The 461,373-nt window shown below is 44.3% G+C and carries 427 protein-coding genes, 11 tRNA genes, 3 rRNA genes, 17 pseudogenes and 5 riboswitches (2 of these 463 cut by a window edge); of the genes and pseudogenes, 326 read left to right on the forward strand and 132 right to left on the reverse strand.

Going from position 1 to position 461,373, the window contains the following annotated elements; all coding sequences use genetic code 11:
- The 3 genes from srfAC to NSU16_RS02080 all read left to right on the forward strand — a co-directional run.
- Positions 1-2,010, forward strand: partial view of a surfactin non-ribosomal peptide synthetase SrfAC gene (gene srfAC / locus NSU16_RS02070; RefSeq protein ID WP_339191943.1) — the 3' portion only. 1,818 nt of this gene lie to the left of the window's left edge; only the last 2,010 of its 3,828 coding nucleotides appear in the window; its start codon lies beyond the left edge, outside the window; it ends in the stop codon at positions 2,008-2,010.
- A gap of 27 nt (positions 2,011-2,037) precedes the next feature.
- Positions 2,038-2,766, forward strand: a complete 729-nt coding sequence (gene srfAD / locus NSU16_RS02075) for a surfactin biosynthesis thioesterase SrfAD (protein WP_339191944.1) — start codon at positions 2,038-2,040, stop codon at positions 2,764-2,766.
- 104 nt (positions 2,767-2,870) lie between these two features.
- Complete coding sequence (locus NSU16_RS02080) at positions 2,871-4,115, forward strand: MFS transporter (protein ID WP_339191945.1); 1,245 nt, start codon at positions 2,871-2,873, stop codon at positions 4,113-4,115.
- A 79-nt stretch (positions 4,116-4,194) separates the two neighbouring features.
- On the opposite strand, the gene NSU16_RS02085 is transcribed toward NSU16_RS02080, so the two are convergent.
- A complete protein-coding gene (locus tag NSU16_RS02085) occupies positions 4,195-4,776 on the reverse strand; it encodes a YcxB family protein (RefSeq protein WP_339191946.1) in 582 nt (193 codons plus the stop codon).
- Between the two features lie 6 nt (positions 4,777-4,782).
- Positions 4,783-5,724, reverse strand: coding sequence for a DMT family transporter (locus NSU16_RS02090; RefSeq protein WP_339191947.1), 942 nt, complete (start codon positions 5,722-5,724; stop codon positions 4,783-4,785).
- A 123-nt stretch (positions 5,725-5,847) separates the two neighbouring features.
- Between NSU16_RS02090 and NSU16_RS02095 the strand changes: the two genes are divergently transcribed.
- The gene (locus tag NSU16_RS02095) at positions 5,848-7,182 is read left to right on the forward strand and encodes a PLP-dependent aminotransferase family protein (protein WP_326333766.1); all 1,335 of its coding nucleotides are present in this window, start codon (positions 5,848-5,850) and stop codon (positions 7,180-7,182) included.
- Here the strand turns inward: NSU16_RS02095 and NSU16_RS02100 are convergent.
- The 8 genes from NSU16_RS02100 to NSU16_RS02135 form a co-directional block, all read right to left on the reverse strand.
- Positions 7,177-7,851, reverse strand: coding sequence for a 4'-phosphopantetheinyl transferase superfamily protein (locus tag NSU16_RS02100; RefSeq protein ID WP_339191948.1), 675 nt, complete (start codon positions 7,849-7,851; stop codon positions 7,177-7,179). The two genes, NSU16_RS02095 and NSU16_RS02100, sit on opposite strands and share 6 nt — an antisense overlap.
- Positions 7,852-7,904: 53 nt before the next feature.
- Positions 7,905-8,753 carry a TIGR03943 family protein gene (locus NSU16_RS02105; RefSeq protein ID WP_339191949.1) on the reverse strand — a complete coding sequence of 283 codons (849 nt, stop codon included), beginning with the start codon at positions 8,751-8,753 and terminating at the stop codon, positions 7,905-7,907.
- A gap of 12 nt (positions 8,754-8,765) precedes the next feature.
- Entirely contained in the window at positions 8,766-9,761 is a 996-nt protein-coding gene (locus tag NSU16_RS02110) for a permease (protein WP_286059057.1), read from the reverse strand.
- 131 nt (positions 9,762-9,892) lie between these two features.
- Complete coding sequence (locus tag NSU16_RS02115; protein WP_010333001.1) at positions 9,893-10,540, reverse strand: YitT family protein; 648 nt, start codon at positions 10,538-10,540, stop codon at positions 9,893-9,895.
- Positions 10,541-10,664: 124 nt separating this feature from the next.
- On the reverse strand, positions 10,665-11,408 hold the full coding sequence (gene tcyC / locus NSU16_RS02120) for a cystine ABC transporter ATP-binding protein TcyC (protein ID WP_286059056.1): 744 nt from the start codon (positions 11,406-11,408) through the stop codon (positions 10,665-10,667).
- 13 nt (positions 11,409-11,421) lie between these two features.
- Positions 11,422-12,126, reverse strand: coding sequence for a cystine ABC transporter permease TcyB (tcyB, locus tag NSU16_RS02125; RefSeq protein WP_010333003.1), 705 nt, complete (start codon positions 12,124-12,126; stop codon positions 11,422-11,424).
- On the reverse strand, positions 12,113-12,919 hold the full coding sequence (tcyA, locus tag NSU16_RS02130; RefSeq protein WP_010333004.1) for a cystine ABC transporter substrate-binding lipoprotein TcyA: 807 nt from the start codon (positions 12,917-12,919) through the stop codon (positions 12,113-12,115). Before tcyA ends, tcyB begins: the two co-directional genes overlap by 14 nt.
- 115 nt (positions 12,920-13,034) lie before the next feature.
- Positions 13,035-13,907, reverse strand: coding sequence for a LysR family transcriptional regulator (locus NSU16_RS02135; RefSeq protein WP_229149882.1), 873 nt, complete (start codon positions 13,905-13,907; stop codon positions 13,035-13,037).
- Positions 13,908-13,995: 88 nt separating this feature from the next.
- On the opposite strand from NSU16_RS02135, the pseudogene NSU16_RS02140 reads away from it, so the two are divergent.
- The 5 genes and pseudogenes from NSU16_RS02140 (at position 13,996) to NSU16_RS02160 (ending at position 17,659) form a co-directional block, all read left to right on the forward strand.
- Positions 13,996-14,611: pseudogene (locus NSU16_RS02140) on the forward strand (non-oxidative hydroxyarylic acid decarboxylases subunit B).
- 2 nt (positions 14,612-14,613) lie between these two features.
- On the forward strand, positions 14,614-16,035 hold the full coding sequence (bsdC, locus tag NSU16_RS02145; protein WP_339192632.1) for a phenolic acid decarboxylase BsdC: 1,422 nt from the start codon (positions 14,614-14,616) through the stop codon (positions 16,033-16,035).
- A 16-nt stretch (positions 16,036-16,051) separates the two neighbouring features.
- Positions 16,052-16,279: a phenolic acid decarboxylase subunit BsdD gene (gene bsdD, locus NSU16_RS02150; protein WP_010333008.1), complete on the forward strand. Its 228-nt coding sequence runs from the start codon at positions 16,052-16,054 to the stop codon at positions 16,277-16,279.
- Positions 16,276-16,740, forward strand: a complete 465-nt coding sequence (locus NSU16_RS02155; protein ID WP_339192633.1) for a pyridoxamine 5'-phosphate oxidase family protein — start codon at positions 16,276-16,278, stop codon at positions 16,738-16,740. The genes bsdD and NSU16_RS02155 overlap by 4 nt, the downstream gene beginning before the upstream one ends.
- 73 nt (positions 16,741-16,813) lie before the next feature.
- Positions 16,814-17,659, forward strand: coding sequence for an alpha/beta hydrolase (locus NSU16_RS02160; RefSeq protein WP_339191950.1), 846 nt, complete (start codon positions 16,814-16,816; stop codon positions 17,657-17,659).
- Between the two features lie 35 nt (positions 17,660-17,694).
- On the opposite strand, the gene NSU16_RS02165 is transcribed toward NSU16_RS02160, so the two are convergent.
- Entirely contained in the window at positions 17,695-19,173 is a 1,479-nt protein-coding gene (locus NSU16_RS02165; RefSeq protein ID WP_326194989.1) for a peptide MFS transporter, read from the reverse strand.
- Positions 19,174-19,453: 280 nt separating this feature from the next.
- Here NSU16_RS02165 and NSU16_RS02170 point away from each other — a divergent pair, with 280 nt between their 5' ends.
- Complete coding sequence (locus tag NSU16_RS02170; RefSeq protein ID WP_339191951.1) at positions 19,454-21,208, forward strand: right-handed parallel beta-helix repeat-containing protein; 1,755 nt, start codon at positions 19,454-19,456, stop codon at positions 21,206-21,208.
- Between the two features lie 16 nt (positions 21,209-21,224).
- On the opposite strand, the gene NSU16_RS02175 is transcribed toward NSU16_RS02170, so the two are convergent.
- Complete coding sequence (locus NSU16_RS02175; protein ID WP_010333013.1) at positions 21,225-21,446, reverse strand: hypothetical protein; 222 nt, start codon at positions 21,444-21,446, stop codon at positions 21,225-21,227.
- Between the two features lie 128 nt (positions 21,447-21,574).
- On the opposite strand from NSU16_RS02175, the gene gerKA reads away from it, so the two are divergent.
- The 3 genes from gerKA to NSU16_RS02190 are packed head-to-tail and all read left to right on the forward strand — an operon-like array spanning position 21,575 to position 25,564.
- Positions 21,575-23,203 carry a spore germination protein GerKA gene (gene gerKA / locus NSU16_RS02180; protein WP_010333014.1) on the forward strand — a complete coding sequence of 543 codons (1,629 nt, stop codon included), beginning with the start codon at positions 21,575-21,577 and terminating at the stop codon, positions 23,201-23,203.
- Positions 23,193-24,413, forward strand: coding sequence for a Ger(x)C family spore germination protein (locus tag NSU16_RS02185; protein WP_286059732.1), 1,221 nt, complete (start codon positions 23,193-23,195; stop codon positions 24,411-24,413). The genes gerKA and NSU16_RS02185 overlap by 11 nt, the downstream gene beginning before the upstream one ends.
- A 26-nt stretch (positions 24,414-24,439) precedes the next feature.
- Positions 24,440-25,564, forward strand: a complete 1,125-nt coding sequence (locus tag NSU16_RS02190) for a spore germination protein (protein WP_168746926.1) — start codon at positions 24,440-24,442, stop codon at positions 25,562-25,564.
- Between the two features lie 100 nt (positions 25,565-25,664).
- On the opposite strand, the gene NSU16_RS02195 is transcribed toward NSU16_RS02190, so the two are convergent.
- Together NSU16_RS02195 and NSU16_RS02200 are read right to left on the reverse strand one after the other, a co-directional pair.
- Positions 25,665-26,345, reverse strand: a complete 681-nt coding sequence (locus tag NSU16_RS02195) for an ABC transporter ATP-binding protein (protein ID WP_339191952.1) — start codon at positions 26,343-26,345, stop codon at positions 25,665-25,667.
- A 15-nt stretch (positions 26,346-26,360) separates the two neighbouring features.
- The gene (locus tag NSU16_RS02200) at positions 26,361-27,815 is read right to left on the reverse strand and encodes an ABC transporter permease (RefSeq protein WP_339191953.1); all 1,455 of its coding nucleotides are present in this window, start codon (positions 27,813-27,815) and stop codon (positions 26,361-26,363) included.
- Between the two features lie 211 nt (positions 27,816-28,026).
- Between NSU16_RS02200 and yclJ the strand changes: the two genes are divergently transcribed.
- The 4 genes from yclJ (at position 28,027) to NSU16_RS02220 (ending at position 31,544) form a co-directional block, all read left to right on the forward strand.
- A complete protein-coding gene (gene yclJ, locus NSU16_RS02205; protein WP_010333020.1) occupies positions 28,027-28,710 on the forward strand; it encodes a two-component system response regulator YclJ in 684 nt (227 codons plus the stop codon).
- Complete coding sequence (locus NSU16_RS02210; protein ID WP_268449656.1) at positions 28,697-30,112, forward strand: HAMP domain-containing sensor histidine kinase; 1,416 nt, start codon at positions 28,697-28,699, stop codon at positions 30,110-30,112. The genes yclJ and NSU16_RS02210 overlap by 14 nt, the downstream gene beginning before the upstream one ends.
- Before the next feature lie 177 nt (positions 30,113-30,289).
- Positions 30,290-31,438, forward strand: a complete 1,149-nt coding sequence (rapC, locus tag NSU16_RS02215) for a response regulator aspartate phosphatase RapC (protein ID WP_168746930.1) — start codon at positions 30,290-30,292, stop codon at positions 31,436-31,438.
- Positions 31,422-31,544: a PhrC/PhrF family phosphatase-inhibitory pheromone gene (locus tag NSU16_RS02220; protein ID WP_010333023.1), complete on the forward strand. Its 123-nt coding sequence runs from the start codon at positions 31,422-31,424 to the stop codon at positions 31,542-31,544. The genes rapC and NSU16_RS02220 overlap by 17 nt, the downstream gene beginning before the upstream one ends.
- 104 nt (positions 31,545-31,648) lie before the next feature.
- On the opposite strand, the gene NSU16_RS02225 is transcribed toward NSU16_RS02220, so the two are convergent.
- The 3 genes and pseudogenes from NSU16_RS02225 to NSU16_RS02235 all read right to left on the reverse strand — a co-directional run bounded on the left by NSU16_RS02225 (position 31,649) and on the right by NSU16_RS02235 (position 33,466).
- Complete coding sequence (locus NSU16_RS02225) at positions 31,649-31,741, reverse strand: YjcZ family sporulation protein (protein ID WP_026014660.1); 93 nt, start codon at positions 31,739-31,741, stop codon at positions 31,649-31,651.
- A 157-nt stretch (positions 31,742-31,898) separates the two neighbouring features.
- Positions 31,899-31,982, reverse strand: a pseudogene (locus NSU16_RS02230) (sporulation protein YjcZ); the annotation flags it as partial.
- Positions 31,983-32,101: 119 nt separating this feature from the next.
- Positions 32,102-33,466 (reverse strand): aspartate kinase, encoded by a 1,365-nt coding sequence (locus tag NSU16_RS02235; RefSeq protein ID WP_168746931.1) that lies wholly within the window; start codon positions 33,464-33,466, stop codon positions 32,102-32,104.
- 385 nt (positions 33,467-33,851) lie between these two features.
- On the opposite strand from NSU16_RS02235, the gene yclN reads away from it, so the two are divergent.
- From yclN to NSU16_RS02255, 4 genes are read left to right on the forward strand one after another with little or no spacing between them, the layout of a single operon-like run.
- Positions 33,852-34,802, forward strand: a complete 951-nt coding sequence (gene yclN, locus NSU16_RS02240) for a petrobactin ABC transporter permease YclN (protein ID WP_010333025.1) — start codon at positions 33,852-33,854, stop codon at positions 34,800-34,802.
- Positions 34,795-35,742 carry a petrobactin ABC transporter permease YclO gene (gene yclO, locus NSU16_RS02245; protein ID WP_010333026.1) on the forward strand — a complete coding sequence of 316 codons (948 nt, stop codon included), beginning with the start codon at positions 34,795-34,797 and terminating at the stop codon, positions 35,740-35,742. Before yclN ends, yclO begins: the two co-directional genes overlap by 8 nt.
- The gene (yclP, locus tag NSU16_RS02250) at positions 35,736-36,494 is read left to right on the forward strand and encodes a petrobactin ABC transporter ATP-binding protein YclP (RefSeq protein WP_268444292.1); all 759 of its coding nucleotides are present in this window, start codon (positions 35,736-35,738) and stop codon (positions 36,492-36,494) included. The genes yclO and yclP overlap by 7 nt, the downstream gene beginning before the upstream one ends.
- A gap of 21 nt (positions 36,495-36,515) precedes the next feature.
- Entirely contained in the window at positions 36,516-37,469 is a 954-nt protein-coding gene (locus NSU16_RS02255; protein WP_339191954.1) for a siderophore ABC transporter substrate-binding protein, read from the forward strand.
- A 49-nt stretch (positions 37,470-37,518) separates the two neighbouring features.
- Here NSU16_RS02255 and NSU16_RS02260 read toward each other — a convergent pair whose 3' ends face one another.
- From NSU16_RS02260 to NSU16_RS02275, 4 genes are all read right to left on the reverse strand, one after another.
- Complete coding sequence (locus NSU16_RS02260) at positions 37,519-38,937, reverse strand: MDR family MFS transporter (RefSeq protein WP_010333029.1); 1,419 nt, start codon at positions 38,935-38,937, stop codon at positions 37,519-37,521.
- 18 nt (positions 38,938-38,955) lie between these two features.
- Positions 38,956-39,834, reverse strand: a complete 879-nt coding sequence (locus NSU16_RS02265) for a helix-turn-helix domain-containing protein (RefSeq protein ID WP_339191955.1) — start codon at positions 39,832-39,834, stop codon at positions 38,956-38,958.
- Between the two features lie 163 nt (positions 39,835-39,997).
- Positions 39,998-40,747, reverse strand: a complete 750-nt coding sequence (locus NSU16_RS02270) for an NADPH-dependent oxidoreductase (RefSeq protein WP_010333031.1) — start codon at positions 40,745-40,747, stop codon at positions 39,998-40,000.
- A 16-nt stretch (positions 40,748-40,763) separates the two neighbouring features.
- On the reverse strand, positions 40,764-41,051 hold the full coding sequence (locus tag NSU16_RS02275; RefSeq protein WP_003225015.1) for a putative quinol monooxygenase: 288 nt from the start codon (positions 41,049-41,051) through the stop codon (positions 40,764-40,766).
- A gap of 139 nt (positions 41,052-41,190) precedes the next feature.
- Here NSU16_RS02275 and NSU16_RS02280 point away from each other — a divergent pair, with 139 nt between their 5' ends.
- Positions 41,191-41,505 (forward strand): metalloregulator ArsR/SmtB family transcription factor, encoded by a 315-nt coding sequence (locus NSU16_RS02280; protein ID WP_010333032.1) that lies wholly within the window; start codon positions 41,191-41,193, stop codon positions 41,503-41,505.
- 3 nt (positions 41,506-41,508) lie between these two features.
- On the opposite strand, the pseudogene NSU16_RS02285 reads toward NSU16_RS02280, so the two are convergent.
- Positions 41,509-42,946: pseudogene (locus NSU16_RS02285) on the reverse strand (PLP-dependent aminotransferase family protein); the annotation flags it as partial.
- Positions 42,947-43,051: 105 nt separating this feature from the next.
- Here NSU16_RS02285 and gabT point away from each other — a divergent pair.
- The 4 genes from gabT (at position 43,052) to gdh (ending at position 47,616) form a co-directional block, all read left to right on the forward strand.
- Complete coding sequence (gabT, locus tag NSU16_RS02290; protein ID WP_339191956.1) at positions 43,052-44,365, forward strand: 4-aminobutyrate--2-oxoglutarate transaminase; 1,314 nt, start codon at positions 43,052-43,054, stop codon at positions 44,363-44,365.
- A gap of 69 nt (positions 44,366-44,434) precedes the next feature.
- Positions 44,435-45,823 (forward strand): succinate-semialdehyde dehydrogenase, encoded by a 1,389-nt coding sequence (gabD, locus tag NSU16_RS02295; RefSeq protein ID WP_339191957.1) that lies wholly within the window; start codon positions 44,435-44,437, stop codon positions 45,821-45,823.
- A 125-nt stretch (positions 45,824-45,948) separates the two neighbouring features.
- Positions 45,949-46,812: a glucose uptake protein GlcU gene (gene glcU / locus NSU16_RS02300; protein ID WP_010333036.1), complete on the forward strand. Its 864-nt coding sequence runs from the start codon at positions 45,949-45,951 to the stop codon at positions 46,810-46,812.
- An 18-nt stretch (positions 46,813-46,830) separates the two neighbouring features.
- Complete coding sequence (gene gdh / locus NSU16_RS02305) at positions 46,831-47,616, forward strand: glucose 1-dehydrogenase (protein ID WP_010333037.1); 786 nt, start codon at positions 46,831-46,833, stop codon at positions 47,614-47,616.
- A 42-nt stretch (positions 47,617-47,658) separates the two neighbouring features.
- On the opposite strand, the gene NSU16_RS02310 is transcribed toward gdh, so the two are convergent.
- Genes NSU16_RS02310 through ycnK form a run of 3 tightly spaced genes read right to left on the reverse strand, consistent with a single transcriptional unit; the run spans position 47,659 to position 50,524 of the window.
- Entirely contained in the window at positions 47,659-48,279 is a 621-nt protein-coding gene (locus NSU16_RS02310; RefSeq protein WP_339191958.1) for a DUF1775 domain-containing protein, read from the reverse strand.
- Between the two features lie 12 nt (positions 48,280-48,291).
- Positions 48,292-49,917 (reverse strand): copper resistance CopC/CopD family protein, encoded by a 1,626-nt coding sequence (locus NSU16_RS02315; protein ID WP_326333777.1) that lies wholly within the window; start codon positions 49,915-49,917, stop codon positions 48,292-48,294.
- 34 nt (positions 49,918-49,951) lie between these two features.
- The gene (ycnK, locus tag NSU16_RS02320; RefSeq protein ID WP_326217678.1) at positions 49,952-50,524 is read right to left on the reverse strand and encodes a copper uptake transcriptional regulator YcnK; all 573 of its coding nucleotides are present in this window, start codon (positions 50,522-50,524) and stop codon (positions 49,952-49,954) included.
- A 161-nt stretch (positions 50,525-50,685) separates the two neighbouring features.
- Between ycnK and NSU16_RS02325 the strand changes: the two genes are divergently transcribed.
- The 7 genes from NSU16_RS02325 to NSU16_RS02355 all read left to right on the forward strand — a co-directional run bounded on the left by NSU16_RS02325 (position 50,686) and on the right by NSU16_RS02355 (position 56,506).
- Entirely contained in the window at positions 50,686-51,039 is a 354-nt protein-coding gene (locus NSU16_RS02325; RefSeq protein ID WP_010333041.1) for a hypothetical protein, read from the forward strand.
- Positions 51,040-51,207: 168 nt separating this feature from the next.
- Entirely contained in the window at positions 51,208-52,641 is a 1,434-nt protein-coding gene (locus NSU16_RS02330; protein ID WP_339191959.1) for a PTS mannitol transporter subunit IICB, read from the forward strand.
- Between the two features lie 24 nt (positions 52,642-52,665).
- The gene (locus NSU16_RS02335; protein ID WP_168746943.1) at positions 52,666-53,097 is read left to right on the forward strand and encodes a PTS sugar transporter subunit IIA; all 432 of its coding nucleotides are present in this window, start codon (positions 52,666-52,668) and stop codon (positions 53,095-53,097) included.
- 1 nt (position 53,098) lies between these two features.
- Entirely contained in the window at positions 53,099-54,220 is a 1,122-nt protein-coding gene (locus tag NSU16_RS02340; RefSeq protein WP_010333044.1) for a mannitol-1-phosphate 5-dehydrogenase, read from the forward strand.
- A gap of 87 nt (positions 54,221-54,307) precedes the next feature.
- Positions 54,308-55,372 carry a tartrate dehydrogenase gene (locus NSU16_RS02345; RefSeq protein ID WP_081720862.1) on the forward strand — a complete coding sequence of 355 codons (1,065 nt, stop codon included), beginning with the start codon at positions 54,308-54,310 and terminating at the stop codon, positions 55,370-55,372.
- Between the two features lie 123 nt (positions 55,373-55,495).
- Entirely contained in the window at positions 55,496-56,056 is a 561-nt protein-coding gene (gene lepB / locus NSU16_RS02350) for a signal peptidase I (protein WP_268444301.1), read from the forward strand.
- Positions 56,057-56,125: 69 nt separating this feature from the next.
- Positions 56,126-56,506, forward strand: coding sequence for a 3-hydroxyacyl-ACP dehydratase FabZ family protein (locus NSU16_RS02355; protein ID WP_339192634.1), 381 nt, complete (start codon positions 56,126-56,128; stop codon positions 56,504-56,506).
- Between the two features lie 37 nt (positions 56,507-56,543).
- Here NSU16_RS02355 and NSU16_RS02360 read toward each other — a convergent pair whose 3' ends face one another.
- Entirely contained in the window at positions 56,544-56,708 is a 165-nt protein-coding gene (locus tag NSU16_RS02360) for a hypothetical protein (protein ID WP_010333048.1), read from the reverse strand.
- 130 nt (positions 56,709-56,838) lie between these two features.
- On the opposite strand from NSU16_RS02360, the gene NSU16_RS02365 reads away from it, so the two are divergent.
- From NSU16_RS02365 to NSU16_RS02405, 9 genes are all read left to right on the forward strand, one after another.
- Positions 56,839-57,588: a Cof-type HAD-IIB family hydrolase gene (locus NSU16_RS02365; RefSeq protein ID WP_229149925.1), complete on the forward strand. Its 750-nt coding sequence runs from the start codon at positions 56,839-56,841 to the stop codon at positions 57,586-57,588.
- A gap of 206 nt (positions 57,589-57,794) precedes the next feature.
- Positions 57,795-58,562 carry a 5-oxoprolinase subunit PxpA gene (locus NSU16_RS02370; RefSeq protein ID WP_339191960.1) on the forward strand — a complete coding sequence of 256 codons (768 nt, stop codon included), beginning with the start codon at positions 57,795-57,797 and terminating at the stop codon, positions 58,560-58,562.
- Between the two features lie 18 nt (positions 58,563-58,580).
- Positions 58,581-59,795, forward strand: a complete 1,215-nt coding sequence (locus NSU16_RS02375) for an NRAMP family divalent metal transporter (protein ID WP_010333051.1) — start codon at positions 58,581-58,583, stop codon at positions 59,793-59,795.
- A 5-nt stretch (positions 59,796-59,800) separates the two neighbouring features.
- Positions 59,801-60,592 carry a putative hydro-lyase gene (locus NSU16_RS02380; protein WP_268471677.1) on the forward strand — a complete coding sequence of 264 codons (792 nt, stop codon included), beginning with the start codon at positions 59,801-59,803 and terminating at the stop codon, positions 60,590-60,592.
- 44 nt (positions 60,593-60,636) lie between these two features.
- Positions 60,637-61,359 carry a 5-oxoprolinase subunit PxpB gene (gene pxpB, locus NSU16_RS02385; RefSeq protein WP_339191961.1) on the forward strand — a complete coding sequence of 241 codons (723 nt, stop codon included), beginning with the start codon at positions 60,637-60,639 and terminating at the stop codon, positions 61,357-61,359.
- A gap of 2 nt (positions 61,360-61,361) precedes the next feature.
- On the forward strand, positions 61,362-62,369 hold the full coding sequence (locus tag NSU16_RS02390) for a biotin-dependent carboxyltransferase family protein (protein ID WP_339192635.1): 1,008 nt from the start codon (positions 61,362-61,364) through the stop codon (positions 62,367-62,369).
- A gap of 16 nt (positions 62,370-62,385) precedes the next feature.
- Positions 62,386-63,138: an IclR family transcriptional regulator gene (locus tag NSU16_RS02395; protein WP_010333055.1), complete on the forward strand. Its 753-nt coding sequence runs from the start codon at positions 62,386-62,388 to the stop codon at positions 63,136-63,138.
- A 63-nt stretch (positions 63,139-63,201) separates the two neighbouring features.
- Positions 63,202-63,828, forward strand: a complete 627-nt coding sequence (locus NSU16_RS02400) for a GDSL-type esterase/lipase family protein (RefSeq protein WP_229149945.1) — start codon at positions 63,202-63,204, stop codon at positions 63,826-63,828.
- Between the two features lie 188 nt (positions 63,829-64,016).
- The gene (locus tag NSU16_RS02405; RefSeq protein ID WP_010333057.1) at positions 64,017-64,262 is read left to right on the forward strand and encodes a YczI family protein; all 246 of its coding nucleotides are present in this window, start codon (positions 64,017-64,019) and stop codon (positions 64,260-64,262) included.
- Between the two features lie 2 nt (positions 64,263-64,264).
- Here NSU16_RS02405 and NSU16_RS02410 read toward each other — a convergent pair whose 3' ends face one another.
- Positions 64,265-64,555: an antibiotic biosynthesis monooxygenase gene (locus NSU16_RS02410; protein ID WP_010333058.1), complete on the reverse strand. Its 291-nt coding sequence runs from the start codon at positions 64,553-64,555 to the stop codon at positions 64,265-64,267.
- A gap of 151 nt (positions 64,556-64,706) precedes the next feature.
- Between NSU16_RS02410 and NSU16_RS02415 the strand changes: the two genes are divergently transcribed.
- The 4 genes from NSU16_RS02415 to NSU16_RS02430 all read left to right on the forward strand — a co-directional run bounded on the left by NSU16_RS02415 (position 64,707) and on the right by NSU16_RS02430 (position 71,708).
- Positions 64,707-66,713 (forward strand): penicillin-binding transpeptidase domain-containing protein, encoded by a 2,007-nt coding sequence (locus NSU16_RS02415; protein ID WP_339191962.1) that lies wholly within the window; start codon positions 64,707-64,709, stop codon positions 66,711-66,713.
- Between the two features lie 97 nt (positions 66,714-66,810).
- Positions 66,811-67,713 carry an aldo/keto reductase family oxidoreductase gene (locus NSU16_RS02420; RefSeq protein ID WP_339191963.1) on the forward strand — a complete coding sequence of 301 codons (903 nt, stop codon included), beginning with the start codon at positions 66,811-66,813 and terminating at the stop codon, positions 67,711-67,713.
- Between the two features lie 188 nt (positions 67,714-67,901).
- Positions 67,902-69,986, forward strand: coding sequence for a transcription antiterminator (locus NSU16_RS02425; RefSeq protein ID WP_339191965.1), 2,085 nt, complete (start codon positions 67,902-67,904; stop codon positions 69,984-69,986).
- Positions 69,987-70,196: 210 nt separating this feature from the next.
- Positions 70,197-71,708 (forward strand): class I adenylate-forming enzyme family protein, encoded by a 1,512-nt coding sequence (locus tag NSU16_RS02430; RefSeq protein ID WP_339191966.1) that lies wholly within the window; start codon positions 70,197-70,199, stop codon positions 71,706-71,708.
- A 17-nt stretch (positions 71,709-71,725) separates the two neighbouring features.
- On the opposite strand, the gene NSU16_RS02435 is transcribed toward NSU16_RS02430, so the two are convergent.
- The gene (locus NSU16_RS02435; RefSeq protein WP_010333063.1) at positions 71,726-72,322 is read right to left on the reverse strand and encodes a class I SAM-dependent methyltransferase; all 597 of its coding nucleotides are present in this window, start codon (positions 72,320-72,322) and stop codon (positions 71,726-71,728) included.
- Between the two features lie 151 nt (positions 72,323-72,473).
- Between NSU16_RS02435 and NSU16_RS02440 the strand changes: the two genes are divergently transcribed.
- The 5 genes from NSU16_RS02440 to amj all read left to right on the forward strand — a co-directional run bounded on the left by NSU16_RS02440 (position 72,474) and on the right by amj (position 76,313).
- A complete protein-coding gene (locus NSU16_RS02440) occupies positions 72,474-73,334 on the forward strand; it encodes an SDR family oxidoreductase (protein ID WP_168746957.1) in 861 nt (286 codons plus the stop codon).
- 14 nt (positions 73,335-73,348) lie between these two features.
- Positions 73,349-73,852: a D-lyxose ketol-isomerase gene (gene lyxE, locus NSU16_RS02445; protein WP_010333065.1), complete on the forward strand. Its 504-nt coding sequence runs from the start codon at positions 73,349-73,351 to the stop codon at positions 73,850-73,852.
- A gap of 89 nt (positions 73,853-73,941) precedes the next feature.
- Entirely contained in the window at positions 73,942-74,493 is a 552-nt protein-coding gene (locus NSU16_RS02450) for a GNAT family protein (protein WP_326196170.1), read from the forward strand.
- 77 nt (positions 74,494-74,570) lie between these two features.
- Complete coding sequence (locus NSU16_RS02455) at positions 74,571-74,993, forward strand: pyridoxamine 5'-phosphate oxidase family protein (protein ID WP_339191969.1); 423 nt, start codon at positions 74,571-74,573, stop codon at positions 74,991-74,993.
- A gap of 510 nt (positions 74,994-75,503) precedes the next feature.
- Positions 75,504-76,313: a lipid II flippase Amj gene (gene amj / locus NSU16_RS02460; RefSeq protein WP_010333068.1), complete on the forward strand. Its 810-nt coding sequence runs from the start codon at positions 75,504-75,506 to the stop codon at positions 76,311-76,313.
- Positions 76,314-76,351: 38 nt separating this feature from the next.
- On the opposite strand, the gene NSU16_RS02465 is transcribed toward amj, so the two are convergent.
- The 4 genes from NSU16_RS02465 to NSU16_RS02480 form a co-directional block, all read right to left on the reverse strand.
- The gene (locus NSU16_RS02465) at positions 76,352-76,789 is read right to left on the reverse strand and encodes a carboxymuconolactone decarboxylase family protein (protein WP_339192636.1); all 438 of its coding nucleotides are present in this window, start codon (positions 76,787-76,789) and stop codon (positions 76,352-76,354) included.
- A gap of 126 nt (positions 76,790-76,915) precedes the next feature.
- The gene (locus NSU16_RS02470) at positions 76,916-77,206 is read right to left on the reverse strand and encodes a DUF3817 domain-containing protein (protein ID WP_010333070.1); all 291 of its coding nucleotides are present in this window, start codon (positions 77,204-77,206) and stop codon (positions 76,916-76,918) included.
- Between the two features lie 102 nt (positions 77,207-77,308).
- Positions 77,309-77,773 carry a DUF6773 family protein gene (locus NSU16_RS02475; RefSeq protein WP_326226524.1) on the reverse strand — a complete coding sequence of 155 codons (465 nt, stop codon included), beginning with the start codon at positions 77,771-77,773 and terminating at the stop codon, positions 77,309-77,311.
- The gene (locus NSU16_RS02480) at positions 77,770-77,970 is read right to left on the reverse strand and encodes a helix-turn-helix transcriptional regulator (protein ID WP_101864010.1); all 201 of its coding nucleotides are present in this window, start codon (positions 77,968-77,970) and stop codon (positions 77,770-77,772) included. Before NSU16_RS02480 ends, NSU16_RS02475 begins: the two co-directional genes overlap by 4 nt.
- A gap of 150 nt (positions 77,971-78,120) precedes the next feature.
- Between NSU16_RS02480 and lrpC the strand changes: the two genes are divergently transcribed.
- The 10 genes from lrpC to NSU16_RS02530 all read left to right on the forward strand — a co-directional run bounded on the left by lrpC (position 78,121) and on the right by NSU16_RS02530 (position 92,607).
- The gene (gene lrpC / locus NSU16_RS02485) at positions 78,121-78,555 is read left to right on the forward strand and encodes a transcriptional regulator LrpC (RefSeq protein ID WP_010333071.1); all 435 of its coding nucleotides are present in this window, start codon (positions 78,121-78,123) and stop codon (positions 78,553-78,555) included.
- A 64-nt stretch (positions 78,556-78,619) separates the two neighbouring features.
- Positions 78,620-80,803, forward strand: coding sequence for a DNA topoisomerase III (locus NSU16_RS02490; RefSeq protein ID WP_339191971.1), 2,184 nt, complete (start codon positions 78,620-78,622; stop codon positions 80,801-80,803).
- Between the two features lie 198 nt (positions 80,804-81,001).
- Positions 81,002-82,096, forward strand: coding sequence for a lipoprotein YdaJ (locus tag NSU16_RS02495; protein WP_339191973.1), 1,095 nt, complete (start codon positions 81,002-81,004; stop codon positions 82,094-82,096).
- Positions 82,077-82,928, forward strand: a complete 852-nt coding sequence (locus NSU16_RS02500; RefSeq protein ID WP_168746963.1) for a diguanylate cyclase — start codon at positions 82,077-82,079, stop codon at positions 82,926-82,928. The genes NSU16_RS02495 and NSU16_RS02500 overlap by 20 nt, the downstream gene beginning before the upstream one ends.
- Positions 82,918-84,648, forward strand: a complete 1,731-nt coding sequence (locus NSU16_RS02505; protein WP_339191974.1) for a DUF2334 domain-containing protein — start codon at positions 82,918-82,920, stop codon at positions 84,646-84,648. Before NSU16_RS02500 ends, NSU16_RS02505 begins: the two co-directional genes overlap by 11 nt.
- Positions 84,641-85,903 (forward strand): glycosyltransferase family 2 protein, encoded by a 1,263-nt coding sequence (locus tag NSU16_RS02510; protein ID WP_010333076.1) that lies wholly within the window; start codon positions 84,641-84,643, stop codon positions 85,901-85,903. The genes NSU16_RS02505 and NSU16_RS02510 overlap by 8 nt, the downstream gene beginning before the upstream one ends.
- Positions 85,904-85,908: 5 nt before the next feature.
- Positions 85,909-88,020 carry a cellulose biosynthesis cyclic di-GMP-binding regulatory protein BcsB gene (locus tag NSU16_RS02515; protein WP_339191976.1) on the forward strand — a complete coding sequence of 704 codons (2,112 nt, stop codon included), beginning with the start codon at positions 85,909-85,911 and terminating at the stop codon, positions 88,018-88,020.
- A 134-nt stretch (positions 88,021-88,154) separates the two neighbouring features.
- Positions 88,155-88,299: riboswitch (cyclic di-AMP (ydaO/yuaA leader) on the forward strand.
- A 189-nt stretch (positions 88,300-88,488) separates the two neighbouring features.
- Positions 88,489-90,312, forward strand: coding sequence for a potassium transporter KimA (kimA, locus tag NSU16_RS02520; RefSeq protein ID WP_339191978.1), 1,824 nt, complete (start codon positions 88,489-88,491; stop codon positions 90,310-90,312).
- A 49-nt stretch (positions 90,313-90,361) separates the two neighbouring features.
- Entirely contained in the window at positions 90,362-90,820 is a 459-nt protein-coding gene (locus tag NSU16_RS02525) for an NUDIX hydrolase (RefSeq protein ID WP_339191980.1), read from the forward strand.
- Between the two features lie 62 nt (positions 90,821-90,882).
- Positions 90,883-92,607, forward strand: a complete 1,725-nt coding sequence (locus NSU16_RS02530) for a pyruvate oxidase (RefSeq protein ID WP_010333080.1) — start codon at positions 90,883-90,885, stop codon at positions 92,605-92,607.
- A 213-nt stretch (positions 92,608-92,820) separates the two neighbouring features.
- Here the strand turns inward: NSU16_RS02530 and NSU16_RS02535 are convergent, their stop codons facing one another.
- From NSU16_RS02535 to NSU16_RS02550, 4 genes are all read right to left on the reverse strand, one after another.
- Positions 92,821-93,090 (reverse strand): hypothetical protein, encoded by a 270-nt coding sequence (locus tag NSU16_RS02535; protein ID WP_010333081.1) that lies wholly within the window; start codon positions 93,088-93,090, stop codon positions 92,821-92,823.
- 107 nt (positions 93,091-93,197) lie between these two features.
- Positions 93,198-94,475 carry an Nramp family divalent metal transporter gene (locus tag NSU16_RS02540; protein WP_229149975.1) on the reverse strand — a complete coding sequence of 426 codons (1,278 nt, stop codon included), beginning with the start codon at positions 94,473-94,475 and terminating at the stop codon, positions 93,198-93,200.
- Between the two features lie 232 nt (positions 94,476-94,707).
- Positions 94,708-94,965: a GlsB/YeaQ/YmgE family stress response membrane protein gene (locus NSU16_RS02545; protein ID WP_010333083.1), complete on the reverse strand. Its 258-nt coding sequence runs from the start codon at positions 94,963-94,965 to the stop codon at positions 94,708-94,710.
- Positions 94,966-95,042: 77 nt separating this feature from the next.
- Complete coding sequence (locus NSU16_RS02550) at positions 95,043-95,495, reverse strand: DUF2188 domain-containing protein (protein WP_339191983.1); 453 nt, start codon at positions 95,493-95,495, stop codon at positions 95,043-95,045.
- Between the two features lie 117 nt (positions 95,496-95,612).
- On the opposite strand from NSU16_RS02550, the gene NSU16_RS02555 reads away from it, so the two are divergent.
- The 6 genes from NSU16_RS02555 (at position 95,613) to NSU16_RS02580 (ending at position 98,291) form a co-directional block, all read left to right on the forward strand.
- A complete protein-coding gene (locus NSU16_RS02555; RefSeq protein WP_010333085.1) occupies positions 95,613-96,431 on the forward strand; it encodes an EcsC family protein in 819 nt (272 codons plus the stop codon).
- Positions 96,424-96,546, forward strand: a complete 123-nt coding sequence (locus tag NSU16_RS02560; RefSeq protein ID WP_339191985.1) for a hypothetical protein — start codon at positions 96,424-96,426, stop codon at positions 96,544-96,546. The genes NSU16_RS02555 and NSU16_RS02560 overlap by 8 nt, the downstream gene beginning before the upstream one ends.
- 14 nt (positions 96,547-96,560) lie before the next feature.
- On the forward strand, positions 96,561-96,932 hold the full coding sequence (gene gsiB / locus NSU16_RS02565) for a glucose starvation-inducible protein GsiB (protein ID WP_339191987.1): 372 nt from the start codon (positions 96,561-96,563) through the stop codon (positions 96,930-96,932).
- Positions 96,933-97,071: 139 nt separating this feature from the next.
- Entirely contained in the window at positions 97,072-97,413 is a 342-nt protein-coding gene (locus NSU16_RS02570) for a cupin domain-containing protein (RefSeq protein WP_168746970.1), read from the forward strand.
- Positions 97,407-97,766, forward strand: coding sequence for a YdbC family protein (locus NSU16_RS02575; RefSeq protein ID WP_339191989.1), 360 nt, complete (start codon positions 97,407-97,409; stop codon positions 97,764-97,766). The genes NSU16_RS02570 and NSU16_RS02575 overlap by 7 nt, the downstream gene beginning before the upstream one ends.
- A gap of 138 nt (positions 97,767-97,904) precedes the next feature.
- Positions 97,905-98,291: a VOC family protein gene (locus tag NSU16_RS02580; RefSeq protein WP_168746972.1), complete on the forward strand. Its 387-nt coding sequence runs from the start codon at positions 97,905-97,907 to the stop codon at positions 98,289-98,291.
- 41 nt (positions 98,292-98,332) lie between these two features.
- On the opposite strand, the gene NSU16_RS02585 is transcribed toward NSU16_RS02580, so the two are convergent.
- The gene (locus NSU16_RS02585; protein WP_168746973.1) at positions 98,333-99,154 is read right to left on the reverse strand and encodes a manganese catalase family protein; all 822 of its coding nucleotides are present in this window, start codon (positions 99,152-99,154) and stop codon (positions 98,333-98,335) included.
- Positions 99,155-99,237: 83 nt separating this feature from the next.
- The gene (dctB, locus tag NSU16_RS02590) at positions 99,238-100,290 is read right to left on the reverse strand and encodes a C4-dicarboxylate TRAP transporter substrate-binding protein DctB (RefSeq protein ID WP_010333091.1); all 1,053 of its coding nucleotides are present in this window, start codon (positions 100,288-100,290) and stop codon (positions 99,238-99,240) included.
- Between the two features lie 70 nt (positions 100,291-100,360).
- Between dctB and dctS the strand changes: the two genes are divergently transcribed.
- The 9 genes from dctS (at position 100,361) to NSU16_RS02635 (ending at position 110,201) form a co-directional block, all read left to right on the forward strand.
- The gene (gene dctS / locus NSU16_RS02595) at positions 100,361-101,968 is read left to right on the forward strand and encodes a two-component system sensor histidine kinase DctS (protein ID WP_339191990.1); all 1,608 of its coding nucleotides are present in this window, start codon (positions 100,361-100,363) and stop codon (positions 101,966-101,968) included.
- Positions 101,958-102,638, forward strand: coding sequence for a response regulator (locus NSU16_RS02600; RefSeq protein WP_339191992.1), 681 nt, complete (start codon positions 101,958-101,960; stop codon positions 102,636-102,638). Before dctS ends, NSU16_RS02600 begins: the two co-directional genes overlap by 11 nt.
- A 119-nt stretch (positions 102,639-102,757) precedes the next feature.
- Positions 102,758-104,023: a C4-dicarboxylate transporter DctP gene (dctP, locus tag NSU16_RS02605; protein ID WP_339191994.1), complete on the forward strand. Its 1,266-nt coding sequence runs from the start codon at positions 102,758-102,760 to the stop codon at positions 104,021-104,023.
- A 148-nt stretch (positions 104,024-104,171) separates the two neighbouring features.
- Positions 104,172-105,224 (forward strand): AI-2E family transporter, encoded by a 1,053-nt coding sequence (locus NSU16_RS02610; RefSeq protein ID WP_010333095.1) that lies wholly within the window; start codon positions 104,172-104,174, stop codon positions 105,222-105,224.
- A gap of 48 nt (positions 105,225-105,272) precedes the next feature.
- Positions 105,273-105,404, forward strand: a riboswitch (cyclic di-AMP (ydaO/yuaA leader).
- Positions 105,405-105,477: 73 nt separating this feature from the next.
- Positions 105,478-106,716 (forward strand): dicarboxylate/amino acid:cation symporter, encoded by a 1,239-nt coding sequence (locus tag NSU16_RS02615; protein WP_010333096.1) that lies wholly within the window; start codon positions 105,478-105,480, stop codon positions 106,714-106,716.
- Positions 106,717-106,806: 90 nt separating this feature from the next.
- Positions 106,807-107,733 (forward strand): ABC transporter ATP-binding protein, encoded by a 927-nt coding sequence (locus NSU16_RS02620; RefSeq protein ID WP_339191995.1) that lies wholly within the window; start codon positions 106,807-106,809, stop codon positions 107,731-107,733.
- Positions 107,726-108,493 (forward strand): ABC transporter permease, encoded by a 768-nt coding sequence (locus NSU16_RS02625; protein WP_168746979.1) that lies wholly within the window; start codon positions 107,726-107,728, stop codon positions 108,491-108,493. Before NSU16_RS02620 ends, NSU16_RS02625 begins: the two co-directional genes overlap by 8 nt.
- 95 nt (positions 108,494-108,588) lie before the next feature.
- Positions 108,589-108,924, forward strand: coding sequence for a hypothetical protein (locus tag NSU16_RS02630; protein WP_003225151.1), 336 nt, complete (start codon positions 108,589-108,591; stop codon positions 108,922-108,924).
- Between the two features lie 128 nt (positions 108,925-109,052).
- Positions 109,053-110,201, forward strand: a complete 1,149-nt coding sequence (locus tag NSU16_RS02635) for an acyl-CoA dehydrogenase family protein (protein WP_339191996.1) — start codon at positions 109,053-109,055, stop codon at positions 110,199-110,201.
- Positions 110,202-110,225: 24 nt separating this feature from the next.
- On the opposite strand, the gene fbpB is transcribed toward NSU16_RS02635, so the two are convergent.
- Positions 110,226-110,372: a Fur-regulated basic protein FbpB gene (gene fbpB / locus NSU16_RS02640; RefSeq protein ID WP_010333101.1), complete on the reverse strand. Its 147-nt coding sequence runs from the start codon at positions 110,370-110,372 to the stop codon at positions 110,226-110,228.
- Positions 110,359-110,524 (reverse strand): annotated as a pseudogene (locus NSU16_RS02645) (Fur-regulated basic protein FbpA). The gene fbpB and the pseudogene NSU16_RS02645 overlap by 14 nt, the downstream one beginning before the upstream one ends.
- Before the next feature lie 249 nt (positions 110,525-110,773).
- On the opposite strand from NSU16_RS02645, the gene NSU16_RS02650 reads away from it, so the two are divergent.
- Positions 110,774-111,646 carry a cation diffusion facilitator family transporter gene (locus tag NSU16_RS02650; RefSeq protein ID WP_286059017.1) on the forward strand — a complete coding sequence of 291 codons (873 nt, stop codon included), beginning with the start codon at positions 110,774-110,776 and terminating at the stop codon, positions 111,644-111,646.
- A gap of 14 nt (positions 111,647-111,660) precedes the next feature.
- Here the strand turns inward: NSU16_RS02650 and NSU16_RS02655 are convergent, their stop codons facing one another.
- On the reverse strand, positions 111,661-111,981 hold the full coding sequence (locus NSU16_RS02655) for a thioredoxin family protein (RefSeq protein ID WP_010333104.1): 321 nt from the start codon (positions 111,979-111,981) through the stop codon (positions 111,661-111,663).
- A gap of 153 nt (positions 111,982-112,134) precedes the next feature.
- On the opposite strand from NSU16_RS02655, the gene NSU16_RS02660 reads away from it, so the two are divergent.
- The 5 genes from NSU16_RS02660 to NSU16_RS02680 all read left to right on the forward strand — a co-directional run bounded on the left by NSU16_RS02660 (position 112,135) and on the right by NSU16_RS02680 (position 118,707).
- Positions 112,135-113,220 carry a D-alanine--D-alanine ligase gene (locus NSU16_RS02660; protein ID WP_339191997.1) on the forward strand — a complete coding sequence of 362 codons (1,086 nt, stop codon included), beginning with the start codon at positions 112,135-112,137 and terminating at the stop codon, positions 113,218-113,220.
- Positions 113,221-113,294: 74 nt separating this feature from the next.
- Positions 113,295-114,668, forward strand: a complete 1,374-nt coding sequence (gene murF, locus NSU16_RS02665; RefSeq protein ID WP_339191999.1) for a UDP-N-acetylmuramoyl-tripeptide--D-alanyl-D-alanine ligase — start codon at positions 113,295-113,297, stop codon at positions 114,666-114,668.
- 422 nt (positions 114,669-115,090) lie between these two features.
- On the forward strand, positions 115,091-116,575 hold the full coding sequence (gene cshA / locus NSU16_RS02670) for an ATP-dependent RNA helicase CshA (RefSeq protein WP_168746984.1): 1,485 nt from the start codon (positions 115,091-115,093) through the stop codon (positions 116,573-116,575).
- A 181-nt stretch (positions 116,576-116,756) separates the two neighbouring features.
- Positions 116,757-117,236: a PH domain-containing protein gene (locus NSU16_RS02675; RefSeq protein WP_010333108.1), complete on the forward strand. Its 480-nt coding sequence runs from the start codon at positions 116,757-116,759 to the stop codon at positions 117,234-117,236.
- On the forward strand, positions 117,226-118,707 hold the full coding sequence (locus NSU16_RS02680) for a PH domain-containing protein (RefSeq protein ID WP_339192001.1): 1,482 nt from the start codon (positions 117,226-117,228) through the stop codon (positions 118,705-118,707). The genes NSU16_RS02675 and NSU16_RS02680 overlap by 11 nt, the downstream gene beginning before the upstream one ends.
- Here NSU16_RS02680 and NSU16_RS02685 read toward each other — a convergent pair.
- Positions 118,704-119,303: a rhomboid family intramembrane serine protease gene (locus NSU16_RS02685; RefSeq protein ID WP_326204179.1), complete on the reverse strand. Its 600-nt coding sequence runs from the start codon at positions 119,301-119,303 to the stop codon at positions 118,704-118,706. The genes NSU16_RS02680 and NSU16_RS02685 overlap by 4 nt on opposite strands.
- A gap of 94 nt (positions 119,304-119,397) precedes the next feature.
- Here NSU16_RS02685 and acpS point away from each other — a divergent pair, with 94 nt between their 5' ends.
- From acpS to NSU16_RS02755, 14 genes are all read left to right on the forward strand, one after another.
- Entirely contained in the window at positions 119,398-119,763 is a 366-nt protein-coding gene (gene acpS, locus NSU16_RS02690; RefSeq protein WP_339192004.1) for a holo-ACP synthase, read from the forward strand.
- A 165-nt stretch (positions 119,764-119,928) separates the two neighbouring features.
- Positions 119,929-120,945 carry an outer membrane lipoprotein carrier protein LolA gene (locus tag NSU16_RS02695; protein ID WP_339192637.1) on the forward strand — a complete coding sequence of 339 codons (1,017 nt, stop codon included), beginning with the start codon at positions 119,929-119,931 and terminating at the stop codon, positions 120,943-120,945.
- A gap of 116 nt (positions 120,946-121,061) precedes the next feature.
- Positions 121,062-122,231 carry an alanine racemase gene (gene alr / locus NSU16_RS02700; RefSeq protein WP_168746988.1) on the forward strand — a complete coding sequence of 390 codons (1,170 nt, stop codon included), beginning with the start codon at positions 121,062-121,064 and terminating at the stop codon, positions 122,229-122,231.
- A 117-nt stretch (positions 122,232-122,348) separates the two neighbouring features.
- A complete protein-coding gene (endB, locus tag NSU16_RS02705; protein WP_003225183.1) occupies positions 122,349-122,630 on the forward strand; it encodes a type II toxin-antitoxin system antitoxin EndoAI in 282 nt (93 codons plus the stop codon).
- A 4-nt stretch (positions 122,631-122,634) separates the two neighbouring features.
- On the forward strand, positions 122,635-122,985 hold the full coding sequence (ndoA, locus tag NSU16_RS02710) for a type II toxin-antitoxin system endoribonuclease NdoA (protein ID WP_003156187.1): 351 nt from the start codon (positions 122,635-122,637) through the stop codon (positions 122,983-122,985).
- Positions 122,986-123,101: 116 nt separating this feature from the next.
- Complete coding sequence (rsbRA, locus tag NSU16_RS02715; RefSeq protein ID WP_339192006.1) at positions 123,102-123,926, forward strand: RsbT co-antagonist protein RsbRA; 825 nt, start codon at positions 123,102-123,104, stop codon at positions 123,924-123,926.
- A 4-nt stretch (positions 123,927-123,930) separates the two neighbouring features.
- Entirely contained in the window at positions 123,931-124,296 is a 366-nt protein-coding gene (rsbS, locus tag NSU16_RS02720; protein ID WP_010333115.1) for an RsbT antagonist protein RsbS, read from the forward strand.
- A gap of 3 nt (positions 124,297-124,299) precedes the next feature.
- Positions 124,300-124,701, forward strand: a complete 402-nt coding sequence (rsbT, locus tag NSU16_RS02725; protein WP_010333116.1) for a serine/threonine-protein kinase RsbT — start codon at positions 124,300-124,302, stop codon at positions 124,699-124,701.
- A gap of 11 nt (positions 124,702-124,712) precedes the next feature.
- Positions 124,713-125,720, forward strand: coding sequence for a phosphoserine phosphatase RsbU (rsbU, locus tag NSU16_RS02730; RefSeq protein ID WP_010333117.1), 1,008 nt, complete (start codon positions 124,713-124,715; stop codon positions 125,718-125,720).
- A 61-nt stretch (positions 125,721-125,781) separates the two neighbouring features.
- On the forward strand, positions 125,782-126,111 hold the full coding sequence (gene rsbV, locus NSU16_RS02735) for an anti-sigma factor antagonist RsbV (RefSeq protein ID WP_268444340.1): 330 nt from the start codon (positions 125,782-125,784) through the stop codon (positions 126,109-126,111).
- The gene (gene rsbW, locus NSU16_RS02740) at positions 126,108-126,590 is read left to right on the forward strand and encodes an anti-sigma B factor RsbW (protein WP_010333119.1); all 483 of its coding nucleotides are present in this window, start codon (positions 126,108-126,110) and stop codon (positions 126,588-126,590) included. Before rsbV ends, rsbW begins: the two co-directional genes overlap by 4 nt.
- Positions 126,556-127,344: an RNA polymerase sigma factor SigB gene (sigB, locus tag NSU16_RS02745; RefSeq protein WP_010333120.1), complete on the forward strand. Its 789-nt coding sequence runs from the start codon at positions 126,556-126,558 to the stop codon at positions 127,342-127,344. The genes rsbW and sigB overlap by 35 nt, the downstream gene beginning before the upstream one ends.
- Complete coding sequence (rsbX, locus tag NSU16_RS02750; RefSeq protein ID WP_010333121.1) at positions 127,344-127,943, forward strand: phosphoserine phosphatase RsbX; 600 nt, start codon at positions 127,344-127,346, stop codon at positions 127,941-127,943. The genes sigB and rsbX overlap by 1 nt, the downstream gene beginning before the upstream one ends.
- Before the next feature lie 195 nt (positions 127,944-128,138).
- Complete coding sequence (locus NSU16_RS02755; protein WP_339192010.1) at positions 128,139-130,298, forward strand: Tex family protein; 2,160 nt, start codon at positions 128,139-128,141, stop codon at positions 130,296-130,298.
- A gap of 9 nt (positions 130,299-130,307) precedes the next feature.
- Here NSU16_RS02755 and cmpA read toward each other — a convergent pair whose 3' ends face one another.
- A complete protein-coding gene (cmpA, locus tag NSU16_RS02760) occupies positions 130,308-130,421 on the reverse strand; it encodes a cortex morphogenetic protein CmpA (protein WP_003225207.1) in 114 nt (37 codons plus the stop codon).
- Positions 130,422-130,523: 102 nt separating this feature from the next.
- On the opposite strand from cmpA, the gene NSU16_RS02765 reads away from it, so the two are divergent.
- From NSU16_RS02765 to NSU16_RS02815, 11 genes and pseudogenes are all read left to right on the forward strand, one after another.
- Positions 130,524-130,976, forward strand: a complete 453-nt coding sequence (locus NSU16_RS02765) for a SprT family protein (protein WP_010333123.1) — start codon at positions 130,524-130,526, stop codon at positions 130,974-130,976.
- A 122-nt stretch (positions 130,977-131,098) separates the two neighbouring features.
- A tRNA-Asn gene (locus NSU16_RS02770) sits at positions 131,099-131,173 on the forward strand.
- Between the two features lie 5 nt (positions 131,174-131,178).
- A tRNA-Ser gene (locus NSU16_RS02775) sits at positions 131,179-131,269 on the forward strand.
- A gap of 29 nt (positions 131,270-131,298) precedes the next feature.
- Positions 131,299-131,370, forward strand: a tRNA-Glu gene (locus NSU16_RS02780).
- A 12-nt stretch (positions 131,371-131,382) separates the two neighbouring features.
- Positions 131,383-131,457, forward strand: a tRNA-Gln gene (locus NSU16_RS02785).
- Between the two features lie 27 nt (positions 131,458-131,484).
- Positions 131,485-131,560, forward strand: a tRNA-Lys gene (locus NSU16_RS02790).
- 11 nt (positions 131,561-131,571) lie between these two features.
- Positions 131,572-131,653 (forward strand) — tRNA-Leu (locus NSU16_RS02795).
- 77 nt (positions 131,654-131,730) lie between these two features.
- Positions 131,731-131,814 (forward strand) — tRNA-Leu (locus NSU16_RS02800).
- Positions 131,815-131,974: 160 nt separating this feature from the next.
- Positions 131,975-132,207, forward strand: a pseudogene (locus NSU16_RS02805) (lysozyme family protein); the annotation flags it as partial.
- Positions 132,184-132,282, forward strand: a pseudogene (locus NSU16_RS02810) (hypothetical protein); the annotation flags it as partial. The pseudogenes NSU16_RS02805 and NSU16_RS02810, both read left to right, overlap by 24 nt.
- Positions 132,283-132,474: 192 nt before the next feature.
- Entirely contained in the window at positions 132,475-132,999 is a 525-nt protein-coding gene (locus NSU16_RS02815) for an NAD(P)H-dependent oxidoreductase (protein WP_268444353.1), read from the forward strand.
- Between the two features lie 495 nt (positions 133,000-133,494).
- On the opposite strand, the gene NSU16_RS02820 is transcribed toward NSU16_RS02815, so the two are convergent.
- Positions 133,495-133,905 (reverse strand): ester cyclase, encoded by a 411-nt coding sequence (locus tag NSU16_RS02820; protein ID WP_339192012.1) that lies wholly within the window; start codon positions 133,903-133,905, stop codon positions 133,495-133,497.
- Positions 133,906-133,951: 46 nt separating this feature from the next.
- On the reverse strand, positions 133,952-134,713 hold the full coding sequence (locus tag NSU16_RS02825; protein WP_339192014.1) for an MBL fold metallo-hydrolase: 762 nt from the start codon (positions 134,711-134,713) through the stop codon (positions 133,952-133,954).
- Between the two features lie 186 nt (positions 134,714-134,899).
- Between NSU16_RS02825 and NSU16_RS02830 the strand changes: the two genes are divergently transcribed.
- The 5 genes from NSU16_RS02830 (at position 134,900) to NSU16_RS02850 (ending at position 142,112) form a co-directional block, all read left to right on the forward strand.
- Positions 134,900-135,310 carry an Lrp/AsnC family transcriptional regulator gene (locus NSU16_RS02830; protein WP_268444362.1) on the forward strand — a complete coding sequence of 137 codons (411 nt, stop codon included), beginning with the start codon at positions 134,900-134,902 and terminating at the stop codon, positions 135,308-135,310.
- Positions 135,311-136,135: 825 nt separating this feature from the next.
- The gene (locus NSU16_RS02835) at positions 136,136-140,758 is read left to right on the forward strand and encodes an isopeptide-forming domain-containing fimbrial protein (protein ID WP_339192015.1); all 4,623 of its coding nucleotides are present in this window, start codon (positions 136,136-136,138) and stop codon (positions 140,756-140,758) included.
- 6 nt (positions 140,759-140,764) lie between these two features.
- Positions 140,765-141,337 carry a class D sortase gene (locus tag NSU16_RS02840; protein WP_339192016.1) on the forward strand — a complete coding sequence of 191 codons (573 nt, stop codon included), beginning with the start codon at positions 140,765-140,767 and terminating at the stop codon, positions 141,335-141,337.
- A 188-nt stretch (positions 141,338-141,525) separates the two neighbouring features.
- On the forward strand, positions 141,526-141,759 hold the full coding sequence (locus NSU16_RS02845; protein WP_003240464.1) for a helix-turn-helix transcriptional regulator: 234 nt from the start codon (positions 141,526-141,528) through the stop codon (positions 141,757-141,759).
- The gene (locus NSU16_RS02850) at positions 141,756-142,112 is read left to right on the forward strand and encodes a DUF2178 domain-containing protein (RefSeq protein WP_339192018.1); all 357 of its coding nucleotides are present in this window, start codon (positions 141,756-141,758) and stop codon (positions 142,110-142,112) included. Before NSU16_RS02845 ends, NSU16_RS02850 begins: the two co-directional genes overlap by 4 nt.
- Before the next feature lie 203 nt (positions 142,113-142,315).
- Here the strand turns inward: NSU16_RS02850 and NSU16_RS02855 are convergent, their stop codons facing one another.
- The gene (locus tag NSU16_RS02855; RefSeq protein ID WP_326197413.1) at positions 142,316-143,344 is read right to left on the reverse strand and encodes a fatty acid desaturase; all 1,029 of its coding nucleotides are present in this window, start codon (positions 143,342-143,344) and stop codon (positions 142,316-142,318) included.
- Positions 143,345-144,164: 820 nt separating this feature from the next.
- Between NSU16_RS02855 and cspC (NSU16_RS02860) the strand changes: the two genes are divergently transcribed.
- Positions 144,165-144,368: a cold shock protein CspC gene (gene cspC / locus NSU16_RS02860; RefSeq protein ID WP_010333136.1), complete on the forward strand. Its 204-nt coding sequence runs from the start codon at positions 144,165-144,167 to the stop codon at positions 144,366-144,368.
- A 762-nt stretch (positions 144,369-145,130) separates the two neighbouring features.
- Positions 145,131-145,334, forward strand: coding sequence for a cold shock protein CspC (gene cspC, locus NSU16_RS02865; protein WP_010333137.1), 204 nt, complete (start codon positions 145,131-145,133; stop codon positions 145,332-145,334).
- 959 nt (positions 145,335-146,293) lie between these two features.
- Here the strand turns inward: cspC (NSU16_RS02865) and NSU16_RS02870 are convergent.
- Positions 146,294-146,755 carry a CarD family transcriptional regulator gene (locus NSU16_RS02870; protein WP_268444368.1) on the reverse strand — a complete coding sequence of 154 codons (462 nt, stop codon included), beginning with the start codon at positions 146,753-146,755 and terminating at the stop codon, positions 146,294-146,296.
- Positions 146,756-147,118: 363 nt separating this feature from the next.
- Entirely contained in the window at positions 147,119-147,502 is a 384-nt protein-coding gene (locus NSU16_RS02875; protein ID WP_339192020.1) for a VOC family protein, read from the reverse strand.
- A 508-nt stretch (positions 147,503-148,010) separates the two neighbouring features.
- Here NSU16_RS02875 and NSU16_RS02880 point away from each other — a divergent pair.
- From NSU16_RS02880 to NSU16_RS02890, 3 genes are all read left to right on the forward strand, one after another.
- Complete coding sequence (locus tag NSU16_RS02880; RefSeq protein ID WP_010333140.1) at positions 148,011-148,388, forward strand: hypothetical protein; 378 nt, start codon at positions 148,011-148,013, stop codon at positions 148,386-148,388.
- A gap of 201 nt (positions 148,389-148,589) precedes the next feature.
- Entirely contained in the window at positions 148,590-149,183 is a 594-nt protein-coding gene (locus NSU16_RS02885; RefSeq protein ID WP_339192022.1) for a YdeI family protein, read from the forward strand.
- A gap of 50 nt (positions 149,184-149,233) precedes the next feature.
- Entirely contained in the window at positions 149,234-149,389 is a 156-nt protein-coding gene (locus NSU16_RS02890) for a hypothetical protein (protein ID WP_339192024.1), read from the forward strand.
- On the opposite strand, the gene NSU16_RS02895 is transcribed toward NSU16_RS02890, so the two are convergent.
- Positions 149,386-150,087 carry a hypothetical protein gene (locus NSU16_RS02895; protein ID WP_339192026.1) on the reverse strand — a complete coding sequence of 234 codons (702 nt, stop codon included), beginning with the start codon at positions 150,085-150,087 and terminating at the stop codon, positions 149,386-149,388. The two genes, NSU16_RS02890 and NSU16_RS02895, sit on opposite strands and share 4 nt — an antisense overlap.
- Before the next feature lie 232 nt (positions 150,088-150,319).
- Positions 150,320-150,964, reverse strand: coding sequence for a YitT family protein (locus tag NSU16_RS02900; protein WP_326330855.1), 645 nt, complete (start codon positions 150,962-150,964; stop codon positions 150,320-150,322).
- Between the two features lie 114 nt (positions 150,965-151,078).
- On the opposite strand from NSU16_RS02900, the gene NSU16_RS02905 reads away from it, so the two are divergent.
- The 4 genes and pseudogenes from NSU16_RS02905 to NSU16_RS02920 form a co-directional block, all read left to right on the forward strand.
- Positions 151,079-151,531 (forward strand): MarR family transcriptional regulator, encoded by a 453-nt coding sequence (locus tag NSU16_RS02905; protein WP_268504058.1) that lies wholly within the window; start codon positions 151,079-151,081, stop codon positions 151,529-151,531.
- Between the two features lie 23 nt (positions 151,532-151,554).
- On the forward strand, positions 151,555-152,073 hold the full coding sequence (locus NSU16_RS02910; RefSeq protein WP_339192638.1) for a GNAT family N-acetyltransferase: 519 nt from the start codon (positions 151,555-151,557) through the stop codon (positions 152,071-152,073).
- A gap of 23 nt (positions 152,074-152,096) precedes the next feature.
- Entirely contained in the window at positions 152,097-152,720 is a 624-nt protein-coding gene (locus NSU16_RS02915) for an FMN-binding negative transcriptional regulator (RefSeq protein ID WP_339192029.1), read from the forward strand.
- Positions 152,717-152,911, forward strand: a pseudogene (locus NSU16_RS02920) (hypothetical protein); the annotation flags it as partial. The gene NSU16_RS02915 and the pseudogene NSU16_RS02920, both read left to right, overlap by 4 nt.
- Positions 152,912-153,080: 169 nt before the next feature.
- On the opposite strand, the gene NSU16_RS02925 reads toward NSU16_RS02920, so the two are convergent.
- Positions 153,081-153,971, reverse strand: a complete 891-nt coding sequence (locus NSU16_RS02925; RefSeq protein WP_339192031.1) for a DMT family transporter — start codon at positions 153,969-153,971, stop codon at positions 153,081-153,083.
- Between the two features lie 480 nt (positions 153,972-154,451).
- Between NSU16_RS02925 and NSU16_RS02930 the strand changes: the two genes are divergently transcribed.
- Entirely contained in the window at positions 154,452-155,084 is a 633-nt protein-coding gene (locus tag NSU16_RS02930; protein WP_339192033.1) for a type 1 glutamine amidotransferase family protein, read from the forward strand.
- A gap of 382 nt (positions 155,085-155,466) precedes the next feature.
- Here NSU16_RS02930 and NSU16_RS02935 read toward each other — a convergent pair whose 3' ends face one another.
- Positions 155,467-156,333 carry a DMT family transporter gene (locus NSU16_RS02935; protein WP_339192035.1) on the reverse strand — a complete coding sequence of 289 codons (867 nt, stop codon included), beginning with the start codon at positions 156,331-156,333 and terminating at the stop codon, positions 155,467-155,469.
- Positions 156,334-156,488: 155 nt separating this feature from the next.
- On the opposite strand from NSU16_RS02935, the gene NSU16_RS02940 reads away from it, so the two are divergent.
- The 5 genes and pseudogenes from NSU16_RS02940 (at position 156,489) to NSU16_RS02960 (ending at position 161,335) form a co-directional block, all read left to right on the forward strand.
- A complete protein-coding gene (locus NSU16_RS02940) occupies positions 156,489-157,880 on the forward strand; it encodes a PLP-dependent aminotransferase family protein (RefSeq protein ID WP_326332644.1) in 1,392 nt (463 codons plus the stop codon).
- A gap of 208 nt (positions 157,881-158,088) precedes the next feature.
- On the forward strand, positions 158,089-158,397 hold the full coding sequence (locus NSU16_RS02945; RefSeq protein ID WP_268450659.1) for a metalloregulator ArsR/SmtB family transcription factor: 309 nt from the start codon (positions 158,089-158,091) through the stop codon (positions 158,395-158,397).
- A 64-nt stretch (positions 158,398-158,461) separates the two neighbouring features.
- Positions 158,462-158,874: pseudogene (locus NSU16_RS02950) on the forward strand (ArsI/CadI family heavy metal resistance metalloenzyme).
- A 510-nt stretch (positions 158,875-159,384) separates the two neighbouring features.
- Positions 159,385-160,257: a YitT family protein gene (locus NSU16_RS02955; RefSeq protein ID WP_010333153.1), complete on the forward strand. Its 873-nt coding sequence runs from the start codon at positions 159,385-159,387 to the stop codon at positions 160,255-160,257.
- Positions 160,258-160,444: 187 nt separating this feature from the next.
- Positions 160,445-161,335: a Virginiamycin B lyase gene (locus tag NSU16_RS02960; RefSeq protein ID WP_339192038.1), complete on the forward strand. Its 891-nt coding sequence runs from the start codon at positions 160,445-160,447 to the stop codon at positions 161,333-161,335.
- A 140-nt stretch (positions 161,336-161,475) separates the two neighbouring features.
- Here NSU16_RS02960 and NSU16_RS02965 read toward each other — a convergent pair whose 3' ends face one another.
- Positions 161,476-161,934 (reverse strand): GNAT family N-acetyltransferase, encoded by a 459-nt coding sequence (locus tag NSU16_RS02965; protein WP_339192040.1) that lies wholly within the window; start codon positions 161,932-161,934, stop codon positions 161,476-161,478.
- Positions 161,935-162,434: 500 nt separating this feature from the next.
- Here NSU16_RS02965 and NSU16_RS02970 point away from each other — a divergent pair, with 500 nt between their 5' ends.
- The 4 genes from NSU16_RS02970 (at position 162,435) to NSU16_RS02985 (ending at position 168,262) form a co-directional block, all read left to right on the forward strand.
- Entirely contained in the window at positions 162,435-164,387 is a 1,953-nt protein-coding gene (locus NSU16_RS02970; RefSeq protein WP_339192041.1) for a BglG family transcription antiterminator, read from the forward strand.
- 151 nt (positions 164,388-164,538) lie between these two features.
- Positions 164,539-166,479: a PTS fructose transporter subunit IIABC gene (locus NSU16_RS02975; RefSeq protein ID WP_168747041.1), complete on the forward strand. Its 1,941-nt coding sequence runs from the start codon at positions 164,539-164,541 to the stop codon at positions 166,477-166,479.
- Between the two features lie 14 nt (positions 166,480-166,493).
- Positions 166,494-167,441 carry a mannose-6-phosphate isomerase, class I gene (gene manA / locus NSU16_RS02980; RefSeq protein ID WP_339192042.1) on the forward strand — a complete coding sequence of 316 codons (948 nt, stop codon included), beginning with the start codon at positions 166,494-166,496 and terminating at the stop codon, positions 167,439-167,441.
- A gap of 395 nt (positions 167,442-167,836) precedes the next feature.
- On the forward strand, positions 167,837-168,262 hold the full coding sequence (locus NSU16_RS02985) for a MaoC family dehydratase (protein WP_339192043.1): 426 nt from the start codon (positions 167,837-167,839) through the stop codon (positions 168,260-168,262).
- A 225-nt stretch (positions 168,263-168,487) separates the two neighbouring features.
- Here the strand turns inward: NSU16_RS02985 and NSU16_RS02990 are convergent, their stop codons facing one another.
- Positions 168,488-169,387 (reverse strand): EamA family transporter, encoded by a 900-nt coding sequence (locus tag NSU16_RS02990; RefSeq protein WP_339192044.1) that lies wholly within the window; start codon positions 169,385-169,387, stop codon positions 168,488-168,490.
- 132 nt (positions 169,388-169,519) lie between these two features.
- On the opposite strand from NSU16_RS02990, the gene NSU16_RS02995 reads away from it, so the two are divergent.
- Both NSU16_RS02995 and NSU16_RS03000 read left to right on the forward strand, forming a co-directional pair.
- On the forward strand, positions 169,520-170,968 hold the full coding sequence (locus tag NSU16_RS02995) for a PLP-dependent aminotransferase family protein (protein ID WP_339192045.1): 1,449 nt from the start codon (positions 169,520-169,522) through the stop codon (positions 170,966-170,968).
- A gap of 206 nt (positions 170,969-171,174) precedes the next feature.
- The gene (locus tag NSU16_RS03000; protein ID WP_339192046.1) at positions 171,175-171,948 is read left to right on the forward strand and encodes a GNAT family N-acetyltransferase; all 774 of its coding nucleotides are present in this window, start codon (positions 171,175-171,177) and stop codon (positions 171,946-171,948) included.
- An 86-nt stretch (positions 171,949-172,034) separates the two neighbouring features.
- Here the strand turns inward: NSU16_RS03000 and NSU16_RS03005 are convergent.
- A pseudogene (locus NSU16_RS03005) lies at positions 172,035-172,151 on the reverse strand (MBL fold metallo-hydrolase); the annotation flags it as partial.
- A gap of 482 nt (positions 172,152-172,633) precedes the next feature.
- Between NSU16_RS03005 and NSU16_RS03010 the strand changes: the two are divergent.
- From NSU16_RS03010 to NSU16_RS03030, 5 genes are all read left to right on the forward strand, one after another.
- Positions 172,634-173,254, forward strand: coding sequence for a nitroreductase family protein (locus NSU16_RS03010; protein ID WP_326226579.1), 621 nt, complete (start codon positions 172,634-172,636; stop codon positions 173,252-173,254).
- A 26-nt stretch (positions 173,255-173,280) separates the two neighbouring features.
- Positions 173,281-174,225: a ring-cleaving dioxygenase gene (locus tag NSU16_RS03015; protein WP_339192047.1), complete on the forward strand. Its 945-nt coding sequence runs from the start codon at positions 173,281-173,283 to the stop codon at positions 174,223-174,225.
- Positions 174,226-174,351: 126 nt separating this feature from the next.
- Positions 174,352-174,741, forward strand: coding sequence for a DoxX family protein (locus NSU16_RS03020; RefSeq protein WP_268454944.1), 390 nt, complete (start codon positions 174,352-174,354; stop codon positions 174,739-174,741).
- 184 nt (positions 174,742-174,925) lie between these two features.
- Positions 174,926-175,264 carry a thioredoxin family protein gene (locus tag NSU16_RS03025; RefSeq protein WP_010333167.1) on the forward strand — a complete coding sequence of 113 codons (339 nt, stop codon included), beginning with the start codon at positions 174,926-174,928 and terminating at the stop codon, positions 175,262-175,264.
- Positions 175,265-175,870: 606 nt separating this feature from the next.
- Positions 175,871-176,344, forward strand: coding sequence for a GNAT family N-acetyltransferase (locus tag NSU16_RS03030; RefSeq protein ID WP_326192277.1), 474 nt, complete (start codon positions 175,871-175,873; stop codon positions 176,342-176,344).
- A 317-nt stretch (positions 176,345-176,661) separates the two neighbouring features.
- Here the strand turns inward: NSU16_RS03030 and abc-f are convergent, their stop codons facing one another.
- The 3 genes from abc-f to dinB form a co-directional block, all read right to left on the reverse strand.
- On the reverse strand, positions 176,662-178,296 hold the full coding sequence (gene abc-f / locus NSU16_RS03035) for an ABC-F type ribosomal protection protein (protein WP_339192048.1): 1,635 nt from the start codon (positions 178,294-178,296) through the stop codon (positions 176,662-176,664).
- Positions 178,297-178,635: 339 nt separating this feature from the next.
- A complete protein-coding gene (locus NSU16_RS03040; protein WP_010333171.1) occupies positions 178,636-180,012 on the reverse strand; it encodes an amino acid permease in 1,377 nt (458 codons plus the stop codon).
- Between the two features lie 188 nt (positions 180,013-180,200).
- Positions 180,201-180,710, reverse strand: coding sequence for a damage-inducible protein DinB (gene dinB / locus NSU16_RS03045; protein ID WP_339192049.1), 510 nt, complete (start codon positions 180,708-180,710; stop codon positions 180,201-180,203).
- 167 nt (positions 180,711-180,877) lie between these two features.
- On the opposite strand from dinB, the gene NSU16_RS03050 reads away from it, so the two are divergent.
- The 3 genes and pseudogenes from NSU16_RS03050 to NSU16_RS03060 all read left to right on the forward strand — a co-directional run.
- Positions 180,878-181,336, forward strand: a complete 459-nt coding sequence (locus tag NSU16_RS03050) for a MarR family transcriptional regulator (protein WP_010333173.1) — start codon at positions 180,878-180,880, stop codon at positions 181,334-181,336.
- Positions 181,333-183,990, forward strand: a complete 2,658-nt coding sequence (locus NSU16_RS03055) for an MMPL family transporter (protein WP_339192050.1) — start codon at positions 181,333-181,335, stop codon at positions 183,988-183,990. The genes NSU16_RS03050 and NSU16_RS03055 overlap by 4 nt, the downstream gene beginning before the upstream one ends.
- 60 nt (positions 183,991-184,050) lie before the next feature.
- Positions 184,051-184,424 (forward strand): annotated as a pseudogene (locus tag NSU16_RS03060) (SDR family oxidoreductase); the annotation flags it as partial.
- 40 nt (positions 184,425-184,464) lie between these two features.
- Here the strand turns inward: NSU16_RS03060 and NSU16_RS03065 are convergent.
- The 3 genes and pseudogenes from NSU16_RS03065 to NSU16_RS03075 all read right to left on the reverse strand — a co-directional run bounded on the left by NSU16_RS03065 (position 184,465) and on the right by NSU16_RS03075 (position 186,243).
- On the reverse strand, positions 184,465-185,094 hold the full coding sequence (locus NSU16_RS03065; RefSeq protein WP_229150107.1) for a nitroreductase family protein: 630 nt from the start codon (positions 185,092-185,094) through the stop codon (positions 184,465-184,467).
- A 15-nt stretch (positions 185,095-185,109) separates the two neighbouring features.
- A pseudogene (locus NSU16_RS03070) lies at positions 185,110-185,603 on the reverse strand (MarR family transcriptional regulator).
- Between the two features lie 82 nt (positions 185,604-185,685).
- The gene (locus NSU16_RS03075) at positions 185,686-186,243 is read right to left on the reverse strand and encodes a helix-turn-helix domain-containing protein (RefSeq protein WP_010333178.1); all 558 of its coding nucleotides are present in this window, start codon (positions 186,241-186,243) and stop codon (positions 185,686-185,688) included.
- Positions 186,244-186,360: 117 nt separating this feature from the next.
- On the opposite strand from NSU16_RS03075, the gene NSU16_RS03080 reads away from it, so the two are divergent.
- From NSU16_RS03080 to NSU16_RS03090, 3 genes are all read left to right on the forward strand, one after another.
- Complete coding sequence (locus NSU16_RS03080) at positions 186,361-187,086, forward strand: AzlC family ABC transporter permease (RefSeq protein ID WP_339192051.1); 726 nt, start codon at positions 186,361-186,363, stop codon at positions 187,084-187,086.
- A complete protein-coding gene (locus NSU16_RS03085; protein WP_339192052.1) occupies positions 187,083-187,406 on the forward strand; it encodes an AzlD domain-containing protein in 324 nt (107 codons plus the stop codon). Before NSU16_RS03080 ends, NSU16_RS03085 begins: the two co-directional genes overlap by 4 nt.
- Before the next feature lie 203 nt (positions 187,407-187,609).
- The gene (locus NSU16_RS03090; RefSeq protein ID WP_339192053.1) at positions 187,610-188,815 is read left to right on the forward strand and encodes an MFS transporter; all 1,206 of its coding nucleotides are present in this window, start codon (positions 187,610-187,612) and stop codon (positions 188,813-188,815) included.
- Positions 188,816-188,856: 41 nt separating this feature from the next.
- Here NSU16_RS03090 and NSU16_RS03095 read toward each other — a convergent pair whose 3' ends face one another.
- The gene (locus NSU16_RS03095; protein WP_326129284.1) at positions 188,857-189,594 is read right to left on the reverse strand and encodes a sulfite exporter TauE/SafE family protein; all 738 of its coding nucleotides are present in this window, start codon (positions 189,592-189,594) and stop codon (positions 188,857-188,859) included.
- Between the two features lie 240 nt (positions 189,595-189,834).
- Here NSU16_RS03095 and NSU16_RS03100 point away from each other — a divergent pair, with 240 nt between their 5' ends.
- The 4 genes from NSU16_RS03100 to NSU16_RS03115 all read left to right on the forward strand — a co-directional run bounded on the left by NSU16_RS03100 (position 189,835) and on the right by NSU16_RS03115 (position 195,103).
- A complete protein-coding gene (locus NSU16_RS03100) occupies positions 189,835-190,509 on the forward strand; it encodes a GntR family transcriptional regulator (RefSeq protein WP_339179887.1) in 675 nt (224 codons plus the stop codon).
- A gap of 138 nt (positions 190,510-190,647) precedes the next feature.
- Positions 190,648-191,910: a glycoside hydrolase family 18 protein gene (locus tag NSU16_RS03105; RefSeq protein ID WP_268471644.1), complete on the forward strand. Its 1,263-nt coding sequence runs from the start codon at positions 190,648-190,650 to the stop codon at positions 191,908-191,910.
- A gap of 332 nt (positions 191,911-192,242) precedes the next feature.
- Positions 192,243-193,427 carry a macrolide family glycosyltransferase gene (locus NSU16_RS03110; RefSeq protein WP_339192054.1) on the forward strand — a complete coding sequence of 395 codons (1,185 nt, stop codon included), beginning with the start codon at positions 192,243-192,245 and terminating at the stop codon, positions 193,425-193,427.
- 365 nt (positions 193,428-193,792) lie between these two features.
- Positions 193,793-195,103, forward strand: a complete 1,311-nt coding sequence (locus tag NSU16_RS03115; protein WP_339192055.1) for a collagen-like protein — start codon at positions 193,793-193,795, stop codon at positions 195,101-195,103.
- 313 nt (positions 195,104-195,416) lie between these two features.
- On the opposite strand, the gene NSU16_RS03120 is transcribed toward NSU16_RS03115, so the two are convergent.
- Positions 195,417-196,124 (reverse strand): DUF4352 domain-containing protein, encoded by a 708-nt coding sequence (locus NSU16_RS03120; RefSeq protein WP_268504026.1) that lies wholly within the window; start codon positions 196,122-196,124, stop codon positions 195,417-195,419.
- Positions 196,125-196,188: 64 nt separating this feature from the next.
- Positions 196,189-197,577, reverse strand: a complete 1,389-nt coding sequence (gene phoB, locus NSU16_RS03125) for an alkaline phosphatase PhoB (protein ID WP_339192056.1) — start codon at positions 197,575-197,577, stop codon at positions 196,189-196,191.
- A 322-nt stretch (positions 197,578-197,899) separates the two neighbouring features.
- Here phoB and NSU16_RS03130 point away from each other — a divergent pair, with 322 nt between their 5' ends.
- Both NSU16_RS03130 and NSU16_RS03135 read left to right on the forward strand, forming a co-directional pair.
- On the forward strand, positions 197,900-198,877 hold the full coding sequence (locus NSU16_RS03130) for an HD domain-containing protein (protein ID WP_339192057.1): 978 nt from the start codon (positions 197,900-197,902) through the stop codon (positions 198,875-198,877).
- A gap of 143 nt (positions 198,878-199,020) precedes the next feature.
- Positions 199,021-199,641 (forward strand): YdhK family protein, encoded by a 621-nt coding sequence (locus NSU16_RS03135; RefSeq protein WP_268472437.1) that lies wholly within the window; start codon positions 199,021-199,023, stop codon positions 199,639-199,641.
- A gap of 16 nt (positions 199,642-199,657) precedes the next feature.
- Here NSU16_RS03135 and pbuE read toward each other — a convergent pair whose 3' ends face one another.
- Complete coding sequence (pbuE, locus tag NSU16_RS03140; protein WP_168747066.1) at positions 199,658-200,824, reverse strand: purine transporter PbuE; 1,167 nt, start codon at positions 200,822-200,824, stop codon at positions 199,658-199,660.
- Positions 200,825-200,877: 53 nt separating this feature from the next.
- Positions 200,878-200,977: riboswitch (purine riboswitch) on the reverse strand.
- Between the two features lie 178 nt (positions 200,978-201,155).
- Here pbuE and NSU16_RS03145 point away from each other — a divergent pair.
- The 8 genes from NSU16_RS03145 to NSU16_RS03180 all read left to right on the forward strand — a co-directional run bounded on the left by NSU16_RS03145 (position 201,156) and on the right by NSU16_RS03180 (position 208,405).
- The gene (locus NSU16_RS03145) at positions 201,156-201,467 is read left to right on the forward strand and encodes a PTS sugar transporter subunit IIB (protein WP_326331100.1); all 312 of its coding nucleotides are present in this window, start codon (positions 201,156-201,158) and stop codon (positions 201,465-201,467) included.
- Positions 201,467-201,799: a PTS lactose/cellobiose transporter subunit IIA gene (locus tag NSU16_RS03150; protein ID WP_010333194.1), complete on the forward strand. Its 333-nt coding sequence runs from the start codon at positions 201,467-201,469 to the stop codon at positions 201,797-201,799. The genes NSU16_RS03145 and NSU16_RS03150 overlap by 1 nt, the downstream gene beginning before the upstream one ends.
- 17 nt (positions 201,800-201,816) lie before the next feature.
- The gene (celB, locus tag NSU16_RS03155) at positions 201,817-203,142 is read left to right on the forward strand and encodes a PTS cellobiose transporter subunit IIC (protein WP_010333195.1); all 1,326 of its coding nucleotides are present in this window, start codon (positions 201,817-201,819) and stop codon (positions 203,140-203,142) included.
- Between the two features lie 18 nt (positions 203,143-203,160).
- Positions 203,161-204,558, forward strand: coding sequence for a glycoside hydrolase family 1 protein (locus NSU16_RS03160; protein ID WP_339192058.1), 1,398 nt, complete (start codon positions 203,161-203,163; stop codon positions 204,556-204,558).
- Between the two features lie 150 nt (positions 204,559-204,708).
- Complete coding sequence (gmuR, locus tag NSU16_RS03165; RefSeq protein WP_010333197.1) at positions 204,709-205,422, forward strand: transcriptional regulator GmuR; 714 nt, start codon at positions 204,709-204,711, stop codon at positions 205,420-205,422.
- A 28-nt stretch (positions 205,423-205,450) separates the two neighbouring features.
- Positions 205,451-206,350, forward strand: coding sequence for an ROK family protein (locus NSU16_RS03170; protein ID WP_339192059.1), 900 nt, complete (start codon positions 205,451-205,453; stop codon positions 206,348-206,350).
- Positions 206,347-207,294: a mannose-6-phosphate isomerase, class I gene (gene manA / locus NSU16_RS03175; protein WP_339192060.1), complete on the forward strand. Its 948-nt coding sequence runs from the start codon at positions 206,347-206,349 to the stop codon at positions 207,292-207,294. The genes NSU16_RS03170 and manA (NSU16_RS03175) overlap by 4 nt, the downstream gene beginning before the upstream one ends.
- Before the next feature lie 22 nt (positions 207,295-207,316).
- Positions 207,317-208,405, forward strand: a complete 1,089-nt coding sequence (locus tag NSU16_RS03180) for a glycoside hydrolase family 26 protein (protein ID WP_326226613.1) — start codon at positions 207,317-207,319, stop codon at positions 208,403-208,405.
- 55 nt (positions 208,406-208,460) lie between these two features.
- On the opposite strand, the gene NSU16_RS03185 is transcribed toward NSU16_RS03180, so the two are convergent.
- Positions 208,461-209,315 (reverse strand): manganese catalase family protein, encoded by an 855-nt coding sequence (locus NSU16_RS03185; protein ID WP_339192062.1) that lies wholly within the window; start codon positions 209,313-209,315, stop codon positions 208,461-208,463.
- 335 nt (positions 209,316-209,650) lie between these two features.
- Here NSU16_RS03185 and NSU16_RS03190 point away from each other — a divergent pair.
- The 12 genes from NSU16_RS03190 to tsaD all read left to right on the forward strand — a co-directional run bounded on the left by NSU16_RS03190 (position 209,651) and on the right by tsaD (position 218,773).
- Positions 209,651-209,727: transfer RNA gene (locus NSU16_RS03190), tRNA-Arg, on the forward strand.
- 13 nt (positions 209,728-209,740) lie between these two features.
- Positions 209,741-209,814 (forward strand) — tRNA-Gly (locus NSU16_RS03195).
- Positions 209,815-209,917: 103 nt separating this feature from the next.
- Positions 209,918-211,467, forward strand: a 16S ribosomal RNA gene (locus NSU16_RS03200).
- A 169-nt stretch (positions 211,468-211,636) separates the two neighbouring features.
- Positions 211,637-214,564, forward strand: a 23S ribosomal RNA gene (locus NSU16_RS03205).
- A gap of 53 nt (positions 214,565-214,617) precedes the next feature.
- Positions 214,618-214,733 (forward strand): 5S ribosomal RNA (gene rrf, locus NSU16_RS03210).
- The 16S, 23S and 5S rRNA genes sit together here with 4 tRNA genes alongside, the layout of an rRNA operon.
- 13 nt (positions 214,734-214,746) lie before the next feature.
- Positions 214,747-214,823: transfer RNA gene (locus NSU16_RS03215), tRNA-Met, on the forward strand.
- Positions 214,824-214,878: 55 nt separating this feature from the next.
- Positions 214,879-214,955 (forward strand) — tRNA-Asp (locus NSU16_RS03220).
- Positions 214,956-215,136: 181 nt separating this feature from the next.
- Positions 215,137-216,114 (forward strand): thiamine-phosphate kinase, encoded by a 978-nt coding sequence (gene thiL, locus NSU16_RS03225; RefSeq protein ID WP_339192064.1) that lies wholly within the window; start codon positions 215,137-215,139, stop codon positions 216,112-216,114.
- Between the two features lie 14 nt (positions 216,115-216,128).
- Positions 216,129-216,605, forward strand: coding sequence for a tRNA (adenosine(37)-N6)-threonylcarbamoyltransferase complex ATPase subunit type 1 TsaE (gene tsaE / locus NSU16_RS03230; protein ID WP_010333203.1), 477 nt, complete (start codon positions 216,129-216,131; stop codon positions 216,603-216,605).
- Positions 216,586-217,275 (forward strand): tRNA (adenosine(37)-N6)-threonylcarbamoyltransferase complex dimerization subunit type 1 TsaB, encoded by a 690-nt coding sequence (tsaB, locus tag NSU16_RS03235; RefSeq protein WP_010333204.1) that lies wholly within the window; start codon positions 216,586-216,588, stop codon positions 217,273-217,275. The genes tsaE and tsaB overlap by 20 nt, the downstream gene beginning before the upstream one ends.
- A 9-nt stretch (positions 217,276-217,284) precedes the next feature.
- Positions 217,285-217,740 (forward strand): ribosomal protein S18-alanine N-acetyltransferase, encoded by a 456-nt coding sequence (rimI, locus tag NSU16_RS03240; RefSeq protein WP_010333205.1) that lies wholly within the window; start codon positions 217,285-217,287, stop codon positions 217,738-217,740.
- The gene (tsaD, locus tag NSU16_RS03245) at positions 217,733-218,773 is read left to right on the forward strand and encodes a tRNA (adenosine(37)-N6)-threonylcarbamoyltransferase complex transferase subunit TsaD (protein ID WP_339192065.1); all 1,041 of its coding nucleotides are present in this window, start codon (positions 217,733-217,735) and stop codon (positions 218,771-218,773) included. The genes rimI and tsaD overlap by 8 nt, the downstream gene beginning before the upstream one ends.
- Positions 218,774-218,999: 226 nt before the next feature.
- Here tsaD and NSU16_RS03250 read toward each other — a convergent pair whose 3' ends face one another.
- Positions 219,000-220,928, reverse strand: coding sequence for an ABC-F family ATP-binding cassette domain-containing protein (locus tag NSU16_RS03250; RefSeq protein WP_286058964.1), 1,929 nt, complete (start codon positions 220,926-220,928; stop codon positions 219,000-219,002).
- A gap of 126 nt (positions 220,929-221,054) precedes the next feature.
- Between NSU16_RS03250 and moaC the strand changes: the two genes are divergently transcribed.
- Genes moaC through tatC form a run of 4 tightly spaced genes read left to right on the forward strand, consistent with a single transcriptional unit; the run spans position 221,055 to position 223,171 of the window.
- A complete protein-coding gene (moaC, locus tag NSU16_RS03255; protein WP_010333208.1) occupies positions 221,055-221,567 on the forward strand; it encodes a cyclic pyranopterin monophosphate synthase MoaC in 513 nt (170 codons plus the stop codon).
- On the forward strand, positions 221,564-222,211 hold the full coding sequence (locus tag NSU16_RS03260; protein ID WP_010333209.1) for a redox-sensing transcriptional repressor Rex: 648 nt from the start codon (positions 221,564-221,566) through the stop codon (positions 222,209-222,211). Before moaC ends, NSU16_RS03260 begins: the two co-directional genes overlap by 4 nt.
- 21 nt (positions 222,212-222,232) lie before the next feature.
- On the forward strand, positions 222,233-222,406 hold the full coding sequence (tatAY, locus tag NSU16_RS03265; RefSeq protein ID WP_010333210.1) for a sec-independent protein translocase protein TatAY: 174 nt from the start codon (positions 222,233-222,235) through the stop codon (positions 222,404-222,406).
- A gap of 6 nt (positions 222,407-222,412) precedes the next feature.
- The gene (tatC, locus tag NSU16_RS03270) at positions 222,413-223,171 is read left to right on the forward strand and encodes a twin-arginine translocase subunit TatC (protein ID WP_339192066.1); all 759 of its coding nucleotides are present in this window, start codon (positions 222,413-222,415) and stop codon (positions 223,169-223,171) included.
- Positions 223,172-223,216: 45 nt separating this feature from the next.
- Here tatC and NSU16_RS03275 read toward each other — a convergent pair whose 3' ends face one another.
- Together NSU16_RS03275 and NSU16_RS03280 are read right to left on the reverse strand one after the other, a co-directional pair.
- On the reverse strand, positions 223,217-223,408 hold the full coding sequence (locus NSU16_RS03275) for a YdiK family protein (RefSeq protein ID WP_010333212.1): 192 nt from the start codon (positions 223,406-223,408) through the stop codon (positions 223,217-223,219).
- Positions 223,405-224,139: a type II CAAX endopeptidase family protein gene (locus tag NSU16_RS03280; RefSeq protein WP_268446499.1), complete on the reverse strand. Its 735-nt coding sequence runs from the start codon at positions 224,137-224,139 to the stop codon at positions 223,405-223,407. The genes NSU16_RS03275 and NSU16_RS03280 overlap by 4 nt, the downstream gene beginning before the upstream one ends.
- 237 nt (positions 224,140-224,376) lie before the next feature.
- Between NSU16_RS03280 and groES the strand changes: the two genes are divergently transcribed.
- Positions 224,377-224,661, forward strand: a complete 285-nt coding sequence (gene groES / locus NSU16_RS03285; protein ID WP_003155970.1) for a co-chaperone GroES — start codon at positions 224,377-224,379, stop codon at positions 224,659-224,661.
- Between the two features lie 46 nt (positions 224,662-224,707).
- On the forward strand, positions 224,708-226,342 hold the full coding sequence (gene groL, locus NSU16_RS03290) for a chaperonin GroEL (RefSeq protein WP_010333214.1): 1,635 nt from the start codon (positions 224,708-224,710) through the stop codon (positions 226,340-226,342).
- Between the two features lie 383 nt (positions 226,343-226,725).
- Here the strand turns inward: groL and NSU16_RS03295 are convergent, their stop codons facing one another.
- Complete coding sequence (locus NSU16_RS03295; protein ID WP_339192067.1) at positions 226,726-227,136, reverse strand: hypothetical protein; 411 nt, start codon at positions 227,134-227,136, stop codon at positions 226,726-226,728.
- A gap of 1 nt (position 227,137) precedes the next feature.
- Positions 227,138-227,710, reverse strand: coding sequence for a restriction endonuclease PLD domain-containing protein (locus NSU16_RS03300; protein WP_339192068.1), 573 nt, complete (start codon positions 227,708-227,710; stop codon positions 227,138-227,140).
- A gap of 286 nt (positions 227,711-227,996) precedes the next feature.
- Here NSU16_RS03300 and NSU16_RS03305 point away from each other — a divergent pair, with 286 nt between their 5' ends.
- The 5 genes from NSU16_RS03305 (at position 227,997) to NSU16_RS03325 (ending at position 232,361) form a co-directional block, all read left to right on the forward strand.
- Entirely contained in the window at positions 227,997-228,509 is a 513-nt protein-coding gene (locus tag NSU16_RS03305) for a DNA cytosine methyltransferase (protein ID WP_339192069.1), read from the forward strand.
- A 103-nt stretch (positions 228,510-228,612) separates the two neighbouring features.
- A complete protein-coding gene (locus NSU16_RS03310; protein ID WP_339192070.1) occupies positions 228,613-228,846 on the forward strand; it encodes a hypothetical protein in 234 nt (77 codons plus the stop codon).
- Positions 228,847-228,863: 17 nt separating this feature from the next.
- Positions 228,864-230,696 (forward strand): hypothetical protein, encoded by a 1,833-nt coding sequence (locus NSU16_RS03315; RefSeq protein ID WP_339192071.1) that lies wholly within the window; start codon positions 228,864-228,866, stop codon positions 230,694-230,696.
- Positions 230,693-231,556, forward strand: a complete 864-nt coding sequence (locus tag NSU16_RS03320) for a hypothetical protein (RefSeq protein WP_339192072.1) — start codon at positions 230,693-230,695, stop codon at positions 231,554-231,556. Before NSU16_RS03315 ends, NSU16_RS03320 begins: the two co-directional genes overlap by 4 nt.
- Before the next feature lie 28 nt (positions 231,557-231,584).
- Positions 231,585-232,361 (forward strand): DUF6339 family protein, encoded by a 777-nt coding sequence (locus NSU16_RS03325; protein ID WP_339192073.1) that lies wholly within the window; start codon positions 231,585-231,587, stop codon positions 232,359-232,361.
- 690 nt (positions 232,362-233,051) lie between these two features.
- Here NSU16_RS03325 and NSU16_RS03330 read toward each other — a convergent pair.
- From NSU16_RS03330 to NSU16_RS03345, 4 genes are all read right to left on the reverse strand, one after another.
- Entirely contained in the window at positions 233,052-233,309 is a 258-nt protein-coding gene (locus NSU16_RS03330; RefSeq protein ID WP_339192074.1) for a hypothetical protein, read from the reverse strand.
- A 157-nt stretch (positions 233,310-233,466) separates the two neighbouring features.
- Entirely contained in the window at positions 233,467-233,859 is a 393-nt protein-coding gene (locus NSU16_RS03335; RefSeq protein ID WP_326227805.1) for a hypothetical protein, read from the reverse strand.
- A 20-nt stretch (positions 233,860-233,879) separates the two neighbouring features.
- Entirely contained in the window at positions 233,880-235,499 is a 1,620-nt protein-coding gene (locus tag NSU16_RS03340; protein WP_326227803.1) for an AlwI family type II restriction endonuclease, read from the reverse strand.
- On the reverse strand, positions 235,492-236,031 hold the full coding sequence (locus NSU16_RS03345) for a hypothetical protein (RefSeq protein ID WP_326227802.1): 540 nt from the start codon (positions 236,029-236,031) through the stop codon (positions 235,492-235,494). The genes NSU16_RS03340 and NSU16_RS03345 overlap by 8 nt, the downstream gene beginning before the upstream one ends.
- 447 nt (positions 236,032-236,478) lie before the next feature.
- Between NSU16_RS03345 and NSU16_RS03350 the strand changes: the two genes are divergently transcribed.
- Positions 236,479-237,672 (forward strand): DNA cytosine methyltransferase, encoded by a 1,194-nt coding sequence (locus tag NSU16_RS03350; protein ID WP_268470851.1) that lies wholly within the window; start codon positions 236,479-236,481, stop codon positions 237,670-237,672.
- Positions 237,673-237,692: 20 nt separating this feature from the next.
- Here the strand turns inward: NSU16_RS03350 and NSU16_RS03355 are convergent, their stop codons facing one another.
- Complete coding sequence (locus NSU16_RS03355) at positions 237,693-238,115, reverse strand: very short patch repair endonuclease (RefSeq protein WP_326227800.1); 423 nt, start codon at positions 238,113-238,115, stop codon at positions 237,693-237,695.
- Positions 238,116-238,329: 214 nt separating this feature from the next.
- A complete protein-coding gene (locus tag NSU16_RS03360; protein WP_339192075.1) occupies positions 238,330-240,843 on the reverse strand; it encodes an NB-ARC domain-containing protein in 2,514 nt (837 codons plus the stop codon).
- 234 nt (positions 240,844-241,077) lie between these two features.
- On the opposite strand from NSU16_RS03360, the gene gutB reads away from it, so the two are divergent.
- From gutB to NSU16_RS03375, 3 genes are all read left to right on the forward strand, one after another.
- On the forward strand, positions 241,078-242,139 hold the full coding sequence (gutB, locus tag NSU16_RS03365) for a sorbitol dehydrogenase (protein WP_268505767.1): 1,062 nt from the start codon (positions 241,078-241,080) through the stop codon (positions 242,137-242,139).
- Positions 242,140-242,222: 83 nt separating this feature from the next.
- Positions 242,223-243,614 (forward strand): glycoside-pentoside-hexuronide (GPH):cation symporter, encoded by a 1,392-nt coding sequence (locus NSU16_RS03370; RefSeq protein ID WP_326204359.1) that lies wholly within the window; start codon positions 242,223-242,225, stop codon positions 243,612-243,614.
- Positions 243,615-243,716: 102 nt separating this feature from the next.
- Complete coding sequence (locus tag NSU16_RS03375; protein WP_339192076.1) at positions 243,717-244,679, forward strand: carbohydrate kinase; 963 nt, start codon at positions 243,717-243,719, stop codon at positions 244,677-244,679.
- A 59-nt stretch (positions 244,680-244,738) separates the two neighbouring features.
- On the opposite strand, the gene NSU16_RS03380 is transcribed toward NSU16_RS03375, so the two are convergent.
- Positions 244,739-245,734 carry a potassium channel family protein gene (locus NSU16_RS03380; protein WP_229148714.1) on the reverse strand — a complete coding sequence of 332 codons (996 nt, stop codon included), beginning with the start codon at positions 245,732-245,734 and terminating at the stop codon, positions 244,739-244,741.
- A gap of 614 nt (positions 245,735-246,348) precedes the next feature.
- Here NSU16_RS03380 and NSU16_RS03385 point away from each other — a divergent pair.
- A complete protein-coding gene (locus NSU16_RS03385) occupies positions 246,349-247,770 on the forward strand; it encodes a sugar porter family MFS transporter (RefSeq protein WP_339192077.1) in 1,422 nt (473 codons plus the stop codon).
- A 48-nt stretch (positions 247,771-247,818) separates the two neighbouring features.
- On the opposite strand, the gene bdhA is transcribed toward NSU16_RS03385, so the two are convergent.
- Positions 247,819-248,859 (reverse strand): (R,R)-butanediol dehydrogenase, encoded by a 1,041-nt coding sequence (bdhA, locus tag NSU16_RS03390; RefSeq protein ID WP_010333223.1) that lies wholly within the window; start codon positions 248,857-248,859, stop codon positions 247,819-247,821.
- A 441-nt stretch (positions 248,860-249,300) separates the two neighbouring features.
- On the opposite strand from bdhA, the gene walM reads away from it, so the two are divergent.
- A complete protein-coding gene (gene walM, locus NSU16_RS03395) occupies positions 249,301-249,672 on the forward strand; it encodes a cell wall metabolism protein WalM (RefSeq protein WP_081720753.1) in 372 nt (123 codons plus the stop codon).
- Positions 249,673-249,737: 65 nt separating this feature from the next.
- Entirely contained in the window at positions 249,738-250,784 is a 1,047-nt protein-coding gene (locus tag NSU16_RS03400) for a hypothetical protein (RefSeq protein WP_339192078.1), read from the forward strand.
- A 32-nt stretch (positions 250,785-250,816) separates the two neighbouring features.
- Here NSU16_RS03400 and NSU16_RS03405 read toward each other — a convergent pair whose 3' ends face one another.
- From NSU16_RS03405 to gabP, 6 genes are all read right to left on the reverse strand, one after another.
- Complete coding sequence (locus NSU16_RS03405; protein ID WP_010333226.1) at positions 250,817-250,975, reverse strand: hypothetical protein; 159 nt, start codon at positions 250,973-250,975, stop codon at positions 250,817-250,819.
- A gap of 186 nt (positions 250,976-251,161) precedes the next feature.
- Positions 251,162-251,371, reverse strand: a complete 210-nt coding sequence (locus NSU16_RS03410; RefSeq protein ID WP_010333227.1) for a cold-shock protein — start codon at positions 251,369-251,371, stop codon at positions 251,162-251,164.
- An 81-nt stretch (positions 251,372-251,452) separates the two neighbouring features.
- A complete protein-coding gene (locus tag NSU16_RS03415) occupies positions 251,453-252,268 on the reverse strand; it encodes an alpha/beta hydrolase (protein WP_010333228.1) in 816 nt (271 codons plus the stop codon).
- A gap of 13 nt (positions 252,269-252,281) precedes the next feature.
- Positions 252,282-253,268, reverse strand: a complete 987-nt coding sequence (locus NSU16_RS03420) for a DUF4003 domain-containing protein (RefSeq protein ID WP_326227787.1) — start codon at positions 253,266-253,268, stop codon at positions 252,282-252,284.
- A gap of 103 nt (positions 253,269-253,371) precedes the next feature.
- Positions 253,372-254,913, reverse strand: coding sequence for an outer spore coat copper-dependent laccase CotA (cotA, locus tag NSU16_RS03425; protein ID WP_339192079.1), 1,542 nt, complete (start codon positions 254,911-254,913; stop codon positions 253,372-253,374).
- Positions 254,914-254,998: 85 nt separating this feature from the next.
- A complete protein-coding gene (gene gabP, locus NSU16_RS03430) occupies positions 254,999-256,408 on the reverse strand; it encodes a GABA permease (protein ID WP_010333231.1) in 1,410 nt (469 codons plus the stop codon).
- A 413-nt stretch (positions 256,409-256,821) separates the two neighbouring features.
- On the opposite strand from gabP, the gene mneS reads away from it, so the two are divergent.
- From mneS to purD, 22 genes are all read left to right on the forward strand, one after another.
- Positions 256,822-257,694: a manganese transporter MneS gene (gene mneS / locus NSU16_RS03435; RefSeq protein WP_010333232.1), complete on the forward strand. Its 873-nt coding sequence runs from the start codon at positions 256,822-256,824 to the stop codon at positions 257,692-257,694.
- A gap of 157 nt (positions 257,695-257,851) precedes the next feature.
- Complete coding sequence (locus NSU16_RS03440) at positions 257,852-258,817, forward strand: MoxR family ATPase (RefSeq protein WP_268505779.1); 966 nt, start codon at positions 257,852-257,854, stop codon at positions 258,815-258,817.
- Positions 258,814-260,010 carry a DUF58 domain-containing protein gene (locus NSU16_RS03445; RefSeq protein WP_339192080.1) on the forward strand — a complete coding sequence of 399 codons (1,197 nt, stop codon included), beginning with the start codon at positions 258,814-258,816 and terminating at the stop codon, positions 260,008-260,010. The genes NSU16_RS03440 and NSU16_RS03445 overlap by 4 nt, the downstream gene beginning before the upstream one ends.
- A 20-nt stretch (positions 260,011-260,030) precedes the next feature.
- Entirely contained in the window at positions 260,031-262,235 is a 2,205-nt protein-coding gene (locus tag NSU16_RS03450) for a DUF4129 domain-containing transglutaminase family protein (protein ID WP_339192639.1), read from the forward strand.
- A gap of 162 nt (positions 262,236-262,397) precedes the next feature.
- Positions 262,398-263,939: a glutamine-hydrolyzing GMP synthase gene (gene guaA, locus NSU16_RS03455; protein ID WP_326227780.1), complete on the forward strand. Its 1,542-nt coding sequence runs from the start codon at positions 262,398-262,400 to the stop codon at positions 263,937-263,939.
- Between the two features lie 144 nt (positions 263,940-264,083).
- Positions 264,084-264,185, forward strand: a riboswitch (purine riboswitch).
- 135 nt (positions 264,186-264,320) lie between these two features.
- Positions 264,321-265,643 (forward strand): hypoxanthine/guanine permease PbuG, encoded by a 1,323-nt coding sequence (gene pbuG / locus NSU16_RS03460; RefSeq protein ID WP_010333237.1) that lies wholly within the window; start codon positions 264,321-264,323, stop codon positions 265,641-265,643.
- Between the two features lie 216 nt (positions 265,644-265,859).
- The gene (locus NSU16_RS03465; protein WP_268450577.1) at positions 265,860-266,657 is read left to right on the forward strand and encodes a hypothetical protein; all 798 of its coding nucleotides are present in this window, start codon (positions 265,860-265,862) and stop codon (positions 266,655-266,657) included.
- A gap of 128 nt (positions 266,658-266,785) precedes the next feature.
- Positions 266,786-266,953 (forward strand): Fur-regulated basic protein FbpA, encoded by a 168-nt coding sequence (locus NSU16_RS03470; protein ID WP_010333239.1) that lies wholly within the window; start codon positions 266,786-266,788, stop codon positions 266,951-266,953.
- Between the two features lie 213 nt (positions 266,954-267,166).
- Positions 267,167-267,721: a DUF5698 domain-containing protein gene (locus tag NSU16_RS03475; RefSeq protein WP_339192081.1), complete on the forward strand. Its 555-nt coding sequence runs from the start codon at positions 267,167-267,169 to the stop codon at positions 267,719-267,721.
- Positions 267,721-267,918, forward strand: a complete 198-nt coding sequence (locus tag NSU16_RS03480) for an NETI motif-containing protein (protein WP_010333241.1) — start codon at positions 267,721-267,723, stop codon at positions 267,916-267,918. The genes NSU16_RS03475 and NSU16_RS03480 overlap by 1 nt, the downstream gene beginning before the upstream one ends.
- 79 nt (positions 267,919-267,997) lie before the next feature.
- Positions 267,998-268,099: riboswitch (purine riboswitch) on the forward strand.
- Positions 268,100-268,239: 140 nt separating this feature from the next.
- A complete protein-coding gene (purE, locus tag NSU16_RS03485; protein ID WP_229148726.1) occupies positions 268,240-268,728 on the forward strand; it encodes a 5-(carboxyamino)imidazole ribonucleotide mutase in 489 nt (162 codons plus the stop codon).
- A complete protein-coding gene (gene purK / locus NSU16_RS03490) occupies positions 268,721-269,863 on the forward strand; it encodes a 5-(carboxyamino)imidazole ribonucleotide synthase (protein ID WP_339192082.1) in 1,143 nt (380 codons plus the stop codon). The genes purE and purK overlap by 8 nt, the downstream gene beginning before the upstream one ends.
- Entirely contained in the window at positions 269,860-271,155 is a 1,296-nt protein-coding gene (gene purB, locus NSU16_RS03495) for an adenylosuccinate lyase (RefSeq protein WP_010333244.1), read from the forward strand. The genes purK and purB overlap by 4 nt, the downstream gene beginning before the upstream one ends.
- Before the next feature lie 73 nt (positions 271,156-271,228).
- Entirely contained in the window at positions 271,229-271,954 is a 726-nt protein-coding gene (gene purC, locus NSU16_RS03500; protein WP_026014673.1) for a phosphoribosylaminoimidazolesuccinocarboxamide synthase, read from the forward strand.
- Positions 271,947-272,201, forward strand: a complete 255-nt coding sequence (gene purS, locus NSU16_RS03505; protein ID WP_010333246.1) for a phosphoribosylformylglycinamidine synthase subunit PurS — start codon at positions 271,947-271,949, stop codon at positions 272,199-272,201. The genes purC and purS overlap by 8 nt, the downstream gene beginning before the upstream one ends.
- The gene (purQ, locus tag NSU16_RS03510; RefSeq protein ID WP_339192083.1) at positions 272,198-272,881 is read left to right on the forward strand and encodes a phosphoribosylformylglycinamidine synthase subunit PurQ; all 684 of its coding nucleotides are present in this window, start codon (positions 272,198-272,200) and stop codon (positions 272,879-272,881) included. Before purS ends, purQ begins: the two co-directional genes overlap by 4 nt.
- Positions 272,865-275,093 (forward strand): phosphoribosylformylglycinamidine synthase subunit PurL, encoded by a 2,229-nt coding sequence (purL, locus tag NSU16_RS03515; RefSeq protein WP_339192085.1) that lies wholly within the window; start codon positions 272,865-272,867, stop codon positions 275,091-275,093. The genes purQ and purL overlap by 17 nt, the downstream gene beginning before the upstream one ends.
- Positions 275,069-276,499, forward strand: coding sequence for an amidophosphoribosyltransferase (gene purF, locus NSU16_RS03520; RefSeq protein WP_010333249.1), 1,431 nt, complete (start codon positions 275,069-275,071; stop codon positions 276,497-276,499). Before purL ends, purF begins: the two co-directional genes overlap by 25 nt.
- Positions 276,500-276,599: 100 nt before the next feature.
- On the forward strand, positions 276,600-277,640 hold the full coding sequence (gene purM, locus NSU16_RS03525; RefSeq protein ID WP_326204335.1) for a phosphoribosylformylglycinamidine cyclo-ligase: 1,041 nt from the start codon (positions 276,600-276,602) through the stop codon (positions 277,638-277,640).
- Positions 277,637-278,224, forward strand: coding sequence for a phosphoribosylglycinamide formyltransferase (gene purN / locus NSU16_RS03530; protein WP_010333252.1), 588 nt, complete (start codon positions 277,637-277,639; stop codon positions 278,222-278,224). The genes purM and purN overlap by 4 nt, the downstream gene beginning before the upstream one ends.
- Positions 278,221-279,759, forward strand: a complete 1,539-nt coding sequence (purH, locus tag NSU16_RS03535) for a bifunctional phosphoribosylaminoimidazolecarboxamide formyltransferase/IMP cyclohydrolase (protein ID WP_339192086.1) — start codon at positions 278,221-278,223, stop codon at positions 279,757-279,759. Before purN ends, purH begins: the two co-directional genes overlap by 4 nt.
- 15 nt (positions 279,760-279,774) lie before the next feature.
- Complete coding sequence (gene purD / locus NSU16_RS03540) at positions 279,775-281,043, forward strand: phosphoribosylamine--glycine ligase (protein WP_326204332.1); 1,269 nt, start codon at positions 279,775-279,777, stop codon at positions 281,041-281,043.
- Positions 281,044-281,081: 38 nt separating this feature from the next.
- Here purD and NSU16_RS03545 read toward each other — a convergent pair whose 3' ends face one another.
- Entirely contained in the window at positions 281,082-281,504 is a 423-nt protein-coding gene (locus tag NSU16_RS03545; RefSeq protein ID WP_168747102.1) for an Lrp/AsnC family transcriptional regulator, read from the reverse strand.
- 143 nt (positions 281,505-281,647) lie between these two features.
- Between NSU16_RS03545 and NSU16_RS03550 the strand changes: the two genes are divergently transcribed.
- Positions 281,648-282,922, forward strand: coding sequence for an amino acid permease (locus NSU16_RS03550; protein WP_168749395.1), 1,275 nt, complete (start codon positions 281,648-281,650; stop codon positions 282,920-282,922).
- 13 nt (positions 282,923-282,935) lie between these two features.
- Here the strand turns inward: NSU16_RS03550 and NSU16_RS03555 are convergent, their stop codons facing one another.
- Positions 282,936-283,169 (reverse strand): DUF2892 domain-containing protein, encoded by a 234-nt coding sequence (locus tag NSU16_RS03555; protein WP_029441181.1) that lies wholly within the window; start codon positions 283,167-283,169, stop codon positions 282,936-282,938.
- 127 nt (positions 283,170-283,296) lie between these two features.
- Between NSU16_RS03555 and NSU16_RS03560 the strand changes: the two genes are divergently transcribed.
- Genes NSU16_RS03560 through NSU16_RS03570 form a run of 3 tightly spaced genes read left to right on the forward strand, consistent with a single transcriptional unit; the run spans position 283,297 to position 286,378 of the window.
- Complete coding sequence (locus tag NSU16_RS03560) at positions 283,297-285,039, forward strand: adenine deaminase (protein ID WP_286058945.1); 1,743 nt, start codon at positions 283,297-283,299, stop codon at positions 285,037-285,039.
- A 26-nt stretch (positions 285,040-285,065) separates the two neighbouring features.
- Entirely contained in the window at positions 285,066-286,061 is a 996-nt protein-coding gene (locus NSU16_RS03565; protein ID WP_229148738.1) for a DUF3048 domain-containing protein, read from the forward strand.
- A gap of 2 nt (positions 286,062-286,063) precedes the next feature.
- Positions 286,064-286,378 (forward strand): YerC/YecD family TrpR-related protein, encoded by a 315-nt coding sequence (locus tag NSU16_RS03570; RefSeq protein WP_003219429.1) that lies wholly within the window; start codon positions 286,064-286,066, stop codon positions 286,376-286,378.
- 59 nt (positions 286,379-286,437) lie between these two features.
- On the opposite strand, the gene NSU16_RS03575 is transcribed toward NSU16_RS03570, so the two are convergent.
- Positions 286,438-287,588, reverse strand: a protein-coding gene (locus NSU16_RS03575; RefSeq protein ID WP_174754426.1) for an IS3 family transposase whose coding sequence is annotated in 2 segments (ribosomal slippage) — positions 286,438-287,315 and positions 287,315-287,588 — 1,152 coding nt in all. Because the reading frame shifts where the segments join, the coding sequence is not laid out codon by codon here.
- Between the two features lie 117 nt (positions 287,589-287,705).
- Positions 287,706-289,283, reverse strand: coding sequence for an FMN-binding glutamate synthase family protein (locus tag NSU16_RS03580; protein WP_339192088.1), 1,578 nt, complete (start codon positions 289,281-289,283; stop codon positions 287,706-287,708).
- Positions 289,284-289,520: 237 nt separating this feature from the next.
- Here NSU16_RS03580 and NSU16_RS03585 point away from each other — a divergent pair, with 237 nt between their 5' ends.
- The 7 genes from NSU16_RS03585 to NSU16_RS03615 all read left to right on the forward strand — a co-directional run bounded on the left by NSU16_RS03585 (position 289,521) and on the right by NSU16_RS03615 (position 298,931).
- On the forward strand, positions 289,521-290,207 hold the full coding sequence (locus NSU16_RS03585) for a heptaprenylglyceryl phosphate synthase (RefSeq protein ID WP_339192089.1): 687 nt from the start codon (positions 289,521-289,523) through the stop codon (positions 290,205-290,207).
- 59 nt (positions 290,208-290,266) lie between these two features.
- Positions 290,267-292,486, forward strand: coding sequence for a DNA helicase PcrA (gene pcrA / locus NSU16_RS03590; RefSeq protein ID WP_168747107.1), 2,220 nt, complete (start codon positions 290,267-290,269; stop codon positions 292,484-292,486).
- Between the two features lie 23 nt (positions 292,487-292,509).
- Entirely contained in the window at positions 292,510-294,516 is a 2,007-nt protein-coding gene (ligA, locus tag NSU16_RS03595; RefSeq protein WP_010333262.1) for an NAD-dependent DNA ligase LigA, read from the forward strand.
- Between the two features lie 15 nt (positions 294,517-294,531).
- Positions 294,532-295,722 (forward strand): CamS family sex pheromone protein, encoded by a 1,191-nt coding sequence (locus NSU16_RS03600; RefSeq protein WP_229148743.1) that lies wholly within the window; start codon positions 294,532-294,534, stop codon positions 295,720-295,722.
- 125 nt (positions 295,723-295,847) lie between these two features.
- Positions 295,848-297,041 (forward strand): MFS transporter, encoded by a 1,194-nt coding sequence (locus NSU16_RS03605; protein ID WP_339192091.1) that lies wholly within the window; start codon positions 295,848-295,850, stop codon positions 297,039-297,041.
- A gap of 301 nt (positions 297,042-297,342) precedes the next feature.
- Positions 297,343-297,717, forward strand: a complete 375-nt coding sequence (locus NSU16_RS03610) for a hypothetical protein (RefSeq protein WP_339192092.1) — start codon at positions 297,343-297,345, stop codon at positions 297,715-297,717.
- A gap of 212 nt (positions 297,718-297,929) precedes the next feature.
- Positions 297,930-298,931 (forward strand): phosphotransferase enzyme family protein, encoded by a 1,002-nt coding sequence (locus NSU16_RS03615; RefSeq protein WP_339192093.1) that lies wholly within the window; start codon positions 297,930-297,932, stop codon positions 298,929-298,931.
- 39 nt (positions 298,932-298,970) lie between these two features.
- Here the strand turns inward: NSU16_RS03615 and NSU16_RS03620 are convergent, their stop codons facing one another.
- Both NSU16_RS03620 and opuE read right to left on the reverse strand, forming a co-directional pair.
- The gene (locus NSU16_RS03620) at positions 298,971-299,669 is read right to left on the reverse strand and encodes an MgtC/SapB family protein (protein ID WP_229148773.1); all 699 of its coding nucleotides are present in this window, start codon (positions 299,667-299,669) and stop codon (positions 298,971-298,973) included.
- Between the two features lie 105 nt (positions 299,670-299,774).
- Positions 299,775-301,253: a proline transporter OpuE gene (opuE, locus tag NSU16_RS03625; RefSeq protein WP_168747111.1), complete on the reverse strand. Its 1,479-nt coding sequence runs from the start codon at positions 301,251-301,253 to the stop codon at positions 299,775-299,777.
- A gap of 412 nt (positions 301,254-301,665) precedes the next feature.
- Between opuE and gatC the strand changes: the two genes are divergently transcribed.
- Genes gatC through gatB form a run of 3 tightly spaced genes read left to right on the forward strand, consistent with a single transcriptional unit; the run spans position 301,666 to position 304,873 of the window.
- Positions 301,666-301,956 carry an Asp-tRNA(Asn)/Glu-tRNA(Gln) amidotransferase subunit GatC gene (gene gatC, locus NSU16_RS03630; RefSeq protein ID WP_003219442.1) on the forward strand — a complete coding sequence of 97 codons (291 nt, stop codon included), beginning with the start codon at positions 301,666-301,668 and terminating at the stop codon, positions 301,954-301,956.
- A 15-nt stretch (positions 301,957-301,971) separates the two neighbouring features.
- Complete coding sequence (gene gatA / locus NSU16_RS03635) at positions 301,972-303,429, forward strand: Asp-tRNA(Asn)/Glu-tRNA(Gln) amidotransferase subunit GatA (protein ID WP_168747112.1); 1,458 nt, start codon at positions 301,972-301,974, stop codon at positions 303,427-303,429.
- Between the two features lie 13 nt (positions 303,430-303,442).
- Entirely contained in the window at positions 303,443-304,873 is a 1,431-nt protein-coding gene (gatB, locus tag NSU16_RS03640) for an Asp-tRNA(Asn)/Glu-tRNA(Gln) amidotransferase subunit GatB (protein ID WP_010333268.1), read from the forward strand.
- On the opposite strand, the pseudogene NSU16_RS03645 reads toward gatB, so the two are convergent.
- Positions 304,860-305,766 (reverse strand): annotated as a pseudogene (locus tag NSU16_RS03645) (TetR/AcrR family transcriptional regulator). The gene gatB and the pseudogene NSU16_RS03645 sit on opposite strands and share 14 nt — an antisense overlap.
- Before the next feature lie 130 nt (positions 305,767-305,896).
- Between NSU16_RS03645 and srfP the strand changes: the two are divergent.
- From srfP to NSU16_RS03665, 4 genes are all read left to right on the forward strand, one after another.
- Positions 305,897-309,046 carry a surfactin resistance protein SrfP gene (gene srfP, locus NSU16_RS03650; protein ID WP_339192640.1) on the forward strand — a complete coding sequence of 1,050 codons (3,150 nt, stop codon included), beginning with the start codon at positions 305,897-305,899 and terminating at the stop codon, positions 309,044-309,046.
- Between the two features lie 152 nt (positions 309,047-309,198).
- Positions 309,199-310,110, forward strand: coding sequence for a diacylglycerol kinase (locus tag NSU16_RS03655; protein WP_010333270.1), 912 nt, complete (start codon positions 309,199-309,201; stop codon positions 310,108-310,110).
- A 57-nt stretch (positions 310,111-310,167) separates the two neighbouring features.
- Complete coding sequence (gene rlmD / locus NSU16_RS03660; protein ID WP_339192095.1) at positions 310,168-311,556, forward strand: 23S rRNA (uracil(1939)-C(5))-methyltransferase RlmD; 1,389 nt, start codon at positions 310,168-310,170, stop codon at positions 311,554-311,556.
- Between the two features lie 207 nt (positions 311,557-311,763).
- Positions 311,764-312,474, forward strand: coding sequence for an HNH endonuclease (locus NSU16_RS03665; protein ID WP_339192097.1), 711 nt, complete (start codon positions 311,764-311,766; stop codon positions 312,472-312,474).
- A 462-nt stretch (positions 312,475-312,936) separates the two neighbouring features.
- On the opposite strand, the gene NSU16_RS03670 is transcribed toward NSU16_RS03665, so the two are convergent.
- The 5 genes and pseudogenes from NSU16_RS03670 to NSU16_RS03690 all read right to left on the reverse strand — a co-directional run bounded on the left by NSU16_RS03670 (position 312,937) and on the right by NSU16_RS03690 (position 317,212).
- The gene (locus NSU16_RS03670) at positions 312,937-313,134 is read right to left on the reverse strand and encodes a hypothetical protein (RefSeq protein WP_339192098.1); all 198 of its coding nucleotides are present in this window, start codon (positions 313,132-313,134) and stop codon (positions 312,937-312,939) included.
- Positions 313,124-314,251: a Rap family tetratricopeptide repeat protein gene (locus tag NSU16_RS03675; RefSeq protein ID WP_339192099.1), complete on the reverse strand. Its 1,128-nt coding sequence runs from the start codon at positions 314,249-314,251 to the stop codon at positions 313,124-313,126. Before NSU16_RS03675 ends, NSU16_RS03670 begins: the two co-directional genes overlap by 11 nt.
- Before the next feature lie 189 nt (positions 314,252-314,440).
- Positions 314,441-314,747, reverse strand: a pseudogene (locus NSU16_RS03680) (hypothetical protein).
- A gap of 167 nt (positions 314,748-314,914) precedes the next feature.
- The gene (locus NSU16_RS03685) at positions 314,915-315,310 is read right to left on the reverse strand and encodes an immunity 22 family protein (protein WP_045383627.1); all 396 of its coding nucleotides are present in this window, start codon (positions 315,308-315,310) and stop codon (positions 314,915-314,917) included.
- Positions 315,311-315,322: 12 nt separating this feature from the next.
- Positions 315,323-317,212 (reverse strand): T7SS effector LXG polymorphic toxin, encoded by a 1,890-nt coding sequence (locus tag NSU16_RS03690; protein ID WP_339192100.1) that lies wholly within the window; start codon positions 317,210-317,212, stop codon positions 315,323-315,325.
- A 179-nt stretch (positions 317,213-317,391) separates the two neighbouring features.
- On the opposite strand from NSU16_RS03690, the gene NSU16_RS03695 reads away from it, so the two are divergent.
- From NSU16_RS03695 to NSU16_RS03730, 8 genes are all read left to right on the forward strand, one after another.
- Positions 317,392-318,414, forward strand: a complete 1,023-nt coding sequence (locus NSU16_RS03695) for a hypothetical protein (protein ID WP_339192101.1) — start codon at positions 317,392-317,394, stop codon at positions 318,412-318,414.
- A 163-nt stretch (positions 318,415-318,577) separates the two neighbouring features.
- Positions 318,578-319,720 (forward strand): Rap family tetratricopeptide repeat protein, encoded by a 1,143-nt coding sequence (locus tag NSU16_RS03700; RefSeq protein WP_326192353.1) that lies wholly within the window; start codon positions 318,578-318,580, stop codon positions 319,718-319,720.
- The gene (locus NSU16_RS03705; RefSeq protein WP_106021538.1) at positions 319,710-319,889 is read left to right on the forward strand and encodes a phosphatase RapH inhibitor; all 180 of its coding nucleotides are present in this window, start codon (positions 319,710-319,712) and stop codon (positions 319,887-319,889) included. The genes NSU16_RS03700 and NSU16_RS03705 overlap by 11 nt, the downstream gene beginning before the upstream one ends.
- Positions 319,890-320,058: 169 nt before the next feature.
- On the forward strand, positions 320,059-320,778 hold the full coding sequence (locus NSU16_RS03710) for a YebC/PmpR family DNA-binding transcriptional regulator (protein WP_010333282.1): 720 nt from the start codon (positions 320,059-320,061) through the stop codon (positions 320,776-320,778).
- A 136-nt stretch (positions 320,779-320,914) separates the two neighbouring features.
- Positions 320,915-321,283, forward strand: coding sequence for a spore coat protein (locus tag NSU16_RS03715; RefSeq protein WP_168747135.1), 369 nt, complete (start codon positions 320,915-320,917; stop codon positions 321,281-321,283).
- Between the two features lie 110 nt (positions 321,284-321,393).
- Complete coding sequence (locus tag NSU16_RS03720; protein WP_268471446.1) at positions 321,394-321,975, forward strand: TetR/AcrR family transcriptional regulator; 582 nt, start codon at positions 321,394-321,396, stop codon at positions 321,973-321,975.
- Between the two features lie 81 nt (positions 321,976-322,056).
- Positions 322,057-322,509: a nuclear transport factor 2 family protein gene (locus tag NSU16_RS03725; RefSeq protein WP_168747136.1), complete on the forward strand. Its 453-nt coding sequence runs from the start codon at positions 322,057-322,059 to the stop codon at positions 322,507-322,509.
- Positions 322,506-323,354 (forward strand): NAD-dependent epimerase/dehydratase family protein, encoded by an 849-nt coding sequence (locus tag NSU16_RS03730; protein WP_339192104.1) that lies wholly within the window; start codon positions 322,506-322,508, stop codon positions 323,352-323,354. Before NSU16_RS03725 ends, NSU16_RS03730 begins: the two co-directional genes overlap by 4 nt.
- 57 nt (positions 323,355-323,411) lie before the next feature.
- Here NSU16_RS03730 and NSU16_RS03735 read toward each other — a convergent pair whose 3' ends face one another.
- Complete coding sequence (locus NSU16_RS03735) at positions 323,412-324,395, reverse strand: amidohydrolase family protein (RefSeq protein WP_339192106.1); 984 nt, start codon at positions 324,393-324,395, stop codon at positions 323,412-323,414.
- A gap of 251 nt (positions 324,396-324,646) precedes the next feature.
- Here NSU16_RS03735 and NSU16_RS03740 point away from each other — a divergent pair, with 251 nt between their 5' ends.
- From NSU16_RS03740 to NSU16_RS03875, 28 genes are all read left to right on the forward strand, one after another.
- Entirely contained in the window at positions 324,647-325,276 is a 630-nt protein-coding gene (locus NSU16_RS03740) for a TetR-like C-terminal domain-containing protein (protein WP_339192108.1), read from the forward strand.
- Between the two features lie 73 nt (positions 325,277-325,349).
- Positions 325,350-325,598 carry a spore coat-associated protein CotJA gene (gene cotJA, locus NSU16_RS03745; RefSeq protein ID WP_010333290.1) on the forward strand — a complete coding sequence of 83 codons (249 nt, stop codon included), beginning with the start codon at positions 325,350-325,352 and terminating at the stop codon, positions 325,596-325,598.
- Complete coding sequence (cotJB, locus tag NSU16_RS03750; RefSeq protein WP_268471450.1) at positions 325,582-325,845, forward strand: spore coat protein CotJB; 264 nt, start codon at positions 325,582-325,584, stop codon at positions 325,843-325,845. The genes cotJA and cotJB overlap by 17 nt, the downstream gene beginning before the upstream one ends.
- A 14-nt stretch (positions 325,846-325,859) precedes the next feature.
- Positions 325,860-326,429: a spore coat protein CotJC gene (gene cotJC / locus NSU16_RS03755; protein WP_010333292.1), complete on the forward strand. Its 570-nt coding sequence runs from the start codon at positions 325,860-325,862 to the stop codon at positions 326,427-326,429.
- Positions 326,430-326,551: 122 nt separating this feature from the next.
- Positions 326,552-327,097: a GNAT family N-acetyltransferase gene (locus NSU16_RS03760; RefSeq protein ID WP_339180091.1), complete on the forward strand. Its 546-nt coding sequence runs from the start codon at positions 326,552-326,554 to the stop codon at positions 327,095-327,097.
- 52 nt (positions 327,098-327,149) lie between these two features.
- The gene (locus NSU16_RS03765) at positions 327,150-327,431 is read left to right on the forward strand and encodes a YesK-like family protein (RefSeq protein ID WP_339192110.1); all 282 of its coding nucleotides are present in this window, start codon (positions 327,150-327,152) and stop codon (positions 327,429-327,431) included.
- A 114-nt stretch (positions 327,432-327,545) separates the two neighbouring features.
- Positions 327,546-328,175, forward strand: coding sequence for a YesL family protein (locus NSU16_RS03770; RefSeq protein ID WP_268446556.1), 630 nt, complete (start codon positions 327,546-327,548; stop codon positions 328,173-328,175).
- The gene (locus NSU16_RS03775) at positions 328,172-329,905 is read left to right on the forward strand and encodes a sensor histidine kinase (RefSeq protein WP_326334458.1); all 1,734 of its coding nucleotides are present in this window, start codon (positions 328,172-328,174) and stop codon (positions 329,903-329,905) included. Before NSU16_RS03770 ends, NSU16_RS03775 begins: the two co-directional genes overlap by 4 nt.
- On the forward strand, positions 329,905-331,020 hold the full coding sequence (locus tag NSU16_RS03780; RefSeq protein ID WP_339192113.1) for a response regulator transcription factor: 1,116 nt from the start codon (positions 329,905-329,907) through the stop codon (positions 331,018-331,020). Before NSU16_RS03775 ends, NSU16_RS03780 begins: the two co-directional genes overlap by 1 nt.
- Positions 331,021-331,123: 103 nt before the next feature.
- Positions 331,124-332,407, forward strand: a complete 1,284-nt coding sequence (locus NSU16_RS03785; protein WP_339192115.1) for an ABC transporter substrate-binding protein — start codon at positions 331,124-331,126, stop codon at positions 332,405-332,407.
- On the forward strand, positions 332,404-333,333 hold the full coding sequence (locus NSU16_RS03790; protein ID WP_026014675.1) for a sugar ABC transporter permease: 930 nt from the start codon (positions 332,404-332,406) through the stop codon (positions 333,331-333,333). Before NSU16_RS03785 ends, NSU16_RS03790 begins: the two co-directional genes overlap by 4 nt.
- 3 nt (positions 333,334-333,336) lie before the next feature.
- Positions 333,337-334,227, forward strand: a complete 891-nt coding sequence (locus NSU16_RS03795; RefSeq protein ID WP_339192117.1) for a carbohydrate ABC transporter permease — start codon at positions 333,337-333,339, stop codon at positions 334,225-334,227.
- 15 nt (positions 334,228-334,242) lie between these two features.
- The gene (yesR, locus tag NSU16_RS03800) at positions 334,243-335,277 is read left to right on the forward strand and encodes a rhamnogalacturonyl hydrolase YesR (protein WP_168747147.1); all 1,035 of its coding nucleotides are present in this window, start codon (positions 334,243-334,245) and stop codon (positions 335,275-335,277) included.
- Positions 335,278-335,299: 22 nt separating this feature from the next.
- A complete protein-coding gene (locus NSU16_RS03805; protein WP_339192120.1) occupies positions 335,300-337,585 on the forward strand; it encodes an AraC family transcriptional regulator in 2,286 nt (761 codons plus the stop codon).
- Positions 337,586-337,598: 13 nt separating this feature from the next.
- Positions 337,599-338,297 (forward strand): rhamnogalacturonan acetylesterase, encoded by a 699-nt coding sequence (locus tag NSU16_RS03810; protein WP_339192122.1) that lies wholly within the window; start codon positions 337,599-337,601, stop codon positions 338,295-338,297.
- A complete protein-coding gene (locus NSU16_RS03815) occupies positions 338,290-338,952 on the forward strand; it encodes a YesU family protein (RefSeq protein ID WP_339192124.1) in 663 nt (220 codons plus the stop codon). Before NSU16_RS03810 ends, NSU16_RS03815 begins: the two co-directional genes overlap by 8 nt.
- Entirely contained in the window at positions 338,949-339,578 is a 630-nt protein-coding gene (locus NSU16_RS03820; RefSeq protein WP_326192367.1) for a YesL family protein, read from the forward strand. The genes NSU16_RS03815 and NSU16_RS03820 overlap by 4 nt, the downstream gene beginning before the upstream one ends.
- Positions 339,579-339,699: 121 nt before the next feature.
- On the forward strand, positions 339,700-341,562 hold the full coding sequence (locus NSU16_RS03825; RefSeq protein WP_339192126.1) for a rhamnogalacturonan lyase: 1,863 nt from the start codon (positions 339,700-339,702) through the stop codon (positions 341,560-341,562).
- 49 nt (positions 341,563-341,611) lie between these two features.
- A complete protein-coding gene (locus NSU16_RS03830; RefSeq protein WP_339192128.1) occupies positions 341,612-343,450 on the forward strand; it encodes a rhamnogalacturonan lyase in 1,839 nt (612 codons plus the stop codon).
- A 9-nt stretch (positions 343,451-343,459) separates the two neighbouring features.
- Positions 343,460-344,470: an L-glyceraldehyde 3-phosphate reductase gene (gene mgrA, locus NSU16_RS03835; protein WP_339192130.1), complete on the forward strand. Its 1,011-nt coding sequence runs from the start codon at positions 343,460-343,462 to the stop codon at positions 344,468-344,470.
- A 3-nt stretch (positions 344,471-344,473) separates the two neighbouring features.
- A complete protein-coding gene (locus NSU16_RS03840) occupies positions 344,474-345,127 on the forward strand; it encodes a rhamnogalacturonan acetylesterase (RefSeq protein ID WP_168747155.1) in 654 nt (217 codons plus the stop codon).
- Between the two features lie 5 nt (positions 345,128-345,132).
- A complete protein-coding gene (locus NSU16_RS03845; protein WP_339192132.1) occupies positions 345,133-347,127 on the forward strand; it encodes a beta-galactosidase in 1,995 nt (664 codons plus the stop codon).
- A 44-nt stretch (positions 347,128-347,171) separates the two neighbouring features.
- Positions 347,172-349,745 carry a hypothetical protein gene (locus tag NSU16_RS03850; RefSeq protein ID WP_339192134.1) on the forward strand — a complete coding sequence of 858 codons (2,574 nt, stop codon included), beginning with the start codon at positions 347,172-347,174 and terminating at the stop codon, positions 349,743-349,745.
- Positions 349,746-349,866: 121 nt separating this feature from the next.
- Entirely contained in the window at positions 349,867-351,375 is a 1,509-nt protein-coding gene (locus NSU16_RS03855; protein WP_339192136.1) for an extracellular solute-binding protein, read from the forward strand.
- A 54-nt stretch (positions 351,376-351,429) separates the two neighbouring features.
- Entirely contained in the window at positions 351,430-352,386 is a 957-nt protein-coding gene (locus tag NSU16_RS03860) for a sugar ABC transporter permease (protein WP_339192138.1), read from the forward strand.
- 13 nt (positions 352,387-352,399) lie between these two features.
- Complete coding sequence (locus NSU16_RS03865; protein ID WP_010333314.1) at positions 352,400-353,287, forward strand: carbohydrate ABC transporter permease; 888 nt, start codon at positions 352,400-352,402, stop codon at positions 353,285-353,287.
- Between the two features lie 8 nt (positions 353,288-353,295).
- On the forward strand, positions 353,296-354,639 hold the full coding sequence (gene lplD, locus NSU16_RS03870) for an alpha-galacturonidase LplD (protein WP_339192140.1): 1,344 nt from the start codon (positions 353,296-353,298) through the stop codon (positions 354,637-354,639).
- Between the two features lie 76 nt (positions 354,640-354,715).
- Positions 354,716-355,411 carry a DUF421 domain-containing protein gene (locus NSU16_RS03875; protein WP_010333316.1) on the forward strand — a complete coding sequence of 232 codons (696 nt, stop codon included), beginning with the start codon at positions 354,716-354,718 and terminating at the stop codon, positions 355,409-355,411.
- Between the two features lie 38 nt (positions 355,412-355,449).
- Here NSU16_RS03875 and hmoA read toward each other — a convergent pair whose 3' ends face one another.
- The 3 genes and pseudogenes from hmoA to NSU16_RS03890 form a co-directional block, all read right to left on the reverse strand.
- A complete protein-coding gene (gene hmoA, locus NSU16_RS03880) occupies positions 355,450-355,773 on the reverse strand; it encodes a heme-degrading oxygenase HmoA (protein WP_339192142.1) in 324 nt (107 codons plus the stop codon).
- Between the two features lie 115 nt (positions 355,774-355,888).
- Positions 355,889-356,074: pseudogene (locus tag NSU16_RS03885) on the reverse strand (VOC family protein); the annotation flags it as partial.
- Positions 356,075-356,182: 108 nt separating this feature from the next.
- Positions 356,183-356,713, reverse strand: a complete 531-nt coding sequence (locus NSU16_RS03890; protein ID WP_339192143.1) for a hypothetical protein — start codon at positions 356,711-356,713, stop codon at positions 356,183-356,185.
- A 196-nt stretch (positions 356,714-356,909) separates the two neighbouring features.
- On the opposite strand from NSU16_RS03890, the gene NSU16_RS03895 reads away from it, so the two are divergent.
- The 3 genes from NSU16_RS03895 (at position 356,910) to NSU16_RS03905 (ending at position 358,862) form a co-directional block, all read left to right on the forward strand.
- Complete coding sequence (locus NSU16_RS03895) at positions 356,910-357,779, forward strand: STAS domain-containing protein (protein ID WP_010333320.1); 870 nt, start codon at positions 356,910-356,912, stop codon at positions 357,777-357,779.
- 155 nt (positions 357,780-357,934) lie between these two features.
- Entirely contained in the window at positions 357,935-358,102 is a 168-nt protein-coding gene (locus NSU16_RS03900; protein ID WP_010333321.1) for a YezD family protein, read from the forward strand.
- A gap of 115 nt (positions 358,103-358,217) precedes the next feature.
- Entirely contained in the window at positions 358,218-358,862 is a 645-nt protein-coding gene (locus NSU16_RS03905; RefSeq protein ID WP_010333322.1) for a Bax inhibitor-1 family protein, read from the forward strand.
- Between the two features lie 178 nt (positions 358,863-359,040).
- Here NSU16_RS03905 and NSU16_RS03910 read toward each other — a convergent pair whose 3' ends face one another.
- Positions 359,041-359,544, reverse strand: coding sequence for a MarR family transcriptional regulator (locus NSU16_RS03910; RefSeq protein WP_168747163.1), 504 nt, complete (start codon positions 359,542-359,544; stop codon positions 359,041-359,043).
- A 161-nt stretch (positions 359,545-359,705) separates the two neighbouring features.
- Here NSU16_RS03910 and NSU16_RS03915 point away from each other — a divergent pair, with 161 nt between their 5' ends.
- Positions 359,706-360,815 carry an FAD-dependent oxidoreductase gene (locus tag NSU16_RS03915; protein WP_168747164.1) on the forward strand — a complete coding sequence of 370 codons (1,110 nt, stop codon included), beginning with the start codon at positions 359,706-359,708 and terminating at the stop codon, positions 360,813-360,815.
- Positions 360,816-360,847: 32 nt separating this feature from the next.
- Here NSU16_RS03915 and NSU16_RS03920 read toward each other — a convergent pair whose 3' ends face one another.
- The gene (locus NSU16_RS03920; RefSeq protein WP_339192144.1) at positions 360,848-361,918 is read right to left on the reverse strand and encodes a DUF3900 domain-containing protein; all 1,071 of its coding nucleotides are present in this window, start codon (positions 361,916-361,918) and stop codon (positions 360,848-360,850) included.
- A gap of 149 nt (positions 361,919-362,067) precedes the next feature.
- Between NSU16_RS03920 and NSU16_RS03925 the strand changes: the two genes are divergently transcribed.
- The 7 genes from NSU16_RS03925 to NSU16_RS03955 all read left to right on the forward strand — a co-directional run bounded on the left by NSU16_RS03925 (position 362,068) and on the right by NSU16_RS03955 (position 372,683).
- Positions 362,068-365,256: a bifunctional cytochrome P450/NADPH--P450 reductase gene (locus NSU16_RS03925; protein WP_339192145.1), complete on the forward strand. Its 3,189-nt coding sequence runs from the start codon at positions 362,068-362,070 to the stop codon at positions 365,254-365,256.
- A gap of 451 nt (positions 365,257-365,707) precedes the next feature.
- Positions 365,708-367,627 carry a lipoteichoic acid synthase LtaS1 gene (gene ltaS1, locus NSU16_RS03930; RefSeq protein ID WP_010333330.1) on the forward strand — a complete coding sequence of 640 codons (1,920 nt, stop codon included), beginning with the start codon at positions 365,708-365,710 and terminating at the stop codon, positions 367,625-367,627.
- 240 nt (positions 367,628-367,867) lie between these two features.
- A complete protein-coding gene (locus NSU16_RS03935; protein ID WP_010333331.1) occupies positions 367,868-368,632 on the forward strand; it encodes a glucose-1-phosphate cytidylyltransferase in 765 nt (254 codons plus the stop codon).
- Positions 368,633-368,638: 6 nt separating this feature from the next.
- Positions 368,639-369,607, forward strand: coding sequence for a GDP-mannose 4,6-dehydratase (locus NSU16_RS03940; RefSeq protein ID WP_168747168.1), 969 nt, complete (start codon positions 368,639-368,641; stop codon positions 369,605-369,607).
- Between the two features lie 22 nt (positions 369,608-369,629).
- On the forward strand, positions 369,630-370,541 hold the full coding sequence (locus tag NSU16_RS03945) for a putative nucleotide-diphospho-sugar transferase (RefSeq protein ID WP_339192146.1): 912 nt from the start codon (positions 369,630-369,632) through the stop codon (positions 370,539-370,541).
- A gap of 28 nt (positions 370,542-370,569) precedes the next feature.
- Positions 370,570-371,733 carry a glycosyltransferase family 2 protein gene (locus NSU16_RS03950; protein WP_010333334.1) on the forward strand — a complete coding sequence of 388 codons (1,164 nt, stop codon included), beginning with the start codon at positions 370,570-370,572 and terminating at the stop codon, positions 371,731-371,733.
- A gap of 14 nt (positions 371,734-371,747) precedes the next feature.
- Complete coding sequence (locus NSU16_RS03955) at positions 371,748-372,683, forward strand: putative nucleotide-diphospho-sugar transferase (protein WP_326226327.1); 936 nt, start codon at positions 371,748-371,750, stop codon at positions 372,681-372,683.
- Positions 372,684-372,712: 29 nt separating this feature from the next.
- On the opposite strand, the gene NSU16_RS03960 is transcribed toward NSU16_RS03955, so the two are convergent.
- From NSU16_RS03960 to NSU16_RS03970, 3 genes are all read right to left on the reverse strand, one after another.
- Positions 372,713-373,945, reverse strand: coding sequence for an MFS transporter (locus tag NSU16_RS03960; protein WP_339192147.1), 1,233 nt, complete (start codon positions 373,943-373,945; stop codon positions 372,713-372,715).
- A gap of 113 nt (positions 373,946-374,058) precedes the next feature.
- Complete coding sequence (locus NSU16_RS03965; protein WP_268446579.1) at positions 374,059-374,769, reverse strand: YjjG family noncanonical pyrimidine nucleotidase; 711 nt, start codon at positions 374,767-374,769, stop codon at positions 374,059-374,061.
- Between the two features lie 103 nt (positions 374,770-374,872).
- Entirely contained in the window at positions 374,873-376,258 is a 1,386-nt protein-coding gene (locus tag NSU16_RS03970; RefSeq protein ID WP_010333339.1) for an amino acid permease, read from the reverse strand.
- A 247-nt stretch (positions 376,259-376,505) separates the two neighbouring features.
- On the opposite strand from NSU16_RS03970, the gene yfmT reads away from it, so the two are divergent.
- From yfmT to NSU16_RS04000, 6 genes are all read left to right on the forward strand, one after another.
- Positions 376,506-377,963 carry a benzaldehyde dehydrogenase gene (gene yfmT, locus NSU16_RS03975; protein WP_151174825.1) on the forward strand — a complete coding sequence of 486 codons (1,458 nt, stop codon included), beginning with the start codon at positions 376,506-376,508 and terminating at the stop codon, positions 377,961-377,963.
- A 12-nt stretch (positions 377,964-377,975) separates the two neighbouring features.
- Complete coding sequence (locus NSU16_RS03980; RefSeq protein ID WP_339192148.1) at positions 377,976-378,836, forward strand: methyl-accepting chemotaxis protein; 861 nt, start codon at positions 377,976-377,978, stop codon at positions 378,834-378,836.
- A gap of 134 nt (positions 378,837-378,970) precedes the next feature.
- Positions 378,971-380,860 (forward strand): ABC-F family ATP-binding cassette domain-containing protein, encoded by a 1,890-nt coding sequence (locus NSU16_RS03985; RefSeq protein ID WP_339192149.1) that lies wholly within the window; start codon positions 378,971-378,973, stop codon positions 380,858-380,860.
- A gap of 124 nt (positions 380,861-380,984) precedes the next feature.
- The gene (locus NSU16_RS03990; RefSeq protein WP_268446581.1) at positions 380,985-381,431 is read left to right on the forward strand and encodes a YfmQ family protein; all 447 of its coding nucleotides are present in this window, start codon (positions 380,985-380,987) and stop codon (positions 381,429-381,431) included.
- 125 nt (positions 381,432-381,556) lie between these two features.
- A complete protein-coding gene (locus tag NSU16_RS03995; protein ID WP_339192150.1) occupies positions 381,557-381,979 on the forward strand; it encodes a MerR family transcriptional regulator in 423 nt (140 codons plus the stop codon).
- A gap of 65 nt (positions 381,980-382,044) precedes the next feature.
- Positions 382,045-383,235, forward strand: a complete 1,191-nt coding sequence (locus tag NSU16_RS04000; RefSeq protein ID WP_339192151.1) for an MFS transporter — start codon at positions 382,045-382,047, stop codon at positions 383,233-383,235.
- Positions 383,236-383,269: 34 nt separating this feature from the next.
- Here the strand turns inward: NSU16_RS04000 and NSU16_RS04005 are convergent, their stop codons facing one another.
- Positions 383,270-383,815 carry a GNAT family N-acetyltransferase gene (locus NSU16_RS04005; protein WP_339192152.1) on the reverse strand — a complete coding sequence of 182 codons (546 nt, stop codon included), beginning with the start codon at positions 383,813-383,815 and terminating at the stop codon, positions 383,270-383,272.
- Between the two features lie 284 nt (positions 383,816-384,099).
- Between NSU16_RS04005 and NSU16_RS04010 the strand changes: the two are divergent.
- Positions 384,100-384,253, forward strand: a pseudogene (locus tag NSU16_RS04010) (hypothetical protein).
- Between the two features lie 119 nt (positions 384,254-384,372).
- Here the strand turns inward: NSU16_RS04010 and NSU16_RS04015 are convergent.
- Complete coding sequence (locus NSU16_RS04015) at positions 384,373-385,929, reverse strand: ABC-F family ATP-binding cassette domain-containing protein (protein WP_010333348.1); 1,557 nt, start codon at positions 385,927-385,929, stop codon at positions 384,373-384,375.
- 172 nt (positions 385,930-386,101) lie between these two features.
- Here NSU16_RS04015 and NSU16_RS04020 point away from each other — a divergent pair, with 172 nt between their 5' ends.
- Both NSU16_RS04020 and NSU16_RS04025 read left to right on the forward strand, forming a co-directional pair.
- Positions 386,102-387,235, forward strand: coding sequence for a DEAD/DEAH box helicase (locus NSU16_RS04020; protein WP_326201238.1), 1,134 nt, complete (start codon positions 386,102-386,104; stop codon positions 387,233-387,235).
- A gap of 68 nt (positions 387,236-387,303) precedes the next feature.
- Positions 387,304-387,750, forward strand: coding sequence for an N-acetyltransferase family protein (locus NSU16_RS04025; RefSeq protein ID WP_339192153.1), 447 nt, complete (start codon positions 387,304-387,306; stop codon positions 387,748-387,750).
- A gap of 48 nt (positions 387,751-387,798) precedes the next feature.
- On the opposite strand, the gene NSU16_RS04030 is transcribed toward NSU16_RS04025, so the two are convergent.
- The 6 genes from NSU16_RS04030 to NSU16_RS04055 form a co-directional block, all read right to left on the reverse strand.
- Positions 387,799-388,818, reverse strand: coding sequence for an NADP-dependent oxidoreductase (locus tag NSU16_RS04030; protein WP_339192154.1), 1,020 nt, complete (start codon positions 388,816-388,818; stop codon positions 387,799-387,801).
- 106 nt (positions 388,819-388,924) lie between these two features.
- A complete protein-coding gene (yfmF, locus tag NSU16_RS04035; RefSeq protein ID WP_010333352.1) occupies positions 388,925-389,722 on the reverse strand; it encodes a Fe(3+)-citrate ABC transporter ATP-binding protein YfmF in 798 nt (265 codons plus the stop codon).
- Positions 389,723-389,734: 12 nt separating this feature from the next.
- The gene (gene yfmE / locus NSU16_RS04040; RefSeq protein ID WP_339192155.1) at positions 389,735-390,736 is read right to left on the reverse strand and encodes a Fe(3+)-citrate ABC transporter permease YfmE; all 1,002 of its coding nucleotides are present in this window, start codon (positions 390,734-390,736) and stop codon (positions 389,735-389,737) included.
- Entirely contained in the window at positions 390,733-391,734 is a 1,002-nt protein-coding gene (gene fecD / locus NSU16_RS04045; protein ID WP_024120546.1) for a Fe(3+) dicitrate ABC transporter permease FecD, read from the reverse strand. Before fecD ends, yfmE begins: the two co-directional genes overlap by 4 nt.
- Positions 391,735-391,805: 71 nt before the next feature.
- Positions 391,806-392,756, reverse strand: coding sequence for a Fe(3+) dicitrate ABC transporter substrate-binding protein (locus NSU16_RS04050; RefSeq protein ID WP_339192156.1), 951 nt, complete (start codon positions 392,754-392,756; stop codon positions 391,806-391,808).
- Between the two features lie 118 nt (positions 392,757-392,874).
- Complete coding sequence (locus NSU16_RS04055) at positions 392,875-393,243, reverse strand: DUF3212 family protein (RefSeq protein ID WP_010333356.1); 369 nt, start codon at positions 393,241-393,243, stop codon at positions 392,875-392,877.
- Between the two features lie 235 nt (positions 393,244-393,478).
- Between NSU16_RS04055 and NSU16_RS04060 the strand changes: the two genes are divergently transcribed.
- The 3 genes from NSU16_RS04060 (at position 393,479) to NSU16_RS04070 (ending at position 396,850) form a co-directional block, all read left to right on the forward strand.
- Positions 393,479-393,826 carry a general stress protein gene (locus NSU16_RS04060; RefSeq protein WP_010333357.1) on the forward strand — a complete coding sequence of 116 codons (348 nt, stop codon included), beginning with the start codon at positions 393,479-393,481 and terminating at the stop codon, positions 393,824-393,826.
- Between the two features lie 198 nt (positions 393,827-394,024).
- A complete protein-coding gene (locus tag NSU16_RS04065; RefSeq protein WP_339192158.1) occupies positions 394,025-395,287 on the forward strand; it encodes a pectate lyase in 1,263 nt (420 codons plus the stop codon).
- A gap of 126 nt (positions 395,288-395,413) precedes the next feature.
- Entirely contained in the window at positions 395,414-396,850 is a 1,437-nt protein-coding gene (locus tag NSU16_RS04070) for an anion permease (RefSeq protein ID WP_326329334.1), read from the forward strand.
- Between the two features lie 759 nt (positions 396,851-397,609).
- Here NSU16_RS04070 and NSU16_RS04075 read toward each other — a convergent pair.
- The 4 genes from NSU16_RS04075 to NSU16_RS04090 are packed head-to-tail and all read right to left on the reverse strand — an operon-like array spanning position 397,610 to position 401,451.
- Positions 397,610-398,281 carry a glycosyltransferase family protein gene (locus tag NSU16_RS04075; protein ID WP_339192159.1) on the reverse strand — a complete coding sequence of 224 codons (672 nt, stop codon included), beginning with the start codon at positions 398,279-398,281 and terminating at the stop codon, positions 397,610-397,612.
- Positions 398,278-398,985, reverse strand: a complete 708-nt coding sequence (locus tag NSU16_RS04080; RefSeq protein WP_339192160.1) for a class I SAM-dependent methyltransferase — start codon at positions 398,983-398,985, stop codon at positions 398,278-398,280. The genes NSU16_RS04075 and NSU16_RS04080 overlap by 4 nt, the downstream gene beginning before the upstream one ends.
- Complete coding sequence (locus NSU16_RS04085; protein ID WP_268505999.1) at positions 398,972-400,078, reverse strand: glycosyltransferase; 1,107 nt, start codon at positions 400,076-400,078, stop codon at positions 398,972-398,974. Before NSU16_RS04085 ends, NSU16_RS04080 begins: the two co-directional genes overlap by 14 nt.
- The gene (locus NSU16_RS04090) at positions 400,075-401,451 is read right to left on the reverse strand and encodes a glycosyltransferase (RefSeq protein WP_339192161.1); all 1,377 of its coding nucleotides are present in this window, start codon (positions 401,449-401,451) and stop codon (positions 400,075-400,077) included. The genes NSU16_RS04085 and NSU16_RS04090 overlap by 4 nt, the downstream gene beginning before the upstream one ends.
- Before the next feature lie 233 nt (positions 401,452-401,684).
- Between NSU16_RS04090 and NSU16_RS04095 the strand changes: the two are divergent.
- The 6 genes and pseudogenes from NSU16_RS04095 to nosA all read left to right on the forward strand — a co-directional run bounded on the left by NSU16_RS04095 (position 401,685) and on the right by nosA (position 408,491).
- Positions 401,685-403,317, forward strand: a pseudogene (locus NSU16_RS04095) (sensor histidine kinase).
- Entirely contained in the window at positions 403,289-403,969 is a 681-nt protein-coding gene (locus NSU16_RS04100) for a response regulator (protein ID WP_010333368.1), read from the forward strand. The pseudogene NSU16_RS04095 and the gene NSU16_RS04100 overlap by 29 nt, the downstream one beginning before the upstream one ends.
- A gap of 2 nt (positions 403,970-403,971) precedes the next feature.
- Positions 403,972-404,931: a tripartite tricarboxylate transporter substrate binding protein gene (locus NSU16_RS04105; protein ID WP_326331696.1), complete on the forward strand. Its 960-nt coding sequence runs from the start codon at positions 403,972-403,974 to the stop codon at positions 404,929-404,931.
- Between the two features lie 197 nt (positions 404,932-405,128).
- The gene (gene citM, locus NSU16_RS04110) at positions 405,129-406,430 is read left to right on the forward strand and encodes a citrate transporter CitM (protein WP_268450848.1); all 1,302 of its coding nucleotides are present in this window, start codon (positions 405,129-405,131) and stop codon (positions 406,428-406,430) included.
- 55 nt (positions 406,431-406,485) lie between these two features.
- Complete coding sequence (locus NSU16_RS04115) at positions 406,486-407,280, forward strand: MBL fold metallo-hydrolase (RefSeq protein ID WP_339192162.1); 795 nt, start codon at positions 406,486-406,488, stop codon at positions 407,278-407,280.
- A 119-nt stretch (positions 407,281-407,399) separates the two neighbouring features.
- Positions 407,400-408,491 (forward strand): nitric oxide synthase, encoded by a 1,092-nt coding sequence (nosA, locus tag NSU16_RS04120; RefSeq protein WP_326332171.1) that lies wholly within the window; start codon positions 407,400-407,402, stop codon positions 408,489-408,491.
- On the opposite strand, the gene NSU16_RS04125 is transcribed toward nosA, so the two are convergent.
- A complete protein-coding gene (locus tag NSU16_RS04125; protein ID WP_339192163.1) occupies positions 408,482-408,757 on the reverse strand; it encodes an acylphosphatase in 276 nt (91 codons plus the stop codon). The two genes, nosA and NSU16_RS04125, sit on opposite strands and share 10 nt — an antisense overlap.
- 66 nt (positions 408,758-408,823) lie before the next feature.
- On the opposite strand from NSU16_RS04125, the gene NSU16_RS04130 reads away from it, so the two are divergent.
- Positions 408,824-409,489 (forward strand): MOSC domain-containing protein, encoded by a 666-nt coding sequence (locus NSU16_RS04130; RefSeq protein ID WP_339192164.1) that lies wholly within the window; start codon positions 408,824-408,826, stop codon positions 409,487-409,489.
- A 37-nt stretch (positions 409,490-409,526) separates the two neighbouring features.
- Here NSU16_RS04130 and NSU16_RS04135 read toward each other — a convergent pair whose 3' ends face one another.
- From NSU16_RS04135 to map, 4 genes are all read right to left on the reverse strand, one after another.
- The gene (locus NSU16_RS04135) at positions 409,527-409,664 is read right to left on the reverse strand and encodes a YflJ family protein (RefSeq protein ID WP_010333376.1); all 138 of its coding nucleotides are present in this window, start codon (positions 409,662-409,664) and stop codon (positions 409,527-409,529) included.
- Between the two features lie 159 nt (positions 409,665-409,823).
- A complete protein-coding gene (locus NSU16_RS04140) occupies positions 409,824-409,979 on the reverse strand; it encodes a hypothetical protein (protein WP_010333377.1) in 156 nt (51 codons plus the stop codon).
- A 105-nt stretch (positions 409,980-410,084) separates the two neighbouring features.
- Positions 410,085-410,399: a DUF3243 family protein gene (locus NSU16_RS04145; protein WP_010333378.1), complete on the reverse strand. Its 315-nt coding sequence runs from the start codon at positions 410,397-410,399 to the stop codon at positions 410,085-410,087.
- A 72-nt stretch (positions 410,400-410,471) separates the two neighbouring features.
- A complete protein-coding gene (map, locus tag NSU16_RS04150) occupies positions 410,472-411,221 on the reverse strand; it encodes a type I methionyl aminopeptidase (protein ID WP_010333379.1) in 750 nt (249 codons plus the stop codon).
- Positions 411,222-411,391: 170 nt separating this feature from the next.
- Here map and nagE point away from each other — a divergent pair, with 170 nt between their 5' ends.
- A complete protein-coding gene (gene nagE, locus NSU16_RS04155; protein WP_339192165.1) occupies positions 411,392-412,750 on the forward strand; it encodes an N-acetylglucosamine-specific PTS transporter subunit IIBC in 1,359 nt (452 codons plus the stop codon).
- 34 nt (positions 412,751-412,784) lie between these two features.
- On the opposite strand, the gene ltaS is transcribed toward nagE, so the two are convergent.
- Positions 412,785-414,734 carry a lipoteichoic acid synthase gene (gene ltaS, locus NSU16_RS04160; protein ID WP_339192166.1) on the reverse strand — a complete coding sequence of 650 codons (1,950 nt, stop codon included), beginning with the start codon at positions 414,732-414,734 and terminating at the stop codon, positions 412,785-412,787.
- Positions 414,735-414,991: 257 nt separating this feature from the next.
- Here ltaS and NSU16_RS04165 point away from each other — a divergent pair, with 257 nt between their 5' ends.
- The 6 genes from NSU16_RS04165 (at position 414,992) to NSU16_RS04190 (ending at position 422,334) form a co-directional block, all read left to right on the forward strand.
- On the forward strand, positions 414,992-415,384 hold the full coding sequence (locus tag NSU16_RS04165) for a DUF1992 domain-containing protein (protein ID WP_029441300.1): 393 nt from the start codon (positions 414,992-414,994) through the stop codon (positions 415,382-415,384).
- 137 nt (positions 415,385-415,521) lie between these two features.
- A complete protein-coding gene (locus tag NSU16_RS04170; RefSeq protein ID WP_339192168.1) occupies positions 415,522-416,937 on the forward strand; it encodes a sodium:alanine symporter family protein in 1,416 nt (471 codons plus the stop codon).
- Between the two features lie 683 nt (positions 416,938-417,620).
- Positions 417,621-419,033: a PTS system trehalose-specific EIIBC component gene (gene treP, locus NSU16_RS04175; protein ID WP_339192169.1), complete on the forward strand. Its 1,413-nt coding sequence runs from the start codon at positions 417,621-417,623 to the stop codon at positions 419,031-419,033.
- Positions 419,034-419,106: 73 nt separating this feature from the next.
- A complete protein-coding gene (treC, locus tag NSU16_RS04180; RefSeq protein ID WP_339192170.1) occupies positions 419,107-420,795 on the forward strand; it encodes an alpha,alpha-phosphotrehalase in 1,689 nt (562 codons plus the stop codon).
- Positions 420,796-420,815: 20 nt separating this feature from the next.
- Positions 420,816-421,532 (forward strand): trehalose operon repressor, encoded by a 717-nt coding sequence (treR, locus tag NSU16_RS04185; RefSeq protein WP_339180249.1) that lies wholly within the window; start codon positions 420,816-420,818, stop codon positions 421,530-421,532.
- A 136-nt stretch (positions 421,533-421,668) separates the two neighbouring features.
- The gene (locus NSU16_RS04190) at positions 421,669-422,334 is read left to right on the forward strand and encodes an NAD(P)H-dependent oxidoreductase (RefSeq protein WP_168747203.1); all 666 of its coding nucleotides are present in this window, start codon (positions 421,669-421,671) and stop codon (positions 422,332-422,334) included.
- A gap of 33 nt (positions 422,335-422,367) precedes the next feature.
- Here NSU16_RS04190 and NSU16_RS04195 read toward each other — a convergent pair whose 3' ends face one another.
- Complete coding sequence (locus NSU16_RS04195; protein WP_339192171.1) at positions 422,368-426,750, reverse strand: multifunctional 2',3'-cyclic-nucleotide 2'-phosphodiesterase/3'-nucleotidase/5'-nucleotidase; 4,383 nt, start codon at positions 426,748-426,750, stop codon at positions 422,368-422,370.
- 242 nt (positions 426,751-426,992) lie between these two features.
- On the opposite strand from NSU16_RS04195, the gene NSU16_RS04200 reads away from it, so the two are divergent.
- Positions 426,993-427,511 carry a type 1 glutamine amidotransferase domain-containing protein gene (locus NSU16_RS04200; protein ID WP_339192172.1) on the forward strand — a complete coding sequence of 173 codons (519 nt, stop codon included), beginning with the start codon at positions 426,993-426,995 and terminating at the stop codon, positions 427,509-427,511.
- 34 nt (positions 427,512-427,545) lie between these two features.
- On the opposite strand, the gene NSU16_RS04205 is transcribed toward NSU16_RS04200, so the two are convergent.
- Positions 427,546-428,742 carry an MFS transporter gene (locus NSU16_RS04205; RefSeq protein ID WP_339192173.1) on the reverse strand — a complete coding sequence of 399 codons (1,197 nt, stop codon included), beginning with the start codon at positions 428,740-428,742 and terminating at the stop codon, positions 427,546-427,548.
- A 201-nt stretch (positions 428,743-428,943) separates the two neighbouring features.
- A complete protein-coding gene (locus NSU16_RS04210) occupies positions 428,944-429,159 on the reverse strand; it encodes a DUF1128 domain-containing protein (protein WP_010333391.1) in 216 nt (71 codons plus the stop codon).
- A 201-nt stretch (positions 429,160-429,360) separates the two neighbouring features.
- Here NSU16_RS04210 and NSU16_RS04215 point away from each other — a divergent pair, with 201 nt between their 5' ends.
- From NSU16_RS04215 to NSU16_RS04225, 3 genes are read left to right on the forward strand one after another with little or no spacing between them, the layout of a single operon-like run.
- Entirely contained in the window at positions 429,361-429,831 is a 471-nt protein-coding gene (locus tag NSU16_RS04215) for a low molecular weight protein-tyrosine-phosphatase (RefSeq protein WP_010333392.1), read from the forward strand.
- A gap of 18 nt (positions 429,832-429,849) precedes the next feature.
- Complete coding sequence (locus NSU16_RS04220; protein ID WP_010333393.1) at positions 429,850-430,173, forward strand: hypothetical protein; 324 nt, start codon at positions 429,850-429,852, stop codon at positions 430,171-430,173.
- Between the two features lie 23 nt (positions 430,174-430,196).
- Complete coding sequence (locus NSU16_RS04225) at positions 430,197-431,024, forward strand: YihY family inner membrane protein (protein WP_010333394.1); 828 nt, start codon at positions 430,197-430,199, stop codon at positions 431,022-431,024.
- A gap of 198 nt (positions 431,025-431,222) precedes the next feature.
- Here NSU16_RS04225 and NSU16_RS04230 read toward each other — a convergent pair whose 3' ends face one another.
- Positions 431,223-432,398 (reverse strand): MFS transporter, encoded by a 1,176-nt coding sequence (locus NSU16_RS04230; RefSeq protein ID WP_339192175.1) that lies wholly within the window; start codon positions 432,396-432,398, stop codon positions 431,223-431,225.
- 167 nt (positions 432,399-432,565) lie between these two features.
- On the opposite strand from NSU16_RS04230, the gene cax reads away from it, so the two are divergent.
- Together cax and NSU16_RS04240 are read left to right on the forward strand one after the other, a co-directional pair.
- Positions 432,566-433,621: a calcium/proton exchanger gene (gene cax, locus NSU16_RS04235; protein ID WP_168747208.1), complete on the forward strand. Its 1,056-nt coding sequence runs from the start codon at positions 432,566-432,568 to the stop codon at positions 433,619-433,621.
- A 70-nt stretch (positions 433,622-433,691) separates the two neighbouring features.
- Positions 433,692-434,486, forward strand: coding sequence for a YfkD famly protein (locus NSU16_RS04240; RefSeq protein WP_081720826.1), 795 nt, complete (start codon positions 433,692-433,694; stop codon positions 434,484-434,486).
- A 34-nt stretch (positions 434,487-434,520) separates the two neighbouring features.
- Here NSU16_RS04240 and mscC read toward each other — a convergent pair whose 3' ends face one another.
- Positions 434,521-435,363 (reverse strand): mechanosensitive ion channel protein MscC, encoded by an 843-nt coding sequence (gene mscC, locus NSU16_RS04245; RefSeq protein WP_083504394.1) that lies wholly within the window; start codon positions 435,361-435,363, stop codon positions 434,521-434,523.
- Entirely contained in the window at positions 435,364-436,485 is a 1,122-nt protein-coding gene (gene yfkAB / locus NSU16_RS04250) for a radical SAM/CxCxxxxC motif protein YfkAB (protein WP_168747210.1), read from the reverse strand. It lies immediately after the preceding gene.
- Positions 436,486-436,630: 145 nt separating this feature from the next.
- On the opposite strand from yfkAB, the gene NSU16_RS04255 reads away from it, so the two are divergent.
- Together NSU16_RS04255 and pdaA are read left to right on the forward strand one after the other, a co-directional pair.
- A complete protein-coding gene (locus NSU16_RS04255; RefSeq protein ID WP_010333401.1) occupies positions 436,631-436,816 on the forward strand; it encodes an SE1561 family protein in 186 nt (61 codons plus the stop codon).
- A 99-nt stretch (positions 436,817-436,915) separates the two neighbouring features.
- Positions 436,916-437,707, forward strand: coding sequence for a delta-lactam-biosynthetic de-N-acetylase (gene pdaA, locus NSU16_RS04260; RefSeq protein ID WP_059291644.1), 792 nt, complete (start codon positions 436,916-436,918; stop codon positions 437,705-437,707).
- Between the two features lie 35 nt (positions 437,708-437,742).
- Here pdaA and NSU16_RS04265 read toward each other — a convergent pair.
- Both NSU16_RS04265 and corA read right to left on the reverse strand, forming a co-directional pair.
- Positions 437,743-438,547, reverse strand: a pseudogene (locus tag NSU16_RS04265) (NAD(P)-dependent oxidoreductase).
- Between the two features lie 99 nt (positions 438,548-438,646).
- Positions 438,647-439,606: a magnesium/cobalt transporter CorA gene (corA, locus tag NSU16_RS04270; RefSeq protein WP_229148934.1), complete on the reverse strand. Its 960-nt coding sequence runs from the start codon at positions 439,604-439,606 to the stop codon at positions 438,647-438,649.
- Between the two features lie 117 nt (positions 439,607-439,723).
- On the opposite strand from corA, the gene NSU16_RS04275 reads away from it, so the two are divergent.
- From NSU16_RS04275 to NSU16_RS04355, 17 genes are all read left to right on the forward strand, one after another.
- Complete coding sequence (locus NSU16_RS04275; RefSeq protein WP_268472456.1) at positions 439,724-440,587, forward strand: DNA-3-methyladenine glycosylase; 864 nt, start codon at positions 439,724-439,726, stop codon at positions 440,585-440,587.
- 113 nt (positions 440,588-440,700) lie between these two features.
- Complete coding sequence (rlmD, locus tag NSU16_RS04280; RefSeq protein ID WP_168747214.1) at positions 440,701-442,101, forward strand: 23S rRNA (uracil(1939)-C(5))-methyltransferase RlmD; 1,401 nt, start codon at positions 440,701-440,703, stop codon at positions 442,099-442,101.
- 337 nt (positions 442,102-442,438) lie between these two features.
- Positions 442,439-443,425 carry a tRNA-dihydrouridine synthase gene (locus NSU16_RS04285; protein WP_339192176.1) on the forward strand — a complete coding sequence of 329 codons (987 nt, stop codon included), beginning with the start codon at positions 442,439-442,441 and terminating at the stop codon, positions 443,423-443,425.
- Positions 443,426-443,681: 256 nt separating this feature from the next.
- On the forward strand, positions 443,682-444,866 hold the full coding sequence (locus NSU16_RS04290; RefSeq protein WP_339192177.1) for an amidohydrolase: 1,185 nt from the start codon (positions 443,682-443,684) through the stop codon (positions 444,864-444,866).
- Between the two features lie 21 nt (positions 444,867-444,887).
- Positions 444,888-446,423 carry an AbgT family transporter gene (locus NSU16_RS04295; RefSeq protein WP_339192178.1) on the forward strand — a complete coding sequence of 512 codons (1,536 nt, stop codon included), beginning with the start codon at positions 444,888-444,890 and terminating at the stop codon, positions 446,421-446,423.
- Between the two features lie 23 nt (positions 446,424-446,446).
- Entirely contained in the window at positions 446,447-447,703 is a 1,257-nt protein-coding gene (locus NSU16_RS04300) for an amidohydrolase (protein WP_339192180.1), read from the forward strand.
- A gap of 109 nt (positions 447,704-447,812) precedes the next feature.
- Positions 447,813-448,568: a hypothetical protein gene (locus NSU16_RS04305; RefSeq protein WP_339192181.1), complete on the forward strand. Its 756-nt coding sequence runs from the start codon at positions 447,813-447,815 to the stop codon at positions 448,566-448,568.
- Positions 448,565-449,035, forward strand: coding sequence for a DUF6884 domain-containing protein (locus tag NSU16_RS04310; protein ID WP_326192431.1), 471 nt, complete (start codon positions 448,565-448,567; stop codon positions 449,033-449,035). Before NSU16_RS04305 ends, NSU16_RS04310 begins: the two co-directional genes overlap by 4 nt.
- Before the next feature lie 911 nt (positions 449,036-449,946).
- Positions 449,947-450,978: a nucleotide disphospho-sugar-binding domain-containing protein gene (locus tag NSU16_RS04315; RefSeq protein WP_339192182.1), complete on the forward strand. Its 1,032-nt coding sequence runs from the start codon at positions 449,947-449,949 to the stop codon at positions 450,976-450,978.
- 936 nt (positions 450,979-451,914) lie between these two features.
- On the forward strand, positions 451,915-453,396 hold the full coding sequence (locus NSU16_RS04320; protein WP_339192183.1) for an aminotransferase class I/II-fold pyridoxal phosphate-dependent enzyme: 1,482 nt from the start codon (positions 451,915-451,917) through the stop codon (positions 453,394-453,396).
- 23 nt (positions 453,397-453,419) lie between these two features.
- Positions 453,420-454,658 carry a class I SAM-dependent methyltransferase gene (locus tag NSU16_RS04325; protein WP_339192185.1) on the forward strand — a complete coding sequence of 413 codons (1,239 nt, stop codon included), beginning with the start codon at positions 453,420-453,422 and terminating at the stop codon, positions 454,656-454,658.
- Position 454,659: 1 nt separating this feature from the next.
- Entirely contained in the window at positions 454,660-455,349 is a 690-nt protein-coding gene (locus tag NSU16_RS04330; protein ID WP_326192435.1) for an ABC transporter ATP-binding protein, read from the forward strand.
- On the forward strand, positions 455,343-457,472 hold the full coding sequence (locus NSU16_RS04335; protein ID WP_339192186.1) for an ABC transporter permease: 2,130 nt from the start codon (positions 455,343-455,345) through the stop codon (positions 457,470-457,472). Before NSU16_RS04330 ends, NSU16_RS04335 begins: the two co-directional genes overlap by 7 nt.
- A gap of 28 nt (positions 457,473-457,500) precedes the next feature.
- A complete protein-coding gene (locus NSU16_RS04340) occupies positions 457,501-458,715 on the forward strand; it encodes a beta-ketoacyl-[acyl-carrier-protein] synthase family protein (RefSeq protein WP_339192187.1) in 1,215 nt (404 codons plus the stop codon).
- 481 nt (positions 458,716-459,196) lie between these two features.
- Positions 459,197-460,198, forward strand: a complete 1,002-nt coding sequence (gene acoA, locus NSU16_RS04345) for an acetoin:2,6-dichlorophenolindophenol oxidoreductase subunit alpha (protein WP_088116745.1) — start codon at positions 459,197-459,199, stop codon at positions 460,196-460,198.
- A gap of 1 nt (position 460,199) precedes the next feature.
- The gene (acoB, locus tag NSU16_RS04350; protein WP_010333415.1) at positions 460,200-461,228 is read left to right on the forward strand and encodes an acetoin:2,6-dichlorophenolindophenol oxidoreductase subunit beta; all 1,029 of its coding nucleotides are present in this window, start codon (positions 460,200-460,202) and stop codon (positions 461,226-461,228) included.
- A gap of 13 nt (positions 461,229-461,241) precedes the next feature.
- On the forward strand, positions 461,242-461,373 hold the 5' end (the start) of the coding sequence (locus NSU16_RS04355) for a dihydrolipoamide acetyltransferase family protein (protein ID WP_339192188.1). Its footprint extends 1,065 nt past the window's final position; 132 of the gene's 1,197 nt are visible here — the first part of the coding sequence; the start codon lies at positions 461,242-461,244; its stop codon lies off the right edge, out of view.

Genomic DNA, 461,373 nt, shown 5'->3' on the forward strand with positions numbered 1-461,373 from the left:
GATGATGCGGCGTATATCATGTATACATCAGGCACAACCGGAAAACCAAAGGGAAATATCACGACGCATGCCAATATTCAAGGATTAGTGAAGCACGTTGATTACATGACGTTTTCTGAGAAAGACACGTTCTTATCTGTATCGAATTACGCTTTTGACGCATTTACCTTTGATTTCTACGCTTCCATTCTGAATGGAGCAAGACTGATTATTGCTGATGAAAATACACTGCTTGATCCAGAGCGTCTCACGAGTCTCATCCGCCAAGAGAATGTCAGCGTCATGTTTGCGACCACAGCTTTATTTAATCTTCTCACAGATGCGGGAGAGGATTGGCTGAAGGGGCTTCGCTGTGTGTTATTCGGAGGAGAACGCGCGTCTGTGCCTCACGTCAGGAAAGCACTGAAGATCATGGGGCCGGGCAAGCTGATTAACTGCTACGGCCCGACTGAGGGCACGGTGTTTGCAACGGCTCACGTCGTGCACGAGATTCCGGGAACTATCTCCTCTCTGCCAATCGGAAAGCCGATCAGCAATGCGAGTGTTTATATTCTCAATGAATCAAATCAGCTCCAGCCGTTCGGAGCGGTCGGTGAACTATGCATCAGCGGAATGGGTGTATCAAAAGGCTATGTAAACCGTGATGAGCTGACGAAGCAGAAATTTACCGCCAACCCGTTCAAACCGGGAGAAACACTTTACCGAACCGGGGATCTCGCTTGCTGGCTGCCTGACGGAACGATTGAATACGCCGGCCGTATTGATGATCAAGTGAAAATACGGGGGCACCGGATCGAGCTGGAAGAAATCGAAAAGCAGCTGCAGGAATATCCCGGGGTAAAAGACGCGGTTGTCGTAGTGGACCGCCACGAGTCTGGCGACGCATCAATCAATGCCTACCTCGTGAACCGGACGCAGCTTTCAGCAGAAGACGTTAAGGCACATCTGAAAAAACAGCTTCCTGCTTATATGGTGCCGCAGACATTTACGTTCTTGGACGAGCTTCCTTTAACAACAAACGGAAAAGTCAATAAACGTCTGCTGCCAAAACCGGAGCCAGATCAGATATCGCAAGAATGGATTGGGCCTCGAGATGAAACGGAAGAAACAATTGCACAAATCTGGTCCGAGATTCTCGGGAGAAAGCAAGTCAGCATCCACGACGATTTCTTCGAGCATGGCGGTCATTCCTTAAAGGCGATGACAGCCGCTTCTCGCATCAAAAAAGAGCTCGGAATTGACCTTCCGGTGAAGCTTTTGTTTGAAGCGCCGACGATTGCCGGCATTTCTGCATACCTGAAAAACGGGGGCTCAGAAGGACTTCAGGACGTAACAATCATGAATCCGGAACAGGATGACATCATTTTCGCGTTTCCTCCGGTATTGGGATATGGCTTAATGTATCAGAACCTGGCCAAGCACTTGCCGTCATACAAGCTGTGCGCCTTTGACTTTATTGAAGAGGAAAACCGTCTTGACCGGTATGCCGCTCTGATCAAGGAGCTTCAGCCGGAAGGGCCTGTGACACTGTTCGGTTATTCAGCAGGGTGCAGCCTGGCGTTTGAAGCGGCTAAAAAACTTGAAGAGCAAGGACGCACCGTACAGCGGATCATCATGGTGGATTCCTATAAAAAACAAGGCGTCAGTGATCTGGACGGACGCACGGTCGAAAACGATGTCGAAGCCCTGATGAATGTAAACCGGGACAATGAAGCGCTCAATAGTGAAGCCGTCAAGCAGGGGCTCAAGAAAAAAACACATGCCTTCTACTCATACTACGTCAACCTGATCAGCTCGGGCCAAGTAAAAGCGGACATTGATTTGCTGACCTCTGATCTTGACTTTGAAATGCCCGAATGGCTTTCCTCGTGGGAAGAGGCGACAACGGGCGCTTACCGGGTGAAAAAAGGCTTCGGAACACACGCCGAAATGCTGCAGGGCGAATGTCTTGATAGGAATGCCGGGATTTTGCGCGAATTTCTAAATAAACAAACCATAACGCTTTCTTAAGGAAGCGATGAAAGGGGGAGCCGGCCAATGAGCCAACTGTTCAAATCATTTGATGCGTCGGAAAAAACGCAGCTCATCTGTTTTCCGTTTGCCGGCGGCTACTCGGCTTCATTTCGCCCTCTCCATGCTTTTTTGCAGGGGGAGTGTGAAATGCTCGCAGCTGAACCGCCGGGGCACGGCACGAATCAGACGTCAGCCGTTGAGGATCTCGAGCAGCTGACTGATTTGTACAAGCAAGAATTACATTTGAATTCAGATCGGCCGTTTGTGCTGTTCGGGCATAGCATGGGCGGCATGATCACCTTCAGGCTGGCGCAAAAACTGGAGCGTGAAGGCATTTTTCCGCAGGCCGTGATTATCTCTGCGATTCAGCCGCCGCATATTCAACGGAAAAAAGTATCGCATTTGCCTGATGATCAATTTCTCAATCATATTATGAAATTAGGCGGAATGCCCGCAGAGCTCGTTGAAAATAAGGAAGTCATGTCATTTTTCCTGCCTTCGTTCAGATCGGATTACCGTGCGCTTGAACAATTCGAACTTTACGACATGACACCGATCCAATCGCCGGTCCATGTCTTTAACGGACTGAATGACGAAAAATGCATCCGGGATGCGGAAGGCTGGAAGAAGTGGGCGAACCATATCACGTTCCATGAGTTTGACGGCGGGCATATGTTTCTGTTGTCACATACGGAGGAAGTGGCGGAACGGATATTTGCGATTTTGAATCAGCATCCGATTTCCAGTTCCTAATGAAGAAGCGAACAGCGCTGTGCTGTTCGCTTTTTTGATATAGAATGTAAATTTTTTCATGATATAATAGTCGCAATACTCAAATAAAGGCAGGTCAGGAAAAAATGTCTCGGCACATCCTTCACGCGTCTCCTAAGATGAAATGGTTTGTATTGCTGTTCACGTTTGTCTTCGCCATCGGAATGAACTCATTCAGAAATTCCTTTCAATTTTTTATGCTCCCGATGGCAGAGACCTTTCACGCCGACCGGTCGCTGATTTCGGCTTCCGTCAGCATTTTTATGATCACGACGGGTGTCGTTCAGTTTTTTGTCGGCTTTTTTCTTGACCGGTTCAGCGTCAGAAAGATTATGGGGATCGGCGCCATCTGTATCAGCGCAAGCTTTTTGGCGCTCCCGCATTCGCCGAATGTCCATATATTTTCCGTGATCTACGGTGTGCTCGGCGGAATTGGCTATTCCTGCGCGGTTGGCGTGACGACCCAGTATTTTATCAGCCGCTGGTTTGACACGCATAAAGGCTTGGCGCTCGCCATTTTGACCAATGCAAATTCAGCCGGTTTGCTGCTGCTGTCACCAGTTTGGGCTGCAGCTCCTTACTATGCAGGCTGGCAAACTACGTATACGATATTGGGCATTTTCTTAGCTGCTGTTCTGCTGCCTCTTTTGGCCTTCGGAATGAAGCACCCGCCCAATGTCCAAGGACAGTCCATGAAAAAATCTTATGACTGGCAAGGATTTTGGAAGGTGTTAAAGCAGTCCCGCCTCATTCATATCCTGTACTTCGGCGTATTTACGTGCGGATTTACGATGGGAATCATTGATGCTCATCTCGTTCCCATGCTGGGGGATGCGCATGTCTCTCATATCAACGGAATGATGGCTGCATTCGGGGCGTTTATTATCATTGGGGGATTATTGGCAGGCTGGCTGTCAGATTTGCTTGGCAGCAGAAGCGTGATGCTCTCCATTTTGTTTTTCATTCGTCTCATTAGCTTGATCTGCCTGCTTATTCCCGCGCTCGGCATTCATAACAGTGAGCTTTGGTACCTGGGCTTTACGCTGTTATTCGGGCTCAGCTACACAGGCGTGATCCCGCTGACCGCTGCGTCCATTTCTGAAAGCTTTCAAACCGGGCTTATCGGCTCGCTCCTAGGCATCAATTTCTTTATCCATCAAATCGCCGGCGCTCTCAGTGTGTATGTGGGCGGGTTGTTTTTTGATATGAATCATAATTATTTGCTGATTATGGTTGTGTGTTTGGTGCTGGTATGTTTATCAGCATTATTGGAGCTGGTGCCAATCAAAAAAAACAAGCATTTTCATAACGAAGAGAGTGTTGAAAATTAATTTCCATTAGCTGAAGAGAATGTTACTCGATGGAAAGAAGATAAAATATCTCATTAAATAAAAGAGGGAATACCCTCTTTTAAGTTTGTCGTTTTCCTTTTTTGGCACGTACTTGTTCTTTTACAAGCTGTCTGAATGAGTGGAGCTCATTTTCGAATACAAAAAAACGTTTAGGAACTAAGATGACCTGGTGACTAGAAGTTTTGATAGAGAATAAGTGTTTATATTCTGCAACTGCCCTTATTTCATCCCATTCAAACAACGTAACATCGTTTTTGGATTGAATTTGAATGCCTTGCCGGTTCATGGTATATGTCCTTTTGCGTTTTAGCCGTGTATTGTTCTTATAGCTGGTACGCAGCCGCATATAATGAAAAGCAATCAAAAGCAATGTAAAGATCAAAGATAGAATCGCTATGAAAATACCATTATATATCACTTCAAGTGTTTCGCTGTCATAAACAGTAAACGGAAATCCATAAAGTGAATACACCAATAAAGATAAAAAAAAATATAAATAAAAGAAAACAATGCTGATATTCTTTGCCGGTATAAAAAGTAACATCTCATATCTTGTAATGATATGGCTCCCTCTAGGAAGACACTGTGTTGAATCATTCTTACACTGCACCTCAAACCATTTTTCCTTCAACTCTAACATAACATCTCATTTGTTCATAGAAATGGATTTTTCGGTTTGCTTTCTTTTTCGGAGACCGGCATTGCTTCCCAGCACGCCGATGATAATACAAACCGCACCAGCAAGGTGGTACCAGGCTAGGCTTTCGTTCAGAATCACAACTCCGGCAATCATCGTCACGATGGTGGACAAATGATTAAAAGCGCTCATTTTAAACGCCTCAATCCGGGACAGCGCATAGTTGGACATAAACGAAGTCACGAGCGAAGATAACACGCCCAAATACACAATTGCGAGGATAAAGCCGGGCTCCCTGAATGGATGGAAGTAAGTGCCGACCGTTCCGGAAGCACCGTGACGCACCAAAGCGATGGCATTGAAGACGACAAATCCGATCGCTGACATGATGTAGGTAAGCTCCATCAGCCGGAAACGCTGTGTCATTTTTCTTGCGGCGGTATTGTACATAGCTGAAGACAGCGCGGACAATAAAATGAGTACAGACCCCTTTAGGCTGGCCGATTCCACGTTCACGCCCTTCATCACAAAAATAAACATGACGCCCGCAACTGATAACACGGTGAACCCTTTTTGGGCCCACGTCGATCGCTCTTTTAAAAAATAAGCGGCAAAAACCATTGTGAAAATCGGAATGGATGCCTGAATGATCCCGGCTTCAGAGGATGACGAGTACACCAGGCCGAATGCCTGAAAGCTGAAAAACAGCGCCGGATACAGCAGGGCGAGCGGCAAAATGGCCATTACATCTTTTAAACGGATGGACAGCTTCACCCATCCGAATAAGACAGGTATAGTAGCTGCTGCAAACGCAAGGGTGAACCGATGTGCAAGAATATCAAACGGTTCTGCCGATCGCAGGGCGATCTTCACGAAAAGAAAGGATAAACCGATAATCAATGCATTTAACAACGCTGCAAGATAAGCTGAGGTTTGCTGATTTTTATACATACAGGAAGTGCTCCTTTATATAAATAATAGAGCCGGCCGCTCCCTTTTATTGTATGGGGAGGATCGGAACGGTACAATGAGAAAAACAATGAACTGTACCGGTACAAAACAGGGGGAGAAAGAATGGAGAAGTATATCAGTCTCTTAATACAGATAGAGGAAATGATGCAAGGCAGTGTCTATCAAGAAGGAGACAGGCTTCCTTCCATCCGGCAGCTGTCTACCCGCTATCAAGTCAGCAAAAGCACGGTGATCCGCGCACTGCAAGAGCTGGAAAAACGCCATCTCATCTATTCTGTTCCGAAAAGCGGCTATTATCTTGTGAAAAAGACGAAGAAGCCGCATCACGGCAAGGCAGGCCCAATCGACTTTGCAACATCTGCGCCAGACCCTGATATTTTTCCGTATGTGGATTTTCAGCATTGCATCAACAAAGCGATTGATACATACAAGCGTGATTTGTTTCTATACGGAACACCGAAGGGCCTTCCGTCGCTCATCTCTGTTCTGCGAAAGCTGTTTGCTGATCAGCAGGTATTTGCGGACGAGAGGCATATGTTTATCACATCCGGCGTACAGCAGGCACTCTCCCTGCTGTGTGCAATGCCGTTTCCCAATGGGAAAAAGAAGATCGCCATTGAACAGCCAGGCTATCATTTGATGATTGAACAGCTGGAGACACTGGGCATCCCCGCAATCGGGATAAAAAGAACGGAGGAGGGGCTTGATTTAGCAGAAGTCGAGCGGCTGTTTCAAACAGAACCGATCAAATTTTTTTATACGATGCCACGCTTCCATAACCCGCTTGGGAGTTCACTGGCCGAACGGGACAAACAAGAGCTGGTGAGATTGGCAGAAGCCTATGACGTCTATCTTGTTGAAGATGACTACCTTGGTGATCTTGAGGAAAATAAAAAGGCAGACCCGCTGTACGCATACGATCTGTCCTCACATGTGATTTATTTAAAAAGCTTTTCAAAAATGATGTTTCCCGGTCTTCGCGTGGGTGCCGCCGTTTTGCCGGATGTGCTGACTGACACATTTCATACGTATAAAAAGCTGAACGATATTGACTGTTCGATGATTTCTCAAGCCGCGTTAGAAATTTACATCAAAAGCGGAATGTTCGGCAGGCACAAGGAAAAAATCAGAAATTCCTATAAGGAACGGTCCCTCAGACTTCATGAAGCCATCCAAACACACGGACAATCGAGCCGCGGCCGCTTTATATTTTCCAGCGGCCAAGCCCCATGCATGCATACCCATCTGGTGCTGCCTGAGGATCTGCCGGCATCAAGAGTGATTCAAAAGGCGAAAAAGCAGGAGGTTCTCCTTGAAGCAATTGACCGCCATTATTTATCAGACTATCCGAAAGAAAATCTATTAAAAATCAATATTTCCAATGTAAAGACGGAAGATATTGAGCGAGGCATTAAGCTTTTAATGAGCCATTTATAAAAGCGCTTCGTACGAGATCATGGTGATGTCCTCCGGGAAATCAGGGCGGGCGGCGCACACGGCCATTTTATAGCCGGGGTCTACCTCATACGATTTGATAAAGCAAGGTGTATGATGTTTCGGAAGCTCGACGGATACTCGGCCATCCTCATGCAGGCGCACGGAGAAGGAGTCAAGCGGCAGCGACAGGCCTTTGCCTTCCTGCTTGATAAAGCTTTCTTTCATAGACCATAAATGATAAAAATAATCGTTTTGCTCGTCTTTATGTTTGGATAAAAGATCGCTGTACTCGGTCTTTGAAAAGAAACGTTCGGCAATCCCGAGGCTGATTGGCTTCATTTTTTCAATATCGACGCCGATCGGATCTGAATCAAATGCGCCGATGACCCAATGGCCGGAGTGGGAAATGTTAAAGTGGGCATCGGGGAGGTCAGGGATGCAAGGCTTCCCGTATTCCTGCGCGCTGAAGCGGATATCGGCTTTATTCAGCTGGTACTGCTCGCTGATGACAGAGCGGACAAGCACATCTCCCAGCAGGGTGCGGTGAGCATCTTCTTTATGATAAAATCTCCGGCATTTCTCCCGTTTTTCAGCGGAAACGAAAGACATCAGCCGATCCGATTCTGCCTGTGAAAGCGGGCGGTCCATATAAATTCCGTAAATTTTCATTCTAGATCCTCCGTCTGCAAAAGATTGTCAAAACCATCCTATCATATTTTGATTTACTTCGGAGTAAGATCCTCGATGATCTCATATACATAAGGGCTTTTAGGTGTGCTGATTTTTTGTGTGTTTGTCACAGAAATGTTTGGGAGCCGTTCACCGTCCTGATTGATCGTTGTAAGCTTTCCCGTTAGGTAAACCCATTCGCCTTCCTTAATATCAGGTTTTTTAGAGAAACCAACCGGCAGCCCGTAAACCGTGGCATCGGCGATACAGCATGATATTCCATAACGGCCGATAATATAGCGGTTCAGCTGTTCGTCAAAATAGACAAACCCTTTGATATGAATCTCCTTTCCTTCATAAGATTCCGGATTCTCCATCAAAAGATGAACGACCGGAACATAATATTTATCCACTACAGATATCATTTCTTCTTGCTCCATTTGCCGCGCCAGTTCTTTTTCATAGCCGCTTGGAAGTGTAGAAGCCGTTCCTTCTTCACCAGCTTTTGTTTCTGATTTGATGTCATCAATGCTTTTCGAACCATTTGTGGAAAACATTCGGTTTTGGGCGATTTCATTTGTCAGAACATGGTTTGGGAAAAGGAAGCCTGATGCGATAGGTATCAGAAAAAAGCTGTACAGCCATGGGTGAGTCTGTGGATGCTGATGACTGCATGCACAGGCGGAGCAGCTGTACCGATTGTCTTGTTTTCGCCACATGATTGACAATATCCCGAGTGTAAAAGCAGTTAAGATAAAGAACTTTGTAAACCAAATCATGCGGGGAGAAATGAAATGTAAAATGTCGCCTGTCAGATAAAGTTTTAAGGTCATAAAAGCAAAGCCGATTAATAGAAGTCCACGAACCACAGCTTCAAAAGAATACATTGTAGTATGTTTCAATTCAACCACCCTTTATCCGAATATGACACCATAGAGCCATGCGATTCCAAGCACCGAAGCTGAAATGATCAGAAAAAATGCGATCACAAAGCGTTTTTTGAAACATGAAGCATATACAAACATATTTTTCAAATCAAGCATCGGGCCATACAGCAAAAAGGAGAGAAGGGAAGCGTGAGAATAAGTGCCGGCGAATGTAGAAGCGACAAAAGCATCCGCATGCGAGCAGAGTGAAAGGACAAATGCAAGTCCCATCATGACAGCCGAACCTGACAGATCACTCGTTCCCAGTTCAGCGAGAGCTCCCCGATTTAAAAAGGTTTGAAAAAGACTGGCGATAAATGCGCCGGCGATTAAATATCTGCCCATGTCGAAGAATTCCTCAATCGCATGGGTAACGATAGATCTCAAGCGGTTTCTGTGCTGCTGCGGGGTGTATTCTGTCCGCGCGTCTGATGTAGATTCTTTCAGCATTGATTGCTTTCTGAATAACCAATACATCATAAGGCCAGTGATGATACAAATGACGACGGCCAGCCCGATGCGCGCATAGACAAGCTCCAGGTTCTTGCTGAATGCATAGTAGGTGGACAATACGACAATCGGATTTAAGATAGGAGCTCCGACTAAAATGACCGTACCGACGTGCAGAGGCATGCCTTTTTGGATCAGACGGCGCACCACTGGAATCACCGCACATTCACACACTGGAGAAAGAATGCTGATCAAGAGAGCGGAGCCAATTGCGCCATATGGGTTCTTCACGATCCATTTGGTCATCCATTGATCGGATATGAACAAGTCAATCAGTGATGAAAAAAAGATGCCGAGCATGATGAAAGGAATGGACTCAAGTAAAATACTCAGAAAAATGGTATTGACGTTAAGCAGGGAATTTGGAACAGGAATAGAAAGCTTGTCGGGTTCAAGGAGGATGAAACAATAGAGTAAAAAGAAAAAGAGCAATATGCTGAAGGAGCGTCTAGCAAATTGTTGGATAACTTCCATTATGATACCTGCCGTCTCTTGTATTTCTCTTATATGAGATAGTACCAATCTATGAGACAAGCTTGCAGAACATGAGTGAAAAGCAAAAAACCGGACAAATGTAATTGGTCCGGTTTTTGTGTAACAGTAGATTAGTGCAGAGGCGGAGTCGCTTTGGCAGCGGCTGTCCGTCTCGCCATAGCATATTGTAATAATTGTGTGGACTGCGGCAATGAAAAACGCAAAATCAGCCCAGTAAGGATCGCAGTCAAAATGGTTCCGATCCCGATCGGTCCGCCCATGCCCCATGCCGCGAACAAAATCGTGATTTCAATGCCGTTTCGCACCCATTGCACATTCCAGCCGGTTTTTTCTGAAATCAGCATCATCAGCGAATCACGCGGGCCTGCCCCAAGACCTGCTGATACATAAACACCGACGCCGTAGCCAATCAGCAGCACGCCGAGAGAGAAGACAATAGCGGAAGCCATGTAACCGGAGGGTTCAGGCAGGAGAAAATTGAAAAAATCTATAAAAATACCGATGAGCAGCATGTTCAGTATCGCTCCGATTTTTGGCCAAGCTCTCGTAAACAATGACGTCAACCCAACGATGATCGCACCTATAATGATGGCCCACTGGCCGATCGTAAGCCCGAAGTGCTGAAACAGGCTGTAATGAAATGCATCCCACGGACTGATCCCTAGCGCTTTTCCTTCTATCGTAAGGGATACACCAAAAGACAGAATAAGCAGACCGGCAAAATAAAATGTCCAGCGCAGAACAAGTTCTCGCTTCACGTGAAGTCCCTTCTTTCGTAAAAATCAATCGATTGTCATTGTAGCATATCTGACAGAAGGGCGGAATAGGCGAACAAGGTTCAACAAAAAAACAGGGCCGCCGGCAGGCGCCCTGTTTTGGATTTTATAACGGATTCAAAATCCGATTCAAAAACCGCTGGGTCCGTTCTTCTTTTGGGGCGGTGAAGATTTCCTCCGGCGGCCCCTGCTCCACGATGACGCCGCCGTCAATGAAGACGACTTCGTCCGCCACTTCCTGGGCGAATTTGATTTCATGGGTAACAACGACCATGGTCCAGCCTTCATTGGCTAAATCCTTGATAACCTTTAGCACGTCACCCACAAGCTCAGGGTCAAGCGCTGAGGTCGGTTCGTCAAACAGCATCAGCTCCGGCTGAATGGCCAGTGCGCGGGCAATCCCGACGCGCTGCTGCTGGCCTCCGGAAAGCTGGAACGGATATAAATCCATTTTGTCCTTCAATCCGACTTTTTCCAGAAGCTGAATCGCTTCTTTTCTGACCTCTGCCTTGTTGCGTTTTTGCACCTGAACAGGGCCCTCCATGACGTTTTCAAGGGCTGTGCGGTGAGGGAAGAGGTGATACGCCTGAAACACCATTCCCGATTTCCGGCGGAGCTGAAGGATATCCGACTGCTTCACTTTCTTTGAAAAATCGATGGAGAAATCATCAAATGCAAGCTCCCCGCGATTTGGGATCTCCAGCGCGTTCAGACAGCGAAGCAGCGTCGTTTTCCCTGAACCGGAAGGCCCAAGTATAGCGATGACTTTTCCTTTTTCTATCTTCATATCTATCTGTTTTAAAATTTCATTTTGACCGAATGATTTGTTTAATCCTTTAACGGAAAGCATACTCGGAACCTCCTTATTTGGCCACGTAGCGGTCAAGACGCCGTTCGATGACATGCTGGACGAGCGAAAGCAAGAAGCAGATAATCCAATAAATAAAGGCCGCTTCAATATAAATGACTAAGATCTGATCGAGATTCCGCGCGCCGATTTCCTGCGCTTTTCTGAACAGCTCAGCGACGAGAATCTGAGATGCAAGCGATGTATCCTTGATCAGGCTGATAAAGGTATTGGATAATGGCGGGATTGACACACGAAACGCCTGCGGCAAAATGACGCGGAACAGCGTCTTCTGGTGTGTCATGCCAATTGTATAGCCAGCTTCCCATTGCCCCTTCGGCACGGATAAAATAGATGCCCTGATGATTTCAGATGCATAGGCGCCGACGTTTAAGGAAAAGGCAATGACTGCGCTTGGAAATGGATCTAGTGTAATGTTAAAGGCCGGGAACAGATAGAAAATGATGAACAATTGAACGAGAAGTGGCGTGCCGCGTATGGCGGATACGTATACGCTGAACACCCATCTCAAAGGTCTCATTTTCGACATTCTGGCAAGCGCCGTAATCAGCGCCAGTATCATTCCGAATATAAAGGAAAGAATCGTAAGGGGAATCGTATAGTAGATTCCCCCTGAAAGTATCGGCCAGAATGACTGCTGCACCAGATCCCACGGGATCGCCGTGCCAAGCGTCAGTGCCGGTATATTATTTAGAAACATCTTCGCCGAACCATTTTTTAGAGATTTTAGAAAGAGTCCCGTCCTCTTTCATTTCTTTTAATGCTTTGTTGACTTGGTCGACAGCCTCGCCGCTTCCTTTACGGAACGTGAAATACGTTTCCTGAGGGTCGCCTGTTTCAAACGCGATTTTTACGTTTTTGTTGCCTGATGTTTTTAAATAGTTTAATACGGCAAGCTTATCGTTGTACGTCATGTCGACGCGGCCTTGCTGGATCATTTGAAGGGCCTGCGCCATGCCTTCAACGCCTTCTACTTTCGCGCCGGCATTTGTAGCTAGTTTGTTATAGTTGCTTGTCAGTGATTGAGCTGACGTTTTTCCTTTTACGTCTTTTTCAGACTTAATATCGTTGTTGTCTTTTTTCGTCACGACAACGGCTCTTGATGTTGTGTATTTGTCTGAGAAATCATATTTGTCTTCACGATCTGTTTTTCCAACTTGGTTGGCAACGACGTCAAACCGTTTGGAATTCAGGCCGGCAAACATGCTGTCCCACTGTGTTTCCTTAAATTCGGCTTTCAGTCCAAGGCGTTTTGCGACTTCTGTGATGACTTCCACATCATAGCCAGTCAGCTTGTCATTGTCTTTGTCATGATAAGTGAACGGTTCATACGTTCCTTCTGTACCGACTGTCAGTACGCCTTTTTTCTTAATTGAAGCCCAAAGATCGCCGTTTTTTCCGTTATCTTTTGACTGATTGTCATTTCCTGCTCCGCAAGCTGCGAGAACTGCAATGCTTACGACCATGAATAAAGCTAAAAGTGCTTTTTTCATTCTATTCCCCACTTTTCTGATTAATTTTATTGAAATAAAAAAATAGCTTACAAATCTAAAGGATAACTTTTTTTTAGTATGAGTCAAGTATTTGGTTTTCATGAGGCAAAAACACTTAAAATAAATTCAAAAATTGTTGCACCGGTTTTGGCAAATAACTGTCAGTTCTCCACATGACAGCCGGTGTCATAACGAAGGGATTGTTTTTAATTTTAACTGTGTGAATATGGTTTCTCATATGAACAGGAATCATGGTGACGGGCAATATGGACGCGCCAAATCCTGATGAGACGAGACTGAGCAGTGTTGCTGAGTCGTGGCATTCACAAACAATACGCGGCTCCAGCTGAAGACGCTGAAATTCATTCATGACCTGATTATAAACACCTTTTCCGTTCACAGGCCGCAGCAGAATCAGCGGGAAAGAAGGGATATCCTCCATTTGGATGGTGTCTCCGCATGTATACCCAGCATCATCAGAAAGAACGAGCACACATGGAATGTCGTCAAGCTTTTTAAATTGTACAGTATCGCTTTTTATCATGGTTGTCGTGACAGCGGCGTCGATTTGCCGGCTTTCCAGCAGCTCTAACAGCGTTGCCGGCTCGTTTTCCCAAATATTAAAGGTGAGGTGCGGATATCTTTCTTTCATTTGCGTCACTTTCTCAAGCATTAGAGCCGCGCAATAAATCGTCGAACCCACAGCCAGCGTGCCGGCAACCTCCTCCCTGAGCTCTTGCACCTCTATGACTGCATCTTCAAACCTGTGCAGAATCTCTTTGGCTCTTTTGAGAAAAATGCTTCCTTCATATGTAAGGGTCATTTGTTTTTTCTTATTGCGGTCAAACAATACAACACCCAGCTCATCCTCAAGCTGTTTGAGCTGCCTGCTTAACGGCGGCTGCGCCATATGGAGCTTTTTGGCGGCAGAGGTGATCTTTTGTTCTTGGGCAATGGTAATGAAATATCGCAGCTGACGGATGTCCAAAGAAGCGCCTCCTTTTATATACCTTTTAGGTATTGAATATAGATTTAACGAATATTTTTCATATGGATATATCAGGAGTATGATTGAAATGAAGACAGAATTCAAGCGTAAAGGAGGGGCAAAATTTGAAACTCGTTGTCGGTATGACCGGGGCAACAGGGGCTATTTTCGGTGTCAGGCTATTAGAATGGCTGAAGGCAGCGGAAGTGGAAACCCATCTCGTTGTGTCTCCTTGGGCTAACGTTACCATCAAACATGAAACAGGTTATACGTTAAAAGAAGTTGAAAAGCTGGCCACATACACATACTCGCATAAGGATCAGGCGGCGGCCATCTCCAGCGGCTCGTTTGATACCGATGGCATGATTGTGGCGCCGTGCAGTATGAAATCGCTTGCGAGCATCCGTACCGGGATGGCGGATAATCTGCTGACTCGCGCGGCGGATGTCATGCTGAAAGAGCGAAAAAAGCTCGTTCTCTTAACAAGAGAGACACCTTTAAACCAGATTCATCTCGAAAATATGCTTGCACTCACAAAAATGGGTACGATTATTCTTCCGCCCATGCCGGCGTTTTATAATCAGCCGAGCAGCTTAGAAGAAATGGTCGACCATATTGTATTCAGAACTTTGGACCAATTCGGCATACGCCTTTCTGAGGCAAAGCGCTGGAATGGAATTGAAAAACAAAAAGGAGGAGCTTGATGATGGCTTATCAAGATTTCAGAGAATTTCTCGCTGCCCTTGAAAAAGAGGGACAATTGTTAACGGTGAATGAAGAGGTAAAGCCTGAGCCAGATCTGGGAGCAGCTGCACGGGCAGCCAGCAACCTCGGCGATAAAAGCCCCGCACTGTTATTTAACAATATTTACGGCTACAACAATGCGCAAATCGCGATGAATGTCATCGGCTCTTGGCCGAACCACGCGATGATGCTCGGACTGCCGAAAGATACACCGGTGAAAGAGCAGTTTTTTGAATTCGCGAAGCGATATGAACAGTTTCCGATGGAGGTCAAACGCGAAGAAACAGCGCCATTTCATGAAAATGAAATCACAGAAGACATCAATTTGTTCGATATCCTGCCTCTTTTCAGGATTAACCAAGGAGACGGCGGTTACTATTTAGACAAAGCATGCGTCATCTCTCGTGATCTTGAGGACCCTGACAACTTCGGAAAACAGAATGTCGGCATATACAGAATGCAGGTAAAGGGAAAAGACCGCCTCGGCATACAGCCTGTGCCGCAGCACGATATTGCGATCCATCTGCGCCAAGCGGAAGAACGCGGCATCAATCTTCCGGTCACGATTGCGCTCGGATGTGAACCGGTCATTACAACTGCGGCATCCACTCCGCTTCACTATGACCAATCCGAATACGAAATGGCGGGAGCAATCCAAGGAGAACCGTACCGCATCGTAAAATCAAAGCTGTCTGACCTTGATATTCCATGGGGAGCAGAAGTTGTGCTCGAAGGAGAAATCATTGCCGGAGAACGTGAATATGAAGGTCCATTCGGTGAATTTACTGGGCATTATTCCGGCGGACGCAGCATGCCGATTATCAAAATTAAACGTGTGTATCACAGAAACAACCCGATTTTTGAACATTTATACTTAGGCATGCCGTGGACAGAATGTGACTACATGATCGGTATTAATACTTGTGTGCCGCTGTATCAGCAGTTAAAAGAAGCGTATCCGAATGAAATTGTGGCTGTGAACGCCATGTACACTCACGGGTTAATCGCGATTGTATCAACAAAAAACCGCTACGGCGGATTTGCGAAAGCGGTCGGCATGCGAGCGCTCACAACCCCGCACGGGCTAGGCTACTGCAAAATGGTTATCGTTGTCGACGAGGATGTCGATCCATTCAACCTGCCGCAGGTCATGTGGGCGCTCTCTACAAAAATGCATCCGAAACACGATGCGGTCATTATACCGGATTTATCAGTTCTGCCGCTTGACCCGGGATCAAATCCATCAGGAATCACACACAAAATGATTCTTGACGCCACAACACCTGTTGCGCCGGAAACAAGAGGCCATTACTCACAGCCGCTTGATTCTCCATTAACAACAAAAGAATGGGAACAAAAACTAATGGACTTGATGAATAAATAGGAAAGGATGATTTGATATGCATACATGTCCTCGATGTGATTCAAAAAAAGGAGAAGTCATGAGCAAATCGCCTGTAAAAGGCGCATGGGAAGTCTATCAATGCCAAACATGTTTTTTTACATGGAGATCCTGTGAACCAGAAAGCATTACAAATCCAGAAAAATATAATCCAGCCTTTAAAATCGATCCAAAAGAAACAGAAACAGCGGTTGAAGTCCCCGCTGTTCCGGAACGAAAGGCCTGATCGGCGTGAATCAACTATCAGACCGTCTCTTTGAGCTGCTTGACGGAGAACGCCTGAAAGAGAAGCAGCATGAAGCCTTCGTTCTGCAGACGGTATCAGAGGACGGCATGCCGCATGCCGCCATGATCAGCGCAGGAGAAATCATCGCCCTGAATCGGACGGATATTCGGATCGCCCTGTGGAAAAACACAGAGACCGCGGGAAATATCCTTCGTACGGGACAAGCTCAGCTCACTGCATGGTGGAAGGGAGCTGCTCATTACGTGAAACTGCAATGTGAGCCGCTCCCGCCGCTGAACGATGCGGTCTATGACAGGGAACGCTTTGCCTGCCGTATCGCTTCAGCTAAGGAGGATGCTGCAAAGTACGCTGATGTAACTTCCGGCGTCAGGATACAGCTTCATCATGCTGACGAAGTGCTGAACAGATGGAAAGTGACGCTGGAGGAATTAAAACGATAAATGAAAAAGCCTGACGCCATGCGTCAGGCTTTTATTTTATAATGAAACATATAAAAACAAAGGGGCGTGAGGAATGGGTACAAAGGGGATCTGTCATTCAGACGGTTTTGATTTATCTTATTGTATTGAAGGAGAGGGCGCATCGATTCTCGTGGTCGGCAGTGCGGTTTACTACCCGCGTCTATTTCATGAGGATATCAAACAGAAATATCAATGGGTCTTTGCCGATCACAGAGGTTTTGCCAAGCCGGCGCGGGCGCTGCGGCCGGAAGATCAAAGCCTGGATGCGGTGTTGGACGATATTGAAGCGATAAGACGCCATCTCCAGCTTAAGGATTTTATCATCATGGGGCATTCGGGGCACGCGTTTATGGCATTAGAATACGCTAGAAAATATCCTGAGCATGTGCGGAAGGCCGTCCTTCTCAATTCAGCGCCTGATAACAGTCAAAAGAGACAGCAGGACAGTGAAGCGTTTTTTAGGGAAACAGCCAGTCCTGAGAGAAAGAAACGTTTCGAAAAAGATATTGCTAGTTTAGCAGGTGACATAGAAAAAGAGCCTGAAAGACGTTTCGTGCACATGTGCATTCGCGCTGAAGCGAAAAGCTTTTATAAAGAGAGACCGGATGCGGCAGCTTTATGGGAAGGTGTTTCCACCAATATGCCAATCATAGATGAATTATGGGGACATACCTTCGCGCAGATGAACCTCATACAGCGGTTAGCAGACGTTCGTGTTCCTGTCTATGTCGGTTTAGGAAGGTATGACTATTTGGTTGCTCCTGTATCGTTGTGGGATGCCGTTGACGGCTTATATCCGCATGTGAAAAAGGTCATCTTTGAAAAGAGCGGGCACCAGCCGATGCTGGAGGAACCGCACACCTTCGAGCAAAGCTTAATAAAATGGATAGACGAATAAAAATCCCGCAGGGCTGATCTGCGGGATTTTCTTTATTATAGGATACCTTTCATCGCACGTTTGATGATCGGTGAAATCAGCAGCAGAATGCCGCCGAGTATGATAGAAATCAAGCCGATAGTACCGAAGTAAGTTGTTTCAGGTATTTTATCAAACAACCCGGCTACTTGGGCATTGATTGCTTGGGCTGCTGCGTTCGTCAGAAACCACATACTCATTGTCTGTGCAGAGAATGCAGCTGGCGCCAGTTTTGTTGTAACGGATAAACCGACTGGAGACAGGCACAGCTCTCCCAGTACGACAAGCAGGAAACTGAGAACGAGCCAAAGCGGACTGACGAGTGCTTCTTTTCCTTGCATGGCAGGGAATACCATGATAATAAATGACAAGCCGGCTAAAATAATTCCGAGCGCAAATTTAACTGGTGTAGACGGCTGGCGTTTGCCAAGCTTCATCCAAAACCATGCGAAAATTGGTGCGAAAATGACGATAAACAATGGGTTTAATGATTGGAACCAAGATGACTGAAGTTCTAATCCGCCCACTGAAAGCCTTGTGCGTTCGTCAGCGTAAAGCGCAAGAATAGTTGCTCCCTGTTCCTGAATGGCCCAGAACATGACAGCAGCAATAAACAAAGGAACGTAAGCGGCAAGACGAGATTTTTCTGTTTTGTCGGCTTTTTTGCTAGTAAACATGATAATGAAATAAACAATAGGAATTAAAATACCGAGAATACTTACAAGGTCGATGAACCGATTGATCGTCAGCAGACCTGTTTGCAAAGCAATAATCACTGCGATCGCCACAATGATAGCCCCGATGCCAGTGCCAATCGCTGATTTTTTAGACAGCGGGTTCGGCACATTTGAACCTGCAAACCCGAGGTTTTTCTTTCTTGTCAGAGCAAATACGATAAGTCCGAGTAGCATTCCGACTGCGGCAACTCCGAAGCCAAGATGATAGTTGTACTTCTGTCCGAGTGTTCCGACAATTAACGGCGCAAGTAAACCGCCGAGGTTGATCCCCATGTAGAAGATGCTAAAACCTGAGTCGCGGCGCGCGTCTTCTTTTGTATAAAGATCTCCAACCACGCTTGAAACGTTTGGTTTTAATAAACCTGTCCCGATTATGATAAGCGCCATACTGATATAGAATGCTGTCGTGCTGCCTGGAAAGGCGAGTGCAATATGGCCGAACATAATGAATATCCCGCCGTAAAACACAGTGTTTGCAGTACCGAATAACCGGTCAGCGAGCCATCCGCCAATAATAGTGGACATGTATACGAGAGATCCGTAAATTGACATAATAGCAACCGCAGTGCCTTTGTCAAAGCCGAGCCCTCCGTTTACTGTCTCTGTATACAAATAGTAAAGAAGAAGTGCTCTCATGCCATAGTAGGAGAAACGCTCCCAAAATTCAGTAAAAAACAGAGTAAATAGTCCTCGCGGGTGACCAAAGAACCCTTTTTGCGGGACGCTTTTGATGATAGTTTCGTTATCAATCGAAGCCATGTCAGCCAAACCCTTTCTTAAAAAAGTGTATTATAAAAATCATATTCTTATATAATACTTGTGTCAATATAAATTATACTTATTTCAAGAAGTTCCAGAATGGAAAAACTATAAGGGTATAAAAATAGTGAGTTTTTCCTGTTCCTTATGTCTCATTTTGTTACATTTTCTAACGATAGTATTTCTTTATACTTTTTCAATAAAATTTTAGAGAAATGTACAAGCGGATCGGGCTGCCGCGAATATCATAGTATCAATCATGCAGGAGGAGGCTGGATCATTGGCTGAATTCATCTTGAATGCAGCAGATTTCGGTATTTCAGGGGACGGAAAAACGGATTCGACAGAACTGATTAATCAATGCCTCAAGGCGGCTGTTTCAAAGGGGTACCATACAGTCTGGTTCCCGAAAGGAACATATTTAATTGACGGGACACTTGGAGGGGATGCGAATCAGGTGTTTCGCAACGCTGGGATTATTGTTCCCGGCAATCTTCATATTGTCATGGACTCTGAGTGTATTATCAAAGTCATTCCGAACAGCTCATGGGGGTATTCTGCATTTTATGTAGGCAAGCAAGAGAATATAACCATTTCCGGTGGACAAATTATCGGCGAGCGCGATGAGCATACGTATGCGTCAGCGGGAGTAAGGTCAACACATGAATGGGGCTTCGGCATTTGTATTGAAGGGTGTTCGAATGTTGTCGTTGAGGATGTCAACATTTCTGATTTTACCGGAGATGGGATCATTGTCAGTCCACGGGGCTTAAAGACAAATGACGATTATCGAACATCAAAGCACATTACCATCCGCCGCTGTAAGGTTCGGCGATCAAGAAGAAATAACATTTCGATTACCGGATGTGACACAGTTACGGTGGAGGGCTGCGTGATTGAAGATGCCGGAACGGGAAATGGAACAGCGCCGAAATTCGGAATTGACATTGAAGGATATGGTGAAGGAAATATTGATTATGAGGAACCGATCAATGTTTCGATTCGCAATAACTATTTTAATGGAAACGTTTCAAGTTCTGTGACCAATTTTAACGGGTACGGCATTTCAATAGAAGGAAACCACTCAGACAATACGATCAGCTATGGGTACGGCACTCAAACGGTTATTAAGGGGAATATTCTCAGAAGGGCGGGAGACGGGGCTGCGGCGCCTAGAGTCGGGATTACCGGACTGGGTGTTTCACAAGGAAAAGAAAGCAGTGATGCAGTGATCGCTGGCAATCTTATTACCGGATTTTCAACCGGCATTGATGTCAGGGGAAAGAGCGTTCTTGTCACAAACAACAAAATCAGCAATTTTGAAAACACTGGGATATTGGTTTATCAGTCTTCCGACGTAAAGGTAGATGGCAACCAGATTCAAAACGGACTCTCTGGAACAAGGCGCAGTACCGGTCTTCGGGCGGTGCTGTCTGATGATACCGCATTTCTGAATAACTGTCTTATTCAAGTCATCGACGGGGTGAACATTTCAGGAGGCGATATGATTATTAAAGATAATGTGCTGAGAAAATTCAGCCGCGGCATTTGGATCACTCAAGGAAACGCGGTGATCGAAGGAAATACACTGAACCCCGATGCGTTTGAAGCGCCCCTTGAGTCGTATGCCGTTTCTGTTACAAACAATGCTGGCGCGATCATTAAAAACAATACATTTAAAAACTTTAAAAATTACCCGATTTACTGTACGACAAGTGCAAAAACCTCTATAATCGGAAACCACTTTGAAAAATCTCCTCTTCTAGTAACCATCTATATCAGTACCGGCGTTCATGATATTTTTGATAACACCATATCAGTCAATAGAACAGCTGGCAAACCAATTGTGATTTATCTCAACGGCTCCTCAGGCTCTATCATTTCAGGGAACACCATCAACAATCTCTCCCCAAGCACGGCGGTGGCTATTCAAACGGACACCTCAACGAATTCCACCATCATCGGAAATCGAATCATCAAAGGAACCATCACCAATAACAGCAGAGATAAGGTAAACGGCAATATTATCGTCTGAACAAAAGCGCCTCGCTCTAGGGGCTCTTTTTGTTCGATTTATAGATCGCGAATATATCTCTCGCCAATATCAAAACAAAAAATAAAAGCATCGCCCATTCCGCAACCGATGTCATCTTGAAGCTGGACATATTATTATAAATGGCTTTTCCCAAACTGAATCCTTGAAGCATATCCATAGAAACTGAAATCACTAACAAACAAATTAATAAAACAGCCGTCACGCCTAATATTTTCATCCTTCATCACCCTCCGCTTTTAGTGTCTATCTTTATGAGAGAGTTATACCCCGATCGCCCAGTCACATGCATAATCCTGAGGCTAACAGGAAGAATATGAGAAAACGATTAGGGAAGGTATTTTGTGTATGCCGTCATTTTTTAAGCAAAAGAAAAATACCGAGACGAAAGACAGCCAGAAACAAGAAGATAGAAATCAGCAGAAAAAAGAACAAGGGCCCGTTCTGGCTTCCTCAAGTTTGGCGAAAAATGTGGCGGACGTGAAGAAGAAAGTCGGAAGCAGCTCTGATGTCATCATACGGGAAGTGAAAGCAGGGGAACAGGATAATGTTCACCTGGCCATTATTTATGTCGCAGGTTTGGTTGATAATAATACGATTCATGAATCGTTAATCGAGCCTTTAATTCAGGATCAAGCCATCCAAAACGCCCATGCAATGAAGCAGATCCTTGAAAAAACGCTTCCGCTGGGCGGCGTAAAAGCTGAAAAGAGCTGGGACAAGCTGTTCACTGAATTGATGCTTGGAAATGCGCTGGTTTTTGCGGACGGTTCTGATGAGGCGCTTATTTGCAGCACCCAGGGGGGAGAGCACCGCTCCATTCAAGAGCCGAGCACCCAGGTGTCATTCCGTGGTCCGCGCCAAGGGTTTACAGAGTCTTTGCAAACCAATATTTCCATGATTCGGCGATATATTAAAAATCCCAATGTATGGGTCGAAAAAATGAAAATCGGTTCTGTGACCAATACGGATATCGCGCTTATGTACATTCAAGGCATTTGTGATGAAAAGGTGCTGAAGGAAGTGAAGCAGCGCCTGAAAAAAATAGACATTGACAGTATTTTGGAATCCGGATACATCGAGCAGCTGATCGAAGATGAAACGTTTACGACGTTTCCGACCATGTATCACACGGAACGCCCTGACGTCGTCGCAGGAAATCTGTTAGAAGGAAGATTTGCGATCGTTGTGGACGGAACACCGTTTGTTCTGATTGCCCCAGCCTTATTTATTCAATTTTTTCAGTCTGTTGAAGATTATTATTCACGCTTTGACATTGCGACAAGTATACGGATTTTGCGGATATTTATCTTTTTTATTTCACTTGTCGCACCGGCTGTTTATGTGGCAGCCACGACGTTTCATCAGGAAATGATTCCGACACAGCTGTTAGTCGTCATTGCTGCCCAGCGGGAAATCGTTCCGTTTCCGGCCGTTGTAGAAGCAATCACAATGGAGGTTGCGTTTGAGATTCTCAGGGAAGCTGGGGTCAGATTGCCGAGGGTTGTGGGATCGGCTGTGTCCATTGTAGGTGCGCTGGTTATCGGCCAAGCTGCTGTTCAGGCTGGTATCGTGTCTCCGGCAATGGTCATCATCGTTGCCATAACGGCCATTGCCAGCTTCGCAACGCCGGCGTTTGCCATGGCGATATCTGCCCGCCTCATTCGGTTTATTTTTATCATTGCTTCTGCCGTAATGGGTTTTTACGGGCTGGTATTAGGAATTATTATGATGTTTGTTCATTTATGCAGCCTGCGTTCCTTTGGTGTTCCTTATATGTCGCCGCTTGCGCCCTTTTCTTCACAAGGCGTGAAAGACACGCTGTTCCGTGTTCCTTGGTGGGCCGATCAAAAAAGGCCCGAATCCATCAGCAAGAAAGATAAGGTTCGCCAGGGGAAAGACCAGCGTCCTCAGCCGGATGGTTCACGCGGAATGGTGAACAAAGAGTTGAGAGAAGGAGATCATGATGATACGTAAACGTGTATTAGCTGTTATCATGCTTTTGAGCATCATTGTGCTGCCCGGCTGCTGGGATAAGCGCGAGCTGACAGATCTTGCGATTATTTCGGCAATCGGTATTGATCGGACAAATGAAGGGAACTACGTCCTGCACTTTCAGATCATTAATCCCGGAAACGTTGCCGGAGGGCTTCAGGGCGGGGGTGCGGGGGACAGACCGCCTATATCCGTCTATTCCATAGTAGGCGACAACATGACAGAAGCGCTGAGGAAAGCCTCTATGAAAGTATCCAGGCGGCTTTACTTTGCACATACCAACCTGGTCGTGGTTAGTGAAAAGCTGGCGAGAGAGGAAGGTTTGAATTTTGTGTTAGACAACCTTGACCGTGATACGGAATTCAGGACAACGGCAACGATTGTCATCGCCCATAAAACGAAAGCCGAAAACATCGTCAAAACGCTTACGCCGATTGATAAAATTCCGTCCAATAAAGTCAATAAAACACTCGACTTCACGCAAGCGCAATATGGGCGGGTGATTAAAACCAGTATCCAAGATGTCTTGAAAACACTTGCCATCACCACCGAAGCGCCGGTGATCCCCGGATACAGGATGATCGGGGACGATAAAAAAGGAGTCAGCCTGGAAAACACACAGGCGACTGACCCGCAAGCCATTCTTCAGGCGAACGGTCTGGCGGTGTTTGATAAAACAGGCCATTTAAAATATTGGATTGAGGATAAGGAAAGCGTTGGGATCGTCTGGCTTAAGAATCAAATCCAGCACACCTTTATTAATGCCGATTGGGGCAAGACAAAAGATGCGGTAAGCTTACAGGTCACGCATCAGGCAACAAAGCTTACCCCGGAGATACGAAACGGCCGTCCCCGCATTCATGTTCACGTGACGGTTGAAGGCATAATAGACGCAGTAAAATATCCATTTCATTTGTCTGATCCAAAGGTGTTAGCCGATATCGAAAAAGCACTCAACAAACAGCTGGAAAAGGAAATCAGCCATGCGGTTGAAAACATAAAGGAACATAAAATTGACTTCATCGGATTCGGAGACACGATATACAGAAAGTATCCGAAGCAGTGGGAAGAAATGAGGGATACATGGGACAAAGAATATTTGCCTGATCTGCCTGTCGATGTAAAGGCGGAGACCTATATCAGAAGAACAGGGCTGCGAAATAATCCGCTCAGAAACCAGCTTAATCGATGAATAGGTCGAGAAAGGAGAAGTGACAGATGGAAAAAGCCAAAATCAGCATTAGGCAGCTGTTTGTCATGATGATCATATTCGAGCTGGGCAGCTCCTTATTGATTACCCCGGGAACAATGGCGGGCCGGGATGCCTGGATCGCTGTGCTATTAGGCTGTGCAGTTGGTTTGTTTCTTTTTTACTTGTATCAGGGGATCTATCAATGCTATCCGGATTTCTCCCCAAAAGAATACATGGATGATATGCTCGGAAAAAAGCTGAGCTGGACCTTTTCATTTCTATATATCTTATATTTTGCATATATTGCCGCCCGGGTGCTGCGTGATTTCGGAGAAATGCTGCTGACATTTGCTTACCATGATACTCCGATTATCATCGTAAATGCTTTACTAATGGTGGTCTGCATATATGCCGTCAGAAAAGGAATTGAAGTGCTGGCGCGGGCGGGTGAGCTTCTCTTCGGGGCCATGTATCTATTGGGTGCGCTCGGTCTCGTGCTGATCATTGTATCGGGTTCCATCGATCTGAAAAATTTAAAACCAGTTTTAGCAGACGGGGTTTTCCCTGTTATTCATTCTGTTTTTACACAAACCATGTATGTGCCGTTCGGTGAAGTTGTTTTATTTGTCATGATTTTCCCCAATCTCAATGATCGCAAGAATGTCAAAAAAGTGGGGATGCTCGCTATGGTCATCAGCGGATTGATTGTGGCGCTTACCGTAGCGATTAATATCAGTGTGCTTGATGTTGATCTGACATTGCGATCGCAGTTTCCGCTTTTAAGTACGATTCAGACAATTAAAGTGGAGGAATTTCTGGATCGGCTTGATATCTTTTTTATGCTGGCACTGATTATCGGCGGCTTCTTCAAAGTCAGCCTCTACCTGTATGCGGTGGTGGTGGGTACGTCCACTCTCTTTAAGGAAAAAAATCCTTCACAGCTGGCATATCCAATGGGACTGGGCATACTCATCCTCTCCATCACAATTGCCACCAATTTTTCAGAGCATTTAAATGAAGGGCTGAAGGTAGTGCCGCTGTACATTCATTTGCCCTTTCAATTGCTGTTTCCATTATTTCTGTTTATCCTCGCTGTTTGGAAAAAGAAAAGAAGAGAGAAATCAAAGCAGGCTGATAAACAGAAACAATAAAAAGAGCGGGGGGATGCAGCCGCCGCTCTTTTACCGTTCACATCTATATAAAAGGGGGATATAGGTTGCGCCCCTGTCTGCACTGGCAGAGGCGCGTTTTTTATACGACTGCGGCGTTTTCCGTCACAGTAAAGCTTCCTCGTGAAAGTCTGATGTTTATATCAGATACCCTTGCAATTTGTTCATCATGCGTCACCATGATAATGCATTTATTTTCTTTGTGCGCCAAATCCTGAAAGAGCCGCACAATTTCTTTTGACGTATCCTCATCAAGGTTTCCGGTCGGTTCATCAGCTGCGATTAAATCGGTGTCACAGCAAAATGCTCTTGTAATGGAAACACGCTGCTGCTGTCCGCCGCTTAATGTCAGCACCTTTTGCCGGGCTTGTTTTTCGTTGATGCCGACCTTCTCCAGCATCTCCAACGCATATGCTTCTTTGTTCTTTTCCTTTGAACCTGTGATTTCCATGGCGGTTGTCACATTTTGCAGAGCGGTCATATATGGAAGCAGGTTGTACGCCTGAAAGACAATTGATACGTATTTATTTCTGAAATTCGCCAGTCCGATTTTGGAAACAGCTTTTCCGCCAAAAAGAATTTGTCCTTCTCTAGGTGCGTCAAGTCCGCCTGCCAGAGACAGAAAGGTCGTCTTTCCTGTTCCTGAAGTGCCGACGATTGTATAAAATTTACCTTTTTCAAAGCTGATATTTATATCTTGAAACAAGGGCTGGCTTTTGTCTTTATACCAATAGCCGACTTGTTGAAATTCTAATAAGCTCATTCGATTCGCCTCTTTCTATTCCTGTTTAGTCAATATTGTTTTCGGGTGGAGCCGCAGTACTGAAATAGACGGCAGCAGCGTTGCAATCACAGCGATTACCATTCCGATTCCGCCGAGAACAAGCATATCGTTCATAGAAACGGCCACATTCAGTGAATCAATGACGCCCGCGTTTGAAGAGCTTTGGCCGAACATTCCGCGGCCCATGCCGCCCCCGCCGCCGGGCATTTGGCCGCTTGCGGTTTGTGTTGAATCAGTTGATGAACTGATCTGCTGGGATAAAAGCTGATTTCCGAGCTGGTTCGCAACTAGATTTCCCGTCAATGATGCAATGCCAATCGCGATAACAGCCACGATCAGAACCTCAGCTAAGAACTGTCCGATCAGTTTCCAGCGTTTTTCACCGATCGCCATTAACACGCCCATTTCATATTTGCGCTCTCTGATTGACATCATGACAATGAGGCCTAGAATGACAGCGCCTGCCGCTGATACAAGGTACACAACGTTTTTAGAGAAAGAAGCTACATTTTCAATCGGGCCGACCATTTGCTGGTAAAGCTGATCGTTTGTATTTAATGTAAACGTATCAAAGTCAATTGACGTTTTCTTCGCTGCTTTAACGAATGCATCAATATGTTCAGCATCGTCCATATCATAAACAGCTGAATCAATCGTATTTTTATAATCGTCACCTTTCAGAGCTGCTGTTGCTGTGTAAGGTGTGTAAAGCTTATTGTAAGGATTTAAGAATGAGAAATTCTGGGCTTGGTCATCGCCTGAAGACGTTGTTTTATAAATACCGACAATCTTCAGTTTGACTGTTGTGTCTTCGTCTGTTGCTGATTCAATTGTGATGGAATCCCCAACGCTTAGATCATTTTCTTCTGCTAATGTTTCATTGATCACTGTGACTTTTTTGCCGACATCAGATTTTGTAATCGCGCGCCCATCTGTGATTTTTGCATCTCCGTCAGAGAATTCCTCTAACAGCGACGTGCTGATGACACCTTCAATCGAAAGATCTGCTTGAACCATTTGTTTCCCGCCTTCCATTGGAGCGCCTTTTGTATCGCTTGAGCTTGAGTCTGTGCTCGAATCACTAGAGCTTGAGCTTTCAATCGCATCGAAATTTCCGGCGTTGGCTGAGGCTGACGTAATGAAGTTGTAGCTCTTCACATGATCAAGCGCTGTCAGCTTATTGGCATCAGACACTTTTATCGGTGTAGATTCGAAGCTGCGTTTTTCACCGCTGTCCTGCTGCTTCTCCATTTGTTTTTGGCGGTCAACTTGAAGCGTAACGGTTCCGCCCAGCTCCTGTCTGGCAAGGTCGCTGGATTTTTGAGCTGCTGACTGGATCGTGAGGCCAGACAGAACAAATATACAAATGACTGCAAACACAAATAACTGCAAAAACGTTTTTCCTTTTTTGGCCCTCATGTTCCAAAAAGCCCGTTTGATAAAATTCATGTATGTTCCTCCGTATAGGTATTTTTATGGATAAGACCGCCTGTGAGGCAGGCCCGCTTGTTGATAAATTTATAGTAGTCCAAAGGTATGAAAAAAATATGAACAATCTATTTCTAGTTGATGAAATAAAAACTAACAATTGTGAAACCCAAAATCTTCTGTATAAAATGGTGCTATTATAAAAAAAGCATCTAAACAATCGGAGGAACCAATGAAAATTTTAATGATAGAAGATAACGTTAGTGTTTGTACGATGACAGAAATGTTCTTTTTTAAGGAAGGCTTTGAAGCTGAATTTGTTCATGACGGTTTAGAGGGGTATCAGCGTTTTGCGGAAGGAAATTGGGATTTGGTGATTCTGGATATTATGCTCCCCTCTATGGACGGTGTAACCATCTGCAGAAAAATAAGGGAGACAAGCACGGTTCCGATTATCATGCTGACTGCCAAAGACACCGAATCAGATCAGGTGATCGGCTTTGAGATGGGTGCGGACGATTATGTGACGAAGCCATTCAGCCCGCTGACATTGGTTGCCCGCATCAAAGCCGTGATCAGAAGATATCAGGCGACGGGCAAGGCGGCAGTAGAAGAAGATACGATTGAATCGGAATGCTTTAAAATTAATAAAAAGACAAGAGAAGTATTTTTAAACGGAAAGCCTGTTGAAAACCTTACACCTAAGGAATTCGACCTGCTTTATTACCTTGTGCAGAACCCGCGGCAGGTGTTTTCCAGAGAGCAGCTGCTAGAGCAGGTATGGGGCTACCAGTTTTACGGAGACGAACGGACTGTCGATGTCCATATTAAACGGCTGCGGAAAAAGCTTGCAAGTGAGGACAGGCCTTTCCTATATACGGTATGGGGAGTAGGGTATAAATTTGATGAGGATTAAATATTTATATCAGCTGCTGCTGAGCCATGTCAGCATATTAATTTTAGCATTTGTTATCATTATTTCTCTTTTTTCTCACTTCGTGAAAGAGTTTGCCTACCAAAATAAAGTAGAGGAACTGACCTCATATGCGGTGCAGATTGCAAGCGAATTTCAAACCGGCCAGGTTGATATACGCCGGCTGTACCCATATCAGGATATTTTAAGGACAAGAAAAACACAGTTTATCATCTTTAATGAAGCACAGGTGCCTTATTTTCACCCTGAAGACTTTCACCCAAGGGAAAAGCTGAAGAAAGCGGAGTGGGAGAAGCTGAAAAAAGGGCAGACGGTCATGAACAGAGCGGATGGCCGTTTTAACGATGAGGTTTCCCTTGTTGCACAGCCGATTTTTGTTAACAATGAATTTAAAGGTGCGGTACTGTTGATTTCTCCGATCAGCGGCGTTGAGCAAATGATTAATCAGGTCAATCTCTATATGTTTTACGCGATGATCAGCACGCTTGTCATTACCATTCTCGTCAGCTGGCTGCTCTCCAAATTCCATGTGAAACGAATTCAAAAGCTGAGAGAAGCAACGGATAAAGTAGCTTCCGGCGACTATGACATTCACTTGGAAAACAGCTATCGGGATGAAATCGGGGTGCTGGCGTCTGACTTTAATATCATGGCAAAGAAATTAAAGCAGTCAAGGGATGAAATCGACCGGCTTGAGAAGCGGAGAAGGCAGTTTATTGCCGATGTATCCCATGAATTAAGAACGCCGTTGACAACCATTAACGGTTTAGTTGAAGGGCTGAACAGCAATACGATTCCAGAGGAAAATAAAGAAAAATGCTTCTCGCTCATCAGTGAGGAAACGAAGCGAATGCTGCGGCTCGTTAAAGAAAATCTCGATTACGAAAAGATCAGATCTCAGCAAATCACTTTGAACAAGCTTGACGTTCCGCTGATAGAGGTATTCGAAATCATTAAAGAGCACCTTGAACAGCAGGCGGAAGAAAAGCAAAATCAGCTGGTGATTCAGGTGGAGGGCAGCGTGATCGTTCATGCCGACTATGACCGGTTAATTCAAATCCTCATGAACATTACGAAAAACAGCATCCAGTTTACGCAACACGGGCAAATTTGGCTGCGGGGAACAGAAGGATATAAAGAGACCATTATTGAAATTGAAGATACCGGAATCGGCATTTCAAAAGAGGATATCGAGCATATTTGGGAGCGGTTCTATAAAGCCGATATTTCAAGAACGAACACGGCGTACGGAGAATACGGCCTCGGCCTTTCCATCGTCAAGCAGCTTGTTGAAATGCATCAAGGTACAATAGACATTAAGAGTGAACAAGGGGAAGGCACAACTTTCATTATCCGCTTTCCTTTACCTGCAAAACAGCAATAAATCATGTAAGGCGGCGGCATATCATCAGATGCTGCCGCCTTCTTTCTCACATCGCTTCGGTATTCCTTTTTTTATTGCGTGCCCCCGAAATAAAGTTTGCGTGTTTTTCGGGTTAGGACAGTCTGTAAACATGATAAAATATGACATAAACAGTTTTTGATGGGAGAGGGTGAAGGAATGAAGAGCGGGGTAATTCCTTCTTCAGCGGTCGGTCAAAAAATTAACGAGTGGTACAAATATATCCGGACCTTCAGTGTACCGGATGCCGAGGTGCTAAAAGCTGAAATCCAGCAGGAACTGAAACACATGCAGCATGACTCCAACTTGCTGTTATATTACTCACTAATGGAATTTCGCCACCAGCTTATGCTTGATTATCTCGAGCCGCTGGAGAAATTAAATATCGAAGACCAGCCAAGCCTGTCTGAATTATCACGAAATATAGACAGCAACCAAGCTGACCTAAAAGGGCTTCTTGATTACTATGTGAATTTCTTCCGCGGAATGTATGAGTTTGATAAGCGGGAATTTATTTCTGCCATTACATATTACAAACAGGCGGAGAAAAAACTTTCTTTTGTTTCCGATCATATTGAACGGGCTGAATTTTATTTTAAAATCGCGGAAGCTTATTATTATATGAAGCAAACGTACTTTTCATTGATTCATATCAAGAATGCATATGAAATTTATGTAGAGCAGGAAACCTATAATGTTCGGATTATCCAATGCCATTTCGTGTTCGGGGTTAACCTCATGGATGAGAGAAATTTCGAACAAGCCGCACGGCATTTTAAATTGGCGCTGGAGATGGCAGAAGCGGAACAAAGAGCCCAATTGGTTGGAAGAGCATTTTATAATTTGGGGCTGTGTTATTACAATCAAGACCTTCTCGACCCTGCCATTGACCATTTTGAGAAAGCGGTTTCTACTTTTGAAAACAGCAGAATCACCAATTCTCTGCCTCAGGCATATTTTTTAATAACACTTATTTATTATAAACGCGGAAAACATGAGAAGGCTTCGGAATATCACAAGAGGGGCTATGAATATGCTAAAGAAACAGACGATGCAGATTACGCGGTAAAATTTGAGTTTTTACAATCCCTATATCAGGCACAGCCCAATACAGAAGGAATCGAACGATGTTTTCAATACTTAAAAAATAAAAATATGTATGCTGATATAGAGGATTTAGCCCTAGAAGTAGCAAAATATTACTATGAACAAAAATGGTTTGAACTGTCTGCTTCCTACTTTCTTAGAGTTGAAGAGGCAAGAAAACAAATACAAAGGAGTGAAGGTTTGTATGAAATTGAAATCTAAGTTATTTGTTATTTGTTTGGCTGCAGCAGCTGTTTTTACAGCGGTTGGCGTCTCTGCACATGCTGAAGCATCCGACTTCCATGTCACAGAAAGAGGAATGACGTAAGAACCAGGCCCCTTCTCAATAAGAGAAGGGGTTTTCTTCTAAAGAAACAGCGACGCAGGATATGAATCTTACGGCGCCGCCTGATTCATGGAGATTCCTTTTTCTTAGTAGCCTCCGTTAAAAAATGCAGCTCCCACGATAATCAAGAGGATAAATAACACAACAATCAAAGCAAAAGAGTTTCCGTAACCAGACATCTGATGCCACCTCCCTGTGAGATTACTTTATGATATGCTGCATAAACGCAGCGGACAGGGCTTTCAGATAGGGATTGAAAAATAAAGAAAACAACTAACAAAACGCCGCAGGACAATGATATTGTCTTACGGCGCTGTACTGCAGACTTAGAAGCCTAGTACCTACGATAATTAATAGAATGATTAAAGCGAAAGAACCGAAGCCGTAACCGCCACCGTTAGAGTATCCTGACCTCCCTATGATGGATGCGGAATCGGCCAGATGAATAGGGGAATAGTGGACAAGGCAAGAATGAAAAATTCATCGATCGACGCGGGCAATATAAAAGGCGGGCTCTGCCGCCCGCTTTTATGTATAGATTAAGAGACCAGCACTCCCGCGAAAAACTCCCGGTATAATGCTTGGACGGCTTTTCTTTCTTCGGCTTCTTTTACGCCGAACATCATGCTCACTTCAGAAGATCCTTGGTTAATCATTTCGATATTCACTTTTGCCTCTGATAAGGCTTTGGCTGCTCTTGCCGTTGTGCCGACATTATGGCGCATTGCTTCTCCTACAACCATAATGAGCGCCAGATTGTGCTCGACAATAACTTCATCGGCATGAAGATCCTCTTTAATCTGCTTCATTACGCTTCGTTCAACCGAAGCATCCATTTGACCCTGTCTTAAGATGATCGTCATGTCATCAATTCCCGATGGAACATGCTCATACGTCAAACCGTGTTCTTCAAGGATTTGCAGGGCTCTGCGGCCAAACCCGATTTCTCTGTTCATTAAATACTTGCTGATATAAATACTGCAAAAGCCGGTATCGCTGGCAATACCGACGACAGGCCCGTTTGTGTTATCGCGTTTGCTGACGACGCGTGTTCCGTTCGCCGACGGGTTGTTCGTATTTTTGATCTGCACGGGAATGCCCGCTCTGAAGGCCGGAATGAGCGCTTCATCGTGAAACACTGAAAAGCCTGCGTACGACAGCTCGCGCATCTCTCTGTATGTCAGCTCGTGGATTTCCTTCGGGTTGTCAACAATGGAAGGATTAACAGAATAGACAGCATCTACATCAGTAAAGTTTTCGTACAGATCGGCCTGAAGACCATTGGCCAAAATAGAGCCTGTAATATCAGAACCGCTCCGTGAAAATGTCATCACATCGCCATCCTTGCTGAAACCGAAAAAGCCGGGGAATATGATGAGGCCTTCACGCTCTCTCAGCTGATAGAGATTTTGATACGATTCAGGCAGCACCTGCGCGTTGCCGGGTTCATTTGTTACAAATAGGCCTGCATCCTTCGGGTTTACATATTCCGCTTTCACGCCTTTGTGGCGGAAATAGGCGGCGATCAGCTTAGCGTTGTTATCCTCACCGCTTGCTTTGACAGCGTCCAGATATTGTTCGGGATTGCTTTTATCTCCTTCTAAAAGCGTAAACAAATCATCGCGGATTTTTTCTATAATACACGGCTCAAGCTGAAGCTCATTTGCGATCAGAGCATAGCGTTCAATTACCGCTTCCGCCAGTTCAGGGGAGCTTCCGGATGATAAATACTGTTCAGCACATGTGATTAAGAGATCAGTCACTTTCGTATCCTCGGAATAGCGTTTGCCCGGAGCCGACACCACTACAGCTTTCCGTGCGGGATCTGAGGTTACGATTTGAAACACCTTTTCAAGCTGTGCGCCTGAAGCGAGTGAGCTGCCTCCGAATTTAACGACCTTCATGTTTACATCTCCTAATGTTTAAAATTTTCACACAAATTTAGTATTTATTATCCCTCTTTCAGTTTTGTAAATCAAGGGGAAATTTCTATGTGGAAAGAACATTTGTATTTACAGAGAGGAATTATGTCAGGTTTGATGCCGAAGTTGAAGCATAGTGAAGATAAATATGGTAAACAGACTAACGATTTGTGATGGAAAATGGTTTGAATTATGAGTAAAATTGAATAGATAACGAGGTTAATATTTTTAAAGAATATTGACTAACACTAGAAAAGTGGTAATATGTAAATGATAATGATAATCAATTACTATATGGCCATATTGTTTTGAGTCCTTGCGGAGTAGGAGATACGTTCTTTTTGCTGTAAGGATGTAAGGAGGCAGCATGAAGTTACGTTACTTATTTTTTCTACTTATCATACTAGCAGTCACTTCTGTATTTATCGGCGTAGAAGATCTGTCGCCGCTTGATCTCTTCGATCTAAGCAAAGAAGAGGCATCAACGCTCTTTGCCAGCCGTTTGCCGCGGCTGATCAGCATTTTAATCGCAGGGATGAGCATGAGCATCTGCGGCCTGATTATGCAGCAGATCACCAGAAACAAATTCGTGTCACCGACAACGGCCGGCACGATGGACTGGGCGAGGCTGGGAATCTTAATATCCTTGCTTCTGTTTACATCGGCAAGTCCATTAATGAAAATGCTGATTGCTTTTGTCTTTGCTTTAGTCGGTAATTTTCTGTTTATGAAAATTCTTGAAAGAATTAAGTTTAACGACACCATCTTTATTCCGCTTGTCGGTTTAATGCTCGGGAATATCGTCAGCTCAATCGCGACGTTTATCGCGTATAAATATGACTTGATCCAAAACGTGTCATCATGGCTTCAGGGAGATTTCTCCTTAGTTGTGAAAGGGAGATACGAGCTTCTCTATCTGAGTATTCCGCTTGTCATCATTGCCTATGTTTATGCGGATAAATTTACAGTGGCGGGTATGGGAGAAAGCTTTTCTGTCAACCTCGGCCTCAAGTATAAACGGGTTGTGAACATCGGGCTCATTATCGTATCCCTGATTACGTCACTTGTCATTTTGACTGTCGGTATGCTTCCGTTTCTCGGTTTAATCATCCCGAACATTGTATCGATTTACAGAGGAGACAACCTGAAAAACAGCCTGCCGCACACTGCGCTGCTGGGAGCGGTTTTTGTTCTGTTTTGCGATATATTGGGCAGAGTCATTATCTTCCCTTATGAAATCTCGATTGGTCTGATGGTCGGAATCATCGGCAGCGGCATTTTCCTGTTTATGCTGTTAAGGAGAAAAGCGTATGCGTAACCAGATGAAAATTGCTTTGCTTGTTGGTATAGCTGTTGTATGTATCGGTTTATTTCTGTTTTATGACCTAGGCAATTGGGATTACACTCTGCCGAGAAGAATCAAAAAAGTCGCTGCCATTATGCTGACTGGCGGAGCGATTGCGTTTTCAACAATGATCTTCCAAACGATCTCGAATAACCGCATCCTGACGCCCAGCATTTTAGGCCTTGATTCTCTCTATATGCTGATTCAGACCGTCATCATCTTTTTGTTCGGTTCAATGAATATCGTAATCATGAATAAAAACATCAACTTCATCATCTCTGTGTTGCTGATGGTGCTGTTTTCTTTTGTTCTCTATCAGATCATGTTCAAAGGTGAGGGGAAAAATATCTTCTTCCTTCTGCTCATCGGAATCGTGTTCGGCACGCTGTTCAGCAGCCTGTCTTCCTTTATGCAGATGCTGATTGACCCGAATGAGTTTCAGGTTGTGCAGGACAAAATGTTTGCCAGCTTTAACAACATCAACACGGATCTGTTATGGCTCGCCTTTATCATCTTCCTGCTGACCGGTATCTATGTCTGGCGTTTTACGAGATTTTTTGACGTGCTTTCACTCGGCCGTGAACACGCTGTCAATTTGGGCATTAACTACGACAAAGTTGTTAAACAGATGCTGATCGTGATCGCGATCCTTGTTTCTGTTTCTACAGCGCTTGTCGGCCCGATTATGTTCTTGGGGCTTCTCGTCGTCAACCTGGCGAGAGAATTTCTGAAAACATATAAGCATTCATACTTAATCGCAGGTTCTGTTTTAATCAGCATTATTGCGTTAGTCGGGGGACAATTTGTGGTTGAGAAAGTATTCACCTTCTCAACGACGCTGAGCGTTATTATTAATTTTGCCGGCGGGATTTATTTTATCTACTTGCTGTTAAAGGAGAATAAATCATGGTAGAGGTCAAAAATGTAAGCAAACAATATGGAGGGAAAGTTGTCCTTGAAGAGACGTCAGTCACGATTCAAAAAGGCAAAATCACCTCGTTTATCGGTCCTAACGGCGCCGGCAAAAGTACGCTGCTGTCTATTATGAGCCGCCTGATCAAAAAGGATTCCGGTGAGATTTTCATAGACGGAGAAGAGATCGGAACCTGCGACAGCAAAGAGCTTGCCAAAAAAATGAGTATTTTAAAGCAGGCGAATCAAATTAATATCAGACTAACCATTAAAGACCTTGTCAGTTTCGGCAGATTCCCCTATTCACAGGGAAGGCTGACAGAGGAAGACTGGGTTCATATCAACCAGGCGCTCAGTTATATGAAGCTGGAGGAGATTCAGGATAAGTACCTGGATCAGCTGAGCGGCGGACAGTGCCAAAGGGCGTTTATCGCAATGGTCATTGCCCAGGACACGGACTACATATTTCTTGATGAGCCGCTGAACAACCTGGATATGAAACATTCAGTTGAAATTATGAAGCTTCTGAAGAGGCTGGTAGAGGAGCTTGGAAAAACAATCGTGATCGTGATTCACGATATCAACTTTGCTTCTGTCTACTCTGATTATATCGTAGCTTTGAAAAACGGCCGAATCGTAAAAGAGGGGCCGCCGGAGGAGATCATTGAAACCTCTGTGCTCGAAGAAATCTACGATATGACCATCCCGATTCAGACGATAGATAACCAAAGAATAGGTGTTTATTTTTCTTAATATACAGAAGAGGTGAAGACTATGAAAAAGTTTGCAATTCTATTCATCGCATTGGTGACAGCTGTTGTCATTTCTGCATGCGGAAACCAAAGCTCAAGCAGCAAAGGATCTGACACGAAAAAAGAACAAATAACGGTAAAGCACCAGCTGGATAAAAACGGCACAAAAGTAACAAAGAACCCTAAAAAAGTCGTCGTATTTGATTTTGGCAGCTTAGATACATTAGATAAACTCGGTCTTGATGATAAAGTAGCGGGCCTTCCGAAACAAGCCCTTCCTAACTATCTGTCCAAATTCAAAGATGACAAATATGCTGATGTCGGAAGCTTAAAAGAGCCAGACTTTGAAAAAGTAGCTGACTTGGATCCTGATCTCATTATTATCTCAGGAAGACAATCCGAGTCTTACAAAGAATTCTCTGAAATCGCGCCGACCATTTACCTTGGCGTAGACACAGCGAAATACATGGAATCATTTAAATCAGATGCACAAACAATCGGTAAAATCTTTGATAAAGAAGATGAAGTAAAAGACGAACTTGCAACAATTGATAACTCCATTTCAGATCTTAAGAAAAAAGCTGAAAAGCTGAACAAAAACGGTCTTGTGATTATGGCGAACGACGGCAAAATCAGCGCCTTTGGTTCTAAATCAAGATATGGCCTGATCCATGACGTATTCGGCGTGACACCGGCTGATAAAAATATCAAAGCGTCTACTCACGGACAAAGCGTTTCATATGAGTACATTTCAAAAACAAACCCGGATTACCTGTTTGTTATTGACCGCGGTACAGCAATCGGAGAAACATCATCTACAAAACAAGTCGTTGAAAACGACTATGTGAAAAACGTAAACGCCGTGAAAAATGATCATGTCGTGTACCTTGATTCAGCTACTTGGTACTTATCAGGAGGCGGACTTGAGTCTATGACGCAAATGATTAAAGAAGTGAAAGACGGTTTAGAGAAGTAAAATGAAAAAGAGCCTCCGCTCTCAAAGCGGGGCTCTTTTTTTTATAGGATCAGCGTGCCGGCTGCTGTTCGGCAGGGCGCTGAGGTTTCTTTAATGTGAAGGATAGAAGTAAGCCGGCAAGCGCGATGCAGGCTGCCACGATAAAAGCGGCGTTCATGCCGTGCAGAGCGGCGTGTTTCACATTTGTGGTTCCGGCATGTGCCGCCTGGTTGCTCATCACGGATACAAGGAGAGCAGTCCCGATGGAGCCGCCGACTTGGCGAACCGTATTGTTCATGGCTGTTCCGTGCGGAATCAAGTGGCGCGGCAGCGCATTGATTCCGGCTGTTGTCACAGGCATCATAATCATCGCTGTCCCTAAGAGACGAACGGTATATAAAACGACAATCCAAGCCAGTGACGTATGATCAGTCAGCTGCATAAACGGCAGTGACGTCAGGAAGATGATGCAGAAACCTGCAATCGCCAAGCCTCTTCCGCCGACACGGTCAAAAATTCTTCCGATAATCGGGGACATGAAGCCCATCACAATGGCTCCCGGCAAAAGCATGAGCCCTGTATCAAAGGCTGTGACGTTTCGGACGTTTTGTGTGTACAGCGGGAGGATGGTTTCCGTACCAATTAATAAAGCAAAGACAAGTGTTCCCAGCAGGGTTGTTAAGCTGAAGATACCAAACGTAAATACGCGGAATTCCAGCATCGGTTTTTCAAGCTTCATCTGTCTTGTAATAAATAAGAGCAGCGCAATCACACCTACAAGCAGTGAAACCAGAACCGTTGAGCTGGTCCATCCGTAAGAGCCGACGCTTGAGAAGCCATACAGCAGCCCGCCAAATCCAAGGGTCGACAGGATAACTGATAAAATATCAATCTGTGTTTTTCTTAATGTCGTCACGTTTTTCATAAGAATGATAGCGAGAAGCAAATCGATCACCGCAAACGGAAGAATGATATAAAACAATGATCTCCATGAGAAAGCTTCTACTGCCCATCCTGAAAGAGTCGGTCCGATCGCAGGCGCGAAGGAGATGACCAATCCGACCATACCCATAGCCTGGCCGCGCTTTTCAATCGGAAAGATCGTTAAAAATACTGTCTGCATGAGCGGCATCATAATGCCGGCTCCGGCCGCCTGAATGATACGGGCCGCCAGCAGAACCGGAAAGTTCGGGGCAAACGTGCCAACGATTGTTCCGGCAGTGAAAATACTCATCGCCGTAATGAGAAGCGTACGGCTCGTGAATTTTTCAATTAAAAAAGCGGTAATCGGAATTAAGATACCGTTCGTTAACATAAATGAAGTCGTCAGCCATTGGGCTTGGTTTGCATCTATATGAAAATCCCTCATGATATGGGGGAGAGCGGTAATTAACAGTGTCTGGTTCAAAATGGCGACAAACGCCCCGGCTAACAAAATGCCGACAATGACAGAACGGTTAAACGGTTTTTTTTCAATACTTGTGTCCAATAAGATCCCTTCTTTTCTTTAAGTAATTAACAGTGTTTTTAACATAGAAATAGGCTGTGTTAAAACACCGGTTTGTTCCAGATAGCCAATCAGTGATTTCAGTAAAAAGGCGCGGGGCTCTTCCTTTTTTGCTTCCTCTTCCAGCATGGCTGCAGCGGATGCCAGCTCATCGATGTCATAATCCGCGGCGGGCAGGGAAGAGATGCCTTTATGTAATTCTTTCAGGCTTTCTGATAACAGGAGTGATTTATCCTTTGGCTGGTAGGAGGACGCCGATTGGATATAGAGCTCGATGGTCTCAGGCGGAAGCAGGGACTGCCGCGTTTCTCTGTTTTTGATAATCTGATTGAGGGTGCTGATGATAAACGCTGCGATCGGGTCAAGGTCAAGCGGTTTTTCCTCTATTTTGATCAGCATTAAAAATTCCCGCATCATGCCGTGAAGAATGATGACCAAATCCCATACAAAAGGGAGGATGGCTTCTCCATAGGCCTGAATCAGCGAATCCCGGTGCCAGCAGATAATCGTCGATCTGGTCTGATGGATATGCTGTTTTACACGGTCATTGTGCAGCTTGGGGTTTCCGTAGCTCAGCATATTAAAAAACTGCTGATTCCGCCTGAATCCTTCCAGCTCCATTTTGACCTTTTGAATCAAACGCTCCTCCGGTGTCAGCGCGGTATTTTCCTGCAGTCTTGATGCCGCGGCCACCATCTGCTTTTGGTTAAACGTCAGCAGCTCCAAAAGCAAATCTTCCTTGGATTGAAACAGCTTATATATAGAAGCTTTTGACATCTTACATTCTTCCGCGATTGCCTGCATGGAAACCGACGTAAAATCCTTTTCAGAAAAAAGCTTCCGCGCGGCTAACAAGATTTCTGTTTTTTTATCAAGCATCTCATGGCTTCCTTCTTTCTTGAACAATAGAAAACCCATTGGTTCACAGAAAACCAATGAGTAACATTGATAAAATTTTACCAAATAAACAAAATGAAAGTCAATGGATTTTATCCGGACAAATAAAAAGGCCTGCCGGAATTCCGACAGGCTGTGGTGAGGCTTATTTTTCAACTTTAAACCCTTGTTTTTCGAGCATTTCACGAATATGCGGATAGTACAGGCGCTCATAGTATGAGGCGATCCCTTGTGACCAGTTTCGTGTTTCTTTTCCGTTGGTCCGGTTTTTCATGTATTCGGCCATTTGTTCATCATATGACTGAATGTGTGATGTCAGCTCGTCCTGCTGCAAATACGTTTCTTTATGATAAACCGCTGCCTTTGGAAGACGGGGTTTTTTCGCTGAACGATCAGCAGGATGGCCGATGACAAGACCCGATACAGGGAACACGTATTTTGGAAGCTGAAGCAGCTCGATCAGTTCATTTGGGTTTCCCCGAACTGCGCCGATCGGAACAGTGCCAAGCCCGAGTGATTCAGCTGCTGCTGTCGCTGTGCCAAGAGCGATGCCGGCATCTACAGCGCCGACAAGAACGGATTCTAAACCGTTTGTGATTTCCATGTTGAAGTCATGCAGATCTTCAAGCGCAATTTTTGCCCGGTTGAAGTCTGCGCAGAAAAGCAAGAAAACCGGAGCTTGGTCAATCCAAGGCTGTCCGCCCGCCAGTTCGGAGATTTTCTTTTTCCGCTCTTTATCCTGAATCGCGATGACAGTCACTTGCTGCCCGTTGATAGAAGTAGGGGCTGATTGCACCGCTTGTATAATATGGTCTAGCTGCTCTTCTGACACCGGCTCATCCGTATAGCTGCGGATGGAGCGGTGATCTGTTAATGATTTGATTACTTCGTTCATGTGAGACATCCTTTCCTTACTCGCTGAGTTCTGTGCGGACAACATCAAGAGGAGCGCTCAGCAGTTCTTTGCCTTTTGCTACAAATCCTTGGAAATGCGCAGTTTCATTGTGGGATTTCATCGCCGCTTCATCTTTCCATTGTTCAAGCATCACAAATGTATTTTCTTCGCCTACTTTTTCAAAAAGGTCGTATTGGGCGTTGCCTTCCTCAGCTCTTGAATGTTGAACCAGCGATTGTGCCTCGCTCAAAAATTCTTCGCGTTTCTCGGGTTTTACTTTGATATAAGCTTGTAATACGATCATGTAAATCTCCTCCATTTGTCTTTTAAATTATTGTTCGAATTTGATCGAACTAAATGTACCATGTAATCAAAATCAGGTAAAGGAAAAACCCTCAAATAGTAAAATTGTCATTCTATTTGTTGTGTGATACATTTGTGTCATGAACATTCCAAACCATCCAGAAACAGAAACGTTGCAGCTGACTAAGGTTCTTCACGCACTGAGTGATCCGCTTCGTTTAGAGCTGGTGAAGCAATTGGCCGAAGCAAAAGAGAAAACATGCGGCACCTGTGCTGATGTACAGGTTGCAAAGTCGACCTTGTCCCACCATTTTAAAGTATTAAGAGAATCGGGCATCGCTCAAGTACGCATAGAAGGAAAGCGCCGTTATTATTCGCTTCGCACAGAAGATCTGGAAAGGGCATTCCCGGGCCTGCTTAAAGCAGTGTTGAACGTGGACCAGGAGCGCTGGTAAAAAATCCCCTGAACAGGGGATTTTTTTATGTCCCATAAACAGCGCGGCGAAGTCTTCGCACACCTTCCTGAATGTCCTCTTCCCTCAGCCGTGCAAAGCCGATGATGAGCGCGGGTTTGTCCGGCTGCGGACGGCTTTCTTTTAAGCGGAACCGGCTCATCCCGAAGATTTCAAGCTGCTGGGCGGCGGCATGCGCGAGTATCTCTTGTTCCGTGCGGCAGGTGTAAAATTCGGTGACGAAATGCAGTCCCGCATTTGCCCCTTTTACCGTGATCTCTCCTCTAAACTCTGATTCTAATGCGCTGATGAGGCGTTCTCTCTTTTCTTTATAATGCTGCTTCATTTTTTTTATATGCTTCTGATATTCTCCAGACTCAATAAATTCCTGCAAGGCGATCTGTGTAAGCGACGAGCAGGTCTGCAGGTCATAACCCCGCTTTTTGTAACCCCGTAACAGCTCCGGCGGCAGCACCATGTAGCTGATCCGCAATCCGGGGAGAAGTGATTTTGAAAAGGTGCCCATATAGATGACATTTTGAAAGCGGTCGAGGCTTTGGAGCGCCGGGATACTGTCTACGTCATATTTAAACTCGCTGTCATAATCATCCTCAATAATATAGCGGCTCGGTTGCTCCGCTGCCCAGTTCAGCAGCTGAATTCTCCGGGATACAGGCATAATCGCTCCGGCCGGGAATTGATGCGAAGGGGTAGTGATTAATACATCTGGGTTCTGTCTGATGATTTCAGAAATGGAAATCCCTTTTTCATCAAGCATAATCGTCTTCACCTGTTTTCCGGTATGTTGCAAAAGCTGGTACATTCGCCTGTAACCAGGCTCCTCCATCGCATACACCGCATCCTGAGGCAAAAGCTCCGTCAGCAGCTGCATCAGCACCTGAGTGCCCGCCCCGATGACGATTTGTTCAGGCCGGCATTTCACCCCCCGCGTCAGAGAGATGAGCCTTGTAATGGCGGCTCTTACTTCATATATGCCTTGCGGATGAGACATGTCGCCGAGCGTGCGGTATGAGCGGGCAGCCGCTTTTTGCTCACAGCGAAACCAGCTTTTCATTGGAAAATGATCTGTATCGGCACTCATATGTGAAAATGATATCCAATCGCTTTGATCGATATGAACCTCTTTCAGGTCATCCGGCAGTGAAGATGAGGGCTGTTCCTCAGAGGAAAATGTGTCCAGGTGTTCCACGAAAAAACCCTTTCTTTCTTCAGCGTACAAATACCCTTCCGCGAGCAGCTGCTGATAGGCTGAATTCACAGAGTTTACGCTGACCTTCAGCTTTTCAGCCAGCTCACGTTTGGAGGGAACCTTCGAGTGGGGCAGCAGATTACGGCTGAGGATTTCGTTTTTTAGTTTTTGATAAATCTGCTGATAGATATAATCGGCTTTTTCTGAGCGATCGAGAGTGATTGTGATGTCCATTGCGGTGTCTCCTTCTGATACCATTAAAAAGTTATAATTGGTACTTTTCATCATACCAAAAAGAAGTCAGAATGATAAGAAAACAATGACAGTGGGGGGATTCACATGAGTCAAACAACCGCATCAACTTTCACTACCGCAGAGTGGCAGCAAAAACGGGACCAATTTGTTTCTAAGGGCGTGAGCAACGGAAACCGCAGCCTGGCGGTAAAAGGAGAGGGAGCAGAGCTGTATGATTTGGACGGCCGAAGATTTATTGATTTTGCTGGCGCCATTGGAACTTTAAACGTCGGACACTCGCATCCTAAGGTGGTAGAAGCTGTGAAGCGGCAGGCGGAGGAGCTGATCCATCCGGGCTTTAACGTCATGATGTATCCGTCTTATATTGAATTAGCTGAAAAGCTTTGCGGCATTGCGCCGGGCACTCATGAGAAAAAAGCGATTTTCCTCAACTCTGGAGCGGAAGCGGTGGAAAACGCAGTGAAGATCGCCAGAAAGTATACCAAGCGCCAAGGCGTTGTCTCGTTTACACGCGGGTTCCACGGACGCACGAATATGACAATGAGCATGACAAGCAAGGTGAAGCCGTACAAATTCGGTTTTGGTCCATTTGCATCAGAGGTATACCAGGCGCCGTTTCCATATTATTATCAGAAGCCTGCCGGACTGAGTGACGATGCATATGACGATATGGTCATTCAAGCGTTCAATGACTTCTTTATCGCAGCTGTTGCTCCTGAAACGGTAGCCTGTGTTGTGATGGAGCCGGTGCAGGGAGAAGGCGGATTCATTATTCCTTCTAAACGGTTTGTGCAGCATGTTGCTTCCTTCTGTAAAGAACACGGCATCGTCTTGGTAGCCGATGAAATTCAAACCGGATTTGCCAGAACGGGTACTTATTTCGCGATCGAGCATTTTGGTGTCGTCCCAGATCTGATCACGGTTTCGAAGTCTCTTGCGGCTGGTCTGCCGTTAAGCGGTGTGATTGGACGCGCGGAAATGCTTGATGCGGCGGCGCCCGGAGAGCTCGGCGGCACGTATGCGGGAAGTCCGCTTGGGTGCGCGGCGGCATTGGCTGTTTTGGATATTATTGAAGAAGAAGGATTGAATAAACGTTCTGAGGAAATCGGCAGGATCATTGAAGAAAAAGCGCTTGAATGGAAAACCGAATACCCGTTTATCGGTGACATCCGCAGACTTGGGGCGATGGCAGCAATCGAGATCGTCAAAGACCTTGAAACACGTGAACCTGATAAAGCGAAAGCGGCAGCGATCGCAGCGTACGCGAATCAAAACGGGTTGCTGCTGCTGACAGCCGGAATCAACGGCAATATCATCCGCTTCCTGACGCCGCTGGTTATTTCAGATGATCTTCTGAATGAAGGGCTCCACATTGTGGAAGCAGGTCTGCGAGCTTAATCATTGGAAAGAATACGCACGGGTCTGCTATCATTTTAAGTAAATCCAAGATAGAAAGGAATGTTCAATATGCCAGATCAATTAACGGTCTACAACCCGGCTACAGGCGAGGCAATCAAAACGATTCCTCAGCAATCAGCCAAAGAAGTAGAAGAAGCCATTGAACGTTCACATCAAGCGTTTAAATCATGGTCTAAAACATCAGCGAACGAAAGAGCGTCTCTGTTGAAAAAGTGGTATGAGCTAATCGTTGAACATAAAGAAGAACTCGCAGATTTAATTACGAAGGAAAACGGAAAACCGTACCAGGAAGCTGTCGGCGAGGTACTGTACGGCGCTGGTTATATCGAGTGGTTCGCAGAGGAAGCGAAGCGTGTGTATGGAAGAACCGTTCCGGCTCCGACAACCGGAAAACGAATTGTCGTAACGCGCCAAGCCGTTGGCCCAGTTGCCGCGATTACGCCATGGAATTTTCCAAATGCGATGATTACACGTAAAGCGGCGCCTGCTCTTGCTGCCGGCTGTACGTTTATCATCAAGCCGGCGCCTGATACACCGCTGTCAGCCTATGAACTTGCACGCCTCGCGTACGAAGCGGGTATCCCAAAAGACGTGCTTCAGGTTGTCACCGGTGATGGCGAGAAGATCGGAAACGTATTTACAAGCAGTCCGAAAATCCGCAAAATCACCTTTACAGGATCAACACCTGTAGGGAAAATCCTGATGAAAAACAGCGCGGATACTGTGAAACACGTATCCATGGAGCTCGGCGGACATGCCCCGCTGATTGTGGATGAAGATGCAAACATTGATCTTGCTGTTGAACAGGCAATGGTGTCCAAATACCGAAACGCGGGTCAGACTTGCGTATGCGCCAACCGGCTCATTGTCCATGAATCCATCAAAGATGAATTTGCTGCGAAACTGAGCGAGCAAGTATCGAAGCTGAAGGTTGGAAACGGACTTGAGGAAGGCGTTAACGTCGGTCCGATTATCAACAAAAGGGGCTTTGAAAAAATCGTCAGCCAAATTGATGATGCGGTTGAAAAAGGAGCGAAGGTTGTTGTTGGGGGCACTTATGAACGAAACGATGATAAAGAATGCTACTTTGTCAATCCGACAGTGCTCGCTGACGTCGATACGTCCATGAATATCATGCACGAGGAAACCTTTGGCCCTGTTGCGCCAATCGTCACTTTTACAGATATTGATGAAGCCATTGAGCTCGCTAACGATACACCGTACGGACTGGCTGCTTATTTCTTCACAGAAAACTACCGTCGCGGCATTTATATTTCCGAGAACCTTGAATACGGAATTATCGGCTGGAATGACGGAGGGCCGTCCGCGGTTCAAGCTCCGTTCGGCGGAATGAAAGAAAGCGGAATCGGCCGTGAAGGCGGTTCAGAAGGTATTGAACCATATCTCGAAACAAAATATATGTCCATCGGTTTATAAACGAAATGATATGCTCCTAAAGAGGTGCCGGAAAATCCGGCACCTCTTTTTGTGTTTCAGCGAATAAACACATCAATTCCAGCCAAAATAACAGCAAATACATTTTGAAAGAAGGTTCCCCAACAATGGATTTATTACTGGCTCTTCTCCCTGCTTTGTTTTGGGGGAGCATTGTTCTCTTCAATGTTAAATTAGGCGGCGGGCCTTACAGCCAAACATTGGGAACGACGATCGGGGCGTTAATTGTTTCTATCGTTATTTATTTGTTTGTCCAACCCGTCCTGTCCATGCGCATTTTTATCGTTGGAATTATATCCGGCTTATTTTGGTCACTTGGGCAGAGCAACCAGCTCAAAAGCATTCAGTTAATGGGTGTGTCCAAAACGATGCCGATTTCTACGGGGATGCAGCTTGTTTCCACCTCACTGTTCGGTGTCATCGTTTTCCGAGAGTGGTCAACACCGATTGCGATTACACTTGGAATCCTCGCTCTTATCTTTATTATTGTCGGTATCGTTCTCACGTCATTAGAAGATAAGAAAGACAAAAAAGATGGAGAGCCGAGCAACTTAAAAAAGGGCATTTTAATCCTTCTGGTCTCGACACTGGGCTATTTGATTTATGTTGTTGTCGCCAGGTTGTTCAATGTATCTGGATGGTCCGCCCTGTTGCCGCAGGCGATCGGGATGGTTATTGGAGGGGTCATACTAACCTATAAGCACAAGCCCTTCAATAAGTATGCCATCAGAAATATTCTCCCGGGCTTAATCTGGGCAGGGGGAAATATGTTTTTGTTTATTTCTCAGCCGAAAGTCGGCGTTGCCACAAGCTTTTCTCTTTCTCAAATGGGAATTGTCATCTCGACGCTTGGCGGTATTTTCATCCTGCGTGAAAAGAAATCAAAACGCCAGCTGATTGCGATTGCGATCGGGATTGCACTGATTATTGTGGCTGCCGTATTCTTAGGAATCGCCAAAACGAATTCATAACAATTAAGGAGGATGGATATGTATCCGGATTTAAAAGGAAAAGTCGTCGCTATTACAGGAGCTGCTTCAGGACTAGGAAAGGCAATGGCCATTCGCTTCGGCAAAGAGCAGGCAAAAGTTGTAATCAACTACTACAGTAACAAGCAGGATCCAAACGAGGTAAAAGAAGAGGTCATCAAGGCGGGCGGTGAAGCCATTGTTGTCCAAGGAGACGTAACGAAAGAAGAAGATGTAAAAAACATCGTCCAAACAGCGATTAAAGAGTTTGGCACACTCGATATTATGATTAATAATGCCGGTCTTGAAAACCCTGTACCGTCTCATGAAATGCCGCTCAAGGATTGGGAAAAAGTCATCAGCACGAACTTAACAGGCGCCTTTTTAGGAAGCCGTGAAGCGATAAAATATTTTGTTGAAAATGATATCAAAGGAAGCGTCATTAATATGTCGAGCGTCCATGAAGTGATTCCTTGGCCATTATTTGTTCACTATGCGGCAAGTAAAGGCGGAATCAAGCTGATGACGGAAACATTGGCACTGGAATATGCGCCGAAAGGCATTCGTGTCAACAATATCGGGCCTGGCGCGATCAACACGCCAATCAATGCTGAAAAATTTGCTGATCCTAAGCAGAGAGCAGATGTAGAAAGCATGATTCCGATGGGATATATCGGTGAACCGGAGGAAATTGCGGCAGTGGCAGCCTGGCTTGCTTCGAAGGAAGCCAGCTACGTCACAGGCATTACGTTATTTGCGGACGGCGGTATGACACAATACCCTTCCTTCCAAGCAGGACGCGGATAAATCAAAAAAAGCGATCCAGAACTCATCTGGATCGCTTTTTCTTTAGGTGCGCTTTTTCTTTACAAGAGCTGCAACAGATAAAATAATAGCGGCTGCAGACAGCACAATTGCTGTTATATCAAGAGCCGATGAACCTGAGTCTGCAGGAGCAGAATCATCTTTCGTTTGAGTGGCGCCGTGCTCGTCTGTTACTTCTTTGGATGTAGTGATTTTTGTAATGGCATGAGGCGTTTCCGCATCTTCATCGCCTGTCCATTCAACAATGCTGCCGTCTTTGTAATATTGATAAGCATCCCAAGCGGCTTCATCCGCTTTATCAGGGTTTTTGGCAACAAAGGTAAACTGCTGGAACTGGCCTTCCTGAATGCCCCCGCCAGTGGCTTCCCACGTCACGGACACTGATTTGTCGTCGTGTTTTGCAGTAGACACCTTCCAGCCCGGAACCGGTTCGTATTGCTGGAACTCAACATTCTTAGGCATTTTTAAAACAACCTTTGTTGTCGGCTGATTTTTTTCGGAAGGAACCTTCATTGTGTAGGTCTCCCATGAGCCTGCGGCTGATTCAGCCGGTTTTACAGACACGTGCGCGCTGGCAGGCGCCGTAAAGAATAAAAGAGAGCCGATAACAGCTGGACATAGTGTAAATGCGATTTTTTTAAACAATTCAAACACTCCTTAATTTGTCTTTGTAAACATGATATTGATTTCGTTAAAGTCGCCGGTCAGTCCGTGGACTTTGATCTTCCAGTTTCCCTTTTCATTAATAGACAGGTTTTCAGTCTGGAAGATACCATCTGTTTTTTCTTTTAACTGAAACGTGCTTTTGTTTTTACTGCCGGACAGTCCCGTTTTATAAACGGTCAAGGTGATTTGCTGAATGTTTTTTGCTGGGTCTCCGTTATGATCAGTAACCCTGAGTTCAAACACGTTTTTGCCGGGCTGGTTCGGGCTGATGCTGAGAGACACACTTTGCCCGTTTTCAATCGCTTTGGTTTGATAAAACGGTTCCGGTGCAGGCTCAGGCGGACTTGGCAGACTTGTAAATACGGCGGCTGTGATCAGGACAGCGATGCCGATTGCCCATTCCGCTTTTAGCGTGCGGGTGATTTTGGACCCCTTCCGTTTTCTGGTGAGCAGAAAATGAATACCGCCCAGAATCAGCATTAAAACAAACAGTCCGCTTTTGACTAACAAGGCTTGGCCGTACGCCGTATGGAAAAGTGAATCCATTGACCGGATGATGAAAAATCCATTGAGCAAGCCCGAGAACAAAATGACACCGACTGCAGTGAGCGCCCATGGAGAGAACCGTTTTACCGTCTCCCATGCAAGCGTCTTGTCCTGCTGTCTCCACTCCTGTGACAGCAGGAAAACGATGGCCGCTATTCCGCCGACCCAGATAGAGGCGGAGGATAAATGTAGGAAATCCATCAGGATACCGACCGTTTTTTCTTCTACAACAGCGGCATGTCCGGTAAACGCTTTGGCAAGCAGAAGACCGAAAAAGAAAATGAGCGGCGCTGTCCAATATGCGAAGGACGCAAAACGCTTTTTGCGTAACACTGGGATGGCAGAAAGGACAAGCAGTACGTACAGCACGGCTTGAATCATCCAAATTGTGCCTCCCGCGGTTTCAAACAGTGTTTCTTTCATATACCCCGGCTGAAAGGCGTTGGCCCAGCCGCCCCCTGTATTCGCTTTTGTCTGTAACGGTAGCTGAAGCAGGAGCGCCAGTCCCAGCACAGTGACTGAGATGACAAGCAAACGCTTCGTCCGTTTGGCGAGTTTTTTTCCGTCCCCTTTATACCAGAAGAGATGGAAGAAAACGGTCCCGATAAACAGAGAAAAGGCTGTATACAGAATGGCACGGTCTGCAGCTGTTCCCGGATTAAGCGCTGAGCTTGATGTTTTCTGGCTGCTGAACCCTCCTTCCGCTTTGCCGATGCTGAACGGAATGACGCCGGAAACAGGGTGCCCGTCTGCTGAAACGGCATTCCATTCCGCTCTGTACACGTCATGAGGCAGATTTTTTTTCAGCTTCACGGTCATGATGTGGTTGTTGTCTTTTTTGATTTCTGTTTTGTCCGTATCCACCCGGTCACCGTCTGAATTATAGACTTTAATGTAGTGAAAGCCTTCTTCAACAGGTTCATTAAATTCAATTTCCACCTGTGCGGGAGCGCTTTTTAATTCACTGTTTTCTCCGGGTGAAGATTTGACAATATAGGCGTGAGCAAAGCTTGTTTTCGGCAGGAAAACAAGAAAAAGCAGAAGGAAGATCCACCATCTGTTTCGTTGCATTACTCAGACACCACCTTCCGCTAGTTATGTTGTGTTATTTCTTGGTGCATGTGCAGCGTTTTTTTCTGTCCCGTAGCATGTCTTCCAGCGCTTGACCGAAGGTGCGGACGGCTCCGCCAAAGCCTTTTTGAAACCGTTCAGCATGGTCAAGAGTCGCAAACGGTATGGCCTGCGGCTGGCAGCAGTGCAAATTTAATTCGGCGTTTACAACAAAATAAGCCGAAGCGGCACTGACCGTAGTTTGTAACAGAAAGTCTCTGCAAATCAAATGTGAAACCTCTTCCGTTTTATCTGCATACCGCAAAAACGCGCAATGTGCGCAGCACAGCTGTTCAATGTCTTGTGTCACCGTGATCAGCTGGACCGAATAAGCTTGATTCGCTGGCTTCAGGCAATAGCTGCACATGTGATCAGTCTGAGGCGCACGGACTGGGAGTGTGATGCCGCCGGCTGTTTTTATCACCTGGTTTGATTGGACAAGCTGATTCACATCTCTATATACCGTCATTTCTGACACACCGAACCGTTGACTGATATCAGAAATTCTTAGGGCGCCTTCTTCTTTCAGCCACTCAAGTATGTGCTGCTGTCTATTAATCGGAAGCATTCATACATCCCCTTCATTAAGATCTTCTTAAGCGTAGAGGATTTCAGAGACTGAGACAAGTATGCTGATGATAAAAAATGTGAAAATGTGTTGAACAGTAACAAAACGAAACAGAGTGGTCTCTGGTATAATGGACATATGAATGGAGAGTGAAATACTATATGAAAGAAACTGTATGCCCGAACTGCGGCAAACCTTTGACAGGCGATATGGTCAGATCGTCAAATGTCCCGTGCCAATTTCGCTGCGGACACTGCCGGGAACGGCTTTATGAATATAAAGTATCAGCACCGATTATGCTGGTATCATTAGCAGTCATCGTGCTGCTCATTTATCTGATGCTGCTCCTTCGCAATGCGGCAGGCTCATTGATTCCGGCCGTTCAGCATGTGCCGATGGCTGTTTTTGCACTTGTGTGCGCCTATCCCGTTTTTATTGTGAGTGAGCGGATGATCGCAAAGTACGTAATTCAAAACGGAAACATTATTTATAGAGGAAAGAGAAAAGGCTCCTGAAACCAGGAGTCTTTTTATTTTTAAAAAATTGTCACACCCATGTGCCAAAGTCCTCTTTACTTTCAATTGTATAGGGGCTGTAAGCGTTTTAATATAGAGTCAAAGGGAAGCATCATTCTCTGACATTATCATTCTTTTAGCGACAAACAAAACAGGGAGGGTTTATATATGCAGCAAGAACAGCAGCAAGGCGGCATGAAAGTGAAAGTTCAGCGCTTCGGCAGTTATTTAAGCGGAATGATCATGCCGAATATCGGCGCGTTTATCGCTTGGGGCATCATTACCGCGCTGTTTATTCCGGCGGGATGGTTTCCGAATGAACAGCTGAATACACTTGTCAGCCCGATGATTACGTATTTACTGCCGCTTTTGATAGCGTATACAGGCGGAAAAATGATTTACGACCACCGCGGCGGAGTCGTCGGAGCGACAGCGGCGATCGGTGTGATTGTCGGATCGGATATTCCAATGTTTTTAGGTGCAATGATAATGGGGCCGCTTGGCGGATACCTCATTAAACAGATTGATAAATTGTTCAAGGATAAAGTCAAACAAGGCTTTGAAATGCTGATCAACAACTTTACGGCAGGGATAGTCGGCGCGGCTTTGACGATTCTCGCGTTTTACGCCATCGGTCCGGTTGTCCTAACGTTAAACAAATTGCTGGCAGCTGGTGTGGAAGTCATTGTACACGCTAATTTGCTGCCTATTGCAAGCGTTTTCGTAGAGCCGGCGAAAGTGTTGTTCCTAAACAACGCCATTAACCATGGAATCTTAAGCCCAATCGGAATCGAGCAGGCAGCCCAAACGGGAAAATCGATTCTGTTCTTAGTAGAAGCAAACCCTGGACCAGGACTCGGCATTTTACTCGCGTACATGTTCTTTGGCAAAGGATCTTCAAAATCAACGGCTCCTGGAGCAGCAATCATTCACTTCTTCGGGGGGATTCACGAAATTTACTTCCCGTATATTTTGATGAAACCGGCCTTGATTCTGGCAGCGATTGCGGGCGGAGCAAGCGGACTCCTAACGTTTAAGATCTTTAATGCCGGACTTGTCGCGGCAGCGTCACCGGGAAGCATTATCGCATTGATGGCAATGACACCAAGAGGAGGCTATTTCGGCGTATTGGCGGGTGTATTGGTCGCTGCAGCTGTATCGTTCATCGTTTCAGCAGTGATCCTGAAATCCTCAAAAGCAAGTGAAGAAGACCTGGCTGCCGCAACAGAAAAAATGCAGTCCATGAAGGGGAAGAAAAGCCAAGCAGCAGCTGCTTTAGAGGCGGAACAAGCCAAAGCAGAGGAAGCGTCTGAGCTGTCTCCTGAAAGCGTGAACAAAATTATCTTTGCGTGTGATGCGGGAATGGGATCAAGTGCGATGGGGGCATCCATCTTAAGAAACAAAGTGAAAAAAGCGGAGCTTGACATCAGTGTGACCAACACGGCCATTAACAATCTGCCAAGCGACGCGGATATTGTTATCACCCACAAAGATTTAACAGACCGCGCGAAAGCAAAGCTGCCGAATGCGACGCACATCTCAGTGGATAACTTCTTAAACAGCCCGAAATACGACGAGCTGATTGAAAAGCTTAAAAAGTAATCTCATAGAAAGAGAGTGATATTCATGCAAGTACTCGCAAAAGAAAACATCAAACTCAATCAAACGGTATCATCAAAAGAAGAGGCCATCAAATTGGCAGGCCAGACGCTGATTGACAACGGCTACGTGACAGAGGATTACATTAGCAAAATGTTTGAACGTGAAGAAACGTCTTCTACCTTCATGGGGAATTTTATTGCCATTCCCCACGGCACAGAAGATGCGAAAAGCGAGGTGCTTCACTCAGGAATTTCTATCATTCAAATTCCTGGCGGAGTAGAGTATGGAGAAGGAAACATAGCTAAAGTCGTATTCGGCATTGCCGGAAAAAATAACGAGCATTTAGACATTTTGTCAAACATCGCCATCATCTGCTCAGAAGAAGAAAACATTGAACGCCTGATTTCTGCGAAAAGCGAAGAAGATTTGATCGCGATTTTCAACGAGGTGAACTAGCATGATTGCCTTACATTTCGGTGCGGGAAATATCGGGAGGGGCTTTATCGGTGCGCTGCTTCACCACTCCGGCTATGAAGTGGTGTTTGCGGATGTAAATGACACGATGGTCGGCCTCCTTAATGAAAAACGGGCATACACTGTTGAACTCGCAGAAGAAGGGCGTTCGTCAGAGGTGATCGGCCCGGTCAGCGCCATCAACAGCGGCAGCCAGCCGGAGGAGCTGTATCGGCTGATCAATGAGGCGGCGCTCATCACGACGGCAGTCGGCCCGAATGTGTTAAAGCTGATTGCTCCGTCCATCGCAGAAGGCTTAAGACGGAGAACCTGTGCTGACACACTGAACATCATTGCCTGTGAAAATATGATTGGCGGAAGCAGCTTCTTAAAAAAAGAAGTATACAGCCACTTAACAGAGGCGGAACAGGAGGCTGTCGGCAAAACTGTCGGATTCCCGAATTCCGCGGTTGACCGGATTGTGCCGATTCAGCATCATGAAGATCCGCTCAAAGTGTCGGTTGAGCCGTTCTTTGAATGGGTCATCGATGAATCAGGCTTTATCGGGGAAACACCGGCAATAAAAGGGGCGCTGTTTGTTGATGATTTAACGCCGTACATCGAACGAAAGCTGTTTACCGTAAATACCGGCCATGCTGTAACGGCCTATGTCGGCTATCAGCGCGGATTAAAAACGATAAAAGAAGCGATCGATCACCCGGAGATCCGCCGTGTTGTTCACTCGGCTCTGCTTGAAACCGGTGATTATCTCATCAAAACGTACGGTTTTAAGCAGTCAGAGCACGAGCAATATATTAAAAAAATCATCGGCCGCTTTGAAAATGAATTTATTACTGACGATGTGACCCGTGTGGCGAGATCGCCGCTCAGAAAGCTTGGAGAAAATGACAGACTTGTAGGTCCGGCGAAGAAAATCAAAGCGCCGAATGCACTGGCTGAAGGCATTGCGGCGGCGCTGCGATTCGACTTTGCCGGTGATCCGGAAGCGGTCGAGCTCCAAGCGCTGATCGCGGAAAAAGGATACAGCGGAGTGCTTCACGAGGTGTGCGGTATCCCGTCCCATGAACCGCTCCATGCCATCGTTTTAAAAAAACTGAATCAATAACTGACCCGTGACAGCACGTCACGGGCTTTTTTTGCCATCTCGTAATCTAGTATAATAGAAAACGCTTACGATAGCAGGGGAAGGAGAATGACGATGAAACGATTCGAGATTGCGGCAATACCGGGAGACGGAGCAGGAAAAGAAGTTGTGGCGGCTGCTGAGAAAGTGCTTCATACAGCTGCTGAGGTGCACGGGGGTTTGTCATTCTCATTTACGTCATTTCCATGGAGCTGTGACTATTACATGGAACACGGCGAAATGATGCCTGAGGACGGAATACATACACTCACCCAATTTGAAGCGGTTTTCTTAGGGGCGGTTGGAAATCCGAAGCTTGTTCCCGACCATATCTCATTATGGGGGCTGCTCCTGAAAATCCGGAGAGAACTCGAGCTTTCTATTAATATGAGACCTGCCAAACAAATGGCGGGCATTACGTCGCCGCTTTTGCATCCAAATGATTTTGACCTCGTGGTGATTCGCGAGAACAGTGAGGGTGAATACAGTGAAGTTGGCGGACGCATTCACAGGGGCGATGATGAAATTGCCATCCAGAATGCCGTGTTTACCAGAAAAGCGACAGAGCGAGTCATGCGCTTTGCCTTCGAATTGGCAAAAAAACGGCGCGGCCATGTGACAAGTGCAACAAAGTCTAATGGTATATATCACGCGATGCCGTTTTGGGATGAAGTCTTTCAGCAGACTGCCGCTGATTACTGCGAGATTGAAACGTCATCCCAGCATATTGATGCGCTGGCCGCTTTTTTTGTGACGCGTCCGGAAACGTTTGATGTCATTGTGGCAAGCAACCTGTTCGGTGATATTTTAACCGACATCAGCTCGAGCCTGATGGGGAGCATCGGCATTGCGCCGTCTGCGAACATCAATCCGGACGGCAAATACCCGTCTATGTTCGAACCGGTTCACGGCTCAGCTCCCGACATTGCCGGTCAGGGTCTTGCCAATCCAATCGGCCAGATTTGGACAGCGAAGCTGATGCTTGACCATTTCGGAGAGGAAGAGCTGGGGGCAAAGATCCTCGATGTGATGGAACGAGTAACGGCTGACGGCATCAAAACACGCGACATTGGAGGGCAAAGCACAACGGCTGAGGTCACGGACGAAATTTGTGCGCGGTTAAGAAACCTATAATCATGTAGGCCGGGGCGAAGTTGCCTCGGCCACTTACAACATTTCAACAGATTCCTAACCAAGAAGATCCCAAATGCTGTATAATGACATGGAATTCTTTAGGAAGGTATCAGGTGAAAGAAGTTGAACGCAAAAACGATCACATTAAAGAAGAAATCAAAAACCAAATTTATTGTACTCAGTATCGCATGTATCCTGGCTTTCATATTCATGATCAGAATGGCATTTTATATTCCCTATCTTGTTGAAGGTTCATCAATGGCTCCAACGCTAAAAGACTCAGAACGGATTTTGGTGGACAAAGCAGCCAAATATACAGGCGGGTTTCAGAGAGGCGACATCATCGTGATTCATGACGAAAAGAGCGGCCGTTCATTTATAAAACGGTTAATCGGTTTGCCGGGCGACTCTATTATCATGAAGGATGATCAGCTATACATAAACGGTAAGAAAGTCGACGAACCGTATCTAAAGGAACATAAACAAGAAATGCAAGCGTTAGGGGAAAACCTCACGAATGATTTTGAAGCTGAGGTGCCTTCCGGCAAATATTTTGTCATGGGAGATAACCGTCTCAATTCGGTGGACAGCAGAAATGGAATGGGTATGCCTTCTGATGAAGATATCATTGGTACTGAGTCTCTTGTCTTTTATCCGTTCGGTGAGATGAGACAAGCAAAATGAATACATACGCAAAAAAGAGATGATGCTTGATGAAATGAAAGAAAGGGGTGGAGAATGGTGAAACCTTATATGCTACCTCACCGTTATCCGTTTTTGTTTATTGATGGCGTGATTGAAAGTGAGCCCGGCAAACATGCAGCTGCTTATAAGCTGGTCAGTGAGAACGACTGGTTTATCACTGACACGCAAACAGAAATGCCGTTTTCACTTATGATTGAAGCACTTGCGCAAACCGCGGCTTTTACAGGGATTACAGATGAGAACAGCTTGGGCTTATTGTCATCCGTGAAAAAAGCGGAAAAGCTGGGCGCGGCCGTACCGGGTGACCGGCTTGATCTATCGTTTGAAGTCACGCGAAATCGCCGCGGGTTTGTGTTTGGACATGCCAAGGCGTCAGTGGGCGGGCGGCCTGTTGCTGAAGCTGAAATCGGCATCTATATTGAGAAATGAAAAAAACCCTTCACAACCATTTTTGTGAGGGGTTCTATTATTTCGTATCGTAATCTCGTTCGCTTTGTGAGTCATCTCTTTGCTGGCGTTTGTGTTTTTCATCATTCATGTTTTCCTTCAGCTCTTCATTCGGTATCGGATCGGTTAAGTCATTATGCTCGGGATTTTCATTTGGGCGGTTCTGCTGTTTTCTTTCTTTCATGTTTGATCACCTCACTATTTGTTTTCCTCTTATCAGTGCACCTCAAACATGTGAAATCGCTTTTTTGTTCTGCTCGGTGTAATGTATTAGAATAGAAAGAAGCACAATTAAGATAAAGAGAGGTACATATATGTCTGTTCAAAGAGAAAATGTAGATATCAAGCTGATCGCAATTGATATGGATGGAACGCTGCTGAATGACGAGCAGCTGATCTCGGATGAAAACCGTAAAGCCATTCGTGAAGCAGAGGATAAAGGCGTGTATGTGGTGATCAGCACGGGCCGTACGCTGATGACGTGCCGGGAACTGGCTGAGTCGCTGGAGCTGTCGTCTTTTTTAATCACGGCTAACGGAAGCGAAATCTGGGATTCGAATTTTAATTTAGTGGAACGCAAGCTGCTCCACACGGATCATATCAAAATGATGTGGGATTTGCGGAATAAACACAACACCAATTTCTGGGCTTCAACCGTTAACAAGGTGTGGAGAGGCGAGTTTCCGGAAAACATCACCGATCATGAATGGCTCAAATTCGGATTTGACATAGAGGATGACGACATTCGAAACGAAGTGCTGGCGGAGCTTAGAAAAAATAAAGAGCTCGAAATCACAAACTCAAGCCCGACAAACATTGAGGTCAACGCGCTCGGCATCAACAAAGCCGCAGCCCTTGCGAAGGTTTCTGAAAAACTTGGCTTTACGATGGAACATGTCATGGCGATGGGCGACAGCTTGAATGATATCGCGATGATCAAAGAAGCGGGGCTGGGCGTAGCGATGGGCAATGCTCAAGACATCGTGAAAGAAACGGCTGATTGGATCACTGATACAAATATAGAAGATGGAGTCGCTAAAGCGATACGCCATTGGGTACTATAAGAAAAAGAGTCCTGAGATAAGGACTCTTTTTCTATTTAATCAGGGAGATTTTCTTCTAGGTCGATGGTAGGTTTTCTAACAAAGTTATTTCACAAACTAATATGATTGAATATAATGAAATAAAGTTCAAAAATTCGGAATAGTCGTTCCGAATTTCGGAACAATAAAATACATAAAGCAATCATTTGCTTGGCAGGAGGGATTCTGTGTTTCAAGTTGATTTAAATTGTGATTTAGGGGAAAGCTTTGGAGCCTATACGATAGGTCTTGATCAAGATATTTTAGAGTTTGTCACATCGGCGAATGTCGCCTGCGGATTTCATGCAGGGGATCCCGGTGTCATGCGGAAAACAGTTGCCCTTGCTGCTGAAAAAGGCGTGAAAATCGGCGCGCACCCGGGACTCCCGGATTTACTCGGCTTCGGCCGCCGAAATATGGCGATTTCTCCAGAGGAAGCGTATGATCTTGTGGTTTATCAAATTGGCGCCTTGTCAGGATTTTTAAAAGCGGAAGGTCTTCACATGCAGCACGTCAAGCCGCACGGCGCTTTGTACAATATGGCTGCAGTCGATCAGAAGCTATCGGATGCCATTGCAAAAGCTGTCTACAAGGTCGATCCAGGACTGATTCTTTTCGGCCTTGCTGAGAGCGAGCTTGTAAAAGCGGGAGAACGGATCGGGCTGCAAACAGCAAGCGAAGTATTCGCCGACAGAACATACCAAGCGGACGGCACACTGACACCGCGCTCCCAGCCGGACGCACTCATTGAAAGCGATGATGCCGCCGTCACTCAGGTGATTAGAATGGTGAAAGAAGGGGCGGTCAAATCTCAGCAAGGACAAGATGTGTCCTTAAAAGCAGATACGGTTTGCATTCACGGAGACGGTGCCCATGCGCTGACGTTTGCGCAAAAAATCCGAAAAGAGCTTACATCAGCCGGAATCGAAGTGACTGCTATTTCAGCCCAGAAGTAATCAGAAGGAGGAAAATAGATGGAGCAGCAGAAAAAAACAGCAGGGAAAAAAACGGGCAGCTGGTCATTGCTCATGGGTGCCGCCTTCTTAATGGCAACATCAGCAATCGGCCCGGGATTCCTGACACAAACCGCAACATTTACAAACACACTCGCAGCAAGCTTCGGTTTTGTTATTTTAATTTCTATTATTTTGGATATCTTCGCTCAAACCAACGTATGGCGTATCATCGCGGTCTCAGGAAAAAGGGGCCAGGAGATTGCGAATATGGTGTTTCCCGGACTGGGATATTTCATCGCCATTCTCGTCGTGCTTGGCGGACTTGCCTTTAATATCGGGAATATCGGAGGGGCTGGGCTCGGACTGCAAGTCTTGTTCGGTATTACACCAGAAACAGGCGCCTTAATCAGCGCCGTCATCGCAATTCTGATTTTTGTCATCAAGGAAGCAGGAAAAGCGATGGATCGTTTTACGCAAATCGCGGGGTTTGCCATGATCATCTTAACGCTGTACGTCGCAATTTCGTCTGCGCCGCCAGTCGGACAGGCTGTGGCAAACACATTTGTCCCTGAACATATCAGTATATTCGCAATTGTCACATTAGTCGGCGGGACCGTCGGTGGATATATCACATTTGCCGGCGGACATCGTTTGCTGGATGCTGGGATTAAAGGCAAGGAATCCATCCCCCAGGTGACAAAAAGCTCAGTTATCGGCATTTTAATTACATCGATCATGCGAATCGCCCTTTTCTTAGCTGTGCTCGGTGTTGTTTCAAAAGGCCTGCACATTGACGAAAGCAATCCGGCCGCCTCTGTGTTCCAGCTGGCAGCGGGAAATGTCGGTTATAAAATTTTCGGATTGATCATGTGGTCAGCAGCCATTACGTCCGTTATCGGAGCCGCTTATACGTCTGTTTCGTTTTTTAAAACCTTTTCTCCAAAAATTGAAAAGAATTCACGCGGCATTATTATCGGATTTATTGTCGTTTCCACATTAGCCTTTGTCACCATCGGCCAGCCGGCGAAAATTCTCGTGCTTGTCGGATCTCTGAACGGTTTGATTCTGCCGATTGCGCTTGGAACGCTGCTCATTGCCGCATATAAGAAAAACATTGTCGGTGATTATAAGCATCCGCTTTGGCTGACAGGCTCAGGTGCACTGGTTGTCATCGTCATGGCGATTATGGGCATCTACACGTTATTTACACAACTTCCTCAATTGTGGAGCTGATAAGAGTGGATCATTTGAACAAGATGGCGCCAAGAGATGTGCGCGCGCTCATACGAGAGGGGAAAATAAACGGCCCGACCGCCGGAATGTCCGGCGGCTATGCTCAAGCGAACCTTGTGATTTTGAAAAAAGATCTGGCATTTGACTTTCTGCTGTTTTGCCAGCGGAATCAAAAGCCTTGTCCGGTGCTGGATGTGACGGAATCCGGGTCGCCTGTGCCGTCGCTTGTTGCGCCAGATGCGGATATCAGAACGGATTTTCCAAAATACCGTGTATACAGGCACGGTGTTTTGACGGAGGAAGCATCAGATATCACGCCATACTGGGAGGACAATTTTGTCGGTTTTCTGATCGGATGCAGTTTCTCTTTTGAACAGGCGCTGATCAATAATGGAATACCCGTCAGACATATTGACGAGGGGACGAACGTTCCGATGTACAAAACGAATATAGATTGTGTTCCGGCGGGGCCGTTTCATGGACAGATGGTTGTCAGTATGAGACCGGTTCCTGAACGGCTCGCTGTACGCGCCGCACAGGTGACCTCGCGTTTTCCGGCTGTGCACGGAGGACCGATTCATATCGGCAATCCCAAAGCGATCGGCATACAGGATCTGGGCAATCCGGATTTCGGAGATGCCGTTTCTGTTCGTGAAGGCGAGGTTCCTGTATTTTGGGCATGCGGAGTCACTCCGCAAGCTGTGGCTATGAATGTAAAACCTGAAATGGTCATCACACATGCGCCGGGGCATATGCTCATCACAGATATTCGAGACGAGTCGCTTGCGGTGCTGTAACCTCTCGTCCTCCTGATGAACGAGAAATAAACGAGGTGAGAAAGATGACTGAACGATTACAATTCGAACAGCTCGGTGATTCTGCAATGATGATCCGATTTGGAGAAGAAATAAGCGAGCAAGTAAACGGTCTTGTCCATGCCGCTGCCGCTTATATAGAAGAACAGCCGTTTCCGGGATTCATTGAATGTATCCCGGCTTTTACGAGTCTTACCGTATTTTATGATATGTATGAAGTGTACAAGCATTTGCCTCAAGGCATCAGCTCACCTTTTGAGAAGGTGAAACGCGATGTTCATGAGCGGCTTGGAGAATTAACGGCTGATTATGAAAGCAGCCGCCGCGTCGTTGAAATTCCCGTCTGCTATGGCGGTGAATTCGGGCCTGATTTAGAAGAGGTGGCTAAGATCAATCATCTGACACCCGAAGAAGTCATTGAGATTCATACAGGCGGCGAATATGTGGTGTATATGCTGGGCTTTGCACCGGGGTTTCCGTTCTTAGGCGGGATGTCCAAACGTATCGCAGCTCCAAGGAAATCGTCGCCAAGACCATCAATTCCAGCCGGTTCAGTCGGAATTGCGGGACTGCAAACAGGCGTTTATCCGATTTCGACACCGGGCGGCTGGCAGCTGATCGGCAAAACGCCGCTGGCTCTATTCCGGCCGCAGGAAAACCCGCCGACGTTATTAAGAGCAGGAGATATTGTTACATTTGCCCGCATCTCAGAGGATGACTATCGCGCCTATAAGGAGGAGTCCAATTGAGCATGAAAGTGTTAAAGCCCGGACTGCTCACAACGGTTCAGGATATAGGCAGAACGGGGTATCAAAAATACGGCGTGCTGGCAAGCGGCGCCATGGACACGGTGTCGCTTCGAATCGCCAATCTGCTGATCGGTAACAGCGAAAAAGAAGCCGGCCTTGAAATTACGCTGATGGGTCCCGGCCCGTCGCTTTATGTGTCAGAACCAACGCTGATTGCTGTAACAGGAGCGGACTTTACCCTGCGTGTGAATGAAGAAGAAGCGCCTCTTTGGAAACCTGTGCTCGTTAAGGAAAACAGCACGATCACCTTTGGCCCCTGCAAACTCGGCAGCCGTGCTTATGTAGCGATAGCCGGCGGCTTCAATGTACCTGCTGTCATGGAAAGCAAAAGCACGTATGTCAGAGCGGGAATCGGCGGATTTCGCGGAAGAGCGCTTCAGAAGGAAGATGAACTGCCGATTGGTGAAATGTCATTTCTTTCGAAAACCATCGTTTCCCGCTTGAGCCACCACCTTGGTCAGCGAGGATTTGCAGCGCCGAACTGGTCAGTCAGCCGATACAGATTTCTGCCGTTAAAAAAGAATCCGGTGATCCGAGTGCTGGAAGGAAAACAATTCTCTTTTTTCACAGAAGAATCGAAAACGCAGTTTTATGAAGAGACGTTTCGTGTCACTCCGCAGTCCGATCGGATGGGCTACAGGCTCAAAGGGGAACCGCTTGAATTGAAGGCGCCGCTTGAGATGGTGTCAGAGGCGGTTACATTTGGAACAGTTCAGGTGCCGCCTGACGGCAATCCGATTATCCTTCTTGCAGATAGGCAAACGACGGGAGGTTATCCGAGGATCGCTCACATCATTTCAGCTGATCTTCCGATTGCCTCGCAAATCATGCCGGGCGAGCACGTCCAATTTGAGCCTGTGTCCCTTCAGGAAGCGGAAGCGCTTTTCATTGAACGGGAAGAGTATCTAAAAGAACTGAAAACAAGAATGAAAATGGAATGGCTGACATAACAAAGGGGATGGAATGATGCAGAATAAAAACAAAACCGTAGTAAAATCTATGGCGCTGCTCAATTTGTTTTTGCATGAACCAAGCCTTACTTTAAGCGAACTCGTTTCCCTATCAGGAATGCCGAAGACCTCTGTTCACCGAATGGTCAGCTCACTGGAAGAAATGGGGTTCCTCAATCGAGACCCATCCGGCGTTTATACGCTGGGATTGGTGTTTTTGGAATTCGGTCAGCTTGTCGCGGACAGACTCGATATCAGAAAAATAGCCAAGCCTGTGATGGAGGAGCTTTGCCGTGAAGTAGATGAAGCCGTTCAATTGATTATGAGGGACGGAAATGAAGCAATCTACGTGGAGAAAATTGAAGGGACACAGACCGTTCGCCTGTACACTGCAATCGGCCGGCGTTCTCCTCTGTACGCAGGAGCATGTGCCCGGAGCATTTTGTCCTTTCTGCCCCGTGAAGAAATTGAAGCGTACATGAAACAGACAGAGCTCATTCCGATCAGTTCAGGGACCATTACAGATCCGTCAAAGCTTCTTGAGGCGATTGATACCGCGGTGCAAAACGGCTATACCGTCAGCTATTCAGAACTCGAAAATTATACGGCGGCCATTGGTGCGCCGATTTTCAACCATCATCACCAGGTGGCGGCAGGTATCAGTATTGCAGGGTTTGAAGCGAGATTTACAGAAGACAGGCTGCCGTACTTAACGGAAAAAGTAAAACAAGCCGCTTTGCAGATATCCAGAAAAATAGGGTATCCATAAGTAGCCGATCTTTTCTCTTCTGCGTACATTAACGTATCGACGTTCATGAGTGGAGGAAAGATCATGGTGCTTCAATATACAGCGCTCGGAGATTCTTTAACGACGGGGAGAGGCTCAGGGCTGTTTTCTGCCGGATTTGTCCAGCGCTTCAGGGACATGATGGTAGCCGATCTGAAATCAAAAACAGCCGTATCGGTTTTCGCCAAATCCGGCCTTGATACAGAGGAAATCCTCGGCCTCCTGTCATATCCCTATGTTCAAAAACAAATTCAAGCCGCTGATATGATTACGATCACAGGGTGCGGAAATGATCTCATTGAATCTGTATTATCCTATCAATCTTCTCAGGATGAAACGATTTTCAGTCGTGCGTCCGCGCATTGTCATGAGAATTTTGAAAAGATGATTGCTCAAATCGCCAAAATCAAAGGGGCAGATCCATCACCTTACGCCATCCGTGTTTTTAATTTATACAATCCGTTTCCCGGCATTGGCATTGCTGATCAATGGATTACTTCATTTAATTCGCATTTAAAAACGCTGGCCTCAGCGCCTCATGTTAAAATCGCTGACGTTTACAGTGTCTTTAAAGGGAAAGAGCAGGAATACCTGTCTTTCGACGGTGTCCATCCGAATAGCAGCGGCTATCAGGCAATGGCCGAAGTGCTTCGCGGACTAGGTTATCGATAATGATCAGTTTCATAGAAAACGCGCCTGATCACTGGCGCGTTTTTTTTATATGAATTCAAATATTAAAAGAAACTTAAATTTCCCCGTCTCATGTTCTATATACAAAAAAAGTGCGCTAGAATAATGGAGGGCAAAGGCAAATATAGGCATAACGCTCAATATTTCGTATATCAGGAAGGATGGTCCTTTTGTTTCGCATTTTTAAAATGTCTTTTGCGGTTATCATTATCATACTGGCGCTTATCGCTTTTAACTATACGGAACACACCTCTGTTATCCAATCGGTCATGCTCGTATTTCTGGGCGCGGTCATGTTTATTCAGGGACTTGAAGAACGCAAAAAAGAAAACGACAGCTCAGGAGCATTTAACATTTATACTGCCGTTTTCGTTTGGTCTGTTTCTCTCATCGGTTTTACGCTTTATATGATATAAATCTATGATACATCCAGAAAATGCTCAACCGTCGGGAACGGCGAATAAAACTGATGCAGCAAGGCTTTCCACTCTTTGTACTCGGAAGACCCGCGAAAGCCTTCAGTGTGGTCCTCAAGCGTTTCCCACTCTACGAGCAGCAGGTACTTATGTGTTTCTTCCATGCATTTTGATAAAGAATGTGTGATATAGCCCTTCATTCCGGCAATGATCGGCGCCGCCAGCCGGAACGCCTCCTCAAATTCTTGTTCAAGTCCCTCTTTAATATGAAGCATAGCTGCTTCTCTGACCATGTGATCCCTTCTTTCCCTCTTTTCAAATAGTTTACAGGAAACGAAAGGAGATTTCTGCAAAATCGATGAACCTTTTCCTTCATTTTCAAAAAAATCTTGCACGTACTAATTCATTTAAGAGAAAATAACAAGTGGAAGGCAGGGGAAAGTCATGTGTAAAAAGTGTATTCTACTATTATTTCTATGTATCGGGCTGATCGGATTAATCGGATGCTCCAAAACAGATTCACCAGAGGACCGAATGGAAGCATTCGTAAAACAGTGGAGCGATCAGCAATTCGATGACATGTATCAAAGCCTGACCAAAGATGTAAAAAAAGAAATCTCCAAAAAGGATTTCGTCAGCAGATATAAAACCATCTATGAGCAGGCAGGCGTAAAAAATCTGAAAGTCACTGCGGGAAAAGTGGATGAGGATGATAAAGACAATAAAACGATGAAGCACATCCCATACAAAGTCAGCATGGACACAAATGCGGGTAAAGTCAGCTTTAAAAATACCGCTGTGCTGAAAAAAGAAAAAACAGATGACGAGGAGTCATGGAATATAGATTGGGACCCATCGTTTATTTTCAAGCAGCTGGCTGATGACAAAACCGTTCAAATCGCCAGCATTGAACCGAAACGCGGCCAAATCTACGATAAAAACGGGAAAGGCTTAGCCGTCAACACAGATGTTCCGGAAATTGGAATTGTTCCCGGAGAGCTTGGTGATAAAAAAGAAAAAGTCATAAAAGAGCTCGCGAAAAAACTGGATGTAACTGAAGATGACATCAACCAGAAGCTGAAACAAAGCTGGGTCAAAGATGATTCATTCGTGCCGGTCAAAAAAGTAAAACCGGACGAAGAAAAACTAGTGTCTGAAGTGACGTCATTAAAAGGCGTCACAAGAACAAATGTCAGCTCACGCTATTATCCGTATGGCGAAAAAACAGCCCATCTGACAGGCTACGTTCGTGCGATTACGGCGGAAGAACTGAAGAAAAAGAAAGACGGAACGTATAGCGATACGTCAAACATCGGAATCTCAGGTCTTGAAAATGTGTATGAAGACAAGCTTAGAGGCACAACAGGATGGAAAATCTACGTTCCGCAAACCGGCGAAGTCATCGCTGAAACGAAAGCGAAAGACGGTCAGGATCTTCATCTCACAATTGATATCAAAACACAAACAAAGCTGTATGACGAACTGAAGGATGACAGCGGAGCGGCAGTCGCACTGCAGCCGCAGACAGGTGAAACACTGGCTCTTGTCAGCGCGCCTTCTTACGATCCAAACGGATTTATTTTCGGATGGAGCGATAAAGAATGGAAAAAACTAAACGGAGACAAAAACAATCCGTTTTCTGCGAAATTTAACAAAACATATGCGCCAGGATCTACAATTAAACCGATTGCTGCTGCCATCGGCCTGAAAAACGGCACGCTTAAAGCCGCAGAGAAGAAAACAATCAAAGGTAAACAGTGGCAGAAAGATTCAAGCTGGGGCGGCTATTCTGTTACACGAGTGTCTGACAGCCTAGAGCAAGTGGATTTGGAACATGCCCTGATCACCTCAGACAATATTTACTTTGCACAAAACGCGCTTGATATGGGTGCGGATACCTTTACAAAAGGCATGAAAACATTTGGGTTTGCAGAGGATATTCCATATGAATTCCCAGTCCAGCAATCGTCAATTGCAAACGGCAAGTTAGACTCAGACATTTTGCTTGCGGATACAGGCTACGGACAGGGACAAATGCAAATGTCTCCGCTTCACCTAGCGGCAGCTTACACGCCATTTGTCGATAATGGAGACCTCGTGAAACCGACGCTTATCAAGAAAGAGTCACAAACCGCTGATGTCTGGCACAAACAAGTGCTCACGAAAGAAGGAGCCGCCGATATTACAAAAGGGTTGAAAGGCGTAGTCGAAGATGAACGCGGGTCAGCGTATCAGCCTGTCGTAAAAGGAATCACTGTGGCTGGAAAAACGGGAACAGCCGAGCTGAAAAAATCAAAGGATGATAAAGACGGCACCGAAAATGGCTGGTTCGTCGGCTATGACTATAAAAACAAAGACCTGCTTGTCGCGATGATGATTCAAAATGTTCAAGATCACGGCGGCAGCCACTACGTAGTCGAAAAAGCAAAAAAGCAATTTCAATCGAAATAAAACCTTTTTAACGGGAGTGAAAGGAAAAAGGGCGTCTGAGGCCGAATGATCTAGTAAGGGGCAAAAACCCGGTTTATTAAGAAAAGAGGGATTTTGCATGCAGCGTATTCATTTGGCGGAGGATCTTCAATTTTCAAGAGTGATACACGGGCTTTGGCGTCTGAATGAATGGAACTATTCAGACGCTGAGCTGCTCAGTCTCATTGAGTGGTGTGTCGATCAAGGTATCACCACCTTTGATCATGCGGATATTTACGGGGGCTACACGTGCGAAAAACGGTTTGGAAATGCTCTTGCTCTTTCACCCGGATTAAGGGAAAACATAGAGCTGGTCACAAAATGCGGCATCGTTCTTGAATCACCTGAACGCCCAGCTCACCGATCGCACCATTATAATACAAGCAAAACTCATATTCTGGCGTCTGTTGAACAGTCGCTTTTGAATCTCAGAACGGATTACATCGATGTGCTGCTGATTCACAGACCGGACCCGCTCATGGATCCGGAAGGAGTGGCTGAGGCGTTTCATGCGCTGAAAAGCTCCGGCAAGGTCAGATATTTCGGTGTTTCGAACTTTAAAGGCCATCATTATCGAATGCTGGAATCGTATCTGCCTGAAAAGCTTGTCACCAATCAAATTGAGCTTTCCGCATATGAATTAGAAAATATTCAGGACGGCACATTGAACCTGTGTCAGGAAAAACGGATTTCTCCGATGGCCTGGTCGCCGCTTGCAGGCGGTAAAGTATTCGCCGGAAACACGGAAAAAGATCGCCGCATTCGCACGGCGTTTGAAACCGTTCAGGCTGAAATCGGTGCTGCCTCATTGGACATGGTGATGTACGCATGGCTCTTCACGCATCCGGCCGGCATCATGCCGATTGTCGGAAGCGGAAAACGCGAGCGGATTTCCGCCGCGGTAAACGCCTTGGCGTATAAGCTTGATCAGGATCAGTGGTTCCGTATTTATACAGCCGTACAAGGCCACGATATACCATAAAGAAAAAGCATCAGCATAACGGCTGATGCTTTTTCAATACTGTCACACCGCTTAGTGCCAAATTCCCATTTATAAGTGATTGAATCCTATATGAAAGCGTTTTATATTAATAAAGAAAACCTCTTTTTCCTCTTTCTATATCTCCATGCGACCTCATCCGCACATCACGAATGTCTGGAGGCCTTTTTATGTATATGACTGCAAGAGAACAAAAGCTTTTAAAGCACTTATTATTACTGAACCGATATGTAACGGTAACGGAGCTGGCTGAGGTGATGGAGGTCAGCACCAGAACCATTCACAGAGAGCTAAAATCAATCAAGCCGCTGATGGAGACTGTGGGGCTCAAGCTCGATAAACAGCCCGGCAAAGGCTTGAAGGTGCTAGGGAATCCCGAAGATAAACAAAAGCTGATCACCGAGCTGTCACATGAACAGCATGAATACAGCGCGGACGAACGAAAACTGCTGATTCTCTGTTCGCTATTGGAGTCCCAAGAACCGGTGAAGCTGTACACGCTCGCTCATGATCTGCAGGTCACCAATGCTACGGTCAGCTACGATTTAGATGAGCTGGAGAAATGGATTTCTCCATTCGGATTAACACTGATTCGAAAAAGAGGCTTTGGCATCCAGCTAATGGGGCCGGAGAACGCGAAACGAAAAATTGTCGGCAATCTGATTGTGAACCGCCTCGACATCCAAATGTTTTTGGAAGCGGTTGAATTAAACATTAAAGGAAAAGCCGATTCCTCCGAGAAGATGTTCGGGGTTGTCAGCAAAGGCGAGCTGTTAAAAATGGAGCGGATTTTATTCCAGCTGAAAGAAAAAATCGCATTTTCTCTATCTGACAGCTCCTATATAGCGCTTGTCGTTCATCTGACGTTTGCGATCGAACGCATTAAACTTGGTGAAACGATCAGCATGGAAGAGAGCGAGCTTGATGAACTCAAGAGTGCAAAAGAATACAGCTCCGCTCTGGAAATCGCGGGTGAGCTTGAACGTGCTTTCGGCGTGACAATCCCGGAAGCGGAGGTCGGCTATATAACGATCCACCTGCGAAGCGCCAACCGCAAATACAAAACAGAATACAGAGCACAGGAAATAGAGCTTGAAACAGCCCTGCAAACAAAACGGCTGATCGCTTTTATTTCAGATAAAATCAGAATGGATCTGACGAAAAACTACTCTTTATATGAGGGCTTGATTGCCCATTTGGAACCGGCCATCAGCCGTATGAAAGAAAACATCGATATTTATAATCCATTGAAGGAACAGATCAAGCGCGATTATTTTCTGCTGTATATGGCGATAGAAGAGGGTGTGGAGAAATTTTTCCCGGACATGTCCTTTTCCGATGATGAAATCGCCTTTATCGTTCTACACTTCGGTTCAGCGCTTGAAATCAAAAAAGAAGAAGCTAAAGTGAGAGCCCTTGTTGTCTGCTCAAGCGGAATTGGTTCTTCGAAAATGCTTGCTTCGAGATTGAAGAAAGAGCTGCCGGAAATTGAATCGTTTGATATGTCCTCCCTGATCGAGCTGAAGGACCGCGACACTCAAGCCTATGATATGATTGTGTCCACTGTGCCGATCCCATATCAAAACATCGACTATATTATGGTCAGCCCGCTTTTAAATGAGGAAGACGCAAACCAGGTGAAGCAATATATCAAGCGGAAAATCCCGCTCATTCTTGAGAAAAAAAGAAGCCCGAAGGAAGAGACGCGGCAAGCCGACATCCCTGACATGCTGGCAGCGGCGGAAAGCGTCGGACGATACATGGCGGTCATTCAAGACGTCTTGCGCCATTTTTCACTTACTGAAATGAAAACAAAACGGGATCACGGCGTGCTGCTGTTCGAGCTTTTTCAACAGCTGAAAAACGATGGCCTCATCCGAGATCCGAAAAAAGCGGCTGATTGCCTTGCAGAACGCGAAAAACAAGGGGGATTGGGCATACCCGGTACAAACATGGCGCTTTATCATCTCAAAAATGATCATATCGTCCTGCCTTTTTTCAAAATGTACGATCTCAGCACATCTTTTGAAGTCAATGGCATGGACGGAAATACCCTCAGGATGACGAGAATTCTCGTCATGATGGCGCCGGCCACATTATCAGCAGAAGGCTCAGAGGTTTTGAGTGCGATCAGCTCTGCCATTATTGAAAGCGGAGAAAGCATGGCGGGCTTTCAGGAGGAAGGGGAACGAGAACTGTATCAGCGTTTAAACCGCATCTTTTTCAATTGGATGAAAGAAAAAAACATCCCGTAATCATACATTTCACACGCCAAAAAAAGGCGTGTGTTTTTGTTTGGATGCAGAACAAAATAAAAAAATGCGGGACTATTTTATCATTCTGTAATGGAATAGTTCCAAAATGAAATAGTTTTACAAGTTATCTTTTTTGGGTTAAAATGGGTGAGGTAAGGAAGATAATCTAACAAATTATAGAGGATTCAAGAGATATAGGAGATGACCAATATGGAAACATTACAGCATCTGATTCTGCATGACATGCCGGATAGCGAAGAAATAGAAGCTGTAAAAAGCGGAGCTCACACGCTGACATACGCATCATATCGCAAACGAATCAATCAGCTGGCGAATGCTCTGCTTCAAAAAGGAATTCAAAAAGGCGACCGTGTGGCATTACTTTGCAAAAACGGCCACCCTGCATCAACACTTATGTTTGCCGCACTTGAAATCGGCGCCGTTGTTGTACCTGTCAGCTGGCAGCTGAAACCATACGAGATGACAGGCATTTTAAAAGCAAGTGAACCGAAAGCATTGTTTTACGGATCGGAATTTAAAGAGACAATGGATGAAGTGCTGCCTGAGCTGTCTTCTGTGTATTTGATCATGGAAACAGGTACAGCGTATGAGACATCTCCAGTGTTTGAAGCGCTTTTTGCAGGTCCTGATCATTTGCCGGAAGCAGAAATAGTTTCTCCAGATGATACAGCGCTCCTGATGTTTACGTCAGGGACAACAGGGAATCCGAAAAGATGCATGATCACCCATGGCGGTATTTACAATTACGTATCAAAATCAAATAGCTCAAGCGCACGAATGAAAAATCTGCGTTTTCTGGCGTGCCACCCGATTTATCATACGAGCGCACTTATTTGTATCATGCTTGGAACGTTTGCGGGAACCACGTTTATTTTTACAAAGGACCAAGATCCTGTTGATATGCTGAAGGTTATTGAAGAAGAAAAAATTCAAACGATCATGGCCCTTCCTGTGTTTTACACTTATTTGCTTGAGGCGTGGGAAAAACATCAAACCGATCTGTCCTCGCTCATTATTTTGATGACAGGCGGAACAAAAGTGCCTAGCAGCCTGATTCAACGTTATCTTGATATCGGCATACAGCTCGCTCACGGTTACGGAAGCACAGAAGCTTGGGGAATCAGCACATGGATTCCTGAAATGGGAATGGATAAAGCGGCCTCTGCCGGTAAACCCGTTGCTGATGTTCAAGTCAAGGTAGAAGATCCTGAGACGAGAGAAGAGCTGCCGCAAGGTGAAATCGGAGAAATCGTTGTGCATAGCCCATTCTTATTTAAAGGCTATGAGGAAAACCCTGAAGCGACAGCAAAGGTGCTGCAAAACGGCTGGTTCAGAACCGGAGATTCAGGCTACGTGGATGAGGACGGCTTTATCTTCATCACCGGACGATACAAGGATGTCATTATTTACGGAGGCGATAATGTCTATCCTGATCAGGTTGAAGAAGTTATCCAGCAGATCCCGGGCATCCTTGAAACAGCAGTTGTCGGGATACCGGACCCGCTGTACGGAGAAAAACCAAAAGCCTTTATCGTTACTAATGGCACTCAGGAAATAACGGAAGCGGATGTCATTGCATATTGTAAAGAACGCTTGTCCGCTTACAAAATTCCTGAAATCGAATTCGTAAAGGAACTTCCGAAAAATAATCTCGGCAAAGTAAAAAAAGACGTCTTGCGCAAGCAAGCTGTACATTCATAAAAGAAAAAGCCCGTCATTTATGTGACGGGCTTTTTTGCGGTTGCGCAGACTGAAAGCTCAGGTTTAATGTCTTTATATTGGATATCAATGTCTTTGAAGCCTGCCGTTTTCAGGTCAGTAAGCATCTGTTTTCCGAACGATTCAGTTTTTTCAGGACTGGCATCTGCTTCCCGGGGCTGCATCGTAATGGCTGCTTTGCCGCCGGGTTTTAAGGCTTGATAAATCTGTTTGATGCCTTCTTGCTGGTTATTCCAAATCGTGTAGTTGTTAACGGAAATGACTTTATCATAATACGCGGCGGGGAGGGGAAACGTTTCAATGCTGCCCTGTATCAGGCGAACACGGTCTGTTTTTAATCTGTGTGCCGCCAGCTTCAGCATAGCCTCTGATACATCAAGCCCATGGATATGAACGCTCTTTTCGCGTTTCAGCATCTGCTTCATGCAATAACCCGGTCCAAAACCGACTTCTAGAATGCGGTCTCCGCGTGTTAATCCAAGCTGATCTATTGTCCACTGATTCAGTGTTTTATTTTCAGCAGCCATGATGTATCCGGCAAGTATGCCGAACATCCCCTTCGGTCTGCTGAATTTTTTAGAAAGCATGTTAATCATTCAGCAACCTCCTTTTCACATCATTTTCCTCCTTGCGTTCCATGTGAAACATTTTTCTGATAAAGCAATCCGAAGGTGCTGAACCATGTTTATCCAAAGTAGGCACGAGGTACACAACAAATAGACATGAAAAAAAAGGAGGAGAATCATTATGGCAAACTATCCGAAAGAACTGCCGGCACAAACCCAAAATCGCCAGCCGGGAATTGAAAGTGAAATGAATCCAAGTCCCGTATATGAGTACGAGCATTATAAAGGTGCTGATAAATTAAAAGGAAAAGTCGCACTCATTACAGGCGGCGACAGCGGAATCGGACGTGCGGTATCCGTGGCTTACGCAAAGGAAGGTGCTGACATCGCCATTGTATATAAGGATGAGCAGGGAGATGCTGAAGATACCAAAAAACGCGTTGAACAAGAGGGCGTGAAATGTCTCTTAATCTCCGGAGATGTGGGCGACGAGGAGTTCTGTAATGAAGCGGTTGAAAAAACCGTGAATGAACTCGGCCGTCTGGATATCCTTGTGAACAATGCCGGTGAGCAGCATCCGAAGGAAAGCATCAAAGATATTTCAAGCGAACAGCTTCACCGCACATTCAAAACAAACTTTTATTCACAATTTTATTTGACTAAAAAAGCAATTGATTATATGAAACCAGGCAGCGCGATCATCAATACGACTTCTATTAACCCTTATCGCGGTAATCCGATGCTGATTGATTATACGGCTACGAAAGGTGCGATCAATGCCTTTACTAGAACAATGGCGCAGGCACTTGTCAAAGACGGCATCCGTGTAAATGCCGTAGCGCCGGGACCAATCTGGACACCGTTAATTCCATCTACATTCTCAGAAGATACAGTCGCTCAATTTGGGCAAAATACGCCGATGGGCCGTCCGGGTCAGCCTGTTGAGCATGTCGGATGCTATGTGCTGCTGGCATCAGATGAATCATCCTATATGACAGGACAAACGCTGCATGTAAACGGCGGAGACTTTGTGACGACGTAAGAGGGAGTGAGGAAATGAGCATCACGAAAGAAGAAGTAAACAGCTACTATCAAAAAGCTGGTATTGTCTTAACAGATGATGAAGTAGAACAAATTCAGCTCATGGACTACGGCTTGGGAAAAGAACGAAAAGTCGGGCTCCAGCTCTTTGTCTATGTGAATACAGACCGATATTGTTCAAAGGAACTGGTGCTGTTTCCCGGACAGACGTGCCCGGAGCATCGCCATCCGCCGGTTGACGGGCAGGAAGGCAAGCAGGAGACCTTCCGCTGCCGCTACGGAAAAGTATATCTTTATGTTGAAGGAGAAAAAACACAGCTTCCAAAGGTTCTTCCTCCACAAGAGGATAGAGAATACTATACAGTCTGGCATGAGATTGAGCTTGAACCCGGCGGGCAATATACAATTCCGCCGAACACCAAGCATTGGTTCCAGGCCGGGGAGGAAGGCGCAGTCGTAACGGAAATGTCTTCAACCAGTACAGACAAACATGATATCTTTACCGACCCTAGAATTTAAGGATGAGGCTTAAAAAGCCCATCCTTTTTTTTATTGAAAAAAACGGAAACACCGTTATAATGGGTAAAAAAGGAAAGAGGGCGAGGGAGATGTTCACCTGCGACGTAAACGAGCACATTACCATCCGGTTATTGGAGCCAAAAGATGCGGAGCGGCTGGTAGCGATCATTCATGAGAACCAGCAGCGAATCAGCCAATGGCTATTCTGGGCTGAAAATCCAAGTGATGCCGAAACGTACAGGGAAACGCTCATTCCGGATTGGCGGCGTCAGTATGCTGACCTGAACGGCATTGAAGCGGGGATTCTATATGACGGCAGCTTGTGCGGCATGATTAGCCTGCATAACCTTGACCAAGTAAATAAAAAAGCGGAAATTGGCTATTGGATTGGCGAGGAATACGAAGGCAAAGGCATTATCACTGCCGCCTGCCGAACACTCATCACATATGCCTTTCAGGATCTGGAATTGAATCGTGTTGCGATCTGTGCGGCTGTCGGAAATCACAAAAGCAGAGCGATCCCGGAGCGCCTCGGCTTTCAAGAGGAAAGAATAGCGAGGGAAGGCATATTCATTAAAGGCAAGTTTCACGACCTCGTCTATTACAGTCTGTTAAAGCGTGAATGGGATGCAAAAAATTAAAGAGCACATTTTCTTGTTTAAATCGGTCCCGAATGTGGAAAAGTAACAGCGGAGACGTTAAAAAGGAGTGATTCGAGATGAATCAGCAAGATATTAAACAAAAAGTGCTTGATGTTCTAGATCACCATAAAGTAGGTTCGCTCGCAACGGTTCAAAAGGGCAAACCGCATTCCCGCTACATGACTTTTTTCCATGACGGGCTGACGATTTATACACCGACAAGCAAAAAAACTCATAAAGCTGAAGAAATTGAGAATAACCCCAATGTGCACATTTTATTAGGTTATGATTGTGAAGGCTTTGGCGATGCGTATGTCGAAGTCACAGGAAAAGCAAAAATAAACAATTCAACAGAATTGAAAGACAAAATCTGGAGTTCTAAATTGGAACGCTGGTTTGACGGGAAGGATGACCCGAACCTGGTGATTCTTGAAATCGAACCGGAAACTATCAGATTAATGAATGCAGGAGAGAAAACACCAGTCTCACTTGATTTATAAAAAAAGTTTGTGTTTTCAGGGGCGATATGTTATCATGAATAGCTAAGCAAGAAAAATAAGCAAATAAAAAAGAAAGTAAACTTCTTTTTTCTGTTTTGAGAGAGAAGCTTTTACCGCTTCACAAGCAGCAAACCAGCTGCCCTTATTCTTTTCCTTCATAACAAATCGCCCCTAACGATGAGATGGAAAAAAGACTTTTTTGTTTTACAATTCACACCGGCGCGGCTTCGGAGCCGCAGTGACGATTGAGAGGTAGGGCTTTCGTTGTCTTGTGTTCAAGAAATTTCCATGGTGTTTACTTTCCAGAATGATTCTTCGGAACAATGCTTTAGAATCTAACCCGCCCGACTTGGCGGATGATATAATCTTTATTTGCGTATAGAAAAGAATAAGACAAACCGCTCGGCATACGCCGGCGGTTTTTTATTGTGAAAAAAACAAATCACACATGAAACTTCTGGCTGTTTCCTTCAGTCTTATCACTAGGATGAAACTGGAGGAAAGAATACTGTGCATGTTATTACAACACAAGTCGTTTTTATTTTCTGTTTTTTGTTATTGATTCACTCAATAGAGACCCTTGCCTATGCCACAAGGCTTTCAGGGGCCCGGGTAGGGTTTATCGCGTCCGCGCTTTCCTTGTTTAATGTCATGGTCATCGTGTCAAGAATGTCAAACATGGTCCAGCAGCCCTTCACGGGGCACTTAATTGATGATGCCGGAAAAAACGCGCTGGCGCTCGTAGGCGAGCAGTTCCGGTTCCTGATCTTTGGCTCGACGGTCGGGACTATTGTGGGCATTATCCTGCTTCCGTCTTTTGTCGCCCTTTTTTCACGTGCGATCATCCACTTGGCGAGCGGGGGCGGCTCCGTTATTCAGGTCTTTCGGAAAGGATTTTCTAAGAATGGATGTAAAAATGCCTGCTCCTATTTGCGTCTGCCGTCTGCTTCGTATTTGAAGGGATTTCACATGCGTTTCATTCCAAAACGGCTGTTTGTCATTAACATGCTGATCACGTCCATTTATACAATCGGCGTGCTTTCCGCACTTTACGCAGGGCTTCTTGCACCCGAGCGCAGCACGACGGCGGTTATGGCATCAGGCTTAATCAACGGGATTGCGACGATGCTGCTGGCCATTTTTGTTGATCCGAAAGTGTCTGTTCTTGCTGATGATGTGGCAAAAGGAAAACGAAGCTATGTTTATTTGAAATGGACCTCTGTGACAATGGTGACGTCAAGGGTAGCGGGCACGCTTCTTGCCCAGCTTCTGTTTATCCCTGGCGCTTATTATATCGCGTGGCTGACAAAATGGTTTTGATGGAGAAAAGCTGACCTGATGAAAGGTCAGCTTTTTATTTATTCGGCGATGTTGCCCATAGAAATGGCGATTCGGTTCCAGCTGTTAATTTGATTAATGATGAGGATTAAATCAACATATTCTTTTTCATTATAATATTTACGCACCTCTTGATATACATCATCAGATACACGTTTGTTAGAAATAAAAGTGACATGCTCTGTCAGCAATAATGCTGCTTTTTCTTCAGGGGTGTAAAAACTGCACTCTTCCCAAGCGTTTAATCCGTAAATACGCTGTTCGGTTTCTCCCATTTTTCGGGCATCTTTCGTATGAATGTTAATGCAGTAGGCGCAGCCATTTAATTGTGATGCTCTTATTTTTATTAGCTCTCTTGTAGTCCGGTTAATATTGGATGTTTTTGTGTATGCCTCCATTTTCATCATGATTTGTAATCCATCAGGGGCTGTTTGGTCGTAGGGAATCCTCTTCGTCACCATTCCATCTCCTTTCACTACTGTATAATGATGACATGGTGGTCAGGTTTAAAAAAGAAAACAGCCTGAAGCAGATTCAAGCTGTTTTCTTAATAGTGCCGGCATCACATCATGCCGCTTTATCGTTTATTTAAAGTTCCTTAATCCGCGATCGTACAAAAAGTTTCCGAATGGGACGAATGCGGCGACGAAACCGGCCGCTGACCATTTTAACGACCATTTCACAGAAAACGTCACATAGGCCAACACTAGCAAATACAAAATAAACAATCCGCCGTGAACAGAACCGACAATTGTCACCGCAAGAGAAAGGCCTGCCCAATATTTGAGCGGCATGGCGACGAAAAGCAGGATTAAGAGTGACATTCCTTCAATAAAACCCATCGTGCGAAGTCTTCCGATCGGCGTTTGCAGCATAAATCGCCCTCCTCGTGGACACGTTTTCATCTATACTATAAACAATCCGGCGGGCATATATGACAAGTTTCAGAAAATGTTCGGAAAACATTCATATTTGGCTTACTCATCATCCAGCTCTTTGTTTTTTAGAAAAGATCTTCGGAGACTTAAAAAGTTGATGATAAAATAAAAGAAGATAAACAGTATTGCGAGCATCAATGCTTCCAGCCACTCATGAAGCGTATGTGGATAGCCTGTAAACAGTATACTAATAATAAAAAACAGTACACCTGTTATAAGGCTCGCTGCCATTATTTCTTTTCTTTTTTTTCGGTAGGTCACTTCAGTCGCAATCTCAGGGTGTTCAAGACCTGATAATAAATAGCGAATGAGAATATATCCTGCAAAAACAACAAATCCAACACCGCTTACCATGTACTCCATAGGATCTCGTTGAAGAACAAAACCTCTAATAATGAGATCTATCAGCATTAAGGCAGCAAGTATAAATCCTGCTTCCCCATAAAACTGTTTCATTTTCTTTTCGACATACTCATCTTTAAAAACAAAAAATAAATGCTTCATTGGCAGTCCCCTTCCCAAAATAATTCATCCAGTGTCTTATCCAGCGCCTTCGCAATCGCGATGCATAGCTGCAGCGTTGGATTGTACTTGCCTTTTTCAATCAATCCGATTGTTTGTCTTGTCACTTGAACATATTGTGCCAATTGAGACTGGGTCCACCCCTTTTCCACCCGTGCCAGTTTTACGCGATTGGTCATGTTTGCCCCCTGTGTAATATATATATTGCATAATGTTAAATATATATTACTTTTCTGGTGTTTGAAAGTCAATGAAATCTAAACCTTTTATCTTGTCATTTACACAAATTCCCGAGATAATGTGAACAAAAATAAAAGAAGGATTTTGATATGAAACTTGACCAAATTGATCTGAATATCATTGCGGAACTGAAAAAAGACAGCCGTTTGTCCATGAGGGAGTTAGGACGGAAAATTAAGCTGTCCCCGCCATCAGTCACCGAACGGGTGAGACAGCTGGAATCGTTTGGCATCATTAAGCAATATACGCTGGAGGTAGATCAGAAAAAACTTGGCCTTCCGGTTTCCTGTATTGTCGAAGCAACCGTCAAAAACGGGGATTACGATCGATTCAAAAGCTACATTCAAACGCTGCCGAATATTGAATTTTGCTATCGGATTGCGGGAGCGGCCTGCTATATACTGAAAATCAACGCGGAAAGCCTTGAAGCAGTTGAAGCTTTCATCAATAAAACAACACCTTACGCCCAAACCGTCACTCACGTCATTTTCTCAGAAATTGATACAAAAAACGGGCGCGGTTAGAGAGTGCCTGGTCAAGTCTGTTATAATAAAAGGATGAGCGTGAAAGAAAGAGAAGTGATCAAGCATGTCAAAAACAGTTGTATTAGCTGAAAAACCTTCAGTCGGCCGCGATTTGGCCCGGGTGCTGAAGTGCCATAAAAAAGGGAACGGTTATCTCGAAGGAGATCAATATATTGTCACATGGGCTTTAGGCCATTTGGTGACACTTGCTGATCCGGAAGGCTACGGAAAAGAATTTCAATCATGGCGGCTTGAGGATCTGCCGATTATCCCTGAACCACTAAAGCTAGTGGTCATCAAAAAAACCGGAAAGCAGTTCAATGCGGTGAAAGCGCAGCTTACCCGCAAGGACGTCAATCAGATCGTCATCGCGACAGATGCCGGCCGGGAAGGTGAGCTCGTCGCACGCTGGATCATTGAAAAAGCGAACGTCCGTAAACCGATCAAACGGCTGTGGATTTCCTCAGTAACGGACAAAGCGATCAAGGAAGGTTTTCAAAAGCTGCGCAGCGGCAAAGAATATGAAAATCTGTACCACTCAGCCGTTGCCAGAGCAGAAGCGGATTGGATTGTCGGCATTAACGCGACCCGTGCGCTCACCACAAAATTCAATGCCCAGCTTTCATGCGGACGCGTGCAGACGCCGACACTAGCCATGATTGCGAAGCGCGAGGCGGACATCCAAGCCTTTAAGCCTGTTCCATATTACGGCATTCGCGCAGCGGTCGATGGAATGACGCTGACGTGGCAGGACAAAAAATCGAAGCAGACGAGAACATTTGACCAAGGCGTGACAAGCCGTTTGCTAAAAGAACTTGATGGAAAACAGGCGGTGGTCGCTGAACTGAAAAAAACAGCGAAAAAAAGCTTTGCTCCTGCGCTTTACGACTTGACGGAACTCCAGCGGGACGCCCACAAACGCTTCGGATTTTCCGCCAAAGAAACGCTCTCAGTTCTGCAGAAGCTGTATGAGCAGCACAAGCTTGTCACATATCCGCGGACAGACTCACGGTTTTTATCCAGTGACATTGTCCCAACCTTAAAAGACCGGCTGGAGGGCATGGAAGTGAAACCGTATGCCCAATATGTCACCCAAATTAAAAAGCGCGGCATCAAATCGCATAAAGGCTACGTCAATGATGCTAAAGTGTCAGACCACCATGCGATTATCCCGACTGAAGAGCCGCTTGTTCTCAGCAGTCTCAGCGATAAAGAACGCAAGCTGTATGACCTGATTGCCAAACGTTTCTTAGCTGTGCTGATGCCGGCTTTTGAATATGAAGAAACAAAGGTCATGGCAGAAATCGGCGGAGAAACTTTTACAGCGAAGGGAAAAACTGTGCAGTCACAAGGCTGGAAAGCCGTTTATGACATGGCTGACGAGGATGACGAGCAGGAGGACGACAGAGATCAGGCGCTTCCGGTTCTGCAAAAAGGCGCCTCGCTCACTGTCCGCACATTAACTGAAACAAGCGGACAAACCAAACCGCCAGCCCGTTTTAATGAAGGGACGCTGCTGTCAGCTATGGAGAACCCAAGCGCCTTTATGCAGGGAGAAGAAAAAGACCTTGTCAAAACGCTTGGCGAAACAGGCGGCCTCGGTACGGTTGCAACGCGTGCCGACATTATCGAAAAACTGTTCAACAGCTTTTTAATTGAGAAAAAAGAAAAAGACATTTTTATCACCTCAAAAGGAAAACAGCTCCTGCAGCTCGTTCCTGAGGATTTGAAATCACCTGCTTTAACGGCAGAATGGGAACAAAAGCTGTCCGCCATTGCGGCTGGAAAATTAAAATCCGCTGTCTTTATTAAAGACATGAAGGCTTACGCTAAGCAAACGGTAACAGAAATCAAAAACAGCAGCCAAACCTTCAGACATGATAACATGACGGGAACGGCATGTCCGGAGTGCGGCAAAATGATGCTGAAGGTAAACGGCAAGCGCGGCACCATGCTCGTGTGCCAGGACCGGGAATGCGGAAGCAGAAAAACGATCGCCAGAAAAACAAACGCGCGCTGCCCGAACTGCCATAAAAGAATGGAGCTTCGAGGCCAAGGAGAAGGCCAGACCTTCGCGTGTGTTTGCGGGCACCGTGAGAAGCTTTCTGTATTTGAAAAACGGAAAAACAAAGACAAAGGGCGCGCTACAAAGCGGGACGTCTCTTCCTATTTGAAAAAACAAAATAAAGATGAACCGATTAACAATGCGTTGGCGGAACAGCTGAAGAAACTCGGTTTGGATAAATAAAAAGAAACCTGTGCGATTCGCACAGGTTTTTTTATTGGACTTAGGTCCTGTTTTTTGAAAGTTCAAAAAGGGGAAAAAAAGCTAGTAATCTTCGTTTTTTTCTTTTATAGTTAATATAATTTGTAACATGGCAGTAATAATTTCGTCATATATTGGTGTGCGTCTGATTCGCTTTGGACGACAAAGGGGGATTTGCCTGTGCGGCATGTGTTGGTCGCTGCTATCTTATGTTGCTTATCTATCGGACTTTCCGCAGGGTGTGTTGAAGCTGGAAATAAAATCCTATATCAGTCGGAGGCAGATAGGAATACCCGACCGCTTCAGCCGGCGGAGTATTTCATCTATCACAATCTTATGAATGACCAGGGGCTTATCAAAACGGATTTCTCAGATCAGCCCTCCTATTTATCAGAATCGATTGGCCTGTGGATGGAGTTTTTGGTCAGCAGACAAGACGCCTCGCATTTTCAGGAGCAATATCAGCATCTGACGAATTCTTTTCTTCTGAATCATCAGCTGGTGACATGGAAGATACAAAACGGTCAAGCGAGCGGAACAAACGCGCTGATTGATGATATGAGAATCATGGTGTCTCTCGATCAGGCAGCTGCTCTTTGGGGGAGCAGCCAATATGAAAAAACGGCCCGTGATATCGGCACGGCTATAAAGACATATAACATGTACAACGGGATGTTTACAGACTTTTACGATTCAGCCTCTCAGGCCGCTTCAAAGGACGTGACGCTTTCGTATGTCATGCCCGATGCACTAGCTGTTTTGAAAAAGTATGGGATCATAGACGAAGAAACAGTACAGCGAAATGCCGATGTTCTCTATCTAGCCCCTTTAAAGAATGGTTTCCTTCCAAAAACGTACAGCGCAGAGTCAAAGCAGTACAAATATGACAGTGAAGTAAACGTCATTGACCAGCTCTACGCCGCGTGGCATTTGCCGGAAGGGAATGAAAAAGCCGCTGTGATAGCGGAGTGGGTCAAAAAGGAATTTCAGGCAAACGGAAAGCTGTACGGACGATATTCAGCAGATACGAAGGAGCCTGCCGTCCAATATGAGTCGCCGTCCGTATACGCGTTAGCTGCTTTATTTTTGGCAAAACAACATGAAGACAGCTCGGTCATCAAAGCGATTTATGATAGAATGAATGACTTTGAAATTCTTGATCCGGCGAAACCGTATTATGGGGGTTACATGAGCGGCTCCGACACGCACTCGTTCGACAATCTGCTGCCGCTGTTAGCCGAAAGGAAGCTTTTTAATGAAACGATCATTCAATGAATCACAAAAATTATTTGCTTATCTTTCAGGGCTTATCGCAGCCCTGTCTCTGTTTATTTTTTATGTGTCCGCCGAGCAGTCGGAGGGCTTTCTGATCATTTGCATCACATTTGTCGTGATCGGAGCCGGCATTTGGTTCGGTCCGATTTACGCGCTGGCGGTCACTTTAATCGTTCTCTTTGTTCTTGGCACGCTCATGATGTTTTTTCAGACTGGACAGGCTGTGATGTTTTCGGCTGAAGACGGGCTGCGCATGCTGATCGTGTGGGGAATTGCGCTTTTGCTGTTTTCCTTTATGTCAGGAAGAATCCACGATATTGCAGCAGAGCTGCGCCGTTCAGTCAAACGTCTTCAATCTGAAATCAAAAGCTTCGTGGCTGTCGACAGAGTGACGGGTTTTGATAACAAGCAAAGAATGAAACTGGAATTGTCAGAGGAAATCAAACGGGCGGAGCGCTACGGCAATTCCTTTGTCTTTTTGCTGCTTCATATGCATTATTTCAAGGAATTTAAGTCTTTGTACGGAGAGAAAGAGACCGACCGCCTCTTTCAATTCGTCAGCCTGCAAATCAGGTCAAGCGTCCGGGAAACGGATAAAAAATTCCGCCCCTCTGACGAGCGCTTCGGCATTGTGCTGACACACACGCCGGCTGAACATATGCCGGCCGTTCTGGCAAAGCTGAAAAAACAGCTGGACACGTATCAGCTGACAAACGGAAAGTATGTGTCGCTTACGTTCCATGTCTGTTATTTACCTTATCGAAGAGATATAAGGACAGCTGATCAATTTTTAGATGAACTGGAAAACGAGATGATGATGAATGAACTTTAGAAGAATAACGCTACTCTGCGTGACCGTTCTGATGCTAACAGCTATTGCTTCTTTTCCCGTGTCGGCCCAAGCAAAGGGGCAGGATGACGGTGTTCTCATCATCTACTCAACCTTGGACGGCAAAGAGTCGCCTCAAGTCAAAATGCTCGATTTATTGGCCGGCCATTTTACATCTCATGTCACGGTCAGAAAAGATTCGGATGTTACAGCATCTGATGTGAAAGGCAAAGAACATGTTATCTATTACGGGCAAACGAAAAGAAAGCTCAGCAAAAAACTGGTATCCCTCATCAGCGGCGTAAAAAAACCTGTCGTCGCGATCGGCTATAATGCCGGACAAATCAGCCAATTTTCCGGTCTTTCCTTAACCCGCAAAGAACATGTCTATCAGATTCACAGCAGCACGGAAAGAAACGATGTCTCCTTAGAGAGCGGGCTTCACGTGCTGAGCGTATCAGGCCTGAAAGGAAAGGCGCTGTATACCTTTACATCTGCTGACGGCAAAGCGCGTCCGTTTATATGGAAAACGGAAAAATCAAATGTGTATATCGGCTTACCCAATCTGTTAAATGACAATTTGATCGTGGCGAAAGAGCTTCGAGAAGCATTTGGAGAGAAGGCTGGAATCACGCTTTTATATTTGCGGCTGGAGGATATCAGCCCGATGTCTGATGAAACCTTGCTGCTTCAAGCCGGTACATATCTGTACAAGAGACATGTGCCTTTTATCCTGTCAGTCATTCCGGTGTATCTGAATCCGGAAACAGGCGATAAAGTGTATTTGTCTGATAAACCGAAGATGGTCAAGGTATTGAAAAAACTGCAAAGCATGGGCGGCAGTATCATTGTTCATGGCTATACACACGCCTATCGCCACAGTGAAACAGGAGAGGGCTTCGAGTTTTGGGATGCCAAGGCGGACCAGCCAATCACTTCGGAAAATGCCGATGACACCCCGTCCATTTTGGAAAAGGAACAGGCTTTTCCGAATGAACAGGCCTATAAGAGCTATTTGAAGCCGTTTCAGGAAAAGGAAGAAACATATACAAGGCAAAAGCTGACGCACGCCATTGAGGATTTAACCTCGGCAGGGCTTTATCCGCTGGCATTTGAAGCCCCGCACTATACGATGTCTGAGTACGGCTATCAAATAGCTTCACAGTATTTTTCAAGCATGTTTGGGCAGGTGCAGCTCAGCAATACAACATGGAAAACCTCCGGTGCATCCCCGTTTTTGACCAAACCAGCTATGCTGCATGGGATGACGCTGTATCCGGAAACAATCGGTTTTGTCGATACATCAAAACAAAACCCGCTCGGCGATATGCAGGAGAACATATCACAGGTGATTGATTTTGAAGGCGGAGTGGCCGGAGGGTTTTATCACCCGTATCTTGGGATGAAATATTTGCCGGAGCTTGTTGACCAGATGGAACGCATTCCGGACAGTGAATGGCTTGATTTGAAGAAAACGAAACAAACCGTCAAAACAGACAAAGTGGAAATTCATACAAGCGGTGACGGAACGATTCAGGTGAAAAACGGCGTAAGTGCCGTCGGCGAGTTTTTCGACCACCATCGGCAAACCCCGTTGGAAAAGGCGTTATGGATTCTCTCCGCAGTTGTGCTCTTGTTTGTCATCATGTTTGTCAGCTATACGTTTTACTTGAGGGCCACATTAAAAAAACGAATGTTTAAGGAGAGAAGAAGCCTTGGGTAATATGCTGTTCTTTATCTCGCTGAGTTTAATATGGGTCATGCTTCTCTATCACATGTTTCTCATGCAGGGCGGATTCCGCCACTACATGACCTTCGAGCGGAACATTCCGAAGTGGAGAGAAAACATGAAGGAATTGCCGAAGGTCAGTGTGCTCATCCCGGCCCATAATGAAGAAGTTGTCATTCGGCAGACGCTGAAGGCTATGGTGAATCTTTATTATCCGAAGGACCGGCTGGAGATTATTGTGGTAAACGATAATTCTTCAGACCGGACGGGTGATATCGTCAATGAATTTTCCCAGAAATACGATTTTATCAAAATGGTAATCACAAAACCGCCTAACGCCGGAAAAGGCAAATCCTCGGCGCTCAACTCCGGTTTTGCTGAATCGAACGGTGATGTCATTTGTGTATATGACGCCGACAACACGCCTGAAAAAATGGCCGTGTATTATCTTGTTCTCGGTCTGATGAATGACGAGAAGGCAGGCGCAGTGGTGGGGAAATTCCGTGTCATCAATGCAGCAAAAACGCTGCTGACGAAGTTTATCAATATTGAAACGATCTGTTTTCAGTGGATGGCGCAGGGTGGCAGATGGAAGTGGTTCAAAATCGCTACCATTCCCGGAACCAATTTCGCAATCCGCAGAAGCATTATTGAAAAGCTCGGGGGCTGGGATGATAAAGCGCTGGCTGAAGATACCGAGCTGACCATCCGGGTGTATAACCTCGGCTATCACATCCGCTTTTTCCCGGCTGCTATTACTTGGGAGCAGGAGCCGGAAACGTGGAAGGTGTGGTGGCGCCAACGGACGAGATGGGCGCGCGGCAATCAATATGTCGTCCTGAAGTTTTTGGCGCAGTTTTTCAAACTGAAACGAAAACGGATTATCTTTGACTTGTTTTACTTTTTCTTTACGTATTTCCTGTTTTTCTTTGGCGTGATCATGTCAAACACGATATTTGTGGTCAATCTGTTTTATGATTTGCATTTGTCGGTCGGGTTTTTGGCAATGATTCTTTGGATTTTGGCGTTTTTCTTATTTATGACCGAGGTCATGATTACGTTAAGCATTGAAAAAACAGAAATGAACAGGCAAAACTTCTTTATCGTATTTCTGATGTACTTTACGTACTCGCAGGCATGGATTGTGCTCGTGATCTATTCTTTATTCGTAGAAATCAAGCACCGTTTATTCAAGCAGGAGGTCAAATGGTACAAGACAGAACGATACAATCAACATAAAAGCGGGTGACCTTTTTGAAACAACTACTTATTTTTCTTACAAGCATTATGCTGCTGGCAATGACCGGACAAACGGCCTTCGCCCAAGAGATGCAGGTCGATGGCTCTCTTCTAGGCAAAAGCAGCCGTGAACAAGCCAAACAGCAGGTGCTGACAAGCGATCTCATGACACTGTACGGATCAAAAGACAGCGCGGAAATGACGTATCAAATTCCCGCAGGCGCCTCTTCCGGCAGCCAGCAATTGGTGATTGAATACGAGGCATCGGATCTATTAATTTCTCCTTCTTCATTAACGGCTGTGATTGACGATGAACCGGTCAAAACAGTAAAGCTAAACGGTGATTCAAAACGGAAAACACTGAAGCTGAACTTGACCAAAAGCCAGTCCGCCCAAGGCTATCACAGCGTATCACTGAAATTTTACGGCGTCATGAAAGAGGGCGTCTGCGTCAGACAGGATACGTCCGGCAACTGGATCAAAATTTTTCCGGACAGCCGCCTGACACTGGCGGACAGCAGCGAAGCGAAGGGAACGTCACTTGAACATTACCCATATCCATTTGCCCAATCGGGTAATACAGCGGAAGAGACTGCTATTGTCATTCCGGATAACCCGAGTTCGGCGGAAATTGAAGCGGCTGTCAAAACAGAAGGATATCTAAAAACTGCGGACAGCAGTATCAGCATTTCGTTTGTGAAGGAATCTGAAGTGAAGCAAATCGACAAGCCGACCATTTTCATCGGTGTGGACAAGCATTGGAACGGCAAGGTGAAAAAGCTGATTAAGCAAGCCGGCTTACAGGCAAAAGGAGAAACACTTCTGCTTGCGGAGCGCGTGCTGAAAGCGCAAGGCAAGCAGCAGCCGGTTCTGTTTGCTCAAGCGGCATCTGATGAAGTGCTCTCAGAAAAAATCAGCGTCATCACTGAGCAGACTTACACCGGCCAGCTAAGCGGCGAAACACTTTCTATTGGCAAGCTTCACAAGTCTGAAAAGCAGGAAAGCAATAAGCTGACCCTTGAGAAATTCGGGGCAGAAGATATGACAATTGGAGCTGACAAAACATCTTCAGCGCATTATTTTTATCCGGCTTCGGCGGTGATAGATCAAAACCAATCAGCCAAGCTGTCGCTTAAGCTAAAGAAATCGGAAACGATTCAAGCAGCCGCCGCAGAAAGCGATTCATCCTCTCAAGCAGCAGAGCTGAAGGTCCTAATCAACGGGCAGCCGCATTCGGTCCGCCTCAATGAATTAGGAAAAGAAGATAAAAACGGATACTATCATGTCACGCTGAAAGTAGACCCTAAGCTGCTGCAGAAAAACCGCTACATTGATATGCAGTTTATCACCACAGGCTTAAAGGAAAACAACCCTTGCGATACAACCGACGAAGAGAAATGGGTCTTTATTGATAAAAGCAGCGCCTTGTCTTACACCGTTAAAGGCACAGCTCCGTCAGCGAATTTCCAGGAATGGCCGCTTCCTTACGCCGGAAATCAGGAACAGGCAACACTGATTGTGCTTCCTGACAGTGTGAGCCAACCTAAGCTTAAAGAGCTTTCTCTCGTTACTGATTCCTTCGGAAGCGAAGCCCAGCAATCTTTTACAGTAAGGAAAGCATCTGAAGTCAAAGCGGATGACGCGAAAGGCCGGAACTTAATTTTCATTGGCGGCGTCAGCCAGTTCTCTCTTTTGAAAGAGAAATCTGCTGATCTGCTCGTGCCTCAAGCGAAAAACGGCTCGTTTGACGTGTCGGGCTTTGAAATGCTGAACGAGACAACGAAACAAGTGGCATTTACCCAGGCGTCTTTATGGGATGCAAATTATACGATGGCTGTTTTTGCGCCGCTGAAAGAAAATGGTGCAGCCGTCACAAAAGAAATGATCAGCTTTTTGAACAGCAATGATGACACGGCGACCGTCATCAATGAAACAAACAGCCAGCAGGTGTTTACAAACCACCAGCAGCTCAAATCAGAAACAAACAGTTCTGAAGCAGAAAAAACAACCCAAGATCAAGGCCAAAAACTGCTGTATATCGGCGTGCTGGCTCTCATTATGGTGATTGCGGCATGCTTCATTTGGGTCACCGTTAGACGAAGAAAAAGAAAGATAGATAGAGAATAAGACAGAGGCTGATATCAGCCTCTGTTTTTTAATTTGGTTCAAATTTTCCATTTGTGGAACCTGTCATTTTATTTTTTTCTCAGGGCCGATAAGCCTCTTTACAACATACGTAAACGGGAGTATGATCTCTTTTAGAAAACAAATCGCTTAATCTGAAAACAGAGCGGGGGACCCATTTTGGCGGCATTTTGCCGCTCGGGGTGAATCCTTTTTAGGTAGGGCAAACTCTCATATGCCCGAATCCGTCAGCTAACCTCGTAAGCGTTCATGAGAGGAGATGAATGAAACCTGTGTTCGATGTTAAGGCACAGGGGCATCCGTTTGCCTCTGTGTTTTTTGCTGTTCAATTTTCAGAATGTAAATCGCATACAGAGACATCATAGCAGAAAGGACTATTATAAAATGTGAGAACAGATGCGGATGTTTTATTGTTTTAATGAAAAATGAAATTAAAAGGGGAAGACATCGATGTATCATTCAATCAAACGTTTTTTGATTGGGAAACCGTTAAAATCACAAGCAGCAGGAGAACAAAAACTGACAAAATTAAAGGCACTTGCCATGCTCTCCTCAGATGCTTTATCATCTGTCGCTTACGGAACGGAACAAATTCTTATCATATTGGCGGCGGTAAGCGCTGCTGCATTTTGGTATTCCATTCCGATAGCGGTCGGCGTACTCATTTTGCTGCTCGCGCTGATTCTCTCATACAGGCAAATTATTTACGCTTATCCGCAGGGCGGCGGGGCGTATGTTGTATCAAAAGAAAACCTCGGCGAAAAGCCCGGGCTGATTGCAGGCGGTTCATTGCTCGTCGATTATATATTAACTGTAGCAGTAAGTATTTCCGCAGGAACGGACGCCATCACCTCGGCGTTCCCGGCACTGCATGATTATCATATACCCATTGCTGTTTTGCTGGTTTTAGTGATTATGATTTTAAATCTGCGGGGGCTGTCAGAATCAGCATCAATACTTGCCTACCCGGTCTATCTGTTTGTGGGGGCTCTTTTCATCCTGATTGCCGTCGGTTTATTTAAGCTTATGACAGGGCAAATAGATCAGCCTGTCCACCATACACCGATCGGCACACCGGTAGCCGGCATTACGCTGTTTTTGTTGCTAAAGGCTTTTTCATCCGGCTGCTCCGCGCTTACCGGAGTTGAAGCGATCTCCAACGCGATTCCAGCCTTCAAAAACCCGCCTGCGCGAAACGCGGCGAGAACGTTGGCTATGATGGGGATCTTGCTTGCGGTTCTGTTTGCCGGTATCACAGTACTTGCATACGGTTATGGGACGGCTCCGAAACCAAATGAAACGGTCATTTCACAAATTGCGTCGGATACCTTCGGAAGAAATGTGTTTTACTATGTCATTCAGGGTGTGACATCGTTAATTTTGGTCCTTGCGGCGAATACGGGCTTTTCAGCTTTCCCGCAGCTTGCCTTCAATTTGGCGAGAGACCAGTACATGCCGCGCATGTTTACAGTAAGAGGCGACCGCTTAGGCTTCTCAAACGGAATTATCTTTTTAGGCGTTGCCTCAATTGTGCTGATTCTGTTATTTGGAGGGCAGACGGAGCACTTAATTCCGCTATACGCGGTCGGTGTGTTTATTCCATTTACGCTTTCGCAAACAGGAATGTGCATCAAATGGATCAAACAAAAACCAAAAGGCTGGATTGGAAAAATGCTGATCAACTCCTGCGGCGCATTGATATCGTTTATGGTTCTGTCCATCCTGTTTGTCACGAAGTTTAATGTCGTATGGCCTGTTTTGATCTTTATGCCTATCGTCGTTTTTTTGTTTTTTGCGATTAAGAATCATTATACGGCTGTCGGTGAGCAGCTTCGTATCGTAAACAAACAGCCGGAAGAAATCAAAGGTACGGTCGTGATTGTGCCTGTAGCCGGTGTCACGACCGTCGTGCAAAAATCCATTCAATACGCAAAGTCACTGTCAGATCAGGTCATTGCCGTTCACGTATCGTTTGACAGAGAACAGGAAAAGAAAGTGGAAAAACGCTGGGAAGAGCTGAATAATGGAGTGCGTCTTGTCACGCTTCACTCTTCGTACAGAAGCCTGATCCATCCGTTTGATAAGTTCTTGGAAACTGTTGAAGCAAAAGCAAAGAAGAAACAGTTTTCTGTCATGGTGCTGTTCCCGCAGTTTATAACAAAAAAACGCTGGCATACCATTCTGCACAACCAGTCAGCCTTCCTGCTGAGAGTCCGGCTGTTCTGGAAGAAGGACATAATCGTTGCCACATTGCCGTATCATTTTAAAAAGTAAGCAGCTAAGACCAAGGGACATCCCTTGGTCTTTTTTAAATAAAGGGGGAATGGCGGTGTATACGGAAGGGGCATTTGTTATAGTGACAAACGCAAAGCGGCAAATTCTGCTGGTCAAACGAAAAGACGTTCCTTTATGGGATTTGCCGGGCGGACGGGTTGAATCAGGAGAAACCCCGGAGGCAGCGGCGATCCGGGAGGTAATGGAAGAAACGGGATATCTGATAGAGCTTTCCGGGAAATTGGGTGTCTATCAAAGACCTAAGTTTCAGGACGAACAGCATGTGTTTGCAGGGAACATAACAGGCGGACAAGCGATAGAAAACGGCATGGAAACGGCCGGGATGAAGTGGTTTTCGCCGGAGCGTCTGCCGCTTTTGATGGTGCCAAACCGGAAAATGCAAATCAGAGATTTTCTAAACGGCGCCGCGGGCATCAAGAGTACCGTCAAGGACAACAGCTTTTTGGCGGCCCTAGACCTGTTCAGAAGGAAATACAGCAAGCGATAGTTGCCTCCGGGTTTTAAACGGCTCCCCCTGTGGTATTGAAAAAGGAAAAAGGAGGATACGGCATGGCACACAAAACAGCAGGACAAACAATGACAGAACTGCTTGAACAATGGGGAGTCGATCATGTTTACGGCATCCCCGGAGACAGCATTAACGAATTTATTGAGGAACTGAGACACGAAAGAAATCAATTGGAATTCATCCAAACCCGCCATGAAGAGGTGGCAGCGCTGGCAGCCGCGGCTGAGGCAAAACTCACCGGCAAGATCGGTGTTTGCCTGTCAATTGCAGGGCCGGGTGCGGTGCACTTATTGAACGGATTATACGATGCAAAAGCGGACGGCGCCCCTGTGCTTGCGATTGCAGGTCAGGTTTCCTCAGGCGAAGTCGGGCGTGACTACTTTCAGGAGATTAAGCTTGAGCAAATGTTTGAAGACGTGGCAGTGTTTAACAGGGAGGTACATAGCGCGGAGTCACTGCCGGATCTGTTGAATCAGGCGATCCGCACGGCCTACAGTAAAAAAGGCGTTGCGGTATTAAGTGTGTCAGATGATTTGTTTGCGGAGAAAATCAAACGGGAACCCGTTTATACATCACCGTTGTATATTGAAGGGAATCTTGAACCGAAAAAAGAACAGCTTGTGACATGCGCGCAATACATTAACAATGCGAAAAAGCCGATCATTTTGGCGGGACAGGGAATGAAAAAGGCGAAGCGGGAGCTGCTGGAATTTGCGGATAAAGCAGCGGCGCCGATCGTCGTCACGCTCCCCGCAAAAGGCGTTGTTCCCGATAAGCACCCGCACTTTCTCGGTAACCTTGGGCAGATTGGGACAAAACCGGCCTATGAGGCAATGGAAGAATGCGATTTGTTAATCATGCTCGGCACCTCGTTCCCGTATCGTGATTACTTGCCGGAAGACACACCGGCCATCCAGCTTGATTCAGACCCGGCGAAAATCGGCAAACGATATCCGGTAACAGCGGGGCTTGTCTGTGACTCGGCTCTCGGTCTGCGCGAACTGACGGAGTATATTGAACGAAAGGAAGACCGAAGATTCCTAAATGCCTGCACTGAACATATGCAGCATTGGTGGAACGAAATCGAAAAAGATGAAACTGAGGCGACAACACCGCTTAAACCCCAGCAGGTCATCGCACGTCTTCAGGAAGCAGCAGCAGACGACGCGGTGCTGTCTGTAGATGTCGGCACTGTCACCGTCTGGATGGCGCGGCATTTCAAAATGAACGCGAACCAGGATTTCATCGTTTCCAGCTGGCTTGCGACAATGGGCTGCGGCCTGCCGGGAGCTATAGCGGCGAGCTTGTCTGAACCGGAGCGCCAGGCCATCGCAGTCTGCGGTGATGGGGGCTTTTCCATGGTCATGCAGGATCTCCCGACCGCGGTCAAATACAAGCTCCCGATTACGGTCGTTATTTTAAACAATGAAAATCTTGGCATGATTGAATATGAACAACAGGTCAAAGGCAACATTGACTATGTCACAAAACTTCAGAATGTTGACTATGCCGCATTTGCAGAGAGCTGCGGAGCAAAAGGCATCAAGGTGACCAGAGCGGAAGAGCTTGCGCCGGCCTTTCATGAGGCGCTACACTCCGATCAGCCGGTCGTTGTTGACGTAATGATCGGAAATGAACCGCCGCTGCCCGGCAAGATCACCTATGGACAGGCAAAAGGCTTCAGCAAATACATGCTGAAAAACTTCTTCGAAAACCAAAAAATCGAAATGCCGTCATTGAAGAAAAGCTTAAAACGGTTATTCTAAAAAAACAGGGGCCCGGGAAGGCCCCTGTTTTTTGGATTTTATTGAATCATAAAATTGGTGGTTTGAACCTTTAAAATGACTCGTATACTTATTGGGATCAACATTTTCGCCGTGCCCAAAACAGACACAAGGACAAATGCATCTGCTTTTTAAGCAAAAAGATCAGCGCATTTGTCCTTGTCTGTTACATCCAAAATTAATGTCTTTATAAGCTTATTTCCCTTTTTTCGAAAGTCCGAAAAAGAAAGGAAAAGCAGAACCAACCAATAAAGTGCCGAATAAAAACATGCCGCCGATAAACACGTGAAAATTAGCGCCACCGGCTGTAAAAGCGGTAATTAAGGAAATGATACTGAGCACCACCATGGCGATGCCAGGCGCGATTCTCATTTTTTTACCTGTTGATTTATAAGCGATAACAGAACATAAAATTCCGATAACAATAGGGACAATCCATAAATAAAACAGAATAAATACTGACATTATCAAAACTCCGATTTTTTCTTCTATCATAACAAATTTCTGTAAAAAATGATATCAATGAGCTTTGAAGCCAAAATAAAAAACCGGCTCTATCAGCCGGTTTTTGTCTAACGGAACGTATCGACGATCAAAAACACATTCAAAGCAACAATCAGTACAGCGATCAGCCAAGAAACAACTGTTACCCATTTGGCATTGATCAGTGAACCCATAATCCGCTTATTGCTTGTGAACATAATAAGCGGAATTAAGGCAAAGGCAATGCCGAAGGAAAGAACCACCTGGCTCAGCACAAGAGCCGATGTCGGATTGACGCCTGATGCGATGATCAAGATCGGCGGAATGATTGTGATGAACCGCCGTACATACAGCGGGATGCGGTAATTGATAAATCCCTGCATAATCACATCGCCTGAAAGTGTTCCGACAGACGAACTGGACAGGCCCGCAACCAGCAGGCCGATTCCGAATAGCATGGCTGAAACAGGGCTGACAAGATGACCGAACTGCTGAAACGCGACATCAAGATCCTCGACAAACAGCCCGTTTTTGAAGAATAATGCTGCAGCCACAATCAGCATACTCGCATTAATAGCCCCTGCAATCAGCATCGCTATTAAAATATCAATAAATTCAAATCTGAAGATTTTTTTCCGTTCGGCATCTGTTTTGCCGACAACCCGCCGCTGTGTGAGGGCAGAGTGTAAATAAATGGCGTGCGGCATAACGGTTGCGCCGAGAATCCCTGCGGCAAGAAGAACGCTGTCGGTCCCGTGAAATGTCGGAACGAAAAGCCCCTTCATCACTGAGACGGCATCCGGCTTTGCGAAAAAGGTCTGCAGCGCAAAGGCGATGACCACTACAAACAGCATGCCGGCAATACCGGCTTCAAGTGAACGATAACCGCGGCGCTGAAGCTCCAAAATCGCGAAAGAGCCGATCGCCGCAATAATAGACGCTTCGAGCATCGGGATGCCGAACAGCAAATAGAGTCCCAGCGCCGCTCCGATAAATTCCGCCAGATCAGTCGCGATAATGACGAGTTCGCCTTGAATCCATAAGCCGATAGAAACGGGCTTAGGAAATTCCTCACGAGCAACCTCAGGCAGGTTTTTGCCTGTCGCGATACCGAGTTTGGCTGAGAGTGATTGGATCAAGAGCGCCATGATATTAGAAAATAAAATCACCCATAGCAGCATATATCCATATTTAGAACCGGCTGATATATTTGTTGCGAAGTTACCGGGATCGATATAGGCAATAGCTGCAATAAACGCCGGGCCTAAAAAAGGCAGTAGTCCTCTGAATCCTCTGCTTTTCCCGTCAAGCGCATCTTGGACTGCTTTGGAACGGGGAGATTGTGCTGTGATGTCCTTATTCATCATGTACTCACCTGAATTCTAATTGTTTTTGCCATACAACAAAGAGTTTCCTTAAACCAAATTATTTTATCTACATCATATGACCATCCCGATTTCTTGTCAACCAATGATGATCAAAATCACTTCTTAAATTTTTCCCTGTTATGTAACATGATATGTAGGGCATCTGTTAAGGGTCCATACATAAAAAGACATCGTTTCTGTATGAAACGATGCCTCCTGAATAATCTAACATTTAGGCTTCCTTCCGCAATCCGCGGAATACGAGGCTCAGTAAGAATACGAAGATCGCTGCCCCGATAATTGCCGGAATAATGGCAAATCCTGCAAGGCTTGGTCCCCAAGTTCCGAGTAGGCCATGCCCGATCCATGCGCCGATCAGACCTGCAATCATCGAACCGAAGATTCCTCCAGGCATGCGATTGCCGACGATGGCACTTCCGATTAGTCCAATTAAGATAGCAATAACTAATGAAACCAAAAAGCTAAGCATGATATTCACCTCTCCTTAATGATTTATATATCAATAACCGTTCTAGACAAATCCGAAACGTACAAAAGCATATTTGCTTATGAGTCTGTTTTTATCTTTCTATGCACACTGCCGTCAGCCAAATGAACAATTACGTCAGTGCCTTTATGCTCAGCAATTTCCTTTGCCCTTTCGATTGCTTCCGTTTTTGTCTCCTTGATTTCAGATACACGTTTGGCATCCTCAGCTTTGACGGCCCAGCCATTTTTATGCTTAATGACATGTTCCGCTTTATTCATCAGCTCGGGTCTGGCGTCATCGTTTGCCTCCTCATCGCGTTCTGTTTCATCATCATGTTTAAGAAAGTCGTCAATTTCCTTTTTTGAGGCGTTTTCCACCCATTCCTTTGCTTTGCTCGTCGCAATCGGAATGGCGCGTCCGTCCTCATAGCCTTCATCAATCATGGCATTCGCGATTTCAATCGCCTTTTTCTTCACAGGCTTCTCGAGATTTTTCAGTGAAGCGGGGTAATCCTTCATAGACCAAGGCATTTCCATCACTCCTTTTGCTTTTATAAAAAGGGTACCCGCAGGTGAAAAATAAAAACGTTTTAGAGAAAAATGAAGGTATACTATATAGTAGAAAAACGGAAGGGAAGTGCGAGTTGGGTGACAACAGAACGAAAAGAAGACTTACATCAGCAATTAAAAGAAATAGAGAAATGGGAAAAGGAGCAGCAAAAAGTCTGGTTTTGGGAAAAACTCAGCCGTCTCCCGTTTCAGCTGCTGGACAAGCTGACGCCGGAATTCATTCAGAAAAAGATCGGCAAGCTTTTGGATGAGGTGGGCACCTTTGTTCAGACTGGAGGACAGTACCTGACATCGGAAAAACAGATTATCAAAACGTTTCAAAAGAAACTGCCCGAGCAAACCTTTGAATCACTGGAGGACGTACAGAAAGCGCCTCTGGCTGTTATGGATGATGTTGCTGAAGCGATGGGCAAAAACCGAATCAATGCTGCAACCGTTCAGGGAGCGACCACGGGTGTGGGCGGCGTATTTACACTGGCGGCAGACATTCCGGCTGTGCTCGGTTTATCATTAAAAACGCTGCAGGATATCGCAGTGGCCTATGGCTATAATCCAAAGGAGAAAAAAGAGCGTGTCTTCATCGTAAAATGTTTGCAGCTTACTTCAGCAGATGTTGTCGGTAAAAAATCCATTCTGAAAGAATTAAAAGACTATGATCAGGACCGTACATATAAGAATGTCGCTTCCCAAGTCCAAGGCTGGCGGGAAGTGGTTTTAGGCTACCGTGACACCTTTGGCTGGAAAAAGCTTTTTCAAATGGTGCCGGTCGCGGGAATGGTCTTTGGCGCGGCAGCCAATCGCTCGACATTAAATGACATTACCGAAACAGGCATGATGCTCTATAAAAAGCGGCGCATCCTCGAGCGGCTCAAAGAAACAGCACAGAATCATGAATAGAAGAAAAGCAGACGGGCACCGCGTTCCGTCTGCTTTTTTCAGTCAAAACACACTCAATGTGTTTTGTTTGTTTAAAAGAAATGACAGCGGGAAAACAACAACCAACACCAATTAAAGGAGGAATTCAAAATGGCACAAGATAACAAAATGAGCAGAGAAGAAGCAGGTAGAAAAGGCGGAGAAACGACTAGCAAAAACCATGATAAAGAATTCTATCAAGAGATTGGTCAAAAAGGCGGAGAAGCCACTAGCAAAAACCATGACAAAGAATTCTATCAGGAAATCGGCGAAAAAGGCGGAGAAGCCACTAGCAAGAATCATGACAAAGAGTTCTATCAAGAGATCGGTGAAAAAGGCGGAGAAGCCACTAGTGGAAATCATGACAAAGAATTCTATCAAGAAATCGGCCGTAAAGGCGGAGAAGCGACAAGCAAAAATCATGATAAGGAATTCTACCAAGAAATTGGCTCAAAAGGCGGAAACGCCCGCGACAACGACTAACTAAGTAAAGCATAAAAGGCAGACAACCTGTAGATAAAAAGCGATCCGGCGCAGCAGCTGGATCGCTTTTTATTTTGGGTATTTTCTCAATTTATGCCAGTATTGCGATACAATAAGTGAAAAAAAGGGGTTTTCGCTAATGTCCGAGATGCAAAATGTGCTCGCCATCGCTAATGAAGTCAAAGAAAAACACGCCAATTTTTCAATCTCAGAGGTCAATGACCACTGTGTGCGCCTCGCTGTATTTACAGGAGAATATGACTGGCACCATCACCCTGACTCAGATGAATTATTCATTGTTCTTGAAGGTGAGCTGCTGATCGATTTTAAGAACAAAGAAACCGCGGTACTCAAAGCGAATGACAGCCTGCTGATCCCAAAAGGAACGGTTCACCGCACGCGCTCTTACGTCAGAACGGTGAATCTCTGTGTCGAGCATATACAAGCGAAAACAGTCACGATAGAGGAATTGCCATGCTGATCAAAAGGATTGTATGTGAAGTAGACGCTGCAAATGCTAAAGCATTTTCAAACGCGCAGTCACAGTGGGGAGCACTATCACATGTAAATGGCTTCATCAAACAGACCGGCGGTTGGCGGAAAACAGCAGATGGGCTGTTCACCGCAGAGATCATCAGCGTTTGGGAGAACAGAGCTGCCTATGATCATTTTATGAAGAACGAACATGACGTTATCTATGAAGAAATCGGGCAAAAGACTACGTTATATTCAATAGAAGTGGCGCTTACTCAGGTTGATGCAGAGGGGGTCGCTTTCTTATTTGAGAACCGGGAAATTGAATACGAGCCTGGATGGACCGTGACAAAAGCTTAGTGATGAGAAATCGCCCTCAAAAAGAGGATAAGCTGAGTTTATCGCTCATAATAACAATAAAGATATTCTCCTGTTATATTAATTGATTTAGAATGAAGAAAATGGCATTCAATTGTGAAATCAGGGGGATTAATTCGGATGACTTTTCATTTTCATGAAATTGACCATATTCAGCTCGCGGCTCCTAAAGGCTGTGAAACTGCTGCAAGACAATTTTACGGCGGGATATTAGGTTTTCAGGAAATTGAAAAACCAGATGAGTTAAAAGCCCGGGGCGGAGTCTGGTTCACTTTTGGGAACAGACAATTGCATATCGGGATAGAAGAACCTTTTGTCCCGGCTAAAAAAGCACACCCTGCATTTGAGGTTTTGAATATAGAAGGCTTAAAAGAACATGTAAAATTAAATGGAATTGCAATTGTTGAGGACAATAAACTTCCGGGAGCGGACAGATTCTATATTTCAGATCCATTTGGCAATCGTCTGGAGATGCTTGAGTGGCAGACAACGCACAAAAAAGGATAGATCACGGTTAATGATGATCTATCCTTTTTATGATAGTGTCTTTATTCGCGTCCTGGAAGTGTATCATGAACAAAAGGCGGTGCTGGTTTTAACTCCGGTTTTTCTCCAAACGCTTTAGCTTCTTTCACATATTCAAAGGATTCTCCATCCGGGGCTTTCTCCTTCAGCCAGTTTTGCTCGGCACTTTCTTCACCTTCAGAGAAATTGATCAACTGATGCGAGAACTCTTGTTTTTCGAGTGCTTTCGGGAATGTCCCCGGCACAATCGGGCCTTCCTGTGCTTCTAATTCTTTAATGGCGGCGAGCCATTGGTTTTGGTGCATCGTGTCACGCGCCAGCAGGAAGCTGAGCATATCTTTGACGCCTTTGTCATCCGTCATTTCAAACAGGCGTGCGACCTGCAGACGGCCTTGTGATTCCGCATTCAGATTGGCGCGGAAGTCTGCCAGCAGGTTTCCGCTTGCTACGATATAGCCGCCGCTCCAAGGTACGCCTGTACTGCTTTCCGGCATGGCGCCAAGTCCTGATACAATGGCATGGTGAGGGTTCATGCCGCCCAGGATGGAGCCGATGACCGGATCTTCAGCGGCTTTTTCCTGCTGATCAAGCGGAGCGTCCTCAAGAAGTCTGGCGATCATCGTAGCGATCATTTCAACATGCCCGAGTTCCTCAGTTGCCGTATCCATCAGCAAATCCTTGTATTTTTCATTTCCTCTTGTATTCCAGCCTTGAAATAAGTATTGCATGGCAACAGAAATTTCTCCGAATTGCCCGCCTAAAATTTCTTGCATTTTTTTAGCGAATAATGGATCTGGACGATCTGGTTTAGCAGGATGCTGCAGCATTTTTGTGTGCTTAAACATGTACCCATCTCCTTTTCGTTTGTCTCTTTTTATATTTCCGATCGTATGAAAGATAAACGAAACGCAGCGTATCGAGATGGGAACTATGAATCTTTTCGCAGCTCCAAAAGCTCCTGAATCAGCTTCCGGCCGAAGATGGGCTCGTACTGCCGGTAAACAGGATCAAGGCGCTTCATCCATTCTTTTTTCTCTTTATCTGACAGCTCATAAATATGTATAGTAGAATTCTTTTTAATTTCTTCCAGCTGTTCCTTATTCATTTGTTCGGCATACGTTTCATTCCACTCCGTCGTCTCCTTCATCGCTTCAGTTAAAATACGCCGTGTTTCTGGTGTTTGCGCCTTCCAGAAGTGTTCATCAGTCATGACAGCGTAGCCGAGATAACCGTGGCTGCTTATTGTCAAATAGTCCTGAACATTATAAAATTTTTTAGAATAGATGTTTGAGATTGTATTTTCTTCGCCATCGACTATATTGTTTTCTAACAGCTGAAAGGTAGAATTGAAGGATTCCTGATGAGGCGTTGCGCCAAGCAGCTTGAACTGATCCTCGATCACATCGCTTTGCATAATGCGCAGATCTTGCCCTTTTAAATCACCCGGTGTTTTGACCGGCCCTTGATTTGTCGTGATTTGTTTAAAGCCGTTTGTCCAATAGGCCAGTCCTTTTAGCTGGTTTTTCTTTAGAGAATCAAACAGCTGTGTGCCGATGCTTCCGTTCAGCCCTTTTTTGACGGCATTGTAATCTGTAAATGCATACGGCAGATCCAGCACCCCCCATTCAGGAGAGAGCATGCCGAGCTTCGATGTGGAGGGGGCGATAAATTGAACATCACCGTTTTGCAAGGCTTCAATTTCTTCAATGTCCGAGTACAGGCTTCCATTCGGAAATACTTCAATTTTTATTTTCCCGCCTGATTTTTCGTTCACCAAATCAGCGAATTTATTGGCGGCCAGCCCTTTTGGCGTATTTTCAGCAACGACATGGCTGAATGTAAATATGATTTGATCCTGCAGCCCTTCCTGGTCGTCATCATAAACAATCTCTTTATTGCCGGTATGATCATGGAATCCGATAAATAAAGCGGTTGCAATTCCAGCGATCATCAGACCGAGACATGCAAGCAAACTCTTCACGAAAAGCCCTCCCCTTATGTTAAGGATAATGGGGGCAATGCCATTCGTAAAGACCTGAAAGGAGAAGCTGATGAACAAAAAGAAGCTCTCAATCCGCTGGAAAATCACAATCCTCTCCTACATACTCGTCATTTTCTCCTTTTTGATCGGCGGCATTGTGCTCATAGGCAATATTCAGCATACAGAGGAAAGGGAGCTGAAAAAACGGCTGATGAATACGGCTCGGACGGTGTCGGAGATGACCGAAGTGAAAGAGGCATTATCGCGAAAAGAACAAACAGAAGCCGTCCGTCATGCGGTTGAAGAGATCCGTATGATCAATGAAGCAGACTACATTGTCGTCATGGACATGGATCATATTCGTTATACTCATCCTGTCAGCGCAAACATCGGAAAAAAGTCAAAGGGTGCAGATGAAGAGGCGGCGTTTGCGGAGCACATTTATTTCTCAGAAGCAACAGGCGAGATCGGAACGGCTGTCCGGGCCTTTTATCCGGTAAAGGATCAGGATTTGAATCAGATCGGAGCGGTACTCGTTGGAAAAACACTGCCGGGGATGGCTGATATATTGTTTCATTTAAGAAGGGATATCGCCTTCATTGTAGTGCTGACACTCGGATTCGGCCTGGCGGGTTCGTTCCTCTTGGCCCGTCATATCAAAAAACAAATGTTTCAGCTCGAGCCCCATGAGATTGTCCGCATGTATGAAGAGCGAACCGCTACCTTTCACTCTATGAACGAAGGCGTGATCGCCATTGACAACCGGCATATCATCACAATATTTAATGAAAAAGCGAAACAGATTTTTGAGGTGCAGGGCGATCTGGTCGGAAAGGTGATTTGGGATGTGCTCAAGGATTCGCGCCTGCCTGAAATCGTGGAGCGGAACAAAGCGGTTTATAATGAAGAAATTCGTGTCAGCGGAAAGGTCATCATGAGCAGCAGGATTCCGATCGTTATGAAGAAAAAAGTCATCGGCGCCGTCGCGATTTTCCAGGACAGAACAGAAGCGGCCAAGATGGCAGAGGAATTGACGGGTGTCAAAAACTTTGTCGAAGCGCTCCGCGTCCAAAATCATGAGCATATGAACAAGCTTCATACCATCGCAGGCCTGATCCAGCTCGGCAAATCCGAAAAAGCGCTGCAGCTGGCGTTTCAGACTTCAACCGAGCAGGAAAACGTCACTGAATTTCTGCATCGCTCCATTCAAAATGACGCCGCGGCGGGGCTTTTGCTAAGTAAAATCAGAAGGGGAAAAGAACTCGGCATTGCTGTGCATATTGATGAAAACAGCAGCCTGCAGCAATTTCCCGAGCATGTCGACCAGCATGATATCGTCGTGCTTCTCGGCAACCTGATTGAAAATGCCTTCGGCTCGTTTGAAACCGTTCAGTCTGATGATAAACGAATTGCCATCAGTATAGAACAAACGGAGGATATCCTAGCGATATTAATAGAAGATAACGGATGCGGCATTGAACACACACATATGCCGTACCTTTATGAAAAAGGATTTACAGTGAATAAAACAGGCGGCACAGGCTATGGCCTCTATTTAGTCAAGCAAATAATAGACAAAGGATCGGGTGCGATAGAGGTCGATTCACACCCGGGACAGGGCACGTCTTTTTCAATCGTTTTTCCGATGAAGGGAGAGGAATCGCAGCATGGCTCGTAAGGAAATCAAGGTTCTGCTCATTGAAGACGATCCGATGGTTCAGGAAGTAAATAAGGATTTCATCACAACCGTTAAAGGCTTTGCCGTCTGTGCGCAAGCGGGAAACGGGGACGAAGGCATCAAGCTGATCAAAGAAAAGCAGCCTGAACTCGTGATTCTGGATGTATACATGCCGAAAAAAGACGGAATCAAAACCTTGCAGGAGATCAGAAGGCAAAAGCTTGAGGTAGATGTCATCGTCGTATCCGCTGCAAAAGACAAGGAAACAATTTCTCTTATGCTGCAAAATGGGGCAGTTGACTATATCTTAAAGCCGTTTAAGCTCGAACGTATGAGACAGGCGCTTGAGAAATATAAGCGGTATAAACAAAAAATAGAGGAAAACGACACGCTGTCCCAGGATCAGCTCGATGCCATCCTCAATATCCCGCGGCAGACCGTACAGGATCTGCCGAAGGGGTTGAATCATTTTACGATGAATGAGCTCATTGCTTTTTTGAAGCAGCAAACTTCGCCTCTTTCTGCTGAAGAGGTTGCCAAGGCTCTCGGTATCGCCAGAGTGACAGCGAGGCGCTATCTTGATTATCTCGAAAAGAATGGAACGATTCAGCTTGATGTTCAATACGGAGGAGTCGGACGCCCCGTCAACCGCTACATATTTAATATGTAAGTCCGAGACCAAAAAGACCAAAATGTCCGTTATGAACATAAACTTCCCCGCCCCTTATGAAAACGCTATCATTCTAGTAAGAAAGACACAAAGGCGACTAGGACAGGGGGAGGAAGAATATGAAACTGTTTAAAAATTTAACAGTTCAAGTCATAACCGCGGTCATCATCGGGGTCATTGTCGGATTGGTTTGGCCGGATGTCGGCAAAGAAATGAAACCGCTTGGGGATACCTTTATCAACGCTGTGAAAATGGTAATCGCTCCAATCATTTTCTTCACAATCGTTCTCGGGATTGCAAAAATGGGCGATATGAAGAAGGTTGGAAAAGTAGGGGGAAAAGCATTTATCTATTTCGAGGTTGTTACGACCCTTGCACTCATTATCGGTTTATTTGTCGTTAATATTTTGAAGCCGGGTGCGGGCCTCGATTACAGCAAGCTTGAAAAGGGAGATGTCTCACAATACACGCAAAATGGCGGTCAGGGGATCGACTGGGTTGAATTTGTCACACACATCGTACCGTCCAACATGGTTGATGCCTTCGCAAAAGGGGACATTTTGCAGGTCTTATTCTTTTCCATTCTTTTCGGAGTCGGTCTAGCGGCGTTAGGTGAAAAAGGGAAAAGCGTCATTGATTTCTTTGATAAAATTTCACATGTCTTTTTCAAAATTATCGGCTATGTTATGCGTGCGGCTCCAATCGGCGCATTCGGAGCGATGGCGTATACGATCGGGCACTTTGGACTCGATTCCATCAAGCCGCTTGCCAGCTTAATGCTGTCTGTGTATATCACAATGTTCCTGTTTGTGTTTGTCGTTTTAAATATCATCTGCAAGCTATACGGATTCAGCCTTTGGAACTACCTGCGCTTTATCAAAGATGAGCTTCTCATCGTGCTCGGCACAAGCTCATCAGAATCAGTTCTTCCGAGAATGATGGATAAAATGGAGCGCTACGGCTGTTCAAAATCAGTCGTCGGGCTAGTTATTCCGACCGGCTATTCGTTTAACCTAGACGGAACATCCATTTATTTATCAATGGCGACTGTCTTTCTGGCTCAAGTGTTTGGAGTGGATCTCAGCATCGGGCAGCAAATAACGATTATCCTCGTTCTGATGCTGACTTCGAAGGGAGCAGCCGGTGTGACTGGAAGCGGATTTATCGTTCTTGCATCAACCCTCTCAGCCCTTCAGGTCATCCCGCTTGAGGGCCTTGCGCTTCTGCTCGGTGTCGACCGTTTCATGAGTGAAGGAAGAGCGATTGTGAACCTGATCGGAAACGGAATCGCCACAATCATCGTTGCAAAAAGTGAAAAAGAATTCGATGAAGCAAAAAGCGTAGAGGCTGTGGAAGGCTTGAAAAAAATGAAAACAGCAGTTTAAAAAAAGAGCGGCCCATCCATGGGGCCGTTTTTTTCATTGTTTAGAAATTATTAAGGTGTGGACAGAGACCTCAGCATTTTTTTGTTATATAATTTACAAATGGATACTATATTGAATGAAGGACGTTTGTCCTAACAGGAGTGTATAAATGGCCGCTTTAGTAAAATTTTTTCAGCACCCGGGAGTAAGGCGTTTTTCCATCTTTGTCGTGTTAACTGGTGTGTTATATCTATTTAAGAGCATGATCAACTTAATATTGCTGACCTTCATCTTCACATTTCTTATGGATCGTTTGGAGCTTGTCGTCCGGCAGTTTTTGAGCCGTTTCTTCCGAGTGAGCCAGCGGATTGTCATTACATTTCTCTACATTTTGCTGGCCGTGCTGCTTACAGTCGGAGGGTTTGTGTTTTATCCGGTCGTTGCCGCACAGATTCAGCAGCTGATCAAGCAAATTAAACATATTGCGTATCATCCAAGCAGCATTCCTTTCTTTGATGAGATCACAAGTGTTTTCGGAGATATTAATATCAGTTCGTATGTCAAAGAGGGTTTCAATGTACTTTATACGTATCTGGCCGATATCAGCACATTCGGCTTGCAGATCGTGATGGCGCTCATTCTCAGCATGTTCTTCTTATTTGAGAAAAAACGGCTGTCTGAATTTATGGAGCAGTTTAAAACGAGCAAGCTTGCTGTGTTTTATAATGAGATTGCTTTTTTCGGAGGAAAATTCGCGAGAACGTTCGGCAAGGTGCTTGAGGCACAATTTATCATCGCCCTCGTGAACTGTATACTGACTTTTATTGCGCTCTGGATTATGCATTTCCCTCAGCTGTTGGGACTCTCCATCATGGTTTTCTTTCTCGGATTGATCCCGGTAGCAGGCGTTGTCATCTCCCTGATTCCGCTCAGTATTATTGCGTACAGCACAGGCGGCGGAATGTATGTGCTCTACATTGTGCTTGTCATTTTCGCCATCCATGCGATTGAGACATATTTCCTCAATCCGAAGCTGATGTCAGCGAAAACAGAGCTGCCGATCTTTTTCACATTTACAGTCCTGATTTTTTCTGAGCATTTTCTAGGCATTTGGGGCTTAATTATCGGAATTCCGATCTTTGTATTTCTTCTTGATATTCTTGATGTGACGAACAAGGAAGATGGGCCCAAAAGATTCCGAGAAAAAAGTAACAAAAAATAGTTTACAAAATTGGATCTTTTCTGTATAAATAAACTACATCATACAATAGTAAGCCACACGCTTAATCCTTTTTAAAAGGAGTGGGGGACCCAATCTTTTGGGGTTTATTTTTCATCTGAAAAACGGACATCTCTTCGTCCGAACCCGGCAGCTAACCTCATCAGCGTGAAGAGAGAATCCTGTGGTTTTATGATACAGCCAAAGCCCGCGGGAGTCTCTCGCGGGCTTTTTTTTCAAAAAAGGAGGAATGCGGATGAAACTGGCAACAAAGATTATCATTGCATTGGTTCTGGGCGCCGTCACGGGGATTATTTTGAACGTAACATCACCTGAATTATTTGAAAATTTGAATAAGTTTGTATTTGGCCCTCTTGGCACCATCTTTTTAAACCTCATCAAAATGCTTGTCGTACCGATTGTTTTTTTCTCTCTTACATTAGGAGTTGCCGGGCTTGGCGATCCTAAAAAGCTTGGCAGAATCGGTGTGAAGGCCATCTCTTATTTTCTCATCACGACAGCGGTGGCGATTACGATCGGGCTTATACTGGCGCTTGTCATTAAGCCGGGTGAGTTCGGCACTTATGATGTCTCATCCGCTAAATTTGAGGCAGAAGAAGCACCGAGTATTGCTGACACACTTCTGAACATGATTCCGGCCAATCCCGTTCAAGCGATGACTGAAGGAAATATGCTCCAAATTATCGTGTTTTCCATTTTTGTCGGACTCGGGATTACGATGCTAGGCAAAAAAGCAGATATGCTTTTGAAAGTCGTTGAGCAGGGCAATGAACTGATGATGTATCTGGTCAACCTAGTCATGAAGTTTGCGCCATACGGCACGTTTGGTCTCATTGCGACAGCTATCGGCAGCCAGGGATTAAGTGCAATAAAAGCGATGGGGCTCTACATGATTGTTGTTACGCTGTCTCTTGTCATACATGCAATCGTCACCTACGGTTCAACAGTGGCCCTTTTAGCAAAAAGAAATCCGATTACGTTCTTTAAAGATTTCTCAGAAGTTATGGTCGTTGCGTTCAGTACCTCAAGCAGCAATGCAACGCTTCCGGTATCAATGGATGTAGCCCAGAAAAAACTCAAAGTGCCTGAGCCGATCAGCAGCTTCGTTCAGCCGCTCGGCGCGACGATTAACATGGACGGTACAGCCATTATGCAAGGGGTGGCCACCATCTTTATTGCACAGGTATTCGGACATGATCTTACATTTACGCAATTGCTGATGGTGATATTGACGGCTGTATTAGCAAGTGTGGGAACCGCGGGTGTTCCGGGAGTCGGCTTGATTATGCTCGCCATGGTGCTTCAATCAGTCGGCCTGCCTGTTGAGGGCATCGGTTTGATCCTCGGAATAGACCGTTTGCTCGATATGCTTCGTACAGTGGTCAACACAACAGGAGACGCGGCCTGTGCCGTCATCATTACAGAAACAGAAAAGAACAAACAGACGGAGCAAGCACCGACTCTATCGGTTTAACCAAACATTTGGAAGCAACAAATGCTATAATACAAACAGTGCCTATTTTTAGGCACTGTTTATTTTTTGTCGAAAAAGGAGGAAGGCTTTATGGCTGAGCCGATTTTACATATTGAAGGCCTTGATAAAAAAATAGGGTCTAAACAGATTTTAAAACAGATCAGCATGGACGTCAGGCAGGGAGAGATTATCGGTCTTCTCGGTCCGAACGGTTCCGGAAAAACGACACTCATCCGCATCATCGTCGGGCTGTTAAAACAAAACAGCGGAAGCGTAGCCATCAATGGATTCAAGCATGACACTGAGTTCGAACAAGCGATGGAAGCTGTCGGTGCGATTGTGGAAAACCCCGAGTTTTACCCATACCTGTCAGGCTGGGAAAACCTCAAACACTTTGCAAATATGCATAAAAAAATAGATGATGACAGACTGGACGAAGTTGTGGAACGAGTCGGGCTGACGTCAGCAATTGATGATAAGGTGAGAACCTACTCACTCGGCATGCGCCAGCGTCTCGGCATTGCTCAGGCCATTCTTCACCGGCCGAAGCTTCTCATTTTAGATGAGCCGACAAACGGTCTTGATCCTGCCGGTATGAAGGATTTTCGCGACCATATTAAGGAGCTCGCCGAAGAGGAAGGAACGGCGGTTTTATTCGCCACTCATTTATTGCGTGAAGTTGAAGACCTGTGTGACCGTGTCATCATCATACAAAAAGGCGAGATCAAAGCAGAAGTGAGCCTGAATGGAGCCGGTCAGAAAACGGAAAAAGCCGTTATTGAAGTGCAGCCGGCGGAAAAAGCGATCGCTTGGCTGGTGGGCAATGGGTACACAGCTGAACGTAAAGACGGCTCCATCGTGGTGGATATAGCGAAAGAAAATATACCAGAGCTGAACCGCTCACTAGTCGGACAAGGACTGAACGTATTTTCAATTATGACTTATACGCAGTCACTGGAAGATGAATTTATAAAAGCGACAACCGCTCATCAAGAGGAGGGAGAAGAGCTTGTCTAAATTAATATGGAATGAACATATGAAACTCTTTAATCGAAAAGTCACATTTGTTTCGCTTATATTGATGGCCGTTTTTCAATTTTTTATGGCGCTGATCATTAAACGGATCGTCATCAGTGCCGGAACTGACGAAAACTTCATCGGCTACTTTTCCTATACACCGAGCCTGAATATCTTGCTGCAGGCGTTAACCATTGTGATTGCAGCGACGATTATTTCTAATGAATTTGATAAAAAGACAATTAAATTTCTGCTCATTCGCCCGGTCAAGCGGCAAAAGGTTTTTTGGTCGAAATTAATGACAGTTATAATGGTCAGCTTCTATCTTTATCTGACATACTACATTCTGGCTTTATTATTCGGTCTTGTCTTTTTTGGCACGTCCGTGACATCTGAATCAAAAACATTATTCATCAACACATTGGAACTAATTGGCACAAACTGGCTTGAAGCGGTGCTGATGGGATTATTCGGTTTGCTTTGTTCATCACTGTTCCGCAACAGCGCCATTTCAGTTGTCGTTTCCTTTGTCGTTTTATATGGAGCAAGTTCACTTGTGCAAATCATGAAGCTGTTTGAAAACAAATGGGGAAGCTTTTTGCTTTTTGCAAACACAGACTTCACTCAATACAAAAGCGGACAAACGGCTCTGTTTTCAGGCATGACACCATTGTTCTCTGTAGGGATACTTGTAATTCATGCTGTTTTCTTCATTGCCGTTGCCTGGTGGAGCTTCTGCAAACGGGATGTTCGAATCTAAAGGCAAGGAATGACATTTTTGTGAAAAAGCTCACGTAAATCAATATCAGACGATGTTTTGGTTTATAATAAAGGTACTGACGGAGGTGTCTCGAATTGAGAAACTTTATTACCGCTTTACCGATTGTATTGCTGCTTGGATTCTCATTTGTGTCATTTATGTTCCAGTTTGAACATCTTGTGTATTTCAGGCTCGCGTTGGGGTTGTTTTCTCTCGTGGGGCTGTACATGATATATAAAATGAAGACGGGTATCCGTTATTTTATCATTTATCTGTATGCAAGCTGGATTGTGCTTGCGGCAGTTACGGCCTTTGAAGAGCCGATCTTCTCAAGTTTTTTCTTCGGCGGATTGGTCATGACAATGGGTTACCTGACTTATATGCTCATTTATCTCGGTATGAAACAAGACCGGGATGCAAATCCGGTTTAAACACGCTGTTCCCTTGGGAACGGCGTGTTTTTCTATAGTGGACAAAATGTTAACAGTTGCGGAATCAAGGCTGGAAATCTATAATACATATTAAATTTATCGGAATTGAAAAAATGGGGGGCTGCCGGATGTCATTATTTGTACGGAACGAAAAACAGCGGCAATGGATAGAGAAAATAGGACAGCTAGCGGATGAATTTCAGCAAACAGCCGCTGAGGATGATGAACAGGGACGATTTCCTGCCGAAAAAATCCAGAAACTGCGTGATTCGGGATATACGGCGATAACCGTGCCGAAATCCCATGGAGGAGCAGGAATATCTGTTTATGATATGCTGCTTTTTCAAGAACGGCTTGCACGGGGAGATGCACCTGCAGCTCTGAGCATCGGCTGGCATTTAAGCGTGATGGGAGAGCTCGGGGAAGGAAACAGCTGGGATGAAGATGTGTTTGCGTTTATCGCAAAGGAAGTTCAAAACGGCGCCGTGATCAATAGAGCAGCGACAGAAGCGAAAACCGGGAGCCCGACCAGGGGAGGGCGCCCCGGGACTGCTGCTGTCAAAAAGGACGGCAAATGGGTGGTGAATGGAAGAAAAACGTTTACGACAATGTCGCAAGCGCTTAATTATTTTTTAGTAACGGCATGGATTGAAGAAAAACAAACAACAGGTGTGGTGTTGGTTCATAAAAATGATCCTGGTGTAACAATTGAAGAAACATGGGATATGATGGCGATGCGGGCTACTGGCAGCCATGATCTTGTATTAAACGAGGTAACGCTCGATGATAATAAACTGGTGGAACTGCTTCAAGGGCCGCGGGGAGCAAAGCCAAACGGCTGGCTGCTCCATATTCCGGCGGTTTATCTTGGTGTGGCTCAGGCTGCCAGAGACTATGCGGTGCGTTTTGCCTCCGAGTATTCACCAAATAGTTTGAAAGGGCCGATCAAAGACGTTCCGGCCGTTCAGCAAAGAACAGGCGAAATGGAGCTTGAGCTGCTGAATGCCAAGCATTTTCTTTTTCATGCGGCTGAATTGTATGACGATCCGGAGCGCCGCCCTTACTTGAAGAATGAGCTCGGTGCGGCAAAACATATCGTCACAAACGCCGCGCTTTCTGTTGTAGACAAAGCGATGAGAATTGTCGGGGCCAAAAGCCTTGAACGCACCAACCCGCTTCAGCGCTATTACCGGGATGTGCGCGCAGGTCTCCATAACCCGCCGATGGACGACATGGTTATTCAAAAGCTGGCCGCAGAAGCCTTTTTCATTAAATAAAAAAGAGCCTTTGCGGGCTCTTTTTTATGTATTGTTTTGTTCCTGGAGATTTTTCTGATGCTTGCGGTCAATTCTGTCGTAAATGACGTTCATCAGCTTTGGATTGCCCATGATCGCCTCTTTGTTTTCCTGGATCAGCTGTTGGTAGGTTTTTATTTTACGCTTTGGCATGCCCTGGCGCCTCCTGACAATGTTTGATATTCCCTTTCCAGCTCCATCAGCGACAATTCATATAAATGTCGCGTTGACTTTTTGTATATACCATTCTGTATTAACAGATGAATGAGATGTTTTTTTCTGATTTCTGCAGACTGAGGTGTCATTGTGTCACCAACCTCCAATCAATCGATATTGATAATCATTATCAATTAACACCAGTATACAATGTCCACCACAGCCTGTAAAGGTGAAAACAGTCCTATTCTTTCGTAAGTAAGCAAACCTTCAACATATCGACAAAAAGTTTCCCGGGCAATAATTTGCTGTCGAAATATCCCTTCCCGTTGAGAACCGCTGCTGCTATTTTTCATGTTTTTAACCATACTATGTAATAGAATGGAGGCTGGTATTCAATGGGGAGGACAGATAATCTTAAAAAGGGAGAAAAAGGAGCACTCCTCAATATTTTGGCATATATCATTCTTGCTGCTGTTAAGCTGACAATCGGAATATTGTATCATTCTGAAGCACTGAGAGCAGACGGATTAAACAATGGGACAGATATTGTGGCGTCAATAGCGGTACTGATCGGACTGCGAATTTCCCAAAGGCCGGCTGACAGCGACCATCCATATGGCCATTATCGGGCTGAAACAATTTCGTCCCTTATTGCGTCTTTTATTATGATGGTTGTCGGGATTGAAGTGTTAATCGGCGGAGGAAAAGCGATTGCGGGCGGCACCTCAGAAACGCCAAGCCTTATCGCGGCGTGGACGGCTTTAGGCAGTGCGGTGTTTATGTACGGCATCTATTTATATAACAAAAGGCTCGCAGCATCCATTAAAAGCTCTGCACTTATGGCGGCGGCGAAGGACAGCAGGTCAGACGCATTTGTCAGTGCCGGAGCATTTATCGGTGTTTTTTCTTCCCAGCTGCAGCTGGCTTGGATAGACCCGGTTACGGCTTTTGTGATCGGAATCATCATTTGTAAGACAGCCTGGGATATCTTCAAAGACGCTTCGCATTCATTAACGGACGGGTTTCACTTGAAGGACCTTGAACCTTATAAACAGACTGTCGGCCGGATAGAAAATGTGCATCGTCTTAAGGATGTGAAAGCGCGATACTTGGGCAGCACAGTACATATAGAGATGGTCATTACAGTTGATCCGAAGCTGACAGTAGAGGAAGGCCACGGGGTCGCAGATGAGGTGGAAAACAAAATAAAACATGAACACGATGTCACTCATGTTCATGTTCACGTAGAGCCCGACGACACAAAATAGGGCTGCTTATCGAATTAGCTTATATGTTCTGATAGAAATTCAGTCACTTCTTCAGGCGTTTTGGCATTGGCGCTGTGAAGATGGCCTGTTTTCTCTCCATTTTTGAAAATGAGCAGGCTTGGAATACCCATCACCTGATATGTTTCAGCCAGTTCAGGAAGCTCGTCCTTATTCAGCTCGTACCAATCGTTTTGATTATACGTTTCCAAAATATCGCCGATGAACATATTCATGCGTGTGCAGTCAGGGCACCAATCAGCATAAAACTTTACAATTATTTCTTTATCAGATTGAATCAGTTCATTAAATTGTTCTTTTGTTGTGATTTTTTTCATATGTCACATCTCCTTTTCAATGCCATTTTAATATAAAATAAAAAGGAATTACATACAAATGCATTCAGCTTCAGCATGCCCAAAAATAATTAGATCATTTTCTTGTGAAAGTGATAAGATAGTAAAGATGAATTGTAGTGGGGGGAGTATCCATTGAAAACAAGTCTAGGATTAGTGTACGGCGGTAAGTCAGCCGAACATAATGTTTCGCTTCAGACAGCTCTGGCTGTAACAAAAGCGCTAAATACTGAGAAGTTTGATATACATCCAATTTATATAACTGAAAAAGGCGAATGGATAAGAGGCGCACGTTTAACAGAGCCTGTTTCCAACGTAAAAATGCTTCAGCTTGAGCAGGGCGGAACCGCTTTTTCTCCATCTGCTCTCAACCAGGAGATGTTTCCGCAGGAAGTATCACAGCAAAATGAAGCAATTGATGTCGTATTCCCGCTCCTGCACGGCCCGAACGGAGAGGACGGAACGATTCAGGGAATGCTTGAACTTTTAAATATTCCTTATGTCGGCAACGGCGTGCTTGCTTCCTCAGCTGGTATGGATAAAGTAGTCATGAAGCATTTGTTTGCACAAGTCGGCCTTGCACAGGCGAAATACACAGCCTTCCTTAAAAAAGACTGGACTCGTTCTCCTGAAGAAAGCTGCGAGCAGGTAGAACAAGAATTGGGCTATCCTTGCTTCGTGAAGCCGGCCAACCTTGGATCAAGCGTCGGAATCAGCAAATGCCGAAACCGTGAAGAACTGCAAAAAGCATTTGAGCTTGCGTTCCAATATGACCGGAAAGTCGTAGTAGAAGAAGGCATCAACGGCCGCGAAATTGAAATCGGCGTTCTCGGAAATGATGATCCTAAATGCTCTGCAGTAGGAGAAATCGCACCTAAGACAGATTTCTACGATTACAAAGCGAAATACGAGGATGGAGACACCGATCTGATTATTCCTGCGTCTGTAACAGATGAGGAATACGCGAAAATCAGTGAGATGGCCATCAGAGCGTTTAAATCAATTGACGGCTCAGGACTTGTCAGAGCGGACTTTTTCCTGACAGCTGACGGCGAAGTGCTGATCAATGAAGTAAACACGATGCCTGGTTTTACACCGTTCAGCATGTTCCCGCTTCTCTGGAAAGAAGCCGGAGTGGAATACGCTGACCTCATTGAACAGCTTGTAGAGCTGGCTAAAGAACGCCACGCTGAAAAACAATTGATTAAACATACATTCTAAATGGAAACTGACACTGCCGGTAAAAGGGCAGTGTCTTTTCCCGTATACCACCAAAAGAAAGAGAGTGACCTTACTTGATTAAGCGAACCGTAAAGCAAATTGCCGAAATGGTCAAAGGCACACTAACAAACCCGCAATATGAAAATACAGTCATTCATGGAGTAGCTACAGATACAAGAAAGCTGGAAAGCAATCAGCTTTTCATCCCGCTGAAAGGGGAACATTTTAACGGCCACACTTTTGTGCCGCAAGCTTTTGAAGCTGGTGTGTCTGCCGTTCTGTGGAACCGCTCTGAACCCAATCCGCCCGAGAATCAAGCCGTGATTTTAGTGGATGATACTTTGTCAGCACTCCAGCAGCTGGCAAAAGCCTATTTACAGGAGCTCGGCACACGTGTGATCGGGGTAACAGGAAGCAACGGCAAAACGACGACCAAAGACATGATTCACGCTGTCCTGCAAACGCGGTACCGCGTCCATAAAACAGGAGGAAATTTCAACAATCATATCGGGCTGCCGCTTACAGTGTTAGCGATGCCTGAAGATACAGAAATTGCCGTATTGGAAATGGGAATGAGCGCAAAAGGAGAAATTGACCTTCTGACGCGCTTGGCAAATCCGGATGCGGCAGTGATAACAAATATCGGCGAATCCCACATGCAGGATCTTGGTTCAAGAGAAGGCATCGCGGAAGCAAAACTGGAAATTATCAACGGCCTGAAAGAAGACGGTGTGCTGATTTATATCGGAGACGAACCGCTTTTGCAAAAGGCTTACAGCTGCCAAACGAAAACATATGGTACTGGAGCGCAAAACGATTATCAGCTGCAGGATGTCAGCCAGAGTGAAGCGGGGACCCATTTTACGATCAAAGGCATAGAAAAACCGTTTTTTATCCCTATACTAGGCAAGCATAATGTAATGAACGCCATGGCGGCAATCGCCGCAGGGGTTTATTTCGGCATCACGCCTGAGGATGCGGCAAAAGGATTAAGCAGCCTGAAGGTCACCGGCATGAGACTTGAATTTATGAAAACAGACAGCGGCATTTCTATTATTAATGACGCTTATAACGCGAGCCCGACATCGATGAAGGCTGCGATCCAATTGACAGAAAGCCTTGAAGGATACGGAAAAAAAATGGTCGTGCTCGGAGACATGCTTGAACTCGGCGATCTTGAAGAAACGTTCCATAAAGAATGCGGCGCTGTGATCAGCCCGGACAAAATTGACCACGTCTTTACGTATGGCAAACTTGGGGCATTTATCGCGGAAGGTGCGATGGAACATTTTGATAAAGAGCGCGTCAGCCACTTCAGCGAGAAAAAAGAGCTTACTCAGGCCCTGAAGAATAAAGCGGCAAAGGGAGATTTGATTTTATTCAAAGCGTCAAGAGGTATGAAGCTTGAAGAAATCGTTAAAGATTTAATGGAGAGCCCGTTTTCTTAAAAAATCCTGCGGAAAAAAGCAGATTGCAATCATAAAATAAAAATGATGTGCAGACACTAATGTATGCCGGCCCGAAATAATTTATGTATGACTGGCTCAGGCTATGGTACAATAATGACAGGTTTATTTCGCGATACGAAAATATGTGTACGGACCGCCATCCGCTGACCTTAGGTTTTCCGCGGACACAAGGAGCGGGATTGGGCATGTCCGGCATATTTGGTTAGCAGGTCAGAGAGCGCATTCAAAATGCTGATCTGCTTACCGCGTTATTGAAAAACATGTAGTGTAATGGTAAGATAAAACTTAAAGTAATTCGGGCTTTGTATACGTAAGGATCCTGTCCTTTTTCCATGGAGGGCAGTTTTTAAGTGGTAAATCACGACATTACTGAAACAGCAATTAGAAGGAGTTTGAATAATTTGACTATAACGTTTCAAGATTTTCAATTAAGTTCTGATCTCATGAAGGCAATTAACCGTATGGGATTTGAAGAAGCAACGCCGATTCAGGCACAAACGATTCCGCTCGGACTTTCAAATAAAGATGTCATTGGACAAGCGCAAACAGGTACAGGTAAAACAGCTGCGTTTGGTATACCCCTTGTTGAGAAAATTAACCCCGAGTCTCCTAATATTCAAGCAATCGTAATCGCACCAACCCGTGAACTAGCCATTCAAGTATCTGAAGAATTATATAAAATCGGACAAGATAAACGTGCGAAAGTTCTTCCTATTTACGGTGGGCAGGATATTGGACGACAAATCCGGGCGTTAAAGAAAAATCCGCATGTCATTGTCGGAACACCGGGACGTCTTCTTGACCACATTAACCGCCGCACAATTCGTTTAAACAATGTAAATACAGTTGTAATGGATGAAGCGGATGAAATGCTGAATATGGGGTTCATCGACGACATTGAATCTATTCTTTCAAATGTGCCGAGCGAGCATCAGACGCTTCTGTTCTCAGCTACGATGCCAGCGCCGATCAAACGCATTGCAGAGCGTTTCATGACTGAGCCTGAACACGTAAAAGTAAAAGCAAAAGAAATGACTGTTTCTAACATTCAGCAGTTCTATTTGGAAGTGCAGGAACGTAAAAAGTTCGACACACTGACTCGTCTTCTTGACATTCAGTCTCCTGAGCTTGCGATTGTATTCGGACGTACCAAACGCCGTGTTGATGAACTGGCAGAAGCCCTGAACCTTCGCGGATATGCAGCTGAAGGAATTCACGGTGATTTAACGCAGGCGAAACGTATGGTTGCGCTTCGCAAATTTAAAGAAGGTGCAATCGAAGTACTTGTTGCAACTGATGTTGCAGCTCGCGGACTCGATATCTCAGGTGTTACACACGTGTACAACTTCGACGTGCCTCAAGATCCTGAAAGCTATGTTCACCGTATCGGAAGAACAGGCCGCGCAGGAAAAACAGGTATGGCGATGACGTTTATCACACCGCGTGAGATAAGCATGCTTCGCGCAATTGAACAGACAACGAAACGCAAAATGGACCGCATGAAAGAGCCGACACTAGATGAAGCGTTAGAAGGCCAGCAGCAGGTTACAGTTGATCGTCTTCGTACGACAATCAGCGAAAACAACTTGAACTTCTACATGACAGCGGCAGCTGAGCTGCTTGAAGATCATGATGCAGTGACAGTGGTTGCAGCAGCTATCAAAATGGCTACAAAAGAGCCGGATAGCACGCCTGTTCGCTTAACAGACGAAGCGCCGATGATCGGCAAACGCTACAAAAACCAACGCACTTCTAAACGCAGAGACGGACAAGGCGGCGGCTACCGTGGCGGTAAAGGGAAAAGCAACAACCGTTCTTCCTATGATAAAAAGCGTTCAAGCGATCGCCGTTCTTCAGGTGACAGACGCCAGAAAAAATCATACTAATTCTGTAAAGAATATAAGAGCCTAAAACATGAGTTGTTTTGGGCTTTTTTTATGTTCAAATGCATGACCATTAAGCAAACTTTCAGCTGACGGAACCGTTTATTCTATGTATGCTTAAAGATGAAACTTTTTCTGCATAAGTGCGTATAAGTAACGATGATAAAAACGGGAGGTAGGTATTTTGAGAGAGCAGCCAAAAAACCAAATCAGTCCAGACGGATTAAAGGTTTGGCGACTTCAGGAGATAATGATATCCGCTGTCTGCTTGCTTATTGTCATAGCAGTTGCAGTGTTAAGTTATTTTTTTCATTGGCCGTACTGGATCAGCGGCGTGCTCGGCGCAGTTTGGCTGCTGGGTTCGGTCGTGACGGTTTATCTGATTCCAAAGGTCCGGCACAAAGTGTGGCGTTACGAGGTTCATGAAAATGAAATAGACATTCAATCGGGTATCTTTGTTGTGACACGCGTGATTGTACCGATGGTCAGGGTCCAGCACGTAGACACCTCACAAGGGCCGTTATTAAGAAAATACAATCTGGCAACAGTGAAGATTTTTACGGCGGCAACTGTGCATTCGATTCCTGCTTTAGAGATGAAGGAAGCGGATCAGCTGAGAGACTCCATTTCGCGCCTGGCAAGGGTGACTGACGATGATGTCTGAACCGAAGCGCCTTCATCCGGCGGCAGTCATTTTGAATTTATCCCATACCATTATTCAAACGATAAAAAATATCATTCTGCCATTCTTTTTTGTGTATATCGTCAACTCTAATCACACTGTCCGTTTTTACGGAGCCATCGCGCTCGGCGTTTTGTTCATCTGGCTCGTGGCAGCAAGCATTATCAAATGGAGAAAGTTTTCCTATCGAATCGAAGATGATGAATTTAGAATCGAAGAAGGCTTGTTTGTAACGAAAAAGAGATACATATCGATTGACCGGATTCAGACAATGAATACGAGTGCGGGAGTGGTCCAGCAAATTTTCAAGCTTGTCAAACTGCAAATTGAAACGGCTGGAGGCGGCAAAGAGGCGGAAGCGGTATTATCGGCTATTTCAGTTGAAGAAGCTGAAAGAATTAAAGAAGCCGTATTTAAGAAAAAAGCAGAAAGACATTCAATCGATACTGAGGAAGGCCTGTCAGAGGCTAAAGAGGCGGTCCCGGATGCGGAGCCGCAGGTGAGCTACAGCATGAATGCAAAAGAATTACTCATGGCCGCTTCAACATCTGGAGGGATCGGCGTAATTATCTCTGCTGTATTTGCGCTCATTTCTCAGCTGGACGAGGTGCTGCCGATGGATTGGCTCTTCGGGAAATTCTCCTTTCTGCAGCACGCCAACATAGGCATATACGCCGTGCTTATCTTTATCGGTTTATTTATCACCTGGATTCTCAGCATAGCCGGCATGATGTTCAAATATGCTAACTTTCAAATCATTAAAAAAGAGCAGGAATTGGTGATCTCAAGGGGTATTATTGAAAAACACCAAGTCACCATACCGCTTCGCAAAATACAAGCCATCAAAATAAAAGAAAACATCATCCGCCAGCTTTTCGGTTTTGCGACGGTGTCAATCGTCAGCGCGGGCGGCGGAGGAGACTCGGAAAAAGCAGAGGGCGCTTCGACCATTCTGTTTCCGATGATTCACAAAAAAAAGCTTCCCGGCATGCTGCGTACTTTTACGCCGGAATACACGGTGAAAGAAAATCGCCGCCATCTGCCGCGGCGCGCATTGAAGCGGTACTTATTCCGCTCAACCATTTTCTCCATTTTTTTAATCATTCCACTCTGTATTTTCTTCCAGCCATGGGGCTATTTCTCGATTGTTCTGCTGCCGATTGAGTTGTTTTTCGGGTATCTTGCCTATAAGGATGCGGCCTGGGTAATCAGCGGAGACCGTCTCCAGCTGACATCGAGGTTTATCGGCAGAACGACTGCAATTGTGTTGAGAAAGCGAATGCAGGTATGCAAGGCGAGCCAATCTTATTTTCAAAAGAAGGGGAAGCTGTATACCCTTTCCACCTCGGTAAAATCGTCGAGCCATATGGAAGAATTAACGGTGAGAGATGTGGGAGAAGAGGATGCAGATTTCATTTTAAATTGGTACTCATATGAAAAAGCGGACGGTTAATACCGCCGCTCTTTTTTTTGTACACATAAAAAAGACAGGAGAAACCCGCCGCAAAGTCCAAACAGGTGGGCCATCATGTTAATATTGGAGTTGATAAACGACATGAGAACGGCAAAGGCAAGCAATGTGAGAATCATTTTGGAATTGTCCTGTCCGATCAGCTCTTTACGAAAAAGAACCATAAACAGATAAACGCCGAACAGCCCGAAAATCGCGCCAGAAGCCCCGACATGCAGATAATCCAGCGGTTCTGTAAAATACGTGCCGATGTTTCCGATCATTCCGGAGCCTGCATACACAAGAAGGAAACGCGCTTTTCCAAGCATTCGTTCCAGAGCCGGTGCAAATAAAAAGATGGACATTGAATTAAACAGCAGATGGGTAAACCCTGCGTGAAGGAAAATCGGCGTGACCAGCCGCCACCATTCTCCGTTAGCGACGCCAAGGTTATAGCCTGTGAGAGCGTCTCTCCACAACGCGACTGAAGGAACAGGAAGTGAAAAGAACAGCCAGAGAACGGCCTGAGCAGCCAATATAAAGGTGACAACGGGATAAAGCCTGACAAAGGTTTGAAAGTTTTCAGTCCGTATAAACATGCCGAGCCCCATTTCTTAAATTTGGTATTTCTATAGTAACACGTTTATGAGACAAACCATTCAAATAGTACGAGGGCAAAGGAGGTTGTAAAATATGATTTACGGTATAGGATTGGACATCATTGAACTTAACCGGATCGCTTCAATGGCTGATCGCCAAAAACGATTTGCCGAGCGCATTTTAACAGGCGGCGAGTTTGCTCAGTATCAGGAGCTTTCTGAGAAAAGAAAAATTGAATTTCTTGCAGGAAGATTTGCGGCAAAAGAAGCTTTTTCGAAAGCATACGGCACAGGAATAGGCAAGAACCTAAGCTTTCATGACATTGAAATCACAAAAGATTCGAATGGCAAACCTTTTATTGTTTGCGCAAAGCTGAGCCAAGCCGCCGTTCATGTATCGATCACTCATACGAAGGAATATGCGGCTGCACAGGTTGTCATTGAAAGGTTGTCAAGCTAGTCTGCATATTAGGGACACCCCTCTCATATATTTGATAATGCATTAAGGGAGACGAGTTGTTTGAGGCTTTTATGGTACGCCTCTGTTCTGTTTAAACGTTTACCGAGCGTACCGTTAAAGTCAAACAAGCGATTTCTTCCTTTTACATCAATTGAGAAAAAGGGGTTGAAAAAGGTGAGAAAAAGCTTTGTTTTGCTTTTAACGGGACTGCTGGCTGTCCTTATTCTTTCTGCCTGCGGACAAAAATCACAGGAAGATGTCGTTACCGGGCTGGACGAGAAGGCGAAAGAATATACCTCGTACAAAGCAAAAGCAAAAATGACCATTGAGACAGGGAGTGACCCGCAAGTATACAATGTGGAAATTTGGCACAAAAAACCGTCTCTGTATCGGGTCTATCTAGAAAATCCGAAAAAGGACCAAAACCAAGTCATTTTACGAAACGAAAACGGAGTATTTGTTCTCACACCGTCTTTAAATAAGAGCTTCAGATTTCAAAGCGACTGGCCGAACAACAGCAGCCAAGTCTATTTGTTTGAATCGCTAGTGAAGGATATTCAAAACGATTCGGATGCAGTCTTCACTTCAAAAGAATCAAAATACGTATTTGAAACAAAAACGAACTATCAGCATAACAAAATGCTTCCAACACAAGAAATCACATTTAACAAGAAGGACATGAGCCCGTTATCTGTCAAAGTCATGGATACCGACCGAAAAGTGATGGTGAAAGTAGAGTTCAGCAGCTTCCAATTCAATAAGCAATTTGATAAAGAGTCCTTTGACGAAAAGAAAAATATGACCCTTTCTCAAATGGATGTTGCCACTAGCGCGAAACCTTCCGACTCTTTTGCCGTTAAAACGCCGCTCGAACTGCCGCTAGGCGTAAAACTGCTTGAAGAAAAAGATATTTCAACGGAAGATGGCAAGCGCGTCATCATGACTTACGGCGGAGAAAAATCGTTTACCTTGATTCAGGAGAAAGCCCAGGTTGCGAAAGCTTCCTCCTCAGTTACGCTAAACGCGGAACCGGTTAATCTTGGCTACACAATTGGCGCCTTATCAGATGCCTCGCTAACATGGACTTGCGAAGGCGTAGATTATCTTCTGTCATCTAAAGATCTGTCACAAGAGGAGATGGTGACAGTCGCCAAAAGCATGCAGGGACAATCATCCAAATAATCTCCTAAAGGCCGAATACAATTTGGCCTTTTTTTCGTCAGGCAGAATTTCACTTTGCCCTATAATTTTAGTATGATATGTAAATGATATTGAATAAACGCTAGGAAGTGTCATAAATGAGCACAAAACCTTTTTACAGAGACACGTGGGCGGAAATTGATCTGTCTGCGATTAAAGAAAATGTCAGTAATATGAAAAAACACATTGGTGAACAGGTCCACCTGATGGCGGTTGTGAAAGCAAATGCCTATGGACATGGGGATGCAGAAGTAGCGAAGGCTGCTCTTGAGGCAGGTGCTTCATGCTTAGCCGTGGCAATCTTGGATGAAGCAATTTCTCTTCGCCAGCGGGGCCTGACAGCGCCGATATTGGTGCTCGGCGCGGTTCCTCCGGAGTATGTGAAAATCGCAGCGGAATACGACGTGACTTTAACGGGGTATTCTGTTGAATGGCTTCAAGAAGCTGCTCGCCACCTCAAGAAAGCTTCCCTTCATTTTCATCTGAAAGTCGATACGGGAATGAACAGGCTCGGCGTGAAAACAGAAGAAGAGATTCATCACGTGATGACAATCCTGGAGCGAAATCCGGGCTTGAAATGCAAAGGGGTCTTCACTCATTTTGCGACTGCTGATGAAAAACAAAGAGGCTACTTTTTGATGCAGTTTGAACGCTTTAAAGAATTGATTGCTCCTCTGCCTTTAAAGAAACTGATGGTTCACTGCGCCAACAGCGCCGCCGGACTGCGTCTGAAAAAAGGCTTTTTTAACGCGGTCAGATTTGGCATCGGCATGTACGGCCTTCGTCCGTCAGCGGAAATTACCGATGAAATCCCGTTTAAACTGCGACCCGCATTCACCCTGCATTCGACCCTGTCGCATGTCAAAAAAGTACACAAAGGGGAAAGTGTCAGCTACGGGGCGGAATACACAGCGGAAAAAGACACGTGGATCGGAACGGTGCCCGTTGGCTATGCGGACGGCTGGCTCCGCAAATTAAAGGGAACAGAGATACTCGTGAAAGGAAAACGGCTGAAAATCGCCGGCCGAATCTGCATGGACCAATTTATGGTGGAGCTGGATCATGAATATCCGCCTGGCACAAAAGTCACATTAATCGGCCGCCAGGGGGATGAATATATTTCCATGGATGAGATCGCAGGCAGGCTCGAAACCATTAACTACGAGGTAGCTTGTACAATAAGTTCGCGCGTCCCCCGTATGTTTTTGGAAAATGGGAGTATAATGGAAGTGAGAAATCCTTTATTGCAGGGGAATGCAAGCAAATAGCTCATATCACAATAGAGAATTTTTAAAACAGCTTTGCTTGATGAGTGAATAATGGTATCATTATCACTGGATGGATAAAAGAGTCGTATCCGTAAGTTTGGTGGAGGTGTATGTTTTTTGTCTGAATCCAGCGCAAGAACCGAAATGAAAATCAGCTTGCCCGAAAACCTAGTAGCTGAATTGGATGGTGTAGCGATGCGGGAGAAACGAAGCAGAAACGAACTGATATCACAAGCAGTGAGAGCCTATGTCAGCGAACGAACAACTCGTCACAACCGTGATTTGATGAGACGCGGCTATATGGAAATGGCGAAGATCAACCTGAATATTTCTTCCGAGGCTCACTTTGCGGAGTGCGAGGCTGAAACGACAGTTGAGCGCTTAGTCAGCGGAGGATAATCATTTGATTGTGAAACGCGGCGATGTTTATTTTGCTGATTTATCTCCTGTTGTTGGCTCAGAGCAAGGCGGGGTGCGCCCGGTTTTAGTGATCCAAAATGACATCGGAAATCGCTTCAGCCCAACTGCTATTGTTGCAGCCATAACAGCCCAAATACAGAAAGCGAAATTACCAACCCACGTCGAAATTGATGCAAAACGCTACGGTTTTGAAAGAGATTCCGTTATTTTGCTGGAGCAAATTCGGACGATTGACAAGCAAAGGTTAACGGATAAGATTACTCATCTGGATGATGAAATGATGGATAAGGTTGATGAAGCCTTACAGATCAGTTTGGCACTCATTGATTTTTAGTAATATTTGCCTAGTTGCTCAAATAGAGCAACTTTTTTTGTTTTCAAAAAAAATTAACGATATAATAGTGGAATAACGAAAAAAATATGTTGTTTTTTATCGGGAGGTAAGCGAATTTGATGTCGAACCAGACTGTATATCAGTTCATTGCCGAGAATCAAAATGAACTGCTCCAACTGTGGACTGACACACTAAAAGAATTAAGCGAGCAAGAATCCTATCAGCTGACTCACCAAGTGTATGAAAATATATCTAGAGAATATATCGACATCCTGCTCTCATCTGTTAAGGATGACAGTGCTGCTGAAAGCCAAATTAGCGAACTGGCGTTAAGAGCTGTTCAAATCGGACTCTCTTTAAAGTTTCTGGCTACGGTGCTAGCTGAATTCTGGAAACGCCTCTACACGAAGATGAACGATAAGAGATTGCCAGATCAAGAGAGTACGGAATTAATCTGGCAGATCGACCGCTTTTTCAGCCCGATTAATACTGAGATTTTTAACCAATACTCAATTTCATGGGAAAAAACGGTATCTCTGCAAAAAATTGCGCTGCAGGAGCTATCTGCGCCGCTCATCCCAGTGTTTGAAAATATCACCGTAATGCCGCTGGTCGGAACAATTGATACCGAACGCGCAAAAAGAATTATGGAAAACCTTCTTAACGGCGTTGTTAAACACCGGTCACAAGTCGTGTTGATAGACATTACAGGTGTTCCTGTCGTTGACACGATGGTTGCCCACCATATTATTCAGGCGTCTGAGGCTGTAAGGCTTGTCGGAGCGAAATGCCTGCTCGCCGGAATCCGGCCGGAAATTGCTCAGACAATCGTCAACCTGGGCATTGATTTATCTCAAGTTATAACTAAGAATACCCTGCAAAAAGGAATTCAAACAGCATTGGAAATGACGGATCGAAAAATCGTTTCATTGGGGGAATAACATTGTGAGACATCCGAAAATCCCGATCTTGAAACTGTATAATTGCTTATTAGTATCTATTCAATGGGAACTAGATGATCAAACCGCATTAACCTTTCAAGAAGACTTATTAAATAAAATTTATGAAACAGGTGCTAACGGAGTCGTGATTGACCTGACATCTGTAGATATAATAGATTCATTTATCGCTAAAGTGCTGGGCGACGTCATTACAATGTCTAAGTTAATGGGGGCAAAAGTTGTCTTAACCGGCATTCAGCCTGCCGTTGCAGTTACGCTGATTGAACTTGGAATTGCACTTGAGGAAATCGAAACTGCGCTCGACTTAGAGCAGGGGCTTGAGACATTGAAGCGGGAATTGGGGGAATAGCGAATGAACGACCAATCCTGTGTAAAAATCATGACAGAATGGGATATTGTGGCCGCCAGACAACTGGGACGAAACGTTGCAAAAGAGCTGGGTTTCGGCACGGTAGACCAGGCAAGGATCACAACGGCTATATCAGAATTAGCCAGAAACATTTATTTATATGCCGGCAAGGGCCAGATTGGGATTGAACAGGTCACAGATAGAGGAAAAAAGGGCCTGAAAATTATAGCGGAAGACAAAGGGCCGGGGATTCCAGATATCCGTAAAGTCATGGAAGACGGGTTTTCCACGTCAGGCGGACTCGGAGCGGGACTTCCCGGTGTGAAAAGGCTGATGGATGAATTCAGTTTAAATTCCGTAACGGGGGAAGGTACAGAGATACAAGCCATTAAATGGCTTCGGTAGGAGGTAAGAAAGTGGATTTTAGGGAGGTTATTGAGCAGCGGTATCATCAGCTGCTTAATCGATATATAGCCGAATTAACGGAAACATCTTTATATCAGGCCCAAAAATTCAGCCGAAAAACAATCGAGCATCAAATTCCTCCGGAAGAAATCATCAGCATTCACCGAAAAGTGCTGAAGGAGCTGTATCCAAGTCTCCCGGAAGATGTTTTTCATTCGCTGGATTTTTTAATTGAAGTCATGATTGGATATGGAATGGCTTATCAGGAGCATCAAACCCTTAGGGGGATACAGCAGGAAATCAAATCAGAAATTGAAATTGCAGCTAATGTACAGCAGACGCTTCTAGGAACAAAAATTCCGGAGGAAGAAGCGCTGGACATTGGCGCGATCAGTGTGCCCGCCAAACAGATGAGCGGTGATTATTATCATTTTGTTAAAGACAAAGAGTCCATTAATATTGCCATTGCTGACGTCATCGGTAAAGGGATTCCAGCAGCTTTATGTATGTCTATGATTAAATACGCAATGGATTCTTTGCCGGAAACAGGCATTCACCCATCACAGGTGCTGAAAAACTTGAATCGTGTTGTTGAACAAAACGTTGATGCCAGTATGTTTATTACGATGTTTTATGCCAATTACAATACGGACAATCATCGATTTACATACGCTTCAGCGGGACATGAACCGGGATTTTACTATTCTCAAAAAGACAATACATTTTATGATTTAGATGCCAAAGGGCTGGTCCTCGGAATTTCGCAAGACTATGACTACAGGCAATTTGACAAGCAACTTGAAAAGGGAGATATGATTGTTTTATTTTCTGACGGTGTTACAGAATGCAGGACGGAAAACGGTTTCTTAGAGCGTCACGATATACAAAAGCTCATTGAGGAACATATGTGTTGCGATGCCCAGGAAATGGTGAAAAACATTTATGACAGCCTCCTCAAATTGCAGGATTTTCAGCTTCATGATGATTTTACGTTAATTGTTTTAAGAAGAAAGGTTTAGCGTTCGCCGGCCGTGGGTATATAACTACTAGTTATTTAAAGGATAATTTGAGGTGAAACGAATGAATATAAATATTGATGTGAAACAGAATGTCGATGATATACAAGTAAACATTGCTGGAGAAATTGATGTGTATTCAGCGCCGGTTCTCAGAGAAAAGCTCGTTCCTCTGGCGGAACAAGGTGCAGACTTAAGGATTTGTCTGAAGAATGTCAGCTACATGGACAGTACCGGACTTGGCGTCTTCGTAGGCGTTTTTAAAACAGTGAAAAAACAAGGCGGTTCCCTTAAGCTTGAAAATCTGTCTGACCGGCTGATCCGTCTGTTCGAAATTACTGGTCTTAAGGACATCATTGATATTTCAGCAAAGTCAGAAGGTGGAGTGCAATGAATAACAAAGCTGATTACATCGAAATGAAAGTGCCGGCCCAGCCTGAATACGTAGGGATTATACGGCTGACTCTGTCTGGCGTTGCAAGCAGAATGGGCTATACGTACGATGAAATTGAAGATCTGAAAATCGCAGTGAGCGAAGCTTGTACAAATGCGGTTCAGCACGCTTATAAAGAAGACAAAAACGGGGAAGTGTCAATACGATTCGGCGTGTTCGAGGATCGTTTAGAGGTCATTGTGGCAGATGAAGGCGACAGCTTTGATTTTGATGAAAAGCAGCAGGATCTTGGGCCGTACACACCTTCACACACAGTCGATCAATTATCAGAAGGAGGGCTCGGTCTATATTTAATGGAAACGCTCATGGATGAAGTCAGAGTGCAAAACAACTCCGGCGTCACCGTAGCGATGACAAAGTATTTAAATGGGGAGCGAGTTGATCATGACACAACCATCAAAAACTACGAAACTAACTAAAGATGAAGTCGATCGGCTCATAAGCGATTACCAAACAAAACAAGATGAACAGGCGCAGGAAACGCTTGTGCGGGTGTATACGAATCTGGTTGATATGCTTGCGAAGAAATACTCAAAGGGCAAAAGCTTCCACGAAGATCTCCGCCAAGTCGGCATGATCGGGCTTCTCGGCGCGATAAAGCGCTATGATCCCGTGGTGGGCAAATCGTTTGAAGCTTTTGCGATCCCGACCATAATCGGGGAGATTAAACGTTTCCTCAGAGATAAGACGTGGAGCGTTCATGTTCCGAGACGAATCAAAGAACTGGGGCCGAGAATCAAAATGGCGGTCGATCAGCTGACGACAGAAACACAAAGGTCGCCGAAAGTGGAAGAGATTGCTGAATTCCTCGATGTATCAGAGGAAGAGGTTCTTGAAACCATGGAGATGGGCAAAAGCTATCAAGCCTTGTCTGTTGATCACAGTATTGAAGCAGATGCGGACGGAAGCACAGTTACCATTCTCGATATCGTCGGTTCACAGGAGGATGGGTATGAGCGGGTGAACCAGAAAATGATGCTGCAGAGCGTGCTTCATGTCCTGTCAGACCGTGAAAAACAAATTATAGACCTAACGTACATTCAAAACAAAAGTCAAAAAGAAACTGGGGACATTCTCGGTATATCTCAAATGCACGTCTCGCGTCTGCAGCGCAAAGCTGTGAAGAAGCTCAGAGAGGCCTTGATTGAAGATCCCTCCATGGAGTTAATGTAATGATCCAGGTTGAAGAAAACGAGCATATTCAAACCCTTGTATACCAACTGAATAAAGAAGGAAAATCGATTTGCGGTGACAGTTTTTTTATGAAAGCTGATGATCAAGAATTAATTTGTGCGGTAGCTGACGGACTTGGAAGCGGATCGCTTGCCAACGAATCTTCTTCAGCAATCAAAGACTTAGTGGAAAACTATGCGAACGAAGACGTACAAAGCATCATCGAACGCTGTAATCAGGCGATGAAAAACAAAAGAGGGGCTACAGCTTCTGTTTTGAAAATTAACTTTGAACAAAGGCAGTTTACGTACTGCTCCGTCGGAAATGTACAGTTTATTCTGCATTCCCCGTCTGGTGAAAGCTTTTATCCTCTCCCGATTTCAGGCTATTTATCAGGCAAGCCGCAAAAATACAAAACGCACACCGCTACCTATGAAAAGGGTTCTAAGTTCATTATACATACAGATGGACTCAACGTACCCGATATCCGCTCCCACTTAAAAAAAGGCCAATCGGTAGAAGAAATATCAAATTCGCTGAAAATGTATACGACATCTAGAAGAGACGATCTGACATATATTCTTGGACTGCTGTCCTAGGAATGTAGAAAAAAGAAGCTGGGAAAGCCGGCTTCTTTTTTTGTAGCTGGCTATTAATAAGCCACTTACGGAACTTTATGAGCGGCGGTTTACAGAAACTTTTAGAAATGAATACATCAGCTGTCTTTTTTTATGTGTTTTTTTCTGTTTTTGATACACTAGAGAAAGAACGACAAAATTGGAGGCTATGGTTACATGGAAACGTCAGCCCTTTTGAAACAGCAAATTGCGAAAGAAATAGGTTTATCACAAAAACATGTTGAAAGCGTCATCCGCCTTCTTGAGGACGGCAACACAGTTCCGTTCATCGCCAGATATCGAAAAGAGCAGACGGGTTCAATGGACGAGGTTCAGATTCAGACCATTTCTGAACGATGGCAATACATACAAAACCTGAATCAGCGAAAAGAAGAAGTGATCAGGCTAATCGCTGAGCAGGATAAACTAACAGATGAATTAAAACGCAAAATTGACCAATCCGTAAAACTTCAGGAAGTAGAAGACCTCTACCGTCCGTATAAACAAAAGCGCAAAACGAAAGCGACAGTCGCCAAAAACAAAGGTCTTGAGCCGCTTGCAGACTATATCATGACCCTTCCGCAAGATGACCGCCTTGCAGAAACAGCAGACCAATATATCAGCGAAGAAAAAGAAGTGTTCACCAGAGAAGAAGCCATTGAAGGCGCCAAGCATATTATTGCGGAACAAATCTCGGACGAACCGAATTTCAGAAAATGGATTCGCCAGGAAACCTTTAAAAAAGGAACGATCAAGTCAGCTGCCGGAAAATCAGCTGACACAGATGAAAAAAACGTGTACGAAATGTACTACGAGTATGAAGAGCCAATCGCAAAGGTCGTTCCGCACAGAGTGCTTGCCATGAATCGCGGCGAAAAAGAAGACATTTTAAAGGTGTCTATCGAACCGCCAGCAGATCACATTAAGGCTTACTTGGAAAAGCAAATCATCAAAAACCGTTCAACGTCTGTAAAAGAAATCTTGCAGGAAACGATTGAAGACAGCTACAAAAGACTGATTCAGCCTGCCATTGAACGTGAAATCAGAAAAGAGCTGTCAGAAAAAGCAGATGAACAGGCGATTCATATTTTTTCTGAGAACCTCAGAAAGCTTCTCCTTCAGCCGCCGATGAAAGGCAAGACGGTGCTCGGTGTAGATCCGGCTTTTCGAACAGGCTGTAAGCTGGCAGTGTCAGATGAAACCGGGAAAGTCTTAAAAATTGATGTGATTTACCCGCATGCACCTGTCAAAAAAACGAAGGAAGCTCATGAGAAAGTGAAAGCGATTCTAGAAAAGTATCAAGTGGAAATGGTGGCGATTGGAAACGGCACAGCCTCCAGGGAGACAGAGCAATTCATTGTGAATGTGCTGAAGGACACGCCGCGTGATATTTATTATGTGATTGTCAATGAAGCGGGGGCAAGCGTATATTCGGCTTCTGAGCTTGCCAGAGAAGAATTCCCTGAGCTTCAGGTCGAGGAACGCAGTGCAGTATCCATCGCACGGAGACTTCAAGATCCGCTTGCGGAACTCGTCAAAATTGACCCGAAATCTGTAGGTGTCGGACAGTATCAGCATGACGTCAGCCAAAAACGCTTAAATGAATCTCTGCGCTTTGTCGTTGAGACAGTCGTAAATCAGGTAGGAGTAAATGTCAACACAGCTTCCGCGGCGCTGCTTCAGTATGTAGCGGGATTATCAAAGTCCGTAGCGGGCAACATTGTCAAAAAGCGGGAAGAGCTCGGTAAATTTTCGAATCGAAAAGAACTGAAAGACATTCCAAGGCTCGGCGCGAAAACCTATGAACAATGTATCGGCTTTTTAAGAGTGCAGGAAGGGACAGAGCCTTTGGACAGAACAGGAATCCACCCGGAAAGCTATAAAGAAACAAAAACGCTTTTGAAAAAGCTCGGTGTTTCAACAGAGCAAATCGGCACGGAGGAATTGAAGGACAAAATCAACAAACTGGAGCTTTCTGAAACAGCAAAAGAACTGGGAATCGGTGAAATTACGCTGAAGGACATATGTGAACAGCTGACAAGACCTGAACGTGATCCGCGTGATGAGGTGCCTAAGCCTTTGCTGAAAACAGACGTCCTTCAGCTGGAGGATCTGAAAGAAGGAATGGAGCTGCAGGGCACCGTGCGCAATGTAGTGGACTTCGGAGCGTTTGTTGATATCGGAGTCAAACAGGACGGGCTTGTGCACATTTCAAAACTCAGCAATCAATTCGTCAAGCATCCGCTTGATGTTGTATCCGTCGGTGACATCGTGACGGTTTGGGTTGACGGTGTCGATGTGCAAAAAGGCAGAGTATCACTGTCTATGGTAAAATAAAAGCACTGCTTACGAGCAGTGTTTTTTCCTATAGAAATACCAGCATTGATTCAGCAGTTTAATTTGATAATTATCTTTTTCAAGGAACGCTTTTTGCATCTGTTTTTTCAGCCAATTTGGCATAGGCTCATTCCTCCTCAGCTTTGATATAAGAGGGGCGGTGATTACCCTATTGTATGCGAACAGTGAATTGTCCCGTTCAATGTTTTTTTAGTGAGGTGCACCATGGATAATAAAGAGCTGCAAAAGCTTACAGAGGATATTTCCAACACATTTTTCAAAAAGCCGTTTCGACATCAGGCTGTTTTCAACGACAGACTTAAAACGACCGGCGGAAGATACCTGTTAACCTCTCATAACATCGAATTGAACAGAAAATATTTGATTGAGCACGGCAGAGAGGAACTGATCGGCATTATCAAGCATGAGCTGTGCCATTATCACCTTCACCTTGAAGGAAAAGGATACAAGCACAGGGACAGAGATTTCAGAACGCTTCTCCAGCAAGTCAATGCGCCCCGCTTCTGTACGCCTCTAAAGAAAAAAACAGAAAGCAAAAAAACATATAGGTATATATGTACGGCTTGCGGCCAACAGTATATAAAGAGACGCGCCATGAATCCTGACAGATACAGATGCGGAAAATGCCGCGGGAAAATAAAAAGAATTTTTTCGTAAAAAAGGTTGACGAAACTGGCAAGCCTATGTTACATTATAAAAGTCGTCACGAGAGATAAATAAAAAACATTTCCTCTTGACTCTGAATGACAAGCCTGATATAATGAATCTTGTCTCATTATTCCACAGTAGCTCAGTGGTAGAGCTATCGGCTGTTAACCGATCGGTCGCAGGTTCGAATCCTGCCTGTGGAGCCATATTTGGAGAAGTACTCAAGTGGCTGAAGAGGCGCCCCTGCTAAGGGTGTAGGTCGCGTAAGCGGCGCGAGGGTTCAAATCCCTCCTTCTCCGCCATAAGATTGCGATATAAGTTCTCAACCATCGGCCCGTTGGTCAAGCGGTTAAGACACCGCCCTTTCACGGCGGTAACACGGGTTCGAATCCCGTACGGGTCATTCCATTTTCGTTGGGCTATAGCCAAGCGGTAAGGCAACGGACTTTGACTCCGTCATGCGTTGGTTCGAATCCAGCTAGCCCAGCCATTTTTATTTTTTGAAATTAAATAGTAAGAGCCATTAGCTCAGTTGGTAGAGCATCTGACTTTTAATCAGAGGGTCGAAGGTTCGAGTCCTTCATGGCTCACCATTTGTCTTTTTGCGGGTGTGGCGGAATTGGCAGACGCGCTAGACTTAGGATCTAGTGTCTTACGACGTGGGGGTTCGAGTCCCTTCACCCGCACTTTATTTACAAAGTGCACGCAAATTGGTTTTACTAGGTTAAGAGCCTGAAAACCAGCACAACATTTTAATAGTCACGCGGTCGTGGCGGAATGGCAGACGCGCTAGGTTGAGGGCCTAGTGGGTGAATAACCCGTGGAGGTTCAAGTCCTCTCGGCCGCATCCCAATAATATCAAGGGTTTTAGACCTTTGGTATTTTTTTGTTTATTTTTAAATGATCTGCTGGTGTCTCTACAATGAGGATGGTTTATTTGTTTATACTGAAATAATTTATTATTCACCGCATGCAATAGTGGTTATAACCATTTCACTAAAGCAGGAGGCGGCGGAGATGGCGAATATGAAACGGTTGGCATTGCACCGGGAAGTGGAAAGAATTTAGGGCTGTGTTTGAAAAATACGCCCGTCAGAAAGGTGTTTTTGACCAAGTGAATATTATTATGGCGCTCACCATGCAGGAAAGTGGTGGGCGTTCTTTAGATATTATGCAAAGTTCCGAAAGTATTGGCTTACCTTCTAACTCCATAACTGACCCAGAATACTCGATTAAAGTCACTGATTATCTTCATGAACAAGGAAATTTAATGCTCTCTAATGAATATTATCGTATGAGTATTGAAGCCAGACGAGATTATTCTGTTATATCGGATTTCTACAAAACAATGTCTTAAGTTATCATTGATTAGGGTGCCCAATTAGTGCCCTGATCTCATGAAAAATGATAAAATAAGTGTAAATAAAGTGGCTATTTTAAAATTAGAATCAATTCATTATCGTAAAAGCAATAATAACTAATCGGCGAAGAAAGGATGATCAGTCAAATGAAAACATTAGTTATCGTTATACACCCTAATTTGGAAACGTCTGTTGTCAACAAAACCTGGATGAATCGTTTAAAGCAAGAGAATGACATTACGGTTCATGACCTGTACGGTGAATACCCTAATTTTATCATTGATGTAGAAAAAGAGCAGCAGCTCCTGTTAGATCATGAGCGTATCGTTTTTCAGTTCCCAATGTATTGGTACAGCAGTCCCGCGTTACTCAAACAATGGGAAGATGATGTGTTAACACATGGCTGGGCTTTTGGAACTGGAGGAACGAAATTGCATGGAAAAGAACTACTCTTAGCTATCTCCCTAGGCGCACAGGAAACTGATTATCAAGCAGGCGGAGACTATAATATCACGATCAGCGAGCTTATCAGACCGTTTCAAGTCACTGCTAACTATATAGGAATGCGTTTTCTTCCTGCGTTTACACAATATGGGACACTTCACCTTTCAAAAGAAGATGTTAAGAACAGTGCGGAGAAATTGGTTGACTATCTTAAAGCTGAGCATTGATCCGGTATTTGCGAGGGAAGCTGAAACAAATGAAGTGTTGTGAAAATAGGGTTTGTGATAGATTTTAATCAAACTTTATTTCAAAGTCACATCGAATACTGAATGCAGGGGGGCATAGAGCGAGGGCTTAAATTTAATGACAGCAGGGCAATGAGTACATATTTCTTGATGATATGTAGAGTTCCTTGTTTTTCTAATAGGTGCCCAATTAGTGCCCAGAATTCATGAAAAATGATGAAAATAAGTATAAATAAAATAAACGGATGCTTTAATAAGCTTTTGTAACTCATGATATGTTTTTACTAGGTTGAGGGACTTTGAGGGACTCGATTTAGATGAAGATACCAAAACATATTGGTATCTTTTTTGTTGTTGGAGTTATTAAATCTCCTTTAGGAGTTCATGACTTGGCACCAATATCATGTCGGGTTTTATAAAAAAGAGACCAAGCTAATACTTAATCTACTGAGTTTCTCTTTCTAACTTTTTGTTATGTTAATTAACGCCAAGCTGACGGAGAACATCATGCACATCCACATGAGATCTATGTTCAATAATTTTACCGTCAGCAATACGTAACAACATCATAAGAGAGAATTTAACGGTTTTTCCCGTTGCAGGAACTCCAGCAAATGGAATACCTGTATGCTTGCCTTCAAATACAAAATATACTGCAACAAGGTCACCTTCAGCTACCATTGCTTTAATTGGCATTTTGAAACCTGGGAAAGCATCAAAGTTTTTCTTTTCTGATTCAATTAAACCCTCTACACCTGGATACGGTGTATCTAATTGTGGATAGAATACAAAGTCTTTATGGCAAAAGTCTTTTAAGTCATCGTATTTTTCTTGTTCAATCGTTTCAAAGTAACGACGCACTAATTCTTTATTGTTTTCAACGGACATAATGAACGCGCCCTTCCTTAGTTAAAACTTCAGTTCATGTGTTAGATTAAAATGAATTTGATTCGCCATCTTCAGGCACTAAAACATCAGAAGCGATTCCTTTTTCATTAATAAAGGATTTTAATTCTTCTTTTGATAATCCCCAATGGTTGACAGCTTCCATGTGGCTCACGATAATTTTTGCATTTTGAGCAGCTTTATATGTTTCATAGATATCTTCTTTACCCATGATGAGAGAACCGCCTTCGTAGAATTGATTATCTCCGCCATTTACGACAATAATTTCTGGTTGATGTGTATCAATTTCTTCCTGAACGGCTTCATACCATACTGTATCTCCGGCTACATATAATGTTTTCTCGCTTTGGTGTTTGAAGACAACACCGCAAACAAGACCTGCAAGTTTTAAAATTTCTCCTCTTCCGTGTTCGCCTTTTGTTTTAATCAATTGAATGCCTTCAAAGACTGTATCTTTTGTTAAAACCTCTACATTTTTGAATCCTGCATTTCGTATTTCTGTTGCATCTTCTTCATTTTGGGAGAACAACTTGATATCTTTTGGCAACAACTCTTTAGCAGCCTCATCCCAATGGTCGTAATGTAAATGAGTAACAATAACAGCATCAATATCTTTAATAATATTTTCAACAGATGTTGGCAATTCAACCAAAGGGTTGTTTTGATCTTGTCTTGGCGCATTTGGGAATGGAGGGTAAGCCCCCTTCTCAGCTAACATGGGATCTATTAAAAACTTTTTGCCTGCATATTCGACTACAAGTGTGGCATTACGAATTTGTTGAATGTTCATTGTAACACTCCTTTTCTTTGATATGAGTATAGTTTACATACATCTATCAAATAAATACATGGAACAAATCAAGTCTTTCTGTCGCTTGACTTGATTTTTGAAAGTGTATATTTTGTTTTGTATGAACTGATTATTATCACTGTACATAATGTGTTGTGTCAATTTACTTTGAAAGGACCTGAGCTCATGTTAGATCATACGGATATGCAGATATTAGAAGAGCTATCTAAAAATAGCCGTATTACAATGAAAGAATTAGGTGAAAAAGTTCACTTAACAGGGCAAGCAGCTGCTACGAGAGTTGCCAAATTAGAAGATAATGGTGTAATTGAGGGATATACAATTAAAGTGAATCAAGTAAAACTAGGGTGTTATATACATGCTTTGCTTAATATCTATACAAAAAGCACCCATCATAAACCATATCTTTCATTTATAAAAACCCAAGAGAGATACGTAATCAATAATTATAAAATTAGTGGGGATGGTTGTTACCTTCTTGAATGCCGATTTCAATCTAACGAGTTGTTAGATCAATTTCTAGTGGAATTAAACAAGCATGTAAATTATAAATTATCAATTGTTATTGGCAAATAGAAAGACCCATTTAAAAATCGTTGGTTATTCTAATGAACATGGCACCAATGACATGTCATGTAACTTCCTGGGGATGAAAAAAACTACTCCATTTTTACTCCACAATATGAATAAATCATTGTAAAACAACTAATCAAAATAAATAAACACTGATATATAAAGGTTTTGTAACAGAAAACACAGTTTTACTTTATTGAGGGCCTAGTGGGTGAATAACCCGTGGAGGTTCAAGTCCTCTCGCCGCATAAATGATACCAAGGGTTTTAGACCTTTGGTATTTTTTGTGCTTATTTTTCAATTGTCTATTGTCTACAAACCCCAGTTACCTTATGTAAGTCATCTTATTTATTATATATTTCTTCTTATTTGTTTTAATATAGGTGTCCGTAACATCAATTAGAACAATGTTTTAAACGCTCTTTAATTACTTTGTAGTAGTCTTTTATATTGCTGATGTTGAATCAAAGCTTAAACAGATTCACACAAAAAAGGGTCAGTTACCCATGCCAAATTACGACAAATACTTGATGTTTCTTGTAATAAAACCTTATTTTGTGACAAATATATGAATATTTTGTCACATTGTAAATTATGTAATTATTTTATATATTTAGAAAAAAAGAAAGGAGATCATATTAAGAACAAAATTCATAATATTATGTTTTCTTGTGTTTATAGTTCGATAAAACTGAATAATGGAGTGTGTAATCTATGGGAAAAACCTTTATATCTAAGACTAACAAGCTGCATATTAGGAAAATCTTAATAGTGGTTGCAGTCTTTTTATTAGTTACTGGTAATCTGTTAACAGCATTGCCAAATCATATGCATGCTGCAGATAATACCGACACAACTCAAACTGCAGACAGCACTTGTCCAGCTCCGGTTGCGTTGATCAACGGAAGCTTTGAGCAAGGCGCTGCAAAAGGATCTGCATACAATGATTCGGGTCTCTATTATCTTGAATCCGAGGTTCCTGGCTGGAAAACGACTGATGATTCTTCTGGCCAGAAGGCAATTGAAATATGGAATTATAAAGAGAACATTCCTTCAACCGTAAAAAATTGGCCAGCCCCCCCTAATGGGAATCGATGGGCGGAATTAAACGCTTTTGAGAATGGCATGTTGTATCAAGATGTGAAAACAACTCCAGGACAAACGATATATTGGCGTTTATCCCATATGGGGCGGAATGGTGTTGACACCATGCAGGTCCGCATCGGTGCAGTGACTGCTACCCCATACGATACGAAGGTCCAAAAACAACTGTCTGATGGGAGAACAGCATGGGGAACCCATACAGGTTCTTATACTGTTCCGGCAGGACAGACGAAAACTCGTTTCGGTTTTGAGGCAGTTAGCACAGCTGGCGGAAGTATCGGTGCCGGCAACTTTTTGGATGATATTTTCCTTGGAACTGAACCATGTGTCACGGCAAATAAGTCAGTCTCTCCACAGGGTGAGGTGCATCCCGGAGATGAATTAACATATACAGTTCAAGTCAAAAACCAAGGCGGAGATGTTGCCGCTGATGCAAGCTTTACGGATGCAATCCCAGAGGGAACGGAATATGTTCCTGGAACACTAAAATTAATTAATGGTTCGACAACAAAGAATCTCACTGATGCATCCGATGGTGATGCAGGCCATTTTGATGGTAGTAAAGTAAATATTACATTAGGAGATTTACCTAATACGAACAACTTGCCTAATGGAATGACTGTACAGTTTAAAGTGAAAGCCAAGACAGGTTATGCCGGTAAAGAAATTTCTAATAAAGCGCAAATAAACTATGACAGTTTATTAACGAATACAAGTAAACAAACCGAATCAAATGAAGTAACAACTCCGGTTGTTTTTAAAGATCCTGTACTTGAATCAAAGAAAACGTCTGCTATTAAGTCAAAAGCGGAAGGAAACCAAGATGCAGATCACCCAGAAGTAGGAGATACACTTCTTTACACAATACAAACACGGAATACTGTTGAAGACAGTGTGGTGAAAAAGCTTGCCATTTCAGATGTGGTGCCAGAAGGCTTAGAATATGTTCCGGGCACTTTACAAGTAGACGGTGCATCAGTTAGTGATGCTCTAGATGATGACAAAGGACAATATACCGACGGGAAAGTGTCAGGTCAGATTGGTGATGTGACCGATTCTGAATGGCATAACGTTACCTTCGAAGCAAAAGTTAAGCCTGGTCAAGCAGGAAAGGATATTATCAATACGGCAAGCATTTCAGGAGACAATATAGACACTCCGGATACGCCGAATAATGAAGTTAAAGTCTATCCTAGGAATCCTGACTTAGAGTCAAAAAAAACGTCAACAATTAAGGAAAAAGTGGAAGGAAACAAATATCCGGATCACCCTGAAGTAGGCGACACACTTCTTTACACAATACAAACTCGGAATACTGAAGAAGACAGTGAGGCAAAAGCCCTTACAATCTCAGATACACTACCAGAAGGACTGGAATATGTTCCAGGCACTCTGAAAGTAGACGGTACAGCAGTCAGTGACGCCAAAGACGACGATAAAGGTGATATGACAGATGGCAAAGTGTCAGGCCAAATTGGTGATGTGAAGGATACGGAATGGCATAACGTTACATTTGAAGTGAAAGTAAAAGCGGGTCAAGCTGGTGAGACGATAAAGAATACGGCTACCGTTTCTGGCAGTAACATCGATACTCCGGATAAGCCGAGCAATGATACCGAAATTTATCCAAGAAAGCCAGATGTAGAATCGAAGAAAACAGCAAGTCTTCAGGCAAAAGCAGAAGGCAATAAAGATGAGAAACATCCAGAAGTAGGAGATACACTTCTTTATACAATCGAAACGAGAAACACGATTGAAGACAGTCTTCTGAAAGATCTTGTCATTTCAGATGAACTTCCTGACGGATTAGAATACGTTTCGGGCTCACTTAAAGTAGACAATAAAGAAGCCAGCGACGCCAAAGATGATGATAAAGGCGATATGACAGACGGCAAAGTGTCAGGTCAAATTGGTGATGTGACTGACACGGAATGGCATACTGTTACATTTGAAGCGAAAGTGAAAGCCGGCCAAGCTGGCGAAACGATTCAAAATACGGCTAGCGTTACTGGCAGCAACTTAGACACTCCGGATACGCCGAAAAATGCAGTTGAAGTTTATCCTAGGAATCCTGTCTTAGAGTCAAAGAAAACAGCAAGTATTCAAGCGAAAGCAGAAGGCAATAAAGACGAAAACCAGACGCAAGTAGGAGATACTCTTCTCTATACAATCCAGACGAGAAACACAGTTGAAGATAGTCTGGTGAAAAATCTTGTTATCTCAGATGAACTTCCAGAAGGACTCGAGTATGTTTCTGGAACGCTAAAAGTAGACAATAAAGCCGTCAGCGACGCCCAAGATGACGATAAAGGCGATATGACAGACGGCAAAGTATCGGGTCAAATTGGTAATGTCACAGATACTGAATGGCATACTGTTACATTCGAGGCGAAAGTAAAAGCTGGCCAAGCTGATGAGAAAATTGTCAATACTGCCAGCGTCTCAGGTGACAATGTTGATAAACCAGACAAACCAAGCCATGAGGTCAAAGTTTCTCCAAGAAATCCAGTCTTAGAGTCAGAAAAGACAGCTAAGAATTTGGATTCAGATAAAGAGAAGTATGAAGCAGGAGATACGGTTGTTTACACGATCAAAACAAGAAATACAGTTAAGGACAGTAAAGTAACTGATCTCGTCATCGCAGATAAACTGCCGGCAGGCTTAGAATATGTTTCTGGCACACTAAAAGTAGATAATAAAGCAGTCAGTGATGCCCGAGATGACGATAAAGGCGATGTGACAGAGGGCAAAGTGTCAGGTCAGTTTGGTGATGTGTCTGACACAGAATGGCATACTGTTACATTTGAAGCGAAAATAAAAGCTGGTCAAGCAGGTAAAAATATTGTCAATACGGCTAGCGTTAGCGGTGACAATACAGACAAACCGGATACACCAAGCCAAGAGGTCAAAGTTTCTCCGAAAGATCCGATTCTGAAGTCGGAAAAGTCAGTAAAAAATCTCGATTCAGATAAAGGGAAATATGAAGCGGGAGATACAGTTGTTTACACGATCAAAACTAAAAATACAGTAGCGGACAGTAAAGTAACTGATCTCGTCATCTCAGACGAACTTCCAGATGGTCTGAAGTACATTGAAGGCAGTTTGAAAGTAAGCCATGAGGGCAAAGGAAGTTTTGAAAACGGTAAGGTATCTGCTGATTTTGGGGACGTCACAGACACGGAATGGCATACTGTGACATTCCAAGCGAAAATTGAGTCCGGATATGCGGAAAAAACGATTAAAAACGTGGCAACCGTTGACGGCGGCAATATCGACACACCGGATAAACCGGGAACAGACATCAAAGTGGATGCGAAAGATCCAAAACTAGAATCGAAGAAAACAGCCTCCATTAAGGAAAAAGCTGATGGAAATAAAGATGCGGACCATCCGGAATCGGGCGACACGCTTCTTTACACAATCCAAACCCGAAACACGATTGAAGACAGTCTTGTCAAAAATCTTGTTATCTCGGATTCTCTTCCAGAAGGATTAGAATATGTTTCGGGAACATTGAAAGTAGATGGCACAGCGGTAAGTGATGATCAAGACGATGATCATGGATATTATGCCGACGGTAAGACGTCAGGTGGGTTTGGCAATGTGACCGATACGAAGTGGCACTCTGTGACATTCGAAGCAAAAGTGAAGTCTGGTCAAGCAGGAAAAGATATCGTCAACACTGCAAACATCAGCAGTGACAATATCACAAATCCTGATAAACCAAGCCATGAAGTGAAGGTATATCCGCGAAATCCTGTTTTAGAATCTGAAAAAACAGCGAAGAATCTCGACACAGACAAAAAGAAATACGAAGCAGGCGACACTGTTGTTTACACGATTAAGACACGGAACACAGTATCCGACGGTAAAGTAGAAAATCTGGTTATTTCAGATGAACTTCCGGCAGGATTGAAATATGTCGAAGGCAGCTTGAAAGCGAGTAACGGAGGAAAAGCAACAATCAAGGACGGTAAAGTCACTGCCAACTTTGGTGACGTCACTGACACTGAGTGGCGGATTGTGACATTCCAGACGAAAATTGAGTCCGGATATTCAGGTAAAACAATTACAAACGTTGCAACTGTAGAAGGCAGCGGTATCGATAAGCCAGATAAGCCTAAAGTAGATATTACTGTCGAACAGAAGGATCCTCCTGTGTCTGATAAATCAGAGGAACCTGTAGAACCTAGCAAGCCTAATAATCCAAACAAAGATCAGGGAACAGAAACAGGAAATGAGCTTCCAAATACAGCAACAAATACGTATAATCTGATCCTTGTTGGTTTGGTATTGTTAGTAGCAGGAACTGCATTTTGGTACTTTAGAAGAAAAAGAAATGCCTGATGTTGCATGAAGAAATACCTTCCTATATGCATCATTATTGCTGGACTCGTTTTTATAGGTTACGGGATCTGGGAAGTGGTGGACATCAGTCATAAGACAGAACAAACTTTAGGTGAGGCTAAACTTGCACTAAAGAGCCCTTCTGGAAAAAGTGAAGGTTCAGATAAAGAAGGATTTAAGCCTAAGTTCGGAGAGGCGGTTGGCATTCTGGAGATTCCAAAGATCAACGCAGAGCTTCCGATTGTAGAGGGAACCGATGCGGATGATCTGGAAAAAGGAGTCGGCCACTACAAAGGCAGTTATTATCCAGATGAAAACGGACAAATTGTTCTATCAGGGCATCGGGATACCGTCTTCCGCCGAACGGGAGAACTGAAAAAAGGTGATCAATTAAAGGTGAAGCTGCCATATGGAAGTTTTCAGTATAAGATTGAGAACATGAAAATTGTCGATAAAAATGATACTTCCATTATTACGCTGCAGCATAGTGAAGAGGAGCTCATTCTAACTACGTGTTATCCATTTTCATACATTGGAAATGCTCCAAAACGATATATCATTTATGGAAAACGTATTTGAGGTAATTTGAATATCAAAGATTAGGCTGACGAATTTTCGTCAGCCTTTTTCGTCAGGTTCTTTCTGTATTCTGGTTCATGTTAAATCAAAGTAATTTAGGTAAACATAAAGGTATTTTATATTTTTGTATAAGTTTACTTTACTTTTGTATAAGGTCAGTTTATAATTTGGTTCAAGAGGTGATGGTCATGAAGAAAGATTTTGGTGATTCGATCTCAAATAAGGTTTATGAATATCGTGTACTTGCCAGGTTGTCTCAGCAAGAATTAGCAAAGAAAGTTGGGGTTTCCAAACAAACCATCTTCGTAATGGAAAAAGGAAATTATGTTCCGACTCTGCTGTTAGCTTTTCGAATTGCCGAATTTTTTAATGTGGATGTAAACGAGATTTTTACTTATGAGAAAGGAAATGATCAAAAATGAAAGTGAATTCGATCACAGATACTATCACTAACGCAATTTTTTCTCCTTTAAAGTCCTGGGCTGAACATTCTCAAGGAAATTGGAGTATTCTTATTGGTAGCGGGTTTGTATTGCTTGTAGTCGGATTGATTCTGACAATCATATTTCTTAAAAAAATGGGTAAGGCTGACGAGAGAACAAATCAAATATCATTAAAAAGTGCCCTCTTTATGTTATATGGAGTCATTTTGTGCGACTTGATTTTCCCGAAAGAATATATGTGGCAAGTTTTCTTCTTATTTAAATATTCTCTTGCGCTATTAGCTTCAGGAATCTATCTAGCCGTTCGATATAAAAAAGATTTTTTAAACTAAGAACCAAATTGGAAAAAGTATAAATTTAATTACCAAGAAATATAGTGGCTCTGTAGTTTTAATGTTTTAGGAGAGGTATTTTTTGTTGCAAGTGTATGTGGCATTAAAAAAAGTGCTGACCCCTGCACAACACTTGTTGCGTGAGTCTGCACTTTTATTCTTCAAGATACACTGCTCCTCATCATTGATTAAGGGGAGTGTATTTAATCCGTTTTTAGCCGCACTGATACTTGGCTTTTAGGAGCTTTTTTTAAATGGCTAAAACCAACAAATTTTTTGCCTTCTTCATCCCATAGGCGGAACTTTAACGACTTCAGACTTGTTGCCAGTGTGATGGTCGGAACGTTTTGCAATGGTTCAGTGTTGTTATGTACTTCTTCAAGCTTATAGTTTGGGACTCTCGGGCTTAAATGATGGACATGATGGAAACCGATATTGCCTGTTAGCCATTGCATGATTCTCGGAAGCTTATAAAAAGAGCTTCCTTCCACTGCTGCTTTTACATATTCCCAATGCTCATCTTCTTCAAAATAAGAATCCTCAAACGTATGCTGAATATAAAACATCCAAATTCCGAGAGTTCCCGATATCATAAAAATTGGCGCTTGAACCAGCAGGAAGTTTTGCCAGCCGATAGCCCAACATAAAAGTGCTGCCAAAGCGACGATCCCCAGGTTCGTTACATACGTATTCATCCGTTCTTTGCGTTTTGCCCCTTTACGATTAAAACGATTGGTAATCCCGAAGACGTAAATCGGCCCAATAATAAACATGACAAACGGATTTCTGTACAAACGGTACATGATTTTTGTCTTCGTTGAGGCTTCCTTATACTCCTCAACGGTCAGTACCCAAATATCGCCTGTACCGCGTTTGTCCAGGTTGCTGCTTGTCGCATGATGGACAGAATGGTCGTGTGCCCAATGATCAAAAGGATGCAGAGTCAGAATTCCTGTTATTGTTCCAAGGATTCGATTCGCCCTTCTGTTCTTAAAAAAGGAATAGTGGCAGCAATCATGAAAAATGATGAAGGTTCTTACCAAAAACCCGGCCGCAACGACAGAAATTGCTAGTGTAAGGAAATAAGAAATTGACAAGCTCTTATATGCCAAAAACCATAACAGGAAAAATGGTACCAATGTGTTAATGATTTGATAAATACTTTTTTGTAAATCGGACTTTTCGTAAGGGGTAACCAGTTTTCTCAAAGTCCTTAGGTTTTCTTTACTCATTTATTAAAGTTTCCCCTTCCCTAATGTTCTTAATCTCAGTATAGAAAACGTTTTATTCCCTTTGAAGTCCCAGCTGTCATACTCCATATATGATAAGTATCATGGTTTTGTTATAACTTTCCAGCCAGCTAAGGATCCTTTTCAAAAGCTGTCAAATGGAGCGATTTTTCAATCTGTCTGTAAAATAATTGGAAATACGAAACTGATTTCCAGCTTAATTAAATCTTTATTAGCAGAGACAGCCTGGAAACAAAAGTTGTATAAAGATTATACCCATCTCTTTATCGAGCCAAACTCTCTCCCTGCTCTCCTATGGGAATCGGTTTATTTAGACCGTGAACCTTGATTGAGAAACAAACATGGTAATGAAGAAAAGGAAGATGATTTGAGATCAAGTTTTAATTTTTATGAGGATCTTGGCAAAATGGGGATATACCATGGTGACGTTTGCACATCTGCAGAAATAAAGCTTTACCAGTGAACAGCCCTGGTTTTAGCACTTGAGCCGAGCTTTGTAAAGAAATCCTTAACAATCAATAATGAAGTACGATTAAGCAAAGAAAAAGGGTTGAAGACACTTGCGATTCATTTTTACGGTGTTTTCAAACCATAGTTATTGAAGGCTTCTTTTTCTGCATGTTTAACAAATAATGCCACGAATAAAACAATAATATTAATTTGCATTTATTTCCGTTTCGTGTTATTCTAAAGAAGAATTATTTTTGTTCGTGTAAAGGATGAATATTGACTTTTCGTCTTGATGATACTTTGGGCAGGGATAGTAATTAAATGTGTGGTAACACACTAGGAGGCAACAAAAATGGAACAAGGTACAGTTAAATGGTTTAATGCAGAAAAAGGTTTTGGATTTATCGAACGTGAAAATGGAGACGACGTATTCGTACACTTCTCTGCAATCCAAGGTGACGGATTCAAATCTTTAGACGAAGGTCAAAAAGTAACATTTGACGTTGAGCAAGGTGCTCGTGGAGCTCAAGCTGCTAACGTTCAAAAAGCTGCTTAATCTTAAAACGTTTATAGAAACAGGCTCTTTATATAGGGGCCTGTTTTTTTACGTTCTCTATAATACTAAAACTCAATAAAAAACCCTACTCAACGTGCGAGTAGGGAGATGTTACAAGGTAATAGCAAAAGATTTAACGCTTCAAAGGTTTGTTTATAGTATAACACACTGGATTGACAATATGCGGAATGTATATAAATTATTTATTTTTCTTTTCGAATACAAGTACATACTATTCTTTCTTTTCTTACTAACCTGTGGAGATCGGTTGATTTAGACCTTGAACATTGATTGAGATCGTAAATACGGATTGAATGTTGAGTGTCAAAATTATGGAAAGGCTATGGAAAGTGGTAATGAAGAAAAGGAAGATAATTTGTGGCCCAATATTCTTGGCAAAAAGGGCTAAACAATGAGTGACAGTTTGGAAACATCTGCAGAAACAGCTGAACTTTTTAAAAAAATTTGGGGGATTCAAACCGTAGATATTAATAAGCCCTCTTAGACCATGTTATACATTCGATGCGGGCTTATTGTCATTTTCTCTTTAGCCTACCGTATGCACAGTATCCACACCTTTAACAAATATGCCATGACTAAAATGATAATATTTAATTGCAATTATTTCCGAATCGTGCTATGATAAAGAAAGATTATTTTTGTTCGTGTAAAGGATAGTATGAATATTGACTTTTCGTCTTGATGATACTTTGGGCAGGGATAGTAATTAAATGTGTGGTAACACACTAGGAGGCAATAAAAATGGAACAAGGTACAGTTAAATGGTTTAATGCAGAAAAAGGTTTTGGATTTATCGAACGTGAAAACGGAGACGACGTATTCGTACACTTCTCTGCAATCCAAGGTGACGGATTCAAATCGTTAGACGAAGGTCAAAAAGTAACGTTTGACGTTGAGCAAGGTGCTCGTGGAGCTCAAGCTGCTAACGTTCAAAAAGCTTCTTAATCTTAAAACGTTTATAGAAACAGGCTCTTAATATAAGAGCCTGTTTTTTTGCGTTCTCTGTATAATTCAATAAAAAACCCTACTCAACGTTCGAGTAGGGAGATGGTACAAGGTAATAGAAAAAAGATGTAACACTTCAAAGGTTTCTTTACAAGTATAACATAATGGATTGACAATATGCGGAAATGTATATAAGTTATTGATTTCTTTTCAAACACACCTACATCTTATTAGGAAGTAAACGTTTACGCAAAATTTTAAAAATCATAGCCAACTCTATGTGTCGTGTACCAACCGCCAAAAGCGCCACGCTAAACGGGAGTTATCCATGATAACTCCGACACTCTCCTTTCTTTTAATCCATCACCTCAGATGAATTTTATGTATATTCTCTTATTACCAACGGTGAACAAAAAGGATCATCCCTTTTGTAAAGAATCATCCTTTTTTAAGTATTCTTGAAATGAACATAACAGGTGATCCATCTGCAAGATTTCCACCCACTTCATTTTTTTCATAAGACTCCGTCTTATTTTTATCGTTGACCATATTTTATGAAAAGAAGATAAACAATTACAATTTTCTGTCGCAGTGGATATAGGAAATTCCTAAAGATAGAGGGGAGATTGATTGATTTTTTTCTAGAAATAATCACTTAGCTATTCCTAACACAATGAAAGCCCTACCTCTCTTCCATCCTTACGGCTCCTTGTCCGTGCCAGTGTGAATCAGGATTACAAAAATCAAGTGACTATTTTATCGAGTTTTTGATAAAACTTCAAATGTTTGTAGAAGAAATTTAAACAATAAAAATGAATTAGCTGTAGGAATAACAAAAGAGGTTAATGTTCTAAAAGTACGTTGAAGAAGTAGAACGTCTGAAATGATTCTGTTTAATCATAACATTCTGAAAAATCTAGGATGTTTATTGGAATGCCATACGTTTTCTATAATTAACTTTAACAGAAACTTTTTATTTGATTTTCAGTAATTCCTTTAATTACTTCCAGTTCACTAATCAAAAATTCATATGCATTATCCAACATTTTTTTTTCGCTTGAATTAAGTGCTTTTTCTTTCTTCATACGCATTAAATCGCGTACAACTTCAGCACCTTCTTGTATTTCACCCGTTTTTATTTTGTTCGTGTTTACTTGATACCTTTGTTTCCACGGCAGTAACCTATCTGATTCTCCATGCTGAAAAATGTGTATAATACGTTTTAAAGCAAGAATATCAGTAACTGGACGTATATTTGAGCTCAATATTTTACGCGTTGGAATCATAACTGTCATATTACTGATTGACATTTTTATGACATAATACTGTTGTTTTTCCTCTAAAAATTCTTTTTCTTCAATGGCTTCAATTATTCCTGCGCCGTGCATTGGATAAACAATGTTATCGCCAATTTGAAACATATCATCCACCTCCATATATGGTAACCTTTTTAAGCTTACCATATATGGAGGTGTAATATCAAATATTTAATAATAACATGATAATATTTTTATTGTCAATAACTTTTTTTAAAAAAATAAATCGAGCAAAAACAACATCAAAACAATAGGCTACGTGTCGTATTCCCCAATAAAGGAAATGTCATTTGGTCCATGTATATCTTGAAACCTCGCCGATTTAACATAGATCAGTTTTTCATTGAAAATGTGTTATGAAATCTCCTTTAGGAATTCAAGACTTGGCATCAATGACATGTTTGCTGGTCTAATATGGGCACAAATTTAGTCAAGGAGTAGACCATGTGTTTACTCCTCGTCCTGAAGCTACTTCTGTATGATTTGAATAAGGTTGCCGCATGTATCGTCGAATACAGCTATTGTGACTTCTCCCATTTTTGTTGGCTCCATTGTGAACTTCACGCCTTTTTCCTTTAATCGTTTGTACTCTTTTTGAATATCTGTAACACCAAACATTGTTGCTGGGAAGCCCTCGGCGAATATCTTCTTTTGATACTCTTTAGCGGCAGGATGATCATTTGGTTCGAGTAAAAGCTCGGTTCCGTCCTGATCCTCTTGAGAAACAAGCGTTATCCACCTGAATTTACCCATGGGAACGTCCTCCTTTTTTACAAACCCCAGTTTTTCTGTATAAAACTCCAGTGCCTTGTCTTGGTCTTGGACGAATATACTGGTAACAATGATTTTCATACTGTTTTTGCCTCCTTTGATATGTATGCGCATGGTACTGGCTGCAAGCAAACAACCCAGACATTTGTCAGAAGTCCTGTTCCGAGTGTCATGAAACAAACGTATTCCTCCATGAATTAGGGAACGTGCACTCGAAACTTAAGAGCGTATTAAAACGAAGCTTCCTAACAAAGACTTTATTTACTTTAACTTATGTTGAAGATAAATGACAAAATTATGTTGATTTGAAATACTTTAGGGAAGGGGATTTAATTACTGATAAAAGTCATGATAAAAATACTCATCGAAATTCAACATATTAGAGGGGGTATTTTTTTCTAATGGTGAAACTCAACTTCTATGAACTTAATGGAGTTATTTACTAATCTGTAAATTTATGTATTAATAGTAAGGGGTGAAAAATATTACTTATAGCCCGTGATTTGGCTGCATAATCTTTCTCTGAATATAAAATGGAAAAAGGCAGTGCCCGTTTATAGGTACATGTATAAAAAAAGGAGCCATAACAATGTTAAAAAGATTTCTTCTGGTTTTACTTACACTGATTATGTCTATAGTTGTTATACTAGTGGCTGCTAAAGATTCCCCTGGAGATAATGTCATTTCATTTGATGAGCCTATGATCTTAATGATATCCATTGGGATTGTTGTATTCTTATTCATCCCTCCATTAGCCTTGTCCTTTTTTGGAAACATGGTTGTAAGAATAATATCAGGAGTATACCAATGTTTTATCGTTTTCACTTTTCTAGGGATGATTCCAATTGGATTTCTTATTCCCAATGGCTTTTTGACAATTCTTGTTTCTGTTTTAGGAACTTTAGTCAGCATAATTAGTGTTGTAGTAACCTTATTAATTGATAGGAATAAAGAAGTTAAATCTTAATATTGAAAAGCTTATCGCTCTTATCGAGGAAAGAGGCCTTTCATTGATCAGTGACACTAACATGATCGTGATAAAATGCTTTTGCTCCTTGGCACTCATTGTCATGCAAATCAGCAACAGCCTCCAATGCTTTTCTTAGATTTATCATTTGATTTTTCAATTCTTTATAATCTTTTGCTTGATTAAATGAGGAGGGTCCTGATGACAAATCGTAGAACGAATCCTAAGGTTGATGAATTTTTAAGTAAAGCTGAAAAGTGGAAGGAAGAATATGAGCGGTTGAGAGATATCGTTCTTGATTGTGAGCTGACTGAAGAATTTAAGTGGATGCATCCTTGCTATACGTTTAATAGGAAAAACGTCGTTTTAATACATGGATTTAAAGGATATTGTGCGCTTCTGTTCCACAAAGGCGCCTTGTTACAGGATCCTCACGGGATTCTCATCCAACAAACGGAGAATGTACAGGCGGCGCGCCAGATTCGGTTCACCAATGTTCAAGAAATAGCTGAAGTGGAACCCATCTTGAAAGCCTATATTAAGGAAGCCATTGAAGTTGAAAAAGCCGGTTTGGAAGTGAATGTTAAAAAGAATACGGAATACATCATTCCAGAAGAACTTCAACATAAATTCGATGAATTTCCTGCTTTGAAAACGGCTTTTGAAGCATTGACCCCGGGACGGCAAAGAGCATACATTCTTTATTTTTCTCAAGCCAAACAACCCAAAACTCGAGAGTCAAGGATTGAAAAATATATGGAGAAAATTCTCGATGGGAAGGGATTAAAGGATTAGTATATTCGTCAGAAAGGCATTTTGCTAAGTGAGATTTCTATGAATCTGTCATGAAAGAAGCATTGAAGGATGAAGGAATACCAAGAATTTTGAGTTCCTTGGTATTCCTTGTGTCACAAAAATATACAGAGGGGCGGTTCAAGTATGAAAGAACCGCCCCTTATTTTGTTTGGCATTTTCGTTTAAATAAACCGATAACTGATTAATGAATAGCCATTATGTCAATGAGGCGCTTGATTTTTTCACTGTCTCCTGTATCAACGTACACGGTTTTTGCATTTTTTATTATATTCTCAGTCACTTCCCGCATTACGCCTTTACTTACATCATCAGAGGAATCCCAGCGTAAAGGAACATTGTATACTTTAATCGTGCCATCGCCATTACCGCTATAAGTTACTGATCCATCCACTAATCGAGAGCCTGCTAACTGGATAACATCTTCCGGATAGCTAGCACTGGTGTCATCATTTGGATTGATTGGTTCGCCAGCCGAAATATGCCGAACATTCAATTCATCTATCTCTTGATTTGCTCCAAGCTGCAACCAAACTCTGGCATATTCAATTTTCTCAGAGGGATATTCCGTTAATTCATTGTCTTTTTGGCTTTTTTCCTCATTTCTTACTTCTTCTGAAGAGGTTTCTTGTGATTCATCTGTTGAGGATTCTTTTGAAGTATTGTCATTTGAATTCTTTGTTGCGGATTCTTTTAATCCTGTTGTTGTTTCTGATTCATCCTTGCTTATTTGGTTGCTATCGTCAGTCTCATTATTATTTTCTTCAGCGTGTAATGAAGAATCATTATTTGATTTTTCTTCCTTACCGCCCATACATCCAACGAGCAATAAGACGAGCAGCATCAGGACAGCATTACAATAAAAAATATTTCTCAGTTTCTTCATTATTTCATTCCTCTCCCTCATCAACAGCCTTACATGCTTTTCTTAGTTTATTCAGTTGATTTTTCAGTTGGTTATACCTAATATTACCATGGAATAGAAATGAAAGTTCGAAAAAATTATAGGAGAGGTAACGAATGCTAGATCAATCGAGTAAATCTCGACAGCTTTTTGAAATGATGACCACACGATATACGGGTGGCATTTCATTGAGGAATTCCCTATCTTTTATCAACTATATTGAATGCTTTTTATTTATTTCATCATTTGGTGATGTACTAGAGTGTGTGAATATGCGGTCTAATATCTGTTCTGTAAATGGCATAAAGGAATTAAGGATTATACCTCCTAAACAAACGGTTAATAAAGTCCCGACGCCAACTGGCCCATTTAAAATGATTGCAGCTATCAAGAATAAGAGGTAAATGCATGTTCTCGAAAAAAAGATATTTGTTCTGGTTAATTCTTTTATGATGAATGTCAATCGGTCAACTGGAATCGGTGCAAAATTTGTGTGCAAATAGGTTGCAGTTCCTAATCCTATAACAACTAAGCCGATTCCAAAACAAATCACTTTGCTGTACCATAGGTCAGGTGTTAACCAATTGTGCAATAAAAAAAGCCACATATCAATGCCAATCCCCGTTATAAATGCTGTTAACATCCCCAAAACTTCTGGTCTTTGTCTTTTCAAAAATGAATTACAAATTATCAATATAAACGCTATTATGATTTCCCAACTTCCCACTGTAAGCCCCACATTCTTGGACAGTCCTACCACAACTGCATCAAAGGGTGAAGTTCCAAGGTTTGATTGGATAGTGAAAGAAATACCAAGGGTTAAAATGAAAATTCCTAATACATAAACAATATATTTCACTGTACTCGACCTCTTTTTTGTTCATTTTATTGCAAATACAACAAAGTTAATTTATATTTAATATATGGCATCTTTGTTGTATTTGCAACAAAGATATGTACTAAGGAGGTCATGATGAAGGAAATTCTTCGCGAAATCGGAATGATTGCCAGGGCATTAGATTCGATAAGCAATATAGAATTTAAAGAATATAACCTCACAAAAGGGCAGTATTTGTACCTTGTCCGAATATGTGAAAACCCAGGAATCATTCAAGAAAAGTTAGCTGAAATGATTAAAGTAGACCGAACAACAGCGGCTCGTGCCATAAAAAAGCTTGAAATGAATGGTTTTATTAAAAAGATGGATGATGATCATAACAAAAAGATAAAAAAACTCTTTCCAACAGAAAAAGGGAAAGATGTGTTTCCCGTTATAAAAAGAGAAAATGATCATTCGAATAGTGTCGCATTAGCGGGATTTTCTGAAAAAGAAGCAGAAACCATTATTCACCTTCTTCAAAGAATTAGAAAGAATGTAGAAGTTGATTGGGAATATGTAAAAAAGGGGAACAAGAGAGATTATTAATTTTAAAAGGAGCATATATGAGCATGAGTATAAAACTAAAAAAGTGCAGCCATGAAGATTTAAAAATACTCCAAGAAATAAGTATTGAAACATTCAATGATACATTCAAAGACCAGAATTCTCCAGAAAATATGAAAGCTTATTTGGAACGTGCATTTCATTCTAAACAGTTGGAAAAGGAATTATCCAATACCTCTTCACAATTCTTTTTTGTTTATTTGAATCATGAAGTCGCTGGATATTTAAAGATCAATACCGATGAGGCTCAGTCTGAAGAAATGGGTGATGAATCATTAGAAATCGAGAGGATTTATATCAAGAACAAATTTCAAAAACATGGTCTTGGCAAACATCTGTTCAATAAAGCTGTGGAAATTGCGCTGGATTCTAATAAAAAGAAAATCTGGCTAGGCGTATGGGAAAAAAATGAAAATGCTATTGCTTTTTATGAAAAGATGGGGTTTGTTCAAACTGGAGCCCACTCTTTTTATATGGGTGATGAAGAACAAATAGACTTTATCATGATCAAAACACTCGTATAACTCTTTATGAAAGGCGGGTTTATATGTATATTCCAAAATACTATAAGGTGACAAATGTTGATGACATTTGGGACTTTGTTCAAAACAACTCATTTGGCACAATTGTCACAACAGCGCAAGGGAAACCAATTGCAACTCATTTGCCATTGCAGTTAATGAAAGAGGGAGATACTTACTATATCACGGGGCATATTGCTTATGGGAATCATCAATGGAGAACATTTGAAGCCTGTGAAGATGTGCTTGTTATGTTTCAGGGACCGCACGCCTATATCTCTTCCTCTTGGTATGAAAAGGAAAATGTCCCAACGTGGAACTATCAAGCCGTACATGTATACGGCACAGCCAGCATCTTGAACGAAGAAGAGTTAAAACATGACCTGACAATGTTGCTGCAAACATACGAAAAACACCGTAAGAATCCAGTTTTATGGGATAAGCTTTCTCCTCAGCTCTTAGAAAGCCAACTGAAAGGTATTGTCGGATTTAAGATGAAGGTGGGAGAAATTCAGGCTTCCTATAAATTAAGTCAGAACCGAAATGAAAAGGATTATATGAATATCATTGATCAATTACGAAATGAAGGAGATTCAAACTCAAAACAAATGGCAGAACTGATGGAAAAGCGATTAAAAGATGAAATATAAGTCCACTTTTATTAGCGAACTTTGGATTAATGAATAGTAATCAAATTTTTGATTCTACAGAGCCTTCATCTTGTGCGAAAGTTCAAGGAACACTTGATGTTTTTATTCCATTAGCGGGTGCTTCTGGCGGGGCTCTTTCGGGGGGATTGATCTTTAATACAAGTTATGCCCTGCTATCTTGGAGTGATTGACTCTAATCTATTTTTTATGCACTTCACGTATAGCATTTTCTATTAATATCTCATCAGGTTTAACAAGTGACAATAGTAATAGAAGTAATCGGCACCTAGTTTGGGACAAGTTCCAAACAAAAGAACAAAACAGCGGGTCACAAATGCTTCCCACTGTTTTGTACGGTACTTACCTGATATTTTCTTTAATCGTTTTGGAAAATGTGATTGATTTATTCTCACTAACAAATGTTGAGCCTAAAAGGAGTGCGCCACCTAGCATTTGAACAATGGTCATTTGTTCTCGTAGAATAATGGCAGAAATTAATATAGCTACAAATGGGTCTACATAGCTTAGCATAGCAATACTCTGTCCTTTTAATTTTTGCATACCCGAGAAAAATAACCAAAATCCAATCCCAGTGTTTACAATCCCTAAAATGATGATAAAAGGAACGGATGATCTAGATACTCCAAAGATACCGAATCCTTCTGTAAAAAACACATATGGCAAGAGCAGCAATGCTGTTAATCCAAGTTGGATGATTGTAATCTCCAACCTGCCCATGCGGTGTATAAATTTATTTAGTAACATCAATGCAGTGTAACATGCAGCCGCAACTAATCCAAAAAAGATCCCAAGCAAATCATCTGTTCCAGAAGCACTTATGCCATTTCCAACAATCAATACCATGCCTATGATCGCTACACCAATACACATCATTTTTTTGACAGATAATTGTTCCCTAAGGACAAATGGTGAGAGGATCATGACAAACACAGGTGCAAAGTAATACCCTAGTGTGGCATTAGTAAGTGTTGTATGATCGTACGATTGATAAAGAAAGATCCAATTTCCTCCTAATGCAATACCAGAAAGAAATAAAGTATAAGCATTCGCTTTGACTAATTTCCATGGAATGGTTTTCTTCATCATCATGAACACGACTATTAAAAATAGACATCCAATTGAACTGCTTAGTAAAGCTGTTTCACTCGAAGATAAATCAATGTATCTTACAACTAAACCCATTGTGCCGAAAATGAACATTGATAATATAAACTGAATCTTAGATTTCATTGTCTACTCCTTCGAATCTGCGAAACAGCTTATATTTCGCAGATTCTTAATCTGTTTTATATATAAGCTTATTCACTGCTGATTCAACAGCTGGAGTAAACGGCGGTGGCGGTGAAGTTGAAAATGGCTTCCAAGTGTATAGAGTTGTATTTGAGTGTGGCATGCGAATCCCCCTATGTATATGCGTATTTTTGAAAAACTGGATATGACGAAAAGATGGTTATACTAGATTATACATGAAATTTTTTCTTGAAAGATATGAATGTTTCATATTTGATTACGGCTCATAAAATAACATCTTTTAAATAATAACTCACCCCACACAAAAAGGAACCCTTGGCGCAGAACGGTTCTGCTTAAGGTCTCTTTTCCGGAGTAAGCAACTTTTTCTGCATTGATTTTTCAGATGTAAAAAAATACAACTTATTTACTTTTATCATATTATAATAGGGTATATCAATAGGATCGGAGTGTGATTGAATGCAAACGAAAAAAGTTTATCTTTATGTATGTAATACAATGTCAGACTGGGAATACGGATATTTGATTGCTGAACTAAACTCAGGAAGATATTTCAAAAAAGATGCAGTACCTTTAAAAGTAGTTACAGTAGGAGCTAATCAAGAAATGGTTACTACGATGGGAGGTCTGAGCATAAAACCAGATATTTCTATTGATGAGTGTATCCTTGAGAATAAAGATCTTTTCATTTTACCTGGAGGGAATACTTGGGGAGAAGATATTCATCAGCCTATCTTGAAAAAAGTTGGCGAAGCTTTAGAACTTGGCACTATTGTTGCTGCAATTTGCGGTGCAACGGAGGGCCTCGCGAATATGGGATACCTAGATTCTAGAAAGCATACAAGCAATGATGTAGCGTATCTTAAAATGGTCTGCCCTCATTATAAAGGAGAAACATTTTATGAGAGGGAGCCTGCAGTATCTGATGAGAATTTGATTACTGCATCAGGAGTAGCTCCTCTGGAATTTGCGATGGAAGTACTGAAAAAATTAGATGTATTTGCGCCAGATACATTATATTCATGGTATAACCTCAATAAGACTCATCAGCCTGAATACTTCTACCAATTAATGAATTCAATAGAGAGATGATCGAAATCATTCAACTGAGTTTTTCGATGATAAACTTATTTTAATAACACTAAGAATTGATGTATTGTAATAAAAAGCCTCTTAACCCGAAACTGATTGAAACATTTAGGTTCCTCCACCTCCATTGTTATGTGGCATACATGCCCATAACACCACTACTACGGAGTGTAAAAAAAATAAGCATTGATTTAGGGGACTAGTAGGTGAATAATCCATGAAGGTTCAAGTCCCTCGGCCGAAACAAAGATACCAAGGGTTGTAGACCCCTGGTATCTTTTAATGTTCTCTTAGATTTTGAGTTTTTTCCTTTTTGTTCCACTTGTTACAACATTCAGTTAAAGTAAAACGGGATAAACAAAGGTTTTCCCCGTTTTTGCATAGTCTATCTTACTGCGAATCGCCGAGCAGCTGCCACGCACAATATAACGGCGATATTCACGGCTACGAGTGCCCAGCCCACTTTCTCGTGCAGAATCACTGAGGCAAGCAGCAGTCCAAAGAAGGGCTGGAGGAGCTGCAGCTGTCCAACCGCCGCAATACCGCCTTGGGCGAGACCCCGATACCAGAACACAAAGCCGATTAGCATGCTGAATAAGGATACATACGCAAGACTAAGCAGTGCAGGAACGCCGACGCCCGACCATGAGTCCGGCGTAAAATAGAATGACAATGGCAGCATAAGAGGAAGCGACAGAACGAGAGCCCAAGAGATCACCTGCCAGTTTCCCAGCCGCCGTGAGAGACGGGCCCCTTCTGCATAACCGAGCCCGCATACGACGATAGAAGCCAGCATGTACGCGTCGCCGATCGGGGAGGATACTCCGCCTTGGATGAGGGCGAATCCTGCTACTAGTAAGCTGCCTGCAGCTGAGAAAATCCAGAAGGCTGGCCGAGGGCGTTCCCCTCCGCGAAGTACGCCGAAGATCGCCGTCGCGAGCGGAAGTAGTCCAATGAAAACAATGGCATGGGCGGATGTGACATACTGAAGCGCCAAGGCTGTCAGCAACGGGAAACCGGCCACCACGCCGAACGCTACCACCAATAGCGCAGTTATGTCACCTTTGGCAGGTCGCTGCTGCCGGAAGATGAGAAGGAGCGCCCCGGCCAATACACCAGCTATTGCAGCGCGGCATACGGTGAGGAACAACGGATCGAAGTCCGCCACAGCCAAGCGGGTCGCAGGCAGCGATCCGCTGAAAATGAGCACCCCCAGAAAACCATTCATCCAGCCATTTGTTGCTTTGTTCATTTACAATCACTCCATCATATGTTTCTTCTCACAAGATCATTTTTGCTCTGTCAAAACCTGTATTTAAGGATTACAATGACTATAAACTGTAATTGACCTTTTAAAAACAGCCAGTTTTCATAAAAAAATGCATACCAGTTAGGGGAAACGAGCAAATGGATATCACGCCTTTTTTAAATAGAAATCTGGATATTCCGCTTTATCAGCAGCTTTATCAGTATTTCAAAGAAAACATGCATCAGGGGCGTATTCAAAAAGGAATGAAACTGCCATCAAAGAGGCTTCTGGCGAGTCAGCTTTCCATCAGTCAAACGACTGTTGAGCGTGCCTATGAACAGCTTGCTGCTGAAGGCTATATTGTGAGCAAGCCAAGAAGCGGATGGTTTGCTGATTATAATGATTCTGATTTTGTCCATAGTAAAATGCTTAGCACATCACCAGCGAGTCAAAAAGCGCAGAAAAATGAACAATGTATTGATTTTCACTACGGAAATGTAGATTCTTCTCACTTCCCTTTTTCCGCTTGGCGAAAAAGTATGGTCAATAGTTTGGACCAATATGGACAAGAGCTTTATCGGCCGGGAAATGCTTTAGGGGAGCTTGAGCTGAGAACACTTATTGCAGAGTACCTGTATCAATCACGCGGAGTTCATTGTGTCCCTGAACAAGTGATCATAGGGGCCGGGAACCCTTTTCTTCTGCAAATCTTGTGCCAGGTTTTTGAACCGGATATTTTCATAGGATATGAGGATCCGGGTTATCCAAGAGCTAGGAAGATTTTTGAAGCCAATCGTATGAATATCGTTCCTATACCGGTCGACGATGAAGGAATTTGTATACAGAAGATCAAAGAACACCAGCCAACCCTTGTTTATGTCACGCCTTCTCACCAATTTACGCTGGGAACAATCATGACAATTAACAGAAGAATGCAGCTTCTCAAATGGGCGGCAGACAATCAATCATTCATCATAGAGGACGATTATGACGGGGAATTTAGATACACAGGACAGCCGGTCCCCTCCTTGCAAGGGCTTGATCAGCATAACCGTGTCATTTATATGGGCACTTTTTCTAAATCTCTTCTTCCTTCGCTGCGTATCAGCTATATGATTCTCCCTTCGCCTCTTTTGGAAAAAGGCCATGACATCACTTCTTTATATAAGCAAACAGTGTCCTGCCACAGTCAGCTGACGCTGGCTCAATTTATAAAAAATGGAGAGTGGCAAAAACACATCAACAGAATGAGAAAGCTATACCGAAAGAAAAGGGCCATTTTATTAGAGACTGTGCAAAGAGAATTAGGAAAACACGTCAGGATTCGCGGGGAAAATTCTGGACTTCGTATCTTACTAGACGTTTTCTTGCCATTCAGTGAAAAAGAGTTAATTGAGAAGGCAAAGGAATATGGAGTCAAAATTTATCCGGTTTCTCTTTCTTATCAAAAACATCCTCCTACAAAAACGGTCTCACTGGGATTTGCAGGGGTCTCGGAAGTCAACATACGAGAAGGCATAAAAAAGCTGAAAGCTGCTTGGGAGATATAAGGGAGCTTTCAGGTTTGCCATTTGATATTCCTTCAGGTTGAATAAAAGAGCGAGTGACGGAGATTAACAATGTTGGCGGAAAAATCATACGAAAACTGCTTTTGTATTTTGCCTTTAATCAAAAAAAATCGGTTCATTTTATTGAATTTTATGAAAATTTATGATTATAATTAATATATCAAAAAAAATTGATTAAAGAGGTGATATGATGAATGATACCAAATTAGAACTGCTTCAGATTTTTGAGAAAAAATTTAAAGCTCTAGCAGATCAAAAACGGTTAGAGATCATGTATGAACTTTGTCAAAGAGGAAAAACCTGTGTTTGTGATTTGACTGAGATCTTTAATATGACTCAATCAAAGCTTTCCTATCATCTTAAAATATTGCTGGACGCGAACTTAATTACTAAAGAAGTTAAGGGAACATGGAGCTATTATGATGTAAATAATCCTGAATTCAACCAATTACTGTCAGAAGAGGTTTGTTGTGTATTTAGAAAGAGCAGGGAGGGATGATGCGGTTACATTTTAACCATTAAATCAATATTTCTTGATGAATATCAATAAAGGGGGAATCATTATGATGTATGTTCATGTAGGAGTGAATGTAACCAAATTAGGGGATCAATCACATTCTATGAAAAAGTTTTTGGGGTGAAACCTGTAAACGTAAAAACAGACTATGCAAAGTTTCTGTTAGATAAACCGGGATTGAATTTTACGTTGAATGTTCGTGATCAGGTACAAGGGAACCAAGTGAATCATTTTGGATTCCAAGTCGATAGTGTAGATGAAGTGTTGAGACATAAGGAGCGGCTTGAAAAAGAAGGCTTTTTTGCACGTAAGGAAATGAATACAACATGCTGTTATGCAGTCCAAGATAAATTCTGGGTTACAGATCCCGACGGAAATGAATGGGAGTTTTTCTATACCAAGCCGAATAATGATGACCAAAAACAAAATTCTCCCTCTTGTTGTGTAACACCTGAGTAAAAGCGTTATTCATTTAGATGAAGGTCAAAATTTCCGCCGGCTAGGCAAAACCGATGAGTGGGTAAACATAAACGTTAAGCTCGCTTCGCTGAGCATAGTAAAAGGGAGCAGCACTTGTTGCTCTTTTTTACCTTTCTTTTTTTCATCATTTTTATATCCTCAGCTTCACCTAGGGGCGGTTCGACTTGATTCAAATGAAGCGACCAACAATGAAGAAGTCTATAAAACAACGATTCGCAGAAATATTAGGATATTTTCTCCCTTTTTTGTGGCTTTTTTGATCGTTTACCGTTTTTTCAGAATTTCTTTTCGACTTATACTTTGCATCCCAAGGGAAGAAGTCGGCCGGGTTATGAACATGTAGAAGCAAGTTCTGGAACTTATTAGAGGAATTCATTTATTGGTTTACTATTGGGAAATATACATATACCTTCTGAATATGGTCTTTAGTACAAATAACTCTATTATGGTATATTTAAATAAGACTAAATATTCGAAACGAGGAATGATATGAATACGAACAAAAAACAAAAGCATATTAAAATAAAAAGGATACTGCAAGTCATAATGGTTATTATTGGAGGAATTATAGCGGCATATGGACTGGAAACCGTATTGATTCCAAACAGTGTGTCTGATGGAGGGGTGACAGGCCTTAGTATCGTTGGTTCACAGCTATTTGATTTGCCATTAGGAGTCCTTATTGCAGCTTTAAATATCCCGTTTGTCTGGTTAGGATATAAGCAAATCGGGAAAGACTTTGCATTATTATCCATTATCGGAATCGTATCACTTGCCGCAGGTACAATGTTTTTTCACCACACTCCAGCTATCATAGAGGGGGATACCTTGCTAATAACCGTTGTTGGCGGGATTATCCTTGGATTGGGAATGGGGTTGGCCTTACGTAATGGCGGCGCATTGGATGGAATTGATATGCTCGCTGTGCTGCTATCTCGAAAATTGCCATTTGGAACGAGCGATCTCATTTTATTCTTAAACCTTTTTGTGTTTATTTTTGTATCCATTGTATTTGGCTTACAAGGGGCATTACTGTCAGTTATTGCTTACTACATTGCGTCTAAAGTCATACATATTGTTGAGGAAGGCTTAAGTGGTTCTAAAACCTTTCAAATTATTTCAACTCAGCCTGAATTAATGGTAGAGACAATACGTGATCAGTTAGGTCGAAGTGCTACCTATAAAGAAGCTTATGGCGGTTTTTCCCACGAGAAATTTAAAGAAATCACATGTGTCATCAACCGCCTGGAAGAAACAAAACTAAAGGAAATTATTAATGAAATTGATAAAAATGCCTTTGTTACCGTATATGACGTAGCTGAAGTGAAGGGCAGTAATTTTAGAAGACATACGAGTCATTAGAGAAAAACACAACGTCTAACCCAAAAGCGAGAAACCGCTTTTAAAATGGTAAGACTCAGAAATTTTATATTAAATTGTTTCTGTCATTCGCACAGACAACTGTACTGGAATTACATTGCCTTCTGTCTCGTATAATGAGAATAGGAGGCTTTTTTGTATCAGGTTATGCTTAAATGGAGGGATTTATTTGAATATTGAGCTGCAAGAAATAGATATGTTACAAGCGAATTCGGGTCCTTATGGGATAGCGGTCTCTCGTGATGGAAATGTATGGTTTACTCAACATAAAGCAAATAAAATCAGTTGTCTTCATCAAGATGGAACAATCAAAGAATATATTGTTCCAACTCCTGATGCACGAGTGCTGTGTTTGACTATATCATCAATAGGTGATATTTGGTTTACTGAAAACGGGAAAGATAAAATTGGAAGGCTTTCAGCAACGGGCGTATTTACAGAGTACCCATTACCCCATGCACATTCAGCGCCTTATGGAATTACTGAAGGTCTTCACGGTGATATTTGGTTTACTGAAATGAATGGAAATCGCATAGGGAGGTTGACAGCAGAAGGTATGATTCATGAATATGAACTGCCGAATAAAGAATCATATCCTTCTTTTATTACGTTGGGGCCCGATGACTCGCTTTGGTTCACTGAAAATCAAAACAATGCGATTGGCAAGATAACCGGATCAGGAGAAATAACGGAATACCCAATCCCAACACCGGGAGCAGCACCAGTAGGTCTTGCAAACGGAAATGATGGTGACCTTTGGTTTACAGAAATAATGGGGAATAAAATAGGAAGGATCACGATGTCCGGCGAAATAACGGAATATGATATTCCTACACCAAATGCCCGGCCTCATGCTATTGCTGCGGGAGTCGAATCGGATTTATGGTTCACTGAATGGGGAGCAAATAAAATAGGAAGGTTCACGAAAGAGAGAACCTTTGAAGAATATACAATCCAAACCCCTAATGGCGAACCTCACGGAATTGGCTGTGACAAAGAAGGCTGCGTATGGTTCGCATTAGAGTGTAATAAAATCGGAAAGTTACGCTTTCTGAAATAAACATTGAGGTTTAGTCTAAGAACAATGCATGATATAAATAGCATACCAAGAACATTGTATGCTTTTTCATCTCCGTGAAATAATGGTACATTTACTGAAACTGAGGTTTCATCAACGTAGATTTTCAAAAAATTAAGTGCTTATAGTTCTTTTACCATGACCTTCTCGCCGTTATAATCCAGCTCGCCATTAAATGTAAAACCGAATTTTTGATACAGGCGCAAAGCATGAATGTTGTTCTCAAAAATGCTTAAATAAATTCTGTTACATGTATATTGCTCAGCAAGGTGATGAATAAGAGCTTCAAGCATCATGCTCCCTAATCCTTGACCTTGAAAACGCTCGTCAATGAAAAATCGGTCAAGCCACACTCTGCCGTTTTTATTTTCTTCATCAAACTCAGGAAACCATCCATACATAGCAAAACCGACTAACTCTCCTTCGTAATAAAGTCCAGCAGGTTTATAATACTGACATTCTGATGCATCCTCTAGACATTGCTTCGTTGATTCTATATATGATATTTGGCTTTTGTGAACATGAAGAGACAGAATAGATTCACGATTCTCTTCAGTTACCGTCTTTATCTCAATATTCATAGTCATTCTCCTTTTATCTGTTTATCTGAAAAGGACAGAAGCTTTTCAGATCAATTGTTGCGCTTTCATCCACATCATGTAGTCTTATAAAAAACAATGAGTTCTGTAGTTAATCCCTAACTTTACAATTTGAACAAAACCTTCATTAAATCCTTTTTAAAGCCTTTAACTGATAGCTCATCTAACATCACTTCTTTTCATGGGTTTGTCGCGGCAGCTGAGGAGCTGCTCTTTTTTTTAACCCTGTATGGGAGTCTTGCGGTACACTAGGTGCTCTTTCATAAATTAGTTTTACCTGAACATTCTTTATGGTGAGCATCTTCTTTTTATTGATGAACAGGTGAATTTCCTGAGCAAAAATCCAATTTTTCCGGAAGTTTCGGTAAAAAACGAAACTTTTAGCGCGTGTATTTTACTTTATAATGTAAGCGGTTTCTCCTATAGTATACTTATACTATCGTACATCATTTGAGTGAAACACAGGAAGGATAGAAAAACAGATGAGATACATGAATACTAGACAAAAAGACATTTTGTATCTGTTGTTATCTGAACCTGATGACTATTTAGTTGTGCAAGATTTCGCCGACAGGGTAAAGTGTTCTGAAAAAACGATCAGGAATGATCTGAAAACAATCGAAGGTTATCTGCATGAACATTCCCCTGCTCAGCTCATTCGCAAACCAGGATTAGGTGTCTATTTAAATATAGAAGAACATGAAAGGGCCCGGTTAACTCAACAATTAGGTACTGAACATTTTGGCTCAAAGCACCAGTCCGATGAAGAAAGAATTCTGCAAATCGCTTATCAATTATTAATGAACCCAAAACATGTGTCAGCAAAAGAAATTGCCGCTCAGCATTTTTTGAATAAGTCTTCCATTAAAAGGGATTTACATGAAATTGAAGGGTGGCTAAAGCGATTTGATCTCAAATTGGTGTCAAAGCAGCGGCTCGGTTTAAAGATCGAGGGAAATGAAAGAAATAAAAGAAAAGCCTTAGCCAGAATCTCTGATTTGATTGATAATCCAGAGTTTACAAGTCAATTTATCAAAAGCAAGTTCTTAAGTCATGAAGTGAAATTTGTGGCGAATGAATTCAAAACATTGCAAAAGCACCATTCTATCTATTTCACAGATGAAACCTTCGAGAATCTATTATTGCATACATTGCTGATGATACGCCGAATCAAAATGAAGCAGCCCATCTCGATTTCGCCAACAGAAATGGCAGCAGTAGAAAAGAAGAAAGAATATCAGTGGGCAATGACATGTTTAAAACGGCTGGAAGCGGTTTTTGCCATCCGCTTTCCTAAAGAAGAAGCCGTGTATGTAACGCTGCATATACTCGGCGGAAAAGTTCGTTTTCGAGCTCAGGGAGAAGAGAAAAAGATTCTGGAAAATCCCTTGCTTCCCATGGTTGTGCGGCATTTAATCGATCGTGTATCAGAGCTGAAAATGCTTGATTTTCATAGTGATCAGGATTTGATCAACGGATTGAACATCCATCTCAATACAGTGCTAAACCGGCTGAATTACGATCTTTCTGTATCAAATCCAATGCTAAATGACATAAAAAAAATGTACCCTTATCTGTTTCATATGATCATTGACGTTCTGGAAGATATCAATCAAACGTTTGCTCTTTCTATTCCTGAGGAAGAAGCCGCTTATCTGACATTGCATTTTCAAGCTGCGGTCGAACGTTTGCACCACAGCAGCGAGAAGCGTAAAAAGGCAATCATCGTCTGCCACATGGGCATTGGAATGTCACAATTGCTGCGAACAAAAATTGAACGGAAATTTCATCAAATTGCTGTGAAGGCCTGTATTGCAAAAGCTGATTTAACAGATTACTCAACAAAGCATGGGGACATAGATCTTGTCATTTCCACGATAGCGTTGGAACATGTGCCAATTCCTCATATTGTTGTATCACCGCTGTTGGAGCCTTCTGATGAGAAGAAACTAAGTGCATTTATGGATCAGGTTGACGTATCGCAACGCCAAACACAAAAAACGTTTAAGATGCTGAACAATACGACTCCTTTCTTAGTTTTTTTGCAGCAAGAGTCAGTTCATCGCTATAAGCTGATTGAACAAATGGCAATGGTTTTATACGAGAAAGGCTATGTGGAAAAGGAGTATGCCATTCATGCTGTGATGAGAGAAAAAATGTCGGCGACAAACATTGGAGCTGGCATTGCGATTCCTCATGCAAACTCTAAATTGATTAAACAATCAGCGATTGCGATTGCCACATTAAAAGAGCCGCTTGATTGGGGGGCCGAAAAAGTGTCACTCGTCTTTATGCTGGCTGTCAAACACGAGGATCAAAACATGACAAAGCAATTGTTCCATGAACTGTCATATCTGAGTGAGCAGCCGGCATTCATTCATAAGCTGACGAAGGAAACAAATGTTATGAGATTTTTATCTTATTTGGATTATTAAAAGCGGGGCTTCGATGCCCTGCTTTTTTTTTTGTATATAGAAAAATGCTAGTTTTTCCGGAATTAACGGTAAAAAACAGCGCTTTTACAAGCGTGATTTTGATATACAGTTGTTACAGGCCTTATGATTCATACTTTAAAGGAGGACTCGTATGAAACTGTTAGCGATTACATCATGTCCGAATGGAATTGCCCATACATATATGGCGGCTGAAAATCTGCAAAAAGCTGCCGACAGATTAGGCGTCCAAATGAAAGTCGAGACCCAAGGCGGAATCGGGGTGGAAAATGAGCTGACCGGAGAGGAGATTCGTGAAGCAGACGCGATCATTATCGCTGCAGACCGCTCGGTAAACAAAGACCGGTTTATAGGAAAAAAGCTGTTGTCTGTCGGGGTTCAGGATGGTATCCGCAAACCGGAAGAATTAATTCAAAAAGCACTTAGCAGCGATGTGCCGGTCTACCGTTCAGCTTCAAAATCGGAAGCCGGCAATCAACAGGAGAAAAAACAAAATCCGATTTACCGTCATTTAATGAACGGTGTTTCCTTTATGGTTCCATTCATCGTCGTCGGAGGATTATTGATAGCGGTTGCATTGACGCTTGGAGGTGAGAAAACACCGAAAGGCTTAGTCATTCCGGATGAATCTTTTTGGAAAACGATTGAACAGATCGGAAGTGCCTCATTCTCATTCATGATCCCGATTTTGGCCGGATATATCGCGTACAGCATCGCTGATAAGCCTGGGCTTGTACCAGGAATGATCGGCGGATACATTGCAGCGACGGGAAGCTTTTACGGCAGTGCAAGCGGCGCCGGTTTTCTCGGCGGCATCATCGCCGGGTTTTTGGCGGGGTATGCTGCCCTTTGGATCAAAAAATTGAAGGTTCCAAAGGCGATTCAGCCGATTATGCCGATTATTATTATTCCAGTGTTCGCTTCACTAATTGTAGGTTTGGCGTTTGTGTTTTTGATCGGTGCACCTGTAGCCCAAATTTTCGAATCTTTAACGGTATGGCTGGCGGGTATGAAAGGTTCGAGCTCCATCCTGCTGGCATTGATTTTAGGCGCAATGATTTCATTTGATATGGGAGGTCCCGTAAACAAAGTGGCATTCCTGTTTGGATCGGCCATGATCGGAGAAGGAAACTATGAAATTATGGGACCGATTGCCGTCGCCATTTGTATACCGCCGATCGGCCTTGGGATTGCAACGTTTTTTGGAAAAAGAAAATTTCAGGAGTCGGAAAGAGAAATGGGAAAAGCATCATTTACCATGGGGCTTTTCGGCATCACTGAAGGAGCCATTCCATTCGCGGCACAGGATCCGCTTCGCGTCATTCCGGGGATTATGGCAGGTTCTATGACTGGTTCTGTGATCGCTATGATCGGCAATGTCGGAGACAGAGTAGCACACGGCGGGCCCATAGTTGCAGTACTAGGCGCCGTTGATCATGTATTGATGTTTTTTATTGCAGTGATTGCCGGATCTCTTACCACCGCTCTTTTAGTTAATGTACTAAAAAAAGATATTCCGGTTTCTTCACCCGCCGGGCTGAGTGAAGCTGCAGCAGCGAATGACGTTCCGCAACAGCACAATGAAGCGGAAAGCAGACAGATGGAGAAGACGGATATTCACAAGCTGACAGACATTATGAGTTTAGATCTAATTGAACCAACTTTATCAGGCGAAACCAGAGATGACATTATTGATGAAATGATTCAAAAATTGTCCCGAACAGGTATGCTGCATTCAGAGAGCGGTTTTAAACAAGCGATCATGAATCGCGAACAAGAGGGGACAACGGCGATTGGCATGAATATCGCGATTCCGCACGGGAAGTCTGATGCGGTCAAGAAGCCCAGTGTGGCATTCGGAATCAAACAATCAGGCATTGACTGGAACAGTCTTGATGGATCAGAAGCAAAGTTAATCTTTATGATCGCTGTACCGAAAGATAGCGGAGGGAACCAGCATCTGAAACTGCTGCAAATGCTATCTCGAAAACTGATGGATGACAGCTATAGGGAAAGGCTGCTCTCTGTGCAGACAAAAGAAGAAGCATACAAACTCCTGGATGAAATCATATAAAGGGGGGGATTTTCATGATGGCTGAACCGCTATTTTTCAAGCCGGTTTTCAAAGAAAAGATTTGGGGCGGCACCGCTTTAACCGCTTTCGGCTATGACATTCCGTCAGAACGGACGGCGGAATGCTGGGCTTTTGCAGCACATCAAAATGGACAAAGCATTGTTCAAAACGGGATATACAAGGGGCTTACGCTCAGCGAATTATGGGACCATCATCGGCATTTATTCGGACATCTGAAGGGGGACCGCTTCCCTCTTCTCACAAAAATACTGGATGCCAATCAAGACTTATCCGTTCAGGTGCATCCGAAAGATGAGTATGCAAAAATGCGCGAAAAAGGGGAGCTCGGAAAAACGGAATGCTGGTATATCATAGACTGCCAAGAAGATGCAGAAATCGTTTATGGCCACAACGCAAAAACAAAGGAAGAACTGATCTCGATGATAGAAGTTGGAAAATGGGACGAGCTCCTGCGCCGCGTAAAGGTAAAACCGGGGGATTTCTTCTATGTGCCAAGCGGCACCGTTCATGCGATTGGGAAAGGCATTCTCATTTTAGAAACGCAGCAGAATTCCGATACTACCTACAGATTATATGATTATGGCCGAAAAGATACAGAAGGCAATTTTCGCGAGCTCCATTTGGAAAAGAGCATAGATGTGATAGACGTACCATTTGCACCGGATCAGCAAACAGTTCAATATGAACAAACAGATGATTTGCACAGAGCCGTATTGATAGAGTGCCCTTATTTTTCAGTGGAAAAGTGGGATTTAACAGGATCAGCAAGTTTAAAACAGCAAAAATCATTCCTTCTTGTCAGTGTCATCGAAGGAGAAGGCCGGATAATCTCTGGCGACCAAACATATGACTTTAAAAAAGGAGATCATATGTTGCTGCCTTACGGGTTTGGGGAATTCAAACTCACAGGGGATGCGGAGTGTATCGTATCTCATCTGTAAAATAAAACTTTATACCAGTTTCATTTTTGATATAAAGAACGAACCAAAGTGATCTCATTTTGAGCTAAATGAATAGTTAAATATAAAAAGATACCACTGGTATCTTTTTTCATGCTTCAATCTTATATGAGCCAAAGAGAAAACGAAATGTGTTTCTGAATGATTTGTTTGTAAAAAAACAAGCTATCCTATTATAAACGCAGTTTTTTTTATTTCGTGGGCGAAATCATCTTTGAGCTGTCACGTTCGCTATTTCAGATGTGTCTTTCCCCAAACCTAACATTTGATCTGACAAGTTTTATAGGTAAGAATGGAAAGGATGATCTACATGAAATATGATAAAGTATTTTTAATGCGTTAGTTGTTGAAGGAATATTTTGATAAGAGGTGTATTTATGAAGTTTGATGAATTTGCGATTGGACAAGTATTTCATACAAAGTCTTTTAGGGTAACAAAAGAAAATGTAATGAGGTTTGCCGAAGAATTTGACCCTCAATATATGCATGTAGATGAGGAAAAAGCGAATCAAGGCAGATTTAATGGAATCATCGCTTCTGGGATACAAACGTTAGCCATTTCTTTTAAGCTGTGGATTGAAGAGGGTTACTATGGCGACGATATTATCGCTGGAACAGAGATGAATCATATTAAATTCATAAAACCCGTGTATCCAGACGATGAATTGCATTCAGTTGTTGAGGTGGTAGATAAGAAACCAAAGAAAAGTGGAACGGGAATACTTACTGTATTGATATTTACTTATAATCATAAAGAAGAGCAAGTATTTGAAGGTGAGTTATCAGTATTGATTAAGCAGTGACTAATGTAACATTAAAGGTTTTTCATCATCAACTACCTATTGATATGGATATCAATGTTAAAGGCTCATCTTAGAAAGAAACATACCAAATCATATTGGTATGTTTTTTTGTCCATGCATTTTTTTATGGAACCTGTCATTCCTGCAATGACAGGAAGCAGAGTACCGATACCTTGCATCAAGGCGGTAAAGCAAAGAGAATGGGCGGTTTGACAGAAAAGGAAATTAGAACTTTCTAATCTCCTTTACCACCTTCATTTTGCTTCCTTTTATGTAGGTGAAACACACCCCGCAGACAGTAACTATTCCGCCTAGCAGTGAAATCAATGCAGGCATTTCGCCTATCCACACCCAAGAAATCACCAGTGTCAAAGCAGGCGTTACATAGAGTGAAATCGTTGCTTCAGAAGGACCGACGATTGAAGTTACGTATGCAAGCGCAAAGTATGGGATGACCGTCGGGAATAAACCTAAGTAAACGATAGACAATGTGGAGTTCATTGAGGCGAGTATAAACTCTCCCCATAAACCTGGAAGAAAAACAAGCATTGGTATGACTGCACCCCAAATTGTGAACGTTACAAATGGAATAAATCCATACTTTTTTATATAGCGGCCTTGAAAAACGAAATAAATACTCTCTGCAAAAGCTGCCAGCAGGATGAACAAAATCCCTTTCATAGAATGCGTATGATCTCCTGTCCCAAATGAAAGAAATGACACACCCAATAAACTAATGATAGATCCAATCCATTTAGAAAAACCAAAATGTTCACCAAAAAACAGTCGAGATAACACCGCAGAAAAGATTGGTGCTGTTGTTACGAGTAAGCTTGCAATACCGGCACTAACTGTTTTTTCACCGATATTAAGCAAAAGGTGATATAGTGCAAAACCTAAAAACCCTAATAATAAGATGACAGGGACATCTTTCATGTCAGGTAAGCGCATTTTAGTCAGCGCAGCAAAAAGTAACAACGCCATAGATCCGATTAACAAACGAAATAAAGCAAGGTGTTCTGGTGTGTAGTATTCCAAACCTACACGAATTCCAGGAAAAGCTGATGCCCACAATCCAATCATAAGACTGTAAGATATAATCAGTTGAACAGTTTTCTTTTTCATGATCTTCACTCCTTCTCTACAAAAACCAACCAGTGATTTAGTGTGTTATATACTAATAGAGATTTGATAAAATGACTTCAACCAGTTACGCAATTTATGACCCAACCACTTAGTAGAAGGAGACTGCTTTTGATGAGCTTTACAGAAGAAAAAACGAATAGAAAGCTTCCTAAGTACTTACAAATTATTGACTATATAAAAGAGAAAATAGGAAATGGAGAATGGCCGATTGGAAGTAAGATTCCTAGTCAGCGAACGCTTGCAAAAGACTTTCATGTAAATCGAAGCACGGTTATCACAGCATTAGAGGAATTGATGGCAGATGGATTGATTGAAGGCAGAATGGGTAAAGGGACAGTTGTCATCAACAATACTTGGACACTGTTAGCTAAGAATTCTGCACCTAATTGGGAGAAATATGTAACTTCGGGAATCCAGCAGCCAAGCCGAAGAATTGTTCAAGAAATCAATAAATCAGAATCAAATTCTGATCTTATACAGCTCAGCAAAGGAGAACTTTCAAATGAGATTTTTCCTTTGTCTGCCATGAAAGAGATTATGGGCAAGGTATCTCAAAATATAGAGGCGTTCGGATATGAGGAACCAAAAGGATACTTACCCTTAAGAGAGGCATTGAGTGTTTATTTAAAAACAATCGGGATTCAGGCTTCTCCTTCATCCATTCTTATTGTTTCAGGAGCACTGCAAGCCTTACAGCTTATATCAATGGGGCTTTTGCAAAGAGGATCAACTGTTTTTCTTGATCAGCCATCTTATCTTTATTCATTACATGTATTTCAATCAGCCGGAATGAATCTGACCGGACTTCCTATGGATTTAGAGGGGCTTTTGCCAAACCATATTCATATGACAAAGGGAGAACGGGGGAGAGCCATATTATATACAAACCCTTGTTTTCATAATCCGACTGGTATCTTAATGTCAGAAGAGCGGCGGAAAGAAATCCTTGCAGCAAGCGAGGAAACACAGCTTCCCATTATTGAAGATGACATATATCGTGAGCTGTGGATAGATGAAAACCCGCCATATCCTATTAAAACAATAGATAAAAACGGCCATGTGCTATATGTAGGAAGTTTATCGAAAACGTTAAGCCCCGGCTTAAGGATTGGATGGATAGTCGGACCGGAACCAGTGATTGAACGTTTATCTGACATTAAAATGCAGACAGATTACGGATCCAGTTCGTTATCTCAAAGAGTTGCGGCGGAATGGTTCACATCTGGCCAATATCAGCGGCATTTAGAACGTGTGAGACATCAATTAAAGATAAGAAGGCAATTTGTTACGAGCGCTTTAGAAACCAATATGAAGAATGCAGCTGTTTGGACTATTCCAAAAGGGGGATTCTTTATTTGGTTAAAAATTTTGCCTTCGATATCTATGAAATTACTTTATAAAAAAGCCTTAACAAAAGGGATTCTTCTCAATCTTGGCAGTATCTATGCTCAGGAAAAAGGGAATTATATTCGCTTGTCATACGCTTATGCATCCCTTGAAGATCTCCAAAAGGGAATTTATGAATTAAGTTTGATCATTAAGGAACTTGCAAGTAAATAAATATGCATTCAATGTTGAGAACCTATCTATCAAGCAATGTTGGTATGTTTTTATTTTTATGCGTTCTTAGAAATGTAAGATGAATATGTAGAGGAGTAGGTATCTCCTCATCTTACTGGGCTGTTCTAAAAAACAGAAGTGTCCCTTAAAAGAGGGAATTCTTTTATGGATAGAATAAAAGAGAGAAAGTGACAGGAGGGTACAGTTTGCAGGAGGTAAAGAAAGAACAATATAGTGATGTCAAAGCATTGATCCATCATAAAGAAACATGTTGCCCGACATTTGTTTATTCAATATTAGAACAAATCATTCCAGGAGTTGTTTATGCAGATGATCAATCATTTCTGATAGGAACCAGTTCAGGAATTTATTATGTTGCAGGGGATGAAAGGAATCAAAATGTCAACGAATGTATCGTTGAATTACACAAAAAGAGAGCAGAATCCAAAAAAAGATTTACGCTGTATTCTCCCAATCGTTCATGGGACAGCGTAATAAAAACTGTACTGCGTGATGAATTGAACCAAATGATGCGATATGCGCTTTCTCAACAAATTTCTGCCAAAAAGGCTTTTCAGCTTCCAAAGGGATTTACATTAAAAAGAATAAATGAAGATATCATTTCAACCAGCACTGAATTTCATAAAGCTTATTATGAGGAGTATTGGGGTTCAGTCTCGAATTTTTTAAAAAACGGATTTGGATTCGCTGTTTTGTATGACAATCATGTTGTCAGTGAGTGCACTTCCATATTTCTAGGCGGCGATCATGCGGAAATGGATATCTATACAAGCGAAGAATATAGAGGGATGGGGTTCGCTTATATTGCTGGGAGCAAATTTATAAATGATTGTCTCGAAAAAGGCGTCACCCCTAGCTGGGATTGTGATGTCAGCAACAAGTCATCTATTCATTTAGCAAAAAAACTAGGATTTAAGATATCAACCAAATACTCCATCTTTTTTAGAAAATCAGGTTAAAAAAACCCTTCTTAGGAAGGGTCTTTTCTTGAGCACCAAGCTGACGGAGAATACCATGTTTATCCACATGAACCCTTTTCTCCATTTTAAAATGAATAGGATTCGCCATCATCCGGTACCAGTACATGAGATGACATGCCTTTTTCATGAATAAAGCTTTTTAATTCTTCTTTAGATAATGCCCAATGGTTGACAGTCTCCATATCAATGAAATCCCTTTATAAAAAGCTTTATCAAAAGGGATTCTTCTCAATCTCGGCAGTATCTATGCTCAGGAAAAAGGGAATTATGTTCGCTTATCATATGCTTATGCATCGCTTGAAGACCTTCAAAAGGGGATTTATGAATTGGTTTGATGATTAAAGAATTGGCAAGGAAGTAAGGTGAAAGAAAAAAAGTTGGAGCCGGGCTAAAAGATCACACACCAAACATATAGGTTCTTATGAAACAAGCGGTGATGGCACACCAATTAACATCTGCTTCAGTGGAAAATTCCACTATTTTTTAAAAACTGTTGACATTTGAACATCCATATTTTATTATTATCTCATATTCAAGATATTTTAATTCGAGATAAATAGCCATGACCAAGCATAAACCTGCTTGTATATAGAATCTCAATCCTTCTAATGTGATTTTTTTTAATATAATATCTCGAATTCGAGATAAAAGAGGAGTGGCGTAAATGGCTGAATTTTCACAGCTAGTCAAAGAAAGAAGATCTGCAAGCAACTTCCTATCGGATCATCCAATCACGAAAGAAGAACTTAATGAGATGTTTGAATGGGTTGCATTGGCTCCATCGGCTTTTAATTTACAGCATACAAAATATGTGACGGTTCTAGACCCGGGTGTAAAAGAAAAGCTGAAACAGGCCGCAAACGGACAATATAAAGTGTTTAGCTCATCTGCGGTTCTTTTGGTATTAGGAGATAAGCAGGCATATCAGCAAGCGGCTGACATCTATGAAGGATTAAAGGTGTTGGGGGTGCTAAATAAGCAAGAGTATGACCACATGGTTCAAGACACCGTTTCATTTTATGAAAGCAAGGGAGAACAATTTAAGAGGGATGAGGCGATAAGGAATGCTTCACTTTCTGCAATGATGTTTATGCTGAGTGCTAAGGAAAAGGGCTGGGACACCTGCCCTATGATCGGCTTTGATGCTGAAGCCGTGAAACGGATTTTGAATATAGATGATCAATTTGAGGTTGTCATGATGATTACAATTGGGAAAGAAAAAACAGAGAGCAGAAGGCCGCGCGGTTACCGGAAACCTGTGAATGAGTTTGTTGATTATATCTAAATGAACATGTGAAGGAGCGGGTAAAAATGGCTAAAAAAACGATGGGAATACATCATATTACAGCAATTGTCGGTCACCCTCAAGAGAACGCAGATTTTTACGCAGGAGTCCTGGGGCTTCGATTGGTCAAGCAAACTGTCAATTTTGATGATCCAGGTACGTATCATCTTTATTTTGGAAATGAAGGCGGAAAGCCGGGAACAATCATCACCTTCTTTCCGTGGGCAGGAGCCCGCAAAGGCATCATTGGGGACGGTCAAGTTGGCGTGACTTCTTATGTCGTGCCGAAGGGAGCTATGGCTTTTTGGGAAAAGAGACTTGAAAAGTTCAACGTTCCATACACCAAAATCGAGCGTTTTGGAGAACAATATGTAGAATTTGATGATCCGCACGGTCTGCACTTAGAAATCGTGGAAAGAGAAGAAGGAGAAGCCAATACGTGGACGTTTGGAGATATAACACCTGATGTTGCCATTAAAGGCTTTGGCGGTGCAATCCTGTTATCAGCACAGCCTGATAAAACCGCTGAGCTATTAGAAAATATCATGGGACTGGAACAAGTCGGCAAGGAAGGAGTCTTCGTTCGTTTTCGTTCTGCCGGTGATATCGGAAATGTGATTGACCTTAAATTAACGCCTATTGGCCGCGGACAAATGGGAGTCGGCACGGTGCATCACATCGCTTGGCGTGCTAGCGATGACGAAGATCAATTAGATTGGCAAAGATATATTGCTTCTCACGGATACGGTGTGACTCCTGTTCAGGATAGAAATTATTTTAATGCGGTTTACTTCAGAGAACATGGGGAAATCTTGTTTGAAATCGCAACTGATCCGCCGGGCTTTGCTCATGATGAATCACCAGAAACAATGGGTGGAAGGTTGATGCTGCCTGTGCAGTATGAACCGCATCGAACACAAATTGAACAAGGGCTGCTGCCGTTTGAAGTGAGAGAGTTAGACGGATTGTAATACCGCATGAAGAGAAATAAAGAGGCATATATTCAACAGATGACCGCTGGAAGTTACTGGCGGTAAATAACAAGACGTGCTGCCTTTCAGCACATCATGTTACATCAAAAATAAGGAGAGATAAAAATGGAAGATGCAGGACTATTGCTTATTCGTATTATGATTGGTGTGGTGTTTCTGTTTTATGGATCACAAAAATTATTCGGCTGGTTTGGCGGATACGGGATTAAAGGAACCGGACAATGGTTCGAGTCAATTGGGGTTAAACCAGGTAACGCCGCGGCCGCTTTATCAGGTCTTGGGGAATTAGTAAGCGGAATATTATTTATTTTAGGTGTATTCCTCCCGCTTGGAGCTGCTATCATAACGATCATTATGTTAGGTGCTATCGTAAAAGTTCATGGAGCGAAAGGATTTGCGAATGGCGCGGGCGGTTTTGAGTATAACGTGGTGCTGATTGCAGTCTCCATCGGGGTTGCACTCATCGGTTCAGGGGCTTACGCTTTGCATTTTTAATACGAAAGTATGTAAGAACAGTTACCGGCAAGCGGTAACTGTTCTTTTGTTTTGCCATTTTCATGCAAACTTGCAGGTGCCCTGCAAAGCAAAAAAGCGGATATCATAAATATAAATGTGTATAGTGAATGATACGTATCGATGCTTGGTCATGAAAAATAGACCAATTTGAAGGAGTAAATGGATGAAAGAGATGACAGAATTACATTCATTAGATGCTATAGAGCATTTTATTAAGCAGCATCAATTCAGTTTTATCTATATATCAAGACCCGGCTGTACAGTATGTCATGCTGTTCTGCCGCAGCTCAGAATATTATTGGATCAGTTTCCAAACATCACATTGGGGCATATCAATGCTGACGATGTAGAAGAGGTCGCCGGCCGATTTTCGGTCTTCACCGTCCCTGTGCTTCTTTTGTTTATCGATGGGACTGAGTTTCTGAGAGAAGCTCGTTTTGTTCATTTTGAACAGCTCGAAGAAAGGCTGAAAAGGGTTTATCGTTTATATGAAGATGAATAAAGCTTTACGCTTTCCAAATGAAAAGGAGCTCTCTGAAATGGGGCTGGAGCAAATGAATCAAGATGTTCTGTATCATACATGAGGATCAATCAGGGGATATAAATGATTTCCTCATTTCATCATATCTTCAGCCGTCATCTAGTAGAATATCATTGGGCTTGCATAGAAACATCACATCAAACTCCAGCAAAATCATTTCTAAACAAACCAATAAATGAAGCAAAAAAGGGTGTTACAAGGTGTAGCATCCTTTTTGATTTTTTAGAAATAGTAATATTCAAATAATGTAGGAAGGGGGCTTTATTAATGAAGAGTAAAGATATTTAAGAAAGAAGGGCATCATCGTGGGGATCGTCACAAGGGCAGAGGCGGTTCACAGCATCATGGACCAAAAACTTTTCGCCGCGGCAGGACCATTGCATTTTTAGAGATGATGCATTGTTTTCTCTTATATCCCTACAGTCTTTTATACTGGTTTGCAGGAAATCTTTTTCTCTTATCGAATGATAGAGAGTCAGAGGCTAAACGGGTTATTGAAGAGCTTTTCGTTTGTACACAGTGAGTGTCCGGCATTGGCTGGACTTTTTTTATAAGGAGGAATACAGGATGGCGTTAACTTTGGAAGATATGACTGTGGAAGAGTTTAAAGCATTTCGCGGGATGTCCGTGCAAAATTATGCGAAACAAAACATAGCGTCGGGAACTTGGACAGAAAAAGAGGCGATTGAGAAATCGGAGCAAGCATATGAGAAAATGATTCCGGATGGACGAAACAGCAGCAATCACAACTTTTGGAACATTACAAATGAACAAGGGGAAAGGATAGGCTGGCTCTGGCTATATGCTGATCCGCTCCATCCACAAAAGGAAGCGTTTATTTATTCCTTTGGATTATATGAAGCCTATCGCGGAAAAGGGCTGGCTCAATTGGCGCTTCAAACGCTGGATGAAAGAGCAAGAGAGATGGGCGTGGAAAGACTTGCGCTTCATGTGTTTGCGCACAACGAGACAGCCGTCTATCTTTATCAGAAGATGGGCTATATCATGACAAATATCAAAATGCGGAGACAGCTGTGCTAGCAGGTGAAAATGCCGGTCTGCTTAGCGGACGCGTTTAGTCCGATAAAAGACAATGACTACTTGGATAGCGTCGCGGCGTATTTTATTCCCTCCTTTGAGACACTAAGGTCATGGGAATCGATAGAGTCATGAGGAATTCCAAAATCATTGAGATGTCTGAGGTTGTTGAAGAAGAAGTGGCGTCTATCATTGATTTTTTAAGTCCCGGAAGCATGTGCTAAATGTAGCCTTTTGCAGGCAATGTCATTTAAGGCTCTATCTTTTGGCGAAAACTTGAAAAATACCAAGGGCGAACAGCCCTTGGTATCCCTTACACACTATTGATCCAGCTCTTTCATTCGTTTCGTAAGCTCATTGAATGCCTGGTCAAGCTCTTTGTACCCTTTATCATTTGGCGTCATAAAACTAAGCTTTCCCAGCACTTCTTGTCTTTCTGTCTCAAGCTTTAAACGAAGCTCTTCCCTGTCATTTCTTTCAGAAGGAACGTCCTTCAATTGCTTTTCGATGCCATTGTCTGAAATAACGAGTTTACTGTTCGTTGTTTTCTCAAGAAAATAACGATCGTGTGATACCACAATCAGTGTGCCGCTGTATTGTGACAGTGTTTCTTCCAGCTGTTCGCGTGACGGCAGGTCGAGGTGATTGGTCGGTTCATCTAATATCAGCACGTCTTTTTCCTCTAAGATATATGCCATCAGCTTGCACTTTACACGCTCACCCATACTCATATGTTGAATTGGTTCTGTCCATTGAGAAGCTGTAAAGCCCAATTGCGTCATGATATTCTGCACGTTTCCTCTCGCCTTGAACGTGTCTTGATAAAATAACTCCTCCGGTGTTTGTGCTAAAGGCAAATCAAATACTTCCTGTGTTAAATAACCGATTTTTGCAGATGGTGATATCCATACCTTTCCCTCTGCCGTTTCCTGTCCAAGAATGACTTTCAATAAGGTTGTTTTTCCGCTGCCGTTTGGGCCTGTAATGGCAACCTTTTCTCCGTGCTGAATCGTAAAGCGGGCGTTTTGAAACAGTGTCTTTTCACCAAATGACTTCGTCAGGTTTTGAACCTCCAAAAACCGTTTTCCTGTTTTATGAGCTGTATCGATTGAAAAACAAACAGTATATTCCGGATCGACAGATTCAGCCTTTGTTTTTTCGAGTTCTTTTTCAAGCCGCTTTTGTTTCGATTTGATCTGGGCATCTGTGCGCTTTGCTTTTACACGATGGTATTCTTTAAACCCTTCCTTTTTCGTCGATTGTGCGTGGGCTTTTTTCGACCATGAAGTGAGTTCTGTCATTTGTGCTTCAATCCGTTCAATCATTTTCTGCTGTTTTTCATATTCACGCTGCTGTGCCAGTCTTTTCTCTTTCCGGAACTTCATGTAACCAGAGTAATTCCCTTTGTACTCAGTCAGCGTGTGGCCTTCGATTGACCATATTTTCGTGGCAACTTCATCTAAGAAATACCGATCGTGCGAAACGAGAATGACAGTGCCGCTAACATTTTTCAGCTGTTGAATGAGAAATTGCAGGCTTATGTCATCAAGATGGTTTGTCGGTTCATCTAACAGGAACAGGTCTGCATCCTCTGATAGTCCTTTTGCCAGCCGTGCTTTCAGTTTTTCTCCGCCGCTTAACTGGCTGAAATCACGGGCTGGCACGCGCCATTTCTCCAGCAGTTTCACTTCGGCAGGTGTCTGATTCTCAAAGGAAAACGATTCAGTCTCCTGTTCAACCAGCACCGTTTTTAAGCCGTGCTGCATCCATTGGATTTGTCCCTGTGACGGAGTTAAGTCCTTGTTGATCAGGTGAAGCAGTGTCGATTTTCCAGCTCCATTTTTACCGATAATCCCAATGATATCGCCTTGCTGAACGCTTGCATGTATGTGATTAAAAATGGTAAGATCCTTCACTTCATAGCTGACGGTTGTAAGTTTTAATTGTTCTTTCATCTATATCCCTCGCTTTAAGGGAGAACAAAAAAATCCTCCCAAATGTTTTGGAAGGATTAGCCGTGCCTTTGCCATGATGAAATAAGCTATTCTTCATAAAATAGCGCGTACGTATATAGAAAATGGGCAGACTAATCCTATTTTTTATGATTTGAAATATACGATTTCAAACGTGAAAAATAAGATTAGTTAATCATTGTCCACCCATCATCCCTTCTCAATTTATTACAAACAATATAGCATATTTTTCAATTTGAGCAAAGAAAAATTGGAACTCCTCTGGATATTCAATTAAAAAAGCTCCTGCTCTCATTTCTGAGGGCAGGAGCTGTAAGAGGGTTATTGCTGCTTTAATTTTCTTACTTTATAAATCACAATCAGCAAAATAAACCAAACCGGTGTAACAAATAAAGAAACCCGAGTATCCTGTGCTAATGCCAGCACAACAAGGACAAACGCCAGGAACGCTAAAATTAAGTAATTCGTAAATGGATAAAGCGGGAGCTTAAATTTGTTTGCTTTCGCCAATTCAGGTCTTGTTTTACGGTATTTCATATGGCAGATAACGGTAATTCCCCATATGTAGATAAAGCATACGGTGGAAATACTTGTGATCAAGGTGAATACGCCTTCCGGCATGATGTAGTTCAATGTGACACCGATTAAAATCACAATAGCTGAAAAGAACAATGCATTTCTCGGTACCTTGCGCGGTGTCAGTTTTGCCATTGATTCCGGCGCATTCTTATCTTTCGCCAGTGAATAGACCATTCGGCTTGTACTAAATACAGCACTGTTGCAGGCTGAGGCAGCTGACGTTAATACAACAAAGTTGATAATGCTTGCTGCCCCGACGATGCCAACCGCGACAAACACCTGTACGAATGGGCTTTCGCTAGGGTTGATGACATCCCATGGATAGATGCTCATAATCACGAGAAGAGCACCGATATAGAAAAGCAGCACCCGGACAGGGATATTGTTGATCGCCTTAGGGATGACTTTTTCAGGGTTTTCTGTTTCACCGGCTGTCAGTCCCACCAGCTCAATGCCGACAAAGGCAAATACAACCATCTGGAACGAGAGGATAAACCCGTGCATGCCATTTGGAAACATACCTCCGTGGCTCCAGAGATTTGTGAAACTGGAGACGCCTGAGCTTGTGGAAAACCCTTTAAAGATCATGACAAGGCCAATGACGATCAGCGCCAAAATGGCAATGACTTTAATTAAAGCAAACCAAAATTCTAATTCTCCAAAAAGCTTGACGGTTGCCAAGTTCATAATCAGTAAAATAATCAGAGCGATTAAGCCGGGCACCCATTGCGGCACACCAGGGAGCCAATATTGAGTGTAGAGCCCGACGGCTGTCAGATCAGCCATTGCAATCGAAATCCAGCAGAACCAATAAGTCCAGCCGGTGATAAAGGCTGCCATATCGCCTAAATAGTCTTGTACAAAATCAACAAAAGAGTGATAGTTCAAATTTGATAGCAGCAGTTCACCCAGAGATCTCATAATCAAAAAGCAAATGATCCCTGTGATCATGTAAGCAAATAGAATCGACGGTCCGGCAAAATGAATGGATTTTCCTGAGCCGAGAAATAAGCCCGTTCCAATGGCCCCGCCGATGGCGATGAGCTGGATGTGCCTGTTTTTCAGGCCTCTTTCCAATTTTTGCTGATTTATATTGTCTTTCGTCATGTCGTCTGTCACTTTGTGTGTTCCTCCATTGAAAATTGTTTATTGAGTCAGCAATATATTTTTAATGATTATTATAACACTAAAATTTCGATCTTTTTTACTATACAGGAAATATGGAAGGAAATTTTAAGGTTTATCGATGCTTCACATGATACGAAAAAAGCGGCTCAATTGTGGGAGCCGCTTTTGTTTACGCCATTTTATGCTTTTTTCATATACAGATAAAGCCCATAATCAGTCGGAGCAGATGCGTACCCTATCTGATGCAGCATCGCTGTTATGTTGCCGCGGTGGTATGTCCCGTGATTCACAACGTGGGGAACCAGCTCAGAAACAGTCGTTTTCATGATTCCGCCTGAGGGATTTATAATTTGGAGGGGCTTATTGAGCTGTTCTTTTTGCTGCAAAAATAATGAATAGCGCTCCGATAATGTCAGAAACTGGGCTTCCATTTCCTCCATTTCTTTTGCTTCTGTCTGTTCTTTAAGTTGTTCAGCTAACGCCAAAGCATCGGTCATGCTTTGGCCGGAAAACACTTCCATCCAGCCGAGATCAGAAAGATAAACATGAGACAACACATGCGATATCGATGGAAACACGCTTTGAATGTCTTGGTGGTACACCTCTTTTGGAAGCTCTTTTAATCGGTTGAATATTTGCTGATTGGCCCAGACGTTATATTCATACGATTTTAATGAAAAATCCGACATGTTAATTTTTCCCCTTTCGCATTTATAGAATCTATTATACACGAACGAGTGTTCTTGTTGTCGTGTTCGTGAATAAAATATGTTGACAGACATAGTTTAGGGGAATAAACTAATTGACATTGATCATAAAGTTTAGAGGGGTAAACTATACTGAGGAGGGGCAGATGTTGAATGAACAAAAGCTATGTCAGGCGATAAACCTGTTTGTAGAAGTATTACTTGAAGGGACAGAGTTTGTGCATCGTGAAATCAATCAGGATGTCTTCAAGCATATCTCAAGGGAACAGGCGGACCTGTTAAAAATTTTAAAAGTTAAGGGCCCAACGTCTCCCGGCAGCCTGGCCATGTATCAAAATGTACATAAAAGCGCGATTTCGAACAGGCTGAAAAAGCTGCTCGATAAGGGATTGGTTGAATGGGATGACTGTCCGGCGAAAAGTGATAAGCGCTCTAAGCTTATTAACATCACAGCCAGCGGTGAAAGCATACTGGAAGAATTAGATTCAGCCATTTTTAATGCTCTCAAAGAGCTGATTGATGATATAGATGAGAAACACTTAAATTCTATCATAGAGATATTCACTATTCTAAAAAGCAAATTTAAAGGAGGAGATTCTGCAGAATGAGAGCAATCATCAAATTCAAGTGGGCCATTGCAGCAGTTATATTAGCACTTACCGTCGTATTGAGTTTGTTTTCTCCGAACTTAACGGAGCTGGCCAATCAAAAGGGGCAGGCCCAGCTTCCTGCTGATGCGGTTTCAGAAAGAGCAAATGCCATTTTAAAACAAGCGGGAGAAGACAATAATTCGCTCAGTATCGTCTTTACATTAGACCACGCTTTGAAGAAAGAAACAGAGGATCAGCTCGAGACAATGATTGATAAAGTCAAAAAGATCGACGGTGTAGAAGAAGTAACGTCTCCTCTAACAGCAGAAAAAGAAGTCAAAGACCAATTGATTTCAAAAGACAAGAAAACGATTCTCATTCCTGTCACGATTACAGGTTCTGATAAAAAAGCGGAAAAAATCGCGGATGACATCTATAAAATCGTTCCTAATGATTTGACTGCATATATTACGGGAGCCTCTCTCATCAATCAGGATTTCGCTCATAGCTCAGAAGAAGGGCTCAAGAAAACGGAAGTGATCACAGTCTGCCTGATCATCGGTTTACTGCTGATCGTGTTCCGATCTGTTGTGACGCCTTTTATCCCGATTGTAGTTGTCGGTTTCTCTTATCTGATCAGTCAATCTATACTGGGCATCCTTGTATACAATGTGGATTTTCCGATCTCGACGTTTACGCAAACCTTCTTAGTTGCCATCCTGTTCGGTATCGGAACAGATTACTGCATTCTGCTTCTTACCCGATTCCGTGAAGAGTTAGCAAACGGGCATGATAAAAAAGAAGCGGCGCTTATCGCTTACCGTACAGGAGGAAAAACCTTATTTATTAGTGGATTTGCGGTATTGGTCGGTTTTTCCGCCTTAGGATTTGCGAAGTTTGCGATTTTCCAATCCGCAGTAGGGGTCGCAGTCGGTGTAGGGATCTTAATGATCATTCTCTATACACTGCTGCCATTATTTATGGTAACGCTGGGTGAGAAGTTATTTTGGCCTTCTAAGAAAGTGCTGTCGCACAGTGACAACAAATTATGGGCGTTTCTCGGCAGACATTCCGTTATGCGTCCGTTTCTGTTTATTGCCATTACGGTGTTTATCACGCTTCCGTTTATTTTGACCTATGATGACCAGATTTCATTCGATTCGACTGCGGAAATCAGCAGCGATTATAAATCAGTAAAAGCTCTCGAGGCCATCAAGGATGGATTCGGTGAAGGGAAAGCGTTCCCGATCAATGTTGTCATAAAAGGAGACAAAGATCTCACAACAGCTGATACAATCCCTTATCTCGGAAATATCAGCAAAGCGATTGAGAAAGTCGAGCATGTTGACTCTGTCTTGACCATCACGCAGCCGACTGGTGAAAAAATCAAAGATTTATATATTGATAAACAGCTAGGCTCGGTTTCAGACGGGCTAGATAAGACGGTAAAAGGAATTGCCGATGTCCAAAGCGGTTTAACTGATATCGAAAACGGGTTGAATCAAATGGCGGGTCAAACCGGCTCAAACTCAAATAGCAGCTCCGGCGGTGCACTGGGCGATGCGGCAGACGGATTGGGCAAAATCAATCAGCAGCTGCAGCTCGTAAGTAAACAGATTTCCCAAACCGGCAATACTGCACAGACCGTGCAGCAGCTTACGGCAATCAGCGGACAGCTTGGACAGATTCAAACCGGACTTGAACAAGCGAACCAGCAGATCTCAGGCCAGCAGGCGCAAGCTGGAACACTGACAGAAAGCCTGAAGAAGCTTGCAGGGGGCGTGAAGAGTGCAAATGATGGCCTGACGAAAATCTCTGACGGCGTGACAGCTTCCAGTGATATGTTAGAGGACATGAGCCAAAGCTCAACCGTAAGGGATACAGGGATATTCATTCCTGATCAAGTCATGAAGGATAAAGACTTTAAGAAGTCAATCGACCAATATTCCTTTGAAGACGGCAAAGGCGTGCAATTAAGCGTCGTCTTGGATTCTAATCCTTATTCAGAACAAGCCATTACAACAATAAACCAAATCAAAAAAGCTGTAGCAAACGAAGTGGACGGCACTCCTCTCGAGGATGCACAGATCGTATACGGCGGGGTCACGAGTGTGAATGCTGACTTAAAAGAGCTTTCCACAACGGACTTCTCCAGAACAATGGTGATCATGATTATTGGCCTGTTTATTGTGTTAACGATTTTGTTCCGCTCCATGATCATGCCGATTTATATGATCGCGTCACTGCTGCTGACGTATTATACGTCGATATCCATAACGGAATTAATTTTTGTAAACGGCTTAGGTAACGCCGGCGTCAGCTGGGCAGTACCGTTCTTCAGTTTTGTCATATTGATCGCGTTAGGCGTAGATTATTCGATCTTCTTGCTGGACCGATTTAAGGAAGAGGTACACCTTGGCATTCATCAAGGTGTCATCAGGTCAATGAGCAAAATGGGCTCTGTCATCATCACCGCGGCTATTATTTTGGCCGGTACATTCGCGGCGATGATGCCATCAGGCGTCAATACGCTGATGCAGGTGGCAAGTGTCATCATTATCGGGCTGCTGCTTTACGGCCTTGTCATTCTTCCGCTCTTGATGCCGGCAATCATTGTGACATTTGGAGAAGGAAACTGGTGGCCGTTTGGCAGAAAGAAAAATATAGAATAGAAAAAAAGAGTGGTGACAATTCATTTGTTCATCACTCTTTTTTGTAGATGGAAGAGGCCGTTTTTCGTCTGTCAGCAAGCGATGAAATACATGGAGGGGAAGGGGGGAAAGCCTCAACTTTTCTGCATCTGTTGTCAGGCAAATGTCTCCTGCGTACAGCGTATATGCGGGAACAAAAGGCGCGGTTGAGCAATTCGCCCGTCAGCTAGCCAAAGAATTAGCCGGAAACAAATCACCATTAATGCGGTTGCACTAGGGCCAGAGAACACCGAGCTGTTTCATGCAGGCAAAACCGAGCAGCAGCTAGAAGGACTGAAAAAGTCGACTGCATTGGCGAACCGGAGGATATCACAAATGTGATTGACTTTTTGGTGAGCGAAAAATCCCAATGGATCACAGGCCAGACGATCCGTGTGCATGGCGGAACTATCTAAAATGAAAAAGCTCCCAAGAGTCATTCTTGGGAGCTTTGTTTTATTTCCATTCTGCAATGGTATCAATCGGCAGACGGTAGGATGCGTATCCTTCGTCCGCAGCTTTTCCGATAGAAAGAAGCATAACAGGCACATAACGCTCTTTGTCTAATCCGAAGGCTTCTGCGATGTTTTCTTTATCGTAGCCGCCGATCGGGTTTGTGTCATAGCCATGCGCGCGTGCAGTCAGCATAAGCTGCATAGAAACAAGGCCGCCGTCAATCAGGATCGTCTCACGGTTTACCTGTGCAGGAAGTTTTTCAAAATGAGCAGTCAAGGCAGCGATTTGTCTATCTTTTACCTCCTGCGGCATGTAACCGAGCTCAACGGCTTTTGAATAAATGTCTTCTAAATAGTCTGCATTGTTCATGTCTGCAAAAACAGCGATGACGGCAGATGAAGTTGTGACCTGTGTTTGGTTAAAGCTTGCTAGCGGCGCGAGCTTCTCTTTTCCTTCCGGGCTGTCGATGACGAGAAAACGCCATGGCTGCGCGTTGACAGAGGATGGTGCAGTTGTAGCTTCCTCTAGGATTTCTGTCATTTCTTCTTTGCTGATTTTCACTGTCGGATCATAATTGCGAATGGAACGGCGTCCTTTCATAATCTCCATAAAATCGTTTGTTTTAATCATGTTGATACACTCCTTTTAAGCTTCGATATTATCTATGTTGTTTCGCATGCGCCCAAGCACATCAATAAGCACGCGGCGCTCTTCAGCACTTACATTTGCGAGCATTTCTTTCATGAAACGCTCCTTTTCTTTCTTAGAAGACTCGATTCGTTTTCTTCCTTGATCTGTTAACCGCACAAGGGTAATCCGATTGTCTTCGGGCTTGCGCCGTCTTAATACCATGCCTTTGGCTTCAAGCTGTTTTAGGTGTCTTGTGACGGCCGCGCTATCGATATTGACTTTCTTTTGAAGGTCGCTTTGACTAATCTCATCCGCATGATAAAGCAATGTCAGCAATTCCAAACGAGATTGGCTGATGCCCGTGCATGCCTCGAACTTCACGCCAATCACTTTGTTCACGCCTTGCAGTTGATATAAAATCTCGGCTTCCTCAGAACAAAATGATGCCAAAACCCATCCCTTCTTTCTTGTCAAAAAAATAATTGATATATCAATGATTGACACATCAATTAATATACAACGATTGATTTCAATTTGCAAGCCTTTTGCGCATTTGAAAAACCTCCCAACATATAAGTTGGGAGGTTCTTGTTATCCTTGCGGCTCAGGATAAAACATCAGCAGAAAAAAGCTGGCCGTTTCCTGTGATGAATTGATGTAGCTGTGCGGTGTGGATCCCGTAAACTGCAAGGCGTCTCCGGAAACAAGCGTATGCTTCTGGTCCTGCAGATTGACGGTTAACTCGCCCTCTTTAATTAAAATGTATTCTTCTCCTAAATGTGTTTTTGCTTCATGTATGCACCCCGGTTTCAGATCGACAACATAAATTTCAAACTTTGTTTCAGGATTGTAGGGAAAAAAGGGGTAAACGATGTAGTTTTCTTCATTATCTGTAACAGGTTCAATATCTTTGAGATTAATTTTTCTTACTTTCGGCTTGTCTTCTTTCAGAAAAACAGAAAAAGATACTTGCAGCCCATTTGCGATCTTCCAGAGAGTGGTGACTGTCGGGGTCGATTTTTCTTTCTCAATTTGTCCGAGCATCGCTTTGCTGACGCCTGTTAACTCAGAAACTTGATCAAGAGTCAGGTTTCTGCTTTTTCTGAGTTTGGCAAGATTCTTTGCGATAATGGCTTGGATATCATCCATACATGTATCTCCTTACGTCATATTCGCTTTATTATAGCACATTAAAATCAGCTCTTACATACTGTTGTAAGCTATAACGTATATGTGTATAATATGTTAGACTAGGAGGGGAACAGAATGATATCAGAGAAGGAACTAACCCATGCCCAAACATGCGAGCCATCGTTCATACAAGGGTTTAAAGATTGTGTCCCGACGCTAATCGGCTATATCAGTATAGGTTTGGCTGCCGGTATCGTGGGGATTGCCTCGCATTTAAGTGTCCTTGAAATTACACTGTTGTCAGGTTTGGTTTTTGCAGGCGGCGCCCAGTTCATTATTTGTGCTTTGTTAGCAGCAAACAGTCCGATGTCCGCTATTATCCTGACAACGTTTATTGTGAATTTACGAAATTTTCTATTAAGTTCTGCGCTTGCTCCTCATTTTTCAAAGTATTCGCTAGTGAAAAATGTGGGGATCGGCATGATGGTGACAGATGAGTCCTTTGGTGTTGCTTCAAATAAGATTGTAAAAAAAGAACCGATTAGTGATCGATGGATGTTCGGTTTAAATCTCACTGCATATGCGTGCTGGGTGCTTTCTTGTGTGGCAGGTGCAGTCTTTGGTAAATGGATTACCGATCCGGAAATGTTCGGACTCGACTTTGCGGTGACGGCTATGTTTTTAGCATTGCTGATTTTGCAGATGGAACATGTTGTGCCTGCAAAGGTTAAACACTATGTATCTCTCATCATTTATATGGTGATTGCGATGATTATTTTCTCTTTCATTATGCCGTCTCATCTCGCTGTCATCATGTCAACGATCATCGTAGCGACAATCGGGGTGGTGACAGATAAATGAGCATAAATGCATACATCCTGACGGTGATTATCGGCTGCGCGCTGGTCACAATGATTCCCCGCGTGGTTCCATTTTTAGTTGTCCGGAATATTTCCTTGCCGGTGCCTGTGCTGAAATGGCTCTCCTATGTGCCGGTTTGTATATTGACGGCACTTGTTGTGAAGGATTGCATGATTCAATCCAATGATTCTCTTACATTGAATTGGCAGGTCACTGTTGTATTGGTTCCTACTCTATTGATTGCATTGAAAACAAAAAGTTTATCTATGACAGTTATCAGCGGTGTTATTCTTATGGCCGGCTTGCGCTTATGGGTATAAAACAGCTGTTTACATTTACATTAAAACCACGATATCAGGGGGAAGCAGACCCTGGTATTTTTTGTGTCTATGATTCAATCTTTAAGCGGCTTTCACTGGCTGAAAGTTATGGTACAATATACAAATGTTTTACAGCTTCAATCAATTGTTGGAGTGACATCTATTGAAAATAAATACTAGATTAAAGGGAAGGTTTTGATAGAATGCTGCAAAATCCAACTGGAAAAGAGCGTTTGGCATTGGCGTTTCTGCTCGGCATGCTTGCTATATTGGGCCCGCTTAATATAGATATGTATTTGCCTAGTTTTCCTGACATTGCCGATGATTTATCGGCCAGTGCCTCGCTTGTACAGTTAAGTTTAACAGCCTGTCTGATCGGGCTTACCATAGGTCAAGTGATTGTCGGGCCGGTCAGTGATGCGCAGGGAAGACGGAAACCGCTATTAATCTGTATTTTCTTATTTGCGTTATCTTCTCTGTTCTGTGCGCTCTCACCAAACATAACAACACTGGTGGCAGCCCGTTTTTTACAGGGGATTACGGCCTCTGCGGGACTTGTGCTGTCTCGGGCAATCGTGCGGGATGTGTTTACAGGGAGAGAGCTTTCTAAATTTTTCTCACTGTTAATGGTGATTACTGCAGTCGCGCCAATGATTGCGCCAATGACAGGCGGTGCTCTTTTATTGCTGCCGTTTGCAACGTGGCATACGATTTTTCACTTTTTAACGATCATCGGATTTGTACTTGTACTGATTATTGCGCTAAAGTTAAAAGAAACATTGCCGCCGGAAAAGCGGATTCCAAGCTCAATCGGAACATCTGTCAGAACGATGGGAAGCCTGCTGAAGGATCGTTCTTTTATGGGCTACGCGTTAACTGTCGGATTTATTCACGGAGGAAGCTTTGCTTATGTATCCGGTACGCCTTTTGTGTACCAGGATATTTATGGGGTGTCGCCGCAGGTGTTTAGTATTTTATTCGGCATAAACGGCCTGGCGATTATTACGGGAAGCTTTATGATCGGGCGCTTTGGCGGAATCATTCATGAAAAAAGCCTGCTCCGCATGGCGGTCATTACAGCTATGATTGCGACTGCCGTGCTATTAACGATGACGATGATTCACGGTCCTCTCGCTGCATTGGTTATCTCTATTTTTGTCTATATGATTACGATCGGCATGGTTCTGACGAGCACATTTACGCTGGCCATGGAAAAACAGGGGCACCGCGCCGGAAGTGCAAGTGCGCTGCTGGGAATGATCCCGCTGCTCCTTGGCTCCATCGTTTCGCCGCTTGTGGGCATTGATGAGACGACAGCTGTTCCGATGGGAGCGATCATGTTTGTTACAGCAGTTATCGGTTCGCTCGCCTTTTTTAGATTAACAAAGGAGAGCGTGAAGCAAAATTAATCAAAAAAACCTGACGGCATGTCAGGTTTTTTTTGATCTCATTAAAATAGCAAAAGTAGGCCGGCGATGGCCGGAGTCAAAAAGATTGCTGATTTCAAGACGGCCTTTGGCATGAGATTGGTGAATTTCGCGCCAACATACGCACCGCACATGGTTCCGATCAAGACTTTGATCAGCAATACGTAATCAACAAATCCTTCCGAGATATACCCTATGCCTCCGCCTACAGCAAGAGGGATAATGACAAGCATCGTCGTTCCGACAGAATGACGGATGGACAGGTTCAGCATAATCATTAAACCGATCTGGATAAAAGGAGCAGAGCCGATGCCGAATGTGCCGGAAAGTATGCCTGATACGATTCCTAAAATCACGGCTTTTGTATACATTGATACATTGCTTTGACTCACTTGAGGTTTTTCTTTTAAAATAAATAACCTGATTAAAATGAGAATCGCTGATAAAAATAACATTCCCGCTGTCAAATAATGAAGCAAATCGGCCGGAATAAAAGATGTCAGCTTTGCCCCGAAAAATGATCCAACGGCAGCGAAGCATCCGACCGTTAAACCGATTTTCAACTGGATGTTGCCTTCCCGGTAATGGCTGTACGCCCCCGATAAGCTGGTGAAAGCCATACCGGCGAGGGAAGTGCCTAAAGCTGTATGAATCGGAATATGAAAAACAAGGGTTAAAAGAGCGATAACAAAGCCGGCTCCCCCAGCACCAATAAAGCCTAAAATGATTCCAAGAAGAAACATAACAAGAATAATGAGCATAGCTTTTCCTCCATTGTATACTGAGCTGTAAATGTAATGATCTAGTGGGCGAACTGTTCGGTAGCACATGAGAGGATCATCTCATTGGTTGACAGTAGTCCGTCGACCGTCGTTTAGCAAAAATATCGTACCGCAAATTTTGGGATTTGACAAGACAGTTTGTTGCTTCCCTTTATTATCTGTTATATGATTTTGATGAAGAACAGACCCCTGAATCTATTCAAAAGAGGTATTATGTATATGGATGAATTTAAATTAGACAAGCCGACTCCTTATTACCTGCAATTTTATTTCCAGCTGAAAAAAATGATTTTTAACGGAACTTTTAAGCCGGGGGAACGGATCAATGAAACACAGCTGGCTAAAAGTTTCGGCGTCAGCCGCTCTCCGATACGGGAAGCTATGCGGCTGCTTGAGAAAGACGGCTTGTTACGGGCAGATGACCGGAATGGATTTTCAATCGCTTCTTTAACAGCTAAAGATGTAGATGAAATTTATAAAATCAGAATTCCTCTCGAGCTGCTTGCTGTCGAATTGGTAATAGACAAAGCGAATGACGAAGAGCTTCAAACGCTTGAAACACAGCTTGAAGAAACAGAAAACGCGATTCGTAACGGAGCGGAAGAAACTGAAATGATCAGCTTAAACCAAAAGTTTCATCAGCTGCTTGTCGATTTTAGCCATAACAGACATTTGAAAAATTTGCTTGAGCATGTAAATGATCTGATTCACTTTTGCAGAATCCTTAATTATAAAGGGGACAACCGCCCTGAAACAATCCTGCGTGAACACCGCAGCATATTTGAAGAAGTCAAAAAGAGAAACAAAGAAGCAGCCAAAGAATATATGATGGCTCATTTCAATCATGACTCAGAACATTTGAAGCGTGTGCTTGAAGAAGGAAAAGAAAATTAAATGACATGTACGGATACCAAGGAAGAGTCCTTGGTATTTTTTATTGCTCTCATCCACTTAATAAATCGCAAATCATATATAAGGAAGCCCATTAATAAGATTCTATGATGATTGACTAACGAATAATGGGGGTTAGACATGTTTATCCATATCGTCCGGCCGGGTGATTCTTTGTTTTCCATAGGCAGAAGATACGGTGCTTCTGTTGATCAAATACGGGGTGTGAATGGGTTAGAAGAAACGAATATTGTGCCGGGGCAGGCTCTGCTTATCCCTCTTTATGTATATACAGTACAGCCGGGCGACACGCTCACAGCTATTGCGGCAAAAGCGTTTGTTCCAGCAGAACGGCTAAGAGCCGCCAATCCCGCTATAAACCCAAATGCCTTGCAAGCAGGAATGAGACTAACGATCCCTAATATCTCAAACTATATTGCGGGAACGTTAAGCTTTTATGTGCTCCGTAATCCGGATCTTGATCGCGATTTAATCAATGATTACGCACCATATTCGTCTTCGATTTCCATTTTCGAATACCATATTGCGCCTAATGGCGACATTGCAAACCAATTGAATGACGCAGCCGCTATTGAAACCACATGGAGAAGACGAGTGACGCCGCTTGCAACAATAACAAATTTAACCTCAGCAGGCTTCAGCACGGAACTCGTACGCCAAGTGTTAAACAATCCAACTGCGAGAACCAATCTGGTTAACAATATTTATAACTTGGTATCCACAAGGGGATATGGCGGCGTGATGATCGATTTTGAAAAAGTGAGCGCCGCAGATCGGGATCTGTTCACAGGATTTTTGCGTCAGCTCAGAGATCGTCTGCAGCCGGGTGGCTATGTGCTGACCATAGCTGTTCCGGCAAAAACAAGTGATGATATTTCATGGCTGAGGGGCTATGATTACGGAGGGATCGGAGCGGTCGTCAATTATATGTTTATCATGGCGTATGACTGGCATCATGCGGGAAGCGAGCCGGGGCCTGTTGCGCCGATTACTGAAATAAGAAGAACAATTGAATTTGCGATTGCCCAGGTGCCGCGGAGAAAAATCATCATCGGTGTCCCGCTCTACGGCTACAATTGGATCATCCCTTACCAGCCGGGAACAGTGGCTTCAGCTATTTCAAATCAAAAATCAATTGAAACAGCGATGAGGTACCAAGCACCCATTCAGTATTCAAACGAATATCAATCGCCATTTTTTCGCTACAGAGATGAGCAGGGACGGACGCATGAAGTATGGTTTGAAGATGTCAGGAGCATGAGCCAAAAGATGCTGATCGTCCGAGAATATGGATTACAAGCCATTGGCGCCTGGCAGTTAACACTCGGATTCACACCAGCACCGTGGCTTCTGCGTAAATTTTTTACGATCAGAAAAGTGTAAGGGCACCGAACACGGTGTCTTTTTAGTGATGTTTTAAGCTGCTGGTGAATGTTTTAAAGATCTCAGTCTGCCTTGCGTTGTCTCTCGCATCGTGCAGCTCTGAGTTCCCGATAGATTGTCAGTTCACTGACGATATCCTTAATCGTAACAGATTGAAAGCCATAAAACCGCATCAGCCTAAAGTGGCAGAATAATTCGTGCATTTGTCACTTGCATGGCGTCGGTCTCCCCAATTATGATCGATAGTGATAACTAATATCAGTCTAATCAGGCACAAATTGCATATCGTCTTATGAAAGCTTACGGAATACGAGTGAGAGGAAGTTGTCAGAATGAAAAAAGTATTGATCCTAAATTTTCCTGCAGAAGGCCACGTAAATCCTACATTAGGCATTACGAAAGCCTTTGCCGATCGAGGATATGATGTCCACTATATCTCCACTGAAAGGTATAAAGAAAGATTAGAAGCGGTAGGAGCGACTGTCCACCTTCATCAGGATTTGCTGAGGACAGTTCCCGTTCGTACAGGTTCCCCTGACGGTATTCTCTCCTTCTTAAAAATTCATATAAAGACATCTCTGGCCATATTAAATATCGTGAAAGAACTGTCAAAAAGCATTCAGTTTGATTTTGTTTATTATGATAAATTCGGTGCGGGAGAGCTGGTCAGAGATTATCTCAACATCCCGGGCATCTCTTCATCTGCTTCCTTTTTATTCGATGAAGAGCATTTGAAGATATTGCCTCTGCATCCGGATTCAGAAGTGCCTTTACAATTGGATAAAGAGTGTGAAGATCTATTATTAGAGATGAAACAAAATTACGGTGTATCACCTGAAAATATGGTTCAATTCATGAATAATAAAGGTGGCCTAAATGTAGTGTACACAAGCCGATATTTTCAGCCGGAAAGCCATCGTTTCGGCAATGAGTTTCTATTTATCGGTCCAAGCTTTCCAAAGAGAGCGGAAAAAACTGATTTCCCGATTGAGAAATTGAAAGGTGAGAAAGTCATCTATATTTCAATGGGGACGGTATTAGACGAAACTGAAGAGTTTTTCAACATATGTATAGATGCTTTTTCTGATGTCAGGGGCAAGGTCGTGATAGCTACGGGAGAAAAAGCCGATCTGACAAGATTAAAGCAAGCGCCGGAAAACTTTATCATTGCTTCATATGTGCCTCAATTGGAAGTGCTGGAACAATCAGACGTTTTCATCACTCACGGAGGAATGAACAGTGTAAATGAAGGCATTCACTTTAACGTTCCTTTAGTTGTAATGCCGCACGATAAGGACCAGCCAATGGTGGCCCAGCGGCTGACTGAATTACAAGCCGGTTATACAGTATCTAAAGACCATGTAACCGCGCAGTCTTTAAAACATGCAGTGGAAGAAGTGTTGAATAACGACCGATACAAGGAAGGGATTCAAAAAATAAATCAAAGCTTTCAGGGTTGCATGAATATGGAAGAGGTAATGGAGCAGATCGATCAATTTATAGATCAGAGAAAATAAACAGCAAAAATAAGAAAAAGAGTGAGATTTATATGTTCTCACTCTTTTTTCATTTAGGGTCTTGCTGGCATTGCAGAAATAACCGGAGTCAATTTACGGATCAACGGTTTTGTCAAGAAGATTATAGATGTAAGGGTTCATTTTCTGAGGGCGATGGCAGCAGGAGAAATACTTTCGTATTCATTCACACTCAACGTCATTTTTCATATTATGAATAAGTGTATGGTAAATACAGTTATAAAAGGATGTGAATAGAAAATATGTCTCGAAAACCGTCACATAGATGCCCTTACTGTGGATCTAACTCTTCAAGCCCCAGTTGTAGAGTAGGCCCTAAAAAAAATCCTGAGCCTAAACATTCATGTATGTGCTGCTGTTGTGTAAGGGGAGCAAGAGGGCCGCAGGGACCACGTGGATTACGCGGTATACCAGGCAGTATTGGAGCCACCGGACCACCAGGACCGCCAGGACCACCAGGGCCACCGGGGCTGCCAGGGCTGCCCGGAGCTACAGGGGCCACAGGACCACCAGGACTGGCCGGGGCTACGGGAGCCACCGGACCACCAGGGCCGGCCGGAGCAACAGGAGTCACGGGAGCCACAGGAGCAACCGGGGACGCCGGACCAGCCGGAGCAACAGGAGCGACGGGAGCCACGGGAGCTACAGGGGACGTCGGTCCAGCTGGAGCCACAGGAGCCACAGGAGCGACGGGAGCCACAGGAGACGCCGGACCAGCCGGACCAGCCGGAGCAACAGGAGCGACAGGAGCCACAGGAGACGCCGGACCGGCCGGAGCTACAGGAGCGACGGGAGCCACAGGAGCAACCGGGGACGCCGGACCAGCCGGAGCAACGGGAGCCACAGGAGCAACTGGGGACGCCGGACCAGCCGGAGCAACGGGAGCCACAGGAGCAACCGGTGACGTCGGACCAGCCGGAGCGACGGGAGCAACGGGAGCCACAGGAGCAACCGGTGACGCCGGACCAGCCGGAGCCACGGGAGTCACCGGAGCCACAGGAGACGCCGGAGCCACGGGAGCCACAGGAGCGACGGGAGCCACAGGAGACGCCGGACCAGCCGGAGCGACGGGAGCCACAGGAGCAACCGGTGACGTCGGACCAGCCGGAGCGACGGGAGCAACGGGAGCCACAGGAGACGCCGGACCAACCGGAGCCACAGGAGCGACGGGAGCCACAGGAGCAACTGGGGACGCCGGACCAGCCGGAGCCACGGGAGCCACAGGAGCAACCGGCACAGGAGCAGCTGGGTTATCCGAATACGGGTATATTTATAACTTTAGTGCTCAAACAGTAGCTATAGAGGCTGATGTCATTTTTGATTCAACAGGGATAACCACCCCTGGAATTACACATGCCCCCGGGACTTCTCAAATTGCAATTACCACTCCGGGAGACTATGAGGTCACTTTTTCTGTTTCGGGAGTAGAGCCTAACCAATTTACATTATTTTTAAATGGTGCACCGATTACGAATACAGTCTACGGTTCAGGTGCAGGTACTCAGCAAAACAACGGCCAGGCTATTATAGCCATAGCAGCCGGCGATGTCCTCACTCTTCGAAATCATACGTCCGCTGCCGCAGTGACTCTGCAGACTTTGGCAGGAGGGACACAAACTAACGTAAACGCTTCAATTGTAATTAAAAAATTAGATTAACAATTAGCACTGTGTCATGGACAAACAAAAGTACTCTATTGATCTTACTAGTACTTAATCGTTCAACAGTGCTTTTTTTGACCTGATTTAAGTTGACCATACAAACGCTCCAGTTTCTTTTTACCTCAGGTGTATGCGGAAAAGAGACAAAATACGAATTTCATAGCTCACTGAACGACTTTTATCACGATAGGAAAGAAAAAGAAGTTCGATTTACTCTATCTTTTTTAGTGATAACTGGATATCAAATGGGCATACAAGGTGACAGCTTAACTTCACCAATAAAAAAACCTTCCGTGTTGGAAGGCAATCGTTAAAATTCAATTTTGATCTTTTGAGAATCACTGATTTTCTTATGGTTTTGGTCAAAAACGTCACTTGTTGTGATTTCAATCCACTTGATCTCTTTTTTCTTCTTATCAGCTGATGGTTCATCGTGAGTATGGCCGCTTGCTGCGTTTACAATAAAGCCGAGATTGCCGGATTTTTCGGCGCCGGCTTCTAATTCACCATTCAACTCTTCTAGGTAAATATCTTTGTTCCAATCAAAGGTTTCTCCTGTATTTGTTTTCATCAATGCAACCGGGGCAAAATTCACTTTCTCGGAAGATGTGTTCTTGATATCAACGAAAACTTTAACGAAATCAAACTCTTCATCGTGTGTTAATACATGAAAATAATCAATCATGCTGTAATCCGGACGTAAGTGGATCAGCTTCATTTCTTTTATTGTTAACTCTACGTTTCCAATCTTATAAGTTTGATTGACTTGTTTGATATCTTTTAAGACGGCTTCTCCTTTGTCATCAGAAAACGTTTGATTGACCTTCAGCAATGACCGGTCATCCGTTACCTGTGCATTAGGCTGATACTCATCTATACTGTCTTTTTGAGACGAAGTGCTTTGCGGTGTGGCTTTTGCTGTTTGCTCTCCGGCTGTATTTTGTTTTTCTGAATTGACGTTTGAGGAACAGCCCGCAAGTATGACGATAAAAAATAAGATCGATAGAGTCTTTTTCATCATAAGTCCTCCATTAAAAAGAGAGCCCGTTCCTTATACAAGCAACGGGCCACCTTGTATTCTCTTACTTATCTTTAATTTTAATGTTGTATTGTAAAGCATCGAAAACATTTTTGGCGATTTCGGTATTATCGATTTGGCCGGAAAACTTTTCACTGGATGGTCCGTACGCATAGACAGGAACATCCTCGCCGGTATGTCCGCCTGTTGTCCATCCTGTGTGGGAGCGTTTATTGAAAATCTCCTCAATCGCATTATCAATATCAAGGACTTCCTTCGATTTTGCCGCGTTTTCAACAGATTGAATTTCAGATGCAGTTAAAGCTAATTTCTTTTGGTCAATATACGTTTTTAAAGTTTTTTCAACATCTGCGCCGTCGGCAATTTTTTCTGCCATAAAGTCAGGTGTGCGCTTTGCTGCTTTAATTGGTTCACTGAACCAGTTGTAAATGCCGTCCGCACCGATGGAATATCCGCCGGTTGAATGGTCAGCCGTTGCGACAACCAAAGTATGCTTGTCTTTTTTGGCGAAATCAATTGCCGCCTTGTAGGCTTGTTCGAAATCTTCCATCTCACTCATGGCGCCGACAATATCATTGTCATGCCCCGCCCAGTCAATCTGGCTTCCTTCAACCATGAGGAAGAAACCGTCTTTGTCCTTGCTTAATTTTTTGAGGGCTGTGTTGGTCATGTCTTTTAATGAAGGAATATCCTTCGTGCGGTCGATCTTTTTAGGCAGGCCGCCGTCAGCGAATAGGCCGAGAACTTGGCTGTCCTTGTTTTTCAGCATGTCCTTGCGGTTATCCACATAGCTGTATCCCGCTTTTTTGAATTCCTTTACCAAATTACGGTCCTTGCGGTCAAAATTGCTTTTTCCACCGCCTAGAAGGACATCAATTTTGTGCTTGCCGTTCACCATTTCATCAAAATAGTCGTTTGCAATAGAATTCATATTTTTCCGGCTGTGATCATGCGAGCAGAAAGAAGCCGGAGTGGCGTGTGTAATTTCTGAAGTGGCGACAAGCCCGGTTGATTTTCCTTTTTCTTTTGCTGCTTCAAGAACTGTTTTGACCTCTGAACCGTCATTATCCACAGCAATTGCATTATTATATGTTTTAATCCCAGCTGACATAGCCGTTGCGGCAGAAGCGGAATCCGTTACATTTTGTTCAGGGTCTTCAGGATAAGTGGTCTGCTGTCCGACAAGGTATTGGTCAAAAGCTGTAGGCTCAACAACCTTTGTCTTTTTATTATCCTTTAAGTAACGGTGAGCGGACGTATAAGACACACCCATCCCATCACCGATCAAGACGATGACATTCTTAATTTCGTTTTGATTCCCCTTTTTCTTTTCCTGGGCGCTGGCTTCAGGTACGCTGCCGCTGACTAGGCTGCTGAACGCAATAGATGATAACACCGCAATAGGCAGCAGCTTCTTCGGGAATTTTTTCAACTGAATAACCTCCTAAAAATATGATCCTCAATGACAAACCCATTATATTTTTAAAGTGTTAAGCTAGTATTAATCGTTTTTAAAGATTGAATTTACAAGATGACAAGGAAATGAAAAGGCAGTGCCGAAAGTAAATATGATGTGCAAATCTGACCGGCTAGTGATTATGTATGTGACTAGAAGATGTCAATCAATCCCTTGATATAGAACTCAAAAAGAAATCGAGTTTGCTAGAGGTAATATTTCTTACTGAGGAGATATTAGAGGAAAACATGTGACCGGCAATGCACCCGAAGAAGAGAATAGATGTTGAGGTGACAGGATGAAAATAAACGATGTGCTATACGGCAGGCATCAAATAGACGGAGTACTGGAAGAACTCATAAAAAGCGCACCCGTGCAGAGATTAAAAGGGGTTTATCAAGGCGGCGCCAGCTTTTTAGTCAATCCAAAGTGGAATGTGACCCGGTATGAGCACTCCATTGGCGTTATGCTTCTAATCAAAAGGCTGGGGGGAACCATAGAAGAGCAGATCTCCGGTCTTCTCCATGATGTGTCGCACACAGCATTTTCTCATGTAATTGATTTTGTATTTGAAAATGAAGCGGAAGATTATCATGAAAACATTTTTCAACAAGTCATTGACCAATCCGAGATCCCGGAAATTCTAAAACAACATGGTTATGATGCTGACGATCTTTTATTAAATGATACAAGATGGACACTGCTCGAACAGCCCGCACCGGAGCTGTGTGCTGATCGCATCGACTACACGCTGCGTGACATGTATCAATATGGACAGATCACGCTGCGCGAAGCTGAAATCTTTTTGGATCATCTCGTTGTGAGAAACGGAAGGGTGTTTCCAGATGGTATCGAAACAGCTGAATGGTTTGTGCGAGTGTATTACAAGGAAGTGATTGATTTCTTTATGAACCCGGTGAATGTATATGGGTATGAATACTTAGCGCAAACGCTGAAGGCTGCGCTGAAGCACAATGTCATTGCCGCCGAAGATTTGTTGAAAACAGACCAAGAGGTAGTAGGCATCCTGCATTCATCAGAGAATGACGAAGTACTGAGACTGCTTGAAAAAATACATCCTCACATATTAGTAAAAGAGGATGACATTCATTATGATTTTCATCGAAAAACAAAAATGCGTCTCATCAACCCTACTATTTTCTTTCATAATGAATGGATCACATCCTCATCAGTATCTGAACATATCAGAAAAATGGGAGAGGCCGCTTATCGGAAAGCCAAAAAAGGAGTGTATGTCAAAGTAATCGAAAACTAACCGAAGCCGCGCAACCGCGGCTTTTATCCAGCGCGTTTTATTCTGCGGATCACGGGGAATAGGACAAACAGCAGCATATGTTATGAGAATATTAGCGCATTTACATACCTTTCGGGGGTATCGTATTATTGAAAAGATCATGTATGACAGGCAGATGTGAAGGTTCACACCAAAAAATGAAGCAAAGGAGAATGAACATGAAGATTTCGAAAAAGGCACTTGGAATTTTACTGCTGTCTCTTATTTTTGTTTTATCAGCATGCGGCAATAGCGATAGCAAAAAAGAAAGCACTCATGACAGTCATTCGGACTCCGGCTCACACGAAGAAATGGATCATTCCGGATCTGCTGAAGTTCCAGAGGGATTAACGGAATCGACACATCCTAAATATAAAATAGGCAGCCAGGTCATCATCAATGCTTCTCATATGAAAGGGATGAAGGACGCCGAAGCAACAGTTACAGGCGCATACGATACAACGGCATATGTTGTTTCTTACACACCGACAACCGGAGGGCAGCGAGTTGATCATCACAAATGGGTGATCCAAGAAGAGATAAAAGATGCAGGAGATAAACCCCTCAATCCCGGAGATCAGGTACTCTTAGAGGCCTCTCACATGAAAGGCATGAAGGGAGCAACTGCTGAAATCGACTCTGCAGAAAAAACAACGGTATACATGGTGGACTATACATCGACAACAAGCGGAGAAAAAGTAAAAAATCATAAGTGGGTAACTGAAGACGAGCTTTCAGCTAAATAATAAAAAAATCCTCCCTTTACAAGGAGGATTTTTTTACGGTATGAACAGGTCTTGTTAAAGAAAATAAAGCAAACAGAACGGCGATCACAACAATCGATCCTCCACACCAAGCTGTTGACACAACAGTCCCCGTCTGATCCAATACAACACCGCCAATGGCTGAACCAAGGGCAATCCCGATTTGTAACGCAGACGTATTAAAGCTTTGCTGAATGTCAGACGTGTCCGGTGCAATCTCAATTAAGTAGCTTTGCTGTGCGGGAGCCAGACTCCAGCTCAGCAATCCCCAAATGACCATAACAGGCAAAAAGAAAATCATAGACGACGTTGACAGTGGCAATAAGAACATAATGATGGCGAAGGAACCGGTCACCAGCAAGATGCTCTTAAAGGAACCGAGCCGGTCAGAAAGCGCTCCTCCAAAAGGACCTCCGCACACGGCAGATATTCCAAATAGGAAATAACAAATGCTGACCCAAAAAGAGCTTAGGTGGAGAGTCGTCTCTAAAAACGGGGCAAAATAAGCATATAAAGTGTAGTGCCCCGCTAATGTAAACATCGTCACAAGGTGCGAGCTGGCGATTTTAGCATTGGCGATTGTTTTCATCTGATCCCGGAATGGAATCATTTTCTCCGTCGGTATCTTCTCAAAAAAGATCGAAATAATCAGCATAGAGATAAGCGCCAGAAGTCCGATTCCAAGGAACAAAATGCGCCATCCGAAGGAATTGCTGATCAATATGCCAAGCGGCACACCTAATGCGATGGCAGAACTGAATCCCATAAAAATGATGCCAATTGCGCGGGCTCTGTATTCAGGCGCCACAATTTTCGGCGCAATCGTCAAGGAAAGCACAACAATCAGCCCTGTACTCATCGCCGCCAATACCCTTGATACCATCAGCATCGCAAAATTAGGGCTGAAGTAGGCGACAAGGTTACTCAAAAAGAAAACAAATAACGCAATTAAATATAAACGCTTCCGTTCAACCTTCGCGGTCAATGCCAAAAGCAGCGGCCCTGAAACAGCATATCCCAGCGCAAACACACTGATCAGCTGTCCGGCCGAAACAATGGAAATGTGTAAATCATTTGCGATTTGAGGAAGAATCCCACCCACAATTAACTCAACCAATCCAACTGCAATCGTAGAAGCTGCAAGCAGAAAAACTTTAAAATTCATAACAAACTCCTTTACTTCAATTTTTTAACAAATAAAAAATCCTGATTACAAAAAAAGTGATAAACAATTTTTGTAATCAGGATTTTACGGTTCCTGGTAGACACCCTCAATCCATATTATTGAGGTTATACAAGTAAAAATAGCTATTTAATTGATTTAGTTTCCGAGGATGAGTTTAACATATTGTGAGCGAATCTTCCATAGAAAAATTTGATAAATGGTTGAACGAAAAATAATATGAATATATTTATTATATAAAAGTATAGACATTTAAAATTAATTGACTATAATGAATTTTGTAAGCGTTTTAATAAAAGGGGAGGGACATCCATTGAAGAAAATTTTACTTGCGTGCAGTTCGGGAATGTCCACCAGTTTGCTGGTGACAAAAATGAAAGAATACGCGCAATCCATTGGAGAGGAAACGGAGATCTGGGCAGTCGGCCAGGATAAAGTGAAAGAAGATATGCAAAAGGCAGACGCGGTTTTAATCGCCCCGCAAATGAGCTTTCTGAAAAGCGAACTGCAAAAAGCAGCCGACCAATACAACATTCGGGTTGAGGTCATTGACATGATGGCTTACGGAATGGCAGATGGCAAAAAAGCATATGAACAGGCTTTGTCATTAATGGGGCAACAATGATGGAGCACATAAAAATTGCCGACTTAACAGACGAACAAATCAGCTTTCAGCTCATTCTCCACAGCGGCAATGCCCGCAGCTGCATCATTCAATCACTGCGCGCCTACAAGGAAGGAAACAGGGGGGAGGCAGATGCCCTTATTGCCCAGGCTGAGGATGCTCTATCTGCAGCCCATGACATTCACTTTCAAATGATACAGAAAGAATCAAGCGGCGAGGCAGCCAATTTCTCATTGCTGCTTATGCACGCGGAAGATCACCTGATGTCAACATTGACCATGAAAGAATTGGTAAAAGAGCTGCTTGGCATCTTTAAAACAAAGAATCTATAAAAATCGGGGTGGATAGGGTGTTCGAGAAAATCAGCCAATTCCTTGTTCCAATTGCAGGGAGGTTAAATAATAACCGTTATTTACAGGTGTTGCGCGATGCGTTTATGCTGGCCTTCCCGCTTACGATATTCGGGTCCATTTTTGTGGTATTAACGAACCTGCCGTTTTTAAATAAAATCATGAATGCTTCAATGCTCACATCGTTTCAGTCCAATTTTGGCATTGCGTCTACGGCGACCATGGGGATTATGTCTGTCTTCGTCGTGTTCGGTATAGGCTATTATCTCTCAAAAAGCTATCAGGTCGAAGCTGTGTTTGGCGGTGCGATCGCTTTGGTTGCCTTTTTGCTGCTGACGCCTTTTATTGTTCAGCCGGAAACAGGAGATGCCATAACCGGGGTCATTCCGGTAGACCGCCTCGGTGCCAAAGGAATGTTTCTGGGAATGATCACGGCATTTCTTTCTGGTGAAATTTACAGAAGAATCGTTCAAAAAAACCTGACGATCAAAATGCCTGCCGGGGTTCCGCCGGCTGTAGCAAAATCATTTGCCGCACTTATTCCGGCTTTTATCACATTGACTGTGTTTTTGCTGATTAACGTTGTGGTCACCCAGCTTTTCAAAACCAATATGCATGATGTCATTTATCATGCGATTCAGGCTCCGCTTGTCGGACTTGGAAGCGGTATCATACCGACGCTGATTGCTGTATTTTTCATTCAAATTCTATGGTTTTTCGGATTGCATGGGCAAATCATTATCAACTCTGTGATGGACCCGATCTGGAATACACTGCAGGTGGAAAACCTGGCAGCCTACACAGCGGGGAAAGAAGTGCCGCACATCATCTCAAAACCGTTTATGGAGATTTATACAGTGGGAATGGGCGGAACCGGGATGACGCTGGCGATTGTGTTTACGATTCTCATATTTATGAAAAGCAGGCAGATGAAGCAAGTGTCAAAGCTCGGCCTTGCTCCAGGGATTTTTAACGTAAACGAACCGATTATCTTCGGGCTGCCGATTGTGATGAATCCGATCATCCTTGTGCCTTGGGTTTTGGCGCCGATGGTTGTCACACTCGTCACCTATCTGGCCATGTCCGCCGGACTTGTTCCGCCTCCAACAGGTGTCACGGTTCCATGGACGGTTCCGCTATTTATTAATGGCATCATGGCGACAAACTCAATCATGGGCGGCGTGATGCAGCTTGTCAATCTGATGATTGTCTTTGTGATATGGTTCCCGTTCCTGAAAGCGATGGATAAATTACATTTGGCAAAAGAAAAGGAACAGGCTGTTCAGGAAACAGCACAGCAAAATGATAACAGCATCAAAATGTGACATAAGGAGAGAGAGAACTTGACTCAAACAGAACAGTATCGTTTTCCGAAAGATTTTTGGTGGGGATCATCTGCTTCAGCGACACAAACGGAGGGTGCCGCCAATCGAGACGGAAAAGGGAAGAATATTTGGGATTACTGGTTTGAAAAAGAGCCTCATCGCTTTTTTGATCATGTAGGACCTGCATCCACATCGAAATTTTATGACAACTATAAAGACGATATCAGGCTGATGAGGGAGCTTGGCCATAACTCGTTTCGTATGTCGATTTCATGGTCACGTTTAATACCGGGCGGAACAGGCGAGATCAACCCTAAAGCAGCGGACTTTTATAACAGCGTCATTGATGAGTTCATAGCTAATGGAATAGAACCCTTTGTCAATTTGTTTCATTTCGATATGCCGATGGAACTTCAAAACATCGGCGGCTGGGCAAACAGAGAAACGGTGGATGCTTATGAAAACTATGCGAGAACGTGCTTTCGTTTGTTTGGCGATCGCGTGAAAAAATGGTTCACGCATAACGAACCGATCGTGCCGGTCGAAGGCGGATATTTATATGATTTTCATTATCCGAACAAGGTAGATTTTAAAGAAGCCGTTCAAGTCGGGTTTCACACGTTGTTATCAAGCGCCCGCGCCATACAGGCTTACAGAGAGATAAGGCAGGATGGAAAAATCGGCATCATCTTAAATTTGACGCCATCCTATCCGAGAAGCAGCCACCCGGCGGATGTAAAAGCGGGAGAAATAGCAGATGCATTCTTTAACCGATCTTTTTTAGACCCTTCTGTAAAAGGCGAGTTTCCAAAAGAAATCATACACATTTTAAAAACTGAAGGCTTTATGCCTGAATACGAGAAAGAGGATCTTGAGATCATTACACAGCATACGGTTGATTTATTAGGTGTGAATTATTATCAGCCGAGACGTGTAAAAGCCAAAGAGCACCTGCCAAATCCGGATGCGCCATTTTTGCCTGACAGGTATTTCGATCCTTACGTCATGCCGGGCCGAAAAATGAATCCTCACCGAGGCTGGGAGATTTACGAAAAAGGCGTTTATGATATCCTGATCAATTTAAAAGAAAATTACGGGAATATCGAGTGCTTTATTTCTGAAAACGGCATGGGAGTTGAAGGGGAAGAGCGTTTCAGAGATGAACAGGGCATGATTCAAGATGACTACCGAATTGAATTTATCAAAGAGCACTTAAAATGGATTTACCGCGCTGTACAGGAAGGATCAAACGTAAAAGGCTATCACTTATGGACGTTTATGGACAATTGGTCATGGACAAACGCTTATAAAAACCGATACGGATTTGTATCAGTCAATCTGGAGAAAGACGGAGAAAGAACGGTCAAAAAGAGCGGAAAATGGTTCAAAGAGGTTGCTGAGAAAAATGGTTTTTAGGTTGCTATAGCAAAAAGGTCTTCCGGCGGTCAAGATTTCTAATAGAGACAACAAATAGCCATAACATTGATGAAACAGGGAAAAGAACTTATGATATCGGTAAAGAAGCTTATTTGATATCAAAATTTTTACAGCTGCCGGAGGATACCAATGAATAAATACGAAATCATTGCAAATGAAATGAGAAAACGAATCAAAAATAACGTATATCCCATCGATCAGCCGATTCCCGATGAAATATCTCTTGCAAAAGAGTTCAATTCAAGCCGCATGACGATGAAAAGAGCTCTTGATAATTTAGTTGCTGAAGGACTGTTATTCAGAAAACGCGGTCATGGAACCTTTATCATTCAATCTGCGATACAGGATGATCATGTCCATGTCGTCAGCAATGAAATCCTCGGACTGACCAATTTGTTAAAAGACAAAACCATCAAAAGCAAGGTCATTCAGTTCGAGGTGCAATTTCCCACTGAGGAAGTGGCTGCCCATTTATCAATTGATCAGAAAACGCCGGTTTATTATGTTGTACGGCTGCGGATTGTGGAAGGAGAGCCATATGTATTGGAAAAAACATATATGCCGACACACTTAATAGCCGGCATTAATGATGAGGTGCTGCACCACTCTATTTATGAACACATCACAAACAGGCTTCAGCTAAAGATTGCCGGAACACACCGGAAAATCAGAGCCTGTAAATCTGATGAGATGGATCAGCAGCATCTGGGCTGCAAGCAGGATGATCCTATTCTTGAAGTGGAGCACGTGGGCTTTTTAGATAACGGAATTCCATTTGAATATTCCTTTTCACGTCATCGGCATGACAAATTTGTCGTCACTTCGGTAAATGTAAGGCGCTGATCGCGGAGATAACAAGGAGGCCATCTGCATGCTTGGCGGTATTGAAGCAGGCGGCACAAAATTTGTGTGTGCCGTCGGAACAGAAGATGGAACGATCATTGACAGAATGGAGCTACCAACAGCGATGCCGGATGAAACGATAGAGAAAGTGATTCAATATTTTCGCCAATTCTCGCTACAGGCAATCGGCATCGGCTCCTTTGGTCCCGTTGATATAGATGTAAACAGTAAAACATATGGAACCATTACTGCCACGTCTAAACCAGGCTGGAGGCACTATCCATTCTTGAAAACAATAAAAGAAGAAATGAATATTCCTGTCGGATTCAGCACAGATGTAAACGCTGCGGCGCTCGGAGAATCTCTTTTCGGCGCAGCTAAAGACCTCGACAGCTGCTTATATATCACGATCGGAACTGGCATTGGTGCAGGCGCGGTTATAGAAGGGCGGCTTCTGCAAGGATTGTCACATCCTGAAATGGGCCATATCTATATTCGCCGCCATCCGGATGACACGTATCAAGGAAAGTGCCCCTATCATAAGGATTGCTTCGAAGGTCTGGCTTCCGGTCCCGCTATAGAAGCACGATGGGGAAACAAGGCCGCAGATTTATCACATGTAAATGAGGTCTGGGAACTTGAAGGATATTATATTGCGCAGGCTCTGGCACAATATATCCTCATCCTGGCACCCAAAAAAATGATTCTTGGCGGCGGCGTCATGAATCAGAGCCAGCTGTTCCCTTATATATATCAATATGTACCTAAAATAATGAACAGCTACTTTAATTTTTCTGAATTATCAGAAAGTATAAATGAGTATATTGTATCTCCCCGTTTAGGCAGAAATGCCGGAATCATCGGAACGTTTGTTTTAGCCGATCAGGCATTAAAAGCAGAAGAAGCATCCGGGGAGGTTCCATCATGAAGCATCCTTTATTTTTAGAGCCGATTTTTAAAGAAAGGATATGGGGCGGCACAGCGCTTCGTGATAGCTTCGGCTACAGCATCCCTTCAGAAAAAACGGGTGAATGCTGGGCTGTTTCGGCCCATGCCAATGGATCATCGACTATTCAAAATGGCCGGTTGGCAGGAAAAACACTGGATCAAGTGTGGAAAGAATGCCCGGAGTTTTTCGGCTTTCCGCAAAGAAGCGTGTTTCCGTTACTGGTGAAAGTACTTGATGCCAACATGGACCTCTCCGTACAGGTGCATCCTGATGATCATTATGCCATGGTACACGAAAACGGAGACCTTGGAAAAACAGAGTGCTGGTACATTATTGATTGCAAAGAAGACGCAGAACTGATTCTGGGACATCATGCAGGCACGAAGGAAGAATTCAAACAGCTTATAGAAAGCGGTGACTGGAACGGGCTGCTTAGGCGCATCAACATAAAGCCCGGAGATTTCTTTTATGTGCCAAGCGGCACGCTGCATGCATTGTGTGAGGGCACCCTCGTCCTTGAAATTCAGCAAAATTCCGATACCACATATCGCGTATACGATTATGAACGCTGTAATGACCATGGCCAAAAAAGGGATCTCCACATAGAAAAAGCGATGGAAGTCGTAAACATACCGCATGCGGATTCTGAACCAATACCGGCGGTGAAAGAAATGAAGGATGCCGTGATTACGTCTTATGTTCAGTCAGATTATTTCTCAGTTTACAAATGGAACGTCAGCGGCAAGCCAGTTTTTCCTTCTCATCAAACCTATTTGCTGGGCAGTGTTGTCGAAGGCTCAGGGATAATAGAAAACAACGGTGTGCAGTATGAATGCAAGAAAGGCTCACACTTTATTTTGCCTGCCCATTTTGGCGAGTTTTCAATAGAAGGAACTTGCGAGCTGATCATATCTCATCCCTAATAAGAAGAACGGAGGAATTTCTGTGTTAAAGAAACCTATCATCTGTTTGTTCATCTTATTTTTATTTGCGTCTGCCGTTTTGGCTGAGCCGATCCAAGCACATACTGTGTCACCTGTTAATCCTAAAGCACAGCAGACAACAAAAGATGTGATGAATTGGCTTGCCCACCTGCCGAATCGTTCTGAAAACAGGGTGCTTTCCGGTGCGTTTGGCGGTTACAGTCATGACACATTCTCTATGGCAGAAGCAGAAAGAATCCGGAACGCATCCGGACAATCACCTGCCATTTACGGCTGCGATTACGCGAGGGGATGGCTTGAAACCTCAAATATTGAAGATTCTATAGACGTGAGCTGCAACAGTGATTTAATATCGTACTGGAAAAGCGGAGGGATTCCGCAGATCAGTCTGCATCTAGCAAATCCTGCTTATCAGTCAGGACATTTTAAAACACCGATTACCAACGATCAGTATAAAAAACTGTTAGACTCTACAACAACAGAGGGGAAGCGGCTGAACGCCATGCTCAGCAAAATTGCTGACGGACTTCAACAGCTGGAAAACCAAGGCGTGCCCGTTCTGTTCAGGCCGCTGCATGAGATGAACGGCGAGTGGTTTTGGTGGGGGTTTACGTCATATAATCAAAAGGATGATGAAAGAATCTTCTTATATAAACAGCTCTATATCAAAATCTATCATTATATGACTGACGAAAGAGGATTGGATCATTTATTATGGGTTTACTCCCCCGACGCTAATCGAGATTTTAAAACAGATTTTTACCCGGGAGCTTCATACGTAGATATCGTTGGGTTAGATGCATACTTTCAAGATCCATATTCGATAAGCGGATACGACCAGCTGACAGCACTTAATAAACCCTTTGCTTTCACGGAAGTTGGTCCGCAAACTGCAAACGGCAGCTTTGATTACAGCTTGTTTATGAGTGCGATAAAACAGAAATACCCTAAAACCACTTATTATCTGGCCTGGAATGATGAATGGAGCCCGGCTGTGAACAAAGGTGCTTCCGCTCTCTATAATGATAGCTGGACTTTAAATAAGGGAGAAGTATGGAACGGTGATACATTAACACCTATAGTTGAATAAAAACGTTTTACATTAATAAAGGTTCTCAAGGATATCCTTGAGAACCTTTTGCTCATCAAGCGTTCATATCCCCTAAGCCGGGACTATGTTCATTCGGCATTTCCGGAAGAACCGGAACAGGGAATCCAGCCGGAGGTTCAGTTACTTGCAGCTCGCCGCCATTTCTGCTTGGAGATTTTCCATGGAAGATCTCTGCAATTCTTGTTTCATCTAATCTGAAGTTAAACTGTACATTATGGTAGCCCAATTCGACATACTTTCTGCACTCTGGGTATTTATTAATGTCGTAATTCGGAACAGGAAAAAGCTTAGCCCAGTCAACGCCCAAAGTCTCAAGCGCTTTAGCGAAAGCATTTTGGTGAGCATTGTCACGTACAATAAGAAAAGCGAGAGTTTCCCGAAACGTCTGATTAGAGCTCATTTCATAAATTCTTGTTTTTTGGAGAACACCAGTAGACTCAAGCAACAAGTTATCCAACAGGTCAGTGATTAAGTTTCCGTGATTATACACCCAGGAGGCGTTCCAAGGATTGCCGCCCGCATCAACCGGGAGTGAACTCTGTGCGCCAATAATGTAATGATGGGGGTTAGCATGTTTAACTGCTTCATCAAGGGGAGCGTGATCTATACCCTGGCTGCCGACACCAGCACCGCCTGATTCATCCAACAAAGCATTGATTGTATTTTGCACAAGCTCTACATGGGCAATTTCTTCTAAGAAGATACCGCGCAGCAAATCACGATATTGTTTCTCTTTTCCTCTGAAATTGGAGCTTTGAAAGAAATATTGCATCATTGTACGCATTTCTCCATAATGTCCGCCTAATATTTCCTGCAGTACTTTAGCTGCGGCCGGATCTGGCTTATCGGGTTTAATGATATTGATCAATTCTTCTTTGTAGTAAAACATAACATGCCTCTTTTCTATATTATTTTGTTTTTATATCATCTGTTCAATCAGATAAAATATACGGACTAACAAACAGCGGAAAAGAAAATGAGAAAATCGAAATAAAAATATAGACAAAGTGTTGACCAGTGAATAAACACATGGTATAGTATTAAATGTCGCTGATGAACAGCACAAAAAATGAAAAACAAAAAAAGTTTTTCGAAGGTGTTTACAAACACTTCAGAATGTGTATAATAGATAAAGTCGAATCAAAAAGATTTTAAAAAAAGCATTCGAAAAAATATCTTGACTTTAATATCAATTAATAGTATGATAGTTAAGTCGCTCGATAAGCGCCCGTAGCTCAATTGGATAGAGCGTTTGACTACGGATCAAAAGGTTAGGGGTTCGACTCCTCTCGGGCGCGCCAATATAATATACACGCGGGTGTAGTTTAGTGGTAAAACCTCAGCCTTCCAAGCTGATGTCGTGAGTTCGATTCTCATCACCCGCTCCATTATTTATTGAATGATCTTTGAAAACTAAACAAGACAAAACGTACCTGTTAATTCAAGTTTTAAATAAATCGCACAGCGATGTGCGTAGTCAGTCAAACTACTTTATCGGAGAGTTTGATCCTGGCTCAGGACGAACGCTGGCGGCGTGCCTAATACATGCAAGTCGAGCGGACAGATGGGAGCTTGCTCCCTGATGTTAGCGGCGGACGGGTGAGTAACACGTGGGTAACCTGCCTGTAAGACTGGGATAACTCCGGGAAACCGGGGCTAATACCGGATGCTTGTTTGAACCGCATGGTTCAAACATAAAAGGTGGCTTCGGCTACCACTTACAGATGGACCCGCGGCGCATTAGCTAGTTGGTGAGGTAACGGCTCACCAAGGCAACGATGCGTAGCCGACCTGAGAGGGTGATCGGCCACACTGGGACTGAGACACGGCCCAGACTCCTACGGGAGGCAGCAGTAGGGAATCTTCCGCAATGGACGAAAGTCTGACGGAGCAACGCCGCGTGAGTGATGAAGGTTTTCGGATCGTAAAGCTCTGTTGTTAGGGAAGAACAAGTACCGTTCGAATAGGGCGGTACCTTGACGGTACCTAACCAGAAAGCCACGGCTAACTACGTGCCAGCAGCCGCGGTAATACGTAGGTGGCAAGCGTTGTCCGGAATTATTGGGCGTAAAGGGCTCGCAGGCGGTTCCTTAAGTCTGATGTGAAAGCCCCCGGCTCAACCGGGGAGGGTCATTGGAAACTGGGGAACTTGAGTGCAGAAGAGGAGAGTGGAATTCCACGTGTAGCGGTGAAATGCGTAGAGATGTGGAGGAACACCAGTGGCGAAGGCGACTCTCTGGTCTGTAACTGACGCTGAGGAGCGAAAGCGTGGGGAGCGAACAGGATTAGATACCCTGGTAGTCCACGCCGTAAACGATGAGTGCTAAGTGTTAGGGGGTTTCCGCCCCTTAGTGCTGCAGCTAACGCATTAAGCACTCCGCCTGGGGAGTACGGTCGCAAGACTGAAACTCAAAGGAATTGACGGGGGCCCGCACAAGCGGTGGAGCATGTGGTTTAATTCGAAGCAACGCGAAGAACCTTACCAGGTCTTGACATCCTCTGACAATCCTAGAGATAGGACGTCCCCTTCGGGGGCAGAGTGACAGGTGGTGCATGGTTGTCGTCAGCTCGTGTCGTGAGATGTTGGGTTAAGTCCCGCAACGAGCGCAACCCTTGATCTTAGTTGCCAGCATTCAGTTGGGCACTCTAAGGTGACTGCCGGTGACAAACCGGAGGAAGGTGGGGATGACGTCAAATCATCATGCCCCTTATGACCTGGGCTACACACGTGCTACAATGGACAGAACAAAGGGCAGCAAAACCGCGAGGTTAAGCCAATCCCACAAATCTGTTCTCAGTTCGGATCGCAGTCTGCAACTCGACTGCGTGAAGCTGGAATCGCTAGTAATCGCGGATCAGCATGCCGCGGTGAATACGTTCCCGGGCCTTGTACACACCGCCCGTCACACCACGAGAGTTTGTAACACCCGAAGTCGGTGAGGTAACCTTTATGGAGCCAGCCGCCGAAGGTGGGACAGATGATTGGGGTGAAGTCGTAACAAGGTAGCCGTATCGGAAGGTGCGGCTGGATCACCTCCTTTCTAAGGATATTTACGGAATATAAGACCTTGGGTCTTATAAACAGAACGTTCCCTGTCTTGTTTAGTTTTGAAGGATCATTCCTTCGAAACGTGTTCTTTGAAAACTAGATAACAGTAGACATCACATTCAATTAGTAACACAAGATATCACATAGTGATTCTTTTTAACGGTTAAGTTAGAAAGGGCGCACGGTGGATGCCTTGGCACTAGGAGCCGATGAAGGACGGGACGAACACCGATATGCTTCGGGGAGCTGTAAGCAAGCTTTGATCCGGAGATTTCCGAATGGGGAAACCCACCACTCGTAATGGAGTGGTATCCATATCTGAATTCATAGGATATGAGAAGGCAGACCCGGGGAACTGAAACATCTAAGTACCCGGAGGAAGAGAAAGCAAATGCGATTCCCTGAGTAGCGGCGAGCGAAACGGGATTAGCCCAAACCAAGAGGCTTGCCTCTTGGGGTTGTAGGACACTCTATACGGAGTTACAAAGGAACGAGGTAGATGAAGAGGTCTGGAAAGGCCCGCCATAGAAGGTAACAGCCCTGTAGTCAAAACTTCGTTCTCTCCAGAGTGGATCCTGAGTACGGCGGAACACGTGAAATTCCGTCGGAATCCGGGAGGACCATCTCCCAAGGCTAAATACTCCCTAGTGACCGATAGTGAACCAGTACCGTGAGGGAAAGGTGAAAAGCACCCCGGAAGGGGAGTGAAAGAGATCCTGAAACCGTGTGCCTACAAGTAGTCAGAGCCCGTTAACGGGTGATGGCGTGCCTTTTGTAGAATGAACCGGCGAGTTACGATCCCGTGCAAGGTTAAGCAGAAGATGCGGAGCCGCAGCGAAAGCGAGTCTGAATAGGGCGCATGAGTACGTGGTCGTAGACCCGAAACCAGGTGATCTACCCATGTCCAGGGTGAAGTTCAGGTAACACTGAATGGAGGCCCGAACCCACGCACGTTGAAAAGTGCGGGGATGAGGTGTGGGTAGGGGTGAAATGCCAATCGAACCTGGAGATAGCTGGTTCTCTCCGAAATAGCTTTAGGGCTAGCCTCAAGGTAAGAGTCTTGGAGGTAGAGCACTGATTGGACTAGGGGCCCCTACCGGGTTACCGAATTCAGTCAAACTCCGAATGCCAATGACTTATCCTTGGGAGTCAGACTGCGAGTGATAAGATCCGTAGTCGAAAGGGAAACAGCCCAGACCGCCAGCTAAGGTCCCAAAGTATACGTTAAGTGGAAAAGGATGTGGAGTTGCTTAGACAACCAGGATGTTGGCTTAGAAGCAGCCACCATTTAAAGAGTGCGTAATAGCTCACTGGTCGAGTGACTCTGCGCCGAAAATGTACCGGGGCTAAACGTATCACCGAAGCTGCGGACTGTTCTTCGAACAGTGGTAGGAGAGCGTTCTAAGGGCTGTGAAGCCAGACCGGAAGGACTGGTGGAGCGCTTAGAAGTGAGAATGCCGGTATGAGTAGCGAAAGAGGGGTGAGAATCCCCTCCACCGAATGCCTAAGGTTTCCTGAGGAAGGCTCGTCCGCTCAGGGTTAGTCGGGACCTAAGCCGAGGCCGAAAGGCGTAGGCGATGGACAACAGGTTGATATTCCTGTACCACCTCCTCACCATTTGAGCAATGGGGGGACGCAGGAGGATAGGGTAAGCGCGGTATTGGATATCCGCGTCCAAGCAGTTAGGCTGGGAAATAGGCAAATCCGTTTCCCATAAGGCTGAGCTGTGATGGCGAGCGAAATTTAGTAGCGAAGTTCCTGATTCCACACTGCCAAGAAAAGCCTCTAGCGAGGTGAGAGGTGCCCGTACCGCAAACCGACACAGGTAGGCGAGGAGAGAATCCTAAGGTGATCGAGAGAACTCTCGTTAAGGAACTCGGCAAAATGACCCCGTAACTTCGGGAGAAGGGGTGCTCTGTTAGGGTGAAAGCCCGAGAGAGCCGCAGTGAATAGGCCCAGGCGACTGTTTAGCAAAAACACAGGTCTCTGCGAAGCCGTAAGGCGAAGTATAGGGGCTGACGCCTGCCCGGTGCTGGAAGGTTAAGAGGAGCGCTTAGCGTAAGCGAAGGTGCGAATTGAAGCCCCAGTAAACGGCGGCCGTAACTATAACGGTCCTAAGGTAGCGAAATTCCTTGTCGGGTAAGTTCCGACCCGCACGAAAGGCGCAACGATCTGGGCACTGTCTCAACGAGAGACTCGGTGAAATTATAGTACCTGTGAAGATGCAGGTTACCCGCGACAGGACGGAAAGACCCCGTGGAGCTTTACTGCAGCCTGATATTGAATGTTGGTACAGCTTGTACAGGATAGGTAGGAGCCTTGGAAACCGGAGCGCCAGCTTCGGTGGAGGCATCGGTGGGATACTACCCTGGCTGTATTGACCTTCTAACCCGCCGCCCTTATCGGGCGGGGAGACAGTGTCAGGTGGGCAGTTTGACTGGGGCGGTCGCCTCCTAAAAGGTAACGGAGGCGCCCAAAGGTTCCCTCAGAATGGTTGGAAATCATTCGCAGAGTGTAAAGGCACAAGGGAGCTTGACTGCGAGACCTACAAGTCGAGCAGGGACGAAAGTCGGGCTTAGTGATCCGGTGGTTCCGCATGGAAGGGCCATCGCTCAACGGATAAAAGCTACCCCGGGGATAACAGGCTTATCTCCCCCAAGAGTCCACATCGACGGGGAGGTTTGGCACCTCGATGTCGGCTCATCGCATCCTGGGGCTGTAGTCGGTCCCAAGGGTTGGGCTGTTCGCCCATTAAAGCGGTACGCGAGCTGGGTTCAGAACGTCGTGAGACAGTTCGGTCCCTATCCGTCGCGGGCGCAGGAAATTTGAGAGGAGCTGTCCTTAGTACGAGAGGACCGGGATGGACGCACCGCTGGTGTACCAGTTGTTCTGCCAAGGGCATCGCTGGGTAGCTATGTGCGGACGGGATAAGTGCTGAAAGCATCTAAGCATGAAGCCCCCCTCAAGATGAGATTTCCCATTCCGCAAGGAAGTAAGATCCCTGAAAGATGATCAGGTTGATAGGTCTGAGGTGGAAGTGTGGCGACACATGGAGCTGACAGATACTAATCGATCGAGGACTTAACCTAATTTCTAATGATGTCACACCTGTTATCTAGTTTTGAGAGAACACTCTCAATTGTTTGGTGGCGATAGCGAAGAGGTCACACCCGTTCCCATGCCGAACACGGAAGTTAAGCTCTTCAGCGCCGATGGTAGTCGGGGGTTTCCCCCTGTGAGAGTAGGACGCCGCCAAGCTTAATTATATCATCGCGGGGTGGAGCAGTTCGGTAGCTCGTCGGGCTCATAACCCGAAGGTCGCAGGTTCAAATCCTGCCCCCGCAACCAAAAAAATCTTTCCTTTCAAATAAGGAGTGCCCGAAGGGTGCAACCAAATTAAAATGGTCCGGTAGTTCAGTTGGTTAGAATGCCTGCCTGTCACGCAGGAGGTCGCGGGTTCGAGTCCCGTCCGGACCGCCATTTATTGTAAACGAAACGATCATGTTTTCGTTTTTTTTTGTGTTTTCTTTTATTGCGTCTTTTGCTTGGTATGATAGCCAAGCTTTCTTTATATCAGCAACATCTTGGATATTTCAGCATAATCCGATACACTAGATACAGTACATATAAAACATGGTCAGACCAAAAGGAGGTTTGGTTAATGGATGAGTTTGATTTAATTAATAGTATTACTCCTCGGACCATTCACCATTCTTCCGTTGATGTAGGAATTGGAGACGATGCCGCTCTTTACACAGCGAAAAACGGTATGCAGGAAATTGTATGTGTCGATACAATGGTAGAGGACGTGCATTTTAAATTGAGCTATTCTTCGCCGGAGGAGATTGGGTATAAGGCGTTAGCCATAAATATAAGTGATATTGCCGCTATGGGAGGTATCCCTAAGTTTTATTTAGTGTCTCTTGCAGTGCCTTTAAAATGGACGGAATCAGAAATCAAAGCAATGTATGAAGGAATGAATGAACTGGCGAAACTATATTGTATGGATCTGATTGGCGGTGATACAGTTTCGACTTCCGATAAACTAGTCGTCACAGTGACTGTGATTGGGGAAGTTGAAAAGGGACGTGCCTGTTTGCGCAGTTTGGCAAAGCCGAATGATATTGTCTTTGTCACTGGTGAAATCGGTTCTTCTGCCGCTGGACTTTCATTGCTGCTAAAAGAGTCTTCCCATCCGGAAACATCATTTGAAACAAATTACTTTATCAATAGGCATAAGCGGCCTCAGCCAAGAGTGAGTATTGGCAGACTATGCTCGAACGCTCAGCGTGTGGCTCTTAATGATATTAGTGACGGATTGGCAAGTGAACTGCATGAAATTGCAGAATCCAGCTCCGTTTCAATAGAAATTGACGAGAGCCTACTTCCAGTTCATCCAGACTTGCCTAAGCTGAATTCCAAATGGAAGGAATGGGCTTTGTTTGGCGGAGAGGATTTTGAACTGACTGGGACGATCTCAAAGGAAGACTGGGATGTGTTAGAGCAGGAGTGCTGCAGACTTCAACTGCCAATTAAAAAGATTGGATGTGTCCGGGAAAAGACAGAATCCAATGTCATATTAAAGACAGAAGAAGAAAAAATGACTTTAGAGAAAAAAGGATATAATCATTTTAAATAAGACGGGTGACTCGTGTGAAGCAATTAAAATGGAGAACTGAAAATCCTGAAGAAACAAAAGCGATTGCGAAGCTGACTGCATCGTTTTCAAAGCCTGGGGACGTCCTGACATTAGAGGGCGATTTAGGAGCTGGAAAAACAACCTTTACAAAAGGTTTTGCTGAAGGACTCGGAATTACACGTGTTGTAAACAGTCCGACATTTACAATCATAAAAGAATATAACGATGGTTCACTTCCTCTTTATCATATGGATGTATACAGAATGGAAGACGAGAGTGAAGACTTGGGACTTGATGAATATTTTCACGGACAAGGTGTCTGCTTAGTGGAGTGGGCACATTTAATTGAAGAGCAGCTTCCGCAGGAGCGACTGCAAATTGTCATTAAAAGAGCTGGTGATGATGAAAGAGAGATCACCTTTACAGCGGTGGGGAATCGGTATGAAATGCTTTGTGAGGAGATAAGTAGACATGACAATATTAGCGATTGATACATCGAATTATACTTTAGGCATAGCGCTGCTTCGGGACAACACTGTCATAGCAGAATACATCACATATTTAAAAAAGAATCATTCTGTAAGGGCGATGCCTGCTGTTCATTCTTTGCTGAATGATTGTGATCTAACCCCGCAGGATCTTTCTAAAATTGTTGTTGCAAAAGGTCCAGGCTCGTACACAGGGGTGAGAATCGGTGTAACAATTGCCAAAACACTTGCATGGTCTTTAAACATTCCGATTTCTGCTGTATCAAGTCTTGAAGCGCTGGCGGCAAATGGACGTCACTTTGATGGTCTGATCAGCCCTATATTTGATGCGAGACGCGGACAGGTGTATACAGGTCTTTATGAATATAAAAACGGGCTTTTAGAGCAGGCTGTTCCGGATCAAAACGTGATGCTGACAGAGTGGCTGGAGATGCTAAAAGAGAAGGATCGCCCTGTTTTGTTTTTAGGTCATGATACATCCATACACAAGGAGACGATACTGGATGTATTAGGAACAAAAGGAGTCATAGGGCCTGCGGCTCAGCATAATCCCCGCCCTTCAGAATTGGCTTACGCAGGTGCGGATAGGGAAGCTGTTGATATTCACGGGCTTGTGCCGGATTATTTACGGCTTGCAGAAGCAGAAGCGAAATGGATTGAAAGTCAAAAGTAGGGTGATAGGATGAAAACAAAAGCAGCAGTCAGAAAAATGCAGCTTAATGATGTTGATCACGTATACGATATTGAAACATCCTCCTTTACGTCTCCCTGGACGAAGGATTCGTTTTATCATGAATTGCTTGAAAATCCATATGCCCACTATCTCGTGATTGAAAAGGACGATTGTATCGCGGGTTATTGCGGAATTTGGATTGTGATGGATGATGCCCAGATCACAAATATAGCGATTAAACCAGAGTATAGAGGCCAGTCTTTAGGAGAAGCACTTTTTCGTTCAGCTCTCGAGCTTTGTAAAGAAAAAGAGGCGAGGCGGCTTTCGCTTGAAGTGAGGGTTTCCAATCACCCTGCTCAAAGCTTATATAAAAAGTTCGGGATGCAGCCCGGTGGAATAAGGAAGAACTATTATACTGATAACGGGGAAGATGCGTTAATTATGTGGGTGACGATAAATGAATGAGCAAAAAGATCTTTATATATTAGGAATCGAAACGAGCTGCGATGAAACGGCAGCAGCGATTGTAAAAAACGGAACAGAAATCGTCTCGAACGTTGTGGCCTCTCAAATTGAAAGCCATAAACGATTCGGTGGGGTTGTGCCGGAAATTGCATCAAGACATCATGTGGAGCAAATCACTTTAGTGATCAAAGAGGCTTTCCGTAAAGCAGACATGACATATCGTGATATAGATGCGATTGCAGTTACTGAAGGCCCGGGATTGGTGGGAGCACTGCTAATCGGGGTAAACGCCGCTAAAGCATTGAGCTTTGCGCATCATATTCCGTTAGTTGGAGTCCATCATATAGCGGGCCATATATACGCAAACCGTCTGGTAGAAGAGATCGTTTTTCCAGCGCTTGCATTGGTCGTTTCCGGCGGCCATACGGAATTGGTTTATATGAAAGAACACGGTTCATTTGAAGTGATCGGGGAAACACTCGATGACGCAGCAGGGGAAGCTTATGACAAAGTGGCAAGAACGATGGGGCTCCCGTATCCAGGCGGACCGCAGATTGACAAGCTTGCGGAATCAGGGAATGACACTATTCCTCTGCCTCGCGCATGGCTTGAAGAAGGTTCTTATCATTTCAGCTTCAGCGGGCTGAAATCCGCTGTGATCAATACGCTTCATAACGCGGCTCAAAAAGGACAGGTCATTGCGCCGGAAGATCTTTCTGCCAGTTTTCAGAATAGCGTCATTGATGTCTTAGTGACAAAAACGGCACGCGCTGCAAAAGAATATGGTGTCAAACAGGTTCTTTTAGCCGGCGGAGTTGCTGCAAACAGAGGGCTCAGAGCGGCGTTACAGAAGGAATTCTCCCAGCATGAGGGGACAGCGCTCATCATTCCTCCGCTATCCTTATGTACAGATAATGCTGCAATGATTGCTGCGGCCGGTACTATTGCTTTTGAAAAAGGGATTCGCGGATCATATGATATGAATGGCCAGCCTGGTCTTGAACTGACTTCTTATCAAGGTCTCACGACATAATGACGTGAGGCTTTTTTATTGTTATTAACAGATAATTCTCAATTTATCCACATATCTGTGAGTCATTATGGAGATATAGATGGATAAAGGGGTTAAGAGGCTGTTAATAAAGTGGATAAATTCAGAATATTTTGTGGATAATGTGTATAAACCGCTTTCTTCGTTTGCTTATAAGGATATTTACTGTGGATAAAAAGCACCTCTAAAAAAGAGGTGCTTGACTTTTTTAATCTTCTTCTGTGGATAGTTCTTCCCATTCTGATAATAGGTTTTCCAATTCTTGATTGAGTTTCTCGTTGTCAGCGTGGATAGCTTGTACCTTTTCGTGATCCTGATATACTTCAGGATCACAAAGTAATTCATCATTGTGGCTGATGTTTTCTTCTATGGTCTGAACTGTCGTTTCAATTTCTTCTATGCGTCTGAGTCGTTGGCGTTCTTTCTTTTTCCATTCTTTTTCTTCCTCGTATGAACGTTTAGAGTCGGATTTCTGTGCAGCCGTTGCTTTTTCAGTTTCCTCTTGCTGTTTCATTTTCTCCAATTCCAGCTGCTGTGTTTTTTTCTCTGTATAATAATCGTAATCTCCGAGGTATTCCTCAATATGGTTTGGAGAAAGCTCGTATACCCTTGTTGCGATTCTGTTAATAAAATATCTGTCATGTGAGACAAATAACAATGTACCCGGATAATCGATCAAGGCGTTCTCGAGAACTTCTTTGCTGTCTAAATCAAGATGGTTTGTCGGCTCATCAAGAATGAGAAAGTTAGCTTTTTGCAGCATCAGCTTGGCCAGGGCCACTCTTGCTTTTTCGCCCCCGCTTAGGGAATGGACGGGTTTAAGCACATCATCCCCGGAGAATAAGAAATTTCCGAGGCACGTTCTGATTTCTTTCTCTTGAAGCTCCGGATACTCGTCCCACAGCTCATCAATGACGCGTTTAGAGGAGGTCAGCTCAGCTTGTTCCTGGTCATAGTAACCGATACTGACATTTGAGCCGTACGCTATTGTTCCCTGATCTGGCTTCAGTGTGTTTATTAATGTTTTCAGCAAGGTTGATTTTCCGATTCCGTTGGGACCTACAAGAGCGGCGCTTTCTCCTCTTGTCAGCCTAAACGAAACATCTGTCAGAAGCGGTGGCTGGTTTTCATAGCTGATGGTCAGATCCTGAACCCGCAGGACCTCGTTCCCGCTCTGTTTTGTAATATCAAAATGAAAATTTGCTGATTTTTCGTCGCCGAGCGGTTTTGACATGACGTCCATCCGTTCAAGCTGTTTCCGCCGGCTTTGTGCTCTTTTTGTCGTTGAGGCTCTCGCCAGATTTCGGTCTACAAAGTCCTGCAGCTTAGCGATTTCATCCTGCTGTTTTTCATACAGCTTAAGATCCTTTTCATATTGGGCAGCTTTCTGATCGAGATAAGCGCTGTAGTTGCCGTGATACTTTTTGCTTTCTGATCTAGATACCTCGTACACCTGATTCACCACTTTATCCAAAAAGTAGCGGTCGTGAGAAACAATCAGAATGGCGCCTGAATAGCCTTGCAAATAATGTTCAAGCCAGGTCAGCGTATTAATGTCCAGATGGTTGGTCGGCTCATCTAGAATGAGAAGGTCAGGCTGTGTTAACAAAAGCTTACCCAAGGCCAGTCTTGTTTTCTGACCACCGCTCAGGCTTTGCACCTGCGTTGAATCGTCAAAATGACTGAAGCCGAGACCGTGCAGCACAGATCTGACATCTGCTTCATATTGGTAGCCGCCTTTATCTTTAAATTCCTGCTGAAGGCGGTCATAGGTTTTCATGATGCTTTCCAGTTCACCTGGGTCAGCTGCCGCCATTTTTTCTTCTATGTTGCGCATTTCTTTTTCCATTGCTTTTAAGTGATCAAAAACAGTCAGCAGCTCTTCTTTTATGGTAAGCTTAGAATCCAAGCCGGTATGCTGGGCTAAGTAGCCCATTGTGATATCTTTTGGCTTGATAACTTCACCCTTTTCATATGAAAGGTGACCTGCGATAATTTTAAGGAGTGTAGATTTCCCTGCGCCGTTTCTTCCTACAATTGCGACGCGATCACGGTTTCTGACTTCCAGCTTTATATTGTTTAAAATAGTATCAGCACCAAATGATTTGGAAAGCTGATTAATTTGTAAGATCATCATATTATTTCACCTCTGCTATAATAAGTTAAGTGTAGCTTATGAACCAGAACTCAGCAAACAATACATTGGCCGGATAAGACATAGAGAAGAAAATAGTGTATGATCTGTTTAAGGAGAGTTTTTACTATGAATGGATTTTCTCATTTTAATGAACAGGGCAGAGCCCAGATGGTGGATATCAGCGAAAAATCTTCGACTGTCCGTACTGCGGCGGCTGTATCAAGCGTACACATGAAGAGTGAAGTGTACGAGAAAATAAAAAGCCATGATATCGGCAAAGGAGATGTACTTGCTGTCGCTCAGGTGGCGGGCATTATGGCTGCGAAGCAAACATCAAATATCATTCCGATGTGCCATCCGCTATCCTTGAGCGGGGTCGATATTTCGTTTGACTGGAAAATAAAAGAAACAGAAGTTATACTTCATATAAAAGCACAGGTCAAAACGAAAGGGAGTACAGGTGTGGAAATGGAAGCGCTAACTTCTGCATCGGTGTGTGCCCTTACTGTTTACGATATGTGCAAGGCGCTTGATAAGGGGATGGTCATCGGCCCTACCTGCTTGCTGGAAAAGACAGGCGGGAAAAACGGTGACTTTAAAAGAGAACTATCCGAGTATAATTTGGAGGACCAAAAATGAATAAGGATCAATCAAAAATTCCGCAGGCGACGGCAAAACGGCTGCCGCTTTATTATCGCTTTTTAAAGAATCTGCATGCGTCAGGAAAACAGCGTGTATCATCTGCTGAACTCAGTGATGCCGTAAAGGTTGATTCTGCCACGATTCGCAGGGATTTTTCCTATTTTGGAGCTCTTGGCAAAAAAGGATACGGATATAATGTTGATTATTTGCTGTCATTTTTCCGAAAAACACTTGATCAGGATGAAATGACAGACGTTATCTTGATTGGTGTCGGGAACTTAGGAACAGCATTTCTTCACTATAATTTCACAAAAAATAATAACACGAAAATTTCTATGGCTTTTGATATAAATGAGAGTAAAATAGGAACTGAGGTAGGCGGTGTGCCCGTCTTTAACCTAGATGATCTTGAAAAACATGTAAAAGGCGAATCAGTTGCCATTCTGACAGTGCCCGCAGTTGCGGCCCAATCGATTACCGACAGATTGGTTGCGTTAGGGATTAAGGGTATTCTTAATTTTACGCCGGCCCGTTTGAATGTGCCGGAACACATTCGAATTCATCATATAGATTTAGCTGTAGAGCTTCAGTCACTTGTTTATTTCTTGAAGCATTATTCTGTTTTAGAGGAAATCGAGTAACCGGAAAGGAGGAGCCCAAATATGCCGATCGGTCCTGGAAGCCTTGCTGTTATCGCAATCGTTGCTCTGATTATCTTTGGTCCCAAAAAGCTGCCTGAGTTGGGAAAAGCGGCTGGAGACACACTTCGTGAATTCAAAAACGCTACTAAAGGATTAGCGAGTGATGATGAGGAAAAAAAGAAAGAGAATCAGTAAGTTAGGATGACACAAATGAAAGTGAATCAAATGTCGCTGCTGGAGCATATTGCGGAGCTTCGAAAACGATTGCTGGTTGTGGCGCTGGCGTTTGTCGTTTTCTTTATCGTGGGATTTTTTTTAGCGAAGCCGATTATAGTGTATCTGCAAGAAACGGATGAAGCGAAGGAGCTCACGCTCAATGCGTTTAATCTGACAGACCCGCTTTATGTGTTTATGCAGTTTGCGTTTATCATCGGGATTGTCCTGACTTCGCCGGTTATTCTTTACCAGCTTTGGGCTTTTGTGAGCCCGGGTCTCTATGAAAGGGAACGCAAAGTAACGCTCAGCTACATTCCGATCTCTATTTTGCTGTTTTTAGTGGGTTTATCTTTTTCCTATTATATTTTATTTCCTTTTGTTGTCGATTTTATGAAACGGATCTCTCAAGATTTGAATGTCACTCAGGTAATTGGAATTAATGAATATTTTCATTTTCTTCTGCAGCTGACGATTCCGTTTGGACTATTGTTTCAAATGCCGGTCATCCTTATGTTTTTGACAAGGCTTGGAATTGTGACACCGATGTTTTTAACGAAAATCAGAAAGTATGCGTACTTTACGCTGCTTGTGATTGCTGCTCTGATTACACCACCTGAGCTTTTGTCTCATATGATGGTGACTGTTCCGCTCTTGATTTTGTATGAAATCAGTATTTTAATATCGAAGGCTGCCTATCGGAAAGCGCAGAAAAGCAGTGCTGCCGATCAGGACGTTTCTTCTTAGCCATCATAAAAAATCCATTTCTCATAGAAGAGAAATGGATTTTCTTTATTTCTGGTTTTTCTTTGTTTTAAATGAAAAGGCGAACATCTTAAAAGAAATGCTGATGTTGTATGCAGCGAACACCATCAGCAGGATGGAGTAAAATGACCACATGCTGCCTGGTGAGCTTGCGGCGAGATAAGTAAAGATGCACCCTACGGCAAAGTAGATCATTCCCCACACTATCGGGTTTCTCATGAAAGTAATCCTCCAATAATCAATTGCATTTGTGTGCTTTGCTGTTCAAGGTATTTCTGAACAGGCTCAAGCTGCATAATGACGACGAATGTATTCATCATTACATGGGCGAAAATCGGCACCCAAATCCGTTTGGTTCTCGCATATAGAAATGCAAAGGTAAAGCCCATTGCTGTATACAGCAGAAGGTGCGTCAAATCGGCATGAACAATTCCGAAAATAATGGAGCTGATCAGTCCGGCAATAAAGAAATTCGTTTTTTCGTACAGCGCGCCGAAAATGATTTTTCTGAAGATGATTTCTTCTAATATTGGCCCGATGATAGAAGAAACGATAATCATAAGCGGGACTGCCTGAATCACATCCAGGATGGCTTTTGTATTTTCTGATTCTCTTCCGATGCCAAATACATAATATTCAATAGAACCGGCTATTCCTTGAGAGAAAAGGGCTATGAAAAAACCGGCTATCGCCCAAAGGATCGATAGTCCGACAGAGTCTTTCTTTTCGTTTCGCAACGTAGTTTTAGGCACAGTTCTGAGAATGAGCAATACAACAATCAGACAGGCCATAAAACTGATGACGGACCATAATCCCTGCGCGTGCAGCAGATTTTCTTTTGTGGGCTGTCCTCCCGCATAACCGAATTTAAATAACAAGGGAATCCCGATTACTGCTGAAAACTGCATGATGATATATGTCAAAATAATAAACCAATACTGTTTTCTCAAATGGTATGTACTCCTTTGTTAAGTGGGTTTCTTTTGTCTACAGCTATTGTAACATAATTGAACGGGGGTGAAAAAACCAAGGGATATCAGAGCTGAAAAGAATGATGTAAGCGTGAAAAATTTTTTATCTTATCACTTGAAATTGGAAGTCAGATTCTTTATTATAAGAGTTGTGTTAGCACTCTTTAGTGCTGAGTGCTAAAATTACATATTCATACTATTGAGGAGGTTATTACATTGTTAAAGCCATTAGGTGATCGCGTTGTCATTGAACTCGTAGAATCTGAAGAAAAAACTGCCAGCGGAATTGTGTTACCGGATTCTGCAAAAGAAAAGCCGCAAGAAGGCAAAATCGTGGCAGCTGGTTCAGGTCGCGTGTTAGAAAGCGGAGAGCGCGTTGCTTTAGAAGTAAAAGAGGGCGACCGCATTATCTTCTCAAAATACGCAGGTACTGAAGTGAAATACGAAGGTACTGAATACTTAATCTTACGTGAAAGCGACATTTTAGCTGTTATCGGCTAATTCTTAAATAAACAAATACTTAAAAATTCGAGGAGGTTTCGTACACATGGCAAAAGATATTAAGTTTAGTGAAGAAGCTCGCCGCGCAATGCTTCGCGGTGTTGATGCACTTGCTGATGCTGTAAAAGTAACTTTAGGACCAAAAGGACGCAACGTGGTTCTAGAGAAAAAATTCGGTTCTCCGTTAATCACAAATGACGGTGTAACAATCGCTAAAGAAATCGAACTTGAAGACGCGTTTGAAAACATGGGTGCTAAGCTTGTAGCTGAAGTAGCCAGCAAAACAAACGACGTTGCCGGTGACGGTACAACAACTGCGACAGTTCTTGCGCAAGCAATGATCCGCGAAGGCCTTAAAAACGTAACAGCAGGCGCTAACCCTGTAGGCGTGCGTAAAGGTATGGAACAAGCTGTAAACGTTGCGATCGAGAACCTGAAAGAAATTTCTAAGCCAATCGAAGGCAAAGAATCTATCGCTCAGGTTGCTGCGATCTCTGCTGCTGATGAGGAAGTCGGAAGCCTTATCGCTGAAGCAATGGAGCGCGTAGGCAACGACGGCGTTATCACAATCGAAGAGTCTAAAGGCTTCACAACTGAGCTTGAAGTTGTTGAAGGTATGCAATTCGACCGCGGATATGCGTCTCCTTACATGGTAACTGATTCTGATAAGATGGAAGCAGTTCTTGACAATCCTTACATCTTAATCACAGACAAAAAAATCACAAACATTCAAGAAATCCTTCCTGTGCTTGAGCAGGTTGTTCAGCAAGGCAAACCATTGCTTCTAATCGCTGAGGATGTTGAAGGTGAAGCTCTTGCAACACTTGTTGTGAACAAACTTCGCGGCACATTCAACGCAGTGGCTGTTAAAGCTCCTGGCTTTGGTGACCGTCGTAAAGCAATGCTTGAAGACATCGCTGTCCTTACTGGCGGAGAAGTCATCACAGAAGATCTTGGCCTTGACCTGAAATCTACTGAAATCGGACAATTGGGACGCGCTTCTAAAGTTGTGGTTACAAAAGAAAACACAACAATCGTTGAAGGCGCTGGCGAAACAGATAAAATTTCTGCACGCGTCACTCAAATCCGCGCACAAGTGGAAGAAACAACTTCTGAGTTCGACAGAGAAAAATTACAAGAGCGTCTTGCTAAACTTGCTGGCGGCGTAGCTGTCATCAAAGTCGGCGCTGCGACTGAAACTGAGCTGAAAGAGCGTAAACTTCGCATCGAAGACGCCCTGAACTCAACTCGCGCAGCTGTTGAAGAAGGCATCGTATCCGGCGGTGGTACAGCGCTTGTCAACGTATATAACAAAGTGGCTGCAGTTGAAGCTGAAGGCGATGCGCAAACAGGTATCAACATCGTGCTTCGCGCGCTTGAAGAGCCAATTCGTCAAATCGCGCACAATGCAGGCCTTGAAGGATCTGTCATCGTTGAGCGCCTGAAAAACGAAGAAATCGGCGTAGGCTTCAACGCTGCAACTGGCGAATGGGTAAACATGATCGAAAAAGGTATCGTTGACCCAACGAAAGTAACACGTTCTGCACTGCAAAACGCAGCTTCTGTAGCAGCAATGCTCTTAACAACTGAAGCCGTTGTCGCTGACAAACCGGAAGAAAACGCCGGCGGCGCAGGAATGCCTGACATGGGCGGCATGGGCGGTATGGGTGGCATGATGTAATCATGCTCCCTGAATTCCATTAAAAGTGGGGTTTATAGACCTTTATTTACTCTGAAAGTAACCAAAGGATAACGAAAGAGTAACATTTTCTACAACAAGGGTCTAAGTTAGAGGTTTTCCATAAGTTCTTTGAACTTTTGGGAAGCCTCTTTTTTCATCTCTTTTGTCACATGTAAATAAACATTTTTAGTTGTAGTCTTCATCCTTGTGTCCTAATTATTCCATTATTTAGGGACGACTACCCCAGCCTCAGCTTATAGGGAGGTATGTGTATGGCGTAATGAAAGGGGTGTAAGTTCAGGATTTAATTCTGCTATTTTAACAAGCGTCTCATTCGCTTCTTTATTTTTTTAATGTAGAGCGGGTAACCAGGTAGATCCTCATCAATACTCGCAAAAACAAAATCTCAAAAGGCCAGATGAGGCCATTAATAATTTTTCAATCTTATAGATTCTCACGCTTGTCCTTCCGTAATTGACAACATCCTGGGCATCGCCTCTTGCGCCAAGAGCCACGCCGATTCTTCCTCGGAAATACCTGCCCATTATGCTGTTGTTCTCATGGGTATGAATGGCTTTTCGGTTTGCCTGAGCCATTACACATATCAATTGTTGCCCGTCATCCGTCAGCATGGTAAATTCCTGTTCTAATGGAGGGAAGAAACCAGGGTCCGCCTGATGGATTTTGGTTGAAACAGGTATATACGCTTGATTAGGTTCTCTTCCGTCACGCTGTCCCCAGTTTAAGCCAGCCTTTTCATGAATAGCTGTATCATTTTTTAAAAGAAGAGGCAAATCAACAATATTTCAAGTTTTGCAGATTAATAGATTCAGTCTCCTGTGCACCTTCTTGAGTAACACCTTGAAGCGTTTGATTTCGCCTTTGCATACGAACAGTGAAAAAGTTAATATGCTGTTCGATGGAGGGGTCTGTGCAAGAAATTACATCCGTTATATTAAATACTTCTTCTACATTTGAATGATTTGCTTCAACCAGCAGTTCTCCCTGATCACGAAACCCCTTCCATGAGAAATTAGCCGAACCGACAAAGGTAACGGAATCTGGAGTTAAATCATCCATGTACCAATGATAAATTTTTGTATGTACTGGTGGCAGAGCTGTTCGGTAGCTGATGCTGATATTAGCGTTTTCATTCATGATTTGCTTGAAGCGTTTATGATCCCATAGTTTAATCCCGTCTTTTTTGCTCATCCCAATGATTAATTCAATTTCTGCATCTGGGTAGGTATCCAATATGTGATACAACAACACACTGGTTGCATAGCCAGAGAGGATTCGCAGTTTCCGAAACCCTTGGCGGTACGGTTCAGCAAAAGCATGTTCCTCTAAATTCTGATGATAGTACAAAAAATCCCCCCCTTTAGTATTAATTACAATTTAATAATAGTAAAGGAAGGTAGAACTTGCTAGCTTTATAACATGTCATAATTCGACATCTTGTGTTAAAATAAAAGGTAATATATACTAATAAATTCATAATATTGGAGTTAATAGACATGACAACGTATCGAAAAGGAGAGCTGTTCTGCGGTCCAGGCGGGCTGTCGCTCTGAGCAAAGCAGGCAGTTGTGATAGATGAAAACGGTCAAGTGGTACTTGATGAAAACGGCGAAGAATATAAAGGAGTACATGCGTGGGCAAAACCAAAGGACTGGAAGGGCAATACGGCGGTCTCTATACGTATGGAATAAAGGTGCTGAATCACTATCAGTCTCTTGCCTTTATAGGTGAGATCGTCGGAGGACTTGAGTCACCTGACGCTCCGAGCTATACTGTTACTGGAAGCGGAGGAGGCGGAACGCATATTTACCATTATGCCGAGCCACGCGCGTTGACGAATCGTGAACGAGCAAGACTACAAACCTTCCCTAACTGGTATGAATTCATCGGCGGAAAAGAAAGTGTCAGAAGGCAAATCGGCATGGCAGTTACCCAAAAGGGAGCAAAAGTGATTGTGGAAGCCATATTAAAAACCCTGGCAGGAGTTCCATACGAAACAGAAGAAGCCAAATGGGATGAAGAATATATTCAAGAGATTCTTAAAACTGGCGAAAACAAAAAGATGAAGCGTTCTGGTAAAGTGAAAAAGAAAGAAAAAGCGCCAGAAGGACAGACAGTGATTGAGCTGGAAGAAACACAGTCGTAAAGGAGCAAAACCATGTTCTGTAAAGAATGCGGCATCGGTATTTTAGATGTGATACACACGGAGGAGCCACCTGAACACTTATCAAAAGCAGAAAAACTGATTTATGACGGAAAATAAAAAGCGGGAAAAGTTTGAAGGGCTTGCTGAAAAGAGGGTTACCGAAACAATAAAGAAAATACGATTAATTGGTAACCTAGTGAATCGCAACAATTATGATTTTACCGATGAACATGTAAAGCAAATATTATCTAAGTTAGATGAAGAGTTACGTTTATTAAAGGTTAAATTTAATGATGGAGAAAAAGAAAAAGCTACGGCATTTAAGTTTCGTAAATAATTAAAGAGGTGTATGAAATGGTAGAAAACAAAATTGGATGGAAATCTGCTGAAAATACTGATAACTCACGCAGTGGATTGAATCATGCAGGTATGGAAAATTTTAAAGACAACCCTTTATATCATGTTCCGCGAGAATTGACGCAAGATGCGCTTGATGCTAAAGATCCTGAAAAAGAAGGACCGGTTCTATTAGAATTTAAAAAGTTTACAGTGAAAAAAGACGAAAATTTGTTTGAATTAGATGAATTCACTGGAATTATTGAAGCAATTCGAGACTCGTGGGGAAATGACCAGAAAACTTATAAACACTTCGATAAAATGTATAATACGATGAAAGATGAAGAGGAAATAGTTGTTTTAGCTGTTCGGGATTTTAATACAATTGGCTTAAGTGATGTTACTAGTGACGACGAAGGTAAATGGAATTCCTTAGTAAAAAGTAGCGGATATTCTGATAAAGTAGCCGGTTCTAATGGATCACGCGGGTTGGGCAAACACGCTCCCTTCTTAGCGTCTAAATATAGCATGGTTTTGTATGGAACACTTAACAAACAAGACGAAACGGGTTTTCAAGGAGTAGCAAAACTTGCCACTTATAAAAAGAATGGAATAAAATATCGCGAAAATATTTACTATGGGATAATAAATGGTTATAAACCAATTACTGATTTATCTTTTTTACCGGATGATTTTAAACGGGAAGAAGTCGGTACAGATAAGTTTATTTTTGGATTCAAATTTGATGCAAACTGGAAAGATCATTTTGTTAAAGTTATTGCTGAAAACTTCCTTTTAGCATTTTATGAAGAAAAACTAAAAGTCAATGTAGATGGCAAAGAGATTTCTAAAGATACTCTACCTGACATTATTGAAGAGATTTGTCAGGCTGAACCTTCTGGACACCATATTATTAAAGAGTTTTACACCGCATTAACTGAGGGACAGCCGTTTAGACTTGATATAAATATTAAAGATGTAGTTGAGCAACAGCCAGTGTTGCTTTATTTAGCTAAAGGCGACGAGTTTAGTAACACTATTTCAATGAATCGATCTTCGGGTATGAAGATTTTCAACAAAGATAACTTTAGAAAACCACCTGTAAGCTTTGCGGGTTTCTTAACTATCAAAGGGCCTGACTTAAATAAAATATTATCTGAGACTGAAACAGCTACACATAAAGGTTGGCATGTGAATGTAAATGAAAACTCAGAGGATGAAGAAGTAAAAAAAAATAAGGAAATCAAAAGGATTATTGGAAAAATTGACAAATGGATTTCCGGAAATGTTCATGGACTAGCTCCTAAAATTAAAAAGGAGTCAATTGACTTAATAGGCTTAGAACAAATCTTACCTAAAAAAAGTGACAAATCAAAACCCTTAACTGAGATTAGCGAAGAAGCTTTAAAAGAGAAAATTAAGTCTATTAAAATCGTACCTCTTTCATTTTCTCAACGTGAACTAATAAAAACTAAGAAAAAGAAATGCAAGAATAACCCAAATCCAACCCCAAAACCACCAAACCCATATCCAAAACCGCCTAGAGAGAAAAAAGGTGATGTTTCAAAAGTACGCTCAATTTATGATGAGATTAATGAATTTTATAAAGTAGTAATTACACCAAAAGTCTCTGGAAATGCAAAGTTACAAATTCAAGCAATGGGTGAAAATGGGAGATTTGTAGATATTTCATTAAAAGATGTAAAGCTGAGAAAAGGTAATCAACTAACGACAGTTTCATTGATAGATAATGTAATTGGTCCATTAGAGCTTGTAAAAGATGAACGTTGTGAATTACAAGTAACCTTGAATGAATTAACACCTTATTCCTTGGAGGTTCATACAGTATGAAAATAAAAAAGACAGCTTATCCTCATCCTGTATTAGCAGAATTTAATGACGATTATACAAACAGCTCTTTTAAAGCCACGCTTCTTGAAGTAACTCCACAAAATGAAGGAATTGTTGAGTTTAAAGTGAAATTTGACCTCAATAATACTCGCTTACAGGAGCTAATTAATAATCATGAAGCGATATTTGTTGCACATATAGAATGTGCAGCTAGTATGTATCGTGACGCATTCACAACCACAAATAGAGAAATAATTTTCTACATTCCTCAAAAGAAACTAACTAAACAAGTAGATGTTAGTTTTATGTTAGTTGCTAATACAACTATCATCGATTATGAAAATGAGTTGTTACATGAAGATTATAACGGGGTAGCACTAACTTTCAAAAAAGGTACGTACTTGGCAGTAGATCCAGGTGTATCTTTACCAATTGAAAAAGATCCAATTGTACCTGCAAAATCAATTTTTAACTTACGTGCTTCAGAAGAAGAGAATCCAGAACCATATGAATTATCTTTTGGTAACGGAATCATTGATATCTATTTACCACCTAATGTATATGACCAAATATCAGATATTCAGCGCTATGAGCAAGTTAATCCATTATTAATAACGATGTATTATTTACCGGCGTTAATAGATGCTTTAACTTATATATGCGAAGTTGAACAAGGGAATAGTGAAGATCCAGTGCAAGAAAGTGAATGGTATAACTCGATCTTATATCAACTAGATCAACTTCAAATTGACCCAAAAAAGATCAATGAAACTGGAGCAGCTGTAATTGCTCATAAAATTTTGAAAGATGTTGTAAATGAGGCTCTTAATTCGTTAAGTGATTTACTTGTTAGCGAATAAAATATCTTGAATCGAATGGATGATAGGAATGAAAAAATTATACTTAGAACATACCAAACTATTAGAGTTAAAAGGCAATATTCAAACAAATTTGAAACTGTATAAATCGGATGAATCTTGGTTAGGACAGGAATTAAGTGTCCCATTTTCTAATCCTGCTCAATTAAAAGTTACAGATTTAAAAAAACGTAGTGCGGATGACTTAGATAATGCTATTCGAATATACACATATTATAAAGATTTACCATATACTTTATCTTCAGATCAAAACTATTGGACTTTGTTAACACATACAGAATATTGGCAGTTTATGCGAGAACGTTGGCCTATTGAAGAAGCTCAAGGAGATCCAGTAGAATTCATAAAAACACGATATTTCTTTGGACAAAAAGGGATGTATCGTAATGGTTTATCACGACTGTGGTGGTATGTAGAGTTAACTTATGATGAGGCATTGGCTGACCCTTATAAATATACAAAACTATTGTTGGAAGATCAGGATTTAGCAGGACAAACAATAGAAAACAGGTATTTATCTCGTAACAAAGTGGCAATGAGAGCTCTATTTGAAATGCTAGATTACGTTGGTAAACAACAAGAAGCTGGGACAATTCAAATGTTAACTGGAAAACAGCGGCGTAATCTTGTTCGAGATACCGCTCAATACTTTAATTTATCAGGAGCTGTTGAAATTTGGGATATATTATCACCAAAAGAGGCAAAAGAGAAATTGACTTTGTGGGTAAATGCTTACCTTAAAGATATTGGTGTCTATATTCCGCATATAACTCAAAAAGCTTTTTAATAAAGAGCGTAAAAAATATACTCCTAAAAAATGTTAACTTATTCAATAAAGGTAACTAAAATAAAAGGCAAAATAAAATACACCATAGATGTGAAAATGGAGTAACAAACGGGTAACATAAGCCCGAAATAAGTAATAATTTAATGTTAAAGATGGTACAAAACGATTTATAAAAATCTTTGGTATAACGCGAGTTAATCAACATTTATTAGCTCGCGAAACATGTTACAATACAAAGGATTTATGGGCGGCATGGTGTAATAAAGGGATATCAACCTTTATATATGAACACCTTAACCGTATTAGAGGGATTATTGTTCTCGGCTTTGTCCTCGTTTCTTACAATTAGGCAAAGCATGACAACAAAAGAGCCAATTACAAGAGAAGGTCTTTCATCAGTTCACTGAACTGCTGGGAGGCCTTTTCTTCCTAATTGGCAGTCATATGAGCGTAAATATTCATTGTAGTATTTATATCTGAATGGCCTAACGCTGCTGGGTCTCTTAATGCCAACTCCTGCTTCATTTAATAAAGAGGTATGGGAGTTTCTGAAAGAATGAGGAGTGATATTCTTCTCGATCCCGGCCTTTTGAGCAACCGTTTAAGCCTGGTTCAATAACTTTTCTAAATTACGTATGACCATCTTTCCGCGCAAAAATAAAACCTGAATCCTGATAAACCACCCTGTTCTCAACTTAGTTTCATTCTGATAAATTTTTTACTTTCTAAGAAGTCGACAAATATTTCATCAATTCGGATGGTACGGACAGGTCCTTTTGTTTTAGGTGTTAGCAGCTGGTTTTTCTCAATATGATTGTTTGGATTGTAAAGGGTCTTTGTGATACGGATCGAACCTAGTTCATCGTTGAATTCTGTCCACTTTAAAGCAAGGAGTTCACCAATTCTTAGGCCAGTATAAGCAAGTACTGTGAAGACCAGATTATCCATTTCTAACCGCCATTAGTTTGTGTGAGCTTTAGAAAGTGAGCTAGGCCCTCTAACAAATAAATAGGTCACTTGTTCCCTGGTAAGTGCCCTCCTGTAGTCCTTATTGATTCTTAAGGGCAGCCTCAGTCGACCGGAAGTTGGAAAAAACCACGTTATATTAAATTAACTCTATCTCAATTTCGGTTTGACTAATCCACGTAATTTTAACTTGGTCGCCTACTTGCGCATTGATATGGCGGAACCATTGTCCAAGTAGCTGAAGATTTCCGTTTCCTTGAAATTGTTTAGCATAAATATCTCCTGCTGTGCTGCATCCAGAGGCTTTGAGAGATGCATTTTGCAGAAACCCATCCGCCGAATTGCATGTGTAAATAATATTGGCACCTGAACAATTGCTGTTATAGATATCTAATGACATTGCTTCCTGTCTTGGAATATGTAAATATCCTTCTCCATATATAGTTCCTCTTGTATTTGTATGCCTGTGAGAGCCCCATTCTAAATGAGCTCGCTTTAATGTTGTAGTGAAAGTATCTCCAGGTTTTGGCACGAAAAAACCTCCCTTTTTGATCATAAATTAAGTCTAATTTTTGTTAAAAATACTTGAAGGTCGCTGAATCCCTTATTTTGAATTCTGGCCAAGAACAGCTCTACTCGCTCTTTTTTTGATAGTTCATTCTCAATACAGTAATCCAGAAAGCCGATTAAGACTTCGCGTGTCATCATAAAGCCCTCGATTTCTCTTTCAACCAGCTTGCTGCTTAAAGTAGTGATCGATTTGAGTTTCTTTTGTCCAGAAAATTTGCTTGATGTAACGTATCCGTAAAAAAATAGTTGTCGATTTTCGAATTGAAGGTAATTTGGAATATACTCTGATGCCATATAGTTGGCTAGGTTTTGCGTTAGCACAAAGCCGCTTGGATAATGCTTTGTGTCAATAATGCCGCATTTGTCTTCGTGTATAAGTAGAATTTCAATCTCCGTTTTCTTTCCGTCAACTTTTGGCTGGTATACTGCTTCAAAGCCAATTGCCTCGAAAATTTTCAGCGTTTCCTTTTCAAACTCTGCTGGCGTCAGCTCACCCAAGTATTTTTCTACAAACGCTTCTGGTACGCTACCCATTTCGCGTACTTGAAAACGAAGTCCATCTACAACTTTCTGGGCATCACGCGGCCCAAATGATGGCAGAAAATAGGGAAGGAGCTCTTCTCTAGTCATCTCTGTTGAGTTGGGAATATCGTTTAAAATAGCCTCGATTTTCCCCTGAATCTTTCCCTGATTGCTAGCAGGCTTTACTACGCCAAAATTACTCGCTTTGTAGCTGTCTACATCAAGACCGCTGTTCTGAGCCATACGTTCTACTGAAATTAGGTATCGTGCATTAAAAGGGTAACGGCTGTCGTAATAGCTAAGCACGTTCTGTGCTTCCCCCACTAAAGTGGGATCGGTCTTTAATACTGACTCGCCGCGCTGATAATCAACAAGCGCTGTATATTCGCACAGAAGCATAAATGTATGCGCCACATCTGAATGAGCTTGGTAATAATCCCGTGCTGCGTTGTCATTTCGGGCACGGTGGTCATATTCTACTGCAACCTCCTGTTTCATCAAACGCTGCTCATCCTGGCCAGCATTGCGGTACGCAATAATTTGTGCAGCCACCTCATCCAGCTGTTTGTCATGCTGTGCAGTCAAAACGAAATAGGTAATTTCCTCCTTTGTAAGATGATATTGTAAATCTGGGCGTTGTACCAGTTTAATTAAAAATCTGGCAGGACGGATACGGAATCCTTCTTCAAATTTCGGACGGAATCCTGCTTCCATGAAATAGGCATTGGGGATCTGGAATGTCAAAATTTGTTTTTTCACATTTTCGTACTCTTTTATGCCATTGATAAGTGCTTTTCCCGATTTTGTTGGTTTGACTAGACCTTCGCCGTCTATGTAGCAGTAGGCAAATGTTTTTAACATGGCGCACCAGGTACGACCTCCCGAGCCATCATTGCTTATATTATTTCGCTTTAACCCTCTTGAGGCTAGCACTTTTTCATAATGTTTATGTGCATCCCTGTTTCCCAGCCATTTTATAGTAAAATTTTCTGTAGCTTCTGCCAGCGCTTTTACTGCATCTGCATGGAAATGTGGATCCCGTTCCGGCCTTGTAATAAACCATACTTTTCGTTCAGTCAACCCTCGTCATCCTCCTTGCTCTTTCTGTTCTCAGTGCATCCTGAATATCTTTTCTCTCTTTCAATGTTTCAAGAACCTCTCGCTTAGATAACTTCTCAGAGGAAACCGGATGTTTTTCATAAAAGAGAACGATCTCCACAATAAGAGGGAAATAGGTATGAACCGCGCTTTCCAAATTTTCTGCATCTTCAACGAATGATATTGCATCAATGCTTTGTTTATATTTTGCAGTTAGATCTTCTAGATTGGGCAGAGTGTTCTTATCCAACCCTCTTTCTTGATGGATTTCTAGAAATGCCTTCCAATAGCGGAGAAACATTACTGCGCTAAAGACAACACCCGTATTCTTATCACGATATATAGAATTAAGTCCTTTTCCGGATTTTTCCGAGAGGAGGCTGTTTATTTCACTATCTTTCATAGTCTTCTTTAATGGAGTGAATATCTCTTGAAAAAGGAGTTGTGAACTTAAATACATTTCAATTAGACCTTTTAAACTGCTTAGAGAAGTATCTTTTGATTCCTTAGACACTAGTTATCACCTGCTTATTACTTAGCTTATTTACTACTTTACAGAACAATCCAACGGCAAAATAATTCGTAACCGAATTATTTTGCCGCCGAATAAATTTGTTGAATAATCCGTCACTTTTTGCCATCTGCCGAGGGATGTTGAATATTATAACAAATAAATCAATCGATGCCGGCAGTAATTTTTGTACAGAACATCAAAAACGAGGACAATGTACACATTGGAAACATTATCAATAAAGATATATTTAAATTTCAGACAGCCTGAAATTAACTACTTCCTATTACAAATAAGGAATAACCACTTGTATCAAAAGACATTATTTAAAAATCAGCCATGGGGCTTCTTTTTTTTGAGGAAAACGTGTAAACTAAATAGCGTACAAGTATGCAAGAACATATTTTCGTATAAACGTTGAATATAGGTGAAATGAAGAGGGGTTTAAACATGATTTTTAAAAAAGGAGAACTGTTCAATGGTCCCGGTGGACTCAGTCTTGGCGCTAAATTGGCAGGTTTTGTGCATCCTGACACGGGTAAAGAATGGCGAATAGAGCATGTGTGGGCAAATGACTATGATCCTAATGCGTGTAGCACGTTCCGCTACAACATCTGTGGGAATATAGAAGATCAGTCTGTTCACTGTTGTCCGGTTGAACAGCTTCCGATTGGTGATAAAACAGTGCTTGAAGAAATCGACTGCTTTGCGTTCGGATTCCCGTGTAATGATTACAGCAATGTCGGTGAAAAGCAGGGATTGAACGGTACATACGGTCCTCTTTATTCGTATGGGGTCAAAGTGCTGGAAAAGTATCAGCCGAAATTTTTTGTGGCAGAGAATGTGGGGGGGCTTCAAAGCGCCAATGAAGGAAAAGCCTTTATTAAGATACTAACAGAGCTTGAAGAGTGTGGATACAAGTTGACGCCTCATCTATATAAATTTGAAGAGTATGGTGTCCCACAGGCAAGACATCGCATTATTATTGTTGGCATCAGAAATGACTGGGCAGCAAAAGGTGTTAAATTTAGAGTGCCGGCACCGACTACACTGGCATCAACAGACTATGTGACGTCTAAACAGGCAATTACAGAGCCTCCGATCCCTAAAGATGCACCGAACCATGAAATGCCGAAGCATACAAAAAAAGTGCAAGAAATGCTGAGTTACATTCCGCCCGGTGAAAATGCGTGGTATGCAGGAATTCCCGAGGAGCTTCAGCTGAATGTAAAAGGAGCGCGTTTAAGCTCAATTTACAAACGGCTTGATCCTGAACGCCCAGCTTACACTGTAACTGGCAGTGGTGGTGGAGGGACTCATATGTATCACTGGGAGGAACTCCGCGCTCTGACAAATCGAGAACGCGCTCGTCTGCAGACATTTCCGGACGACTTTGTATTCCAAGGAAGCAAAGAAGCAGTCAGAAAGCAGATTGGCATGGCTGTTCCCGTTAAAGGTGCCCAGGTCGTATTTGAAGCTATCTTAAAGTCGTTCGCAGGGATTGAATATGAATGGGTAGAGCCGGCAAGAAAGCTTCAGCTTGAAAATCTCCGTGGCCAGAGAAAAGTAACAATCGATGAAGTTGAAAATGTGATAGAACAGCAACAAAAAGAAACAGAAACCCAAATAGTACTTAAGATATAAGTATATAAGGCGGCGCCCTATTAAGGTGCCGTCTTTTTCGCTTGTTTGATAAACCTTTCAATCTCATCAACTGCTTTATTGAAATCTGCCTTAAATTCATGTTCCCAGACCCGCTTAAAATTCCAGCCATGCTCTTCGTAATAACTCCTTACTTCTTCATCGCGGTTCCTGTTCCTTTCAAGCTTTTTGTCCCAATATTCCTGGTTACTTTTCGGCCGGTTGCCGTGCACTTCGCATCCGTGCCAGAAACACGAATCAATAAAGATAACTATTTTATACCTTTTTATAGAAATGTCCGGTTTTCCGAACAGGGAATTATCATTTTTGCGGAAGCGAAGGCCTCTATGCCATAGTTCTTTAGAAACTCTGTTTTCTAGTTTTGACTGTGACCGTATAGACTGCATATTTTTCCGGCGTTGCTCCGGTGTCATATTGTCAGCCATAGTACACACCTCCCTGTATGAATATATTCCTTAAAATTCAAGGAGTGTAGAGGTCTAAAGATTTTGCCTTTACAAGCGACACTTTAACTATATGTAAAGCAGATAATTACTTTTCAAAGCGAAAATCGCAAAATAATCGATTTATATTGGTTTTTTTGTTTAAAAAGAAATTAGCGAGATCGTTCGTTGCAAGATAGACCTTACACCATGATAATTAAAATGTGTTTTCGTTATACCCTTCAATTACCATATCCAATCGTTCCACCTCACCCTGAATCCCAATCGCAGGCTCCCAAGAATCAATCAAACGAATGGCCTTCTGATTATATTCCATCGCTTTCGTTTTCTCTCCTTTACGATACAACAGCTGCGCCATCCCATAATAATAATAAATCAACTCAACCTGATTCGCGTTATGTTTATCATAAAGCATCTGCTCAAAGGCTTCTTCCGCTTTCCCAAAATGACCACACTTCACGTAAGCCACACCCAGATTAAAATAGGCTTCTATCGTTTTTTCGCCCCCATACATGGAGCTGATTTGATTTGCCGCTTCGTATAATTGAATGGATTCTTCATTATGACCTTTCACAAAGCTCAGATCTCCGCGAACCAATAGAACTCTGTGCTGAATCGCAGGGGAAATCGGTTTATCTTTGATTTCGGTTAAAATCGCTTCCGCTTTTTCATCACTTCCGCCTTTTAGTAACAGCCTTGATTGCAGTGCGAGTCCCCATACCTTTAGATCGTGAACGTCTTGCTCTTCAGTGTCTGATTGTTCCAGCGTTTTCAGGCCGGCTTCAATTTGCTGAAGAGCCCCGTCTAAATCGTTGACTTCCATCAGTGCCCAGCCCGCTGTGTCGATTCTGAAGAAGGCTTCTCGTGTGTTTTGGCCTAATTGATGGGCGGCATCAGCGGCTTTACGTCCGTATTCGATTCGCAGGGGCAGGTTGATTCTGCTTAGAAAATGGCTGATGCGAGTGATGAGTTCGATTAGAATTTCTTTTTGATCGGTTTCGCTTGACCATTTGATCACCTTTAAGATGTTTGGCCATTCTTTTTTGATTTGGTTCAAATCACGTCCCAAGAGATAGCTCCAATAGATAGAGTTTGGCTGTTCCCGTTTTAAGTGGGTTTCTGCATAATGAATATAATAGTGCGCCCAGCGGCTGCGAGCTTCTGTTTCATATTGCTGATTTTCGGACAAGTGCTGTTCTCCGTAAGCGACCACAGTTTGATGCGCTAAGTATTGTGTCCTTCCTTTGATTCGTTCGGGCTGAATCAGAGCAAAAGACCGCATTTGTTCAACTGCGTAATGAAAACGGCGAGCGTCTAATCCGGCCGCTGCCGCCAGGCTTTTTTCATCTGGCGGCTTGCTGAAAAAGCATAGCACCTGCCATAGCTTCCATGTATCTTCATTGCATCTGTGCCATGTGCGCCCAAATAGAAAATCAAACAGATCTAATAGTGAGTAGCCTGCTTTTCCGAGCTCATGAATCAGCTGCTGAGCGGGCATGTCATCGTCTGACATATAGGCGATGCTGAGTGCCATGGCTTTCGGGTTTCCGGCTGTTGCTGAAATGAACCCGCTCTTCAGTTCTGGGGATAGTTCCAGCAGCTGCGCTAGCTTTTCTCGTTTAGTTGGATCGTTGCACATTTGCAGGCAGCGGTTCACTTCTTGATGAAAATATTCCAGGGCATCTGTTTGTTCAAGTCCGCTCAGCTGGATGGTTACCATTTCACCGAAGCCTTGCCGATAGGTTTGCTTCAAGTTTTCACGTGCTGTGAGGAGAACTTTCACGCCTTGAGGCAGGCTGGTGATAAATTCGTGAATGTCTCTTTCGGCAGTGTCTATGCTGTCCACGATCAGCAGGACCGGTTTTTCTCTAGTATAATTAGCAAGTGCATTGCGGACGGCAAATCGTTTTTCGTTTATGGATTTATTGATTTGTTCCGTTCGACCGAGCTGATAGGCAATCGTATTTAAAAAATCACTAAAGCTTAATCCCTTCCAATCAGCACTGAGCCAGATGATGCTGTTGAATGCCGGCCAATCTGAGGAATCGCCGCCGATACAGGAATAGGCTGCCTCAAGAGCAGTAGTCGTTTTCCCCATGCCTGCCCATCCGGTAATCAAACAGACGGGTGATGGGGAAAGCATCCATTGCCGTATCGCCTCGATGTCAAATCTTCGTCCTATAAAGTGACCCGACCAGCGTGACGGTAAGTTGTGTGTCAAAGGGATCTGTTCTGTAAGCGCATTCGTTTTATGGTCGAGAACATCAGGAAATAAACGCTTGACTGTTTTTTCAATATCTTGATCAAGCGGTGCTCCGAATGAATTGTCCTGCCGTACTATTTTCGCTTTTTTAAGACATGAGGCCGCCCATACAGGCAGTGCAGGTTTGATTACCGGTATAGTGGTGGTCTCAAGCAGGTCGGAAAACCACTGTATATTCATATCGGTTTTTTCAAGAATGATCCAGATCATTCCGAACAGTTTTCCGTCTTCAATTCTTCCGGGAACATAGTTCACACCCATCTGTCCGATCCAGCTTTTAATCGTGTTTGGGGAAACTCCCAGCTGGTGTGAAATGTTGTCTAAATAAGACTGTCCTGTTTTTTCGTTCTTATTTCTTCTGACTTTATAATCTGGATGAAGTTTTAATGACTTTACGCCAGGTGCCAGCAATTCTGCAAATTGTTTTCGATCTTCCAGTTCAGCCATAAAACCTGCACCTCCTATTAGTACTATTTTATCAATCCTGCTTGTTTTGTATATGAAAAATCAAAAAGTACAGTGCGGCTGTCCTTTTATACAGCATGAAAAGCTGTTGAACATGTTGAAAAGCAGATAAAATGAGGGCAGTAACAGAAAATGCAAAAATGTATGCACTTACATTTCTGGATGAAGCGGCTTAAATGCCGTTAATAGTGTTCATAAAGAAAGGAATTTGCCGTAATGACTCACACAGTACCTAAAACCATGAAAGCAGCTATTATGCATAACACTAGAGAAATCAGAATAGAAACATTGCCTGTGCCGGACATCAGCCAGGATGAAGTGCTGATTAAGGTGATGGCTGTCGGGATTTGCGGATCGGATCTGCATTACTATACAAACGGCAGAATAGGCAATTATGTAGTGGAAAAGCCATTTATCCTCGGACATGAGTGCGCGGGAGAAATCGCGGCTGTCGGCTCGTCTGTTGAACAATTCAAAGTAGGTGACCGCGTCGCTGTTGAGCCGGGTGTCACGTGCGGACGCTGTGAGGCGTGCAAGGAAGGACGTTATAACCTTTGTCCGGATGTACAGTTTTTGGCTACACCGCCGGTAGACGGCGCGTTTGTACAATATATCAAAATCAGACAGGACTTTGTTTTCTCTATTCCAGATTCACTTACTTATGAGGATGCTGCCTTGATTGAACCGTTTTCTGTCGGTATCCATGCAGCGGCGAGAACGAAGCTTCAGCCCGGATCAACGATTGCGATTATGGGGATGGGCCCTGTTGGATTAATGGCTGTTGCGGCAGCTAAAGCGTTTGGGGCAAGCACAATTATCGTGACCGACTTAGAGCCGCTACGGTTAGAAGCTGCGAAAAAAATGGGAGCGACTCATATTATTAATATCCGTGAACAGGACGCGCTTGAAGAGATTAAAACGATCACGAATGATAGAGGCGTTGATGTTGCTTGGGAAACAGCGGGGAATCCAGCGGCACTGCAATCCGCACTGGCTTCTGTGCGCCGGGGCGGGAAACTGGCGATTGTTGGTTTGCCTTCTCAGAACGAGATCCCGCTTAATGTGCCGTTTATTGCGGACAATGAGATTGATATTTACGGGATCTTCCGTTATGCCAACACGTATCCGAAGGGAATCGAATTTCTCGCTTCAGGCATTGTCGACACGAAGCATCTTGTAACGGACCAATATTCGCTGGAACAGACGCAAGAGGCGATGGAGCGGGCGCTTCAATTTAAGAATGAATGTTTAAAAGTGATGGTTTATCCGAATAGCTGAGTGAACAGGGAGAATCTCGTATTCTCCCTCTTATTTACTGGATTTTTACTCAATAATGAAAACGGATTCTTGGGGTGGGAAAGATGATCGAAACAGAAAAAGCAACGGTAATGAAGGCGAAACATCAAACAAAATCCAGTGCCGGTTTGTCCTGGCTTGAACGAATCGGATACGGCTTTGGTGATATGTCGTATAATATTGTGTTTCAATTTGTAAACGCATACCTGCTGTTTTATTATACGGACATCGGCGGCATACAGCCTGCGGTCATCGCCACATTATTTCTTGTTGTGCGGGTGCTGGATGCTATTTTTGACCCGATTATGGGGGTTATCTTAGATAAAACAAACACAAGGTGGGGAAAGGCAAGGCCTTATCTGCTGTGGGTTGCATTTCCTTTCGCATTATTTACTGTCCTGTGTTTCACCACGCCTCACTTTGGAGCAACGGGAAACATCGTCTATGCGTATATTACCTATATTCTGCTCGGCATGTCCTTTAGTATGCAAACGATTCCGGTGAACAGCTTAACGGGACGGATGACGAATTCTGTAAAAGAAAGAACGGTATTAACAACGACTCGTATGATCTTGGTTTATGTCGGAATCCTTCTATCCATCTCCTGCGCAACACCGCTTGCAGCAGCTTTGGGAGGAGAGAACCAGGCATTTGGGTTTCAAATGACAGCTCTCGTCTATGCCATTGTTAGCATCGCTTTGAACCTCTTTAGTTTCTTTACTGTGCGTGAGCGGATTGCGCCTAAGAAAACAAAGAAACAGGGAATGAAAAAGACGTTATCTGTTTTGTTTCAAAACAAACCTTTGCTGATTCTAACGTCATCATTTTTAGCATTTGCAATCGGGTTTAATATTAAAATCAGTACAATGGTGTACTACTTTACGTATAACGTGAATCATAAGGAATTGGTGTTCTTTGGAACCGTTTTATTTTTTGGAGCAGCCCTCATCAGTAACTTGTTTATTCCATACTTTTCTGAGAAGTGGGGCAGGAAAAATGTGATGATCATATCGGCCGCTTTGTCACTGATTTCGTATGCAGGTCTGCATTTTACGGCGTATTCTTCGGTGACGCTCATTTTCATCTGGCTATTTGCTTCAGGGTTCTTTACAACCCCTTTAAATACGCTTGCTTGGGGAATGGTTGCCGATTGTGTTGATTATGCGGAATGGAAGACAGGGGTTCGTGCCGACGGAGTGGTGATTTCCAGTATGAGTTTTATCAATAAGTTAGGTGTTGCACTGGCCGGTTCGTTTTCTGCGATCTATTTAGGAATCGCAGGATATGTGGCGAATACTGATCAAACCGTAACTTCACTGAATGCGATTAAACATATGAATGCTTTAATACCGGGACTATTTATTTTACTCTCTATCATCATCATAGCCTTTTATCCTTTAACTGAAAAAAGATATAAACAGATCATCACCGAGCTGAGAAGAACTCCAGGTAAGTGAATATATTTAATATTTCTAATATTCGATGTAAAAGGTTGTATTTATGACTGAAAGTAATATACTGAGACTGTAATCTAGAATATGTAAAAAGAGTGTGATAACATGCGAAGTCAGTCTGTTGTTTGTATTGGGGAGTTATTGATCGATTTCTTTTGTACCGATGTGGATGTTGATTTAATGGAAGGGCGCCATTTCTTAAAAAGTGCCGGGGGCGCCCCGGCAAATGTGTCAGCCGCTATTGCCAAGCTGGGAGGGAACGCTGCTTTCGCAGGAAAAGTAGGGAAGGATCCCTTTGGGTATTTTCTGAAGCAAACGTTAGAGGGTGTTCATGTTGATACCTCTATGCTGGTGATGGATGAGAAAGCACCTACAACGCTTGCTTTTGTTTCATTAAAGAATAACGGAGAGCGTGATTTTGTTTTCAATAGAGGCGCGGATGCTCTGTTTACGATCGAAGATGTCGATCAGGATAAAATGAATCAAGCAAAAATCCTTCATTTTGGCTCAGCGACGGCATTATTATCTGATCCATTTTGTACAGCCTATTTACGCCTTATGTCCATTGCGAAGGATAACGGGCAATTTCTTTCATTTGATCCTAATTATCGAGGGGATTTATGGAAGGGAAGAGTCTCTGAGTTTGTTAGTGCTGCAAAAAGAGCCATTGCTTTAAGTGATTTTGTTAAGGTGAGTGACGAGGAGCTGGAGATCATCACCGGTGCGAAGGATCATGAAGAGGGTGTCAATATCCTCCATGGCATCGGAGCCAAGATGGTTGCTGTGACTCTTGGGAAAAACGGAACACTGCTGTCTAATGGCAAGAAACATGAAATCATTCCGAGTATTCCTGTCACTTCGATTGATTCTACAGGAGCTGGAGACGCTTTTGTCGGTGCAGCCTTATTCAAATTAGCTGGTACAGATAAGATTCAATCGGTAGAAACTGAGTTTGAGAAGCTGCGTGATATCGTATCTTTTGCCAATAAGGTGGGAGCGCTTGTCTGCACCAAAATTGGAGCGATAGATGCACTGCCCAGCATGAAAGAAATTGAATTTTCTCAATAAACATCGAGGATGTTTCTTGAAAGTCTTTGGACTTTTGGGGAGGCATCCTCTTTTTTACTTTACTTTTGGACAGGCCACTTACGCGCACCCGCTTGAACAATGCCCAAAAGCAATTGCCGCCGTTCTTTTATAGATTTAATCGCTGTTCGAAAGGTTTGTTCTGATAGGGTTGGTATGCCGCATTCCCTTAGCTTCATAAGGTTGGGCTCCGGCGGTTCTTGTTCAGCCGGATGGATATATGCTGTATGAACGGTGTCTAAGTAGTTTTTAACACTTGAGCGCGCTTCTTTTATGTGCAGCTGATTCGGAAGATACTGCTTTGGAATGCCATATGTCAAAATGGTTAACGCTTCATCCAGTACAGTGACTGCAATCACGGAAGATTCCTCACGCTGTGTGCTATGGTAAAAATGAAGAATGGGGAAGGCGTTATGCTGAGCGGTCAGCTTTCCCAGCTCTGAAGAAAATGTAGCGAGAAGCAGATCCATGTCGTGAAAATGTCTCCCGTTCCACGCAGTTTGGACAATCTCTGTTCCGTTATGCCCAAGACTCAGTACACTCTGGGCGAATGAGCGCTTTTGATTAACTGCGCTCAAGACAGAAATTAAATACGTGACAGAAAAAGTAATTGTAAGCAGACCTTCAGCTGTAGCACCGACTGTCACAAGCTTCCAAAGGGCTCCGTTCGGTGTAAGGTCGCCATTTCCTAATGTAAACATCACATATCCAGAAAAATAAGCTCGATCTGACCAGGAGGCTGGTTCTTTACTTTGAGTAACAACAAGAGAATGAGGGTCACTTGAGAAGATAAACGTCCAGCCGCTCCAAAATAAACCGATCCACACCAATAATGTCATGCATAACAGCAGGGGCCCTGCCGTACTGAGAACCTTTGCGTGATCTCCGCTGATCTTACGGAAGCCTTTCCACAGCCATGCAGATAAACATCTTGTGATCGGACCGGCTCCGCTCTCGAGCCATAATGTTGTCCATATAAAATCAATCATCCCCGCTGCCAACAATAAAATTCCTGCAATGATATAAATCTCATTCAATTTTATTGCCTCCTCCTATTCAATTAGAGCCAGCCATTTAGCCATCTTTATGTTTCTTTTCTATTTCCTTTTGCCTTGAATATGAAACAATCATTTGAATGTGTGAGCAGTGAATCATGCAGAGAAGATTTATATAGGAGAAGTTAACCAACACTTACTCATAATGAGGATGACAGAAATGTCGCATAACATACATAATGATTCCACATTTTCGGCAAGAAAAAAGTTCAATTCCCCTATGAAGTGGTCATTTTACCGACTTGAAGTGAAAAAAAATTCAGAAAATGATATTGACTGAAAGCGTTTTTATAATTATGATATTAGCAGAAGTAACAAATATATAACTACAATATTACTATAACAACACTACGAAGTGACTATAAGATGACAACTCGTTAAGTCAGACACCAAAAATATACCCACTGTTGTTTAGCGTAATGAAATCGCTTCCAAAACAATTGTCTTCAACGCATGCTGAAAAGAAGGGAAGGTTATATAGCCAGTGATAAGAGACATTTTGAACTTTTTTCTCAGCATTTGAGAAAGGTTGCAGCCCTAGAATACGTTTTTAAAATACGCAGTGATCGATTTTGAAAAAGACTGGGGGAAACGGTATGAATACAAAAGGCAGTCAAATGTCATTTTTACGCACAATTATTTTAGTTTCGACTTTCGGCGGGCTTCTCTTCGGTTATGATACCGGAGTATTAAATGGGGCTTTACCATATATGGGTGAGCCTGATCAGCTTAATCTCAATGCTATCACAGAGGGGCTCGTCACCAGTTCTCTTCTTTTTGGAGCTGCACTTGGAGCTGTGCTTGGAGGAAGGATGTCTGATTTTAACGGACGCCGCAAAAACATTCTTTTCCTTGCCATTATATTTTTTATCTCAACGATTGGATGTACACTGGCTCCAAACGTAACAATCATGATCATTTCTCGTTTTGTGCTTGGGATAGCCGTCGGGGGCGCATCAGTGACGGTGCCTGCTTATTTAGCGGAAATGTCACCTATGGAAAGCAGGGGACGGATGGTGACCCAGAATGAATTAATGATTGTATCCGGGCAGCTGTTGGCCTTTGTTTTTAATGCCATCCTCGGGACGACAATGGGGGACAGCTCCAATGTATGGAGATTTATGCTCGTGATCGCATCTCTTCCGGCCGTATTCCTGTTCTTTGGAATGATCAGAATGCCTGAGAGTCCTCGCTGGCTTGTTTCAAAAGGAAGGAATGAAGATGCTTTAGGGGTTTTGAAGAAAATCAGAGACGAAAAACGCGCTGCATCTGAGCTGGTTGAAATTGAATCCGCTTTCAAAAAAGAGGATAAGCTTGAGAAAGCTACGTTTAAAGATCTAGCAGTTCCGTGGGTGCGCCGGATTGTATTCATAGGAATCGGAATTGCGATTGTACAGCAAATTACGGGTGTAAACTCCATCATGTATTACGGCACTGAAATTTTAAGAGATTCCGGGTTCCAAACGGAAGCAGCGCTGATCGGAAATATTGCCAATGGTGTGATCTCCGTTCTGGCTACGTTCGTTGGAATTTGGCTGCTCGGAAAAGTCGGTCGCCGGCCGATGCTGATTACAGGGCTGATCGGAACGACATCGGCATTGCTGCTGATCGGAATATTTTCACTTGTGCTGGAAGGATCGCCTGCACTTCCATATGTGGTTCTGTCGTTAACGGTTTCGTTCCTGGCATTTCAGCAGGGCGCGATTTCACCAGTGACATGGCTGATGCTTTCAGAAATTTTCCCGCTGCGCCTTCGCGGTCTGGGAATGGGTGTTACGGTATTCTGCTTGTGGATGGTCAATTTCGCAGTCAGTCTGACATTCCCTATTTTGATGGCAGGCATTGGGTTATCAACAACGTTCTTCATCTTCGTTGCGCTGGGAATTTGCTCGATTCTGTTTGTGAACAAGTTTTTACCGGAAACAAAAGGTCTTTCGCTTGAGCAGCTTGAGGAAAGCTTCCGTGCTCACGATCGCAGTGAGGCTAAAGAAGAGGCCGGCGCTGAAGTGATTGGCTAAGAGGAATAAAAGAATCCGCACTTGAATGCGGATTCTTTTTTAGTATGTTTAGTTTGGTCTGACAAGGATTTTCACTTGGTTTTTCTCTTTGATCAGAGATCCGAAGCCTTCTTCGATTAGATCGTCTAACACGATTTTTTTCGTAACGAGTTTATCGGCTGAGAAATAGCCTTCTTTCATTAATGACAATACAGCTGGGAATACGTCACGGTACCCGATGATTCCTTTCACTGTGCGTTCTTTGATTACGATATCATTCGGATGAATTTCAGCGCCTTTTTCCCAGATGCTGACGATCACTGTCTCACCGGCAATTGTTGTAGATTGGATAGCCTGGCGTAAAACGACTGGAACCCCGGTTACTTCAAAGGCTACGTCAACGCCGCCTCCTGTAAGGTCTGTGATATGGGCCACTACATCGTCTGTTTTGGACGGATCCACGATAATGGCGCCGAGCTCCTCAGCTTTTTGCTGGCGCTCAGGTGAGAGCTCAACAGCGTAAATTTCAGTAGCGCCGGCAGCTTTCAGCGCTTCAATGACAAGTAGTCCGATCGGGCCGCAGCCGAATACAGCCGCTTTGTCACCAGCTTTGATTTTGCTTGAGCGGACAGCGTATAAAGCGACCGCAGAAGGTTCAACGAGTGCGCCTTGTTCATATGATAATTCCTCAGGAAGTTTGAATAACAGCTCTTCATCTACAGAGACATATTCGGAGAATCCGCCGCCGCCTCCGGCTAAGCCGAGGAACCCCATTTGTTCATCAAGGTTGTACGCACCTTGATGTCCATGTGTTGCAAAAATCGGTTCCACAACGACTCGGTCTCCGACTTTATAGTTTTCAACACCTTCCCCGACTTCAACAACTTCACCGGAGAATTCATGCCCCATTGTGACAGGTGCTGTTTCTTTTGTTAAAGGATGGGGTTTGTCAACCGGGATAAAAATCGGGCCTCCTAAATACTCGTGTAAATCACTGCCGCAGATGCCGCACCATTTGACTTTGATCTTGACTTTTCCCGGTTCCACTTTTGGCTCTTCAATATTTTCAATACGGATATCCTTTTGGTTATGCCATCTAGCTGCCTTCATGGATTACCACTCCTATATCTTTTGATATGAGTAATTCCGCACCGATCAATATGAACTGTTCACAAAATCGCCATTTTTAAAAACCAAAAAAAGATAAAACTTATATATAATATAGACTACGTTTTTTTGAAAAAAGAAACTTTGAAGAAAAAAGAGTCTCGCACACTCTTTTTTCTTTATGATGAGAGAGTAAGAATCGTTTACATAACAATGAATTTGGCTTGAACAATACGGTAATGGTTCGTTCATATTGAATGCGTCAACTACTCTATCAACAATTATAACGCTAACACTGCAATTATAATAGGATAATCTTCCATGGTTTATTTTAGCAGAGGACATTTTTTTGACTTTGTAACATTACTGTAAGGATATTGAAATAAAAAATCCCCGGTTGATCGTGTATAATTTTTCCTAGATGTTAATAAACAGGGGGACGAAATGTTGAAGAAAGTCATTTTAGCCGCTTTTATCTTAGTAGGAAGTACTTTGGGAGCTTTCAGTTTTTCGGCAGATGCCAGTGCGAAACATGTGAACGGAAATATTACTTGGTATAACGGAGTTGGGAAAAAAGGCTCTTCAGGTAAAAAACTTGGACATTGGGACTGTGCGACAAAGATCGGATTTGACGTACCTAGAAATGGGACAAAAATCAGAGCTTATGCAAAAGCGAAACCTAAAAAGGTCATTACGGTTTATAAAAATGATGTTGGCAGAATGCCTAATGCAGTGCTGGATGTAAGCCCTAAAGCGTTTAAAGCGCTGGGATACCCATTAAGCAAAGGAAAAGTATCGGGGCATTACAGCTATTAATACATAGTTTAAATCTGTAAAGCAAGAAGTCGCATTCTTGCTTTTTCTATTGGTGGAGATAAGAGATGAAAAAAGGAATTGTTTTATTGGCAATCGTCGTTGTTTTGGCGGCAGCTGCGGGTTTTATGTTTTATTCTTTTAAAGATAAAAGCAGTGAGAGTGCGGCCGATGTTTCCGTGAGCACCGAGAACAATGAGAAGCTTCTGGTTTCGATTACCGATACCGATCTTCTGACGAAGTATTATGAAAATGATAAGGTGATCCATGAGGAGAAGCTGACCAGCTATCCGGCGTTTGCCTTGGATCAAGAGCAGCAGGCGCTCTATTATACAAGCAATAACGATCAAAATGAGATGAGGCTTTTTAAGCTTGATCTTAAGTCTGATAAGAAAACTATGCTTTATAAAGGTCCGGAAAGCGCGGACAGCTTGTTTTTATCAAAGGATCGCTCAAAAATTTATTTCCGTTTAGGAAAAGCGGACGAAAGCAATTTCCGTATCGCATCCTTTGATTTGAAAACGAAGAAGTACAAAAACCTGTATCCAGCCGCTAATGACCAGGATGACAGCGTCAGCAGCTTCTTTTATAACCAAAAAACAGATTCATTTGCTTTGCTTCATTATTCTGTAGAAGAAGACTACAAAAAAACGGATGAAGCCAATGAGAAGGGAATCGATCCTGAGCCGACAAAGATTCATTTTTCGGCCGGTCATGAAAGCGGTCTTCATGAGCTTAAGAGCCTGGAGCAGTTTATCAGTGATATTGCTGTTTCTGATGACGATAAACGGATTTTGTTTACGTCATATACACAAAAAGGCACGGAGCAAACGGCTTCTATTCAAATCCTGAATGCAGACACAAAAACCTATGAAAAAATCATTTCAAATCAGAAAACATATAAGCTGTTAATTGACGCGCAGCCGCAGTTCTCCAAGGACGGAAAGAAAATTTATTTCCTTGCCGAAGCCAAAGGAGCTAAAAAGCTGAAGGACGAAACAGGGCGTGAAGCCAAGGTTCGGACAATTTATTCTTATGACCTTGACACGAAGACGTTCAAAAAAGCATGGGAAAATCCGAATGGCATCATCAATAGTTTTTCTGTCATCAACTGAAAAAATCACTCAGCAAATGCTGAGTGATTTTTTTAATGGACGAGGTGCAGGGCAAATGATCCGAGCCATTTAAAGAAACGAATAATTGGTATTGACCAATTCATAAGTTCCGCACATAAGTTTATAGCCAAGTTCAACTTTTTGTCAGAAGTTCGTTTCTCCAGGTCAGCCTGCTGTTGGTTTTTGATCACATCATCACCCCTCATATCCATATTATACCATGATCAAAAGTGAAAAAGCCCGAAACGTTTACAGTTTTGGGCTTCATTATCTTGGCCTCTCGTCAAACCGGGAGGCCTTGCTATTGGATATAAGATTTGCTTCTCTGATCGAGGATTGTTCGCTGATAGAGACTGCTTTTTGAAAAAAGGGAAGAGCTAACTTGTTTTCGTTTGGCTGTTGTTTTGGAGATTCACTAATGAACGAATGCCTTCGACCATTTTACTTCCGCACAAAGGGCACAATGGCGTGTCACTGCTGGCGAAGTTTTTTCTGGTCCAGCCGTTGCAGTCTTCTTTTGTGCATTCCCAAGTACTCACATCTTCCTTTGGCAGCGGTTCTTGATTTCGTTTATTATAGTAAGACATAAAGTCACTTCTTCCCTCATGTATTTTACTGCACATTCTTATTGTCTCATACTTTGCCCTAATCTCCTAATTCCTTTTTCTTTATGACTTTCCAATCCGCTCATCTAAAAAGGACAGGAGCGTTCTGTTGAAAGCATCCGGTTCTTCTAAAAACGGACAATGGCTGCTCTTAGAAAATGTAACGAGCTTTGAGTTTGGAATATGTTCACACAGGTGTTCTCCGGCTTCTATTGAGAAAAATTTGCGGTCTTCTCCGAAGCATAACAATGTCGGCACATGAACGTTTTGAATGGATTCGCGATAATCAGCTGCCGTTTGATTAAATAAAATCGTGCTTGAAATGGCTGCCGGCTGTTTCAACATTTCGGCAAGCATCCATTCTGTTTCTGTTGATGCAGGCGGCTCTGCGAACATATTATTGATGAAGCTTTTGTAGAATGGAAGCGGGTCAGTTTGAATAGCGTGCATCGCTGTTTTCAAGCCGTCAAAGTCAAACGGGCCGTGTCCCCAGCCGTCCCATTGGTAGTCGGAAGCCGATTGATCGACGATAACAGCGGCTCGAATGTTATCATTCCCAAATTGATTGATATAATCCCATACCACGAAAGCGCCCATTGACCAGCCGACAAGGACGGCAGGATCAAGCTCCATCGCACACATAAATTCCTTAATATCACGGGCGTATTGGGAAATGGTGTGTCCATGAAGAACTTTGTCGGATTCGCCGTGCCCTCTAAGATCGAGACGAATACATTGATAATTGGCAGATAGCGCTGAAAGTTGTTTGTGGAAAAATTGTCCGCTCATAAGCACGCCGTGTATAAATAGGATCGGTGTCCCGCTGCCGTGAGTTTCGTAGTATAGTCGGGTCTGATCTTCTAATGTGATGTATGGCATGTTTTCTCCTCCTTTAGTTTCCGTCATGCGAATGAATGGCTGATGAACTGATGATCACAGCTGTCGCGGCTGCTTGCTGTGCTTGGATGGCTGTTTCAATGGCTGTGTACAGCCCTGATTCCATCAGCAGATTTTTCTCCATATACTCGCTGAGATATAAGCTGACAGCAATTTTGAAATTCATATCCTTTTCCCATTTAAATGCTTTTTCTTGGTTCAGCTCATGCGCAATGCCCAAAACGGTTTTGATATCCGGCTCTTCCAAGAATGTGAGGAGGGAGAGATCGGGATAATGAAAATCTTTTGGCTTTTTATGAGATTCAGTAATGGATTGAAAGATATGTTTGCATTGGGATACAAGGATTTCAGGGTCTTTTTCACTTTGCAGAGCAAGAATATGGCTGACGTGTTGTAAGTATTGGCCTTTTTTAAAGCCGTTAGCGGACAGCAGCTGGTAACATGATTCTGCCTTGTTCAGCGCCTGCAACCCTTTTCCGTTTTGGGCAAGCAATACGGCAAGCGGAACATTTTGAGTTGAAGTGAGAAAATAGTGATTTTTCTTCATCTGCTGATAAACAGAGAGCCCCATGTTCATCTGTTCTCTTTGGTTTATTGTTTCGGTCTTGCCGGTGAGCAAGATCAGAGCGGAAATGTACGTGAAAATATCCCGTTTATAACCAAGCCTCACCATTTGGTTGTATACATCGATAAACGTAAGAAACGCTTGTTCCGCCTCATGCTGAAAATGAATATCCAGAATTGATGCGACAGTAAATCGGTGGTGAGAATTGAGTGTTGAAAAGCTGCCGATGTTTGATTTTATATAGCTGCTCAAATTATAAAAGCGCTGAAAATCAAAATCTCTTTTATTTACAATATATGCAGAGGAGATGAGCATTAATATCTGATTATGAGCAACTTTCCATCTTAATTTTGATTTTAATTCGTCATAAATTGAAATGTATTGAGTTGTTTTATTTTTGAGATCGTTTGTCAGCATAGTAAGCAGCTCCTTTTTTCGCTGTTTCTAAGTTATACGATTTATGGAAGAAAAAGTTTCATAGATAAAAAAACCTGCCTGCAGCAGGCAAGTTTTTTGGGCCTTATTTATGGGGGTCAATCACATCCATCGGTCTCATCATGTCATAGTCTTCATGCTCAAGAATGTGGCAATGCCATACGTACCGCCCAGTGTATGGCCCGAATGTTACGGCGATTCTCAGGACTTCACCGGCGTGGGACTGAACCGTGTCTTTCCAGCCTTTTTCACTTGGTGGCGGCGGAACGGCGGGTCCGGTGTAGAACAGTTCTCCGCGCTCTTCAAAACGGGCTGTATCAAATGGGCGCCGGTCCAATACACGGAAGGAGACCAAATGAAGATGGATGGGATGTGTTCCGCGTGTCGGATTGATGATCGACCATACTTCGGTAGAACCGACTTTCGGTGCTTCAGTGACAGGATCGTGCCAGCGTTTGTTGTTAAGAAGAAGGACAGGTCTGCCGTATTGATCTTGAGTTCCTGCCAGCTTCAATGTTCGGAGGTTTTGTATTCTTTCGTGCTGCACTGAAGGGTAAGACGCCAGGTATTTTGGCTTTCTGCTTTCGTCTTTTTGGGCTAACGGTTTTGTGACCCTGAATTGCATGATGTTTGCGTCTGTTTCCGGATTAACGTCGCCTCCGCAGCCCTCGCTGTTTGCTAAAATGATCGATTGTCCTTCATACGCGGCGAAGTCAATGAGAATATCAAAGCGCTCAGCCGGCGCGATACTGAAAGAGTTTAGCTTGACGGAGCGCGGCAAAAGTCCGCCGTCAGAACCGATCTGGATAAATTCTCCGCCATTATCAAGTGACAGGTTATATGTTCTCGTATTAGAGGCATTGATGACGCGGAAGCGGTATTTTCTCGGTTCGACCTCCATGTATGGCCATGCCTTCCCGTTGACGAGAATTGTATCTCCGCAAAAGGCTGGAACGATTGACGGATTAGGCAGTGATGGTGAAGGGTTTTCCGGTCCGCTCGGATAAAATAAAGAGCCATCTTCATTAATCGTACGGTCCGTGATTAAAAGCGGCACATCGTATTCACCTGATGGAAGCTTTAGGCGTTTTTCCTTTGGATCATGAATGATATAAGCGCCGATGAGCCCGGCATACACATTCAGCCTCGTCAGTGCCATGGCATGATCGTGATACCACAAAATAGCTCCGCGCTGCTGATTTGGATAATGATAAACCTCACGTTTAAAATAAGGTCCTGTTTGTTCAAAGTCTTTAGAAAACCACGCCTCCGGATAACCGTCACTATCATCTGGAGTGACGCCACCGTGTAAATGAACGACGGTTTTTACCTCGGGTTCGGCATGCTGGCTGTCACTGTGATGAATGGTGTGATCAATCGGTAGGAAATGCTCTGAAGGAAGGTTATTCATCCATTTCACATAAACGTTTTCATTTCTGTTGGCTTCAATGGTAGGGCCGGGAAATAAACCATTATAGCCCCACAGGCGGGTTGGAGGGAGATCGCGGTGAAGCTGATGGTAACATTCCTCCATGGTTACTTCGTAGTATGTGCTATCTTTTGACTGCTGTACCGGCTTTAGTGTATCTGGGATTGGGAGAGCATCCGCAAATTTTTCAAGTGTCATTTTCATCTGTCCTTATTTAAATTTTCCTAATTGGTACTATAGTTAATGACACTATGGACGTGAAGGTGACAAAAAAATCCTGCCGTTAAGGCAGGATATCGGGCTGCTGCTGAGTAACCTGTTTGGCTGATGCTTTTTCAGACACCTTGCGTTTTCTGAACACTAGATAAGAAAGCAACACGATGCCTGTGATAAAGCCTGTCAGCAGCAGTTCATCTCTCATCGATTCAATAAATGCCATGGATACTAAAATACCGCAGATGGCAATAATGGTCACGTAGGTTAAGAACGGGAAGAACCACATCTTGATCTTCAATGCTTCCGGGTTTGTTTTTTCGAGACTTTTTCGCATTCTCAGCTGGGAAACAGCGATGACAAGATAGACGAGCAGGGCGATTGCGCCTGATGAGTTAACTAAGAATAAAAAGACGGTGTCAGGTGAGAAGTAGTTCATTACGACCGCAATATACGAGAAAAATGTTCCGGCAACAATTGCTTGTACGGGAACTCCTTTTTTGCTCAGTTTCATAAAGCGGCGCGGCGCTTCGTTTCTTTCTGCAAGTGAATACAGCATTCTGGATGTGGTGTACAAACCTGAATTCAGGCAAGAAAGTACAGCTGTGAGGACGATAAAGTTCATAATCTGCGCGGCTGCCGGCACTCCAATATGCTCAAGAACAGCGACGAAAGGGCTTTCTAAAATATTAGCTGAGTTCCAAGGCAGAAGTGCAACGACAACGGCGATTGAACCAACGTAAAAGACAATGATGCGCCACACAACGGATCGGGTCGCTTTTGTTACGGATTGAACCGGGTTTGATGTTTCACCGGCAGCAATCGCAACAATCTCCGTTCCCATAAAGGAGAAGATTACGACAACAATTCCGAGCAATACAGAGCCTATGCCTTCAGGGAAAAATCCGCCTTGGCCCGTAATATTTGCGAAACCGACTGGATCACTGCCTGGGGCGAAGCCAAAAATAAATGCAAAACCAACGATTAAGAATGCGATGATTGTAACAACTTTAATGAGGGAGAACCAATATTCAAACTCACCAAACGATTTAACAGAGTAGATGTTTGTCAGAGTGAGTAAAATCGTCAAAATTAGGCTCGTCATCCACAGCGGAATATCGTGGAACCAGTATTGGATAATGCCGGCTCCCGCGATTGCTTCAATAGCGATGACAATAACCCAGAAAAACCAATAGAGCCAGCCGATTGCAAATCCGGCCCACGGTCCGATAGCGTCATGAGCGTATTGGGAAAATGATCCGCTTGTCGGGTTTACGGCCGACATTTCACCAAGCATCCGCATGATAAAGATGACCAGTAATCCGGCTAATGCATAGGAGACAATGGCACCGGGCCCGGTCGAGTGAATTACTGAACCGCTGCCAACAAATAGTCCGGCTCCGATGACGCCGGCGATAGAAATCATCGTCATATGTCGGGTCTTTAATTCTTTTTTTAATCCTGATTGAGACTGGTTCATATGTTACCTCCTTGAAGAATAGAGTTGTTACTGAATATTATGATAATTGAAACTGTAACATAAATATACATTTTGTCGAAAATTTATGTCAGAAAATATAACAGTTTATTTCAAATTTGTTGGGTTTTGTTTGCTGTTTTTGGAGTGCGTATGTTCGAAATAAAAGAAAAAATTTTCCGTCAATTATTCGTTTTTTCGATTTGTTATATTTTTGAAAAAGTGTTGATTGGCTAGAAGTATTGGCATGATTGGGTTTGAAACACTTTTTATAAATGAAAATTTGTTGCATTAAGTAAAAAGAGTTCTACCGTCACTATTTTTCTGTGGTGAGTGAATCATGTTTCTATAGACCCACTGCTGTTCAGCTTTGTATCATAATGATAGGAAAACGTGAGCGGAAAGGAGGTTTTTTTATGGAGAGATATGATGAATTGAAAAAGGGAGAATCCGGGGCGCTGGTCAGTATTGCCGCGTATCTTGTGCTGTCCGCGATTAAGCTGATCATCGGTTATGTATTCCACTCGGAAGCTCTTACGGCAGACGGGTTAAATAACACAACCGACATTATTGCTTCTGTTGCTGTGCTGATCGGTCTCCGCATCTCTCAAAAGCCTCCTGATGAAGATCATCCTTACGGTCACTTTCGGGCGGAAACAATTGCATCCCTTATCGCATCGTTTATTATGATGGTTGTCGGCCTGCAAGTGCTTTTCAGCGCCGGTGAATCTATTTTTTCTGTGAAAGAAGAGACACCGGACATCATTGCGGCTTGGACGGCTGCAGGCGGGGCAGTCATGATGCTGATTGTCTATCAGTACAACAAAAGGCTTGCTAAAAAGGTGAACAGCCAAGCGCTGCTTGCGGCAGCTGCTGATAATAAGTCGGACGCGTTTGTCAGTGTCGGCACGTTTATCGGTATTTTGGCCGCGCAATTCCATCTGGCATGGATTGATACAGTGACAGCGTTTGTCATTGGCCTTCTCATTTGCAAAACGGCATGGGATATTTTCAAAGAATCATCGCATTCATTGACGGATGGCTTTGACGTAAAGGACATGTCCGATTATAAACAGACGATTGAAAAAATCTCCGGTGTCAGCCGTTTAAAAGACATCAAGGCGAGATATTTGGGCAGCTCTGTTCACGTAGATGTGGTGGTTGAAGTGTCCTCAGAGTTAAATATTACAGAGAGCCATGATATCGCGAATGAAATTGAGCGGAGAATGAAGGAGGAGCATGCGATTGATTATTCGCATGTTCATATGGAGCCTTTGGAAAACAAATAACTGGTAAGGAGCTTCCTGTCATGGGAAGCTTTTTTTGTTTGAATGGCCTGTATGTATTGGTAACAATTTGCTAGAATCGTTTTTTTATACAGGTCGTTTTTTGTGGTAAAGTTAGGTTACTATATGATGAATTTTGTAGATGACTAGGAGGAAGAGAATGTCATACCAAGAAGACCTGCATCCTTTGCTGGGGAAAGCAGTTGAACATATCGATAAAGTAATGGTTGGAAAACGAGACATCGCAAAACTCAGCTTAGCAGCTATTCTTGCCAAAGGACATGTGCTGCTTGAAGATGTGCCGGGCGTAGGGAAAACGATGATGGTTCGCGCTCTGGCGAAATCAATCGGCGCAGATTTTAAACGAATTCAATTCACACCGGATTTGCTGCCCTCCGATGTAACGGGTGTTTCTATCTATAATGCGAAATCAATGGAGTTCGAATACCGGCCGGGCCCGATTATGGGGAATATCGTGCTGGCTGACGAAATCAACCGAACATCTCCTAAGACACAGTCTGCCTTGCTTGAAGCGATGGAAGAGGGAAGCGTCACGGTTGATGGCAATACAATGCCGCTTGCCGCCCCGTTTTTTGTCATGGCAACACAAAATCCAGTGGAATATGAAGGGACATATCCTTTGCCGGAAGCCCAGCTTGACCGTTTTTTATTTAAACTTCGCATGGGCTATCCGTCCTTTGAAGAGGAATTCGATGTCTTATCTCTTCAGGAAAAAAGACATCCGATTGATACACTTGAGCCTGTGATTTCAAAAGAAGAATTCATTCGCCTGCAAAGAGAAGTGCAGGATGTCCGTGCTGATGACAGCATGAAGGAATATATTGTTGAAATCGTGCAGAAGACGAGACAGCATGCTTCAGTTCACTTAGGCGTCAGTCCGCGCGGATCCATTGGACTTATGAAAGCGGCCCAGGCCTTTGCGCTGCTTCATGGCCGCGATTATGTCATTCCGGATGATATTCAATATCTAGCTCCTTATACGCTGCCGCACCGGATGCTTCTGCAGCCGGAAGCAAAATTCGAAGGGGTTCAGGCAGAAACAATCGTACGGGAGATCATGTCAAACGTGAAAGTTCCGGTTCAAAGGTCGTCGGTCCGCCGATGAAAAAGACATTTCAATGGTTGATGTACGGGTGGAAACTGCTCGCATTAACGTTATTGACGGGTGCTGTTTTCTCTTATGCAATGTTTCAGGGCGGCTTTGTCAGCTGGTTTTTGTTTTATGCATTTCTCCCTTTTGTTGTATACGCCGGGCTGCTGGCGATGTACCCTCTCCGCTCTTTTCAGGTGTCGCGGCATATCGTCAAAACGCAATTGCATGCGGGAGACAGGCTTGAAGCTTCGATTACGCTTAAAAGAAAACTGCCGTTTCCCCTGATGTATATGGTGATTGAAGATTGTCTGCCGTCAGGGTTAGAGCCATTAAACGGAGATGAAGCTTTGGCCAAACAGCTGGTGTTTCCGTGGTTCAAACGGAGCATCACGATGTCATATCAAATAGCGCCAGTACCGCGTGGAGAACATCATTTTCATGCAATCAGGGTGCGGGCCGGGGATGTTCTCGGCCTGATTGAAAAAACGGCGTTTTATGGAGCTGATGATGCGGTGTTTGTTTATCCGTCCTTTCAGTCTCTTCAGTATCAGCTGAATGAGCGTTATCAGGAAGATGGCGTAAGCGGGGCATCGCCTGTTCATCAGCACCAGTCTTCAGTCGCAGCGAGTGTAAGGAACTATCAGCCGGGAGACCGTTTTGCGGCGTTAGACTGGAAGACTTCGGCAAGAAGGAGCCAGCTGATGACGAAGGAATTTGAACCGTCAAAAAGCAAAAACCTGTTTCTTCTGATGGACCGTTTTAGCTCTGACGGATTCGAAGAGGTTGTTTCCGTGACAGCTTCAATTCTTCATTCTGTTTTAAAAAATAACGCAGGAGCAGGTCTGGCTTCAATCGGTAAGGAAAGGTCCACTTTTCCGATTCAGGAGGGTGAGCAGCATTTTAAACACATGCTGCATCATTTAGCCGTTTGCGATTGTAATGCTGCTGACCGCGTAAGCCGCTATGCACGTGAGGAGCTTGGGAAACCGTCTGTTCGCCAGGCTGATAAAGTGATTGTCACGGGACAGATCACTGAGGATTTGATGAGAATGCCAGAAGCAGGGATCGGCCCGGTTACCATTATACTCGCAAAAGAGAAAGACGCCGATCTTTCTCAGGGTGAGTATATGATGATCGAACGCTTGCTGAAACACCAAATCAGAGTTCAAATCATGAGAGGCGGGCGAGCTTCGCGTGTTGTTTAGAAAGAGAGGTGACGGTGTACATGCCGCTTGATGATCAGAAGGGAAACCGTTTGAGCTTGCTGTTATTTTATTTTCTGGCTTTTTTATTGCTGTGGGAGTGGCTCAGGCCGCTGGATCATTTTACTGACACGAAGCATACAGGCTTTTTTATTGTCTTTATCGGCTTGACGTTTCTGCTGACTTTTTTCAGGATGAGGTGGTTTGTCACCGTTCCTTTTTGTGTCTTATTTACGTTCATTTCGATACACATATTGTTTTACGAAGGGTCTATTTTTGACTTGAGCTGGATCAGCTCTTTTTTACAGGACGTCTATTTGAATATCACATTTATTCAGACAGGACAATGGAATGATATGATTCCTTCTTTTCGGACCCTGCTGTTTTTTGTGCTGCTGTGGCTGCTGGTCTACCTCCTCCATTACTGGGTGATTTACCAGAGGAGAATCTTATTTTTCTTTATGATGACAGTGGCATATATTACGATTCTTGATACATTTACGCCTTATGACGCTTCCTACGCCGTTATCCGTATCGTGCTGATTGGTTTCTTTATGATGGGCCTTCTGTATTTGGAACGCATTAAGCTGATGGAACGAATAACACTACCGAAAGCGTCTGTTCTGAAATGGTTTCTCCCCCTGTCTGTGCTGATTTTGGCCGCGGTGGGATTTGGGCTTGCCGCGCCGAAATCAGATCCGAAGTGGCCGGATCCCGTTCCTTTTCTCAAAAAAGTCACCAATCAAGACCGGGTGCCGGCAGGAGAAAGTAAAATCGGATACGGGAATCACGATGAATCGCTTGGCGGTCCGTTTCAGCAGGACGATACCCCTGTTTTTACGTGGCAGGGAAAAGAGCGCACATATTTCCGGGTGGAAACGAAGGATACGTATACGGGAAAAGGCTGGATTGAAACAGATACAGGCATGTCGTATCAGCTTAGCGGCGGCAATGTGGAAAATCTGTGGTTTGATCATAAGGTTTCCACAGAGCGAAACACTGTACGTGTAAAGGTCGATGAGCATTATGGATATAACCATGTAATGTATCCGATTGGTGCGCAAAATATTAAGCCTAAGCAGGCCGTCTCACTTGAAATGAACGGGAACACTGAACAAATAACTCCGATCAGTGAGCAGAGCGGTGATATTCGGAACATGGGCAGTTATACAGTGACGTACAATTCCCCGGTCTATAAACAGGATGAGCTGAAAAAAGTGAAAGTAAGACAAAACAGTGAGGAGTACACATTCAGCGACCGCTATATGCAACTGCCTGATACACTTCCTGAGCGGGTGAAAAACCTTGCGATAAAGCTGACTGAGGGCCAGGATAATATGTTTGATAAGGTGAAAGCTATTGAGGACTATTTAGGATCCAATGAGTTCACCTATGAAACAGAAAACGTGACCGTCCCTAAAGATGACGAAGATTATGTGGATCAATTTCTGTTTGAAACAAAGGTAGGCTATTGTGACAACTTTTCGTCCTCGATGGTGGTGCTCCTGCGTTCAGCTGGCATTCCGGCACGCTGGGTAAAGGGATATACGTCAGGTGAATATAAAGAAGCGGGGAACAAAAAAGGCAGCATCTATGAAGTGACAAATAACAACGCCCATTCTTGGGTAGAAGTGTATTTTCCAGAGCAGGGCTGGGTCACTTTTGAGCCGACAAAAGGATTCACAAATCCGGCTGAGTTTGCTTCCTCTGATAAAAAGGATTCCGGCAGCGAGAGCAGCAATCCGCCTGAGAAAGCTAAAGAGGACCAGAAAGAAGAGAGAATACAGCCGGAGAAAGAGGAAAAACAAAAGGAAAAACGTGAGCCTGCCGTTTCTAAAAAAACGCCGTCTGCGCATGCAAGTGTTAGTACAGGCTGGTATGTCGCCATTGCTGCGGTACTTTTGGCAGCGGTGTTGCTGTATGTATTCCGTTCGTTATGGCTGCCTGTTTTCACAGTGAGAAAATTGAAGCGCCGCAGTGATCAGCATGTGTTTTTTGAGGCATACGGCGCGCTTCTGAAACAGATGAAAAGAAGAGGCCTGCCCAAACGTGACAGCGAAACGCTACGGGAATATGCAAAACGAATTGACGAAACATATCATTCTGAAGACATGTTAAAGCTGACAGCAAACTATGAGCGGGCGCTGTACAGAAATGATGATGCGGCAAAGCTTTGGAATGATTCCAGAGAGTTATGGGAAAATTTAATTAAAAGAAGATGGTCTTGACCGCTTATCGACGTGTTGTTAGAATTAGTGAATATTATCGGAGTCTGGGAGCGAGTTGCCTGGCTCCGGCAAACGGCCTTGCCAAAAGAGGGCGGAGCGTGTTTCATATCTGTCCTCGTTTTTTTCTGTGTCAAAAAACTTAGAGGAGATTAGGTGACAACCATGACAAAGTTAGTGAATGAAATGATTCTTGTCCTTGATTTCGGCAGTCAGTACAATCAGCTGATTACACGCCGCATCCGTGAATTTGGTGTATACAGTGAGCTGCATCCCCATACATTGACGGCTGAAGAAATTAAAGAAATGAATCCAAAAGGAATTATTTTATCCGGCGGTCCGAACAGTGTATATGATGAAGGCTCTTTCCGCTGTGACGAGAAAATCTTCGAATTAGATGTTCCTGTATTGGGAATTTGCTACGGCATGCAGCTGATGACTCATTACCTTGGTGGTAAAGTAGAAGCTGCCAGCCAGCGTGAATACGGTAAAGCGAACATCCACATCGAAGGAACACCTGATTTGTTCAAAGATCTTCCGAATGAACAAGTGGTTTGGATGAGCCACGGTGACTTGGTTGTAGAAGTGCCTGAAGGTTTCACTGTTGATGCGACAAGCCATCACTGCCCGAACTCAGCGATGAGCAAAGCGGATAAAAAATGGTACGGTGTTCAGTTCCATCCGGAAGTGCGCCATTCTGAATACGGCAATGACCTTCTGAAAAACTTTGTATTCGGCGTTTGCGAATGCGAAGGCAAATGGTCAATGGAGAACTTTATCGAAATCGAAATGCAAAAAATCCGTGAAACGGTCGGAGACAAACAGGTTCTATGTGCGCTTAGCGGCGGCGTTGATTCTTCTGTTGTTGCTGTTTTGATTCATAAAGCGATCGGCGACCAGCTGACTTGTATCTTTGTAGACCATGGCCTGCTCCGTAAAGGCGAGGCTGAAGGTGTTATGAAAACATTCAGCGAAGGCTTTAACATGAACGTGATTAAAGTAGACGCAAAAGACAGATTCTTAAATAAACTGAAAGGCGTTTCTGATCCTGAGCAAAAACGCAAAATCATCGGTAATGAATTCATTTATGTATTCGACGATGAATCGGACAAGCTCAAAGGCATCGACTACCTTGCACAAGGAACGCTTTACACTGATATCATCGAGAGCGGTACTGCAACGGCGCAAACGATCAAATCTCACCATAATGTCGGCGGGCTTCCTGAAGACATGCAGTTTGAACTGATCGAGCCGTTAAACACGCTCTTCAAAGACGAAGTGCGCGCGCTTGGCACAGAGCTCGGCATTCCGGATGAAATCGTATGGCGCCAGCCTTTCCCAGGACCGGGCCTCGGCATCCGCGTTCTTGGCGAAGTAACAGAAGAAAAACTGGAAATCGTTCGTGAATCAGATGCGATTTTGCGTGAAGAAGTAGCAAATCACGGGTTAGAGCGTGATATCTGGCAATACTTCACTGTTCTTCCTGACATCCGCAGCGTTGGTGTTATGGGTGACGCGAGAACATATGATTACACAATCGGAATTCGCGCCGTTACTTCAATTGACGGCATGACTTCTGACTGGGCGCGTATCCCATGGGATGTGCTTGAAGTGATTTCTACACGTATCGTAAATGAAGTGAAGCACATTAACCGCGTGGTGTACGATATTACAAGTAAGCCGCCTGCGACGATTGAGTGGGAATAAGTAAAATTAGCGAAAACCATTTTCTTTGGCAATTATGCCGAGAAGATGGTTTTTTTTGTTTATTACGAACAAAATCAATTTTTAACCGACTATTGTTCGTTTTTTTATATTGTTTTTTCAAATCGAACTTGGTACAATAGACACAGAAATCAAATAAGATGAATTCGTATAATCGCGGGAATATGGCTCGCAAGTCTCTACCAAGCTACCGTAAATGGCTTGACTACGTAAACATTTCTTTCGTTTGATATAAATAAAACACGTTTATTTATTCAAACTGGAATCCGTCTGTAGTCAAGCGTCCCAAAATATATTGGGGCGTTTTTTATTTGGCGATTTCAGGGCAGGATAAATAGCAAAGAGTGAAGGGAGTCAAATAGCTTGAAAAAGTTTTTTCAGTTTGATGAGCTGGGCACCAGCTATCGCAACGAAATCATCGGCGGATTAACGACCTTTTTATCCATGGCGTATATCCTGTTCGTCAATCCGATTACGCTAGCTTTGGAAAGTGTAAAAGATTTTCCGGAAGCATTGAGAATAGATCAAGGTGCGGTCTTTACGGCGACAGCTTTGGCGTCAGCAGCAGGCTGTATTTTAATGGGCTTAATTGCGAGATATCCGATTGCCATTGCGCCCGGTATGGGGCTGAACGCGTTTTTTGCGTTTTCTGTTGTTCTCGGTATGGGGATTTCCTGGCAGGCCGCTTTGTCTGGTGTTTTCATTTCAGGACTTATCTTTGTTGCTCTTTCTTTAACAGGTTTTCGTGAAAAAATCATTAACGCTATTCCGCCTGAGCTGAAATTGGCAGTCGGAGCGGGGATTGGCCTATTTATTACATTTGTCGGCTTACAGGGCTCAGGGATCATTGCATCGAATCCTTCAACCCTTGTTACAATCGGAAACATTCACAGCGGTCCTGTGCTGTTAACGATTTTCGGTGTCATTGTAACGGTTATTTTAATGGTGCTTCGCGTGAACGCAGGCGTGTTTATCGGGATGCTGTTAACGGCGATTGCCGGTATGATTTTCGGTTTGGTTCCGGTTCCGTCTCAAATCGTCGGAAGTGTGCCAAGCCTTGAATCGACGTTTGGACAAGCTTGGATTCACTTGCCGGATATTTTCTCTGTGCAAATGCTGATCGTCATTTTAACATTCTTGTTTGTCGGATTTTTTGATACGGCTGGTACACTGGTTGCTGTAGCAACACAGGCTGGTTTAATGAAGGAAAACAAATTGCCGCGTGCAGGCCGTGCACTTTTAGCTGACTCAACTTCAATCGTTATCGGCTCCGTGCTTGGGACGTCTACAACAACGTCTTATGTGGAATCAAGCTCGGGTGTTGCTGCGGGGGCCCGTTCCGGTTTTGCGGCAATTGTAACTGGGATTCTCTTTTTGCTCGCTATGTTTTTCTCACCGCTTCTATCAGTCGTTACGTCAAATGTAACAGCTCCGGCACTGATCATAGTCGGTGCATTAATGGTAGCGCCGCTTGGCAAAATCGCTTGGGATAAGTTTGAAGTGGCGGTTCCCGCTTTCCTTACAATGATCATGATGCCGCTAACGTACAGCATTGCGACTGGAATTGCGATCGGATTTATTTTCTACCCGATTACAATGGTGTGCAAAGGGAAAGCCAAAGAGGTACATCCGATCATGTACGGGCTGTTTGTTGTATTTATTCTTTACTTTATTTTCTTGAAATAATGATTGAAAACCAGCTGCAGTTTTTGCGGCTGGTTTTTTATTTTGTTGCGAAAGGCAAAACCATTTCATATCATATACCGTCATGTAGATGTGCCGCCATTGTTTACTGAAATGGAAATGACTTGACTGTTCAGGAAGGCTTCGGTACCTTATATAAGTGTTTTATTTTCTTGCTGAATGGTATTCCGCCGTATATTTTTGATAGGAGTTGCTAACATGACGGAAGAAAGAAAAGAAACGTTGGAAGAAGAAGTTAACCAGAATGAAGGAATAGATGAAGAGCCGCTTTCGCGGATGTCGAGAAAGGCCAGCCGCCAAAGCAAGCAGAAGCAGAAACAAAAGCAGAAACAACATAAGGAACGCGTAGAATCGTCTGCGAAAGAAAAGCTAGCCTCTGTTTGGGCAGCCATTAACAGATATTGCGGATTTGCTTTTTCAATATTGAAATCTCCGGCGAAAACGGTTGTGGCAGATGGTTTCTCTCATTATAAATATGGTCTTATTTCAATGCTCATATTCAGTATCGTTTTTTCAATCGGGAACTGGTTTCAGTTAAAGGCGAGCTGGAACAGGCCGCTCGGTTTTGGAGAACGCCATCACGCGTTTTATGACGGATTTTTTGTCGTTCTTGTGTATATGCTCGTCTTTTTTGCTGTTATGGTCTTCTCCATATGGGCCGTGTCTCGGTATATGATGAAGCAAAAGGTATCATTCAAGGAAGCTGCGGCGGGTTTTGGCTCATTGCTTGTACCGGTGATCGCCGTTTCAATCATTTGGATGATATTTGCGATTGTGAATGTACCGATGCTGACTGTCCTTTTCACAGTCTTAATCCTGTTTTCGCTTTTCTTTATGATGGCGCTGTATGTACAGCGTCTGTATCAGACGGCAAGTGAGGCACCGATTGACTACATCTATTGTGTGTTTGCTGTTTTAGCTGTTGCGCTGCTGTTTGCGGCAGTGACATGGCCGTTTATTTCTGAATATTTTACGGCATCGCTTATCCCGCTTTAATGTAAAAAAACCGGCTGAAAAGGCCGGTTTTTTGATGTCACAGTTTTTACAAATATATCTAAAAAACACAGTTGAATTGTAGGATTAATCCGTGTATGATGAGGAAAATGCTGTGGAGGATGATGGACATGGCCCATTTACTTCGTCAGGCGATTTATCAAAAGAAGGAATTTTTAAAAACCAAATTAATGCTCTCAGAATTTTATCGCGGAAGAGGGGAACAGCTCGCTGATTATACGCTGAGTGAACTTGAGAAAGAATATGAGTCCCTTCGGAAAATGAAAAAAGAGATGTGACAATAAATAAAGAAATGTGAGTCTGCTGAAAAGCAGGCTTTTTTGTTTAGATTTTGAAAAGGATAGAAAGAGGGTAAACTATTGCTGAGTGATGAAGAGAGTGTGTCGAAAAATTTTGTCTGCGATTACGGCCATAGCTGATTGTAAAGGGTACATTTCTCTAGTAGAATATGAATGCTTTACGTAAGTTGAATGAGTAAGGGGGTTTTATAAATGATGCAAACCTTATTATCAAACGGATTAGCAATGGTTCTCATTATTCTGATTATCAATGTTGTTTATGTATCATTTTTTACGATAAGAATGATTTTAACACTGAAAGGCCAGCGGTATTTAGCGGCCGGAATCAGCACGATTGAAATTTTGGTTTATGTGACCGGGCTGAGCCTCGTGCTCGATAACTTAGACCAGATTCAAAACGTGATTGCGTACGCACTCGGCTATGGTCTGGGCGTGATTGTCGGCATGAAAATCGAAGAAAAACTGGCGCTTGGCTATATTATGGTCAATGTGATTACAAAAGAGCTTGACCTCGATCTTCCGAAGCAGCTTCGTGAAAAAGGCTATGGCGTAACGAATTGGGTGGCAGGCGGGCTTGAAGGCGACCGCACGGCCCTGCAGATTTTGACGCCGAGAAGATATGAGCTGCAGCTGTATGATACGATTAAAACGCTTGATTCGAAAGCTTTTATTATTGCGTATGAACCAAAAACGATCCACGGCGGCTTCTGGGTCAAAGCGGTGAAGAAGAGGAGAATTAAAGAATAATGGCAAAACCGAAGAAAAAAAAATTTGAAGTGACAGAACAGCAAACGATCGAAGCAGTGCTTCAGCAAATGAAAGAAGAAGGGTATATGCCTGTACGTCGAATGGAAGAGCCGATCTTCAAGGAAAAGATGGAAGATGGGTCAATTCAGATCGTTCCGTGCGGAAAAAAAATCGTATTTGAAGGGAAATTGATCTAAAACACGAACATTAGCAGAATGAATTTTTATATCGTTCGATAATGTCGTTGACATTATTCATGTCCGTTGTTAAGATAAACATGAAATCAAAACACGACCTCATATAATCTTGGGAATATGGCCCATAAGTTTCTACCCGGCAACCGTAAATTGCCGGACTATGCAGGAAAGTGATCGATAAAACTGACATGGATATATCGCAGAAGCGAACGACTGCCGATACATGCACCATGCCCGGTTTGTATTGCTTCCTCATAATGCAATACAAAGCCGGGTATTTTTTATTTTCTGAAAACTAAAGCATTAGAAGGTGGGAACAGAATGCAGCCGCTAGTAGGAATCATCATGGGAAGCACTTCCGATTGGGAGACAATGAAAAACGCATGCGACATACTTGAAGAACTTGAAGTGCCGTACGAAAAGAAAGTGGTTTCCGCTCACCGGACGCCTGATTTCATGTTTGAGTACGCTGAAACAGCCAGAGAAAGAGGCATCAAGGTCATTATCGCTGGTGCCGGTGGAGCGGCGCACTTGCCGGGGATGACAGCTGCTAAAACGACGCTGCCGGTTATCGGTGTTCCGGTTCAGTCTAAGGCGCTGAACGGACTCGATTCACTTCTTTCCATCGTGCAAATGCCTGGAGGCGTTCCGGTTGCCACAACAGCCATCGGAAAAGCGGGCGCTGTGAACGCAGGTCTGTTAGCGGCGCAAATTTTGTCAGCTTTTGACGAGGATCTAGCCAGAATGTTAGATGAAAGAAGAGAAAATACAAAACAAACAGTGTTAGAAAGCAGTGATCAGCTTGTCTAATCAAATCATCTATCCAGGAGCCGTCATCGGCATAATCGGCGGCGGACAGCTTGGTAAAATGATGGCTGTCTCCGCAAAACAAATGGGGTATAAAGTCGCGGTCGTTGATCCGGTGAAAGATTCGCCGTGCGGGCAGGTCGCGGATATCGAAATCACCGCTTCTTACAATGACCGCGAAGCGATTCGGAAATTGGCTGAGATCAGCGATATTATCACGTATGAGTTTGAAAACATCGATTATGATGCGCTGCATTGGCTGAAAGATCATGCGTATCTCCCGCAAGGAAGTGAGCTGCTGCTCATTACCCAAAACCGTGAAACAGAGAAAAAAGCGATTCAATCTGCGGGCTGTGAAGTTGCCCCTTACAGCATCGTCAAAACAAAGGATGAGCTGAAAGAGGCGGTTCAGTCGCTGGGGCTTCCCGCAGTGCTGAAAACATGCCGCGGCGGATATGACGGCAAAGGCCAATTTGTCATCAAGGAAGCGTCACAAATAGAAGAGGCTTCAGCTCTTTTAGAGCAAGGAACTTGCATTCTCGAAAGCTGGGTTTCTTTTAAAATGGAACTGTCGGTCATCGTTGTCAGATCGGTATACGGAGAAATTTCGACGTTCCCGGCAGCAGAAAACATTCACCACAATAATATTCTGTTCCAAAGCATCGTGCCTGCACGGGTTGAAGAAAGGATTCAGGCAAAGGCTGCTGAGCTGGCCGTTAAGCTCGCAGATGAGCTGAATCTTGTCGGACCGCTTGCTGTTGAAATGTTCCTGACAGAGGGCGATGAGCTTTTGGTTAATGAACTGGCGCCTAGACCACACAATTCAGGACATTACACGCTGGATCTTTGCGAAACAAGCCAGTTTGAACAGCATATCAGAGCGGTCTGCGGCCTTCCGCTTGGAAAAACAGAGCTGCTGAAGCCTGGCATGATGGTAAATCTTCTCGGCGATGAAGTAAAGATCCCAGAGGAAGAGCCGGAGTTTTTAAAAGAAGCAAAGCTTTATGTATACGGAAAACATGAAATCAAAAAAGGCCGCAAAATGGGGCATATTACTTTTATGAAGCAGCCTGAAGACGAATGGATTCAGGAGATCACAAATAAATGGAGAAATAGAGACGGAGGACAAGCAGAATGATCGAACGTTATTCAAGACCTGAAATGTCCGCGATTTGGACGGATGAAAACAGATTTCAAGCATGGTTAGAGGTTGAAATTCTTGCCTGTGAAGCGTGGGCGGAGCTTGGCGTTATTCCAAAAGAAGACGTAAAGCTGATGCGCGAAAACGCGTCATTTGACATCAACCGCATATTAGAAATCGAACAGGACACGCGCCATGACGTAGTTGCTTTTACGCGCGCTGTATCCGAATCACTGGGCGAAGAAAGAAAATGGGTGCATTACGGCTTAACGTCAACTGACGTCGTAGATACTGCTCTTTCTTACTTATTAAAACAGGCAAATGACATTCTGCTCAAGGACCTTGAGAGATTTGTTGACATCATAAAAGAAAAAGCGAAAGAACATAAATACACAGTCATGATGGGCCGTACACACGGCGTACACGCAGAGCCTACAACATTTGGTTTAAAACTTGCGCTTTGGCATGAAGAAATGAAACGCAACCTTGAACGCTTTAAACAAGCGAAGGAAGGCATCGAGGTTGGGAAGATTTCCGGTGCTGTCGGCACATATGCGAATATTGATCCGTTTGTTGAGCAATATGTTTGTGAGAAACTCGGCCTGAAAGCCGCACCGATTTCAACACAAACGCTTCAGCGTGACCGCCATGCTGATTATATGGCGACACTTGCTTTGATCGCGACAAGCATTGAGAAATTCGCAGTTGAAATTCGCGGACTGCAAAAGAGTGAAACACGTGAGGTCGAGGAATTTTTTGCGAAAGGGCAAAAAGGGTCATCCGCAATGCCGCATAAACGGAATCCGATCGGTTCTGAAAACATGACAGGTATAGCACGTGTCATTCGCGGCTACATGATGACAGCTTACGAAAATGTTCCGTTATGGCATGAGCGCGATATTTCTCATTCTTCAGCGGAACGGATTATTCTCCCGGATGCGACAACCGCGCTGAATTACATGCTGAACCGTTTCTCCAATATCGTGAAGAACTTAACGGTCTTCCCGGAAAACATGAAGCGCAACATGGACCGCACATTGGGACTGATCTACTCTCAGCGCGTGCTGCTGGCATTGATTGACACAGGCCTGACTCGTGAAGAAGCTTATGACACAGTGCAGCCGAAAGCAATGGAGGCATGGGAGAAGCAAGTTCCGTTCCGTGAGCTTGTGGAAGCGGAAGAGAAAATCACGTCCCGTCTTTCTCCGGAAAAAATTGCTGACTGCTTTGATTATCATTACCATCTGAAAAATGTGGATTTGATCTTTGAACGTTTAGGTTTAGCTTAGAAGAAGCTTTTAGCGGCTTCTTCTAAGCCGCTGCAGTTTGAAAATTCCCAACATTCGGGTTAGGAGGCCTTCCGTGAATATTGTGAAGAATGAACTTTTATATGAAGGAAAAGCAAAAAAGATCTACAAAACCGATGACGAAAACACGCTGTATGTGGTGTATAAAGATTCTGCCACTGCCTTTAACGGAGAAAAAAAGGCGGAAATTAGCGGCAAAGGGCGCTTAAACAATGAGATTTCAAGCCTGATTTTCAAACATCTCCATAAAAAAGGAGTTAATAACCACTTTATCGAGCGGATGTCGGAAACAGAGCAGCTCATTAAAAAGGTAACGATTGTGCCGCTTGAAGTCGTCGTCAGAAATGTTGTGGCAGGAAGCATGTCCAAACGTCTCGGCATTCCAGAAGGCACGGAGCTTGAACAGCCGATTATCGAGTTTTACTACAAGGATGACGCGCTGGGTGATCCGCTCATCACAGAAGATCATATTTGGCTTTTGAAAGCGGCGACTCCTGAGCAGGTAGAAGCCATTAAGTCCATTACAAAAACAGTAAATGAAGAGCTTCAAAGCATTTTTGACGATTGTCATGTCAGATTAATAGATTTCAAGCTTGAATTCGGTTTAGATGCAGACGGGCAAGTGCTTTTGGCGGATGAAATTTCACCTGATACATGCCGTCTGTGGGATAAAGACACGAACGAAAAGCTGGACAAAGATTTATTCAGACGCAATCTGGGAAGCTTAACCGACGCATACGAAGAGATTTTCAAAAGACTGGGAGGCATTCATCATGTATAAAGTAAAAGTTTATGTCAGCTTAAAAGAAAGTGTACTGGATCCACAAGGGAGCGCTGTCCAGCATGCCTTGCACAGTATGTCTTACAAGGAAGTCGCCGACGTGCGCATCGGGAAATACATGGAGCTAACAATTGAAAAGTCGGACCGTGATCTTGACGTGCTAGTGAAAGAAATGTGCGAAAAACTTCTTGCGAATACAGTGATTGAAGATTACAGATATGAGGTTGAGGAGGTAGTCGCACAGTGAAATTTGCGGTGATAGTGTTACCCGGCTCTAACTGTGATATCGATATGTATCACGCTGTAAAGGATGAACTCGGTCATGATGTGGAATACGTCTGGCACGAGGAAACAAGCCTTGACGGCTTCGACGGTGTGTTAATCCCGGGAGGTTTTTCTTACGGAGATTACTTGAGATGCGGCGCCATCGCCCGATTTGCGAATATTATGCCTGCTGTAAAACAGGCAGCGGCTGAAGGAAAACCTGTCCTCGGCGTCTGCAACGGATTTCAGATTTTACAGGAGCTTGGCCTTTTGCCAGGTGCAATGAGACGTAACAAAGATTTGAAGTTCATTTGCCGTCCGGTTGAATTAATCGTGCAGAACGACGAAACTTTATTCACCTCTTCCTATGAAAAAGGCCAATCGATTACAATTCCGGTTGCCCACGGTGAAGGGAATTTCTACTGCGATGACGAAACGCTTGATTCATTAAAAGAAAACAACCAAATTGCTTTCACATACGGTTCCGATATTAACGGAAGTGTCAGCGATATTGCCGGTGTTGTAAATGAAAAAGGAAATGTGTTAGGCATGATGCCTCATCCAGAGCGCGCGGTCGATGAACTGCTTGGAAGCGCCGACGGTCTTAAATTGTTTCAGTCTATCGTGAAAAATTGGAGGGAAACTCATGTCACTACTGCTTGAACCAAGTAAAGAACAAATTAAAGAAGAGAAAATATATCAGCAAATGGGTGTCAGTGATGATGAGTTTGCATTGATTGAATCCATTCTTGGAAGATTGCCGAACTACACAGAAATCGGAATTTTTTCTGTCATGTGGTCAGAGCATTGCAGCTACAAGAACTCAAAGCCGATTTTGCGTAAATTCCCGACGAGCGGCGAACGTGTGCTGCAAGGTCCGGGGGAAGGCGCCGGAATCGTTGATATCGGTGATAACCAAGCGGTTGTGTTCAAAATTGAATCGCATAACCATCCATCAGCCATCGAACCGTACCAAGGCGCTGCGACTGGCGTAGGCGGCATAATCCGTGATGTCTTTTCAATGGGTGCGCGTCCGATCGCTGTATTAAACTCTCTTCGATTTGGTGAACTGACTTCACCGCGCGTGAAGTACTTGTTTGAAGAAGTAGTAGCAGGTATCGCCGGATATGGGAACTGCATCGGAATCCCGACAGTCGGCGGCGAAGTGCAATTTGACAGCAGCTATGAAGGAAATCCGCTTGTCAACGCAATGTGCGTCGGATTGATCAATCATGAAGACATCAAAAAAGGCCAGGCAAAGGGTGTCGGCAACACGGTCATGTATGTCGGCGCAAAAACAGGGCGAGACGGAATTCACGGTGCTACGTTTGCGTCTGAAGAAATGTCTGATGCTTCTGAAGAAAAGCGCTCCGCGGTTCAAGTCGGCGATCCATTTATGGAGAAGCTTTTGCTTGAAGCGTGTCTGGAAGTCATTCAATGTGACGCCTTAGTCGGCATTCAGGACATGGGAGCTGCCGGCCTGACCAGCTCAAGCGCGGAAATGGCAAGTAAAGCGGGTTCTGGCATTGAAATGAACCTTGACTTGATCCCTCAGCGTGAAACAGGCATGACCGCTTATGAAATGATGCTTTCTGAATCACAGGAACGGATGCTGCTTGTTATTGAGCGCGGACGTGAACAGGAAATCATCGATATCTTTGACAAATATGATCTTGAAGCAGTTTCTGTCGGACGTGTAACAGATGATAAAATGCTGCGCCTGACACATAAAGGTGAGGTTGTATGCGAGCTCCCTGTTGATGCCTTGGCAGAAGAAGCGCCGGTTTACCACAAGCCTTCTCAAGAGCCGGCTTACTACCGTGAATTTTTAGAGACGGATGTCCCGGCTCCTCAAATTGACGATGCGAATGAAACACTGAAGGCGCTCCTGCAGCAGCCGACGATCGCAAGCAAAGAGTGGGTTTACGATCAATATGACTACATGGTGCGGACGAATACAGTTGTGGCACCTGGATCTGACGCGGGTGTTCTTAGAATCCGCGGAACGAAAAAGGCGCTGGCAATGACAACTGACTGTAACGCCCGTTATCTCTACCTTGATCCAGAGGTCGGCGGAAAAATTGCTGTCGCTGAAGCGGCGCGCAACATCGTTTGCTCCGGTGCAGAACCGCTTGCGGTTACAGATAACCTGAACTTCGGAAACCCGGAAAAACCGGAAATTTTTTGGCAGATTGAAAAGGCGGCTGACGGCATCAGTGAGGCGTGCAACGTTCTTAGCACACCTGTAATCGGCGGAAACGTATCGCTTTATAACGAATCAAACGGCACGGCGATCTACCCGACACCTGTAATCGGCATGGTCGGTTTAATTGAAGATACAGATCACATTACAACGCAGCATTTCAAACAAGCGGGCGACCTTGTGTACGTCATCGGCGAAACAAAACCTGAGTTTGCCGGAAGCGAGCTGCAAAAAATGACAGAAGGCCGCATTTACGGCAAAGCGCCGCAAATCGATCTTGATGTAGAACAGGCACGCCAAAAGGCACTGCTTGACGCGATTAAACAAGGCTATGTTCAATCAGCGCACGATGTATCCGAAGGCGGCATAGGCGTAGCAATTGCGGAAAGTGTCATGACGACGGAAAACCTTGGCGCTAGCGTGACTGTTGAAGGGGAAGCAGTATTATTATTCTCTGAATCTCAATCCCGCTTCGTTGTTTCTGTGAAAAAAGAACATCAAGCAGCGTTTGAAGCAGCTGTACAAGATGCGGTTCATATCGGTGAGGTAACAGCTGACGGACTTCTGAGCATTCAAAATCATGACGGACAACAATTGATTCACGCGCAGACGAAAGAGCTTGAACGCGCGTGGAAAGGAGCTATCCCATGCTTGCTGAAATCAAAGGCTTAAATGAAGAATGCGGCGTTTTTGGGATTTGGGGACATGAAGAAGCCCCGCAAATTACGTATTACGGCCTCCACAGCCTCCAGCACAGAGGACAGGAGGGCGCGGGCATTGTGGCAACTGACGGTGAACAGCTGACGGCGCATAAAGGCCAAGGGCTGATCACTGAAGTATTTCAAAACGGTGAGCTCAGCAAAGTGAAGGGGAAAGGCGCAATTGGGCACGTTCGGTATGCAACAGCCGGCGGCGGCGGATATGAAAATGTTCAGCCGCTCCTCTTCCGCTCCCAAAACAACGGCAGCCTGGCGCTTGCCCATAACGGGAACTTGGTGAATGCCACTCAGCTGAAGCAGCAGCTTGAAAATCAAGGAAGCATCTTCCAGACGTCTTCAGACACTGAGGTTTTGGCTCACCTGATCAAAAGAAGCGGCCACTTCACGCTGAAGGATCAAATTAAAAACTCGCTTTCCATGCTGAAAGGTGCCTACGCGTTCCTGATCATGACTGAAACAGAAATGATTGTCGCGCTAGACCCGAACGGGCTTAGACCGCTGTCAATCGGCATGATGGGAGACGCTTATGTTGTCGCTTCAGAAACATGTGCATTTGATGTCGTCGGCGCGACGTATCTTCGCGAGGTGGAGCCGGGTGAAATGCTGATTATCAATGATGATGGCATGAAATCAGAGCGCTTCTCCATGAATATCAACCGTTCTATTTGCAGCATGGAATACATTTATTTCTCACGGCCTGACAGCAATATTGAGGGCATTAACGTGCACAGCGCGCGTAAAAACCTTGGAAAAATGCTTGCTCAGGAATCAGCGGTTGAAGCTGATGTGGTGACAGGCGTTCCGGATTCCAGTATTTCAGCGGCTATCGGCTACGCAGAAGCAACAGGCATCCCGTACGAGCTTGGGTTAATCAAAAACCGTTATGTGGGCAGAACGTTTATTCAGCCGTCACAGGCTCTGCGTGAGCAGGGTGTCAGAATGAAGCTTTCTGCGGTGCGCGGTGTTGTAGAAGGAAAACGCGTTGTCATGGTGGATGACTCTATCGTGCGCGGAACGACAAGCCGCCGGATCGTAACGATGCTCAGAGAAGCGGGTGCGACAGAAGTGCATGTGAAAATCAGTTCGCCGCCGATCGCTCATCCGTGCTTCTATGGTATTGATACGTCTACACATGAAGAACTGATCGCGTCTTCTCACTCGGTTGAAGAAATCCGTCAGGAAATCGGAGCCGACACTCTCTCATTTTTGAGTGTCGAAGGGCTGCTGAAAGGAATCGGCAGAAAATACGAAGACGCTAATTGCGGGCAATGTCTTGCTTGCTTTACAGGGAAATATCCGACTGAAATTTATCAGGACACTGTGCTTCCTCATGTAAAAGAAGCGGTGTTAACCAAATAAAACTTGAAAATGACATAAAGGCAGCGCAGTTCGGCTGCCTTTCTCTTTCTGCCCTTGATCGGAGAGATATTTTGAAAAGCGCCTTAAAGGAGTGAATAGGATGTCTGAAGCATATAAAAACGCAGGAGTTGACATCGAAGCCGGATATGAAGCTGTAAAACGGATGAAAAAACATGTGGAGCGTACGAAAAGGCTTGGCGTTATGGGCAGCCTTGGCGGCTTTGGCGGCATGTTTGATCTGTCGGAGCTTTCTTATCAGAAACCCGTTTTAATTTCGGGAACAGACGGTGTCGGTACAAAATTAAAGCTGGCTTTTTCCATGGATAAACATGACACGATTGGTGTAGACGCTGTCGCAATGTGTGTCAATGACGTGCTTGCGCAAGGTGCGGAGCCGCTCTTTTTCCTCGACTATTTAGCGGTCGGCAAAGCAGATCCCATGAAAATTGAGCAGATCGTACAAGGCGTTGCGGATGGCTGTGAGCAGTCAGGTTCAGCCTTGGTCGGCGGAGAAACCGCTGAAATGCCTGGATTATATACAGTTGATGAATACGATATCGCAGGTTTCTCAGTTGGTGTGGCGGAAAAGGATGAAATCGTGACCGGCGAAAACATCAAGGAAGGCCACCTTTTAATCGGACTAAGCTCCAGCGGTCTTCACAGCAACGGATTTTCCCTTGTGAGAAAGGTGCTTCTGGACGATGCAGAGCTTGATCTCGACGAGACGTATGAGCCGTTTGAACGCCCGCTCGGCGAAGAACTGCTTGAGCCGACAAGAATTTACGTGAAGCCTGTGCTTGCGGCTGTGAAAAGCGGACTCATTGATGGTATGGCGCACGTAACAGGCGGCGGATTTATTGAAAATCTTCCGCGTATGCTTCCTGAAGGCTTAAGTGCGGAAATCGATCACGGCTCTTGGCCGATCCCGCCGATCTTCTCTTTCTTGCAGGAGCATGGCAAGCTGAAAGAAGAAGACATGTTTAACGTCTTTAATATGGGCATCGGATTTGTTCTGGCAGTAAAAGAAGAACATCTCACAAAAGTCATCGGAACGCTTGAAAGCCACGGCGAAAAAGCCTATTTAATCGGGCGAGTGAAACAAGGTGAAGGCGTTACATTCGGCGGTGCTGCACTTTCATGAAAAAGTTTGCGGTATTTGCATCCGGAAATGGCTCAAACTTCGAAGCCATCGTCACACGCTTGAAAGAGGAGAACTGGGATGCGTCCGTATCACTCCTCGTTTGCGACAAACCGCAGGCGAAAGTCATCGAGCGGGCGGAAAGATTCCAGATTCCATCCTTTGCTTTTGAGCCGAAGTCTTATGAAAACAAGGCCGCATTTGAACGGGCCATTATTGAACAGCTTCATCTTCATGAAGTAGAATTGATCGTTCTCGCCGGCTATATGAGACTGATCGGTGATACGCTGCTCCAGGCATACGGAGGAAAAATCATCAACATCCATCCGTCCCTTCTTCCCGCTTTTCCTGGAATAGACGCAGTCGGACAGGCATACCGGGCGGGTGTGAAGGTGGCCGGGATTACCGTTCATTACGTCGATGAAGGAATGGATACAGGTCCGATCATCGCTCAAAAGGCAATTGACATTAATCAACATGATACATTGGAAACAATCGAACAGCGGATTCACAAGCTTGAGCATAAATGGTATCCAAGTGTGATTAAACAGCTATTAGGATTAAATAACAGAGGTGAAAAGGCATGACCATTAAACGCGCACTAATCAGTGTTTCAGATAAAACAAATCTTGTTCCTTTCGTAAAAGAACTGACAGAGCTTGGCGTTGAGGTTATTTCAACCGGCGGCACAAAAAAGCTTCTTCAAGAAAACGGTGTTGAAGTTATCGGAATTTCTGAAGTGACAGGTTTTCCGGAAATTATGGACGGTCGCTTAAAAACGCTTCATCCGAATATTCACGGCGGTCTTCTTGCAGTTCGCGGCAACGAAGAGCATATGGCGCAGATCAATGAACACGGCATTGCGCCAATTGACCTGGTTGTCGTCAACCTCTATCCATTTAAAGAGACGATTTCTAAAGAGAATGTGACGTACGAAGAGGCTATTGAAAACATTGATATCGGCGGACCTGGCATGCTGCGTGCGGCATCGAAAAACCATCAGGATGTGACGGTTATCGTTGATCCAGCGGATTACAGCCCTGTTCTGAATCAAATCAAAGAAGAAGGCGATGTTTCGCTTCAGAAAAAACGCGAGCTGGCGGCAAAAGTATTCCGTCACACTGCAGCATATGACGCGCTGATCGCTGACTATCTGACACATGTTGTCGGTGAAAAAGAACCAGAACAATTCACCGTTACATTTGAGAAAAAACAATCGCTTCGCTACGGAGAAAACCCGCATCAGGAAGCAACATTCTATCAAAGCGCGCTTCCTGTCAAGGGTTCTATTGCACAAGCAGTACAGCTGCACGGCAAAGAGCTTTCTTACAATAACATTAAAGATGCGGACGCAGCTGTTCAGATTGTTCGTGAATTCACGGAGCCTGCTGCGGTTGCTGTGAAGCATATGAATCCATGCGGCGTGGGAACTGGCGAAACGATCGCAGAAGCGTTTGACAGAGCGTTCGAAGCAGATAAAACATCGATTTTCGGCGGCATTATCGCGTTGAACCGTGAAGTGGACAAGTCAACAGCCGAAGCGCTTCATAACATTTTCTTAGAAATCATCATTGCGCCTTCATTCAGCCAAGAAGCGCTTGATATCCTGACAGCGAAGAAAAATCTTCGTCTGCTGACACTTGATGTGACAGCTGCCGTTCAAAAAGAAAAACAGCTGACATCTGTACAAGGCGGATTGCTGATTCAAGATTTAGATATGCACGGCTTTAATGATGCTGAGATCAGCATTCCGACAAAAAGAGAGCCGAACGAGCAAGAGTGGGAAGATTTGAAGCTTGCTTGGAAAGTCGTGAAACATGTGAAATCCAATGCGATCGTTCTCGCGAAGGACAACATGACAGTCGGCGTGGGAGCCGGGCAAATGAACCGCGTCGGATCAGCGAGAATCGCAATCGAGCAGGCAGGAGAAAAAGCGAAAGGCAGTGCGCTCGGATCTGATGCATTTTTCCCAATGCCGGATACTGTTGAAGAAGCGGCAAAGGCGGGCGTTACGGCTATCATTCAGCCGGGTGGATCAGTTCGCGACGAGGATTCCATCAAAAAAGCGGATGAATACGGCATTGCCATGGTGTTCACTGGCATTAGACACTTCAAACATTAAGGGGATGAAAACGACGTGAATGTATTAATTATCGGTAAAGGCGGAAGAGAACATACGCTGGCGTGGAAGGTGGCGCAAAGCAGCCTTGTTGATACGGTATTTGCCGCTCCGGGAAATGACGGCATGGCAGCTTCTGCACAGCTTGTAAACATTGAGGAAAGCGACCACGCCGGGCTTGTCTCATTTGCAAAAGAAAATCAGGTCGGGCTGACCATTGTCGGGCCTGAGGTTCCTTTAATTGAAGGCCTTGTTGACGAGTTCGAAAAAGCCGGTCTTCGTGTGTTCGGTCCGTCAAAAGCCGCTGCGATCATCGAAGGAAGCAAACAGTTTGCAAAGGATTTAATGAAGAAATACGACATACCGACCGCAGAATACGACACGTTTACATCCTTTGAAGAAGCGAAGGCTTATGTGCAGGAAAAAGGCGCTCCGATTGTCATTAAAGCGGACGGACTTGCGGCTGGAAAAGGCGTAACCGTTGCGATGACGGAAGAAGAAGCCATCGCGTGTCTGCACGATTTTCTTGAAGATGAAAAATTCGGTGATGCGAGCGCATCTGTCGTGATTGAAGAATTTCTTTCTGGCGAAGAGTTTTCCCTCATGGCATTTGTCAAAGGAGAAAAGGTATATCCGATGGTCATTGCCCAGGATCATAAACGCGCGTTTGATGGAGACAAAGGGCCGAATACAGGAGGTATGGGCGCTTACTCTCCTGTTCCACAAATTTCGGAAGATACCGTAAGTCATGCTGTAGAAACGATCGTCAAGCCAGCCGCAAAAGCAATGGTTCAAGAAGGGCGTTCTTTCACAGGCGTTTTGTACGCGGGACTGATGCTCACTGCGAATGGATCGAAGGTCATTGAATTTAATGCCCGCTTCGGCGACCCGGAGACGCAGGTTGTGCTTCCGCGTATGGAATCTGATCTGGTCAAAGTGCTTCTTGATCTTTTAGATGATAAGGACGTTGACTTAAGATGGAAGGATACGGCGGCAGTGAGTGTCGTGCTTGCTTCAGAAGGCTATCCTGAAAGCTATGCAAAAGGCACGCCGATTGGCAGCCTGACAGCACATGCTGATCAAGTTGTCGTCTTCCATGCCGGAACGAAAGCAGAAGGTGAAGAGTTCGTCACAAACGGCGGACGCGTCGCCAATGTGACCGCCTTTGACGAAACGTTTGAAGCGGCACGAAACCGAGTGTACAAGGCCGTTGATGAGATCATCAAGCCTGGACTGTTTTTCAGAAAAGATATCGGGGCGCGCGCTCTGAAGGCTGCTCAAAAATAAAGAGATGAAAAACCCGCAGATTGTGCTGCGGGTTTTTGTTATACCAAAGCGTGCCGGAAAGCGGAAGAAGAAAGCACAACAAGCGTGGTCGGTTTTCCATGGGCCATTGAAGCGTCTATAAAATCTTCTAGGGTATGCACAGATTCCGTCACCACTTTTGTCACATAGCTGTACATACCTGTAATCCGGTGGTTCTCTGCCACATCGGGGTGGGCTTCGGCAAAGGCGGCGTAGTGCTTGCAGCTTTTCGGCTCCATCAGGATAAAAGCCGTAACATGTTTGTTTAGCTTTTCAAAACAGATATCAGCGCTGTACCCGGTAATGACTCCTTTTTCCTCGAGCTTTCTGACACGTTCCGCCGCACTCGGAGAGCTGAGTCCGACAAGCTTTCCTAATTCAACCATCGTTAATCTCGCATTTTGCTGTAAATGCGAAAGAATTTGAAGGTCTGTATCATCCATTCGTATGGCTCCTTTACAAATTTAGGTGAATTGATAAAAATACCTTTTATGATTAGGTGATGTTGGTGATTTAGCTTAATTGTAGCATATAAGTGTCGTCATCTTTTTTCTATAATTAAGCCATCAACATGGGAGGAGGCATCATTTTGCCGGAATTGCAGCGTTCGATTACTTGGGTTCAAGGAGCGGCATTAACGATCGGGGCCGTATTGGGCTGCGGGATTTTAATTCTTCCGTCTGTCACGGCTGACACCGCTGGTCCCGCTTCTTTATTGGTTTGGGGATTTATGTCTTTCTTATCTTTTCTGCTCGTCGGCACACTGGCGCGCCTTGTCAGAATGGCACCAAGCGCAGGAGGAATCACGGCTTATGTACAGCTAGCTTTTCGGCCAAAAGCCGGGGCCATTTTGGGCTGGATTATGCTGGGATCGGTTCCGATCGGTGTGCCAGTGATCGCTTTGACTGGCGCACATTATGTCAGCTACGTCACAAAGGCTTCGGATTGGCAGATTGCTTTCATTGCAGCAAGTATGCTGGCGATCTCTATTTTGCTTCATATCAGGGGCATTCAATTATCAGCAAACATCAGCATACTCGTCATCTGTGTCATTTTGTTGCTGCTCGTCATTTCTGTTGCTGTTTCACTGCCTCACGTAAAAGCAGCTGAATTTAAGCCTTTTCTGCCGCATGGCTGGTTTGCCGCGGGTTCTGTTTCTGTCATCATCTTTTTTTCTTTTGTAGGCTGGGAAATGATTACTCCATTAGCTGAAGAGTTTACACATCCCGAAAAGGATGTACCAATCAGTTTATTCTTAGCGGCAGCTTGTGTGGCGGTGCTGTATATTATGCTGTCGTTTGTCACTGTGGGCACCCATGCATATGGAGAAAAGGGAGAAATCGCATCTCTGACGATGCTCATATCAAAAGGAGCGGGGGATATTGGGGTATATGTAACGACTTGTTTAGCTCTTTTTATTACATTCGCCACCATTCATGCCAACATCGCAGGGTTTTCAAGAATGGTCTATGCGTTGGCGAGAGAAGGTCATATTCCGGGGTACTTCGGGAAACTCAGTCATACAAAACATACACCTGTCCGTGTATTAACAGCGCTGGCTATCGTGTTTGGTTTCGTTCTTATGGCGAACGGCATATTTCAAATTGATCTGACAACGCTGCTGAAAGGACCAAGCTCGGCATTTATTGCATCTTACATATGCACTATGGCGGCAGCGCTGAAACTGCTGAACTGGAAGGATTCAGGCTGGTGGATGGCTTTGGGGGCGCTTCTTCTTTGTACAGTAATCTACTTATTTAGCGGCTGGGCGCTCTTGTATCCGGCTGCGTTTGTGGCTGTTGGTTTTTTCTATATGAAGACAAAGGGATATTCTGAAAAAAAGCTTGATCACATTTTATGATCAAGCTTTTTTCTTACGATTCTTGATGATCCTGTCCATGGTTTTCATCAATGGTATTTTGAAACATATAGGTTACTGGACAGAAACGCAGTATGCCTGAACCTGCCTTCATGGCGCCTATAAAGATGCAGAACAGATGCATTTTGCACCAAGGTTTTTTCGTATACTTGGCACTCGCAGCTGACATAATTGTCAGTCCGCAGGCGATACGGAAGACGGCATTGATGAGACTGATGTTTGGTTTCATGAAATCCGCTCCTTTTACTTTAAAAAGTTTTTTAATCGAACCTTCAAAAATTTGTAACGTTTTTATCGTGCGTGATGGAGAAGGATGTGATACCATGAGTCTAATACATGTAAAGGAGAGTATGTGAATGTCCGAACGCACCTTTAACTGGAAAAATAAAGACATCAGGGCACAGGTTGATGTTGTAGACTCTAAGCTGCTTCCAACGCTCCTTTTACGGAATGCTCTCGTCTTAAATCCATATGTAAAACAATGGCTGAAAAAAAACATTTGGATTTATCAGGACCGTATTGTTTATGTTGGTCATGAACTTCCGGATAGAACCGAAGAAATTCATACGATTGATTGTGAAGGAAAATACATTGTGCCTGGCTATATCGAACCGCACGCACATCCTTTTCAAATATATAATCCCCAAACGCTGGCGGAATATGTGTCTCAGTACGGTACAACGACATTCGTAAATGATAACTTATTTTTGCTTTTGCAAAGCGGAAAAAAGAAAGCGCTTACTATTTTGAACGAACTCAAAAAGCTTCCGGTTCAGTATTTTTGGTGGTCCCGGTATGACCTGCAGACCGAGGTTCTGAACGAGGATCACGTTCTTCCATTTGACGTCAGAAAGCAGTGGATTGAACATCCGGATGTCATACAAGGCGGAGAAATGACCGGATGGCCGCGTCTTGTAGATGGCGATGATTTAATGCTTCATTGTATGCAGGCCACAAAAAAACAGCGGAAACGCATAGAAGGGCATTTTCCCGGCGCTTCAGATAAAACGCTTACAAAAATGAAGCTGTTCGGAGCGGATTGTGATCATGAAGCCATGACAGGTGAGGAAGTGATGAGAAGGCTGGAGCTGGGCTATTATGTATCACTTCGCAATTCGTCCATTCGCCCTGATTTAAGAAACATATTGCAGGAGCTTCATGAAAAGGGCTTCCGCTACTATGACCACTTTTTTTACACAACAGACGGCGCTACGCCTAATTTTTATAAAGGCGGCATGACAAACGAGCTCATCCGGATTGCCCTGGAAGAAGGGGTTCCGGCAATCGATGCGTACAATATGGCATCATTTAATATCGCGAAGTATTATCAAATGGATGATTATTTAGGCATTGTCGGGCCGGGAAGACTTGCATCACTGAATATCCTTGAGGACCCGTTGCAGCCGAATCCGGTAACCGTTCTGTCAAAAGGCAAGATTCTGCGTGAAGACGGCCGTGATGTGAATGCGTTTCCACATACGAACTGGAACAAAGGCGGTCTTGTCCCGCTTGAGCTTTCATATGATATGACGATGGATGATTTGCAGTTTTCCATGCCGATGGGCGTAAAAATGCGGAATGCGGTGATTATGGAGCCGTATATGATTGAGATCGACAACTCGGTCGAACAGCTTTCATTTGACCATGATGAAAGTTATTTAACGATGCTTGACAGACATGGGAAATGGCGCGTGAATACGATGATAAAAGGATTTGCCTCAAGTGTGCAGGGATTTGTGAGCTCCTTTACGACGACGGGTGATATTGTTGCGATCGGAAAAAACAAAGCGGATATGCTGCTTGCTTTCTCCCGCATGAAAGAAATCGGTGGGGGAATTGTGCTTGCGGAAAACGGAAAAATCCTTCACGAAATTCCGCTTTCACTGTGCGGATGCGCTTCTTCGGAATCGTATGACATCGTGCTGGAAAAGGAACAGAAGCTGAGAGATCTATTGACTGAAAGAGGCTATGAGTATTGTGATCCGGTTTATACGCTGCTCTTTTTACAAAGCACGCACCTCCCGTATATACGCATTACGCCAAGAGGAATCTTCGACGTGATGAAAAAAACTGTACTCTTTCCATCGATAATGCGTTAAAATATAAAAGAGCGGGGAGCCGACATATGAAAAAATGGATGACAGTTTGCGTGCTGTGTTTCGCGTTTTTCATGCTAGTATCTTGTCAGCAGAAGGACGCTGTCCCTGATCACACAAAGAAGCTGAAAGCCCCTTTGACGGGATTGGAGACTGAGCAGAAGGCAGCTGAACGCAGGCCTGTTGCTGTCGTGGTGAACAATCACCCGAAGGCGCGGCCGCAATCAGGACTGTCTAAAGCCGACATTGTCATAGAAGCGCTTGCCGAAGGCCAAATTACAAGGTTTCTGGCCATTTTTCAAAGCCAGATGCCTGAAACTGTCGGACCTGTGCGGAGTGCGCGGGAATATTTCGTCACTCTCAGCAACGGTTTTGACAGCATATTTGTCCATCACGGCTGGAGTCCCGGCGCCAAGGAGCAGCTGGAATCCGGAGCTGCCGATTATATTAACGGATTGGATTTTGACGGAAGCTTATTTTGGAGAGCTGATTTCAGCGAACCGCCCCACAATTCCTACACGTCTTATGAGTACATAAAAAAGGCGGCGGAACAAAAGGGATATGAGCTGAAGCAGGAAACAGATCCAATGCTGTTTCAAACATCAGATGCAAAACCTGTAAATGAATCTTATAATGTTCGGGTAGATTATGGAACAAAAAACGTTACAAATCTTGTCGAATACAACTATGATAAAAAAGCTGAAGCTTATACGAGAAGCTCTGATGGTGTCATGACGACAGACCGGGAGACCGGAAAGCCGGTTGCAATGCAAAATATTTTCATTGTTGAAGCCAGCCATCATACTATTGACCAAGATGGAAGGCGTGACATCGACATAGAATCAGGGGGTAAAGGTCTGTTGTTTCAGCACGGAAACGTCATTGAAGCAGACTGGAAATATGTAAACGGGAGAATTGTGCCGGTGAAAGAAGGCAAATGGCTGCCGTTTGTACCAGGAAAGACATGGATAAATATCGTGCCTGATCTCGATGCGGCTTCCATTAGTAAAGGAGAAGGTGTGTAACGATGCAAATCGATAAATTACGCGGCAAAGAGCTGGACCAGCTATTTAACTCTATCTTATCGCTGAAAGACCTGGAGGAATGTTACCGGTTCTTCGATGATCTTTGCACAATTAATGAAATTCAATCGCTGGCTCAGCGCCTTGAAGTGGCGCGCATGCTCCGCGAAGGAAACACGTATCATAAAATTGAAACAGAAACAGGCGCATCTACTGCGACAATTTCCCGTGTGAAGCGCTGCTTGAATTATGGAAATGACGCCTATGAGATGGCACTTGACCGTGTGAAGGAGACTGAAACAGAGTCTTCTTCCAAATAAAAAACCGCCCTGCCGTTTGGGACTGACCCCTGTTTTTGAGACAGGGATCAAAACACCTTTTATACAGCCAATTGCCGATAGCTTATCGGTGATTGGCTGTTTAGTTTCGTTTGAATACGAATGTTGTTATAATAATAAATGTATTCTTTGACAGTGCGTTCTACGATGGCGGTCGTGGTTCGATTAATGCTGTTAAGATAGAACGTTTCAGACTTTAGTGAGGAATGAAACGATTCGATGGAGGCATTATCAGCGGGCGTCCCTTTGCGGGACATGCTCATGGTAATGCCTTTTGTTTTAACAGCTTTCTGATACTCATAAGATGTATACACAGATCCTTGGTCACTATGTAACACGCAGTTCTGAGGCAGTGTTGGCAGTTGATCAAGTGTGTTTAAGACAAAGTCTGTGTCCTGCTTATCTCCAATCGTGAAAGCAATTACTTCTCCATTGTATACATCCAATATACTGGAAAGGTACAATTGTTTCTGTCCATAAGGCAAATACGTGATATCCGTTACTAGTTTTTCAAGAGGATGATCGGACTGAAAGTTCCGATCTAATATATTATCAACCACGGCATATGGCTGCCCATTCTTCTTGCGCTTTTTCACCTTAACCCGGCACTGCCACTGATTTTTCTGCATGATACGCTGAACCGTTTTATGGTTAATACGCATTTCCTTTTTTAATATAGCTGTAATTTTTCGATATCCATATCGATACTTGTGCTCTCGACACAACGTGCCGATTTGTTTTTCCAAATGGCACTTGGGATGATCTTTCATCAGGTTCTTCTTCCAACGATAATAAGACGCTCGTGAGATACCTAAATGAACACAGATATTCTGTACGGTCATTGTGCCGTGCAATACTTCTACAAGTTCGACTGACGTTTGGCTATCAACTTCCTTTCCAATTCGTTGTACTTTTTTAAAACTTCATTCTGTTGTCTCAGATAACGGTTCTCTGCCTGCAGTTTCTCTAATTCGGAAGAATACTCCGGACCTTTTCCGTAAGTGTATTGCTTACCAACAGGCTGTTCAAATCGATGTGTATCCCCAGCTTTATGCCATCTAACCCATGTCTGAACCTGCGTCTTATTCTTGATATTCAATTCCTGCATGATCTCTTTCATAGGCACGCCTGCCAATCTCATTTCTACAGCCTTCTGTTTGACTTCAATCGGATAACTCATTCTTGTTCCCATACAAAAAACACCTCCAAGTCTTATTTCGGATAACAACTATCCGTTTTCAAACTTGAAGGTGTTTTTTATTTATCTCATTTTATGGGGTCAGTCCCGTTTGGCTAGGGGCGGTTTTTTTTATGAAACAATTTTCTCAATCAGTTTGTTGATGTCAATTGTGCTGCCATCCTCTTTACGATAGACAACATGCTTCTGGGAAAAATGAATCGGCGAATCGATCCCGGCTGCTGCTGCCAGATTAAACAGCCCCTCACGCAGCGAAATGACGTAGTTGCAGACACGGTGCTGCTTTTCCTCAACGCTCAGCGCTTTTTGCAGCTTCGGATCTGTTGTCGCAACGCCTGCCGGGCATGTGTTGGTGTGGCATACGAGGGCGCGGATGCATCCGACTGAAAACATCATGCCGCGTGCAATGTTGACAAAGTCAGCGCCCAGAGCTAAAGCCACCGCGATTTTGTCAGGGGTCAGCAGCTTTCCGGAAGCAAAAAGTTTCATACGGTCACGCAAGCCGTATTGTCTGAGCAGTGTATCAACGATAGGGAGCGCGGTCATAATCGGGAGGCCGACTGTGTCGGCAAGCTCATAAAAGGAAGCACCGGTACCGCCTTCACTCCCGTCTATTGTTATAAAATCAGGATGTTTTCCGCTTTTCTGCATATAAGAAAAAAGCTCATGCATGTCATCAGGCTGGCCTGCAACAATTTTAATGCCGACCGGCTTTTGACCGACGTCTCGCAGCTTTTCAATAAAATCCAGCATTTCAGGTGTGCTTGAAAATTCATGAAAGCGGTTTGGGCTGTCGATTGATTTTCCGGGTTCGACATTCCGGATTTCCGCCACTTCCTCTGACACTTTAGCGCCATCCACATGTCCGCCGCGGGTTTTTGCTCCTTGTGCGAGCTTCAGCTCAAACGCTTTAATTTGGTCAAGCCGGCTTTTCTTTTTGAATTCCTCCCACGAAAATTCCCCTTTTCTATTGCGCACACCAAAAAGGCCGGGACCGATTTGGCAGATGATATCAGCACCTCCCTTTAAGTGATACTCAGACAATCCGCCTTCACCGGTATTCATCCAAGTGCCGCCCGCCTGGTGCAGCCCTTTTGACAGCGCTGTAATGGCGCGCTCCCCAAGTGAACCGTAGCTCATGGCGGATTGCCCGACTAATCCCTTCACATAGAAAGGCTTTTCGCATGTACTCCCGCCGATGACTTGAACATCATCTGGATGGAGATAATACGGATCAGCCTTAATACGTTCGGCATGTTCGCTACGTCTGAACAGATTGTCCGAATCGATTTTATAGATGTGGGTTTCGATTTTCGGAGACTGGCTCACACGCAATTCTTCTTTTTGTTTTGGGAAAAGGGCGTTTCGGATATAATAGCCCGATTGATCAAAATCTCTTACCGAGCCGAAACCCATCATTCTGCTTTTATATTTTCCGGAAATGACAGTTTGCTCATATTCTTTTCGTGAAAAAGGCTGTTCCTCATTGTCATTGCTAAATAAATACTGCCGCAGCTCCGGTCCGATTTTTTCAAAAATATAGCGAAACCTTCCAATGACAGGATAGTTGCGGAGGATCGAATGCTCCTGCTGTTTTTCGTCCTTTATGTAGATCCAGACAAACAATGCGATGGGGATAACGATAATCCCGATGATAAATGCAATAAGTGCAATGATCATGTATTCCATCTGTTAGCCTCCCTTTTTATGTAACCATTTCCACTGTTGGAGCGTTTCCAAACAATAGAAAATATTACTGTCTGTTTCTATAAAAAGAGAGCGGAACAGCCGCTTTTTTTCTGCGGAAATAGAATCAAACCACCTTTTTCAGTGAATAACGAGAATGACGGCTTTTTCCGTTTTTCCGCGCTATGTGAATTTGTTATAATGTTTAAATGGTAATAAACGAATGGAGGAACGGATGACGTGTACGATGTAACGGAGTGGAAGCATGTCTTTAAACTCGATCCAAATAAAGATTTGCCTGATGAACAGTTGGAGATTCTTTGTGAGTCAGGGACTGATGCGGTCATTATCGGAGGAAGCGATGGTGTAACGGAGGATAATGTCCTGCGGATGCTGTCTCAGGTGAGACGGTTTTTGGTGCCGTGTGTCCTTGAGGTGTCAGCGATTGAAGCGATTGTCCCCGGCTTTGACTTATATTTTATTCCGAGTGTATTAAACAGCAAAAATCCGGATTGGATTGTCGGAATGCATCAGAAGGCCATGAAGGAATATGGAGAACTGATATCGATGGAAGAAATTGTGGCGGAAGGCTATTGTATCGTAAATCCTGATTGCAAAGCCGCGGCTTTAACGGAGGCGGACACCAATCTGAATCATGACGATATCATCGCCTATGCGCGCGTGTCTGAGCTGCTGCAGCTTCCGATTTTTTATCTGGAATACAGCGGCGCTCTTGGGGACATAGAAGCCGTGAAGAAAACGAAGGCTGTATTGCAATCGTCCACCCTGTTTTACGGAGGCGGCATCAAAGATTCGGGGACGGCGAAACAGTATGCCGGGCACGCGGATGTCATTGTGGTGGGCAACGCTGTGTATGAGGATTTTGATGAAGCGCTAAAGACAGTAGCAGCTGTCAAAGGCGAGTAGCGAAATGTACGGATTTGGTTTATGATAGAACATATGTTTGTATAGGCGGGTGACGAATTTTGAATTACATTAGCAATCAACTATTAAGCGGTTTAAACCCCGTTCAGCAGGAAGCTGTCAAAACAACGGACGGGCCTCTCTTGCTGATGGCGGGAGCGGGAAGCGGAAAGACGCGTGTCCTGACGCACAGAATCGCTTACTTAATGGCGGAAAAGCATGTGGCGCCGTGGAACATCTTGGCGATCACATTTACAAATAAAGCGGCCAGAGAAATGAAAGAACGTGTGGAGAGCATTCTCGGGCCTGGCGCGGACGATATCTGGATTTCCACATTCCACAGCATGTGTGTGCGAATTTTGCGCCGAGATATCGACCGCATCGGGATCAACCGTAATTTCTCAATCCTTGATACGGCTGACCAGCTTTCAGTCATCAAAGGGATATTGAAAGAACGCAACCTTGATCCGAAAAAATTTGATCCGAGAAGTATCCTCGGCACGATCAGCAGTGCGAAAAACGAATTGACCGAACCGGAGGAATTTTCTAAGGTTGCCGGTGGCTACTATGATCAGGTCGTCAGCGATGTATACACTGATTATCAAAAGAAACTGCTGAAAAACCAGTCTCTTGATTTTGACGACTTAATTATGACGACCATTAAACTGTTTGACCGTATTCCGGAAGTGCTTGAATTTTATCAGCGCAAATTCCAATACATCCACGTCGATGAGTATCAGGATACGAACAGAGCGCAATACATGCTCGTGAAGCAGCTGGCGGAGCGTTTCCAGAACCTTTGCGTTGTCGGCGACTCCGACCAGTCCATTTACAGATGGCGCGGGGCGGACATCGCCAACATTCTTTCCTTTGAAAAGGATTATCCGAATGCCAGCGTTATTTTGCTTGAACAAAACTACCGTTCAACAAAACGGATTTTGCGCGCGGCCAACGAAGTGATCCAAAACAACACAAACCGCAAGCCGAAAAATCTATGGACGGAAAACGATGAAGGAATTAAAATTTCCTACTACCGCGGAGACAATGAATTCGGTGAAGGACAATTTGTGGCCGGGAAAATTTATGAGCTTCATAACTCCGGCAAACGGAAGCTGTCGGATATCGCCATCTTGTACCGGACAAACGCCCAGTCCCGTGTGATTGAGGAAACGCTTCTCAAAGCGGGCCTGAACTATAACATTGTCGGCGGCACAAAGTTCTATGACAGAAAAGAAATCAAAGACATTCTCGCGTACCTGCGTCTCGTATCCAATCCGGATGATGACATCAGCTTTACGCGTATTGTCAATGTGCCGAAGCGCGGAGTCGGCGCCACATCACTTGAAAAAATCGCTTCATATGCCGCGATGAACGGCTTGTCACTATTCCAAGCGATTCAGCAGGTTGATTTCATCGGCGTCAGCGCCAAGGCTGCTAACGCGCTCGACAGCTTCAGACAGATGATTGAGAACCTGACAAACATGCAGGACTATTTATCAATTACCGATCTGACCGAAGAAATTCTCGATAAAACCGAATACAGAGAGATGCTGAAAGCAGAAAAATCAATTGAAGCCCAAAGCCGTTTAGAAAACATCGACGAGTTCCTGTCCGTAACGAAAAACTTTGAACAGAAAAGCGAAGACAAGACACTCGTTGCGTTTCTGACAGATTTGGCACTGATCGCTGATATCGATCAGCTCGACCAGAAAGAAGAGGAATCCGGCGGCACGGATGCGATCACGCTGATGACGCTGCACGCCGCAAAAGGACTGGAATTCCCGGTTGTTTTCCTTATGGGGCTTGAGGAAGGCGTCTTCCCGCACAGCCGTTCACTGATGGAAGAAGCAGAGATGGAAGAAGAACGCCGTCTAGCTTATGTGGGCATTACAAGAGCGGAGCAGGAGCTTTATCTGACCAACGCAAAAATGCGCACGTTGTTTGGCAGAACAAACATGAACCCGGAATCACGCTTTATCGGTGAAATTCCAGATGATTTATTGGAAAACCTAAATGAGAAAAAAGAAACGAGAGCGCCGTCTGCGAGAAAAATGCAGCCGAGACGCGGCCCTGTTTCCCGTCCGGTATCCTACGCAAGCAAAACAGGCGGTGATACCCTCAACTGGGCTGTCGGAGATAAAGCCGGACATAAAAAATGGGGCACAGGAACCGTTGTCAGCGTAAAAGGCGAAGGAGAAGGGACCGAACTCGATATTGCCTTCCCGAGCCCGATCGGTGTGAAGCGCCTGTTAGCGGCATTTGCGCCAATTGAAAAGCAGTAATTGAACAGGAAAGGAAGAAGCAGATGGACAAAGAAACAGCGAAGCAGCGGGCAGAAGAACTGCGCCGCACCATCAACAAGTATAGTTATGAATATTACACCTTAGATGAACCGAGCGTCCCTGATGCTGAATACGACAGATTGATGCAGGAGCTGATTGCGATTGAAGAGGAGCATCCAGACCTCAGAACGCCTGATTCTCCTACACAGCGTGTCGGCGGCGCTGTGCTTGAAGCATTTCAAAAAGTCACTCACGGCACGCCAATGCTCAGTCTGGGCAACGCGTTTAATGCTGACGATCTCCGCGACTTTGACCGCCGTGTGCGCCAGGCCGTGGGTGATGATGTGGCGTATAATGTGGAGCTGAAAATAGACGGTCTTGCTGTTTCTCTCCGTTATGAAGACGGCTATTTTGTCAGAGGCGCCACAAGAGGCGACGGAACAACGGGAGAGGATATTACGGAAAATCTGAAGACGATCCGCACTATTCCGCTCAAAATGAACCGCAGCCTTTCAATTGAAGTGCGCGGCGAGGCATATATGCCGAAACGCTCATTTGAAGCGCTCAATGAAGAACGGATCAAAAACGAGGAAGAACCGTTCGCAAATCCGCGCAATGCCGCTGCGGGATCACTCAGACAGCTTGATCCTAAAATTGCGGCGAAACGAAATCTTGATATCTTCGTCTACAGTATAGCGGAGCTTGACGAAATGGGTGTGGAGACACAAAGCCAAGGGCTTGATTTTCTCGACGACATCGGCTTTAAAACGAACCAGGAACGGAAAAAATGCGGCAGCATAGAAGAAGTCATTGCGATGATCGATGAGCTTCAAGCGAAACGCGCCGATCTCCCGTATGAAATTGACGGCATCGTCATCAAAGTGGATTCTCTCGATCAGCAGGAGGAGCTCGGCTATACGGCGAAAAGCCCGCGCTGGGCCATTGCGTATAAGTTTCCTGCAGAAGAGGTCGTGACAAAGCTTCTCGATATCGAATTAAATGTCGGAAGAACGGGTGTGATTACGCCGACCGCGATTCTTGAGCCGGTAAAAGTTGCCGGGACAACGGTCTCAAGAGCATCCCTTCATAACGAAGATTTAATTAAAGAGAAGGATATCCGGATTTTGGATAAGGTAGTCGTCAAAAAAGCGGGCGATATTATACCTGAAGTCGTGAACGTTCTCGTTGAACAGCGCACGGGGGAAGAAAAGGAATTCAGCATGCCGACAGAATGCCCTGAATGCGGCAGTGAACTCGTCCGCATTGAAGGAGAAGTGGCACTTCGCTGCATCAATCCTGAATGCCCTGCACAAATCAGAGAAGGGCTGATTCATTTTGTCTCCCGCAATGCCATGAACATTGACGGGCTTGGCGAACGAGTCATCACACAGCTGTTTCAGGAGAATCTCGTCCGAAATGTGGCAGATTTGTATAAGCTGACGAAGGAACAGGTGATTCAGCTCGAACGCATGGGCGAAAAATCAACTGAAAACCTGATCAGCTCTATACAAAAATCAAAGGAAAATTCATTAGAGCGCCTGTTATTCGGCCTCGGCATCCGATTTATCGGCTCGAAGGCTGCAAAGACGCTCGCCATGCACTTTGAAAGCTTGGACAATCTGAAAAAAGCTACCATAGAGGAACTTCTCGCAATAGATGAAATCGGTGAAAAAATGGCTGACGCAGTCATCACCTATTTCCATAAAGAAGAAATGCTCGAGCTTTTGGCCGAACTTGAGGAGCTTGGCGTAAACACACTTTATAAAGGTCCGAAAAAAGTAAAAGCAGAGGATAGCGATTCCTATTTTGCAGGCAAAACCATCGTTCTGACAGGAAAGCTGGAAGAGCTGTCAAGAAACGAAGCGAAAGCGCAAATTGAAGCGCTCGGCGGAAAGATGACTGGAAGCGTCAGTAAAAACACAGACTTGGTCATCGCCGGAGAAGCGGCGGGAAGCAAGCTGACAAAAGCGCAAGAGCTGAACATTGAAGTGTGGAATGAACAACAGCTAATGGGAGAGCTAAAGAAATAAGAGGAGTGTTTTCTATTGAAAAAGACGTTGGTAATGGCGGCAACGGCGGCAGTGTTGATGCTGTCTGCCTGTTCGTCAGGTTTTGGGGGGAAGAAGGAGGAAGAGATTACGCAAAAAACGGCGAAATCGTCAGAAAAAGCGATTATCCCGAAATACAATATCTCTGACTCCTATTACAAAATGGTGCTTCCGTTTAAAGCGGGGAAAGCACGAGGCCTGACAACGGAACAGCTGAATACAAGACTTGATATTGATGAGTTTGAAACGGGACTGATGCGCCTTGCCCAAGACTCTTTCTCGACAGACGATTATCTGTTCCAAGAAGGACAATACTTAGATGAAGATACAGTATTAAGCTGGCTGGCTCGGAAAAAAACAGGCTCTGATCTGAAAAAAGCCCAAAAAGAAGATAAAAACTTTAAAAACGAAGGTCTGAACCCAGCGCTCCCTAGCTCTGGCTCAACAGAAGAGAAAAACGAAAGCAGTCCGGTTTATTTAGCTTCTATGCTGGAACATGATTACTTAGTCAGAAAAGACAAGAATTCCATCCAGCTTGGCGGCGTTATGATCGGCTTGGCGTTAAATTCAGTGTATTACTACCGCGAGAAAACAGGCGACCCTCAAAAAGAAGTGGAAATTGATAACAGCACACTCCGTAAACAGGGAGAAAAAATCGCGCAGGAGGTCATTAACCGCCTTCGCAAAAAAGACAACCTGAAGAATGTGCCGATTACGATTGCGCTTTACAAACAGGCGTCTAAAACATCCATCGTTCCCGGCAATTTTATCGCCAAAACAGAAGTCAAAGCAGGCTCCTCTGATATTTCAAACTGGGACGATGTAAATGAAAAATACGTCTTCTATCCGGCCGATACGAGCACTGCAGAGAAATATCCGGATGATTCTGAAGTCTTTAAACGATTCAAAAACTCAATTGACAACTACTTCCCGAACTACACAGGTGTTGTCGGAACGGCCCTGTATGAAAACGATGAAATGAAGAAAATGAAAATCGAAATTCCGATGCAATTCTACGGAAAGAGTGAAGTCGTCGCGTTTACCCAGTTCTTAACGGGTGAGGTCATGGACTATTACTCAAAGAGCTCACTAGATCTCGAAGTGGATATTACATCCTCAGACGGGCAGGAAGCGGTCATTCTCCGGGATGCTGGCGATAAAGAGCCGACTGTTCACATTTATGACTAAAATAAGTTAACCCCTTGCGCCGCAGCGGCGCTGGGGTTATTTTGCGTTTATATTGAATTTGGGGATCGTTGGATAGGGTATGCATTTATGTTATGATGTTCAAAAAATAGAAAAGGGTTGAAAATATGAAAAATAAATCCTTTTATTTCATATGGGCGGGGCAGTCGATTGCCAATTTAGGAGATTCTCTATATGTGCTGGTTCTGACCCTGTTTACCTATCAAGTCACAGACTCGGCTTTTTTGGCATCGCTTGTGGCCATGATGCAATTTGTCGGCCAATCATTAAGCGCAGTTTTTATACCTGTTTTTATCAATAAATACAGGCTCAAGCAGATTTTGATCTTTTTACAGCTGACGCAAACAATACTTTTATCTTTGCTGCTCCTCATATTTATTATAGATTTTAAATCTATTGTAATCTTTTTCTTGATTGTATTTTTCATGTCACTGTTAGATGGAGGAACCATCCCGGTCAGAAATTCTATGATTCCCCGTTTTGTTCCAAAACCCATGCTATTGAAAGCAAACAGTCTTGTGCTGACCTCTGATCAGATCGTGCTCTTGCTCGGTTGGCTGCTCGGCGGCCTTTTGATCAAATGGCTCGGACCCCAATTGCTATTAATGCTGACTTTTGTGCTTTATGGCACTTCAACAGTGTCTTTATTTTTTGTCAAGGATGCGGGTAAAGGAGATGGCGAACAGGAAGAAAACGAATCTTTTATTGATAAAATCGCAGCTGGCTGGAAAGCGATTTATCAGATGCCTGTTATCAGAATGCTGACTGTTCTTGAGCTTTTATCCATGTTCGGCAGAAGCATTTGGACGGGGGCTATCATTCTTGTATATGTCCATGAAGTGCTTCATAAAAACGAAACATGGTGGGGGTTTATTAATGCCAGTTATTTCGCGGGTACCATTACAGGCGGTTTAATCGTATGGAAATTTTCGAAAAGCATCAACGGAAAGCTGTTCTCAATGATTTTATGGACTTCAATTGCTATCGGCGCTTCTACATTATGTCTTGGGCTAAACAAGTATGCGTTGGCATCCTTGCTTCTTGTCTTTATTCTGGGACCCTCATTTCAGCTCAGGGGGATTGCGATCAGAACTTATGTGCAGGAGAACATAAACGAAACATTGCTTCCAAAAATCCTGTCTGCTCAGCATACAATAAGCACATTTGTATACGGAGCTTCTATCTTGATTATGAGCAGTCTAACTGATTGGCTTGGTGTGCAATATGTCTTTTTCTTGAATTTTATCATTTTTACTGTTTCAGCGCTTCTATCATTAAAACTAAAAAATGAACAAATATAGACAATATATTATAAATATTTACATAAATATGTTTGTGTAATTAAATGGTTTTTAATCAAATACTTTTGGAATTTTAGACGGTCATTTTCATTTATTTCCTTTTTCTCTCGTTAAAAAGCTCGCAGACGAAAAGCATATGAGAATCCGACTTTTGAAATAATATAACTCCTCATAATCGTATGTTTCCCGCTTGCATTCAGCTGATTCGTACGCACCGTAAGCTCTTCGGCCCGCTGCAAGTTGCTTTCCTGCGCATAGCTGATTGTAAACTTTATATTTAGACTGGAAATAAATTGATCCCTTGCAGTTTAAGGATTCAGGCAGAAATCGGGCTTTTTTTGAATTCTGGGCTGCGCATCGTTTTGAAGAAGAAGCGGATCGTATTTATCACAATTCTGTGTATGATGTAGAGGATCGAAGCGGGCATATCGAATGGGTATCCTCTCGGCAGCCTGCGCAGGATGTAACGGAAAAAACGGCTGCAGGTGATGTATTGCCGCAAGCTTTCATTGAAAACACAAATGCTCATTGGAAAGTGCTGCATGCTGAACAATCCCGCATTCTTCATATAGTGGCCTTAGATACAAACCGGCCGGAGCATTTGCGAGCTTTATTAGTGAAGGAACATATAGGAGCCGAAGCAGTAGAAAGCGGGCCGGAACCGGAAACAGAATAGCAAAAAATACTTGCAGACATTTAAGGATATTCTCCACTTGGATCATGTAGGTATTGACCCAACTATTTCTTTCATTTAGGAGGAAATTTACTTCTCGCTGTCAAAATGGAAGTAGATGTGGAAAAGAAGGGCAGGTATGTTGATGATTGGAACTTCACAAAAAAAACACACGATAAAAGAATTATTTAAATATATGAAGAGGGAGAATCAGCATGCATAAAGATATTAAAGCAATATTCGATGAAGAAAAGGTTCTGGCAGAAGCTGCCGTTATATATGGATTTACAAGAGAGCAGGTGCAATTCTTAGCAGATGCGGAAAACTATGTGTATGAGTTTGCTAAAGACAACGAATCTTATATTTTAAAGATTACACACACAATTCGCAGGTCGCCTAATTACATTATGGGGGAAATGGAGTGGCTCCATCACCTTGCTGAAGGAGGACTTTCAGTAGCCAAACCGATCCCGTCGCTAAATGGAAAAGATGTTGAGGAAGTGCCAGATGGAAATGGCGGAGCGTTTTTACTCAGAGTATATGAGAAGGCGCCGGGGCACAAAGTGGACGAATCCGACTGGAATGAAACCCTATTTTTTGAGCTTGGCAGATACACAGGGAAAATGCACAGCTTGACAAAAAGCTACAAGCTCAACAATCCTGCTTTTAAAAGACAAGAGTGGGATGAAGAAGAGCAGCTGATGCTTAGAAAATACGTGCCGGAAGACCAGACTCAGGTGTTTCAGCAGGCCGATGAGCTAATGAATGAACTGCGCCAATTACCAAAAAGCAGGGACAGCTACGGCTTGGTTCATGCAGACCTCCACCATGGCAATTTTAACTGGGACCAAGGGAAAATCACAACATTTGATTTTGATGATATCGGCTACAATTGGTTTGTCAATGATATTAGCATTCTCCTCTATAATGTGCTATGGTACCCGGTCGTTCCATATGAAAACAAAGCCGTGTTTACAGAGGAATTTATGACACACTTTATGAACGGGTACAGGGAGGAAAATGATCTGGATGCTTCGTGGCTGATAAGAATACCTGATTTTCTCCGCCTGCGTCACATGCTGATATACGGACTGCTGCATCAAATGTTTGATCTTACCTCAATAGGCGCAGAAGAAAAAGAAATGCTGGCCGGTTTCAGAAGAGATATAGAAAACCGCACGCCGATCACAGAATATGATTTTTCTAAGCTCGTCTAGAACGAAAAAAGCCAATGGGTCATAATGCCCCATTGGCTTTTATAATGTATCGCACTTCACGCCGACGACACCTTCAATGTCTTTTATATCATAGTAGACATCGGTCGTGTATCTGTTTTTATGGACACGGACCTTGACTTCCATGATCGGAAATTCTTTTTCATGAAGGTCATCGATTCGGACGGAGTGTGTCTTAATGTTTTTTCTTTTCATTTCTTTTAAAATCTCTGTCATTTTGTTTTTATCGGAAAGTGACATTCTGATGCGGATGTCTTTTTCCTGCAGACGGTCTGGACCGATTTTTCTGACCGCCCACGGCAGAAATTCAACGCTGATCAGGATGAACAGAAGGCTGGCAAAGGCTTCTTTATAAAATCCCGCTCCGGTTGCAAGTCCGAGCCCGGCCGCACCCCAAATCATAGCCGATGTGGTTAAGCCGGAAATGACATCGTTGCTCTTTCGCAAAATAACACCCGCTCCGATAAACCCGACACCGGAGATGATTTGCGCCGGCAAACGCAGCGGATCCATCATGATGCGGTAGTATTTAGGGAAATGATATGCCGCGTTAATACTGACGATCGTCAGCATGCATGAGCTGACGGCGATAACAATACAGGTTTTTAACCCGAGCGGCTTATTCTTCAGCTCGCGCTCCAGCCCGATGACCATGCCAATTAAAGTGGCAATGCCCAATTTTAATAAAATATCAGGATCAATGTACCAGCTCAACAGCAACTTCCCCCTTATCTATGGTGTTTTTAAATAAATATGATTTTCTCACAGTATTTATCGCAAAACAAGGGCACAAAAGCCACCAAGCAGCGCTTGATGGCTTTTTGATTATTTTTTGCGCTTTAACAGTTTTTCCATAACACCGAATAATCGGTAAGAGGCTTTTGCAGGCCGCTTTGTGATCATGCTGACGGTGATGCCGGCAATCATACTGAGGATAAACCCAGGGATGATTTCGTATACGCCGGTTGATTTTGCCAGGCCGGTTGTAATCCAAATCAACACGGTCGCAGCCCCGACAATCATCGCAGCAAGAGCGCCCCATTCGTTCATCCGCTTCCAATACAGGCTGAGCAGAATCGCAGGCCCGAAAGCTGAACCGAAGCCGGCCCACGCGTATCCGACTAAATCAAGAATGGAGCTGCTCGGATTCAATGATAAGAATACCGCAATAATGGCAATCACTAAGACGGACAGACGCCCGACCATTACTAATTCTTTATCGGAAGCTTTTCGTCTGAAAAACGTCCGGTATAAATCTTCTGTTACAGCACTTGCTGTTACCAAGAGCTGTGAGGAGATGGAACTCATGATGGCAGCCAAAATAGCTGACAACAAGAAACCAGTGATTAAAGGGTGGAACAAGATTTTAGAGAAGATAATGAATATCATCTCCGGATCCTTTACAGCAACACCGAATTTATGGGCATAAGCAACACCGATTAAACCGGTCAGCACGGAACCGAGCACTGAAATAACCATCCAGCTCATGCCGATTCGGCGTGCAGGCTTTAAATCTTTAATGTTTTTAATCGCCATAAATCGGACGATAATATGAGGCTGGCCGTAGTAACCCAAGCCCCAGGCTAAATAGGAAATAATGCTAATGACGCTCGCGCCTTTAAAGATATCCAACAGATTTGGGTTAACAGCGCTGATTTCATGGAAAGTCGGAGCAACGCCGCCCACATGGGTAAAAGCAACGATCGGCACAAGCACTAGTGCTGCAAACATGATCGCACCCTGCACGAAGTCAGTCAGACTGACAGCAAGGAAACCGCCAAACAGTGTGTACAATACGACAACACCGGTAGTCAGAAGCAAGCCTAATTTGTAATCCGCGCCAAAAGCAGATTCAAACAGCCGCCCGCCAGATACCATACCGGAAGAGGTATACAATGTGAAAAAGATCATAATGACCAAAGCTGATACGATTTTCAGCAGTGATGAAGAATGCTGGAACCGTTTATCAAAGAAATCAGGAATCGTAATCGCGTCATCCGCCGCTTCCGTATAAGCACGCAGCCTTGGAGCCAGCAGCAAGTAGTTTGAGTACGCCCCGATGGTAAGACCTAAAGCAAGCCATAAGGTTGACAGCCCTGTCGCGAACATCGCGCCGGGAACACCCATCAGCATCCATCCGCTCATATCCGCCGCTCCGGCAGACAAAGCAGTAACAAACGGCCCGAGACCTCTTCCTCCAAGCATGTAATCGTTAATATCAGTGGTTTTCTTAAATGCATACCAGCCGATTAACAGCATGGCAATAAAGTAAATTGCTAAAGAAATAATAATTTCAATACTCACGTTTTACCCTCTCTTCATTTCTAATAATTTTGCATCACCTCTCAAATTGATGGTGCCAGTTAAGCAGCCTGGCGCAAGTGCGACACAAAAGACATTCTTTTGCAGGTGCACTTGGTAACTTAACCTAACAAAATATTCCCACCCATTCAAGCGATGAAACATGGCCGCCCAGCGGGAAATATCGGGGCAAACCAAGAAGGGAATAGAGATTAAAACGCTTTCAAAAATAATTAAAGTAAAAATTTTCAGAAAAATATTTCGTTTCTCCTCCGGCTCTTTTTAGTATAAAATATATAGGGTATTGTCTCGAAAACACAGGCCCGCCCCAAGGCGTTTTGTTGCTTTAAAGGGCTTGTTTTTGATATGATCAGTATTATATGACTTAACGGAGAAATATGTGGAGGTGGATCATATGTCACGAATTTCAATAGAAGAAGTAAAGCACGTTGCGCATCTTGCGAGACTTGCGATTACGGAAGAAGAAGCAAAAATGTTCACTGAACAGCTTGACAGCATCATTTCATTTGCCGAGGAGCTGAACGAGGTCAACACAGACAATGTGGAGCCTACAACTCACGTGCTGAAAATGAAAAATGTCATGAGAGAAGATGAAGCGGGTAAAGGTCTTCCGGTTGAGGATGTCATGAAAAATGCGCCTGACCACAAAGACGGCTATATTCGTGTGCCATCAATTCTGGACTAAAGGAGGGACACAAGAATGTCATTATTTGATCACAAAATCACAGAATTAAAACAGCTCATACATAAAAAAGAGATTAAGATTTCTGACCTGGTCGATGAATCTTATAAACGCATTCAAGCGGTTGATGATAAGGTACAAGCCTTTTTGGCATTAGATGAAGAAAAAGCGCGCGCATACGCAAAGGAGCTCGATGAGGCGGTTGACAGCCGTTCTGAGCATGGTCTTCTCTTTGGGATGCCGATCGGCGTAAAAGATAATATCGTAACAAAAGGGCTGCGCACAACTTGCTCCAGCAAAATTCTCGAAAATTTCGATCCGATTTACGATGCTACTGTCGTTCAGCGCCTTCAAGACGCTGAAGCGGTTACAATCGGAAAACTGAACATGGACGAGTTCGCCATGGGATCATCAACAGAAAACTCAGCTTACAAGCTGACGAAAAACCCTTGGAACTTAGATACGGTTCCCGGCGGTTCAAGCGGCGGATCTGCGGCTGCGGTTGCTGCGGGAGAAGTTCCGTTCTCTCTTGGATCTGACACAGGCGGTTCCATCCGCCAGCCGGCCTCTTTCTGCGGCGTTGTCGGATTAAAGCCTACATACGGACGCGTATCCCGTTATGGATTGGTCGCATTTGCGTCTTCTTTAGACCAAATCGGGCCGATTACACGTACGGTTGAGGATAACGCATTCTTGCTGCAGACCATTTCAGGTGTTGATAAAATGGACTCTACAAGCGCAAATGTAGACGTTCCAGATTATCTTTCTTCATTAACTGGCGATATCAAAGGATTGAAAATCGCTGTTCCAAAAGAATATCTTGGCGAAGGCGTCGGCAAAGAAGCGAGAGAATCTGTTCTTGCAGCGCTCAAAGTTCTAGAAGGCCTTGGCGCTACATGGGAAGAAGTATCTCTTCCGCACAGTAAATACGCGCTTGCGACGTATTACCTGCTGTCATCTTCTGAAGCGTCTGCCAACCTCGCACGCTTTGACGGCATCCGCTACGGATACCGCACAGACAACGCGGAAAACCTGATCGACCTATACAAGCAAACGCGCGCTGAAGGCTTCGGAAATGAAGTGAAACGCCGCATCATGCTTGGAACATTCGCTTTAAGCTCAGGCTACTATGACGCGTACTATAAAAAGGCGCAAAAAGTGCGTACTTTAATTAAGAAAGACTTCGAAGACGTATTTGAGAAATATGATGTCATTGTTGGACCAACTACACCGACACCTGCATTTAAAATCGGTGAAAACACGAAAGACCCGCTCACAATGTACGCTAACGATATCCTAACAATTCCGGTCAACCTTGCCGGCGTTCCGGGAATCAGCGTGCCATGCGGATTTGCAGACGGACTTCCGCTCGGCCTGCAAATCATCGGAAAACACTTTGACGAAAGCACTGTATACCGCGTCGCTCATGCATTTGAACAAGCGACAGACCATCATAAAGCAAAACCTGAATTGTAAGGGGTGAAATGAATTGAACTTTGAAACGGTAATCGGACTTGAAGTCCACGTTGAATTAAAAACGAATTCAAAAATTTTCTCAAGCTCTCCGACGCCATTCGGCGCGGAGGCGAATACACAGACAAGCGTCATCGACCTCGGATATCCGGGTGTCCTGCCTGTACTAAACAAAGAAGCCGTGGAATTCGCAATGAAAGCGGCAATGGCGCTGAACTGTGAAATCGCGACAGATACGAAGTTTGACCGCAAAAACTATTTCTATCCGGACAACCCGAAAGCGTATCAGATTTCTCAATTTGATAAGCCGATCGGCGAAAACGGCTGGATCGAAATTGAAGTCGGCGGAAAAACGAAACGTATCGGCATCACACGTCTTCACCTTGAAGAAGATGCCGGAAAACTGACGCATACAGGCGACGGCTATTCTCTTGTTGACTTCAACCGCCAGGGAACGCCGCTTGTCGAGATCGTATCAGAGCCGGATATCCGTACGCCGGAAGAAGCATATGCGTATCTTGAAAAGCTGAAGTCCATCATCCAATATACAGGCGTGTCTGACTGTAAAATGGAAGAAGGTTCACTTCGCTGTGACGCCAATATCTCTCTTCGTCCGATCGGCCAAGAGGAATTCGGCACAAAAACGGAATTGAAAAACTTGAACTCCTTTGCGTTTGTTCAAAAAGGCCTTGAGCATGAAGAAAAACGCCAGGAGCAGGTTCTTCTGTCCGGCGGTGTGATCCAGCAGGAAACTCGCCGTTACGATGAAGCAACGAAGAAAACCATTCTTATGCGTGTCAAAGAGGGTTCTGACGATTATCGTTATTTCCCTGAGCCTGACCTTGTCGAGCTTTACATTGACGATGAATGGAAGCAGCGCGTAAAAGCAAGCATTCCTGAGCTTCCGGATGAACGCCGCAAGCGTTATATCGATGAACTTGGCTTGCCTGCATATGATGCGATGGTTCTGACACTGACAAAAGAAATGGCAGACTTCTTCGAAGAAACAGTTCAAAAAGGTGCTGAAGCAAAACAAGCATCAAACTGGCTTATGGGTGAAGTGTCAGCTTATCTGAACGCTGAGCAAAAAGAGCTTTCTGATGTGGCGCTGACACCCGAAGGCCTTGCCGGCATGATTCAATTGATTGAAAAAGGAACAATTTCTTCTAAAATCGCGAAGAAAGTGTTCAAGGAATTAATTGAAAAAGGCGGCGACGCTGAGAAGATTGTGAAAGAAAAAGGCCTTGTGCAGATTTCCGACGAAGGTGTGCTTCTGAAGCTTGTCACAGAGGCGCTTGACAACAATCCTCAGTCAATTGAAGACTTTAAAAACGGGAAAGACCGCGCGATCGGCTTCCTTGTCGGACAAATTATGAAAGCGTCCAAAGGACAAGCCAACCCGCCGATGGTTAACAAAATCCTGCTTGAAGAAATTAAAAAACGCTAATGAAAAAGCAGCTCTCCTCATTGCAGAGGGAGCTGCTTTTTTGATCAAATAGAAATAAAGATAGAAATCAAAGCGCGAAGCTTTTCAACTTCTTCGAAATCACTTCCGGTCAAATTTGACAGCAGGCCTTTGATAATCGGCTTGCGCGGCTTTTCCTGCGACAGCTCCTCCTCGATCACATCGAGCGAAACGATGATGTCCTCAGGCAAGGCGCTGTTTTCTTTCACTTTTTGAATGTCCTGAAGGATCTGACCTTTATTCGCGGGCATCAGGCTGTAAATATCTTTTGGCATGAGCGGATCCAGGCTGGAACGGCTTAGCCCCAGTACAAGATCATCCAGTCTTTCCATGATAAATTCAGATATGTTGTCTGCATCAATTTTGATTTCTTCATTAAACACCATCACATTCATATAGGAGTGCACAATGCCTCTTGCCATGATGGAGAGGTCTGAGAGGTAATTCTCAGTTCCCTTGCCATAAGTCGCAAGCAAAGCGTGCCGATACAGTTTATCTGTCTCGGCTGTGACTTTGTAAAAGTATTGCTTCACTTCTTGGTTTTCCGGGATGATATTTTCAGTAAGCAACAGAACAATAAAATCCTTATGATCGCGAAAATCCTCAAACTGAGCGCTGATTTGTTTTTTCAGCACATCCTTAGGCGGCTGTCCGGCGAGATTCTCTTCTATTTGTTTCATTTTTTTCATAGACATGCCAATGTAATATTCACAGGCAGACAATAGCAGCGCTTCTTTTGATTTGAAATGCAGATAAAAAGCGCCTTTTGAGATGCCGCATTCGCTGGCGATTTCCTGGATGGTCGTCGAAGCGTATCCTTTTTTCGCAAATAAACGAATGCTTGTTTTTATGATTCTCTCTTTTTTCTCATTCATGATGTGCTTCCCCTTAATCCTTGAAAAATTTAGAAAAATTTTCTGGTATATGAGTTGACGATGTTGCGTTATACCGTTTAGTATTATATAGAATGACCAGTCAGTCAATAAAAACACAATGGAGGATATGATGAATCACGTTATTAATTTCGTTCTGAAAAACAAATTCGCCGTATGGCTGATGACGATTATTGTAACGGCAGCCGGCTTGTACGCGGGTATGAATATGAAGCAAGAATCCATTCCTGATGTAAACATGCCCTACCTGACAATCAGCACGACATATCCGGGAGCGACGCCTAGCCAAGTCGCTGATGAAGTAACGAAACCGGTTGAACAAGCGGTGCAGAATTTGGACGGCGTGAGCGTTGTTACGTCGACGTCCTATGAAAATGCATCGTCGGTTATGATTGAATATGATTATGAGAAAGATATGGACAAAGCGAAAACAGAAGCGGCTGAAGCATTAGAAAACGTCAGCCTGCCTGATGACGCGAAAGATCCGGACATTTCACGCTACAGTTTGAACTCCTTCCCAATTCTGACGCTGAGCGTGTCCAGTGATTCAGATAATCTGCAAAAGCTGACAAAACAAGTGGAGGACAGCCTCGTTTCTAAGCTTGAAGGCATAGAAGGCGTTGCTTCAGTCCAAGTGTCAGGCCAGCAGGTGGAAGAGGTTGAATTCTCTTTCAAAGAAGACAAACTGAAAGAATACGGCCTTGATGAAGATACAGTTAAGCAAGTGATTCAGGGGTCAGATGTGACAACGCCGCTTGGATTGTACACATTCGGAAATAAAGAAAAATCTGTCGTCGTTAGCGGCGATATTGAAACCATTAAAGATTTGAAGAATATGAGAATTCCAACGGCATCTGCTTCTAGTGCAGGCAGCAGCGCCGCAGCAGCAGCACAAAGTGCACAAGCGGCTCAAAGTCCGCAGGCAGCACAGGCGCAGCAAAGCGTAAGCACAGACGTGCCGACGGTCAAGCTATCTGACATTGCAACGATTAAAGATGTCAAAAAAGCTGAATCAATTTCCCGCACAAATGGAAAAGACAGCATCGGCATCAACATCATCAAAGCAAACGATGCCAACACGGTAGAGGTTGCCGACAATGTCAAAGATGAGCTGAAGCAGTTCAAAGAAGACCATAAAGGCTTCAACTACAGCGCAACACTCGACATGGCAGAGCCGATCACACAGTCAGTTGAAACAATGTTAAGCAAAGCCATCTTCGGTGCTATTTTTGCGATTGTGATTATTCTCTTATTCTTAAGAGATATCAAATCAACATTAATTTCAATTATTTCTATTCCATTATCATTGCTGATCGCACTTTTCGTGCTGCAACAGCTTGATATCACACTGAATATCATGACGCTCGGTGCAATGACCGTTGCCATCGGACGGGTTGTTGATGACTCCATTGTTGTGATCGAAAACATTTACCGCCGCATGAGGCTGAAAGATGAACCGCTGCGCGGAAAAGCTCTGGTCCGTGAAGCAACGAAGGAAATGTTTAAACCGATCATGTCATCCACTATTGTGACGATCGCGGTATTCCTACCGCTCGCACTGGTAGGCGGACAAATTGGTGAATTGTTTATTCCTTTCGCCTTAACAATTGTATTTGCGCTTGCCGCATCCCTGTTGATTTCGATCACGCTCGTGCCAATGCTCGCACACAGCCTGTTCAAAAAATCATTAACGGGAGCGCCTGTAAAAGCGAAAGAACACAAACCTGGCAGACTCGCAAACATCTATAAAAAAGTATTGAACTGGGCGCTGAGCCACAAATGGATCACGTCTATCATCGCCGTTCTGATGCTGCTCGGAAGCTTGTTCCTTGTACCGTTAATCGGTGCCAGCTACCTTCCGTCAGAGGAAGAAAAAACGATGCAGATCACATACAGCCCTGAACCGGGTGAAACGAAAAAAGAAGCGGAAGATGAAGCTGAAAAAGCAGAAAAAATCCTGCTTGACCGCAAGCATGTCGATACGGTTCAGTATTCATTAGGCTCTGGCAGCCCGCTTGCCGGAGGAGATTCAAACAGCGCATTGTTCTATATCAAATATGACAGCGACACGCCGAACTTTGATAAAGAAAAAGACAACGTGCTGAAAGAAATCAAAAAGCAGTCTGACCGAGGAGAATGGAAGTCACAGGACTTCAGCTCTTCAGGCAATAACAATGAATTGACATACTATGTGTATGGCGATTCAGAAAATGACATTAAAGACACTGTCAAAGACATTGAGAAGGTCATGAAGGATGAAAAGGATCTGAAGAACGTAAACTCAGGCCTTTCCAGCACATATGATGAGTACACATTTGTGGCTGACCAAGAAAAGCTGAGCAAACTCGGTTTAACTGCTTCTCAAATTTCTAAGGCCCTAATGTCAGAGACAGCACAGGACCCGCTCACAACCGTGAAAAAAGACGGCAAAGAGCTTGATGTTAACATTAAAACCGAAAAAGACGAGTATAAGAGTGTTAAAGATTTAGAGAACAAAAAGATCACATCAGCGACCGGCAAAGAAGTCAAAATCGGTGATGTGGCAAAAGTAAAAGAAGGCACAACATCTGATACGGTGTCTAAACGTGACGGAAAAGTGTATGCTGATGTCACAGGTGAGGTTACATCAGACAACGTCACAGCTGTATCCGTTGATGTCCAGAAGAAAATTGATAAGCTTGACATGCCTGACAACGTAACGATCGATACAGGCGGTGTTTCCGCAGATATCGCGGATTCCTTTACGAAGCTTGGATTAGCGATGCTTGCGGCGATTGCGATCGTCTACCTCGTGCTTGTGATTACATTCGGCGGAGCATTAGCGCCATTTGCGATTCTGTTCTCACTGCCGTTTACAATCATCGGTGCCCTTGTCGGACTTTACGTATCAGGTGAGACAATCAGTCTGAACGCGATGATCGGTATGCTGATGCTGATCGGTATCGTTGTTACAAACGCCATTGTCTTAATTGACCGCGTGATTCATAAGGAAGCGGAAGGACTGTCTACGAGAGAAGCGCTCTTAGAAGCCGGCTCCACACGACTCCGTCCGATCCTGATGACAGCCATCGCGACAATCGGCGCCTTGATTCCATTAGCTCTCGGCTTCGAAGGCGGAAGCCAGGTCATTTCAAAAGGACTCGGCGTAACGGTTATCGGCGGTTTAATCAGTTCGACGCTTCTGACACTTTTAATCGTGCCAATCGTATACGAAGTATTGGCGAAGTTCCGCAAGAAAAAACCGGGAACAGAAGAAGAGTAAAAATGACAAAAAGCCTCAGCTATGCTGGGGCTTTTGTGCGTTTTCGTCTGTAAGATTATGTACATTTTGTTGCGATTTTTTTAACTCATAGTATAATTAAAGGTTGTTAGTGTAAAAATGGATCGGATACTCTTAAGTAGGATGATGAGATAATGAAACGTGCACGCATAATATACAATCCGACTTCGGGACGGGAGGTCTTTAAAAAGCATCTTGCCCAGGTCCTGCAAAAATTTGAACAAGCCGGCTATGAAACCTCCACCCATGCCACAACATGCGCGGGAGACGCAACGCACGCTGCCAAGGAAGCGGCATTGCGTGAGTTTGACCTGATCATTGCGGCAGGCGGAGACGGAACGATCAACGAGGTTGTCAACGGGCTTGCCCCATTAGACAATCGTCCGACACTCGGTGTGATTCCTGTCGGCACAACAAATGACTTCGCCAGAGCGCTCGGTATTCCGCGAGAGGATATTTTAAAAGCGGCGGATACGGTAATTAACGGCGTTGCCCGCCCGATCGACATCGGACAGGTCAACGGCCAGTATTTTATCAATATCGCCGGCGGAGGCCGCCTGACGGAGCTGACGTACGACGTCCCAAGCAAACTCAAAACGATGCTCGGCCAGCTTGCTTATTATTTAAAGGGTATGGAAATGCTGCCTTCACTTCGTCCGACAGAAGTCGAGATTGAATATGACGGCAAGCTGTTTCAAGGTGAAATCATGCTGTTTTTGGTCACGCTGACAAATTCCGTCGGCGGGTTCGAAAAACTCGCGCCGGATTCCAGCCTGAATGACGGCATGTTTGATTTGATGATATTAAAGAAAGCAAACCTTGCTGAATTTATCAGAGTCGCATCGATGGCGCTCCGCGGCGAACACATCAACGACCAGCACATTATTTATACAAAAGCGAACCGCGTGAAAGTCAATGTATCAGAAAAGATGCAGCTGAACCTGGACGGCGAGTACGGCGGCATGCTGCCGGGCGAATTCGTGAATCTGTATAGACACATTCACGTTGTCATGCCGAAGGAGAAAGCGGAACAGCTGGATGACTAAAAACTTGGCTTTAATGAGCCAAGTTTTTCTTTCGCTTAAAACAAGAGGTGAACATACATGAAAATGAAACCCCCAGTAGAAAAAAACGAATACTACGACGTGACATTTGAGGATTTGACTCACGAAGGAGTGGGCGTCGCAAAGGTCCAAGGCTTCCCGATCTTCGTGCCGAACGCCCTGCCGGAAGAAAAAGCCCAAATCAAAGTCACACGTGTCAAAAAAGGCTTTGCCTTCGGCCGCCTGATTGAGCTGAAGGAAGAAAGCCCGCATAGAACGGACGCCCCATGCCCGATTTACAAGCAATGCGGCGGCTGCCAGCTTCAGCACATGACCTACGAAGGCCAGCTCTTGTTTAAACAAAAACAAGTCAAAGACGTCTTAGAACGGATCGGCAAGCTGAACCTGTCCAACGTCACCGTGCACCCGACACTCGGCATGCAAGACCCATGGAACTACAGAAACAAAGCACAGGTGCCGGTAGGAGAACGGGAAGGCGGACTCGTCGCCGGATTCTATCAGCAAAGAAGCCATGACATCATTGACATGAGCGCCTGCCTGATCCAGCAATCCAAAAACGACGAAGCCGTTCAAGCCGTCAAAGACATTTGCGCCACATACGGTGTCAAAGCCTACAACGAAGAAGGCCACAAAGGCTGGCTCCGCCACATCATGGTCAGATACGGCGTCGTTACAGGTGAAATGATGATCGTCTTCATCACAAGAACAAACGACTTCCCGCACAAAGCGAAGATTATCGAAGACATCACAGCAGCGTTCCCGCACGTCAAATCAATCGTGCAAAACATCAATCCAAACAAAACAAACGTCATCTTCGGCAATGAAACAAACGTCATCTGGGGCGAAGAATACATCTATGACCTCATCGGAGACGTCAAATTCGCCATCTCCGCCAGATCTTTCTATCAGGTCAACCCAGAGCAGACAAAAGTGCTATACGACAAAGCGCTTGAGTACGCGGAGCTGAAAGGCGAAGAAACCGTCATCGACGCCTACTGCGGCATCGGAACGATTTCTCTCTTCCTGGCGAAGCAGGCGAAAAAGGTGTACGGTGTAGAGATTGTGCCGGAAGCGATTGAGGATGCGAAACGAAACGCAGCATTAAACGGCATCACAAACGCTGAGTTCGCGGTCGGTGAAGCGGAAACCGTGATACCAAAATGGTATGAAGAAGGCATTACGGCCGATACGCTTGTCGTCGACCCGCCAAGAAAAGGCTGCGACGAAGCCCTCCTGCGCACGATTGTGGAGATGAAGCCGAAGCGGGTGGTGTATGTGTCCTGTAATCCTGGCACGCTGGCGAGAGATTTACGGGTGCTTGTGGATGGCGGGTATCAGACGCTCGAAGTGCAGCCTGTGGATATGTTTCCGCATACGAATCATGTGGAGGTGGCAGTGAAGCTTGTTTTAAGCGATACAGTTAGCTAAACTGTACCAAATTAAGATGAAGGAGTAGGGGAAAATAATAATGTATTTTTATCTTTTCTTCCCCCGATTACTTCCATTTTATCAATAAGTCTTTGTAGAACTTGCTTTAATACGTGCTCATCTTCAATATCTCTGCTAAATATAGTTCGTAAGATTTCATTTTTGTAATATTATAGAGAAAACATACGAACTATAAGGGGGAATTATATGCATTTCATCAATAGTCAAGGTAAATACTTTACCAAAGCGATTCTAATTGAAGCAAATAATGCAGCAATTAGAGAGGATAGAAATCGCCAAATTAATGAACACTACTTAAAGAATTTGCCAGAAGATAAAGTTTTCCCGATTATACTAGCTATGGATGAACATAATAGAGGAGAGATTAGGGTGCAAATTCTGTTTGATGAGAAAGGGGCACGTGGTTTTTTAGACATGACCAAAAAAAGATATAACTATTTACCACAAGCAACTTTTAATGAAGACGGAACAATCGAATTAGAGTCAGAAGAAGCACTGAATGCCAGAAGACCTTACCCGCCTGGTAGAGAATACGTAGAAAAAGTAGTTAGAACGGTATCAAGGGATAAAGGTTTTAGAGAGAAAATACTCTCTGCGTACAGTAATGAGTGTGCTATGTGTGAAGTAAATGAGCGTTCTTCCCTCGTGGCTGCTCATATTTATCCTGCACATTTATGTAGTGATGATAGTGTAAATAATGGAATATGTTTATGCTCTAATCATGACAAGGCATATGAAAGAGGGAATATATGTATAACCGCTGAAGGGGATATCATTGTTCGAGATCCAAATAGTAAAGTAGACTATCAGAAAATTCGTTTCCCAAAACTTAAGGGTGACTATCCTTCTAAAAAAAGATTAAATCAACGGTTGCAAATTTCTATGAGTGAGCATTGACTAAAAGGAATTAATGTCAATCCTACTCTATAGTATGAGTATGTACTATCAACTCACACGCATGTGAAATGTGTGGCTGTGTTTGAACAAGGAAACTTCCCCCTATGGGGTGTTGCCTTTTTTAGTGATCTTATATTTAATCACTAATTTCGGGAAATATGCAACTCAAGTGAGGTCAAAATTTTTTTGATATTTAAAACCTCTTCCATTCATTCAGTAAGTAAGCCCATAATATTTGAATTGAATGACTCCGTCTATATAGTTGAAATCAAGATCTAGTTTTTATTTCTCTTAGTTCATGGAAATGATCAATAGGTATGAAATAAGTATCGATCTTGTTAGGCAAATAAATCGGTTATGAGTTTGTTTGGTTTGCATATGAGAGTTTCAACATAAAACATACTATCACCTTGTAATCACATTCTTCAGAAAAGAAGACGCAGCCAAAGCTGCGTCTTGTCCTTAACCAAGCGTTCCGTTTTCTGCAATCGTCATTTCCTTGTCAAAGATGGCTTCGTCTGCCAGGGAGTTCGTTGAATCGTTTGCAGCTTTGCTTGTCATGTTTCTGGATGCTACGTTTACTTCATTTCCTAAGGAAGAACTGATAAAGCTTACACCGATCAAAGCAATTACAGCGCACAAAGTCAGTTTAAATTTCATACAAACAATCCCCTCTCTGAATTTGTTTGCGGGCATGAACCATCTTTTTGAAACAGATAATAGAATCATCCATCTGCCCAATTTCAGTATAAAACTTTGCGGCTAATGATGACAAATCTTCCATATAAGGATATCCTTGGGATGTCTCTAATTTGTTGAAAACATTTAATAAAATGGACGCTTCTCCTTTTTTGATAAACAGCGCCTGCAATCCTTCAAACATAATTTTAAATAGGTCATCATCGAATTTACATGCGAAGCGTACGCCTTTTCTGAAACAATCCATTGCCTGTTCTTGTTTATGTTGAAGAAAATAAATTAAGGCTAAATCGTGGTAAGCTTGTGTCAAGTTGTTGAAATTTGATTTTTTAAATTGCAGTATCGATTTCTCCATGTATTTTGCTGCTTTCGTCAATTCGCCCATTTTAAGGTAACAATTTCCGATATTGAATAAAGCTTGGCCGTAAATCCGCTTGTTTTTGCTTTCAAGCAGCCGTGCGCCTTTTAGTGCCTGTTCGAGGTGAGGGAGCGCCTTTTCATGACTTTCTAAATCGTCGTAGTTTCCTGCGATCACAAAATGGCATTGTATGCGGCGGACTGAGTAAAGGTCGTGCGTTTTATAGATGTTATACGCCTGAGAAGAATAGTGCATGGATCCGTGGGTTTGTTTCATATGATAAAACACTTCAGCCATTTTAAAATAAAATTCTGCCCGCTCAATTTCATCTGAAATATAGGGGATGGTGTTTCCCGCTTTTTGATAGAATGTAATAGCACTTAAGAAATTGCCCTCTTTGAATTCATACATCCCTTGAAAAAAGTAATAGTAGTATTCAACGAGTTTCTCCATCTTCCTGTTGCTGCCTTCAATTCTCTTTAAATATTCTGATAACTCCATTTGGATTCCTTCAGATGGAATCACATAATCGATCATTAGCTTGTGACGAAATGAAATGAGCTGATAGTAAATCAAGAGGTCTTGGTCTTCTTCCATGATGTCAATGTCCCGTTCGATCTCAGCTTTAAGCATTTCAGCATCTGTCACATTAAACTTTTGAATATGCCGGTTCCACTCATTAATTTTTATCCCAACGTGCGGAGACGAAATCGTGCCCAAACTTCTCACCCTTCCTCTTCTCACTAATTATGTAAATTTTATCAATACAGAAATTTAATAGGAAGGGGTTGAGAGACCGCAAAAAAAGTTTTCGGTGCTGTCCGCAAATGGCTGTTTGGGTGTTTTGCGTTATATTTGGTTTTGTGTGGGTTAGTGCAATCACAATTTTCGAATTTTAGATTGCGGTGATTATGACTTACCAGTTTCATCATACTTTTTTTAGCAGCTTTTCTGTTTTATGCATTTCTCTGAGCATAGGATTCATGTAGTCGTTAGCTGATTCTAGATATGCTCTTGTCAGAGTGTCTAGTTTATTTCTAACTTTAGAGAGGTCTTCTTCGAATTGTTCCTCAGATGAATGTTGGATAAAGACTTTTGCTTCTTCGTATCTTTTTAATATGTTTTTGACCATTGGAGTTGGATTCTTTTGATTGTTTGTTTTTATTGCTGTGATTGTTAAATTAATTTGTTTTATTAATTCTTTTCTTACTGTCAAGGTGATGCTCCTTTTATAAAGGTGAGATGAGATAAAAATAAAGCCCTCAAGTAAGAGGGCTTCAGATTTATTAAGCACAGTCGAACGAATAAATCTTTACTACATTAATTTCACCTATTAATTTCTATTTTTCATATTTATTTAGAAATTTTTTTGTTGAATTTTACTTAAACATAAGATACTGCACCAATAAATTTAAATGAATAGTTTTTTGCATTTATTTCTTTCTCCCTGCCGTCATATTCAAAATTATATAAGAGAACAGCAGCATTGATTTGTTCAGGAATTGTGGTACCTACCATGTTCTCAAATCGAGGTAAGATAACACTATCGTACGAACAACCGCCAATTAGTGAAGGTAAATTATTACAAGCTTTTTCATGTGCGACTTTTTCTATAAAATCTTCATCTAAATCATCGATATCTATATCAAAGTCAATTAAAAATTGGGAAGGAAGAAAATCGCCTTCATCTTCATTGTAATCTAATTCAACATATTTACTTAATGATTCATCATCATTTATACTTCCGATCCACAATGATACGAAATTTTGACGTTCCATATTAACCTCCTATTATTTAATCCTTAATCCTTCTGGCAGGGCTGGCGCTCCACCTTTTAGCCTATAGTTTGCCCAATTATTTAATCTTCGGACAAACATATTATAGTTTAAGGATGAATCAATAATTCCTAGCAATTCATTATGAGCAGCGGTTGAACCCAATCCTCCGTGTTTACCAACTGGATTCACAAACTCGACTTGGTTTATGGCAGTTCTTAAATCTCTAATTTGTTCAGCTGTAACTCCCCAATGTTTGAAAGTAGGGGCCCGAGAAACTAAATGCCATTCGTGCATGCCGCCGGGTGCTCTCAATTGTCTTTCTATTGCTCTTCTAACTTTCTTATCTTTCCAAAGCTCATCAAGTTGCTTCGGTGTTAATGTATTGAACCAGTTATTAAATTCACCACTTTTTACGGTAGGAACTATTGTTTTTCTAGGTTTCTTTAAATTCTGTGTTTTTCTTTCAGTTTTTTGTAAAGCATTTGATTTCTGTTCTTCAATTTCTTTTTTCAGAAGCGATGTATTCTTTACATTATGCGTATTCTCAATATCCTGAGCAATTCCTGCAAAAGCGACTTGATTTTCACCTTTTAATAAAGCACTGCTGAAATCTTTTGTTTTCTGGATTCCTGTCTTTACATATTTAGTAGTAGCTTTTTCTCCAGCTTCAAGCACTTTATCGACTTTGGCAGCACCTGTTTTACCAAGTTTGCCTGTTACTTTTACAGCAGAGCCAGCGCCTTTTAGTCCAACTAGGCTTCCGACCGCATAGGTAATATAATGCGATCGTGAGTATGCATCACCATTAACCATTTTATCATTCCATGAATCAGCTATGTTTGTCCATATGATTTTTGCATAGGAAGGTGTGTTTAATATTGTTGAGACAGTTTTGGCGAGCTTTTGTTCATCGGACAGTTGGTAGAAGTCCCATGCGCCAACAGCTAAATCTTTGACGTCTGTTACCGTATCTTTCCCGATATCATAAAGAGCAACTCCGCCCCCTTTTAAAATTTCCCAAGTGGTTTCCCCAACTTTTTCAAGCTGTTTTGCTTGTTCAAGCTGCACCACATACTGTAACTGTGCAGGCTCAAGGTTCTCATACCCAATCTTCTTCGCAATTTCTAAATACTCATTAGGATCAGATACACCATCCGCAAGCTTTTTCTTCAATTCCTTGATCTCGCGTTCCTTCGCTTCCTCTTTCTTAATCTTCAAGTAAGCTTCAGTCCGCTTTTTAATGTCGCCTTTTTTCTTATGTATGTAACTCTCACGGTACGCCTTGGCGTTGTAGTGGATGGGCGTTGCGCTTTTGCCTTTGCCCGTTGCTTCTTGTAGCTTTTGGAAGTCGGACTTGATGAATTGTTCGTTCGGTTCAGACAGGGCGTATTCTGTCTTCAGGTCTTCGTCCAAGGCGTCCAATTTTTCCAGTGTTTTTTTGCGTTTGTCGTTGGCATCAGCCAGCTCGTCTTTGAAGGTTTCTGTTGAAAACAGGTCGAGCGGGAGGATGTCGTTGATATCGTGCAGGATGTCTTTCATCGCTTTTTTCTGTTCGGACATGATGGATTTCGATTTTTGGTGGGCGTTTGCCAGCTCGTGTTCCAGAAAGGATTCTTCGATGTATGCGTCAGAGAGGGCTTTATCCTCGACGGCTCCGGCGATGCTGTTGAAAAATGCGATTTTCATGTCGATGTAGTCGATCCATTGGTCGGTGACGCCAACGTGGTCGTGATAGAAGGCTTTGATGTTGCTGGCGCCTTTTCCTGAGAATTCGCTGTCACTGAGATCAGCAACGCTTTTTAAGGCTTTTCTCAAGTTGACCATTTGCGTTCTTAGTTCTTTATACTCTTTCGCGCGGTCTGTCGCTTCAGAAAGCAGTGTTTTCGCTTCAAGTACTTTCATGACCATTTCCCTTCTTTTGTTCGCTCAATATCAAAATTTTACCACGGAGCAGGATAAGAATGGCTGTGGAAACGTGTTTCGATGGAAAAATGAGTCGTTTGGCATGTGTCTTTATTCACGAAGGGATTGTGTAAACATAGTCGAAATGATTATTGATAGACAGTTAAAGGAGCATTTTGATGAAGAAAAAACGCATTATATTCGGTTTATTAGGGTTTATGATATGCATCATCCTGTTTGCTCTGTATCTTCAGTTACATAATAAAAGCAATATTCCTGTCAAAACTTCTGCCATTCATCCCGAAGAAGACCGCATCTATTTTATCTATTCCAACCCTCTCATAAAAGAAAGCACGCTGCTCTCAACCTCAACAGGCGAAAGATTTAATAGGCGCACGTTCAAGGTGGCGGATGTGCCGTACATCCAAATGAAGTCTTACGCATCAACAGACATTGTTTTATTAGCGGAACATGAGTCCTTTTATTACACGCTGGAGAAGGATGCCATAAAAAAGCATCCGCTATCAAATCCATTTTCGTTTTGGTATGAGGGGAAGGATGTTTCTGTTAAGGCCTATAACGTTGATACGACGGGGAATGACGTGCATATAAACGACAAAAAAACGAAAAAGGAATATAGCCTCACCTTGCCTTCACTTGTCACGATGGGGTCGAGTGACGAGAATTATATTTATGTCATTCAAGGCATGGCTATTTACGTGATCGACAGAAACACAGAGGAAATCATAGAAACCCTGAGCTTAGCCTCATACGCTGATACATTCGCAGACTCGGAGGAATTTATTGTCGCAAGCTCGCAGCATGAACTGACTGTGATTGAAAAAGGGACATGGAAGACGAAGTATATTTCTTATCCTGATGATCTTGAATATGCTGATACCGTGTACTATGACAAAGAAAGCGGCAGTTTTTATGTGACGTACGAAGACAAAGAGGGGGAAGCGAACCTGCTTGAGTATGGGAAGGACTTTTCTTTTCACACATACGGCTTAAATTTCCCTTATATGGATGCAAAGTTTAAGGGGAGTCAACTGTATGTTGTTGCCCAGGAAGAACATAAAAAAGGCATTGGCGGGTATGTTGGTGTGTTTGATATCCATTCTAAGAAGATGCTTTATCAGTTTGATTTGCCTGAGGAACAGGTGAAAGTTCAGGATTTTATTGTGGTTGACAATAAGTGAGTGCGTAAATGAAATAGAATGATATTGGACCCTTGCATAAAGGGTCTTTTTTTGCCGAGAAAACAAATTGACAGAATGAAAAAACAATTTCTTCCTTTCGTATTGTTTTCAAAATTTGGGATTGATAGAATATGACATATCTCACAGAGAAGGAGGGAAGCCGTTGAGTCAAGCCATACCGTCTTCGCGTGTTGGTGTTAAGATTAACGAATGGTACAAGATGATTCGCCAGTTCAGTGTTCCGGATGCTGAGGTGCTGAAAGCGGAGGTGGAGCAGGACATTCAGCAGATGGAAGAGGATCAGGATTTGCTGATCTATTATTCTCTCATGTGTTTTCGGCACCAGCTGATGCTGGATTATTTGGAGCCGGGACAAACATATGGGAATCGCCCTACAGTGACAGAGCTTCTGGAAACGATTGAAACTCCTCAGAAAAAACTCACAGGCCTTTTGAAATACTACTCTTTGTTTTTTCGCGGCATGTATGAATTTGATCAAAAAGAATATGTGGAAGCGATCGGTTTTTATCGCGAGGCGGAGAAGGAACTGCCGTTTTTGTCAGATGAAATTGAGAAAGCGGAATTTCATTTTAAAGTGGCAGAAGCGTATTACCATATGAAGCAAACCCATGTGTCGATGCATCATATCCTTCAAGCCTTAGACATTTATCAAGACCATCCGTTATATAGCATGAGAAGAATACAAAGCTTGTTTGTCATAGCGGGAAATTATGATGACTTCAGGTGCTATGATAAAGCGCTCCCGCATTTAAGAAAGGCGCTGGAGCTGGCAATGGATATTCAAAACGACCGGTTCATTGGCATCTCTTTATTGAACATCGCCAACAGTTATGACAGGTCAGGAAGATATGATTTGGCCATTGAGCACTTCCAAAAAGCGGCGAAAGTAAGCAGAGAGTCGGTCCCTGATTTGCTGCCGAAAGTCTTGTTTGGGTTAAGCTGGACATTATGTAAAGCTGGACAAAAACAGCAGGCGTTTCAGCTAATAGAAGAAGGATTAGAACATATCACAACCCATCCAAATGCGGGGGCCCATAAATTTTATAAAGAATTGTATCTGTTCTTGCAGGCAGTGTACAAAGAGATTGTTGACGAACGCAAAATTCATGACCTTTTAAGCTATTTCGAAAAAAAGAACTTGCACGCTTACATTGAAGCATGTGCCCGCAGCGCTGCCGCTGTTTTTGAAAGCCGCTGTCATTTTGAGCACGCTGCTGCGTTTTATCGGAAAGTGCTGAAAGCGCAAGAAGATATTCAAAAGGGAGAGTGTTTATATGCTTATTAAGAAAAAAGTGATGATGTGTCTTGCTGTTCCCCTTATTTGCGGAAGCATTGCGGTTCCTTTCTTGACACAGTCCGGCGGTTTTAAGGAATCAACGGATCGAAACACGACGTATATCGATCATTCCCCTCATCATGTCATGACTGATCAGGATAAGAAAGCCCTTAGTTAGGGCTTTTTTTCTTGCTTTATTGGAAGTTTGTGTCGTCTCGTACTTTTAAACTACCGCCTTCCTTCTATTTCTAACGCAAGACACTCGAAACAACCAAACCATTTGAGGTATAATGGTTAAAGTGAATAACAGTATTTAGATTGATATATATGAAAGAGAGTGGAGCATCATGGGCCGTAAGTGGAACAATATTAAAGAAAAGAAGGCGTCTAAGGACGCAAATACGAGTCGGGTTTACGCAAAGTTTGGCCGTGAGATTTACGTGGCGGCGAAGCAGGGCGAGCCTGATCCGGAATCCAACCAGGCGCTGAAGGTTGTGCTTGAGCGCGCGAAGACTTACAGCGTGCCGAAAAATATCATTGAACGTGCGATCGAGAAGGCGAAGGGCGGAGCGGAAGAAAATTATGATGAGCTTCGTTATGAGGGCTTCGGGCCGAATGGATCAATGATTATCGTTGATGCGCTGACGAATAATGTGAACCGTACGGCGCCGGAAGTGCGTGCGGCGTTCGGAAAAAACGGCGGAAACATGGGTGTGAGCGGATCTGTTGCTTACATGTTTGACGCAACGGCTGTTATCGGTGTGGAAGGCAAAACGGCTGATGAAGCGCTTGAAATTCTCATGGAAGCGGATGTGGATGTCCGCGATATTTTAGAAGAGGATGACAGCGTGATCGTCTATGCGGAGCCGGATCAATTCCATGCGGTGCAGGAGGCGTTTAAAAACGCGGGCGTCGAGGAATTTACGGTAGCGGAGCTGACCATGCTTGCGCAGAGTGAAGTGACACTTCCTGAGGATGCAAAGGAACAGTTCGAAAAGCTGATTGACGCGTTGGAGGACTTGGAAGACGTTCAGCAGGTGTATCATAACGTAGATCTTGGTGAATAAAAAATGAGCAGACTGTCATGGTCTGCTTTTTTTATTGTCCGGGAAATTGTTTTAGCAGTTTATAGGCGGGTGTCTATACGCGCTGTAAGACCTTCTCATACGCTGGACTGTAACCTATGTGAAGGAGAGATTGGATATGACTGATACAAGACACTTCTGCTGCGGACCCGGCTTTGGCGCTTACCCAGGCTATGGTGCAGGCGGTCCGGGATTCGGAATGTACGGAGGCGCGGGCTATCCGGGCCATGGCATGTATACAGGGATGGGCCATCCAGGTTATGGAGGCGCAGGCTATCCGGGTTATGGCATGTCTGGAGGATTCGGCGGCTACCCAAGCGGAGGCTATCCGAGCTACGGAATGCATTATGATAATGATGGACATCACCACCATTACCCTGATGGACATTACGGGCACCATCAGGATGGAAATTATGGGCATCATGATGGTAACTATGGGCACCATCACCACCAAATGGGGCACTGGGGAAAAGACGGCCATAAATAAAAAGCGTGAAAAACGGACACTCTTGCTGATCAAGGGTGTTTTTTGTTTTTCTTTTTCTTGACTGTTCAGTCTGGAAAAGGTAATATCTTCTTGTAGGAGGTGATATTCGTTTGGGTAGAAATAAAGAATTCGATACCGCGCTTGTTTTGCGCAGAGCGATAGAGGTTTTTGGAGAGTACGGCTACGAAGGCACGTCGCTGCAAGAGCTGCTTTCTCATTTAGGTATTGCGCGCCAGAGTTTGTATGATACGTATGGAACGAAGCGGGATTTGTTTTTGTCCGCTGTGAAAACGTATCTTGAAGGAAAAAACGCGGCTGTTGTGGAAAGGCTCGAGGCGCCGGGATCTGTCAAAGAAGCCATTCGTGATATTTTTCAGGAGGGTGTGAATGCCCTGAAAGATCCTGAACGTTCAAAGGCGTGTTTTATCATCAACAGCGCTATTGAACAAATCCCGCATGATTCGGACCTTGCCCAGTACTTTGAAGGGCAGACGAAACAGCTTGAGGCGGCCTTTTATCAGGCACTGAGAAGGGCACAGACTGAAGGAGAATTGAAGGAACATCTTGATATATCGGCGCTTGCCCGATATTTAAACCAGAGCAGGCTGTCTCTGACGTTTATCGCTAAGGTTTCTGCTGATTTTGACCAGCTTCAGGATTATGTTGAAGTGAGTTTATCTGTCCTTGATTGACTTTTTTTGATAAAGGGTGCTTAGCCCTTTGACGCATTTTCTGGACTGAATGGTCTAAAATAAAATACGAGGTGATGATCCATGATGATGACGGAATACGAAAAAGCATGTGACACACTGAATAAATTTATGCAATATATGCTTGAAAAGGATATGGAGAGCTGGACAGAGCTGTGGGATGAACATGCCGTATTGGAGTTTCCCTATGCGCCAGAGGGATTTCCGGAAAGAATTGAGGGGAAGGCGGCTATTTACGATTATATTAAGGATTTTCCTGATAACATTCATATTTCTGCGTTTACTGCTCCGACAGTGTATCGTTCGGCTGATACAAACACGATCATTGCGGAGTTTCAATGTGAAGGCTATGCGATTGCGACTGGGCTACCTTACCGGCAAACCTATATCAGTGTGATTGAAACGAAGGACGGCAGCATTTTACATTATAAGGATTATTGGAATCCGCTTGTCGTCAATAAGACGTTTGGAGAAACCATTGAAACATTTATACAAACAGAGGAGGATGAAAAATGATGAGTCACGATCAGATTCTGATTACGGGAGGAACCGGCACGACAGGAAGCCGGATTGCGCAACGGTTAATTGAGCAGGGGTACAGCGTTCGCATCGCGAGCAGAAATAAGGGCAAAATGAGCAAGGCGGAGTATGTATATTTTGATTGGAAGGATGAGTCCAGCTTTACGCCTGCTTTGGAGCGGGTGAAGCGGATTTACCTCGTTGCGCCGGTTGGTGTGTTTGACCCGTCTCCTTATGTGCTTCCATTTTTAAAGGAAGCGAAGCGGCTCGGTGCTGAACGTGTGGTGATGCTCAGTGCGTCCGCTGTTCCTGAGGATGGTCCTGTGTTTGGCGCATTGCATCGTGCAGTACACGGGTTTCCGGAATGGGCGGTGCTGCGGCCGTCATACTTCATGCAAAACTTCATCAATGTCCAGCATCGCATGTCCATTCAAACTGAGGGGCACATCATCACAGCGGCAGGTGAGGGAAAACTTGGTTTTATTGATGCCGATGATATTGCGGAAACAGCAGTGCGTGCTTTGATTGACATTGTGCCTCATAATACTCATCATATTCTAACGGGACCTGAGGTGCTGAACTACGCTGAGGCGGCGGAGATCATCGGAGCCATGGCGGGACGTCCGGTGACGCATGTCAGCATTTCTTCTTCCGAGCTGAAAAACAGGATGGAAACAGCGGGTTTGCCTGCGGATTACGCGCGCTTTATGGCGGAATTAGATGAAGCGATCAGCCATGGTGCGGAACATCGGGTAACGGATACAGTGAAGCGTGTGACAGGAAAAGAACCCCGTTCGCTGACTGAGTTTGCGGCTGCTCATGCTGCATACTGGAAACGCTGATCTCATTTTAGACTGAACGATCTAGAAAGACCTTCGGCTCTGCCGAAGGTCTTCTTTTTATCTATTGAGTTTAAAAAGGCTTGCCGCGTTTTCGGTGCCGATTTTCATTCGGTCCGTTTCACTGATTGGACACTGGTCAAACCAGGAAGAGATTTCTTCCATCGATTCATACGGATAGTCCACCGAGAATAAGATGCGGTCTGAGCCAACCTCTAACAATGTATCAATTAATGCCTGTGTTCTGAATACGCCGCTTGTTGTGAGATAAAAGTTTTTGCGAAGGTATTCAGTCGGCGCTTTTTTATGGTTTCCATGGGTCTCAAGACGCTGATGGCGCAGTCTGTGCTCGACGCGCGGCAGCGTAAACGGAAGGCCCTCGCCTAAGTGTCCGAGAATTACGGTCAAATCAGGATATTCGTCAAACAGGCCGCTGAGAATCAGGCGGATGGCGTGTGTTGCTGTTTCAACGCCAAAGCCCCATGCTGAGCCGAGGAGGCCTTCGTAGCCTTCATAAATACGCTGCTGATTTGGCAGCGGAATACGCGGATGCAGATAGACGGGAACCTGAAGCTGTGCAGCTTTCTCCCAGAAAGGGCGTACCTGTGGCTCGTCTAAATATTGAGCGGTATTTTCGTCTCCGATATTACTGTAGCCGTTGACCAGGGCGCCGACAAAACCGAGTTCGTTTACCGCCCGCTCCAGCTCCTTCGCTGCTTCTTCAGGATCTTGAAGCGGAACCGCCGCAAATGCTTTAAAACGGTCTGGATGTTTGGAAACGAAGAATTCCGCAGCGTGATCGTTCATTTGCTTTGCGAGTTTTACAGCTCTGTCAGGATCGGTGATGCCCTCAATACCAGGCTGTGTCAATGAGAGAATTGACGTTTGGATGCCGTTTCGATCCATGTCTTCAATCCGTTTTTCGAATTCCTGCAATCGTTTTTGGACAGCGCTGAAATATTCATCGTCAGTAAAATTGTGACTTCCTGTTGCCGGAAAATCAGGAGATTCCCAGTGCTCTTCTAATGCGATTTTTCCATTCATGTCAAAAGGCTCCTCTCTTTTTCATGTCTGGTGTAGATCAGATGGAGTGCACTCATTTTACGTCACGAAGCTTCGTTTCAATAGGTAATGAACAATGTGTTTATTACTTTACATCATGTACAAGATGTAAGTTCATGGTACAGTAGATTTTGGGAAAAGGTCAATAAACAGAGAACGTGCAAACGTTTAGAAGAAGACATCAGCAGATGATTTGTCCAGAAGAAAATAAAAGTTAGACAAGGAGGTAAAAAATGTCTAGAAAAAATAAAGTAGATCCGAGAGTCAAAAGAACGAACAAATTTTTAAGAGACGCATTGATCGCACTGTTGAAAGAAAAAGAAGCCAATTCGATTACGATTCAGGAAATTACTGAAAAAGCGGATCTGACCCGCGGCACTTTTTATTTGCACTATCGGGATAAACAGGATTTTCTGTTTCAAAGCATGACGGAGGTTCTCGATGATTTGATCCAGCAGGTTAAGCCTGAGACGCCGGTGGAACCGGTCATTATTAATGAGGATCATCCGCCTGTTTCATTTGTGAAGCTCTTTGAGTACATTCATGAACACGCCGAGTACTTTCAAGTGATGCTGAGTGACAGAGGGCTTCCTCAATTCAGAAGTTTGATGGCGGAATTCGTTCAGAAACGAATTTACGAGGAATTGCTTTCATCTATTGAAGAATCTGAGAAACAGCTTCAGATCCCGAAAGAGATACTGGTCAGCTATATCACTTCCGCTCATATCGGGGTGATTTGTTCCTGGCTGGAGAGCGGCATGAAGTACAGTCCTTTATTTATGGCGAATCAATTAACACGTTTAACGCTCTTGGGACCGCTCCGGATAGCGGGGATAGAAAAACAAATCAAGCTTCCTTATTAAGAATGACAGTCATAATGACGCCTCCTGCCTCATACCTATTAAGGTCATTGTTATTGAGAAAGGAGGAGCCAGAATGAAGGAAATGCAGCCATTTACACCTGTTAAATCATACACGCCCTTTCACAGCCGTTTTGATCCCTGTCCGCCCATAGGGAAGAAATATTACAGAACGCCCCCTAACCTCTATATGACCTTTCAGCCTGAGCATATGGAGCAGTTTTCGCCGATGGAGGCTTTAAGGAAAGGCACCCTTTGGAAGGATCTCTATGATTTTTATGAAAATCCTTATCGAGGGGGAGACGCACATGACAAAAAAGGTTGATGCGGAATATTACCGCCAGCTTGAGCAGATTCAAGCAGCGGATTTTGTGCTTGTTGAGCTGAGCCTGTATTTAGATACACATCCTCATGATGAAGACGCGCTGAAGCAATTCAATCAATATTCCGGCTATGCAAGGCACTTAAAAAGGCAATTCGAATCATCTTACGGACCGCTTTTGCAGTACGGCAATAGCCCCGCGGGCGAGGAGTGGGATTGGAATCAAGGGCCTTGGCCGTGGCAAGTATAAGGAGGAATGCCTGAATGTGGGTGTATGAAAAGAAGCTGCAATATCCTGTCAAGGTCAGCACGTGCAACCCGACACTGGCGAAATATTTGATTGAGCAGTATGGCGGAGCGGACGGCGAGCTGGCCGCGGCTCTCCGGTATTTGAACCAGCGGTATACCATTCCTGATAAGGTCATCGGCCTTTTAACAGATATCGGCACGGAGGAGTTTGCCCATCTGGAAATGATTGCGACGATGGTGTATAAGCTGACGAAAGATGCGACGCCGGAGCAGCTGCGAGAAGCCGGGCTTGGTGATCATTACGCGAATCATGATGGCGCGCTTTTTTATCATAATGCGGCGGGGGTGCCTTTTACGGCAAGCTATATTCAGGCGAAGGGCGATCCGATTGCGGATTTGTATGAAGATATCGCAGCAGAAGAAAAAGCGCGGGCGACGTATCAGTGGCTGATTGATATTTCGGATGATCCTGATTTGAACGATTCCCTGCGGTTTTTGCGTGAACGTGAAATTATACATTCTATGCGCTTTAGGGAAGCGGTTGAGATTTTAAAAGAAGAACGGGATAAGAAGAAACTCTTTTAACAGCAGCGGGGGCTCCCTTTCATGCGTCCTTTTACATACAGACAAAATATTCTGTTTTTTTGTCGTTTGCTTGCATTATAATGGAGGTATGCATGTAAGTTAGTTTTGATCGGGGGGCCTTTATGTCATCTTTTAAGATTACGAAAGAAACAGTTGCAAATGATTTTTACGCCGGCCTGGCAGACCGTGAGGATGCAGAGCAAATAACGGGACTGCTCGTCCGTACGGCTGAATGGCTGCGGGACCGGGGCTCTGACCAGTGGAGCGGGCTGCTGGAGGGACATGACTCACATGATATTGTTGGCTCGATTGAAAGCGGACATGTGTTTGTGTTTCAAAAAGATCAAGAGCTGGCGGGTGTAGTGATGCTTCTGCCTGAGCCGAGTGAATGGGACAGAACGCTTTGGGGAGAAGAGGGGCACGAAGAGTCCATTTATTTGCACCGTCTAGCGGTCAGCCGCCGGTTTGCGGGAAATGGGCTTGGGGCCGAGATTCTCACATGGACGGAGACGGGTGTTGAGTATCCGGGGAAGAAGCGGATCCGTCTTGATTGTGTTGCTGATAACGACGCCTTGCATTCCTTTTACAGGCGAATGGGATATGAATTCAAGGGATCAGATGCCTCGGGGTTTCATTTGTTTGAGAAAGAACTGAACAAGTCAGAATAAGCGTCCTTTTTAGGGGGCTTTTTTGCCTTTTTGAAAAGGGAGGACAGGGCGGATGTTCTTTTTTTATGTGATGGCCATTGTGACGGCTTGTATTTCTGCTTGTGTATCTATTTTTCTGCGCTTGAGGATGCCGCAAAGAAAATGGCCGGAATGCATACTGGCCGTGCTGATTGTTCTCGGTGTGATCACAATTTGGTGCAGCATCTTTTTTGTCGGCGGCTGGGATGGCATGGCGCTGGGCATGCTTGGGATTCATGTAATAGTCGGAGCGTTTGCCGGGTACTTGATCGAGACGGTGTTCCGGCTGTTGAAAAGACAAATTAGGAGAAGGTAAGGCATTTGCCGTCTCAAATGATGTCGAATTTTTTACGGGGCGGCAGGAATTTTCTTTCGAGTGGAGAAATACATATTACTTTACAATGAAAGCGTTTTCTGTAGTAGGAAGGTGATGTTGATGATACATAGCCTGACAAATGGGCTGAATCGTTTTTGTACATGGGTAATGAGACTGGCTTATGTCAATGTGCTGTGGATCTTGTTTTCTCTTGCCGGGCTCGTTGTGTTTGGGTTGATGCCTGCTACGGCCGCGATGTTTTCGGTGGCGAGAGAGTGGGCGAAGGGGAACACGGATGTCCCGGTGTTTTCTGTCTTTATCCGGACGTTTAAGAAGGAGTGGGGGGCAGCTCAGCTGTTGGGGCTCATTCTGGTGACGGCCGGCTTGTTTTTGTTTGCGGATATACGGATTGCCGCTCAGATGAATCAGCCTGTGCTGGTGAATGTGTTTATGAGCATCGGTTTGATTTTCGCGTTTGTGCTGTTATATGTGTTTCCGGTCTTTTCTCATTTTGACGTAAAGCTCAGACAGGTGCTGAGCATCAGCTTTTTGATTGCCTTCAGCCGGCCATTGGTGACGCTGATGATGGCAGCGGGTGCGGTCGGAATGTTGTTTCTTGTGCTGTTTCATGTGACGTTTTTGCTGTTTTTCAGCGGCAGCGCGCTGAGCTTGTTGTTAACGAAGCTGTCCTTTAAAGCATTTATGTCAATAGATCAGCGTCAGGAGAAAGAAAAGGCGGCATGAAAGGAAGAGTCGCGGGCTGGTACAGGCGGATGAAGATTAAGGATAAGCTGTTTGTGTTTCTGTCATTGATTATGGCCGTGTCCTTTTTGTTTGTGTACAGCGGGGTGCAGTACGCTTTTCATGTCTATGATGAACAGATTTACCGCAAATCCTCGGAGGTGCTGCGGATGTCTTCTGAACGGATTGAAGACGAGCTGAAGAAAATTGAAGATGTATCGTATGAAATCATTACCGATGAACACATTCAGCGCATTCTCAGCATGCAAAACCGTGATGATACGTATGACCAGTATCAAATGAAGCAGGAGCTGTGGGATCAGCTTGCGCAATATGCCGGCGATGAAAAGTACATTGATTCGATTCATTTGATTGATGCCCGCGGCTCAGAGTATTCCGCCGGAAGCAGTTCATCGGACCTTATGAAGCAGCAGCAGGAAGAGGTATTTGAACGGGCGAAAGCGCAAAAAGGCAGAAATCTTTGGATGACCCTAGGCAGTTCAGATCCTGTCCTGATTTCAGCGCGGCAAATCAGATCGTTTCATCAGCTGAGTTTAAATGGCTTGGGCATGGTGCTGATTCAAGTGAATGTGAAACAGATGATTCGTGATTTGCCGAAGGATTGGGGCGATTCGGTCGGAGATATGATGATCGCAGACAAGGACGGCAATCTGGTATATTCGGCCCGTGCATCGGTGCTTACGCCTGAGATGACAAAGCAGACGCTGCGGCATCCTGGTTATGACTTGGTAAAAAAGAATGGCAAACGTTATTTTATTTCTTTCCTTCAATCATCCTATCAAAACTGGAGCTACTACAATGTCATCCCCTTTGATCAGATGTTCGCGAAAATTTCCTTTATGAAAACGGTGATCGGTACGTGCTTTCTTTTGTTTTTTAGTGTGGTTTTGCTTTTCGGGCGGAAGATTGCCAACAGCATCACAGAGCCGATCGAGCAGCTTGTATCCGCAATGAAATCGGTGCAGCACGGCGGGATTGAGGCGGGCGTGTCGCTGTCACTGCCGGAACACACACAGGATGAGGCGGGAACGCTGAACCGTCATTTTACTGTAATGATGAAGCGGATCAATGAGCTGATGGAAGAAAATGTGGAAAAGCAGCTTATTATTAAAGAAACAGAATTGAAGGCGCTGCAAGCCCAGATTAACCCGCATTTTTTGTATAACACGCTTGAGTCCATCAATTGGCTGGCGAAAGCGAATCAGCAGAAGCAAATTTCTCAAATGGTAGAGTCGCTCGGTTTTCTCCTGCGAAACAGCATTCATATCAAAGATGATACAGTGACCCTTCAGGAGGAGGCGGATATTGTGCTTCACTATATGACGATTCAGCGGTTCCGGTTTGAAGAGCGCTTGAACTTCACACTGGACATCGCCGAAGAGGTAAAGCATTGCCGAATTCCGAAGCTGACACTCCAGCCGCTGGCGGAGAATGCGATTCAGTACGCGCTTGAGCCTTTTACTCGGCCATGCGCCATCCGCATTCAAGCGAAAAAAACGGAGGACTGCGTCTGTATTACTGTCGAAGATAACGGGCCTGGCATGAACGAACGTATTCTTGAAAAAACGGGCGGAAGAGGGATCGGGCTCTGGAATATTCATGAACGCATCCGACTGATGTTCGGGGAGCCGTATGGCTTACGCATTCAAAGTGAGAAAGGGAAGGGAACGGCGATTTTGCTGACTATACCGTGCCGAAATGAGGTGGTGTGATGTACAAAATACTGCTTGCTGATGATGAGAGGATCATTCTTGACGGAATGGCAGGGATCATTGAGTGGGAGACGCTTGGCGCTTCTTTAGTCGGCAAAGCGCAGAACGGAATTGAAGCGTATGAGAAGATTATAAACAAGCAGCCGCATATCGTTATCACTGATGTAAAAATGCCCGGTATGGACGGGCTTGAGCTGATCAAAAAGGTGTCAGCCGTCTGCCCGTCTGTGCAATTTATCGTCCTGTCTGGTTTTGGGGAGTTTGAGTACGCGAAGGAAGCGATGAAATACGGGGTAAGGCATTATTTGCTGAAGCCCTGCAATGAACAGCAGATTATCCGTTCATTAGAGGAGATCATCGCCGAGCTGAAGCAGCATGATGTGCGGAAGAAGAAAGCCGCCCACCTGAAACATGAGCTGAATCATATCCGTTCCTTTGCGGCTGATCAATACCTGGAAGGTTTGATCGCCGGTGTCACCCAACTGTCTCCGCCGCCTTCGCTTGCAGGAAAGATGATTCGCCTTATCATCGCAGAGAATACTCAGCCTGGAGATTCTGCCGCCAGAGAGGCGTTTGGTTCCGCGCTGACAGCTTTTTGCTGCAGCGGAGGACGTGCGGTGTTTGCCGTGGAGGAGGGCACGCCCGATCTGGAAAACAAGGCGGAAGACGGCTTGGCAGGCTGCCGGGTAATCATCAGCCGGACGGGGGAGCTGCGTGACGCAGGACAGCTGTTCCGCGAAGCAACTGAAACGGCCGGTGACCAAAAGCGGAGTGAATTGATTTCTAAAATCACCAGGCTTGTCGCCGACGAGCTCGGCAATCCGAATCTCTCTCTGAAATGGGCAGCAAAAGATATGCTGTTTATGAACCCTGATTATCTGGGGAAAATCTTTAAGCAGGAGACAGGGGAAAAGTTTTCTCAATATGTTACACGGGTGCGTCTTGAGCATGCGATGAAGCAGATGAAGCTGAGGCGGGATGTGAGTGTATCAGAAATCGCGGAAGAAATCGGGTTCGGTGATAATCCGAAGTATTTCAGTCTTGTCTTTAAAAAATATACCGGTCTGACACCGTCAGAATTCAGAAGAAAACAGGGAGGCGCTTCCGCAGGATAGCCATCTCTGTTTTTTTAACTTTCGCCACTGTTTTTTGAGTGTTTCGCCCCGTCACAACCCTTTAAAATAAAATGTAAGCACTTACATTAAAGGGGGGATTGATTTGAAGAAGGTTTATTACGTGCTGCTGTCACTTGTATGCGTCTTTTTCTTCAGCGGATGTTCTGCGGGTGAAGAGGCGTCAGGGAAAAAAGAGGACATGACGCTCAGAATCGCATGGTGGGGCGGACAGCCGCGGCATGACTATACAACAAAGGTCATTGAATTATATGAGAAAAAGAATCCGCACGTCCATATTGAAGCGGAATTTGCGAACTGGGATGACTATTGGAAGAAGCTTGCGCCAATGTCTGCCGCGGGCCAGCTGCCTGATGTCATTCAAATGGATACGGCATATTTAGCGCAATACGGAAAGAAAAATCAGCTTGAGGATTTAACGCCATATATGAAGGACGGAACAATTGACGTCAGTTCAATCGATGAGAATATGCTTTCCGGCGGAAAGATTGACGGAAAGCTTTACGGATTTACACTTGGGGTTAACGTGCTTTCAGTGATTGCGAATGATGATCTGCTGAAGAAAGCCGGTGTTTCAATTCATCAGGAAAACTGGACGTGGAAGGATTATGAGAAGCTGGCGTATGAGCTGCAGGAAAAAGCCGGCGTATACGGATCTAACGGAATGCATCCGCCTGATATTTTCTTCCCGTATTATTTGCGCACGCAGGGTGAGCGTTTTTATAAAGAGGACGGCACGGGCCTTGCGTATCAGGATGACAAGCTGTTTGTCGACTATTTTGAGCGGCAGCTGAGGCTGGTCAAAGCAAAAACATCGCCAACGCCGGACGAAAGCGCCCAAATTAAAGGGATGGAAGATGACTTTATTGTCAAAGGCAAATCAGCCATTACATGGAACTACTCCAATCAATATTTGGGCTTTGCCCGGCTGACAGACTCACCGCTGTCTCTCTATCTGCCGCCTGAACAAATGAAGGAAAAGGCACTGACGCTGAAGCCGAGTATGCTGTTTTCCATTCCGAAAAGCTCTGAGCATAAAAAAGAGGCCGCGAAGTTCATAGATTTCTTCGTGAATAATAAAGAAGCGAACCAGCTGATTAAAGGCGAGCGGGGCGTTCCGGTATCCGACAAGGTGGCAGATGCGATAAAACCGGAGCTGAATGAGGAAGAGGCCAACATTGTGGAATATGTGGAAGCCGCGTCGAAAAACATCAGCAAAGCCGATCCGCCGGAGCCAGTGGGAAGCGCTGAGGTTATTAAGCTGCTGAAGGATACGTCTGATCAGATTCTGTATCAGAAGGTATTGCCGGAAAAAGCCGCCAAAACGTTCCGGAAGCAGGCCAATGACATATTAGAGAGGAATAATTGACGGGAAATGGGGCTGACAGAATGAAAATAAGCCGGAGTAAGAGAAAAGACAATCTGGCGGGATATGCTTTTATTTCTCCGTTTATTATCGGCTTCTTCTGTTTTACGGTGATTCCAATGGGCGCGTCTCTGTTTCTGTCCTTTACAAGCTACGACTTGTTTACGGCGCCGAAGTGGATCGGGCTCGATAACTATAAGGAAATGTTTACGGGTGACGAAAAGTATTGGCAGTCGCTGAAGGTCACTTTCACGTACGTACTTGCCGGGGTTCCGCTCCGCCTCGGCTTCGCGCTTTTTATTGCCGTCATTTTAAACAACGCGGCAAAGGGAACAGCCATCTACAGGACGCTGTTTTATCTGCCTTCGATCATCGGCGGAAGTGTGGCTGTTGCCATTATGTGGCGCAATATTTTCGGCAATGACGGGGTCATCAATGCGCTGCTGTTTTTTGTCGGGATCGATCAAAAAATTCTCTGGTACCAGGACCCGACAAGCGCGTTATGGACGCTGATTCTCTTGTCCGTCTGGCAGTTCGGGTCATCCATGCTGATTTTTCTGGCCGGGCTGAAAAACATTCCGGCATCATACTTGGAGGCGGCCAGCGTGGACGGCGCAACCCGCGTGCAGCGCTTCTTTAAGATCACGCTGCCGATGCTGACGCCGATTATTTTCTTTAACCTGGTCATGCAGACGATTTCTGCTTTTATGACCTTTACCCCAGCCTATATCATCTCAAAAGGCGAGGGCGGGCCGCTTGACGGAACGCTATTGTATTCACTCTATTTGTTCCAGCGGGCGTTTAACTATTTTCAAATGGGCTACGCCTCGGCGATGGCGTGGATCATGCTGATTATTGTCGGGCTGATTACACTGATTTTATTTAAAACATCATCATATTGGGTTCACTACGAATCAAAGGAGGAATAACGGATGGAGCCGGTCAACCAGCCTGTCAGGCAAGCCCCGGTGTTTGAAGGGAAAAAAGCCGGGCGCATCAGGCCAAAACGCATTCTGTTCCATGTTCTTACGGCGTCACTGGCGGTGTTATTGCTGTATCCCGTCATTTGGCTGTTTGTCAGTTCTTTTAAAGAAAGCTCCAGTATTTTCACAACCTCTCATTCTCTCATTCCAGATCCTTTTATTCTCAGCAACTATGCTGAAGGGTGGAAGGGCATTGCGGATCAGCCGTTTTTGACCTTTATTAAAAACTCGGCGATCATTGTCGGGCTGTCTACAATCGGCGCCGTTCTGTCATCGGCTGTCATTGCCTACGGCTTCGCGCGCATCCCGTTTAAAGGAAAAGCATTTTGGTTCGCCTGCATGATGGGGACGTTAATGCTGCCGCATGAAGTGCTGATGATTCCGCAGTACATTATGTTTGCGAAATTAGACTGGCTGAATTCTTTTAAACCGATTGTCGTTCCGCAATTTTTCGGGCATGCGTTTTTTATCTTTCTGATGATCCAGTTTATCCGAACGATCCCTGAGGAGCTGGATGAAGCAGCGAGAATCGACGGGTGCGGGCGCTTTGCCTGTTTTTGGCGGATCATTCTGCCGCTCATTGCACCGGCGCTTGCAACGTCTGCGATTTTTTCTTTCTATTGGAAGTGGGAGGAGCTGATTCAGCCGCTGCTCTATTTGAATAAGCCGGAGCTTTATCCTGTTTCTCTTGCGCTGAAGCTTTTCCTCGATACGGAATCAGCTTCAAACTGGGGTGCGATGTTTGCCATGTCGGCCGTCTCTTTACTGCCTGTGATTCTCGTATTCTTTCTGTTTCAAAAATATATCGTTCAGGGCATCAGTACGACCGGATTAAAATAAAAAGGAGTGTTGCAGATGGCACAGCTTATCTTTGATGAAGAAAAGGTCACATCCGTTATGGACAGAATTGTGAAACGGACATTTCAAATGGATTTTGCGTGGGATTGGCCGGGCGGCGTCGCGTTTTACGGCGTGGCAGAGGCGTATGAAGCGACGGAAAACGAGGAGTATATCAAACTGTTAAAAACGTGGGTGGATGAACAGCTTGAGGATGGGCTGCCGCCGCTGTCGATCAACGGTGTATCGATCGGGCATACGCTTTTGTTTCTGCATCAGGTGACGGGAGATAACGTCTATTTGGAAACGGCTGGCGAGATGGCGGAATATGTGCTTCATCACGCGCCCCGCTTTGGGGAAGGTATTCTTCAGCATACGGTGAACTCGTCGGATTATGTGTTTCCTGAGCAGGCATGGGCGGATACGCTGATGATGGCGGGGCTGTTTATGCTGAGAATCGGCCGTGTGATGGAGCGGGAGGATTACTTTGAGGACGGCCTGCGCCAGTTTCATGGACATGAGGACGTGCTGCAGGACCCCGTGACCAATCTGTATTACCATGCCTGGGACAATAAAGCGCAAAACCACCTGTCGGGGATTTATTGGGGACGGGCGAATGGCTGGGCTGCGCTCACGATGGCAAAAGCGCTCCCGCTCATCGAGGTGACGCATCCTTCTTTTATGATCATTGACGGATCACTCAGAGACCAGTTAAGCGCGCTTGTCCGGCTGCAGGACGATTCAGGGCTGTGGCATACCATTTTGGATGATCCGGATTCGTATTTGGAGGTTTCCGCATCGGCGGGCATTGCCTCTGCTTTGCTGTCGAGCGGGAAGCTCTATACAAAATACGCGCAGAAATCACTTGCCGCCATTTTGGATGCGGTGGAAGAGGACGGTCGGGTCAGCAAAGTATCCGCGGGCACAGCCGTCATGAAAAATGCGGAAGGATACAAACAAGTGCCTTACAAACGAATACAAGGCTGGGGACAGGGACTTGCACTCACATTTCTCGCTGATGTGCTGAGAACGAAAAAACGCGTGTATCAGTAAAGACGGCGGCAGGGGGAAAGGGATGAAAAAACAGCCTCAACAGAAAGAACGGGTTTCACGCTGGAAGGGAACGTATTTCAAAAGAAACTTTGTTTTCATTTTGCTGATTGCCTGTATTCCCGGACTGCTGACAGGCGGGGCCATCTACTTTTTGTCTATCGATAAGGTGGAGAAAGAACTGCAAAAGTCGCATGAAACACAGGTGGCGCGTGAAGTCAGCCGGATGGATGAGAAGCTGGAAGGGCTTGAGTTGACGCTTGCCCAAATGGCATACGATTCCTCGCTGATGAACGGATTGGCCGAGAAGGATTTGGAGAAAGACTTTACATTCTCCTATCAAATAACGAAGAAGCTGTTTCTTTTGCGGGATCAACAGCCGCTGATTCAGCAGGCTTCTATCTTTCTGAACAGCCCCCGGCCTCTTGTGCTGAGCCCCGAATACAGCGCACTGACAGAACAGGATATGCTTCACAAATACCGCTCGCTTCTCGACTCCGATCGGAGTATTTATTGGAGCCGATCGGGAAAAGACGCCGCGCTGATTCAGCTCATTCCGGGTGCGGCTGAGAAACCGTTTGGCGCGATCATGCTGACGGTAGATCCGAAAGAAATGGAGGCGCTTCTGCAAAGTTTGTCTCCTTACCCTGAAGGCAGCGCGCTACTTCTTGATCAAAAGCGGGAGGTGCTTTTCCATGGAGGAGAAAAGGATTTTGAAAATGCTTTAATGAATGAGGTGAAAAAACAGCCTCGCCAGAAAGGGCATTTTCAGATGGATTGGAACGGCACGGTGTATTCCGTCTCCTATGGAGAAATGAAGCGAATGCACCAGAAGTGGACCTTTGTTTCTGCGGCGCCTCTTTCAGCTATCACAGCGCCGATGGTGTTTTTATCAAAGGTGATTATTGTGATGCTTGTCGTTTGTATCGGCTTGGCTGTGTGCATGACGTGGTACGCTTCGAGGAAAATCTATCGCCCGATTCAGCATCTGCTCGGACTGTTTACGGGAGGAGAGAAACAAGCATGGCAGGCGTCAGGTCAGGACGAATTTAAGTGGATTGAAAAGAGATGGAATGATCTTTCCCTTGAGAGCCGGAGGCTTCATGAGCAGCTGCTCCGGCAGACGCCCCATATGAAAAAGAGTTTTTTGCAGCACCTGCTTCAGGGTGACTTTTACTATGACACAGAGGACAGCCTCAGATCGCGGATGGAGGATGCGGGATGGGACATCGGGGAAAACATATTTCACGTGCTTGATCTTCAGGTGACAGGGCTTCGCTGTGATAAAAGCATGTTCTATGCCGACGATGAACAGCTTGCTGTGTTTACACTGACCAATTTACATGAGGAGCTCGCGGCAAACCGGCGTTTTCAACCTTTAATTCTTGATATTGGGCGCCTTTCCGTCACCGTGCTTGTGATGAAAACGAGCGGCTCGGATCTGAAGGCGCATCTTTCAGAGCTGGCCCACATATTTGGTGCTGTCACGGGACTAAGCCTGACCGGGACAATGAGCAGGCAATCGGCCCGTATTAAGGATATCCCATCTTTGTTTAAGGATGTGAAAAGCGGCAAGTCCCGCAGATGTTTTGCCAATCGCCATCAGATCATCGATTTGCAGGATGATGTTTTTCAGGCTGAGCCATCCGCACCCTACTATCCTTTTGAACTTGAAAAACAAATCGTTCAGGCCATTCGGCTGGAAAGAAAAGCGGAAGCAGAGGAGCTGATTCGCTTATGTATGGCTGAAATGGCTGAAAAGGCGGTCAGCGACAGACAAGTGCATTCTGCGCTGATACAGCTGTTTTCCCGCATCCAGGAGGATATTCTGCATTCCGGCCTTCACCCGAGCGAGCTGTTCGGCAACAGGGATATGCTTCGCGAAATATCTGAGCTGCATGAGCCTGTCCAAGCGGCTGCCTGGCTGATGGATGCGGTTGTCACCCCGTACCTCGCCAAGCTTGAAGGCAGGAAAAACAGACAGCAAAAACAGGTGGCGGAACGTGTGATTGCGATGATTCATGAGCAGTATATGGCGGATCTTTCTCTTGAAAGCTGCGCGGATGCGCTGGGCATGAATTCTTACACCTTGAGCAAGGCCTTTAAGCAAGTGACGGGCGTTAATTTTATTGATTATGTGACCCGCATCAGAATCGAAAAAGCAAAAGAACTGCTGGTCAATACAAATAAAAAAATTCATGATGTGTCAGAAGAAGTCGGCTATCGCCACAATTATTTCAACCGGATTTTTAAAAAGCAGGTCGGCATGCCGCCGGGAGTCTTCAGGCAAATGTATCAGGAAACGCCGTGAAAGGAGAGGACATGTGATGGAAAAAACGATTCAGGTATTCTTAGCAGGGGATTCCACTGTAAGCGACTGCCCGCCGCATGAAGCGCCGATGGCAGGCTGGGGGCAGGTTTTCGGTCAATTGTTCACTGAACAGGTGAAGGTGTGCAATCACGCCAAAGGGGGAGCAAGCACCAATACATTTGTTGAGGAAGGAAGGCTTCAGACGATTGCTGAGCGTATATCCCAAGGCGATTATTTGTTTATCCAATTCGGCCACAATGACCAGAAACCGCGGGGAACGAAACCGTACTCGACGTATCAGCAATTTCTCACTTTGTTTGCGGACACAGCGCGTGAAAAAGGCGCGCAGCCTGTGTTCGTTACATCGGTGCAGCGCCGCCGCTTTGATGAAAACGGAAGGATTGAGCACACGCTTGGTGAGTATCCGGATGCGATGAGAGCGTTAGCGAAGGAGCTTGATGTGCCGGTCATTGATTTGCTAACAAAAACGAAGGCGCTTTATGAAGCATACGGCCCGGAGGAGTCAAAGCGTTTGTTTATGTGGTTTCAGCCGGATGAACATCCGAATTATCCAGACGGCATTGAGGATAATACGCATTTTTCAGAAGAAGGGGCCATGGAGGTTGCGAAGCTCGTTGCCGAGGGCATCGAAGAAATCGGCTTTCCGCTGAAGGATCATCTCGTAAGCCGGGAGGGGAAAGAACATGTATAAAGAAGGCGCGTGCCTGTACCGCAATCCGCTCCGTTCAGCAAGCGATGTGAAGGCCTGGCGGATGGAGGGAGGCGGGCACGTCTCATTCGAAGATCAGCGTATGCACCTGTCACATGTAGAGGACGAAGCGCACTTTGTTTATTGGTGCCCGGAAACATTTCCCGACGGCATCATTGTGAAGTGGGATTTTTACCCGATTGAACAGCCGGGGCTGTGTATGCTGTTTTTCGCGGCTGCCGGCATCGGAGGCGAGGACTTATTTGACTTGCGACTCAAGAAAAGAACAGGAAAGTACCCCGAATACCATTCCGGAGACATCAATGCGCTCCATCTGTCGTATTTCCGCAGAAAATACCCGGAGGAAAGAGCGTTTCGCACCTGCAATTTAAGAAAAAGCCGCGGTTTCCACCTCGCTGCACTGGGAGCTGATCCGCTGCCTTCTCCGGACGACGCTGTTTCCCCGTATCATATGAAGCTCATTAAGGATAAAGGATATGTGCATTTTTCGATCAATGATCTGCCCATTCTGGAGTGGCAGGATGACGGAAGCACATTCGGGCCTGTGTTAACGAAAGGAAAAATCGGGCTGAGGCAAATGGCGCCGATGAAAGCCGCTTATCGTGATTTGTCTGTTCACCAAGCGGTGAGAGGATGAAGACGACTGTGACGGATGCGCTTTATGCAGGCTGTGAAGCGGTTGTAAAAATCGCGTGGCTGAACGGGCTGTGGCTGTTGTTTACACTTTTGGGCGGCGTTCTTTTCGGATGGGCGCCGAGCACAGCCGCGATGTGTGCCGTCATACGGAAATGGCTGATGGGGCATAAAGATGTCCCGGTATTTGCGTTATTTCTGGATACCTACAAAAAAGAGTTTCTGAAGGTTAATGTAATTGGACTTGCGTTTATTGCTCTTTTGCTTATGTTGTCCGCCAATTATTATTATTTTTCGGCAAGTGCGGATTGGCTGTCCTTTACTGTGACGAGCTGCACACTCTTGGCGGGGCTTTTGTACACCGTCGCGCTCATGTATGTGTTCCCTCTTTATGTGCATTACGAGCTTCCGCTTCGCCAATATATTCCGCAAGCGCTGCTGTTTGGCGCCATGCGGCCGCTGACCACCGGCTGCATGCTGATCGGCTGCGGATTTGTGCTTTACTTGCTGTATACGCTTCCGGGTCTGATCCCATTTTACGGCCCAAGTTTATTTGGGCTCGTGTCGATGTTTTTTGCTTACAGAGGGTTTCAAAAAACAGAGGCCCAGCACCGTCATCAGGCCGGGTAAACAAAAAAATGACAAACCGGCAAAAAAGTGCAGCCAACCAAAAACGTTTATGCAAAAAAGTGACATTGAAGACAGCTTCTTAAGCGCATAAAATCCAATTTAAGTAAGCGCTTACAGATAAATGATAAGGAGCTGTCTGATGATTAGACGAAGAAAAAGCATGTTTACCACTCTCACACTGTTGGTGTTATTGATGATGGGGGCTTCTGTGTTTCCTGGCAAAGCAGAAGGAGCGGCGCGGCAGATGGAAGCGCTGAACCGGGGCCTTGTGGCAGTCAAGACGGAAGGCGGCATTTTTGTCAGCTGGCGGTTTCTTGGGACAGAAAACGCATCCGTGGCGTTTAATGTGTACAGAGACGGACAAAAGCTGAATGCTTCGCCTGTCAAATCCACGAATTATATCGATAAAAACGGATCTGCGGGCTCAACGTATTCCATTCGGGCTGTTGTAAACGGTACCGAGCAGGCAGCTTCTGAAAAAGCCTCTGTATGGGCACAGCCGTATCACTCCGTTCCACTTGATAAACCGGCTGGCGGCACGACGCCAAAGGGCGAAGCCTATACCTACAGTGCCAATGATGCCAGTACGGGTGATGTGGATGGCGATGGGCAGTATGAGCTGATCCTCAAATGGGACCCGTCCAATTCAAAGGATAATTCACAGGACGGCTATACGGGTGAAGTGTTTATTGATGCGTATAAGCTGGACGGAACAAGATTATGGCGAATCGGTCTCGGCAAAAACATCAGAGCAGGCGCACACTACACTCAGTTTATGGTGTATGACCTGGATGGTGACGGAAAAGCGGAAGTGGCGATGAAGACCGCTGACGGAACAAAAGACGGCACGGGAAAAGTGATCGGAAATGCGAATGCCGATTACAGAAATGAGCAGGGGCGTGTGCTTTCTGGTCCTGAGTACCTGACTGTCTTTCAAGGTGAAACGGGGAAAGAGCTTGTCACTTCAAACTTTGAACCGGCACGAGGGAACGTATCGGATTGGGGCGACAGCTACGGCAACCGGGTCGATCGTTTTCTTGCGGGCATTGCGTATCTCGACGGGCAGCGGCCGAGTCTGATTATGACTAGAGGCTATTATGCCAAAACCATGCTTGTTGCGTATAACTTCAGAGACGGAAAACTGTCAAAGCTCTGGACGCTGGATTCCTCTCAGTCGGGCAATCAAGCGTTCGCCGGACAGGGCAATCACAATCTAAGCATTGCGGATGTTGACGGAGACGGAAAGGATGAAATCATCTTCGGCTCAATGGCTGTTGACCATGACGGCAAAGGCATGTACTCGACAGGCTTAGGCCACGGAGACGCGCTGCATGCCGGAGATCTTGATCCGAGCCGGCCGGGTCTTGAAGTGTTTCAAGTTCACGAGGACAAAAACGCAAAATACGGCTTATCCTTCCGTGATGCGGCAACCGGGAAAATCATTTGGGGTGTTCACGCCGGCAAGGATGTAGGCCGGGGGATGGCCGCTGATATTGATCCGCGCTATTCGGGACAGGAGGTTTGGGCGAACGGTTCTCTTTACACATCAAAAGGCGCCAAAATCGGGAGCGGTGTACCGTCGTCAACCAATTTCGGCATCTGGTGGGACGGTGACCTGCTGCGGGAACAGCTGGACAGCAACCGAATCGATAAGTGGGATTATCAAAACGGCGCATCGAAAAATATGCTGACTGCTTCAGGCGTGGCCGCCAACAACGGCACAAAAGCAACACCGGCGCTTCAGGCTGATCTGCTCGGTGACTGGCGGGAGGAGGCTGTGTGGAGAACCGAGGACAGCAGTGCGCTCCGCATCTACACCACCACCATCCCGACCGAGCACAGGCTGTATACGCTGATGCATGACCCTGTGTACCGGCTCGGCATCGCCTGGCAAAATGTCGCGTATAATCAGCCGCCGCATACAAGCTTCTTTTTAGGAGACGGCATGGCGGCACAGTCTAAACCGAATATGTATACGCCTTAACAGAAGGGGGGAAGGAACGGGCCGCACGCTTGGCCCGTTCCCATTTAAAATGAAACCAAAAAAGAGGCAGATGGAGTACTTGACCAGAGGCTTAATTGCGGTCAGGACGGAGCAGGGCGTGTTTGTCAGCTGGCGTTTTCTCGGAACGGATCATGAGACGACGGCTTTTCACCTTTATCGGGATGGAAAGCGGATCACCCGCAAGCCGATCGCGGACAGCACCAATTTTCTCGATCAAAACGGAATGGCGGACTCTGTTTACCAGGTGGCAGCCGTCAATAAAGGACGGGAAGAAAAGCTGTCCAAAGAAGCTCCCGTCTGGCGGGAAAATGTCCTAGAGGTGCCGCTTAACAAACCGGAAGGCGGTATCACGCCGGACGGAAAGACGTATACCTACAGCGCCAATGATGCGAGCGTCGGAGATGTGGATGGGGACGGAGAATATGAAATCATCCTGAAATGGGACCCGTCCAACTCAAAAGATAACGCTCACCATGGATATACCGGAGACGTTCTCATTGACGCCTATAAACTGGACGGCACTTTTCTGTGGCGCATCAACCTCGGCAGAAACATCAGAGCGGGTGCCCATTATACGCAGTTTATGGTCTACGACTTAGACGGTGACGGAAAAGCAGAAATCGCTATGAAAACAGCCGACGGCACAATAGACGGCAAAGGAAACATCATTGGTGAAGAGCATGCTGATTTCAGAAATGAGCAGGGCCGAATTCTGTCAGGTCCGGAATATTTGACAGTGTTTAAAGGGGAAACCGGTGAAGCGCTCACGACTGTCGATTATGAACCGCCTCGGGGAAAACTGGAGGATTGGGGAGACGGCTACGGCAACCGCATGGACCGTTTTCTCGCCGGAATCGCTTATTTGGATGGAGAGCGGCCGAGCTTGGTGATGGCACGGGGCTATTATACGAGAACAGTACTCGTCGCTTATGATTTCCGGAACGGCAGGCTGAAAAAACGCTGGACGTTTGATTCAAATCAGCCGGGGCATGAAGCATACGCGGGACAGGGAAACCACAGCTTGAGCGTGGCTGATGTTGATGGAGATGGAAAAGATGAAATTATTTACGGCGCCATGGCGGTCGATCATGAAGGAACCGGTCTGTACACGACGGAACTCGGACACGGAGACGCCATGCACGTCGGCGATCTTGATCCGTCACGCAAAGGGCTTGAAGTGTTTCAGGTTCATGAGGACGCAAGCAAGCCGTATGGGTTGTCGCTGCGTGATGCCGGAACAGGTGAGGTGTTATGGGGCGTCCATGCCGGAACAGATGTCGGCAGAGGAATGGCTGCTCATATTGACCCTCGGTATAAGGGATCGCTTGTCTGGGGAATCGATCCGCCGGGCAATGATGGAATGTCATATGGGCTCTATACGAGCAAAGGAGAAAAAATCAACGACAAAGCGCCTGCTTCAGCCAATTTCGCCATCTGGTGGGACGGAGACTTAGTCAGGGAGCTTTTGGATCATGAATGGAACGGAACGTTCGGCAAACCAAAGATTGAAAAGTGGGATGCTGAAAACCGCTGTTTAAAAACGATTTTTCAGCCGGAAGGTGTGCTGTCCAACAACGGGACAAAAGGAAACCCGGTTCTTCAGGCCAACCTGTTCGGAGACTGGCGGGAAGAGGTCATTTGGAGAACCGAGGACAGCAGCGCGCTCCGTATCTATACAACGACACATCTCACCCGTCACCGTATTTACACGCTGATGCACGATCCGGTTTACAGGCTCGGGATCGCTTGGCAGAACACCGCGTACAACCAGCCGCCGCACACAAGCTTTTATCTCGGAACAGGGATGAAAAAACCGCCGAAGCCCGCTCTGTACATAGCGGGAAACAAAGCGGAGACGCCGCTTTAGGAGGAATGTATGGGATACGAAGCAAAGGCTGAACGCTATGACAAAATGACCTATCACAAAGCCGGGCGAAGCGGATTAAGGCTTCCCGCTATTTCTCTCGGCCTCTGGCATCAGTTCGGCGATGCCTATTCTCCGGAAAACGCGCGGTCCATGCTGAGAGCTGCATTTGATGCAGGCATTGTCCATTTTGATCTGGCCAACAATTACGGCCCGCCGCCCGGCTCCGCTGAGGAGATGTTCGGGCGCATGCTGAAAACGGATTTTGCGCCTTACCGTGATGAACTCATCATCAGCACTAAAGCCGGCTATGACATGTGGAAGGGGCCGTACGGCAATGGCGGTTCGAAAAAACATTTGACTGCGAGCTTGAATCAAAGCTTAGCGCGGCTGGGGCTTGATTATGTGGATCTCTTCTATTCGCACCGTCCTGATCCTGAAACGCCGCTTGAGGAAACGATGGAGGCGCTGGCGGACTTTGTGAGCCAAGGAAAAGCTTTGTATGTCGGACTGTCAAACTACAGTCCTGAAGAGACTGAGCGCGCGGCCGAACTTTTACATCAACTCGGCGTTCGGCTCGCCATTCATCAGACGCAATATTCAATGTTTCACCGCGATCCGGAAAAAGGGCTGCTTGATGTGCTGGACAAAAAGGGAGCCGGCTGCATCGCGTTTGCGCCGCTTGCTCAAGGGCTTCTCACGACAAAGTACGTTTCAGGCATCCCGGAAACATCAAGAGCAAGAGATGCGAACAGTTCTTTCCTGCAGACGGAGCATATAACCGAAAGGGCGGTCAATAAGGCGCAAAGGCTGAATAAGATTGCGAAAGAACGGGGACAATCGCTCCCGCAAATGGCGCTTTCATGGCTTTTAAAGGATGCCCGGATGACCTCTGTTTTAATTGGAGCAAGCCGGGCGCAACAAATAGAGGAAAACGTTCAAGCCTTGCAATCAGCGGACTTTTCAAACGAAGAGCTTTCTGCCATTGAGTTTATATTAAGTGAAAAAAACGAGGGGGAATGAGACATGGCAAATCATATTTATCTTGCTGGTGATTCGACTGTCCAAACGTATGGAGAAAGGACAAATCAAGGGGGCTGGGGGCAGTTTCTCGGTTCGCATCTGCCGGAGCATATTCAGGTGATCAATAAAGCGATCGGCGGCAGAAGCTCAAAAACCTTTGTGGAGGAAGGCAGGCTTCAGGCGATCCTTGATGTGATCGAGCCGGATGATTGGCTGTTTGTGCAGATGGGCCATAATGACGCGTCGAAAAACAAACCTGAGCGCTACACTGAGCCCTATACCACCTATAAACAATATTTAAAGCAATATATCGCAGGCGCGCGGGAAAAAGGCGCCCATCCGCTTCTCATTACACCAGTAGCCCGCTTTCATTATGAAAACGGCGTGTTTTTGAACGACTTTCCTGATTATTGCATTGCCATGAAGCAGACGGCTGCTGAGGAGAATGTCCAGCTTATTGATCTAATGGAAAAAAGCCTCGCTTTCTTTACTGAGAAAGGGGAAGAAAAAGTATACACCTATTTTATGGTTTCTGAGGGGATTGACGATTACACGCACTTTACAAAAAAAGGCGCAAATGAAATGGCAAAACTCGTAGCGAAAGGCATGAAGGAGCTCGGACTGCCATTAACAGAATCTATCGTCAAAGAAGGGTGAAGGACTTGGGGAAAAAACTATATCACGGCGCATGCTATTATCCGGAATTATGGGATGAAGACACGATTCAGCAGGACATTGACAGGATGCGGGAGGTCGGCATCAATGTTGTGCGAATTGGTGAATTCGCCTGGTCTGTGATCGAGCCGGAAGAAGGAAACATTGACGTGAGCTTTTTTAAGGAAATGATCAAAAGGATGTATGACAACGGCATCGAAACGATTATGTGCACACCGACGCCGACACCGCCTATTTGGCTCTCGCACGGGCGGCCGGAGCGAATGCACATTAACGAAAAAAGAGAGGTGATGGGGCACGGCTCCCGTCAGCATGCGTGTACAAATAACCCATATTTCCGAAAAAGAGCCGCCATCATCACCACAAGCATCGCCAAAGAGCTGGGACACCTGCCGGGGCTGATCGGCTGGCAGCTCGATAATGAATTTAAATGCCATGTGGCTGAATGCATGTGTGAGACGTGCCTAAGCTTATGGCATGAATGGCTTAGAAACCGTTACGGTGTGATTGAACGGTTAAATGAAGCGTGGGGGACCGATGTGTGGAGCGAAACCTATCAAACCTTTGAGCAGGTGCCGCAGCCGGGTCCGGCCCCGTTTTTGCATCACGCTTCATTGCGCACGATGTATCAGCTGTTTTCGATGGAGATGATCGCTCAATTTGCAGATGAACAGGCGAAAATCATTCGCAGTTATTCGGATGCGCCGATCACTCATAACGGCTCGGTCATGTTCAGCACAGACAATGAGCGGATGTTTCAGAATCTCGATTTTGCTTCCTATGATACGTACGCTTCCCAGGATAATGCATCTGCATTTTTATTAAATTGTGATATTTGGAGGCATTTCAAAAAAGACCGCCCGTTTTGGATTCTGGAAACAAGTCCGTCGTATGCAGCCTCTCTCGAAAGCTGTGCCATGCCGCACGCCGATGGGTATTTACAAGCTGAAGCCGTGTCTTCTTACGCCTTGGGGAGCGAGGGATTTTGCTACTGGCTGTGGCGCCAGCAGCGTTCCGGCAGCGAGATTTCACACGGTTCCGTCCTTAGTGCATGGGGAGAGCCGACGATCGGTTATCAAAACGTTTTGGCGGTTGAGCGGGCAAGAAAGGAAATCGAACCGATCATTCTTTCTACTGTGCCCGTGCAGGCTGATGTTGCGATGACCTATTCCGACAGGGCGAAAGTGTTTCTGAAAACAGAACCTCACCGGGGGCTCCAACACCGAACGCTTATCACACACTTTTACGAGCGCATCCTCAACACGGGCATTCATCGTGATCTCGTTCCGGAAGGCTTTCCGCTGGAGGGCTATCGTGTGCTGTTTACGCCATTTATGCCTTATCTGTCCTCTGCTTTTATCAAAAAAGCTTCCGCATTTGCTGAAGCGGGCGGCATATGGATTGCCGGGCCACTGACGGGAGGGCGTACGGGCGAGCATACGGTTCATACCGATTATGGCCTTGGAGAACTGGAGAAAACAGCCGGAATCAAAACGCTGTTTACGTTCCCGATGAACGAGGATGCAAATACAGGAAAAGCGTTTGGCATGACGGCGCCGCTCGGACTGTGGAGCGCAGTGTTTGATGCAGGGAGCGGAAATACTCTCGGCACAGTTGAATCCGGGCCTGGTGCCGGCCATGCCTTTCTGTCAGAACGAGAGCACGGCAAAGGGAAAATCGTCTTGCTCGGCTCGCTTCCATCAGGCAAAAAAGGAGATGCGATGCTGGAAGCACTCGTCAGGCATTATGCGGGAGAAGCAGCCGTTTCTGTCAGATCCGATGTCACCCCCGGCACAATTGTTGCCCCGAGAAAAGGAGAAAACGGCCTCGTTTGGATCATCGTTAATATGAATGGAAAAGGCGGAAGTGTGACGCTTCCAAAAGAGGGGACCGACCTTTTGGCCAATCGTTCAGTCGGAGCCGGGAGACTGTCAGTCGGACCACACGAATACCGTGTGATTCAGTTTGATAATCGCAGCTGATTCTTTGCATTGAATCAGCTTTTTTATATGGAAGGAGAGAACCGATGAAAAAGATTAAATGGCTATCAGAACAGCCTCAGCTGAAAAGCGGTGTAACGTGGGGGGTGCCTTGGAAAAAAGGAGAATTGAAAAAGGGAGACTGTTTGGCGCTTATCAATGCAAAGGGTGAAAGCGGCTATGTGCAAAGCGAGCCGTCGGCCTATTGGCCGGACGGGACCATCAAATGGACGAAGCACGCGGCTGTATTCAGTCAACAAACCGATACAAGCTTTACCCTGCAAAAAGAAGAGACCCAGCCGCCAGCGAAAAAGCTCATGATCCACGAGTCAAAGGATGCAATCCAAGTGGATACCGGAGCGCTTGTCTGCACTGTGAATAAAACGGGCTCCGACATCATTCAATCGCTGGTGATGAACGGAAAGCCGATCGCCGCAGGCGGGCGGCTGATCGCAATAAAGGAAACGAGAAAGGAGATGGCGGCGGAAAAGGTTTTTTTTCATGAAACATCGGTCAGTCTTATCGAACGTGTGGTCATTGAACAGAGAGGTCCTGTAAAAGCAGTCATCAAGATGGAGGGGGTTCATCTACTCCAAAAGACAAAAGAAGAGTGGCTGCCCTTTATCATCAGATTCACATTTTATGCCGGGCTTTCAGAGATGAATATCATGCACACTCAGCTGATCGACAGGAATTTCAAACGAGAGTTCATCAAAGGGCTTGGCATGCAGTTTGACCTCTTTTTACAGGGAGAGCCGTACAACCGCCATTTCCGTTTTGCGGGGGACAAAGGCGTTTATAAAGAACCCGCCCAGCTGTTTGGCACCCGCAAATGGAGTGAACGGTATCCTCTTTATCAGCGGCACATCAATGGCGAACCGATTTCTCCAAGTGAAGAGCACAAGGAATGGTTCGCACACGGCATACAGAACGCAGTTTGGAATGATATGAAACTCGTTCAGGACTCCAGCGATCATTACCGCCTGGCAAAACGGACCGGCAAGGAATATTCGTGGGTTGACGTGCTGCATGGCAAGCGGGCGAAGGGGCTTTGCTATGCGGGCGGCGAAAATGGAGGGGTAGCAATCGGCCTGCGGTATTTTTTTGAAAAATATCCGTCGTCACTTGAGATAACAGGTCTTGCCGATGATCAACCGAACATGACCGTCTGGCTCTGGCCGCCAGACGCGGAAGCAATGGATTTGAGGCATTATACAGGGAACACCCATGTCGTCAGCGCGTACGAAGGGTTTGATGAGATGCGCTCTGATTCGACAGGCATTGCCAACACAAACGACATCAGCTTGTCATGCTTCTCTCAGATGCCGACAGATGACGTGCTGAATGCGTTAGCGGACAAATGGCAGGCACCGCCATTGCTCATTTGTGAGCCGGACGTTTATTACGAGTCAAAAGCGCTTGGCGTTTGGAGTGTGATCGATACGGCCGATCCGGTCAAAAAAGAGCTGGAAGAACAGCTGGACGCCGCCTTCTTGTTTTATCAAAAAGAAGTGGAGCAGCGCAGATGGTACGGGTTCTGGAACTATGGGGACGTCATGCATACGTATGACCCGATCCGGCATATGTGGCGGTATGATCTCGGCGGATACGCGTGGCAAAATAATGAACTCGTTCCGACCTTGTGGCTGTGGCAGGCGTTTTTCCGCTCCGGCAGAGAAGATCTGTTCCGAATGGCTGAAGCAATGACCCGCCATACAAGTGAAACCGACTGTTTTCATCTCGGAGAATATGCGGGGCTTGGCTCCCGGCATAACGTGGTGCACTGGGGATGCGGCTGCAAGGAAGCGAGAATCAGCATGGCCGGCCTTTATAAATTCTACTATTATCTGACGGGAGATGAGCGCGCGGGAGATCTTTTGACAGAAGTGAAGGACGCCGATGCCGCCCTAGTAAACACCGATCCGATGCGTGCATTCTACGAGAAGGGAGAGCACCCGACTCACGTCAGAACGGGGCCGGATTGGGCGGCGTTTTGCTCGAACTGGCTGGCGGAATGGGAGCGGACTGAGAATCCTGAATATCTGAGGAAAATCCAAACGGGCATCAGCTGTCTGAAACGCCTGCCGCTTCGCTTATTATCAGGTCCAACGTTTGAATATGATCCGGCGACGTCTATGCTTCATCACATGGGAGACGGCATCGCGGGCGGCTATCATATGATCATTGCGTTTGGCGCGCCGCAAGTGTGGATGGAACTGGCTGAGCTTCTCGATGACCGCGAATGGGAGGAAATGCTGAGTGAATTTGGCGAGTTTTACACATTCAGTGATGAAGAAAAACGCAAAAAAAGCGGAGGTGTTCTCCATGACGGGCACTTTCACTGGCCAATGTTTGCGGCTGGTATGACAGCCTATGCTGCGAGAAAAAAACAAGACCATTACCTCGCCGAAAAAGCGTGGAATCTTTTGCTCGACCATAAACTGAGCCATACGCCGCTTCCAATCAAACCCGTGCCAATCGAGACATGGACTCAGCTTGAAGAGCTTCCGTGGGTAACGACAAACACTATATCTCAATGGTGTTTAAATGTCATTGCGGCACTTGAATTAATAGGTGAATACCTCCCTGCAAAAAAAGATACATCCTGCAAAAAAGGATAACAGCCTTCATTTTATAGGAAAAATGATGCAAAAAATGAAGATTGCAGGAATTTATGTAAGCGCTTTATATTAGGGGTGGCAAAGGTGAAATGAAAAGGAGAAAAAGGGGGACTGACGCATCATGAAAAAAAGAATACGAAAAAAATGGCTCGCTCTACCGCTCGCTGCCATGATGATAGCCGGGTGCAGCAATTCAGAAACATCCAATTCAGCGAGCGATTCAAAAAACACGATCAACATCATGGCGCCGCTGCTGTCACCGGAAAGCCCGAGTGATAAAAGCCCATCATTAAAAGCGTTAAAGAAATACACAGGCAAAAATATTAAGGTCACATGGGTGCCTGATTCATCCTACAACGATAAATTTAACATCGTCATGGCCTCTGGAGAGATGCCTCATGCGATTGTGATTAAAGATAAGTCAGCCGGCTTTATCAAGTCTGTCAAAGCGGGCGCTTTTTGGGAGCTGTCTCCTTATTTAAAAGACTACAAGAATGTAAGCCAGGCTGATGAAAAGATACTCAAGAACAGCTCAATAAATGGCGAGGTGTACGGGGTCTACAGATCGAGAGACTTGATTAGAGCCTGTATGATCATCAGAACCGACTGGCTCAAAAACGTCGGGCTCGATATGCCGGAAACGCTTGATGATTTTTATGAGGTGTTGAAGGCCTTTAAGGAAAAAGATCCTGACGGAAACGGCAAGGACGATACGTACGGCATGGTCGTGCCGAAATGGATGGGGCTTGGCAATGGAAGCCCGTGGGATGTTCTGCAAATTTGGTTCGGCGCCCCGAATCGCTACGGCGTTGCAAACGGGAAGCTCGTGCCTGATTTTACAACGAAGGAATATATGGAGGCGCTCACCTTCTTTAAGAAGCTGTATGATGAAGGGTTGATCAACAAGGATTTTGCTGTTATGGATTCGGCGAAGTGGAATGACCCGGTTGTAAAAGGAAAAGCGGGTGTCATCGTTGATACAGGCTCCAGAGCGTCGCAAATTCAAAGTGCCATGGAAGAAGCGGATGAGTCGAACAAGGATGTCATTGATATCGTCGGCACAGTAGAAGGACCAAAAGGCAAGCGCACCTTCCCGACATCAGGATATTCAGGCATGATTGCGATACCAAAATCAAGCGTGAAAACGGAAAAAGAGCTGAAAGAGGTACTGTCCTTCCTTGATAAGCTGAACGATAAGGAAGCACAGATTTTGACCAACAACGGAGTGGAGGACCGAAATTATGAGCTGAAGGACGGCGTATTCACCTCTCTTGAAAAAAACAACAAATCCCTCCTGTATGAGCATGAAGGCTTGGCCCAGTTCAGCATGTCCATCCCGAAAAGCGAGTACTACATCGAAGATCAGAAAACAAAGCTCTTCCAGCATCGCAAGGACATCATCACGAAAGGAGAAAAAATAGCCGTCTTTAACCCGGCGGAGTCGCTTGTCTCCGATGTCTATACCCAAAAAGGAGCCCAGCTTGACAACATCATTCTTGATGCGAGAACGCAATTTATTATCGGAGAAATCGATGAAAAAGGCTTCAAGGATGCGGTGAAGCTTTGGGAAAACAGCGGCGGCAATGAACTGATGAAGGACTTAAACAAATTGTATCAAACGTCAAAATAAACCGATGCGCCTGCCGTTCGGCGGGCGCGCCGGTATCACGAAAGGAGAACAGATATGGAAACGGTGCCGAAGAAGGGAAACGCACCTGTTCTCACTGCTGAGAAAGGCATCAGCTGGATGGCTGCGCTCAAAAGAGACAAATGGCTTTATCTTCTTCTTATTCCCGGTCTGCTTTATTTTTTGGTTTTCAAATACCTGCCGATGTGGGGCGTTCTCATTGCATTTAAGGATTATTCGCCATATCTAGGCTTCTGGAAAAGCGAATGGGTCGGTTTTGATTATTTTAAGGACTTTTTTATGAATCCGGATTTTTTCCGGCTGCTGCGCAACACGCTCATGCTGGCAAGCCTTGATCTGCTCTTTGCCTTTCCCGCGCCGCTCATTTTGGCTTTGCTGTTGAATGAGCTGAGGAAGGCTGTGTATAAAAGGTGCGTTCAGACCCTTATTTACGTGCCCCATTTTGTCTCATGGACAATCGTGGTCAGCATTACCTTTGTTTTCTTTACAGTCGATACAGGCGTCATCAACAAAATGGTCATGAGCCTGACGGGGAATCAGGTCTCTTTCTTATCAGACGCTGACTGGTTCCGGCCGATGATTGTCATGCAAAGCATCTGGAAGGAGACAGGCTGGGGAACGATTTTGTTTCTTGCCGCTTTGGCAACGGTGGATCAGGAGCAATATGAGGCGGCGATCATGGATGGGGCCGGTCGGTTCAGGCGGATGTGGCATATTACGCTGCCGGCAATCAGGAGCACCATCATTGTACTTTTAATTTTACGGATCGGAAGCTTTTTAAATATCGGTTTTGAACAGGTGTATTTGATGACAAACTCGCTCAACCGCAGCGTGGCCGACATCTTCGACACGTATGTTTACATGATGGGGATTACCCAAGGCGCATACAGCTACAGCACGGCTGTCGGTTTGTTTAAATCGGTTGTCGGGATTGTCTTAATTTTCGGTGCTAATTACATCGCGAAAAAGTTCGATCAAGAAGGATTGTTTTAAAGGAGGGAGAGGTATGGCTGACATTCACACGATGCACAACACAAAAGCCGGACGGGTCTTTGACGTCTGCAACATTTTGTTTCTTGGCGGCGTCGGCGCGATTACCATTTTGCCGTTTTTGTATATTATCGCCGGTTCCTTTGCGACAGAAGCTGAGCTGGCTCAGCGCAGCTTCTTTATTTTCCCGGAAACCTTTACTCTTGACGCTTATCGGTACGTGTTTTCGACACCGACGTTTATCAGAAGCATGGGCGTATCCATCTTCATCACTGTTGTCGGGACAGCCGTGCAATTGTTTTTCACTTTTACGATGGCGTATCCGCTGGCGAAGCGGCATGTGAAAGGACGGAATCTGCTGTTAAACCTGGTGATTTTCTCGATGCTGTTTTCCGGGGGGATGATTCCGACGTACCTTGTCGTCAAATCACTTGGGTTGCTGGATTCCTATTGGGCGCTGATTCTGCCGATGGCGATCAATCCGTTTAACCTCATAATTATCAAAAACTTCTTTCAGCAGCTGCCGCGGGAGCTTGAGGAATCAGCAAAAATTGATGGCTGTTCAGAAATCGGCGTCTTTTGGCGGATCGCCTTGCCGCTGTCAAAGCCGGTCATTGCCACTTTTGCGCTGTTTTATGCGGTCGGAATTTGGAATGATTTCTTCCATGCTCTCTTATATATCAATGACAGTGCAAAATGGCCGCTGCAAATGGTGCTTCGCCAGGTCACGATTTTATCGGACTTAACGGCGACCAATGGCGATACGATGCAAAATACAATTCCGCCGGAGCAGGGCATTAAGCTTGCTGTCATCGTCATCGCGACCATACCGATACTGGCGGTTTATCCATTTTTACAAAAACATTTTGCCAAAGGCATGCTGATCGGTTCTGTGAAAGGCTGAGAAAGGGAGTGTTTCATATCAGTACGTTAGATCAGGTCAAAATCGCGTATATCGGCGGAGGTTCCCAAGGCTGGGCCCGAAGCTTGATGAGCGATTTGTCCCTTGATGAACGAATGTCAGGCACGGTGGCGCTCTATGATCTGAATTTTGAAGCGGCAAAGAAAAATGAAATCATCGGCAATCACAGCGGAGACGGCAGATGGAGGTATGAGGCGGTTTCTACTTTGAAAAAGGTATTATCCGGTGCAGATATCATCATTATTTCGATTTTGCCGGATACCTTGGATGACATGGAAACGGACGTTCATCTGCCTGAGCGATACGGCATCTATCAATCGGTTGGTGATACTGTCGGACCTGGGGGAATCATGAGAGGTTTGCGGGCCGTTCCGATGTTTGCAGAAATTGCCCGGGCAATAAGAGACTACGCCCCCGAATCATGGGTCATCAATTATACAAACCCAATGTCTGTGTGCACGAGAACGCTGTATAAAGTGTTTCCCGGTATAAAAGCGTTCGGCTGCTGCCACGAAGTATTCGGCACGCAAAAACTGCTGGCGGAGATGGTCACCAATAGGCTTGGACTAGAGGTGAAGCGGCGTGAAGACATTCATGTTCATGTGCTGGGCATTAACCATTTTACATGGGTGACAGCAGCTTCTTACCGGCATATTGATCTGCTGCCTGTTTTCCATGATTTCTGTGCGCATTATGCCGAATCCGGCTATGAGCTGGAGGGGGAAAGCTGGAAGGACAGTGTATTTCGCTCTGCACACCGTATTGCATTTGATTTATTTGAAACATACGGTGCCATCCCCGCTACGGGTGACAGGCATCTGGCTGAGTTTTTCCCCGGTTGTTATCTCAAACAGCCTGAGACATGGAAGTTTCACCTCACACCCATATCCTTCAGAAAACAGGACAGAGACCGGAAACAAAAAGAAACGGATTACATGGCACAGCAAAAACGAGGTGTTGAGAGGAAAGCATCAGGAGAAGAGGGCGTGACCATCATGGCGGCACTCCTCGGGCTGGGCGAACTTGTAACAAATGTGAATCTGCCGAATCAAGGCCAGGTCGCTCATCTGCCATTAGATGCGATCGTGGAAACAAACGCATTTATTACCCGCAACCGTGTCCAGCCGATTGTTTCCGGAGCGCTGCCGAAGGGTGTGGAACTGCTGGCTACACGACACGTATCCAATCAGGAGGCAGTGGCGGAAGCGGGATTAACAAAGGACCGCGGTCTCGCTTTTCAAGCGTTTCTCAATGACCCGCTTGTCACACTCGACCGCCATGATGCGAAGCAGCTTTTTGACGACATGCTGTCAAAGCACCAGGCGTTTTTATAATAGCGAACAGAGACCGTTTAGAAATAATGCAGTTGACCATAATGATAGTAGCTTTTAAGAAGTAGGTGCTATCAACATGGGAGATTATCTCAGTGTAGCGGCAGAATTAGTTTGCGGTTTGGGTATTTTATTTGTCATTTTGAAGTTTCTCGGAAAAACCCAATTCTCTCAAATCACTCCGTTTGACTTTATTTCTGCTTTGATTTTAGGGGAACTGGTCGGAAATGCAGTGTATGATCATGAAATTAAGATCAAAGAGATCATTTTTGCTTCACTGCTATGGGGATTGCTGATTTATCTGATTGAATTCATTACCCAAAAAATAAAGGGCTCCAGAAAGTTCCTGGAAGGTGAACCGAGTATTGTCATTCATAGAGGGAAGCTGAAATATGAGATGCTAAAGAAAAACAAGCTCGATATTAATCAGCTGCAGAGCCTTTTAAGGCAGGCAGGCTGCTTTTCCATACAGGAAGTGGAATATGCCATATTAGAAACAAACGGGATGGTCAGCGTTCTTCAGAAATCCGATTTTGGCAATCCGACGAGAAAAGATATGAATCTTCCGCCGCAGGATGTGTCTTTGCCCACCACGTTAATTCTTGATGGAGAGATTGTGTATGACAACCTGCAAGAAGCGGGGGTAGACGAACAATGGCTGCGGCAAACGCTGAAAAAGCAGGGAATTGAAAAGACTGAGGATGTGTTATTTGCTGAATGGCATGCTAATAAACCGCTGTACGCCGTCACATTTGAAGAAAGCAGATTTTCATGAAAAAAAGAGCTTGCGGCACAGCCCAAGCTCTTTTTCCGTTATTGATGAGTCCCTTGTTTGACAGCTCTCACGTGATACATGCTCACTTCAGTGCTAATCATATAGTCAGGCTTTGGCTTGCCTTTGTTCGCTTTATGCCCGGCGATATGCGCATCGTTTTTTTCCCACTGCTTCCAGTGATCCTCGGATTCCCAGCGGATCATAACAACGACTTCCTCATCGCCGCGGCGGACGTTTTTCTCAAGCACGGTCACATCAATTAAGCCTTCCTGTTTTTCAATGATTCCTTCAGCGCTGAAACGTTCAATCACCTGATCAGCATGGCCCTCTTTTACCGTCATTTTTCTCAACTGAACAAACATTTATCTCTCCCCAATCACACTCATATATATCCGTTATTGTAAATGAAATTCATTCTCAATGTCAAAAAAAGAGCACGGCGGAGCATTTTCTCCGCCGCCGCACTTATGCTTTCAATCAAAACTCATTGCCGTCCTCGTCCTGAAATTGAACAAAGGTGTCCCACTCCAGGTTGGTTCGGCTCACTGAGAAATTCTACACTGTTTGCCCTCATTCAATCATATGAGCCAAAGATGCCTTCACACTCAAAGAGACCTCCAGCCAGCTTGCGTTTGGTCCCATCGGATGGTCCGCCACAATGTCGATTTGTTGATCATAGGGAGACCTCCAATTCAATAAATATGTATATCTTAACCTGTTAAAGCTAATGGAACACAGAAAAATCAGCCGGAAGAACCGGCTGATTGACCATTAATATGAACAGCTTACGACATCTATATGTTTTGTGTCCAAGGCGTAATAAAACCAGCGATGGTGTGAGGCATCCCAATAAAAGCCGCCGACGGATTCTCTTCCAAGAATGATTGGGAAGAACCAAAATGAACTGCCGTTGGTTAACCAAACATAGGTAAACCGGAAGAGACAAGGCTGAATGAGAACGGGTTCAACTAAATAAGCTGCCCCATGCAAGCCCTGAGGCTTTTTCGGTTTTGCCGGCTTTTTATGAGGCGGAGGCCCTTGCGGCGCTCCTCCGCCAACACCCGGCACGGCGCCTCCACCGATACCAGGCCCAGCGCCTCCGCCGATACCAGGAACAGCACCTCCGCCAATTCCCGGCACGGCGCCTCCGCCGATACCCGGAACAGCACCTCCGCCAAATCCAGGTACGGCGCCTCCACCAATACCAGGCCCTGGATATCCAACTGGGTAGCGGTAATCATATTCTACTGGGGACCATGGATCATAGATCGGCCCATCATACATATATGGATCATAATACATATCATAACGTCCTTTCTCAAGTAAACTGTACATTTGACAGGATATGAAAGTGGGCTTATATTGGTGAATCTGCCTATGGATAGAATTGGCATGCGCTCAGTGTGCAGAATCAATCTATTTTTCCCTAGTCCCATTCACAATTTCGATTTATAATTTTATAATATAAGAGCTTCTATTACGAAAAAGGAGACAGACCGTGAATATCGATCAAAAACTATATCAATATATCATAGACCATACGGCTGACATTACTGAGAAATGGTTCAGTTTACGGAGACAGCTGCAGGGCGAATTATATTCCGCCGAGCATTTAAGTGAAGATACGAAAAAGCTTTTGACGGAGCAACATACGTTTACTAATATAACAATCGCAAGTGCATTCCTGGAGGAACAAACCGAATTTCAAGACAATATGGCAAAATGGGCGCTGAATGTTGCGAAAAAAAGAGTAGAGCAAGATGTTCCGGTGCATGAGGTCGTTGAAGCCATATCAAATTCAAGAATCGCATTCTGGGATGCTGTTGTTACGTTTATAAAAGAGCATCGGGATATCGTCACAAATGAGGATGCTGACCGCTGGAACCGTATTGTGAATCAGTCTTTCGATAAGCTGATTATTGAGTTTTCCGAGCAGTATCAAAAATTTATGCTGATGAGGCTCACTTCTCAGCAGGAATTAATCAGTGAATTAGGCTGTCCGGTGATTTCCATTGCGGATGGAATCGGCATATTGCCGCTGATTGGCTCTGTCGACACAAAACGTGCGCAGGTGATTTTAGAGACAGTGCCGGTCCGATGCATTGAGAGAAAAATTACAAGCCTTGTAGTCGATCTTTCCGGCGTCCCGATTGTGGATACAATGGTTGCGCAGCAATTGTACAACCTGTCGAAAACACTTTTCTTACTTGGCGTCAAAGCCGTTTTTTCAGGTATTCGGCCGGATGTCGCCCAAACATCGATTCAATTAGGGCTTGATTTCAGTGAATATGAAACATACGGCTCGTTGAAGCAGGCGCTTGAAAACATGGGCGTCCGCTGTATTGTTGAGGAATTGGAAGAAAACTAAGATGAAATCTGATGAGGCATATGACCGTCCCTTGATTGGGTGATCATATGCCTTTTTGATTTGAATGGAAATCACCATTGATTTATTGGAAAAAACATAATATTATAATTCTTATAAGAATACTATGAATTAAAACTGAACAGGGGGGAAGGTCATTGCTTTCAAAAACAACCGTTGATCCGAAAGTGATTGAAAAAATCATCAGCTCGTTGGAAACACTGGATTTCGGCACCGTTCAAATCACCGTACATGATTCCCAGGTCACCCAGATTGAGAAGGTGGAAAAGCACCGTTTCTCACTGAAAAGCAAAGAATCGAAGTAAAAGAGGTGTTTTAAAGGTTTTTGTTCGACATTAAATTCTCCTTAAAACATATACATATTTCATCCATTTTTTATATAATAGACCTTTAAGATCATTTCTTAGGAGGATTTTTGACATGCAAGCTACAGTTCATGAGAGTAAGCATTCGATCATGCAGCGCATTTTAACAGTGTTTATCTTTACACTGCTGATCGCAACCGTCGGGCTGTACATCGGCCAGTTTATTCCTGTCGCTTTGATGCTGCCGCTTTCGATCCTTGAAGTGGCGATGATCATTATCGCCTTCTGGATGCGCAGAAGAAAAGCGGTCGGGTATGCGTTTGTTTATACATTCGCCTTCGTTTCCGGCATTACCCTATTTCCGATTGTCAGCCACTACGCTTCGATTGCCGGCGCCTATGTGGTACTTGAAGCGTTCGGATCTACATTTTTAATTTTTGCTGTGCTCGGTACAATCGGCGCAAAAATGAAGAAGGATTTATCGTTCCTGTCATCGTTTCTGCTCGTAGCGCTCATCGCACTAATTGCGGTTGGCATTTTCAGCATCTTCAGCCCGCTGAATTCCGCGGCGATGATGGCGTATTCCGTTATTGGAACCATCGTCTTTTCCCTTTATATCTTGTATGATTTGAACCAAATCAAACACCGCGATATTACGGAGGACTTAATTCCGGTTATGGCATTATCACTGTACCTTGACTTTATCAACTTGTTCATCAACCTGCTTCGCTTCTTTGGCATTTTAAGCAGTGATGATTAATCAGAAAGCGCCTGTCATTGAGATAGGCGCTTTTTGTGACGGTTGGCGTTTTATTATGTACCAGTGGTGTCCGGCATTTTTACATCTGTTCTGAGCGGCATTGTGTTTGTGATCAGCGGCATATTTGTCACCGTGCTTAAAAAAAAGTACTGTAGCCTGTCCAGATCAGACGGGTTTTTTAGTCTTTAAACACGCTTAGCTTTTCAAACATATCACTCAGCATATTTACGAACATGTCTTTTTCCTCATTGCTGTAGTTCTCCATTACTGCGGAAATCCTGCTGAAATGGCCGGGCAGAAATTGCTCCAGCCGTTCTTTGCCTTCCTTTGTCAGCTCAATGCTGATTTTTCGTTTATCCTCGTTGTGATGCCTGCGCCGGACAAATCCGTCCCTCGTCAGTCCGTCAAGCAGGCCGGTAATCGTTGCCTTCGTGACGTTTGATTGCTTGGCGAGCTCCGTCGGGCTTAACGTGTGGTCCTTTGCGTCGAACAAAAGCATCAGGATTTTAAATTTTCCTTCAGACAATCCGCGTCTGGAAAAATAATGCTCCATCACATGATTCATTTTTTTCGAGATATCAAACAAAGATAAAAACAATTCAAGAGAGCCGGCGTCCACATTGGAATACGTCTCGGCGTGTTCTGTTATATGCTTGTATTGCGGTAAATGTTTTAATTCCATCACAATAAGCTCCCGTACGTTTGTCGTGACACGATTATAATGGAGAGAAAATCAGAACGCAACCTGTGTTGGAGGTGATTGACAGCTGTTTGCCGGACATAGTAAGGTAATGTAGTTAGGTGCCTAACTACATACAGCGAACTGAAAAGGTGGTTATCAACATGAAACATATACTGATAGCGGGAGGCGGAATTGGCGGGCTGTCGGCAGCCATTTCTCTCAGGAAAGCAGGTTTTTCCGTCACCTTATGTGAAGCGGCTGCAGAAAACCGCAAGACCGGCGCGGGGATTCTCCAGCCGCAAAACGCACTGGCGGTGTTAAAGGAGCTGGGCGTATTTGAAGAGTGCTGCGAGCATGGATTTCAAACAGCGTGGTTTAAAACATTCGATAAGCAGGGGAATCTATTATTCAAAGTCAGTGAGTCTTTCTTAGATGATAAGCTTCCGGGCCGCAATAATATCCTGCGAAAAACGTTAAATGACATTCTCATCAAGCATGCCGAAGCTTCGGGCGCAAGGATTTTGTGGGGGAAAAAGATTGTGGCTTATGAAGAAACGCCTGAAGCGGTTACTGCCGTATGTGATGATGGAGAAAAGATGCAGGCTGACATTCTGGCGGGCTTTGACGGCATTCATTCCATTGTGCGGGATGCCATGCTGCAAAAAGAAATAGAAAAAGAGTTTCTCGGCATGGGGGCGTGGCGCTTTTATATCGAGCTTCCCGATTACACATTTGAGGACGCGACATTGATGTACAGAAGCGGAGAGACACAAATTGGCGTCGTGCCATTGGCGGAACACGCCGGCTATGTCTTCGTCCTCCAGCCTTGCACGAGCGATTACTGGGATGAGGAAGAGACCCGGTTTGATAGAGTCAAAGAGATCCTCTCAGGCTTCCCGGGGCTTGATTTTGTCACAAAGCATATGTCAAAAGAACACCCCGTCATTTTTAATAAACTGGAGCAGGTCGCCGTGCAGGAGCCATGGTACAAAGGCCGCGTCGTCATCGGAGGAGACGCCGCCCACGCCGGAGCGCCGACCTTGGCACAAGGAGCGGCCATGGCCATTGAAGATGCGATTGTGCTTTCCGAAGAGCTCAAAAAGCATGACGACCTCGAAACCGCGTTTCAGGCATACGACGAAAGAAGAGCACCAAGAGCGCTCAAAGTGCAGGACTTATCTTCAGAAATCGTCCGCCGCGGGCTGAAAGGAGAGCCGGGAGCGGAAGAGCTGATTGGGGAGTGCTATGCGGTGTTGAGGGAAGGATATTAAATAGGAAAAGTCCAGAATTAATTCTGGACTTTTTATTCTTGCTCTGTTTTATTCCGTATCCGCTCAATCACCTCATGCAGCCCATCAGGCTTATAAAACTCCACCGGTGAACTGCCCTTCTCAAACGAAATCGTCTCCGCTTCAATCAGCGCGACATAGCGCCCGTTCACTTTTGCGAGATGAATCGATTCGCCAAAATCAACTAGCAATCCTTTAATCTCGGTTTCTCCGACTTTCATTTTCAGCTCGGCCTCCGGCGTGTGCTCAATGATCTGGGCGGAGGCTTCGATCACTTGATGTGTGTCGAGGCGTTCTTGGATTTCCCGCTTTTCGCTCGCTTCCCAGATTTCGATGTCTTGTTCAAACTGCTTGAGCTCTTCGCTATTGTCCTCAAATGTCTCATAGACGTGTTCCTGCACCATGTTCATGACCTGGGTTTTCATGATTTCCGGCATTGATTCACCGTACTCAACGAATTTCAGGAAATCCTCGAAATAGCGGGCGTGCGAGGCCTGGTGGATTTTCAGCTCGCCTTCCTCGATCATTCCTTCCTCCGGCATGAACGGGTATTGGATGCTCTTCATGTTTTTTGTCGTAATGGCCATTTCGACTTTTTTAATGAGGGAAGACGCGTCTGAGATGCGGGCGACCTTCGGCTCAAAATCACATTTCATAATGAAGACAAATGACTCGTCGAAGTATTTTCTCGGCACAGCCGAAGCGACTAAGAATACACCGCCGCGGACCGCACTCGTGTCGAGGTACGTGCGGACGAACTGTTCGCTCAGCTCGTTAAAGTCCTCTTTTGTTTCCGCCAGGCGGGCGCGGTTGAACAAGTTGTAGTTCGGGTTGGAATCCAGCTCGTGGCCGGGCTCGACGATAAAGTGGCCGATTTTCGTCGGCACCTGCTCGGATGGCGGATGGCGGTCGGCTTTCCGTTTGACGATTTTTTTCAGCTCTCCGTCAAGAAAGTCCTTCAGCTCGCTTTCTTCAAACTCCTCTGTATCAAGGGTCTGGAAGTGCTTGAATTGCTTGTTTGCCTGCTCATCCTTGCCTTCCACCTGTATGACATAAAAGGATAAAAATCGAATTTCAAAATCCATATGTGAACTCACCTTATTTGCGTATTGTACAGCTTCTCAAGTATAGAAAAAACAACGATCAGGCGTCAATCAGAGAAATGGAATAATCGTCACCATGAAAGGGAAATGTAGTCAGATAGAAAGCATTACATACGGAAAGGAATGGTTCGATGAAGGAAACAAGCCCGATTCCTCAGCCGAAGACGTTTGGACCGCTCGGCAATCTTCCTTTAATTGATAAAGATAAACCGACTCTGTCACTGATCAAATTGGCGGAAGAGCAAGGCCCTATTTTTCAAATTCACACACCGGCGGGTACGACAATTGTGGTGTCCGGCCATGAATTCGTGAAAGAAGTTTGTGATGAAGAGCGTTTCGATAAAAGCATTGAAGGCGCTTTGGAAAAGGTTCGCGCGTTTTCGGGTGACGGATTGTTTACAAGCTGGACGCACGAGCCCAACTGGAGAAAAGCGCACAACATTCTCATGCCGACGTTCAGCCAGCGGGCCATGAAGGATTATCATGAAAAAATGGTTGATATCGCTGTTCAGCTGATTCAAAAGTGGGCTCGGCTCAATCCGAATGAAGCAGTCGATGTTCCCGCTGATATGACCCGGCTGACATTGGACACGATTGGGTTATGCGGGTTTAACTATCGTTTTAACAGCTACTACAGAGAAACGCCTCATCCGTTTATCAACAGCATGGTGCGCGCGCTGGATGAAGCGATGCACCAGATGCAGCGGCTCGATGTTCAAGATAAACTCATGGTCAGAACAAAGCGCCAATTCCACCACGATATTCAAACGATGTTTTCGTTAGTCGACAGCATTATTGCGGAGCGCAAGGCGGATGGAGATCAGGATGAAAAAGATTTGCTCGCCCGGATGCTGAAGGTGGAAGATCCGGAGACCGGGGAGAAGCTTGATGATGAAAATATCCGTTTTCAGATCATTACATTTTTAATTGCCGGGCATGAAACAACGAGCGGCCTGCTGTCGTTTGCGATCTACTTTTTATTGAAGCATCCTGACAAACTGAAAAAGGCGTATGAAGAGGTCGACCGGGTGCTGACGGGTGCAGCGCCGACCTATAAACAAGTGCTCGAGCTGAAATACATACGGATGATTTTAAATGAATCACTGCGCTTATGGCCGACGGCTCCGGCTTTCAGTCTTTATCCGAAGGAAGATACGGTCATTGGCGGAAAATATCCGATCACAACCAAGGACAGAATTTCTGTCTTGATTCCGCAGCTTCACCGCGATCAAGACGCATGGGGAGAGGACGCTGAAGAATTTCGTCCAGAACGGTTCGAACATCAGGACCAAGTGCCTCATCATGCCTACAAGCCGTTTGGGAATGGACAGAGAGCCTGTATTGGCATGCAGTTTGCCCTGCATGAGGCTACGCTTGTGCTGGGCATGGTATTAAAATATTTTACTTTGATTGATCACGAGAATTACGAGCTTGATATCAAACAAACGCTGACACTTAAGCCCGGTGATTTTCACATCCGAGTTCAAACGCGAAATCAGGAAGCGATTCATGCCGGCGTCCCGTCGGAGGAAAAAGCGGCGCACGACGATGAACAAAAGAGCAAACAGGAAACGAAGAGTGCTTCGGTTATCGGTCTCAACAACCGGCCGCTACTCGTACTGTATGGCTCAGATACCGGCACCGCGGAAGGCGTCGCCCGGGAGCTTGCCGATACAGCGAGTCTTCACGGGGTAAGGACTGAGGTGGCGCCCTTGAACGATCAGATTGGAAAGCTGCCGAAAGAGGGAGCTGTTGTGATCGTCACCTCTTCCTATAATGGAAAACCGCCAAGCAATGCGGGTCAGTTTGTGCAGTGGCTTGACGAAATACAGCCAGGTGAGCTGGAGGGTGTCCATTATGCGGTGTTTGGCTGCGGAGATCATAACTGGGCAAGCACGTATCAGTACGTTCCGCGAACCATTGACGAGCAGCTAGCGGAAAAAGGGGCGACTCGTTTTTCTGCACGCGGAGAGGGCGATGTCAGCGGTGATTTTGAAGGACAGCTTGACCAGTGGAAAAAAAGCATGTGGTCGGACGCCATCAAAGCCTTCGGACTCGAACTTAATGAAAACGCTGATAAGGAGCGAAGCACGCTGAGCCTTCAGTTTGTCAGGGGGCTGGGAGAATCCCCATTAGCCCGGTCGTATGAAGCGGTTCACGCATCCATTGCGGAAAATCGAGAACTCCAGTCCGCAGACAGTGGCCGCAGCACCCGACATATCGAAATTGCGCTGCCTTCTGGCGTCGAATATCGGGAGGGCGATCACCTTGGCATTCTTCCAAGGAACAGCCGGACAAATGTCAGCCGGATTCTTCACAGATTCGGCTTAAAAGGAACGGACCAAGTTACACTGACGGCAAGCGGGCGCAGCTCCGGGCACCTGCCTTTGGATCGGCCTGTCAGCCTGCATGATCTGCTCAGCTACAGCGTTGAGGTGCAGGAAGCCGCAACCAGGGCGCAAATACGCGAGCTGGCCGCATTTACCGTCTGTCCGCCTCATAAACGTGAATTGGAAGATATGACGGAAGAGGGCGTTTATCAGGAACAAATTTTGAAAAAACGGATTTCCATGCTGGATCTGCTCGAGCAATATGAATCATGTGAAATGCCGTTTGAACGGTTTTTAGAGCTTTTACGCCCGTTAAAACCGCGGTATTATTCGATTTCAAGCTCCCCGCGGGTGAATCCGGAACAAGCCGCGATAACTGTAGGCGTTGTGCGTGGGCCGGCTTGGAGCGGCAGCGGCGAATATCGCGGAGTGGCATCGAATGACTTAGCGGAGCGGAAGGCGGGAGATGATGTCGTGATGTTTGTCCGCACGCCGGAATCCCGATTTCAGCTTCCGGAAGACCCTGAAACACCAATCATCATGGTGGGGCCGGGAACAGGGGTTGCGCCATTCCGCGGATTCCTGCAAGCCCGGTCAGCTTTAAAACGCGAGGGAAAAACGCTCGGCGAAGCCCATCTTTATTTTGGCTGCAGGAACGACCGCGATTTTATTTACCGAGATGAGCTTAAGCAGTTTGAACAAGACGGAATTGTTACTGTGCACACGGCTTTTTCCCGTAAAGAAGGCATACCGAAAACGTACGTTCAGCACCTCATGGAGGAGCATGCGGAAACCTTAATTTCGATCCTCGACCGCGGCGGCCGTCTTTATGTATGCGGTGACGGCAGCAGGATGGCGCCTGATGTGGAGGCCGCGCTGCAAAACGCGTATCAATCTGTTCATGGCACCAGTGAAGAAGAAGCGCAAAACTGGCTCAGACATCTGCAGGAAACGGGCATGTATGCAAAGGATGTCTGGTCGGGGATTTGATTATTTTTACAAAGGACTGGAGAGATCCAGTCCTTTTGTTATGTCCTTTTTAAAAAAATGTGATCTCGCTAAACGTCTGTGCATACAATAACCACAGTCCGCCTGAAGGGTGGGCTGTCCTTAAGACCTATTTTTCGTTTTTGCTAGTTTATGTTATTCTTATACTCGGTATCTATTTCTTTTTTTCCAAAAGCGGGCAGGACAAAAGAAACCTTTTTTATTTCCGAGAAAAAAGTGAAACGAATTGAGGGCTTCTTTCGTCCAGTGTTTGGTTTGAAATAGGTGTAATAGAAATGGTATGTGCAAAACGTAAATATCCCGGTATAGCGCGGTATATTTATTTGTTGTGTGATGCCTTGATTTTGTTTGGAAAGAAGGAATTGGAAGACAGGATAAAAGAGAAAGTAAAAGTAAATAAAGACTTAACGTGTTTAAGAAAGTAGAGGTTGCCATGAAGAAACTTTTTTCTTACAAACTTAGCTTTTTTGTGTTGGCTGTTATACTGTTTTGGGCAAAAACGTATTTATCCTACAAAACAGAGTTTAACCTTGGGGTAAAAGGCACAACCCAAGAAATCCTTTTGGTGTTTAACCCGTTCTCAAGCGCCGTCTTCTTTTTAGGACTGGCATTGCTTGCGAAAGGGCGAAAATCAGCTATTATCATGCTGATTATTGATTTTGTGATGACGTTCATTTTGTATGCAAATATTTTATTCTATCGTTTCTTTGATGATTTCTTAACGTTCCCGAACATTAAACAGTCCGGCAACGTCGGAAACATGGGCGACGGTATTTTCAGCATCATGGCCGGTCATGATATTTTCTATTTCTTAGATATTATCATCTTGATTGCGGTATTGATCTGGAGACCTGAATTCAAAGGATTTAAAATGAAAAAACGTTTTGCGTCTTTGGTGATTCTTTCCGGGGTCGCACTGTTTTTCATCAACCTGCATTTTGCGGAAAAAGACCGCCCGCAGCTGCTGACAAGAACGTTTGACCGCAATTATATCGTAAAATACTTAGGTCTTTACAATTACACCATTTATGACGGTGTGCAGACAGCTCAAACAGAAACGCAAAGAGCGTATGCAAGCAGCGATGATCTGACAAGTGTCGAGAATTACACGACGTCTCATTACGCGAAGCCGAACGCTGAGTACTTTGGGTCTGCCAAAGGCAAAAACATCATTAAGATTCACCTGGAAAGCTTCCAGTCGTTCCTGATTGATTACAAGCTGAACGGTGAAGAAGTTACGCCATTCTTAAATAAACTGGCCCACGGCGGCGAAGACGTCACGTACTTCGATAACTTCTTCCATCAGACAGGACAGGGGAAAACATCTGATGCCGAGCTGACAATGGATAACTCGATCTTCGGTCTTCCAGAAGGCTCCGCATTTGTAACAAAAGGCGAAAACACATACCAGTCGCTTCCTGCGATTTTGGATCAGAAGGAAGGCTATACTAGCGCCGTCCTGCATGGTGACTACAAATCGTTCTGGAACCGCGACCAAATTTACAAACATATCGGCTATGACAAATTTTTCGACGCAAGCACGTATGACATGTCAGAAGAAAACATCATTAATATGGGGCTCAAGGATAAGCCGTTCTTTACAGAATCGATTCCTAAACTTGAATCTCTGAAAAAGCCGTTTTACGCACATTTGATTACCTTGACAAACCATTATCCGTTTAACTTGGATGAAAAAGACGCGACGATTAAGAAAGCGACGACTGGCGATAATACAGTCGACAGCTATTTCCAGACTGCCCGTTACCTTGACGAGTCCCTTGAGCAATTCTTCAAGGAACTGAAGGAAGCAGGTCTGTATGACAACTCAGTCATCATGATTTACGGTGACCACAATGGTATCTCTGAAAACCATAACCGCGCGATGAAAGAAATTCTCGGAAAAGAGATCACAGATTATCAAAACGCGCAAAACCAGCGCGTGCCTCTGATGATCCGCATCCCTGGCAAAAAAGGCGGAGTGAACCATACGTATGGCGGTGAAATTGACGTTATGCCGACACTTCTTCACTTGCAAGGTATTGATTCTGAGAAATATATCAACTTCGGTACCGATTTATTCTCTAAAGACCACGACGAAACAGTGGCGTTTAGAAACGGCGACTTCGTAACGCCGAAGTACACATCTGTCGACAATATCATCTATGATACGAAGACAGGTAAAGAAGTAAAAGCGAATGAAGATACGAAGAACCTGAAAACAAGAGTGACACAGCAGCTGAAGCTTTCTGACAGTGTCCTTTACAAAGACCTGCTGAGATTCCACAAACTCAGTGACTTTAAAGCCGTTGATCCGTCTGATTATCATTACGGCAAGGAAAAAGATATCGAATAAGACAAAGAAGAGCCTTGAGCGGGCGTATTGCCGCGCTCAGGGCTCTTTTTTTGTGTGGTTACATAACCAAGTTGAAAAAATAGATTCCATTTGGTCACCAAGGCCGCCTCTCTCTCATATCATTACAGTAGATTTTGAAACCGGTATTGGAATCGGACAAATTATCGGGGAAATGCCTTGATAGATTGTAAGGAGGTACCAAGGTTTCGAACTCAATATTCATAGAGATGAGGGGTAGAGATGAAAGCGGTCATTCTCTGCGGCGGAAAAGGAACGAGAATGAGTGAGGTCACGAATGAACTTCCTAAACCGCTCGCCATGATAGGCGGAAAACCGATTCTATGGCATATTATGAAAATCTATCAGTACTACGGAGTGAACGAGTTTATTCTGCTTTTAGGCTACAAAGGAGAAAAAATCAAAGAATATTTTCTGAATTACGAATGGAAGCACAACAGCCTCACGCTCGACAGCTCTACAGGAGAGGTGCAGATGCTGGGACAGCCTGAAACGTGGAAAATTACGTTTTTGGAGACAGGGGAAGATACGCTGACAGCCGGAAGAATCTTGCAGGCGAAGGACTATATCGGCAATGAAACGTTTATGCTCACCTATGGGGACGGGCTGGCCAATATCAATCTTTTTCATCTCATCAGCTATCATCAGACAAAGGGTGCTGCTGCGACTGTCACCGGCATTGATAAAGTTTCGCAGTTCGGCACCTTGACGGTTGAGGATGGTATAGCGAAAACTTTTTCTGAAAAGACATCGAGTGACGGCATCATCAATGGCGGATTTTTCGTTCTCGATCCAAAGGTTTTCGATTATTTGCCGAAGGATGGGAACGCCATGTTCGAAGATGAACCGCTGAAAAACCTTGCGAAAGACGGTGAACTTGCCGTGTATCGCCATTACGGATTTTGGACGGCAATCGATACGTATAAAAATCTTTTGGAAGTCAACAAGATGTGGGATCAAGGACAACATGTATGGAAGGTATGGTGAACTGATTTGAGTTTCTGGAAAAATAAAAACGTATTTGTCACGGGTTGTACAGGTCTTTTAGGAAGCTATTTGGTGAAAGAGCTGATCGAACAGGGCGCAAACGTGACGGGGCTTGTCAGAGATCATGTGCCTCAGTCCAATCTTTATCAGGGAGAACATGTGAAGAAAATGAACATCGTGCAGGGCGCTCTTGAAGATTTGCCTGTGATTGAACGCGCGCTTGGAGAGTATGAAATCGATACGGTGTTTCACCTCGCTGCACAAGCGATTGTCGGCGTTGCGAACCGCAACCCGGTTTCCACCTTTGAGGCGAATATTCTCGGCACGTGGAATGTTCTTGAGGCCTGCCGGAAGCATCCGTTAATCAAGCGTGTCATTGTCGCGTCAAGCGATAAAGCATACGGCGATCAAGAAAACCTTCCGTACGATGAAGATATGCCGCTGCAAGGCAAGCATCCGTACGACGTATCGAAAAGCTGCGCGGATCTGATCAGCCATACGTATTTTCACACCTATGGCCTTCCGGTCTGTATTACGCGCTGCGGAAATCTGTACGGCGGAGGGGATTTGAACTTCAACCGTATCATTCCGCAGACGATTCAGCTTGTACTGAACGGGGAAGCTCCCGAAATCCGCAGCGACGGCACCTTTGTCCGCGACTATTTCTATATTGAAGATGCCGTTCAGGCTTACCTGCTTCTGGCGGAAAAAATGGAGGAACTCAATCTCGCCGGGGAAGCCTTTAACTTCAGCAATGAGATCCAGCTGACTGTGCTTGAATTAGTCGAAACAATATTAAAGAAAATGAACAGCAATCTGAAGCCAAAGGTGCTGAACCAGGGAAGCAATGAAATCAAACACCAATATTTATCCGCAGAAAAAGCGAGAAAGCTGCTAAATTGGACACCTGCTTACACCATTGATGAAGGACTTGAAAAAACCATTGGGTGGTATACAGAATTCTTCAAAAAGTAACGCGAAATGAGGTGAACATACCATGACGAGCGCCTATTGCACCGTTTTATCAAAAGGAAGATTATATCAGGCAGTCGCCTTATTTAAGTCTTTAGCGCAAGTCGATCAAGACAGCCCCATTTTTACGCTTTGTATGGATGATGACACGCACCGCGTATTGCAGAAATTGAATATGAAGCAGCTGACTCTTGTGCCGGTGGCAGCGCTTGAAAATGAAACGCTCCTGAAGCTGAAGGATACACGGGATCAAAGCGAGTACTGCTGGACGATGAAGCCGATCTTCTTGCAAGCTGTGCTGAACAGCAATCCCGAGCTGGAACGGGTGACGTATATTGACGGAGATTTATTTTTCTACACCGATCCGTCACCGATATTTACGAATCAGCCGGACTGCTCGGTGCTGCTTTCCCGGGGCGATATCATTATTCCTTCGTTTGAAAGAGAGCAAATTGATATGCTGCAGCGTCTGTTAGGCAGATATAACTCTGGCTTTATCAGCTTTAAACATGATAAAGCAGGGACGGATTGTTTGGAGTGGTGGAAGGAGCGCTGTCTTGAGGAATGTAAAAATGCGCCGGGTGAAGGGAAATTCGGGGATCAGGGCTATTTGGATTATATGTCTGAGCTGTTTCCGAATGTGTGTGACATTACGACACCAGGTGTGAACATCGGCCATTGGAATTACGGACAGCACACGTTTTGCTGGAAGGATGGCCGGATTGTATTGGAAGATGGAAATCCGCTGATCTTCTATCATTTCAGCGGATATCGAATCGTCAGCATCAATGAAATCAAACAGATTCACGAAACAACACGCACAGACCTGCCGTTTGTGCATGAGCTGTACCAGCAGACCCTGCCGCATATCATTCAGCATATCAAAGCGCTAGACCCTGAATTTAACGGTTTTGCTTCAAAAGATGATAACAAATAAATGATTAAATACAGGAAGTGAAAATGAAGTGAAAGCAAGCGTTATTATTCCTGCATATAATTCAAAGGAGCGCCTCTATAACAGTCTTCTGTCCTTAAACCAGCAGGAGTGCGCTGAAGAGTTTGAGGTCATCGTAGCGGATAATGGCTCTGAGGACGGGACGCTCTCGATGCTCAAATCGTTTCAAGCGGACTTTCCGTTGATTTTTGTACGGATTAAAGAAAACAGGGGCATTGCCTACGGAAGAAATCAGGCGGTCCGCAATGCCAGAGGAGATATTCTGATATTCCATGACAGCGATATGCTTGCTGCCAAGGATCTTGTGGCAAAGCATATCAAAGCGCATGAAAACGAAGAGAATCTTGTCGTGTGCGGTTTGTTTTGGAAAAGGATCTACAGCTATTATTATGAACGCTTTGAAGATGAACATAAGAAGCAGCTTGCAAAGTTATATGATGAAATGCCGAAAAAAGACAAACAAAAGCTTCTGTCAGAGGCGGATATCAAAAACGAAAGCTTCTTAAATCAAAGCTTTGACCTTGATACCGATTTTATTGACGTGCTGAAGCGGATACTGGATGAATACGGCGATGACTTAAAGGGCTACCATATGCCGTGGCGTTTTTTTATCACAAACAATTCATCAGTAAAACGAAAGCATGTGGCTGATCTCGGTTTGTTTGACGAAGGCATTGTACGGTACGGGTTCGAGGATTATGATCTTGGGATCAGGCTCCATCAGGCCGGACTGACGTTCAGACTGCATCGCGATATTGTCAGCGTTCATCAGGAGCACCCAAGCAATTGTCAGTCAGTAGACGATATCAGAACAAACATTGCCTATATGTGCGACAAATATAACAACATTCAGTCATTAGATGTTCATCTTGCCTTTAACGGCCCATTCCCTCCAGACATGACCAACAGGATCATGTCTGATATACACAAACTGCTGGACTCGAAGAAATACGACATGCTGCTGCATCTGTTTCTTGAGCTGCTCCATGTCGTGAAGGATCGCAATCTGGATCCGGATTGGCAGAAAAAAACACCGAGGGTGACTGCGAAAAACTTTGATTTGCAAGCCGTTAAAAAGCTTCTGCCAAAAGCGAAGAAGAAGCTTGGCGTGAACGATTTTTCTAATGCACTGTATGCGCTTGTCAATGATTTACTGCACGTGGATCTTAGATAAATGGATGTGGTATGGTGAGTCAATTTCATTTTTCAACAATAGTGTCAAGGACGCATATCTTTAAACTGATGCCTATGATTCATTCCCTCCATGAGCATTGTGATGATTTTCATTTATATGTGCTGTGTGTTGATCAGAAGGCATATGAATTGCTTCAGCACGTGCCATGGGAGCATGTCACCTTTGTGCAGCTTCATGAAATGGAAGATCCGGAGCTATTGGAAGCGAAAAGCAACAGAACGTTCCATGAGTATTGCTGGACACTGAAGCCCGCATTTTTGTTCCATGTCATGAGCCAGTGGGATGACGCCGAATATTATGCCCATATGGATACCGATCTGTTTTTCTTTTCTGATCCAGCGCGCATTTTTGCCGAAAACCCGGCGGCTGCTCTGTATTTGACCGATCATCGCAACTCGCCGCGGTTCATGTCTTATTATGAGCGAACCGGACGTTTTAACACAGGCTTTGTCGGCGCCCGGAATACAGAAGAAGCTTATAAAGCGGTATGGCAATGGAGACAGGATTGCATTGAATATTGCACGGTGGAAATGAATACGGAAAGAAAGACGTACGGAGATCAAAGGTATGTGGAGAAGTGGCCGGCGCAGTATCAGGGTGTGCATGTTGTCAAATCAACCGGAGTCAATACGGCGCTTTGGAATATAGAAAATTATAAGGTGACTCAAAAGAACGGCCGCGTTTATCTAGATGAAACGCCGCTGATTTTCTATCATTTCTCCGGGTTTACGTTGGTGACGGAGAACGAATTTAATCTTTGCTGGTATTACCGCATTGAAGACGAAGCGGCCATTGAAATGATTTATATGCCGTATGTGTTAAATCTGAAAAGGTGGATTGACGAAATACAGACGGCATTTCCGGACTTTGCCGACGGCTTTATCCCGAAACACGCGGTGCCGGACACTCATTTTATACAGCTTGATTAAAAAACCCCTGCCGCCCGGCAGGGGTTTTTTCAGCTATGCCATTCTCTCAGTTTCTGGTCACTCGGCAAAAGAAACGCGAGGATGCCAAGAATCGGGAGAAACGCGATGGCAATCATGGTCGGGGTCAGTCCCGCGGCGTCAATCAGAGCACCAAGCGCCACAGCGCCGATTGCTCCCATACCGAAGGCAAGGCCGACGGTTAAACCGGACATCGTGCCGATTTTTCCGGGGACAAGCTCCTGTGCATACACAACCGTTACGGAAAAGCTCGACATGAGAACCAAGCCGATCAAAGCGAGTACGCCATAGGCCAGAACCGGGCCGGCAAATGGAAGCAGAATCGCCAGCGGCGCAGAGCACAGCAGCGAGCAGAGAATGACGAATCGTTTTCCGAAACGGTCTGCGAGCGGGCCGCCGAGAAAGGTTCCGACAGCGCCAAACAGCAAAAAGACGAAAATATAGCTCTGAGCCTGCTGAATGCTTACGTGATATGTATTCATCGCATAAAACGTGTAAAAGTTGCCGATCGCACTCGTATACCAAGAACGCGCGAAAATCAAAAAGATAATAATAATAAGAGCAGATATAACGGACTTGGTGACAGACGAGTTTTGTACAGCGGCTCTCTTTTGGGTGCCCTGCTTCTGTGCAAGACTACCGAGCCGAGCGGCGTACCATTTTGCAATATAAAGCAGAAACATAACTGCGAGCGCGGCAACTAGTGTAAACCAGACAGCACCGAATTGTCCGAGCGGAACAAGGATCAGCGCGGTAATCAGGGGTGCCATCGCTTGGCCTGAGTTTCCTCCGACCTGATAAATGGACTGGGCAAGCCCGCGTTTTGTGCCGGCGGCCATATAAGCCACACGGGAGCCTTCCGGATGAAAAATAGCGGAGCCTAATCCGATAAAAAACACACAGCACAAGATCGTCATAAATGACGGGGCAAATGCAAGGCCCAATATGCCGAGCATGCTGGCAGTCAGCCCGATCGGCAGGGCGTACGGCCGCGGCCGTTTATCCGTATACCAGCCGACAACAGGCTGCATGACGGATGACACCATGTTTAACGTGAAAGCGATGATGCCGAGCTGTGTGAATGTCAAGCTCATGGAGCGTTCCAAAATCGGAAACATGGCCGGAATCACAGCCTGCAGCGAATCGTTGAGCATGTGGCAGATTCCGATGATCATCAAGATCGGATACACGGTGGTGCCGGGTTTTTGAACAGGTTTTTCTTTAAGCGGGGCGGCAATAGCCAAATGATTCTCCTCCTAACATATATAACCAGTGCATACCACCATATTATTCATAAGGTGAAGGATTTATCAACAGGAAAAAAGACTCCTTCTGGAAGGGAAGCAGCACCTGCCGCTTAACAGTTGATGATTGTGTTTTCGATTTTGAGAATATGATATAGCTCTTCAAGCTTACGGATGTGATACGTCGGCACAACCTCTGTTTCATTGACATTCATGCCAGGGTTAAGCCAGCACGTATCAATTCCGGCGAGCTGTCCGCCTTTGATGTCCGCTGTCAGCGAATCGCCGATGAGTAAGGTGTGCTCCGCTGAAAAATGGGGAATCCGTTCGAACACATAGTCGAAGTACTCTTTCATCGGTTTTTGGAAACCTGTGTCTTCAGAAACGAAAATGTCCTTGAAGAACGGAAATAATCCTGAATCTCTGAGACGCTTATATTGAGTTCTGGAAACGCCGTTTGTCACGATATACAAATCAAAATGCTGTTCCAGTTTTGTGATGAGATCAAATGCCCCGTCCATAAGCTGGTGCCCTTCTTCAAGAAAGCTGCGATATTTCTGGTCTAGCAGCACTCCGTCTGCTTCATAGCCATATTCCTTGAACAAAGCGGAAAAGCGGGTGGTCATCACTTCATCGCGAGTCATGTTTCCTCCTTCAAAAGCTCTCCAGAGGCCTTGATTAATTGTTCGATAACGGGACTCCATTTCATCGGTAAGAGGGATGTTCTGATCTTCAAACAGCAGGCGGAGCGCTGATTTTTCTGCTGCTGTAAAATCCAAAATGGTATTATCTACATCGAATAATAAAGTGCGGTATGGTTTCAAGGCTTGTCTTCCTTTCTGTATGTGTACTCAAAGTATAGCACACGCCAAAACGAAAAAAGCCGGCGGATTGGACGTTTAAAATGTCCGCACCGACGGCTTATCATTATTTGTTTAATAAGCTGTGTTTTTTTGCATAAAGGAAATAAACGAGCGTTCCGACGGCGATCCAGATAACAAATGAAAGCCATGTGATGCCTGGAAGGCTGTACATAAACCAAAGGCATATTCCAGCACTGATGATTGGCACAACCGGAACGAAAGGCACCCTGAAGGAGGCTTTGATTTCCGGATGTTTCTTTCTTAACACAATAACAGCGATCGAAATGACTGTAAATGCCGCAAGCGTCCCCATGTTTACAAGGTGCGCAAGTGTGCCGAGATTAATGAACCCTGCGATTCCCGCCGCGACGATTCCTGTCAGCCATGTGTTTCGGAACGGCGTTTTGAATGACGGATGAATTTTTGCGAACAAACCCGGCAATAGACCGTCTCTGCTCATGGCAAAGGTTAAACGGACCTGGGCGTACAGCAATGCGAGCATCACTGTTGTAATTCCGATGATGGCACCGACAGAAATAATTCCCGCAACCGCATCCTGGCCGACGAATTTAAGCGCAAAGGAAACCGGATCACCGACATTTAATTTGGCATAAGGCATCATCCCTGTCAAAACAAGCGATACCGTGATGTACAAAATGGTACAGACGGCCAGAGCTGAAATGATGCCGATCGGCATGTTTTTTTGCGGATGCTTCACTTCTTCTGAAGCGTTGGATACCGCGTCAAATCCGAGATACGCGAAGAAAACCGTTGCCGCGCTGACAATGACGCCTTTCATTCCAAACGGCATAAAAGGCGTCCAGTTATCAGGTTTGACATAACCGAAGCCGACAATAATGAACAATAAAATGATTCCAATTTTCATCAGCACAATCACGTTGTTGAAGCGTGTGCTTTCTTTGACGCCTCTGCTGACAATTGCAGTGATGATGAGAATAATGACCGCAGCCGGAAGGTTAAACACGGCACCCGGCGTACTTCCCGGAGCTCCTGCCAGCGCAGCAGGAATATGATAGTTGAAGCCGGCGAGCAGCGATTGAAAGTATGACGACCAGCCCGTGGCAACCGCCGACAGCGCAATGACATATTCAAGCATGAGATCCCAACCGATTAAAAAGGCGAGCAGCTCTCCAAGTGTGATATAGGAGTATGAGTACACGCTTCCCGAGATTGGTATCGAAGACGAAAACTCAGCATAACAGAAGGCGGCAAGCGCACAGGCAAGGCCCGCTAAAATAAACGATAAGATTAGGGCGGGACCGGCACCGGTCGCGGCCACTGTTCCTGTAATAACGAAGATCCCAGTGCCGATGACACACCCGATACCGAGAAGTGTTAAATCAAATGCGCTTAAAGTACGAGCGAGGCTGTTGGATTGGCTCTGCGCATTTAATGTTTCAAGCGGTTTTTTTCTAAATAATGAACTCATGAAAAGTTCCTCCTGAAGATTTCAAAATATTCTAATCATTATATACATTTCTTGTTGTATTATATTGTCGAAATTTGACACAGTCAATCATATATTTTTCTGCTTTAAACGATAGAAGCTAAAAAGCGTTGTCGTATCATAATATAGTAATTTTTACAAAGGGGATATTGAATTTTGCTGATGGTGAACCGATAGAAATGATAGATTGGCCATATTTTGATTTGCTGGTAAAAAGGAGATGCTGACCATGTTTCAATATGAAGAATTAAACAAACAATTTATTGGCGGAAAATGGCAGGAGGGCAGCAGCCCAAATGTATTGGAAAACAAAAATCCTTATACTCAAAAAACAATCACATCCTTTCAAAAAGCGACAGCTGATGATGTAGATGAAGCGTACCGAGCAGCGGCTTTGGCAAAGAAAAAATGGGATGCGGTCAACCCATTCGAGAAAAGAGCAATCTTAGAAAAAGCCGTTACGTATATTGAAGAGAATGAAGAAGCCATCATTTATTTGATTATGGAAGAGCTGGGCGGAACAAGGCTGAAAGCAGCTTTTGAAATCGGACTCGTGAAAAACATCATCAAAGAAGCGGCGACGTTCCCTGTCCGCATGGAAGGGAAAATCCTTCCTTCTACAATAGACGGCAAGGAAAACAGATTATATCGCGTGCCGGCAGGCGTTGTCGGTGTCATCAGTCCTTTTAACTTCCCATTCTTTTTATCTATGAAATCAGTAGCCCCGGCACTGGGAGCAGGCAATGGCGTCGTTTTGAAGCCGCACGAAGAAACACCGATTTGCGGCGGTACGCTGATTGCGAAGATTTTTGAAAATGCGGGCGTTCCGGAAGGACTGCTGAATGTTGTTGTCACTGACATCGCAGAAATCGGTGACAGCTTTGTCGAACACCCGGTGCCGCGGATCATCTCATTTACAGGCTCTACGAAAGTGGGCAGTTACATCGGCCAGCTTGCGATGAAGCACTTTAAAAAGCCGCTTCTTGAGCTTGGCGGAAACAGCGCCTTTATCGTGCTTGAAGATGCGGATATCGAATATGCAGTCAATGCGGCAGTGTTCAGCAGATTTACCCATCAAGGACAGATCTGTATGTCAGCCAATCGCGTACTGGTTCACTCATCAATTTATGATCAATTCCTTGAGCTGTATCAGGCAAAAGTGGAATCGCTGAAAGTCGGCGATCCGATGGACCCTGATACGATTATCGGACCTTTAATCAACAGCAGGCAGACTGACGGTTTAATGAAATCTGTTGAGAAAGCGATTGAAGAAGGAGCTGTTCCGGTGAAGCTAGGCGGATTTAACGGAACGATCGTGGAGCCGACCATCTTAAAAGACGTGAAACCGTTTATGAGCATTGCTAAGGAAGAGCTGTTCGGGCCAGTCGTCTCCTTCATGACATTTGATTCAGAAGACGAAGCGGTGGATATTGCAAACGATACCCCGTTTGGCTTAAGCGGAGCCGTACATACCTCCAACCTTGAACGCGGTGTGGCTTTTGCGAAACGCATTGAAACAGGCATGATTCACGTGAATGACACGACAATTAATGATGAACCAAATGTGGCATTCGGCGGTGAAAAGCAATCTGGCCTCGGCCGATTAAATGGCGAATGGAGTCTTGAAGAATTTACGACACTGAAATGGATTTCAGTTCAGCACGAAAAACGCAGCTTCCCTTACTAATAAAAGGAGTGATTGGAATTGAGCATAAGAACAGAAAATGAAACAGCAGATCTTCTAGACGCATTTGTAAAAGTAGCCCCTTTTTTAAACAGCCTGGTTCAGGATGATATTACAATCGGCATTTATGATACAGAGAAATTGCTGGTCAATATTCCCGCAAAAACCTTCTCCCTTAACGTAAAAGCCGGAGATCCGCTGCAAGAAGGAGATATCATCACAGACGCGATCCGCAGCAATCAGAAAAAAACGAGCATGGTGCCGAAGGAATTGTTCGGTTTCCCATTGATCGCACGAGCCATCCCGCTTCATGACCAGAACGGAAGAGTGATTGGAGGAGTGGGCCTCGGCACGAGCCTTGAGGAGTCCTCTAAGCTTCATGATGTAGCGGAAAGCTTATCGGCTGTCGTTGAACAAACGGCTGCGGCCATTTCCGATATTTCTGACTCCATTAACGGATTCTCATCGCAAATGTCGGGCATTTCCTCACAAGCGAAAAAGGTAAGCGAAAGCGCGGGAGAAATCGCCGATATTTCAGTAACCGTGAAAGGCATTTCTGATCAGAGCAATCTGCTCGGTTTAAATGCTGCGATTGAAGCCGCACGGGCAGGGGAGTCCGGAAAAGGCTTTTCTGTCGTAGCCGATGAAATCAGAAAGCTTGCGACGCATTCGAAAGAAAATGTCGGCCAGATCGATCAGATCACGAAAAAAATCCACAGCCTGTTAAAAGGGCTAGAAGAATCGATTGAATCGATTAATCAGCATACTGACGGACAAGCTGCGGCTGTTGAACAGATTTCCGCCACGATGCAGGAGATCTCAGGCAGTGCGCAGCATCTCGCTAAAATGGCAGAAAAAGCGCTTGAAGAAGAGTAAGAGACTGGGGACAGAGTCCCCGGTCTTTTTTTCTGTACGGTACTTCCATGAAATTTGTCTGCTCTTTTACTAGTTTTATTCCAGCGGCTGATTTAAAATGTACACATGAACTTACGTGAGGATTGATAGGAACCATGAGCATATTAAAAGCGGAGAACCTTTACAAAACATACGGAGATAAGACGTTATTTGACCATATCTCCTTTCATATTGAAGAGAATGAGAGAATCGGATTAATCGGGCCGAACGGCACCGGAAAATCAACGCTGCTGAAAGTGATTGCCGGCTTGGAATCTGTTGAAGAAGGCGACATCGCCAAATCCGGCAGCGTGCATGTTGAATTTCTTCATCAGGACCCGCAGCTGCCTGCTGGACAAACTATTCTGGAGCATATTTATTCAGGTGAATCGGCTGTCATGAGAACGCTCCGTGAATACGAAAAGGCGCTCTATGAGCTGGGAGAAGACCCGGAAGATGAAAAACGCCAGAAACACCTGCTGGCGGCGCAGGCGAAAATGGATGCAAACAACGCGTGGGATGCGAATACCTTGGCGAAAACGGTGTTATCGAAGCTGGGAGTAACTGACGTGACAAAGCCTGTGAACGAGCTCTCAGGCGGACAGAAAAAACGGGTGGCGATTGCGAAAAACTTAATTCAACCCGCTGATCTTCTGATTTTAGACGAGCCGACGAACCATTTGGATAATGAAACGATTGAATGGCTTGAAGGGTATTTGGCGCAATATCCAGGCGCCGTCATGCTGGTGACGCACGACAGGTACTTCTTAAACCGCGTGACAAACCGCATTTATGAGCTTGAACGGGGCAGTCTTTATACCTACAAAGGCAACTATGAAGTCTTTTTGGAAAAGCGCGCGGAACGGGAAGCGCAGGCTGAGCAAAAAGAAACGAAGCGGCAAAATCTGCTGCGCCGTGAACTGGCCTGGCTCAGACGCGGAGCGAAAGCACGCTCCACAAAACAAAAGGCGAGAATCGGCAGGGTAGAGTCGCTTAAGGAGCAGAAGGGCCCTCAGTCAGCCGGCTCGCTCGACTTTGCGATTGGCTCCCACCGTCTTGGAAAGCAAGTAATCGAAGCGGAGAACGTGATGATCGCTTACGGAGGAAACGTACTCGTCGATCGATTCAATGAACTGGTCATACCGGGTGAACGAATCGGGATCATCGGGCCGAATGGCATCGGAAAAACAACGCTGTTAAACAGCCTTGCCGGACGAATCACTCCTGACGGCGGGCATATTACGATCGGCCAGACAGTACGAATCGGCTACTATACCCAGGATCACAGTGAAATGAACGGTGAGCTGAAGGTGATTGAATATATTAAAGAAACAGCGGAAGTCGTGAAAACAGAGGACGGCGATATCGTCACCGCTGAACAAATGCTTGAGCGCTTCCTCTTCCCGCGCTCCATGCAGCAAACCTATATCCGCAAGCTGTCCGGCGGAGAAAAGCGGCGCTTATACTTGCTTCAGGTTCTGATGCAGGAGCCGAATGTGCTGTTTCTCGATGAGCCGACGAACGACTTGGATACAGAAACGTTAAGCGTGCTTGAGGATTATATTGAACAGTTCCCTGGCGTTGTCATCACCGTATCCCATGACCGCTACTTCCTTGACCGCGTCGTAGACCGTTTGATTGTCTTTGAAGGAAATGGCGTGATTTCTCGCTTCCAAGGCTCCTACAGTGACTATATGGAGCAGGCCAAAGCAAGAAAAATGGCTGAAAAACCCGCAGCTGAAGTCAAAACAGCTGAAGCGGAACCGAAGAAAAAACGGAAAAAGCTTTCTTACAAAGATCAGCTTGAATGGGACGGCATTGAAGATAAAATTGCCGAGCTTGAAGAAAAGCATGAACAGCTCGAAGTGGATATCGCTGCGGCGGGCAGTGATTTCGGGAAAATTCAAGAGCTGATGGCCGAGCAGGCAAAAACAGCGGAAGAGCTTGAGGCAGCGATGGATCGCTGGACAGAATTGTCCCTCATGATAGAAGAGCTGGAAAGCTAAAAAAGTGCGGCCTGCTGTAGGCCGCACTTTTTTTCACATAATGTACAAAAACGAAACAGCCAGCTTATGATAGGATGGAATTGTGTGTCAGCGGCACATGGAAAACTAACGGAGATGATGAAGTATGACATGGGCTATCGTGATGTTAATCCTCATGAGTCTGGTGAAAATCGTTTTAACCTGCCTTCCAACAGGCGTCATAGAATGGCTGCTTAGCAAATTCGAGGTGCACGCCAAGGTGAACAACGAAGATGCTGTTCTCTCTGTAGATGGAAAACGTCTCGAGGGTGAAGAAAAAAGGAACATGATTGATCAATTTAACGAAGCTGTCTTCCTGGAGAAATATTATATTTACCCAGGCGACGAAGAGCGTTATTTATACCCTGAAAACGGCGGAACACCGCTTGTGATAGATACGAAAAAAGGCAAAAAAGATGTAAAGCTGTTTGTATACAGCTACGACGACCATATCGACGTCGTGAAACAGTATAAGAAGAAAGTCATTGCGTATCGATTGCTTTCTGAAAGCATGCAAAAGCAGTCTTTGTCAGTGACAGGGAGCTTAGCTTAAAAATAGGCTAATGAAGGACGGGTGCTTTACGTACTCGTCTTTTTTATTGCATTTCAAAACTTAACGTTTACGTTAAGGTGTAAAAGGTGTATAATGATTACAGAAACGGCGAAGGGGGATTTACCTTGGAATGGATGAAGATTGATCAAGTTGCCAAAAGAAGCGGGCTGACAAAGCGAACCATTCGGTTTTATGAAGAAATCGGCTTAATTCCAGCACCGAAACGGACGGACGGCGGCGTAAGACTTTATTCAGAGGATGATATGGAGGAGCTTGAGAAAGTGATCAGCACAAAGGAAGTGCTTGGCTTTTCCCTTCAGGAGCTTCAGCATTTCATGGAAACCAGCCGCCAGCTAGAGTTAAACAAAGAGGGGTATTTGTTGTCACTGGATCCAAAGGAACGGAAAGAGAAGCTGGAGGAAATTCAGGAAACGCTGAATCACCAGCTGGATTTGATTGATGAAAAAATCCGCACATTCCAAAGCTTTAAGGAACGTCTGCACGGAATGAAAAACAAAGCGGAGCGTGCCATTCAATCAATCGAATGAGAAGTTTGCAAAACGCTATTTTTGTAGCGTTTCTTTTAATGGAATAAAGATGGAGGTCAGGTCAAATGGATAAGACAAAACAAGTAAATCAGAAAACGGGCTTGCTCAGTCAGCCGAAAGCTGTATGGGCTGTCGCGTTTGCCTGTGTGATTTCCTTTATGGGAATCGGGCTGGTCGATCCTATTCTTCCGGCGATTGCCGCACAATTACATGCTTCACCTAGTGAAGTATCACTCTTATTTACAAGTTATTTGCTCGTTACCGGATTTATGATGTTTTTCTCAGGAGCCATTTCCAGCAGGATCGGCGCAAAATGGACGTTAATTCTCGGACTTATTTTTATTATTGTCTTTGCAGCGCTTGGCGGAAGTTCAAGCTCAATTGCTCAGCTTGTCGGCTATCGCGGCGGCTGGGGACTAGGTAATGCTTTATTTATTTCAACAGCGCTTGCGGTCATTGTCGGCGTGTCTGTCGGCGGCAGCGCTCAAGCAATTATTTTGTATGAGGCAGCGCTCGGACTCGGGATTTCAGTCGGACCGCTTGCAGGCGGAGAGCTTGGAAGCATCTCATGGCGCGCGCCGTTCTTCGGGGTATCGGTCCTGATGTTTATTGCGTTAATCGCGATTTCTTTCATGCTGCCGAAATTGCCGAAACCGGGGAAACGTGTTGGGGTATTTGACGCCATGAAGGCACTCAAATATAAAGGCCTGCTGACAATGGCGGTATCGGCTTTCTTATACAACTTTGGATTTTTTATTTTGCTCGCTTATTCTCCGTTCGTTCTGGATTTAGATGAGCACGGTCTTGGATATGTCTTCTTCGGCTGGGGCCTTCTGCTGGCCATTACATCAGTCTTTACCGCGCCGCTCGTGCACAAAGCGCTGGGCACAATGCGTTCCTTGGTTGTTCTCTTTATCGCCTTTGCGGTCATTCTGATCATCATGGGGATCTGGACAGACCATCAGACTTTGATTATTACATGTATCGTTGTCGCTGGTGCTGTCCTTGGTATGGTCAACACGATCATGACAACCGCTGTGATGGGGGCTGCGCCTGTTGAACGATCAATCGCGTCTTCAGCCTACAGCTCAGTCCGCTTCATCGGCGGCGCGCTCGCTCCGTGGATTGCGGGAATGCTGTCAGAACACTTCACCGCAAGCACGCCGTATACAGTTGGCGGTATCGTCGTTTTTGTCGGCATGCTTGTCCTTCTTATGGGACGTAAACATCTTGCTGGAATTAAAGCAGGGCATTAATAACGAAAGACACTGCGCATATGCAGTGTCTTTTTTAATCATGGAACCTTCCCATTACAACCATATTGTAGTAGTTTCCGTCAGAAAGCAATTTCTCCTTTTTTAAGATTCCTTCTGCTTCAAATCCGTATGTCTTATATAGTGAAATGGCCCTTTCGTTTGTTTCCAGGACATTCAGTGAGATTTTTTTCATTCCGTTGGTGTCCGCCCAAGAGAGAGACTGCTGTAAAAGATGCTTCCCGATGCCATAACCCCAAAATTCTTTTAACACGCATACACCGAACTCCACTTTATGAGAGGACCGCTTTAAATCAGTACCCTCACATCTGGAAAACCCCGCGAGCCTATCCTGCACTTCAGCAACTAAAAATAAATTTCTCTTCTTCTCAGTATCTTCCTTTATCTGTTGTTCAAAACCGGGTGCATCTATGAAATCCTCACCCTTCTCCCGATCCATGTATTCCGTTTCTCCATCAATTTTCAGCCTTAATGCAGACAGCTTCTGTGCATCCTCTGCACGAGCTGATCGAATGGTGTATTGAAGTTCATTTACATTGAATTCTTTTTTGCCGATGATCATGATATACCCCTTTACTATCAGTAAGTATTATTCGTTATAATGGCATCATAATCAAATTGGTGCAGGAAAGGACAGCCTTTATGACACAATTTTACTATTTAACGGCTAAAACGCCTTTAGAAACCGGTTTTTTCGGTCAGCAAGAACGGCGTTCACGGAAAGGGCATCCGCTTCGGTCAGGCATCGACGCGGCGGGCATTTATCTTGAAGAAACTGAGGATGTATCCGTTCATTTGCGATTGCCATATCAGGTGATGGTTCATGCTGAAGAGGGGACGTTTGCCATGGATAAGGCAAAGCCTGACGAATATGATCAGAAGTGTTTACAGGTGCTCTATCATTACATACACGGCGTCATGAAAAACAGCTTTTCTGTCGAGTGGTTCACCGCATGGGCTGATGAGGAAGACTTTGAGCTGTCTGCCAAAAGAGAGCTGACACTTGATGAATTCACCTCGCCATTGCAGCTCATTTTAAAAGACAGAGAGCTATTGAGAATCGTTCAGAAAAAATGGCAGTAAAAAAACCCGCCCTTCAACAGGCGGGTTTTCTTCGGTTTAAAGCACTTTCGTCGTCCAAGACTCGCAGTTCCATGTTTCTGTCGCGATATCCATATAGAAATCAGGCTCATGAGAAATAAGAAGAATGGAGCCTTTGTATTCTTTAAGGGCGCGCTTGAGTTCTTCCTTGGCGTCAACATCCAAGTGGTTTGTCGGCTCATCGAGCACCAGCAGGTTGGTTTCCGAATTGATCAGCTTGCACAGTCTGACCTTCGCTTTCTCGCCTCCGCTTAAGACAGAGACGCGGCTTTCGATATGTTTTGTTGTCAGTCCGCATTTTGCCAGAGCGGCGCGGATTTCATACTGGGTATACGAAGGGAATTCGCTCCAAACTTCTTCAATACACGTATTGTTGTTTGTTTCCTTGACCTCTTGCTCGAAATAGCCGGTAAAGAGGTGCTCGCCTCGTTCAACAGAGCCTTCGAGCGGCTGAATCTCACCAAGCAGGCTTTTCAGCAATGTCGTTTTCCCAATCCCGTTTGCGCCGTAGAGGGCAATTTTTTGGCCGCGCTCCATGCGGAGGTTCAGCGGACGGGAGAGCGGGGAATCGTAACCGATCACGAGATCCTTCGTTTCGAAAATCAGCTTGCCTGACGTTCTCGCCGGCTTGAAGTGGAATTCCGGTTTTGGCTTTTCTGCCGCAAGCTCGATCATATCCATCTTATCGAGTTTCTTTTGGCGGGACATCGCCATGTTTCTCGTGCTGACGCGGGCTTTGTTGCGGGCAACAAAATCCTTCAGCTCTGCGACTTCCTGCTGCTGCTTTTTGTAGGCTGCTTCAAGCTGCTGTTTCTTCACCTCGTAGACTTCCATAAACTGATGATAGTCACCAACGTAGCGTGTCAGCTCCTGATTTTCTACATGATAAATCAGGTTGATGACACTGTTTAAGAACGGAATGTCATGGGAAATCAAGATGAACGCATTCTCGTACTCCTGCAGGTAGCGTTTCAGCCATTCGATATGCTGCTCATCAAGGTAGTTGGTCGGCTCATCGAGAAGCAGGATTTCCGGTTTTTCCAGAAGCAGCTTGGCGAGAAGCACTTTTGTGCGCTGCCCCCCGCTCAGATCAGTAACGTCACGGTCAAGTCCAATATCACTCAAGCCAAGTCCGCGGGCGATTTCTTCTACCTTGGAATCAATCACATAAAAATCATTGTTTGTCAGCGCGTCTTGAATCACACCGACGTCTTCAAGAAGCTTTTCAAGCTCGTCAGGATCAGCTTCACCCATTTTGTTGTAAATCTCGTTCATTTCTTCTTCCATCGCAAATAAGTAATGGAATGCGTCTTTCAGCACATCACGGATGGATTTTCCTTTTTCCAGCACGGTATGCTGATCCAGGTAGCCGACACGGACATTTTTTGACCATTCGACTTTTCCTTCATCAGGTTCAAGCTTTCCGGTAATAATATTCATGAAGGTCGATTTTCCTTCACCGTTTGCGCCGATCAGACCGACGTGCTCGCCTTTTAAAAGACGGAAAGATACATTATTAAAAATGGCCCGGTCACCGAAGCCGTGGCTTAAGTCCTTTACAGATAAAATACTCATGTTTACACCTCTATCGTTATCAAACACGCACAATCGGCGTGTAATATTCACCCTTTTGATTATAAAGGAGGAAGTCGATTGTTGAAAGGCATAGGAAAGGAAAAGAAAAATTGCGTTCCGCGCGCTGTTTTGAGATACTATGGAATAGATTTTAAGAATCGAGGAGAACAAAATGACGCAAACTTGGCCATTTTTACATAATGCACAATCATTTATCAAAGAGAATTGGAACGCTTCAGGCTTCCAAGAGCCGACTCCTGTACAGGAGCAGGCAGCCGAACTCATCATGGAAGGTAAGGATGTCATCGCTGAATCGCCGACAGGAACGGGTAAGACGCTTGCCTACGCACTGCCGGTATTGGAGCGCATCAAACCTGATCAGAAGCATCCGCAGGCTGTGATTTTAGCACCTTCACGTGAGCTGGTGATGCAGATTTTTCAGGTGATTCAGGACTGGAAAACGGGATCAGAATTACGTGCAGTTTCCTTAATCGGCGGGGCGAATGTGAAGAAGCAGGTCGAAAAGCTGAAGAAGAATCATCCGCATTTGATCGTCGGGACGCCGGGCAGGGTGTTTGAGCTGATTCAAACGAAAAAGCTCAAGATGCATGAAGTAAAAACGATCGTACTTGATGAAACCGATCAGCTTGTCCTGCCGGAGCATCGTGAAACGATCAAGCAAATCATTAAAACGACATTAAGAGACCGCCAGCTTCTTTGTTTTTCTGCCACACTGAAGAAAGAAACAGAAGATGTGCTCCGCGACATGACGAAAGAGCCTGAGGTTCTGAAGGTAGAACGCAGCAAGGCGGAAGCGGGAAAAGTGAAGCATCAATACATCATCTGTGACCAGCGCGACAAAGTGAAGCTGCTGCAAAAGCTTTCAAGGCTTCAAGGCATGCAGGCGCTTGTGTTTGTGAGAGATATCGGCAACCTGAGTGTGTATGCGGAAAAGCTGGCGTACCATCATGTTGACCTTGGCATCCTTCACAGTGAGGCGAAAAAAATGGAGCGTGCGAAAATCATTAAAGCATTTGAGCAGGGCGAGTTCCCGCTGCTTTTGGCAACCGACATTGCCGCGCGCGGTTTGGATATTGAAAACCTGCCGTATGTGATCCACGCCGATATTCCTGATGAAGACAGCTATGTTCACAGATCAGGGAGAACAGGCCGTGCCGGAAAAGAGGGCAACGTGCTGAGTCTCGTTACAAAACTGGAGGAATCAAAGCTGAAGAAAATGGCGAAGAAGCTTGGCGTGGAGCTGAGTGAAGCTGTGTATGCCGGCGGAAAATTGAAGACGAAATAAAAAGGAGGGCAAAAGCCCTTCTTTTTTGTTGTAAAATAATAGAAAAGGTTTCGCGCGGGGGTGGGAAGATGGTTTCAATAGACAGATTTCAAGTAGTGAAGGAGCCAGAGCTGAAAATCCTTGAACACTGGTTTGAACATGAAGATACCAGGCGGAGAATGGATGGCATGCTGCCATTAGATGAGTGGTATGCACGAGTAAATAAAGATGAACAGGATACTGTCATCATGGCATATGATGGACAGCTGCCAGCAGGGATGGCCGTTATTGAGTTCGGGGAGGAGTGGACGTATATTGGATTGATCGTTAATCCTATGTACCGGCTTCAAGGGTACGGAAAACGGATATTGCAAAAACTGCTGACCGAACCTGATTTTACTAGCGTGCGGGAATGGGTGGCATGCATTGAAGAAGACAATCAAATCAGTTTAGCTTGCTTTCAAGCAGCAGGTTTCACTTTGGAGGATACGGAACCAGATGAAGATGGTTTTCTTACGCTGATTCTTCGTAGCTGACCTCATATAAACCCAAAAGGAGGGCAAAAAGCCCTCCCATTTTCATCTTCAGCTCGGATCGCTGACTTTGATCAGCTGTTTTCCTTTATTTTCTCCTTTAAATAAGCCAAGAAACGCATCCGGAATGTTTTCGAAGCCTTCAGTGATGGTTTCCTCATAATGAAGCTTTCCATCTCTCAGCCATTCCGCCAGCTGTTTTGCGCCTTCAGGAAAACGATCGGAGTAGTCGCTTACGATAAACCCTTGCATCAGCGCCTTCGTTTTGATTAGCTTGGATTGGGCGCGAGGGCCCATGTCATCCGCTTCGTTTTCCGCGTTGTAGGAAGAAATGGCGCCGCACACCGGAATGCGGGCAAACTCATTAAGGAGGTTCATGACCGCATCTGAAATCGGCCCGCCGACATTGTCAAAATACACATCGACACCGTTCGGACAAGCGTCAGCGAGCGCTTTTTGAATATCATCTGCGGTTTTGTAATTAATCGCTTCGTCAAATTGCAGTTCATTCTTTAAGTAGTCAATTTTATCATCAGAGCCTGCGATCCCGACGACGTGTGCGCCTTTGATTTTGGCGATCTGTCCGACAGCGGAACCGACAGCCCCTGCAGCTCCGGAGACAACCACGGTTTCGCCTTCCTTCGGGCGGCCGATGTCCAATAAGCCAAAATAAGCCGTCAAACCGGTCATTCCTAAAATGCCGAGATACGCTGAAGCAGGAGCGAGACTTGTATCAATTTTTCGCACGGCGGACTCGCTGACAGCGGAATATTCCTGCCAGTTCAGGTTTCCGATGACGATTTCACCTTGTTTGAGCTTATCTCCGTCTGACACGACTTCAGCAATGACACCGCCTGACAGCGCTTCGTCTAAGGCAAATGGCTCTACATATGACTTCGTGTCTTGCATTCGCCCGCGCATGTAAGGATCGACTGACACATAGAGTGTTTTGACAAGCACCTCACCTTGCTTCGGCTCAGGAATGGATATCGTTTCAAAGCGGAAGTCTTCGTGAACAGGCACCCCTTGCGGACGTCTGGCTAATTGAATCTGCTGTTGAGCTATTGTCATATTCATCCTCCTATCATTTGATTGACACCAATGTAACACGGACAAGTGATGAAATACAAAAAGTAAGCCGCATAAAAAAAAGGAGAGGGTATCCTCTCCTTTTTCATCACGTCCGTAGTTTCGGGCACAGTCCCATCGGCAGGCACATCGGCTTCTGGTCGATCGGGCTTCTCATGATGCAGCATTCCAAGCCGAAGACTTCCCGGAAAAACGGCTGGGTAAAGACGTCTTCCGGTGTTCCGGCATTGTAGATTTTTCCGTCCAGTACACTGATCAGATAGTCAGCATATTGAGCGGCTTGGTTTAAGTCGTGAAGCACCATGACAACTGTGCGTCCATGATCCCGGTTCAGCTTTTTCAGCAGCTCCAGCACCTCAATTTGGTGAGAAATGTCCAAGTAAGTGGTCGGTTCATCGAGCAAGAGCAAATCAGTGCCTTGTGCAAGCGCCATGGAAATCCAGGCTCTTTGTCTTTGACCGCCTGAAAGGGCATCAAGTGTCCGATCCTTCAGCTCATTCATCCCGGTTGCGTCAAGCGCCCACTCTACCATATCGTGATCCTCTTGCGTATGCTTGGATAACAGTTTTTTATGAGGATGTCTGCCGAAATAGCATAGTTCCTGTACCGTCAATCCTTCTGGCGCCTGAGGAGACTGAGGAAGAATCGCCAGCTTTTTAGCCACTTCTTTGGACGGCTGGCGATGAATATCTTTTCCTTCTAATAGAACCGTGCCGCTTTTTGGAGCCATCAGCCTGGCAAGCGATTTGAGGATTGTTGATTTTCCGCAGCCGTTGGCGCCGATGAGCACAGTGATCTTTCCTTCTTCAATCTTTAAATCGACTCCGTCAATAATCACTGTGCTGTCATATGAAAGAGTGAGCTGGTCTGCAGCCAGTTTTCCCATGGTATCCTCTCCCTACTGTTTCCTCGCTTCGAATTTCAATAAATATAAAAAATAAGGCGCGCCGATCACAGCTGTCAATATGCCGGCTGGTATCTCAACCGGAGGCATGATGCCGCGTCCTAATGTATCTGCGATTAGTAATATAATAGCACCGATTAATGCCGATGCAGGCAGTAAATATTTAGCTTTTTCTCCGGCAAGCCTTCTGGCGATATGCGGAGCGAGCAGCCCGATAAAACCGATTGATCCGACGACGGCTACACAGCTCCCAGCCAGCGCAACTGCGGTGAAAATCAGAATGAATCTCAGCCTGTTTGCGTTTTCGCCGAGACCCTGCGCTAGCTCATCTCCGAGTGACATCAAATCCAGCTTCGGAATGAGGATGCAGACAATCGGCAAAAGGACAAGAAGCCATGGCGCAAGGAGCTTGACTTCTTCCCAGTTTCTCCCCCAGAGGCTGCCTGTCAGCCAAATGAGCGCTGCATTGACGTCCCCCGGAAATTTGACCATCATATATTGCATGCCGGCGTGGCAGACCGCGCCTAAGGCAATGCCTGATAAAGCCAAGGAAGAAGGCTGAATGCTTTTTTTGCGGGCTATCATAAATAATATTACCGCAATAATGGCTGCTCCGGCAAATGCGGAGAACGGCAGCACGTAGACCGGAGACTCAGGGAAAATGAGAATAACGGCCATGGCGGCCAGTCCGGACCCTTTTGAAATTCCGACAACGTCCGGAGACGCAAGGGGATTTCGGATGACACCCTGCAAAATGGCTCCGGCAGCGGCCAGTCCGGCGCCTGCCAAAATCGCCAGTATAATGCGGGGGAGCCGGTACTGCTGAATAATAAACTCGAAGGAATGATCCATCCCTAACAGATTCGTAACCACCGCATCAGGTGAAATATACAATGCCCCGAAGCCGATGCTGATCACGGACAGCACTAGCAAGATGACAGCCAATATGAGGATGGCCAGCAAGGGGCGTTTTTGTTTTCTGGTTGATTTCTTCATTTCAGATTTCGCCCTTTCCTTGCTAAATATAAGAAAAATGGTGTGCCGATAATGGCGGTGACAATGCCGACCGGGGATTCATAAGGGAATGCAATCCATCTGGCCAGGACATCTGCGTACACCAGTAAGATGGCGCCGAACAGCGCCGAAAACGGCAGCACATATTTGTAATTTTCTCCGATCAGCTTGCGGACGATATGCGGGACGAGCAGCCCGACAAAGCCGATTGGGCCGGCAACCGCCACAGAAGCGCCGGAAAGAATTAAAATAATAAAGCTGATCAGAATCCGCATGCCGTTCATGTTTTGCCCGAGTCCTTTTGCCGTTTCATCACCGAGTCCGAGAACAGAAACGGGACCTGAAAACACAAGGGCAAGTCCAATGCCGATGACAGAAAATGGGGCAATGGTCATGACGTCCTGCCAGTTGCTGCCGTCAATCGCACCCGTCATCCAATACAGCACATCCTCTCCCGACTCATTTAAAATAATAATCGCCTGTGTCATGGAGGACAGGAACAAATGCACCGCCATTCCTGACAACGCCAGTTTGACAGGTGTCATTCCACCGGAAGAGGCAATCATATACACAATTGCGCCGCCTGCCGCCGCACCTGCAAAAGCAAACACGACCGATGAGTAGGACGACGCCGGCAGAATGACGAGAGAAGCAACGACAAACAGCGATGCACCCGCATTCACACCGAAAATTTGAGGTGAAGCCAGAGGGTTTCTTGTCATGGCCTGCATCAGCGCCCCAGCTACAGCCAGGCTGGCGCCGACGAAAACACCGATTAATGTGCGGGGGAGGCGAAGAGTAGAGATGATAAGCTGTTCTTTTGATCCGTCCCATACAAAAAGATATGTCAAAGCATCAATGATGCCGATGTCTGAGGCGCCTACTGAGAGATTCAGCCCAAGCCCGAAAATAAGGATGATCAGTGCAATGATAAAAACCATTAATCTTGATGATGAGCGCCGTTTGGCTGAGTAATACAACAGTCTCACTTCCTTGCTGCGTCTGTTTGCAAAAACGAAGAAGCAAGGATTCTCCTCGCTTCTCTTTTGTTTTACTTATTATACACTTTTTTGAGCACGTCTTTGGCGCTTGTTTCACTGGACTTGATTCCTCTGAATCTTGTCCAAATGTCGCGGTCTGCATCGTAGATTTGTCCGTTTTTCACCGCTTTTAGGTTTTTCCAAAGCGGATTCTTTTTCCACTCATCTACGATTGTTTGACCCTCGTTGGCTGAAATAAACAAAATATCAGGATCGATTTTGCTTAACTGCTCGAGGCTGACCTCTTGATACGCGTTATCTGACTTCAAGGCGTGCGTAAAGCCGAGCATGCTGAAGATTTCTCCGTCATAAGAAGATGACGTATGAAGCTGGAAGGAATCGGCTCTTGCCACTCCGAGAACGATGCTGCGGTCTTCATCTTTCGGAAGCTCCGCTTTCAGATCGTTAATGACCTTTGTATGGTCGGTGAGTTTTTCTTTTCCTTCTTTTTCTTTATTTAATGCTTTAGAAATGGTTTTGAAGCTGTCCATTGTTTCATCATAAGTCGCTTCCCGGCTTTTTAATTCAACGGTCGGCGCGATTTGTTTCAGCTGTTTGTAAATGTTTTTATGGCGTTCAGCGTCAGCGATGATTAAATCAGGCTTCAAGGAGCTGATGACCTCAAGATTCGGTTCGCTTCGCGTGCCTACTGATGTATAATCAATCGAGCTGCCAACCAGCTTTTGAATCATGTCTTTTTTGTTGTCATCGGCGATGCCGACCGGCGTGATGCCGAGATTGTAGACAGCATCCAGGAATGAAAGCTCAAGCACAACGACTCTTTTAGGTGTGCCGGTCACTGTTGTTTTCCCGTCTTCGTGCTGAATGACTCTTGAATCCTTAGATTTGCTTCCGGCTTTGCTGCCGCTGTTATCCTGACTTGATGAACAGCCGGATATAAGGAAACAAGCGATTAATAAAACACTGATGATGGCAATAAACTTATTAGGATAGGTGCGCATTTGTTTTCTTCCTTTTTTTCTGAATTTAATAATGAGAATCATTATCACAAATAAACACTATAATAGTATGGCTTTCTATGTCAATATTTTTTAAATAAAGAAACAGAAGACCTCTGCTTTATGTTTTTTTGATGTAAGCGTCATCTGGCACAAATAAATCGTACACAGCATCGCCATGTCTGTGGGATAAAAACGAACTGGCGTTGGCTTTAGAGGCTTCAAGCATATCTCTGCTGACATGGGGAAGGAGAACGCTGAGATAGCCGGACAATTTTTTTTCTATTTCTTCAGAGATCGCAAATTCAATGTCACCGATATTCATAACAATAGAGAAAACAAAGTCAATATCGATGTGAAATGTTTTCTCGGCGAAGATGGCAAGCTGATGAATGCCTGCTGAATAGCCGACACGCTGATGGAAGACCTGTTTTACTAAATCACTCACAACCCACGCATTGTATTGCTGTTTTGGTGAAAAGTATTGCATTGGACATACCTCCTGCTTGTACGGATAAAGATGGCGATTCAAAATCGGACACTCCGTGCAGCGGTTTGATTTAAGACTATTCTGAAAATACTATGTTCCTATCACTTTACCATGATCAGAAAATAAATATCTACTACCATTCTTCCTGTTTTTATGCCTAATGCTCTGGATGCTGTTTCATAGAAACAGGATCGGGTATAAACATAACATAGAAATGATGAAGGAGGAATTAGAAATGAAACCAGTTGTAAGAGAATATACAAACGACGAACAGCTCATGAAGGATGTAGAAAAACTACAGCAAATGGGTGTCGCAAAAGAGGATGTATACGTCTTAACTCACGACGATGACAGAACGGAACGACTGGCAGACAACACCAATGCCAACACGATCGGAGCCAAAGAAACAGGTTTCAAACACGCGGTAGGGAACATGTTTAACAAAAAAGGGGACGAGCTTCGCAATAAAATTCATGAAATCGGTTTTTCAGAAGACGAAGCGGCTCAGTTTGAAAAACGGCTCGATGAAGGGAAAGTCCTTCTCTTTGTGACAGACAACGAAAAAGTAAAATCTTGGGCGTAATGCAGGATTGTAACCCCAAAAGGCGATTATCGTCCTTTTGGGGTTTTTTATTTTTGCGGTCTTTGCGGTGTTTTTTTGCAGGATACCGCAATAATAGGCGGTACATTTTCGGTTATGGATGTCCATGAATTTGCTATTATATTTTTGTGAGAAAATGGAACAAATTCTCACAAAATAGAAAATGGGGGTTCATACTGAATGAAAAAAGTGATGTTAGCTACGGCTTTGTTATTAGGCTTGACTCCGGTTGGGGCGAACGCAGCGGATTTGGGCCATCAGACGTTAGGATCGAATGATGGCTGGGGAGCGTACTCGACTGGCACAACAGGCGGATCAAAAGCCTCGTCATCCCACGTATATACAGTCAGCAACAGGAATCAGCTCGTTTCGGCTTTAGGCAAGGACACAAACACAACGCCAAAAATCATTTATATCAAGGGAACGATTGACATGAATGTCGATGACAATCTGAAGCCGCTTGGTCTGAATGATTATAAAGATCCAGAGTACGATCTGAACAAATATTTGAAGGCTTATGACCCAGGCACATGGGGTAAAAAAGAACCATCCGGAGCACAGGAAGAGGCCAGAGCACGCTCACAGAAAAACCAAAAAGCACGCGTGATGGTGGATATCCCTGCAAATACGACGATCGTCGGTTCAGGGTCAAATGCTAAAATTCTGGGCGGAAACTTCCAGATCAAGAGCGATAACGTCATTATCCGCAATATCGAATTCCAAGACGCATATGACTATTTTCCGCAATGGGATCCGACTGACGGAAGTTCAGGAAACTGGAACTCACAATATGACAACATCACAATAAACGGCGGTACACATGTATGGATCGATCACTGTACATTTAATGACGGTTCCCGTCCAGACAGCACCTCTCCAAAATATTTTGGAAGAGAATATCAACACCATGACGGCCAAACTGATGCCTCTAACGGCGCTAACTACATTACAATGTCTTATAACTTCTATCACGATCATGATAAGAGCTCCATTTTTGGATCAAGCGACAGCAAAACTTCTGATGACGGCAAATTAAAAATCACACTGCATCACAACCGCTACAAAAATATCGTTCAGCGCGCACCGAGAGTCCGTTTTGGACAGGTACACGTTTACAACAACTATTATGAAGGCAGTACAAGCTCTTCCAGTTATGCTTTCAGCTATGCCTGGGGAATCGGAAAATCATCTAAAATTTACGCACAAAACAATGCCATTGACGTTCCGGGATTGACCGCTGCTAAAACGATCAGCGTATTCAGCGGAGGAACGGCCTTATATGATTCCGGCACATTGCTGAACGGTACGCAGATCAACGCATCGGCTGCAAACGGGCTGAGCTCCTCTGTCGGATGGACGCCATCTCTGCACGGAACAATTGATGCTTCCGCGAATGTGAAATCGAATGTTATATCTCAAGCGGGCGCGGGTAAACTAAATTAAGTAGAAAAAAACACAAAGGGTGCTCACCTTTGTGTTTTTTTAATTAATTAAAATGTTTATTAACTTAGTTAAGGAGTAGAATGGGAAAGGGGATCGGAAAACAAGTATATAGGAGGAGACCTATTTATGGCTTCAGAAAAAGACGCAGGAAAACAGTCATCAGTAAAGCTTGTTCCATTGCTTATTACTGTCGCTGTGGGACTAATCATCTGGTTTATTCCCGCTCCGTCCGGACTTGAACCTAAAGCATGGCATTTGTTTGCGATTTTCGTCGCGACAATTATCGGCTTTATCTCCAAGCCCTTGCCAATGGGTGCAATTGCAATTTTTGCATTGGCGGTTACTGCACTAACTGGAACATTATCAATTGAGGATACATTAAGCGGATTCGGGAATAAGACCATCTGGCTTATCGTCATCGCATTCTTTATTTCCCGGGGATTTATCAAGACCGGGCTAGGTGCGAGAATTTCGTATGTATTCGTTCAGAAATTCGGGAAGAAAACCCTTGGACTTTCTTATTCACTGCTGTTCAGTGATTTAATATTATCACCTGCTATTCCAAGTAATACGGCGCGTGCAGGAGGCATTATATTTCCTATTATCAGATCATTATCCGAAACATTCGGATCAAGCCCGGCAGATGGAACAGAAAGAAAAATTGGTGCTTTCTTATTAAAAACCGGTTTTCAGGGAAACTTGATTACATCTGCTATGTTCCTGACGGCGATGGCGGCAAACCCGCTGATTGCCAAGCTGGCCCATGATGTCGCAGGGGTGGACTTAACATGGACAAGCTGGGCAATTGCCGCGATTGTTCCGGGACTTGTAAGTTTAATCATCACGCCGCTTGTGATTTACAAGCTGTATCCGCCGGAAATTAAAGAAACACCGGACGCAGCGAAAATCGCAACCGAAAAACTGAAAGAAATGGGACCATTTAAAAAATCAGAGCTTTCTATGGTTATTGTGTTTCTTTTAGTGCTTGTTCTTTGGATTTTTGGCGGCAGCTTCAACATCGACGCAACTACAACCGCATTGATTGGGTTGTCAGTTCTTTTATTATCACAGGTTCTGACTTGGGATGATATCAAGAAAGAACAGGGCGCTTGGGATACGCTCACTTGGTTTGCGGCGCTCGTTATGCTGGCCAACTTCCTGAATGAATTAGGCATGGTTTCTTGGTTCAGCAACGCCATGAAATCATCTGTATCTGGATTCTCTTGGATTGTGGCATTTTTAATTTTAATTGTTGTGTATTATTACTCTCACTATTTCTTTGCAAGTGCGACGGCTCACATCAGTGCGATGTATTCAGCATTTTTGGCTGTGGTCGTGGCAGCGGGCGCACCGCCGCTTTTAGCAGCGCTGAGCCTCGCATTCTTCAGCAATCTGTTCGGGTCAACAACCCACTACGGTTCTGGAGCGGCTCCGGTCTTCTTCGGAGCAGGCTACATTTCGCAAGGCAAATGGTGGTCTATCGGATTTATCCTGTCGATCGTTCATATTGTCACATGGCTTGTGATCGGCGGGTTATGGTGGAAAGTACTAGGTATATGGTAAAGTCTAAGCTTGAAGAGAAGATTTTCTCTTCAAGCTTTTTACTATTAAAATAAAATAACAGAATATTTACAAAAATATTAAAAAAGAGAAATTTAAAGTATTTACTAAAATTCCAACTCATGATATTATTTACTCAATTAGTCCACATAAACCTTAGGTGTAATTTTATGTAAATTGGTAGAGGAGGGTTCTTGTGGAGTTATTATTTTGCAATATAAATTAAAGAGAGTTCGATCTTCAAATGTAATATGAAAAATTAACAATATTTATCTGAATATTCAGTCTTTAAAGGAGGTGATTTCATGTTGGAACTTCTTTTAGACTTGTTTGTCTCTATCTCAATTGGTTAATTGCATTAAAACATGATTTCATTAATGCATGAAAGGAGAAGAGAACATGTTGGAACTTCTTTTAAATCTACTTATCTCAATTAACTAAACCCTTAATTGATTACATAATGGCTTCAATTTACTCTGATAAAAGTTAGAATTCCTATGCACCAGGGCGCAATAGAACTTATTTTTATTAATAATATTAGCAGAAAAATTTAGCAACCCAAAAAGGTAATAGGCCTCACAAAGATTGTAGAAAAAACATGTATTTTCTACAATCTTTTTTCATTTTGAAGGTTTCCTAAGTAGCCTATTTGGGCTTGAAATCGAGAAAAACCACTTGCAATCTTTTCGCTAACTTCGGCTTTTTCAATTGCAAAAGCTAAATGAGACCAGCAGCGCATTAGATGTGCCTATTAAAGCCTCCTCATGATTTAAAATACTCCCTCAAAAATTTTTCAAGGTAATCAGAATACTGGTCAGAATCAAACTCATTGCCGCATGCATGTATGACCCATGGCTCTTTCTGATGGGGGATGCCGACCAAATACCCCTTTTTCCTGAACTCAAAGCATTGCGAAGTATCATACAAATGCCAGCCGTCAAAGATCTCTTTCCGCCACGGGAGATCGTACTGGGTGGCCAGCAATAAACCGTCTAATGCTTCAACTGTTTTTACGGTCTCGTCTATCTCATCAAACGACAAATAGCTATACGTACTGCGGTATTCAATGACTTTTCCCGCTTTTTTAGAAGCCTCCCACCAGATCCCGCTTTGCGGCACTTCTTCAGCTCCTATGACGCCTATCATGCCAAGCGCATCGTTCTGCTGAAAGACATGCAGGATATCGTAAATAAATGAACGATTGATGATAAATGTATCCTGATGTACATACACTTTATATTTTGCGTCTGACTGATGCATTGCCGCCTGGTAGCCGGAGGCCATACTGTCAGCCTTTCGGATATCAATTAACTCAACCTCCATATGCGGCGGCACTGATAGAGACTGGATATGTCTCAGGCAGAGGTCATAAAGGGTGTCATCATTAACACATGTAATGAAGCAAATGGAATTTTCATTTAGATGCTGTTTCATCTTTTTTGCGCCTTTATGACATATTGATAGGCCCTGGCTTCCTCCTCGAAATTTGCATGGTGAATTCCCATGTTTGCTTTGACATGTGTCAGTTTGCTGATCATTTTTTCATAATAGTGAGTCGTAAAGGAAATAGGCTCAATTTGGCTGACCTTGTAACCCGTTTCATGAAACATTTTCTTCATTTCCTGCAAGGTGAAGAAACGGAAGTGTGTTTTATCGAGCAGCCCAGCCTGTGTATACGTCCATTTGCCGGACAGCAGACTTTCAAAAATTGAGATATGCCCGATATTCGGAATGCTTGCCAAAATGCTCCCTGTTTCGTTTACGTAAGGCTTCATGTTAGCTAACACTGCCCAAGGGTCTATTAAGTGCTCCAATACATCCCCGAAGATGACGTGATCAAATGTGTTTTTTTCAAAAGGCAGCTTCAGTGTTTCGATGTCTCCTGTTATCACTTCGTCAATGTGATGAGCGGCTTTTTCGGCAGCGGGCGGATATGATTCAATCCCATAATAGGAGCATTTCGTTTTTTTCTTAACAGCTGCGCCAAACAGGCCTTCAGCACAACCGACTTCGAGAATGGTTTTCGCATGGGGTTCTACCAGGTCAAACAGCTGCCGGTTGATGCCTTTGTAATATTCTTTATCTTTTCGCTCATATTCTTTCATAGAATCAGCAAGTGACCTTTTATTGATTTCCATGATGTTCACCTCCGGAGCCAGCCTGCTGCTGCAGGATTTCTTCAAAGTATGTTTTGTTGGCAAGCATTCTTGAATCATGAGGACGGTATTGTAAAGCCGATTCATTATGCTGATAGGCAAGCTGATGCTGGCCAAGCTTATCGTAGCAAACGGCTAATTGTAAGTGGGGCAGCCAGGTGGCGCAGGCGCGGTTTTGAAAAGCCAAGCTTTCTGAGCCTCTATTTTCAATTGCTTTTTCATACCAATAGACCGCGCTTTGGACATCGTTTTTTTCTAAAAAAGAGAACCCCAATCTGCAGCACGTTTCCGCTCTGGGAGGCCCGTAGACGAGCGTGTGGAGCACCCAGCTTAATTCTTTTTCCTTCAATCCCAATGAATGATAGCAATCTGCTAATTTATTGCATGCTCTGATATTATCCTCGACCCACCCCTGCTTGGTTTTCAAAAAACGCAAATAGTATTCTATCGCTTTTTCTATTTTTCCGTGATCACACAGCTCGTTTGCATAGTAAAATAAATCTCTTGGCGAAAAATCCTTCCCTGACGAGGCCATGTTTTCATAAATTCGCAGATTTCGGTGAGCGTCATGGCTAAGCGGCATATGAGAAACCGCTGCGTCACTGTGTTGGAGATTTCCGTACACCTCTAAATATTCATGGACCGCACCGATCCACTTAAAGCCCCTTTCCCGTTTTACGAGCCGGTATCTTCGTAAGCTGGATGTGACGTTGCCTTCTTCATCAAACGCCAGGTGATAGTTCATTGATACCGCGTCAATATGCGGATCAAGCGTTCTTTTTAGTTCCAAGAACAGTTCTTGATCCTTCTCGGTAAATACATCATCGGCATCAAGCCATAAAATATAGTCAGCTGTTGCCTGCTGAAACGAAAAATTTCGAGCGGCCGCAAAATCGTCTATCCATTCAAAATCAAAGATACGGTCTGTATAACGGGCAGCGATGTCTTTCGTCTGATCAACTGAGCCGGTATCCACGATGTTAATTTCATCAGCAATCCTCCGCACAGAATCTAAGCAGCGGCCGATGACGGCTTCCTCATTTTTCACGATCATACATAGACTGATAGAAATCAAATCGCCACCTCCGCTTCAGGCTGTTTTTTCTTCATTGCATGGACAAACATGTAATCAATTTGAGCATGTTTTGACAAGTCATCTAAAGGCAAACCAAATTGCCCGGCAAGATATTCAGCTTCTTGTAAAAATAGCTGTATGTTCGATTCAGGAACGGCTGAATGAGAGGTGGTTGATTTTATGTCATAAAGGTGTTCGGGAAATAGTGTGTTTACGTTTTGAGGCGTGATGAAATGTGTGTGTGCTGGTGTTCCGCATAATAATGAGAAAAGCGTGTCTGCATAAGCTGTATTCGGGATGCTGCAAATCAATGAACCTGAAGGCTTTAGATAAAGGGCAAGAGCCTCAATCGTTTGCTGGGGATACATCGCGCAGTTCAAAAGGTCTCCTATCAAAATGGCATTGAAAAAAGCTTCAGGATAAGGAAGGCGGCATGTTTCGGTATCGGCAGAAGTGACTTGTTCATAATAGGCGCTTGCTATTGTACGTAGCAATGTATCTTCTTCAATGCCGTGCAATGTACAGGTTTGCCGGTTCAACAGCTCTACACCCGCAGCTCCTGCGCCGCAGCCGATATGCAGGATGGAGCGGGCTTTTGAAGGCACAAGGGCTGTCAGCTCTGGCTGGGGATCAATAAAAGCCGTCACATCCTGCTTCCATTTATCTACGAAGGCTTGGCGGTTGACCTGATATAGTCGGCTGATACTTACATCCGGATTGCCGGAAAACGTGGCATGCCCGTGATGATGCACGAACGAATCAAGGGCGATTTTCAGCTGATAACCGGCCTGCAGAGCGCGAAGGCACAAATCATCGTCCTCAAATGAACCGCCTCCAAAACGCTCGTCAAAGCCGCCGATTTTGTCCAACACCTCTTTTTTGACAAGAAGGCAAAATCCGACCAGCCTTAAAACGCTTCTTGATTTGCCCCGGTGCCGCATGCAATGGCGCTGAGAAAAATCTTCAATTCCTTCTAAACTGGTGTAATCAACTGAAATTTGCTGAGGCCCGCTGACATAATTGCTTACAGGCCCGACCATGCCGATTTTATCATTATGATAAAGCAGCTTGATCATCGGCTCCAGCCAATAATTCGTCACAACAGTATCATTGTTTAAAAAAAGAACATTGTCTCCAGAAGCGGCCTCAAGGCCTTGATTGCAGGCTTTCGCGAACCCCTTGTTTGTTTCATTAAAAATCGTTTTGATTGAAGGAATCTGTTTGAGGTAGTCCTGTGTCCCGTCATGAGAGCCGTTATCTACAACAATCACTTCTATACAGTCATCATCGGTATGCGTCCATATGCTCTCCAAGCATTGTTTTGTCAGCGCCAATTGATTATAAGTCAGCACAATAATACTCGTTTTCACCATAACCACCGCCCTTCACCAAATCAATCAGATACTATATATATATCGAAATGTTCAGATGGAATGATTCCTTCCTGAAAAAAGGAGTGTTCAGCAAAACAGGCCGCTGGAAATCTGGAGAGGAAAAATCATGATCTGAATCATAAACTCTGATCATCAATGAAATGGATTTTGAAAAATAAGAAAATTTGCGGGAGAAAAATGGTATGATCTAGGTAGAAAGGACGGCTGGTGCTGTGGTGAAAAAGCGTTTCCATTTTTCTCTGCAAACGAAAATAATGGGGTTGATTGCGGCGCTGCTGATCTTTGTGATTGGCGTGCTGACGGTCACGTTTGCCGTTCAGCAAACAAAAGAAGGGCGAAAACAGGCAGAGCAGCTGGCGGTGCAGACGGCGAGAACGATTTCCTATATGCCGCCGGCAAAGGGACTCATCGTGACGAAAGACGGGCAAGCTGCCGAGGCGCAGGAGGTCATTGAACAAATGAAAGAACAGACCGGCGCTTATGCCATTTATGTGCTTGATGAAAAAGGAATGGTCCGAATCGCCTCGGACAATAGCGAAAATAAGCATCTGACGAGAAGCAGAGAAATCCTGTTTGGAGGCTCTCACGTCTCAGAGACAAAAGCGGATGGACAAAGGGTGATTCGTGGCAGCGCACCGATTATCGAGGAACAAAAGGGGCGCAGCCAAGTGATCGGCAGCGTGTCCGTTGATTTTCTGCAAACGAAGACAGAGCAAGGCATTAAGAGACATCTGCGAGACTTAAGCTTCATGGCTGTACTCGTGCTGCTACTTGGATTTGCCGGTGCCGCCGCGCTTGCCAAAAGCATCAGAAAGGATACGCTTGGCCTTGAACCGCACGAAATTGCCTCTCTCTATCGGGAGCGGGATGCGATGCTGCGGGCGATTAAGGAAGGGATCATCGCCACCAATCGTGATGGCATTGTAACGATGATGAACGTATCGGCGGCTGAGATGCTTAAGCTTCCCGAGCCTGTGATGAACGTGCCTGTTGATGACGTGATGCCGGGCGCAGAACTGATGTCTGTGCTTGAGCAGGAAGAAATGCAATCGAATCAGGAGGTATGTGTCAACGACCAAGTCTTTATTATCAATACAAAAGTCATGACACAAGGCGGACAGAGGTACGGAATCGTTATCAGCTTCAGAGAAAAAACAGAACTGAAAAAGCTGATTGACACGCTGACAGAGGTGCGGAAATACTCAGAGGACCTGCGCGCCCAGACTCATGAATTTTCCAATAAGCTCTACGCGATTTTAGGGCTGCTTGAGCTTGGCGAATATGAGGAAGCGATTGAACTGATTAAAGAGGAATACGCCATCCAAAATGAGCAGCATGATATTTTATTCCAAAACATTCATTCGCAGCAGGTGCAGGCGATTTTGTTAGGAAAGATGAGCAAAGCATCGGAAAAAAAGGTGAAGCTGTCGATCGATGACAACAGCACACTAGGACCTCTTCCTCCTCATGTCGGCTTGTCTCATCTCATTACGATTATCGGCAACTTAATTGATAACGCTTTCGAAGCTGTAGCAGATCAAAGCGTACAGGAGGTCTCATGTTTTATTACAGATATCGGACGGGATGTTGTTATCGAAGTATCTGATACAGGGGCGGGAGTGCCGCCCGATAAGATGGAAGCGGTGTTTGAAAGAGGCTACTCTTCAAAGGGGATGAAGAGAGGCTACGGGCTCGCCAACGTAAAAGAGTCAGTGCGTGAGCTGGGAGGCTGGATCGAACTGACAAATCAAAAAAGCGGGGGAGCGGTATTTACTGTTTTTATACCGAAGGAGAAACAGACAAAGGGGGAATCCATTTGATTCACATCGTGATTGCGGAGGATGATTTTCGGGTTGCGCAAATCCATGAGAGATTGATTCAGCAGCTAGATGGATTCAGCATTATCGGCAAAGCGGGCAATGCCAAAGAGACAATGTTGCTTTTAAAGACACACAAAACGGATTTGCTGTTATTGGATATTTATATGCCGGACGAGCTCGGAACAGCATTGATTCCAGAGATACGGAGACGGTTTCCGGACGTTGATATTATGATCATTACAGCCGCAACGGAAACCCGCCACTTACAGGAAGCGCTGCGGGCGGGAATCGCAAACTATTTGATAAAGCCCGTAACGGCTGATAAGTTCAAGCAGGTGCTGCTCCAGTATAAAGAAAAAAGGCAGGTGCTGCTGTCTCAGCCGGAGGTCAGCCAATCCATGATTGACCATATTTTCGGGGGCGCCCCTAAGGAAGCTGTCACTGCGGAGAATTTGCCGACAGGCATCAATCCGATCACGCTGAAAAAAATCAAAGAGGCGCTGCGTACTGCGGCCGGAGGGATGACAGCGGAAGAACTCGGAGAAACAATGGGCGCGTCACGAACAACAGCCCGCCGTTATGCCGAGTATCTTGTGTCTAAGGAAGAAGCGCGAGCCGAGCTGGAGTATGGGATTATCGGCAGACCGGAGAGAAAGTATTATTTGGCGGCTGAATAGTCATGAAAAAACTTGTGATCATATTCATTTGTCTATTAGTCTTCACACAAGGTGATATCCGGCAGGCGGCCGCTCCCCGACTGCCGGACGGGCCGGTTGAGATCGTTGTGCCTGCCGAGCCTTCCGGGGGCTGGGATGTAACGGCGCAGGCCATCCAATCCGTGCTCAGGCAAAAACAGCTGATGAAAGGCAGTATTCATCTTGTGTATAAGCCCGGGAGCGGAGGCGACAAAGGCTGGAAATATGTCAACCAAAGCGGTAAGCAGACCATCAGTATGATGTCCAGTTTAATCCTGAGCAATTACCTGCTTGGACAAAGTAATTTAAAAACAGATGATTTTACGCCTCTGGCGATTCTCGCTAAGGAATGGCAGACTGTCGCTCTTCCGAAAGGATCGTCTATGAAAAGCGGGAAGGATGTGCTGAAGGAAATCAAGATGCATCCAGGCAAAGTCAAAATCGGTTTTTCTCCGGGGCTTGGCAATGACGATCAGCTCTCGTTCGTCAGAGCCGCTGATATGTACGGGATTGATCCTTTTGACATTGAGTTTTTACAGTTTGACAGCAGTGAAGAATTGATTCAGGCGCTTATCAGGCATGAGATTGAAGCAGCTTCCATGACCGTTTCAGAAGCCAAGCCGTACGAGCGAAACGGCGAGATTACATTAGCCGCCGTCACGTCAGAGAAAAGGCTGCCCGGTTTTCCAAAAGTGCCGACGTGGAAAGAACAGGGCATTCCGTTTGTCTTCTCTCACTGGAGAGGGGTGCTGGGACCGAAAAACATGTCTGAGGAAGAGATCTCTTACTGGGACCAAGCATTAAAAAAGGTGACATCCTCGCCCGAATGGAAAAAGAAAATAAATGAGCAGGACTGGGAAAGCTTTTATTTAAACAGCAAGGAAACGACACGGTTTCTTGAAGAACAATCAGCGTTTTATCAAACCATCATGACAGGCAATTAAGCAAAAAGCATTCTGCCGTATGCGGAATGCTTTTTGTGTTGGAGAAATGACCAAAAAGAACAAAACGGTTTTAAAAAATTAAAAATACATAAAAACCAAATTATTTACTTGAGAACGTTTTTCTCATACGATGACAAAAAGGCAAAAGGGGAATAGGGGATAAAATGTAAGCGGATTCATTTAAAGGGGGAATGAATGTGTTAGCAATCTTAGGATTTCTTATGATGCTTGTGTTTATGGTACTGATCATGACAAAACGGCTTTCTGTCCTGACAGCATTGGTTTTAACGCCGATTGTGTTTGCGCTGATAGCCGGTTTCGGGTTCACTGAAGTTGGCGATATGATGATCTCGGGGATTCAGCAGGTGGCGCCGACGGCTGTTATGATTATGTTTGCGATTTTATATTTTGGAATTATGATTGATACTGGGCTTTTTGATCCGATGGTTGCAAAAATATTAAATATGGTCAAAGGCGATCCGTTAAAAATCGTTGTCGGGACAGCGGTTCTTACGATGCTTGTTGCTTTGGATGGAGACGGTTCAACAACCTATATGATTACAACAAGCGCGATGCTTCCGCTCTATCTGCTGCTCGGCATCCGGCCGATTATATTGGCGGGAATCGCCGGAGTCGGCATGGGGATTATGAATACGATTCCGTGGGGAGGCGCGACGCCGCGGGCGGCGAGCGCGCTCGGGGTTGATCCGGCTGAGCTGACCGGGCCGATGATCCCTGTGATCGCAAGCGGAATGCTTTGTATGGTCGCAGTTTCGTATGTTCTGGGTAAAGCGGAGCGCAAACGGCTCGGTGTGATTGAGCTGAAACAGCCGGCCGATGTCAACGAACCAGCCGCTGCGGTTGAAGATGAGTGGAAGCGGCCGAAGCTTTGGTGGTTCAATTTGTTGTTAACGCTTTCATTGATAGGGTTTTTAGTATCAGGCAAAGTCAGTTTAACGGTGCTGTTTGTCATCGCATTCTGTATTGCACTTATTGTGAATTATCCGAACCTCGATCATCAGAGACAGCGTATTTCAGCACACTCAAGCAACGTGCTGGCCATTGGCTCCATGATCTTTGCAGCAGGCGTTTTTACGGGAATTTTAACAGGCACCAAAATGGTTGATGAAATGGCGATTTCGCTTGTGTCGATGATTCCTGAACAAATGGGCGGGTTTATCCCGGCGATTGTAGCCTTAACTAGCGGCATTTTCACATATCTCATGCCAAATGACGCGTATTTTTACGGAGTGCTGCCGATTTTATCAGAAACGGCTGTCGCATACGGTGTGGATAAAGTGGAAATTGCCAGGGCTTCGATTATCGGCCAGCCGATTCATATGCTGAGCCCGCTTGTGCCATCAACACATTTGCTTGTCGGGCTTGTCGGAGTCTCCATTGACGATCATCAAAAATTCGCTTTGAAATGGGCGGTTCTCGCCGTGATTGTCATGACGGTTACCGCTTTATTGATCGGAGCCATTTCGATTTCTGCATGATAATTCGGGCGGAATGACATACACTAACGGCATACAACGTACCGGAGGTGTCTACATGAGTGATCCTTATATGCCGCTGACTTCAGTCAGAAGCGGGACTGGGTTCGAAGCCGCAAAGGGTGTACATGGTCTGACCGTGCAAATTGCGAATGTCTATTTTATTCAATATCCTTCTGAACCTCATTCATTTATTTTAATAGATGCCGGCATGCCTCAATCAGCCGGCATGATTCTAAACGAAGCAAAACAGAGATTCGGCGATGACTATCACTTGAAAGCCATTATTCTGACACACGGGCACTTTGATCATATCGGGGCCATTGAAGAAATCCTTGAGCATTGGGATGTTCCTGTTTATATACATTCGCGGGAGATGCCTTTTGTAACCGGAAAAGAGGATTATCCGCCGGCGCGGCCAGACAGCAAAAGCGGGCTGGTCGCCAAGCTGTCGCCGCTGTTTCCGCGCCACTCGATCAATATTTCCGCTCATGTTCAAGCACTGCCTGAAGACGGCACTGTTCCGTTTCTGGACGAGTGGATCTGGATCGCCACACCTGGCCATACACCCGGCCATATTTCACTATTCCGCGAGGACGGCCATGTGCTTGTCGCAGGTGATGCGGTGATTACAGTTGAACAGGAAAAAATGGCGGACGTCTTCATTCAAAAACAGGAGCTTCACGGCCCGCCGGCTTATTTCACACCTGACACCGAGACGGCCGCCGAGTCCATTCAAAGACTTGCCGAACTAGAACCGGAAGCACTGCTGACCGGGCACGGCATCCCAATGACAGGCAGAAACTTTCGCAGTGATTTAATGGAATTGGCCAATCATTTATCATCCCTTTGACACTCGCAAACGCGGGTGTTTTTTTATTTGTTTTTCCAAGAAGATGCAGAAAAATCATTTGTCTTCCCGCTCAAAAACGATACAATGAGAAGCATGAATGCGATTTGGAGGAGAGTTTGTTGGAAGATAAAGAAATACTATGGAATGAAGCGAAAGCGTTTATTGCCAATTGCTATCAGGAACTCGGAAAGGAGGATGAAGTGCAAGACCGTCTCGATGATATTAAAAGTGAGATTGACCGAACTGGAAGCTATGTACATACAAAGGAAGAGCTGGCGCACGGGGCGAAAATGGCTTGGAGAAACAGCAACCGCTGCATCGGCAGACTGTTCTGGAATTCGCTGAATGTCATTGACAGACGTGACGTCCAGACAAAAGAAGAAGTACGGGACGCTTTATTGCATCACATTGAAACCGCAACAAATAACGGGAAAATCAGGCCGACGATTACGATTTTCCCTCCGGAAGAGAAGGGCGAAAAGCAGGTAGAGATCTGGAATCATCAGCTGATCCGGTACGCGGGATACGATTCCGACGGAGAAAGAATCGGCGATCCTGCTTCCCGTTCTCTTACTGCAGCCTGTGAGCAGCTTGGCTGGCGCGGAGAGCGGACTGATTTTGATTTGCTGCCGCTTATTTTCCGCATGAAGGGTGACCAACAGCCGGTCTGGTATGAGCTGCCCCGGTCACTGGTGATAGAAGTTCCGCTGACCCACCCGGAATTCGAAGCGTTTTCTGACCTGAAGCTGCAATGGTACGGCGTGCCGATTATTGCGGATATGAGGCTTGAGATCGGCGGCGTTCATTATAATGCCGCACCATTTAACGGCTGGTATATGGGAACGGAGATCGGTGCGAGAAACCTGGCTGATGAAAAGCGGTATGATAAGCTCAAAAAAGTGGCATCCGTTATCGGTATTGCCACTGATTACAATGCGGATTTATGGAAGGATCAGGCGCTTGTTGAATTGAATAAAGCTGTTTTGCATTCATATAAAAAGCACGGCGTCAGCATCGTTGATCATCATACGGCTGCAAGCCAGTTTAAACGGTTTGAAGAGCAGGAGGAAGAAGCGGGCAGAAAGCTGACGGGTGACTGGACCTGGCTGATTCCGCCGATTTCACCAGCTTCCACACATATTTTTCACAGGTCCTATGACAATTCAACCGTCAAGCCGAATTACTTTTATCAGGATAAGCCTTACGAATAGACTATTGAAAACCGATGATGGCCTTCAAGGCTGCTGGATTCAGTGACAGAGATGCCGGTAACTTTTGAAAAGGGGCTGCCTTTCTTCACGGCCTCAAGAAATGATTGCAAGGCGTTTTCCGGCCCTTCGGCCAAAATCTCGACACGCCCGTCATCACGGTTTTTGACCCAGCCGGTGAGTTTATGCTTATCGGCTTCCGCTTGAACAAAGTAGCGAAAACCGACTCCTTGAACCCGGCAGTCTGCAACGATTCGATATTGAAGCATGTAAAAACCACCTTTTCTTTTTATGATAATCAATCATTTTATATACTGTAAAGGGGATGTGTTCGTATGACATCAGCGCATTATTCCATTCTTTCTCTTAACCTGGGAAAGCCGCAGACGCTTGAATACGATGGAAAGAAAATAGAGACCGGCATCATGAAGCGGCCGGCTGCTTCCGCGGTTATGCTGTATCGGGAGAATTTTGATGGAGACGGACAGGCGGACCTCGTCAATCATGGCGGCCCTGATAAGGCTGTCTGTGTCTATCCCGCGGAGCACTATCCGTTTTGGACGGAGTTTCTCTCCAGATCGCTCCCGGACGCCGCGTTTGGTGAAAATCTCACGGTGCAAGGCCTGACTGAGGAGGACGTTTGCGTAGGGGATGTCTTTCAGCTTGATGATGCCGTTGTTCAGGTCAGCCAGCCGCGTCAGCCGTGTATAAAACTGGCCAAAAAGTTTGGTGTGAAGGATATGGTGCTGAAAGTTCAGCAAACCGGATATACAGGATTTTATTTTCGCGTGCTGGAAGAGGGCAGGGTCGCTCCGGATGCAAAGCTCGAACTGCTGTCCAGAGGCGAAAAAGGCATATCCGTCCAATTCGCAAACCATATCAAATACCATGACACAAAAAATCTCACTGCCATTGAACGGATGTTAAGTGAAGAAGCATTGTCTGAAAGCTGGAGATCTTCCTTTATCAAAAAACGGGACAGGCTGCTTTCGATTCAATAAAAAAGCCGCGCATCTAAACGTGCGCGGCTTCACCATGTCAGGATTGTTTTTTCTTTGTTTCAAGCAGGTTGGCAAGAAAATAGGTTTTATAGCTTTGAAGCTTTCTTCCTTCATATTTCGTGATGCCCTGCTTTTTTAATTCTGCCACATACCAGCCTTTACTGCCGTAATGCATGTCAGAAAACTCCTTTCCCTATCTGATTGACCAAACGATTGGCATTGTAACATCTATCAAAAGATGCTGAAAAGAGATGCGGGGGAAACTGAGTCTTTCGCACTAGTGATGCGAACTTTCTTCCTGTATGTATATGCGGAGTAAACGCTGAATATGATTTTAATGCCCGGTGAGTTTCAGCACGACAATGCCAAGTGTCATGATGCTGAACACAATACCGATATATGTAAGCATCCCGTTTTTTTTCTTAACGCCGAAAACGGTCATGATGATGCCTTCAATGAAAAAGACGATTCCAAAAATAATAAACCACATGCGGACAAAGGCTCCTTTCACAGACATTAATCCTAGTGTAGCATATCTGGATGGGCCGGGCTGTGACAATATAAAGAAGCCGGGCATACGCCCGGCTTAGGTGTTTTATTGTTTCTCAACCAATTTGACTAATAGCTGTGCCAAATGATTTTTCTCATCATCATCCGCAACGCTCCAAAGTTCCTGAAGCAGCATTTCTTCGCCGTTTTGCGGCTCTTCATGTTTCGCGAGGTAGTCTCCCAGGATCGCAGCGCTTTTGACAAGCTTGCCGTCATCTAATCCTAATTTCTTGCCCCGGTTAACTTGTTTTTTCAGGTAGTCTTTAAATTCTTCAAAGTCTTTTAAAATTTCTTCTTTTATTGTTCCGTGCATTGCATTCATTTCGTTTTCAATTTGGATTTTTTCTTGATCTCTGTTCATTACAGTGCCTCCTCCTGTGAATAGTGATGATTTACCTGTAAAAGGAGGAGGTTAAACATACGAAATGTGTTTTTACAGCTTTGTCAGGATAATCGGCTCGTCTTTGGTGATGACGATGGTGTGCTCAACTTGGGCGACCATGCTTTTATCCGGCGTCTTAAAGGTCCAGCCGTCTCCAGCTTCGACGATGGTTTCCGCTTTTGTTGAAATGAATGGTTCAAGTGCAATCACTGTGCCGTTTTTGAAGAGTGCGTTATCAAATGGATCATAATAGTTCATGATGTGGTTCGGCGCTTCGTGAAGGCTTCTGCCGATTCCGTGGCCGGTCAAGGTTTTAATGACGGTAAATCCTTGAGAACGTGCTTCATGATAAACGGCTCTCCCAATCTGATTTTGGCGCTTGCCGGCTTTTGCCTGCTGCAGGCCTTTTTGGAAAGCATCCTCCGCGCATTGGCATAGCTTATGAAGGCGTTCTTCTCCTTCACCGAGCACAAATGAGATGCCTGTATCGGAGTAGAACCCGCCGAATTCAGCAGAGATATCAATGTTCACAAGATCTCCGGCTTTTAAAATAGTGGATGTGCTTGGAATACCGTGCGCCACTTCATCATTTACACTGATGCATGTAACACCGGGAAAGTCGTATTCTTTTTCTGGAGCCGAAACAGCGCCATGCTCGTCAAGCACCGCTTTTCCGATAAGGTCAAGGTCTTTTGTACTCATGCCGGGCTCTGCTTTCCGCTTCATTTCTTCACGCGCCAGCGCTACGATTCTGCCGATTTTTTTCAGGCCTTCTAATTCTTGATCGTTTGTTACAATCATCTGTCATTCCCGCTTTCTTTTTTAAATAATCTAGTTTAAGCTTACCACAATTGGCTCTAGAATAGGAAACACGCGAACCTGAGAAAAAAGAAATAGGCCGGGAAAATTGGTATAGATCACTAGATATCTTGTATGGTATATTTTTAAAAAAGGGTAAGAGGGGGATGGGTATGCTTTCATTTTTACAAAAGCTTGGAAAGTCATTTATGCTCCCGATTGCGGTTTTGCCTGCAGTCGGGATTATCCTTGCACTTGGCAGGGAGGATTTATTCGATATCCCGTTTGTTTATCAAGCGGGAACTGCTGTTTTTGATCACCTGCCGCTTATTTTTGCGATTGGGATTGCCATCGGCATTTCAAAGGACAGCAATGGGGCCGCGGGTTTATCAGGGGCGATTTCGTATCTGATGCTCGACGCGGCAACAAAATCAATTAATGAAGCAAACAACATGGCGGTATTTGGGGGAATTATTGCCGGTTTAATAGCGGGTTACACCTATAACCGCTTCAAGGATACAAAACTGCCGGAATATCTCGGATTCTTCAGCGGCAGACGGCTTGTGCCGATTGTCACCGCTATTTTCACAATCATTTTAGCAGGGATATTCGGTGCGGTATGGCCGCCAATTCAATCGGGAATTAACGCGTTTGGGGAGTGGATGCTTGGGCTTGGCGGGATCGGCGCGGGCATATTCGGTTTATTCAACAGGCTGTTAATTCCGCTTGGTCTTCACCACGTGCTGAATAATATTTTCTGGTTCCAATTCGGCGAATATAACGGAGTGACAGGCGATTTGGCGCGCTTTTTCGCTAAAGACCCGACAGCGGGCACATACATGACGGGCTTCTTCCCGATTATGATGTTCGGTCTTCCGGCCGCATGTCTGGCAATGATTGTGACTGCCAAGCCGTCAAAGCGAAAAGCAACGGCCGGAATGATGATTGGTTTTGCTTTGACTGCCTTTATTACAGGAATTACGGAGCCGATTGAGTTTGCATTTATGTTTTTATCTCCGCTGTTATACGCTGTGCATGCAGTTTTAACCGGACTGTCGTTATTCATCGTTAATTTGCTCGGCATACGCTCTGGATTTTCTTTTTCAGCCGGTGCCATCGATTATCTTTTGAGCTACGGAATTGCAGAAAAGCCGCTGCTTCTGCTTCTGGTAGGTATATGCTATGCGGCTGTATACTTTGCCGTGTTTTACGTCTTAATTAAGACGTTGAATTTGAAAACGCCGGGACGGGAAGATGATGACTTGGATGAGGTGCTGGATGAGAACACAGCACAGTCTGTCAATGAAAACATCATGCTGAAGGGGCTTGGCGGAAAAGAAAACCTGCAGACGATTGATCACTGTGCGACAAGGCTGAGACTGACAGTGAAAGATACTTCTTTAGTGGATGAAGCGTTATTAAAGAAAGCAGGCGCAAAAGGAGTCGTCAAATCGGGCGGGCAATCAGTACAAGTCATTATTGGCCCGAATGTCGAGTTTGCGGCAGAGGAATTACGTGCTGCGGTGAAATAGAAAAAGCAGAGAGGCTGGCCTCTCTGCTTTTTTCTTATTTATCTTCGTCTTCTGTTGACGTCTCTGAATCTTCTCCGTGTTTTGTGTAATCATAATTGGAAGGGTTCACCTTTGTAAAACCTTTCGGGTTGTAGAAACGCAGCAGGTCTCCGTTTATGATTTTATCGGACATTTCGAGTTCCTTCTTGACGAGTGAGTCTTCTGACTTGTCGATCTCAGATTCATCAAGCTGTTTACCGGTTTTTGTGTCATAGTACTTGCCGGATATTTTCGTGTACTTCGGTGATATAAAGTCTCCGTTACGGAACGGAATCACTTCACGGTGTTCTTTAGATAAAATATCAGAACCGGACATCAAGTAGTCTTTCGTATCCACTCCGAGCAAATGCAGAAGGGTTGGAGCCACATCGACGTCTCCGGCATATTTATGAACTTTTTCGCCCTTCACGCCGGCAGCGTGGATAAAGAGCGGCACCCGCTGAAGCTGGGCGTTGTCATAATCGGTAATTTCGTCTTTGCCAAGCACTTTGGCCATCGCGTTATTGTGGTTTTCAGAGATGCCGTAGTGGTCTCCGTACATCACGATAACCGATTTATCATATAACCCGTCTTTTTTCAGGTCATTGAAAAATTGTTCAATGGACTGATCAAGGTAATGGGCTGACTGGAAGTAGTTGTTGACGACAGAGTCACCAAAGTCTCCAGCCGGGAAGTCCGTATCCCCCTCATCCATTCCGAATGGGAAGTGGTTCGACAGGGTAATGAACTTCGTATAGAACGGCTGCGGCAAGCTTTCTAACAGCGGCATTGATTCTTTGAAGAACGGTTTGTCTTTCATGCCGTAGTTTTTCGTGTTTTCTTCGTTCATGTCATAGTAGGCAGAGTCGAAGAACTTATCGATGCCTTCCGCTTTGTACATTTCGTTTCGGTTCCAGAACGTCTGCGTATTCCCGTGGAACGTAGCAGATGTGTAATCTTTAGACTTCAAAATCGCCGGAACGGATTGAAGCGTGTTTTGCGCTTTGTTAACGAAAACGGAACCTTGAGCCAGCGGATACAGAGAGTTTTCCATCATAAATTCCGCATCTGATGTTTTACCTTGTCCTGTTTGGTGGAAAAAGTTATCAAAGTAGAACGTTTCGTTATCGTGCGCCAGTTTATTTAAGAACGGTGTAACTTCTTTGCCATCAATTTTATAGTCGATGATGAAGGACTGCAAAGATTCAAGTGAAACGTAAATGACGTTTTTTCCTTCCGCTTTGCCGAAATACACATTGTTCGGCACATCGTAATTGGCTTTCATGTAGTTCTCAACTTCCGTTACGTCGCTTGAATCGGCGAGTGCGCGCTGGCTGTTGGATTTGACATTCTGCACAGCGTCATAAATCGTGAAATTGTATGTTCCTAAATATTTGACAAGGTAGTTTCGGTCAAATGATCTAGTCAGCAATTCAGGACGGTCTGATTCCGCAACTGCCAGGTTGATTAAGAAAACGAGAATCGAAGACGCAAGAACGATTCGGAATGATTTTTTGTTAGACGACGTCTCGGCAGGCTTGTTCACTTTAATCGCTAAGATAATCAGAATGATCGTATCAATAAAGTAAAAGGCGTCAGTCGGTCTCATCAGCGAAAATGCGCTGTCACCGAGTTGGCCGCCGTTTGTTTTAGCCTGCATAATGACCGGAATCGTAATAAAATCATTGAAGAATCGATAATACACAATGTTTGCGTACAGTAAAAAAGACATTAAAAAATGAATCACTATGATGGCTGTCTGCTGTAATTTTTTCTTGAACAAAAGTCCAAATCCAAGAAAGAATAAGCTTGAGCTGAGCGGATTCACAAAAAGCAATATTTTCTGGATCGTGTTGTCTATTCCTAAGTTAAAGTTCAGGACATAACCGACATACGTCTTTACCCATAACAGGACGACCGCAATTAAGAAGAAGGCCAGTCCTCTTTCTTTTATAAATGTTTTCATTGTTACACTCCTTTTTTCCGATCACAGTTCGAGCGAAACGATAGAAAAAACGAACGTATCCAATATAACACGAATCAGCTGATTAGAAAAGTGAAAATCGTCCGATGGAAAATGTGGCGAAAAACGCCGTCGAATCAACGTTTTCCTAGGAAATCGCCAGATGTAAAAAACAGGTTTCTTTCTGTCAATAAAGGAATAATATGGTTTGTGACAGCTGTATGATAAAATATGTTCATTACATGAATAGAGGTGGGACGATGGATTTTTCTCATATTGTGTCTGAAGATAAGATTAAACGCGCCATCAAAGACGGAGAATTTGACAACCTGCCGGGAATGGGAAAACCGCTGCCAAAGGATGATGCGGCCCACTTGCCGGAATCTCTGCGGATGGGATATCGTATGTTAAAAAATGCAGGGATGGCTGAGGATGAGGGTGCACTTAAAAAAGAGCTTATGACCCTCAACCATTTAATCTCCAAGTGCTATGACGAAAAGGAACGTGAGCAATTAGTAAGAAAAAAATCAGAGAAGCAGCTGATGCTCGATAAGCTTGCCGATAAAAAAGGCATGTTTTCCAAACCGGCGTCATCGTTTTATAAGAATCAAGTATATGATCGTCTTGGGCGAAACAGACCTTCTTCCACTTAATTTTCCTTGCCAGACGGCTGTTTTTTAGCCATCCAGCTTCCTTTCTTCCTCAATTTGACTCAGTTTTGTCTGTTCTAAAAGGTTTATGTTTTTCCATCTGTGGGGAAATGACCCATAAACGGGTAAAGGGTGATGGGATGGAACGACTATTGGAATGGGTAGAGCGTATATCTGATTGGCTGTGGGGACCCCCGCTAATCATCTTACTGACGGGGACGGGATTGTACTTCACCATTTTGCTGAAGTTTTTTCAATTTCGCTATCCTCTATACATTTTGAAGCAGACGATCGGCAGCGTAGGAAAAAAGCCGAAGGGAGAAGGGACAGTTACGCCGCTTCAGGCATTGACGTCAGCCCTCAGTTCGACGATTGGGGCGGCGAACATTGTCGGAGTGCCTGCGGCCATCATGTTTGGCGGTCCCGGGGCTGTTTTTTGGATGTGGCTGGTTGCCTTATTTGCTATGGCGATTAAGTTTTCAGAAAGTGTGCTTGCTGTTCATTACAGGGAAAAAAATGAGCAGGGTGAATTTGTCGGGGGACCGATGTATTACATAACAAAAGGACTGCGCATGAAATGGCTCGGCGTGTTTTTTTCTGTTGCACTGATCGTAGAGCTGATTCCAAGCATAATGGTTCAGGGGAATTCAGTTTCAGTTTCTCTTGCCGAAACGTTTTCTTTCAATAAAATATACGCCGGAATCGGCATCGCGTTTTTGATTGGTTTAGTTGTAATTGGCGGGGTGAAGCGGATCGGAAAAGTAACTGAGTTTGTCGTGCCTCTCATGGCAGGGGCATACGCGGGAGCCGGTCTCCTGATTGTTCTAATGAATCTTTCATCTGTGCCGGTGTTTTTCTCTCTTATTTTTTCGAATGCGTTTACTTCTTCTTCGGCAGCAGGAGGATTCGCAGGCGCTGCCTTGGCTGAAACCATCCGCTGGGGGTTTGCCCGCGGCCTGTATTCTAATGAAGCCGGGATGGGAACAGCCCCGATTGCACATGCGGCGGCAATGACTGACCACCCCGTAAGACAAGGCTTCTGGTCTGTGATCGGAATTGTCATTGACACCTTGATTATCTGCACCACTACGGCATTTGTCGTCCTTGCATCCGGTGTCTGGACAGGGAAGGACGCTTCAAATGACCCAGCAGCATTGACTACGGCTGCATTTCAGCATTATTTCGGAGCTGGCGGAGGGTACTTCGTTTCGATTTCTCTCGTCTTTTTTGTTGTCTCGACCATTATGGTTGTCATATTTTACGGCGCAAAACAAGCTGAATTTCTATTCGGACGGCTGTCGGGACATGTCATTAAATTCGTCTATTTAGCGGCTATTATCATAGGTGCCGCAGGCGGAGCAAAAGCCATCTGGGGCTTTCTGGACTTAGCGTTAGCTTTCATTCTCGTTCCGAATGTGATTGCGCTGTTATTATTGAGCAAGAAGGTGAAAGCGCTGTATACCGAATTTTTCACATCTGAACAGTATTACCTGAAAGATAGAAGAAAAACGAAACAGGGCCCTGTTTACCAAACAAAAGAAGCTAAAAATTCGTAGTGTTTTTGAATTCAACATCGTCTAACTCTTGATGATCAAATAGATGAACAAAGGCAGCACAATCGCATCACCCCATTAATGAGCGTTATTGACTCTGAGGCTTTCTGTAAAGCCTCTCTTGAACCTCTGATGGCGGACTCGGCGATCGGTTTCAATGCTTCTCCTTTAGCCGCCTTTTATTTTTACAATCAGGCAATTTGACGTCGACAAAATAATAGTTTCAAACTTGTCTCTGCCAATACACTGGAAATAGACAGCGTATCGGCAGAGATTCCCCGTCTTTCTCTATTTCATCCTTCAGATGCCGCAAAAAGGAAGGAGGGCGTGATCCTGAATAGATTCAGATTTTACGATTCCTTCGATATATACAACAAATCCGCACAGACCATTTCCGAAGTCAAACCCCAGCCTTCTGTTAATAGTGTTTTCCTTGGATAGGAGAAAGCGGCCCTTCCTTGTTGGCCTCGAGCTCACGGAGGAACTTGCAGGGCATTCTCGTGTTTATTCATAGTGCTCACCTCTCAAAACAGTTGCTAGCTTTTTAGAGTAACCTTTCTGTTAAGCCATTCTATGACTTTACGAATAGTATGAAAGCGCTACAAAAAGTTGTTGACTACATGTATATACAGGACTACAATATAAACATAAGTTGTATATACAAGTTATCAAACGGAGGGGTTGGCATGGGGGAACTGAACAGATCAGCACGGCAAATTGTTGAAGCAGTCGGCGGTGCTGAAAATATTGCAGCGGCAACTCATTGTGTAACACGTTTACGCTTCGCGTTAATAGATGAAAGCAAGGTTGACCAAGAGGTGCTGGATCAAATCGATGTTGTAAAGGGATCGTTTTCGACAAACGGACAGTTTCAGGTTGTAATCGGCCAGGGAACAGTCAACAAGGTATATGCGGAACTGGTCAAGGAAACGGGGATTGGCGAGTCAACAAAGGACGATGTGAAGAAGGCCTCAGAAAAAAATATGAATCCTTTGCAGCGTGCTGTGAAAACGCTTGCAGATATCTTTATTCCGATTTTGCCGGCGATTGTCACGGCAGGTCTCTTAATGGGGATCAACAATATCTTAACGGCGCAGGGGATTTTCTTCAATACGAAGTCGATTGTGCAGGTGTATCCGCAGTGGGCGGATCTCGCCAATATGATCAATTTAATCGCAGGCACGGCCTTTACGTTCCTGCCAGCGCTGATCGGCTGGTCGGCGGTGAAGCGGTTTGGCGGAAATCCGCTCCTTGGCATTGTACTCGGCGTTATGCTCGTGCATCCTGATTTACTGAATGCGTGGGGCTATGGCGCCGCGGAACAAAGCGGAGAGATCCCCGTATGGAATCTTTTCGGTCTGGAGGTGCAAAAGGTCGGCTACCAAGGGCAGGTGCTCCCGATTTTGCTCGCTTCGTATTTGCTTGCCAAGATTGAATTGTTTTTGACGAAACGGACGCCCGAAGGAATACAGCTTTTAGTCGTCGCGCCGATTACCCTGCTCGTGACGGGTTTTGCGTCCTTTATCATTATCGGTCCGGTCACATTTGCAATCGGGAATGTGTTAACTTCAGGGCTTATCTCGGTGTTCGGCTCATTTGCCGCGCTGGGCGGGCTGCTGTACGGCGGCTTATACTCAGCGCTGGTGATTACCGGAATGCATCATACGTTTTTGGCAGTTGATCTGCAGCTGATCGGCTCTAAGCTCGGAGGCACATTTTTATGGCCGATGCTGGCGCTTTCAAATATCGCCCAAGGATCAGCGGCGCTGGCGATGATGTTTATCGTAAAGGATGAGAAACAAAAAGGTCTTTCCTTAACATCAGGCATTTCCGCTTATCTGGGCATTACAGAGCCTGCCATATTCGGGGTGAACCTTCGCTACAGATTTCCTTTTATCATTGCGATGATCAGCTCAGGGCTGGCCGGGATGTATATCTCATCTCAAGGCGTTTTGGCAAGCTCCGTCGGTGTCGGCGGCGTGCCCGGCATTTTCTCGATTATGAGCCAGTACTGGTGCGCATTCGCAATCGGAATGGCGATTGTCTTAATTGTTCCGTTTGCCGGAACATACGCTTATGCACGACTGAAACGTAAATAAAAAAGGGGAGCGGGACGTGTGATTGACGGTCCCTTTTTCCCTTTTTCATTAAAAAAGACGGTGGTGGAGACAGATGAAAACAGAACAAACACCATGGTGGAAAAAAGCCGTGGTTTATCAAATTTATCCGAAAAGCTTTAAAGATACGACGGGAAACGGCATTGGCGATTTGAATGGAATTATTGAAAAGCTTGATTACCTACAAACGCTTCAGGTTGATGTTCTTTGGCTAACGCCGATTTACGACTCGCCGCAGCATGATAATGGATATGATATTCGAGATTACTACACGATTTATCAAGAGTACGGCACAATGGAAGATTTTGAACGCTTATTAGCTGAAGCGCACAAAAGAGGCTTAAAAGTCGTCATGGATCTTGTGGTCAATCATACGTCAACTGAGCACAAATGGTTTAGAGAGGCGATTTCTTCAAAAGACAGTCCATACCGTGATTTTTATATATGGAAAAACCCGAACGAAGACGGCACAGCCCCGACAAACTGGGAATCGAAATTCGGCGGCTCGGCATGGAAGCTTGACGAAGCCTCAGGCCAATATTATCTGCACCTGTTTGATGTCACACAGGCTGATTTGAATTGGGAAAATGAAGAGGTCAGAAAGCATGTTTACGAGATGATGCATTTTTGGTTTGAAAAAGGAATTGATGGCTTCAGGCTTGATGTTATCAATCTGATTTCAAAAGACCAGCGCTTTCCGAATGCCAAAGACGGCGGTGACGGCCGTTCCTTTTATACAGACGGACCGCGTGTACACGAGTTTTTGCATGAAATGAACAGGGAGGTATTCGCAAAATATGACAGCATGACAGTCGGTGAGATGTCTTCTACATCGATTGACCATTGCATCCGTTATACAAATCCGGGCAACGAAGAGCTTGATATGACGTTTAACTTCCATCATCTCAAGGTCGATTATCCAAACGGAGAAAAATGGGCCTTGGCTCCGTTCGATTTTCTGAAGCTGAAGGAGATCTTATCCGTGTGGCAGACGGAGATGCAGGCGGGAGGGGGCTGGAACGCTTTGTTTTGGTGCAATCACGATCAGCCGCGCATTGTATCGAGATATGGAAATGACGGTCCACATCGGGTGAAATCGGCAAAAATGCTTGCGACGGCCATTCATATGATGCAGGGCACACCTTATATTTATCAGGGTGAAGAGCTCGGCATGACGAATCCGAAGTTTACCGGCATCAGCTCCTATCGGGATGTTGAGTCGCTGAACATGTATCACGCCTTCAAGAAAAAAGGCATGGCGGAGAAAGAGATTTTAGCCATTTTACAGGAAAAATCCCGTGACAATTCCAGAACACCCGTCCAGTGGGATGATACGCCAAATGCCGGATTCACATCAGGCACGCCGTGGATACCGGTCGCCGGCAATTACCGGGAGATCAATGCAGAGTCGGCGCTGAAGGACAAACATTCGGTCTTTTATCACTACCAGAAGCTGATTCAGATTCGCAAAGCGTATGACATTGTCACAGACGGAACGTATGAACTGATCGCAAAGGACGATCCAAGCGTGTTTGCGTATATGAGACATGGCGAAAATGAGAAACTGCTCGTCATCAATAATTTTTACGGGACGGAGGCAGCCTTTACACTGCCGGACACGCTTAAGCCCGACGAGTGGGAGGCAGAGGTGCTTCTGACAAACGATGAAGAGAGAGAGGAACTGAAGAATATGACGCTCCGCCCGTATGAGTCCATTGTTTATCATTTAACAAAACCGTGCTAAACTAAGCTGGGTGGTCATAAATGAAGGTGAATAAATTTATCACAATCTATAAAAACATCGCACAGCAAATTGAAGACGGCCAATGGAAGGCGGAGGAGATTCTTCCGTCTGAACATGAATTGACTGCACAGTACGGCACATCAAGAGAAACGGTCCGAAAGGCGCTTCACATGCTGGCTCAAAATGGATATATCCAGAAAATCAGAGGGAAAGGCTCTGTGATTCTCAACCGTGAAAAAATGCAGTTTCCGGTCTCAGGGCTTGTCAGCTTCAAGGAACTGGCGCAAACTTTGGGGAAAGAAACGAAAACAGCCGTTCACAAATTCGGGCTGGTGCCTCCGTCAGATCTGATCCAAAAACAGCTTCGGGCACAGCCGAATGATGACATATGGGAAGTCATCAGGTCAAGAAAGATTGACGGGGAGCATGTCATTTTGGACAAGGACTACTTTTTCAGAAAGCATGTGCCTCACCTGACGAAAGAAATTTGCGAAAACTCCATTTATGAATATATAGAAGGAGAGCTTGGTCTTTCGATTAGTTACGCACAGAAAGAAATTGTGGCCGAGCCTTGTACGGATGAAGACAGGGAATTGCTTGATTTACGCGGCTATGACCATATGGTGGTTGTGAGAAACTATGTCTTTTTAGAGGATACAAGTCTCTTTCAATATACGGAAAGCAGACACCGTCTGGACAAATTCAGGTTTGTCGATTTTGCGCGACGGGGAAAATAAGAGCGCCTGCCTGCGGCAGAGCGCTTTTTCTCTTGGTATCAAAATTGATACTATCATACAAAAATGTGCGTACTTTTACTTTTTATGAGAATGGCTACAATAGAAGTGAGAGTAACCAAAAGGAGAGGTGTTTAACATGGCAGAATTAAAAAAACAAATTCTGGATGCATACCATTTCAGACATGCGACGAAAGAATTTGACCCGAATAAAAAAGTATCAGACAGCGATTTTGAATTTATTTTAGAAACAGGAAGACTGTCTCCGAGTTCACTCGGCCTAGAGCCTTGGAAATTCGTTGTCGTGCAGAATCCGGAATTCCGCGAGAAGCTTCGTGAATTCACATGGGGCGCGCAAAAGCAGCTGCCGACTGCAAGCCACTTTGTGCTGATTCTGGCACGTACGGCGAAGGATATCAGATATGACGCTGACTATATCAAACGCCATTTAAAAGAAGTGAAACAAATGCCTCAGGACGTGTACGAAGGCTACCTGAGCAAAACCGAAGAATTCCAGAAAAACGATCTGCATTTGCTTGAAAGTGACAGAACATTGTTTGACTGGGCATCCAAACAAACCTATATTGCGCTTGGCAACATGATGACAGCCGCTGCGCAAATCGGCGTTGATTCCTGCCCTGTGGAAGGCTTCCAATATGATGAAATTCATCGTATTCTTGAAGAAGAAGGCCTTCTGGAAAACGGAAGCTTTGATATTTCTGTCATGGTGGCGTTCGGCTACCGTGTGCGAGACCCTCGTCCGAAAACAAGATCTGCTGTTGAGGATGTTGTGAAGTGGGTATAAAAAAGAAAGCTGCTCGATAACGAGCAGCTTTTTTTATGCCTGATTCGCTCTGTTCTGTTTTCTTCGCTGATGCAAATATAATGCTGTTCCGAGTGCGCTGATCAGAAATCCGGCCAGCAGGATGGAATACATGGATGTGGCTGTGTCAGGAAGCAAGCCGCCGGCTGGGCCATCGGTTCCCGAACCGCCCGATCCATTTGTTGGTTCAGTGCCGGGAGGTGTTTGATCCCCGCCTCCGCCGCCTTTGCCGTCAGTCGGCTGTTTTCCGCCTGGTTTATCGGAGCCTCCGCCATTGCTGCCGTCATCACCGCCTGTCGGCTGATCGGACGGGAATGCCGGCGGTTTGTTGTTCTCACCGGAATTTAAGATCGTGTATTCGCTGAAGTGGTTTGTGTATCCTGTTACCATATCATTGTCAACTGATCCGTTTTCTGTCTTTGTGAAAGCTTTCTTTTTCCAGTCAACATGGTAAATGGCAGGGTTGTGAGCTTCTTCAATATCAAACATCCGAAGCGAAAGCTGAACGGGTTCTTTAAATGATTTCACTTCTTTTCCTTTTTGCTTCACTGTAAAGTCATATACATTTGATAAGGAGACGTTTAATTCTCCTTTAGATTTGATTCCGATCTCAGTATCCGCGGTTTTGATGTTCGCCATTGGAAGCTTCATGCTGTACCAATAGTTGAACACCGTCAGGGAAGGATCTAAATCTCTATCTTTCAATAGCTTGACCTGATCTTTTTTCATTTTTAGATTGATAGGCTTCTCTTGAGATCCTTCAGACATTTCATAATAGACAAATGGCGTGTTGGCATTTTTAGCATAAATCGCAAATTTGTCTTCATCGAGTGTCCAGCTGCCATCCTTCTGTTTAGTCGGCAGGAATACTTCTTTAATGCGTCCTTCGATTTTAGGAGAGACCTTGTTTCCTAGTTTTTTCAGCTGTTCGGTGAAAATCTCATAATCTACGTAACCAAGGTCTTCACCATGGGATGCCTCCGTAAAGACAGAGTATCCGTCTCCACCGCTGCCGACAAAATGATTTGTTGCGACGCGGTAGGTATCATCTGAATTCAAATCAACTTTTTCTCCGTTAGGCGATTCGAATTTCACGTCTACAACACGGTGTCCAGGTTCGTTGTTTAATGTAAAGGTATATTCGATTCCAGCCACCTGAGGGAAAGCGCCGCCTCCGTTTTCCACATTGCTTAAGCCTTGTTCAAGAGCTTCTTTGATTTGTTTTCCGGTTAAATCAGCGACGTAAAGTGTGTTGCCGAACGGCATAACGTTCAGTACTTCGCCGAGAGTGATATCGCCTTTGTCAATGCCGGCTCTGATGCCGCCGCCATTTGTGATCGCAATGTCGGCTCCTGCTGATGCTTTCGCTTTTGCCAGCATGCCGTCCGCGATGAAGTTTCCGAGGTTCGTTTCCTTCGTTCGCACATGCTCACGCTGGCCGTCAAGCGCCACATCCGTGTAGCCGACTTTTTCATTTTTAACGTCCTCTAATTCATTTTTGAACTGATCAAGCTCTTTTTTTGCTTCTGCGTTTTCTTCTGTATGTTCATCAATTGGCAGCACGCTCAGATTTGATTTGTCTGTTTGTACAACGCCGTTTTCATCAAACACGACATCGACACGCCCTAAGAATTGGCCATATTCTTTTGCCTGCGCCACGATAGTCGGTTCGTCGTTTTCCACGACCTCCATTTTGTCCACGAGGGTGTGGGTGTGTCCTCCGATGATCAAGTCAATACCTTTCACTTTTTTGGCTAGCTCAAGATCGCGGTTATGCCCAATGTGGGTGAGAGCGATAATTTTGTTTACTTTTTCATCTTCCTGAATCGTTTTCACGGTGTTCTGCGCAGTTTGAAATGCGTCGTTAAATACAATGCTTTTGCCCGGGCTGGATGTTGTGGCTGTGTCTTCTGTTGTCAGTCCGAAAACGGCGACTTTTTCACCGTCAACGTCTAACAGAATGTACGGATGGATGCCCGGCTCTTTCTTTTCTCCCGCAGTAAAGGTCTGCGGTTTTTTGACATATGATTTCAGCTTAGGTTCATTTGATACATCCACGTTCGCGCTGACGATCGGAAAATCGGGCGCTTCAAAGTGATACCGGTTTGCCGGATCGACAGTTGTGCTGTTCCCGCTGAGAAAATCAGAAAGCACGGACGGACCTTTATCAAATTCGTGGTTTCCGAAGGTCATGGCGTCATAACCCATCATGTTCATCAGCTTCAGGTCGGCTAAACCGTTCCATTTCGTGAAATACAGGTCGCCGGAAAACACATCTCCCGCGTCAAGCAGGATGTTGTGGTCTGTTTCGTTTCTTACTTCGTTGATTTTCGTCATTCGTCTGGCTGCGTCATCAAGGTGCGCGTGCGTATCATTGGTATGCATGACGGTAAGATCCCATAATCCGCCTTTAGGAGGATCGGTATCTGAATCGTCGTCAAATTGAAGCTTGTACACGCCATAGCCTTCATTTGAAGAATGTTTTACATAAGCGACATCATCGGCTTTGTCCGCAAAAGGCTTGGCTAAAAGTGAAGATTCAAACGTCAAATTCGTGCCGGAAACCGGTGCAATCGACCAGTTGTTATCGGCTTTTGGATTTAATGTTTCCTGTTCAATAATGTAATCCATCAGCACCTGTCTGTTTTCAACTGCGGAGCCGTGGACAATCTTATCACTCGTCAGATGAGGGAAACCGCCTCCGCCGGATGCGCGGTAATTATTTGTCACTACGAGAAATTCCTGGCTCGGGCTGATCGGTTTGCCTTCATAGGAAAGATTGATGATCCGGCTTGAATTTCCGTTGATCACTTTTCCGTTTTCGTTGTATTTGGCCGGTTTTGTGACATCGACTTGATAGGTGACGCCGTCAATCACGTCAAAGTTGTAGGAGCGGAAATTCTCATTCAGCAAGGCTTGGTCGCCGCCTTTTGACGGATCGATTTGATTAAATTGGCCCGCTGACATGTCGAGCCAGTCCTTCACTTCGCTTCCGGTCAATTTTACGATCTGGAGGGTATTATCGTACAGATACAAGTCACCGACGTTTTTAATCGCAAGATCCCCGGCCGGAATGTTGGTATAGTAATTGGCTCCGTTTCTGCCGCCGGCTTTAAACGGCGCGCCGGCTGACAAAATCGGGAGATCTTTATACTCGGTATCCTTCATTTCGTTTTCTGCGTACCATTTTTGCGCATCTGTCACAATTTGAATAGAAGGGTCGTCCTTGACCTGTGCAAAGAAGCTGTTAATGTCGGCTTCTGTTTTGCCGACAGGCTTTCTGACATATTCCAGCGTGTTTTGATGTGTTTGCTGAATGGTGTTTGTGACGGCTCCGTTTCTGGAAGCGACACTGCCGGCAATTGATTCGATGCTGCCCTTGGAATCTGCGACCTTCCACGAGCCGTCTGTTTTTTCAAGCTTGAGGTCAATGACGCCTAAATATTTGCCCCAGCTGCTTGGCATGACGACCGGAATGCCGTTTATTGTTCCTTTTTCAACATCGAACTGAGCGGCACCCGCATAATCTGCGGAAGGGAAGAGTCCGTGCTGATGGCCCGAGACAATCGCATCAATGCCCTTGGTTTTCGTGGCCAGGTCAAAAACGACGTTTTCTGCACCTGACGATTGCGCCTGCTTTTCAATACCGGTATGGGCAAGGGCAATAATGACATCCGCGCCTTCTGCCTTCATTTTCGGTATCGTTTCATTGGCAGATTCGACAATATCCTGTACCTGAACCTGTCCTTCGAGATTCTTTTTGTCCCAGGTCATGATCTGCGGCGGGACAAAGCCTATGTAGCCTATTTTGATCTTCTGTTCGTTTCCGTTTTCATCTGTGACTGTTTTCTCGTTAATAACATACGGCGTATAACGGTGTTCGCCGCCAGTTGTTTTGACATTGGCATTTACAATCGGGAAATCGGCTCCTTTGATCGTGCCGTCGAGAAAGTCGAGCCCGTAATTAAATTCATGATTCCCCAATGTGCCGGCGTCGTATTTCAGCGCATTCATGACGCTGATGATCGGGTGGGTTTTCGCGCCGGAGATAATGTCGTCTTTTTCATATTTCAACGCGTATTCGCCCAGCGGATTCCCTTGAATCAAGTCGCCGTTATCGACGAGCAGGGTGTTTGGGTTTTGCTCACGGTACTTTTGGATCAGCTGAGCCGTTCTGGCAAGCCCGAATTCTGTCGTTTCTTTGTCGCTGTAGTAATCGTAATCCATCATGTTGGCATGAATATCAGTTGTAGCCAAAATACTGAGATTCACTTGAGGAGCCGTGTTTTCTTCTGCGTAAACGGGCGGTGTTGGGAGGATTAGGCTAAGTATCATAATGAGGGGCAGCAGAATACGGAGAATGTTACTGACGTCTTTTCGTCTTTTCTGTATTCTCACCAGTTCTCCACCTTTCAACGAAATTTATGTTACAGGTTCTATTGTAAGAATATTTTGTAAGCATTTGTAGATGTTTCTTTATGATTATTGTAAAAGGGAGAAAAATAAGTATTATGTATCATCTTTGGGTGATGTGAATTGGGTCATTGTGCTTATCGTGTGTCAGATCTGCAAAATGTTTATTATATTGTGGCTGGGGTAGATTGTTTTATGTAGACATATTAAGGGGGAGGTTATCAATCATGGGTAAAAAAATCGCCGTTGTGCTAACAGATTATTTCGAAGACAGCGAGTATACTGAACCAGCCAAAGCATTTAAAGAAGCGGGGCATGAGCTGACCGTTATCGAAAATGAAAAAGGGAAAACCGTAAAAGGCAAGCAGGGGAATGCGCAAGTCACAATTGATGCGTCCATTGATGACGTAAACCCTTCCGACTTTGACGCGCTGTTAATTCCGGGAGGGTTTTCACCCGACCAGCTTCGTGCCGATGAACGGTTCGTCCAGTTTACAAAAGCGTTTATGACGGACAAAAAGCCGGTATTTGCGATCTGCCACGGCCCGCAGCTGCTGATTACTGCTAAAGCGCTGGAAGGCAGAAAAGCGACAGGCTATACGTCTATTCGTGTAGATATGGAATACGCGGGGGCTAATGTCGTTGACCAGGAGGTAGTGGTTTGCCAAGATCAATTGGTCACCAGCCGAACGCCGGAGGACATTCCTGCATTTAACCGCGAGTCTTTGGCACTGCTTGAAAAATAACAAAAACGGACGCCCTGCGGGGACGTCCGTTTTTTCATGATCGCTTGGAGCCTGCGGTTAGTTTATTGTATCTGTAATACAAAAAGGCAGCGGAGACTGTCCCGATGACAGCAATGCCGAAGTCGAACATAAAGATATGGGCTATGCCTCCCGCTTTTGCAATGAGTCCTGTAGCAATCGGCAGCAGAATCGACGCAAGACTTGAAGCTGTCGCAACAATTCCGGTGACGGTGCCTTTGCGTTTCCAGAAAAGCTCTGTCATTAATGTAACGGTAATTTGAAACACACCAGCGGTTGAAAATCCTAAGAAAAAGGCTGTGATATCCAGCACAACTGGATCGTGAATTGTAAGCATAACCGCAAGCGTACATAATGTAATAACGGGGTACAGCAGCGTAATCATCACCGGTTTTACCCATCTGTTCAGCAAAAGAGCTAATAATAAAACCGATATCAAAGATCCTATACTATAGTAGCTCAGCAATTGTACGGATGCTGATTCAGCTAACCCTGCAGCCTTTTGGGCATAGCTTGGGAGCCAAATTTGAGAGACTGTAAATAAAGCTGTTGAAGTAAAGCCAATAATAATCAGGGCGGCGCCTTCTTTCTTCATGTCGGGTTCTGATAAGAAAGCTGGAGATCCCTGTTGCCCGGAGCTGATTGGTTGTTTCTGTTTTTTTGGCAGCGAAACTGCTGATAAATAGAGGATGTTCAGCGCATAGACGGCTGCCGGCAAATAAAATGCAAATCCGTAGAATAGGCTATGGTCTGCCAAAACTGTAATCAGGAACGGCAAAAGAGCGGCCCCGAGAGACATAAAAGCTTTTACCAAGACATTCGCCGAGCTGGGGGCAGTTGGAAAGAGCTCCGTTAAAGCCGGATATGTTCCTGCGTCCATGGATGAATTTGCGACTCCGGCTAATAAAGCAAACACAAACGCAAGTTCATAACTCGGTGATAAGGGAATACCGACTAAAAAGACAGCCATCATTCCGGCGGAAGCCACAATGAGCGGTTTTCTGCCTACTTTATCTGATAAAACGCCAGATATTCCGTACGTCAGCAGCTTGCCGAATCCGATAGCCGCAATCACATAACTGATGCCTGTCGGGTCGGTATTCCACTGCTTTGTTAAGGAGGACATGTTGGATGCGAGAATAATATTGACCATTCCGAGCAAGAAGTAGTTGATGTACATTCCGGTTGCTGTTTTGACGTATTTCGTTTTCATTCTAGTACTCCTTCAAAATCTTATTCGACCATTTGCTGTGTTCGTCAAGACCGGCCCCTTGCTGTCATCATGCTGATGTCATCGGGTAGATGTTTGCGGGCATGCCTGCTGCCGCGTCTTTCCGGCTCCCAACGAACGAAAGCAAAAAGAATCATCTTCATCAATAATAAAAAAGGACTTGCCGAATGCCGGCAAGCCCCATTATTTTCGAAGTGATGCAAGTTCTTGAGCGATCGCCTGCATTTCGCTCGGGCTGAATGCTTCTTTTTTCATCACCATTTTATGAAGGTAGGTGAGATCCTCTATTTTTTCGTCGCTGAAGTCTTCCGCTTTGATAACCCCGACATTCAGCATGTTCAGTTTTTGTGAAATCTCTTCAATCATTTGAGTTAATGTTTCTGTATTTTGGCTGGACAAATGATTACATCCTTTCTTTCGCGTCATTTGGTATGTTTTATTCTAACAGAATTCCATCAGAAAAAAACCCTATTCTCATTTCGTCCATTTATTTCAAAAAAGTGGTGACATCAGTTGAAATGTGATTGAACATCCTACTAAGATAGCGGTAAAGGTTTCTTTTTAGAGAAATATGGGCAAAGAATAGGGAGGTTGCACAACATGATCAGCGTATTATTTGTTTGCTTGGGAAACATTTGCCGGTCTCCAATGGCGGAAGCGATATTTCGGGACTTGGCAGCAACAAAAGGTTTAGAGGGGAAAATCAGAACAGACTCAGCCGGCATCGGCGGCTGGCACATCGGCAATCCTCCGCATGAAGGAACGCAGGAGATATTGCGCAGAGAAGGAATCAGCTTTGAAGGCATGCTGGCGCGCCAGGTGCGCGAACAGGATTTAACCGATTTTGATTACATCATTGCGATGGATGCAGAAAATATCGGAAGCCTGAGAAGCATGGCGGGGTTTAAAAAAGCCGCACAGATCAAGAGGCTGCTTGACTACGTTGATGATTCAGATCTTGCGGATGTTCCCGACCCTTACTACACTGGGAACTTTGACGAGGTCTATCAATTGATCAGATCAGGCTGTGAGCATCTGCTTGCATCCATTCAAGAAGAAAAACTATTGTAAGGGAAAGGAGAGTTCATCATGAACAATGAACGCTGGTTATTGAAAGGGGTCATTCTCGGAGCCGCGGCAGGCGCTGCGCTATCCTTATTCCATAAGCCGACGAGACAGGCCTGCGGCATGAGATGGATGACGTGCAAGCATAAAATGTCTCTGTACAAAAACAATCCTGAACTATTGAAAAACAATGTCATTACAAAAATTGATCAAGCAAAACAGCTGGCCCAGACGCTGTCAGATGAAGTCGGCTTCGTTAATCAGCAAGTTAAAGAGCTGAAAAAAACAACGCCGAAAGTGATGGAGCTGGTACAGGAAACGAAGGACCACTTTTCAAAAGATAAATGATCAAACATTCGAGGTGAGACGACATGAACTTTCTGAAAGAGCTGTTCGGCAGATACACCCTTCATGAGGGGCAAAGCAAATCTGCGGAGCTGGCGTATTTTTTTCTATTATCGCTGTTTCCGTTTTTGATTTTTATGCTGACGCTCACCGCGTATCTTCCGATTTCTACAGATGACGTGCTGGGGGTTGTAAAACAATACGCTCCCGGGAGTGCGATGTCCCTCATTGAATCCATTACCCACCAAACATTAAATGACCGAAACGGCGGATTGCTGTCATTCGGGATCATCGCGGCGTTATGGTCTGCGTCTAATGGAATGAATTCCATCGTCAGATCGTTAAACCACGCGTATGAAGTGGAGGAAAACCGCTCTTTTATCATTGTTCGTCTGACCTCAATTTTTCTGACGATTGCCATGGTGTTTACCATTTTAGTTGCCCTCCTTCTGCCGGTATTCGGCCGACAGATCGGACTGCTTGCTGCGGATTTTGTCGGCGCGTCGGACCTGTTTTTATCCATCTGGACTGCGATTCGCTGGGGAGTCAGCCCGCTTGTGCTGCTGATTGTTTTTTCTGCTTTGTACATCATCGCCCCTAACAAAAAGCTGTCGCTTCGCTTTGTGATGCCGGGTGCACTGTTTGCGGCCATCGGCTGGATTGTCGTCAGCACCTTGTTTTCGTTTTATGTCAGTACATTTGCGAACTATAGTGCCACATATGGAAGCATTGGGGGGATCATCGTCCTGATGATCTGGTTTTACTTAAGCGGCATTTTAATTATTTTAGGGGGAGAAATCAATGCGCTTTTACATAAACGTAAAAAGCTTCCTGATGAAAATCCCTACAATTAGCGCACCCTATAAAGGAACTTCAGTTCAAAAATGATCCGGGGGGCTAAACGTGATGACAAAGCATACGAAAAAAGGCGGAAGCCATAACAAACAGAACTCAAAGAGCAAATCGAGCCAAAAAACTAGCGGAAGTGCCAACGGACAAAACGGCTATCATTAGAACAAAAGCCTCCTGACATGATGTCAGGAGGCTTTTTCTTATGAAGAGGAAGAATAGGTCTCAGCCGCGGGCCAGCTTTTCGGTTTGCCTAAAGCAATAGCGAGCCAGACAGCGGCCAGAATGAGGGTAATCAAATAAAACAAGTTAGCGCTTTCGAAGGTTTGCATATACCAGCCGCCCGCAATCGGCCCGAAAATGCTGCCGAGACTGAATGAAATGCCGCAAAGCAAATTCCCCGCCGGCAGCAGGTGGGACGGAAGAAGGTCTGTCATAAAGCTGATGCCGAGTGTAAAGGTTGACCCGACTGCCATGCCCGCAATAAAGAAGCAGCAGCCGATTACATAAGGAAACGGGAACACGCCTGCGATGAGAAAGCAAAAGGCCCCCGTCAGCAAAATCACAAGCAGCACATTCCGTCTTCCGTATTTATCGCTGAGAATGCCGAGCGGGAATTGAAAAATAATGCTCCCGATCGCAAATGCAGGAAGAATCAAAGCGACGGCGTCCACAGATAAACCCAGACGTAGCGCATATACAGGAAAGCTGCCGTTTAATGCTGTCTCCAGAAATCCGTACCCGAACGTAGGCATAAACGCAACCCATGCAAACAGCATAGCCTGGTAAAAGCGTCTGAAACTATTGTCTGATTGGGTTTCATGAGGGCTGGTTTCCGGGTATGCATTTTGTAGCAAGAAAACAAACAGCCACGCGAGCAAACTGATGCAGCCTGACACGATAAAAGGCAGTGCCGGATTCAGCTTAACAAGCGGAACCATGAACGGACCCGCAGCAAAACCAAGGCCAAAGGAGAGTCCGTAAATGGAAAGATTTCTCCCGCGGTTTTGCTTTGACGACATGGAGGTCACCCACGTTTGCGTCGAAAAATGAAGCATATGGTCGCCGATCCCGATGAAAAGACGAAGCAGAAACCACACCCAAACCGACTGAAGCCAAATGAACCCGAACAAGCTTAAAATGACGATGCTTCCGCCCATGACAATCAGCGGTTTGAAGCCCAATTTTCTGAGCGGGGCCTCCATAAACGGAGAAGCCAATAGCACCCCGATGTACAGTCCGGTCGCATGCAGGCCGTTAATCGCCGCTGATTCACCATTTGTTTCAAAAATAATCGAGATGACGGGCAGCAGCATGCCTTGTGAAAACCCGGATATGGAAACAAGCAAAACCAGAATAAAAAAATGCTTTCGTGACATCGTGTCTGTTCTCCTTTGTGAGATCTATGTTGATCGTACACCGATTTCCAAAAGCCGGCAACCTGAAAAAAGCCTAAATCGCCCGTAAACATTTGACCTCGTGTAATCATGATGATTTTTGTGAAGAATAAAAATAAAACAAGTCAAACAAAAGGAGTCAATTCACTATGAATCGTATCTTTTTTATATTAGTGGCGGCGGGTGTCCCGCTGTCTGTTATCGGCAGTTTGATGCATTGGCCTTCTGCCGTTCTCTTTGCAGTCTATTGTGTAACGATTATTGCTTTGGCAAGCTATATGGGAAGAGCGACAGAATCGCTGTCCATTATTGCAGGGCCGCGGATCGGAGGTCTGTTGAACGCCACCTTCGGGAATGCGGTTGAGCTGATTATCTCGCTATTTGCATTAAAGGAAGGCCTCACCGGAATCGTGCTTGCTTCTTTAACCGGTTCGGTGCTAGGAAATCTCCTGCTGGTTGCGGGTTTATCGTTTTTTGTCGGCGGTTTAAAATACAAGCGGCAGGAGTTTAATATCCATGACGCGCGCCATAATTCCGGGCTTTTGATTTTCGCCATTATTGTGGCTTTCGTAATTCCCGAGGTGTTTTCGGTTGGTATGGGGGATACAAGCAAGCTTAATTTGAGCATCGGCATCAGCATCATTTTGATTCTGTTATATGTGGCGGCTCTGTACTTTAAACTTGTTACGCACCGCGGTGTATATCAGCCAAAAAATGCTGTCAAGCCAGAGGAAGAGGAGCAGCCGGAATGGTCAGGGAAGGTTGCCACGCTCGTCTTGTTTGCGGCAACAATTGTCGTGGCGTACATATCCGAAAACCTGGTGCACACATTCCACTCGGTTGCTGAACAGTTTGGCTGGAGTGAGCTGTTTATCGGGGTCATCATCGTTGCGATTGTCGGTAATGCGGCGGAACACGCTTCAGCGATTATCATGGCTTATAAAAACAAAATGGACATTGCGGTGGAGATCGCTGTCGGCTCCACTTTGCAGATTGCCATGTTTGTCGCGCCAGTGCTCGTGATCTGTTCCATCTTTTTCCCGGTAAGCATGCCGCTTGTCTTTACACTGCCGGAGCTTGTCGCGATGGTATCTTCCGTTCTCTTGATGATTGCCATTTCGAATGATGGTGATTCCAACTGGTTTGAAGGTGCTACGCTGCTAGCGGCTTATGTCATTATGGCGATCGGCTTTTTCCTTCTTTAACCTAAAAAAATGATGGATAACAACAAAGCGGGAAGAAAAGACTAAGGGAAAATGCCATAGAAAGAGTGATATGATGAAAAAGCTATTTCATTCCACACTTATTGTGTTATTATTCTTTAGTTTTTTCGGCGTTCAGCCCATCCACGCGAAAAAGCAGTTTAAGGTGCCTAATTCTGTAGCAAGCATCTCGAAGGAAAACACATATCCGAATGCTTCACAGGATCAGCCGATGCTTCAGCCGAGTAAGCTGGCTAAGGAACTGCTGAATTCATCAGAGGTACAGATCCAAAATCCGCACCTCATCAAAATGCTGAACGAGTCTACGGTCTCTGGCACACCGCTTGCGGTCGGCTACCGGGCCACAATATTTCTCGGGAAATGGGCGCTCGGATATGAATCGAATGAAACGGTCGCCAACTGGGAATATAAAAAAATCAATACAAACCGTTCGGATAACCGCGGCGGAAAACAAACGGCTGAAATGCATTACGCTCAAGAGCAGCAATATAAAGTAACGGGCGGCCTGACAGCAAAAGTTCCAAACTCGGAAGATGTCAAAAGCATGATGATGCTGAAGGCGATGGAAAAAACAAATCTTCCGCTTGCATTTGAAACGGTCATCGGAGCGGGAACAAAACGAGATCAAATTTATAAAGTCGCTCCGAAAAAGCTTGGTTATTTAAACGCATATGCTCCGGCTGTGAATGAAAAAGGGAAAGTGACTTACGGAGAAGTCTATTTAGTGCTCAAAGGCAATAAACGAAAACTTGTTGTGAAAAATGTCACGTCACAGGGAATCGGCGCGTGGATTCCGGTTCAAGACCATGTCACGTTTAGCTTCCAGCTTTCCTCACAGCCAAGATAAATAAAAAACTGATTCCATTATGGAATCAGTTTTTTTATTGGGTTCTTTCGATTCTTACCGCTTCCTCAAGCATTTGAACATTGTTTTGGTACAGCTGGCGAACGAGAACCCGTCTGGCGGCAAGGCTGGCGCTGAAATAATCTTCATCCCGCACCATACCCTTCACGGTAAATTCAACCCCGCGGTTGATTTTATTCAAAGCGGTAATGCCGTGTATTTGAAAAGGCTCTGTCGGGTTTCCGAATTCATCCCGCTTCAGTGAATCGCGAAGCTCTTCATTCAGCATGTCGCAAGCTTCCTCCAGCACACTGTATACACGATCTGGATCTTCTTTAAAGCTGATGAGAAAGGATTCGGTAATCCGCATAAAATCGATATTATAATTTTCTATCTGTCTGACCTCACCATTGCTGATGGTGAGCAATTTTCCGCTCCACTCGCGGATTTGCAGCGAGCGCAGGCCAATTTCTTCGACGGTGCCGTTAAATAAATTGTTTACCGTCACATAATCGCCTTTGTGCAGCTGGCGTTCATAAATTAAAAACACACCCGCCAGCACATCCTTAATCAGCGATTGGGCGCCAAAACCGATGACGATACCGGCTACACCCGCCCCGGCTAAAATTTTGCCGAAATCATGCACAAATAAAGAAATAACATAAAAGATAAAACCAATTGTCGCCGTATATTGGGTGATAGAACGGACAAGGCTTTCGATGGTCTTCTCTTTTCTCTCTTCAATAAAGTCCGTCCGTTTGAAAAATAACTGCACCAATCGGTTAATGATAAAAACACCGATCCACAAAATAACGGCGACGAGGAGAATATCAACGATTTTATTCTGAAAAATCTCCGTAAGTGTTTCTTCCATCCGCATCTAACTCCTGGCTTGACGTTTTGAAAAATCTGTATCCTGGTAGTAGCTGTTTTTGACGAGTACGTTTGGTCCGAGGCACCGGACATTCGGGCAGTGGCAGTTCAGCTCTTTGGCCAGCTTTGTTTCTCTCCACTTTTGGTAGGCGGAAGGCAGGCTGTCCGTTTGTATATTGCCGAGCGGCGGTGTATCCCCGAAGTCTGTCACGATAATATTCCCGTCAAAAATATTGACATTCAGGCGCGACCGGCCGTCAGGGTCATTTCTCACTGTCACGTTTTTCGCCGTGCGAAGCCGGCGCAGCAGCTCTTGATCCTCTTCATTGGGACTGCATGCGTAAAACGGCAGTGTTCCGAACAGCATCCATGTATTTTCATCACGAATATCCAGCAAGCGGTGAATGGCCTGTCTCATGTCCTTCAGGCTGAGAGATTCAAGGGCGCTCGCAAAATCACTCGGATACATCGGATGGACTTCATGGCGCTGACATTTCATATCTTCTGTGATTTGGCGGTGAATATGCTCAATATGCGGAAGTGTGCGTTTGTTCAGCATCGTTTCCGCTGATACCATCACTCCGGCATCCACTAGCTTGCGGCTGTTTTCGATCATTTTATCAAAATAGCGTGCGCGCTGCTCGAAGGTCGGTTTTCTGTCCATCATAGCGAAACCGATTTCCGCAAACTCTTCAACCGTTCCCCAGTTATGAGAAATATGTAACACATCAAGATACGGAATAATCCATTCGTATCGCTCGATATCGAGAGTCAAGTTTGAATTGATTTGGGTCCGCACCCCGCGTTCGTGGGCGTATTTCAATAACGGCACGACATATTCCTTTACGGATTTTAATGAAAGCATCGGCTCTCCGCCTGTAATACTGATGGATCTGAGGAGGGGAATTTCCTCCAGCCGTTTTAACAGAAGATCTATTGGGAGAGCATTCGGGTCTTTGGGCTGCAATGTATAGCCGACAGCGCAATGCTCGCATCTCATATTGCACAGTGTCGTCGTTGTGAATTCAACGTTCGTCAGCTGCATATCTCCATACTGGTCGACATCCATATAGGCTTCCCAAGGGTCGAACTCAGGTGTAATCGGACGCAGCTTCGTGTTTTGTGTCATGACTATCTAACTCCTTTATAAATGGGGCATACTAACGCTGCCAACAGTTAATTTTAGACCTGATTTGCCAAGATCGCAAGTAGCGGGGCAATTGAAAAACGGCAAAAAATGAGCTACCATGATAAAAAATGAATGGAGGCGCAGAATGGGGAACGCAGTAAACAATAAAGATCAGCAGCTTGATTATTTAAAGAACAGACTAGACATGTTTATGAACGTCATTGATTCATTAGACCCTGAAGCAACAGACGTAGAAGATATAGACAGGCTCATCGGCATGCTGGATGACCTGGAAGCCAAATATGAACGATTTAAAAAAGACTGGGAATAAAACCGCGCTTGCCGCGGTTTTTTATATTGGCATAAAGCGTCAGTATAAAATGGAGCGCCTTTCTGTAAAATAAGAAAAAATGCAGAAGGAGCGCTGGCCATGAAGTGGATGTGTGCAATATGCTGCGCCGCCGTCCTGCTTGCGGCAGGAGCAAAACAGGCAGATGCGGTACCGAATGAGCCGATTAATTGGGGCTTTAAGCGAAGCGTTAACCATCAGCCGCCAGATGCGGGAAAACAGCTGAACAGCCTGATCAAAAAATACGACGCGTTTTATTTAGGCAATACTAAAGAAAAAACAATTTATTTAACATTTGATAACGGCTATGAAAATGGATATACGCCAAAGGTGCTTGATGTCTTAAAAAAACATCACGTGACAGGAACGTTTTTTGTCACCGGGCATTTCGTGAAAGATCAGCCCGAGCTGATCAAACGGATGTCGGATGAAGGGCATATCATCGGCAACCACTCCTTTCACCATCCAGATCTGACGACAAAAACCGCTGACCAAATTCAGGACGAGCTCGATTCAGTCAACGAAGAGGTTTATAAGATCACGGGAAAGCAGGACAATCTGTACTTACGGCCGCCGCGCGGCGTGTTCAGTGAATACGTGCTGAAAGAAACGAAACGCATGGGCTATCAAACCGTTTTCTGGTCCGTCGCTTTTGTCGACTGGAAAATCAATCATCAAAAAGGGAAAAAATACGCCTACGATCACATGATCAAACAGGCGCATCCGGGAGCGATTTACCTGCTCCACACTGTCTCCAAGGACAATGCCGAGGCGCTGGACGATGCGATTACCGATCTGAAAAAACAAGGCTATACCTTTAAAAGCATTGATGACTTGATGTTTGAGAAAGAAATGAAGCTGCCGTCTTTGTAAACAAGAAAGCCTCTCCGCAATGGAGAGGCTTCTTTCTATTTTTCTATGCATGTTATTAAAGCGGCCCAATCTAGGTCTCCAAGCCCTTTTTCAATACCATTTTCAAAATGGCTTTTCGCCAGCTCGGCAAGAGGGAGCTTGGCGGAGACCTGCTCCGCGGCGGCGAGCGCCAGATTGGTGTCCTTCAACCCTAATGACATTTTAAAGCCCGCCGGCTCAAATGTTTGCTCGGCCATGATCGTTCCGTAATTTTGATATACAGGGGAGCTGAAAAGCGCGTTGGCGATGGCTAAAAATTGCTTTTGCTCTAAACCGTATTTCTCCATCATCAGGAATGATTCAGATAACGCTTCCAGCATGGATACGAGCAGGAAATTGATGCTAATTTTCGCTGCGTTTGCTGTTTTGCTTTCTTCGCCGACGTCAAACACTTGCTGACTCAAGCTTTCGAGCAGAGGTTTTGCTGTTTTTTTTGCTTCCGCGGGTCCTGCCGCAATTATCCGAAGCGCGGCGTTTGCTGCGGCATCTGGTCTTCCCAGCACACTCAACACTAATCGTGCTCATCGAAATGTGAATCCCATTCTCTGATAATCCTTCAATCAATCCATCTTTGCCGAATGTCACAGCGCTGACAGAATTGTCATCAGAAAGCATTGTCACGACGATATCAGCGGTCTCAGCCGCCTGGCGAGGCGTTTCTGCCACTTGGGCGCCTTGGGATCCAAATTCCTCCGTCTTTTCTTTCGTCCGATTATATACTGTCAAACGATAGCCTGCTTGTAGCACGTTTTGGGCAATGGGCTGTCCCATATTGCCAAGTCCGATCACAGCGATTTTCAATCTGATCACTCCCTGAACATTTTTTTCATTATATACAAAACGAACAGGATATGCTGGAAATCGGCTTGCCAAAATAAAAAGAACAGCTTCACGCTGTCCTCATTTAAAGATGTTGAACCATCCTTTATGTACAAACCATATCAGCATGCCGATCACAAGGGCGGCCATCAGGCCAAGCACGGCGTAATATCCGTATTCCCAGTGAAGCTCCGGCATGTTGTCGAAGTTCATGCCGTAAACACCGGCGATAAACGTGAGCGGGATAAATATCGTAGACACGATGGTCAATGTCATCATAATCGCATTCATCCGGTTGGAATTCAGTGTCACGTAGCTGTCACGCAAATCGGACGTCATGTCACGGTTAGATTCCACAATTTCTGAAAGCTTTAATAAATGATCGTAAATATCGCTGAAGTATGCCTTTGTTTCACGCTGGTCTTTGAGATGGTCAAGACTTAAAATCCGATACAGCAAATCACGCATCGGAATAATGGTCCGCCTGAGATGCAATAGGTCTGTTCTGAGCTCAAACACCTCGCTCATCAGCGTCCCGTATGTTTTGTGGCTGCGGCTGTCTTCAATCTCATTCAGCCGGTCTTCTATTTTGTACACCAGAGGAAAATATTCATCAACAAGCTGATCCATGATCATATAAGCAATATGTCCCGGCCCTTTTCTAAACAGATCCGGTGAAGCATATAAACGCTCCCGGACTTTGGCGATACCGGGTGTTTCGTGTAAATGAAAGGTGACGACAAATTTTTCGCCCTGAAAGATATCGACTTCTTCGGTCTCAAGCGTTTCCTGATTCAGCGCATGAAGCACGTAAAAGCGATAGCCGTCGTAATGGTCAAGCTTCGGGCGCTGCATATGCTGAAAACAATCTTCAATCGCAAGCGGATGAAAATGAAAAAAATCTCTCAATAACGCGGTTTCTGTTTCCTCCGGGCCGTAAAAATCAACCCAGTACCACGCAATATCCGGCTGTTCAACCCGTTCAATCGGTATATTTTTTAAAAGCTGATGCTGTGTTGTGATAGCGGTAATGTTGATCATAAACAACCCTCCACCTGCCATTATATCATGCGGCCTTTTTCAGAAAAGTATACAGTGTTTTCTGCCGGTTTTCAGCGGCGTGGTATACTGAACAAAAACGGAAAAAGGGCTGATCATATGTGGAAAGAAAAAGTATCGGTCACACCGCCGTACCATTTTGACCGTGTGCTCGACAGGCTGGCGTTAGACCCTTTGAATGCAGTTGATCTGAAAGCGCGGGACATAAGAGTGCCGATCAGAAATAAGACCGGTGACGTATGTATTGTGAAGGTGCAGGCCTTAGGCGATGCGGACGAGCCCGAGTTTCTCGTCAGCGGGGAAACAGAGCAGGAAGACATGATGAAGGAAATCAAACGGATTTTTCAATGGGAACATAATTTGCGGCATGTCCTTGAGCATTTCTCTAAAACGAATCTTTCCGCGATATTTGAAGAGCATGCAGGCACGCCGCTTGTATTGGACTACAGCGTGTACAACTGTATCATGAAATGCATTGTGCACCAGCAGCTGAATTTATCTTTTGCGTACACCTTGACAGAACGGTTTGTCCATACGTTCGGCGAGCAGAAGGACGGCGTGTGGTGCTATCCGAAGCCGGAAACGATTGCGGCGCTGGATTATCAAGATCTGCGCGATTTGCAATTCAGCATGCGAAAAGCGGAATACGCTATTGATACGTCGCGAATGATCGCCGAAGGCACGCTCGACTTGTCAGAGCTGCCCCAAATGACAGATGAAGACATCATGAAGAAACTGATCAAAATTAGAGGCATCGGCCCATGGACCGTGCAAAACGTCCTCATGTTCGGACTTGGACGCCCTAATTTATTCCCGCTGGCCGATATCGGACTCCAGAACGCGATAAAACGCCATTTTCAACTGGACGATAAGCCGGCAAAGGACGTCATGCTGGCGATGAGCAGGGAGTGGGAGCCTTATTTAAGCTATGCGTCTTTGTATTTGTGGAGAAGTATAGAATAATTCGTCTCACAATGAAGGAAATCGTGTAAACGTGTTATACTAGAAAGATGTGAAAAAACCATTTCACTTTCTGCCATCCGCAGAAAGCTTCATATAGAAACGGAGAGAACAACGTGAACCAACAAAACAAAAAGGCGCCCGTCGAACTGAAAGTCGGACAGACCTTTCCGCTGACGATTAAACGTCTCGGGATTAACGGGGAAGGCGTCGGCTATTTCAAGAAAAAAGTCGTATTCGTGCCCGGCGCGCTTCCAGGTGAAGAGGTTGTCGTCCAAGCGACGAAAGTGCAGCCGAAGTTTTCGGAGGGACGGATCAAGAAGATTCGCAAGGCTTCGGAGCATCGGGTAGCACCGCCTTGCCCTGTCTACGAGCAGTGCGGCGGCTGCCAGCTTCAGCATCTTGCATACAGCCAGCAGCTTCGGGAAAAGCGCGACATCGTCATCCAGTCTCTGGAGCGCCATACGAAGTTCAAAGTCGAAAACATGGATATTAGAGAAACGGTCGGCATGGACAACCCATGGAACTACCGTAACAAAAGCCAATTCCAGATCGGACGCTCACAAAGCGGCAGCATCATTGCCGGCTTATACGGTCTTGATTCTCATGATATCGTGCCAATCAAAGACTGCATCGTCCAGCATCCGGCAACCAACAAAACAACAGGCATCGTCCGTCGCATTTTAGAGGACTTCAATGTGTCTGTTTATAATGAAAGAAAACGAAAAGGCGACGTCCGCACGATAGTGACGAGAGTCGGCTTTGAAACAGGCGAAGTGCAGGTCGTGCTTGTCACAGCAAAAGATACACTTCCGCATAAGGAAGAAATCGTCAAAGCGATCCAAAAGCGCCTGCCTGAGGTGAAATCCATTATTCAAAATGTAAACGGAGCGAAAACCTCTGTTATTTTCGGTGAAAAATCAAAACCCCTCGCCGGACATACCGTGATTCAAGAAGTGCTCGGCGACGTATCTTTTGAATTGAGCGCCCGCGCCTTCTTCCAGCTCAATCCGGAGCAAACCGTCAAGCTGTATGACGAAGTGAAAAAAGCGGCGCAGCTGACCGGGAAAGAAAAAGTCGTTGACGCGTATTGCGGCGTCGGCACCATCGGCATGTGGGTGGCGGACGGAGCGAAGGAAGTCCGCGGCATGGACGTCATCAAAGAATCAATTGACGATGCCAAGAAAAATGCCAAAAAACACGGTATGACAAACGCCACGTACGTAACAGGAACAGCCGAGCACTGGCTCCCGAAATGGACAAAAGAAGGCTTCCGCCCGGACGTCGTCATCGTTGACCCGCCAAGAACCGGCTGTGACACTACGTTCCTGGATACGATCAAAAAAGTCAAACCGAAACGTTTTGTCTACGTTTCCTGCAATCCATCCACGCTTGCGAAGGATTTACAGGCGCTGTCGAAAGACTATCGCGTGGAATATATTCAGCCTGTCGATATGTTTCCGCAGACGGCTCACGTTGAAGCAGTGGCGAAGCTTGTATTGAAATCGTCTAACTAAAATAATCAATTCCTAATCAGATCTGGATTTCGGTAAGATAAACAATTCCGATTTCCGGGTCTTTTTCATGCGCAGTCCAAGCTATTGAAAGAAAATTTGCAGGAACATACACTGAAACTTGGATTATGTACCTGACCCTATGACTCAAACTGCTTTTCTAGTCGGTTTGTTTTGTCGCTTGTTATATGTTATTAGTAAAGATTTAAATGTTCAAAATTTACTTTCGTTTGATAAGAAGTGCTTATGCATGCTATAAGTGTAAAAGAAGTATGGTCAGCTTTTTAATTTTGGGATAAAGGTTTGCGTTGGTATCCCATAATGAAAGGATTTGAATGGAATGACGATAGATAATTTCTGGCGTGAATTACCACGGCCTTTTTTTGTACTGGCCCCAATGGAAGATGTGACGGATGTTGTTTTCCGTCATGTAGTAAGTGAAGCAGGCAGGCCGGATGTATTTTTTACAGAGTTTACAAACTCGGAGAGCTATTGTCACCCGGATGGGAAGGATAGTGTCCGCGGCCGTTTGACCTTCACGGAGGATGAACAGCCAATGGTGGCTCATATATGGGGAGACAAGCCTGAGAATTTTCGCCAAATGAGTATTGGTATGGCGGAGCTAGGATTTAAGGGTCTAGATATCAATATGGGCTGTCCTGTGCCTAATGTGGCAGGCAATGGGAAGGGAAGCGGCCTTATTTGCCGTCCTGAAGTTGCGGCAGAATTAATACAAGCTGCAAAAGCAGGGGGATTGCCTGTAAGTGTGAAGACAAGGCTTGGTTACACGAATGTGGATGAATGGCGCGATTGGCTGACACACGTATTGAAGCAGGACATTGCTAATCTCTCTATTCATCTTCGTACAAGAGCGGAAATGAGTAAAGTGGATGCGCATTGGGAACTCATCCCGGAGATTAAGAAACTTCGTGACGAGGTGGCGCCAGATACGCTATTGACGATCAATGGGGATATCCCTGACCGTCAAACTGGCTTGAAACTCGCTCAAGAATACGGTGTCGATGGAATTATGATTGGGCGTGGTATTTTTACAAATCCATTTGCCTTTGAAAAGGAGCCGAAAGAGCATAGCAGCAAGGAATTGCTTGATCTCTTAAGGCTGCACCTGGATCTTCATGATAAATATTCAGCATTAGAAGCGCGTCCGTACAAGCCTCTTCCTCGCTTTTTCAAGATTTATCTCCGCGGATTCCGAGGGGCGAGTGAATTAAGAAATCAATGCATGAACACAAAGTCAACGGATGAAGTGCGGGCATTGCTCGATGACTTTGAGAGAAAGTATCTTGATGGGGTGGATCAACAGTAGATAGATTTTATGATAAGCAGTACATTGGCAGGTGGGAAAGCGGTATGGAACCGCACTATACCAGCCAATTATTGCTTGATAGGTTAGTTATTTATTTCCACTGTCCAAAATAACATCAGACGAAGAGGAATCTGTCAGATTTCCTCTTCTTTTTTTGATTCAATAAGTCAGATTGTCTGACATTCCAATTGAACTAGCTCCATATAATCAATAAAGTAAATGCAAGAGTTTCTAAAACAGAATGGGGGCTGGAAGCATGATGGATGAATACGCCAGTATGTATAAGAACGTGATTGAATGGAGGAGACATCTTCATCAATACCCAGAGCTGTCCTTTCAAGAAGAAAAAACAGCTCAATTTGTATATGATACGCTCTCTTCTTTTGAATATCTTGAGATCAGCCGCCCGACAAGGACAAGTGTCGTTGCCCGGCTGGACGGTGCGCGGCCGGGCAAACGAATTGGGCTGCGCGCTGATATGGATGCGCTGCCGATTCAAGAGGAGCATGACAGTCATTTTTGCTCCCGCCAGCCAGGTGTAATGCATGCGTGCGGGCATGACGGGCATACTGCCATGCTGCTTGGGGCGGCTGAGATTTTGTCTCAGAAAAAGGATGAGCTCAACGGCGAAGTCTACTTTATTTTTCAGCATGCCGAGGAGGTTCATCCCGGCGGGGCGCAGGAAATGGTGAAGGCTGGTATTGCGGACCATCTTGACGTATGCATAGCCATTCATCTGTTTTCTGCTATGCCTTTAGGAAAAATCGGACTGGCATCAGGTCCTGTCACCGCTAACTCTGACCGCTTTGATATCACGATTAAAGGAAAAGGCGGGCATGCCTCTCAGCCTGAACAGTGCATTGACCCGCTTGTGATCGCCTCACAGGTCATTACTCATTTGCAAAGCATTGCCTCAAGACATACAGATTCTGCCGAAAGACTGGTGCTCTCTGTTACCATGTGTCATGCCGGTTCCGCCTACAATGTGATCCCCGACACTGTGACGCTTGGTGGGACGGTAAGGACATTTCGAAAGGAAGTCAGGGCAAATACGGAAGCGTTTATGGAAACCATCATAAAAGGCGTAACTGAAGCCCATGGCGCCTCGTATGAATTGGATTATCGCCATGGATACAAGTCTGTTGTGAACGATCCGAACGTAACCGAACTGGTCAGAAAAGCAGCGGTGGATCTGTGGGGGGAGGATCAGATATTTCCGTTAGCGCCAATGATGGGCGGAGAGGATTTCTCGTCGTTTTCTGAACGAGTGCCGAGCTGTTATATCGCTCTGGGAGCGGGAACCGGGGAGATGATCTATCCGCATCACCATCCTAAATTCACGTTCGATGAAAAAGCGTTATCAGCAGGTGTTAAATTATTTGTAAATTCAGTCTATTATATCCTGCATTCCCGTGAATCGATTTCAATGAAGATCAACTAAAACCAATTATAGGAGGGCGCTATGGCTAAACATCTGCCGGAAGTCACGACCGCTGATTCTTTACAAAAAATCGAGCATAAAGGACTATTAAAGTGGGTCGAAACGGTCGGAAACAAATTGCCTGATCCTTTTATGTTATTTATCTATTTATCGATGATCATCATTGCCATGTCTGTTTTGCTGGCAGGAAACGCAGTGACACATCCGGGTGATGGGAAAGAGGTAGCCGTTAAGAGTTTGCTCAGCATCGAAGGCATTCACTGGATGCTGACGGAAGCTGTGAACAACTTCGTTCAATTTCCGCCTCTCGGACTTGTGCTTACGATGGTGCTCGGCATCGGCCTAGCGGAACGCGTCGGTTTGATCGAGGCTGTGCTGCAAAAGATGATGGCGCATGTTCCGAAAGCGATCATCAGCTATTCCGTCGTATTTGTCGGGATTTTGGGAAATCTGGCGTCTGATGCGGCATGGGTTATTATCCCGCCGGTGGGCGCCTTGATTTTCATGGCAGCCGGGCGTCATCCTCTTGCCGGCTTTGCTGCCGCTGCGGCAGGAGTAGGGTCAGGATTTACGGCCAATCTGATGATCGCAGGAACAGACGCGCTTCTATCCGGCATTACCACACAGGTCGCACAAACGGTCGATAAACATGCTCAGGTATCGGCAGTCGACAACTGGTTTTTCATGGCGGCCTCCGTATTTGTTTTAGCCTTTATCGGTGCATGGATTACTGATAAAATCGTTGAACCCCGGCTTGGCAGCTACCGCGGAGAATACAAGCCTGAAATGGCGGCGTTAACGGGAAAAGAGATCAAAGCACTGAAGGCGGCGGGGGGAGCGGCTCTTTTATATGCTGGAGTCGTTGCGTTATTAGTTGTTCCAGAGGGAGCGCTTCTGCGTGATCCTGAAAACGGATCGATTCTTTCCTCGCCTTTTCTGAAAGGCATCATCCCCATCATTCTGCTGTTCTTTATTACTGTATCGGTTGTTTATGGCATCGTGGCCGGACGCATTAAGAATCAGACAGACGTCCCGAGGCTGATGGGAGATTCCATTAAAGGCATGTCAGGCTTTATTGTACTCGTATTTGTTATTTCGCAGTTTATCGCCTTTTTCACCTGGAGCAATATGGGAATTTTTATGGCAGTAAAAGGAGCGGACTTTCTGGAATCCATCCATTTAACAGGTTTTCCTGTATTAATCGGATTTTCGTTGCTGACTTGTATCGTCAGTCTGTTTATTACGAGCGGCTCTGCTTTATGGGCGCTGCTGGCCCCTGTGTTTATCCCGATGCTGATGCTGCTGGATTTTCATCCCGCGTTTATTCAAATTGCCTATCGGATTGCGGATTCCGCCACCAACACCATTACGCCGATGAATCCGTATTTGCCAATGTTGATGGCTTATTATAAACGCTACAAATCCGATGCGGGCTTTGGAACTGTGATTTCAACCATGATTCCGTATACGGTTCTGTTCTTCTTGGCGTGGCTTCTCATGATTTTCATTTGGTACATATTCGGCTGGCCGATCGGACCGGGCGTTTATGCAAAGTAAAAACGACAAAGGGTGGGAGACATATGGATATTATACAAATAAGACGAGATTTACACCGGCATCCCGAACTGGGCTTCACAGAATTTCGCACGGCCGGAAAGGTTGTGGAAACCCTTCAAGCCCTCGGATATCACGTGACATATGGCAAGGACGCAATGGATGGTGAAACCCGCAGAGGCGTCCCATCAGAAAAAGAGCTGGAGCGCGCGTTTGACCGTGCAATAGAAAATGGAGCCGATCCTGGTACCATTGCGGCAATGAAAGGCGGATATACCGCAGTTATTGGAACGCTTGAAGGAAATGCGCCGGGTCCCGTCGTTGCACTTCGTTTTGATATGGATGCACTGCCAATTACAGAAAGCGCTGATGCTGACCATGTTCCTCATGCCAAGGGCTTCCGTTCTGAATTTGAAGGAACTATGCACGCATGCGCCCATGACGGACATACCGCGATTGGGCTGGGTGTTGCTGAAGCGCTGGCGCATCGAACCTTTGCAGGTACTCTGAAGCTGATTTTCCAGCCTGCTGAGGAGGGTGTCCGCGGAGCGTATGCCGTTACCGAGAAAGGCATGCTGGACGATGTTGATTATCTTCTCTGCCACCACTTGGGAACCAATGTGCCGCTGGGAGAAATATACGGCGGCGCAGAAGGATTTCTGGCCACAACGAAAATGGCTGTCCGTTTCCGCGGCGTCTCCTCACATGCGGGAGCGGCTCCGGAGCATGGCAGAAATGCTTTGCTCGGGGCGGCGACGGCGCTTTTAAATATACATGCCATTCCGCGTTTCAGCTCGGGCGATACCCGGATCAATGTCGGCGTGCTTGAAGGCGGAGCAGCGGCCAATATCATCCCGCAGCACGCGAAAATGATCATTGAAACACGCTCAGATTCAGAAGAGGTCAACCGTGATCTGGAAGAGCGGGTCCGAAAGATCATTGCCCACAGCGCAGCCATGCATGAGCTTGAACATGAGATCGAAATCATCGGCGGAGCGATTCCAATCAAATGTGACGAGGAGGTGGTTTCGACCGTGCTAGAAGCTGCCGGAGAGGTTGGCGGATTTTCCTCATTGCAAGGCATCCAGACCGGGTCAAGAGGAAGCGAAGACGCAAGCTACATGATCAAAAGAGTCCAAGAGCGGGGAGGAAAAGGGACATATATGATCATTGGCACCGACATCGCCGCCCCGCATCATCATGAAAAGTTCGATATTCAGGAAGATATTCTTCCGCGAAGCGTTCAGTTGCTGAAGCAAGCGGCATTGAAGCTGTTGAAGTAGAGGGGGAGTCCCCTCTTTTTTTATGTCATTCAAAACGATTTCCAAATAAAGGAGACGATTTGTTAGATTTATGGTACATTGATAGGTATGAAAAAAAGAGGAGATTCAAATGAAGAGAATGCATTTTTTTACAGGTATAGGCCTGCTGCTGATCGTGATGTCAGCCTATCCTGTCTTTGTACTATTGAGAGAGAATATAATAGATCACAACGTAACAAATCGTTATGACATTCATTATGCATATCAAGACAAGCATGGTTATGAATCTGCAATAGATACTCAACATATCAACATTTTTAATCATCATATTAGGATTATTGAAGGCAAAACAGGAAAACATGCGCCCCTGACAAGCTGGGATAAAGATGAAGACGTTCCTGCCGGAGAGATTGTTAACATACAGTATCAATTAGATGGCCGATACCTCTCCTCACCTTCTGAAGTATGGCTTTCTAATCGAGAAAGAGGAGGGAGATACTTTTCATGGCTTGAAATATTAACGGTAAAGGATCGAAAGACTGATCAAAATCTGGTTTACATTGTTCAGAGAATAACTGACGATCAAATAAGTCTTGAAAAAAGCAAATGGAAAATAATCAAGATCAATCAGGATGGAACTGTAAAGGAGAAGCGTCTAAGCTATTCTGATCGAAGCAAGGATCCATTGAGTGTGAAACTGCTCAATTTTTCATATGTTGGAGGAAATTCAATGGGGTATCATTCTGATATGTATGAAGTGATCCCTAATGTCATAATTCCTCTTTTGTATCCGTTGATTACGTTCGCTGTTGGTTGTGCGATCGTGATCGGGATTTTAATCATTGTGATAGTCCAGAAGACAAAAGGAGTTCGAAAATCAATATGAAACGACTATGCATCATCCCCTGCGGCAAGAAAAAAATCTGGGATGTCCAGCCTGATGCCGGGCCGGTAAGAGCAGAGGACGCTTATCTCAGCCCGTTTCATCAGGCGTGCGAGCGGTATGCGAAATCATTTTTCGATGAGTGGGTGATTTTGTCGGCGAAGCACGGCTTTCTTCGCCCTAATGATATCGTATCAGGAAATTACGATGTGACTTTTGGCACCGGTCATCCGGAAATCATGACAGCGGAGGAGCTGCGCCACCAATTTTGCGAAAAAGGCTTTTCCGACATCGAAGAGCTAGTCATGCTTGGCGGGAAAAAATATCGAAGCGTCCTAAACGCCGTCATCGGCGAGCATCAGCATATCAACTGGCCTCTGTCATCGTATAAAGGCATTGGCTACATGCTTCAAGCGCTGAACCGAGCAGTTGAAGAAAAGCATGAACTTATAAATATACTTAGGAGTTAATATGTACGTTGAGGGGCATCCAATTACAAGGGTATAAACATTACTTATAAATAGAGTATAACGATAAACATACAACCTTGAAGAACTCACCTATACCAAAAAAATCAATGTTAGATTTAGGAAGTATAACAATTTAACCAAATATCAGTTTCTGAAACATATATTTTATATTAATAATATAATTTGAAAAAATTGATTATAAAACTCCTTCTAACAATTAAGTTTAATGGAAAATCAGAAAGAAATATGTTTATTGACTGACGGTAAAGTTAGGTTCCACCTTATAAAGTAAGTTGATGTAAAAAATATTAAAATCTGATCGATTCTAACATTTCAAAGTCTTTGATTAATAAAATAATTAACCAGTCTGTTTCGAAACTCAATCGAGGCACACTGGTTTAATTTTTTTGAGGTGAAGCTCTCTATATAAAGTGTAAAAAACGATTTGATATAAAAATTACTTTTCTCTTGCTTTCCCTTATGGGTGAAGTTTTTCATAGCTTATAACTAATTTGGAATATTAAGTTTAACTAAAGTCTAATTGGCATTTATAAATATTGAGGCAAAAAGGATTACTTGCCTTCATGTTCTTTTCTCTCCTGTCCTCTATAAATAATTATCTTCATAGAATTCTCTGTATTTTTATTGACATTTTACAGTTAATACGTAAGATGATACTAAATTATTAAAAAAATAGGAGGATTTCAATCATTAAAACGTTATTATTTGCGCCAGAAACCTTTAATTTAGCTGAAACAACCCGAGCCATTGAAACCGCTAAATTTTGCAAAAACCATTTTAACTGTATTTTTATGGGGTACTCCACAACATATTCGTATCTCATAGAAGAAGCCGGGTTCACGTTCCATCTGCTAACACCGCATTTAACAGATACTAAAATTGAACTTATCATGAAAGCCGATCAAATGAAAACAATCAGAAATCCTTTCAGCTTTAAAATGGTGAAGCAGAGAGTCGAGAGTGAGATCGAACTGATTTCTTTATATAAACCTGCCGCCATCGTGATTGGAACGACATTGAGTTTATTTATCTCAGCAAGAGCTTGCGATGTAAAACTCGTTTATATAAAACCTTTCGCTTACACAAGAACCCATCTTCTAAACGGAAATTTAAAGCTGCCCGGTTTCTTAAGCAGTTTATCAAGATTAATACCGGAGAAAAAACTTTTATCGGTATACAGGAAAATGATTTTAAATATGCGCTACATTCCCCGTTCATTTTCCAAAGTTGGTGCGATTTACGACGTTCAATTTCCAAAATACACGATTGATATGATAGACGCTGATTATAATTTAATTACAAATATCCCTGAACTCACAGGAGTCAGTAGATTACCGGAAACCGACCGCTATGTTGGACCGATTTTCGCTAAACTGAACACTGAAATTCCACCTGTACTCACTCGTTCGAATCGAAATAAACCCCTAATATATTTTGCAATGGGGAGTTCAGGCGGAAAAAAGATGGTGTCTAACATCCTTCATATTCTTGGCAGTTTAGACGTAATAGTGATTTGCCCTATGAAAAAACTGTTGGGAGATAGTGTAAGAGATTATCAGAACTATCCGCATGTACACATTAGTGATTTATTGCCTGCACATGAAGTTTCTAAAATCGTTGATTTATCTATTATTCATGGTGGTGAAGGGACTGTGCAAACCGCCTGCTTATCTGGAAAGCCGTTTATAGGCATAGGTTTACAGGCTGAACAAGAAGCAAATATTGATGATTGCGTGGCGTTCGGGAATGCAGTGAAGCTAAACAAAAATAAAGTAAATAAAAGACATATAGAACAAGCTATTCATTCTTTATTAAACAACAAAAGTTATCAGGAAAGTGCCGCTGCCATGGAACATTTATTACGCGGAAAAAACGGTGCAAAACAGTCAGCGGAGTTTCTGATCACTAAATTTGGAGGTTGAAGCCTAACTGAGAAAATAGCACGGCACTAAAGGTAACAGGTAGGATTCAGTTGGAACAAAAGAAACTCTGATTAGATTAAGTATTTTCTCAGTAACTTTGGTGTTATAACACGTCAAAAATTTCTGAATATGTTTTTTAATGAAGTAGAACAAGATTCTAAAAATGTGTTTCAAGGTTCTAACGTTCTAACTCGTTATTTCACTTATTGTGCATGATTAAACTTGCCTTATCAAAATACCATATTAAAAAGTGTACTGTTGTGTGGCATACAGGCATATCACTGATTATCCTTCAGCCCTCAGTGCATTTTTGCATTCACTGGCCTAATAATATTTGAATATAAGGAGCAGAAAAACAAACTTGATTCTCTAAAAGACAAGTTTGTTTTTCTGTATATCTGTTTATCGTTCAAGTTCTTTTTAAATGGAGATACAGAGGCATTTGATTTTAACTGACCTTTCTTTTTAGTTCTTACGATTTTTAAATCGACTATTATATTATTTAACTTGTACAAAATTAGTAGACGGCTCCATTTATTTCTGATATGAAAGTTTGAAATTTACAATTTTATAAGCAAATTTTTTGCTATGCTTGCCATCCTAAATTACTTTTTATTTTATAAGCATCGTTAGCATTATTAACCATATATTTTTTTGATATTGACTTATATAGTTTTATTCTTTATTACATAGTGATTCATACGCAGCGTTGAATCCGAGTTTGAAATTTGAAAATAAAGAAAAATATCCCTTGATATTATTGACTTTTTTACAAAAAATAATATTATTAGTAATAAAGGCATATTTTATCAAGCCTAAATTCCCCTGAAAGTATTCTCGTTTGCAGATGCGGGACTTATTATATGCCTAAATTACAATATAAATAGAAGAACTTTATTCGTAAATTGGTAACTTAAGAAAATAGGAGGAGTAAAAATGGTATCGAAAATTCAAAGCAATATTATTAATCACTTAGCTGAAATAACAGGTTATGACAAAAGTGAAATTATGTTATCTAGTTCTTTAACCGATGAATTAGGATTAGACTCCATGATGTTAATAGACTTCCATCGTTCAGTAACAAAGGATTTTCCTGAATTGCGGAATTTATCATTGGAAAGATTACTGACTTTAAATGAATTAACAGTACAAAATATTATAGACATTATTTTAGAGGAATTAGGTTTGAACAATATTGAAAAAAAACATTGTTATATTGATTGTTTTCCTGAAGTTGTTGAATTTGAGAATTATTTAGGTCAACTCAACCAGGTACCCTATTTTAAACAAAATTATGGGGTTGCTTCAAACATTATCAAAATAGATAACCAAGAAAAGATTAATTATTCTACTTACAATTATTTAGGGATTAACGGTTCAACTGAAATTAATAATAGTGTTATTAGAGCCATTAATACTTATGGAACTTCAGTTTCAGGAAGTAGACTTTTAAGTGGAGAAATACCTTTACATAGCAAATTAGAAGATAAAATATCGAATTTTCTGGGGGTAGATGCGGCGATTGTACAAGTTGGAGGGCATAGTACAAATGTTAACGTAATAGGAAACATAGTTAATGATGAAGATTTAATACTTCATGACTCTTTAGCTCATAATAGCATTATTCAAGGAGCCATTCTTTCACATGCGAAAAGAAAACCATTTAAACACAATGATATGAACCACTTAGAGAATGAATTAAAAAGGTTAAGAAAGAAATTCCGCCGTGTTTTGATAATTGTTGAAGGTGTCTATAGTATGGATGGTGATATATGTAACTTGCCAGAACTTATAAGAATAAAAAAAGAATACGGAGCTCTGTTAATGATAGATGAAGCTCATTCAATTGGAACCATCGGAAAGAACGGTAGAGGTGTAACAAGTTATTATAATATTGATCCTACTAAAGTAGATATATTAATGGGAACCTTAAGTAAATCCTTAAATAGTTGTGGAGGTTATATAGCTGGAAGTCATAGTTTTATAAATTATTTGAAATATAACTCTCCCGGCTTTATATTCAGTGTCGGAATGACACCTGCAAATACAGCTGCAGCGTATACATCATTAAAAATTTGTGATAGAGAAGACTTGTTATTTAAACGACTAAGAGAGAATTCTCAATACTTCTTAAATAATTTAAAAGCTTTAGGGCTAAACACTGGTTTAAGTAAGGATACTCCCATTATTCCTTTGATAATAGGGGATACTCAGAAAGCAATTGAGTTATCTGAGAGACTATATGAAAAAGGAATTAATGCACTGCCGATAGTTTATCCAGCAGTTAAAGAATCTGAATCTAGATTAAGATTTTTTATCTCTGCGGCACATACAAAAGAAAATATAGATTTTACTATTAGTGTGTTGAGTGAAGAATTGAATTTGTTAACAAAAGATAAAGTTTTATTAACACAATAACATAAAAAATAGGAGGTCTATTTTTGAAATATTCTTTGATAGTGAATCAAAACCAAACATTATCTAATCAAGAAAGATTAAATCAAAACATAGAAAATCATTTTTTTATAAAATTATTAAAAATACTAGCTAAATCCATAGGAAAAAGGAACTCATTGTTATATCAATTATTGATATTTTCAAAATTTAAGAACTTCCTTAGATACATCACACTTACAGTAATATACAGTGATTTTGGTGATTTAGCTGAAATTGAAAAAAAACCAAAGGACAACTATATTTATAACTCGTTTATTAATTTAGCATTGGTTCTAGACATTGTTTATGAGAATGATAAAACTTTTTCATTAAACAAAAAGTATTTCCTAACAAGAGATGAACAGAAATTATTTTTGAAAAGAGATCTTGGCGGAAATAAGGTGTTAAATAAAGTTATTATAGACTATAAATATTTATGTTCATTTTTAGATGAAGACCTTTCTTTTTTAAAAAAAGAAATCAAAGATGAATTTATTTATATTAAAAAATTAATAACATATATGTTGGAGATTTATAGAATTGATTTTAAAAGACAAGTGTCTCCTAGTTTTACAGAAGATTTTTATACTGATTTAGGTGAACTAGCTTTTAATACGTTTACCAAAAATAATTTTATCCACTTTATTAAAAATAAAAAAATTAATAATGTACTGGATATAGGATGTGGTAATGGCAACTATATAGATCTGTTTTTAGACTTCAATTCAAATATTCAGCTTATAGGGGTAGAAAGGCAAGAAAAAGTTTATGAAAAATTGGGTCAGAAATATAAAGGTAAAAATAATATAACTCTAATTAATAAGGATATAACTAAAATAAATTTTGAAAATAAATTTGATATGATAAATATGAGTTATATGCTTTTTTATTTAACTGATGAAGAAAGAAACTTACTATTCAAAAAACTTAAAACTATATTGAGTTCTAATGGAATTATAGTGATTTGTCAATACTATCCGAAGTTTGAAAGGTACCAAGAGATTATAGCAAAATACTATAGAAAGTGGAGTCTTGTCTCTCAATATAAATATTCTATTTGTAATAGTATTTTATATTCTGAAGTATTGCTTAATAATATGCTAAACGATTTCTCAAAAGCTGAAGAATGGGATTTGTTTCTTGAATTACTAGACAATAATGGTTTAGTTGTTACAGATATTGTCCCAGCTGATGACACATTTTATTCTTATTTTATTACAGTAAAACATAGGAATGAGGTTTAAAATGATAAGCGCAGAAAAAATATCAAAGATTTATAATAAAAATAAACCTAATGAGTTAAAAGCAATTAAAGAAATTGATTTACATATTGAAAAAGGTGAATTTTGCACAATAATCGGGAAATCTGGTTCAGGAAAAACCACTCTTTTGAAATGTTTATCAGGAATTGAAAGAATTTCGGATGGGCAAATACTTGTAGACAATGTTGATATTAATAAAATGTCTTCAAATGAGATAAGCAGTTTTAGAAAATCAAAAATAGGATTCGTTTTTCAAGAGTATAATTTAATAGATGATCTAACACTTCATGAAAATATATATTTAGATAATAAAGCTTCTTGTGATATAGAAGATCTTATTGATTTATGGGATATTAGAAAGGCAATTGACTTGTTTCCAAGCCAATGCTCGGGAGGACAGCAACAAAAGGCAGCAATATTGAGAGCAATAGTTAGAAACGTAGACATTCTTTTTTGTGATGAACCTACAGGTGCTTTAGATGGGCTATCATCTAAAGAAGTTTTAACAGTAATGCAGGATCTTCAAAAAAATTACAAAACCACTATTGTATTAATAACTCACAATGAATTAATAACAAAAATCTCCGACACTATAATCACTATAAATAATGGTGATATAAGGAAATATGAAAAAAATTCAAAAGTTGAAAAAGCGGAGAATATAGAATGGTAGTTAAGGGACAAAATTTAAATAAACGGATCAAACGCAGAATAAAAAATAATAAATATAAGTTATCCATTATTTTTCTAGTGATTTTTGTATCAACCACGATTTTCACCAGCTTTTTTGTAGGAAGTAATAGTGTTTTAAAATCTATTATTTCATTTAATGAAAAATACAATGTTGAATCAGGAACTTTTATATCAAATCATGATGAATATATAGATAATAGTAGAATAAAAGTGGAAAAAAATAAATATAAAGAAATAAGGCATCATGGTAAAACAATTAGAATATTTAAGCCCAGAAATTTAATAAATAAATATCAAATAACAAGTGGAACAGATATTAAAACAAATAATGATATACTTTTAGACAAAAATTTCTTAAAAGAAAATAACTTAAAAATAGGAGATACAATTAATATAAATTCAAAAAAGTTTTCAATAGTTGGTACGGCCATTTCACCAGATTATATAACTACTAAGAATAGTGATTTAGTCCTTCAAGCTAATGCTAAAAAATTTGGAATTGCTTTTATTAAAAGCAGCTGTTTTGAGAAAATGTTTTCAGGAGAATATTTATCTTATTATTCATATACAAGTAATTTAAGTTTACATGAAATAGTAGCTAAACTACATCCAGAATATATAAATGATTCAAAAAATAATACGAGAATTCAACAAGTAATTGGAGATGCCAAAGCACCTCGTGATTTATCAATACTTTTAACCTGTATTTTTTATTTAATAACCATAGGTTTATTAAGTGTATATCATTATGAAGTGTCAAAAAAAGAAAATAAAAATATTACTGTACTTTTGAATTTAGGATATAAAAAGATCGATCTTTTTAAACATTATGTTAAGGAAACAAATATTATATTAGCCATTTCTTGGGTGTTTGGTATAATAACGGGTACCTCTACAATAAATGTAATTATGCAAATGAATAGTAAAATATATAATTATCCTGAGCTGAACATTGATTTTTCTAGTTTGATAATTGTCATTTTTTCATCTTTTTTTATGACTTTTATCGCCAATAATATAATTGTATTTAGATTTTATTTCAGAAACAAAAACAAAAAATATAAACACAGTAATAAGAGTGTTTTTTTTAGAATTAATATTCCGTTCTATTATAAATTTAGACTTTTAAAGATTTTCAGGAATAAAAGAGAACTATTGATATTTATTTCCTTAATATTTTTTGTTGGATTACTTATGAACTTTTCCCTTCTCCTCAAAGATTCTGTTAGTGAATATGTAAAAGATCTAAAAAAAGAGAATAAATTTAATCAAATTTATTTTATAAACCAAGGTGATTATTACAAAAAAAAGAAAGATGATGAAGAGGTCAAGCTGTACACTCTATATGATGAGAATAATATCACTCAAAATGTATATGTTATAAATAAAAATTCTAAGTATTTCAATTACAATTTAACCCTTGAAGAAGGAGATGTAATAGTTAGTAAAGCGTACTCGGAAAAATATAATAAAAATATCGGAGACTATATTACATTAAAAGATATAATTAAGAATGATAAATATAAATTTAAGATTAAGAAGATAAATAACTCTTCAACTACTAGTAATATTTATCTTGTGAAAAAAGAGAGTCAAGCTATTTTTAACAAGAATATTTATTTTAACCTAGCTCTAACAACTTCACATAGACATACAGAAATAGAGGAGCCGAGTGCTATTTTATCGCGTGAAGAAATAATCACATCTGGTCACAATATATTACAAGTTATAAATAAACAAATTTCTTTAATTATTATAATAGCCATTGTATTTCAATCAGCACTATTGTTTTCACTATTAGAATTTATACTGCAAAATAACATACAGTCTATTAATATATTGAAGCTGCAAGGTTACAATCTGAATGAACTAATGAAAATGCATTTTGGTTTTAATTTTATACTAGCGATTATTTGTGTTTTACTATCATATTTACTATCAAATTTAGTAGTTCGCATCTTTTTAGATGGAATTATGTTTGATTTTAAAAATTTTGTCGAAGTAACTGGTGATTTCAAAATATTTTTGATAAGTAACTTAGTTATTTTGGTGATATATTTATTTTACCTATATCGAATACGAAATAAGATATTTAAATTATAATGTTTTTTTATGATGGAGGTCATTTTGTGTGAATAGAGTTGTTGTTACTGGAATAGGTATAGTTTCGCCTAATGGTAATTCTAGAGAAGAAGTTTGGGAAAACGTTAGCAATCTAAATTGTGGAATTAAAAAATCGAATTTACCAAATGCGAATTTTGTTGGTATGGTTAATGAAGATTTCAATAAAAGCTTAACTACAAAAGAAAAGAGATATATGAATAGATGTACGCAGTTAGCCCTACTTGCATCTAAAGAAGCTATAGAAGATGCAAATATATGTATGGATAATAACAATAGTGAAGACATCTCAGTTCTTGTTGGAAGTTCTGTTGGAGGTATATCTTCCTTAGCTGAGGAATTTGGTGAGTCTGCCTTAAATGGTTTAAATGAAATGTCTATGCTAGTAATACCAAGAGCCTTAATAAATATGATACCTGCTAACATAAGTATTCGATTAGGTATAAAAGGTGAAACTATAGCATATTCAAATGCTTGTGCATCAGGAACTGTAGCAATTGGAGAAGCATTTAAGAAAATTCAGCATGGTGAAAGATCTTTGATTATTGCAGGAGGATCCGAGGCATGTGTAATCCCTGAAGTTTTAGAGCCTTTTCGAAAACTTAAAGCTCTAACGAACAGTAATACATTAAATAATGCAAGTATACCGTTCTCTAGTAAAAGGAGTGGATTTGTAATGAGCGAAGGTTCTGCAATGTTAGTTTTAGAAAATTATCAACATGCAATAGATAGAGGCGCTAACATTTACTGTGAAATCTTTGGTTATGGTAGTTCTTCGGATGCAAAATCACTACTTGCTCCAGATTTAGAAGGCGTAAAGAGATGCATTAAAAACACGATTAACGATGCAAATATTGACTATAATGAGATTGAGTATATAAACGCTCATGGAACTTCTACAAAACTAAATGATTCCACTGAAACTAAAGCTATTTCAGATCTTTTTTCTCATAGGCCTTTTATATCATCTACTAAATCTTTACATGGACATGCCTTAGGTGCAGCTGGAGCAATAGAAGCAGCACTATGTGGTATGATGATAAAAAATAGTTTGTTAATACCAACCATAAATGTAGACCACAATGATATTGATTTCGAAGAACCTTTAAATTTCTTATTACAGAAGCCAGTTCCTTATAAAAATGGGAAAATTCTATCCAATTCTTTTGCTTTTGGAGGACACAATGCATCATTAGTTTTTGGTAAGGAGAGAGGTTTAATTTGACAAATGAGTTGAATGGTGAATATATTTAAGTGTTTTTTTATAAAACAATAAAATTCATTCTCTAGAATATGCTCTTTTTTAAAAATAAGCTATAAATATAAAAAAACAAAGGCTGTCGAGATTTGCTCGGCAGCCTTTGTTTTCCTAATTAATTTTTGTTGATATTCTAAAAGAAAGAGAACAAAAGGGAGTATTTTTAAATAAACCCTTCTAATTTTTTACTGTTGAAAGACTAACTTATCTGTGAATTATTTGCTTTGAAAGTTTGTTAAAACATGAACTTCTCTATTGAATAAAGAGATCCCGTTCTTATGTTGCATAACGTAAAACGAGACACATGGTTTCATATCGAGACAAAACGAGACACCCGTCTCAAACTGTTTCCAGGGTGAAGACGAGAAGACTGATTTTACGGGCTCCAAAGATTGGCACACTTCTTGCATTTATTATCGTGAACCCTAAATAGAAGGAGGCACACACAATGGAACTGTTAAAACGAGAAGGCTTGTCATTAACTGAGGAAAAAGCGCTGTGGATGTACCAAAAGATGCTGGAAATCAGGGGCTTTGAGGACAAAGTGCATGAACTGTTCGCAGAGGGAGTGCTTCCCGGATTCGTCCATTTGTATGCTGGTGAAGAAGCGGTAGCTGTAGGCGTGTGCGCTCACTTAGATGATGGCGACAGCATTACAAGCACACACAGAGGGCATGGCCATTGTATCGCCAAGGGCTGTGATCTGAACGGCATGATGGCTGAAATTTTCGGGAAAGCGACCGGGCTTTGTAAAGGCAAAGGCGGATCGATGCACATTGCTGATCTCGATAAAGGCATGTTGGGGGCAAATGGAATCGTCGGGGGCGGGTTTACGCTCGCATGCGGGTCAGCGCTCACGGCTAAATATAAACAGACTAAAAATGTAAGCGTTTGCTTTTTCGGAGACGGAGCAAATAACCAAGGAACCTTTCATGAAGGCCTCAACTTAGCGGCTGTATGGAACCTTCCAGTTGTGTTTATTGCTGAAAACAATGGCTACGGCGAAGCCACGCCATTTGAGTACGCGTCAGCCTGTGATTCAATCGCTGATCGGGCAGCTGCCTATAACATGCCGGGAGTAACCGTGGACGGAAAAGATATTTTAGCAGTTTACCAGGCAGCGGAGGAAGCAATTGAACGAGCAAGAAATGGCGGAGGCCCGTCTTTGATTGAATGCATGACCTACCGAAACTACGGCCATTTCGAAGGAGATGCCCAAACCTATAAAACAAAGGATGAAAGAGCTGAGCACCTTGAAGAAAAGGACGCCATTCAAGGCTTTAAAAACTATCTGTTAAAAGAGACGGATGAAAAAAAACTGGCAGACATTGAACAAAGCGTGAATGAATCGATTGAAAAAGCAGTCTCCTTCAGCCAAGACAGCCCATATCCGAAAGAATCAGAGCTGCTGACAGATGTATATGTCTCATATGAAAAAGGAGGAATGTAAGATGGCAAGAGTCATAAGCATGTCAGACGCGATCAATGAGGCGATGAAACTTGCGATGAGAAGGGACGAAAATGTGCTGTTGATCGGTGAGGATGTAGCCGGAGGAGCGGCAGTCGATCATTTGCAGGACGATGAAGCATGGGGCGGCGTATTAGGCGTCACCAAAGGGCTCGTTCAGGAATTTGGACGGAGCAGGGTGCTGGATACGCCTATTTCTGAAGCGGGCTATATGGGCGCCGCTATGGCTGCGGCATCCACAGGGCTGAGACCGATTGCGGAGCTGATGTTTAACGACTTCATCGGTACGTGCTTTGACCAGGTCATCAACCAAGGGGCAAAATTCCGCTATATGTTCGGCGGAAAAGCGCAAGTGCCAATTACCGTCCGCACCACATACGGAGCGGGTTTCCGGGCTGCGGCACAGCACTCCCAGGCGCTGTACGGCCTTTTCACAAGCATTCCGGGGCTGAAGACGGTTGTTCCATCGAATCCGTATGACGCCAAAGGCCTGCTGCTTGCGGCAATCGAAGACAACGATCCGGTGTTCTTTTTTGAAGACAAAACGTCCTACAACATGAAAGGCGAAGTGCCGGAAGAGTATTATACAATCCCGCTTGGAAAAGCGGACATCAAACGCGAGGGCAGCGACATCACGCTGTTTGCGATCGGCAAGCAGGTCAATACCGCACTCGAAGCGGCAGCACAATTATCAGAAAAAGGCATCGAAGCCGAGGTACTCGATCCCCGCAGTCTGTCTCCTCTGGATGAGGACGCGATTTTCACATCGTTAGAAAAAACAAACCGGCTGATCATCGTGGACGAAGCCAACCCGCGATGCAGCATAGCGACAGATATTGCCGCGATTGTGGCTGACAAAGGCTTTGATCTGCTAGATGCGCCGATTAAGCGGATTACAGCGCCGCACACACCTGTGCCGTTTTCGCCAGTGCTTGAAGATCAATATTTGCCGACACCAGATAAAATCGTCAGCGTCACGCTTGAATTGCTTGGCGAGCCGGCAGTGAATTAAAGGGGGGACACATATGGCGGTCAAAGTAGTGATGCCAAAGTTGGGAATGGCCATGAAACAAGGAGAAGTATCAATTTGGAACAAAAAAGTGGGAGATCCGGTTGAAAAAGGAGAAAGCATCGCCAGCATTCAGTCGGAGAAAATT

This window comes from Bacillus sp. FSL K6-1003 (genome assembly GCF_037964945.1).
GTDB lineage: Bacteria > Bacillota > Bacilli > Bacillales > Bacillaceae > Bacillus > Bacillus mojavensis.

Bases quoted from the DNA above. Each gene is read 5' to 3' on its own strand.
- srfAD (WP_339191944.1), top strand. From the start codon at position 2,038: ATGAGCCAACTGTTCAAATCATTTGATGCGTCGGAAAAAACGCAGCTC.
- NSU16_RS02080 (WP_339191945.1), top strand. From the start codon at position 2,871: ATGTCTCGGCACATCCTTCACGCGTCTCCTAAGATGAAATGGTTTGTA.
- NSU16_RS02085 (WP_339191946.1), bottom strand. From the start codon at position 4,776: ATGTTAGAGTTGAAGGAAAAATGGTTTGAGGTGCAGTGTAAGAATGAT.
- NSU16_RS02090 (WP_339191947.1), bottom strand. From the start codon at position 5,724: ATGTATAAAAATCAGCAAACCTCAGCTTATCTTGCAGCGTTGTTAAAT.
- NSU16_RS02095 (WP_326333766.1), top strand. From the start codon at position 5,848: ATGGAGAAGTATATCAGTCTCTTAATACAGATAGAGGAAATGATGCAA.
- NSU16_RS02100 (WP_339191948.1), bottom strand. From the start codon at position 7,851: ATGAAAATTTACGGAATTTATATGGACCGCCCGCTTTCACAGGCAGAA.
- NSU16_RS02110 (WP_286059057.1), bottom strand. From the start codon at position 9,761: ATGGAAGTTATCCAACAATTTGCTAGACGCTCCTTCAGCATATTGCTC.
- tcyC (WP_286059056.1), bottom strand. From the start codon at position 11,408: ATGCTTTCCGTTAAAGGATTAAACAAATCATTCGGTCAAAATGAAATT.
- tcyB (WP_010333003.1), bottom strand. From the start codon at position 12,126: ATGTTTCTAAATAATATACCGGCACTGACGCTTGGCACGGCGATCCCG.
- tcyA (WP_010333004.1), bottom strand. From the start codon at position 12,919: ATGAAAAAAGCACTTTTAGCTTTATTCATGGTCGTAAGCATTGCAGTT.
- bsdC (WP_339192632.1), top strand. From the start codon at position 14,614: ATGGCTTATCAAGATTTCAGAGAATTTCTCGCTGCCCTTGAAAAAGAG.
- bsdD (WP_010333008.1), top strand. From the start codon at position 16,052: ATGCATACATGTCCTCGATGTGATTCAAAAAAAGGAGAAGTCATGAGC.
- NSU16_RS02160 (WP_339191950.1), top strand. From the start codon at position 16,814: ATGGGTACAAAGGGGATCTGTCATTCAGACGGTTTTGATTTATCTTAT.
- NSU16_RS02165 (WP_326194989.1), bottom strand. From the start codon at position 19,173: ATGGCTTCGATTGATAACGAAACTATCATCAAAAGCGTCCCGCAAAAA.
- NSU16_RS02175 (WP_010333013.1), bottom strand. From the start codon at position 21,446: ATGAAAATATTAGGCGTGACGGCTGTTTTATTAATTTGTTTGTTAGTG.
- gerKA (WP_010333014.1), top strand. From the start codon at position 21,575: ATGCCGTCATTTTTTAAGCAAAAGAAAAATACCGAGACGAAAGACAGC.
- NSU16_RS02185 (WP_286059732.1), top strand. From the start codon at position 23,193: ATGATACGTAAACGTGTATTAGCTGTTATCATGCTTTTGAGCATCATT.
- NSU16_RS02190 (WP_168746926.1), top strand. From the start codon at position 24,440: ATGGAAAAAGCCAAAATCAGCATTAGGCAGCTGTTTGTCATGATGATC.
- NSU16_RS02195 (WP_339191952.1), bottom strand. From the start codon at position 26,345: ATGAGCTTATTAGAATTTCAACAAGTCGGCTATTGGTATAAAGACAAA.
- NSU16_RS02200 (WP_339191953.1), bottom strand. From the start codon at position 27,815: ATGAATTTTATCAAACGGGCTTTTTGGAACATGAGGGCCAAAAAAGGA.
- yclJ (WP_010333020.1), top strand. From the start codon at position 28,027: ATGAAAATTTTAATGATAGAAGATAACGTTAGTGTTTGTACGATGACA.
- rapC (WP_168746930.1), top strand. From the start codon at position 30,290: ATGAAGAGCGGGGTAATTCCTTCTTCAGCGGTCGGTCAAAAAATTAAC.
- NSU16_RS02220 (WP_010333023.1), top strand. From the start codon at position 31,422: ATGAAATTGAAATCTAAGTTATTTGTTATTTGTTTGGCTGCAGCAGCT.
- NSU16_RS02225 (WP_026014660.1), bottom strand. From the start codon at position 31,741: ATGTCTGGTTACGGAAACTCTTTTGCTTTGATTGTTGTGTTATTTATC.
- NSU16_RS02235 (WP_168746931.1), bottom strand. From the start codon at position 33,466: ATGAAGGTCGTTAAATTCGGAGGCAGCTCACTCGCTTCAGGCGCACAG.
- yclN (WP_010333025.1), top strand. From the start codon at position 33,852: ATGAAGTTACGTTACTTATTTTTTCTACTTATCATACTAGCAGTCACT.
- yclO (WP_010333026.1), top strand. From the start codon at position 34,795: ATGCGTAACCAGATGAAAATTGCTTTGCTTGTTGGTATAGCTGTTGTA.
- yclP (WP_268444292.1), top strand. From the start codon at position 35,736: ATGGTAGAGGTCAAAAATGTAAGCAAACAATATGGAGGGAAAGTTGTC.
- NSU16_RS02255 (WP_339191954.1), top strand. From the start codon at position 36,516: ATGAAAAAGTTTGCAATTCTATTCATCGCATTGGTGACAGCTGTTGTC.
- NSU16_RS02265 (WP_339191955.1), bottom strand. From the start codon at position 39,834: ATGCTTGATAAAAAAACAGAAATCTTGTTAGCCGCGCGGAAGCTTTTT.
- NSU16_RS02270 (WP_010333031.1), bottom strand. From the start codon at position 40,747: ATGAACGAAGTAATCAAATCATTAACAGATCACCGCTCCATCCGCAGC.
- NSU16_RS02275 (WP_003225015.1), bottom strand. From the start codon at position 41,051: ATGATCGTATTACAAGCTTATATCAAAGTAAAACCCGAGAAACGCGAA.
- NSU16_RS02280 (WP_010333032.1), top strand. From the start codon at position 41,191: ATGAACATTCCAAACCATCCAGAAACAGAAACGTTGCAGCTGACTAAG.
- gabT (WP_339191956.1), top strand. From the start codon at position 43,052: ATGAGTCAAACAACCGCATCAACTTTCACTACCGCAGAGTGGCAGCAA.
- gabD (WP_339191957.1), top strand. From the start codon at position 44,435: ATGCCAGATCAATTAACGGTCTACAACCCGGCTACAGGCGAGGCAATC.
- glcU (WP_010333036.1), top strand. From the start codon at position 45,949: ATGGATTTATTACTGGCTCTTCTCCCTGCTTTGTTTTGGGGGAGCATT.
- gdh (WP_010333037.1), top strand. From the start codon at position 46,831: ATGTATCCGGATTTAAAAGGAAAAGTCGTCGCTATTACAGGAGCTGCT.
- NSU16_RS02315 (WP_326333777.1), bottom strand. From the start codon at position 49,917: ATGCAACGAAACAGATGGTGGATCTTCCTTCTGCTTTTTCTTGTTTTC.
- ycnK (WP_326217678.1), bottom strand. From the start codon at position 50,524: ATGCTTCCGATTAATAGACAGCAGCACATACTTGAGTGGCTGAAAGAA.
- NSU16_RS02325 (WP_010333041.1), top strand. From the start codon at position 50,686: ATGAAAGAAACTGTATGCCCGAACTGCGGCAAACCTTTGACAGGCGAT.
- NSU16_RS02330 (WP_339191959.1), top strand. From the start codon at position 51,208: ATGCAGCAAGAACAGCAGCAAGGCGGCATGAAAGTGAAAGTTCAGCGC.
- NSU16_RS02335 (WP_168746943.1), top strand. From the start codon at position 52,666: ATGCAAGTACTCGCAAAAGAAAACATCAAACTCAATCAAACGGTATCA.
- NSU16_RS02340 (WP_010333044.1), top strand. From the start codon at position 53,099: ATGATTGCCTTACATTTCGGTGCGGGAAATATCGGGAGGGGCTTTATC.
- NSU16_RS02345 (WP_081720862.1), top strand. From the start codon at position 54,308: ATGACGATGAAACGATTCGAGATTGCGGCAATACCGGGAGACGGAGCA.
- NSU16_RS02355 (WP_339192634.1), top strand. From the start codon at position 56,126: ATGCTACCTCACCGTTATCCGTTTTTGTTTATTGATGGCGTGATTGAA.
- NSU16_RS02360 (WP_010333048.1), bottom strand. From the start codon at position 56,708: ATGAAAGAAAGAAAACAGCAGAACCGCCCAAATGAAAATCCCGAGCAT.
- NSU16_RS02365 (WP_229149925.1), top strand. From the start codon at position 56,839: ATGTCTGTTCAAAGAGAAAATGTAGATATCAAGCTGATCGCAATTGAT.
- NSU16_RS02375 (WP_010333051.1), top strand. From the start codon at position 58,581: ATGGAGCAGCAGAAAAAAACAGCAGGGAAAAAAACGGGCAGCTGGTCA.
- pxpB (WP_339191961.1), top strand. From the start codon at position 60,637: ATGACTGAACGATTACAATTCGAACAGCTCGGTGATTCTGCAATGATG.
- NSU16_RS02390 (WP_339192635.1), top strand. From the start codon at position 61,362: ATGAAAGTGTTAAAGCCCGGACTGCTCACAACGGTTCAGGATATAGGC.
- NSU16_RS02395 (WP_010333055.1), top strand. From the start codon at position 62,386: ATGCAGAATAAAAACAAAACCGTAGTAAAATCTATGGCGCTGCTCAAT.
- NSU16_RS02400 (WP_229149945.1), top strand. From the start codon at position 63,202: ATGGTGCTTCAATATACAGCGCTCGGAGATTCTTTAACGACGGGGAGA.
- NSU16_RS02410 (WP_010333058.1), bottom strand. From the start codon at position 64,555: ATGGTCAGAGAAGCAGCTATGCTTCATATTAAAGAGGGACTTGAACAA.
- NSU16_RS02415 (WP_339191962.1), top strand. From the start codon at position 64,707: ATGTGTAAAAAGTGTATTCTACTATTATTTCTATGTATCGGGCTGATC.
- NSU16_RS02420 (WP_339191963.1), top strand. From the start codon at position 66,811: ATGCAGCGTATTCATTTGGCGGAGGATCTTCAATTTTCAAGAGTGATA.
- NSU16_RS02425 (WP_339191965.1), top strand. From the start codon at position 67,902: ATGTATATGACTGCAAGAGAACAAAAGCTTTTAAAGCACTTATTATTA.
- NSU16_RS02430 (WP_339191966.1), top strand. From the start codon at position 70,197: ATGGAAACATTACAGCATCTGATTCTGCATGACATGCCGGATAGCGAA.
- NSU16_RS02435 (WP_010333063.1), bottom strand. From the start codon at position 72,322: ATGATTAACATGCTTTCTAAAAAATTCAGCAGACCGAAGGGGATGTTC.
- NSU16_RS02440 (WP_168746957.1), top strand. From the start codon at position 72,474: ATGGCAAACTATCCGAAAGAACTGCCGGCACAAACCCAAAATCGCCAG.
- lyxE (WP_010333065.1), top strand. From the start codon at position 73,349: ATGAGCATCACGAAAGAAGAAGTAAACAGCTACTATCAAAAAGCTGGT.
- NSU16_RS02450 (WP_326196170.1), top strand. From the start codon at position 73,942: ATGTTCACCTGCGACGTAAACGAGCACATTACCATCCGGTTATTGGAG.
- NSU16_RS02455 (WP_339191969.1), top strand. From the start codon at position 74,571: ATGAATCAGCAAGATATTAAACAAAAAGTGCTTGATGTTCTAGATCAC.
- NSU16_RS02470 (WP_010333070.1), bottom strand. From the start codon at position 77,206: ATGCTGCAAACGCCGATCGGAAGACTTCGCACGATGGGTTTTATTGAA.
- NSU16_RS02475 (WP_326226524.1), bottom strand. From the start codon at position 77,773: ATGAAGCATTTATTTTTTGTTTTTAAAGATGAGTATGTCGAAAAGAAA.
- NSU16_RS02480 (WP_101864010.1), bottom strand. From the start codon at position 77,970: ATGACCAATCGCGTAAAACTGGCACGGGTGGAAAAGGGGTGGACCCAG.
- lrpC (WP_010333071.1), top strand. From the start codon at position 78,121: ATGAAACTTGACCAAATTGATCTGAATATCATTGCGGAACTGAAAAAA.
- NSU16_RS02490 (WP_339191971.1), top strand. From the start codon at position 78,620: ATGTCAAAAACAGTTGTATTAGCTGAAAAACCTTCAGTCGGCCGCGAT.
- NSU16_RS02500 (WP_168746963.1), top strand. From the start codon at position 82,077: ATGAAACGATCATTCAATGAATCACAAAAATTATTTGCTTATCTTTCA.
- NSU16_RS02505 (WP_339191974.1), top strand. From the start codon at position 82,918: ATGAACTTTAGAAGAATAACGCTACTCTGCGTGACCGTTCTGATGCTA.
- kimA (WP_339191978.1), top strand. From the start codon at position 88,489: ATGTATCATTCAATCAAACGTTTTTTGATTGGGAAACCGTTAAAATCA.
- NSU16_RS02525 (WP_339191980.1), top strand. From the start codon at position 90,362: ATGGCGGTGTATACGGAAGGGGCATTTGTTATAGTGACAAACGCAAAG.
- NSU16_RS02530 (WP_010333080.1), top strand. From the start codon at position 90,883: ATGGCACACAAAACAGCAGGACAAACAATGACAGAACTGCTTGAACAA.
- NSU16_RS02535 (WP_010333081.1), bottom strand. From the start codon at position 93,090: ATGTCAGTATTTATTCTGTTTTATTTATGGATTGTCCCTATTGTTATC.
- NSU16_RS02540 (WP_229149975.1), bottom strand. From the start codon at position 94,475: ATGATGAATAAGGACATCACAGCACAATCTCCCCGTTCCAAAGCAGTC.
- NSU16_RS02545 (WP_010333083.1), bottom strand. From the start codon at position 94,965: ATGCTTAGCTTTTTGGTTTCATTAGTTATTGCTATCTTAATTGGACTA.
- NSU16_RS02550 (WP_339191983.1), bottom strand. From the start codon at position 95,495: ATGCCTTGGTCTATGAAGGATTACCCCGCTTCACTGAAAAATCTCGAG.
- NSU16_RS02560 (WP_339191985.1), top strand. From the start codon at position 96,424: ATGAATAGAAGAAAAGCAGACGGGCACCGCGTTCCGTCTGCTTTTTTC.
- gsiB (WP_339191987.1), top strand. From the start codon at position 96,561: ATGGCACAAGATAACAAAATGAGCAGAGAAGAAGCAGGTAGAAAAGGC.
- NSU16_RS02570 (WP_168746970.1), top strand. From the start codon at position 97,072: ATGTCCGAGATGCAAAATGTGCTCGCCATCGCTAATGAAGTCAAAGAA.
- NSU16_RS02575 (WP_339191989.1), top strand. From the start codon at position 97,407: ATGCTGATCAAAAGGATTGTATGTGAAGTAGACGCTGCAAATGCTAAA.
- NSU16_RS02580 (WP_168746972.1), top strand. From the start codon at position 97,905: ATGACTTTTCATTTTCATGAAATTGACCATATTCAGCTCGCGGCTCCT.
- NSU16_RS02585 (WP_168746973.1), bottom strand. From the start codon at position 99,154: ATGTTTAAGCACACAAAAATGCTGCAGCATCCTGCTAAACCAGATCGT.
- dctS (WP_339191990.1), top strand. From the start codon at position 100,361: ATGAACAAAAAGAAGCTCTCAATCCGCTGGAAAATCACAATCCTCTCC.
- NSU16_RS02600 (WP_339191992.1), top strand. From the start codon at position 101,958: ATGGCTCGTAAGGAAATCAAGGTTCTGCTCATTGAAGACGATCCGATG.
- dctP (WP_339191994.1), top strand. From the start codon at position 102,758: ATGAAACTGTTTAAAAATTTAACAGTTCAAGTCATAACCGCGGTCATC.
- NSU16_RS02610 (WP_010333095.1), top strand. From the start codon at position 104,172: ATGGCCGCTTTAGTAAAATTTTTTCAGCACCCGGGAGTAAGGCGTTTT.
- NSU16_RS02615 (WP_010333096.1), top strand. From the start codon at position 105,478: ATGAAACTGGCAACAAAGATTATCATTGCATTGGTTCTGGGCGCCGTC.
- NSU16_RS02620 (WP_339191995.1), top strand. From the start codon at position 106,807: ATGGCTGAGCCGATTTTACATATTGAAGGCCTTGATAAAAAAATAGGG.
- NSU16_RS02635 (WP_339191996.1), top strand. From the start codon at position 109,053: ATGTCATTATTTGTACGGAACGAAAAACAGCGGCAATGGATAGAGAAA.
- fbpB (WP_010333101.1), bottom strand. From the start codon at position 110,372: ATGCCAAAGCGTAAAATAAAAACCTACCAACAGCTGATCCAGGAAAAC.
- NSU16_RS02650 (WP_286059017.1), top strand. From the start codon at position 110,774: ATGGGGAGGACAGATAATCTTAAAAAGGGAGAAAAAGGAGCACTCCTC.
- NSU16_RS02655 (WP_010333104.1), bottom strand. From the start codon at position 111,981: ATGAAAAAAATCACAACAAAAGAACAATTTAATGAACTGATTCAATCT.
- NSU16_RS02680 (WP_339192001.1), top strand. From the start codon at position 117,226: ATGATGTCTGAACCGAAGCGCCTTCATCCGGCGGCAGTCATTTTGAAT.
- NSU16_RS02685 (WP_326204179.1), bottom strand. From the start codon at position 119,303: ATGTTTATACGGACTGAAAACTTTCAAACCTTTGTCAGGCTTTATCCC.
- acpS (WP_339192004.1), top strand. From the start codon at position 119,398: ATGATTTACGGTATAGGATTGGACATCATTGAACTTAACCGGATCGCT.
- alr (WP_168746988.1), top strand. From the start codon at position 121,062: ATGAGCACAAAACCTTTTTACAGAGACACGTGGGCGGAAATTGATCTG.
- rsbT (WP_010333116.1), top strand. From the start codon at position 124,300: ATGAACGACCAATCCTGTGTAAAAATCATGACAGAATGGGATATTGTG.
- rsbV (WP_268444340.1), top strand. From the start codon at position 125,782: ATGAATATAAATATTGATGTGAAACAGAATGTCGATGATATACAAGTA.
- rsbW (WP_010333119.1), top strand. From the start codon at position 126,108: ATGAATAACAAAGCTGATTACATCGAAATGAAAGTGCCGGCCCAGCCT.
- sigB (WP_010333120.1), top strand. From the start codon at position 126,556: ATGACACAACCATCAAAAACTACGAAACTAACTAAAGATGAAGTCGAT.
- rsbX (WP_010333121.1), top strand. From the start codon at position 127,344: ATGATCCAGGTTGAAGAAAACGAGCATATTCAAACCCTTGTATACCAA.
- NSU16_RS02755 (WP_339192010.1), top strand. From the start codon at position 128,139: ATGGAAACGTCAGCCCTTTTGAAACAGCAAATTGCGAAAGAAATAGGT.
- cmpA (WP_003225207.1), bottom strand. From the start codon at position 130,421: ATGCCAAATTGGCTGAAAAAACAGATGCAAAAAGCGTTCCTTGAAAAA.
- NSU16_RS02765 (WP_010333123.1), top strand. From the start codon at position 130,524: ATGGATAATAAAGAGCTGCAAAAGCTTACAGAGGATATTTCCAACACA.
- NSU16_RS02815 (WP_268444353.1), top strand. From the start codon at position 132,475: ATGAAAACATTAGTTATCGTTATACACCCTAATTTGGAAACGTCTGTT.
- NSU16_RS02820 (WP_339192012.1), bottom strand. From the start codon at position 133,905: ATGTCCGTTGAAAACAATAAAGAATTAGTGCGTCGTTACTTTGAAACG.
- NSU16_RS02825 (WP_339192014.1), bottom strand. From the start codon at position 134,713: ATGAACATTCAACAAATTCGTAATGCCACACTTGTAGTCGAATATGCA.
- NSU16_RS02830 (WP_268444362.1), top strand. From the start codon at position 134,900: ATGTTAGATCATACGGATATGCAGATATTAGAAGAGCTATCTAAAAAT.
- NSU16_RS02835 (WP_339192015.1), top strand. From the start codon at position 136,136: ATGCATGCTGCAGATAATACCGACACAACTCAAACTGCAGACAGCACT.
- NSU16_RS02840 (WP_339192016.1), top strand. From the start codon at position 140,765: ATGAAGAAATACCTTCCTATATGCATCATTATTGCTGGACTCGTTTTT.
- NSU16_RS02845 (WP_003240464.1), top strand. From the start codon at position 141,526: ATGAAGAAAGATTTTGGTGATTCGATCTCAAATAAGGTTTATGAATAT.
- NSU16_RS02850 (WP_339192018.1), top strand. From the start codon at position 141,756: ATGAAAGTGAATTCGATCACAGATACTATCACTAACGCAATTTTTTCT.
- NSU16_RS02855 (WP_326197413.1), bottom strand. From the start codon at position 143,344: ATGAGTAAAGAAAACCTAAGGACTTTGAGAAAACTGGTTACCCCTTAC.
- cspC (WP_010333136.1), top strand. From the start codon at position 144,165: ATGGAACAAGGTACAGTTAAATGGTTTAATGCAGAAAAAGGTTTTGGA.
- cspC (WP_010333137.1), top strand. From the start codon at position 145,131: ATGGAACAAGGTACAGTTAAATGGTTTAATGCAGAAAAAGGTTTTGGA.
- NSU16_RS02870 (WP_268444368.1), bottom strand. From the start codon at position 146,755: ATGTTTCAAATTGGCGATAACATTGTTTATCCAATGCACGGCGCAGGA.
- NSU16_RS02875 (WP_339192020.1), bottom strand. From the start codon at position 147,502: ATGAAAATCATTGTTACCAGTATATTCGTCCAAGACCAAGACAAGGCA.
- NSU16_RS02880 (WP_010333140.1), top strand. From the start codon at position 148,011: ATGTTAAAAAGATTTCTTCTGGTTTTACTTACACTGATTATGTCTATA.
- NSU16_RS02885 (WP_339192022.1), top strand. From the start codon at position 148,590: ATGACAAATCGTAGAACGAATCCTAAGGTTGATGAATTTTTAAGTAAA.
- NSU16_RS02890 (WP_339192024.1), top strand. From the start codon at position 149,234: ATGAAAGAAGCATTGAAGGATGAAGGAATACCAAGAATTTTGAGTTCC.
- NSU16_RS02895 (WP_339192026.1), bottom strand. From the start codon at position 150,087: ATGAAGAAACTGAGAAATATTTTTTATTGTAATGCTGTCCTGATGCTG.
- NSU16_RS02905 (WP_268504058.1), top strand. From the start codon at position 151,079: ATGAAGGAAATTCTTCGCGAAATCGGAATGATTGCCAGGGCATTAGAT.
- NSU16_RS02910 (WP_339192638.1), top strand. From the start codon at position 151,555: ATGAGTATAAAACTAAAAAAGTGCAGCCATGAAGATTTAAAAATACTC.
- NSU16_RS02915 (WP_339192029.1), top strand. From the start codon at position 152,097: ATGTATATTCCAAAATACTATAAGGTGACAAATGTTGATGACATTTGG.
- NSU16_RS02925 (WP_339192031.1), bottom strand. From the start codon at position 153,971: ATGAAATCTAAGATTCAGTTTATATTATCAATGTTCATTTTCGGCACA.
- NSU16_RS02930 (WP_339192033.1), top strand. From the start codon at position 154,452: ATGCAAACGAAAAAAGTTTATCTTTATGTATGTAATACAATGTCAGAC.
- NSU16_RS02935 (WP_339192035.1), bottom strand. From the start codon at position 156,333: ATGAACAAAGCAACAAATGGCTGGATGAATGGTTTTCTGGGGGTGCTC.
- NSU16_RS02940 (WP_326332644.1), top strand. From the start codon at position 156,489: ATGGATATCACGCCTTTTTTAAATAGAAATCTGGATATTCCGCTTTAT.
- NSU16_RS02945 (WP_268450659.1), top strand. From the start codon at position 158,089: ATGAATGATACCAAATTAGAACTGCTTCAGATTTTTGAGAAAAAATTT.
- NSU16_RS02955 (WP_010333153.1), top strand. From the start codon at position 159,385: ATGAATACGAACAAAAAACAAAAGCATATTAAAATAAAAAGGATACTG.
- NSU16_RS02965 (WP_339192040.1), bottom strand. From the start codon at position 161,934: ATGAATATTGAGATAAAGACGGTAACTGAAGAGAATCGTGAATCTATT.
- NSU16_RS02970 (WP_339192041.1), top strand. From the start codon at position 162,435: ATGAGATACATGAATACTAGACAAAAAGACATTTTGTATCTGTTGTTA.
- NSU16_RS02975 (WP_168747041.1), top strand. From the start codon at position 164,539: ATGAAACTGTTAGCGATTACATCATGTCCGAATGGAATTGCCCATACA.
- manA (WP_339192042.1), top strand. From the start codon at position 166,494: ATGATGGCTGAACCGCTATTTTTCAAGCCGGTTTTCAAAGAAAAGATT.
- NSU16_RS02985 (WP_339192043.1), top strand. From the start codon at position 167,837: ATGAAGTTTGATGAATTTGCGATTGGACAAGTATTTCATACAAAGTCT.
- NSU16_RS02990 (WP_339192044.1), bottom strand. From the start codon at position 169,387: ATGAAAAAGAAAACTGTTCAACTGATTATATCTTACAGTCTTATGATT.
- NSU16_RS02995 (WP_339192045.1), top strand. From the start codon at position 169,520: ATGAGCTTTACAGAAGAAAAAACGAATAGAAAGCTTCCTAAGTACTTA.
- NSU16_RS03010 (WP_326226579.1), top strand. From the start codon at position 172,634: ATGGCTGAATTTTCACAGCTAGTCAAAGAAAGAAGATCTGCAAGCAAC.
- NSU16_RS03015 (WP_339192047.1), top strand. From the start codon at position 173,281: ATGGCTAAAAAAACGATGGGAATACATCATATTACAGCAATTGTCGGT.
- NSU16_RS03020 (WP_268454944.1), top strand. From the start codon at position 174,352: ATGGAAGATGCAGGACTATTGCTTATTCGTATTATGATTGGTGTGGTG.
- NSU16_RS03025 (WP_010333167.1), top strand. From the start codon at position 174,926: ATGAAAGAGATGACAGAATTACATTCATTAGATGCTATAGAGCATTTT.
- NSU16_RS03030 (WP_326192277.1), top strand. From the start codon at position 175,871: ATGGCGTTAACTTTGGAAGATATGACTGTGGAAGAGTTTAAAGCATTT.
- abc-f (WP_339192048.1), bottom strand. From the start codon at position 178,296: ATGAAAGAACAATTAAAACTTACAACCGTCAGCTATGAAGTGAAGGAT.
- dinB (WP_339192049.1), bottom strand. From the start codon at position 180,710: ATGTCGGATTTTTCATTAAAATCGTATGAATATAACGTCTGGGCCAAT.
- NSU16_RS03055 (WP_339192050.1), top strand. From the start codon at position 181,333: ATGAGAGCAATCATCAAATTCAAGTGGGCCATTGCAGCAGTTATATTA.
- NSU16_RS03065 (WP_229150107.1), bottom strand. From the start codon at position 185,094: ATGATTAAAACAAACGATTTTATGGAGATTATGAAAGGACGCCGTTCC.
- NSU16_RS03075 (WP_010333178.1), bottom strand. From the start codon at position 186,243: ATGGATGATATCCAAGCCATTATCGCAAAGAATCTTGCCAAACTCAGA.
- NSU16_RS03080 (WP_339192051.1), top strand. From the start codon at position 186,361: ATGATATCAGAGAAGGAACTAACCCATGCCCAAACATGCGAGCCATCG.
- NSU16_RS03085 (WP_339192052.1), top strand. From the start codon at position 187,083: ATGAGCATAAATGCATACATCCTGACGGTGATTATCGGCTGCGCGCTG.
- NSU16_RS03090 (WP_339192053.1), top strand. From the start codon at position 187,610: ATGCTGCAAAATCCAACTGGAAAAGAGCGTTTGGCATTGGCGTTTCTG.
- NSU16_RS03095 (WP_326129284.1), bottom strand. From the start codon at position 189,594: ATGCTCATTATTCTTGTTATGTTTCTTCTTGGAATCATTTTAGGCTTT.
- NSU16_RS03100 (WP_339179887.1), top strand. From the start codon at position 189,835: ATGGATGAATTTAAATTAGACAAGCCGACTCCTTATTACCTGCAATTT.
- NSU16_RS03105 (WP_268471644.1), top strand. From the start codon at position 190,648: ATGTTTATCCATATCGTCCGGCCGGGTGATTCTTTGTTTTCCATAGGC.
- NSU16_RS03110 (WP_339192054.1), top strand. From the start codon at position 192,243: ATGAAAAAAGTATTGATCCTAAATTTTCCTGCAGAAGGCCACGTAAAT.
- NSU16_RS03115 (WP_339192055.1), top strand. From the start codon at position 193,793: ATGTGCTGCTGTTGTGTAAGGGGAGCAAGAGGGCCGCAGGGACCACGT.
- NSU16_RS03120 (WP_268504026.1), bottom strand. From the start codon at position 196,124: ATGAAAAAGACTCTATCGATCTTATTTTTTATCGTCATACTTGCGGGC.
- NSU16_RS03130 (WP_339192057.1), top strand. From the start codon at position 197,900: ATGAAAATAAACGATGTGCTATACGGCAGGCATCAAATAGACGGAGTA.
- NSU16_RS03135 (WP_268472437.1), top strand. From the start codon at position 199,021: ATGACAGGCAGATGTGAAGGTTCACACCAAAAAATGAAGCAAAGGAGA.
- pbuE (WP_168747066.1), bottom strand. From the start codon at position 200,824: ATGAATTTTAAAGTTTTTCTGCTTGCAGCTTCTACGATTGCAGTTGGA.
- NSU16_RS03150 (WP_010333194.1), top strand. From the start codon at position 201,467: ATGGAGCACATAAAAATTGCCGACTTAACAGACGAACAAATCAGCTTT.
- gmuR (WP_010333197.1), top strand. From the start codon at position 204,709: ATGAATAAATACGAAATCATTGCAAATGAAATGAGAAAACGAATCAAA.
- NSU16_RS03170 (WP_339192059.1), top strand. From the start codon at position 205,451: ATGCTTGGCGGTATTGAAGCAGGCGGCACAAAATTTGTGTGTGCCGTC.
- manA (WP_339192060.1), top strand. From the start codon at position 206,347: ATGAAGCATCCTTTATTTTTAGAGCCGATTTTTAAAGAAAGGATATGG.
- NSU16_RS03185 (WP_339192062.1), bottom strand. From the start codon at position 209,315: ATGTTTTACTACAAAGAAGAATTGATCAATATCATTAAACCCGATAAG.
- thiL (WP_339192064.1), top strand. From the start codon at position 215,137: ATGGATGAGTTTGATTTAATTAATAGTATTACTCCTCGGACCATTCAC.
- tsaB (WP_010333204.1), top strand. From the start codon at position 216,586: ATGACAATATTAGCGATTGATACATCGAATTATACTTTAGGCATAGCG.
- rimI (WP_010333205.1), top strand. From the start codon at position 217,285: ATGAAAACAAAAGCAGCAGTCAGAAAAATGCAGCTTAATGATGTTGAT.
- tsaD (WP_339192065.1), top strand. From the start codon at position 217,733: ATGAATGAGCAAAAAGATCTTTATATATTAGGAATCGAAACGAGCTGC.
- NSU16_RS03250 (WP_286058964.1), bottom strand. From the start codon at position 220,928: ATGATGATCTTACAAATTAATCAGCTTTCCAAATCATTTGGTGCTGAT.
- moaC (WP_010333208.1), top strand. From the start codon at position 221,055: ATGAATGGATTTTCTCATTTTAATGAACAGGGCAGAGCCCAGATGGTG.
- NSU16_RS03260 (WP_010333209.1), top strand. From the start codon at position 221,564: ATGAATAAGGATCAATCAAAAATTCCGCAGGCGACGGCAAAACGGCTG.
- tatAY (WP_010333210.1), top strand. From the start codon at position 222,233: ATGCCGATCGGTCCTGGAAGCCTTGCTGTTATCGCAATCGTTGCTCTG.
- tatC (WP_339192066.1), top strand. From the start codon at position 222,413: ATGACACAAATGAAAGTGAATCAAATGTCGCTGCTGGAGCATATTGCG.
- NSU16_RS03275 (WP_010333212.1), bottom strand. From the start codon at position 223,408: ATGAGAAACCCGATAGTGTGGGGAATGATCTACTTTGCCGTAGGGTGC.
- groL (WP_010333214.1), top strand. From the start codon at position 224,708: ATGGCAAAAGATATTAAGTTTAGTGAAGAAGCTCGCCGCGCAATGCTT.
- NSU16_RS03310 (WP_339192070.1), top strand. From the start codon at position 228,613: ATGACGGAAAATAAAAAGCGGGAAAAGTTTGAAGGGCTTGCTGAAAAG.
- NSU16_RS03315 (WP_339192071.1), top strand. From the start codon at position 228,864: ATGGTAGAAAACAAAATTGGATGGAAATCTGCTGAAAATACTGATAAC.
- NSU16_RS03320 (WP_339192072.1), top strand. From the start codon at position 230,693: ATGAAAATAAAAAAGACAGCTTATCCTCATCCTGTATTAGCAGAATTT.
- NSU16_RS03325 (WP_339192073.1), top strand. From the start codon at position 231,585: ATGAAAAAATTATACTTAGAACATACCAAACTATTAGAGTTAAAAGGC.
- NSU16_RS03330 (WP_339192074.1), bottom strand. From the start codon at position 233,309: ATGGATAATCTGGTCTTCACAGTACTTGCTTATACTGGCCTAAGAATT.
- NSU16_RS03350 (WP_268470851.1), top strand. From the start codon at position 236,479: ATGATTTTTAAAAAAGGAGAACTGTTCAATGGTCCCGGTGGACTCAGT.
- NSU16_RS03355 (WP_326227800.1), bottom strand. From the start codon at position 238,115: ATGGCTGACAATATGACACCGGAGCAACGCCGGAAAAATATGCAGTCT.
- NSU16_RS03360 (WP_339192075.1), bottom strand. From the start codon at position 240,843: ATGGCTGAACTGGAAGATCGAAAACAATTTGCAGAATTGCTGGCACCT.
- gutB (WP_268505767.1), top strand. From the start codon at position 241,078: ATGACTCACACAGTACCTAAAACCATGAAAGCAGCTATTATGCATAAC.
- NSU16_RS03370 (WP_326204359.1), top strand. From the start codon at position 242,223: ATGATCGAAACAGAAAAAGCAACGGTAATGAAGGCGAAACATCAAACA.
- NSU16_RS03375 (WP_339192076.1), top strand. From the start codon at position 243,717: ATGCGAAGTCAGTCTGTTGTTTGTATTGGGGAGTTATTGATCGATTTC.
- NSU16_RS03385 (WP_339192077.1), top strand. From the start codon at position 246,349: ATGAATACAAAAGGCAGTCAAATGTCATTTTTACGCACAATTATTTTA.
- bdhA (WP_010333223.1), bottom strand. From the start codon at position 248,859: ATGAAGGCAGCTAGATGGCATAACCAAAAGGATATCCGTATTGAAAAT.
- walM (WP_081720753.1), top strand. From the start codon at position 249,301: ATGTTGAAGAAAGTCATTTTAGCCGCTTTTATCTTAGTAGGAAGTACT.
- NSU16_RS03400 (WP_339192078.1), top strand. From the start codon at position 249,738: ATGAAAAAAGGAATTGTTTTATTGGCAATCGTCGTTGTTTTGGCGGCA.
- NSU16_RS03410 (WP_010333227.1), bottom strand. From the start codon at position 251,371: ATGTCTTACTATAATAAACGAAATCAAGAACCGCTGCCAAAGGAAGAT.
- NSU16_RS03415 (WP_010333228.1), bottom strand. From the start codon at position 252,268: ATGCCATACATCACATTAGAAGATCAGACCCGACTATACTACGAAACT.
- NSU16_RS03420 (WP_326227787.1), bottom strand. From the start codon at position 253,268: ATGCTGACAAACGATCTCAAAAATAAAACAACTCAATACATTTCAATT.
- cotA (WP_339192079.1), bottom strand. From the start codon at position 254,913: ATGACACTTGAAAAATTTGCGGATGCTCTCCCAATCCCAGATACACTA.
- gabP (WP_010333231.1), bottom strand. From the start codon at position 256,408: ATGAACCAGTCTCAATCAGGATTAAAAAAAGAATTAAAGACCCGACAT.
- mneS (WP_010333232.1), top strand. From the start codon at position 256,822: ATGGAGAGATATGATGAATTGAAAAAGGGAGAATCCGGGGCGCTGGTC.
- NSU16_RS03440 (WP_268505779.1), top strand. From the start codon at position 257,852: ATGTCATACCAAGAAGACCTGCATCCTTTGCTGGGGAAAGCAGTTGAA.
- NSU16_RS03445 (WP_339192080.1), top strand. From the start codon at position 258,814: ATGAAAAAGACATTTCAATGGTTGATGTACGGGTGGAAACTGCTCGCA.
- NSU16_RS03450 (WP_339192639.1), top strand. From the start codon at position 260,031: ATGCCGCTTGATGATCAGAAGGGAAACCGTTTGAGCTTGCTGTTATTT.
- guaA (WP_326227780.1), top strand. From the start codon at position 262,398: ATGACAAAGTTAGTGAATGAAATGATTCTTGTCCTTGATTTCGGCAGT.
- NSU16_RS03465 (WP_268450577.1), top strand. From the start codon at position 265,860: ATGACGGAAGAAAGAAAAGAAACGTTGGAAGAAGAAGTTAACCAGAAT.
- NSU16_RS03470 (WP_010333239.1), top strand. From the start codon at position 266,786: ATGGCCCATTTACTTCGTCAGGCGATTTATCAAAAGAAGGAATTTTTA.
- NSU16_RS03475 (WP_339192081.1), top strand. From the start codon at position 267,167: ATGATGCAAACCTTATTATCAAACGGATTAGCAATGGTTCTCATTATT.
- NSU16_RS03480 (WP_010333241.1), top strand. From the start codon at position 267,721: ATGGCAAAACCGAAGAAAAAAAAATTTGAAGTGACAGAACAGCAAACG.
- purE (WP_229148726.1), top strand. From the start codon at position 268,240: ATGCAGCCGCTAGTAGGAATCATCATGGGAAGCACTTCCGATTGGGAG.
- purB (WP_010333244.1), top strand. From the start codon at position 269,860: ATGATCGAACGTTATTCAAGACCTGAAATGTCCGCGATTTGGACGGAT.
- purS (WP_010333246.1), top strand. From the start codon at position 271,947: ATGTATAAAGTAAAAGTTTATGTCAGCTTAAAAGAAAGTGTACTGGAT.
- purL (WP_339192085.1), top strand. From the start codon at position 272,865: ATGTCACTACTGCTTGAACCAAGTAAAGAACAAATTAAAGAAGAGAAA.
- purF (WP_010333249.1), top strand. From the start codon at position 275,069: ATGCTTGCTGAAATCAAAGGCTTAAATGAAGAATGCGGCGTTTTTGGG.
- purM (WP_326204335.1), top strand. From the start codon at position 276,600: ATGTCTGAAGCATATAAAAACGCAGGAGTTGACATCGAAGCCGGATAT.
- purN (WP_010333252.1), top strand. From the start codon at position 277,637: ATGAAAAAGTTTGCGGTATTTGCATCCGGAAATGGCTCAAACTTCGAA.
- purH (WP_339192086.1), top strand. From the start codon at position 278,221: ATGACCATTAAACGCGCACTAATCAGTGTTTCAGATAAAACAAATCTT.
- NSU16_RS03545 (WP_168747102.1), bottom strand. From the start codon at position 281,504: ATGGATGATACAGACCTTCAAATTCTTTCGCATTTACAGCAAAATGCG.
- NSU16_RS03555 (WP_029441181.1), bottom strand. From the start codon at position 283,169: ATGAAACCAAACATCAGTCTCATCAATGCCGTCTTCCGTATCGCCTGC.
- NSU16_RS03560 (WP_286058945.1), top strand. From the start codon at position 283,297: ATGTCCGAACGCACCTTTAACTGGAAAAATAAAGACATCAGGGCACAG.
- NSU16_RS03565 (WP_229148738.1), top strand. From the start codon at position 285,066: ATGAAAAAATGGATGACAGTTTGCGTGCTGTGTTTCGCGTTTTTCATG.
- NSU16_RS03570 (WP_003219429.1), top strand. From the start codon at position 286,064: ATGCAAATCGATAAATTACGCGGCAAAGAGCTGGACCAGCTATTTAAC.
- NSU16_RS03580 (WP_339192088.1), bottom strand. From the start codon at position 289,283: ATGGAATACATGATCATTGCACTTATTGCATTTATCATCGGGATTATC.
- ligA (WP_010333262.1), top strand. From the start codon at position 292,510: ATGGACAAAGAAACAGCGAAGCAGCGGGCAGAAGAACTGCGCCGCACC.
- NSU16_RS03605 (WP_339192091.1), top strand. From the start codon at position 295,848: ATGAAAAATAAATCCTTTTATTTCATATGGGCGGGGCAGTCGATTGCC.
- NSU16_RS03615 (WP_339192093.1), top strand. From the start codon at position 297,930: ATGCATAAAGATATTAAAGCAATATTCGATGAAGAAAAGGTTCTGGCA.
- gatC (WP_003219442.1), top strand. From the start codon at position 301,666: ATGTCACGAATTTCAATAGAAGAAGTAAAGCACGTTGCGCATCTTGCG.
- gatA (WP_168747112.1), top strand. From the start codon at position 301,972: ATGTCATTATTTGATCACAAAATCACAGAATTAAAACAGCTCATACAT.
- srfP (WP_339192640.1), top strand. From the start codon at position 305,897: ATGAATCACGTTATTAATTTCGTTCTGAAAAACAAATTCGCCGTATGG.
- NSU16_RS03655 (WP_010333270.1), top strand. From the start codon at position 309,199: ATGAAACGTGCACGCATAATATACAATCCGACTTCGGGACGGGAGGTC.
- rlmD (WP_339192095.1), top strand. From the start codon at position 310,168: ATGAAAATGAAACCCCCAGTAGAAAAAAACGAATACTACGACGTGACA.
- NSU16_RS03665 (WP_339192097.1), top strand. From the start codon at position 311,764: ATGCATTTCATCAATAGTCAAGGTAAATACTTTACCAAAGCGATTCTA.
- NSU16_RS03670 (WP_339192098.1), bottom strand. From the start codon at position 313,134: ATGAAATTTAAACTGACTTTGTGCGCTGTAATTGCTTTGATCGGTGTA.
- NSU16_RS03685 (WP_045383627.1), bottom strand. From the start codon at position 315,310: ATGGAACGTCAAAATTTCGTATCATTGTGGATCGGAAGTATAAATGAT.
- NSU16_RS03690 (WP_339192100.1), bottom strand. From the start codon at position 317,212: ATGAAAGTACTTGAAGCGAAAACACTGCTTTCTGAAGCGACAGACCGC.
- NSU16_RS03695 (WP_339192101.1), top strand. From the start codon at position 317,392: ATGAAGAAAAAACGCATTATATTCGGTTTATTAGGGTTTATGATATGC.
- NSU16_RS03705 (WP_106021538.1), top strand. From the start codon at position 319,710: ATGCTTATTAAGAAAAAAGTGATGATGTGTCTTGCTGTTCCCCTTATT.
- NSU16_RS03710 (WP_010333282.1), top strand. From the start codon at position 320,059: ATGGGCCGTAAGTGGAACAATATTAAAGAAAAGAAGGCGTCTAAGGAC.
- NSU16_RS03715 (WP_168747135.1), top strand. From the start codon at position 320,915: ATGACTGATACAAGACACTTCTGCTGCGGACCCGGCTTTGGCGCTTAC.
- NSU16_RS03725 (WP_168747136.1), top strand. From the start codon at position 322,057: ATGATGATGACGGAATACGAAAAAGCATGTGACACACTGAATAAATTT.
- NSU16_RS03730 (WP_339192104.1), top strand. From the start codon at position 322,506: ATGATGAGTCACGATCAGATTCTGATTACGGGAGGAACCGGCACGACA.
- NSU16_RS03735 (WP_339192106.1), bottom strand. From the start codon at position 324,395: ATGAATGGAAAAATCGCATTAGAAGAGCACTGGGAATCTCCTGATTTT.
- NSU16_RS03740 (WP_339192108.1), top strand. From the start codon at position 324,647: ATGTCTAGAAAAAATAAAGTAGATCCGAGAGTCAAAAGAACGAACAAA.
- cotJA (WP_010333290.1), top strand. From the start codon at position 325,350: ATGAAGGAAATGCAGCCATTTACACCTGTTAAATCATACACGCCCTTT.
- cotJB (WP_268471450.1), top strand. From the start codon at position 325,582: ATGACAAAAAAGGTTGATGCGGAATATTACCGCCAGCTTGAGCAGATT.
- cotJC (WP_010333292.1), top strand. From the start codon at position 325,860: ATGTGGGTGTATGAAAAGAAGCTGCAATATCCTGTCAAGGTCAGCACG.
- NSU16_RS03760 (WP_339180091.1), top strand. From the start codon at position 326,552: ATGTCATCTTTTAAGATTACGAAAGAAACAGTTGCAAATGATTTTTAC.
- NSU16_RS03765 (WP_339192110.1), top strand. From the start codon at position 327,150: ATGTTCTTTTTTTATGTGATGGCCATTGTGACGGCTTGTATTTCTGCT.
- NSU16_RS03770 (WP_268446556.1), top strand. From the start codon at position 327,546: ATGTTGATGATACATAGCCTGACAAATGGGCTGAATCGTTTTTGTACA.
- NSU16_RS03775 (WP_326334458.1), top strand. From the start codon at position 328,172: ATGAAAGGAAGAGTCGCGGGCTGGTACAGGCGGATGAAGATTAAGGAT.
- NSU16_RS03780 (WP_339192113.1), top strand. From the start codon at position 329,905: ATGTACAAAATACTGCTTGCTGATGATGAGAGGATCATTCTTGACGGA.
- NSU16_RS03795 (WP_339192117.1), top strand. From the start codon at position 333,337: ATGGAGCCGGTCAACCAGCCTGTCAGGCAAGCCCCGGTGTTTGAAGGG.
- yesR (WP_168747147.1), top strand. From the start codon at position 334,243: ATGGCACAGCTTATCTTTGATGAAGAAAAGGTCACATCCGTTATGGAC.
- NSU16_RS03805 (WP_339192120.1), top strand. From the start codon at position 335,300: ATGAAAAAACAGCCTCAACAGAAAGAACGGGTTTCACGCTGGAAGGGA.
- NSU16_RS03815 (WP_339192124.1), top strand. From the start codon at position 338,290: ATGTATAAAGAAGGCGCGTGCCTGTACCGCAATCCGCTCCGTTCAGCA.
- NSU16_RS03820 (WP_326192367.1), top strand. From the start codon at position 338,949: ATGAAGACGACTGTGACGGATGCGCTTTATGCAGGCTGTGAAGCGGTT.
- NSU16_RS03825 (WP_339192126.1), top strand. From the start codon at position 339,700: ATGATAAGGAGCTGTCTGATGATTAGACGAAGAAAAAGCATGTTTACC.
- NSU16_RS03830 (WP_339192128.1), top strand. From the start codon at position 341,612: ATGAAACCAAAAAAGAGGCAGATGGAGTACTTGACCAGAGGCTTAATT.
- mgrA (WP_339192130.1), top strand. From the start codon at position 343,460: ATGGGATACGAAGCAAAGGCTGAACGCTATGACAAAATGACCTATCAC.
- NSU16_RS03840 (WP_168747155.1), top strand. From the start codon at position 344,474: ATGGCAAATCATATTTATCTTGCTGGTGATTCGACTGTCCAAACGTAT.
- NSU16_RS03850 (WP_339192134.1), top strand. From the start codon at position 347,172: ATGAAAAAGATTAAATGGCTATCAGAACAGCCTCAGCTGAAAAGCGGT.
- NSU16_RS03855 (WP_339192136.1), top strand. From the start codon at position 349,867: ATGAAAAAAAGAATACGAAAAAAATGGCTCGCTCTACCGCTCGCTGCC.
- NSU16_RS03860 (WP_339192138.1), top strand. From the start codon at position 351,430: ATGGAAACGGTGCCGAAGAAGGGAAACGCACCTGTTCTCACTGCTGAG.
- NSU16_RS03865 (WP_010333314.1), top strand. From the start codon at position 352,400: ATGGCTGACATTCACACGATGCACAACACAAAAGCCGGACGGGTCTTT.
- NSU16_RS03875 (WP_010333316.1), top strand. From the start codon at position 354,716: ATGGGAGATTATCTCAGTGTAGCGGCAGAATTAGTTTGCGGTTTGGGT.
- hmoA (WP_339192142.1), bottom strand. From the start codon at position 355,773: ATGTTTGTTCAGTTGAGAAAAATGACGGTAAAAGAGGGCCATGCTGAT.
- NSU16_RS03890 (WP_339192143.1), bottom strand. From the start codon at position 356,713: ATGTATTATGATCCATATATGTATGATGGGCCGATCTATGATCCATGG.
- NSU16_RS03905 (WP_010333322.1), top strand. From the start codon at position 358,218: ATGCAAGCTACAGTTCATGAGAGTAAGCATTCGATCATGCAGCGCATT.
- NSU16_RS03910 (WP_168747163.1), bottom strand. From the start codon at position 359,544: ATGGAATTAAAACATTTACCGCAATACAAGCATATAACAGAACACGCC.
- NSU16_RS03915 (WP_168747164.1), top strand. From the start codon at position 359,706: ATGAAACATATACTGATAGCGGGAGGCGGAATTGGCGGGCTGTCGGCA.
- NSU16_RS03920 (WP_339192144.1), bottom strand. From the start codon at position 361,918: ATGGATTTTGAAATTCGATTTTTATCCTTTTATGTCATACAGGTGGAA.
- NSU16_RS03925 (WP_339192145.1), top strand. From the start codon at position 362,068: ATGAAGGAAACAAGCCCGATTCCTCAGCCGAAGACGTTTGGACCGCTC.
- ltaS1 (WP_010333330.1), top strand. From the start codon at position 365,708: ATGAAGAAACTTTTTTCTTACAAACTTAGCTTTTTTGTGTTGGCTGTT.
- NSU16_RS03935 (WP_010333331.1), top strand. From the start codon at position 367,868: ATGAAAGCGGTCATTCTCTGCGGCGGAAAAGGAACGAGAATGAGTGAG.
- NSU16_RS03945 (WP_339192146.1), top strand. From the start codon at position 369,630: ATGACGAGCGCCTATTGCACCGTTTTATCAAAAGGAAGATTATATCAG.
- NSU16_RS03970 (WP_010333339.1), bottom strand. From the start codon at position 376,258: ATGAGTTCATTATTTAGAAAAAAACCGCTTGAAACATTAAATGCGCAG.
- yfmT (WP_151174825.1), top strand. From the start codon at position 376,506: ATGTTTCAATATGAAGAATTAAACAAACAATTTATTGGCGGAAAATGG.
- NSU16_RS03985 (WP_339192149.1), top strand. From the start codon at position 378,971: ATGAGCATATTAAAAGCGGAGAACCTTTACAAAACATACGGAGATAAG.
- NSU16_RS03990 (WP_268446581.1), top strand. From the start codon at position 380,985: ATGACATGGGCTATCGTGATGTTAATCCTCATGAGTCTGGTGAAAATC.
- NSU16_RS04000 (WP_339192151.1), top strand. From the start codon at position 382,045: ATGGATAAGACAAAACAAGTAAATCAGAAAACGGGCTTGCTCAGTCAG.
- NSU16_RS04005 (WP_339192152.1), bottom strand. From the start codon at position 383,815: ATGATCATCGGCAAAAAAGAATTCAATGTAAATGAACTTCAATACACC.
- NSU16_RS04015 (WP_010333348.1), bottom strand. From the start codon at position 385,929: ATGAGTATTTTATCTGTAAAGGACTTAAGCCACGGCTTCGGTGACCGG.
- NSU16_RS04020 (WP_326201238.1), top strand. From the start codon at position 386,102: ATGACGCAAACTTGGCCATTTTTACATAATGCACAATCATTTATCAAA.
- NSU16_RS04025 (WP_339192153.1), top strand. From the start codon at position 387,304: ATGGTTTCAATAGACAGATTTCAAGTAGTGAAGGAGCCAGAGCTGAAA.
- NSU16_RS04030 (WP_339192154.1), bottom strand. From the start codon at position 388,818: ATGACAATAGCTCAACAGCAGATTCAATTAGCCAGACGTCCGCAAGGG.
- yfmF (WP_010333352.1), bottom strand. From the start codon at position 389,722: ATGGGAAAACTGGCTGCAGACCAGCTCACTCTTTCATATGACAGCACA.
- yfmE (WP_339192155.1), bottom strand. From the start codon at position 390,736: ATGAAGAAATCAACCAGAAAACAAAAACGCCCCTTGCTGGCCATCCTC.
- NSU16_RS04050 (WP_339192156.1), bottom strand. From the start codon at position 392,756: ATGCGCACCTATCCTAATAAGTTTATTGCCATCATCAGTGTTTTATTA.
- NSU16_RS04055 (WP_010333356.1), bottom strand. From the start codon at position 393,243: ATGCAATACTTTTCACCAAAACAGCAATACAATGCGTGGGTTGTGAGT.
- NSU16_RS04060 (WP_010333357.1), top strand. From the start codon at position 393,479: ATGAAACCAGTTGTAAGAGAATATACAAACGACGAACAGCTCATGAAG.
- NSU16_RS04065 (WP_339192158.1), top strand. From the start codon at position 394,025: ATGAAAAAAGTGATGTTAGCTACGGCTTTGTTATTAGGCTTGACTCCG.
- NSU16_RS04070 (WP_326329334.1), top strand. From the start codon at position 395,414: ATGGCTTCAGAAAAAGACGCAGGAAAACAGTCATCAGTAAAGCTTGTT.
- NSU16_RS04075 (WP_339192159.1), bottom strand. From the start codon at position 398,281: ATGAAACAGCATCTAAATGAAAATTCCATTTGCTTCATTACATGTGTT.
- NSU16_RS04080 (WP_339192160.1), bottom strand. From the start codon at position 398,985: ATGGAAATCAATAAAAGGTCACTTGCTGATTCTATGAAAGAATATGAG.
- NSU16_RS04090 (WP_339192161.1), bottom strand. From the start codon at position 401,451: ATGGTGAAAACGAGTATTATTGTGCTGACTTATAATCAATTGGCGCTG.
- NSU16_RS04105 (WP_326331696.1), top strand. From the start codon at position 403,972: ATGAAAAAACTTGTGATCATATTCATTTGTCTATTAGTCTTCACACAA.
- NSU16_RS04115 (WP_339192162.1), top strand. From the start codon at position 406,486: ATGAGTGATCCTTATATGCCGCTGACTTCAGTCAGAAGCGGGACTGGG.
- NSU16_RS04125 (WP_339192163.1), bottom strand. From the start codon at position 408,757: ATGCTTCAATATCGAATCGTTGCAGACTGCCGGGTTCAAGGAGTCGGT.
- NSU16_RS04130 (WP_339192164.1), top strand. From the start codon at position 408,824: ATGACATCAGCGCATTATTCCATTCTTTCTCTTAACCTGGGAAAGCCG.
- NSU16_RS04135 (WP_010333376.1), bottom strand. From the start codon at position 409,664: ATGCATTACGGCAGTAAAGGCTGGTATGTGGCAGAATTAAAAAAGCAG.
- NSU16_RS04140 (WP_010333377.1), bottom strand. From the start codon at position 409,979: ATGTGGTTTATTATTTTTGGAATCGTCTTTTTCATTGAAGGCATCATC.
- NSU16_RS04145 (WP_010333378.1), bottom strand. From the start codon at position 410,399: ATGAACAGAGATCAAGAAAAAATCCAAATTGAAAACGAAATGAATGCA.
- map (WP_010333379.1), bottom strand. From the start codon at position 411,221: ATGATTGTAACAAACGATCAAGAATTAGAAGGCCTGAAAAAAATCGGC.
- nagE (WP_339192165.1), top strand. From the start codon at position 411,392: ATGCTTTCATTTTTACAAAAGCTTGGAAAGTCATTTATGCTCCCGATT.
- ltaS (WP_339192166.1), bottom strand. From the start codon at position 414,734: ATGAAAACATTTATAAAAGAAAGAGGACTGGCCTTCTTCTTAATTGCG.
- NSU16_RS04165 (WP_029441300.1), top strand. From the start codon at position 414,992: ATGGATTTTTCTCATATTGTGTCTGAAGATAAGATTAAACGCGCCATC.
- NSU16_RS04170 (WP_339192168.1), top strand. From the start codon at position 415,522: ATGGAACGACTATTGGAATGGGTAGAGCGTATATCTGATTGGCTGTGG.
- treP (WP_339192169.1), top strand. From the start codon at position 417,621: ATGGGGGAACTGAACAGATCAGCACGGCAAATTGTTGAAGCAGTCGGC.
- treC (WP_339192170.1), top strand. From the start codon at position 419,107: ATGAAAACAGAACAAACACCATGGTGGAAAAAAGCCGTGGTTTATCAA.
- treR (WP_339180249.1), top strand. From the start codon at position 420,816: ATGAAGGTGAATAAATTTATCACAATCTATAAAAACATCGCACAGCAA.
- NSU16_RS04190 (WP_168747203.1), top strand. From the start codon at position 421,669: ATGGCAGAATTAAAAAAACAAATTCTGGATGCATACCATTTCAGACAT.
- NSU16_RS04200 (WP_339192172.1), top strand. From the start codon at position 426,993: ATGGGTAAAAAAATCGCCGTTGTGCTAACAGATTATTTCGAAGACAGC.
- NSU16_RS04205 (WP_339192173.1), bottom strand. From the start codon at position 428,742: ATGAAAACGAAATACGTCAAAACAGCAACCGGAATGTACATCAACTAC.
- NSU16_RS04215 (WP_010333392.1), top strand. From the start codon at position 429,361: ATGATCAGCGTATTATTTGTTTGCTTGGGAAACATTTGCCGGTCTCCA.
- NSU16_RS04220 (WP_010333393.1), top strand. From the start codon at position 429,850: ATGAACAATGAACGCTGGTTATTGAAAGGGGTCATTCTCGGAGCCGCG.
- NSU16_RS04225 (WP_010333394.1), top strand. From the start codon at position 430,197: ATGAACTTTCTGAAAGAGCTGTTCGGCAGATACACCCTTCATGAGGGG.
- NSU16_RS04230 (WP_339192175.1), bottom strand. From the start codon at position 432,398: ATGTCACGAAAGCATTTTTTTATTCTGGTTTTGCTTGTTTCCATATCC.
- cax (WP_168747208.1), top strand. From the start codon at position 432,566: ATGAATCGTATCTTTTTTATATTAGTGGCGGCGGGTGTCCCGCTGTCT.
- NSU16_RS04240 (WP_081720826.1), top strand. From the start codon at position 433,692: ATGATGAAAAAGCTATTTCATTCCACACTTATTGTGTTATTATTCTTT.
- mscC (WP_083504394.1), bottom strand. From the start codon at position 435,363: ATGCGGATGGAAGAAACACTTACGGAGATTTTTCAGAATAAAATCGTT.
- yfkAB (WP_168747210.1), bottom strand. From the start codon at position 436,485: ATGACACAAAACACGAAGCTGCGTCCGATTACACCTGAGTTCGACCCT.
- NSU16_RS04255 (WP_010333401.1), top strand. From the start codon at position 436,631: ATGGGGAACGCAGTAAACAATAAAGATCAGCAGCTTGATTATTTAAAG.
- pdaA (WP_059291644.1), top strand. From the start codon at position 436,916: ATGAAGTGGATGTGTGCAATATGCTGCGCCGCCGTCCTGCTTGCGGCA.
- corA (WP_229148934.1), bottom strand. From the start codon at position 439,606: ATGATCAACATTACCGCTATCACAACACAGCATCAGCTTTTAAAAAAT.
- NSU16_RS04275 (WP_268472456.1), top strand. From the start codon at position 439,724: ATGTGGAAAGAAAAAGTATCGGTCACACCGCCGTACCATTTTGACCGT.
- NSU16_RS04285 (WP_339192176.1), top strand. From the start codon at position 442,439: ATGACGATAGATAATTTCTGGCGTGAATTACCACGGCCTTTTTTTGTA.
- NSU16_RS04290 (WP_339192177.1), top strand. From the start codon at position 443,682: ATGATGGATGAATACGCCAGTATGTATAAGAACGTGATTGAATGGAGG.
- NSU16_RS04295 (WP_339192178.1), top strand. From the start codon at position 444,888: ATGGCTAAACATCTGCCGGAAGTCACGACCGCTGATTCTTTACAAAAA.
- NSU16_RS04300 (WP_339192180.1), top strand. From the start codon at position 446,447: ATGGATATTATACAAATAAGACGAGATTTACACCGGCATCCCGAACTG.
- NSU16_RS04305 (WP_339192181.1), top strand. From the start codon at position 447,813: ATGAAGAGAATGCATTTTTTTACAGGTATAGGCCTGCTGCTGATCGTG.
- NSU16_RS04310 (WP_326192431.1), top strand. From the start codon at position 448,565: ATGAAACGACTATGCATCATCCCCTGCGGCAAGAAAAAAATCTGGGAT.
- NSU16_RS04315 (WP_339192182.1), top strand. From the start codon at position 449,947: ATGAAAGCCGATCAAATGAAAACAATCAGAAATCCTTTCAGCTTTAAA.
- NSU16_RS04320 (WP_339192183.1), top strand. From the start codon at position 451,915: ATGGTATCGAAAATTCAAAGCAATATTATTAATCACTTAGCTGAAATA.
- NSU16_RS04330 (WP_326192435.1), top strand. From the start codon at position 454,660: ATGATAAGCGCAGAAAAAATATCAAAGATTTATAATAAAAATAAACCT.
- NSU16_RS04335 (WP_339192186.1), top strand. From the start codon at position 455,343: ATGGTAGTTAAGGGACAAAATTTAAATAAACGGATCAAACGCAGAATA.
- acoA (WP_088116745.1), top strand. From the start codon at position 459,197: ATGGAACTGTTAAAACGAGAAGGCTTGTCATTAACTGAGGAAAAAGCG.
- acoB (WP_010333415.1), top strand. From the start codon at position 460,200: ATGGCAAGAGTCATAAGCATGTCAGACGCGATCAATGAGGCGATGAAA.